This window comes from Phycisphaeraceae bacterium (assembly GCA_019636655.1).
Lineage (GTDB): Bacteria > Planctomycetota > Phycisphaerae > Phycisphaerales > UBA1924 > JAHBXB01.
Genome location: JAHBXB010000002.1, coordinates 1 through 461373 on the forward strand (window position 1 = coordinate 1; position 461373 = coordinate 461373).

389 protein-coding genes, 6 tRNA genes, 1 rRNA gene, 1 other RNA gene, 1 pseudogene and 1 riboswitch (1 of these 399 only partly in view) are annotated in these 461373 nt (G+C 68.0%); of the genes and pseudogenes, 166 read left to right on the forward strand and 232 right to left on the reverse strand.

Annotated elements, in window-relative coordinates:
• Positions 1 to 282: 282 nt before the first annotated feature.
• Genes KF745_05405 through KF745_05415 form a run of 3 tightly spaced genes read left to right on the forward strand, consistent with a single transcriptional unit; the run spans position 283 to position 2411 of the window.
• Entirely contained in the window at positions 283 to 1371 is a 1089-nt protein-coding gene (locus KF745_05405; protein ID MBX3357847.1) for a TerC family protein, read from the forward strand.
• A gap of 38 nt (positions 1372 to 1409) precedes the next feature.
• Entirely contained in the window at positions 1410 to 1859 is a 450-nt protein-coding gene (locus tag KF745_05410; protein ID MBX3357848.1) for a hypothetical protein, read from the forward strand.
• 42 nt (positions 1860 to 1901) lie between these two features.
• The gene (locus KF745_05415; GenBank protein MBX3357849.1) at positions 1902 to 2411 is read left to right on the forward strand and encodes a DUF4199 domain-containing protein; all 510 of its coding nucleotides are present in this window, start codon (positions 1902 to 1904) and stop codon (positions 2409 to 2411) included.
• 13 nt (positions 2412 to 2424) lie between these two features.
• Here KF745_05415 and KF745_05420 read toward each other — a convergent pair whose 3' ends face one another.
• A complete protein-coding gene (locus KF745_05420) occupies positions 2425 to 3408 on the reverse strand; it encodes a sodium:calcium antiporter (GenBank protein ID MBX3357850.1) in 984 nt (327 codons plus the stop codon).
• A gap of 58 nt (positions 3409 to 3466) precedes the next feature.
• A complete protein-coding gene (locus tag KF745_05425; protein ID MBX3357851.1) occupies positions 3467 to 4156 on the reverse strand; it encodes a class I SAM-dependent methyltransferase in 690 nt (229 codons plus the stop codon).
• Between the two features lie 240 nt (positions 4157 to 4396).
• On the opposite strand from KF745_05425, the gene KF745_05430 reads away from it, so the two are divergent.
• Positions 4397 to 5620 carry a metallophosphoesterase gene (locus KF745_05430; protein ID MBX3357852.1) on the forward strand — a complete coding sequence of 408 codons (1224 nt, stop codon included), beginning with the start codon at positions 4397 to 4399 and terminating at the stop codon, positions 5618 to 5620.
• A 14-nt stretch (positions 5621 to 5634) separates the two neighbouring features.
• Here the strand turns inward: KF745_05430 and KF745_05435 are convergent, their stop codons facing one another.
• On the reverse strand, positions 5635 to 5997 hold the full coding sequence (locus KF745_05435; protein ID MBX3357853.1) for a DUF1428 domain-containing protein: 363 nt from the start codon (positions 5995 to 5997) through the stop codon (positions 5635 to 5637).
• 43 nt (positions 5998 to 6040) lie between these two features.
• Positions 6041 to 6113 (reverse strand) — tRNA-Ala (locus KF745_05440).
• A 299-nt stretch (positions 6114 to 6412) separates the two neighbouring features.
• Here KF745_05440 and KF745_05445 point away from each other — a divergent pair.
• From KF745_05445 to KF745_05465, 5 genes are all read left to right on the forward strand, one after another.
• Positions 6413 to 6997, forward strand: a complete 585-nt coding sequence (locus KF745_05445) for a hypothetical protein (GenBank protein ID MBX3357854.1) — start codon at positions 6413 to 6415, stop codon at positions 6995 to 6997.
• A 117-nt stretch (positions 6998 to 7114) separates the two neighbouring features.
• A complete protein-coding gene (locus KF745_05450; protein ID MBX3357855.1) occupies positions 7115 to 9394 on the forward strand; it encodes a response regulator in 2280 nt (759 codons plus the stop codon).
• A gap of 164 nt (positions 9395 to 9558) precedes the next feature.
• A complete protein-coding gene (locus tag KF745_05455) occupies positions 9559 to 9810 on the forward strand; it encodes a hypothetical protein (protein MBX3357856.1) in 252 nt (83 codons plus the stop codon).
• A gap of 95 nt (positions 9811 to 9905) precedes the next feature.
• Positions 9906 to 10394 (forward strand): STAS domain-containing protein, encoded by a 489-nt coding sequence (locus KF745_05460; protein MBX3357857.1) that lies wholly within the window; start codon positions 9906 to 9908, stop codon positions 10392 to 10394.
• A gap of 360 nt (positions 10395 to 10754) precedes the next feature.
• Positions 10755 to 10982 carry a hypothetical protein gene (locus KF745_05465; GenBank protein ID MBX3357858.1) on the forward strand — a complete coding sequence of 76 codons (228 nt, stop codon included), beginning with the start codon at positions 10755 to 10757 and terminating at the stop codon, positions 10980 to 10982.
• Between the two features lie 1166 nt (positions 10983 to 12148).
• On the opposite strand, the gene KF745_05470 is transcribed toward KF745_05465, so the two are convergent.
• Positions 12149 to 12877, reverse strand: coding sequence for a hypothetical protein (locus tag KF745_05470; GenBank protein ID MBX3357859.1), 729 nt, complete (start codon positions 12875 to 12877; stop codon positions 12149 to 12151).
• A 31-nt stretch (positions 12878 to 12908) separates the two neighbouring features.
• Positions 12909 to 14837 (reverse strand): DUF885 domain-containing protein, encoded by a 1929-nt coding sequence (locus tag KF745_05475; protein MBX3357860.1) that lies wholly within the window; start codon positions 14835 to 14837, stop codon positions 12909 to 12911.
• 43 nt (positions 14838 to 14880) lie between these two features.
• Here KF745_05475 and KF745_05480 point away from each other — a divergent pair, with 43 nt between their 5' ends.
• Entirely contained in the window at positions 14881 to 15171 is a 291-nt protein-coding gene (locus tag KF745_05480; protein ID MBX3357861.1) for a hypothetical protein, read from the forward strand.
• A gap of 193 nt (positions 15172 to 15364) precedes the next feature.
• Positions 15365 to 15435: transfer RNA gene (locus KF745_05485), tRNA-Gln, on the forward strand.
• A gap of 22 nt (positions 15436 to 15457) precedes the next feature.
• On the opposite strand, the gene KF745_05490 is transcribed toward KF745_05485, so the two are convergent.
• Positions 15458 to 16840, reverse strand: a complete 1383-nt coding sequence (locus KF745_05490; protein ID MBX3357862.1) for a hypothetical protein — start codon at positions 16838 to 16840, stop codon at positions 15458 to 15460.
• A gap of 88 nt (positions 16841 to 16928) precedes the next feature.
• Between KF745_05490 and KF745_05495 the strand changes: the two genes are divergently transcribed.
• Positions 16929 to 17564: an NAAT family transporter gene (locus KF745_05495; GenBank protein ID MBX3357863.1), complete on the forward strand. Its 636-nt coding sequence runs from the start codon at positions 16929 to 16931 to the stop codon at positions 17562 to 17564.
• Here the strand turns inward: KF745_05495 and KF745_05500 are convergent.
• Positions 17558 to 18487 carry a serine/threonine-protein phosphatase gene (locus KF745_05500; GenBank protein MBX3357864.1) on the reverse strand — a complete coding sequence of 310 codons (930 nt, stop codon included), beginning with the start codon at positions 18485 to 18487 and terminating at the stop codon, positions 17558 to 17560. The genes KF745_05495 and KF745_05500 overlap by 7 nt on opposite strands.
• A 197-nt stretch (positions 18488 to 18684) precedes the next feature.
• Between KF745_05500 and KF745_05505 the strand changes: the two genes are divergently transcribed.
• From KF745_05505 to KF745_05525, 5 genes are all read left to right on the forward strand, one after another.
• Positions 18685 to 19320 (forward strand): hypothetical protein, encoded by a 636-nt coding sequence (locus KF745_05505; protein MBX3357865.1) that lies wholly within the window; start codon positions 18685 to 18687, stop codon positions 19318 to 19320.
• A 317-nt stretch (positions 19321 to 19637) separates the two neighbouring features.
• Positions 19638 to 21023: a trehalose-6-phosphate synthase gene (locus KF745_05510; protein MBX3357866.1), complete on the forward strand. Its 1386-nt coding sequence runs from the start codon at positions 19638 to 19640 to the stop codon at positions 21021 to 21023.
• Positions 21020 to 21799: a trehalose-phosphatase gene (gene otsB / locus KF745_05515; protein MBX3357867.1), complete on the forward strand. Its 780-nt coding sequence runs from the start codon at positions 21020 to 21022 to the stop codon at positions 21797 to 21799. The genes KF745_05510 and otsB overlap by 4 nt, the downstream gene beginning before the upstream one ends.
• A gap of 128 nt (positions 21800 to 21927) precedes the next feature.
• Positions 21928 to 22323, forward strand: coding sequence for an Hpt domain-containing protein (locus KF745_05520; GenBank protein MBX3357868.1), 396 nt, complete (start codon positions 21928 to 21930; stop codon positions 22321 to 22323).
• 100 nt (positions 22324 to 22423) lie between these two features.
• On the forward strand, positions 22424 to 23368 hold the full coding sequence (locus KF745_05525) for a diguanylate cyclase (protein ID MBX3357869.1): 945 nt from the start codon (positions 22424 to 22426) through the stop codon (positions 23366 to 23368).
• 15 nt (positions 23369 to 23383) lie between these two features.
• Here KF745_05525 and KF745_05530 read toward each other — a convergent pair whose 3' ends face one another.
• Entirely contained in the window at positions 23384 to 24061 is a 678-nt protein-coding gene (locus tag KF745_05530) for an acyloxyacyl hydrolase (protein MBX3357870.1), read from the reverse strand.
• 35 nt (positions 24062 to 24096) lie between these two features.
• On the opposite strand from KF745_05530, the gene KF745_05535 reads away from it, so the two are divergent.
• Entirely contained in the window at positions 24097 to 24330 is a 234-nt protein-coding gene (locus KF745_05535) for a SlyX family protein (protein MBX3357871.1), read from the forward strand.
• A 21-nt stretch (positions 24331 to 24351) separates the two neighbouring features.
• Here KF745_05535 and gpmI read toward each other — a convergent pair whose 3' ends face one another.
• Together gpmI and KF745_05545 are read right to left on the reverse strand one after the other, a co-directional pair.
• Entirely contained in the window at positions 24352 to 26451 is a 2100-nt protein-coding gene (gene gpmI, locus KF745_05540; GenBank protein ID MBX3357872.1) for a 2,3-bisphosphoglycerate-independent phosphoglycerate mutase, read from the reverse strand.
• Between the two features lie 26 nt (positions 26452 to 26477).
• Positions 26478 to 26966, reverse strand: coding sequence for a redoxin domain-containing protein (locus KF745_05545; GenBank protein MBX3357873.1), 489 nt, complete (start codon positions 26964 to 26966; stop codon positions 26478 to 26480).
• Positions 26967 to 27155: 189 nt separating this feature from the next.
• Here KF745_05545 and KF745_05550 point away from each other — a divergent pair, with 189 nt between their 5' ends.
• From KF745_05550 to KF745_05570, 5 genes are all read left to right on the forward strand, one after another.
• Entirely contained in the window at positions 27156 to 28088 is a 933-nt protein-coding gene (locus tag KF745_05550) for a YggS family pyridoxal phosphate-dependent enzyme (protein MBX3357874.1), read from the forward strand.
• A gap of 267 nt (positions 28089 to 28355) precedes the next feature.
• The gene (locus KF745_05555; GenBank protein MBX3357875.1) at positions 28356 to 28706 is read left to right on the forward strand and encodes a hypothetical protein; all 351 of its coding nucleotides are present in this window, start codon (positions 28356 to 28358) and stop codon (positions 28704 to 28706) included.
• 151 nt (positions 28707 to 28857) lie between these two features.
• Positions 28858 to 30066: an argininosuccinate synthase gene (locus tag KF745_05560; GenBank protein ID MBX3357876.1), complete on the forward strand. Its 1209-nt coding sequence runs from the start codon at positions 28858 to 28860 to the stop codon at positions 30064 to 30066.
• A gap of 204 nt (positions 30067 to 30270) precedes the next feature.
• Positions 30271 to 32931, forward strand: coding sequence for an alpha-glucan family phosphorylase (gene glgP, locus KF745_05565; protein ID MBX3357877.1), 2661 nt, complete (start codon positions 30271 to 30273; stop codon positions 32929 to 32931).
• Entirely contained in the window at positions 32924 to 33757 is an 834-nt protein-coding gene (locus KF745_05570; protein MBX3357878.1) for a YmdB family metallophosphoesterase, read from the forward strand. The genes glgP and KF745_05570 overlap by 8 nt, the downstream gene beginning before the upstream one ends.
• Positions 33758 to 33783: 26 nt before the next feature.
• Here KF745_05570 and KF745_05575 read toward each other — a convergent pair whose 3' ends face one another.
• Positions 33784 to 34533 (reverse strand): N-acetylmuramoyl-L-alanine amidase, encoded by a 750-nt coding sequence (locus KF745_05575; protein ID MBX3357879.1) that lies wholly within the window; start codon positions 34531 to 34533, stop codon positions 33784 to 33786.
• A 325-nt stretch (positions 34534 to 34858) separates the two neighbouring features.
• The gene (locus KF745_05580; GenBank protein ID MBX3357880.1) at positions 34859 to 36919 is read right to left on the reverse strand and encodes an ABC-F family ATP-binding cassette domain-containing protein; all 2061 of its coding nucleotides are present in this window, start codon (positions 36917 to 36919) and stop codon (positions 34859 to 34861) included.
• Positions 36920 to 37025: 106 nt separating this feature from the next.
• On the opposite strand from KF745_05580, the gene KF745_05585 reads away from it, so the two are divergent.
• Complete coding sequence (locus KF745_05585; GenBank protein MBX3357881.1) at positions 37026 to 37973, forward strand: mechanosensitive ion channel family protein; 948 nt, start codon at positions 37026 to 37028, stop codon at positions 37971 to 37973.
• A gap of 17 nt (positions 37974 to 37990) precedes the next feature.
• Here the strand turns inward: KF745_05585 and KF745_05590 are convergent, their stop codons facing one another.
• The gene (locus KF745_05590; GenBank protein ID MBX3357882.1) at positions 37991 to 40183 is read right to left on the reverse strand and encodes a hypothetical protein; all 2193 of its coding nucleotides are present in this window, start codon (positions 40181 to 40183) and stop codon (positions 37991 to 37993) included.
• Positions 40184 to 40317: 134 nt separating this feature from the next.
• Between KF745_05590 and KF745_05595 the strand changes: the two genes are divergently transcribed.
• Entirely contained in the window at positions 40318 to 41091 is a 774-nt protein-coding gene (locus KF745_05595; protein MBX3357883.1) for a queuosine precursor transporter, read from the forward strand.
• Positions 41092 to 41112: 21 nt separating this feature from the next.
• Here the strand turns inward: KF745_05595 and KF745_05600 are convergent, their stop codons facing one another.
• Both KF745_05600 and KF745_05605 read right to left on the reverse strand, forming a co-directional pair.
• The gene (locus KF745_05600) at positions 41113 to 42522 is read right to left on the reverse strand and encodes a site-specific DNA-methyltransferase (GenBank protein MBX3357884.1); all 1410 of its coding nucleotides are present in this window, start codon (positions 42520 to 42522) and stop codon (positions 41113 to 41115) included.
• Positions 42523 to 42549: 27 nt separating this feature from the next.
• Positions 42550 to 43908 (reverse strand): UDP-glucose/GDP-mannose dehydrogenase family protein, encoded by a 1359-nt coding sequence (locus KF745_05605; GenBank protein MBX3357885.1) that lies wholly within the window; start codon positions 43906 to 43908, stop codon positions 42550 to 42552.
• A gap of 177 nt (positions 43909 to 44085) precedes the next feature.
• On the opposite strand from KF745_05605, the gene KF745_05610 reads away from it, so the two are divergent.
• From KF745_05610 to KF745_05620, 3 genes are read left to right on the forward strand one after another with little or no spacing between them, the layout of a single operon-like run.
• Positions 44086 to 44943: a class I SAM-dependent methyltransferase gene (locus KF745_05610; GenBank protein MBX3357886.1), complete on the forward strand. Its 858-nt coding sequence runs from the start codon at positions 44086 to 44088 to the stop codon at positions 44941 to 44943.
• A 44-nt stretch (positions 44944 to 44987) separates the two neighbouring features.
• On the forward strand, positions 44988 to 46028 hold the full coding sequence (locus KF745_05615) for a polyprenyl synthetase family protein (protein ID MBX3357887.1): 1041 nt from the start codon (positions 44988 to 44990) through the stop codon (positions 46026 to 46028).
• On the forward strand, positions 46003 to 47169 hold the full coding sequence (locus KF745_05620) for an aspartate-semialdehyde dehydrogenase (protein ID MBX3357888.1): 1167 nt from the start codon (positions 46003 to 46005) through the stop codon (positions 47167 to 47169). Before KF745_05615 ends, KF745_05620 begins: the two co-directional genes overlap by 26 nt.
• 7 nt (positions 47170 to 47176) lie before the next feature.
• On the opposite strand, the gene KF745_05625 is transcribed toward KF745_05620, so the two are convergent.
• Genes KF745_05625 through KF745_05635 form a run of 3 tightly spaced genes read right to left on the reverse strand, consistent with a single transcriptional unit; the run spans position 47177 to position 49126 of the window.
• Positions 47177 to 47872 carry a biliverdin-producing heme oxygenase gene (locus KF745_05625; GenBank protein MBX3357889.1) on the reverse strand — a complete coding sequence of 232 codons (696 nt, stop codon included), beginning with the start codon at positions 47870 to 47872 and terminating at the stop codon, positions 47177 to 47179.
• A gap of 34 nt (positions 47873 to 47906) precedes the next feature.
• Complete coding sequence (locus KF745_05630; protein MBX3357890.1) at positions 47907 to 48068, reverse strand: hypothetical protein; 162 nt, start codon at positions 48066 to 48068, stop codon at positions 47907 to 47909.
• Positions 48068 to 49126 (reverse strand): hypothetical protein, encoded by a 1059-nt coding sequence (locus KF745_05635; protein MBX3357891.1) that lies wholly within the window; start codon positions 49124 to 49126, stop codon positions 48068 to 48070. The genes KF745_05630 and KF745_05635 overlap by 1 nt, the downstream gene beginning before the upstream one ends.
• A gap of 136 nt (positions 49127 to 49262) precedes the next feature.
• Here KF745_05635 and KF745_05640 point away from each other — a divergent pair, with 136 nt between their 5' ends.
• The 6 genes from KF745_05640 (at position 49263) to KF745_05665 (ending at position 55238) form a co-directional block, all read left to right on the forward strand.
• The gene (locus KF745_05640; GenBank protein ID MBX3357892.1) at positions 49263 to 50126 is read left to right on the forward strand and encodes a type II secretion system protein; all 864 of its coding nucleotides are present in this window, start codon (positions 49263 to 49265) and stop codon (positions 50124 to 50126) included.
• A gap of 296 nt (positions 50127 to 50422) precedes the next feature.
• Entirely contained in the window at positions 50423 to 51445 is a 1023-nt protein-coding gene (locus tag KF745_05645; GenBank protein ID MBX3357893.1) for a prepilin-type N-terminal cleavage/methylation domain-containing protein, read from the forward strand.
• 51 nt (positions 51446 to 51496) lie between these two features.
• Positions 51497 to 51871 carry a hypothetical protein gene (locus tag KF745_05650; protein ID MBX3357894.1) on the forward strand — a complete coding sequence of 125 codons (375 nt, stop codon included), beginning with the start codon at positions 51497 to 51499 and terminating at the stop codon, positions 51869 to 51871.
• Between the two features lie 267 nt (positions 51872 to 52138).
• Entirely contained in the window at positions 52139 to 53179 is a 1041-nt protein-coding gene (locus tag KF745_05655) for a type II secretion system protein (protein MBX3357895.1), read from the forward strand.
• A 126-nt stretch (positions 53180 to 53305) separates the two neighbouring features.
• Entirely contained in the window at positions 53306 to 53665 is a 360-nt protein-coding gene (locus KF745_05660) for a hypothetical protein (protein MBX3357896.1), read from the forward strand.
• Between the two features lie 148 nt (positions 53666 to 53813).
• Positions 53814 to 55238: a tyrosine--tRNA ligase gene (locus KF745_05665; protein ID MBX3357897.1), complete on the forward strand. Its 1425-nt coding sequence runs from the start codon at positions 53814 to 53816 to the stop codon at positions 55236 to 55238.
• 29 nt (positions 55239 to 55267) lie between these two features.
• Here KF745_05665 and KF745_05670 read toward each other — a convergent pair whose 3' ends face one another.
• Together KF745_05670 and KF745_05675 are read right to left on the reverse strand one after the other, a co-directional pair.
• Positions 55268 to 55501: a hypothetical protein gene (locus KF745_05670; GenBank protein MBX3357898.1), complete on the reverse strand. Its 234-nt coding sequence runs from the start codon at positions 55499 to 55501 to the stop codon at positions 55268 to 55270.
• 1005 nt (positions 55502 to 56506) lie between these two features.
• Positions 56507 to 56626: pseudogene (locus tag KF745_05675) on the reverse strand (prepilin-type N-terminal cleavage/methylation domain-containing protein).
• 580 nt (positions 56627 to 57206) lie between these two features.
• Between KF745_05675 and KF745_05680 the strand changes: the two are divergent.
• From KF745_05680 to KF745_05705, 6 genes are all read left to right on the forward strand, one after another.
• Positions 57207 to 58577 carry a serine/threonine protein kinase gene (locus tag KF745_05680; GenBank protein ID MBX3357899.1) on the forward strand — a complete coding sequence of 457 codons (1371 nt, stop codon included), beginning with the start codon at positions 57207 to 57209 and terminating at the stop codon, positions 58575 to 58577.
• A 436-nt stretch (positions 58578 to 59013) separates the two neighbouring features.
• Positions 59014 to 59649, forward strand: a complete 636-nt coding sequence (infC, locus tag KF745_05685; GenBank protein ID MBX3357900.1) for a translation initiation factor IF-3 — start codon at positions 59014 to 59016, stop codon at positions 59647 to 59649.
• A 145-nt stretch (positions 59650 to 59794) separates the two neighbouring features.
• The gene (locus tag KF745_05690) at positions 59795 to 60769 is read left to right on the forward strand and encodes a DUF481 domain-containing protein (protein ID MBX3357901.1); all 975 of its coding nucleotides are present in this window, start codon (positions 59795 to 59797) and stop codon (positions 60767 to 60769) included.
• Between the two features lie 177 nt (positions 60770 to 60946).
• Positions 60947 to 61357, forward strand: a complete 411-nt coding sequence (locus KF745_05695; GenBank protein ID MBX3357902.1) for a hypothetical protein — start codon at positions 60947 to 60949, stop codon at positions 61355 to 61357.
• 121 nt (positions 61358 to 61478) lie between these two features.
• Entirely contained in the window at positions 61479 to 62027 is a 549-nt protein-coding gene (locus KF745_05700) for a lipid-binding SYLF domain-containing protein (GenBank protein MBX3357903.1), read from the forward strand.
• 35 nt (positions 62028 to 62062) lie between these two features.
• Complete coding sequence (locus KF745_05705) at positions 62063 to 62425, forward strand: hypothetical protein (GenBank protein ID MBX3357904.1); 363 nt, start codon at positions 62063 to 62065, stop codon at positions 62423 to 62425.
• 3 nt (positions 62426 to 62428) lie between these two features.
• On the opposite strand, the gene KF745_05710 is transcribed toward KF745_05705, so the two are convergent.
• The 3 genes from KF745_05710 to KF745_05720 all read right to left on the reverse strand — a co-directional run bounded on the left by KF745_05710 (position 62429) and on the right by KF745_05720 (position 65777).
• The gene (locus KF745_05710; GenBank protein MBX3357905.1) at positions 62429 to 63925 is read right to left on the reverse strand and encodes an ammonia-forming cytochrome c nitrite reductase subunit c552; all 1497 of its coding nucleotides are present in this window, start codon (positions 63923 to 63925) and stop codon (positions 62429 to 62431) included.
• A 37-nt stretch (positions 63926 to 63962) separates the two neighbouring features.
• Positions 63963 to 64424 (reverse strand): cytochrome c nitrite reductase small subunit, encoded by a 462-nt coding sequence (gene nrfH / locus KF745_05715; GenBank protein ID MBX3357906.1) that lies wholly within the window; start codon positions 64422 to 64424, stop codon positions 63963 to 63965.
• Positions 64425 to 64502: 78 nt separating this feature from the next.
• Positions 64503 to 65777, reverse strand: coding sequence for a patatin-like phospholipase family protein (locus KF745_05720; protein ID MBX3357907.1), 1275 nt, complete (start codon positions 65775 to 65777; stop codon positions 64503 to 64505).
• Positions 65778 to 65869: 92 nt separating this feature from the next.
• Between KF745_05720 and KF745_05725 the strand changes: the two genes are divergently transcribed.
• Positions 65870 to 66250: a hypothetical protein gene (locus KF745_05725; protein MBX3357908.1), complete on the forward strand. Its 381-nt coding sequence runs from the start codon at positions 65870 to 65872 to the stop codon at positions 66248 to 66250.
• Positions 66251 to 66262: 12 nt separating this feature from the next.
• Here the strand turns inward: KF745_05725 and rlmKL are convergent, their stop codons facing one another.
• The 5 genes from rlmKL to KF745_05750 all read right to left on the reverse strand — a co-directional run bounded on the left by rlmKL (position 66263) and on the right by KF745_05750 (position 72060).
• Positions 66263 to 68668, reverse strand: a complete 2406-nt coding sequence (gene rlmKL, locus KF745_05730; protein MBX3357909.1) for a bifunctional 23S rRNA (guanine(2069)-N(7))-methyltransferase RlmK/23S rRNA (guanine(2445)-N(2))-methyltransferase RlmL — start codon at positions 68666 to 68668, stop codon at positions 66263 to 66265.
• Complete coding sequence (locus KF745_05735; protein MBX3357910.1) at positions 68665 to 69621, reverse strand: DUF255 domain-containing protein; 957 nt, start codon at positions 69619 to 69621, stop codon at positions 68665 to 68667. Before KF745_05735 ends, rlmKL begins: the two co-directional genes overlap by 4 nt.
• 129 nt (positions 69622 to 69750) lie before the next feature.
• Positions 69751 to 70593, reverse strand: a complete 843-nt coding sequence (locus tag KF745_05740; protein MBX3357911.1) for a hypothetical protein — start codon at positions 70591 to 70593, stop codon at positions 69751 to 69753.
• Between the two features lie 217 nt (positions 70594 to 70810).
• A complete protein-coding gene (locus KF745_05745) occupies positions 70811 to 71236 on the reverse strand; it encodes a hypothetical protein (GenBank protein MBX3357912.1) in 426 nt (141 codons plus the stop codon).
• Positions 71237 to 71277: 41 nt separating this feature from the next.
• A complete protein-coding gene (locus tag KF745_05750) occupies positions 71278 to 72060 on the reverse strand; it encodes a hypothetical protein (protein MBX3357913.1) in 783 nt (260 codons plus the stop codon).
• A 261-nt stretch (positions 72061 to 72321) separates the two neighbouring features.
• Between KF745_05750 and KF745_05755 the strand changes: the two genes are divergently transcribed.
• Positions 72322 to 73002, forward strand: coding sequence for a hypothetical protein (locus KF745_05755; protein ID MBX3357914.1), 681 nt, complete (start codon positions 72322 to 72324; stop codon positions 73000 to 73002).
• A gap of 4 nt (positions 73003 to 73006) precedes the next feature.
• Here the strand turns inward: KF745_05755 and KF745_05760 are convergent, their stop codons facing one another.
• The 6 genes from KF745_05760 to KF745_05785 all read right to left on the reverse strand — a co-directional run bounded on the left by KF745_05760 (position 73007) and on the right by KF745_05785 (position 78215).
• Positions 73007 to 74428 carry a SpoIIE family protein phosphatase gene (locus tag KF745_05760; protein ID MBX3357915.1) on the reverse strand — a complete coding sequence of 474 codons (1422 nt, stop codon included), beginning with the start codon at positions 74426 to 74428 and terminating at the stop codon, positions 73007 to 73009.
• Between the two features lie 148 nt (positions 74429 to 74576).
• On the reverse strand, positions 74577 to 75131 hold the full coding sequence (locus KF745_05765) for a hypothetical protein (protein ID MBX3357916.1): 555 nt from the start codon (positions 75129 to 75131) through the stop codon (positions 74577 to 74579).
• A 104-nt stretch (positions 75132 to 75235) separates the two neighbouring features.
• Entirely contained in the window at positions 75236 to 76870 is a 1635-nt protein-coding gene (gene groL, locus KF745_05770; GenBank protein ID MBX3357917.1) for a chaperonin GroEL, read from the reverse strand.
• Positions 76871 to 76941: 71 nt separating this feature from the next.
• A complete protein-coding gene (locus tag KF745_05775; GenBank protein MBX3357918.1) occupies positions 76942 to 77166 on the reverse strand; it encodes a hypothetical protein in 225 nt (74 codons plus the stop codon).
• 7 nt (positions 77167 to 77173) lie between these two features.
• Positions 77174 to 77506, reverse strand: a complete 333-nt coding sequence (locus KF745_05780; GenBank protein MBX3357919.1) for a co-chaperone GroES — start codon at positions 77504 to 77506, stop codon at positions 77174 to 77176.
• A 118-nt stretch (positions 77507 to 77624) separates the two neighbouring features.
• Positions 77625 to 78215: a hypothetical protein gene (locus KF745_05785; GenBank protein ID MBX3357920.1), complete on the reverse strand. Its 591-nt coding sequence runs from the start codon at positions 78213 to 78215 to the stop codon at positions 77625 to 77627.
• 196 nt (positions 78216 to 78411) lie between these two features.
• On the opposite strand from KF745_05785, the gene rmuC reads away from it, so the two are divergent.
• Positions 78412 to 79905, forward strand: coding sequence for a DNA recombination protein RmuC (gene rmuC / locus KF745_05790; protein MBX3357921.1), 1494 nt, complete (start codon positions 78412 to 78414; stop codon positions 79903 to 79905).
• Between the two features lie 38 nt (positions 79906 to 79943).
• Here the strand turns inward: rmuC and KF745_05795 are convergent, their stop codons facing one another.
• From KF745_05795 to KF745_05810, 4 genes are all read right to left on the reverse strand, one after another.
• Positions 79944 to 80897, reverse strand: a complete 954-nt coding sequence (locus KF745_05795; GenBank protein ID MBX3357922.1) for a fibro-slime domain-containing protein — start codon at positions 80895 to 80897, stop codon at positions 79944 to 79946.
• A gap of 138 nt (positions 80898 to 81035) precedes the next feature.
• Positions 81036 to 82001, reverse strand: a complete 966-nt coding sequence (locus KF745_05800; GenBank protein ID MBX3357923.1) for a fibro-slime domain-containing protein — start codon at positions 81999 to 82001, stop codon at positions 81036 to 81038.
• Positions 82002 to 82160: 159 nt separating this feature from the next.
• A complete protein-coding gene (locus KF745_05805; GenBank protein MBX3357924.1) occupies positions 82161 to 83027 on the reverse strand; it encodes a hypothetical protein in 867 nt (288 codons plus the stop codon).
• 44 nt (positions 83028 to 83071) lie between these two features.
• Positions 83072 to 83335 (reverse strand): hypothetical protein, encoded by a 264-nt coding sequence (locus KF745_05810; GenBank protein MBX3357925.1) that lies wholly within the window; start codon positions 83333 to 83335, stop codon positions 83072 to 83074.
• 141 nt (positions 83336 to 83476) lie between these two features.
• On the opposite strand from KF745_05810, the gene KF745_05815 reads away from it, so the two are divergent.
• Both KF745_05815 and KF745_05820 read left to right on the forward strand, forming a co-directional pair.
• Entirely contained in the window at positions 83477 to 84409 is a 933-nt protein-coding gene (locus KF745_05815; GenBank protein MBX3357926.1) for an ABC transporter ATP-binding protein, read from the forward strand.
• Positions 84406 to 85722: an ABC transporter permease gene (locus KF745_05820; protein MBX3357927.1), complete on the forward strand. Its 1317-nt coding sequence runs from the start codon at positions 84406 to 84408 to the stop codon at positions 85720 to 85722. Before KF745_05815 ends, KF745_05820 begins: the two co-directional genes overlap by 4 nt.
• 224 nt (positions 85723 to 85946) lie before the next feature.
• Here KF745_05820 and KF745_05825 read toward each other — a convergent pair whose 3' ends face one another.
• The 3 genes from KF745_05825 to KF745_05835 form a co-directional block, all read right to left on the reverse strand.
• The gene (locus KF745_05825; protein ID MBX3357928.1) at positions 85947 to 87137 is read right to left on the reverse strand and encodes an aminotransferase class I/II-fold pyridoxal phosphate-dependent enzyme; all 1191 of its coding nucleotides are present in this window, start codon (positions 87135 to 87137) and stop codon (positions 85947 to 85949) included.
• Positions 87138 to 87212: 75 nt separating this feature from the next.
• A complete protein-coding gene (locus KF745_05830; GenBank protein MBX3357929.1) occupies positions 87213 to 87374 on the reverse strand; it encodes a small basic protein in 162 nt (53 codons plus the stop codon).
• Between the two features lie 39 nt (positions 87375 to 87413).
• A complete protein-coding gene (locus KF745_05835) occupies positions 87414 to 88283 on the reverse strand; it encodes a hypothetical protein (GenBank protein ID MBX3357930.1) in 870 nt (289 codons plus the stop codon).
• A gap of 108 nt (positions 88284 to 88391) precedes the next feature.
• Between KF745_05835 and KF745_05840 the strand changes: the two genes are divergently transcribed.
• Positions 88392 to 88937 (forward strand): NADH-quinone oxidoreductase subunit I, encoded by a 546-nt coding sequence (locus KF745_05840; GenBank protein ID MBX3357931.1) that lies wholly within the window; start codon positions 88392 to 88394, stop codon positions 88935 to 88937.
• A 147-nt stretch (positions 88938 to 89084) separates the two neighbouring features.
• On the opposite strand, the gene KF745_05845 is transcribed toward KF745_05840, so the two are convergent.
• From KF745_05845 to pyrF, 3 genes are all read right to left on the reverse strand, one after another.
• Positions 89085 to 89645: a PEP-CTERM sorting domain-containing protein gene (locus KF745_05845; protein ID MBX3357932.1), complete on the reverse strand. Its 561-nt coding sequence runs from the start codon at positions 89643 to 89645 to the stop codon at positions 89085 to 89087.
• A gap of 44 nt (positions 89646 to 89689) precedes the next feature.
• Positions 89690 to 90301 (reverse strand): hypothetical protein, encoded by a 612-nt coding sequence (locus tag KF745_05850; protein ID MBX3357933.1) that lies wholly within the window; start codon positions 90299 to 90301, stop codon positions 89690 to 89692.
• Positions 90302 to 90757: 456 nt separating this feature from the next.
• Positions 90758 to 91663, reverse strand: coding sequence for an orotidine-5'-phosphate decarboxylase (pyrF, locus tag KF745_05855; protein ID MBX3357934.1), 906 nt, complete (start codon positions 91661 to 91663; stop codon positions 90758 to 90760).
• Between the two features lie 26 nt (positions 91664 to 91689).
• On the opposite strand from pyrF, the gene KF745_05860 reads away from it, so the two are divergent.
• Together KF745_05860 and KF745_05865 are read left to right on the forward strand one after the other, a co-directional pair.
• Positions 91690 to 92034: a DUF971 domain-containing protein gene (locus tag KF745_05860; GenBank protein MBX3357935.1), complete on the forward strand. Its 345-nt coding sequence runs from the start codon at positions 91690 to 91692 to the stop codon at positions 92032 to 92034.
• 123 nt (positions 92035 to 92157) lie between these two features.
• Positions 92158 to 93729 (forward strand): signal recognition particle protein Srp54, encoded by a 1572-nt coding sequence (locus tag KF745_05865; protein ID MBX3357936.1) that lies wholly within the window; start codon positions 92158 to 92160, stop codon positions 93727 to 93729.
• Between the two features lie 18 nt (positions 93730 to 93747).
• Here KF745_05865 and KF745_05870 read toward each other — a convergent pair whose 3' ends face one another.
• The 3 genes from KF745_05870 to KF745_05880 form a co-directional block, all read right to left on the reverse strand.
• Complete coding sequence (locus KF745_05870) at positions 93748 to 95064, reverse strand: AI-2E family transporter (GenBank protein ID MBX3357937.1); 1317 nt, start codon at positions 95062 to 95064, stop codon at positions 93748 to 93750.
• Positions 95065 to 95133: 69 nt separating this feature from the next.
• A complete protein-coding gene (locus KF745_05875) occupies positions 95134 to 95532 on the reverse strand; it encodes a hypothetical protein (GenBank protein MBX3357938.1) in 399 nt (132 codons plus the stop codon).
• Between the two features lie 161 nt (positions 95533 to 95693).
• On the reverse strand, positions 95694 to 96374 hold the full coding sequence (locus KF745_05880; GenBank protein MBX3357939.1) for a DNA-3-methyladenine glycosylase: 681 nt from the start codon (positions 96372 to 96374) through the stop codon (positions 95694 to 95696).
• Between KF745_05880 and KF745_05885 the strand changes: the two genes are divergently transcribed.
• Complete coding sequence (locus KF745_05885) at positions 96373 to 96861, forward strand: isoprenylcysteine carboxylmethyltransferase family protein (protein ID MBX3357940.1); 489 nt, start codon at positions 96373 to 96375, stop codon at positions 96859 to 96861. The two genes, KF745_05880 and KF745_05885, sit on opposite strands and share 2 nt — an antisense overlap.
• Here KF745_05885 and ccsA read toward each other — a convergent pair.
• The 3 genes from ccsA to KF745_05900 are packed head-to-tail and all read right to left on the reverse strand — an operon-like array spanning position 96852 to position 102681.
• Positions 96852 to 98657, reverse strand: coding sequence for a cytochrome c biogenesis protein CcsA (gene ccsA, locus KF745_05890; protein ID MBX3357941.1), 1806 nt, complete (start codon positions 98655 to 98657; stop codon positions 96852 to 96854). The two genes, KF745_05885 and ccsA, sit on opposite strands and share 10 nt — an antisense overlap.
• Complete coding sequence (locus tag KF745_05895) at positions 98654 to 101269, reverse strand: hypothetical protein (protein ID MBX3357942.1); 2616 nt, start codon at positions 101267 to 101269, stop codon at positions 98654 to 98656. Before KF745_05895 ends, ccsA begins: the two co-directional genes overlap by 4 nt.
• Positions 101266 to 102681 (reverse strand): amidohydrolase family protein, encoded by a 1416-nt coding sequence (locus KF745_05900; GenBank protein MBX3357943.1) that lies wholly within the window; start codon positions 102679 to 102681, stop codon positions 101266 to 101268. The genes KF745_05895 and KF745_05900 overlap by 4 nt, the downstream gene beginning before the upstream one ends.
• Positions 102682 to 102805: 124 nt before the next feature.
• On the opposite strand from KF745_05900, the gene KF745_05905 reads away from it, so the two are divergent.
• The gene (locus tag KF745_05905) at positions 102806 to 103693 is read left to right on the forward strand and encodes an OmpA family protein (protein MBX3357944.1); all 888 of its coding nucleotides are present in this window, start codon (positions 102806 to 102808) and stop codon (positions 103691 to 103693) included.
• Between the two features lie 96 nt (positions 103694 to 103789).
• Here the strand turns inward: KF745_05905 and KF745_05910 are convergent, their stop codons facing one another.
• The 13 genes from KF745_05910 to KF745_05970 form a co-directional block, all read right to left on the reverse strand.
• The gene (locus tag KF745_05910; GenBank protein MBX3357945.1) at positions 103790 to 104650 is read right to left on the reverse strand and encodes a hypothetical protein; all 861 of its coding nucleotides are present in this window, start codon (positions 104648 to 104650) and stop codon (positions 103790 to 103792) included.
• A gap of 41 nt (positions 104651 to 104691) precedes the next feature.
• A complete protein-coding gene (locus KF745_05915) occupies positions 104692 to 105318 on the reverse strand; it encodes a cytochrome C oxidase subunit IV family protein (protein ID MBX3357946.1) in 627 nt (208 codons plus the stop codon).
• Positions 105319 to 105397: 79 nt separating this feature from the next.
• A complete protein-coding gene (locus KF745_05920) occupies positions 105398 to 106090 on the reverse strand; it encodes a cytochrome c oxidase subunit 3 family protein (GenBank protein MBX3357947.1) in 693 nt (230 codons plus the stop codon).
• Between the two features lie 48 nt (positions 106091 to 106138).
• Positions 106139 to 107935 carry a cbb3-type cytochrome c oxidase subunit I gene (locus KF745_05925; protein MBX3357948.1) on the reverse strand — a complete coding sequence of 599 codons (1797 nt, stop codon included), beginning with the start codon at positions 107933 to 107935 and terminating at the stop codon, positions 106139 to 106141.
• A gap of 45 nt (positions 107936 to 107980) precedes the next feature.
• Entirely contained in the window at positions 107981 to 109078 is a 1098-nt protein-coding gene (gene coxB / locus KF745_05930) for a cytochrome c oxidase subunit II (protein ID MBX3357949.1), read from the reverse strand.
• Positions 109075 to 110115 (reverse strand): SCO family protein, encoded by a 1041-nt coding sequence (locus tag KF745_05935; GenBank protein MBX3357950.1) that lies wholly within the window; start codon positions 110113 to 110115, stop codon positions 109075 to 109077. Before KF745_05935 ends, coxB begins: the two co-directional genes overlap by 4 nt.
• A gap of 8 nt (positions 110116 to 110123) precedes the next feature.
• The gene (locus KF745_05940) at positions 110124 to 110528 is read right to left on the reverse strand and encodes a hypothetical protein (GenBank protein ID MBX3357951.1); all 405 of its coding nucleotides are present in this window, start codon (positions 110526 to 110528) and stop codon (positions 110124 to 110126) included.
• Between the two features lie 62 nt (positions 110529 to 110590).
• A complete protein-coding gene (locus KF745_05945; GenBank protein ID MBX3357952.1) occupies positions 110591 to 111871 on the reverse strand; it encodes a hypothetical protein in 1281 nt (426 codons plus the stop codon).
• Positions 111868 to 112668, reverse strand: coding sequence for a cytochrome c (locus KF745_05950; protein MBX3357953.1), 801 nt, complete (start codon positions 112666 to 112668; stop codon positions 111868 to 111870). Before KF745_05950 ends, KF745_05945 begins: the two co-directional genes overlap by 4 nt.
• Before the next feature lie 35 nt (positions 112669 to 112703).
• The gene (locus tag KF745_05955; GenBank protein MBX3357954.1) at positions 112704 to 113330 is read right to left on the reverse strand and encodes a DUF3341 domain-containing protein; all 627 of its coding nucleotides are present in this window, start codon (positions 113328 to 113330) and stop codon (positions 112704 to 112706) included.
• A 27-nt stretch (positions 113331 to 113357) separates the two neighbouring features.
• Positions 113358 to 114884 (reverse strand): polysulfide reductase NrfD, encoded by a 1527-nt coding sequence (gene nrfD, locus KF745_05960; GenBank protein ID MBX3357955.1) that lies wholly within the window; start codon positions 114882 to 114884, stop codon positions 113358 to 113360.
• Positions 114881 to 118465 carry a TAT-variant-translocated molybdopterin oxidoreductase gene (locus KF745_05965; GenBank protein ID MBX3357956.1) on the reverse strand — a complete coding sequence of 1195 codons (3585 nt, stop codon included), beginning with the start codon at positions 118463 to 118465 and terminating at the stop codon, positions 114881 to 114883. Before KF745_05965 ends, nrfD begins: the two co-directional genes overlap by 4 nt.
• A gap of 60 nt (positions 118466 to 118525) precedes the next feature.
• Entirely contained in the window at positions 118526 to 119242 is a 717-nt protein-coding gene (locus tag KF745_05970; GenBank protein ID MBX3357957.1) for a cytochrome c3 family protein, read from the reverse strand.
• A gap of 206 nt (positions 119243 to 119448) precedes the next feature.
• On the opposite strand from KF745_05970, the gene KF745_05975 reads away from it, so the two are divergent.
• Positions 119449 to 120867, forward strand: a complete 1419-nt coding sequence (locus KF745_05975; protein ID MBX3357958.1) for a COX15/CtaA family protein — start codon at positions 119449 to 119451, stop codon at positions 120865 to 120867.
• An 85-nt stretch (positions 120868 to 120952) separates the two neighbouring features.
• On the opposite strand, the gene KF745_05980 is transcribed toward KF745_05975, so the two are convergent.
• On the reverse strand, positions 120953 to 121177 hold the full coding sequence (locus KF745_05980) for a hypothetical protein (protein MBX3357959.1): 225 nt from the start codon (positions 121175 to 121177) through the stop codon (positions 120953 to 120955).
• A gap of 341 nt (positions 121178 to 121518) precedes the next feature.
• Between KF745_05980 and KF745_05985 the strand changes: the two genes are divergently transcribed.
• Genes KF745_05985 through KF745_05995 form a run of 3 tightly spaced genes read left to right on the forward strand, consistent with a single transcriptional unit; the run spans position 121519 to position 125732 of the window.
• Positions 121519 to 123033, forward strand: coding sequence for a DUF1800 domain-containing protein (locus KF745_05985; GenBank protein MBX3357960.1), 1515 nt, complete (start codon positions 121519 to 121521; stop codon positions 123031 to 123033).
• Between the two features lie 52 nt (positions 123034 to 123085).
• On the forward strand, positions 123086 to 124417 hold the full coding sequence (locus tag KF745_05990) for a DUF1501 domain-containing protein (GenBank protein MBX3357961.1): 1332 nt from the start codon (positions 123086 to 123088) through the stop codon (positions 124415 to 124417).
• A 55-nt stretch (positions 124418 to 124472) separates the two neighbouring features.
• Positions 124473 to 125732, forward strand: coding sequence for a hypothetical protein (locus KF745_05995; GenBank protein MBX3357962.1), 1260 nt, complete (start codon positions 124473 to 124475; stop codon positions 125730 to 125732).
• On the opposite strand, the gene KF745_06000 is transcribed toward KF745_05995, so the two are convergent.
• From KF745_06000 to KF745_06010, 3 genes are all read right to left on the reverse strand, one after another.
• On the reverse strand, positions 125716 to 126165 hold the full coding sequence (locus KF745_06000) for a hypothetical protein (protein MBX3357963.1): 450 nt from the start codon (positions 126163 to 126165) through the stop codon (positions 125716 to 125718). The genes KF745_05995 and KF745_06000 overlap by 17 nt on opposite strands.
• Positions 126162 to 126326 carry a hypothetical protein gene (locus tag KF745_06005; protein ID MBX3357964.1) on the reverse strand — a complete coding sequence of 55 codons (165 nt, stop codon included), beginning with the start codon at positions 126324 to 126326 and terminating at the stop codon, positions 126162 to 126164. The genes KF745_06000 and KF745_06005 overlap by 4 nt, the downstream gene beginning before the upstream one ends.
• A gap of 95 nt (positions 126327 to 126421) precedes the next feature.
• Complete coding sequence (locus tag KF745_06010) at positions 126422 to 127054, reverse strand: superoxide dismutase (GenBank protein MBX3357965.1); 633 nt, start codon at positions 127052 to 127054, stop codon at positions 126422 to 126424.
• A gap of 502 nt (positions 127055 to 127556) precedes the next feature.
• Between KF745_06010 and KF745_06015 the strand changes: the two genes are divergently transcribed.
• Complete coding sequence (locus KF745_06015) at positions 127557 to 128642, forward strand: sigma-70 family RNA polymerase sigma factor (protein MBX3357966.1); 1086 nt, start codon at positions 127557 to 127559, stop codon at positions 128640 to 128642.
• A 113-nt stretch (positions 128643 to 128755) separates the two neighbouring features.
• Here KF745_06015 and KF745_06020 read toward each other — a convergent pair whose 3' ends face one another.
• Both KF745_06020 and KF745_06025 read right to left on the reverse strand, forming a co-directional pair.
• Positions 128756 to 131176, reverse strand: a complete 2421-nt coding sequence (locus KF745_06020) for a S8 family serine peptidase (GenBank protein ID MBX3357967.1) — start codon at positions 131174 to 131176, stop codon at positions 128756 to 128758.
• Between the two features lie 280 nt (positions 131177 to 131456).
• Complete coding sequence (locus KF745_06025) at positions 131457 to 132869, reverse strand: hypothetical protein (GenBank protein ID MBX3357968.1); 1413 nt, start codon at positions 132867 to 132869, stop codon at positions 131457 to 131459.
• Positions 132870 to 133151: 282 nt separating this feature from the next.
• On the opposite strand from KF745_06025, the gene KF745_06030 reads away from it, so the two are divergent.
• On the forward strand, positions 133152 to 134933 hold the full coding sequence (locus KF745_06030) for a TolC family protein (protein ID MBX3357969.1): 1782 nt from the start codon (positions 133152 to 133154) through the stop codon (positions 134931 to 134933).
• 21 nt (positions 134934 to 134954) lie between these two features.
• Positions 134955 to 135953, forward strand: a complete 999-nt coding sequence (locus KF745_06035; GenBank protein MBX3357970.1) for a threonylcarbamoyl-AMP synthase — start codon at positions 134955 to 134957, stop codon at positions 135951 to 135953.
• A gap of 22 nt (positions 135954 to 135975) precedes the next feature.
• Here the strand turns inward: KF745_06035 and KF745_06040 are convergent, their stop codons facing one another.
• Positions 135976 to 136638, reverse strand: coding sequence for a DinB family protein (locus tag KF745_06040; protein ID MBX3357971.1), 663 nt, complete (start codon positions 136636 to 136638; stop codon positions 135976 to 135978).
• A gap of 177 nt (positions 136639 to 136815) precedes the next feature.
• Here KF745_06040 and KF745_06045 point away from each other — a divergent pair, with 177 nt between their 5' ends.
• Positions 136816 to 138303 carry an NADP-dependent isocitrate dehydrogenase gene (locus tag KF745_06045; protein ID MBX3357972.1) on the forward strand — a complete coding sequence of 496 codons (1488 nt, stop codon included), beginning with the start codon at positions 136816 to 136818 and terminating at the stop codon, positions 138301 to 138303.
• Positions 138304 to 138325: 22 nt separating this feature from the next.
• On the opposite strand, the gene KF745_06050 is transcribed toward KF745_06045, so the two are convergent.
• The 5 genes from KF745_06050 to KF745_06070 form a co-directional block, all read right to left on the reverse strand.
• Entirely contained in the window at positions 138326 to 138997 is a 672-nt protein-coding gene (locus KF745_06050) for a hypothetical protein (GenBank protein MBX3357973.1), read from the reverse strand.
• 110 nt (positions 138998 to 139107) lie between these two features.
• Complete coding sequence (locus KF745_06055) at positions 139108 to 140877, reverse strand: glycosyltransferase (GenBank protein ID MBX3357974.1); 1770 nt, start codon at positions 140875 to 140877, stop codon at positions 139108 to 139110.
• A 160-nt stretch (positions 140878 to 141037) separates the two neighbouring features.
• Complete coding sequence (locus KF745_06060; protein MBX3357975.1) at positions 141038 to 142051, reverse strand: type II secretion system protein; 1014 nt, start codon at positions 142049 to 142051, stop codon at positions 141038 to 141040.
• Positions 142052 to 142482: 431 nt separating this feature from the next.
• The gene (gene rpiA / locus KF745_06065; protein MBX3357976.1) at positions 142483 to 143217 is read right to left on the reverse strand and encodes a ribose-5-phosphate isomerase RpiA; all 735 of its coding nucleotides are present in this window, start codon (positions 143215 to 143217) and stop codon (positions 142483 to 142485) included.
• Positions 143207 to 144751 (reverse strand): aldehyde dehydrogenase family protein, encoded by a 1545-nt coding sequence (locus KF745_06070; GenBank protein MBX3357977.1) that lies wholly within the window; start codon positions 144749 to 144751, stop codon positions 143207 to 143209. Before KF745_06070 ends, rpiA begins: the two co-directional genes overlap by 11 nt.
• Positions 144752 to 144839: 88 nt before the next feature.
• On the opposite strand from KF745_06070, the gene rdgB reads away from it, so the two are divergent.
• The 5 genes from rdgB (at position 144840) to KF745_06095 (ending at position 149480) form a co-directional block, all read left to right on the forward strand.
• Entirely contained in the window at positions 144840 to 145496 is a 657-nt protein-coding gene (gene rdgB, locus KF745_06075) for an RdgB/HAM1 family non-canonical purine NTP pyrophosphatase (GenBank protein MBX3357978.1), read from the forward strand.
• A 301-nt stretch (positions 145497 to 145797) separates the two neighbouring features.
• Positions 145798 to 146026: riboswitch (cobalamin riboswitch) on the forward strand.
• 144 nt (positions 146027 to 146170) lie between these two features.
• Entirely contained in the window at positions 146171 to 147214 is a 1044-nt protein-coding gene (locus tag KF745_06080; GenBank protein ID MBX3357979.1) for a hypothetical protein, read from the forward strand.
• Complete coding sequence (locus KF745_06085; GenBank protein MBX3357980.1) at positions 147207 to 148358, forward strand: hypothetical protein; 1152 nt, start codon at positions 147207 to 147209, stop codon at positions 148356 to 148358. The genes KF745_06080 and KF745_06085 overlap by 8 nt, the downstream gene beginning before the upstream one ends.
• A 10-nt stretch (positions 148359 to 148368) precedes the next feature.
• A complete protein-coding gene (locus tag KF745_06090) occupies positions 148369 to 149202 on the forward strand; it encodes a type II secretion system protein (GenBank protein ID MBX3357981.1) in 834 nt (277 codons plus the stop codon).
• A gap of 2 nt (positions 149203 to 149204) precedes the next feature.
• The gene (locus tag KF745_06095; GenBank protein MBX3357982.1) at positions 149205 to 149480 is read left to right on the forward strand and encodes a (2Fe-2S)-binding protein; all 276 of its coding nucleotides are present in this window, start codon (positions 149205 to 149207) and stop codon (positions 149478 to 149480) included.
• 58 nt (positions 149481 to 149538) lie between these two features.
• On the opposite strand, the gene rpoC is transcribed toward KF745_06095, so the two are convergent.
• The 8 genes from rpoC to KF745_06135 all read right to left on the reverse strand — a co-directional run bounded on the left by rpoC (position 149539) and on the right by KF745_06135 (position 161903).
• Entirely contained in the window at positions 149539 to 153936 is a 4398-nt protein-coding gene (gene rpoC, locus KF745_06100; GenBank protein MBX3357983.1) for a DNA-directed RNA polymerase subunit beta', read from the reverse strand.
• A gap of 39 nt (positions 153937 to 153975) precedes the next feature.
• Positions 153976 to 154224 (reverse strand): hypothetical protein, encoded by a 249-nt coding sequence (locus KF745_06105; GenBank protein MBX3357984.1) that lies wholly within the window; start codon positions 154222 to 154224, stop codon positions 153976 to 153978.
• Between the two features lie 13 nt (positions 154225 to 154237).
• Positions 154238 to 158047, reverse strand: coding sequence for a DNA-directed RNA polymerase subunit beta (gene rpoB / locus KF745_06110; GenBank protein MBX3357985.1), 3810 nt, complete (start codon positions 158045 to 158047; stop codon positions 154238 to 154240).
• Between the two features lie 250 nt (positions 158048 to 158297).
• A complete protein-coding gene (rplL, locus tag KF745_06115) occupies positions 158298 to 158675 on the reverse strand; it encodes a 50S ribosomal protein L7/L12 (protein ID MBX3357986.1) in 378 nt (125 codons plus the stop codon).
• 141 nt (positions 158676 to 158816) lie between these two features.
• Positions 158817 to 159362, reverse strand: coding sequence for a 50S ribosomal protein L10 (rplJ, locus tag KF745_06120; protein ID MBX3357987.1), 546 nt, complete (start codon positions 159360 to 159362; stop codon positions 158817 to 158819).
• A 30-nt stretch (positions 159363 to 159392) separates the two neighbouring features.
• A complete protein-coding gene (rplA, locus tag KF745_06125) occupies positions 159393 to 160091 on the reverse strand; it encodes a 50S ribosomal protein L1 (GenBank protein MBX3357988.1) in 699 nt (232 codons plus the stop codon).
• A 2-nt stretch (positions 160092 to 160093) separates the two neighbouring features.
• Complete coding sequence (gene rplK, locus KF745_06130) at positions 160094 to 160522, reverse strand: 50S ribosomal protein L11 (GenBank protein MBX3357989.1); 429 nt, start codon at positions 160520 to 160522, stop codon at positions 160094 to 160096.
• A gap of 232 nt (positions 160523 to 160754) precedes the next feature.
• Entirely contained in the window at positions 160755 to 161903 is a 1149-nt protein-coding gene (locus tag KF745_06135; protein MBX3357990.1) for a hypothetical protein, read from the reverse strand.
• A 132-nt stretch (positions 161904 to 162035) separates the two neighbouring features.
• Here KF745_06135 and KF745_06140 point away from each other — a divergent pair, with 132 nt between their 5' ends.
• On the forward strand, positions 162036 to 162674 hold the full coding sequence (locus KF745_06140; protein ID MBX3357991.1) for a hypothetical protein: 639 nt from the start codon (positions 162036 to 162038) through the stop codon (positions 162672 to 162674).
• A gap of 25 nt (positions 162675 to 162699) precedes the next feature.
• Positions 162700 to 163878 (forward strand): chromate efflux transporter, encoded by a 1179-nt coding sequence (gene chrA, locus KF745_06145; protein MBX3357992.1) that lies wholly within the window; start codon positions 162700 to 162702, stop codon positions 163876 to 163878.
• Positions 163879 to 163891: 13 nt separating this feature from the next.
• Here the strand turns inward: chrA and KF745_06150 are convergent, their stop codons facing one another.
• Positions 163892 to 165022, reverse strand: a complete 1131-nt coding sequence (locus tag KF745_06150) for an amidohydrolase family protein (protein ID MBX3357993.1) — start codon at positions 165020 to 165022, stop codon at positions 163892 to 163894.
• A gap of 6 nt (positions 165023 to 165028) precedes the next feature.
• On the opposite strand from KF745_06150, the gene KF745_06155 reads away from it, so the two are divergent.
• Positions 165029 to 166222, forward strand: coding sequence for a glycosyltransferase (locus tag KF745_06155; protein ID MBX3357994.1), 1194 nt, complete (start codon positions 165029 to 165031; stop codon positions 166220 to 166222).
• A gap of 5 nt (positions 166223 to 166227) precedes the next feature.
• Here KF745_06155 and KF745_06160 read toward each other — a convergent pair whose 3' ends face one another.
• Complete coding sequence (locus KF745_06160) at positions 166228 to 166671, reverse strand: hypothetical protein (protein ID MBX3357995.1); 444 nt, start codon at positions 166669 to 166671, stop codon at positions 166228 to 166230.
• Between the two features lie 348 nt (positions 166672 to 167019).
• Here KF745_06160 and KF745_06165 point away from each other — a divergent pair, with 348 nt between their 5' ends.
• Positions 167020 to 167481, forward strand: coding sequence for a hypothetical protein (locus KF745_06165; GenBank protein ID MBX3357996.1), 462 nt, complete (start codon positions 167020 to 167022; stop codon positions 167479 to 167481).
• 319 nt (positions 167482 to 167800) lie between these two features.
• On the opposite strand, the gene KF745_06170 is transcribed toward KF745_06165, so the two are convergent.
• The 3 genes from KF745_06170 to KF745_06180 all read right to left on the reverse strand — a co-directional run bounded on the left by KF745_06170 (position 167801) and on the right by KF745_06180 (position 171585).
• A complete protein-coding gene (locus KF745_06170) occupies positions 167801 to 168736 on the reverse strand; it encodes an ankyrin repeat domain-containing protein (protein ID MBX3357997.1) in 936 nt (311 codons plus the stop codon).
• 51 nt (positions 168737 to 168787) lie between these two features.
• Complete coding sequence (locus tag KF745_06175; GenBank protein ID MBX3357998.1) at positions 168788 to 170869, reverse strand: elongation factor G; 2082 nt, start codon at positions 170867 to 170869, stop codon at positions 168788 to 168790.
• A 233-nt stretch (positions 170870 to 171102) separates the two neighbouring features.
• A complete protein-coding gene (locus tag KF745_06180; protein ID MBX3357999.1) occupies positions 171103 to 171585 on the reverse strand; it encodes a hypothetical protein in 483 nt (160 codons plus the stop codon).
• 225 nt (positions 171586 to 171810) lie between these two features.
• Here KF745_06180 and queA point away from each other — a divergent pair, with 225 nt between their 5' ends.
• Positions 171811 to 172959 carry a tRNA preQ1(34) S-adenosylmethionine ribosyltransferase-isomerase QueA gene (gene queA, locus KF745_06185; GenBank protein ID MBX3358000.1) on the forward strand — a complete coding sequence of 383 codons (1149 nt, stop codon included), beginning with the start codon at positions 171811 to 171813 and terminating at the stop codon, positions 172957 to 172959.
• A gap of 1 nt (position 172960) precedes the next feature.
• Here queA and KF745_06190 read toward each other — a convergent pair whose 3' ends face one another.
• The 5 genes from KF745_06190 to KF745_06210 form a co-directional block, all read right to left on the reverse strand.
• Complete coding sequence (locus tag KF745_06190) at positions 172961 to 174328, reverse strand: beta-propeller fold lactonase family protein (protein MBX3358001.1); 1368 nt, start codon at positions 174326 to 174328, stop codon at positions 172961 to 172963.
• Positions 174329 to 174436: 108 nt separating this feature from the next.
• Positions 174437 to 175666, reverse strand: coding sequence for an RluA family pseudouridine synthase (locus KF745_06195; protein MBX3358002.1), 1230 nt, complete (start codon positions 175664 to 175666; stop codon positions 174437 to 174439).
• Positions 175667 to 175694: 28 nt separating this feature from the next.
• Entirely contained in the window at positions 175695 to 176609 is a 915-nt protein-coding gene (locus KF745_06200) for a hypothetical protein (protein MBX3358003.1), read from the reverse strand.
• Positions 176610 to 176719: 110 nt separating this feature from the next.
• Complete coding sequence (locus KF745_06205) at positions 176720 to 177688, reverse strand: 50S ribosome-binding GTPase (GenBank protein ID MBX3358004.1); 969 nt, start codon at positions 177686 to 177688, stop codon at positions 176720 to 176722.
• Positions 177689 to 177705: 17 nt separating this feature from the next.
• The gene (locus KF745_06210) at positions 177706 to 178539 is read right to left on the reverse strand and encodes a type III pantothenate kinase (protein ID MBX3358005.1); all 834 of its coding nucleotides are present in this window, start codon (positions 178537 to 178539) and stop codon (positions 177706 to 177708) included.
• Positions 178540 to 178715: 176 nt separating this feature from the next.
• Between KF745_06210 and KF745_06215 the strand changes: the two genes are divergently transcribed.
• From KF745_06215 to KF745_06250, 8 genes are all read left to right on the forward strand, one after another.
• Entirely contained in the window at positions 178716 to 179933 is a 1218-nt protein-coding gene (locus KF745_06215; GenBank protein MBX3358006.1) for a hypothetical protein, read from the forward strand.
• A 296-nt stretch (positions 179934 to 180229) separates the two neighbouring features.
• The gene (locus KF745_06220) at positions 180230 to 183754 is read left to right on the forward strand and encodes a hypothetical protein (GenBank protein ID MBX3358007.1); all 3525 of its coding nucleotides are present in this window, start codon (positions 180230 to 180232) and stop codon (positions 183752 to 183754) included.
• A gap of 155 nt (positions 183755 to 183909) precedes the next feature.
• Positions 183910 to 184269, forward strand: a complete 360-nt coding sequence (locus tag KF745_06225) for an STAS domain-containing protein (protein ID MBX3358008.1) — start codon at positions 183910 to 183912, stop codon at positions 184267 to 184269.
• Between the two features lie 67 nt (positions 184270 to 184336).
• Positions 184337 to 184777, forward strand: coding sequence for an ATP-binding protein (locus KF745_06230; GenBank protein ID MBX3358009.1), 441 nt, complete (start codon positions 184337 to 184339; stop codon positions 184775 to 184777).
• A gap of 166 nt (positions 184778 to 184943) precedes the next feature.
• A complete protein-coding gene (locus tag KF745_06235; protein MBX3358010.1) occupies positions 184944 to 186185 on the forward strand; it encodes an IscS subfamily cysteine desulfurase in 1242 nt (413 codons plus the stop codon).
• Between the two features lie 86 nt (positions 186186 to 186271).
• Positions 186272 to 186706, forward strand: coding sequence for a Fe-S cluster assembly scaffold IscU (gene iscU / locus KF745_06240; GenBank protein ID MBX3358011.1), 435 nt, complete (start codon positions 186272 to 186274; stop codon positions 186704 to 186706).
• A gap of 101 nt (positions 186707 to 186807) precedes the next feature.
• Positions 186808 to 187191: an iron-sulfur cluster insertion protein ErpA gene (gene erpA / locus KF745_06245; GenBank protein MBX3358012.1), complete on the forward strand. Its 384-nt coding sequence runs from the start codon at positions 186808 to 186810 to the stop codon at positions 187189 to 187191.
• Positions 187192 to 187505: 314 nt separating this feature from the next.
• A complete protein-coding gene (locus KF745_06250; protein ID MBX3358013.1) occupies positions 187506 to 187985 on the forward strand; it encodes a hypothetical protein in 480 nt (159 codons plus the stop codon).
• 13 nt (positions 187986 to 187998) lie between these two features.
• Here KF745_06250 and trxB read toward each other — a convergent pair whose 3' ends face one another.
• From trxB to KF745_06265, 3 genes are all read right to left on the reverse strand, one after another.
• Entirely contained in the window at positions 187999 to 188988 is a 990-nt protein-coding gene (trxB, locus tag KF745_06255; protein ID MBX3358014.1) for a thioredoxin-disulfide reductase, read from the reverse strand.
• A 111-nt stretch (positions 188989 to 189099) separates the two neighbouring features.
• Complete coding sequence (locus KF745_06260) at positions 189100 to 190689, reverse strand: hypothetical protein (GenBank protein MBX3358015.1); 1590 nt, start codon at positions 190687 to 190689, stop codon at positions 189100 to 189102.
• Between the two features lie 154 nt (positions 190690 to 190843).
• Entirely contained in the window at positions 190844 to 191884 is a 1041-nt protein-coding gene (locus KF745_06265; protein MBX3358016.1) for an RNA polymerase sigma factor RpoD/SigA, read from the reverse strand.
• Positions 191885 to 192255: 371 nt separating this feature from the next.
• On the opposite strand from KF745_06265, the gene KF745_06270 reads away from it, so the two are divergent.
• Positions 192256 to 193023, forward strand: a complete 768-nt coding sequence (locus tag KF745_06270) for a UvrB/UvrC motif-containing protein (protein MBX3358017.1) — start codon at positions 192256 to 192258, stop codon at positions 193021 to 193023.
• Between the two features lie 19 nt (positions 193024 to 193042).
• On the opposite strand, the gene KF745_06275 is transcribed toward KF745_06270, so the two are convergent.
• The 7 genes from KF745_06275 to KF745_06305 all read right to left on the reverse strand — a co-directional run bounded on the left by KF745_06275 (position 193043) and on the right by KF745_06305 (position 203624).
• Complete coding sequence (locus KF745_06275; GenBank protein ID MBX3358018.1) at positions 193043 to 194878, reverse strand: cation:proton antiporter; 1836 nt, start codon at positions 194876 to 194878, stop codon at positions 193043 to 193045.
• A 29-nt stretch (positions 194879 to 194907) separates the two neighbouring features.
• A complete protein-coding gene (gene mnmG / locus KF745_06280) occupies positions 194908 to 196860 on the reverse strand; it encodes a tRNA uridine-5-carboxymethylaminomethyl(34) synthesis enzyme MnmG (GenBank protein ID MBX3358019.1) in 1953 nt (650 codons plus the stop codon).
• A 20-nt stretch (positions 196861 to 196880) separates the two neighbouring features.
• On the reverse strand, positions 196881 to 198353 hold the full coding sequence (locus KF745_06285) for an undecaprenyl-phosphate glucose phosphotransferase (protein ID MBX3358020.1): 1473 nt from the start codon (positions 198351 to 198353) through the stop codon (positions 196881 to 196883).
• 195 nt (positions 198354 to 198548) lie between these two features.
• Positions 198549 to 198899 carry a J domain-containing protein gene (locus KF745_06290; GenBank protein ID MBX3358021.1) on the reverse strand — a complete coding sequence of 117 codons (351 nt, stop codon included), beginning with the start codon at positions 198897 to 198899 and terminating at the stop codon, positions 198549 to 198551.
• A 23-nt stretch (positions 198900 to 198922) separates the two neighbouring features.
• The gene (locus KF745_06295) at positions 198923 to 200053 is read right to left on the reverse strand and encodes an FKBP-type peptidyl-prolyl cis-trans isomerase (protein MBX3358022.1); all 1131 of its coding nucleotides are present in this window, start codon (positions 200051 to 200053) and stop codon (positions 198923 to 198925) included.
• Positions 200054 to 200164: 111 nt separating this feature from the next.
• On the reverse strand, positions 200165 to 201151 hold the full coding sequence (mdh, locus tag KF745_06300) for a malate dehydrogenase (protein ID MBX3358023.1): 987 nt from the start codon (positions 201149 to 201151) through the stop codon (positions 200165 to 200167).
• Positions 201152 to 201296: 145 nt separating this feature from the next.
• Positions 201297 to 203624 carry an immunoglobulin domain-containing protein gene (locus KF745_06305; protein MBX3358024.1) on the reverse strand — a complete coding sequence of 776 codons (2328 nt, stop codon included), beginning with the start codon at positions 203622 to 203624 and terminating at the stop codon, positions 201297 to 201299.
• Positions 203625 to 203810: 186 nt separating this feature from the next.
• On the opposite strand from KF745_06305, the gene KF745_06310 reads away from it, so the two are divergent.
• The 3 genes from KF745_06310 to KF745_06320 all read left to right on the forward strand — a co-directional run bounded on the left by KF745_06310 (position 203811) and on the right by KF745_06320 (position 205463).
• Positions 203811 to 203901 (forward strand) — tRNA-Ser (locus KF745_06310).
• Between the two features lie 90 nt (positions 203902 to 203991).
• Positions 203992 to 204065 (forward strand) — tRNA-Val (locus tag KF745_06315).
• Positions 204066 to 204116: 51 nt separating this feature from the next.
• Positions 204117 to 205463, forward strand: coding sequence for a glycosyltransferase (locus KF745_06320; protein MBX3358025.1), 1347 nt, complete (start codon positions 204117 to 204119; stop codon positions 205461 to 205463).
• Between the two features lie 82 nt (positions 205464 to 205545).
• Here KF745_06320 and rplI read toward each other — a convergent pair whose 3' ends face one another.
• The 12 genes from rplI to KF745_06380 form a co-directional block, all read right to left on the reverse strand.
• The gene (rplI, locus tag KF745_06325; protein ID MBX3358026.1) at positions 205546 to 206202 is read right to left on the reverse strand and encodes a 50S ribosomal protein L9; all 657 of its coding nucleotides are present in this window, start codon (positions 206200 to 206202) and stop codon (positions 205546 to 205548) included.
• Positions 206203 to 206335: 133 nt separating this feature from the next.
• Positions 206336 to 206809, reverse strand: a complete 474-nt coding sequence (gene ssb / locus KF745_06330) for a single-stranded DNA-binding protein (protein MBX3358027.1) — start codon at positions 206807 to 206809, stop codon at positions 206336 to 206338.
• 113 nt (positions 206810 to 206922) lie between these two features.
• Complete coding sequence (gene rpsF, locus KF745_06335) at positions 206923 to 207372, reverse strand: 30S ribosomal protein S6 (GenBank protein ID MBX3358028.1); 450 nt, start codon at positions 207370 to 207372, stop codon at positions 206923 to 206925.
• 58 nt (positions 207373 to 207430) lie between these two features.
• On the reverse strand, positions 207431 to 208045 hold the full coding sequence (gene pth, locus KF745_06340) for an aminoacyl-tRNA hydrolase (protein ID MBX3358029.1): 615 nt from the start codon (positions 208043 to 208045) through the stop codon (positions 207431 to 207433).
• A gap of 2 nt (positions 208046 to 208047) precedes the next feature.
• Positions 208048 to 208776: a 50S ribosomal protein L25 gene (locus tag KF745_06345; protein MBX3358030.1), complete on the reverse strand. Its 729-nt coding sequence runs from the start codon at positions 208774 to 208776 to the stop codon at positions 208048 to 208050.
• Between the two features lie 65 nt (positions 208777 to 208841).
• Entirely contained in the window at positions 208842 to 209825 is a 984-nt protein-coding gene (locus KF745_06350; GenBank protein MBX3358031.1) for a ribose-phosphate pyrophosphokinase, read from the reverse strand.
• A complete protein-coding gene (locus tag KF745_06355; GenBank protein ID MBX3358032.1) occupies positions 209822 to 210676 on the reverse strand; it encodes an NTP transferase domain-containing protein in 855 nt (284 codons plus the stop codon). Before KF745_06355 ends, KF745_06350 begins: the two co-directional genes overlap by 4 nt.
• A 55-nt stretch (positions 210677 to 210731) precedes the next feature.
• A tRNA-Gln gene (locus KF745_06360) sits at positions 210732 to 210802 on the reverse strand.
• Between the two features lie 275 nt (positions 210803 to 211077).
• Positions 211078 to 212100, reverse strand: a complete 1023-nt coding sequence (locus KF745_06365) for a hypothetical protein (protein MBX3358033.1) — start codon at positions 212098 to 212100, stop codon at positions 211078 to 211080.
• A complete protein-coding gene (locus KF745_06370; protein MBX3358034.1) occupies positions 212097 to 215336 on the reverse strand; it encodes a DEAD/DEAH box helicase in 3240 nt (1079 codons plus the stop codon). The genes KF745_06365 and KF745_06370 overlap by 4 nt, the downstream gene beginning before the upstream one ends.
• Before the next feature lie 29 nt (positions 215337 to 215365).
• Positions 215366 to 215438, reverse strand: a tRNA-Lys gene (locus tag KF745_06375).
• A 143-nt stretch (positions 215439 to 215581) separates the two neighbouring features.
• The gene (locus KF745_06380) at positions 215582 to 220921 is read right to left on the reverse strand and encodes a S8 family serine peptidase (GenBank protein ID MBX3358035.1); all 5340 of its coding nucleotides are present in this window, start codon (positions 220919 to 220921) and stop codon (positions 215582 to 215584) included.
• Positions 220922 to 221228: 307 nt separating this feature from the next.
• On the opposite strand from KF745_06380, the gene KF745_06385 reads away from it, so the two are divergent.
• Positions 221229 to 224825: a PD40 domain-containing protein gene (locus KF745_06385; protein ID MBX3358036.1), complete on the forward strand. Its 3597-nt coding sequence runs from the start codon at positions 221229 to 221231 to the stop codon at positions 224823 to 224825.
• A 20-nt stretch (positions 224826 to 224845) separates the two neighbouring features.
• Here the strand turns inward: KF745_06385 and KF745_06390 are convergent, their stop codons facing one another.
• From KF745_06390 to KF745_06405, 4 genes are all read right to left on the reverse strand, one after another.
• Positions 224846 to 226603, reverse strand: a complete 1758-nt coding sequence (locus KF745_06390; protein MBX3358037.1) for a CvpA family protein — start codon at positions 226601 to 226603, stop codon at positions 224846 to 224848.
• A gap of 73 nt (positions 226604 to 226676) precedes the next feature.
• A complete protein-coding gene (tadA, locus tag KF745_06395; GenBank protein MBX3358038.1) occupies positions 226677 to 228437 on the reverse strand; it encodes a Flp pilus assembly complex ATPase component TadA in 1761 nt (586 codons plus the stop codon).
• A gap of 184 nt (positions 228438 to 228621) precedes the next feature.
• Positions 228622 to 229776 carry a PilT/PilU family type 4a pilus ATPase gene (locus KF745_06400; GenBank protein ID MBX3358039.1) on the reverse strand — a complete coding sequence of 385 codons (1155 nt, stop codon included), beginning with the start codon at positions 229774 to 229776 and terminating at the stop codon, positions 228622 to 228624.
• Between the two features lie 366 nt (positions 229777 to 230142).
• Positions 230143 to 231477 (reverse strand): ABC transporter permease, encoded by a 1335-nt coding sequence (locus KF745_06405; protein MBX3358040.1) that lies wholly within the window; start codon positions 231475 to 231477, stop codon positions 230143 to 230145.
• A 77-nt stretch (positions 231478 to 231554) separates the two neighbouring features.
• Here KF745_06405 and KF745_06410 point away from each other — a divergent pair, with 77 nt between their 5' ends.
• Positions 231555 to 231842 carry a hypothetical protein gene (locus tag KF745_06410; protein ID MBX3358041.1) on the forward strand — a complete coding sequence of 96 codons (288 nt, stop codon included), beginning with the start codon at positions 231555 to 231557 and terminating at the stop codon, positions 231840 to 231842.
• 11 nt (positions 231843 to 231853) lie between these two features.
• Here the strand turns inward: KF745_06410 and KF745_06415 are convergent, their stop codons facing one another.
• From KF745_06415 to gcvH, 12 genes are all read right to left on the reverse strand, one after another.
• On the reverse strand, positions 231854 to 232348 hold the full coding sequence (locus KF745_06415) for a zf-HC2 domain-containing protein (GenBank protein MBX3358042.1): 495 nt from the start codon (positions 232346 to 232348) through the stop codon (positions 231854 to 231856).
• On the reverse strand, positions 232345 to 232920 hold the full coding sequence (locus tag KF745_06420) for a sigma-70 family RNA polymerase sigma factor (protein ID MBX3358043.1): 576 nt from the start codon (positions 232918 to 232920) through the stop codon (positions 232345 to 232347). Before KF745_06420 ends, KF745_06415 begins: the two co-directional genes overlap by 4 nt.
• The gene (locus KF745_06425) at positions 232917 to 233963 is read right to left on the reverse strand and encodes a hypothetical protein (GenBank protein ID MBX3358044.1); all 1047 of its coding nucleotides are present in this window, start codon (positions 233961 to 233963) and stop codon (positions 232917 to 232919) included. The genes KF745_06420 and KF745_06425 overlap by 4 nt, the downstream gene beginning before the upstream one ends.
• A gap of 84 nt (positions 233964 to 234047) precedes the next feature.
• Positions 234048 to 237290 carry an excinuclease ABC subunit UvrA gene (gene uvrA, locus KF745_06430; protein ID MBX3358045.1) on the reverse strand — a complete coding sequence of 1081 codons (3243 nt, stop codon included), beginning with the start codon at positions 237288 to 237290 and terminating at the stop codon, positions 234048 to 234050.
• Positions 237291 to 237372: 82 nt separating this feature from the next.
• Positions 237373 to 237564, reverse strand: coding sequence for a hypothetical protein (locus KF745_06435; GenBank protein ID MBX3358046.1), 192 nt, complete (start codon positions 237562 to 237564; stop codon positions 237373 to 237375).
• The gene (locus KF745_06440; protein MBX3358047.1) at positions 237561 to 239813 is read right to left on the reverse strand and encodes an excinuclease ABC subunit UvrB; all 2253 of its coding nucleotides are present in this window, start codon (positions 239811 to 239813) and stop codon (positions 237561 to 237563) included. The genes KF745_06435 and KF745_06440 overlap by 4 nt, the downstream gene beginning before the upstream one ends.
• A 27-nt stretch (positions 239814 to 239840) precedes the next feature.
• On the reverse strand, positions 239841 to 240839 hold the full coding sequence (locus KF745_06445; protein ID MBX3358048.1) for a hypothetical protein: 999 nt from the start codon (positions 240837 to 240839) through the stop codon (positions 239841 to 239843).
• 60 nt (positions 240840 to 240899) lie between these two features.
• On the reverse strand, positions 240900 to 241538 hold the full coding sequence (locus KF745_06450; protein MBX3358049.1) for a TlpA family protein disulfide reductase: 639 nt from the start codon (positions 241536 to 241538) through the stop codon (positions 240900 to 240902).
• Positions 241539 to 241577: 39 nt separating this feature from the next.
• The gene (locus KF745_06455; protein ID MBX3358050.1) at positions 241578 to 242774 is read right to left on the reverse strand and encodes a hypothetical protein; all 1197 of its coding nucleotides are present in this window, start codon (positions 242772 to 242774) and stop codon (positions 241578 to 241580) included.
• Between the two features lie 88 nt (positions 242775 to 242862).
• Entirely contained in the window at positions 242863 to 245403 is a 2541-nt protein-coding gene (locus KF745_06460) for an ABC transporter permease (protein ID MBX3358051.1), read from the reverse strand.
• Positions 245387 to 246199, reverse strand: a complete 813-nt coding sequence (locus KF745_06465) for an ABC transporter ATP-binding protein (GenBank protein ID MBX3358052.1) — start codon at positions 246197 to 246199, stop codon at positions 245387 to 245389. Before KF745_06465 ends, KF745_06460 begins: the two co-directional genes overlap by 17 nt.
• A gap of 17 nt (positions 246200 to 246216) precedes the next feature.
• The gene (gene gcvH, locus KF745_06470; GenBank protein ID MBX3358053.1) at positions 246217 to 246597 is read right to left on the reverse strand and encodes a glycine cleavage system protein GcvH; all 381 of its coding nucleotides are present in this window, start codon (positions 246595 to 246597) and stop codon (positions 246217 to 246219) included.
• 183 nt (positions 246598 to 246780) lie between these two features.
• On the opposite strand from gcvH, the gene KF745_06475 reads away from it, so the two are divergent.
• Together KF745_06475 and cmk are read left to right on the forward strand one after the other, a co-directional pair.
• A complete protein-coding gene (locus KF745_06475; protein MBX3358054.1) occupies positions 246781 to 247602 on the forward strand; it encodes a TIM barrel protein in 822 nt (273 codons plus the stop codon).
• 47 nt (positions 247603 to 247649) lie between these two features.
• Entirely contained in the window at positions 247650 to 248378 is a 729-nt protein-coding gene (gene cmk / locus KF745_06480) for a (d)CMP kinase (GenBank protein ID MBX3358055.1), read from the forward strand.
• Positions 248379 to 249046: 668 nt separating this feature from the next.
• Here the strand turns inward: cmk and KF745_06485 are convergent.
• Positions 249047 to 249364: a hypothetical protein gene (locus KF745_06485; protein MBX3358056.1), complete on the reverse strand. Its 318-nt coding sequence runs from the start codon at positions 249362 to 249364 to the stop codon at positions 249047 to 249049.
• 856 nt (positions 249365 to 250220) lie between these two features.
• Between KF745_06485 and KF745_06490 the strand changes: the two genes are divergently transcribed.
• The 3 genes from KF745_06490 (at position 250221) to KF745_06500 (ending at position 251943) form a co-directional block, all read left to right on the forward strand.
• Positions 250221 to 250709, forward strand: a complete 489-nt coding sequence (locus KF745_06490) for a hypothetical protein (GenBank protein ID MBX3358057.1) — start codon at positions 250221 to 250223, stop codon at positions 250707 to 250709.
• A gap of 97 nt (positions 250710 to 250806) precedes the next feature.
• Positions 250807 to 251571, forward strand: a complete 765-nt coding sequence (locus KF745_06495; GenBank protein ID MBX3358058.1) for a 1-acyl-sn-glycerol-3-phosphate acyltransferase — start codon at positions 250807 to 250809, stop codon at positions 251569 to 251571.
• A gap of 201 nt (positions 251572 to 251772) precedes the next feature.
• Positions 251773 to 251943, forward strand: a complete 171-nt coding sequence (locus tag KF745_06500) for a DUF1328 domain-containing protein (GenBank protein ID MBX3358059.1) — start codon at positions 251773 to 251775, stop codon at positions 251941 to 251943.
• 24 nt (positions 251944 to 251967) lie between these two features.
• On the opposite strand, the gene clcA is transcribed toward KF745_06500, so the two are convergent.
• The 4 genes from clcA to KF745_06520 all read right to left on the reverse strand — a co-directional run bounded on the left by clcA (position 251968) and on the right by KF745_06520 (position 255221).
• Positions 251968 to 253572, reverse strand: a complete 1605-nt coding sequence (gene clcA / locus KF745_06505) for a H(+)/Cl(-) exchange transporter ClcA (protein ID MBX3358060.1) — start codon at positions 253570 to 253572, stop codon at positions 251968 to 251970.
• A 64-nt stretch (positions 253573 to 253636) separates the two neighbouring features.
• Positions 253637 to 254470 carry a sulfite exporter TauE/SafE family protein gene (locus KF745_06510; GenBank protein MBX3358061.1) on the reverse strand — a complete coding sequence of 278 codons (834 nt, stop codon included), beginning with the start codon at positions 254468 to 254470 and terminating at the stop codon, positions 253637 to 253639.
• 51 nt (positions 254471 to 254521) lie between these two features.
• Positions 254522 to 254926: a DUF86 domain-containing protein gene (locus tag KF745_06515; protein ID MBX3358062.1), complete on the reverse strand. Its 405-nt coding sequence runs from the start codon at positions 254924 to 254926 to the stop codon at positions 254522 to 254524.
• Positions 254916 to 255221 carry a nucleotidyltransferase domain-containing protein gene (locus KF745_06520; protein ID MBX3358063.1) on the reverse strand — a complete coding sequence of 102 codons (306 nt, stop codon included), beginning with the start codon at positions 255219 to 255221 and terminating at the stop codon, positions 254916 to 254918. Before KF745_06520 ends, KF745_06515 begins: the two co-directional genes overlap by 11 nt.
• Positions 255222 to 255555: 334 nt before the next feature.
• Between KF745_06520 and KF745_06525 the strand changes: the two genes are divergently transcribed.
• From KF745_06525 to KF745_06550, 6 genes are all read left to right on the forward strand, one after another.
• Positions 255556 to 256269, forward strand: coding sequence for a 3D domain-containing protein (locus KF745_06525; GenBank protein ID MBX3358064.1), 714 nt, complete (start codon positions 255556 to 255558; stop codon positions 256267 to 256269).
• Between the two features lie 109 nt (positions 256270 to 256378).
• Positions 256379 to 257206, forward strand: coding sequence for a hypothetical protein (locus tag KF745_06530; protein ID MBX3358065.1), 828 nt, complete (start codon positions 256379 to 256381; stop codon positions 257204 to 257206).
• 105 nt (positions 257207 to 257311) lie between these two features.
• Positions 257312 to 258022, forward strand: a complete 711-nt coding sequence (locus tag KF745_06535) for a DMP19 family protein (protein ID MBX3358066.1) — start codon at positions 257312 to 257314, stop codon at positions 258020 to 258022.
• An 85-nt stretch (positions 258023 to 258107) separates the two neighbouring features.
• A complete protein-coding gene (locus KF745_06540; protein MBX3358067.1) occupies positions 258108 to 259211 on the forward strand; it encodes a cupin domain-containing protein in 1104 nt (367 codons plus the stop codon).
• 21 nt (positions 259212 to 259232) lie between these two features.
• A complete protein-coding gene (locus KF745_06545) occupies positions 259233 to 260249 on the forward strand; it encodes an FRG domain-containing protein (protein ID MBX3358068.1) in 1017 nt (338 codons plus the stop codon).
• Between the two features lie 17 nt (positions 260250 to 260266).
• On the forward strand, positions 260267 to 260464 hold the full coding sequence (locus KF745_06550) for a hypothetical protein (GenBank protein ID MBX3358069.1): 198 nt from the start codon (positions 260267 to 260269) through the stop codon (positions 260462 to 260464).
• A gap of 39 nt (positions 260465 to 260503) precedes the next feature.
• Here the strand turns inward: KF745_06550 and KF745_06555 are convergent, their stop codons facing one another.
• Positions 260504 to 260905 carry a DoxX family protein gene (locus tag KF745_06555; GenBank protein MBX3358070.1) on the reverse strand — a complete coding sequence of 134 codons (402 nt, stop codon included), beginning with the start codon at positions 260903 to 260905 and terminating at the stop codon, positions 260504 to 260506.
• A 419-nt stretch (positions 260906 to 261324) separates the two neighbouring features.
• Here KF745_06555 and KF745_06560 point away from each other — a divergent pair, with 419 nt between their 5' ends.
• Positions 261325 to 261969, forward strand: a complete 645-nt coding sequence (locus KF745_06560; protein MBX3358071.1) for a hypothetical protein — start codon at positions 261325 to 261327, stop codon at positions 261967 to 261969.
• Between the two features lie 166 nt (positions 261970 to 262135).
• On the opposite strand, the gene KF745_06565 is transcribed toward KF745_06560, so the two are convergent.
• Both KF745_06565 and KF745_06570 read right to left on the reverse strand, forming a co-directional pair.
• Positions 262136 to 262408: a hypothetical protein gene (locus tag KF745_06565; GenBank protein ID MBX3358072.1), complete on the reverse strand. Its 273-nt coding sequence runs from the start codon at positions 262406 to 262408 to the stop codon at positions 262136 to 262138.
• A 216-nt stretch (positions 262409 to 262624) separates the two neighbouring features.
• Positions 262625 to 263266 carry a DUF3553 domain-containing protein gene (locus tag KF745_06570; GenBank protein MBX3358073.1) on the reverse strand — a complete coding sequence of 214 codons (642 nt, stop codon included), beginning with the start codon at positions 263264 to 263266 and terminating at the stop codon, positions 262625 to 262627.
• Between the two features lie 290 nt (positions 263267 to 263556).
• On the opposite strand from KF745_06570, the gene KF745_06575 reads away from it, so the two are divergent.
• Both KF745_06575 and KF745_06580 read left to right on the forward strand, forming a co-directional pair.
• Positions 263557 to 263796: a DNA-directed RNA polymerase subunit omega gene (locus KF745_06575; protein ID MBX3358074.1), complete on the forward strand. Its 240-nt coding sequence runs from the start codon at positions 263557 to 263559 to the stop codon at positions 263794 to 263796.
• 27 nt (positions 263797 to 263823) lie between these two features.
• On the forward strand, positions 263824 to 264408 hold the full coding sequence (locus KF745_06580; protein ID MBX3358075.1) for a phosphopantothenoylcysteine decarboxylase: 585 nt from the start codon (positions 263824 to 263826) through the stop codon (positions 264406 to 264408).
• Between the two features lie 93 nt (positions 264409 to 264501).
• Here the strand turns inward: KF745_06580 and KF745_06585 are convergent, their stop codons facing one another.
• The 3 genes from KF745_06585 to KF745_06595 form a co-directional block, all read right to left on the reverse strand.
• The gene (locus KF745_06585; GenBank protein MBX3358076.1) at positions 264502 to 265209 is read right to left on the reverse strand and encodes a DUF1579 domain-containing protein; all 708 of its coding nucleotides are present in this window, start codon (positions 265207 to 265209) and stop codon (positions 264502 to 264504) included.
• A gap of 174 nt (positions 265210 to 265383) precedes the next feature.
• On the reverse strand, positions 265384 to 266226 hold the full coding sequence (locus tag KF745_06590; protein MBX3358077.1) for an OmpA family protein: 843 nt from the start codon (positions 266224 to 266226) through the stop codon (positions 265384 to 265386).
• A gap of 27 nt (positions 266227 to 266253) precedes the next feature.
• Positions 266254 to 267036: a MotA/TolQ/ExbB proton channel family protein gene (locus tag KF745_06595; protein ID MBX3358078.1), complete on the reverse strand. Its 783-nt coding sequence runs from the start codon at positions 267034 to 267036 to the stop codon at positions 266254 to 266256.
• 251 nt (positions 267037 to 267287) lie between these two features.
• Here KF745_06595 and KF745_06600 point away from each other — a divergent pair, with 251 nt between their 5' ends.
• Together KF745_06600 and KF745_06605 are read left to right on the forward strand one after the other, a co-directional pair.
• Complete coding sequence (locus KF745_06600; GenBank protein MBX3358079.1) at positions 267288 to 268289, forward strand: endonuclease/exonuclease/phosphatase family protein; 1002 nt, start codon at positions 267288 to 267290, stop codon at positions 268287 to 268289.
• A gap of 93 nt (positions 268290 to 268382) precedes the next feature.
• Positions 268383 to 269282, forward strand: coding sequence for a hypothetical protein (locus KF745_06605; protein MBX3358080.1), 900 nt, complete (start codon positions 268383 to 268385; stop codon positions 269280 to 269282).
• An 80-nt stretch (positions 269283 to 269362) separates the two neighbouring features.
• Here KF745_06605 and KF745_06610 read toward each other — a convergent pair whose 3' ends face one another.
• The 7 genes from KF745_06610 to KF745_06640 all read right to left on the reverse strand — a co-directional run bounded on the left by KF745_06610 (position 269363) and on the right by KF745_06640 (position 278500).
• The gene (locus KF745_06610) at positions 269363 to 269956 is read right to left on the reverse strand and encodes a hypothetical protein (protein MBX3358081.1); all 594 of its coding nucleotides are present in this window, start codon (positions 269954 to 269956) and stop codon (positions 269363 to 269365) included.
• Between the two features lie 108 nt (positions 269957 to 270064).
• The gene (locus KF745_06615; GenBank protein MBX3358082.1) at positions 270065 to 271129 is read right to left on the reverse strand and encodes an aminotransferase class I/II-fold pyridoxal phosphate-dependent enzyme; all 1065 of its coding nucleotides are present in this window, start codon (positions 271127 to 271129) and stop codon (positions 270065 to 270067) included.
• A gap of 49 nt (positions 271130 to 271178) precedes the next feature.
• Complete coding sequence (locus KF745_06620; GenBank protein MBX3358083.1) at positions 271179 to 272024, reverse strand: hypothetical protein; 846 nt, start codon at positions 272022 to 272024, stop codon at positions 271179 to 271181.
• Between the two features lie 83 nt (positions 272025 to 272107).
• Entirely contained in the window at positions 272108 to 273403 is a 1296-nt protein-coding gene (locus KF745_06625) for an ABC transporter permease (protein ID MBX3358084.1), read from the reverse strand.
• A gap of 10 nt (positions 273404 to 273413) precedes the next feature.
• Positions 273414 to 274169 carry an ABC transporter ATP-binding protein gene (locus KF745_06630; GenBank protein MBX3358085.1) on the reverse strand — a complete coding sequence of 252 codons (756 nt, stop codon included), beginning with the start codon at positions 274167 to 274169 and terminating at the stop codon, positions 273414 to 273416.
• Positions 274170 to 274247: 78 nt separating this feature from the next.
• Positions 274248 to 275990, reverse strand: coding sequence for a type II/IV secretion system protein (locus KF745_06635; GenBank protein MBX3358086.1), 1743 nt, complete (start codon positions 275988 to 275990; stop codon positions 274248 to 274250).
• Between the two features lie 5 nt (positions 275991 to 275995).
• Positions 275996 to 278500 (reverse strand): type II secretion system protein GspD, encoded by a 2505-nt coding sequence (locus KF745_06640; protein ID MBX3358087.1) that lies wholly within the window; start codon positions 278498 to 278500, stop codon positions 275996 to 275998.
• Between the two features lie 170 nt (positions 278501 to 278670).
• Between KF745_06640 and KF745_06645 the strand changes: the two genes are divergently transcribed.
• Complete coding sequence (locus KF745_06645) at positions 278671 to 279660, forward strand: ABC transporter substrate-binding protein (protein MBX3358088.1); 990 nt, start codon at positions 278671 to 278673, stop codon at positions 279658 to 279660.
• A gap of 18 nt (positions 279661 to 279678) precedes the next feature.
• On the opposite strand, the gene KF745_06650 is transcribed toward KF745_06645, so the two are convergent.
• Positions 279679 to 282195, reverse strand: a complete 2517-nt coding sequence (locus KF745_06650; protein MBX3358089.1) for a VacB/RNase II family 3'-5' exoribonuclease — start codon at positions 282193 to 282195, stop codon at positions 279679 to 279681.
• A gap of 233 nt (positions 282196 to 282428) precedes the next feature.
• Positions 282429 to 283418, reverse strand: coding sequence for a complex I NDUFA9 subunit family protein (locus tag KF745_06655; protein MBX3358090.1), 990 nt, complete (start codon positions 283416 to 283418; stop codon positions 282429 to 282431).
• Positions 283419 to 283502: 84 nt separating this feature from the next.
• Between KF745_06655 and KF745_06660 the strand changes: the two genes are divergently transcribed.
• Both KF745_06660 and KF745_06665 read left to right on the forward strand, forming a co-directional pair.
• Positions 283503 to 284300 (forward strand): ABC transporter ATP-binding protein, encoded by a 798-nt coding sequence (locus KF745_06660; protein ID MBX3358091.1) that lies wholly within the window; start codon positions 283503 to 283505, stop codon positions 284298 to 284300.
• Positions 284301 to 284309: 9 nt separating this feature from the next.
• The gene (locus KF745_06665; protein ID MBX3358092.1) at positions 284310 to 285113 is read left to right on the forward strand and encodes a hypothetical protein; all 804 of its coding nucleotides are present in this window, start codon (positions 284310 to 284312) and stop codon (positions 285111 to 285113) included.
• A gap of 9 nt (positions 285114 to 285122) precedes the next feature.
• Here KF745_06665 and KF745_06670 read toward each other — a convergent pair whose 3' ends face one another.
• Positions 285123 to 285977 carry a hypothetical protein gene (locus tag KF745_06670; GenBank protein ID MBX3358093.1) on the reverse strand — a complete coding sequence of 285 codons (855 nt, stop codon included), beginning with the start codon at positions 285975 to 285977 and terminating at the stop codon, positions 285123 to 285125.
• Between the two features lie 59 nt (positions 285978 to 286036).
• Here KF745_06670 and KF745_06675 point away from each other — a divergent pair, with 59 nt between their 5' ends.
• The gene (locus KF745_06675) at positions 286037 to 286921 is read left to right on the forward strand and encodes a HEAT repeat domain-containing protein (protein ID MBX3358094.1); all 885 of its coding nucleotides are present in this window, start codon (positions 286037 to 286039) and stop codon (positions 286919 to 286921) included.
• 42 nt (positions 286922 to 286963) lie between these two features.
• Positions 286964 to 288046 (forward strand): alcohol dehydrogenase catalytic domain-containing protein, encoded by a 1083-nt coding sequence (locus KF745_06680; GenBank protein MBX3358095.1) that lies wholly within the window; start codon positions 286964 to 286966, stop codon positions 288044 to 288046.
• A 44-nt stretch (positions 288047 to 288090) separates the two neighbouring features.
• On the opposite strand, the gene efp is transcribed toward KF745_06680, so the two are convergent.
• Positions 288091 to 288645, reverse strand: a complete 555-nt coding sequence (gene efp, locus KF745_06685) for an elongation factor P (protein MBX3358096.1) — start codon at positions 288643 to 288645, stop codon at positions 288091 to 288093.
• Positions 288646 to 288762: 117 nt separating this feature from the next.
• Between efp and KF745_06690 the strand changes: the two genes are divergently transcribed.
• From KF745_06690 to KF745_06700, 3 genes are read left to right on the forward strand one after another with little or no spacing between them, the layout of a single operon-like run.
• Positions 288763 to 289827: an MBL fold metallo-hydrolase gene (locus tag KF745_06690; protein MBX3358097.1), complete on the forward strand. Its 1065-nt coding sequence runs from the start codon at positions 288763 to 288765 to the stop codon at positions 289825 to 289827.
• Positions 289811 to 290251 carry a hypothetical protein gene (locus KF745_06695; GenBank protein MBX3358098.1) on the forward strand — a complete coding sequence of 147 codons (441 nt, stop codon included), beginning with the start codon at positions 289811 to 289813 and terminating at the stop codon, positions 290249 to 290251. The genes KF745_06690 and KF745_06695 overlap by 17 nt, the downstream gene beginning before the upstream one ends.
• Positions 290248 to 290922, forward strand: a complete 675-nt coding sequence (locus KF745_06700; protein MBX3358099.1) for an FkbM family methyltransferase — start codon at positions 290248 to 290250, stop codon at positions 290920 to 290922. Before KF745_06695 ends, KF745_06700 begins: the two co-directional genes overlap by 4 nt.
• Here KF745_06700 and KF745_06705 read toward each other — a convergent pair whose 3' ends face one another.
• Positions 290923 to 292356, reverse strand: a complete 1434-nt coding sequence (locus tag KF745_06705) for a radical SAM protein (GenBank protein MBX3358100.1) — start codon at positions 292354 to 292356, stop codon at positions 290923 to 290925.
• A gap of 263 nt (positions 292357 to 292619) precedes the next feature.
• Here KF745_06705 and KF745_06710 point away from each other — a divergent pair, with 263 nt between their 5' ends.
• From KF745_06710 to KF745_06720, 3 genes are read left to right on the forward strand one after another with little or no spacing between them, the layout of a single operon-like run.
• The gene (locus tag KF745_06710; protein ID MBX3358101.1) at positions 292620 to 293576 is read left to right on the forward strand and encodes a hypothetical protein; all 957 of its coding nucleotides are present in this window, start codon (positions 292620 to 292622) and stop codon (positions 293574 to 293576) included.
• A gap of 27 nt (positions 293577 to 293603) precedes the next feature.
• Positions 293604 to 293957, forward strand: a complete 354-nt coding sequence (locus KF745_06715; protein ID MBX3358102.1) for an STAS domain-containing protein — start codon at positions 293604 to 293606, stop codon at positions 293955 to 293957.
• A gap of 53 nt (positions 293958 to 294010) precedes the next feature.
• Positions 294011 to 294580 carry a hypothetical protein gene (locus KF745_06720; protein MBX3358103.1) on the forward strand — a complete coding sequence of 190 codons (570 nt, stop codon included), beginning with the start codon at positions 294011 to 294013 and terminating at the stop codon, positions 294578 to 294580.
• An 11-nt stretch (positions 294581 to 294591) separates the two neighbouring features.
• Here the strand turns inward: KF745_06720 and serA are convergent, their stop codons facing one another.
• The 3 genes from serA to KF745_06735 all read right to left on the reverse strand — a co-directional run bounded on the left by serA (position 294592) and on the right by KF745_06735 (position 297692).
• Positions 294592 to 295866: a phosphoglycerate dehydrogenase gene (gene serA, locus KF745_06725; GenBank protein MBX3358104.1), complete on the reverse strand. Its 1275-nt coding sequence runs from the start codon at positions 295864 to 295866 to the stop codon at positions 294592 to 294594.
• Between the two features lie 20 nt (positions 295867 to 295886).
• A complete protein-coding gene (locus tag KF745_06730; GenBank protein ID MBX3358105.1) occupies positions 295887 to 296831 on the reverse strand; it encodes an undecaprenyl-diphosphate phosphatase in 945 nt (314 codons plus the stop codon).
• Between the two features lie 126 nt (positions 296832 to 296957).
• Positions 296958 to 297692 carry a hypothetical protein gene (locus KF745_06735; GenBank protein MBX3358106.1) on the reverse strand — a complete coding sequence of 245 codons (735 nt, stop codon included), beginning with the start codon at positions 297690 to 297692 and terminating at the stop codon, positions 296958 to 296960.
• A gap of 94 nt (positions 297693 to 297786) precedes the next feature.
• On the opposite strand from KF745_06735, the gene KF745_06740 reads away from it, so the two are divergent.
• The 11 genes from KF745_06740 (at position 297787) to KF745_06790 (ending at position 308245) form a co-directional block, all read left to right on the forward strand.
• A complete protein-coding gene (locus tag KF745_06740) occupies positions 297787 to 298635 on the forward strand; it encodes an RNA methyltransferase (GenBank protein ID MBX3358107.1) in 849 nt (282 codons plus the stop codon).
• Between the two features lie 197 nt (positions 298636 to 298832).
• A complete protein-coding gene (locus KF745_06745) occupies positions 298833 to 300044 on the forward strand; it encodes a TlpA family protein disulfide reductase (GenBank protein ID MBX3358108.1) in 1212 nt (403 codons plus the stop codon).
• A 99-nt stretch (positions 300045 to 300143) separates the two neighbouring features.
• The gene (locus KF745_06750; GenBank protein ID MBX3358109.1) at positions 300144 to 300650 is read left to right on the forward strand and encodes a tRNA (cytidine(34)-2'-O)-methyltransferase; all 507 of its coding nucleotides are present in this window, start codon (positions 300144 to 300146) and stop codon (positions 300648 to 300650) included.
• A 73-nt stretch (positions 300651 to 300723) separates the two neighbouring features.
• On the forward strand, positions 300724 to 300912 hold the full coding sequence (locus KF745_06755) for a hypothetical protein (GenBank protein ID MBX3358110.1): 189 nt from the start codon (positions 300724 to 300726) through the stop codon (positions 300910 to 300912).
• Between the two features lie 185 nt (positions 300913 to 301097).
• Positions 301098 to 301796 carry an N-acetylmuramoyl-L-alanine amidase gene (locus KF745_06760; GenBank protein MBX3358111.1) on the forward strand — a complete coding sequence of 233 codons (699 nt, stop codon included), beginning with the start codon at positions 301098 to 301100 and terminating at the stop codon, positions 301794 to 301796.
• A 333-nt stretch (positions 301797 to 302129) separates the two neighbouring features.
• Complete coding sequence (locus KF745_06765) at positions 302130 to 303107, forward strand: serine/threonine protein kinase (protein MBX3358112.1); 978 nt, start codon at positions 302130 to 302132, stop codon at positions 303105 to 303107.
• Complete coding sequence (locus KF745_06770) at positions 303104 to 304006, forward strand: hypothetical protein (protein MBX3358113.1); 903 nt, start codon at positions 303104 to 303106, stop codon at positions 304004 to 304006. Before KF745_06765 ends, KF745_06770 begins: the two co-directional genes overlap by 4 nt.
• A gap of 340 nt (positions 304007 to 304346) precedes the next feature.
• Positions 304347 to 305657 (forward strand): serine hydroxymethyltransferase, encoded by a 1311-nt coding sequence (locus tag KF745_06775; protein ID MBX3358114.1) that lies wholly within the window; start codon positions 304347 to 304349, stop codon positions 305655 to 305657.
• Between the two features lie 47 nt (positions 305658 to 305704).
• A complete protein-coding gene (locus tag KF745_06780; GenBank protein ID MBX3358115.1) occupies positions 305705 to 306130 on the forward strand; it encodes an NUDIX hydrolase in 426 nt (141 codons plus the stop codon).
• Positions 306131 to 306215: 85 nt separating this feature from the next.
• Complete coding sequence (locus KF745_06785; protein MBX3358116.1) at positions 306216 to 306887, forward strand: DUF4287 domain-containing protein; 672 nt, start codon at positions 306216 to 306218, stop codon at positions 306885 to 306887.
• A 44-nt stretch (positions 306888 to 306931) separates the two neighbouring features.
• Complete coding sequence (locus tag KF745_06790) at positions 306932 to 308245, forward strand: alpha/beta hydrolase (protein ID MBX3358117.1); 1314 nt, start codon at positions 306932 to 306934, stop codon at positions 308243 to 308245.
• 13 nt (positions 308246 to 308258) lie between these two features.
• On the opposite strand, the gene KF745_06795 is transcribed toward KF745_06790, so the two are convergent.
• Together KF745_06795 and KF745_06800 are read right to left on the reverse strand one after the other, a co-directional pair.
• Positions 308259 to 308888: an ATP-dependent Clp protease proteolytic subunit gene (locus tag KF745_06795; GenBank protein ID MBX3358118.1), complete on the reverse strand. Its 630-nt coding sequence runs from the start codon at positions 308886 to 308888 to the stop codon at positions 308259 to 308261.
• A 128-nt stretch (positions 308889 to 309016) separates the two neighbouring features.
• Positions 309017 to 309592 (reverse strand): ATP-dependent Clp protease proteolytic subunit, encoded by a 576-nt coding sequence (locus KF745_06800; protein MBX3358119.1) that lies wholly within the window; start codon positions 309590 to 309592, stop codon positions 309017 to 309019.
• 241 nt (positions 309593 to 309833) lie between these two features.
• Between KF745_06800 and KF745_06805 the strand changes: the two genes are divergently transcribed.
• From KF745_06805 to KF745_06815, 3 genes are read left to right on the forward strand one after another with little or no spacing between them, the layout of a single operon-like run.
• Positions 309834 to 310673, forward strand: coding sequence for a metallophosphoesterase family protein (locus KF745_06805; protein MBX3358120.1), 840 nt, complete (start codon positions 309834 to 309836; stop codon positions 310671 to 310673).
• A gap of 42 nt (positions 310674 to 310715) precedes the next feature.
• Positions 310716 to 313121: a YidC/Oxa1 family insertase periplasmic-domain containing protein gene (locus KF745_06810; protein MBX3358121.1), complete on the forward strand. Its 2406-nt coding sequence runs from the start codon at positions 310716 to 310718 to the stop codon at positions 313119 to 313121.
• A gap of 36 nt (positions 313122 to 313157) precedes the next feature.
• Positions 313158 to 314516, forward strand: a complete 1359-nt coding sequence (locus KF745_06815; GenBank protein MBX3358122.1) for a 50S ribosome-binding GTPase — start codon at positions 313158 to 313160, stop codon at positions 314514 to 314516.
• A gap of 5 nt (positions 314517 to 314521) precedes the next feature.
• Here KF745_06815 and KF745_06820 read toward each other — a convergent pair whose 3' ends face one another.
• Together KF745_06820 and argF are read right to left on the reverse strand one after the other, a co-directional pair.
• The gene (locus tag KF745_06820) at positions 314522 to 315130 is read right to left on the reverse strand and encodes a hypothetical protein (GenBank protein ID MBX3358123.1); all 609 of its coding nucleotides are present in this window, start codon (positions 315128 to 315130) and stop codon (positions 314522 to 314524) included.
• Complete coding sequence (argF, locus tag KF745_06825) at positions 315123 to 316067, reverse strand: ornithine carbamoyltransferase (protein MBX3358124.1); 945 nt, start codon at positions 316065 to 316067, stop codon at positions 315123 to 315125. Before argF ends, KF745_06820 begins: the two co-directional genes overlap by 8 nt.
• Before the next feature lie 294 nt (positions 316068 to 316361).
• On the opposite strand from argF, the gene KF745_06830 reads away from it, so the two are divergent.
• From KF745_06830 to KF745_06855, 6 genes are all read left to right on the forward strand, one after another.
• Entirely contained in the window at positions 316362 to 316850 is a 489-nt protein-coding gene (locus KF745_06830; GenBank protein ID MBX3358125.1) for a hypothetical protein, read from the forward strand.
• A gap of 43 nt (positions 316851 to 316893) precedes the next feature.
• Positions 316894 to 318615, forward strand: coding sequence for a 30S ribosomal protein S12 methylthiotransferase RimO (gene rimO / locus KF745_06835; protein MBX3358126.1), 1722 nt, complete (start codon positions 316894 to 316896; stop codon positions 318613 to 318615).
• 140 nt (positions 318616 to 318755) lie between these two features.
• Complete coding sequence (locus KF745_06840; GenBank protein MBX3358127.1) at positions 318756 to 320069, forward strand: cell division protein FtsW; 1314 nt, start codon at positions 318756 to 318758, stop codon at positions 320067 to 320069.
• Positions 320070 to 320077: 8 nt separating this feature from the next.
• The gene (locus KF745_06845) at positions 320078 to 321223 is read left to right on the forward strand and encodes a glycosyltransferase (protein MBX3358128.1); all 1146 of its coding nucleotides are present in this window, start codon (positions 320078 to 320080) and stop codon (positions 321221 to 321223) included.
• 80 nt (positions 321224 to 321303) lie between these two features.
• Positions 321304 to 321921 carry a hypothetical protein gene (locus KF745_06850; protein ID MBX3358129.1) on the forward strand — a complete coding sequence of 206 codons (618 nt, stop codon included), beginning with the start codon at positions 321304 to 321306 and terminating at the stop codon, positions 321919 to 321921.
• Positions 321918 to 323498, forward strand: coding sequence for a diguanylate cyclase (locus KF745_06855; GenBank protein ID MBX3358130.1), 1581 nt, complete (start codon positions 321918 to 321920; stop codon positions 323496 to 323498). Before KF745_06850 ends, KF745_06855 begins: the two co-directional genes overlap by 4 nt.
• Positions 323499 to 323530: 32 nt before the next feature.
• Here KF745_06855 and KF745_06860 read toward each other — a convergent pair whose 3' ends face one another.
• Positions 323531 to 325060, reverse strand: coding sequence for a carboxypeptidase M32 (locus KF745_06860; protein ID MBX3358131.1), 1530 nt, complete (start codon positions 325058 to 325060; stop codon positions 323531 to 323533).
• A 78-nt stretch (positions 325061 to 325138) separates the two neighbouring features.
• Positions 325139 to 327157: an ABC transporter ATP-binding protein gene (locus KF745_06865; protein ID MBX3358132.1), complete on the reverse strand. Its 2019-nt coding sequence runs from the start codon at positions 327155 to 327157 to the stop codon at positions 325139 to 325141.
• An 84-nt stretch (positions 327158 to 327241) separates the two neighbouring features.
• Here KF745_06865 and KF745_06870 point away from each other — a divergent pair, with 84 nt between their 5' ends.
• Entirely contained in the window at positions 327242 to 328552 is a 1311-nt protein-coding gene (locus KF745_06870; GenBank protein ID MBX3358133.1) for a dicarboxylate/amino acid:cation symporter, read from the forward strand.
• On the opposite strand, the gene KF745_06875 is transcribed toward KF745_06870, so the two are convergent.
• From KF745_06875 to KF745_06890, 4 genes are all read right to left on the reverse strand, one after another.
• The gene (locus KF745_06875; protein ID MBX3358134.1) at positions 328553 to 331678 is read right to left on the reverse strand and encodes a DUF5110 domain-containing protein; all 3126 of its coding nucleotides are present in this window, start codon (positions 331676 to 331678) and stop codon (positions 328553 to 328555) included.
• Between the two features lie 84 nt (positions 331679 to 331762).
• Positions 331763 to 334123 (reverse strand): hypothetical protein, encoded by a 2361-nt coding sequence (locus KF745_06880; protein MBX3358135.1) that lies wholly within the window; start codon positions 334121 to 334123, stop codon positions 331763 to 331765.
• Between the two features lie 118 nt (positions 334124 to 334241).
• Complete coding sequence (locus KF745_06885) at positions 334242 to 335480, reverse strand: aminotransferase class V-fold PLP-dependent enzyme (protein MBX3358136.1); 1239 nt, start codon at positions 335478 to 335480, stop codon at positions 334242 to 334244.
• A gap of 8 nt (positions 335481 to 335488) precedes the next feature.
• On the reverse strand, positions 335489 to 335791 hold the full coding sequence (locus KF745_06890; GenBank protein MBX3358137.1) for a hypothetical protein: 303 nt from the start codon (positions 335789 to 335791) through the stop codon (positions 335489 to 335491).
• Positions 335792 to 335990: 199 nt separating this feature from the next.
• On the opposite strand from KF745_06890, the gene phoU reads away from it, so the two are divergent.
• A complete protein-coding gene (gene phoU / locus KF745_06895; GenBank protein MBX3358138.1) occupies positions 335991 to 336761 on the forward strand; it encodes a phosphate signaling complex protein PhoU in 771 nt (256 codons plus the stop codon).
• 6 nt (positions 336762 to 336767) lie between these two features.
• On the opposite strand, the gene KF745_06900 is transcribed toward phoU, so the two are convergent.
• From KF745_06900 to KF745_06935, 8 genes are all read right to left on the reverse strand, one after another.
• A complete protein-coding gene (locus tag KF745_06900) occupies positions 336768 to 337877 on the reverse strand; it encodes an acyltransferase (GenBank protein ID MBX3358139.1) in 1110 nt (369 codons plus the stop codon).
• 335 nt (positions 337878 to 338212) lie between these two features.
• A 16S ribosomal RNA gene (locus KF745_06905) occupies positions 338213 to 339702 on the reverse strand.
• 643 nt (positions 339703 to 340345) lie between these two features.
• The gene (locus KF745_06910; GenBank protein ID MBX3358140.1) at positions 340346 to 341188 is read right to left on the reverse strand and encodes a ComF family protein; all 843 of its coding nucleotides are present in this window, start codon (positions 341186 to 341188) and stop codon (positions 340346 to 340348) included.
• A gap of 228 nt (positions 341189 to 341416) precedes the next feature.
• Positions 341417 to 341698 carry a 50S ribosomal protein L28 gene (locus tag KF745_06915; protein ID MBX3358141.1) on the reverse strand — a complete coding sequence of 94 codons (282 nt, stop codon included), beginning with the start codon at positions 341696 to 341698 and terminating at the stop codon, positions 341417 to 341419.
• Between the two features lie 132 nt (positions 341699 to 341830).
• Positions 341831 to 343009 (reverse strand): DegT/DnrJ/EryC1/StrS family aminotransferase, encoded by a 1179-nt coding sequence (locus tag KF745_06920; GenBank protein MBX3358142.1) that lies wholly within the window; start codon positions 343007 to 343009, stop codon positions 341831 to 341833.
• Between the two features lie 147 nt (positions 343010 to 343156).
• Entirely contained in the window at positions 343157 to 344767 is a 1611-nt protein-coding gene (locus tag KF745_06925; protein MBX3358143.1) for a hypothetical protein, read from the reverse strand.
• A 91-nt stretch (positions 344768 to 344858) separates the two neighbouring features.
• Positions 344859 to 346286 (reverse strand): hypothetical protein, encoded by a 1428-nt coding sequence (locus KF745_06930; GenBank protein MBX3358144.1) that lies wholly within the window; start codon positions 346284 to 346286, stop codon positions 344859 to 344861.
• A gap of 683 nt (positions 346287 to 346969) precedes the next feature.
• Positions 346970 to 347989, reverse strand: coding sequence for a GNAT family N-acetyltransferase (locus tag KF745_06935; protein MBX3358145.1), 1020 nt, complete (start codon positions 347987 to 347989; stop codon positions 346970 to 346972).
• A 124-nt stretch (positions 347990 to 348113) separates the two neighbouring features.
• Between KF745_06935 and KF745_06940 the strand changes: the two genes are divergently transcribed.
• The 6 genes from KF745_06940 (at position 348114) to KF745_06965 (ending at position 353839) form a co-directional block, all read left to right on the forward strand.
• Positions 348114 to 348755, forward strand: a complete 642-nt coding sequence (locus KF745_06940; protein ID MBX3358146.1) for a hypothetical protein — start codon at positions 348114 to 348116, stop codon at positions 348753 to 348755.
• Between the two features lie 80 nt (positions 348756 to 348835).
• Positions 348836 to 349120, forward strand: coding sequence for a 50S ribosomal protein L27 (locus tag KF745_06945; GenBank protein MBX3358147.1), 285 nt, complete (start codon positions 348836 to 348838; stop codon positions 349118 to 349120).
• Positions 349121 to 349241: 121 nt separating this feature from the next.
• A complete protein-coding gene (locus KF745_06950; GenBank protein MBX3358148.1) occupies positions 349242 to 350864 on the forward strand; it encodes a sodium:proton antiporter in 1623 nt (540 codons plus the stop codon).
• 55 nt (positions 350865 to 350919) lie between these two features.
• Positions 350920 to 352560, forward strand: coding sequence for a murein biosynthesis integral membrane protein MurJ (gene murJ / locus KF745_06955; GenBank protein ID MBX3358149.1), 1641 nt, complete (start codon positions 350920 to 350922; stop codon positions 352558 to 352560).
• 65 nt (positions 352561 to 352625) lie between these two features.
• On the forward strand, positions 352626 to 352820 hold the full coding sequence (locus KF745_06960) for a hypothetical protein (protein ID MBX3358150.1): 195 nt from the start codon (positions 352626 to 352628) through the stop codon (positions 352818 to 352820).
• A gap of 146 nt (positions 352821 to 352966) precedes the next feature.
• Positions 352967 to 353839: an SDR family NAD(P)-dependent oxidoreductase gene (locus KF745_06965; GenBank protein MBX3358151.1), complete on the forward strand. Its 873-nt coding sequence runs from the start codon at positions 352967 to 352969 to the stop codon at positions 353837 to 353839.
• A 19-nt stretch (positions 353840 to 353858) separates the two neighbouring features.
• On the opposite strand, the gene kdsA is transcribed toward KF745_06965, so the two are convergent.
• The 4 genes from kdsA to KF745_06985 all read right to left on the reverse strand — a co-directional run bounded on the left by kdsA (position 353859) and on the right by KF745_06985 (position 358221).
• Positions 353859 to 354734, reverse strand: coding sequence for a 3-deoxy-8-phosphooctulonate synthase (kdsA, locus tag KF745_06970; protein MBX3358152.1), 876 nt, complete (start codon positions 354732 to 354734; stop codon positions 353859 to 353861).
• A 49-nt stretch (positions 354735 to 354783) separates the two neighbouring features.
• Positions 354784 to 354963: a hypothetical protein gene (locus tag KF745_06975; GenBank protein ID MBX3358153.1), complete on the reverse strand. Its 180-nt coding sequence runs from the start codon at positions 354961 to 354963 to the stop codon at positions 354784 to 354786.
• A gap of 174 nt (positions 354964 to 355137) precedes the next feature.
• Positions 355138 to 357327, reverse strand: a complete 2190-nt coding sequence (locus tag KF745_06980) for a 4Fe-4S binding protein (GenBank protein ID MBX3358154.1) — start codon at positions 357325 to 357327, stop codon at positions 355138 to 355140.
• Positions 357328 to 357396: 69 nt separating this feature from the next.
• Complete coding sequence (locus KF745_06985; protein MBX3358155.1) at positions 357397 to 358221, reverse strand: hypothetical protein; 825 nt, start codon at positions 358219 to 358221, stop codon at positions 357397 to 357399.
• 100 nt (positions 358222 to 358321) lie between these two features.
• On the opposite strand from KF745_06985, the gene KF745_06990 reads away from it, so the two are divergent.
• Positions 358322 to 359110, forward strand: a complete 789-nt coding sequence (locus KF745_06990) for an SDR family oxidoreductase (protein MBX3358156.1) — start codon at positions 358322 to 358324, stop codon at positions 359108 to 359110.
• 14 nt (positions 359111 to 359124) lie between these two features.
• Here KF745_06990 and KF745_06995 read toward each other — a convergent pair whose 3' ends face one another.
• The 3 genes from KF745_06995 to KF745_07005 form a co-directional block, all read right to left on the reverse strand.
• Entirely contained in the window at positions 359125 to 359628 is a 504-nt protein-coding gene (locus KF745_06995) for an SRPBCC domain-containing protein (protein MBX3358157.1), read from the reverse strand.
• Positions 359629 to 359647: 19 nt separating this feature from the next.
• The gene (locus KF745_07000) at positions 359648 to 360196 is read right to left on the reverse strand and encodes a hypothetical protein (GenBank protein MBX3358158.1); all 549 of its coding nucleotides are present in this window, start codon (positions 360194 to 360196) and stop codon (positions 359648 to 359650) included.
• An 828-nt stretch (positions 360197 to 361024) separates the two neighbouring features.
• Positions 361025 to 370663 carry a hypothetical protein gene (locus tag KF745_07005; protein ID MBX3358159.1) on the reverse strand — a complete coding sequence of 3213 codons (9639 nt, stop codon included), beginning with the start codon at positions 370661 to 370663 and terminating at the stop codon, positions 361025 to 361027.
• Positions 370664 to 371242: 579 nt separating this feature from the next.
• On the opposite strand from KF745_07005, the gene KF745_07010 reads away from it, so the two are divergent.
• Complete coding sequence (locus KF745_07010) at positions 371243 to 372163, forward strand: hypothetical protein (GenBank protein MBX3358160.1); 921 nt, start codon at positions 371243 to 371245, stop codon at positions 372161 to 372163.
• Positions 372164 to 372178: 15 nt separating this feature from the next.
• Here KF745_07010 and KF745_07015 read toward each other — a convergent pair whose 3' ends face one another.
• Positions 372179 to 374884 carry a hypothetical protein gene (locus tag KF745_07015; GenBank protein ID MBX3358161.1) on the reverse strand — a complete coding sequence of 902 codons (2706 nt, stop codon included), beginning with the start codon at positions 374882 to 374884 and terminating at the stop codon, positions 372179 to 372181.
• 166 nt (positions 374885 to 375050) lie between these two features.
• Here KF745_07015 and KF745_07020 point away from each other — a divergent pair, with 166 nt between their 5' ends.
• Entirely contained in the window at positions 375051 to 375884 is an 834-nt protein-coding gene (locus KF745_07020; GenBank protein ID MBX3358162.1) for a hypothetical protein, read from the forward strand.
• Here the strand turns inward: KF745_07020 and KF745_07025 are convergent.
• The 6 genes from KF745_07025 to KF745_07050 all read right to left on the reverse strand — a co-directional run bounded on the left by KF745_07025 (position 375844) and on the right by KF745_07050 (position 382477).
• A complete protein-coding gene (locus KF745_07025) occupies positions 375844 to 377007 on the reverse strand; it encodes a hypothetical protein (protein ID MBX3358163.1) in 1164 nt (387 codons plus the stop codon). The genes KF745_07020 and KF745_07025 overlap by 41 nt on opposite strands.
• A 30-nt stretch (positions 377008 to 377037) precedes the next feature.
• Complete coding sequence (locus KF745_07030; protein ID MBX3358164.1) at positions 377038 to 377823, reverse strand: hypothetical protein; 786 nt, start codon at positions 377821 to 377823, stop codon at positions 377038 to 377040.
• 77 nt (positions 377824 to 377900) lie between these two features.
• Positions 377901 to 378773: a hypothetical protein gene (locus KF745_07035; GenBank protein MBX3358165.1), complete on the reverse strand. Its 873-nt coding sequence runs from the start codon at positions 378771 to 378773 to the stop codon at positions 377901 to 377903.
• Positions 378774 to 378857: 84 nt separating this feature from the next.
• A complete protein-coding gene (locus KF745_07040; GenBank protein ID MBX3358166.1) occupies positions 378858 to 379595 on the reverse strand; it encodes a hypothetical protein in 738 nt (245 codons plus the stop codon).
• Between the two features lie 161 nt (positions 379596 to 379756).
• Positions 379757 to 380836, reverse strand: a complete 1080-nt coding sequence (locus KF745_07045) for a hypothetical protein (GenBank protein ID MBX3358167.1) — start codon at positions 380834 to 380836, stop codon at positions 379757 to 379759.
• A 75-nt stretch (positions 380837 to 380911) separates the two neighbouring features.
• Positions 380912 to 382477, reverse strand: coding sequence for a hypothetical protein (locus KF745_07050; GenBank protein ID MBX3358168.1), 1566 nt, complete (start codon positions 382475 to 382477; stop codon positions 380912 to 380914).
• A gap of 164 nt (positions 382478 to 382641) precedes the next feature.
• Here KF745_07050 and KF745_07055 point away from each other — a divergent pair, with 164 nt between their 5' ends.
• From KF745_07055 to KF745_07080, 6 genes are all read left to right on the forward strand, one after another.
• Positions 382642 to 383955, forward strand: coding sequence for a hypothetical protein (locus tag KF745_07055; GenBank protein MBX3358169.1), 1314 nt, complete (start codon positions 382642 to 382644; stop codon positions 383953 to 383955).
• Positions 383956 to 383996: 41 nt separating this feature from the next.
• Complete coding sequence (locus KF745_07060; protein ID MBX3358170.1) at positions 383997 to 384617, forward strand: hypothetical protein; 621 nt, start codon at positions 383997 to 383999, stop codon at positions 384615 to 384617.
• Positions 384614 to 387058, forward strand: a complete 2445-nt coding sequence (locus tag KF745_07065; protein ID MBX3358171.1) for a serine/threonine protein kinase — start codon at positions 384614 to 384616, stop codon at positions 387056 to 387058. Before KF745_07060 ends, KF745_07065 begins: the two co-directional genes overlap by 4 nt.
• 122 nt (positions 387059 to 387180) lie before the next feature.
• On the forward strand, positions 387181 to 389946 hold the full coding sequence (locus KF745_07070) for a hypothetical protein (GenBank protein ID MBX3358172.1): 2766 nt from the start codon (positions 387181 to 387183) through the stop codon (positions 389944 to 389946).
• 232 nt (positions 389947 to 390178) lie between these two features.
• Positions 390179 to 390616 carry a helix-turn-helix transcriptional regulator gene (locus tag KF745_07075; GenBank protein MBX3358173.1) on the forward strand — a complete coding sequence of 146 codons (438 nt, stop codon included), beginning with the start codon at positions 390179 to 390181 and terminating at the stop codon, positions 390614 to 390616.
• Between the two features lie 173 nt (positions 390617 to 390789).
• Positions 390790 to 391290, forward strand: coding sequence for a hypothetical protein (locus KF745_07080; GenBank protein MBX3358174.1), 501 nt, complete (start codon positions 390790 to 390792; stop codon positions 391288 to 391290).
• Here the strand turns inward: KF745_07080 and KF745_07085 are convergent.
• The 10 genes from KF745_07085 to KF745_07130 form a co-directional block, all read right to left on the reverse strand.
• The gene (locus KF745_07085) at positions 391265 to 393568 is read right to left on the reverse strand and encodes a hypothetical protein (GenBank protein MBX3358175.1); all 2304 of its coding nucleotides are present in this window, start codon (positions 393566 to 393568) and stop codon (positions 391265 to 391267) included. The genes KF745_07080 and KF745_07085 overlap by 26 nt on opposite strands.
• Positions 393569 to 393694: 126 nt before the next feature.
• Positions 393695 to 394336 carry a tetratricopeptide repeat protein gene (locus KF745_07090; GenBank protein ID MBX3358176.1) on the reverse strand — a complete coding sequence of 214 codons (642 nt, stop codon included), beginning with the start codon at positions 394334 to 394336 and terminating at the stop codon, positions 393695 to 393697.
• A gap of 3 nt (positions 394337 to 394339) precedes the next feature.
• Entirely contained in the window at positions 394340 to 394945 is a 606-nt protein-coding gene (locus KF745_07095; protein MBX3358177.1) for a hypothetical protein, read from the reverse strand.
• The gene (locus tag KF745_07100; GenBank protein MBX3358178.1) at positions 394942 to 396660 is read right to left on the reverse strand and encodes a hypothetical protein; all 1719 of its coding nucleotides are present in this window, start codon (positions 396658 to 396660) and stop codon (positions 394942 to 394944) included. The genes KF745_07095 and KF745_07100 overlap by 4 nt, the downstream gene beginning before the upstream one ends.
• The gene (locus KF745_07105) at positions 396657 to 397472 is read right to left on the reverse strand and encodes a hypothetical protein (protein MBX3358179.1); all 816 of its coding nucleotides are present in this window, start codon (positions 397470 to 397472) and stop codon (positions 396657 to 396659) included. The genes KF745_07100 and KF745_07105 overlap by 4 nt, the downstream gene beginning before the upstream one ends.
• Before the next feature lie 52 nt (positions 397473 to 397524).
• Positions 397525 to 398325 carry a hypothetical protein gene (locus tag KF745_07110; protein ID MBX3358180.1) on the reverse strand — a complete coding sequence of 267 codons (801 nt, stop codon included), beginning with the start codon at positions 398323 to 398325 and terminating at the stop codon, positions 397525 to 397527.
• Positions 398322 to 399572 (reverse strand): hypothetical protein, encoded by a 1251-nt coding sequence (locus KF745_07115; GenBank protein MBX3358181.1) that lies wholly within the window; start codon positions 399570 to 399572, stop codon positions 398322 to 398324. Before KF745_07115 ends, KF745_07110 begins: the two co-directional genes overlap by 4 nt.
• Complete coding sequence (locus tag KF745_07120; GenBank protein ID MBX3358182.1) at positions 399569 to 400222, reverse strand: hypothetical protein; 654 nt, start codon at positions 400220 to 400222, stop codon at positions 399569 to 399571. The genes KF745_07115 and KF745_07120 overlap by 4 nt, the downstream gene beginning before the upstream one ends.
• A 44-nt stretch (positions 400223 to 400266) precedes the next feature.
• Entirely contained in the window at positions 400267 to 400701 is a 435-nt protein-coding gene (gspG, locus tag KF745_07125) for a type II secretion system major pseudopilin GspG (protein ID MBX3358183.1), read from the reverse strand.
• Between the two features lie 145 nt (positions 400702 to 400846).
• Positions 400847 to 402049 (reverse strand): type II secretion system F family protein, encoded by a 1203-nt coding sequence (locus KF745_07130; protein MBX3358184.1) that lies wholly within the window; start codon positions 402047 to 402049, stop codon positions 400847 to 400849.
• Positions 402050 to 402184: 135 nt separating this feature from the next.
• Between KF745_07130 and tdh the strand changes: the two genes are divergently transcribed.
• Positions 402185 to 403267 (forward strand): L-threonine 3-dehydrogenase, encoded by a 1083-nt coding sequence (gene tdh, locus KF745_07135; protein MBX3358185.1) that lies wholly within the window; start codon positions 402185 to 402187, stop codon positions 403265 to 403267.
• A 375-nt stretch (positions 403268 to 403642) separates the two neighbouring features.
• Here the strand turns inward: tdh and KF745_07140 are convergent, their stop codons facing one another.
• Positions 403643 to 404521: a hypothetical protein gene (locus KF745_07140; protein MBX3358186.1), complete on the reverse strand. Its 879-nt coding sequence runs from the start codon at positions 404519 to 404521 to the stop codon at positions 403643 to 403645.
• Between the two features lie 162 nt (positions 404522 to 404683).
• Here KF745_07140 and KF745_07145 point away from each other — a divergent pair, with 162 nt between their 5' ends.
• Together KF745_07145 and KF745_07150 are read left to right on the forward strand one after the other, a co-directional pair.
• The gene (locus KF745_07145) at positions 404684 to 405424 is read left to right on the forward strand and encodes a 16S rRNA (uracil(1498)-N(3))-methyltransferase (GenBank protein ID MBX3358187.1); all 741 of its coding nucleotides are present in this window, start codon (positions 404684 to 404686) and stop codon (positions 405422 to 405424) included.
• Positions 405425 to 405464: 40 nt separating this feature from the next.
• A complete protein-coding gene (locus KF745_07150; protein MBX3358188.1) occupies positions 405465 to 406739 on the forward strand; it encodes a hypothetical protein in 1275 nt (424 codons plus the stop codon).
• 18 nt (positions 406740 to 406757) lie between these two features.
• On the opposite strand, the gene KF745_07155 is transcribed toward KF745_07150, so the two are convergent.
• The 9 genes from KF745_07155 to KF745_07195 all read right to left on the reverse strand — a co-directional run bounded on the left by KF745_07155 (position 406758) and on the right by KF745_07195 (position 417876).
• Positions 406758 to 408299: a PhoH family protein gene (locus KF745_07155; protein ID MBX3358189.1), complete on the reverse strand. Its 1542-nt coding sequence runs from the start codon at positions 408297 to 408299 to the stop codon at positions 406758 to 406760.
• A 264-nt stretch (positions 408300 to 408563) separates the two neighbouring features.
• Complete coding sequence (locus KF745_07160) at positions 408564 to 409073, reverse strand: DUF456 domain-containing protein (protein MBX3358190.1); 510 nt, start codon at positions 409071 to 409073, stop codon at positions 408564 to 408566.
• Between the two features lie 65 nt (positions 409074 to 409138).
• Positions 409139 to 409981 carry a hypothetical protein gene (locus KF745_07165; protein ID MBX3358191.1) on the reverse strand — a complete coding sequence of 281 codons (843 nt, stop codon included), beginning with the start codon at positions 409979 to 409981 and terminating at the stop codon, positions 409139 to 409141.
• Positions 409982 to 410080: 99 nt separating this feature from the next.
• Positions 410081 to 410752 (reverse strand): hypothetical protein, encoded by a 672-nt coding sequence (locus KF745_07170; GenBank protein MBX3358192.1) that lies wholly within the window; start codon positions 410750 to 410752, stop codon positions 410081 to 410083.
• 73 nt (positions 410753 to 410825) lie between these two features.
• Positions 410826 to 412535, reverse strand: coding sequence for an STAS domain-containing protein (locus KF745_07175; protein MBX3358193.1), 1710 nt, complete (start codon positions 412533 to 412535; stop codon positions 410826 to 410828).
• Positions 412532 to 412768, reverse strand: coding sequence for a hypothetical protein (locus KF745_07180; GenBank protein ID MBX3358194.1), 237 nt, complete (start codon positions 412766 to 412768; stop codon positions 412532 to 412534). The genes KF745_07175 and KF745_07180 overlap by 4 nt, the downstream gene beginning before the upstream one ends.
• 107 nt (positions 412769 to 412875) lie before the next feature.
• Positions 412876 to 413685 (reverse strand): polyphosphate kinase 2, encoded by an 810-nt coding sequence (ppk2, locus tag KF745_07185; GenBank protein ID MBX3358195.1) that lies wholly within the window; start codon positions 413683 to 413685, stop codon positions 412876 to 412878.
• A 145-nt stretch (positions 413686 to 413830) separates the two neighbouring features.
• A complete protein-coding gene (locus KF745_07190; GenBank protein ID MBX3358196.1) occupies positions 413831 to 415273 on the reverse strand; it encodes a DUF1254 domain-containing protein in 1443 nt (480 codons plus the stop codon).
• 89 nt (positions 415274 to 415362) lie between these two features.
• A complete protein-coding gene (locus KF745_07195; GenBank protein ID MBX3358197.1) occupies positions 415363 to 417876 on the reverse strand; it encodes a hypothetical protein in 2514 nt (837 codons plus the stop codon).
• A 322-nt stretch (positions 417877 to 418198) separates the two neighbouring features.
• Here KF745_07195 and KF745_07200 point away from each other — a divergent pair, with 322 nt between their 5' ends.
• From KF745_07200 to KF745_07215, 4 genes are read left to right on the forward strand one after another with little or no spacing between them, the layout of a single operon-like run.
• On the forward strand, positions 418199 to 419305 hold the full coding sequence (locus tag KF745_07200; GenBank protein MBX3358198.1) for a hypothetical protein: 1107 nt from the start codon (positions 418199 to 418201) through the stop codon (positions 419303 to 419305).
• Between the two features lie 25 nt (positions 419306 to 419330).
• Complete coding sequence (locus KF745_07205) at positions 419331 to 420710, forward strand: chloride channel protein (protein MBX3358199.1); 1380 nt, start codon at positions 419331 to 419333, stop codon at positions 420708 to 420710.
• Between the two features lie 46 nt (positions 420711 to 420756).
• Positions 420757 to 421755 carry a class I mannose-6-phosphate isomerase gene (locus KF745_07210; protein ID MBX3358200.1) on the forward strand — a complete coding sequence of 333 codons (999 nt, stop codon included), beginning with the start codon at positions 420757 to 420759 and terminating at the stop codon, positions 421753 to 421755.
• Positions 421756 to 421775: 20 nt separating this feature from the next.
• A complete protein-coding gene (locus KF745_07215) occupies positions 421776 to 422528 on the forward strand; it encodes a hypothetical protein (GenBank protein ID MBX3358201.1) in 753 nt (250 codons plus the stop codon).
• Here KF745_07215 and KF745_07220 read toward each other — a convergent pair.
• Positions 422525 to 423811, reverse strand: coding sequence for a TRAM domain-containing protein (locus KF745_07220; protein MBX3358202.1), 1287 nt, complete (start codon positions 423809 to 423811; stop codon positions 422525 to 422527). The two genes, KF745_07215 and KF745_07220, sit on opposite strands and share 4 nt — an antisense overlap.
• A gap of 72 nt (positions 423812 to 423883) precedes the next feature.
• Between KF745_07220 and ffs the strand changes: the two genes are divergently transcribed.
• Positions 423884 to 423983: signal recognition particle sRNA small type (gene ffs, locus KF745_07225), an RNA gene on the forward strand.
• A 50-nt stretch (positions 423984 to 424033) separates the two neighbouring features.
• Here ffs and KF745_07230 read toward each other — a convergent pair.
• Genes KF745_07230 through thpR form a run of 3 tightly spaced genes read right to left on the reverse strand, consistent with a single transcriptional unit; the run spans position 424034 to position 429395 of the window.
• On the reverse strand, positions 424034 to 425443 hold the full coding sequence (locus KF745_07230) for an amidohydrolase family protein (protein ID MBX3358203.1): 1410 nt from the start codon (positions 425441 to 425443) through the stop codon (positions 424034 to 424036).
• Complete coding sequence (locus tag KF745_07235; protein MBX3358204.1) at positions 425440 to 428769, reverse strand: amidohydrolase family protein; 3330 nt, start codon at positions 428767 to 428769, stop codon at positions 425440 to 425442. Before KF745_07235 ends, KF745_07230 begins: the two co-directional genes overlap by 4 nt.
• A 53-nt stretch (positions 428770 to 428822) precedes the next feature.
• Positions 428823 to 429395 carry an RNA 2',3'-cyclic phosphodiesterase gene (gene thpR, locus KF745_07240; GenBank protein MBX3358205.1) on the reverse strand — a complete coding sequence of 191 codons (573 nt, stop codon included), beginning with the start codon at positions 429393 to 429395 and terminating at the stop codon, positions 428823 to 428825.
• Positions 429396 to 429472: 77 nt separating this feature from the next.
• Between thpR and KF745_07245 the strand changes: the two genes are divergently transcribed.
• On the forward strand, positions 429473 to 430360 hold the full coding sequence (locus tag KF745_07245) for a universal stress protein (protein MBX3358206.1): 888 nt from the start codon (positions 429473 to 429475) through the stop codon (positions 430358 to 430360).
• Here KF745_07245 and KF745_07250 read toward each other — a convergent pair.
• Complete coding sequence (locus tag KF745_07250) at positions 430352 to 431419, reverse strand: glycosyltransferase family 9 protein (GenBank protein MBX3358207.1); 1068 nt, start codon at positions 431417 to 431419, stop codon at positions 430352 to 430354. The two genes, KF745_07245 and KF745_07250, sit on opposite strands and share 9 nt — an antisense overlap.
• A 166-nt stretch (positions 431420 to 431585) precedes the next feature.
• Between KF745_07250 and KF745_07255 the strand changes: the two genes are divergently transcribed.
• Together KF745_07255 and KF745_07260 are read left to right on the forward strand one after the other, a co-directional pair.
• Positions 431586 to 433481, forward strand: a complete 1896-nt coding sequence (locus KF745_07255; GenBank protein ID MBX3358208.1) for a hypothetical protein — start codon at positions 431586 to 431588, stop codon at positions 433479 to 433481.
• 37 nt (positions 433482 to 433518) lie between these two features.
• Complete coding sequence (locus KF745_07260; protein ID MBX3358209.1) at positions 433519 to 435042, forward strand: hypothetical protein; 1524 nt, start codon at positions 433519 to 433521, stop codon at positions 435040 to 435042.
• Positions 435043 to 435128: 86 nt separating this feature from the next.
• Here KF745_07260 and KF745_07265 read toward each other — a convergent pair whose 3' ends face one another.
• Positions 435129 to 436049, reverse strand: coding sequence for a hypothetical protein (locus KF745_07265; GenBank protein ID MBX3358210.1), 921 nt, complete (start codon positions 436047 to 436049; stop codon positions 435129 to 435131).
• Between the two features lie 324 nt (positions 436050 to 436373).
• On the opposite strand from KF745_07265, the gene KF745_07270 reads away from it, so the two are divergent.
• Together KF745_07270 and KF745_07275 are read left to right on the forward strand one after the other, a co-directional pair.
• Positions 436374 to 437027 (forward strand): methyltransferase domain-containing protein, encoded by a 654-nt coding sequence (locus KF745_07270; GenBank protein MBX3358211.1) that lies wholly within the window; start codon positions 436374 to 436376, stop codon positions 437025 to 437027.
• 131 nt (positions 437028 to 437158) lie between these two features.
• On the forward strand, positions 437159 to 437992 hold the full coding sequence (locus tag KF745_07275; GenBank protein MBX3358212.1) for a DUF1559 domain-containing protein: 834 nt from the start codon (positions 437159 to 437161) through the stop codon (positions 437990 to 437992).
• Positions 437993 to 438005: 13 nt separating this feature from the next.
• On the opposite strand, the gene KF745_07280 is transcribed toward KF745_07275, so the two are convergent.
• A complete protein-coding gene (locus tag KF745_07280) occupies positions 438006 to 438668 on the reverse strand; it encodes a peptidylprolyl isomerase (GenBank protein MBX3358213.1) in 663 nt (220 codons plus the stop codon).
• An 81-nt stretch (positions 438669 to 438749) separates the two neighbouring features.
• Between KF745_07280 and KF745_07285 the strand changes: the two genes are divergently transcribed.
• A complete protein-coding gene (locus tag KF745_07285; GenBank protein ID MBX3358214.1) occupies positions 438750 to 439952 on the forward strand; it encodes an aminopeptidase P family protein in 1203 nt (400 codons plus the stop codon).
• Between the two features lie 20 nt (positions 439953 to 439972).
• Here the strand turns inward: KF745_07285 and KF745_07290 are convergent, their stop codons facing one another.
• The 3 genes from KF745_07290 to KF745_07300 are packed head-to-tail and all read right to left on the reverse strand — an operon-like array spanning position 439973 to position 442292.
• Entirely contained in the window at positions 439973 to 440728 is a 756-nt protein-coding gene (locus KF745_07290) for a 5'-methylthioadenosine/adenosylhomocysteine nucleosidase (GenBank protein ID MBX3358215.1), read from the reverse strand.
• Positions 440725 to 441360 (reverse strand): hypothetical protein, encoded by a 636-nt coding sequence (locus KF745_07295; protein ID MBX3358216.1) that lies wholly within the window; start codon positions 441358 to 441360, stop codon positions 440725 to 440727. The genes KF745_07290 and KF745_07295 overlap by 4 nt, the downstream gene beginning before the upstream one ends.
• Entirely contained in the window at positions 441360 to 442292 is a 933-nt protein-coding gene (locus KF745_07300) for a CPBP family intramembrane metalloprotease (GenBank protein MBX3358217.1), read from the reverse strand. Before KF745_07300 ends, KF745_07295 begins: the two co-directional genes overlap by 1 nt.
• On the opposite strand from KF745_07300, the gene KF745_07305 reads away from it, so the two are divergent.
• Together KF745_07305 and KF745_07310 are read left to right on the forward strand one after the other, a co-directional pair.
• Positions 442291 to 443178 carry a hypothetical protein gene (locus KF745_07305; GenBank protein MBX3358218.1) on the forward strand — a complete coding sequence of 296 codons (888 nt, stop codon included), beginning with the start codon at positions 442291 to 442293 and terminating at the stop codon, positions 443176 to 443178. The genes KF745_07300 and KF745_07305 overlap by 2 nt on opposite strands.
• Positions 443179 to 443361: 183 nt before the next feature.
• Complete coding sequence (locus KF745_07310; GenBank protein ID MBX3358219.1) at positions 443362 to 444657, forward strand: redoxin domain-containing protein; 1296 nt, start codon at positions 443362 to 443364, stop codon at positions 444655 to 444657.
• Positions 444658 to 444731: 74 nt separating this feature from the next.
• Here the strand turns inward: KF745_07310 and KF745_07315 are convergent, their stop codons facing one another.
• The 8 genes from KF745_07315 to tpx all read right to left on the reverse strand — a co-directional run bounded on the left by KF745_07315 (position 444732) and on the right by tpx (position 451803).
• On the reverse strand, positions 444732 to 445253 hold the full coding sequence (locus KF745_07315; GenBank protein MBX3358220.1) for a hypothetical protein: 522 nt from the start codon (positions 445251 to 445253) through the stop codon (positions 444732 to 444734).
• A 23-nt stretch (positions 445254 to 445276) separates the two neighbouring features.
• Positions 445277 to 447247, reverse strand: coding sequence for a SpoIIE family protein phosphatase (locus KF745_07320; GenBank protein MBX3358221.1), 1971 nt, complete (start codon positions 447245 to 447247; stop codon positions 445277 to 445279).
• A gap of 55 nt (positions 447248 to 447302) precedes the next feature.
• Positions 447303 to 447677 carry a multidrug efflux SMR transporter gene (locus KF745_07325; protein MBX3358222.1) on the reverse strand — a complete coding sequence of 125 codons (375 nt, stop codon included), beginning with the start codon at positions 447675 to 447677 and terminating at the stop codon, positions 447303 to 447305.
• Positions 447678 to 447748: 71 nt separating this feature from the next.
• Positions 447749 to 448294 (reverse strand): GNAT family N-acetyltransferase, encoded by a 546-nt coding sequence (locus KF745_07330; GenBank protein ID MBX3358223.1) that lies wholly within the window; start codon positions 448292 to 448294, stop codon positions 447749 to 447751.
• A gap of 39 nt (positions 448295 to 448333) precedes the next feature.
• Complete coding sequence (locus tag KF745_07335; GenBank protein MBX3358224.1) at positions 448334 to 448738, reverse strand: VOC family protein; 405 nt, start codon at positions 448736 to 448738, stop codon at positions 448334 to 448336.
• 43 nt (positions 448739 to 448781) lie between these two features.
• Positions 448782 to 449855, reverse strand: a complete 1074-nt coding sequence (locus tag KF745_07340; GenBank protein MBX3358225.1) for a bifunctional methionine sulfoxide reductase B/A protein — start codon at positions 449853 to 449855, stop codon at positions 448782 to 448784.
• A gap of 150 nt (positions 449856 to 450005) precedes the next feature.
• Entirely contained in the window at positions 450006 to 450974 is a 969-nt protein-coding gene (locus KF745_07345; protein MBX3358226.1) for a fatty acid desaturase, read from the reverse strand.
• A gap of 214 nt (positions 450975 to 451188) precedes the next feature.
• Positions 451189 to 451803 (reverse strand): thiol peroxidase, encoded by a 615-nt coding sequence (gene tpx, locus KF745_07350; protein MBX3358227.1) that lies wholly within the window; start codon positions 451801 to 451803, stop codon positions 451189 to 451191.
• An 87-nt stretch (positions 451804 to 451890) separates the two neighbouring features.
• Here tpx and KF745_07355 point away from each other — a divergent pair, with 87 nt between their 5' ends.
• On the forward strand, positions 451891 to 452712 hold the full coding sequence (locus KF745_07355) for a dienelactone hydrolase family protein (GenBank protein ID MBX3358228.1): 822 nt from the start codon (positions 451891 to 451893) through the stop codon (positions 452710 to 452712).
• A 6-nt stretch (positions 452713 to 452718) separates the two neighbouring features.
• On the opposite strand, the gene KF745_07360 is transcribed toward KF745_07355, so the two are convergent.
• Both KF745_07360 and KF745_07365 read right to left on the reverse strand, forming a co-directional pair.
• Positions 452719 to 453645, reverse strand: coding sequence for a type II secretion system protein (locus KF745_07360; GenBank protein ID MBX3358229.1), 927 nt, complete (start codon positions 453643 to 453645; stop codon positions 452719 to 452721).
• A gap of 137 nt (positions 453646 to 453782) precedes the next feature.
• Complete coding sequence (locus KF745_07365; GenBank protein ID MBX3358230.1) at positions 453783 to 455090, reverse strand: tRNA-dihydrouridine synthase family protein; 1308 nt, start codon at positions 455088 to 455090, stop codon at positions 453783 to 453785.
• Positions 455091 to 455111: 21 nt separating this feature from the next.
• Between KF745_07365 and KF745_07370 the strand changes: the two genes are divergently transcribed.
• Genes KF745_07370 through mgtE form a run of 3 tightly spaced genes read left to right on the forward strand, consistent with a single transcriptional unit; the run spans position 455112 to position 457925 of the window.
• Positions 455112 to 455570 carry a hypothetical protein gene (locus KF745_07370; protein ID MBX3358231.1) on the forward strand — a complete coding sequence of 153 codons (459 nt, stop codon included), beginning with the start codon at positions 455112 to 455114 and terminating at the stop codon, positions 455568 to 455570.
• 23 nt (positions 455571 to 455593) lie between these two features.
• On the forward strand, positions 455594 to 456304 hold the full coding sequence (locus KF745_07375) for a PIG-L family deacetylase (GenBank protein MBX3358232.1): 711 nt from the start codon (positions 455594 to 455596) through the stop codon (positions 456302 to 456304).
• Between the two features lie 55 nt (positions 456305 to 456359).
• Positions 456360 to 457925, forward strand: coding sequence for a magnesium transporter (gene mgtE, locus KF745_07380; protein MBX3358233.1), 1566 nt, complete (start codon positions 456360 to 456362; stop codon positions 457923 to 457925).
• Positions 457926 to 457937: 12 nt separating this feature from the next.
• Here the strand turns inward: mgtE and KF745_07385 are convergent, their stop codons facing one another.
• A complete protein-coding gene (locus tag KF745_07385) occupies positions 457938 to 459422 on the reverse strand; it encodes an alpha/beta fold hydrolase (GenBank protein ID MBX3358234.1) in 1485 nt (494 codons plus the stop codon).
• Positions 459423 to 459584: 162 nt separating this feature from the next.
• On the reverse strand, positions 459585 to 461373 hold the 3' portion of the coding sequence (locus tag KF745_07390; GenBank protein MBX3358235.1) for a cation-translocating P-type ATPase. It continues 242 nt past the right edge of the window; only the last 1789 of its 2031 coding nucleotides appear in the window; its start codon lies off the right edge, out of view — the gene reads right to left on this strand; its stop codon occupies positions 459585 to 459587.

Below are 461373 nucleotides of genomic sequence, written 5' to 3' on the forward strand. Positions count from 1 at the left end.
CACGACAAGCACAGCCAAACCACCCTCCCCCCCCCCCCCCCCCCCCCCCGCCTACCCTCCCCCTGATCCGTGCTGGGGAGTAGCCTCCCGCACCGCCGCCCTTTCCACCGGGCGGTCGCCAGGCGGGCCGGGCCGGTCGTCAACACGGGGCAACCCCCTCGGGGTGCCCCCGGCCGCCCGTTGCGTTCGTTCCGGAACGCAAAGCGCAAGACCAACACAAGCCCGCTCCGCCCGCGCGAAGCGGCCCGGGCTTGGTTGTCCTCGCGAGCCGGAACCCCCCGAATGCCCCCCACGCCGCTCTTCCCCGCCTTCCTCACCCTCCTCTCCGCGCCCCCGGCAGGCCACCCCGGCATCGCCCTGCTGTACGCCGGCTTCATCGCTCTCATCATTGTCTTCCTCGCCCTCGACCTGGGCGTCTTCCACCGCCGCGCCCACGTCGTCTCGCTCCGCGAAGCCGCCACCTGGTCCGTCGTCTGGGCCACCTGCGCGCTCTCCTTCACCCTCTTCATCTACTTCGCCTACAACGGCCACTGGCTCGGCCTCGGCCTCGACGTCCCAATCGTCGGACGACCCGGCGAGTTCACCACCGTCTCCGGCGCCACCGCCGCCGGCCAGTACCTCGCCGGCTACATCGTCGAGTGGTCCCTCTCCGTCGACAACCTCTTCGTCATCGCCGTCATCTTCTCCTACTTCCGCGTCCCCCCGATGTACCAGCACCGCGTCCTCTTCTGGGGGATCCTCGGCGCCCTGGTCATGCGCGGCGGAATGATCGCCCTCGGCGCCGCCCTCATCCAGCGCTACGCCTGGACCACCTATCTCTTCGGCGGGTTCCTCATCTTCACCGCCATCAAGATGGCCCTCAGCCGCGCCGAGGACACCGACCTCAACAAGAGCCTCTTCGTCCGCATCGTCCGCGCCCTCTTCCCGATCTCCACCCGGCACGACGGCCAGCACTTCTTCACCCGCATCCCCCGCCCCGGTCACGCCGACGCCACGCGCCTCGCCGCCACCCCGCTCTTCCTCGCCCTCATCGTCGTCGAGTTCACCGACCTGGTCTTCGCGGTAGACTCCGTTCCGGCCATCTTCGCCATCACCGGCGACCCCTTCCTCGTCCTCACCTCCAACGTCTTCGCCATCCTCGGCCTCCGCTCCCTCTTCTTCCTCCTCGCCGACATGCTCCGCAGGTTCCACTACCTCAAGCCCGCCCTCGTCCTCATCCTCCTCTTCGTGGGCGTCAAGATGCTCCTCGTTCACACCCAACTCAAGATCAACACCGGCGTTTCGCTCCTCGTCGTCGTCGGCCTGCTCGGCGCGGGGGTCGCCGCCTCCTTCCTCCTTCCCCCCTCCGCCGCCGCCTCCAAGCAGCCATGACCCAGCCTCACACTCATCCCGCCCGAAAGGACCCGGCCATGCCCTACACCAGCCCCATCCGCTACGAAGTCTCCCGGATGCACGCCGCCGCGCTCTACTGCTCCGACGGCCGCCTCGGTGAGCACTTCGACGACTTCCTCCAGAACGGCCTCTCCCTCCCCCGCTACGACCGCCTCTGCCTCCCCGGCGGCCCCGCATGCCTCGCCGGGCACCCGCAGGCCAACCTCGAGGAGCAGGGCGTCGTCGACGAACTCCACTTCCTCGTCGAGGTCCACAAGCTCAAGCGCATCGTCCTCATCGCCCACCAGGGCTGCGCTTTCTACGCCACCCGCCTCGAACTCAAGGAGCCCCGCCTCGAACTCGTCCAGCGCGCCGACCTCGTCCGCGCCGCCGCCTTCGTCCACCGCGTCACCGGCCTCAACCACATCGAGGCCCACTTCGCCCGCCTCACCGACGGCAAGATGATCTTCGAATCCGTGCCCGTCTGATCCTCCGCGCGCCGCCCGCCCGCTCCTCTCCCCGAGGCCGCCATGACACGACTCATCATCACCTGGGGCCTCATCATCGGCCTCGCCAACCTCCTCTGGCTCTACCTCTCCTACTACCTCGGACTCCACACCAGCGGCGTGGTGCTCTTCCAGATCGTCCCCATCGTCTGGCTCGTCATCACCACCGCCGGCATGATCGCCGCCCTCCGCAGCATCCGCCGCGCCCAACCCGACCTGACCTACTCCCGCGGCCTCCTTGCCGGCCTCCTCATCTCGCTCATCACCGCCGCCATCGCCGTCCTCATGCAGGTCGGCTACTACACGCTGATCCACCCGAAGTGGCCCGAGTACATGGTCGAGCAGACCCGCCGTCACTTCGCCGACCTCGGCAAGTCCCAGGCGGAGATCGACCAGGCCGTCGAGACCGCGCGGAGCACCTTCACGCTCCCTGTTTACGCCGCGCAGTCCGCCATCAGCGCGCTCGTGGTGGGCGCCCTCATCACCGCCATCGCCATGGTCTTCCTGCGCGCCCGCCGCACCACGGCCCCCTGAACCCACGCCAGCCTTACCCCGCCCTCGATACCACCACCGCCGACACCGCGAGGAACACCGCGTAACTCCCCAGCAGCAGCGCCCCCTCCCACCGCGAGATCGTCTTTCCGTGCGTCCGGCTGATCGGCACCAGCGCCACCGCCAGCACCGCCATGTACGCCAGCGGCATCTTCAGCGACACATCCACCGTCGGCGGCGCGATCAGCCCCACAAGCCCGAACACCGCCCCCGCGTTGAACAGGCACGACCCGATCGCGTTCCCCATCGCCAAATCCGTCTGACCCTTCCGCACCGCCATCACCCCCGTCACCATCTCCGGCAGCGTCGTCCCCACCGACACGATCGTCACCCCCACGATCGCCGCCGGCACCCCCAGCGCGATCGCGATCCCGGCCGCCCCATCGCTCGCCAGCGAACCGCCCCCCGCCAAGAGCGCCAGCCCGCCCACGAAGCACGTGCCGATCATGATCCAGCTCATCGGCCCCTTCGCCATCATCGGGTCCTCGCCGACCGATTTCTCCTTCGCCCTCCCCCCGGCGCCGCGGGCCGCCATCATCGCCGACATCACCGTCCACACGCTGTACCCGCCGAACACCCCCAGCATCACCCCCACCTCCCACTTCGAGAACCCCCACGTCAGCCCCAGCGCCGCCATGAACACCAGGATCGCCGCGTTCAGCCACACCTCCACGCGCACCAGCCGCTCTTGCACCACCAGCGGCTTCACCAGCGCGCACACCCCAAGCACCAGCGCCATGTTGCAGAGGTTCGCCCCCACCACGTTCCCCAGCGCCAGGTTCCCCCGCCCCTTCCCCGCCGAAATCAGGTTCAGCGCCAACTCCGGCGCGCTCGTCCCCCACGCCACCAGCGTCAGCCCAACCACCAGCGGCGACACATCCAGCCGCCGCGCGGCGTCCACCGCCGCGGCGACCAACAGCCGCCCACCCACCAGCAGCAGCACCAGCCCGCCGCAAAACTGAAGCACGTGCGCAATCACGCTCGCAGCATACCTGCAACGCCACGCCGAAGAGCCGCTTCAAGGACCGCCCCGCGGCTCAGAACGGCACGAAGTGATCCCACGCCCGCCGCACCGCCCGCTCGGGCGTCCGAAGCACCGCAAACCGCTTCGCCGCCGGCGTCTCCACCCCCTCCCGCCGCACCCCCAGGTTCCGCTCGAAGTACGACACCGCCAGCGCGATCCCCGGCATCCACACGTCATCAACCACGATCACCCCGCCCGGCCGCACCATCCGGCACATGTAGTAGGTGTCGATGAAGGCGTTCTCGAAGTGGTGCCCGCCGTCGATGAACGCGAAGTCAAACGGAGCCTCACGCCCGCTCTCCACCGCCCCCGCCAACCCCGGCAGCGCCAGCAGGGAATCCTCGCGGATCACCGCGAGCCGATCGGCGACCCCCGCTCGCTCCGCCGACAGCACCCCCGAGTCACCCCACTGATCCAACTGGAACGGATCGACCGCCACGTGCCGCCACCCCCGCTCCTCCCCCTCAACGCTGAGCATCGCCTCGATGATGAACAGCGCCGAGAGCCCCATCGCGCACCCCACTTCGATCGTCCTCGCCGGCCCCCCCTCGCGCCCCCCACCGCCGCTCAGCTCGCGCACCGCCAGGTCTCGCAGGCACTCCCCCGCACCCTCAGTCAGGCCCGACGGATACACATCAACCGTCCCCCCGGACGCCGTCGGAGCCTTGCCTGATTCATAAAGAGCCTTTCGATGTGCACGCAACGCAGCGATCCGGCTGGATCCCCGATGCGGTGCCGCGGCCGGCATGGAAGTGCTGTGTGCCATCGTGGTACGAACCTCTGTTCGTGATCTCCGGGGTCGGTGGTATCGGCGTCCGGTCGATCGCCGCGTGAGAATGTCGCCGCCACAGCGTCTCCCCCTATCACCGCAAAATCGCCGCAAAACTCAGCACATACCCGCAAGTTACATTGGACGCCGCCCCCGCTCCGGTACACTGCCCTCATGAACCGCCGCGACTTCCTCCGCGCCGCCTCCCTCACCGCCCTCGCCGCGGGCTACTCGCTCGACCCCGCCGAGGCCGCCGCCGCGCTCATCGATGATCCCCCGGCGCCAACCCCGGCTCCCGCCGCCCCCTACCCGCCCCCGTTCGACAGCCACCCCGTCCTCCAGAGCCCCGCCCCCGACGGCATGACCGTCTTCATCTGCGTCAACACCATCTCCACCGCCTGGGTGGAGTTCGGCGAGACCCCCTCCCTCGGCCAGGTCACCCACAGCGCCCTCCACGGCCTCCGCTCCCTCTCCGGCCGCGTCCACCGCATCCGCCTCACGAACCTCAAGCCCGGCACCCGCTACCACTACCGCGTCGTCATCTGCCCCATCTCCTTCCGCAGCGCGTACAGGATCCGCCGCGGCGAGCCCGTCGCCTCCTCCACCTTCTCCTTCACCACCCTCGACGCCGGCCGCGGCCCCAAGGCCACGTTCTCCGTCATCAACGACACCCACGAAAACCCCGAGACCCTCGCCGCCGCCACCTCCTTCCTGAACGCCGCCCCCGCCGACCTCACGTTCTGGAACGGCGACATCTTCAACGACGTCCGCTCCGATCCGCAGATCGTCGAGCAGATTATGCGCCCCCCGCCCAACCTCCCCTACGCCGCGACCTCCCCCCTCTGCTTCGTCAGCGGCAACCACGACGTCCGCGGCATCCACGCCCGCTCCCTCGATGCCTTCATCGATGTCCCCGGTGGCAAGCGCCACTACCTCCTCCGCCAGGGCCCCGTCGCCTTCATCGTCCTCGACACCGGCGAGGACAAGGACGACAACCACCCCGGCTACGCCGGCCTCGGCGAGTTCAGCGCCTACCGCGAATCACAGCGGCTCTGGCTCGACGGCACGCTCAAGGACCCCCTCTTCCGCAGCGCGCCATTCAAGGTCGCCATCCTCCACATCCCCCTCCACGGCAAGGCCAGCAACGCTGACTGCCGCAACAAGTGGCACGCCCCTCTCGCCGCCGCGGGCATCGACCTCGCCATCAACGGCCACGTCCACGAGTTCGCGTACCACCCCCCCGACCGCGACCGCCCCTACGCCCAACTCGTCGGCGGCGGCCCCGCGCCCCCCACCGCCACCGTCATCCGCGCCGCGGCCGACCGCCGCCAACTTCTCGTCACCGTTCTCGACCTCTCCGGCAAGGAGATCGGCTCGTTCCCCTTCCGGCGCACCTGACCCCCAAACCCCGTTCATGCCTCGACGATCACCTCGAACCCGCCGTACATCATGCGCTTTACATCAAAAGGTGTGTTCTTCGGGTTGCACAACGCCGTCAGGCGCGGGTCCTTCATCAAATCCGCGTTGACGCGGTCCCGATGCGCCCGGGACTTGTACACGATCCACGAGAACACCACCGTCTCCCCCTTCTTCGTCTTCAGCACCTTCGGAAACGGCGCCCCCAGCTTCACCGCCAGGTCCTCGCCCACGCACTCGCGGTATTCCAGCGCCCCGTGCTCTTTCCACAACTTCGAGGCCTTCTTCGCCAGCGTCTTGTACGCAGCCATGTTCTTGGTCGCAACCGGGATGACGAACCCATCGACATAACGCGCCATGTGGTCTCTCCAGAGGGGGCACCTGATGCTCAGACGACGACAATGGAGCGGAGGAGACTCGAACTCCCAACTTCCAGCTTGCAAAGCTGGCACTCTACCAATTGAGTTACCGCCCCGCCGCGGCGGAACGTCCCGCCGAGCGTGGTCCATTCTCAGTGCGCCACCTTCCACGGTCAAGCGAGCCCGGTTCCATCACATCCTGCTGCCCCTGCTCCTTGCCTCGTGCCTTTTTCTCACAGCCGCCCTCCCTGCGGCGTCTCCGCAGCCTCCGACCGCACGCGATGCCCGTACCTTCAGGCCTTCTCTCCACGGTTTCCGCTTCGTCAACAGTTTCACCGGCTCGCCCCTCCCCTTCGACGCCCCCGCCCTCGCCGGCCGCCTCAACCTCCCCTCCACGTTCGGCCTCTGCGGCGGCATGTCCGCGGCCGCTGCCGACTACTTCCTCGCCGCGAGGCCGATCCCCTCCCAATTCTCCGTCCCCGCCCGCGGCTCCGCGCTCTACGCGTTCATCTACGCCCGCCAGACCGATTCGCTCGGCGCCGCCTTCTCGCAGGCCTCCAGGTTCGCCCGGTGGATGACCCTCCCCGATTCCGGCCCGGCGGGCGTCGCGCGCCTCACCGGCGACCAGTGGCCGTCCATCCGGGCCAGCCTCGACGAGGGACGCCCCACGTCCCTTGGCCTCGTGCTCGTCGGCCCCAACCGCCCCGGCGCCCTCTGGCAGAACCACCAGGTTCTCGCGTACGCCTATACCACCCGTCCGGACGCGCAGGTCGATGTCCACATCTACGACCCCAACTTCCCGTCCACCGACGACGCCGTCCTCCGCCTCACCCTCCGCGCCCGCATCGCCGACGGCCCAATCCGCGCCTTCGGCATCGCGATCCCCGATCCCTATCTCGCGGTCCACGTCGAACGAATCGTCCCTCGCCGATCCCGTACCCCTGTCCGCGGCGTCTTCCTGATGCCCTACTCCCCCAAGCCGCCCCCGGAGGGCCTGTGACGAGCGCCGCCGATAACCATCCCGCGCCCGGCACCGGCGCCCCGCCCGGTTCAGCGCGGTGCGGACGTGGTCGATACCACGACCGGCGCCACCCCGGCGCTCCGGGGAGCGCCTCTGTTGAAACTCAAGACCAAACTTATCCTCGCCTGCGCCGCGGCCACGCTGCTGCTCATCCCCGCCGTCTACGTCGCCGTCTCCCGCGTCTACATGGTCGGGTTCCTCCGGGCCGACGACCGCGAGGCCGGCGAATCGATGGGCCGCGTCGAGAGCGCCCTCAAGCGCACGCTCACCACGCTCAACTCCAAGGCCGCCGACTGGGCCCAGTGGGACGACTCGTACGAGTACATGGGCGAACCCACCCAGCGGTTCATCGACTCGAACGTCCACGACATGGCGCTGGCCAACCTGGGCCTGAGTGCGATCGTCTTCCTGCGGCCCGACGGCAGCGTCCAGCACGCCCTTGGGCGAGACCTGGAGGCCGGCGCTCGCGCCCCCATCCCGGCGGGGCTGGACCGGTATTTCACGCCCGGCAGTCCGCTGCTGGCGCCCCCCGGCAGCGCTGATGGCCGCGCCGGCCTGGTCATGCTCGAGTCCGGCCCGCTCATGGTCTCGTCGCGCCCGATCCTTGATAACACGGCCACCAAGCCCGCGCGGGGCACGCTCTTGTTCTGCCGCTTCCTCGACCGCTCGGAGATCGAACGGATCGGGCACCAGTCGACCGTTCAGCTTACCGCGCTCCCGATCAACGACCGCAATCTCCCCACCGACATGCGCGCCGCGATGCTCCGCCTGAACTATGGCGCGACGAGAGTCGAGTCCCCGCTCGATTCGGAACGCATCGGCTCGTACGCCGCGGCGGCCGACTTCTTCGGCAAGCCGGCGCTGCTCCTGCGGGCCGTGCAGCCGCGGAGCGTGTACGCCGAGGGGGTGCGGAGCAGTTGGTACCTCATCTATACGATCGCGGCGGTATGCGTGGTCTTCGGGGTGCTGTGCGTGGTGCTGGTGCACCGGGCGGTCGTGGCCCGGCTTGAGCGGTTGACACGCGCGGTCGCGAACGCCAACTCGCCCGACGACCTGATCGCCCCGATCGCGGTCCGCGGCAGCGACGAGATCGCGGCGCTCGCCGGCGCGATCAACGGCTTCCTGGACCGGATCCGCACCTCGCAGGGCGAGCTGGCGGCCAAGTCCCGCGAGCTGGAGGCCGCGTCCCGGGCCGCAGGGGCCGCGAGCATCGCCAAGTCGCAGTTCCTCGCCAACATGTCCCATGAGATCCGCACGCCGATGACGGCGCTGCTCGGGTACGCGGACCTGCTGTGCGATCCGGCGTCCACCCAGGCCGAGCGGCGCGAATACGCCGGCGCGATGAAGCGCGGCGGCGACCACCTGATGGCGATCATCAACGACATCCTCGATCTCTCCAAGGTCGAGGCCGGCGCCATGAGCATCGAGCGGATCGACTGTTCGGTCGCCGACGTCGCGGGCGACGTGGCGGCCATGGTCCGGGACGCCGCGGCGGACAAGGGCCTTGCTCTGGAGCTGGCGTTCGAAACCCCCGTTCCTGCGATGGTCCGCACCGATCCGACGCGCCTGCGGCAGATCCTGCTCAACCTGGTCGGGAACGCGATCAAGTTCACCTCTCGCGGCGGGGTGCGGCTGGGTGTGCGGTACGAGGCCGAATCGGCGCGCGGGCCGCGGGTGCGGTTCACCGTTTCGGACACGGGGATCGGGATGCGGGAGGACCAGGTCGAGAAACTCTTCCGGCCCTTCGCGCAGGCCGACACCTCGACCACGCGCCGTTACGGCGGCACCGGGCTGGGGCTGGCGATCTCGCAGCGGCTGGCGTGGGCGCTCGATGGCGACATCGAGGTGGCCAGCGAGCCGGGCAAGGGGAGCGAGTTCACGCTGACGGTGGGGACCGGCGGCGTGGCCGATGGGCCGATGGTAACGGCGCCGGGCGCCCGGAGCGATGCGGCGGGCAAGCCCGGCGCGGTGCGGGTGGAGGCGTCGGTGCTGCTGGCCGACGACGGCGCGGACAACCGGCGGCTGATCTCGCACGTGCTGAAGCGCGCCGGGGCACGCGTGACGGTGGTGGAGGATGGGCGGCAGGCGGTGGAGGCGGCGCTGGCGGGGGCGTTCGACGTGGTGCTGCTGGACATGCAGATGCCGGTGCTGGACGGGTACCACGCGGCGCGGGAGCTGCGCGCGGCGGGGTACACGCGGCCGGTCGTGGCGATCACGGCGCACGTGCTGGCGGATGAGCGCGACCGGTGCCTTGGGGCGGGGTGCGACGATTACCTGACCAAGCCGATCGATCGGCGGCGGCTGCTGGAGACGTGCCGGCGGTGGGCGGCCCGGGGCGAGGCCGGGGAAAGCGGACCTTTGAGGGCGGCGGCGTAGCGACGGGCGCGGCTGGATAACGGCGGCGTGCCCGGCCGGGGCGGCACAGGCGTCACGGCTTGCCGCGGCCGCCGCGATTCCCCGGCTTGCCCGGACAAGACGGTGCGACGGCCGACCGATAGCCGGGGAGTCGAACAACCGCACACTCGATCGGGAGCCGGTCAATGTCAACCTCCAAGCATGCGTTTGATCAGGTGAAGTCGATCCTCGGGAAGTTGGACCGGTCGATCGACGCCGCGAGGGCGCGGCGGCTGGAGCCGGCGGCACCGGCGGTGCAGCCGACGATCGGAGAGGCGAAGCGGGAGAACGGGCTGGCGGGCGGCCCCGAGATCCCGGTTGCTCGTGCGATTCGGAGCGACACCCCCCAGATGCTGGCGACCCCATTGCCCCCCAGGACACAGCCGAGACTCGCGTGAGCCCCATTCAAAGAACGACCCGCCGCGTCGGGCGCGTGGTCCGCGGCGGACGGCCTCAGGCTCCTGAACCACCTCCTGAACGGTCAACGCGAATCATGTTCCGGCAAATCCTCAAGCGGCTTGGGCCATTGGGTGATGCGACGCCGAGTACGGCGGGCGCCCAGGCGAATCTACCCCTTGCCGAGCGACAGGCCACGGGGGTCGGCGGGCCGGCGCGTGCGAGCGGCGGCAAGTTGTTCACCTTCGATCTGCTGGGTCCGACGGCGGTGGTCACGATCATGGAACGGCACCTGACGGCGCCGGCCGTGGCGGAGTTGCTGCACGACCTGCGGGACCTGCTGGCGCACCACCCCGGGGTGCACAACCTGGTGCTGGACCTGCAGAACGTCGACTACCTCGACTCGGCGTGCCTGAACATGCTGATCACGCTGCTGCAGGCGGTGAAGGCGGCGGGCGGGCGGATCGCCATCGCGAGCGCGCAGCGGTCGATCGAGGTGCTGTTCAAGTTGACGAGGCTGGACAAGGTGTTCCCGATCCAGCGCGACGTGCTGCACGCAATCCACCTGGTTGAGCAGGCGGCGTAGGGGCGGGTTCGCATCGGGGGATGGGCACTCAAGGAACAAGGGCAAGCACTGGCCATTGGCCAGTGTGATGCCGCGCGCGGTGGGGGCTGGCGCGTGGGGTGGCGGCTGGGATGGCCCGCCACGGGATGGGGGAGCGGGGTCGGGGGGCTTGGGGGCGAGGGCGGCGGGGTCCGGGTCGGGGGGAGGTGGTGGAGGAGGCGGGGGCGGTGAATCGGGGCGGGCGCGGGGTGGTGCGGTGGTGCGCGAGGGCGGGGTGATGCCGGCGAGACGGATGAGCTGGCTCGCCGCGCGGCGGCGCTCGACGGGGGAGCGGCCGGGCTGGAGGGTGCCGCCGAGGGTGCGGAGCGCGGCGGGGAGGGCGTGGGCGACGTAGACGCGGGCCTGGATGAGGGAGATCTGCTCGATGGCGTCGAGGGCTTTCTTGACGGGCTCGGAGCAGAGGGCCTCGAGGATCTCGGTGGGCTTGTGCTGGTGGGCGTCGCACATGTCGGAGACGGTGAGGCCTTCGACGAGGTCGAGGATGAGGGCGTTGGGGTCGAGGGGTTTTCGAGGAAGGGGTGCGGGGTCGGGCGTTTGGGGCTGCGGTGATGGTGGTGGTGATGCGGGGTGCATGAAGGGGAATGTAGTTGGCGGGGGGCGGGGTGCAAGCATTAGCGCGAAATGGCGCACAGGGGCGCTTGTGTGTGGTGAGGGGGCGCATGTCGCCATGCCAGAGAGGGCTGCCGCCCTCTCCGGCACCTCTCCTGCTGAGGGCGGAGGCGAATGTTCGTCCGCCCGCAGGGCGGTGGGAAGAAGGAGGCTGAACCTGAGGCGAGCGGGGCGCTCGCCTCAGGCAATAAGCGCGGCGCCCTCCGGAAGGTGGTGTGTGTTGTGAGCGGGGCGCCGTTCTGCTCAATCTACGACTTCCACACGTCCATTGGGGAATACGACAACAGAGATGTACTGCACGGGCCATGGTCGCGCTGCTCGAAATGGGGCGGCGGTGCCCCGCACCGCGAAGTGCTGCTGCGCCGCCTCCATGACACCGCGATCATGCCGTGCTGCCAACGCCTCGCCTGCTGTTGCGGCACAAACGAGCGCCACGCCGTACGCAGCCAGCGAGATACCCATAGCGAGCCTGGTGCGCGCACGAGGGTGAAATGAATCGGACGATGCATGCCCGCATTCGGGGCAGCGTGCAGGGGCGCCGTCGTAGCCGCATTGCAGGCAGGCCTGTCGAGCGTGCCTTGCCTGCTCCACGAGTGAGCAGGACAAGCGGTTGATCGCGACAACATACAGACTGCAGCCGAGCCATACTGGGAACGAGAGCGCGAGTGCTGCCAGCGACAACCGGCCGGCACTGTGCGGGTCAATCGCCATCTGAAAGTGCATCGCGCGGCCGTGGGCATAGCACCACAGCAGGAGCGCGGTGGACACCGCCCAGACGCCGCCGAGTCCGCACCATGCGAGCGCGCGGCAACAGCCCAGCTTGGCGAGCCGAGTTGTGAACGAGTCTTCGCCTGATGGGTGAGTGGGGGCAGACATCAGAGGGAGGAGAATCCACCCAACCCAGCCTAGTTGCCACGGCTTGAGCTTTTTCATAGTGGGGCAAGAGCCGTAGACCTGACGGTCAATCCGGCGCGAGTGAGGCCCAGACTCCGGTTTGTAATGTTGATGCCGCACAGAGGATATCTGTGGATGCATCGGGAATGCCAATGCCCGAGAGGGCTGCCGCCCTCTCCGGCACCTCTCCTGCTGAGGAGTGGGTGCGGGTTCTATGGGCTGGGCGCGGATGGAAGGGAGGCCCCGCATTCGGGGCAGGGGGCGGCGGTGTCGATTCCTCGGCAGTCGTAGCCGCAGGTCGGGCAGCGCCTCTCGGAAGGGTTTGACTTCTGTGGGCTCCGTGTCCACTCGCCCGGCGGGATGATGTCCACGCGCCAGACGGCCTGCTCGGCCAGTTGGATCTGGAGATCGGGGAGTCCGAGGCGGTACTGCTCGATCGCGCGGGCGCTGCTGTCGCTTGCAATGAGCAGGCACAGGGCATCGCCGATGATGGCGAGGCCGAAGCCGGACTGGGGTATATGGACGCCCATCGGCTCGCGCGATGTGAGGCACTTGCAGAGCGAGAGTTTCCGAAGCGGGATCGTGCTGACCTTCGTGGAACCCGGGCGGTGGCGGGTCCAGGTGGCGGAGGCCTCGGCCGCGTCGATCACGATCGACTCGTAGGTGTACAGCGTCCGCCACGAGAGGATCGCTCCGAGAACGGCGACCGCGCCGAGTGTCACCAGCGGGGTGATTGGCTCGTCCGGCGGGCGCCCCACTCCGACGATCAGCAGGATCAGGGGGAGCAGGACCGTCAGGATGCTGGTCATGATGGCGTAGTCAGGGCCGAAGTTTGAAAAGCGGTATTGACGATCGCCGATCGCGACGGGCTTAAGGCGGAACGAAGCGCCGCGCGGAGAGCGGACCCAGGCGGTGTGGTTCGGGGTGTGCGGGAGGGGCATGGCGGGAGGCGGAGTGGAAGCGGAAAGGTCGCTACTGGCGGAGGGGTGGTTGTGCGGGGCGGGAGTGTTCGATCCAGCGGGTGACTCGTTCTTCGAGGACGGGGAGGGGGAGGGAGCCGGCGCCGAGGATGGTGTCGTGGAAGGCGCGGAGGTCGAAGGCGTCGCCGAGGGCGGTCTCGGCTTTGTGGCGGAGTTCGCGGATCTTGAGTTCGCCGAGTTTGTAGCCGCAGGCCTGGCCGGGCCAGGCGATGTAGCGGTCGATCTCCCGCTCGATGTTGAGTTCGCTGAGGGCGGTGTTGGCCTTCATGAAGTCGATGGCCTGCTGGCGCGACCAGCCGAGAGCGTGCATGCCGGGGTCGACGACGAGCCGGCAGGCGCGCCACATCTCGTAGGTGAGGCGGCCGAAGTCGTCGTAAGGGTCGGCGTAGAGGCCGCGGGCGGGGGACGCGGGAGGGGAATCGGGATCGGACATCTCGAGGCCGAGGCGCTCGGCGTAGAGGGCCCAGCCTTCGAGGAAGGCGTTGTAGGCGAGGAGGCGGCGGAAGGGGTGGGCGGAGTCAAGTTCCTGGGCGAGGGCGATCTGGAGGTGGTGGCCGGGGACGGCCTCGTGCATGGTGAGGGAGATCATCTCGTACTTCGGGCGCTGGTCGAGCTGGTAGGTGTTGGCAACGAAATAGCCGGGGACGCCGCCGGCGATGGAGCCGGGGAAGTAGTACGCGGTGGGGCCCATCTTGGCGGAGATGAGGGGCATCTCGCGGACGCCGTAGGGGTTGCGGGGGAGCGTGCGGAAGAGGCGGGGGAGCTGGGCGTCGATGCGCTTGGCGATGTCGCGGTAGCCGCGGAGGAGGTCGTCGGGGGTGGTGAAGTAGAAGCGGGGGTTGGAGCGGAGGTCGGCGACGAAGGCGTGGAAGAGCTCGTCGCCGACGAGGGAGTCCTTGCGGGGGAAGTCGGTGCGGGCGATGGCGTCCATCATCTCGGAGCGGATGCGGTCGACCTCGCGGAGGCCGATGGCGTGGATCTCCTCGGGCTTGAGGGTGGTGGTGGTCTGGAGGAGGAGTTCGTGCTGGTAGAGGTCGGGGCCGTCGATGGAGTCGGAGGCGGCGATGGCGTCGCGGCAGGCGGGGAGGTACTCGTCCTTGAGGAAGGCGGCGAGGCGCTGGTAGGCGGGGATGATGCCGGTGGTGACGGTGTGGCGGGCGCGGAGGGCGATCGGGGAGTCGGCGGGGAGTTTGAGGAAGGGCTTGAAGAAGGGGTTGGGGTCGGCGGTCGGCGCGGCATTGGGGCCGGGGGCGGCGCCCGCCGCGGCGGCGGCGCACTGCTCGATGCAGCCGAGCATGACGACCCTGGGCTGGACGCGGCCGGAGGCGATGCCGGCGCGCATCTGGGCGATGGTCTGGTCGACGAGGGTGGGGACGGATTCGAGGCGGGTGGCGAAGTGGTCGTAGTCGGATTCGGAGGCGAAGGGGAGGGAGTCGGCCATCTGCGGGGTGTCGATCTGGACGCCGCGCTTGTTGTCCATGGAGCGCTGCTCGGGGAGGAAGCGGTCGCCGGCGATGGATGTTTCGAGCTCGAAGCGGAGGAGGCCGGCGTCGAGGAGGTCCTCTTCGCCCCAGCGGGCGCCGCCTTCTTCGTGGGAGAGGAGGGTGTTGAGCCGTTCGAGGCGGGCGCGGGTCTCGGCGCGGCGGCGGGCGTAGGCCTCGGGGGACTCGTCGCGGAGGAGGGTGCTGTACTTGGCGTGGCCGAGGGTGGTGGCGCGGACGGGATCGGAGCGGAGGAGGAATTCGTAGTGCTCGTCGAGGAGGGCCTTGAGTTCGTGGGATCGCGGCGGGGATGGCCGGGACGGGGGGGCGGCGCGGGGTGGGGATGCCTGGGGCGGGGAGGCCTGGGGCGGGGAGGCCTGGGGAGCGGGCTGGAGGGCGAGAGCGGTCGCGGCGCACGCGGCGAGGAGCAGATCGATCATGATGGAAGGCTACCAAGGCGGGGTGGTGGCGGTATCGTTGGGTATGAAGAGCACTTACGCGGCGTGGATCGGGCTGGCGGCGATCGGGGTGGTGGTCGCCGCGGGAGCGGGCGGGTGCGACTCGAAGAAGCCGAACGCGAACGACGATGTGAAGACGCACGAGAAGTCGCTGATGGAGAAGATGGACAAGATCGCGGCGGAGGAGGAGAAGAGGGCGGCGGAAGAGAAGGCAGCGGCCGAGGGGAAGGGTGCGGTGAAGGAGGGGGCGGAGAAGGGTGGTGCGGCGGAGGAGGCCCCCGCCGCGGGCGCGGGTGGAGGCGGGGCGCCGAAGTAGGCGCTGGCGGGTGGGCGAGGGGTGCAGGGGATTGCGAAGGGGTGCGGAGCCCTCTCAGCGCCCTACCACCGGGTCGCGGCTTGCCTAGCGGTCGCAGGCCGGTAGCATTGGCCTGTTCGGCTCAACCGCGGCGGTCCGCGGGCCGAACACGAGAAGGACGCGAAGGCTCGGGGAGACCCGGCCTTGAGGCGATTGGGGATTGGTGTAACGGTAGCACGACTGACTCTGGATCAGTTAGTCTAGGTTCAAATCCTAGATCCCCAGTTTTCTGCTTTGTTCATGGTGATCAGCGAGCCGGGCTCGGGCCGGCTGGTTGTCGTGCGCTCGCCGTGCCGCACTCGGGGCACTGGGGGAGTTCGTTTACGGCGTAGCCGCAGGTGGCGCAGTGGCCGGCGCGTCGGCGCCGAAGCGCGGTGTTGAGACGGGCGGCGGCGGTCAGGAGTGCGAACGCCGCGGCGGCGTAGATGGCGGAGTTAAGGGCGAATCCCGGCCAAAGGGGTCGGACTGGGAGGAGGCGGGCGTCGGGTCGGCCGTTGACGGTTGTGTGAACGAAGACTCCGCTGATCGATTCTCTCAACCGCGAGGCGCTTTTCCAAGGCGCCCGGGGCAGTTCAGGTGAGTTCAACCCGTCGAACCCCCGGGCTTCCATCGCAACAAAGGGAATCCCAACCTGCATTCTCCACGCTCTTTGCTCGGCGTGGCGATAGCCGTGGACCCATCCGTACTCGTCGACTTGTTGGTTCTTGTCGTTGAAGCTGAGCCACATGGAGATCGAGACGCCTGCAGATCGGAAGTCGCTTCCTTCGTTCGGACCGGGCGGCTCACCGGGGATGGCGAATGGCCAGCCGCGTCGGAGGCCAACGTACTCGAGCCAGTGGGTCGAAAGGGAATCGATGCCCGTCGGCACGCGCCAGGCGACCATGAGCGACGTCGTGATGGTGGCCGCCGCGCCGATCATCGCGGCGATCACGATCCTGAACGCGATCCGCCGCCGGGGGCCGGGGCGGTCCGGGCGTGAGCCCCGGCGCTTGCCGCAGTGGGGGCAACGGATCCGGCGGACCCCGGTCAGATCGCAACCGCAGCCATCGCAAGGGCCCACGCAAGGCCTCGCACGGAGTGTCCGCCGGCGGATGAGATCGACCAGGGCGACGACAGACGACCACATCAGGGCGTCGACCAACAGGCCGGCGGGGATGAGCGTCAGCGGCGCCATGCCGACGGCGGATTCCCACCGGGCGTAGGGAATCGCCGGGATCGAGGCGGTCTGGCCGGGGATGGCGATACCCTCGCGCCGCCACTGTGCGAAGTACAGGCACCGCGCCGGATAACCGACCGTGATACCGATGACCTCGACGGCATCCTCGGTGGCGCGGTCAAGGAAGCGAGCGGGGACGCCGACTTCCGCCATCGGCGGTTGCAGGATGTCGGCCGGAATGCCCGCACCGGGAAGGCGGAGGTTGACCCAGTCGAAGAGCGCGGACGAATGATGCAGGAGCAACCATTGGTTGCCGTCGGGTGCGACGGCGTAGTCGGCGGCGTAGGTCCACGACCGATCGGTGTAGGCCCTGGCGGCACCGAACCAGCCGATCAGCAGTGACGTGACGAGGCCGAGGCAGAGCCACGCGAGCGGGCGCAGGAGTGCGGCGGGGCTGAGGCGTGTTCGGGGCACCGGGTGATTCCGGCCGGCGTCGGCGGGTCCGCGGGGTCGGGGTTCGCGCGAGCCGGAGTGTACCAGAAGCGGTTACGCTCTGGGCACGATGACCCACCACGCCGAGCTCACCTCGTTCATCGCGGCGCTCTTCTCGATGATGAACCCGATCGGCAACCTCGGGGTCTTCGCGGGGATGACCTCGGACCGGTCGGGGGCCGAGTCGCGGCGGATTGCCTGGACGTGCGCCGGGGCGAGCGCGATCACGCTTCTTATCGTCACGTGGACGGGCTCGCACATCCTGGGCTTTTTCGGGGTCAGCATCGAGGCGCTGCGCGCGGCCGGGGGCGTCATCGTCCTGCTGATCGGCCTGCACATGCTCTTCAACAAGTCCGAGCACAAGCACTCGGCGGCGGAGCTGCAGGACGCCGAGTCGCGGGCGTCGATCGCGGTGGTGCCCCTGGCGATCCCGATCGTGGCGGGGCCGGGGACGATGACCACCGTCCTTGTCGCGGCCGGGCAGCACCCGGCGGTGCTGGGCAGGGCCGAGATCTCCGGGGTGATCCTCGGGATGTCGGCGCTCTGCGGCGTTCTGTTCTGCTTCGCCGCGCCGATCGCGAGCCGCCTGGGCGAATCGGGGATGGGCGTGGTGACGCGCGTGATGGGGATGATCCTCACGGCGATTGCCATGGGGATGCTCGCCGCGGGGCTCAGGGTTCTGCTGCCTGGGCTGGCGGGTCAGTGAAGTTCGGATGCCCCGGCTGGCCGCACGTCCATCGGCGTGAGACCGAGCCAGCGGGCGAGCATGCCGGCGCGGTCGGCGAGGCTCTGGCGGGGCGGGTTGGAGGCGTTGTGGTGGAGGAGGATGAGGGTGGCGTCGTCGTCGAACGACGCCCGACCGGTGCGCTGCGCGATGGCGGCGAAGAGGTCGTCGCGGAAGCGGTCGGGGGCGTCGGGGTTGAGGGCCGAGGCGAGGGCCAGCAGGCCAGGCTCGCCGAGTTGCTGGCCGTCGGGGCCGGCGGCCTCGATGAGGGCGTCGCTGTAGAGGACGATGAGGTCGCCCTTGTCGAGCGGGATGGCGAACTGGATGTAGCTGGTCGGGTGGATGATGCCCAGCGGGAGGTTGGCGATGCCGGTGTCTCCGGCGTGGTCGGCGGCGACGGCACCGGGAGTGGAGGGGTCGAGGAGGGACCACCGGTGGGAGCGGGCGCGGAAGAGGAGCGGGCGGGGGTGGCCGGCGTTGCAGACGATCATGTGGTCGCTGGGGGCGAAGTAGGTGAGGAGGATGGCCGTGGCGAAGCGGCCGGCGGAGGCGGCGTCGGAGAAGGCGTGGTTGAGTGCGGTGGCGAACCGGCTCTGATCGGGGGTGTTGATGTGGCGGCGCATGAGGTCGCGGAGCGTGCGCGCGAGATCGGCGACTTCGGAGCCGTGACCGGAGACGTCGGCGAGGGCGATGCGGGTGACGAGACCGCCGGCGCAGTTGGAGAGGTAGTAGATGTCGCCGCCGTGAGAGTCGCCAGTGAAGGGGTCGGAGGAGACGAAGACGTCGTTGCCGGTGACGGAGACGCCGCCGTGGAACCGCTCCTGACCACCCCAGATTTCCATGCAGGCGATGGTGTGGGGAGCAGCGGCGGATTCGGGGGTGTGCGGGTCGGTGGCGATGTGCATGGCGGACCCCGGCGGGTTGGGGGCAAGGAAGAGTATGACTGGCTGCGTCAATGAGATGACGGAACCATGCCGCGGGGCTCGGAAAGGGCGGAGGAATACTGTTGCGACCAAATGGTTCAGTGCTTCATCCCAGAGGGGGAATCGGGGGTCGGCGCCGGACGGCGCGGGGCGGCGGGCGAGCCAGGAGCAGGATCGAGATGCGGCGAAGCGACAGGATGAAGCGGGCGGGCGGGGCGGTGGCGATGCTGGTGGGTATGGTGTTGGGGGTGGTTGCGGGCGGGTGCACACCGAGCCGGACGTATGTGCTCGAGCCGACGGTGGTGGCGCACCATGAGTACACGACGGCGGCGCTCAAGCGGCTGGAGCCGACGGTTGCGGTTGATGCAGAGGTGCAGGGCGGCTTCGAAGAACGCCTCGCGGACAGCCTGGATCGGGAGGCGAGGGTGAAGCCGACGCCGGATGGGGAGTTGGTCGTCGAGTACCGGTTTGTGCACTACGAGGAGGGGAACGTGGCGCTGCGGGTGGGCTCGGGGATGGCGAACCTGTTCGGCTCGCCGTTTTATGGGCTCGGGGACGGAACGCTGGGGATCGAGGTGCGGTTCGTGGATGCGGGCGGGCAGCCGCTGGGCAAGATCCTGGTGGACGGGCCGATCGTGGGAGCGTTCGGGAGCGCGAGCGAAGGAGCGGCGATCGCGGCGGAGTCGGTCGCGCAGTACGCGAAGGTGACGTTCGGTCCGGCGGCGCCGGCGGAGCGGAGGGACCGCTCGTTCTCGTTCGATCGCGCCGGCGCGGATAAAGGTGCGGGCGGGGATCTGGGAGCGCTGGTGGAGTGAACGCGGGCGCGTGGCGGGCGCGATCGACGCGTGCGCGAGCGCACCGGCGGGCGTGTTTTTGCGGGCATTTGCCGGGCGCCGCGGGCCGTTGCATTGCTTCGAGCAGGCAGCGGGAATAACCTGTCACTCGTCACTGTTGCCGTGCCGGCAATCTCATGTGGTTCCTATCAAGCCCGGGTCTCGGGGTGATTGGTTCACGGGTGTTGACGTGGACCGACGGGCCATCGCGCGGCGCGATGAAGCGCTGCGGCGCTATTGTGAGCGCCGGCCGCGGGGGTGTGAGGGTGTAGGAGAGGCAATCGCGGGAGCACCTGTCCATGGCGAAGAAGCGCGCCCGGCGGATCATCATCGTGTCGAACCGGCTGCCGATCAAGGCCGGACGCGCGGGCGCCAAGTCGACGTGGGAGGCCTCGCCCGGCGGGTTGGTGACGGCGATGAAGCCGGTGCTGGAGAAGCGGTCGGGGGCGTGGGTCGGGTGGACGGGCGCGGTGGGGCCGATGCCGACGCGGCTGGAACGTGATGGGCTCAGCCTGCGGCCGGTGCCGCTCTCGGCCCCGGAGGTGGAGGCGTTCTACCGCGGCCAGTCGAACCGGACGTTCTGGCCGCTGTACCACGATGCGATCCGCGAGCCGGAGTTTCACGACCACTGGTGGAAGCCGTATGTGGAGGTGAACAAGCGGTTCGCCCGCGCGGCGGCGAACCGGGCGGGGCCGCGAGACGTGGTGTGGGTGCACGACTACCACCTGCAGCTGGTGCCCAAGATGCTGCGGGAGATGCGGCCGGACCTGAAGATCGGGTTCTTCCTGCACATCCCGTTCCCGCCGGAGGAACTGTTCGACTGGCTGCCGTGGCGGCGGGAGGTGCTGGAGGGGCTGCTGGGGGCGGACGTAGTGGGGTTCCAGACGCACCCGGCGGTGCGGAACTTTTCGCGGCTGGCGCAGCGGCACACGACGGCGGAGGGGACGGACACGGAACTGAGGTTCGAGGGGCGGCGGGTGCGCGTGGGGTCGTTCCCGATCTCGATCGACTACCAGGACTGGGAGCGCACAGCGTCGAGCCCGGAGACCGCGCGGAAGGCGGCGGAGCTCAGGCAGCGCGTGGGGCCGCGGCGGAAGATTCTGCTCGCGGTGGACCGTCTGGATTACACCAAGGGGATCGACCAGCGCCTGCTGGCGTACGAGGACCTGCTGCGGCAGCGAAAGACGAGCGCGCGGGAGTGCGTGCTGGTGCAGATCGCGGTGCCGGGACGGGACGATGTCTCGGACTATGCAAGGCTGCGGAGCACGATCGAACGGACTGTGGGGAAGATCAACGGGGAGTTCAGCGAGCTGGGGCAGGTGGCGGTGCACTACCTAAGGCGGAGCCTGGCGCGAAAGGATCTGGCCGCGTACTACCGGGCGGCGGATGTGATGCTGGTGACGCCGATGCGCGACGGGATGAACCTGGTGGCGAAGGAGTACGTGGCATCGCAGGTGGACGGGTACGGCGTTCTGGTGCTGAGCGAGTTCGCGGGCGCGGCCGGGGAGTTGAAACGGTCGCTGCTGGTGAACCCGAGGAACCGGGAGCAGATGGTGTCGCAGGTGCACGCGGCGATGACGATGCCCGGCGACGAGGCGCGGGCTCGCATGGCGTCGCTGCGGGCGACGGTGCGCAAGCATGATGTCCACCAATGGGCGGGCGAGTTCCTGGAGGCGCTGGCGTGACCGGAGGGCTGCAGAACGCGATCGACGCCGCGGCGAGGACGCCGCGGCTGCTGGCCGCGTTCGACTTTGACGGCGTGCTGGCGCCGATCGTGAGCGACCCATCGCTCTCGGCGGCGATGCCGGAGGCGGTGGCCTCGCTGCGAACGCTGGCGGCGGCGCCGATGACGCACGTGGTGGTGATCTCGGGGCGCGCGAGAGCGGACCTGGAGCGGCTGCTGCCGGGCCTTGAGGGTGTCGAGCTGGTGGGGAGCCACGGGGCGGAGGTGGTCGGGGAGACGGGCGATCTGACCGCGCCGGAGCGGCTCGCGCTGGAGGCGATGACGCGGGAGGCGGAGGCGATCGCCGCGGAGTTTCCCGGAGCGATGGTAGAGTGCAAGCCGTACGGGATCGCGGTGCATTACCGGAACGTGGACGAGGCGGGGTCGCTGCGATTGAAGGATCGAGTGCTCGCGGGGCCGGCGCGGAGGCCGGGGGTCACGGTGCGGCGCGGGAAGATGGTGGTGGAGCTGTCGCTGCTGCACGCGACCAAGGCGCACGCGTTCGAGATGCTGCGGGCGAGGTGGGGGGCGACGTCGACGGTCTTTGTCGGCGATGACGTCACGGACGAGGATGTGTTCGCGGTGCAAGGGGAGGATGAGGTGAGCATCAAGGTTGGCCCGGGGGAGACCCGGGCGGCGCACCGGGTCGGGGATGAAGTCGAGGCGTGCGCGGTGCTGGCGAGGCTGGCGGCGGCGCGTGCGGCATGGGGAGCATTGGGGCGGGCGGAGGGGGAGTGAGGGTGGGTTCCGATAATGTGGGGCGGTGGCGGGGTGTGCCGCCGGAGGCGTGTGTCCCGTGAGCGGGGGCGCGCCGGGCCGTGAACTTGGCGTGGCGGAAGGCCGATGCGAGAGTCGGAGGTGCATCGATGACCGATCCGACACCCAACGCTCGCGCCCGCACGGGCGATCCGGCCCCACGGGGCTCGGGAGCGTCACCCTCGGAGCCACCCCTGCGGAGCCAGTTCGCGGACGACCCGGACATGAGCGAGATCATCGCCCTGTTCGTCGACGAGATGCCGCAGCGGCTGGCCGACATGCGGAAGAGGTGGGAGTCGCAACAACTCGATGAGCTGAAGCGGCTGGCGCACCAGCTCCGCGGCGCGGGGGGGGGGTACGGATTCCCGGCCATCGGCGCGGCGGCGGGGCGGCTGGAAGAGATCCTGAAAGCGATGGTGGACCGCGGTGCGGATGTCTCCGCGGCGCAGGTGCAGGCGGAGTTCGCAGCGCTGATCGATCTGTGTCAGACGGCGGTGCGCCGGTAGCAGCGTCAGGACGGGTGTCGGGACCAGGTCGTCCCCGAGCAGTGCGTGGAAGGGATTTGGCCCCGCGGCGGAACAGCCGGGGGGCACCACGAGGCATCGGTTGAACATCGACGACCACAAGCCGCTGGTGCTGCTGATCGACGACAGCGTCGACGTTCACCGCTTGCTGCGCGCGCGGCTGAAGCACGAGCACATCAACCTGGTGGCCGCGTCGAATGCCGACGAGGCGATGGTGGTGCTCGAGTCGGCCACGCCGGCGACGATCCTGCTGGACCTGGACATGCCCGGGACGGACGGGTTCTCGCTGCTGCGGACGCTGAAGGACCGGACGAGCACGCACAGCATCCCGGTGATCATCCTCTCGGGGCTGCAGGGCTCGGAGGACAAGGTGACGGCGTTCGACCTCGGCGCCGCCGACTACATCACCAAGCCGTTCGACATGGCGGAACTCAGGGCCCGGCTGCGGGCGACGCTGCGGCTGCACCACCTGCTGCGGCTGCTGGCGGATCGCGCGGACCTCGACGGGCTGACGGGGCTGGGCAACCGGTCGCACTTCAACAAGCGGTGGGCGGAGAAGGTGAGCGAGGCGCACCGGTACAAGCGGCCGCTGTCGCTGGCGCTGCTGGACGTGGACCTCTTTAAGCGGGTGAACGACACGTTCGGTCACCCGGCGGGGGACGAGGTGCTGCAGGGGCTGGCGGCGATGCTCCTGCGGGAGTGCCGCAGGCCGGATGTGGCGTGCCGGTTCGGCGGGGAGGAGTTCGCGCTGATCATGCCCAGCACCTCGCCGTCGGAGGCGATGGTGGTGGCGGAGCGCGTGCGGGTGGCCCTGGCCGAGACGGTGTGGCCGCGGCATCCGGACGCGAGGGTTACGGTCTCGGTGGGGATCGTCGGGACGGGCATCGGGGGCGGGAGCCAGAGCCCGGAGGTATGGATCGAGGCGGCGGACCGGAACCTCTATACGGCGAAGAACGCCGGGCGGAACCGGGTGGTGGCGACGTCGCTGGACAATCCCCCGGCGCCGCAGTGGGCCAAGGCGGGCTAGGGGCGGGGCGGAGAATCAAAACGGGATCATCACGCCGCCGAAGATCATCACGGTATTCGATGAGGGGTTGTTGTCGTCGCCCTCGAAGCGGCCGTTGGAGAAGTGCTGCCAGTACACGCCCAGTTGGAGGCGGAGGCCGTCGTCGTTGAGTTGGCGGGTGAAACCGCCACCCATGCGCGGGGAGATGTTGACGCTGGTGCCGTCCGGGGGGTAGTCGTCGAATGTGAAGAGCAGGCCGATGCCCAGTTCGCCGTAGAGCGACCAGGTGAACTCCTTGTCGTGGCAGAAGTGCCAGCGGAAGAAGAAGTTGGGATTCAGGCCGCCGGTGTCGCCCCAGTTCCAGAAGTACCAGCCCGCGAGGGCGGCGCCGAACTCGGCCTCGTCGGCGAAGAAGACGCTCCAGCCTGCGGAGAGGGTGGCTTGGTTGTCAATGGAGAAGTCCGAGGCGAGGCCGGCGCTGATCGTGACCGCCTGCCAGCCGGTGCGGCCGAACCCGGGTCGCGGCGCATCGTGGGCCTTGGAGTCTTCACGCAGGGCCTGGTCGCGGGCCTCCGCGGCGTAGGCAGCGGAAGGGTCGAACTCCGGGGCTTCGAACACCGGTTCGGCGGTGGGCGCGGAGGCCACCTGGGCGGCGGCGGCGGGCGCCAGGCAGAGGGCGGCGACGATGGGCGAGAGGCGGCGGGTCGTGTGCATCACGCGAGAGCGTACAGAAACCCATAGCATCCGTCATGTCGAGCACGGGACCAGAGGACGTTCGGGACCGGATCCTGCGGCTGGAGGAGCACGCGTCGTTCCGCGAGCGGGAGATCGAGGAGTTCAACTCCGCGCTGGTGGACCTCTCCGCCCGGCTGGAACGGGCGATCAAGCGGCTGGAGGCGATCGAGTCGAGACTGGGGAGGCTGGAGAGCCCTCCCGATGCGTCACCGCAAGACCCGGCGACCGACCGGCCCCCCCACTATTGATGGGGGTTTCCGGGGCCTGGATCACCGGATCAGAAGGGACTCGCCGGTCATTGAGGCCGGTTTGTCGAGGCCGAGCATGTCCAGGGCGGTGGGCAGGATGTCACCCAGGCGTCCGCGCCGAGTGCGGGTGTCGGGGGAGAACCACCCCGCCTTGTCGGTGTCGCCACGGAGGCGGCGGCCCTCGAACGCGTCGCCGACGACGATGAGCGGGACGTCGTAGACAGTGTGGGCGGTGTGCGGGGAGTTGGTCTCGGGGTCGAACATCTGCTCGGCGTTGCCGTGGTCGGCGGTGATGATGAGGCTGCCGCCGCGGGCGAGGGTCGCGTCGACGATTGTGCCGACGCACTCATCGACGACCTCGCACGCGCGGGTAGCGGCCTTGAGATTGCCGGTGTGTCCGACCATGTCGCCGTTGGCGAAGTTGACGACCACAAGATCCTCGCAGTCGGGCGCGGCGAGTCGGCGGAGCACGGCATCGCGGACCTCGGGCGCGGACATCTCGGGCTTGAGGTCGTAGGTGGCGACCTTGGGGCTCTGCGGGTTCTCGCGCTGCTCGCCGGGAAATGGTTCGTCGCGGTAGTCGTTGAAGAAGAACGTGACGTGCGGGTATTTCTCGGTCTCGGCGCTGCGGAACTGGCGGAGGCCCAGGCGGGAGAAGTGCTCGCCCGCGATGTCCTTCATCCGGGGCGGACGCGGGAAGGCAACCTGCACGTAGGGCGCGAGGGCCTCCCAGTAGTCGGTCATCGTGACGTAGTGGAGCGAGAGCTTGCGGCCGCGATCAAATCCGCGCCGGCCCGAGTCGGGCGAGGGCTTCACGCTGGCCCACGCGTCGTCGGGGAAGACAAAGGCGGCGGAGAGTTCGCGGGGCCGGTCGCCCCGGTAGTTGTAGAAGATGACCGCGTCGCCGTCACGGATGCGGGAGGCGACGATCTCATCCGGGGAGCCGATCGCTGCGGGGGTGATGAACTCATCGCCCTTGAGGTTGTCCGCGGCGGGAGCGTCGTAGTACTGCTGGATGGCGGCCGCGGCGGAATCGGAGGTGCGCACGGGGCCGGAGGGGTCGGCGTGGCCCGTGAGGCAGGCGTAGGCCCTCTGGACGCGCTCCCAGCGGTTGTCACGGTCCATCGCGAAGTAGCGGCCGATGACCGACGCGATCCGGCCGGCGCCGATGTCGCGGCACGCGGACTCGACTCGCCGCGCGAACTCGATACCGGTGAATGGGCCGGTGTCTCGGCCGTCGGTGAACAGGTGCACATAGACGCGGTCGAACCCGAGGGTTCGGCAGGCGCGGAGGATGGCGAACAGGTGCTCGAGCTGGCCGTGGACTCCCGCATCGGAGTTGATGCCGAGCAGGTGGACGGAGGCGCCGGTCGACTTGGCGTGGGCGATGGCGCCGGCGATCACCGCGTTGTTTTCGAGTCCGGCGCGGCAGGCCTTGGTCATCACCAGGGATTCCTGGGGGACGACGCGTCCGGCGCCGATGTTCTGGTGACCGACCTCGGAGTTGCCCATCGTCCCGTCCGGGAGACCGACATCCTCGCCGCTGGTCTTGATGAGCGTCCAGGGCCAGTCGCGGCGGAGGCGGTCGTCGACCGGCGTGCGGGCGAGGTGGACGGCGTTGAACGCGTCGTGGGAGGGGTTGGGGTTCTCACCCCAGCCGTCGCGGATGATCAGCACGAGGGGCGCGTTGCGGGGTGTGGCGGTCGGCATCGGCGCAGTCTCTTCGGCGGCGTGCGGCGGGGCCTCACGGGCGTGGGGCCGATCGATCCCCGTGGCGGCGCTCGGCGGGCTGAAGATGTCGAGCACGAGCGTGTCTTCTTCCGCGAAGGCGGAGTGCGGGACGTTCGCGGGCAGGTGGAGCACCTCGCCTTCGCCTACGACCACCGTGCGGCGGTCGGGCGAGCCCTCGGCGCCGATCCCGAACCTGAGGCGGCCGGAGAGGATGACGGCGAACTGCTCGTTGGCGTGGTGGTGCGTGGGCACATCGCAGCCTCGCCGGAGGAAGACCTGCGAGAGCATCGCCTGCTCGCCGATCACGCGGCGGCGTTCGAGAAGGGGCATGGGGGCGTCGGTCGGCAGGTCTGACCAGCGGAAGGCGCGGGCATCGGTCGGGGTTGTCATGGCCGGGCTCCGTGGGGCGTGGCGGCTCACGACAGGTGCTGGAGCACCTCATCGAAGTTCATGGCCGCGGGAATCTCCCGCTTCTGCGACCACTTGACCCGGCCGACGCCATCGGCCGACTTGCCGATGACGACGGTGCCGCGCCAGGCGACGTTCAGATCCGGCCAGTACAGGCCATAGGCCTTGCAGACCTGCCGGTGCATGTCGGCGAGCATGGGCTGCTTGAACCCCTCGGCGTCGGTCCACGCCTTGAGGACGGCGAAGGAATCGCAGGAGATGCCGACGACCTGGGCGCCCTTCTTGGTCCACGCCGCGAGATCGCGGGAGATGCACATCATCTCGGTCCCGCAGACACCGGTGAACGCCATCGGGAAGAAACAGAGCGCGACATCCCCTTTCTTCACCGCGTCGGAGAGGGTCCAGTCGTTGCGAGCCTGGTCCTTGAGCGTGAAGTCCGGGGCGATTTCGCCGGGGGCGAGGACGCTGTCGCGGGGGGTGAGGGTCTGGGTGGCCATCGGATGGGCTCCTGGGTCGCTCGGGGGAGGTCGTTTTTCAGCGTAGGCGAGGGACGGCACGGATCGCGGTCTCCCGGGCACGGCCGCGCCGGGCTTTCCTCCGGGGGCCGCGGCCACTATGCTGTGCTTGAGCGATTGGCACGGGCTCGGAGAGCCCGACCGAGAGAACCGCGGATCCAGGAGGGGTCCATGACCGCCGCGCCCCAAGAGCAGATTGTGCTTGGCACCCTGAAAGAGCGTTACGCCCGCGTGATGGAGCGGATCGATGCCGCCGCGAGGCGGGCCGGCCGCATCGGCAGCGACGTGACGATGGTCGCCGTGAGCAAGTCGGCGGACCCGGAGCAGATCCGGGAGTTGATCCAGTTGGGTCAGCGCGACTTCGGCGAGAGCCAGGTGCAGCAGTTGCTGCAGCGGGCGGCGATGATCGACGAGTGGCTGGCGCGGCACCGGGCGATGCCCGGCGCCGGGCGGGTGCCGGGCGCTGCGCCGCAGGGCCTGGGCCTTGGCGATCGGTCGACGGCCGCCTCGATCAAGCAGAGCGGCGTGCGGTGGCACATGATCGGTCACCTGCAGCGGAACAAGGCCCGCAAGGTCGCCGAGATCTGCCGGATGATCCACTCGGTGGATTCGCTGCGGCTCGCGGAGGAACTGCAGGCGATCGCGGCGAAGATGCAGGCGGATGCGGAGCGGCTGCACGCCTCGCGGTCCGGGGCGTCGCGCCCGGAATCGGAGCCCGAGCTGCCGGTGGTCGACGTGCTGCTGCAGGTGAATGTGGCGGGCGAAGGGCAGAAGTTCGGGTGCTCGGTGCCCGCGGCGATCCACCTCGCGGAACAGATCGACACGATGATCCAGTTGCGGCTGCGCGGGGTGATGGTGATGGCCCCGTATTCGGAGAATCCCGAGGACTCCCGCACCTACTTTGCGCAGGCCCGCGAGTTGTTTACCGAGATCCGCGATGCGGGGATCGCGCCAAACCACTTCAACATCCTCTCCATGGGGATGAGCGGGGACTTCGAGGTGGCGATCGAGGAGGGGGCGAACATGGTCCGGGTCGGCGGGGCCATCTTCGGCGAGCGGGCGGGGATGGGGGCTGACGACGCGAATACGGATTCGGAGGGGTAGGAACGGGCTGCGCGTCAATTCCGTGTAGGCTTTGGCATGTACCTCCTGTGCCAGAAGTGCAATCGGGTGATACGTGACCATTCTGGGCGTCTTGTGGATGTAAGCGAAGCCTGCCCGGATTGTGGGAAGTCTGGGTACCGTAGCGTCTGGCCATCTCTGTTCGGATGCATGTGGGCAACGACAGTCAGCAGGGCCGGTCTCGATACTTCGCCCGATCCGTCTGATCGATACATCCTTGCGTTCCTGCTCTGCTCCTACGCCGAACACATGCTCCGCGCCCTCAACTTGGAGATCCTCCGCTATCAAGGCGCAGATAGTCGACACATTGAGATAATCTTGGATGCGTTTGAAAACCGCCAACCGCTGATCAAGCTCTTTGGCTTGTTGGCTGGGCGATCGCTCCAATCAGCCTGCCGCGAACACGGTCATGAAGCATTCTTTCAGGCTTGGAGTCGGCTGAACGTGGCCCGCAACATGTTTTCTCACGGGGTTCCGGCGGGCGAAGGCATGAAACACGAGCCAACTCGCGATGACGTGGAGTTGGTTCGAGGAAGTCTATTGAGGGCGTTTCAGTGTCTGCACAATGGCTATGCAGCAGCACCTCTGCCGCCGTCCTGAGGATGTCGCGCCAGTCGCGAGTAGTTGCTGGCACACATGCCAGTGATACCGCCGTATCATCGCCTCCGCACCGAACCCATCGACAGCGATGGGCCCGAGGAGAGCGCCGATGTCTGCCGCCACACCCCCACCATCCCCGTCGAGTTCCGCCATGCCAAAGAAGATCGTTCTCGCCTACTCCGGCGGGCTCGATACGTCCGTCATCCTCCCGTGGCTCAAGGACCGCTATCCCGGCGTAAAACTTGTGGCGTACGCCGCGGACCTGGGACAGGGCGAGGGGGAACTCAACGGCATCGAGGAGAAGGCCCGCGCCTCGGGGGCGGACGAGGTGATCGTCGACGATCTGCGGCAGGTCTTCGCCGAGGACTACTGCTTCCCGATGCTCCGTGCGCACGCGATCTATGAGCAGGACTACCTGCTGGGCACCTCGATCGCCCGTCCGCTGATCGCGAAGGGGCAGGTTGAGGCGGCGCGCAAGACCGGCGCCGACGCGGTCTCGCACGGCGCCACGGGCAAGGGGAACGACCAGGTCCGCTTCGAACTCACCTACATGGCGCTGGCGCCGGACCTGAAGATCATCGCGCCGTGGAAGGATCCCGCGTTCGAACTGACCAGCCGCGAGGCGGCGATTGATTACGCCCAGAAGAAGGGCGTCCCGATCGCGCAGACGAAGAAGAAGATCTACTCGCGCGACCGGAACCTCTGGCACTGCTCGCACGAGGGGGCGGAGATCGAGCACCCGGACCAGCGCGTCAGCGACGACGTCTGGCTCATGACCGAGCCGCTGGCGGAAACACCCGATGAAGCGGAGACCGTGAAGATCGCCTTCGAACGGGGCAATCCCGTGTCGGTCAACGGCGAGCGCCTGGCGGGGCACGACCTGATCCGGACGCTCAACAAGGCGGGAGGGCGGCACGCGGTCGGCCAGGTGGTGCTGGTCGAGAACCGGCTGGTGGGGATGAAGAGCCGAGGGGCGTACGAGACCCCTGGCGGCGAGATCCTCTACCAGGCCCACAAGGCGCTGGAGCAACTGTGCCTCGAACGCGAGACGCTTCACTTCAAGCAGCAGGCCGCCCTCAAGTACGCGGACCTGGTGTACTACGGGCAGTGGTTCCACCCGCTGCGCGAGTCGCTGCAGGCCTTCATGGACGCGACCCAGCAGACGGTGAGCGGAGAGGTGACCCTGGAACTGTTCAAGGGCGGGGCGCGGGCGGTCGCGGCGGTCAGCCCGAACTCGCTGTACGACCCCAAACTGGCGTCCTTTGCGATGGACGGGTACGACGTGACCGCCGCGCGCGGCTTCATCGATCTGTTCGGACTGCCCATGAAGGTGGGAGCGCTCAGGAGTTCGGTCCGGTAGCCCCCCACCCCTCTGATGTGCTGGCAGCAACGGGCGGGGTGTATTCTGGATGCCCTAATCCAGTATCAGCGCGGGGCTGGCCTGAGATCGGTACCCTTAGTCTCATGGCGTGGCGGACCACGCCGCGGGCCTCGGGGGGTTTCGAGTCCAGCGCCCGCCCTGCCGATCATCCGTGGCCTCTGCCCCGTCCGATGACCTATCCCTATGGCGAACTCAGCACCCGACCGCACCTCCCCTCTTGAGGGGATTCATCCAGGCTTAGCGTCACTCCCCGCGGCTCTTGCCCCTGCGCGGGAAATCGCGCTCAACATGTGGTGGTCGTGGAATCCATCCGCCGCCGCGCTGTTCGAGAGCATCGATCCCGGGCTATGGGAGCGGTACCACCACAACCCGACGCGCCTGTTGATCAACGCTCCGCGCGAAAGGCTGGCCAAGATTGCCCAGGATCCCGCGTTCCTCAATGCCGCGGCGGAGGTCTACGCGCGCTTCCAGGAGTACATGAAGAGCCCCGGCCGGTTCGGCGCTGGCGGGTCGGGGAGCGAGGCGGCGCCCGAGGGATTCAAGGCGGCGTACTTCTGCGCCGAGTTCGGGCTGGCGGAGTGCTTCCAGATCTACTGCGGCGGGCTGGGGCTGCTGGCGGGGGATCACCTCAAGTCCGCCGCGGAGTTGAAGCTACCTCTGGTGGCGGTGGGGCTGCTGTATTCGCACGGGTACTTCACGCAGTCGATCGATCGGGACGGGTGGCAGCACGAGCTGACGCCGCCGATCGTGGTGGAGGAGCAGCCGATCCGGCGGGTGATCGATCCGGCGACGGGCGAGCAGGTGCGGGTCCACGTGGAGTTGCCCGGGCGGATGCTCGCCATAGCGGTGTGGCGGTGCGATGTCGGAACGGTGCCGCTGTACCTGCTGGACACGAACATCCCCGAGAACTCGCCGGAGGACCGCGACATCACGCGGAACCTCTACATGGGGGACCACAACCACCGTATCAAGCAGGAGCTCGTGCTCGGGGTCGGCGGGATCCGGGCGCTCGGCGCGGTGGGCGAAAAGCCGACGGTGTTCCACATGAACGAGGGACACGCGGCGTTCCTGGCGCTGGAGCGGATCCGGGTCATGCGCGAGAACGCTTCGCTGACGTTCGACCAGACGCGGGAGGCCGCCGCGGCGGCGCACGTCTTCACGACGCACACGCCGCTTCCGGCGGGGATCGACCGGTTCCACACCGACCTGATCCGGACCTACCTGACGGGCATGCTGCCGGGGCTTGGCCTGGATATCGAGGGGCTGCTGGCGCTGGGCCGCGAGCGGGTGGAGAACCGGGACGAACTGTTCTCGATGGCGGTGCTGGCGATCCGTACCTCTCGCTGGTGCAACGGCGTGTCCCGCCTGCACGGCGAGGTCTCGCGAGAGATGTGGCGGAGCATCTGGCCGCAGACGCCCGAGCACGATGTGCCGATCGGGCACGTTACCAACGGGATCCACACGGCGACGTGGGTATCGCCGGAGTTGGCCGAGGTCTACACGTCGAACCTGGGGTCGCGGTGGAAGGAGTTCCCGGATGACCCGGCGTCGTGGGACGCGGTGGACCGGATTCCGGATGAGTCGCTGTGGCGGGCCAAGCAGGCGGGGAAGCGGAGGCTGATCGAGTTCGCACGCCGGCGCCTGGAGGCGCAGTGGTCGGGTCACCGCGTGGGCGAGGGGGATGCTCACGAGGCGCGGCACGTGCTCGACGAGGGCGTGCTGACCATCGGCTTTGCCCGGCGGTTCGCGGCGTACAAGCGGGCGACGCTGCTGTTCCGTGACCAGGCGAGGTTCGCGCGGCTGCTGGGGTCGGACCGGCCGATCCAGATCCTGATCGCGGGCAAGGCGCACCCCGGGGACCACTCGGGGAAGCTGTTCATCAAGCAGATCATCGACTTCGCCCGCAACACGGGCATGGGCCACCGGCTGGCGTTCCTGGAGAACTACGACATCGACGTGGCCCGGCACCTGGTGCAGGGCGTCGACATCTGGCTGAACAACCCGATCCGCGGGCTCGAGGCCTCGGGCACCAGCGGCATGAAGGCCGCGCTCAACGGCGGCATCAACTGCTCGATCCTCGACGGCTGGTGGGACGAGGCGTTCGACGAGACGCTGGGGTTTGCGATCTCCGGGCGCGAGACGACGCCGACTTCCGACGCCGCGGAGCGTGACGAGCGCGAGAGCCTGGCGCTCTACGCCCTGCTGGAAGACCGGATCATCCCCGAGTTCTACGCGGCCCACGGCGAGGCAGGACCGGGGGCGATCAGCGACTCCGGGCGCCTGCCGCGGGCTTGGATCGCGCGGATGAAGCGCTGCATCGCGACGCTCGGGCCGCAGTTCAGCACGCACCGGATGGTGTCGCAGTACGCGCGGCAGATGTACCTTCCCGCGTTCGAGTGGGGCCGGAAACTGGCCGCGGACGGCCTCGCCGCGTCGAGGGCCCTGTCGGATCAGATCGACCGGCTCCGGCGGGCGTGGCGCGCGGTGCGGATCGTGGAGGCGGTGGCCGAGCGGTCCGGGAGCGGGCGGCTGAGCGTGTCGGTCCGCGCCGCCCTGGGCGAGTTGACGCCCGACGAGGTGCAGATCCAGGTGTACAGCGAATCACCGATCGACCTGAACCACCGCGTGGGCTCGAAGGCAATCCCGCTGTCGCCCGCCGGCGCGGAACCCACGGGGACCACCGCGTACATGGGCGCGTTCCCCGCATCGCAGGAACTGCTGGAGGACCTCTCCGAGCTTCGGGTGCGGATCATCCCACGCGACAGCCGGCTGATCACGCCGATGATCCCCGGCCTGGTCGCGGATGCGCCGCTGAGCGTGCACGCGGATGCGGGCCGTGCCTGAGATCGCCGTCGCATTCCTGGGAGACGTCGTCGGCGTGCCCGGCCGCCGGGCCGTGGCCCACGCGGCGGGGGTGCTGCGCGAACGGCACGGGGTCCGCGTGGTGATCGCCAACGGCGAGAACGCGCGGCACGGCTCGGGGATCTCGCCCGACAACTACCGCGAACTGCGCCGCGCCGCCGGGGGCGCGGTCGACGCGGTCACGCTCGGGGACCACTGCTTCCGGGAGCGGGGCATCCTGCCGCTGCTGGCCGAGCCCGGCGAGCCGATCTCGCGCCCGGCGAACCTCGCCGCCGCGGCGCCGGGCAAGCGGATCATCCGTCTCGCGCCGCCGTCCTCGCCGCCGCTGTACGTGCTCACGGTGCTGGGCCGGCTGTTCATGACCCTCCACCCGGACAGCCCGTTCGCGGCGATCGACCGTGAACTCACGCTGATCCCCGAGCCGGATGCGGTCGTCATCGTCGAGGTGCACGCCGAGGCGACGAGCGAGAAGCAGGCGGTCGCGTGGCACTGCCTCGGCCGGTGGAGTTCGCCCGGCGCCGCACGCGTGGTGGCGGTCGTCGGCACGCACACGCACGTGCAGACCTCGGACGCCCGCGTGCTGGACCGGCGTCTGGCCGCGATGACGGACCTTGGCATGTGCGGGCCTCACCGGTCGGTGATCGGCCGCTCGGTGAGCGCCGTGCTGGAGGCCATGGTGAACCAGGGTCCTGCGCACCTGGACGTCGCCTCGGACGATGTCAGGGCCCAGGGGTGCGTGATCACGATCGACACCGGCGACGGGCGCGCGACGGCGATCAGCGCATTCGACATCCCGACTCCGGACTAGATTGGGATTCTGCGGCGGCGAGGCGATCAGCCCAGGTACCGGCCCGAGGAGACCGACGAGGCGAGCGAGCCGCCCCGGGAACGAGTCTGCACCATGTACATCTGCAGGCTCCGCCCGGGGCACTCGGTGGAGCGGATCTCCTGGTGCGTGTACACGCGGGAGAGCGGCACGCGGTAGCGGGCCATCTCCTGGGCGAGGAACTGGTCGAGCGAGCCGAGGGCCTGCGGCGTGGGCCGCTGCTCGTTGAAGTTGCCCAGCACGAGGATCCCGATGTTGTGCTCGTTGTTGTCCTGGACGTGCGCGCCCTGGTAGACGACGCTGCGGGCCTCCCACACGCGGCCCTGCGGGTCGATCACGTAGTGGTAGCCGATGTCCGCGAACGGCAGGGGCCGGCGGCTGATGTGGCCACGCCGGATCTGCTCCAGCCGGGCCGTCACATCTGAGGTCGACCGCAGCGCCACGGGCGGTAGGCCATCGTGGTGGACGGTGATCCGGCTTACACCGTTCATCGCGTTGATCTCGCGCGGGCGGGCCACGCCGGCGGAGGTCCACTGCGTTCGCGGGATCACGCCGACGCTCTCGCCACGGGCGATCGTCGGGGGGGGCGCGACAGGGACCACGGGCTCGGCCGTCATGTTCCACTTCGGACCGGGGAGCGCCGCCTCGGTCTCGCGGCGGGTGCCGCAGCCCGAGAGCATGAACGCGCCGATCGCGAGGCCCCCGCCGAGCATTGCCTCCCGTCGGGTGATCGCGAGTTGCTTGTGATCAGTTCCCATGGCCTACCCCGTGCTCCCTGCGCCAAGCGCCTCGACGACTGTGATCCTCCATGACTGCATCGGCAATCCGGCTGGATCCGCGCAAATCTTGGCGCGAGCCCTACTTGCCCGGTTTTCGGCCGTTCCCGGCCGTTGCCGCCACAGGAATCTCCACCCCGCTGGGGCGGCCCTCCTTTGCAGTGTACGCGACACCGGCCGGCGTGTTCCGGCTCGCCGCGGAGCCCGTCAATCAATGGTCCCGACCGGCCTGTTACGGCCGGTCTTCACCCCCCGGCTTGGTGCCGCAAGGTCCGCATATCACCCGATTTAGGGTGCACCTGAGCCATCAGCCGCCGTCGCGCCGGAGCCACTCTTCCTCGTGACGCTCCTGTTCCTGGGCGAGGCGTCCACGCTCCTCCAACAAGCTCGTGCACCGGTCGCGGTCGCGGTACACCTCTTCGGTGTCGAGCAGCGTGTCGATCTCGACCAGGCGTTTGTTCAGACGGTTGATCTCGGCTTCGAGTTTCTCGGCCGGCATCCAGGAGAGCCCCCCCGGGGTCCCCCCATGTTTTCCCTTCGCCGGCTTGCTCCCCCGCGGCGGCTCAGAGGAGGCCTTGGCGGCCTGCTGCTCCCGCTTGCGACGATCCTGGGCCTCCTGCCGGCGGAGGGCCTCCGCGGCATCGGCGTCGCGCTGCTTGCGGAGCTGCTCCTGTTTGCGGTGCCATTCCGTGTAGTTCCCGACGAAGACCTCGCAGCCGCCGTGGCCGTCGAGGACGAGCAGGTGGTCGCACGTCGAGTCGATCAGCGCCCGGTCGTGGCTGATCAGGATGACCGTGCCCTCGTACCCGTCCTCGTCCTCATCGGGGAGCGCGATCGCCTCTTCGAGCCGCTCGGCGGACGAGATGTCCAGGTGGTTGGTCGGCTCGTCGAGGATGAGCACGTTCTTCGCGCTCGCCAGCAGGGCCGCCAGCCGTGCGCGGCTGCGTTCGCCGCCGCTCATCACGCCCAGCAGCTTCTCCTGGTCGTCGCCCCCGAACAGGAACGCGCCGGCGAGATTCCGTGCCGCCTGCTCGCTCATGGAGATTCCCGGGTTCTCCTTCTTGATCGCGGCCTGCAGGAACTGCCACACGACCATGTCCCCGGGCACTTCCTCGCTCATCTGCGAGAAGTACCCGATGGCCACGCTCGCCCCCAGCCTGGCGACGCCGGAATCCAGCGGGAGTTGCCCGAGGATCGCCCGCACCAGCGAGGTTTTTCCCGCGCCGTTGGGGCCGATGACCCCCCACCGCTCGCCACGGGAAATGGTCAGGTTGAGGTCGTGAAAGAGCGTCTTCTCGCCGTGGACAAAGCCCTCTGCCTCCTCGCTCCCCTCGGCGACGCCGCTGCGGAGGATGTACTTCTTCGACGCCCCGCGCACGATCGCGACCTGGTCCCCCGATCGCGGCGCCTTGGGCAGTTCGAGTTTCATGGAACTGAACTCGACGGGCCGCTCCAGCGTGGTGTCCCGCTTGGCTCGCTCCAGCTTGCTCAGGCGGCCCTGGGCCTGCTTGGCTCGCTGGCCCGCCTTGTACTTGCGGATATACGCCTCTTCGTGCCTGAACTTGGTCTGCTGGTTCTCGTAGGCCCGCATCTGGGAGAGGCGTCGCTCGTAGCGGAGCTCGCAGAACGCCGAGTAGTTGCCGGGGTACTCGATGGTCCGGCCGCGTTCGATCTCGACGATGCGGCTCACCACGCTGTCGAGCATGTACCGGTCGTGGCTGACCATCAGCACCGCGCCCCGGTATTCCTGCGTCAGGAACGACTCCAGCCACTCGCGCCCGGCGATGTCCAGGTGATTCGTCGGCTCGTCGAGCAGGAGCAGGTCCGGCCCTTCCAGCAGTAGCTTCGCCAGGGCCAACCGCCCTTTCTGGCCGCCCGAGAGGTTGCCGACCTTCACGCCAAACTGCGAATCGGTGAACCCCAGCCCGTGCAGGATCGCATCGATCTTGTGGTCGACGGCGTACCCGCCCGCCGCCTCGAGTCGCTTCTCGATCGACTCGTGCCGCTTCATGAGGCGGTCGAGCTCGTCCCCCTCGGCGGTCTCCATCGCGTGGAAGACCTGGTCCGCCTCGGCGTGCAACCGGTTGAGTTCGACAAACGCCGACCCCGCCTCCTCGCGCAGCGACCGGGAGGCCTCCAGCATCGGATCCTGGCTGAGATAGCCCGCGCGCGAACCCCGCTGAAGCGAGACCTCGCCCGCCTCGGCGGAAAGGGCGCCGGCGACGATCTTCATCAGCGTGGTTTTGCCGCACCCGTTGCGACCCACGAGCCCCACCCGCTCGCCGGGCTCCATGCCGAACGTCAGCCCGTCGAGGATGACCCGCTGGCCGATGGTGTAGTGCAGGTTGGTCGCGGCGAGGAGCGGCATGAGCCTCGATTATTGCCGCGCGAGGCCGCGCGATCGCCAGGATCCCGCGGACACCGGGCGAATCGCCCCGCTCGACCGGCGGCCGAGGCCGCATAACGTTTCCCCCATGAATCCACTCAGCCACTTCTCGATGCTCCTGGCCCAGGCCGACGCCACCACACCGGCCGCGACTCCGGATGCAGCCCCGAAGGAAGGCGGGTTCGGGAACCTGGAGCACCAGGTCAGCGCCCTGTGGAAGGACCTGCAGCACCTCGCCGTGCAGTACGGCCTCAGCGTGCTCGGCGCGCTGGTGATCCTGATCGTCGCGTGGATCCTCTCCCGCTGGGCCCAGCGGACGATCCGGCGCGCGCTGGACCGGGCCAAGTTCGATCCCACCGTCTCCAAGTTCGTCGGGCACGTCACCCGATGGGCCATCCTGGTCCTGGCGCTGGTGACCTGCCTCGCGGTGATCGGAGTCAACATCACGGCGCTCGCCACGGTGCTGGGGGCCAGCGGCTTGGCCATCGGTCTCGCCAGCCAGGGGGCCCTCTCCAATCTCGCGGCGGGGCTCATGCTGCTCGTCACCCGTCCGTTCCGGGTCGGCGATGTCATCGTGGTCGACGGCTTCCTCGGCATTGTCGAGGAGATCGAGCTCTTCGCCACCAAGCTCAACACGCCCGACAACCGCCGCATCATCATGCCGAACAACTCCGTGTTCGGAAAGGTGATCGAGAACATCACGTTCAACCCGAACCGGCGCGTGGACATCGTCGTCGGCGTCGCGTACTCAACGGATCTCGACGCGGCGAAGGCCTCGATCGAGCGGTCGCTGGCCGGGTCGGCTCTGGTGCTCAAGGAGCCACCGCCGATGATCGTGCTCCGTGAGTTCGGCGAGTCGTCGATCAACTTCGACGTCCGCGCCTGGGCCCCGACCAAGGACTTTGCGCTGGCCAAGCACGACGTCATCAAGGTGATCAAGGCGGGCTTTGACCGCGACGACATCGAGATCCCGTTCCCGCAGCGGGTCGTGTGGATGCAGCGCACCGGCAACGGCGAGGCCTCGCCGCTGGCGTAAGACCACCCGAGGTGCTCTTAGGCCCGCGGAGCACTTCCGGACGAGGATCTCACGCGCGCGAGCCAGTCCGCCCAGATCGACAGCACCAGCAGCATGTACAGCCGCTGGCTGTGGTCCCGCCCCTTCCACGGGAAGATGCCGCGGCCGCCGGCGTCGTCGTGCTCCCTGAGCATCCGCCGCACGTAGCCCATGTTGATCATGGAGTTGATGCCCAGAGCATCGGGCCCGAACGGCTCGCGGCTGGAGAGCCGGTCGTAGAGCAGCGTGCGCAGTCCGCCGTAGTCGGTGCGGAACCAGTCGCCGATGGGAATCGCAAAGCCCATCTTGGGTCGATCAACGATTTCAGCGGGGAGGTACCTGCGGGCGACCTGGCGGAGGAGGCCCTTTCTCCGGCCCTTTGGCATGAGGCAAGAGATTGGAGCATTGATCGCGGCTCGCGCATGGTCGGGCTCGAGCATCGGGGCCCGCACTTCGAGCGCTGCGGACATGGAAGCCGTGTCGGTCTTTCGGAGCAGGTCGCACGGCAGGTAAAACGCCCGGTCGAAGCGCAGCGAGAGCACGTCCATCATGGACTCGTCGGCGGGTGGGAGGCTCGAGAAGGTCATTCCAAAGTGACCAGTCTCGCTCCAACCCGACCCGTTCTCTTGCATGAGACCCAGCAGCGCCGAGTACGGCTGAGGGAAGACCGCGACAAGATCCTTGTACCCACCGTGCGCGGAGGCGTTCAACAGGCGAGACACTCGGTCGAGCCGACGGCCGCGGCCGCCGCCGATTGAGGCCGCGTGCGCGAGCGCCTGCCTGCTCTCATGCGGCAGCCGGCCGAGGCGGCGCAGCCACTTCATCGCCACGTGGCGGTCATAGCCAAGATAGAGCTCATCGCCGCCGTCGCCGGCAAGGGCGACCCTCAGCTCGGCCCGCGCGGCGCGGCTTACCCAGAGCGACGGCAGCAGTGATGAGTCCCCAAAGGGGAGCCCGAGTTGCCGGATGATCGTGACAAGGTCTTCCGCGGGCTTGGGATCGCAATCGAGAATGTGGTGTCGGATGTGAAGATGCGAGGCCGTCCGTGCCGCCGCGGCGGACTCGTCGAGGCCGGTCTCCGGCATGCGAACGGTGTAGGCGCTGATGTCCGGCCGCACTTCGGACGCGTACGCAGCGATCAAGGCCGAATCGATGCCGCCACTGAGGAACAGACCCAACGACACATCGGCCTCAAGGCGGGAGTGGACAGCGCGACGAAGCAACGTGTCGACGTCCGCTTCCGTGAGTTGTTGCCCAGTGGGATTCATGAACTCGTAAGACCATGGTGCCGTCCAGGAGTGATGGCCGAAGCTCGTATGGTCGTCGGGCTGTGCCTCGGGCCATGATGTGATCTGCCCGGCCCGGATCTCGTGAAGCGATGGGGCGGACGGCGCTTGGTTCCACCCGAAGAGGATCCACGGCCGCACACACCCGGCAAGGCTGCTTCTCCAGTAGCCACTGACAGAGACACCATCGAGAGAACCGATGCGGAGTAATCCCGGTACGCAGCACGAGAAGGCGATGAGTGTCGAACCCTCGCATTCGGCCTCAATCGAGTACAGCGGCTTCTCTCCAAAACCATCGCGGGCGACTGTGAGCATTCCTGTCCGGCCATCCCACAAGCCGATGCCGAACATGCCGTTGAGCCGCTCGAAAACGCCGGTGCGCCACTGCCTCCACCCCTGCAGAATCACCTCGGTGTCGCTGTGGTCGGTAACGAACTGGTGGCCCGCGGCTTGGAGTTCCCTGCGGAGTTCGCGGTGGTTGTAGATGCAGCCATTGAAGACAACAGCGACAAAGCCCGTCACAGATTCAGCACCCGGAGTGCGCTGGTAGTGCACGAGATCATCGGGCTCGGCGTGGAAGAGAAGAGCGGCTTGTTCACTTCCAGAGCCCGCATGTCTTCCCTCTGTTTCCGCACGGGGGAACGCCGCCACCATCGGCTGCGTCCCCCCCGCGTGATCGATGATGCTCAGCCGGCGGTGCACCAGCGCCACGTCCACCACCGCCCCATCCGCGCGGACCGCTCGATCCCGGAATCGCCCCTGGCCATCCGGCCCCCGGTGCCGGATCGACTCATCGAGGATGTCCAGCCACGCCTCGGGGATCGCTTCCCGCAGCGGCAGCGCGGCCGCCGCCCGGGCCGCTTCGCCCGGTGGGGTGATCCTCAGGATGCCGCCGATCCCGCACATGCCCGGTCAAGATAGCCAAGTGCGATGACCGGGGTCGGCGGCGAGTCGTTCACCGGCGCTCGACGCGGGCAACGCTCGCCGACCGCGACCGTGGTACGCTGCACCCGGACCGCGGAGAACGCTCGAACTCCAGCATGCACGACGACCGCCCTCAACCCGTCGTCCCCATCCAACCTGCCCTATCGCGCGCCCGCCGGGCCTACCGCTACTACGACCTGCTGCTGGCCGCCTTCGTGACGGTCCTGCTCTGCTCCAACCTCATCGGCCCCGGCAAGGCGTGCATCATCGAACTGCCGTTCGCGATCCCCCTGATCGGCGCCACTGTCGTCTTCGGCGCGGGGAACATCTTCTTCCCGATCTCCTACGTCTTCGGCGACGTCCTGACCGAGGTCTACGGCTACGCCCGCGCCCGGAAGGTCATCTGGGCCGGGTTCGGCGCCATGATCTTCGCCTCGCTCATGGCGTGGGTCATCATCCACCTCCCGGCCGACCCCGGCACCGCGTACAACACGCAGATCCAGCCCGCCCTCGCCGTCGTCTTCGGCAACACCTGGCGGATCGTCGCCGCGTCCATCCTCGCCTTCTGGGTCGGCGACTTCACCAACTCGTTCGTGCTGGCCAAGATGAAGGTCCTCACCCGCGGCCGGTGGCTGTGGACCCGAACCATCGGCTCCACCATCGTCGGGCAGGGGGCCGACAGCCTCCTGTTCTACCCGATCGCATTCTGGGGGATCTGGGAGACGTCGACGCTGCTGAAGGTCAGCCTCTTCAACTGGGCCTTCAAGGTCCTTGTCGAGATCGTGATGACCCCCGCCACCTACGCCGTCGTTGGTTTCCTCAAGCGCGCGGAGAACGAGGATTACTACGACCGCGCCACCAACTTCACCCCGTTCAGCCTCGAAGACTGACCGGTAAAGCACGCCACTCCGCTATGCGCTCTTCTTCTCTGCCCGGGCGGCCCCGTTCGTCCGCGACTCCGCCGCCGGCACGCTCGCTGCCGGGGGCCGGATCGACGCATCGGTCTTGCCCAGCCCAGCCTCACGCAGGCGCTTCGCCATCGCCCGGTCCGAGGAGATCATCCACAGCGTGTGCAGCGTCCGCGAGATCCCGATCGCGATCCCGTACGAGATCACCGTCGCCGACACCCGGTCCACCCCGTCGTGCAGCAGCCCCGAGAGCAGTGCCATCGCCACCCCGTAGAACACCGGCGAGAGCGCCATCCGCTGCGCCTGCACCACCGTCGCATCCCAGAAGAACGACGGCTTGGGCGCCTCGTTGAGCACCTCGGCGGGCGTGTGCCACAGCCGCTTGGGCCAGTGGTTCGCCGTCCAGTGCAGCGCGTAGTACACGACGACATCGATCGCCAGGTCGACGACGAACACGAACGCCGTGATCAGCCACTTCTGGTCGTCGCGGATCCCGATGAACCGCGAGAAGTGCACAGCCACCGCCGTCAGCCCCACCGCGAGCGTGTTCGACAACAGGATGTTGACGTTCACGTTGACGAGGCGTTTCGCGTACAGCCTGCCGAGCCACTTGAGCATGCGGTGCAACTCTAGCCCCCCCGGCCCTGCGCCCCCCCCCCCCGCCAGCCTCCGGCGTGCCAGGCGCACCGCCGCCTCGCTCGCATCCGACCCGATCCCCACACGCCCCGTCCTCGCCGCGGCGACCAGCGTCGTCCCGCTTCCGCAGCAGGGGTCCCACACCACGCCCCCCGGCGGGCAGCACGCGCCCACGAGCATCTCCAGCAGCGCCAGGGGCTTCTGCGTCGGGTACCCCGTCCGCTCTTTCGCCATGTTGTTGATCGACGGGATGTCCAGCACATCCGTCGCCTTCTTCATCATCCCGCGCATCCGGGCGCTCGTCGCCGGCACCCGCGGCGGCTCGAAGTAGTACCGCTCCGGATCGATGCAGTACCACAGGATGTCGTCGTGCTTGCGCGCGAACCGGCGCGGCGACGATCCCCCGAGCCCGTACGACCACACCAGGTGGTTCACGAACCGGTCCTCGCCCAGCAACTCATCCAGCACCACCCGGGCGCGATGGCTGGTCCGCCAGTCCAGGTGGACCAGGATCGAGCCCGTTGGCCTGATGAGCGGGATGGTCGCGGCGAGCCGCTCGCGGAGCCAGGCGATGAAGCCGTCCGTGGATGCAAACCGGTCGTCAAATCGCTCGCGGGTCGCGCGGTTCAGCCTCCGCCCGTTCGCAGGCGACGCCCTTATCTCCCCCGTGTTGAACGGGGGATCGACGTACACCAGGTCGATGCCAAGGCCGCTCCGCCGCACGTGCTCCGCGGCGTCGAGCCAGTCTTGCCGCACAATCGCCGGCCCGGTCGCCACCGCCGCTCCTTCCCATCGGACGGTGTTCTACTTCGCCTTCACCGCGGCCCGCCCCACCGAGTAGTACGAGAACCCAAGGTCCCGCATCTGCGACAACCGGTACAGGTTGCGACCGTCGAAGATCACCTTCCCCGCCATCGTCTTTGACATGCGCTCAAAGTCCGGGCTCTTGAACTCGTCCCAATCGGTGCTGATCACCAGCGCGTGGGCCCCCTCCAGCGCCGCGTACATGTCCTCGGTCACCGCCACCGTCGGCCCGAGTTCCTGGCGCGCGTTCTCGTTCGCCACCGGGTCGAACGCCGCGCACGCCGCGCCGTACCCGAGGGACTTGCGGATCAGCGTCAGCGCCGGAGCTTCGCGGATGTCGTCGGTCCGCGGCTTGAACGCGATCCCCCAGAACGCGATCTTCTTCCCGCTCAGCGCCGACCCGCCCGCCGACTTCCCGCCGAAGTGCCCCAGGATCTTGTCGAAGAACCGGTCCCGCTGGCGCTGGTTCACCTCGTGCACCGACTGGCTCAGCTTCGCGGGCACGCCCGCCTTGTCCCCCATCATGATGCACGCCAGCGTGTCCTTCGGGAAGCACGACCCGCCGTACCCCAGCCCGGGGTACAGGAACTGCGTCCCGATCCGCTTGTCCGAGCACATCCCCTCGCGCACCCGCCCGATGTCCGCCCCGTACGCCTCGCACAGGTTCGCCATCTCGTTGATGAACGAGATCTTCGTCGCGAGGAAGTTGTTGCTCGCGTACTTCACCATCTCCGCGCTCAGCACGTCCATCACAAAGATCGGGTGCCCGTTCCGCACGAAGGGGTCGTACAGGTCCCGCATCTTCTGCCCCACCCACTCCTCCTCCACGCCCACCACCACGCGGTCGGGCTTGTTGAAGTCGTCGATCGCCGCCCCCTCCTTCAGGAACTCCGGATTGTCCGCGATCCCGAACGGGATGTCCTTCCCCGCCCGCTCCCGGATCCGGTCCCGCACCGCCAGCGTTGTGCCCACCGGCACCGTGCTCTTCACCACAACAACCTTGGGCTTCTGCTTCGGCCCCAGGCTCTTGAGCAGGTCCGCCACGTCCTCGGCCGCCTTCATCACGTACGTCAGGTCCGTGTGCCCCCGCTCATCGCTGGGCGTCCCCACACAGATGAAGATCATGTCCGCTTCTTTGTGCGCCTCGACCGCGCTGGTCGTGAACACCAGGCGCCCCGCCCCGATGTTCCGCTCCATCAGGTCCGTCAGCCCCGGCTCGTAGATCGGGCACTCGCCGCGACGGAGCTTCTCGATCTTCTTCGCATCCACATCCAGGCAGGTCACGTGGTTGCCCGTGTTCGAAAGGCACACGCCCGTCACCAGACCCACGTATCCCGTGCCGACCATGCTCAGACGCATCGAGGAACTCCTGCTGCTCGCGCCCCCATTCCCCCGGAACCCCTCGCAGCCCCATCCGCTCCCTCACCGCCGCGAGGGTCCGAGTATAGGAACGCACCAACCGCGCACCATCCCTCGCACACTTCTCATCGACCCCCCCCCCACACGCCTTCATCGGGTGATTACACTCCCCGCCCCATGCCCCAGAGCACCAAACGTTCCCCCACGCGCCCCGCCGCCTCCCGCCGCCGAGCCCGTCGGCCGCTCACCGCCCGCACCGCCGACCGATACGACCTCTACCAACGGGCCGTGCAGTGCCCCGAGGCCGAGGTCGCCTTCGCCGCCCGTGCCTACCGCCGCGCCGTCGGCCGTGCTCCCAGGGTCCTCCGCGAGGACTTCTGCGGCTGCTTCGCCACCGCCTGCGAATGGGCCCGCCACAGCAAGGACCACATCGCCGTCGGCCTCGACCTCGACCCCGAACCCATCGCCTGGGGCCGCAAGCACAACCTCCCCCGCCTCACCCCCGAGCAGCAGTCCCGCGTCCACATCAGCCGCGGCAACGTCCTCACCCCGCCCCGCTCCCCCCGCCCGGACATCGTCCTGGCCACCAACTTCTCCTACTGGACCTTCAAGACCCGCGACCTGTTGCTGCGATATTTCCGCTCGGTCCGCGCCTCGCTCGCCGCCGACGGCGTCTTCATCCTCGACTTCTTCGGCGGCTCCGACGTCCTGCGCGAACTCACCGAGACCACGCGCCACGGCCAGTGGTCCTACCTCTGGCAGCAGGAGCGCTACGACCCCGTCACCGGCGACTACATCTGCCACATCCATTTCAAGTTCAAGAACGGCTCCATGCTCCGCCGCGCCTTCACCTACCACTGGCGGGTCTGGACCATCCCCGAACTCAAGGACCTCCTCGCCGAGGCGGGCCTGCCGAACGTCACCGTCTACTGCGAGGGCGAGGACGCCAAGGGAGAGGGCAACGGCGTCTTCCGTCCCGTCAAGCAGGCCCCCGCCGACCGCTGCTTCATCGCCTACCTCGTCGCCACCCGCTGACCCCGCTCCACCGCCCCCGGCTTCCCTCTCCTACCCTCACGCGAATGTCCGCCCTCCTCGAGGTCCCCGCCGATCTTGCCGCGGTCCAGGATTCCCTGGCCGAGGCGATGTCTCGCGTCGAGCACGTCTTCGACGACGCCCTCCGCTCCGACCTCCCCCCCGTCGAACGCCTCTGCAAGCACGTCGAGCGGTACCGCGGCAAGATGCTCCGCCCCGCACTGGTCATCCTCAGCCACGCCGCCGCCCCCGGCGCCACGATCATCCCCGCCGACGTCCCCGAGTCCGTCCTCAGGCTCGCCGCCGTCTGTGAGATGATCCACATGGCCACCCTCGTCCACGACGACGTCCTCGACGAGGCCGACACCCGCCGCAAGGGCGCCACCGTCAACCGCCTCCACGGCAACGAGGCCGCCGTCATCCTCGGCGACTACCTCTTTTCCGCCGCCTACCGCCTCTGCTCCTCCATCGGCGGCCCCGCCGGCCAGCACGCCTCACTCATGGTCGCCACCACCGGCATGACCCTCTGCGCTGGCGAACTCCTCCAGCTCCACCACCGCGAGAACCTCTCCCTCGACGAGGACACCTACTTCGAGATCGTCCGCCGCAAGACCGCGTCCCTCATCGCCACCGCCTGCCGCCTCGGCGCCGCCGCGAACCTCCCCGGCATCGACCCGGCCACGTCGAACCCCGCCGCCGACCCCTTCCACACCTTCGGCCTCAACCTCGGCGTCGCCTTCCAGATCCAGGACGACATCCTCGACCTCACCGGCACCGAGACCACCGTCGGCAAGCCCGTCCGCAAGGACATCGAGATGGGCAAGCTCACCCTCCCCCTCATCCACCACCTCGCCGCCGCGTCGCCGCTGCGCCGCGGCCGGACGCTCGACCTCCTCGTCGCCGGAGGCGCCGGCGCCCCCCAGGCCCTCCTCTCAGCCCTCGAGGAAACCGACTCGATCCATCACGCCCGTCAGACCGCACGGCGACTGGTCGACGAGGCCAAATCGGCCCTCGCCCACGTCCCCGACTCCCCGCCCAAACGCTTCATGCTGCTGATGGCCGATGCCGTCATCACCCGCTCGTTCTGAGGCGCCCCCGCTGAACCCATCCCACCCGCCACGACCCGCGCCCCACGGGCCCCGGTCGGCCGATACCCGGCACCCATCGAGAGAGTCCGCCATGACCACCACCCCGAACATCGCCATCGTCGGCGCCACCGGCGCCGTCGGCCGCGAGATGCTCACCGTCCTCGAGCAGCGCCAGTTCCCCCACGCCGCCCTCACCCTGCTCGCCTCCGAGCGCTCCGCCGGTGTCGCCATCGACTATCGCGCGAAGCCCCACACCGTCGAGCCCCTCAGCGAGCGATCCTTCGACTCCATGCGCCCCGGCGACATCGCCCTCTTCTCCGCCGGCTCCTCGATCTCGAAGAAGTTCGGCCCGATCGCCGCCGACCGCGGCGTGGTCGTCATCGACAACTCCTCCGCCTTCCGCATGGACCCCGGCGTGCCGCTCCTCGTCCCCGAGGTCAACCCGGATGCCCTCGGCCCCGGCTACCGCATCATCGCCAACCCCAACTGCTCCGCGATCATCCTGCTCGTCGCCCTCACCCCGCTCCGCCGCGCCTTCGGCATCGATCGCATCGTCGTCTCCACCTACCAGGCTGCCTCGGGCGCCGGCGCCAAGGCCATGGACGAACTCCTCTCCCAGTCGCGCGAGGCGCTCGCGGGCCGCCCCGTCTTGCCCGGCGCCCACTCCGGCGGGGTCTTCCACGAGCCCTACGCCTTCAACCTCTTCTCCCACAACGCCGCCGTCGATCCCTCCACCGGCCTCAACGGCGAGGAGCAGAAGATGGTCGACGAATCCCGCAAGATCTGGAACGACCCCGCCCTCCGCCTCGCCCCCACCTGCATCCGCGTCCCCGTCCTCCGCGCCCACGCCCAGGCGATCAACCTCACCCTCAGGACCCCCACCACCGAGACGCACCTCCGCGACGCCCTCGCCCGCGGCGCCGGCGTCCAGATCGTCGACGACCGTTCCAACAACCTCTTCCCCACACCCCTCAAGGCCTCCGGCAAGGACAACGTCCTCGTCGGCCGCATCCGCCCCGACCCCACTCAGGACCGCGGCCGAGGCTGGGATCTCTTCATCGCCGGCGACCAGCTCCGCAAGGGCGCGGCCCTCAACGCGGTCCAGATCGCCGAGATCCTCCTCCAGCGCCGGGCCCGCTGAAGCCGCCTTACCTCGCCCCTCCCACCCCGACCCGCATCAGATCATCGCTGATCGCCCCGATCGCGCGGAACATCTCCTGCGCTGCATCCACCATCCCATCCGCCTGCTCCGGCGTGAACCCGATCTCCCCCATCTTCGTCTTGAACATCCCCCACTCTTCCCGCTGCCGCGCCCCGTACGGATCCAGGTACGTGTCCCCCGTCCCGGGCGTGAGCTCGTACGCCTTCCGCACGTTCCGCGCGATGAACTGTCCGCCGTTGTGGCTCCCCTCCAGCACGTAGTGCATCCCCAGCAGCATCACCGGATCGCCTCCCCTGAGCTCGTCGATCCGCTCGCACAGCGCCGCCGTCGCCGGCAGCACCGCCTGTTCCACTTCGAACCCAAGCGCCCTCAGGTCCGCGGCGATCCGCGCCTCATCAAACTGCTCCCGCGTCACCACCGCCTCGATCGCCGGACACCCCGCCGCGCGCTCCCCGATCGCCGCCTCCAGCGCCCGGTGCACGTGCAGCATCTGCCCCAGCCACGCGCCGTACATCTCCCGCGGCAACTGACCCTTCGCCAGCAGCCGCTGCAACTCGTTCTGCTCGGCCGCCGCGTGCAGCCCGCTCGTCTCAACTTTGAGCCGCTCCATGATCCCGGTAGCCCCTGCGTTCCCGGGGGTCCCGGAAGTCCCGTGAGTTCCCGGCTGCGACGTCGTGTTCATGCCTAACTCTCCAGCTCGTTGACCGCCAACCAGTTCACTGCGAAGTCATCGCCCGGTACGCCACCACCGCCGCCGGCACGGCGAGCCACAGCAGCCCCTTGACCAGGAAGAAGCAGAACCCCGCGAACCCCAGCCGACACAGCCACTTCCGCCCGGATCCGCCGTTCTCGTGCGTTCCCGCCTCAACGTGGTTCATCACAAGGCTCCTACCCACGCGTTCACGAACGCGGCAATGTCTGCGGGCTCAACCACGCCGTTCGCGTCGAAGTCCGCCAGCGTCCTCCCGGTCGCAACATCCGCCGCCCACCGGTTGATGTAACCCGCGATATCCGCCGGTTCCACCGTCCCGTTGCAATCCCAGTCCGCCCGCGGCCCGATGCACACGCTCATCTCCAGCCGCGCCGGCACGCCGCCGATGACGGAAGGGTACTCCTTCGTATACCAGTACGGCACCTCTCCGGATTGCTGCTGCTGCGTCACCGCCAGCGACGTCACCATCAGGTTCAGCCGGCCCTGGTCCAGCGACCTCGCCAGGTACTCCCGCACCCCCGCGTTCTCCACGTCCAGTTCGAACGTGAAGTCCGTGTCCACCGGCACCAGCACCCCCGGCGTCAGCGCCGCGGTCCCCACCGCGAACGGCCGCACTTCAAACCGGTCGTCCACGTTGTTCTGAACGTTCGTCATGTTCCCCAGCCCATCAAACTGCGCCGCGAACGCGTTCCTGGTGTTCCGATCCGGGAACGGCGCAGCAAACGAGTGCGGCGATTCCTCCTGGAACGTCAACGCCGTGAACCCGTTCCGGTATCCCACGCCGAACAACTCAACCGGCCGCCCCGCATCCGCATCCACAACCCGCTGCGGATCGGCGATCGGGTAGTACGTCCCCACCGGATCCTGCGTCCCGTCGTACGTGAACGTCTGGTCGCGGCTCACCCGCGCCACCACCCGCGCCGAGAGCACCCGGTAGTTCTGTGTCCCCAACCCCGGCGTCACCGCCAACGAAGTGGTGTAGCCAAGCAGCATCTCGCCGTCGCGATTGTCGAACGACGCCTGGAACTCGCTGAACAGCGGTGAGAACGTCCGTGCCTCGGTCTCGGTTCCCAGCGGGCTCGCCGAGTTGAACGGGTACATCCACCGATCCAGCGTCGGTTGACCGATCACCACCGGAACCGTCCCACCCTCCAATCGAACACCCCCACAGAAAAGCACCGCCACCGCCACACCCAGTCCCACGGCTGCTCGACGATCTGCCACAGGCATCCTCCTGCTATGTTGAGACTCAGTCTCAGCCGACTATACTAGCCCGCACCACCTTCCTGTCAAACCGCTTGTGTTTCAGTCTGACAGGAAGTTCCACCCCAACGCTCCAGCACTCCGCACAAGACACGCGATGACCACCCCCCGCAGCACCCCCCCACGCCACGCCTTCACCCTCGTCGAGGTGCTCGTGGTCATCGCCGTCATCTCTATTCTGCTCAGCATCCTCCTCCCGGGACTCGCGGGCGCGAAAAGCGCCGCTCAACTCACCCGCGAACTTGCCGCCGCCCAGCAACTCACCACTGGCTACTTCCTCTACGCCGACGACCACCGCGGCGTGCTCATGCCCGGCTACGCCCCCGCCAGCATGACCTCCATCCCCTCGCCCCCCGGCGCCAAGCCCCTCACCGTCCTCGATGAGGACGGCGCCCCCATCACCGGAGTCCAGGCCCAGCGCTACCCCTGGCGCCTCTACCCCTACCTCGATTACAACTTCGCCGGCATCTACTTCGATCCCAAGATCCTCAGCCGCTACCGCGGCAGCCCCGACTTCCACTACTACGTCAGCCTCTCCCCCTCCCTCGGCCTCAACAGCACCTTCATTGGCGGCGACGCCGACCGCTACGGATTCAACCCCGCGGCGACCGGCGTCTGGGGCCCCTTCTACCTCACAAGCGTCAGCCAGGCTTCGCGCCCCGACAACCTCCTCCTCTTCGCCTCCGCGCGCGGCGCCGCGCCCGACGGCGATTCCTCCCCCGTCCCGGGCTACTTCCGCGTCGACGCGCCCTACCTGCTCTCGCGCCAGTGGAGCCCCTCGTTCGATCCCGCGCGCGCACCCGGCTCCTTCGGCCACGTCGACCTCCGCTACCAGAAGCGCGCTGTGACCGGCGCCTTCGACGGGCACGCCGCCACGCTCGGCGAAGAACCGCTGCAGGACATGCGCCGCTGGTGCGAGCGCGCCACCACACCGCAGTGGACGCTCGGCACATCGCGATGACCCGCGCTCGATGCCCCGATCCGTCACACACGCTCGTGTGACGCACGCTCGCGACGCACAATGTGGTTGCGTTCATACCCCTAAAATCCGCTGGATTTCAGGACGATTTTTGCAGGCCATCCCGCAAACATCCCGCGATGACGTTCCTCACCCGAGTTTTTTTCCCGTGTTTCACGCGTGTTCGGCGATCCTGGGTTGCTGGACACCGCGCTTTCGAATAGGGTGAATCATCTCTGTGGGGCGCGTGTGTGGTAACCCCGTCCGTTCTGGACGGGCGATAAAAACTGGAGGCTTCAATGCTGCATGCCCAGGCGAAATCGCCGCGCGATGGCGCTCGTGCGTTCACACTCATCGAACTCCTCGTGGTCATCGCGATCATCGCGATCCTCATCTCGATCCTCCTCCCGGCCCTCGCCCAGGCCAGGGCCCTAGCCAAGACCGTCAAGGAGATGGCCGCGGGTCAGCAGAAACTCATCGCCTGGTCTCACTACGCAGGCGACAACAAGGACTCCGCCTTCACCGGCTACATCCCCTGGGCCGCCGGCCACTTCAACAGCCGCGCCGGCGGCTACTACTGGTTCCACCCCGATCCGTGGATCCCGAACCGCTTTCTCGAGGGCAACGTCATCAAGGTCAACGGACTCCGCTTCATGGGCGCCACCGAGATGCCCGCCCAGGCCCTCCAACTCGACGGCAACACCCTCTCCGATTTCCTCACACGCCCCAATGCGCCGACATACCACGAAAGCCCCCCCACCACCCTCTATGACGGCAGTGTCGCCTCCCTTGCCGCGGCGATGGCCTACCACCCCTCCCTCGGCGGCAACTACACCTACGTTGGTGGCAACTGGCACCGCGGCTCGTTCCAGAACTACACCGCGATGGGTGGTGCCGGCGTCACACAGCGCTGGGTCGTCGGCCGTACCGCCGATGCACGCCGTCCCGACAACCTGCTCGTCTTCTCCTCCGCCCGCGGCATCGACATTAAGGCCACCGGCGGCTGGGGCGGCACCAACTACGGCCGCAACCCCATGGCCTACGCCGCAGGCCGCGCCATAGTCCCCGGCTTCTGGGAAATCGTCCCGCCCCGCGCCGGCTACCCCACCAACTCCACCGTCATGCAGTGGGTCCCCACCGACAACTACAACCCCACTACCACGAACCCCGCCAGTTGGGGCTTTGTCGACCCGCGTCATCAGAACAAGGCCGTCGTCGTCACCTGCGATGGGCACGTCGAGATGTTGACGCTTCGCCAACTCCGCGACATGCGCCGCTGGGCGAATACGGCTGACCGCCCGGACTGGGTATTCCGGCCCTAACAGGGTGGCCGCCCTTCAGCCCCCTAGCCCGGCATGGCGGTACCATTCACGATGCAGAGTGTTTTCTCGTGGCTGAGGAGCGACAACAAACAGCAAGCGAAGTTTGTCGGCGCATGTATCCTCCTCGGCGCCGCCACACTCTGGCTGCTCTATACGCTTGTCCCCATTGTCCGATCACAGCCTCGAGCGGAAGAACTCTCGACGCCTGGCTGGATCCTCGCGCGAGAGCTCAATCAAGTCCTGCTGTCAAACCCCAACTTTGCGGATGCAGCATTCGCAGTGGACTCTGAGCCCCCAATCAGGCTCCGGCTTGTCGGTGGCGTGCATACCCACCAAGACCTCCAGGATCTCGAGGCCCGAGCCAGGTCATTGATGTCCGCCCACCCGGATGTGCAGTACGAGCTCGCCGTTGAGATCATGCGATAGGGCTTTCCAGGGCCACTGGGACCCGAATCTCTCACAATCGATCCAACCTGTACCCGAACAAACAGCCGGATAGTGGCCTGTTGGTGGGCGAACCCTGCCTTGTCCACAAAGTGCAACCAGCGCTCCTTTCACCTGTTTGCACAAAGTGTGCCGAACAACCCCTTGCTGAACTCTCGGCAATCGGTTAGAGTCTCCCCATCGTGATTCCGGGGTGTGTGGTCAAGTCCCGTCCGTTCTGGCCGGGGAATGTGATTCCTGGAGAGCAAAATGGAACGTCCGAAGGCAAAGATGCTGCGCAGAGGCGGTGCGTTCACCCTGATCGAGCTCCTCGTGGTGATTGCAATCATCGCGTTGCTTGTCTCGATTCTCCTGCCAGCCCTGGCGCAGGCGAAGGCGACCGGAAGGATGATCCGCGAGCAGTCGGCGACCAGACAGTTTTCCACCGGATGGCTGTCCTACGCAAATGACTATCGCGGGTCGGTGCTGATCCCGTATGTTCACTGGACTCACGCCCACCCTTCCGCCGGCCCCATCCAGATGCGACCACAGGACAGTTGGACGGATTCGACCAAGACAATCGAAGGGGACGTCGTCAAGACGTGGCCGCTTCGCCTGAGCTACTACACAGACTTCGAAATGGATGGCTTGCAGATCGACAAGCAGACCCTGAACCTCTTCCGGAGTCGCACCCATCTCCCCAGCGGCACGACCGGCACGACGACTTCCTATGACAACACCCAGTCCTACCAATACGCGATCGCGACGCACCCGTCGATCGGGTTGAACAGCGTCTACGTTGGCGGCCATTACCGCCTTGGCGCGTTCCCCAACGGAAATGCTACGATTATTGGTCATCCGCGAGGCAGCCAGGGCGGACACTTCTACATCAGCACGATCGACGAGATATTCAACCCCGCGATCCTGATGGTCGGCGCGACCGCGCGTGCCACCGATATCGCTTCCGTCACTCGCGGCAGCAATGACTACGGCGGCCGGCATGTTGGGCAGAGCGCCAACCTGAACGTCAATGTCGTCCCGGGTCATCACATGGTGACACCCCCGAACATCGGTTTCCCGACCAACGGCGGCTCCGCACCCGCTTGGATTAACGCTCCGTCGTTCGACAAGACGAAGCCTGCTTGGGCATACGGTGGCGTTGATTTTCGCCATTTCGATAAGGCGGTTGCCGCGATCGCGGACGGTCACGTTGCAACCTTCACCGTGACCCAGATGCGGGATATGCGCATCTGGTCCAACTACGCCACCTCGGCCAACTGGACCTTTACTCGCGGCCCCGGCGGAGGCTGATCCGTCACCTCTGACGAGCCCCAAACCCCTTGGCCTGCCAGGGGGTTTTTTTCTTGCCGGCACCTGACCCCGCGCACACCTTCATCGGATTACACTGCGCGGGACTCATGCCGTGATGGAGCATCCATGATCAGCCTCGCCTCGATTCGGGAAAAGCCTTGGTTCGTTTGGGCCCTCGGTGTCGTTACGCTGCTGCTATTGCTGTGGATCGCATCCTTCATGATCGCGTCGTGTCAGCAGCGTCTCACCACCCCATCGCCACCTGATTCACCAGAGGACCGCAAGGCCGCGTCGCTGCTTGATCTTCTCAAGGACGACGAACGGTTCCGATACCTCGGTGCGTACCCCTCATACGAGCAGCCCGGTGTCATCATCCTCAGCGGGGAGCTCCCTTCCGCTGGAGACCTTGCTGCGCTCAATGCGAAGATCGCCGACCTCAACCTTCCCTACGAGGTCAAGATCGAGGCCGAACCCTTGCACCCCTAGTCACTGTCACGATCTCTTTAGAGTCGTTCACGGTACATTTGCCTTTCTTGCCGCCCGCCGCGTAGCCCATCGCGGCGGGCGGCTTCGTTTTGCTCCCCATTGCCGTGACCCTCTCCCATCCTCATCCTCCGGCGTACCCTCCTCCCCGATGACCTCCGCCGCACCCGCCCAGCCCTTTCTCGACGACCTCCGCGCCCGCGGCCTCCTGCACCAGTGCACCAGCGAGGCCGCTCTCGCCGCGCACCTGGCCGACCCCGTCATCGCCCCCCGCCGCGCCTACGCCGGGTTCGACCCAACCGCCGACTCGCTCACCGTCGGCAACCTCCTCCCCATCACCCTCCTCCGCCGCTTCCAACTCGCAGGCCACTCCCCCGTCGTCGTCATGGGCGGCGCCACGGGCCTTATCGGCGACCCCTCGGGCAAGTCCGCCGAGCGCGAACTGCTCACCCCCGACCGCGTCGCCGCGAACGTCGAATCCCAGCGCCGGATCTTCGGCCGCATCATCGACCTCGCCCCTTCCACAAAGCCCGCCACCGCCCCCCTGCTGCTCAACAACCTCGACTGGATCGGCCGCCTCTCCTTCCTCGAAGCGCTCCGCGACGTCGGCAAGCACTTCTCCGTCAACATGATGATCCAGAAGGACTCGGTCCGCGAGCGTCTCCACGCCCGCGACCAAGGGATCTCCTACACCGAGTTCTCCTACATGATCCTCCAGGCCTACGACTTCGCCCACCTATACAAGCACCACCATGTCACCCTTCAGATTGGCGGTAGTGACCAGTGGGGCAACATCGTCGCCGGGATCGATCTCATTCGGCGAGGCTGGATTCGGACGGCACAGCGAGCAGCAGCCGGTTCCAACCCAGACCGAGCTTCAGAAATCATGCAGCTGCCTGTCTATCAGGAAGCCGCGAGCTCGATAGAGATTCCCCCTGAGAAGGACGCCTTCGGCCTCACCGCCCCCCTTGTCACCAAGTCCGACGGCTCCAAGTTTGGCAAGTCCGAGTCCGGCGCCGTCTGGCTCACCCCCGAGCGCACCAGCCCCTACGCCTTCTACCAGTTCTGGCTCAACGCGGCGGACACCGACGTCCTCCGCCTCATCAACTTCTACACCTTCTTCAGCCTCGAGCAGATCCAGGGCCTCGCCGCGAAGCACGCCGCCAACCCCGGCGCCCGCGACGCCCACCGCGCCCTCGCCTCCCACATGACCGCCCTGCTCCACGGCCAATCCGAGGCCGACAAGGCCGAGTCCGCGGCGAAGGCCCTCTTCTCAGGCGACCTCCGCTCCATCGACCCATCCATGCTCGCCGAGGCCCTCGCCGCCGCCCCCGCCTCGACCCACGACAAGTCCCAACTCGCCGGCGACGGCCTCGCGCTCCTCGACCTGCTGCCGCAGACCACGATCTGCCAGAGCAAGACCGAGGCCCGCCGCCTCCTCGCCGAAGGGTCGATCAGCGTCAACGGCGACAAGGCCGCCCCCGACACCCACCTCACCCCCGCCTCCCTCCTCAACAACCGCCTCATCGCCCTCCGCCGCGGCAAGAAGGCCTGGCACGTCACCGTCTGGGGCTGATTGATTACAGCCGGACCACTTTGGGTGAGTTACTCGCCAGGTCCCCTCAGCTGCCTCGGGTTCCGCACGGGCACATTCGGATCAATCACTGGCTCTGGCTGCGGCGGATTAGCCTCGTTGAGCTGCCGCGCCAACTCGTCCGACGCCTTAGTATCCTCTGTCGCTCCCGCTGACCCGTCGCCGCGGAACGCAAAGAACAAGGCAACCACGATCAGCAGCGCCGCGATTGAACCGAGAATAACGTTCTTCTTCTTGGTATCCATGACGTCCTCTATACGCTTCGGGCCGGCACATGGGCCTCAGCAGCAAGTGCCGCCGCAACCCACTGCACTCCAAAGGAAGAGGGCCGGCATCAGCCGACCCTCTAAAATCATACGCAGTCGAGTCCGAAATCGCGACCGGTTCTACCGGTTGAGATCTCGACCCTTGATGCCCTTGTAGGTCGCCCAGAAGATCGCCGGGTACCCCGGGGTAGCGTACTCGAGCCCATCGTTGGCCATATCATATGCAACCATGCTGGCGGCCTCGGGCGTCCAGTTGCCGCACGGCGTGTACCCCTTGCGAGCCTCGGCATCCGGAGTCACCGCCGCGGTAGTAAGGCGGTTCAGGTCCGCTGTCTTCTTGCTGTCCACGCTGCCGTCCACTACGACGAACCGGGTGGTCGCCTCGGGGTGGTTCCACTGCGGAGGGCCCTCGGCTCGTCCGCCGGCCTGCAGTCGTTTGTTCTTCTTCGACATGTCAAACCGCTCGAAGCACATGACCTTGGCCTGCGGGAAGATCACCTCGTCAACACGGTTGCGCCGAAGGTACGACGGCGAGACCGGCAGGAACGTCGGGGTGGTGCCGCTCGCCTGGCTGTACCGCGTCGGGCTCAGCCACAACGTCGGTGACATCCAGTACGATCCGTCCCAGATGTAGCGGTACCGCTGGTTCAGCGGGATGTTCGCGAACGATTGTCGATACCGCAACTGAACCGACAGATCGCCCGGCGCAAACTGCGCCTTGATCTCGTTGTCGCCGTCGGTGATGTACTGCCCCATCAGGCTCGTCCAGTGGTATCCAAACGGCTCGGTCGCACGGCTCGGCGTGCTCTCGCCCATCGACCAATAGCCACCGCCGGTCTGAGGCGGAGGAACAACAATGCCGTACCACGGAACACCTGGCGCTGGCGGATTCGAGAACGGATTGATGAACTCATCCCGTGACTCGTTCGCGTAGTACGCGATCACCTGCCCCCACGTCCGCAGGTTCGCGAGGCTCACCGTGTTCTGCGCCGTCCGGCGGGCCTCACCGAGGGCCGGCAACAGAATGCTCACAAGCAGCGCGATGATCGCGATCACCACCAGCAGCTCAATCAGTGTAAAGGCCCGACGGATTCGCCGTGTCATAGCGCAATTCTCCAATGCCCACCCCGCCAAAACCCCGATCTGACGCTCACGGACGCCCTCACCGGCGCCGGTCGTCGCCCGAGTTGGGCCGAGGACCGAATGGTCCATGTACCCTTACTATCGCAGGAACACCCTGAGTTGTCCAGCGGCCCGGGCCAGATTCCGGGTCCACCAGTCGGATTCCTTTACGCAGCCTGTCAAGGTCCGGATTCATCTCAACCACTGTTTCGTCCCAGAGCCCCCGCCGGTTCGGTACATCAAGCCCTAACACCAATCATCGGCCCACTTTGCGCTATTTCCTCTCCTGGAGAGACGCTCGCCACTACCCCGGTGTGATCGATCAAGAACGCATTGTTCTCGGTCCGTCTTCCCCAAATCCCCGGCCAACCACTTGACAGCCCCACCGACCCGGCAACACTCCGCGTCGGTCAGGTAGACTTCACTCGCCCGGTTCGGATCGAAGGGGGTCTGGCGTGCGTATGGAGTGGTGAGCGGGCCCCCTGCGCCACGGCTTGCGACAGGCTGAAGGCGGCCCACCGGCGTGCCGAAGGGGTAGGAAGAGGGAGTCCGTCAGGGAACGATGACCCAGCAGCCTCACAGACCGGATCTCACCGAGACCTCGCCCATGGTCGGTTCGGGCGAGGGCTCCCAGGCCGACCTGCCCGCCCTCCAGCCCGAGGGGGCCGTGATCGGCGGCGGCAAGTCCAAGAGCGGCACCAACGTCGACACCATCATCGGCCGCATCGTCGTCGACCAGGGCCTCGCCACCAGCGAAGAGGTCCAGCAGTGCCTTGAGCAGAAGCGCAGCCAGCTCCAGGACAACAACCAGAAGTCCCTCTCCGAACTCCTCGTCGAGAACGACTACATCACCCCGCGCCAACTCGAGCGCCTCCGCATGATCGCCGAGGCCGAGCGCAGCGGCCAGCAGATCCCCGGCTACAAGGTCCTCGGCAAACTCGGCGCCGGCGCCATGGCCACCGTCTGGAAGGCCCGCCAACTCTCCCTCGACCGCCTCGTCGCCATCAAGGTCCTCCCCGCCAAGTACTCCCAGACCAGCCAGTTCATCGCCCGCTTCTACGCCGAGGGCAAGGCCGCCGCGTCCCTCAACCACCCCAACATCGTGCAGGCCTACGACGTCGGCCAGGCCGGCGACCGCCACTACTTCGTCATGGAGTACGTCGACGGCCGCACCGTCTACGACGACATCGCCAAGCACAAGCGGTACTCCGAGAAGGACGCCATCGACGTCATCTCCCAGATCACCGAGGCCCTCCAGCACGCCCACGCCAAGGGCCTCATCCACCGCGACGTCAAGCCCAAGAACATCATGATGACCCATGAGGGCGTCGCCAAGCTCGCCGACATGGGCCTCGCCCGCGCCATTAGCGACAAGGAAGCCGCCGAGGCCGAGCAGGGCAAGGCCTTCGGCACCCCCTACTACATCAGCCCCGAGCAGATCCGCGGCGAAAAAGAGATCGGCCCCCAGGCCGACATCTACTCCCTCGGCGCCACCCTCTACCACATGGTCACCGGCGCCGTCCCCTTCGACGGCAAGAGCCCCTCGGCCGTCATGCACAAGCACCTCAAGGCCGAACTCGTCCCCCCGGATCATGTGAACCCCAGGCTCTCCCCGGGCATCAGCGAAGTCATCGAGATGATGATGGCCAAGCAGCCCGGCCAGCGGTACAAGTCCACCACCGACCTCCTGATGGACCTCAAGGCCGTCCGCGAGGGCAAGACGCCCCCCATCGCCCACAAGGACATCGGCGGCGTCGACCTCTCCAGCGTCATCGCCGCCGAGGCCGCCGCCCCCGCCGTCATCGCCGAGGACCAGACCCGCGCCTCCGCCAACCGCCTCCAGGTCTTCGAAGTCCTCTTCTACGTCATGCTCGGCCTCTTCGTCGTCAGCGTCGCCGTCAACGTCTTCCTCTTCTCCCGCGGCGGCGGCTGAGCAGCCGGTCTGAGATCGGCGGCCCCCCGACGGCCACCTTCACACCTCAAAAAATCTGCCCACCACCCGTGATTTCCCCTTTTTGTTCTGTAGGATGCTGGAATAGGCTGTCCGCTCGGGACGGTATTGGCTTCAGAGCGGTCCGCACAGGGCGGGCCCTTCGTGAGCCGGGGACGGGCGGGGGTTGGAGTCGCGGCCTGGTGGATCATCGACTGACGATGCAACACGACGGCGAACGCGGCGAGCCGGTTGGCGCGCCTTCATGAGCCCGATCGCGACGCCTCCATCCTGTCCCAGCACCATGCTTCCCGCTTCCCGCACCAGGGCAGGGCGTGTGCCCCTGCGCCGACGCGGCACGAACCAATAGGAGAACCGACCCATCAACCGTCCATTCGGCCAACGAGAGCAGGCGCCGCGCCGCACGCGCGTCAACCACTTGATCCGGATCACCCCCATCCGCGTGATCGGTCCAGAGAACGAGCAGGTCGGTGTCATCGAGACCGCCGAGGCCCTCCGCATGGCCGACCAGGCCGGCCTCGATCTCGTCGAGATCTCCCCCGACGCCCGTCCGCCGGTCTGCAAGATCATGGACTACGGCAAGTACAAGTACGAGCTCTCGAAGAAGGAGCACAAGAGCCGCGCGGCGAGCAAGGCCACGGAAATGAAGGAAGTCCGCCTCGGACGGTCCATCAAGATCGACGAGCACGACGTCCAGATCCGTGTCCAGCAGTCCCGCCGGTTCCTCATGGCCGGCCACAAGGTGATGGTCACCCAGAAGTTCAAGGGCCGCGAGATCGCCCACCGCGATCTCGGCCTCGAACGCCTCAAACGCTTCGCCGACTCCCTCGCCGACATCGCCAAGGTCGAGCAGACCCCGCGCTGGTTCGGCAAGCAGGCCAGCATCATCCTCGCCCCCGACCGCGTCAAGGTCGAGGCCGCCAAGCGCGCCCTCGAAAAGGAGCGCCTCGCCCGCATCGCCGCCGGCGAGAAGATCGAGCCCGAGGTCGAAGAGCCCGTCATCGACGAGCCGGATCTCGATGATGACGACGGCGACGACGACGATCAGGACTGATCCCGCCGCCCGTCCGCCGCACACCACGTCGTCCAGCGCCCGACCGCAACGGTCGGGCGTCTTTTTTGGTACCTTCTTCCCCCCGGTCCCTCGCCGCGACGGTCGCCGCGCACACCGGATCCGCCCAGTCACGGAGACACACCGCATGAACAACCGCACCGCGCGCACACGACTCCCGGCCCGGCTGATCGCCCTCGCCGCCGGCTCGCTCCTCTCCACCGCCGCGCTGGCAGTCGACCGCGTCACCCTCCCCACCGGCGAGACGCTCACCGGCGAGGTCGTCGGCGTCACCGCTTCCTCCATCATCCTCCGCCACCCCGTCCTCGGCGATGTCCATGTCGATAGCGCCGACGCCACGATCACCCACCTCGCCCCCGAAGAACCGCCCGCCGACGGCGCCGCGCCGGATGCGACCCCGCACGCCGATTCCGACGCCATGAAGGAGGCCGAGGCCCACGTCGAGGCTGCTCGCTGGAAGTTCAAGCTCGTCGCCGGCCTCTCGTACATCACCGGCAACACCAAGAGCTTCAACGTCAGCACCCTCCTCGAGCTCAAACGCGAAGCCGATGACATGAAAACCGTCTTCTCCGGCGGCGGCTTCTACGGCCGCGCCGACGGCGAGGACAACCAGGCCAACGCCTTCGCCCAGGTCGTCCAGGAGTGGTTCTTCAAGGACTCTCCCTGGCTCTGGTTCGCCGACGCCCGCTTCGACTACGACGAGTTCCAGTCCTGGCGCTACCGCTTCGCCGCTCACACCGGCCCCGGCTACAAGTTCTTCGATCTGGAGGCCTTCAAACTCACCGGCCTGCTCGGCATCGGTGTGAAGAAGGAATGGCAGTCCGACGACGACGACTGGATCCCGGAAGGCCAGGCGGGCGTCAATGGCTTCTGGCAGATCACGCCCAGGCAGAAGCTCGAGTTCTCCGCCTACTACTACCCCGACTTCTCGGACTTCGCGAACTTCCGCACCCGCGAATCGGTCCTCTGGTCCGTCCTCCTCGATGAGTCCCTCAACCTCAGCCTCACCGCCGGCCTCATCCACGAGTACCAGGCCGAGGTCGACCCTGGCGACGTCAAGAACGACATCAAGATCATCGCCGGCCTCCAGATCGAGTTCTGATCCCGCGCCACAACGTCCTCTAACCCATCCGGCCGCCCGCACCCCCAGCGCGCCCGGCACAACCCGCCTCCACTCCCGGCATCGCCGCCACCGGCGCTGGCGATGCCGCTCGCTCCGGGCATGCTTACACATGACAGGGCCACCATCCCTCGCCGCAACAACCGGAGAACCGACGTCATGTTTCAGCGCCTGATCCCCGTTGTCGTCCTCGCTTCCATCGCCGCAGCCGCCCTCGCTTGCCGCATCGGCTGGCTCCCCGAGATCACCATCGCCGGCTACCGCCTCGGCCCAACCCTCCCGCCCAAGAAGCCCTCGCTCGTCGTGCGCCGCATCGAAGCGCCCGCCGCCCCCGAGGCCACCGGCGCCGTCGCCCTCAGCATGCCCGGCGTCGAGACCGGCGCCCTCATCGTTGTCCCCACCTCCGCCCGCGCCGGATCGGGCTTCGTTGACACCCGATCCTCCATCGTCGGCCGCGCCGGCTCGTACGCCAGTTCAACCGTCTCCCAGGACGACGTCCGCCGTGAGAAGTCCCTCAATCACAACCAGTACACCGAGGCCTTCGTCGCCGGCCGCTCCCGCAAGAACTGACCGATTCTGGGCCGCCCCACGCACCCCCGACCGCCGGTATACTGCCGCAACCGAGGTCCGCCGCCGCATCGGCTGTTGAGCCGTGCCGCCCGCGTCGGATCGCCGGTTCGGAGATTCGGTCATGGTCCTGTTCGCCCGCGCCGCCATCACGGGCCTCCTGATCTGGTCAGTCGCCGTCCCCGGCTGCGCCACCGCCCCGGGCACGGAGAAAGAACGCGTCTCGCTCGCCAACAGCGCCGCCGACGCGCTCGCCCGCATGAAGTTCGAGGACACCGGCCTCGACGCCTTCATCAAGAAGTCCTATGGCTACGCGATCTTCCCTGCCGTCGGCAAGGGCGCCCTGGGCATCGGCGGCGCCTACGGCCGCGGCGAGGTCTACGAACTCGGCCAAATGGTCGGCTACTGCGACCTCACCCAGGCCACCCTCGGCCTCCAGGCCGGCGGCCAGGAATACTCTGAGCTCATCTGCTTCGAGAACCGCAACGCCCTCGACCGCTTCCGCGAGGGCCAGTTCGCCTTCTCCGCCAACGCCTCCGCCACCGCCCTCAGGTCCGGCGCCGCGGCGACCGCCAAGTTCGCCGACGGCGTCGCCGTCTTCACCTATGTCAGCGCGGGCCTCATGTTCGAGGCCTCCATCGGCGGTCAGCAGTTCTCCTTCCAGCCCCGGTAACGGCCCGAGACCCTTTTGGGGGAGGCCCGCCTCTCATGAGACCGCCACAGATCACCAGCGCCCGCGCCCTGACCACGTGGCTGATCCGCGCCGCCGCCCTCGCCCTGGTCTCCGCCGGGTCCTACCTCGTCCTCAAGAAGGCCCTCTTCGCCGTCGGCACCGGCGTCGTTCCCATCTTCATGAGCGTCTACGAGGGCGTGGGCGAGGAACACAGCACCTACCGCGGCGCCGCGATGCTCGTCGTCGGCATTGCCCTGGCCCTGCTTTCCCGCCGACTCGCGCATTGGGTCGTCGCGATGCCCCCCAACGGTTGCCCCCGCTGCGGCTACGAGGGCCTCGACGGCACGATGAACCGCTGCCCCGAGTGCGGCCTGGACGGGTTCACTCCCGCGGCATGACGATCAGAGCCCGGCGCCCCCGCCCGCCGCGGCGTCGGCCCTCTTCGCCGGTGGATGCAGCACCGCGTTGAGCGCCGCCATCCCCTGGCGCGAGTAGTCGATCGAGTCCGCGAGGATCCGCGCCGACTCCTGCGGCGCGTGGAACCCCATCGAGTTCTCCGCGTTCACGAAGTCCAGCCGCCACTGGGCCTTCCGGAGAAGCGCCCGGGCCGCCGCCAGTTTGTCGTCGCTCACCCCGGACTTCGACGCCTCTTCGAGCGCCGTGATCAGGTCGATCGCCGCCTGCTCGCTCCGGCTCATCAGCGCCTTGGTCCGGTCCTGGATGATGTTCACCCGGGCCAGCAGCTCCGCCTCGGGCTGCGGGTGGCACGTCTGGCACGACGCCGCGATGCTCAGCATCGGGCTGCGGACATGGTGGCTGCTGTACTTCATCGCGCCGACGCGCTGGTAGGGCATGTGGCAATCGGCGCACGAAACCCCGGACCTCGCGTGCACGCCCTGGCTCCAGGTCTCGAACTCGGGGTGCTGCGCCTTGAGCAGATCGGCGCCGGAGCGCGGGTGCTTCCAATCGGAGAACCCCGCCTCGTCGTAGTACGCCTCGACCTGGTCCACGTTCACCCCCTTCGCCCACGGGTAGGTGACGGTCTTCTCCTTGCCCTTGAAGTAGTACTCGACGTGGCACTGCGCACACGCGAACGACCGCATCTCCTGCCGGCTGGCCATGGTGTTCGGGTCGTACGGCGTGCTGCGGGACCCGGCCCGCCACCGCTCCACGCTGGGCAGGTGCGGCACCGGCTCGGCGCTCGCCGCGAGCGCCGCGATGCCGCGCATGAACCCGGGGCGGGTGACCCGCAGGGCCATCGTGCCCGGGTCGTGGCAGTCAAGGCACGAGATCGCGTGGTCCACCAGCGCCGTGGCCTCGGAGTACGGCATCGCGCACACGGCGTCGAACCCGGCGTTGAGCTGCGCCAGACCGTTCGCGGACAGCAGCGGCTCGTCGACCGTGCCGGGCGCGCCGTTCTTGAGGCCGACCTCGCGGTACGCCACCACGTTCGACGCGTGGCACTGGAGGCACGCGCCGGGCTGCTTCCGCTCCGTCACCCGCTTGGTCTCCCGCTGGTCCGACAGCATGTACGCGTGCCCTCGCTCCTCGCGGTAGTCGATCGAGAACGCGTAGCCGTCGAACAGCGTCCGCAGGGCCGGGTCGGAATCGAGCTTCTGGAAATCCTCGCTCCCGCCGTACCGCGTACGGGTCGTGTCCACCGTGCGCATGTAGGTGTCGTACTGGTCCGGGAAGTTCTTCCCCCACACCGCCGGGTCGACGGTCGATTCGTTCGTCTCCACGACGCGGACGAACGTCGTCGCCGCCTCCCGCTTGCGCTGCGCGATGTTCCGCAGCAGGAGCATCACCGCGATGGTCGCGGCGAACACCACCACCAGCACGAGCCAGAATGCCGCCCGCCCGGCGGGCTCCCGAACTCTCCGTGCACTGCTCTGCATCGCGTCGCTCCTTGTACCCTCGCGGCAATCGACCGCACTACCGCGCATGACCGACATCACGATGGCAGTGGACGCAGTCCATCGCCTCGCCGCCGCCGGCACGGACAATCTCGCTGACCATCCCCTCATGGCACCGGACGCAGTTCTCCTGCACCGCCGCCAGGCTGCTCGCCTTGATCTGGATCGGCTCGTGGAACGTTTGGAAGGTGAAGCCCCACGAGTGCCTCGCACCGTGATCGGCCTTCGTCGCGTATTTGCTCACCACCGAGTCGTGCGGCACGTGGCAGTCGTTGCACACCGCCCAGGCGTGATGAGACGAGTGCTCCCAATCCCGGTGCTGCTGGTTCATCACATGGCAGTTCACGCACGCCGCCGGATCGTTCGAGAGGTACGACCACCCCTCGGCATACGTAAACGTGAACGCGCCCAGACCCAGGAACACCCCCAGCAGCGCGGCCAGGACCGTCATCGCCGTACCCATCGATCGGCTGGGCTTCATGCCGGTTGCTCCCACGTCTCACGAACACCCCCGACCTCGGCAGCCTACCGCGCTGCCCCGCGCGCGTCTACCTCATTCTCATTCCGCCGGGCGCTCTTCGGGCAGCACCTCGACCGCCTCCTGCTCGCTCGTGACCTCCTCGAGCAACTCACCCGGCAGTTTCGTTGCCGCCAGATCCATGCGCCACGACGCCGGGTCCGCCCCCATCCGGCGCCCCATCTCGCTGAGCGACTGCATCGTCTCCTTCTGGAACAGCCCGGTTTTGGGGGCCCGCCACGACTGCGGGATGCTCACATACCGCAGTTCCACGTCGATCCCCTCCGCCAGCCGCACGTAGTCCACCTGCTGCGCGAAGTACCGCAGCGCCGTGTTCGTCGACGACCGCACCGTCGTCTCCACCGATCCCGCCGTGATGCTCACCCACGACGGCTGCACGATCTGCGGCCTCGCATCGAGCTGGTTGTTGATCACCACCCAGTACCGCATCTTGGGGATCGGCACGCCGGGGTGGTCGCGGCGCAGCACGTTCCGCGGCGTATCGTCGGCGCGCAGGTCTGTCACGATCAGGATGTTCGCCGTCGTCCCCCCGTCGACGTACAGCGTGTCGTCGATCACCACCGGCGGGAACGCCGCCGGAATCGCGGCCGACGCGAGCAGGATCCGGTGCACCCGGTCGGCGTCCTGCACCGCCAGCGCCAGCTGCGCCTGGTCCCCGAGGTCCCACGTCCGTTCCATGCTCAGATCGAGGTTCGTCGTCCCGATCGCCAGCACCCGGTCCTGCTCCGACCCCTTCGCCAGTTCCGCGATCACCTCGTCGTTGATCTCGCGCCGGATGTCCCGCGCCAGCCCCGAGTTGTCGTAGAACGACGTCGACCCGGGAAGGAAGAAGAACAGCCCGCGGAGTTTGATCCAGTCGTCGCTCGGGTCCTGGTACAGCTTCAGGATCCGCTCGTACGACGTCCCGCTCCCGATGAACGCGAACGGCGCGATCAGCGCCCCCGTCGACACCCCGGACACGACGTCGAACTCCGGACGAGCCAACTCCCCCTGCACCGTGCCCCACCCCTCGAGGAACCCGGCGCCGAACGCCCCTTTGTCACCGCCGCCGGAGATCACCAGCACGTCGAACACCGGCGGTTCCGCCGTCTTCCCCGAGGCGTACTCCTCGTACTCCCTCGTCCACCTCCGGACGATCTTCTGGATCCCCGCCTCTCGCTCGTCCGCCACCTCGCGCAGGTAGGACACCCTGCGGCGGTCCAACTCCTCCGGCTCGAGCGTCGGCCGGTTCACCACGCACCCCGCGGGCACACCGGCCAGCACAGCAACCAACACGATGCGCCGCCAGATGGTCATCGTCCACTCCTCCCGATCAGGACCGCTGCCGTCTGGTATTATGCCGCGGCCGGCCCGGCGCCGCGCGGAAGACCTCCCTCTCGGAGCCCGACATGGGATTGTTCGACTGGCTGCGAGGACGCACCCCCGCCGCGAAACCCCAGGGCGACGACTCGCCGGCCCACGCCGTCCTGCTGTACATCCGCCTGTCGGACGACGCGTTCGGCACCGACGAGGACCGCGCCGCCTGCTTCTCGCTCGAGGACGATCTGCAAAAAGCCGTCGCCGCGCAGCGCGCCGGCGAATACGACGGCAACGAGTTCGGCGAGGGGCTTTGCGTGATCTTCATGTATGGACCCGATGCCGAGTCGCTCTGGTCGGCCATCGAACCGGCGCTCGAGAAGCGCCCCTTCCGCAAGGGGTCGTACGCCATCCGCCGGTTCGGGCCCCCCGGCGCACGCGAGGAACGCATCGATCTGCACTGGGACGGCTGACCGCCCGCGTCCCTACTCCGGGCTCCCCGTCTCGTTCGCATGGGTGGCCCTCCCATCCCGAACCCGGCGCGACAGCGCGCCGACCGCTTCCTCCTTCCCCACCGCCTGCAGCCGCCAGCACCGGTGGATCCTCCGGTTCCGATACTCCGGAGGCACCGTCCGATTGCTGATCTCGCGGGAGGACAGCCCCGCCTCGGCGATCGACCGCTCGTCGAGCTTGAACCTCCGGAAGTTCGTCGAGAAGTACACCACGCCCCCGGGCGACATCAGCGGAGCGAGCGTCGTCAGCAGCGGCACGTGCCCGTGCAGCACCTCCCAGTCCTCTTCGGTCGATGTGCTGTTCGAGAACGTCGGCGGGTCCACCACCGCCAGGTCGTACAGCCCCTGCGCCCGGGCCCGCTGCGACAGCAGGAACTCCTTCACATCCGACCGCACGAGGCGGTGCGAGGGGCCCGCAAGGCCGTTGAGCCCGAGGTTCCGCCCCGCCCAGTCCACGTAGGTGTTGGAGAGGTCGACGCTCGTCGTCTCCCGCGCCCCGCCCGCCGCGGCGTACACGGTGAACGCCCCGGTGTAGCAGAACAGGTTCAGCACCCGTTTGCCCGCCGCCTGCTCCCGCACCATCTGCCGCGTCAGCCGGTGGTCGAGGAACAGCCCGGTGTCGATGTAGTCGGAGAGGTTTACCTCGAATCTCAACCCCCCCTCGCTCACGACAAACACGTGCCGCGCCTCCCCCTGCTTCTCGTGCTGGGTAAGCCCGCGCTGGCGGTGCTTCTCCTTCATATAGACCTGCTCGATCGGAACGTCCGCCGTCTGCGCGATCGTGCGCCGCATCAGGTCAAACCAGTCCGCCTGCTGCGCCACCGTCCGGCTGTGCTGGCGCTCGTACTCCGCGGCGTGGTACCGCTCCTCGTACCGATCGACGATCAGCGGCACATCCGGCACGTCCCGCTCGTACACGCGGTAGCACGGGATGCCGCGCGATGGGTACTTCCGGAGGTGCCGCAGGTTGTTCGCGAGGCTCGCGGCGAACTCCCTCGCCTCCTTCTCATCCCGCTCCCGCAGGCCGCCGAACGCCGGCGCAGCGGGCGCCCTGGGCGGCGATTCTCGCCTCTCGGCGGACGCCGCGGCACTGCTTGCCGCGGGCGGCTCCACCCCGGCCGGCGCTGCATCCTGACGGCCCTCGATCAACTCGATGTCATCTTCAGGAAGTTCGGGCGCATCGATCTCGTCCCCGCCCCACGACTCCCTCTGCATGTCCGGCGGCTTCGGACCCAGAAACGAGAAATAGGTGCACTTGATCTTGGAGTTGTACAACTTTCTCCGCCTCGCCGCGGGCTGGCCGAAGATCGTCTCGAGGTCCAGAAGGCCCGTCAGGATGTGGAACGACCACGTCGGCATCAAGCGGAACACCCGCGGCAGCCCGCGGTAGAGCATCGCGATCTCGCGCTCCTCGCCCAGCCGGACGCCGTAGGGTGGGTTGGTCACGACACACCCGTAGTCGAGTTTGCTCGACAGGTCCTTCACATCCCGCACGCCGAAGTGGATGTCCCGCTCGACGCCCGCCGCGCGGGCGTTCGCCTGCGCGATCCGGATGGCCCGCTCATCCACATCGCTCGCGTGGATCGTCGGGCTCAACCGGGGCTCGGCCGCGCCGCGGGCCGACTCCCGCTCCTCCCTCCAGATTCCGGTATCGATCCACCCCCATCCCTCGGCATCGAATCCCCGCTGCAGCCCGGGCGCCATGTTCCGGCCGATCATCGCCGCCTCGATGGCAATCGTGCCGCTCCCGCAGAAGGGATCGACCAGCGCCCGTCCCGGACGCCAGACGCTCAGCAGCACCAGCCCCGCCGCGAGCGTCTCCTTCAGCGCCGCCTCGCCGGGGTTTCCTTCGCGGTACCCGCGCTTGTGCAGGCCCGCTCCGGAGGTGTCGATCGTCAGGGTCGCCACGTCGCGCAGGATCGAGACGTCGACCGACACCCGCGCCCCGGTCTCCGGAAGTTCCGCCGCGCCGTGCGCGCTCATGAGCCGCTCGACGATCGCCCGCTTGGTCGCCCGCTGCACCGCCGGCTCGCTGCTCAACTGCGACCGCACGCACCGGCCGCTGACCGGGAACGCCCCATTGCGCGGGATCCACCGCTCCCACGGCAGCGCCTTGATGCCGTTGAACAGCGCGTCGAAATCCGCGGCGGGAACCTCGCCGACGCGGATCAGCACGCGGTCGGCCGATCGCAGCCACAGGTTCGCGCGGCAGACCGCGCGTCCGGCCGGGTCACCCCGGAACAGCACCCGCCCGGTCGCGATCGGCTTCGCCTGGTAGCCCAGGTGTTCGAGCTCCCGCGCCACCACGCTCTCGAGGCCGAAGGTGCTCGTCGCGAGCAGGTCCATCGGCTCGGCGGGGCGCGGCGGGGGCGTGGTCATCGCCAGAGCCCGGCACGCTGCTTCCAGTGCTCCAGCACGGGCTCGGCGCGGCGCTTCAGCGCCTCGATCTCGCGGGCCTTGTCCTCGGGCGTGGCGCTCTTCCAGAACGACTCGGGCCGTGGGCTCGAGAGGTTCGCGATGTCCGCCGCGGCCTCGTACGCCACGATCTGGCGGGCGGTCGCGTCGCCATCGGTCGGCGGAAGATCCGCCAGCAGCGTCTCGAGGGCCCCGGGCTCGGCGCGGAAGAGAGCTCGCCGGGCATCCTTGTCGCCCGCGGCGGCGCGGTCGACCAGCGCCGTGATGCACGTCGGCGTGGCGATCGAGGCGAGCATGGTGTCCAATCGCGATCGCTCGCCGGGCGTCAGATCCGCGCGGTCGAGCAGGGCGACAATGTCCTTGTCCGCGCTCTGGATGCCGAGGCGCCAGACCTTCTGCACGGCCTCGCGCACGTCGGACTTGCTGGACTCGGGGGAGGTGATGATCGGCTGCAGCGTCGTGGCGTACAGATCGTCGAGGTACTTGCGGGACGCATCGGCGAGGCGCTTGGCGAGGCCCGGGGCGTTGGCGACCTCACCGGGGCCGATCTCGTCGAGCAGTTTCCCGTCGGGCGTGACCAGCGCGAGGAACAGGCCGTGCGAGGTCGGCAGGCCGAACTTCTCCAGTTCCTCGATGACGCGGTTGTTGCGGGCCACCTGCACCGGGACGAAGAAGGTCTGCGCGAGCTGAACGACGGCGGGGTCGCGGAAGGAAGCCTCCTGCGCGACGTAGAGATCGTCCTCCTCGCCGATGTCGCGGCGCTCGTAGATCCAGAACATCAGCGGCTTGTCCTGCTCCTTGGCGAACGAGATCGCGGAGCGGGCGTTGCCGTACCACTGGATCGGGTTCTGAGCCAGCGCGGGGGCGGAGGCGAGCGTCACGACGGCGAGGACAAGGGCCGTGAGGATGATCTTCATGGGATACTCCGGGCCTGCGGCGGCGGGTGGAGTATATGTTGCGGCGGAGTGGTGGAGGCCGTCGAGGCGCGCAGGAAAAAGGGCGCTGCGGTAACAGCGCCCTTAGAAATGGAGACGAGATGGCCGAGATCAGCGGCGGCGACGGCGACCAGCGGCGAGGAGGCCGAGGCCGGCGAGGCCGAGGGCGGAGGGGGAGGGGACGGTGACGGAGACGTTGTCGAAGTCGCCGGTCTCGCCCGGGAGCTGGAAGTTGTCGTTGAGCATGACCACCTGCTCGACGCTGGTGCCGGCAAAGATGCCGGCGACGCCGGTGTAGAGGGGAGCGCCACCATAGAAGTAGGTGATGGTGTCGGCGACGGAGTCGGTCAGGACGCGGAGTTCGGTGTAGGCGCCCGTATTCCACGCCACGCCGGTGTCGACAAAGCCGAGGCCGCCGCCGAGGTCATCGAGGATGAAGATGGTGCCGGGACCTGTGCCGTTCGCGTCGGTCCAACTGAACTTGACGCGCCAGGTCAGGAGCGCCTGAGACGGGGCCTGGCCGACGACGTCGTAGTCGGCTCCACCGTCGTTGGAGAGGTTGATCTGCATTGAAGTCTCGCTCTGGCCGCCGGCGAAGACGCCGAGGACGGGCGAGAAGGCCAACTGATTGGTGCCGTTGGGGTTGCCGGCGTTGTTGACCATGCGGAAGTTCTGGTTGCCGGCGTAGGGGTTGGCGGTGGTCACAGACTGGGTGGCGGTCGCCGCGGGAGCGGTGGCCCAGCCGAGTTGCCCGTCGAGGGGACCGACGACGTAACCCTCGGCGGTCTCGAAGCCGGCGAAGAAGTTGCCGGGACCGCGGAGGGCGCCGGAGGACTGGCCGGACGTGAAGGCGGCGGTGGAAATCGGGCCGTGGCTCCGGGTGAAATCGGCCGAAGCGACGCTGGCGGCCCCAAAGGACGAGACAGCAGCGAGCACCAAAACAGAATGGTTCATCTCTCAACCTCCATTACAAATACGAGTTGCGCAAGGCGCCCAGTGGGCCGGGCGCACAGCACCATCGCCGGGACGAACGGTCGCCCCGAGGCCGACTCTCTCTCCGCCGACAACGTGCCGTGCGGTGTGCCAACAACATAGCCCACGGGAGGGGCCAAGCCCAATGGGATTCCCCAAAAGGGGCAATTCCTATGGGGGTGGTCCGAAAAATCTCCCGTTACGACTTGTAGAACTTCCAGAAGCGGAAGCCGAGGAACGCGAGCCAGGCGAGGCTGGCGAAGAAGATGTAGACGAAGACGGCCTGGGAGTGGCCCTCGAGGCGCGAATCGCCGGGGGAACCGGGGATGTACTGCACGGGGATGGTGTCGCCCTCGGGGACCGGCCACGATGTGGCGACGGTATCGGATTCGCGGCGGGTGCTGCCGTCGCCGTCCTGGAACACGTAGTCGATCTGGAGTTTTTGCCGGCGCGTGCCGAAGCGACCGCGACTGGTGACCACGGCGGCGCGGCCGAGGTGCGCCTCGGCGGTCTTGCCATGGGTGAAGTACTTGAGTTCGCTGCATGATGCAAAGAAGGAGACGATGAAGACGACGAAGGCGACGAATGCGAACTTGAATCGCCACAACTCGTGGTCCGCGTCCATCGATGGTGTCTCCCGATGCAAGGTTCGAGCCGGCGGGTGGATCAGGGGCCCGCGGCGCAGGGGGCTGGGGCGGGGAGGATACCACTGGAACGGCCTGGGGTGTCGGCGCGGGAGAGCGGGTAGCCATTGAGGGAAAGGAGGGTGCGGACTGCGACTTGCTCGCGTTGGGGACGGGCTGGGGCAGGGACGATGGGATCGGATGGAAGTGCCATGGGAAGGACTGGCCGGGGCCGGTGGGATGTTGCATGCGGGGAGGTGACCGCGGGGAGGCTTGCTCTGGCGCCCCCCACTCCCGCCGCGACGGCGCCACCTTGTTCCCCGATCCCGATGGCGGGACCAGCGGTTACGGCCGGACGGAGCTGGCCCCTCGCCGGTTCGCGGTCGGCGGCTGTACCCGCAGGCACTTGGCCGGGGGCGGCCGCGGGTATGGGGGCGGCGCCGGGGGAGAATCGGGAGAGGCGGAGGAGGAGGCTTGCCGCGCGGCGGGCGGTCTCGCGGGCGCGGCGGCGGTATTCGAGGGCGCGGAGGTTGGTGGCCGGGATGGGGACGTGGGACTCCTCGGCGTTGTGCTCATCGAGGATGCGGTTGAGGGTCTTGACGACGGAGGGGAGGAAGTTGACGGCGATCAGGCGTGTGCGGTGGGCGACGGCGGACTCGATGAGGCGGAGGCGTTCGGCGATGTCGGGGCGGGTGATGAAGAGGGTGAGGGCCTCGAGTGTTGTGGAGTGGATCTCGGCGACCTCGCGGAGGGTGACATCCGGGTCGGCAAGGGCATCGAGGATGCTGTCGATGCGGTCGGGGGATGGCGAGAAGGTAATGGCCATGAGGGGCGTAGAGTAAGGATTTTTATCGGGTTGTCAATAGGTTTTTGATAGGATTTGCAAAAATCGCGCAAGTATGCCAAAGAGCAGCAGTTAGACGGCATGGCGTGGGGAGAGGCCCCCCCACCCCACCCACCAACCAACCCCGCGGCACATCGTGGGCCGGCGGTGCCATGCGGGCTCTGCACGATCTGGATGATTTGCGGATCGCGGGCGTGCTGTACGATTGTGGAGCGGGTACGCACTCCGAAGTGGAGGTCCATCATGGTCGGCTCTTCGGTCGGTCGGTGTGGCACGGCGACGGCGCGGGGGTGTGGGCGGTGGTGGTGGGTTGGTGCCGTGGCGATCGGCGCAGCGGGGCCGGTGTGGGCTGGCGGGTCTTGTGAGCCGCCAACGATTCACGAGTCGCCGACGTCGGTGACGATGTGCGCGAGCGGGTCGATGGTGTTTGAAGTCGAGGCGACGGGGCCGGGGGCGCTCGGTTACCAGTGGCAGGTGGAGCACAGCGTCGCAACGGGCGGGTGGGCGGATATCGCCGAGGGCGGGCCTGTGCTGTGCGATGGGGATGTCGTCGGCGAGGTGATGGTGTGGGCGGACAGCACGGGATCGACGACGCCGCGGCTTGCGCTGAGCACCCTGCGGCACCGGCATGCATCGTCGTTTGTGCCGCGGGCGATCAGGGTGCGGTGCGTGGTGTCCAACGGGTGCGAGCCGAACGCGGCGAGCGCCGCCGCGATTGGCGCGGTGTGCCTGGCGGACACGGATTGCAACGGGGCGATCGAGCCGTCGGACCTGGCGACGTTCGTCAACACGTGGCTGGGCTCGCTGAATGGGGGCGGGCTTGCGGGCGACTTTGACGGGAACGGGGTGATCGAACCGTCGGACCTGGCGGTATTCGTGGGGGTGTGGCTGGGAGCGGTGACGGCGGGGTGCCAGGCAGGGTGACGGCCTAGGCGGTGCGGCGGATGATCACGATGGTGAGGTCGTCCTGCTGGGGTTCGTCGCCGGCGAAGGCGGCGACGTCGGCGGCGATGGCATCGATCATGGCCGCGGCGGGGAGGGCGGAGTGGCGTCTGAGGGACTCGTGGAGCCGCTGGATGCCGAACTGCTCGCGGGCCTTCGTGGCGGTGGGTCTCGACCATTCGACGAAGCCGTCGGTGATCAGGGCGAGGACATCGCCGCGGGCGAGTTCGACGACCTGGGCGGGGCCGAAGGCGGTATCGGGGATGACGGCGAGGGGCACGTCGCGGGGCATGATGTCCTGCACGGAGCCCTGCGCGCCGACGTAGAGGACGATGGGCCCGTGCCCGGCGGAGAGCAGGCCGAGGGCATTGCTGCCGGGGGTGAGGAGGACACTGGCCATGGTGACGAAGCGGCCGTCGGGGAGGTCCTGGGCGAGGAGGTGGTTGACGTGGGTGATGAGGGCCGGGAGGTCGGGGTGGTGGGATGAAGTCGCGCGGACGTAGGCGCGGCAGGCGGCGGTCACCATTGCGGGGCCGACGCCGTGGCCGCTGACGTCGGCGAGGGTGATGATCCAGTTGCCGTCGGGGAGGCGCTGCCAGTCGTAGTAGTCGCCGCCGGTCTGATCGGCGGGGCGGTTCCATCCGGCGATGTCGTAGCCGGGGATGTCCGGGGGCTCGTGGGGCAGGATGGCCTGCTGGATGGAGCGGGCGACGGCGATGTCCTGCTCGATCATGGCGATGCGGCGGCGGGCCTCGGCCTCGTTGAGAGCGGCCTCGACGTGCAGGCGGAACTCGTGGGCGACCCACGCGGCGGCGAGGCCGCCGATGAAGATCATGCTGGCCGAGTTGATGTAGGCGACACGGGGAAGGCCGGTCGTGGGGGTGTCGATTCCGAGCCCGACGGTGATGTAGGCGAGGGTGCCGAGGTAACTCAGCGCGCAGACCGCGCCGGCGAGGACGCAGAGCCACGGGCGAAGACGGAGGACCATGAGGCAGATCATGGTGCCGTAGGCCAACAGGGGCGGGGCGCTCATCGCGGCGTAGGGGGACAGGGCGCCCGAGGCGAAGGCGATCATGATGATCGCGGTCGGGACGAGGCACTCGATGACGGCGGTGGTGAGGATGAACCAGAAGGGGATGCTGCGGCCGGTGCGGGCGGCGTGCCGGGCGAGGAGGAGGATGACGCACTGGACGATGATGATGCTGCCGACGCCGATGGCCGAGGCGAGGATGACGCGCCAATCCATGTTGCTCACGGAGTCGGCGCGGGTGATCATCAGTTCGAGGAGGAGCATGACCCCGATGACGACGTAGGCGCGGCGGATTTCGCTGCGGAGGGCGGCGTGGCGGAAGGCTGGGGAGGCGTCGATGCGGCGGTGGCGGGGCGGCTGCCGCGGGGGGTCGGACATGGTCGGGGAGTGTACCCGAGGGGGAAGGGGAGGCCGGGGGCGGGATGGAGGCCGGTGAGTCTCTCGACGAGATGCACGTAGGAGAGAAGAACCCGGGGACTGCGGTCCCCGGGTTCTGTATGGAGGAGTCGCAGGAAGACGAGCAAGGCTAGAGAGGCGTCGCTGATCGGCAGGTTGAGCGATGGGACGGCATCAACCGCCAGACTGTCGCGTTCTCCTGGGCGTGATTCGCAATGTACCTCGCAACGTTGAGTTGGTGCTCGCGATCAACAATCGGTTTGCAGTGGGATCGCGTGGCCCATACGCCACCGAGCGGAACGAGCCCGGCGCTTGAGAGGGCTCGCGCACTGTCCTTCTTGGCAAGGCCGATCCACCTTCGCGGGTTGCTGTCTGTGAATCGAGCGAGCACGTGGAAGTGATGCGGTGTCACGGCCAGGATGACGGCTTCGACCTGATGCGTAGCCAGAGTCGCTGCGAGCCGCTCCGCGGCGAGCGAGCGGGCGGCCGGAGAGAGCGACACGGCTTTGCGCCCCATCCTCGCCTGGACGTGCGAGCGGATTCGGCTTCGATCCTCGGGCGGTATCGGAGCATCGGCGCCGGGCTGAGGGCGGGCGTGACGGGTCTTCCAGCCGCGGTCATCGCCCGGCAGCCACGTGCCATAGGTGTTTCCGGTGACGTGATACCAGCCGTTCCACGCGGTCATGGTGGGTGAGCATACATCCGCGTCGTCCGCGCGAGAAAGAAAGAACCCAGGGACTGGGGTCCCTGGGTTCTGGGGGTGGTCATCGACTGTGGGTGTCTGGCGGATCAGTAGTCCATGTCGTCCATGCCGCCGCCCGCGGGGGCCTTGGCCTTCTTGTCCTTGATCTCGACGATGGCGGCGTCGGTGGTGAGGAGGAGGCTGGCGATGCTGGCGGCGTTCTGGAGGGCGACGCGTTCGACCTTGGTGGGGACGATGACGCCCATCTGGACGAGGTTGCCGTACTCGTGGGTGAGGGCGTTGAAGCCGTAGTTGGTGTCGTTGCTCTCGGTGACCTTGTTGGCGACGATGGAGCCGTCGAGGCCGCAGTTGGCGACGATCTGCTTGATGGGGTGGACGACGGCGCGGTCGACGATGTCGATGCCGACGCGGATGTCGCCGTCGTGCTTCTTGCGGAGCTTGTCGAGGACCTTGCGGGCGCGGAGGATGGCGACGCCGCCACCGGGGAGGATGCCCTCCTCCACGGCGGCGCGGCAGGCGTGGAGGGCGTCCTCGACGCGGGCCTTCTTCTCCTTCATCTCGACCTCGGTGGCGGCCCCGACGTTGATCTGGGCGACGCCGCCGGCGAGCTTGGCGAGGCGCTCCTCGAGCTTCTCGCGGTCGTAGTCGGAGGTGGTCACCTCGACCTGGTGGCGGATCTGCTCGATGCGGCCCTTGATATCGGCCTGGGAGCCGGCGCCCTCGACGATGGTGGTGTTGTCCTTGTCGATGGTGACCTTCTTGGCGCGGCCGAGGTCGGAGAGCTCGATCTTCTCGAGGTCGATGCCGAGCTCCTCCATGATGGCCTTGCCGCCGGTGAGGACGGCGATGTCGCCGAGCATCTCCTTGCGGCGGTCGCCGAAGCCGGGGGCCTTGACGGCGCAGATCTTGAGGACGCCGCGGAGCTTGTTGACGACGAGGGTGGCGAGGGCCTCGGAGTCGACATCCTCGGCGATGATGAGGAGGCTGGCGCCCTGCTCGGCGATGCGGCCGAGGAGGGGGAGCATGTCCTTGGCGGAGGAGATCTTCTTCTCGAAGATGAGGATGTAGGGCTTCTCGAGGACGACCTCCATAGTGGCGGCGTTGGTGACGAAGTGGGGCGAGAGGAAGCCCTTGTCGAACTGCATGCCCTCGACGAGCTCGATCTCGGTGACGAGGCTGGTGCCCTCCTCGACGGTGATGACGCCGTCCTTGCCGACCTTGTCCATGGCCTCGGCGATCTTGCCGCCGATGTCGGCGTCCTGGTTGGCGGAGCAGGTGCCGACCTGGGCGATCTCCTTGGAGGAGGAGACGGCCTTGGACATGTTCTTGAGCTCGTCGACGATGGCGGCGACGGCGAGGTCGATGCCGCGCTTCACCTGGTTGGGGTTGGCGCCGGCGGTGATGTTCTTGAGGCCCTCCTGGAAGATGGCCTCGGCGTAGATGGTGGCGGTGGTGGTGCCGTCGCCCGCGTCCTTGGAGGACTTGGAGGCGACCTCCTTGACCATCTGGGCGCCCATGTTTTCGTAGGGATCGTCGAGCTCGATCTCCTTGGCGACGGTGACGCCGTCCTTGGTGACGGTCGGGGCGCCGAAGGACTTCTCGAGGACGACGACGCGGCCGGAGGGTCCGAGGGTGACCTTGACGGCGGCGGCGAGTTTCTTCACGCCGTTGAGGATGCGCTCGCGGGCGTCGGTGTCGAATGCGATCTGCTTGGCTGCCATAGGGAAGGGTCCTTTGTGTGCTTGTGCCCGGCGCTGCGGCGCGGGCGTGCGTTGAAATCAGGGGGACTGGGCTAACCGATCTTGACCCATGCGACGCGTTCGGCGTCGAGGATGTAGACGGCCTTGCCGTCGGTGACTTTGACGAGGTGGTCCTCCTCGTCGGGGATGAGCATGGCGGTCTTGACCAGGAGGTTGGCGACCCCGGCGACCGGAGAGGGCATGTCGGCGAAGACGACAGCGAGGTCGCGGTCGCCGCGGAGTTCGCGCAGGGCTTGGCGGAGCTGGTCGGAGGTCATGCGGGGATCAGTCGATGATGGCGAGGATCTCGTCCTCGGACATGATGAGGAGCTTGTCCTCGCTGCCGACGGCGCCGAGCTTGAGTTCGGTGCCGGCGTAGGAAGTAAAGATGACGCGGTCGCCCTTCTTGACGGTGAGGGGGATGAGGGCGCCGGTCTCGGTGTTGACGGTGCCGGTGCCGACGGCCTCGACGACGCCGGTCTTGGGGGTGTCCTTGGCCTTCTCGGGGAGGTAGATACCGCTGTCGGTGCGGTCCTGGGCCTCGTCGCGGCGGACGAGGATCTTGTCGTGAAGGGGGCGGACGTTGACGGCGGGGGACTTGCTCTTGGGGGGGTTCATCGTCGCGGACTTGGCCATTGGTCATCGCTCCTAAAGGGAGATTGGTGAAACGAGGGGACGAAACGGGCGGGACAACGAGCGTTCCGGGGGGAACGCGGGAAGCAGCGTGCGTGCGTGGCTAGCGGCCGGGCCAGCGGTCCTGGTAGAAGCGGGTCAGGCAGCGGCGAAGGACGTCGAGCATCTGCTCGAGGGTTGCGGAGGAACGGTCGACGACGGCGAAGGCGCCGCACTGAAGAGCGGCGGAGAGGTGGCGGGACTCATCGCGCTGGGAGCGTGGGCCCTTGATGACCACGGTCGGGGGCGGGGCATCGAGGCGGCGGAGGAGTTCGAGGATGCGGGGGCCGCCCTCGTGGCTGTGGTAGGTCGGGGAGGAGGGGTCGGAGGCGGCGGGGGAGGAATCGAGGGGGAGGCCGAGATCGACGACGGCGATGTGGACCGGGGCGCGGCGGATGGTCTGTTCGGCCTCGCAGGCAGAGCGGGCGCGGAGGGAGTAGACGCCGAAGGGTTCGAGGAGCGTGGGGATGCGGTCGGCCCAGGAGTCGCCGCGCCAGGAGGCGCAGGAGATGAGGAGGTTGAGCCGGCCACCGGCATCGGGGTTGGCGGCTGACTTGGGGGCCGAGGCCTGCTCGGAGCGCCAGCGCGGGCGGAGGGAATCGGACCCGGCGGGGTCTCGGGAAGGGTCACCGGGATGGAAGCGCACCTGAAGCATCCACCAGCGCTAAAGGCAAGGGGTGTGCCGCTGAGTGCGAGGCGTGGAGCGGCACGCGTGGGGGCTGTGGGAAGGCCTCCGACGGGGCTGGGGCGAAATAGGGCTGCCAGCGGGCAGGGGTAGAGGCGAATGGCGTGCCAAATCGGCAGGCGAACATTGGCCGATCGAGGGGACCGGAACGGGGTAGACTGCAGGCATGACGCTGGATGTGCTGCACGTGGTGCTGGGGGTGGTAGCGGGCGTGGGGGCGGCGGGGGTGGTCTGGCTGCTCATCGAGCGGGGGCGGTTGCAGTCGGACGCGGCGGGGGCGAGAGCCGAGCGGGATGGGGCGCGGGCCGAGGCGGAGCAGGCGAGGGAGGAGTTGCGACGGGCGCTGGGAGCGCTGGAGGACGCGCGGGGGACGGCCGCCGCGCTGCGGGAGGAGCGGGCGCAACTGGTGGAGCGAAGCCAGGGGGATCGAGAGGGGTACGAGGCGGAGATCTCGCGGGTGGAGGAGGTCGCGCGGGAGCGGCTGGAGGCGGCGGAGCGGGTGCACCGGGAGAGGCTGGAGGCGACACGGCAGGCGAAGGAGGCGATCGAGCGGACGCTGGCGCAGGTGGAGGAAAAGTTCCAGAAGGTGTTCGGCTCGCTCGCGGCGGACGCGCTCAAGGCGTCGACGTCGGAGTTCCTCAAGTTGGCGGAACAGAGTTTCGAGGTGAAGAGCAAGGCGGCGGAGGGGGAGTTGGAGAAACGGCGGTCGGCGGTGGAGCAACTGGTGCAGCCGATCACGGAGACGCTGAGGAAGACGGATGAAAAGTTGGCGGCGATGGAGAAGGAGCGGGTGAGCGCGTACTCGGGGATGCTGCGGGAGGTGCAGCAGGTCGCCGCGGCGAGCGCGGAGTTGCGGGCGGAGACGGGGCGGCTGGCGCAGGCGATGCGGGACCCGCAGGTGCGCGGGCGGTACGGGGAGATGCAGCTCAAGCGGGTGGCGGAACTGGCGGGAATGGTGGAGCACTGCGATTTCGTGGAGCAGGATCAGACGGTGGACGACGCGGGGTCGGCGCTGCGGCCGGACATGCTGGTGAAGATGCCCAGCGGGCGGGAACTGGCAGTGGACGCGAAGACGAACATCCGCGGGTATCTCGAGGCGCTGGATGCGCGGACGCCCGAGGAGGCGGAGGCGTGCCTGGAGCGGTTCGCGAAGAACATCGGCGACCAGGCGTCGGCGTTGGGGAAGAAGAACTACTGGTCGCGGTACGAGGGATCACCGGAGTTCGTGGTGATGTTCGTGCCGGGGGAGCAGTTCCTGGATGCCGCGATGCGGCGGCGGCCGGCGCTGCTGGAGGAGGCGGCGAGCCAGCGGGTGATCATCGCGAGCCCGGCGTCGCTGATCGGGCTGCTGCGGGCGGTGGCGGTGGGGTGGCGGGAACAGCGGATCGAGGAGCAGGCGCGGGAGCTGTTCGAACTGGGGCGGCAGCTGCACGAGCGGGCGAGCGTGCTGGCGGACCACATGGAGAAGGTGGGGCTGGCGCTGGACCAGGCCGTGCGGCGGTACAACGACATGCGGGGGTCGTACGAATCGCGGCTGGAGCCGACGCTGCGGCGGTTCGAGGAGGCGGGGGCGAAGAGCTCGAAGGAGTTGACGCAGCCGGCGGAGATCACGGTGCGGCCGCGCCTGCCGCGGGGCGTGGGCGCGGACGGGGAGGCGTGACCGGGGCGCGGGGGGTGCGGGAGGCGATGACGGCGGGCTTAGCCGGGGTCGACTTCGGTCCACGACCAGACCTTGGGGGCTGGCGGGGCGGTGTCCTCTTCCTTCTCCACCTCTCCGGTGTCGACGAGGTTGAGGGTGGTGGTGATGCGGAAATTAGATTCGGTGCGGTGGCGCTCGGCGAAGAAGAAGCGGAGGGAGTAGGTGTCGCCGTCCTTGAGCCAGGTGAGGCGGTCGAGGTCGATGGTCTGCTCGAGGCGGCCGTGGATGCCGCCGAGGTCGATGACGAGCCGGCCGTCGATGAAGACCCAGACGTCGTCGTCGCCGCTGAAGGTGAAGACCTGGCCGGAGTTGCGGGTGTAGACGAACTGGGTGGCGAGTTCGAAGGTGAAGTGGAAGTTCTTGTTGTCGCCGGAGGAGTTACCGAACCCCTTCTTGTTGATGGGGAAGAAGCCGCCGAGGGCGGAGTAGGCGGGGTCGGTGGCGCTGTCGAAGGTGTAGGTGTTGGAGAGACCAACACGGCGGAGGGTCAGGGGGACATTGATGGCGGTGTTGACGTTCTTGGTGGTCTTGAACCACTGGTTGAACTTGGACTTGTTGGTGACGGCGCCGCCGGTAGAACTGGAGATGGTGGCCGAGGAATCACCGGAGACGGAAGCGATGTAGGACTTGGAGTTGATGATGGGGCGGCCCTTGGAGTCCTTGGCCGGCTTGGTGACGCGGTAGCCGGTGGACTTGTACACGGGCCGGCCGGAGGAATCGAGGGTGTCACCAACGATGCCAGCGTACTGGCCGAAGCCGCCAGAGGGATCGAGTTCGAAGTCATCGTGGCCGCCGGAGACGGAACGCTCCTTGAAGTCGCGGGCGACGCCGACGAGCTGGATGGAGCTCGGGAGTTCCGGGGGCTCGGCGTGGAGGCCGAGGGAGCAGGCGGCGCCTGCGAGGAGGAGGATGGTGGAGGTGATGGCGCGGGCGCGGGTGAAACTGGGATGCATAACCGTCTCCTATCTGGTGACAGAAAGGAGAATCGGCTGTGCCGCGGCAGCACGGGAGTACCCGGGGTCGCGGGCGCGCGGGGGTGCGGAAGGGGTAGGGGCTGGGTGGAATGAACGGCGGGCGCGGGTCCGAGAAACTCAGCCGGGCTCGCGTTCTTCCCACTTGCGGATGTACAGACGACCCGGGGCCTCGTCGTCGGACTCGCTGGAGTCCTGGAGGTTGAGGGTGGTCTCGATGCGGAAGTTAGACTCGGTGCGGTGTCGCTCGGCGAAGAAGAAGCGGAGGGAGTAGGTCTCGCCATCCTGGAGCCAGGTGAGGCGGTCGAGCTCGATGGTCTGAGAGATGCGGCCATGGACGCCGCCGAGGTCGATGACGAGCTTGCGATCGATGAAGACCCAGACGTCATCGTCGCCGGTGAAGGTGAAGACCTGGCCGGAGTTGCGGGTGTAGACGAACTCGGTGGAGAGGGTGTAGGTGAAGTGGTAGTTCTTGTTGTCGCCGGCGGAGTTGCCGTAGCCGAGCTTGTTGATGGGGAAGAAGCCGCCGAGGGCGGAGTAAACGGGGTCGGTGGCGCTGTCGAAGACGTACTGGTTGCTCTGCCCCGTACGGCGGAGGACAAGGGGCACGGAGATGGCCTTGTTCGTGCCGTTCACGGTCTTGAACCACTGCTGGAACTTGCCGTTGTTGGTGACGGCGCCGCCGGTGGCGGTGGAGATGGAGGCGGGGACGTCGCCGGGAACGGAAGCGAGGTAGGGCTTCGCATCGATGATGTTGCGGCCCTTAGCGTCCCGAGCGGGGCGGCTGACTCGCCGGCCCTGGGACTGGAACGCGGGGGTGTTGGAGGCGCCGAGGGTGTCGGAGACGATACCCGCGTACTGGCCGAAACCGTCGGCGGGGTCGAGCTCGAAGTCGGGGTGGCCGCCGTTGACGGAGCGTTCCTTGAAGTCGCGGGCGACGCCGATGAGTTGGATGGTCTCGGGGAGTTCGGGCGGCGCGGCGTGACCGCCGAGCATGGCCAGGCCCGACGTGGCGAGCAAGGCGGAGGCGGAGATAGAACGGAGAAGGGGGTGGCGTGTCGCGGGTGTCGGCATCTTGGTGCGCATGGAGTGGCCCTCAGAGATAGATGAAGTGGGCCATGCGCAGGCAGCGGTGCAACCCGGGGGCACCTCGCCGCATACTGCTGGTACGGTCTGTGGGGCCGATGCGGCCTGCGCGGCCGACACCTCCGATAACGCGCACCATGATCAGCCGCACTGCCGGCGTCACAAGGCTTGCAGGAGCGCCGAAAGCAGAACGATCAGGAGGAGCATTTTTACAATAAACGTCGCGATGGCGACCACAACAGCATCGACGATCTCCATGTCGAGCATGGACATCAGCAGCCCCATGTACGTCAGGCACGGCAGGATCATGGTCAACAACGGGATCGGCAAGAGGTCGCAGAGGTGGGCGACCAGATCGACCACGACGTAAATGCCGGCGAGGCGCAGAGCTGTCAGGCCCATCGGCGCATCGAATCCGATCCACAGCATGCAGCAGACCCAGTAGACAGCGAGGCCAACCACTACCCCTATGCCTGTGGCAACCAGGTACGCCAATACGCTGCTCGCGCCCTGCCCGCCGAGTACCGCAACGCCCGCAACGCCAACAATCAGCATCACGAGGGGTTTGATGTATTCCTGCTGCGCGGTCTTGGCACCCTCCCGCTGACGCTTGGCTCGCTGTGAATGATCCTCGAGTACATCGACTCCGGTCTTGACGCCCAGCTGTTTCCCGGTCTTGGTGTTGAACCCGCAGTTGGTGCAGACGACGACGCCGGGGGCGATGAAGTTGCCGCAGCCCTTGCAGGGGCCGCCGGCGGGTTTGGCGGACGGGGCGGCCGCGGGCGCATCGGCGAGGCCGAAGATGGCGGCGTTGTCGTCGGCGGGGTCGAAGGCCCAGGGCTCCGATTCGGCGACGGCGGCGACGGGCGCCGCGGCGGCCTGGGCGGCGCGGTTGGCCTGCAAAGCCTCGACGCAGTCGCGGCAGGTGTACCGGCCAGCGGCGTCCTTGGTGCGCGGGCGCGATGAGCAATCCTGCTTGCAGCGGATGCAGATCTTGGCTGGCGGCGATCCCTGTGGCGTGGTCATGTTCCGTGATTCCCCGGGCGTCGTTGGGCCGCCTTGGCCGGGCACTAGGATACCTGATCTTTGGAAGTTGCCAAGTCCGGCTTCCGCCAGTGGATGTAACCCCTGACATTGAGAACGAGCAGAATCAGGTTGGTTCCCACGGTGGGCCAGGAGAGGGCGAGGACACCGAAGATCCCCCAGGTGATATTGGAAGCAACGCCGACGAGGAAGCCCTCGCGGCGGCGGCTGCCGAGGAGGTAGACGTAGCCGAGCATGAGGACCATGCCGAGCCAGTCGGTGCCGTAGTACGGGGTAAGCCAGTCCATCATTGGGAGGCCTCTATTGGGTCGCTGGAGAGCATCGGATGGGCGAGCAGGGCCGCCGCAGAATCCCCTGAACCCCGACAGGCGGGCAGCGCTTTGCCGTATGCTGGCGGCGTTCGGTCCGCGTTGGACACAAGAGGACAATCAATGCACGATGTGCTGGTGGCGCGATCGCTGAGCAAGTCGTTCGGGGCCACGCGGGCCCTGGATGGCGCTTCGGTGTCGCTCCGGCGCGGGGAGTGGCTGGGGCTGCTGGGGCCCAACGGGGCGGGGAAGACGACGCTGATCCGGACGATCTGCGGGCGGGTGCGGCCGGGGGAGGGGGAGGTGGTGCTGTTCGGTCAGCGCGTTGACGCCGCGGGGCCCAAGGGCGTCGAGGTGGATGCGGCGCGATCGCGGATGGGGGTGGTGCCGCAGGAGATTGCGCTGTACGACGCGCTGACGGCGCGGGAGAACATCCGCGTGTTCGGCTCGCTGGCGGGCGTGGGGCGGGTGGAGTTGGCGGAGCGGGAGGGGTGGGCGCTCGCGTGGACGGGGCTGGAGGACCGGGCGGACGAGGTGGTGCGGGGGTTTTCGGGTGGGATGAAGCGGCGGCTGAACATCGCGTGCGCGGTGCTGCACAAGCCGGAGGTGCTGCTGCTGGACGAGCCGACCGTGGGGGTTGATCCGCAGAGTCGCGAGCGGATCTGGGAGATGCTGACGCTGCTCAAGGCGGGCGGGACGAGCCTGCTGCTGACGACGCACCAGTTGGATGAGGCGCAGCGCGTGTGCGACCGGGTGGTGATCATCGATCACGGGAAGGTAATCGCGGAGGGACGATTCGACGACCTGGTGGCGCGGACGATCGGGCCGGCGCGGCGGGTGCGGCTGACACTGGACAGCGCGTGGAGCGGGGAGGACCTGGGGGGCCGGATCGACGGGGCGATGGTGGAGTGGGCGATGGAGGATGTGGCGCTGGGGCTGCCGGAGGTGCTGGAGAAGATCGCCAGGGCCGGGCGGCGCGTGGAGGATGTCCACATCGAGGCGCCGAGCCTGCAGGCGGTGTTCATACACCTGACAGGGCGGGAGTTGCGGGAATGATGGGCACGCTGATGAGGGCGTGGCTGATCCAGCTCCGGCGCGACCGCGTCGCGATGCTGCTGACCTTCGCGCTGCCGCTGGTGTTCTTCACGATCTTCGCCGGGCTGTTCTCGGGGATGGGGGGTCGGGGGTCGACGCCGAAGGTCAAGCTCGTGGTGGTGGACGAGGACCGATCGGAGGCGAGCGGGCGGTTCATCGCGGGGCTGAGCAAGGAGGATGGCCTGACGGTCATCCGCGAAGAGGGGAACCCCGGGGCGCCGATCTCGAAAGAGCGGGCGCGGGAGATGGTGGCCAACGGGAAGGTGCCGCTGGCCGCGGTGTTTCCCAAGGGGTTCGGCCAGTCGTTCGGGGACTTCATCGGCGGCGGGGTGGAGGTGGAGCTGCTGGCGGACACATCGGACCCGGTGGCGCCGCAGATGGTGTCGGGGCTGATGCAGGCCGCGGCGATGACCGCGATGCCGGACCTGATGGCGACGAAGGGGTTCGACCTGTTCGAGAAGTTCGCCGGCGGGTTCACGCCGGAGCAGCAGAAGGCGGTGGATCAGTGGCTGCCGATGCTGAGGCAGCAGGCGGAAGAAAAGCCGGCCGACGGCGCGGCGGCGTCGACGGCGGAGGGTGACAAGGACGCGGCCGCGGGCGGTGGGCCGGGATTCCGCGGCCTGGTCGGGGTGAAACTGGTGGACGTGCTGGGCGAGGGCAAGACGACGCGGGCGATCACATCGATGTTTGCGGCGACGGGGACGGGGGTGATGTTCCTGCTGTTCATGGCGTCGTCGGCGGCGGGGGTGTTGCTGGAAGAGGAGGAGTCGGGGGTGCTGGAGCGGCTGCTGTCATCGCGACTGACGATGGGGCGGCTGCTGGTGTACAAATGGCTGTTCGTGGCAGGCGTTGGGGTGGCGCAGGTAACGGTGATGTTCGTGTGGGGGGCGCTGGTGTTCGGCGTGGAGTTGTGGCAACACCTGCCTGAGTTCCTGGTGATCACGGCGGTGACGGCGGGGGCGGCGTCGGCGTTCGGGATGATGCTCGCGGCGGCGTGCAGGACGCGGGCGCAGCTGGGCGGGGTGTCGACGATCGCGATCCTGACGATGTCGGCGGTGGGCGGGAGCATGCTGCCGCGGGCGCTGATGTCGGAGACGATGCAGAAGGTGGGGCTGCTGACGTTCAACGGGTGGGCGCTGGATGGGTACTACAACGTGTTCTGGCGGGAGACTGGGGTGCGGGGGCTGTGGCCGCAGGTGACGGCGCTGGTGCTGATGGCGGCGGCGTTCCTGGGGATCGCCCGCGTGCTGGCGCGGCGGTGGGAAACGGTGTGAGGCAAAACGAGATCGGCCCGGCGCGAAGCCGGGCCGTCCTCGATGGGGCCGCTGCCGGAGAGAGTGAGTCGAACGAACCGGCGGCGGCGGGGCACGGCCACCGGCACGACCGGGGCCTCATGCTGGGAGGGTACCGCGATCGGGCCTGAACCGGAAGCCGCGATGTGTTCAGCGGCGGCGAAGATTGGGCCAAGGGGCCCGCCGCGGCGGACGGAGCGAGGCCGCTACTTCATCAGGTCGACGAGGATGTCGAGGCCTCGGGAGAGCGTGGTCTCGTCGGTGGCGTAGGAGAGGCGGAGGTGCGTGTCGCGGTCGGAGAAGACCGAGCCGGGGATGACGAGCAGGCCGCGCTCGATGCAGCGCTCGACGAACTGGCCGGCGGAGAGACCGAGGTGGGCGGGGATCTTGGGGAATGCGTAGAAGGCGCCACCGGGGACGGTGAGTTCGGTGACGCGTGAGAGCCGCTCGACGACCATGTCGCGCCGGTTCTGGTAGGCGGCGACGTGGTTGGACATGTCGACGTCGAGCGCCGGGACGGCGCCCCACTGCAGGGCGGAGGGGGCGCAGACGAAGGAGTATTGCTGGAGCTTGGTCATCTCCTCGATCAGTCGCCGGGGGCCCGCGGCGTAGCCGAGGCGCCAGCCGGTGATGCCGTAGGTCTTGCCGAAGCCGCGGACGACGAGCACATCCTGCTCGGCGCCGGCGATGCGGGCGGGGGATGGGCAGACCGGGTTCGCGGCGGCGCCGACAACCTCGCGGGATTCGGAGTAGGTGAACTCGTCGTAGATCTCGTCGCTGACCAGCAGGATGTCGCGCCGGCGGCAGAGGTCGAGCAGTTCGGCGCAGAGCCGCTGGGTGGCGACGGTTCCCGCGGGGTTGGAGGGGGAGTTGAAGAGCACCATCTTGGTGCGCGGGGTGATCAGCGGCTCGACGCGGGCGGCGGTGAGCTGGAAGTCCGGGTAGGTGTTGCAGCGCACAGCGCGCCCCCCCACGACCGTCGCAAGGTGCGGGTAGAGGACGAAATAGGGATCGGGGATGATGATCTCGTCAAGCGGACCGACGAGGGCCATCACGGCGAGCCAGAGGGCGCCGGAGGTGCCGGAGGTGACGAGGAGACCGGGGTCGGTGGCGGAGGCCTCGGCGCGGGGGCGGGCGTCGACGTTCCAGCCGAGGTCGGACTTGAGATGGGCGGCGATGCGCTCGCGCAGGGCGGGGATGCCCTGGGTGACGGTGTAGCCGTTGCGGTCGCTTGTGATCGCCTCGACCGCCGCGCGCTTGATCGCATCGGGGACCGGGAAATCCGGCTGACCGATGGAGAGGTTGATGGGGTCCTTGAGCTTGGCGCCCAGGTCAAAGACGCGGCGGATACCGGAGGCGTCGACGAGGCGGGCCCGCTGCGAAATGAGGCGGTCGATGTTCATGCTGGCCCCACCACTATCAGAGCCCCGCAGGCCAGCCGGCGCCCGACGGGCGCCGCAGGGCGACGGGGGCTACCGCTTGCCGACGTTGGTCTTGGGCAGGCCAAGGGCACGGGGCTTCTTGGCGTCCATCTTCTTGTCGGCGATCATTTTGGTCATCCGCTCGGCGCGGGTCAGCACGCTGCGTGCGGAGGCCATGGTGCTGGAGGTCTTCAGCGAACGGTCGAGGCTCATGAGCGGTCCCTTTGTCCGAGATCCCCGGCGGCCGGTCGGCTAGGGGGTGCCGGACTTGTACAGTTCCCAGGCGAAGTCGAAGGTTGTATTCCCCCGGCGGTCCTTCTTCCACCCGATCCGACGGACGTCGGCCTCGAGTTCAGACCGGCGGGCGCTGTTCCGGAACTGACCCGAGGGGATCCCCTCGAGCACCAGAACACGCCAGCGACCATTCTTTGCGCGTTCGGAGTCCGGATCAACCTTGTCGCCGTAGGGGACCATCCCGGCGGGGAGGCCGTTGGTGGTCAGGAACGCCGCGGTAGCCTGGGCGTCGCTGTATGAGGTGGTGACGACGTAGAGGTAGTTGTTGCCGTTCACCCTGGGGTCGGGACCAGGGCTGGGGGATTCGGGGGTGATGGGCTGGACGGAGGGGGTGTTTTGCGCTCGCGGTTCGGTCCGCGGTGCGGCCGGCGGGGGCTGCGGGCGGGGGTCGACATCCTCGGCGGGCTGGAGGGGCGGGGCCCCACTGCTCTCGGCGACCCGCTGGAGGAGCTGAGCCTTCTGGCGGCGCTCCCCGGCGGTGTAGGCGATGATCCAGGTCAGGCCGAGGACCACGACAAGGACGCTGACGCCGATCAGCAGCATTCGGCCGGGGACGATGTAGGTCCGCTCGATCGCCTGCTTGACCGACGCAGCGAGGGACTCCCTGGCCGAGCCGGTGGAGGGGGAGGAGTCGGCGGCGTCGTCATCGGCAACGGGCCGGAGGACTCGCGGACCGTTGAGGACCCGGGGCGAGGCAGGCGTGGATTTCGGAGCGGGCGCGGGGACGGGGACCTCGACGGGGGGAGAGTCCGGCGCGACGGACGCCTTGGCGGGGGTGGTCTCCCGCATGGCCTCGAACAGTGGCGTGAGCCGGCGGCCGCGTGACATGGTGCAATTATCCTCAGACCGGGTGCGGCGTGCAATGGGGGCGGCTGGAAGGGGGAGGGGGCGGTGGCGGGCGATCCGGGCGGGAGGTTCCCCTATACTCGTCGGCTTATGGCCATCAAGGAACAGGACATTCTGCGTCTGGAATCGCCGGAGATGAACCGGCTGGAGAGCGTGTACCTCCCGGCGATCTTCAAGGGGTTCGGGACGACGCTGCGCCACATGTTCGGGACGATCGTCGGGGGGAAGAACTTCCTGACGCTGCAGTACCCCGAGGAGCGGCGGGAGCAGATGCCGGTGGACAAGGGGGGGGTGGAGGTCCGGAACTTCCGGGGCGTGCACCGGCTGAACCGCGACGAGGAGGGGCGGGTAAAGTGCGTGGCATGCATGATGTGCCCGACGCTGTGCCCGGCGCGGTGCATCCACATCGAGGCCGCCGAGTCGCCCTGGGACGACCGGGAGAAGTACCCGAAGAAGTTCGAGATCGACGAGCTGCGGTGCATCTTCTGCGGGATGTGCGAGGAAGCGTGCCCGGTGGACGCGATCGAACTGACGATGGAGTACGACGTGTACGGGCTGTCGCGGCAGGAGATGGTGTTCGACAAAGAGAAGCTGCTGCACGTGTACGACGTGACGATCAACCGCAAGCCGATGTAAGCGACCGGTCGAGCCGGACCACGCGTCGATGTGGCCTGTGCTCTCCTTTTCTCGCAATTCGCCGATCTCTACGATCCAAAAAAGAGGGGAAGGCCGGCTCTCCCGCTTCCGGCCTTCCCCGCAACGGACCGAGATGTCGCGCGAGTGCTAGCGGCGTCGCCGCAGCAGCATCGCGCCGCCCGCACCCAGGAGCGCGAGGCTCCCCGGCGCCGGGACGGGGTTGAACCCGACCACGAGTTTGTACTCGAACGATTCCTGGTGCGCCCCCGTGGGGATCCGCGGCGGGTTGGTGCCGGAGAGCCCCAGGTCGAGATCATCGAATCCGGTGACGCCCAGGAAGTAGGTGCCCGCGCTCACGGTCGCCTCGAAAGCCGAGAAGAGGCCGAGCCCCGAATCGTCATCGAAGGCGACGATCGTGCTGCCGGGGCCGACGAGGATGATCTGACTGTCGCCCGAGAGGCTGTTGGGCCGCCCGAAAGTCGAGGCGTTGATGATGGTCTCGATCGGGAGCGTGAAGGTGATCCAGTCGACATCGCCCGGAGAGATGGCGCCGTCAAAGGCAAACGCGCCGGTGGGGTACTGCGAGGCGACGATGGCGTTCGCCGTCGCCATCGTGTTGTTCGGCTCGGACTCCAGGATGGGCTGCGCGAAGGCCGCCCCCGATGCGCCCGCAATGGCCGCCGCACACACAAGCAGTCTGGTTCGCATCTGAGGTTCTCCTGTCTCTTCACATATGAGGCAGTGGGAAGCGACTAACGACGACGGCGGTGGGCGAGCAAGGCGGCGGCCGCGAGCAGGGCCCCGGCGCCGGGCGCGGGAACCGCGGGGACCTTGTCGGACCCGCCGTTCTCGAAGCCGCGGAAGCGGACGATGAACCCGTAGGGCGCACCAGCCGTGAGGAACGAGGACTCGGTCAACTGGCCCGCATCCGAGCCGGTGATCTGGAACTGGAACAGGCCGGTCTGGCCGACGCCGATCCCCGGGTGCGGGTTGCCGCCGCCGAGGAAGTTGCCGCCGATGGCCGCGCCCGCGTCGTAGGTGCCGAAGGGGGCGGCGTTGGGGCCCGTGAGCTGGGTGAAGGGGAAGTCCGCTGACGAGAGGGAGGCGCCGGCGTTCAGGTCCGACGAGGGAATGTCAAAGACAAAGCCGGTGATGAAGCCGCCGTTGGCCGCGGGGCTGGTGTTGGTCAGCATGACCGAGAGCAGGCCGGAGGTTTCCGAGCCCGGGGTGTACTTCAACTCGCCGGTGAACCGGCCGAGGCCCTCGGTGCTGGCCGATTCGAGGGAGGAGAAAGAAACCGACCCAAATGCCAGCGACGAAGCGCCGAGCACGGCCAGGGTCGAAATGGCGGGGAGTTTTCGCATGGGTGGTCCGGGAAGAGGTCCTCTTCGCGCCGGGGGAAAAACCCGCGGCGTCTGCCCGGATCACGATCTGCGGCGGTCGACGGTGTGAGAGGTCCGTCGGCGCGGCGAGAGGCCGGAGCGGGGAGTGACGGACGCTGGGCAGCGGCGTCCGAAATCCGACGCAGGGCCGAAACAAAGACACTTCGCGCGTTCTCAAGAACGGGCGCGGCCTGAGTCTCTCTCTTGATATACGGCCGACCGGGAGGCCCCTCCGTCGCTCTCTCCCTCAAACCGGTCAGTGCAAGTCTACCTCACCGTTGATCGGAAGCAAGGGTGTGGCGCGAGATCGCGGGCGCGGGGGCATCCGGTGGCGATCGGCTGTGAAACCAAGGGCATCCTCGGAGTAACTGCGGAGGGGACGGATCAACACCGGTTTGCGGGTGAGAGGGCCGATAATCCGGGAGTTGGGCGGGGCGATCAGGTAGTGAAGAGGCCGCGGAGTTCGGCGGCGAAGGTGTTTGCCGCGGCGGCGACGGAGGCCGCCCAGCCGGGGTCAGTGGGGTCGAAGGCATAGATGACCGATCGGCTCGCGGTGATGAGCACGCCGGCGTCGCCGGGGGAACGGCGGCCCGGGCGGAGCAGGGCGCGGCAGTCGTTGAGGGTGCCGCCCTGGGCGCCGTAGCCGGGAACGAGGAAGACCTGGTTGGGCATCCGGGCGCGGAGTGCGCGTCCGTCGGCGGCCTTGGTCGCGCCGACGACGGCGCCGAGATCGGAGAGGCCGCGAGAACCGGTGCGTGAGGCGCCAAGGCCAGCGACGAGATCGCCCATCATCTCCGCGACGGTGCGGCCGTCGACAAGTCGCTGGGACTGCACAGCGTCCGAGCCGGGGTTGGAGGTGCGGACGAGGACGAAGGCGCCGTGGCCGGGCGCGAGAAAGGGGTCGATGGTGTCGGGGCCGAGGTAGCCGTTGATGGTGATGGCGTCGGCTCCGGCGGAGGTCGAGGCGGCGGCGTAGTGGTCGGCGGAGATGCCGATGTCGCCCCGCTTGGCGTCGAGGACGACGATGAGGCCAAGGTCGCGGGCCCGGTGGATGAGGGCAGTAAGGACGTTGAGACCGGGGGCGTGGTACCGCTCGAAGCACGCGGACTGGAGCTTGACGACGGCGACGGAAGGGGCGATCGCATCGAGGACGGCGAGGCCGTAGGCGCGGAGGACTTCGACGGGGTCGGCGGGACCGGTCGGGGCGGGGCGGAGGGCGAGCGGGAGCTTCTCGAGGACGGGATCAAGCCCGACGCAGGCCGGGGAGCCGACGCGGTCGAGGGCCGCGGCGAGGCGGTCGGAGAAGTGCCCGGCGGCATGACAGGTCGCGGCGTGGCTGGACATGGGGGCAGCATAGCGTTTGGACAACGATGGACGCCCCGCGCCGACTGGACCTGAAGAAAGACCGCGGCCTGACCGTTGAGTGGGCCGATGGTGCGACGTCGTACTACTCGATCGCGTATCTGCGGCGGATGTCCCCCTCGGCGGAGCAGCAGGAGATCCGCAAGGAGATGGCGAAGAACCCGCTGACCGTGTTGCCGGCCTCGACGGGAACGTCCGGCGGAGCCCTGACGGCGCTGACCGCCGAACTGGTGGGGAACTACGCGGTGCGCATCCGCTTCAGCGACGGGCACGACACGGGGATCTACTCGTGGGCGTACCTCCGCGAGATCGACCCGGTGAATGCGGAGAAGCGGGCAAACCCGCCGGGGTAGCGCGTCTGCGAGTAACGATCGCGGCCGGGCGACCCTGATACACTTTGGACGCTGCGGTCACAGCCCTCTTTGGATCTGTCCCCCACTCACGCTTCCCGATCCCGGGCGCGCCAAGGTGATGCCATGTTCGAACGACTCTCCGACGGGTTCTCGTCCGTTCTCCGCAAACTCTCGGGCAAGGGCTCGATCTCGGAATCCAACGTCAGCGAGGCGATGGAGGATGTGCGGCGGGCGCTGCTGGAGGCGGACGTCAATGTCGACGTCGTCGACACGTTCTGCGAGCGGGTGATGTCCGATGCCGTCGGGCGGGAGGTGACCAAGAGCCTCAAGCCGGGCCAGGAGATGATCGGCATCGTCCACGAGCGGCTGGTGGAACTGCTGGGCGGGAATCCCGGCGCGGCGGCCGCGGAACTCGCGGCGATGACGGGGGCGGCAGGGCCGGGGAGCGCGGCGGGGCAGGCGGGAATGGGGGCGCCCGAGCCGGGGATCATGCGGGTCTCGCCGGGGCCGACGATCGTGATGATGTGCGGCCTGCAGGGCTCGGGGAAGACGACCACGTGCGGGAAGCTTGCCGCGTACCTCAAGAAGCGGGGGCGGTCGGTGATGGTCGCGGCGGCGGACCTGCAGCGGCCGGCGGCGGTGGAGCAGCTGCAGACCGTGACGGAGCAGGTGCGGAGCGAGGCGCCGGGCTCGGCGGCGGTGGAGTTCTACGGCGAGCCGGACAAGTGCGCGGAGTACGGCAAGGCGGTCGGCGTGGCCGTGGGCGTGTGCCAGCGGGCGCTGGCGGAGGCCCGCAAGAAGAACATCGACACGCTGATCCTGGACACGGCGGGGCGGTTGCACGTCAACGACGCGCTGATGGAGGAACTGAACCAGGTCAACCGCACACTGCGGCCGCACCAGATCCTGCTCGTCGTGGACGCGATGACGGGGCAGGACGCCGTGAACTCGGCCAAGGCGTTCCACGAGCGGCTGGAGGTAGACGGGGTCGTCCTGACCAAGTTCGACTCGGACACCCGTGGCGGGGCTGCGATCTCGGTGAAGCACATCACGGGGGCGCCGATCAAGTTCATCGGCGTCGGCGAGAAGCTCGATGCGCTCGAGGAGTTCCACGCGGAGCGCATCGCGGGGCGCATCCTGGGGATGGGGGACGTGGTGTCGCTGGTCGAGAAGGCGAGGCAGGAGGTCTCCGACGAGGAAGCGGAGAAGCTCACCGAGAAGATGGCGAAGGGCGAGATGACAATGGACGACTTCCTCGGCCAGTTGCGGACGCTCCGGCGGATGGGCCCGCTGAAGCACCTGCTGGGGCTGCTGCCGGGGGTAGGCGGAGCGCTGAAGGACGTGCACATCGACGACAAGCAGCTGGACCGGGTGGAAGCGATCGTGCACTCGATGAACAAGCAGGAACGGAAGACGCCGTCGGTGCTGAACAACTCGAGGCGCCGGCGGATCGCCGCGGGCTCCGGGGCGTCGCAGGACGAGGTCGGTCAACTGGCAAAGCAGTTCGACACGATCAACACGCTGGCGCGGCAGATGGGCTCGCTGAACACGGCGGCGCGGGTGAAGGCGGTGAAGGAGATGGGCAAGACGGGGATGGCGGGGATGATGCCCGGCGTGGCGGGGCTGCCGGGGTTCAGAACAAAGGGCTCGACGGCGATGCCGAGCGTGAAGAGCCGGTTCAAGAAGAGGCGGTAGTCGGCGCGAGGACGGACCCTATCGCTTCTCTCCTTCGCTGATCGGCAGGGCGTCGCTCGCCCTGCCCTCGACCCACGCGCGGACGCGCGGCCAGAAGACCTCCCGCAGCAGGATGCGGATGCAGGCGCCGACCGGGATGGCGACCAGGACGCCGTAGAACCCGCCGAGGACGCCGCCGGCGATCGACGAGAAGAGGATCGTCGGCGTCGCGAGCCCGGTGGTCTGGCCCTGGATGGCGGGGTTGAGGACGTAGTCGTCGAGCATCTGGCAGATCAGCCAGACGATGAGCGGGCCGACGATCGCCCACCACCACGCGTGGACCAGGGCGCCCGCCGGGTCCATCCACATCGCCACCGCGGCAAGGGGGACGCTGAGGAACGACGCGTACGGCACGAGGCAGAGCACGCCGACCACCGGCCCGAGGATCAGAGGCACCGGTACGCCGATGATCCAGTAGGCGACGATCACGAATCCGGCGAGGATCGCGCAGATCGTCAGGCGGCCGCGGACGAAGCCGGCGATGACGACGTCCATCTTGATCGCGAGGTCGACGACGCGGCTGCGCTTGCGGTCGGGGATGAGCCCCTCCCAGAACTCGAGCACCGCGCCCCAGCCGGTGCAGAAGTAGAAGAAGAAGAACGCGGTGAGAAGCCCCTGGAAGATAAGTTTGCCGACGGAGAAGAACCCGCGGGCGACAACGCCGACGGCGGTGGCCCCGGTGCCCAGCGCCTGCTTGCTGAGGGCCTCGCCGTTGGCCTGCACCCACTGGATGCCCCAATCGACGGCCTGGGTAAGGGTGGACTTCTCGGCGGCCTCCGGGCCCTCGGCCTTCCTCTTGGCGGCCTCGGCGTTCTCAGTGCGGATGCGGGCGGCGACGGCCTGCCAGCCCTGCGGCAGCGCGGTCATGGCGACGTCGTCGGCGCCCGGTTCGATGGCCTTGCGGAGCAGACCGACGTTGCGGTCGAGCGACTGCACGAGTTTGAAGCTCTGGGCCGCGGCGAAGGTGATCCCGAGCGTGAGCGGCACGACGACAATGACCGCCGCGAACGCGATGATGCCGAGAGCAACTCCCGGGCGGCTGATGTGCCTCGACCGGATCGCACGCCGAACGACCGGTTCAAAGAGGTAGGCGAGCGCGATCGCCAGCAGCATCGGCACCGTCACGATGCTGAGCAGGTATCCGAGGTGAACGAGCCAGAGAACGCCGGCGATGAGCAGGACGTCCCGCACCGGCTGGAACTGCCAGAGGTGCATCGATCGCCAATCGCCGCGGACCGGAGGAGGCGTGACAGGCGTGGTTGGGTCGCCGGATGGGGGCGTGGGGCGGCTGGTCATGCGGCCACACTACCGCAACACGGGCGGTGGCGAAAGTGATGAAGGGGGCGGGCGCGTCGGGGGGAGGGCTCAGCCCAGCATGGGCGCCGCAAAGGACTCATCGAAGTCGAAGACGTTCTGGAAGTCCTCGATGGTGTCGCGGCTGGAACTGCGGAGTTCGCCGCGATCGATCAGGGCGTAGACCATGGTGCCGAAGTCGCCGGTGGTGCGGATGCCCCAGTGGCTGAGCACCGTTCGGGCGAGCATCCCGTAGCGCTGGATGGCGAGGTCGCGGAGGCCGAGGCAGAGTTGTTGGCCGGAGACGTGCCGGCCCTCGTCGTTGGGATCGACCGGGCCATCGGGGACTTTGCCGTGGGCCATCTTGACGGTGTGGGTGAGCCCGTCGCGGATGAACTTGAAGGCTTCATCGGGGAAGTTGGCGGCGTGCGCCCGGATCGTCACCCAATCGACGTCGCTCTGGTTCTTCACAGCACGAAACTCCTGACGCGGAACCGTCCCTGGCAGACACCTGCGCGTAACTGTACCCCTCCAAAGGGGGGCGACAATCCCCACAACTCGATTTGCTGGGCCTGTTTAGCGCGGCGGCGGGCCGCTGGAATTCTCCCAATACAAAGGAACCGAACCGGACCTCAACCCGAACGCGGGGCCCGCCTGCCGGCCGGGCGAACCGGGCGATGGCTGACGTGGTCACTGACCGGATCGAACCACCTCAGCGGGGCACGGGCCCATTCATCGGCATTGCCCACGCCAATTCGTGCGGTATTCGTCAACGTCCTGGACCGGGCCGCGGCGGGGGGCCGCTCGATGAATAGGGCGGGGTGCTCGACCAGGTCCACACCGGAGAACTCCCGTTCGATGTCCATCGCCTGGCAGAGTTTCGCGGGACCGCTGCAGAGGGAGGTCGGAGCGTCAACCCCGCGGCGGGACCGCATGAAGTCCAGTCCCTCCAAGGGATGCAGGGCCCTGATGAGGACCGCGACCGGCTCGTCGACTTGCCCGCAGACGGCATTCATGCAGTAGTGCATGCCGTAGGTGAAGTAGACGTAGGCGGTGCCGGGGGGGCCGTACATGGGCTCGGTGCGACGGGTTCGCCGACCGCCGCGGGCATGGGACGCCGTGTCGGGGGCGCCGAGATAGGCCTCGGTCTCGACGATGACGCCGGAGACCCTGATCCCGCCGTGGAGCACCCGTACCAGGCGGCACCCGATGAGCCGCTGGGCGAGTTCGCCTGCAGTGGTCGCAAAGAAGCGGCGGTCGGCTCGGCCCCATGCACGGATCCGGGGGGCCCGCGTGATGGACGTATCATTCATGATGCCGGTCTGGGCGCGGGCCATCGTGTTTACCGTGCTGGTGCCGGGGACAGTCGCGGGGATCCTGCCGGGTGTGATCATCGCCTTGACGGGCGCCCGGATCGGAACGCCGATCCGGTGGTGGGGCTGGGTCGGCATCGCGATGCTCGGCGCTGGTGCTTCACTGTACGTGTGGACGGCGTCGCTGTTCGTCGCCAGGGGGCTGGGGACTCCGGCGCCGTGGGACGCTCCGCGCCGGCTGGTCACCACGGGACCCTACGCGATCTCGAGGAACCCGATGTACGCCGCGGTGCTGGCGGTGATCGCCGGCGAGGCGCTGCTGGCCGGGTCCGTCTGGGTAGCGGTGTACGGCGCGGCGGTCTTCGTCGCGTTCTATGAGCGGACCGTGCGGTACGAGGAGCCGACGCTGCGCCGCGAGTTCGGCGCGGAGTTCGAGTCGTATTGCCGGCGCGTGGGGCGATTCATCGGGCGCGGGGGTCAGGCGTAGGCATGCAGGCCGGGCAGGATGAGATTCACGCCGAAGTAGCACCAGAGCATGATGAAGAACCCCAGGACGCTGAGCCACGCGGTGATCAGCCCGCGGCTGCCGATGTTGGTCACGCGGATGTGCACGACGACGAGGTAGACGATCCATGTGATGAGGGCCCAGACCTCCTTGGGATCGAAGCCCCACCACCGGCCCCAGGAGTGGTCCGCCCACCAGGCGCCCAGGAGGATGCCGACACCCAGGCACCAGAAGGCGAGTTGGAGGATGATCATCTGGGCCTTGTCGAGGTCGGCAAGGACCCGCTTGGGGCCCTTGGGCGCCTCGTCGTCGAGGCCGAGGGCCTGGGCCGAGAGGTCCACCACGCCGCCCGCGCCCGCGGCGGCGGGGGTGAGGGTGGCCTGGGTGCGGCGGCGCGTCGCGTAGTAGGTCGCGAGGTAGAACAGGCTGGTGATGAAACCCAGCGAGATGAGGCCGTAGGAGACAAGCACGGTCGTCACGTGGTACTTGAGCAGGACTGAGGTATTGAGGATCGCGGCCTCACGCTCGATGTTGACGCCGGGGATGTTGGTCTGCGTCGCGGTGATGAGGACCATGAAGCCCACGCCCGCGGCGGCGGCGCCGAAGAGCCACTGGCGCCTCAGCAGCATGATCGTGAGCCCGACAACGGTGGCGAAAAGGCTCAGGCCGGTCATCGATTCGAACTGGTTCTGGATGGCGAACCGCTCGGCGATGATGCAGCGCGAGACGAACCCGAAGGCGTGGAGGCCGACGGCGGCGATCAGCGTCGCGATGCCGAGGCCGGCGAGCCATCGGCGCGAGGTGCCGAAGGCGAGGATCAGCGAGACGAGCGAGAGGAAGTAGAGCCAGTAGCCCCATTCGAAGGGGTTCGAGGCGTTGTACGCCAGTTCGAGCGATCGCTTCGAGCCCGGGTACACCTGGGGGTTAATCGTGGGGAGGTCCGCGGCGATGACCGAGGCGGCCGCCTTGACCCTCTCGGCGTCGCCGGCCCGCCACGCAGCGCCCATCTCCGCGAAGGCCCTGCGGACCGGCGAATCGGGCGGGAGTGCCCCGACGTGTTGCCAGGTGAGCGACGCGGACTCGGGCGCCACCATGTCGAGGTTGTGCCAGCCGTTGTGGTAGAGCGAGCGAGCCTCGACGAGGCTGCTGATGGCGCGGGCGTAGAGGTCCGGTCGTGTGTCCTGCTTGCGGGCCAGTTCGCCGCCAAAGAGTTCGATGACCTGCGGCTTGAGGCGTCCCTGCTTCTTCCACCATTCCTGCTCGTCGGCGTCGGTGTAGGCCTTCTTGATGAAGGCCTCGCGGAGCGGGAGGTAGTCGATGTAGAGGAGCGGCTTGTCCTCGTAGTAGACGGGATCGATCGCCATGTCGAAGTAGGTGAAAAGCGGATCGTAGTGGGCGCGCGAGGCGTTGCCGTTGGACGTGGGGATCAGGTCGTAGTAGTTTTTGCGGCCGGCGATGGCGCGGATCGACTCGCGAGAGAGGGTGTCAAGGATCTTCACGCGCCCCCGGTTGAAGACAGCCAGGTTCCGGAGCGGCTCGAGAGCGCCGGACGCTTGAAGTCGGTCGGCGAAGGCCTTCTTCGCGGCGGGGTCCATCTCCGCGCCGCCGGGGACCTGGCCAAAGGGGTTGCCGCCGGAGAAATCAGCGACCGCCTCGGTTTGCGGGTGCGCGTTGCCCGATGGCGGGGAGGACTGCGCCGGCGCCTGGGTGGGCAGGATGATCGCCGCGAGCAGCGAGGCAAGAGCGAGAACGCGGAGGGCGGGTCGGCTCGTGGTCATTGGTGGCCTCCGTGCGAAGATGCAGAAAGGGTGGCGCCCGCGCGGGCCGGGCGGGCGCCGTTGCGGGACTGGACGGCGCTGCGGGCTGGCATCCCCGCGGCAAGGGCGGCCTGGAGCTTCTTCTTGCGCCGCTTGAGGATCCAGGGCTTGACGTAGAACGCCCACGGGATGCCGACGGACATCATGACGGCGCCCGCGGCGATGACGTAGATGCCGGGGTTGTTCCCGACCCCCAGGATCGTGAACCTCGCATAGGGTCGCGCGAGCTGGCCCTGCTCAACGAGCCGGGTGGTGTTGGTCCAGCCCGACTGGTCCCACCCGACTTGGCTGAACTTGTACTGCAGCGGGCTGAAGCGGATCATCGTCCAGTCCAGCGCGTTGCCGATCCACGACCGCTTGGGCGACCAGAAGAAGGGGCTGGTCTTGAGCGGGTTGTTCAGGCTTGTGGACTCGGTGGTGATCGTGTTCGCACCGCGCCACTGGTGCCGAGCGATCAGGTCGGACTTGTAGTCACGCGGGGTGTCGCTGTGGGGGTATGGAATCATCTCGAACGCCGCGAGTTGCAGCGACAGGCCGGGGAGCTCGTAGCGGCGGCGGCCGAAGACCAGCGTGAGCGGGCGTCCGTCAGGGAGCGTGATCCGCCGCTCGGTGCTCGTGTCGATGCCGAGGTACATCGTGAAGGGAACCCACACGGTCCGCGACCAGCCGGTGGCCGTTTCACGCACGCGGACGGCGATCGCCGCGGACCTGCGGGATCCGATCGAGTCGCGCTCTCGCTCGGAATCCGGCACGACGGTGGGCGTCTCGACGCTGACGGCCCGTGCGTAGCGCTCGCCGAGCTTGAGCGAGAGCAGCGGGGCAACGGGGATGAGGCTGCCGGTCTTGAGGCTGTCGACGACGTTGGGAGCGGGCGACCACGGCGCGCGGATCACGGCGCGGACGACCGGGTCGTTGCCGTCGCCCGGGGTGGCCGCGACCGCGGTCTCCTCGATGTGCACTCTGAGGCGCGTCGCGTCGATGTAGGAGAGGCGGATCGCGGGGTCCGGATCGCGCCGCTTCGGCATGCCGCGATCGTTGGTCTCGTCGAGCATGTCCTGGGAGATCTCCGGGAAGCGGCTGTAGACCCAGCGGGAGAAGGACGGACCATCGGGGGGCGTGACACGAACGATCGCGACGCTCGAGGCCGCGTTCTCGTAGCCGGGGGTGATGATCGGGAAGGGCGGCTGGGGCAGGAGTTGCTGCACCTCGAGCCCGTAGCCCGCGACTGACGCCTTCGCGCCGGGCTCGATGGGGATGACCTGGCGTGCGCCCGAGCCGGGAACCTCGACGATCAGGGCGTGGGCGGCGCCGGGCGGCGTTGGGGTGGTGAGGTCACGCCAGCGCGACTCGCTGGACTCGCGGGTGTACTCGATGCTCGCCGCATCGGAGAGCGTCGAGTACCGCATCGCGGGCTGGACAGGAAGGAACCGGAACTCGCCGATGTGACGCGGTGTGGTCGTGCCGGTGGCCTCATCGGGGATGGTGCTGATCAGCTCGATCAAGCGCAGCGGGTTGGGCGCATCGGTGGGGAGCGACGCCCACGGGGCCTTCTCCGCGGCGACGTAGTCGCGCTGGAGGTTGGCGTACGAAGCGAACCCGACGATCGACACGTCGAACCCGGCGGGAAGCGCCGAATCGCCCGCGGCAAGCGTTGGCGGCGTCTCGAGCAGGATCTCGAGCGAGCGGCCCCGGTCGGTGGAGCGGGCGGCCTCGTTTGGAGACATCGTGCCCAGTACGTTGAGTGCGTAGTCGTTGTACCGCGGCAAACCGGGAACCGGCCGCTGCTCGTACCGGGCGCCGGAGGCAAGCCACAGGACGGCCTCCTCGCGGTCGTAGAACCCGTCCTCGATCTGGCCCGGTGTGGCACGGCCGGAATCGTCGGGCGGGCCCGCCCGCAGGAGCATGTCGCCCTCCTGCTTGGCCCCTTGGTAGAAGATACTGCCGAGCGCGATCGTGACGATCCCCGTGTGCACGGTCAGCACGCCGATGTTGGGGAAGATGAACTCGATGCGCCGGACGGTGGCGACCACCATGTTGACGACGAACAGCAGGAGGACGACCCGCAGGGGCCACCACGCGTAGAACTCGAGTTCGCTCATCTCCATGCCGGGGATGCGGCGCAGCGTTGTGCTCCTGTACTGCTGGCAGAAGTCGGCAAAGAGCATCAGGCCGGTGCCGCTGCCGGGGTCGAATCTCAGGCGGGGCCAGAGGGCGGTTTGCCAGAGATAGACCGACGCGACGGCCAGGCCGATCGCCGCGATGACCAGGACGGGGAACCGATGGGCCGGTCCGGCCCCGGCGATCGCGAGTCCGCGCCGGATGAGCAGGATCGGGAGACCGACGCCAACAACTACAACCAGAGCGAACAACGCGATGATGATGAGGTAAGTCGGAATCTGGGCAAGCATGCCCACGGGCACGCTGGCGAGGGTGCCGTACACCGCCACGAGGGAGAGGAGCACGACCGCCAGCGGGATGCTGCTCAGGGCGCGGAGCACAAACTTCACGGGCCAGAGGGCGCGCGGGATGTGCTCGTCGTCCCACTGCTTGCTACGCAACCACTTCTGGCTCATCCGCGGCTCTCGGAGGTGATTGGAAGTACTATAGGATCGGAAAAAATGCCGTTGGACAGAAATTCTGGTGGCCCCACTGAGCCGGCCACCAACCTGTGGGGGTTCTGGAAGGAATCGTTACTCAAGTCCCCCACTTCCACGGCCAGCACGCCAGCGATCTGACGCGAGGTGTTGCTTCCTCCTATATGCAGATGGAAGGGCCCCGGATCGAGACCAAGGGCTTCGGCGGCATCAATCGTGGCCATTCGGAGCAGCGTCTTCGGGTCGGTCCCATCGCGCCGGTGCAGCAGTCGGACCTCGTCGAGAATACTGATGCCGTTGGATGCGACGTCGGCCTCGGGGAGGTTAACGATGGAATCGGTGCCGAGAACGACCCGGATGCCGGCCGCGAGCATGTCGCGGTAGCGGTGGGGCCCGAAGTGACGCTCGGCGCCGAAGTACTGCGATGCTCGAGGGCAGTAGACGACTGTGGCCATCATCGCCGCGAGCCGGTCGATGTCGGCGTCGGCCGCGTCGTTGACATGGGCAAACAACGCCCCCTTCTCCCCCAACCATCCCTCCCCCCCCCACTCTTCGACCACGCGCCCGAGGTGCTGCACGGGGGAGAGGCCCTGTCCGAAGGCAGCCGCGGCGGAGTCGTTCCAGGCGCCGAGGCGTTCAAGGAGGTGGCGCTGAGGGCCCGTTGCCGCGGCGACGAGGGCGCGTTCCTCTGGGGTTTCCGCGAGGTGGGTTGAGAGGCGCAGGCTACGCCGGCGCGATTCGTCGATCGCCCAGCGGTAGGCGGAGGGGGACACGGTGTTGGTTGCGTGGGGCTGGAGGCCGAGGGACATTCGGGGGGACGGGGAGTCGGACGACGCCTCGTCAAGGGCGGCGGCCGCGGCCGTCATGCCACGGGACTCGTGGGCGCCGAGGGCGAAAAACTCCAGGAAGGAAACCCCGGCGAGGGGCGAATCCCGGAGGGTGCGCCAGGGGACGAGCGAGGGGCGTCCCTGTGGGGCTCCGGCGATGTCGCCGATGGCGGCGGTGCCCCCCTTGAGGGCGAGCGAGATGCCCTGGCGGACTGAAGCGGCGATTTCCGTGTCGGTCGTAGCCCGGCCGGCGCGGATCATGTCAATCCAGGGAACAAACCCGCCCCCGGAGGCAGGGTCGGGGTCGAAGGGTCGCGGGCCGAGGTGGGTCAGGTCGAGGTGGGCGTGGGCGTTGACGAGGGCGGGGATGAGGATCGAACGGGGGCGGCTGATCACGGACGCGGAGGCCGCGAGGGGGTGTTGGTTGATGTCGGTTGTGCGCCCGCACGCCAGCAGGAGCAGGCGGGGCCCATCGAACCGCAGCAGAATCGAGGCGCCGGGGCCGAGGCCGGCGTGCGCATCGGCAGTTCCTGCGGCATCAACCCGGATGACGGGCGGATTCATGGAGGGTCGCGGGGCCTCCCGATAGTGTGAGTTGCGCGGGACACGGACGCGACTTGAGGATATGCTGGGGCCCGCGGCGTCCGGGACGCCGGGGAAAAGGCTGGTTCACACAAGGGAGTATGCGATGAGCAGGATCGGAACGGACGGAGCCGTGGGACGTTTGGCGGGGTTCTTCGGGGTGCGGACCCTGGTTGTTGCCGTGGCGACCGTGGTCGTCGGCGGCGGGCTTGGGGGCTGCAACCAGCGGACCAACGAGATCGTTGAAGAGAACCGGGCGCTGAAGGACCGCAACGGCGTTCTCCAGCAGGAGAACGAGACGCTGCAGGCGGCGAACGCATCGCTGCAGGCGGCCGTCGACAGCCGCGATACGACGCTCAACGAGTTCCGGGCGTTTATCGAGAAGCTCAAGCGCGAGAACGCGAACCTCGCGGCCTCCATGGCGGACTTTGACAGCCGGCTGGCGGGGATCAAGTTCGGCCAGCTCGATGCGGCGACGGACCAGGCGCTGCAGAACCTCGCGGCGCAGTACCCCGACCTGATCTCGTATGACGCGAACCGCGGCGTGGTGCGGTTCTCCAGCGACCTGACGTTCGCCTCGGGCTCGGACCAGGTGACGGATGCGGGCCGCAACTCGCTGCAGGCGCTGGCGAAGATCCTCGCGAGCGGCCCGGCCGCGGCGTACGACGTCCGCGTGGTCGGCCACACGGATTCGCAGCGGGTGCGGCAGGTGCCCGGGCGGTCGTTCAAGGACAACTGGGAACTCTCGGCGTTCCGCTCGATCAGCGTGATGCGCGAGATCACGAAGATGGGCGTGGTGAACGAGCGGGTCGAGATCGCCGGGCGAGGCGAGTGGATGCCTCAGGTCGCCAACTCGGCCAGCGGCAACACCCCGCAGAACCGCCGCGTGGAGCTGTTCCTGGTCCGCGGTAACGGCACGGCGCAGGCCCGGGCCAACCCGTCGTCGCCGGCTCCCTCGCCCGCGAAGGCGAGCGCCGAGGACATCATGAAGTAAATCCGATGAAGTAATCCCGCCGCGTTGCGGCGTTGATCGGTCCTTTGAGGACGCCCCGGTCTGTGCCGGGGCGTTCTTCTTTTTGCGGATTTGCCGCTACGCGCCGGGGCGAATGCGGCTCGGGGCGAACGCCATGCCCGCTCCCGCGAGCATGCCGAGGATGCTGAAGCCGGCGACCGGGGCGGTCCAGCCGAGCACGCTGAAGTGGAACGCGGTGTGCTTGAAGCGGTAGGCGGGGACTTGGAGCTTGGGGATCGCGTGCAGGGCGACTTCCCACTCGAAGGACTGCTCCTTGAGTTCCGGGAACTCGCGGATGGACTCGGGAAGGCGGTCGATTTTTCGTTGTTCCGCCGCGAGACGGGCCTGCTCGACCTGGGCTTGATCCCCCTCGAGTTCGGCCTGGGCCGCGGCGAGGTTGGCCCGGGTTTCCGGGAGCGGGAAGCGGTAGTGCGAGGTGGAGATGGCGCCGTCGGGCATGAACTCGTGGAAGGCAAAGGACCACTCCTTGCGGCGCACGGTGCCCCAGGTGGAGGGGTCGAAGCCCTCGGGGGGGAGGCGGGTCACAAGGATGATGCGGACGTCATCGGAAGTGAGGGAGTCGGCGGGTGTGCCGTCGCGTGAGACGGGGATGCACCAGACGACGGCGAGCCACTCCCCGTAGCCGTCGAGGGTGGGCATGTTCTCGGCGCCGGGGGCGCGGACCGGGGCGTGGAGTTCCTGGTCGCCGTACCGGATGCGGAGGGCAGGGCGGCCGTCGGGGTCGGTCGCATCGGTGAGGGAGACGTCGCGGCCGTGGGCCGTGTACGTTCGTGCGGTGATGGTGTCCTTCTTGTAGCGCTGCTGCGTCTGCGAGCGGTTGAAGGCGACGATGCGGGGGACCATCACGCTCAGGCTGGCACCGAGCGCGACCGCCGAAGCGGCGAGCAGGATTGCGCCGTTTCGTCGGGTGCGGTCCATCGGCAGTGTTCCTCCCACCCCCCGCGGTTACCTCACTCTATTCAGTGGCCGCCTGCGGCTGGCTGGGCGTGGTGCTCGTCGGCGTGGCCGGGGTCGGCAAAGCCGGGGAGCGTGAGGCCGGTCACGGGGCGGCTGCGGTTGGCGTTGCTGAACTCGCGGTGCTCGGCGTGGAGCGGCTGGAGGAGCGGGCTCTTGTCGATGATCGCCTTCTCGCGCGCGGTCTTCGTAATAGGCCCGCCGCCGGCGAGGCCTGTTCCTCCGGGGACGACGTACACGGCCTTGCTGCGCTGGGTGCTGCCGCGGCCGCCGATGTCGGCCATGGTGAAGCCGAAGAAGGTCAGGACGCAGACGATGGTAAAGAGGAACACCATGGTGTTGAGCGGGTTGTCGTAGCGGAGCTGCATGAAGAAGCCGACGACAAAGGCGGTCTTGATGGTGGCGATGCTGAGGGCGATGAGCACGTTGACCCAGCCCTTGACCTCGATGCCGAAGGCCTGCGAGTAGAGCATCTCGAGCTTGGCGGCGCCGACGGTCAGCCCGGTGAGGGCGAGGAGCGCGATGAAGACGGCCAGCAGCGTGCTGGCCGGGAGGATGAAGTGGCCGTGGTGCGCGTGCGGGTTGTCGTGGATCGGCTCGTAGGGGTCGTGGGCGGGGACGGGGTGGGACATGGGAACCTCGTGATGCTCGGGCGTGTGCTCGGGATCGCGGATCGGTCGGGGCGGGAGGACTGGAGGAGGCGGGCGGGGGTCAGTGGATCAGGTAGAGGAGGGGGAAGAGGAAGATCCACACGATGTCGACGATGTGCCAGTAGAGACCGACGCCCTCGACGGCGGTGTAGTGCTTGGGTCCGAACGCGCCGCGGGCGGAGAGCCAGTAGAGCCAGATGAACAGGCCGATGCCGACCACGACGTGGGTCGCGTGGATGCCCGTGGCGCCCCAGTAGATGCCCCACCAGAGGGGCTCGTTGGGGTCGTGGGCGTTGGGGTAGGAGAAGAACTTGCCGGGGAGTTTGCCCTGGGCGAACTTGGGGCCGTACTCGAAGACGAACTTGATGACGAGGAAGGCCAGGCCGCAGATGAGGGTGATGATGATGTTGAGCTTGAGGGACTTGATGCGGCCGAGCTGGGCGGCACGGACGGCGCAGGCGACGGTGTAGGAAGAGAACAGGAGGACGACGGTGTTGAGCAGACCCCAGCCGACGTCGAGGTAGTGCGAGCCGTTGATGAACGCCTCGGGGTGGAGCATACGGAGGAGGCCGTAGCCGACGAACATGCCGGAGAAGAGGAGGATCTCGGTGGCGAGGAAGAGCCAGACCCCCATCTTGACGGAGTCGAACTCGTGATCGCGATCGCGGTAGTGCTCCGCCGCGCGGTAGCGCTCGGATCGCGGGAGCGACGGGTCGTCGGGCGGGATGGAGCGGCCGAGGTCGATGGTTGCCATGATGGGGGGCTCGTCTCGCGGTCGGGGGTCAGCGCGGGAGGACTGGGATCAGTGAAGGTTGCCGGAGGCCGGGGCGGGCATGGGGAACTCGCCGGGCTTGGTCTGGGCGGGGTAGACAGTGTCGTAGTCGTACGGGCCGTGGGTTACCACGGGCTCGTGGTGGAAGTTGTGGGTGATGGGCGGGCTGGCGGTGTGCGTCCACTCGAGGGTGAGGGAGCCCCAGGGATTCGGCTTGGCCTTGGAGCCGGCGACGAGCGAGTGGATGAAGACGATCAGGTGCACGAACAGGCCCGAGGCGAGGATGAACGCGCCGTAGGTACTGGCACGGTGGAGCGCGGCGAACTCGGGGTGGGAGATGACGTCGTAGGTGGCGTAACGGCGGGGCATGCCCAGGGTGCCGAGGATGAACTGGGGGAGAAAGGTACCGTTGAACCCGATGAAGACGAGCCAGAAGCCGACCTTGGCCCAGAACTCGGAGTAGTTGACGCCAAACATCTTGGGCCACCAGTGGTGGAGGCCGCCGATGAAGGCGATGATCGTGCCGCCCATCATGACGTAGTGGAAGTGGGCGACGATGAAGTACGTGTCGGTCAGGTGCAGGTCGGTGGAGAGGGCGCCCAGGAACAGGCCGGTGAGCCCGCCGATGGAGAAGAGGAAGAGGAAGCCCAGGGCGTACATCATCGGGGTCGTGAGCGCGATGGAGCCCTTGTAGAGCGTCGCGGTCCAGTTGAAGACCTTGACGGCGGTGGGGATGGCGACGAGGAAGGTGAGGGCGGAGAAGATCACGGCGCCCACCTCGGACTCGGAGGCGAAGAGGTGGTGGCCCCAGACGATGAAGGAGATGCCGGCGATCGCGAGCGACGAGAAGGCGACGGCGCGGTAGCCGAAGATGGGCTTTCGGGCGTGGGTGGCGATGACCTCCGAGATGATGGCCATGCCCGGGAGGATCATGACGTAGACGACCGGGTGGGAGTAGAACCAGAAGAAGTGCTGGAAGAGGATCGGATCGCCGCCCATGCGGGGGTCGAAGATGCCGATGTGGAACAGGCGCTCGAAGATGAGCAGCAGGAGGGTGATGCCGATGACGGGGGTGGCGAGGACCTGGATGATGGCGGTCGCGTACATGCCCCAGACGAACAGGGGCATGTCGAACCAGCCCATGCCGGGGGCCCGCAGCTTGTGGACGGTGACGACGAAGTTCAGACCGGTGAAGATGGAGGAGAAGCCGAGGACGAACGCGGCGGTGATCATGAGCACCACGCGGATGTGCTGCTCGTCGGTCATGGTGGAATAGGGCGTGTAGAACGTCCAGCCGGTGTCGACGCCGAGCATGAGGACCGAGGCGATGGCGAAGAACGAGCCGGCGAGGTAGACGTACCACGACAGGAGGTTGAGCCGGGGGAAGGCGACGTCCTTGGCGCCGATCATGATCGGGAGCAGGAAGTTGCCCAGCGACGCGGGGACGCTCGGGACGATGACCAGGAAGACCATGATCAGGCCGTGGAGCGTGAAGACGCGGTTGTAGGCGTTGTTGCTCTCGGCGAGGGTGGTGAAGCCCAGGAGGTGGCCGAGCCAGTTGCCGCTGAGGACCTTGTCGCCGTTCTGCTGGACGATCTCCACGGTGGGCGCGAAGAGCTCGATGCGGATGGCGAGGGCCGCGATGCCGCCGAGCAGGAACATGAACAGGACGGCGACGAGGTACATCACGCCGATCTTCTTGTGGTCGATCGTGGTCGCCCAGTCCCAGATGACCGAGCCGTACCCGCCCTTGGGGGCGAGGTAGGACTCATCGTGCCCGTGGTCGTGCGGGAGGGCGTGTCCCTTGCTGCCTGAAATCGTTGCCATAGCTTGAACCTCCGCCTGGGGCGGTGACTGACTGCTGCGTGAGGGCTACTTCTTCTCGGCGGACTGGTCCCCGATGGCGGGGTTGAATCCCTGCGGGGACTTGTCGGACATCTCGGGGGACTTGAGGAAGCAGATGATCGCGTCGATCTGCTCCTGGGTGATGAGGCCCTGGTAGGAGTTCATGTTGGGCCCGAACCCCTGGACGATCCTGGCCTTGGGGTCGAGGATCGACTCGCGGACGTAGTTGGCGAACTTGACGGGATCGAGCGAGTCCGCGGCGGAGAGCTTCGAGCCGTCCGTGAACTCGACCTCGTGGCCGTACATGTTCTTCCAGGTCGGGCCCGTTCCGGCCTTGCCATCGAGGGAGTGGCAGGCGATGCACCCCTTGGACCGGTAGAGGTACCGGCCCCACTCGACGCAGTCATCGAACTTCTTCTCGGTGGCCTTCCAGGTATCGAACTCCGCCGCGGGCATGACGCGGATCCACGCGGCCATTTCGGAGTGGTCGGTGCCGCAGTACTCGGCGCAGAAGACCTCGTTGTCCTCGATGCGCTCGGCGGTGAACCACATGCTGGTGTAGCGGTTGGGGATGACGTCGAACTTGGTCCTCATCGCGGGGACGAAGAACGAGTGGATGACGTCCGAGCTGGTCATGATGAACCGGACGGGACGCCCCGCGGGGACGGGGATGACCACCGATTCCTTGTTGCCGGTCTTCTTGAAGTCCGTCGGCTCTTTGCCGTTGGAGTAGGTGGCGGTCCAGTTCCACTGCTGGCCGTTGAGGCGGATCTCCTCGGCGTTGCCGGGGGCGACGGCCTTGCGGACGTAGCCGTTGAAGCCCCAGAAGAAGATGACGACCATGACCAGGAGCGGGACGATGGACCACGCGAGTTCGAGGGCGGTGTTGTGCTGGACGCTGACCTGGTAGCCGCCGGCGGTCCCGGGTCCGGGGCGGCGGCGGTACTTGACGACAAACAGCAGCATGAGGCCGATCACCACGACGAAGGAGATCAGCGACACCCAGACGATGAAGACGTAGAGGTTGTCGGTGTCGGCACCAAGGGCGGAGTTCGGCGTGTACTGCCTGAACCAGATCCGGTGCATCCAATCTTGCGCGAGCGTGAACATCAGCGGCGTCCTCATCGGGCCTGTCCTGCCACATCACCCATAGACCATCGAGCCGTTGCGCCGCGGGCGGGTACGCCGCCGCGGGGGTCGTTGCCGGCGCTGTACTCGGCCGGCCCGCCCGGCGCCGCGACGCGGCGGCGGTTCCGTCGCTCCCGGAGCAGGAGCGAGCCGACGAGCGTGGCGAGGGCCACGGCCGTGGCGCCCGCACCCAGCTGCATCACGCGGAACGCCTGCACGACGTAGGCGCCGGCGTTGGGATCGAAGTGGTAACACCAGAGCGTGAAACGATCGAATGTCGTGCCGAGCTTGCCCTGCGAGGCCTCGACCAGGGCGAGGCGGGTGTCTCGGACGGGGAACTCCAGCGTGGATTGGATGCCCGGGAGGTAGCGGGAGATCGTGCCGTCGGGGGTGAGGACGAAGATCGCCGTCCCGTGGGAGAACTCGCCGCTGTCGGGGTGGAAGCGATAGGGGAAGCCAAGGGCATCGGCGAGGGCCTTGGAGTTCTCGACCGGGCCGGTGAGGAACGACCACCCGGAGCGGATCGCGTCGGTGGTAGGCTTGGTGTAGTCCAGGAGCGCGCCGGTCTTGAATCGGGCGGCGTCGGCGGGCGTGTCGCGCGGGTCGAAGCTGACGATGACGGCGTCGTACTCGGTGCCGATGGTGAAGTCCAGGCCGCTGAGCGTGCGGGTGAACTCCTCGAGCGTCTTGGGGCAGAGCAGGGGGCAGCGGAAGTACATCATCATCATGATGACCGGCCGCTTGCTCGGAGCGTCGGCGGCGCCCCCGCCGGCGTCCTTGTAGAACAGGGCCGCGAGGGTGATCTTCTTGCCGTTGGAATCGGTGAACTGGAGGTCGAGGGGGATCGTCTTGCCGGTGTGATTGACGATCTCAAGCCCGCGAACGGGCTCGGGGACATCCTTCATGATCCGCTGTGCGAACGCCGGGGCGGCGTTTGCCAGCATCGCGGCGGCCACGGTTACGAGCGCAAGCACACCGGCCGGGAACCGGGCCCGGCGGGTTGCGTGCTCGAACTGTGGCGCGGTGCGGGGCATGAGCGGGGTTAGTCCTTGCGGGCGGCGTATTCCTGGATGACCTGGGCCTCGGCGACTTCGAGCGGGAGTTGGACGAGCGTGGTCTCCGCGTTGGCCCAGACGTAGCCGTCCTTGAGGTTGGTGAGCGCCTCGGCCTTGTAGGCGAGGGCGGGACCCTCGAGGCCCTGACCCTTGTCGTCGTGCTCGTTGAGCAGGCGGGTGGCCTCGAAGATGAAGTACAGGTAGATGAGCAGCGAGGCAACGACAACGACGACGAACGCGCCGACGCCGTAGAACAGGACCAGGTGGGAATCCGCGAGTTCGCCGTGGGCGGCGTGCGGGACATCCTCACCGGCGTGGTGCGCGTGCCAGGCGTCCGGGGCCTCGTGGTCGGGCGGCGTGGTGGCGACGACGTGCTTGTGCTCGTGGCTCATGCGTGGTGGTCCGGGGTCGTCGGGGTCGGGTGAACGCGTGGGGGACGGGGCGGGATCAGGGATCAGACGTAGTTCTTGTGGTGCAGGGACTCGCCCAGGCGGGGGTCCTTCAACGGGATGAGCGGGTTGGCGGCGACCTTCCTCGCGACGAATGCGAGGAAGATGGCCGTGGGGCCGAGCCAGCCGAACAGGTCGATCCACCACGACTGGAACGGCCCGACGCCCGAGAGCGTGGGTCGGACGATGTAGAACAGGTCGACGAAGTGCATGAACAGCAGGAGCACGGCGACGGCCGAGAGCAGCATGGGCGACCGCTTGGTGCGGCGCCACAGCAGGACCAGGAAGGGCACGCCGAAGTGCAGCAGGGCCAGCCCCTTGGCGACCGTCATCCACGACCCCTCGCGGCGGAGCACGAACCAGCCGGTCTCCTCCGGGATGTTGCTGTACCAGATGAGGAAGTACTGGCTGAACGTGACGTAGGCCCAGAAGATCATGAACGCCAGCATCAGCTTGCCGAGGTCGTGGAAGTGCTCGTCGGTGACGATGCCCTTGAGCTTGCCCGCGGCCCGAAGCACCGTGAGGACGATCACCACGACGCACACGGACGAGAGGATGTTGCCCGCGAAGAAGCAGACGCCGAACATGGTGCTGAACCAGTGGTAGTCCAGCGACATCAGCCAGTCGAACGCGGCAAAGGCCGTCGTCAACGCGAACAGCAGCAGGCCGAACGACGAGACGAAGCGGGACCGCACCGTGAGCGACTTGTCGCCGGTGGTGTCCTGGCGCCGGCTCCAGGTGTAGAGGGCCGTGCCGAGCGAGATCCACACCGCGAAGTACGCCACGAGCCGGATGTAAAAGAACGGCTTGTTGAGGTACGCGGCCTTGGCGGCGAGCACGGAATCGATGATGTGCCCCTGGCTGTCGTAGTTCGACGGGCTCATCCACTTGAACAACCACCCAGGGACCATGATGGTCGCGACGACCACCGGCAGGAACAGCACGAGGGCGACGGGCATGAGGCTCGCGACGGTCTCGAACGTCCGGCGGCAGGTCGCGATCCATCCGGCGTTGGTCTGCTGGAAGATCATCACCATGCCGAGCGAGCCGAGGGCGAGGCCGATCGCGAAGACGGCGCCGATGTGGTACGAGGCGATCGCGTGCTTGAGGGTTGCCCCCCCCGCCGCGGCCGCGAAGCCCACCACCAGCAGCGACACCACGCCGACGATCATCAGGCCAGGGAACCAGAGCGAGCCGCCGCCCATCGTGACGAGGCTCTGGTCCACGCGGATCGGATCGGCCCCGGCGGGGTGCGCGCCGGCCTTAGGGGTGGCGGCGTGGCTCATGACTTGGTCTCCTTCGAGCCGGTCGCCGCGGGCTTGACGCGGGTGCGCTCGAGCTCGGCACGCTTCTCGGCGGGAACGGCCCTGAGGTCGGTGGTCTGCGAGGCCTGGAGCACGCGGAGGTAGGCCACGATGGCCCACGCGTCCTTCTCGCTCACGGCGTGGCCGTAGGCGGGCATGCGGTAGACGCGCTCGTGGGTCTCGGGGTTGTCGTCGTACAGGCCCTGCTGGATGACGGTGAATAGGTGGCCGTCGGTGCCGGTGTCCTGGGTGCGATCAACGTACTTGGAGTCGTGGTAGCTCGGGACGACACCGGCCCAGCGCTGCGCGACCATGCCCTTCCCGTCGCCCGTGTAGCCGTGGCAGACCGAGCAGTAGATGTTGAACCGCTGCTGGCCGCGGGCGATCATCGCGCCCATCGCGGCCTCGGGCGACTTGCCGCCGTCAGCGAAGGCCTCGATGGCGGACTTGGGCATGTACGCCAGCGTCTTGCCCGCGGCGTCGGTGCCGAAGTAGAACGCGGGGTCCGCCTTCAGGAACCGCGCACGCCGCGGGTCCGAGGCGCTGGCGGAGCGGCCGAAGGCCACCGCGCCGGCAACAGTGGGACGCATCGAGCGGCCGTCCTCGAAGAACTCCGTCTGGGACTGCGGCCGGTACTTCTGCTGCTGATCCATGTCGGGCAGGAACTCGTGCGGCGGCTCGTTGGATCGCTCGCCGTGGCATCCCGACAGAAGGCCGAGAGCGCCCGCGGCCAGGCAGAGCGCGGCGGGGAGCGAAGCGCGCAGAGATCGTGCCGTCATCCGAGGGGCTCCGGGCATGATGGGCTTGGGAGTGTTCATTCGGTCCACACCAGGGTCTTGAAGCCCTCGCTGAAGCGGGGATCGGCCGTGCCGTCGCCCTCCTCGACGAGGTCGACGTTCGTGCCGCCGGCGTGCTCGAGGAGCTTGCGCGTGCCGTCGGGATCGAACTTGGGATCAGATGCCTCGATACAGATGATGAAGCGGTCGTCGCTGACGCGGAGGAACCGGTCCTTGCGGAACAGCGGGTGGTGCCACATAGGCAGGCCGTTGAACGCCAGCATGCCCAGCAGGGCGGTGAACGCGGTGAAGAGCACGCCCAGCTCGAACGTCACGGGCGTGTAGGGTTCCCACGCGAAGTACGGCTTGCCCTGCACCACGAGGGGGTAGGCGACGCCGGTGACCCACCACTGGAGCAGGTAGCCCAGCGCAGCGCCGGTGAGGCCGATGGCCCCGACGACGAGCGGGAGCTTGGTCATGGGCGTGCCCATGGCCTCGTCCATGCCGTGGACGGGGAAGGGGCTGAAGACGTCCCACCGTGTGTAGCCCGAGTCGCGGACCTTCTCCGCCGCGTGCGTGAGCGCGGCGGGCGTAGGGAACTCGGCCATGACGCCGTGCACCCGCTCGCCGGACTCGGTCTTGTAGATCTTCTTGCTCTTGGCCATGGTCGGCTCCGGGAACGAAACGGTGGATCAGTGATCGGCGTGGGGGTTGGCCTGCGGGAGGACGTTCTTGATCTCGCTCATCGCGAAGACGGGGAGGAACCGCAGGAAGAGGAGGAAGAGCGTGAGGAAAATGCCGAGGGTTCCGACGAAGGTCAGGACGTCGACGTAGGTCGGGAAGAACATGCCCCACTCGCCGGGGACAAACGCCCGGTGGAGGCTGGTGACGATGATGACGAACCGCTCGAACCACATGCCGATGGTGACGGCGAGCGAGACGATCCAGATAACCAGCGGGCTGGTGCGGCATGCCCGGACCCAGAAGACCTGCGGGCTGATGACGTTGCAGGAGATCATCGTCCAGTAGGCCCACCAGTAGGGGCCGGTGGCGCGGTTCTTGAAGGCGTAGAGCTCGTAGGGGTTCCCGCCATACCAGGCGATGAAGAACTCCATGCCGTAGGCGAAGCCGACCATCATCCCCGTCACGAGGAGGATCTTGGCCATGTTCTCCAGGTGACGGAGCGTGAGCAGGTCCTTCATGTTGGGGTACAGCTCACGCGCCGGGATCATGAGCAGGAGCACCATCGCGAAGCCGCCGAAGATGGCGCCCGCGACGAAGTAGGGCGGGAAGATCGTCGTGTGCCAGCCCGGAAGCACGCTGGTGGCGAAGTCGAAGGACACGATCGAGTGCACGCTGAGCACCAGCGGCGTGCTGACGCCCGCGAGGATGATGTACGCCTTCTCGTAGTTCTGCCAGTGCCGCTGGCTGAACCGCCAGCCCATGGCGAGCAGGCCGAAGACATAGGCCCGAAGCGCGGCGATCCGCACGGGGAGGAACGGGGCGAGCATGGGCCCGCGCGGGTTGTTGCGCAGCTCGAGATCCGCCCGGTCGCGGAGCGTCGCGAAGTCGGGGATCATGCCCATGTACCAGAACAGCAGCGACACGGTGAAGTAGGTGCTGACCGCGAAGACGTCCCACAGCAGCGGCGAGCGGAAGTTGGGCCAGATGCTGTTGGCGTTGGGGATGGGGAAGACCATCCAGATGAACCAGATGCGCCCGACGTGGATGCCGGGGAACGTGCCTGCGCAGATGACGGCGAAGATCGTCATGGCCTCCGCGGCGCGGTTGATGCTCGTGCGCCACTTCTGCTTGAGCAGGCAGAGGATGGCGCTGATGAGCGTGCCGGCGTGGCCGATGCCGATCCAGAAGACGAAGTTGGTGATGTCCCACGCCCAGTCGACCTGGTTGTTCAGGCCCCAGACGCCCACCCCGGTGAAGAGCAGGTACAGGATCATCAGCGTGCCGATGCCCGCAAGCGTCGCCGCGAGACCGAAGACCGGCATCCACCACGTGCCCGGCCGGTTCTCGGCGTAGCCGCAGACGATGTCGGTGATGTCCTTGAATGACCGGTTGCCCAAAACCAGCGGGGCGCGGACGGCCGGGTCGTCGATGAGCGACCCGTCGCCCGTGGCGGGGTCGAAGCCCGCCGGCCGGCCGACGGCCGCCTGCCCGGCGAGCCTCGCCGCGGTGACCTGGTCCGGATTGATGCTCGTCATGCCATGCCTCCGACCAACGACCTGCCGCCGAGAACGGGCAGGCTGAACTTGACGCCCCGGTCACGCGATGCGTGCGGGACGGCGGCCTTCTCACCGTGGTGATCCATCTCGTGCTCGCCCTCGGACCCGTGCCCGTCATGCCCGTCGTGCCCGCCGCCGTGGTGCTGGAACGGATCCACGACCGGTGTGCGGATCGCGGGGTTCGGGTTCTTGACCGAGAGCATGTATGTCGTGCGCGGCCGGGTATCGAGGAAACCCAGCAGCAGGTAGGAGCGGCCGTTCTCCCGCATCTGCCGCACGCGGCTCCCCTTGCCCGAGTCGCTGACCGTATCGAGGATGTCGCCGAAGACGATCGAATCCGTCGGGCACGCCTGCTGGCAGGCGGTAACCACCTCGCCGTCCGGGATGTGCTTGAGGTCGCTGAGCTTGGTCTCGATGCGGGCCTCGTTGATGCGCTGGATGCAGTAGGTGCACTTCTCCATCACGCCGCGGGAGCGGATGGTCACGTCCGGGTTCATGTGCAGGCGTGTGATATCGGGGAGCTTCTCGCGGAGCGTCGGCGGGATCAGGTTCTTGTTGGACGGACCGCCGCCGGGCATGAGGTCCTCGCCGATGTACGAGCCGTTGTACCGCTGGATGCCGTAGGCGAAGAAGTTGAAGCGGCGGACCTTGTAGGGGCAGTTGTTGGCGCAGTACCGCGTGCCGATGCAGCGGTTGTACACCATGTAGTTGATGCCCTCGGGGCCGTGCACGGTGGCGTTCACGGGGCAGACGGTCTCGCACGGCGCGTTCTCGCACTGCACGCAGGCGACCGGCTGGAAGAGCATGCCGTCCGCCGTGTGCTCGCTGTCGCCCGCGAAGTAGCGGTCGACGCGGATCCACGCCATCTCGCGGCCCTTGTTGACCTCGGCTTTGCCGACGATGGGGATGTTGTTCTCCGCCTGGCACGCGATCGTGCAGACGTTGCACCCCGTGCAGGTCGACAGGTCGACCGACATGCCCCAGTTGGGACGCTGCGCAAAGGGGATCTTCTGGCCCAGCGAGTTGGTCGCATCGGCCGGCGCGGGGTTGCCGGAGGTGCCGTTGAGCGGATTGACGTAGATCGAGACGTTAGCCGGAGCGTGGGAGAGTTCGCCGAGCCGCTCGGCGAAGTTCAGGTCGCGGTTGCGGCCGTAGGAGTCGGGGTCGGGCAGGATCTGGCTGCCGTACTTCTGCCACGCGGCGCGGTCCACCTCGCGGACCAGCGCGCGCCCCTCCATCGAGCCGTGCGTCTGCGTCGTCGAGAGCGGGTACCACTGCTCGCCGTCGGAAACCGGCGCCAGCTTCACGCCGGCCGCGACCGATCGGGACGCCGCATCCCGCACCTGGTAGAGGTCATGCCCGACGCCCGTGCCGACCAGTCCGCACACCGTTCGGCCGTAACCCAGCGGGAGGATCACGGTGTTGTCCGGCATGCCGGGGAGCTCGAAGACCGGGATGCGGGCGCTGCGGCCGTTGAGCGTGACGCTCGCAACGCGGGCCTTGCGGTCCTTCTGTGTCGCGGGCTGGGGCTTGAGGCCCAGCGCCTCGGCGGTGGCGGGGCTCACGAGAGCCGCGTTGTCCCACACGATCTTGCTCGATGGCTCGCAGAGTTCCTGCAGCCACCCGCAGTTGGCGAAGCGCCCGTCGCCGATGTTCCAGGTCGTGAACACGGCCTCGAGCGAGTCCTTGGTCGGCGCCGCGGCGGGGCGGAACGCCTTGACCGCCGCCGCAACCGCCTCGGCGGCGAGCGTCGGCTTGGCGGGCGCCGGGGTGCTGTTGGCCAGCACGCCGTCGTGCAGGGCCCGACGCCAGGCCTTGTCGAATGCGGCCGCATCCGTCACACCCTGCAGCGCCGGGAGCGACTTCCACGCCCGGCGAACGATGTCGTGCCCGTCGCGGAGTTCGTCGCCGCTGATGATCGCCAGCGTCTCGATGTCAGACTTGCTGGCGTACAGCGGGGCGATCATCGGCTGGATCGGCGCCACCGTGCCCTCGGCGGCGCGGGTGTCGCCCCACGCCTCCAGGAAGTGCGCGAGCGGGAGCCGCCACTGGCTGTCACGCACCGTCTCGTTGTGATCAACCGCCTGCGCGATCCGGACCTTGACCTTCTTGAACTTATCCTTGAAGCCCAGGTCGGCCGGCGCGTCGTAGACCGGGTTCACACCCTGGCACACGATGGTGCTGATCGACCCAGCGTCCATCTTCTCCGCCAGAGCGCGGATCCCGTCGGCACTGCCGGAGGCTTCCTCAGCATCGACCGGGACATACCACACCGTGTTTCCGATGTTGCCCAGCGCCGCGTTGATCGCGTGGACCAGCGCGTGGATCGCGGCCGTCTGGGTAGCCCCGGCGACGATCACGGACTTGCCGAGGTGCGCCTTGTCGGTCAGATCGTCGGCGATCGCATCGATGATCTTCTGGTCCATCCCCGCGGGAAGCGCGGCATCCGCCGACTTCAGGGCCGCGGCGACCGGACCACCGCCACCGGTGCGGGCGGCAACAGCTTTGCCCAGCGCCACGCCGAACGCCGACACCTGGCTCGGGGCGAGACGCCAACGGTGGTCGGCCTTGGCGCCGACGCCGCTGAACCCCGACTCCACGACGTAGAGCCGGCTCATCGCGTCATCGACGGTCATCACCCGGCGCGTCGAGGCGAAGTCGCGGGCGTACACCAGCCCCATCGACTCGCAGTTCGTGAAGTCGCGATCCAGCGAGACAATGACCTTGGCGCGATCGAACTTGATCGCCTCTCGCATCGGCCTTCCGAAGGCGATCGAACCGCCCGCGGCGGCGGCATCCGAATCGACCGGGTCGTAGGCCACCCACATCGCCTTGGGCCACTTGCGCTTGATGCGGTCCCGCATCGAGTCGCGCGACGGGCTGGACTTCTTGTCGACCAGGAACGCGAGCCCCTCGCCGGCCGCGGCGTCGTACGCCTTGAAATGGGCCTCGGACCACGCAGCGAAGTCCTCCCACGATCGGGGCTTCTTGTCGGCATCTGCCCCGCCGGCCTCGGTGAATACCGGGTCGGTCTGGCGATCGGGGTCATAAAGTCCGAGCACGGCGGCCTGGGCCCAGATCGACGTCTTGCCGCGGTTGATCGGGTGCAGGGGATTGCCCTCGACCTTCGTCGGGCGACCGTCGTGCGTCTCGATCAGCAGGCCCTCGGCGCCACCGCCGGGGAGCGGCATGCTCGTGGCGTAGTACAGCGGCTTGCCGGGGATGGAATCCTCGGGGACCGTCTTGCTGTACGGCATGATCTTCAGATCGGGGCGGCGACAGCCCGGGATGGTCGCCGCGCCCGCGAGGGCCACGCTGGCGGCCATGAGCTTGAGGAACGTCCGGCGCGAATCGCCGAGCAGTTCGGAAGCGCCGGGCGGGAACTCGCGCTCGAGCCACTCGCGGAACTGCGGGGTATCCGCGAGGTCATCGAGGCTGCGCCAGTACTTGCGGCCGGTGGGGCCGATGCCGACCTGCTCGTGCGGGGTACGCCCCGCCTGGCGGGGCGTCTCGTTCTTCTGCCCGGGCTTGGTCGAGGGGCATTGATCGTGGCTGCTCATGCGTCGCTCATCAGGGTTCGGTGGCTTGCTTCGATTCGACCCGAGGCCTTCGCTGGGGACCTAGTAGTGGCACGCGCCGCAGTTCTCGGGGAGCAGCGGCAGCGGCCCCTCGAGCAGCTGGGCCTTGAGGGCCTGTCCGCCCGGCGATCCCGGCGAAACTCCTTCCGGGGCGCTCGGCTTGTTCCCGTTGGCCAACTGCCCCTCGACCCAGAACACGTTGGTCACCTGGTCCGGCGGGACGAGGTTCGGCGCCGGATCGCGGTGGCAGTCGAGGCACCACGACATGCTGAGCGGGGCGACATCCCGGACCACGACCTGGCGGGCAATCATGCCGTGGCAGGAGATGCAGCTCACGCCGCCCTTGACGTGGATGTCGTGGGGGAAGTTGCGGACATAATCAGGGAGCTTGTGCACGCGGCGCCACTGGATCGACGCATCCGTCGTGTAGGCCTCGCGAATGAACGCGGCCTTCTCATCGGAGACCACGTCCGCCCGCACGTGGTTCTCCGCGTGGCAGCCGTAGCACACCGAAACGGTTGGCACGTTCGCCTCGGCTGTTTCCTCGACGTGCGAGTGGCAATAGCGGCAGTCGATGCCCAGTTTGCCGGCGTGAATCTGGTGGTTGAACCCCGTGCTGGGCTGGGTGGGCATGTACCCTTCCCGCCAGAACTTCGGTGTTGCGTAGTACCAGAACCCGCCGATCACCGCCCCCAGACCGCCCAGCGTGCCGACCAGGAACACGGTCGGCAACTGGTTTGTCCACCGCGGGAAGATCATTGACAAGGCTGGACCCTCGCTGCTGTCGCCCGGTTATTCGTGACCCGGGCACATGCATCGACCTGACCGGAACCATTCCTGTCAAATCGGACAATTGCTGTAAGGCAGCAATCTCTCCACTTTAGGCGTATCGTGTCAAGGCCAGAACCCGTCCAGATCACAAATGAGACTCGGTTGCAACCGATCGTTCAAGCGGAGCCGTACATATGCCTTCTACAGGGATCGACTCCATTAAGACGGATTCGTCTGTTTTCGGCGCGGCGGTAACGATCGGCTTCGTCCTCGCCGTGGCGATGTGGTGCGCCGCGTTCGTGACTCACTTCCCAGGACTCGAACTGCCCTCTCGTGTCGCCGGGCCTTGCGTTCTCGCAGTCTGGCTCGTGGCGGCAGTGATTGCCGGGGGATTGGTGCCTCGCGGTCGTGCGGGGCTGGTCGGCCTGTTGGGCGGGGCACTCTCGGCGCTTCTCTCGGTACTGATCCTGGGGGCGATCCTCGTGGAGCAACCCAAGGGCGATGTCCCCGCCCAGGGATTCCGGGGCCTCCCGGCCGATGCGGCGCTCTCCGTGGTTGGATTCATCGCCCTCGGCGCTGCGATCGGCCTCATCGGCGGCCTGGTCGGCAGCCGCCTGCGCCCCAACCACACCCGGCCCGCTGACTGGCTCGCTCGATTCGGAGTGGTCGCAGCCGTCGCGATCGTTCCGCTGCTGCTCCTTGGCGGCCTGGTCACCAGCACGAACTCCGGCATGGCGATCATCGGATGGCCCGATTCCTACGGCGCAAACATGTTTCTGTACCCGGTCGCCCTGATGGCCGACCCCGGCCGGTTCCTCGAGCACACCCACCGGCTGTACGGCTCGCTCGTCGGCCTGACGACCGGCGCATTCCTGATCTACGTGCTCGCCGCGGATCACCGGCGATGGATGAGGAAGTATGCCGCTCTGCTCTTCGTGCTGGTCATTGTGCAGGGCGTCCTGGGCGGGGTGCGGGTGCGACAAGGGAGTGTCGATGCGAACCTCGACAACCGCTACCTCTCGCTGTTTCACGGGGTCCTGGCTCAGCTCTTCTTCGCGATGGTGGTCGCGGGCGCGGCGTTCGTGTCGCGCGGGTTTCGGAACCTGATGGACCCGGCCACCGGCGCAGCCCCATCTCCCGAGCCGCGTGCCCTGCGCCGCCTCCGTGGGATGTCAACCGGCCTTCTGCACTCCATGATCCTGCAGTTGCTGCTGGGCGCGACCTACCGACACCTCAAGGCCTCGGGCACCACCGGCGCCAACCACGCGTTGTGGGCCCACATCGGATTCTCGTTCATCGTGCTGGCCGCGGCGCTGGCCACCGGGTTCGCGGCCCGCAGCGCCGATCGATCGTTCGGCCCCCTCCAGGCAACCTACCGCCGCCTGGGGGTGCTGCTCGTCGGGGTGGTGGTGGCGCAGTTCTGCCTGGGGTGGGCGGCGCTCTGGGCGCTGAACGCGGACGTCTCTCCCCGCGCCAGCTGGGTCCCCCCACTGCTGGCGACGCTGCACCAGGGAAACGGAGCCGTGTTGCTGGCCCTGGCAACTCTCGTGTTCACTTGGACGCGCGCCCTTTGCAAACGCGCCGGCCCCCCCGTTCAGCCCGTCGCGAGGTAGATACAAAACGGACCACCCCGCTGGGGTGGCCCGTTCGCTGGAGTCGACGCGCCCGCAGTGGGCCGCGGGCGCGATTGATCCTCGCTCAGCCGAGCTTGCCGTCGTAGGGCGGGTTGCCGCAGTACCCACCGCTCTTTTCGGTGGCAAAGGGCGTCGACGAACTGGGGTCATACCCCTTGATCGTCTCGATGGGCGACGTCGGGACTCCTCCGCCCGCACCCTTGATACTGCGAGCCGCCGCCCCGAGGGGCTTGCCCTTGATGGCCGGCCTGGACTTCGTGGCTTTGGATGCGGTCTTCTTCGTTGCCATGGTGTTGCCTCCGGGTTGAGTGCTGTTGAAACTCCGCGGCCGGGCCTGCGGAAGCGGCCCCACCGAGCGCAGCGCATCCCGTCGACCGCGCGCCACCCAGAGTTGTGCAGGTTCCCCCAAAGTCCCATCCGGCGGGCGAAATCCGCGGGGCCTAGGGCGCTCGCAGGTCGATAGGTATGCGAGCAGAGACCTATTCCCGGGGCCGCCGCGGGTGGGTCCCTGCGGGGAATTGCCGGTTAGGTCTTGTTTGCATGCTGCAATCGCGGCACGCTGGGGACGTTCGGCGTATCGGTTGGGGAAAGAGTCCGCCGGCCCGCCGGTCGGACCATGGAGCACTGGTTGTGTCACAGCCGCTTTCCGACTCGCTCAGGCCCCTCCCCGCCAACCGGTTCGGATTCGACGAGGCACGCCACCTGCTGTGGCGGGCCGGGTTCGGCGGCACGCCGGCGCAGATCCAGTTGCTCGCGTCGTGGGGGCCCGACAAGTCCGTCGACTACCTCCTGAACTACGAGACCATCGCCTTCGAACCCGACGCGGCCGATGCGTTCGATTCGTCCATCATGCGCCCGCCCAACGAGGAGGAGCGCGCGATGGTGGCCAAGGCCCGGCGCGGGAACGATGAGGAGACGCTCGCCCGCATCCGGGCCCGGCGTCAGGAGCGGGAGCGTGACGACCGCCAGCAGATGCGCCGCGTCCAGAACTGGTGGTTCAAGCGCATGATCGAGACGCCGCGCCCGCTCGAGGAGAAACTCACGCTCTTCTGGCACGGCCACTTCTCCACGTCGTTCAGGACGATCGAGAACTCGTACCACATGTACCAGCAGAACCGCCTGCTGCGCCGCTACGCCTCGGGGAACTTCGGGGAACTTCTCAGACAGATCATCCGCGACCCGGCGATGCTGGCCTACCTCGACCAGGACGACTCCCGCAAGAACAAGCCCAACGAGAACCTCGCACGCGAGATCATGGAGCTGTTCTCCCTTGGCGTGGGGAACTACACCGAGAAGGACATCAAGGAGGGGGCCCGGGCGCTCACCGGGTACACCTTCGTCGACGACTCGTTCGTCTTCCGCAAGAACGACCACGACGACGGCGTCAAGAGTGTGCTCGGACGAACCGGCCGGCTCGACGGCGACGCCTTTGTCGGCGCGATCCTCGAGCAGCGGGCCTGCGCCGGCCACATCTCGCAGAAGCTGTACCGGTACTTCGCCGCGGACTACCCGACCGGCCGGACCGAGGTGGACTCGGCCGCGAAGTCCGTCGTGCGGGAGATGGCGTCGGTGATGACCGGGAGCAAGTACGCGATCAAGCCCGTGCTGCGGAAGCTGTTCCTGAGCGAGCACTTCTACTCGGCGCCGCTGATGAACGAGCAGATCAAGTCGCCGGTGGAACTCGTGGTCGGCGCGGTCAGGTCCCTCAACACGCCGGTCCGCGACATGGACATCCTCAACGACGCGTGCAACCTGATGGGCCAGTCGATCTTCTTCCCGCCCAACGTCGCGGGGTGGAGCGGCGGGCGGTCGTGGGTCAACACGTCCACCATGTTCGTCCGGCAGAACATCCTCTGCTTCCTGCTCACCGGCAAGAAGCCGCAGGGGTACGACGCGCTCGCCAACGCGGAGAAGTACGACCCCTCGGTGCTGCTCGCCGACCTGGCCAGCGCGGACGCCGGCGCCGCGGCCGACCCGGCCCGGGTGGTCGACTACCTGCTGCGCTTCACGCTCGGATCGCCGACAGCGCGCAGCCGCGAGGTGCTCGGCGAGTTCGTCCGCGCCAACGGCGGGCGGGCGACGCCGGAGGTCATCACCGGCCTGCTCCTGCTGGTGACCGCGATGCCCGAATACCAGTTGTGCTGATCCCCCGCTCCCGCTCCGCCCCGCCACAGGCTCGACTCTCAGGATCACGACCATGAACTTCCTCGATCCCAACACCCCCGCCTACACCCGCCGTCAGTTCCTGGTGCGTGGGGTCACGTTGGCGTCCACGGCGGCGTTCGTCCCCGCGTTCCTCCAGCGATCCGCCTTCGGTCTGCCCCACGCGGCCCCCGGGGCGACCTCGATCCCCGGCGTGCCGGAGGAGCGGATCCTCGTCGTCGTCCAGCTCTCGGGAGGGAACGACGGGCTGAACACGGTGATCCCCTACGGCAACCCGGTGTACTACAAGGCCCGCACCTCGATCGGCGTGCCCGAGAACAAGGTGCTCAAACTCGGCAAGTCCTCGGGCGTCGGCTTGCACCCGCAGATGCGGGGCCTGCAGGCAATGCACGACGACGGGATGCTCGCCATCGTGCAGGGCGCCGGGTACCCCAACCCCAACCGCTCACACTTCAAGTCGATGGACATCTGGCACACCGCCGACACCTCGGGCACCGGCGCCGGCTGGATCGGTCGCTACATGGATGCCGAGTGCTGCGGGCACGGCAAGGGCGAGTCCGGCACGCCCGACAAACCCTCCGAGCCCGATCCCCAGGCAGGCATCGCCATCGGGCGAGATGCACCACTGGCGATGCAGGGCCTCATCGCCAAGCCGGTGGCGTTCGAGAACACCGACCTGTTCCGCTGGATGGGCCGGGATGTCCACAAGTCGCTGACCAAGCCCTACGACGAGATCACCCGCGCAGGCATCGCCGAGGACGTGAACCCGAACACCAACGCCGGGTTCCTCATGCGGACCGCTCTCGACGCCCAGGTCTCGAGCGAGCAGATCCGCAAGGCCGTTGCCACCAAGTCCCTCGTCCCGTATCCCGGGACCGACCTGGGCCGCCAGCTCGCGATGGTCGGCAGCATGATCCGCGCCGGGCTCCGAACGAGGGTGTACTACGTCTCGATGGGCGGGTTCGACACGCACGCCCAGCAGGGCGGCGAGAACGGTCGCCACGCGAATCTGCTCGGGCAAGTTGCCGGAGCGATCAAGGCGTTCTACGACGACCTCAAGGCCCAGGGCAATGCCGAGCGGGTCCTCACGATGTCGTTCTCCGAGTTCGGCCGGCGCGTCTACCAGAACGCCAGCCAGGGGACCGACCACGGCACCGCCTCGTCGATCTTCCTCGCCGGTCCGATGGTCCGGGCCGGGCTCGTGGGCACCTATCCCTCGTTGACCGACCTGGACGACGGCGACCTGAAGTTCACGATCGACTTCCGGTGCGTCTACGCCAGCATCCTGGAGCAGTGGCTCAAGGCCGATGCCAAGCAGGTCCTGGACGGGACCTATCGCCCTGTGAATGTGCTCCGCACCACGTGACGGATCCGGCTTGTCCGGCCGGACTTTGTGTGGTATATGGTTAGGGGATCTTCCTATGCCCCTCACCACACTCTTCCTTGACCTGAACTCCTATTTCGCCTCGGTGGAGCAGCAACTCCGGCCGGAACTCCGCGGCAAGCCCGTCGGCGTTGCCGCGGTCGATACGGATTCGACAAGCCTTATCGCCGCGAGCTACGAAGCCAAGGCGTTCGGCGTCAAGACGCTGATGAACGTCGGCGAGGCCCGGAGGCGATGCCCCGGGCTCGTCGTCGCGCTGTCACGGCACCGCGCGTACATCGAGTTCCACCACACGATCCTCGCCGCGATCGACACGTGCATCCCGATCCAGGCCGTCCACTCGATCGACGAGGTCTCCTGCCGCCTGATCGGAAAAGAGCGAGATCCGGGGCACGCGGCGGAACTGGCCCTGCGGATCAAGCGAGTGATCAAAGAGCGGGCCGGCGAGTGCCTGCGGTGCTCGATCGGGATCGCGCCCAACCGTCTGCTCGCCAAGATCGGCACCGAACTCCAGAAGCCCGATGGGCTCGTCGTCATCGAGCAGCGCGACCTGCCCGGTGCGCTGCACCGGCTCCGGCTCATCGAGATCCCGGGGATCGGCCCGAAGATGGAGAAGCGCCTCCGCGATCGCGGCATCACGACCGTCGAGCAGCTCTGCGCCCTGAGCGAGCACCAGATGGAGCGGGTCTGGGGCTCGGTCGTCGGCCGCCGATGGTGGCGCCTGCTCCGGGGCGAGACCATCGACGAGATCCCGACCCATCGGCGCAGCATCGGGCACCAGCACGTGCTGCCCCCCGTGTTCCGCACCGAAGAGGGCGCCCGGTCCGTCGCAATCCGCCTGGCGCACAAGGCCGCCTCGCGGATGCGGTCGCTGGGCTACCGGGCGAAGAGAGTCTCCCTGTCGGTCCGGTGCCGCGATGGGGGCGCCAGGCCGGACGAGGGCGGGTGGAGCAACCAGAGGCACGCGTGGACCTCGGCCACCCCGCTCAGCGGCGGACGAGGCTCAGCGGACACGCTCGCCATCGTCGAGGCGCTGGCGAAACTGTGGACGACGCGCCCACGCGGCTCGCCGTACTTCGTCGCCGTCACACTCGACGATCTCGAAGCGGATGTCGGCGGCACGCTCCCGTTGTTCGAGCAGGAATCCCGGCGCGAAGGGCTCTCGCGGGCGATCGACTCGCTCAACAGCAAGTACGGCCGGCACACCGTGTATCCCGCCGCAATGCACGAGGCCAGAGACACCGGACGCGGCGGGATCGCGTTCTCGAACGTCCCCGACCTCAACCTGCCCGACTGACCCCCTCCCCACTCTCCCGTGTCGAGTCGTCCGGCGGCGCGGCACAGCCGCCTCCCTCCGCGTGGACCAGTCCGCACAGCGAGCACCGGGCGGACTCGATCTCCCGGCGGATGATCCGCTTGATCCATGCGTCCCGCGCGAGCAGGCCGCACGCCGGCCCGGCCAGCAGCGCCGCCGCGAGGGTCATCATGGCGAGCATCGGGCCCGTGTCCTGGCGATCTCCGATGAAGCGGGAGAGGACGCTCCACGCACCGGCAAGGAGGGCCCAGCCCGCCACCATCGCGAAGAGGGCGAGCAGCGTCGCGCCGACCATCGACCACGGCCGTCGCCGCTGCGCCCGGGCCACGAACCGGCGTGCCTCCGGTTCGGTCAGCGCCCGCAACTCGGGGAACGCCAGCCAGGGTTTGTCGAGCGGGGTTCGCACAGTCGTCATCGCCCCGCCTGCTCCGCGGGTTCGGGCCGGTGGATCCGGTTGGGCTCCGGCTTGCCGCGTGACCGGTCGGTCATCAGGTACAACACCCCGACGACCACGAGCGGCGCGAGAAGCCACAGGATCAGGCCGACTCGACCCAGACGTCGTGGTTGCGGGTCCATGCGGATCAAGATGAGTGTCGACGATGGTGCGCTCTCGCCGCGACAAAAAGGAACGCCGTGGGATGAGCGGAATCGTCGACGAGGGACTCGCCGCTCTATTTGGCCGCCGCGAAGTTCTTCGCCACCTGACCCCAGTTCACGACGCCCCACCATGCGGTGACATAATCGGGACGCCGGTTCTGGTACTTGAGGTAGTACGCGTGCTCCCAGACGTCCAGGCCGAGGATCGGCGTGCCGCCGCACCCGGCGATCGACTCGCCCATGAGGGGGTTGTCCTGGTTCGCGGTCGAGCAGATCGCCACGCCGCCATTCTTGGCGCACAGCCACGCCCAGCCCGAGCCGAAGCGTCCGGCCGCGGCCTTGGCAAACTCGTCCTTGAATGCGCTGAAGCCCCCGAACTTCTTCGTGATCGCGTCCGCGAGCGGGCCGTTCGGCTCGCCGCCCCCGCCCTTGCCCGCCGGGGCCATGATGGTCCAGAACAGGGAGTGGTTGAAGTGCCCACCTGCGTTGTTGCGGACGGGGCCGCGGATGGCCTCGGGCAGGTCGGCGATCTGGGTGACCACGGCCTCAACGGGAGCGTCCGCCCACTTGCTGCCCTCCAGGGCCTTGTTGGCGTTGGTCACGTAGGCCTGATGGTGCTTGCCGTGGTGGATCTGCATCGTCTGTGCATCAATCGCCGGCTCAAGTGCGGCATGGTCGTACGGCAGGGGAGGGAGCGTAAAGGGCATAAAAAATCTCCTTTTGCATGAACCCGCGGGTGTTTTCGGACGTGGAAGGTCGGTGGATATTTGGGGAATAGAAGGGATGTTTTGGCAGTTTGCGAAAGAGGTGGCGGCGCATCTTGCCGGAGTGGATTCAATCATGTATCTTCGCGTTCTCGCCCGAGGGTCGCTGGTTTGAGCACGCCCTGAACTCTATGGGGCCTAGACGAGCCAGAAAGAGGCGCAGAACTCGAGACGTGCTGGAGGGATCCACGCCCGGACGAACGGCCCGGTGGGTGTAGGTCTTCCAGGGATCAACCTGTTTGGAATGGTTCCAAACAGAGGAACAGTTTGGCTGGATAGGCGTATAAACGACGTTCCGGCAAGAGCAGAAGCAGGTATACCCAACGAACGCCGCCCTTGGACCCCTTTGATGGACCGGAAAAAGGACACGGCGGCGAGCGGGGGAGCAGGCGCACGGGGTGGGCGGGCCAAGGTGCCCGACGCCAAGGAAAGGACGGTTCGACCGATGATGATTACTCCCAGCCCTCTTGAGCAGCACCGGCGCCGCACCCAGGTGCACTTCTCCGCGGGAGCGGAGGAGAAGGCGGTCGGCGCGCGCAAGGTCAAGCGGGCCCTCAGCCGCGAGGACGAGAAACTGCTGGCGTCGATCCTCTCGGCCGAGCAGGACTTTATCGACAGCCCGGTCTTCCGCGAGACCGGCGCCGAGAAGTCGATCTACGACGATGCGCCGGACATCCAGAAGCCCGACACATCGTGGTACCACCCGGTGATGGACGACCTGTCGCCGGGCAAGAGCCGGGCAGTCAAGAGTGCCCAGCAGGTGATCCTGACGGGCGCCGAGGAAAAGGTCCTCTTCCACCAGTTCAACTACGCGCGGTTCCGCGTGTGGAAACTGCAGGAGGACGTCTGGTCCTCGCCCGATCGCAAGCCGACGGCGGAGCAGGCCGAACTGATCCTGTCGTGGTACCGGCGCGCCGAGCAGATCCGCGAGCAGATCGCGGAGACGAACCTGGCGCTGGTGCTGGCGATGGCTAAGCGCACCCGCATGAGCGAGGTGGACTTCGCCGATCTGGTCAGCGAGGGCAACATGGCTCTGCTGCGGGCCGTCGACAAGTTCGACGCCGGCCGCGGCTACAAGTTCAGCACCTACGCCTGCCGCGCGATCCTCAAGGCCTTCTCACGTCAGGGCATGAAGCTGAGCAAGTATCGCCAGCGCTTCCCGACCGATTTCGACCCGAAGCTCGAGAAGTCCAACTACCTCGAGACCAAGCGGGCCGGCTTCGAGAAGGAGGCCGCGGACGAGGTCAAGCGGATCGTCCTGGACAACCGGGCCGATCTGACGGACGTCGAGCGGACGGTGATCGAGCACCGCTTCGGGCTCGAGTCGGGCGAAGCCGACAAGCCGATGACGCTCGAGCAGGTCGGCCAGATCATCGGCGTCACCAAGGAGCGTGTACGGCAGATCCAGAACAAGGCGATGGACAAGATCCGCCTGGCGCTGGAGGCCAACTTCCTCCGCTCACGCCCGAACAAGGAAGAGGAAGGCGCCGAGCCGGCGGCAAACAACACGCCCGCCGACGCGGCGATCTGACGCCGTTCCACATCATGACTTCACACCAGGCCCGGCAGCACGCCGGGCCTTTTTCTTTCTTGAGCGACGCCGCATCAATACCGCGGACTCGCCGTTTCAGGTTGTGATGATGATCAGCAGCCGCCGGCGGACAGGGCGCCGATCCATGACGTGATGAACTGCGCGATGTCCGAGGGGTCGACCACACCGTTGAGATCGAAATCGCCCTCGAGCGTCTGGTTTGTGAGGCTGTTCACCCAATCGGTGATGAACACCGCGATGTCCGACGGCGTGATCATGCCGTCGCCGTCCCAATCCACGCGGCAGAGGTCGCGGATGCCGCCGGTAACCACCAGCGCGAACACCGCATCGGTCTGGGGCGTGAGCGGGTTGCCGTCCTGAACGACCTCGTCGGCGAAGACCTCGACGATCCACGTGCCGGGAACGGGGTTCTCGATGAAGACGTTCTCGATGGTGTCGACGGTGTTGCTCACGCCGCCCGGAGTGGACCAGTTGCCGACGAGCAGGCCGTTGTTGCCCCAGAAGATCTCCGCCGTTGGCGAAGTCACCTTCACCGAGAGGTCGTTGATCCGAGCAACCGATGCGGCGGTGTTGCCGGCCGGGTCCTTGTAGACCATCGTGACGCGGAGCGGGGTCGAGCCGTCGACGCTGAAGTTGTACCTCGCGTGCGAGAGGTGCGTCAGGGGCGTTGACTCGTTGACGATGAACATGCCCGTGCGAAGGTTGTACAGCCGCTCGAGGTCGGCCATCCCCCAGCCCTGGTGCGTGCGCGTCAGGTCCGCCCCGGCCCCGACAAAGTCGTACCGGTACGCGGAGTGCACCATCAGCGCCCGGGCCGTCGCGGCGTGGGGGCGATCGGCAAAGACGGAGGGGCCGCCGCCGAACCCGGCGAAGACCTGCTCGTGCCACATCTGCGCGAGGAGCCCGAAGGCGCCGGCGGTGATGCCCGTCGACGACGATGAGCCGTCAAAGCCGCCGATGTAGTCCGTGTCGGACCCATCGAAGGTGCAGAAGATCGAATCCGCAAAGTGCGAGAGATCGGGCTTGATGCGGCCGTCGGCCGCGGGGCCGATCGAGACGAACCCGCCCCATGAGTCGTCGGCGCGGGTCAGCGTGTCGTTGTGCAGGATGCCGCCGCAGGCGACGATGTTCTTGGCCCACGCCTCCGGCCGCGCCAACTGGTTGCCCAGGTTGCTCATGGACTGCGTGAGAATGAGGTCCGCGTTGAACAGGATGTCGTCCATCTGCATGGACTGGGTCGCGTAGGTCGTCGTCCACTCCGAACCCCAGGCGTTGGCCTGCACGACGGCCCGGTATGGCCCGAGGTCGTCGACCAGTTCCAGCGTGTGGGTGTAGCGGTTGGTGAGCAGGTCCTTGTCCGCGAAAATGCCCTGCTCGGCGGAGGGCAGCATGCCGCGGCCCTGGCCGTTGCCAGTGCCGGTGGCGATGGCGATGCCCATCACGCAGGTGCCGTGGTTCGTGGAGCCCGACCGTGGCCCGTGGAAGATGATGGGCGGAGACTGGAAGTCGACGTGCGTCTCACGGACGTTATCGTCCATCACCTCGATGCGGACGCCCTGGCCCGTGAAGCCAAGCGTCGACTCGATGAAGTTCGCCCCAGTCGCCGCGCGAGCCAGGTTCATGTCCACCGACGTCGGACCGCTCGAGTCGACCCACTGGACCTCTGGCATCGCCAGGATGGTCAGCAACTGGTCGCGATTCAGCACCGCGCCGACTAGGAACCCTTCGGGGATCAGCGACGTTACTTTGCCGCCGACCTGTTCGATCCGCGTGGCGACCACCCCTTTGGCCACGGGCCCTCGCTCAAAGGTCTGGACGTTCACCGTGACCGGGCCCATCGCAGCGGATTCGAGCAGCGCGGCCTCACACTTGTACGCGGTGTGGTACGGCCCAACCCAGCGGACAAACGGCAGCATGCCGATCGCCTTGGCCGCCTTGGGGTCGGCCTTCACGATGAGGGCGTTGTTGACGAGGTACGCGACCGGGCTCGCCCCTGCCGCGGCCAAGCTCGTCTTGAACGAGTCGGTCGGCGGGCAGATGCACTGAACGATGAACACGCCAGCGGTAGACGGAGCCTGGAGCGTCTTGCTCACGGCCGGAGCCGCGGCGAGCGGATCAAAGGCTGCGTACTTGAGCAGGAGCAGGTCGCTGGTCCGGCGGGCGGGCTCGAAAGTCGGGAGGGGCGACGACGCATCGCGAGAAAGTGAGTACCAGGGGACCCAAACGCCAGCCTCATTCTGCTCCTGCCACCGGGCAACCGCTTCGCCGCCACCAACCTGAGTCAGAATGATGTTGCGAACCTGTGATGCAGTTTCGTGGATAACCCGTCCATCCGGGGTCGAAACTCGGGTAATCCCGCGTGCGGCCACGGCCCGCAGCGACGGCGCAGTCACGGCCTTGCCGGTCGCCTGACCGAAAGCCATCGGGTTGATGAGCCCGACGAGCGCAGCGGAACCGATGGCGAGTCGCCCGAGTGTCCGGTGACGGGAGTTGGAGTCTGGGTTGATAATCACGTGGCGTAATCGATTGCTGAGAGGTACACCCTACCACCAACGCGACAAAAGTCGAGAAAATACCGGACGATGTATCGTGGACCGGGCCTCGGCCAATCCTTTACCGCCCGGGCACTCTTGAAGTTCGGTCACAGTTCCGGCCGGGTTTCGAGTGAGGTTGACTCCGACCCCAAAAACCCGCTACAGGATCAAAGAAAGAGGGCAGGCGCCCCAGGCGTCCGCCCTCAGATCAGTCGTGGTTATCGGAATGACGATCGCAGACTGTTTGCGTCGAAGGCTCTTACTCGCGGTCCGGCTCACCGGTGGCGACCGGCTGCGTGTCCACACCCGGATCAACCGGCTGCGCGGCCGTCGCGGTGCCGGGGATATCGACGGCGGTCAGGATGTCGATCTCCCTGGGAGTCACAATACTGAGCCGCAGCGCGTCGTCAAAGCGGGCCTCGCCCTGAACGCCGATGACCCGCCCGAGCTTGCCGTCGAGGTCGATCGGCCCGCTCGGCGAGAGGTAGCCAATGGTGCGGGCAAACCCGGACTCAAGGGATTGGACACGGTACATCTTCGGGAGCCGCTTGCCGTCGTACACGGTGCTGGGGACCAGCCGTCCGACCATCACGTACTGACGGTTCTTCTGCAGTTCGGCGACAACCAGCCCCAGCCGCGCCTCCTCGTCGAGCACGGTCCGCGATTTTGCAGTGGACGATGCGAGCGATTCCTGCACCTGCTGACGGAGGCGGAGCACTTCAAGCCGGGCATTCAGGAACTCGATCGTCCGCCGGTCCCCACCCTGGGACTCGAGCGCGGCGATCGCCCGCTCAAACTCGGCGATCACCGATGGCAGCTCGGCGTTCTTTCCCGACTGGGCCTGCTGGTATACCGACTGGAGCTGCTCCACCGTGCCGATGCGGCGTTCGGCGGGCTTGACCTCCAGCGGCTCGGTCGCGATGGCCGGCGTCGCCGGTGCGGGTACCGGGTTCACAGCGACCGGAGTCGCCGGGGCAGTCGTCGTCTCCGGGTTCGCCGCGGGCGTCGGGGTGGCCGCAATCGGCTTCTCGGGCGTGACCACCGGCGTCGTGACCGGAGCCGCGGGCGGTGTGGCCGGGCCGAGCGTCGCCGCGGCGGCGGTAGCTTCCTCGGCCGTCGCTGCACGGACGGAGTCCTCTTTGACGAACGCGCGTGCCTCGGCGGGGGCCGGCACAAGGTAGCCGTAGACCTTGCCGTCGGGAGTCTTCAGCGACTCGATGACTGGGAAACGAGCGCCGACAGGCTGCTCATCCTCAAGGAGGTAGCGCCAGTTCGCACGCTCGCCGCCTGAGATATTCACTGCCCAGATCGTCGACGCCTTGGTGAGCCGCACGGCCTTTCCGCCGTCCTCGACCGCCGCGTCGGTGGCCTTGACAAAGCCCTTGGAACCTCGCGGGTATTCGACGCGAAGCCAGTGATCATCGGTGCGACCGTCAACCCGGAGAGGCTGGCCGGATTTGAGCATCGCGACGGCGTAGTACACCAGGCCGGGGCCGGACTTAAGCGGCACGCCGTTGCTGGTGGGGACCACGAAGTATGGGTCGATCACCTTGACCGGCTGCGTCTGGGCCCAGGCGGGCGCGGCGAACGGGAGCGGAGCAAGGAAGCCGGCGACGGCAACGAGTGCGATCGCGGCGGAGCGGGAGAGGAAACGCGGGCGCTGGGGCATCATGCTAAAGACCTCCGTGTCGGTGCGAAACAGGCGTCTATCCTACCGCGCGCGGGGCGGCGTGTCACAACCGACACCTCCTAACCGGGGAGGTCGGGGGTGTCGCAAGGGACGGCGGGACACACGGAAGCGCGCGGCATGGGTGGATGTGTTATCCTCCCCGTTGGCTGGCGGGTCTGGCGCCCCGCACTTGATTGGATCGACCGAATCCCGGGCCCAACTTTGATGATCGGACAGGCGTTGCGAATGGCGGGCAATCGGACGGGTGTACGGTCGGGTTGCGGCATGCGGTGGGCCTTCTGGGGGGCGGCGTCGCTGGCACTGGCCGGCTGTGCCTCCCCGCTTTCTGAAGACAACTCGACGGCCCTTCGGCGGTCGATCGTCCAGTCCGCCGGGCGGGAACTGGTCCAGGCCCAGAAGTACACCGATTTGATGACCACCACCAGGGACCCCCAGGTACCCAACCTGGGGCTCAAGCCCGAGATCCGGAACGAACTGGAGCGGACCACGGGGCTCGCATCGTTCAAGGGGACGCCGCTGGACCTTGGGCCGTCTCTGCTCCCCGATGGCGCCCGGCAGACCGCCCCGATTACCCTTGAGCGGGCCATCGCCTCCGCCGTGGCGAACAACCTGGATGTCCAGTTCGCCCGGCTGGCCCCAGCCATCGCCGGTGACCGAGTCGTCGCGGCGGAAGCGGCGTTCGACTGGGTCATGGTGGGCACCGCTTCCTGGAACAGCCAGGACGAGCCCCGGATCTCAACATCCCTGACCGGCGGTGTGACCTCCACCCAGCAGCAGGTCGCCAATGAGACGTTCGGTTTCCGGCGTCGGCTGACGACCGGTGGCCAGTTCCTCGTCCAGCAGGGCTTCACGTACACCGACTCGCAAACCCCCCAGTTGCTCCAGGTGCCTGATCCGGCCTACGAGCCAACCATCACCCTCCAGCTGGATCAGCCGCTGCTGAGAAACTTTGGGTCCGACGTGGCCCTGGCGCAGGTCCGTCTCGCACAGAACGCGGAGCGGGACGATGTCCAGCAACTCAAAGCCACGCTGATCAAGGCCGTCGCCGACACCGAGGACGCGTACTGGAACCTGGCACTGGCCCGTCACCAACTCAAGATCTTCGAGCGGCTGTGGGAGCAGGGCGAGGACGTCCGCCGGAAACTCGAGGCCCGCCGCGGCTTTGACGTCAAGCAGACGCAGTACACCCAGGCCCTCTCCGCGGTGCAGTCCCGCAAGGCCCAGATCACGCGAGCACAGCGGTCGCTGACAGAGGCCAGCAACCGGCTCAAGCAACTGATCAACGACCCCGAGTGGACCATTGGGTCCGAGACGCTGCTCCTGCCGGCGGACGTCCCGATTGATGCGCCGGTGCAGTTCAACCTGGCCGATGCCGCGATGCTCGCGCTGCAGAACCGACCGGAGATCCAGCGGGCCATCATCTCGATCGACGACACGGCCATCCGCCTGCAGGTAGCGGACAACGCCCGTCTGCCGCTGCTGGATCTGCGGGCGCAGACCCGCTTCAGCGCTCTTGGCGACAATCTCGGCAACTCGTACGACAACCTGCTGGAAGGGAACTTCGTCAACTTCCTGGTGAGCCTGAACTTCGAGGCCCCCATCGGCAACCGCGCCGCCGAGGCGGAATACGGTGCGCGGCGGCTGGAGCAGAACCAGGCGGTGATCGCGTACCGCGCCGCGGTGACAGGCGTGGTCGGCGAGGTCAAGACCGCGCTGACGCAGGTGGTCGCCGCGTACACCCTGATCGAGCAGTCTCACGCGGCCCGCCTGGCCTCGGCGGAGGATCTGCGGGCGCTGCAGATCGAGGTCGAGAACCTCCAGGGGTACACCCCGGAGAGCCTGGACCGGACCCTGCGGAGCCAGGAGCGGCTTGCGGCTTCGGAGCAGGAAGAGATCCAGGCGCTGCTGGACTACAACACAAGCCTCTCGCGGCTGTTCACGGCGATGGGCACCTCGCTGGAGCGGAACCGGATCACCTTCGACGTGCCCAACGTGCCGCAAACCGCGATCCGCAGCCCGTTCAACCCGTTCTACTCGATGCCGTAGCGCGGGCCACAATAATCACACATGCGTCACGACGACCTGGCCCGTGCCGTTGAGATCCTCCGCGCCGGCGGCGTGGTCGCGTTCCCGACCGAAACGGTCTATGGCCTCGGGGCCGATGCTCTTTCGGCGAACGCCGTGCAGCGGGTGTACGAACTCAAAGGCCGGCCCGCACACAACCCGCTAATCGTGCACGTCACCGGCCGCGACATGGCCGCCAGGGTCTGCTCCGGATGGAACGACGACGCCGAGTCGCTCGCGCGGGCGTTCTGGCCCGGGCCGCTCTCGATCGTCGTCCCCCGCGGCCCGGGGTTGCCCGATGGGGTCACGGGGGGAGGTACGACCGTGGCCGTCCGGAGCCCGGACCATCCGATGGCGCTGGCCCTGCTGTTCGAGTTCGGCGGTCCGCTGGTCGGGCCGAGCGCCAACCTCTCGGGGCGGGTGTCGCCGACCACGGCCGAGCACGTGCGGCAGTCGTTCTCGGAGGAAGATGTGTTTGTTCTGGATGGCGGCGCGTGCCCGACGGGGATCGAATCGACCGTCGTGCTTATCGACGGGCAGACCATCCGTGTGCTCCGCCCGGGGGTGATCGGGGCGGCGCAGATCGCCAAAGTGCTGCGGAAGCTCGTCGAACCCGCAGGGAGCGCCGCCGCCGTAAGAACGGCGGATCGGGCGCCCCTCCCGAGCCCCGGCATGCTCGACACGCACTACGCCCCCGCGTGCGATGCCGTGCTGTTCGAGCCGCACGACTACGAGCGACTGCTCGCCTCATCCCGTGACGTCATCGTGATCCTGACACACGAGCCCCGGTCGGTCCCTCCGCCGCACCGGGTGCTGCAAATGCCGGCGGATGCAAACCGGTACGCCAAGGAGTTGTACGCGACTCTTCGCGCGGCGGACGAGACGAAGCCCTCGTTGATCGCCGTAGAGCGTCCACCGCCCGCCGACCCCATCAACCCCGATGCAGAGATCTGGGAGGCGGTCCTGGACCGACTGGCTCGGGCGACGCGGCCGTTCCGTTAGACCGGTGCAATCGACCGCCCGCTCATCCCATCAACGGCTTGATTCCAAGAGCCCGGCGGATCCCGCTGACCTGGCCGCTGTGCCACCCTTCGTGCCACGCGGCTTTCTCCAGGGCGTCGAGCCGGTCACGGCAGAAGCCGCCCGTGTCGACCGCACAGGGCGCGGTGAGCATCGCATCTGGGAGCGAGAGGGCGCCGGCGAGCATGGCGTCGAACGAGGCATCGAAGGCCTTCCGCACCTCGGCGAAGGGTGGGTAGGCGTTGGCGTCGGGGACCGGCTTGGTCCCGGAGCCGAAGAGCGTGTTGAACTCCGGCGGGAGCGCCGGCGCCGAGACACCAAGCGCCGTAGCGAACCAGGCGTACGTCGCCGCGAGATGGCCGATGGTCCACAGCACGTGGTTGTCGGTGGGCGAAGCCTGGAAGGTCACTTTGTCGAGCGGGAAGTCCTTGATCATGTCAACGAGCATGGTGTGAGCAAACCGCAGGGAGGTGACGGCACGATCCCTGCTCGCCGCGGGCGGCGCGGCGGCGCGGAGCCGGCGATGAGCGCCCGCACGCCGGGGCGAAACCTTGCGGCGTGATCGGCCGGTCTTGGGTGCCGGCTTGCGCACCGGTCGGCGGGCCGGCTTCGCGGATGCCTTGGTTGCCTTGCGAGCGGACTTCTTCCGACCTTTCTTCTTCGCCATACCGTGGACCTCCGGCCGCATGATAACGAGGCCGGACGCCGACGCTCGACTTCGCAAACGCCCATGGACCCAAGCGGCACCCTCGATCGACCGATCGACGACTATCCTTCGCGCCCGCGCGTCGGGTACCAGTTGGTCGTAACCCCCTGCAACAGGGGATCTTGAGGAGTTTTCCGCATGTCAGGCCGCCTGCCCATTGCCCTCGCCCCCGGAGACGGGATCGGCCCCGAGATCATGGCCGCCGTGCTGGAGGTGTTTGAGAAGGCCGGCGTCAATGACCACCTCGAGTTCATCCCGGTGGAAATGGGACGCGCGGTGTTTGAGCAAGGGAACACCCGAGGTCTGACCGACGGCGCCATCCGGACGACCGAGGATTGTGGCGTGCTGTTCAAGGGCCCGATGGCCACACCCAAGGGGGGTGGCGGCAAATCGATCAACGTGACGGCGCGGAAACTGTGGAACGCATTCGCGAACCTGCGGCACTTCATCACGCTGCCGGGCGTCGAGACGGTGTACTCCCGCGCCGGGATCAACGTCGATTTCTACGTGGTCCGCGAGAACATCGAGGATACCTACGGCGGGATCGAGCACCGGCTGAGCAACGACGTGATGCAGTGCAAGCGGCTGATCTCCGCGCCGGGATCGGACGACGTGCACCGGTTCGCGTTCCACACAGCGCGCCGGCTCGGGATCAAGTCCGTGTTCTGCGGCCACAAGGCCAACATCATGAAGCTGACCGACGGGCTCTTCCTCGACCGGTTCCGGGTCGCGGCGAAGGAGTTCCCGGAGATCACGACGGGCGACGTCATCATCGACGCACTGTGCATGAACCTGGTGCTCAAGCCGCAGCAGTACGAGATGATCGTGCTCCCGAACCTGCAAGGCGACATCGTGAGCGACCTCGCGGCGGGGCTCGTCGGCGGGCTGGGCTTTGCGCCCTCGGCCAACATCGGCAACAACATCTCGATCTTCGAGGCGGTGCACGGGACCGCTCCGGACATCGCGGGGCGCGGGGTCGCCAACCCCACGGCGCTGCTGCTGTCCGGGTTGATGATGCTCCGGCACCTCGGGCTGCTGCGGCAGGCCGCGATTATCGAGAACGCCCTGCTGAGCGCCCTTGAGTCCGGCGTGCACACCGGGGATTTCGGCAGCCCGACCGTCCCGCCGGTCGGCACGCGGGACTTCGCCGCGGCGATCATGGACCGGCTAGGCGGGACGCCGAGGACGGTCCCCGCGAGGACGGTCCCGGAGCAGGGCTCGCCGACGTTCAAGCGCGGTCCACGCCCCGTGAGCCAGCCTGTGGTCCGCACCTTCCAGAACGTCGTGAGCCACGTCGTTGGGTGCGACATCTACCTCGATACCCGGCTGAGCACGATCGAACTGGCGGAGCAGATGAACCGGCTGTGCGCCGACTCCCCGTTCCAGCTCACGCTCATCAGCAACCGCGGCACGCAGGTGTGGCCGACGGGCAGCGTGTTCACCGAGTGCGTGGACTACTACCGCGTTCGGTTCGAACTCCGCGACGGGATCGGCGCCGGGGCGTTCGGGCAGGGCCCGACGATCGCCCTGCTGGACCGTGTCGCGGAGAAGTTCATCGTGTGCACGTACGAACTGCTGCGTGTCTTCGACGGGCAGAAGGGGTACTCGCTGGCGCAGGGGCAGTAGTCGCCGGTCGACCGCGGCGAGGCTACGAGCACCCGCCGCCGGTGAGACCGCCGAGCCAGGCGCCAACAAACGATGCGAGGTCCACCGGTTCCACGGCGCCGTTGCCGTCGTAGTCCCCGTCCAGGACGCCTTGCTCGATGCTGCGGCGCCACTCGAGCACGAACGCCGCCACATCCGTCGGCGCGAGCGTGCCGTCGCGATCCCAGTCGGAGCGGCAGCGCGATGCGGCCAGGCGGATGACCGTGTCGAAGCACTGCCGATTGTTGCGGTCCAGTTCCAAGTCCATCGAGTCCGGACTGGCGGGCACCTGACCTTCCCCCTGGAAGTGGAACACCTCCGTGTTGCTCAGCGCCAGGTCCACACCCATGAACTCTGTCGGCACGAATGGACTGTACTGGAAGTTGCCCGAGCCGGTGTACTGACGCTGGGCGACCGGCGCATCCAGGATCATCGCGCGGACCTCGTAGAAATCGAACACATCGCCGATCGCGACCCGGGCCAGAACGAACGATCCCTGGATTGGTCCAAAGTCGGAGATGGGGCACAAGCAGGGGTCATAGCAGCCCTCGGTCAACAAGGCGGGCGCTGAAACCCTCCACAGGCCGCTGCGGTCCGTTGGGTCAACCTGGGCATGCGCGATGCAGGTCGCGCCGAGGACGGCCACGCCGACTGGAAGTGCGGTTCGCAGTGACATGCAGGGGCCTCCTGATTGTGGTTGCAACACACCCCGAGCCCCGCTTCATCTCAAGTGATAAGTGTACCGGCGGAATCACCAGTGGTGCAGCAGACCCACCCTACGAACGTTCAGCGACCGGCCGAAGCCGTCCCAGCCGGCCGACGCGCGGCGATCGGCAGGATTGCATCGCCGCCCACGGGATAGGGGCTGCCCCCCGGCAGGACATCGCCGCAGTAGGTCCGCTCGAGTTCCGCCGCGTGCTCCGCCATGTCCTTGGGCGGACGCACGTTCGCCCTCAGGCGGTTGAGCCGCTCCGGTCGCGCCACGATTCCCGCGATCTGGTCGGCCAGCGAGGCGGCGTCGTTGCCGCGGAAGAGCAGCCCGTTGTGGTCGTGCCGAACAAAGTCGGGGATACCGCCGAGAGCCGCGCCGAGCACCGGCACGCCGCAGGCAAATGACTCGAACACCGTCTGGGGTCCCGGGTCCCACCATGTGCTCCCGACATAGGTGAGGTCCTTTCCACCGAGGCACCAGGGGATGTCGTGGATCTGGTAACCGTGCGCCGTGCTGAGGCGCGCGAGGCGCGGCTCAAGGCGTCGGAACCGCCACTCGATCGTCTCGCCGCCCAGGGCGAACACCGAGAGGTCGATCGCCCGCGACACATCAGCGCTGAGCAGCCCGAGCGCCTCGGCGAGCAGGGGCAGGCCCTTGTTGAAGTGGTTGTACCCGAGGAATACGAGCCTGACCGGCCTCTGCTGCGTCGCCGGACGCTCGTCAAACGGCGGAGGATCGAACAGCAACTCCCGGTGACGCCGTGCGACACCCACGATCCGCGATCCGATCGGCATGGTTTCGATCCGGTCGCCGGGGACCCCCATCGACGCGTACATCTCGCGGACAAAAGAGGAGACCGCCAACACCTTGTCGCAGGACGCGAGCATCTCGACCATGGCGCGCCGCCGCGTGGCGTAGGCGTTCCCTGGGGCGCCCAGCGCCCGCGGCTGCAGGATGTTGAGCACCGGCTTGTCGCGCGGGTCTCGCACGGGTGGCGCCGAGCGTTCGAACGCGATCGCCGCCGCCTGGCCTCGCGATTCGTCGCCCCGGTGCGGTCGGGCGCCGCGCACATCGGCCGCCTCCACGACGGGCCGGCCGGGAAGATAGATGCCGCCATCGGGCCCCGCTCGCAGCCGCCGCACGTCCAGGGCCGCGTGAGCCACCCGCGCAGCCTTCACGATGATCCGCTTGGGCCACGAGAGTTCGTGCTTGAACGACCCCCACTCGGCCCGCAATCGCTCGCCCGCGCCCGCGGCGGACTCCTCGGCGTGCCGCCGCTGGTAGTCCGCCTCGCGCCTGGCCCGCTCAACCGCGGGCGGCTCGGACTTCACGCACGTCTCGCACGAACGCCCGGCGTCAAAGTCGTGGCAGGCCCACCGGTGCTCGCGTGTCAGCGTGACCTGCGGGCACAGGGTGTGGTAGTTGTGGAGGCTGTAGATCACCCTGGCGCCGGAACGCTTCGCGGCGCTCACACACCCGGCGCTGAAGCCTTCGACGTTGTGCCAATGCACGGCGTCGGGCCGCAGCGTGCAGAACAGATTCGAAAGAACTCGCTCCAGTTCCGGTTGGGCGATCTCGCCCGCAGGCTCGGCGAACTGCGCCATTGACGGCGCGAGCACCGGCGAGTTGATGACCTCGAAGATCCGGACGCCCAGCCAATCGTCGTGACGTCGCACGAAACAGTGTCGCGGACGCGGCACATACACCAAACCGCCGAACAGACTGACCACCTCGTGCCCGCGCTCCACCAGTTCCAGTGCGAGCGATTGGCAATAGCCGTTGACACCACCACCGAATCGGGCTCCATCCCAGATCGGGGCCCAGTTGACCAGAACGATGCGCATGGTGACACCTAAGCATACCGCGTGCCATGGCCAGTATTGGCCAAAGTGGCGGGCCCGGCGTTTCCGCCGGGCCACGCCCTGCCCCAAGCCCCCACAAGAGTCCAGCCGATCGGCCGCGCGTCAAAGGCCTCGCGGCTGGACAGCCCACGACGACCCGGCGCTAGTCCGCCCAGAGATTGACCGAACCGGACGACCCGGTCGTGAGCGTGCCTGTGTTGACCGGGAGCGATGCCACCGGCCTCAACAGCGCGTTCGACTTGAGCCTCCCGTCCGTCTGAATGGAGGCACTGGCGTCGTCCTGCTCATCGACAAACAAGTTGTCGGCGACGGTGAGCGGGCCGGACCCCGAGGCGTTTCGCCGGTAGTTGACGCCGTCAGGCGCCGGCTTGGTCTCGAAGGTGACGTGCCCGTCGTTGTAGCCGATGTTGCCCTCCCAGGTGTTGCGCCCGCCGTGGATCAGCAGGGTGTTGGACGTCACGCCAGGGACCGGACTTGTCGGCGAGTTGAGCGTGTAGCGCCCGGAGGTCGGCCACACGATCTCGCTGTACCCGGGCCCGCGGTTGCCGATGACCGCCTCGGTGGTCGCGAACGTGCTGCTCCACCGGGAGAGCCTTCGCCCCAGCGGGATCTGGTGCGCGTACGACTGGTGCGCCACCTTCACGTTGCCGTCCAGGCGGCGGTACGTCCCTGGATCGACGGGCGTGCCGGCGAAGCCGGGGTCCCACATCGCGCCCGAGCCGTTGGCGGGGACGCCCCCGGCCGCGGAGACGGCCTCCGGGTTGGTGTACTGATACCGCTCGTCCCGCTTCACCTGGCCGGTGTTGGACTCCGACGGGCTGACCGCCATCTCCGGCAGGAACGCGCCGTTGAAGATGAGGATGGACAGGATGTTCCCGGTGTTGTCTTTGCTGGCGCCGCTGCTGGAGGCGATGGTGCCGTCTCCCGCATCGTGCCGCGACGGCAGTGGGTAGGAATCCGAGTTGGCCTGAGCGAAGACAATCATCCCCTGCATGACCGACCGGACCTGGTTCGCATCCTTCAGGGCCCGGGCGGCCTGCGTGGCCCGGCTGAGCGCCGGGAGCAGCAGGCCGACGAGCAGTGCGATGATCGAGATCACGACGAGCAGTTCGATAAGCGTAAATCCGCGTTGAATTGGAAGACCTCTGGTCTTCATTGGTTGTCCTTTCGACGTTGGTTGCCGACATCACAGCGACACGCCCCCCTCCCCTAAGAACCCTCGTGCGCAGACCGATCGCGCCGACGATCCCGGGCGCCCGTGACCGGGGCGCGGCGATCGCGCATGAGGTGCGTGGCTCGATCCGCCGCGTGAACTCGACGACAATCGCTGCCGCATCACGGGCGTTAAGCCGGTCGGGTTGTCGACGTGTGGGGGCCTCGTCGCGGGAAGAACGCGGGTGACGCGATGGTCACCATGAGGACGATGGGTACAGGATGCTGCGACGCTCCTGGCCCTGCGCACGCCACTCTGCACGTGCAGTCAAACGGAATGTCATATAACAGTCCGATGACCGGTCGGTCCGCGGTTGCATCAGGTCAGCCAGAAGTTGCAAGATCTCGATCGGAACGGTTGCCGGAACCGGAACGTCAGTGGCAGCCGCAGCCCTGGCCGCAGCCGCCCTCGGACTCCGGCTGGTCCTGCCGGATCACCCGCCGGATGCCGTCCTTGGACTCGATGACCAGTTCGTCGCACTCGTGCAGGAACAGGCCGTGGTCCACCACGCCCGGCATCGCGTCGAGCACCGCGGCGAGCTCCTCGGGGTCGTAGTCGCCCATCGTGACATCAATCACCAGGTTCCCGTTGTCGTTGAGGAACATCTGGCCGTCGAGCCCGCGCCGGAAGACGCCGTTGAGACCGGCCTCGCGCAGGTGCCGCCGGATCGACGACAACCCGAAGGACTGCACCGCGACCGGCAGCGTCGCACGCGTGCCGAGGCGGTCGACCAGCTTGACATCCGTGATCATGTAGATCCGCCGGTCCGCCGCGGAGGCGACGATCCGCTCGCGGACGAACGCCCCGCCCGCCCCCTTGACCATCCGCAGGGCCGGATCGACCTCGTCGGCGCCGTCGAAGAGCAGGTCGATCCGCTCGACCATGGTGAAGTCGATGACGTTCAGGCGATGGGCCCGGGCGAGCGTCTCGGTGGCGTGGCTCGTCGGCACGCAACGGACGTCGAGCTTCTCCTCGCGCACGCGATCGGCCAGGGCGAGTACGCCGCGGGAAGCGGTGCGGCCGGTTCCGAGCCCGACGATCATTCCGGATTGGACCTCGGCGACGACGGCTTCGGCCAGGGCATCGGCGGTGTTGGGTTCACGATTCAAAGCGGATCCCCTGTGCGAGTTCGAACTTGCCGGAGAAGTTGATGGTGCACGTCTGGCGGCGCATGTACGCCTTCCACGAATCAGATCCCGATTCCCGTCCCCCGCCCGTGTCCTTCTCGCCGCCGAAGGCCCCGCCGATCTCGGCCCCGGAGGTCCCGAGGTTGACGTAGGCCAGGCCGCAGTCGCTCCCGGCGCCCGAGGGAGCCAGGAACCGCTCCATCGAGCGGATCGATTCGGTGAAGATCGCCGATGCGAGGCCCTGGTCCACGCTGTTGTGCAGCGCGATGGCCTCGTCGAGCGTCTTGAAGGTGAAGACGTACAGGATCGGGGCGAACGTCTCCTCCTGCGCGATCGGCAGGGTGTTCGACGCCGGCGCCCGGATGAGCGTGGGCTGGACGAAGTGGCCCTTGAGGCCGCCGGGCAACGCCCGTTCCCCGCCCGCGAGCACCGTGCCCCCCTGCTCCTTGGCCGTGCGCACCGCGTGCAGGTACTGCTCTACCGCCCGCTCGTTCACCAGCGGACCGACGAGCGTGCCGGCCTTCATCGGGTCGCCGATCCTCGCCGCAATCTGCCCGTAGGCACCGGCGATCCGGGCCACGAACGACTCGGCGATCTTCTCGTGGACGATCAGCCGGCGCGTTGTGGTGCAGCGCTGGCCGGCCGTGCCGACGGCGCCGAAGACGATCGTCCGCAGCGCCAACTCCTGGTCCGCATCCTCGTTGACGATGATCGCGTTGTTGCCGCCGAGCTCCAGCAGCGTCCGCCCCAGGCGACCCGCCACGACCTGCCCGACGCGCCGGCCCATCCGGCACGAGCCCGTCGCGCTGATCAGCGGCAGACGCCGGTCCGCGATCATCCGCTCGCCCACCACCTCGTCGGTCCCCATCACCAGGCGGAAGACGCCCGGATGCCCCATCGTCGACGCCACCCGGTCCGCCAGCGCGTTGGTCGCGATGCTCGTCAGCGGCGTCAGCAGGCTCGGCTTCCAGATCACCACATCCCCGCACACCGCCGCGAGCATCGCGTTCCACGCCCACACCGCGTTGGGAAAGTTGAACGCCGTAATGACCCCGATCGGGCCCAGCGGCAGCCACTGCTCCAGCATCCGGTGGTTCGGACGCTCGCTCGGCAGCGTCGCCCCGTAGAGCTGTCGGGAGAGGCCTACCGCGAAGTCGGCGATATCCACCGATTCCTGCACCTCGCCCACCCCCTCGGCCTTGATCTTCCCCATCTCCGTGCTGACCAGCGAGCCCAGGGCCTCGCGGTGGCGGCGGAACTCGTCGCCGATCGCCCGGACGACCTGCCCACGGACCGGGGCCGGAACCTCCCGCCACGCCCGGAACGTCTCCGTCGCCTCTGCAATCGTCGTTTCGTACGACTCGGCCGTGTCGAGCCGGGCCCCGCCGAGCACCTCCAGCGTCGCCGGGTTCACTGATGCAACGACGCCTGTGTCGGGCTTCTCACGCCCGGAGACCGAAGCGACGAATCGCGGATCGTCGGTGACACCCAATTGACGAAGAAGATCTGAGGGCATGAGCGGCATGTTAGGCGCGGCCAAGGCCCGGACTTGGGGGGTTCTGGGGTTCCTGCGGGCCCCGGACGCCCGGGGGTAGGATCGGCGGATGACGAGCGACCCGATCGTGCTGGCGACCGCGAATCCTCACAAGGTGGAGGAACTGCGCGAGATCTTCGCCCTCGCCGGCGTGCCGGTCGTGGGCCTCGCCGACCTCTCGGCGCCCGCCGGAGGCTTCCGCGAACCGGAGGAGTCCGGGACCACCTTCGAGGCCAACGCCGCGATCAAGGCGGCGTCGTACGCCCGTCAGACCGGTCGCACCTGCCTGGCGGATGACTCGGGGCTGATGATCGATGCGCTGAATGGACGCCCGGGCGTGATCTCCTCGCACTACAGCACCGATGGCCGCGAGACCGGCGCCTCCCGCGCCGAGCGAGACCGGCAGAACAACGAGCGGGTGCTGCGGGAGCTGGCCGGCGTGGAGCCCGAGCGGCGCACAGCTCGGTTTGTGTGCGTCATGGCGCTCGCCGGTGCGGATGGCTCCATTCTCGCGACGTCGCGCGGCGCCTTTGAGGGACGGATCGGGATCCCGCCGCGTGTCCCGAGCGGGACGAACGGGTTCGGGTACGACCCACTGTTCCTCGTCGCTCCCGGGTTTTCCCAAACCGGCGCGGAACTGGACGCGGCCGAGAAGAACCGGGTGAGCCACCGGTCGGGGGCGGCGCGAGAGATGGCCCTGCTGCTGCGGTCAATGAGGAACAGGTAGCTCACCGGGCTGGCCAGTACCTGGCATGGTCACGGGTGTGCGCGCGCCGCGAGCGCCCCGCGCGGCAAGGACGAGGAATTCTCAGATTCTTGTAACCGCCGCCGCCGCAGCGGCTTGCCCCGCTTCCGCCATGCACACGTGTCGAAGTTGTGCGCGCAGACGCGCACCTGGCCCCATGGGTAGGGCTGCTCGTCGCTGCCCATGATCGGCGTCAGCCCAACCGCACAAGGGACCAGCCAATGCAGCCACCCCCCAGTACCGCGTACCGCGACGACTCCCTTGACTGCTCCCGCCACGGGCTTACGCTACCGGCGTTCTTGGTGCCCCAAAGCCAAATGGCCGATGGGGCTGAAAAGGGAAGCGTGGTGCCGGCCCTGCATGTGCAGTGCCCATTCCACCGCGGACGCGCCGCCGTAAACAGGCACGAAACCGCGAGCCCCACCGATGGCCACTGCCCCCGCTCGCCGGGGACGGGAAGGCCGGGCTCGCCGCCTGAAGCCGGAAGACCTGCCAGGGACTGTTGCCGTGTCCGCCCTCGCGACCAAGGGGCGTCGGCGCTTCGCCCCGCGAGTTCCCCGCGGCGGCGCGCACCGACCATTCCCACTCCCCCACGCGAGGGCACCAAAGTCCCGGGGACCGTCGCGCGCGAATCGCGACGAAGCGGAGTCTGTCCCATGGTTCGAATCGGTGTTCTGTGCGCCGTGCTCGTCGCGGCGGTTGTGACCTCCCTTACCCCGGTGGCGTCCGCGACGCTCCCCCCCTACTCCCCCGTCGGCTCGTTCGCCCTGCCGTCGAGCGGCCCTTTTGACCTGCTTCCCGACGGCCGCGTCGTGCGGCTTGATGGATCGGATGTGTGGGTGCAGCAGGCGGTCAACTCGTCGGCGTACACGCGGGTCGGATCGGTTGCGCCTGGCGTGATCTCGTCGTTCGGAGCCTCCTTCGCCCGCATCAGCCCGGACGGGCAGACGCTGGCCATCGGCGACAACAACTTCGGCCCCGGCGCGAACGTGCTGCTCGTGGCCATGTCGTCGCTCCACACCGGCGTGCCCACCACGCCAGTGGCGGTTGCCTCGCCAAACCAGGAGGCCGCCTGGTCGGGGAACGGGTCGCTGTACGTCTCCGGCTTCGGCGCCGCCCCGGTGGTCAGCCGCATCGACGTCCCAAGCCTGAGCGCAACCACCGTGATCAGCGGGAGCGGGGCCTGGGGCGCCTCGGGCGGCGTCGCGATCGCCGACGGGCGCCTGTACACATCGGATGGATTCAACACCGCGGCGGGCGGGGCGCCGACGGGGAACATCCGAGCCTTCGCCCTCTCGCTCCTTGTCGGCGGGACGCCGGTGGACTTTGCAACAGGCATACTGGTGGCCGATGCCCTCTCGGGGGCAAGCCTCGGATTCGACGCCGGTGGACACCTGCTGGTCGGCGGTGGAGATTTCTTCTCGGGCTCGGACGACTTTGGTTACGCCGCGGTCATCGACTCTGACGCGATCCTGGCGGCACTTGCGGGCGGCCCGGTTGCGCCCGATGCCTCGGAGCTTCGGCTGAGCCCGGCGGGGTCCGGCGCGTACTACGCGACGCAGTTCAACCCCGTCACCGGCGAGTTGCTCGTCGTCGCGGACGGCACGGCGTACCGCTACGCGGTGCCCGCGCCACCGGCGGTCTTCGGCCTTCTCGCCGGGTTCGCCGCGCTCTCGACACGGAGGCGCCGCCATGCCTAGTTCGACCGGTTCGCTGCGCGCAGGCCTGATCGGGGCAGTCGCCGTGTGCACGGGGGCAGGTGCAACATGGGCGCAGTCCCCGTTCGCATCGCGAGTTCTCGAGTACCGCCCCGCGCCGGGTCAACTCGTCAACAACCCCGCGTTCAGCGACCCCGCTCGGGCCCTGGGGCCGCCGATCGGCGGGGGCGCTGATGCACCCGACAACTCGAAACTCGTGACCCTCGGCGGGTTCGGCGGGACGATCACATTCGGGTTCGAATCGCCGATCCCGAACCTGCCGGTCTCCGCCGGCAACCCGCGGGGCGTCGACTTCATCGTCTTCGGCAACGCCTTCTTCGTCTCCGGCGACACGAGCCGCCGCTACGCCGAGCCGGGGGTCATCGAGGTCTCGCGCGACACCAACGGCAACCACCTGGCAGACGATGCGTGGTACCTGATCGCCGGTTCGCACCTCGCGCCGCCGGTGGCGAAGACGACGCAGACCTGGGACACCAACACGGCGGACCCGACATTCCCGCCCTCCAACCCCGCGTGGATCCCCGGCTGGGCCTCCGGCGAGTTCCAGACCAGCGGCTTTGCGCTCCCCGCCGCGATGTTCCCCACCGGCCCGGTGCTGAACAACCCCAATGGACCGGCGTCCGTCGACGAGGGCGTGTGGGGGTACGCGGATTGCACGCCGACGATGGTGCTGGGCGATCTCACCGGCGACGGCGTGGCGGACGACCCCTCGCTCACGCCCGAGCGCTTCTACACCCGCCCCGACGACCCGATGGGCGTGGGTGTGCTGGCCGGCAGCGGCGGCGGCGATGCCATCGACATCTCCTGGGCCGTCGACGCGGCGACGGGCATGACCGCCTCCCTCCCATCGATCGACTTCGTCCGCATCAGCACGGGGAGCACCGTCGTCCACCCGGTGCTCGGCGAACTCTCAACCGAAGTGGGCGGCGTCGCGCGCGTCATCCCGGTCCGGCGGTCCGACTTCAACGGCGACGGCGAGGTCACACCGCTGGATGTGGCGGCGTTCATCAACGCGTGGGTCGCGGATCTCGCCGCGGGAACGCTTCAGGCGGACTTCGATCGCGACGGGGTGATCACGCCGACCGATATCGCGGTGTTCATCGGCGCGTGGTTCATTCAGGAGTAGGAGAGCCGGCGTGAGGCGTCGGGCGTTCACACTCATCGAGCTGCTCGTGACGATCGCCATCGTCGCGCTCCTGGTCTCGCTGCTCCTGCCGTCGCTGGCCGGGGCGCGGGAGGCTGCTCGCTCGGGCGTGTGCGCCTCCAACCTCCGCCAGATTATGACCGCCTCGGACCTGTACGCCTCCGACCACGCGGACCACATGCCGCCGGGCGCGGCAGACTTCCTCGTCAACCTCCAGCGCTGGCACGGCTCGCGAACCAGCCAGTCGGCGGCGTTCAGCCCCGAGGGCGGACCGATCACGCCCTACCTCGACGACTCGGCCGGCTCCAGCCGCTTGATCCGCGAGTGCCCCACGTTCGTGCCGACGCTTCGGCTGCTCCAGCAGGCCGGGTCGGGCGGGGGGTACGAGCGGGCGTGCGGGGGGTACGGGTACAACCTGCGATACGTCGGGGTGGTGCTGCGACGCGTATCACCCACGGTCCTGACTGTCGCCACCGACCGCGCGGGCTCACCCCGGCACCTCTTCGGCCGCCCCGCGGCAACGCTCGGCTTCGCCGACTCCGCCGCGCCCAGCGCGGGGGCTGCCGGCGTAATCGAGTACTCGTTCATTGAGCCCCGCTTCTGGGTCGATGCGCCGGGGGTCAGGACGGATGCGACGATGCACTTCCGGCACGGGGCGTCCGCCGGGAACCCCGGGAACGCGAACATCGCGTGGCTCGATGGGCACGTCTCGCCCGACGCCATGGCATTCTCCAGGCCCACGGAGTTCGAGGGGCTCGACTGCCGGAGCCGATCGCTCGGATGGACAGGCCGGGAGGACTCCAACATCCTGTACTCCGGAGAGTGAGCGTGGAATCGCCCGGGCCCGACATGCCGACAGGGGCGACACCGGTCGATCGGTGCGTCTGCCTCGGGCTGCCGTTCGAATACCTCCGCGGCGTAGCCCGGGCCGGCGGTCTGTCGTTCGCCCAGTTGCGAGCCGCCACCGGCTGCTCGACCGGGTGTTCGATGTGCGAACCGTACGTGCGGCTGATGCTGGCGACGGGTCAGACACGGTTCCCGATCATGTCCGAGGCCGACTTCCGACGCGCCGGCGTCGATCCGTCACCCGGAGCGGGGGAATGAAAAACGCCCCCGCGGTCGGCCGCGAGGGCGTTGGATTCAAGACTGTCAACCGATGGGCTCAGCCCTCGGTGCTGACGGGAGCGTGGCCGCCCACACCCACGCCGGGCATCTCAACCCGCGGGACGCCGACCTTGTCATTCCGGTCCGCCCCGAGTGCCTCGGCCGCCCGGGTGGCTTCCTCGAGCATCGTCGCCTCGTCGCCGTCGTCATCCGACTCGGGAAGGTCAACGAGCGGCTTGACGCGGATGGCCTGCCACGGCTTGAAGCCGGTGCCGGCGGGGATGAGGTGGCCCAGGAGGACGTTCTCCTTGAGGCCGACCAGCTCGTCGGTCGCGCCGCGGAGGGAGGCCTCGGTGAGGACCTTGGTCGTTTCCTGGAACGAGGCGCCCGAGAGGAACGACTCGCTCTGCAGCGAGGCCTTGGTGATGCCCAGCAGCAGGGTGCGGCCGGTCGCCGGGCGGGCCTTCTTGCCCTTGGCGCCGTCCTTGCCGGCGGCCTCCGCCTTGGCGTTGGCCTCGCGGACCTCGGCCTTGGTGACCATCGCGTCCTTGGGCAGATCGGTGCCGCCCGGCTCGGTGATACGGACCATCTCCGCGATCTCCGAGTTCCGGCGCCGGAACTCGAACTTGTCCACGACGTCGTGGGGGAGCAGGTCGGTGTCGCCGGGGTTCTCGACGCGGACCTTGCGGAGCATCTGCGCGAGGATGACCTCGATGTGCTTGTCGTCGATCACGACGCCCTGGGCGCGGTACACGTTCTGCACCTCGTCGAGCATGTACATCCAGAGCGCTTCCTCGCCCTTGATCCGCAGGATGTCGTGCGGCACCAGCGGGCCCTCGGTGAGGGCGTCGCCGGCCTGGACGTAGTCGCCGGTGTGGACGAGCAGGTGGCGGTCCTGCGGAACGTGGTGGTCCTTCTCGATCCCCGCATCGGAGATGACACGGATGGTCATCTTGCCCTTGCGCTTGTCGGAGTGGATCTCGACGCGACCCGAGATCTCGGCCATGACGGCCGGGTCCTTGGGCTTGCGGGCTTCGAAGATCTCCGTGACGCGGGGGAGACCGCCGACGATGTCCTGCGAGCCCGCGGCGGAGCGGGGCTGGCGGGCGAGCATGTGGCCGGCCTTGATCTCCTGGCCGTCGGTGACCTCGATGCGGGCCTTGGCGGGGAGGTAGTGGAAGTCCAGGATGTTGCCCTGGGGGTCGACGATGTTGATCTGCGGGTGCTTGTCGCCCTTGTGCTCGATGACAACCAGCGCCTTGCGGCCCTGGCCGGAGTCCTCCTCGCGGACCGTCTCGCCGATCTCGATGTCGACGAACTGGATCGTGCCCTCCTTCTCGGCGAGGGTCGGGAGGCGGTGCGGGTCCCACTTGACCAGGATCTGGCCCTTGCGGACCTCGTCGCCGGTCTTGACCATGATGTAGGCGCCGTAGGGAACCTTGGTCTTCTCCAGCTCGCGGCCCTTGGCGTCCATGATTGCCATCTCGCCGTTGCGCTTGAGGGCGACCATGACGTCGTTGCCGTCGTCGTCCTTGACCGCGACCTCGTTGCAGTCGCGTAGCTCGACCTTGCCGCCGTTGAGGGCCTGGTACTGCGTTTCCGCGGCGGATCGCTGGCCGATGCCGCCGGTGTGGAACGTACGCATCGTGAGCTGCGTTCCCGGCTCGCCGATCGACTGGGCGGCGATGATGCCCACCGCCATGCCGGGCTCGACGAGCTTGCCGGTGGAGCGGTCCATGCCGTAGTCGAGCACGGAGCAGCCGAAGCGGCTCTCGCTGGTGAGCGGCGAGCGGACCTCGACGCTCTCGATCCCGAGTTCGTCGATGCGCCGCGCGGTCTCCTCGGTGATCATCTCGTTCTCGGCGACCACGACCTCGTCGGTCCTGGGGTTGACCACCGCGCGCCGGGCGATGCGGCCGAGGACCTGCTCGCCGAGCGGGACGGCGACGTTCTCGCCCTTGTAGATGGCCCGCTTGATGATGCCGCGCTGGCTGCCGCAGTTGTGCTCGGAGATGATCACGGACTGCGCCACGTCGCAGAGCTTGCGGGTGAGGTAGCCCGAGTCGGCGGTCTTGAGGGCGGTGTCGGCGAGACCCTTGCGGGCACCGTGGGTGGAGGAGAAGTACTCGAGGATGTGGAGGCCCTCGCGGAAGTTGGCGCGGATGGGCGTCTCGATGATCTCGCCCGAGGGCTTGGCCATGAGGCCTCGCATGCCGGCGAGCTGCATCATCTGGCTGATGTTGCCGCGGGCGCCCGAGTCACCCATGAGGTAGACGGGGTTGAGGTACATGCGGCCGGTCTTGGCCTCGGTGGCCAGTTCGTTGCCGTCCGCATCGCGCCGGTCGCTCTTGAGGGTGGCGACGAGCTTCTTCGTGACCTCCTCGCGGCAGTGGGACCAGATGTCGAGCAGCTGGTTGTACCGCTCGCGCTCGGTGATGAGGCCTCGCTCGAAGTTCTTCTCGACGCGGTTGACCTTCTTCTCCGCGTCCTGGATGAGCTCCTTCTTGGCGTCGGGGATGCGGAGGTCGGTGATGCCGAAGGAGAGGCCGGCGAGGGTCGACTGCTTGAAGCCGATCTCCTTGAGGCGGTCGAGCAGGTCGATGGTCGCCGGGCGGCCGCAGATGGCGTAGCAGTCGTCGATGACGCGGGCGCACCCCTTCTTGCCCAGGGCGCAGTTGTAGAAGGGCATGCCGCGTTCGAGGATGTCTGAGAACAGGATGCGGCCGACGGTGGTGAGGACCCGGCGGTCGGCGGCGAGGGGCTTGGGGGCCTTGCCCTGGTCGTCCACGACCGCGTCGAAGCCGTCGAGGCGGACATAGATCTGCTGGTGGATCGTGATCTTGCCCTGGTCGTAGGCGAGCATCGCCTCGCGCCGGTCCTTGAAGCGGGGGCGTTTGTTGTCGGCGACCTCGTCGGCAATGCCGACGGTGATGAAGTACACGCCCATCACGATGTCCTGCGACGGCGAGATGATGGGCTTGCCGTTGGCCGGGCCGAAGATGTTGTTCGTGCTGAGCATGAGCACGTGGGCCTCGGCCTGGGCCTCGACGGAGAGGGGGAGGTGGACGGCCATCTGGTCGCCGTCGAAGTCGGCGTTGAACCCGCCGCAGACCAGCGGGTGGATGCGGATGGCGTTGCCCTCGACGAGCACGGGCTCGAAGGCCTGGATGCCCATGCGGTGGAGGGTCGGGGCGCGGTTGAGCAGCACGGGGTGCTGGTAGATGACCTCCTCAAGCACGTCCCACACCTCGGGGTCGCGGCGCTCGAGCATGCGCTTGGCCGACTTGATTGTGTCGGCGAGCCCGTGCTCCTTGAGCTTGCGGATGATGAAGGGCTGGTAGAGCTCCAGCGCGATCTTCTTGGGCAGGCCGCACTGGTGCAGCTTGAGCTCGGGGCCGACGACGATGACGGACCGGGCGGAGTAGTCGACGCGCTTGCCCAGCAGGTTCTCGCGGAAGCGGCCCTGCTTGCCCTTGATCATGTCGGTCAGCGACTTGAGCGGCCGGTTGCTGGAGCCCAGCACGGGGCGGCGGCATCGGTTGTTGTCGAAGAGGGCATCGACGGCCTGCTGGAGCATCCGCTTCTCATTGCGGATAATGACCTCGGGGGCGTTGAGGTCCATCAGCTTCTTGAGGCGGTTGTTGCGGTTGATGATGCGGCGATAGAGGTCGTTGAGGTCGCTGGTCGCGAAGTTGCCGCTCTCGAGCAGCACGAGGGGGCGCAGGTCGGGCGGGATCACCGGGACCACGTCCATCACCAGCCACGCCGGGTCGTTCTCGGAGCCGCGGATCTGCTCGACGATCTTGAGCCGCTTGGCGAGGTCCTTGATGGTCTGCTTGCTGCGGGTGTTCTTGAGGTCCTCGCGGATCTCGCCGGCGAGGCGGTCCAGGTCGGTCCGCTCGATGAGTTCACGCATCGCATCGGCACCCATGAGAGCGCGGAAGGCGTTGCCGTACTTCTCCTGGGCGAGGCGGAACTCGTCCTCGGTCAGCATCTGCTTGAACTTGAGCTCGGTGTCGCCAGGATCGACGACGACGTAGTCCTGGAAGTAGATGACCTTCTCGAGGTCGGCGGTCTTCATCTTCAGCAGGTTGCCCAGGCGGCTGGGCATGGCCTTGAAGAACCAGATGTGGACGATCGGGGCGGCGAGGTTGATGTGGCCCATGCGCTTGCGGCGCACGCGCGAGTGGGTCACCTTGACGCCGCAGCGGTCGCAGATGATGCCCTTGTACTTGGTGCCCTTGTACTTGCCGCAGGCGCACTCGTAGTCGCGCTCGGGGCCGAAGATGCGCTCGCAGAAGAGGCCGTCCTTCTCCGGGCGGTAGGTGCGGTAGTTGATGGTCTCGGGCTTCTTGACCTCGCCATAGGACCACGACCGGATGTCGTTGGGGCTGGCGAGAGAGACCTTGATCGCCTGGAAGTCATTGATCCGATCGAACACGCCTTCAGCTGCCATGCGTTTCTCCAAGGTGGTGCGGCCGGTCGGGCCGCGGCTTCACCTGGTCAGGTCCTCGATACGCTCCGCCTCTTCCGATCCCGTCGTCGCCGTCCCGCCGGTACGCCCGGCCGCGGTCGGCCACCCGAAAACTCCGATCAGTCCGCACGCCACCAGGCCGATGCTCAGGGCCAGCGGGGCACCCATGGTTCCGGTCGCCGCGTTCGCGACGACCCCGGCGGAGCCAAGCGTCAGCCAGACCACGCCGAGGACCCTCCGGGCTCGCCGCTCCGGCACGGGTGCGGTCATGCGATCTCCTTTTCTACAGCACGCTCCCAGCGTCCGACCGCTTCTTCTCCAGTGTCACGTTCATACCCAGGCCCTTGAGTTCGTTGCACAGCACGTCGAAGGCGACGGGCATGCCCGCCTCCAGCGTGTTGGTGCCCTTGACCATGGACTCGTAGATCTTGGTGCGGCCCTCGACGTCGTCGGACTTGACGGTGAGGAGTTCCTGCAGGATGTACGCCGCGCCGTAGGCCTCCAGCGCCCACACTTCCATCTCGCCGAAGCGCTGGCCGCCGGTGCGGGCCTTGCCGCCCAGGGGCTGCTGCGTGATGAGGCTGTAGGGGCCCGTGGAGCGGGCGTGGATCTTGTCGTCGACCAGGTGGTGCAGCTTCAGCAGGTACATGAAGCCCACGGTGGTCTTCTGGGAGAAGGCCTCGCCGGTGCGGCCGTCGTGCAGCTGGATCTTGCCGCCGCGGGGCATGCGGGCGAGCAGTTCACGTGGGTGCGGCCAGGTGCCGGTCTTCTCGTACTGCTCGAGGCGGCGGGCGACGTCCTTGTTCGCCTCGTCCACGGCGGCGTGGACCTCCTCCTCGGTGGCCCCGTCGAAGACGGGGGTGACGGCCTGGAATCCCAGGACGTGGGCGGCCCAGCCCAAGTGGGTCTCGAGGATCTGCCCGACGTTCATGCGGCTGGGGACGCCCAGCGGGTTGAGCAGGACGTCGACGGGGGTGCCGTCCTCCATGAACGGCATGTCGGCCTCGGGGACGATTCGGGCGATGACACCCTTGTTGCCGTGCCGGCCGGCCATCTTGTCGCCGACGGAGAGCTGCCGCTTGGTGGCGAGGTAGACCTTCACCATCTCGAGCACGCCGCTGGGGAGCTCATCGCCCCGCTTCATGTGCCCGATCTTGCGTTCCTTCTCCTTGCGGTTGGCGACGATGCGGGGCCAGAACTGGCCGTGGAGGACCTCGGCCTTCTCCTTGATCTCCTTCGAGCCCTTGATCCACTTGAGATCGAAGTTCTCGATCTGCTCGAGGATGACCTCGGGCAGGTCGCTGGCGCCCACCTTCTGGCGGGTGGAGGGGTCGACCATCTCGGTGCCGACCACGCGGTTGATCTCGGCGACGAGCTCCTTGAACAGGACGATGACCTTGCGGTCCATGTCCGCGGAGTAGTCGTCCATCTCCTTCTGGAGCCGCTTCTTCTGGTCGGCGGAGAGGTGCATGCGGCGGCTGAACCGGCGCGCACCGATGACGATGCCCTCGACGCCCGCGGGGACCTCGAGGGAGTCGTTCTTCACGTCCTCGCCCGCGCGTCCGAAGATCGCGTGGAGCAGCTTCTCTTCGGGGGTCAGCTCGCTCTTGCTCTTTGGGCTCACTTTCCCGACGAGGATGTCGCCGGGGCCCACGCGGGCGCCGAGGCGGATGACGCCGTGCTCGTCGAGGTTCCGCAGCATCTTCTCGGAGACGTTGGGGATATCCCGCGTGAACTCCTCGCGGCCGAGCTTGGTCTCGCGGACCTCCACGTCGAAGGCGTCGATGTGGATCGAGGTGAACACATCGTCCTTGACGACGCGCTCGGAGATGACGATGGCGTCCTCGAAGTTGTACCCGTCGAAGGTGTTGAACGCGACGAGGACGTTCTTGCCGATCGCCAGCTCGCCCATCCGGGTGCTGGGGCCGTCGGCGAGGATGTCGGCCTTCTTGACCTTCTGGCCCAGGACCACGACGGGCCGCTGGTTCAGGCAGGTCCGCTCGTTGAGGCCCGCGAACTTGCGGAGTTCGTACTCGTCGGAGTTGTCGATCACGATGCGCTGGGCGTCGACGAACGTGACGGTGCCGGCGTTCTTCGCCCGAACCACCATGCCCGAGTTCTTGCCGATGTCGGCCTCCATGCCGGTGGCGATGATCGGAGGGTCGACCTTGATCAGCGGGACCGCCTGGCGCTGCATGTTCGAGCCCATCAGCGCGCGGTTGGCGTCGTCGTGCTCGAGGAAGGGGATCAAGGCGGCCGACACGCCGACGATCTGCTTGGCCGCGATGTCGACGAACTCGACCTGGTCGGAGCTGACCTCGGCGAGCTCGCCGTTGACGCGGGCCATGATCATGCCCGGCTTGAGCTTGCCGTCGCCGATGATCGCGTCGGCCGGGGCGAGCACCGCCCGCATCTCCTCGTCGGCTCGGAGCTCGACGATCTTGGAGGAGACCTTGCCCTCCTTGGCGACGCGGTAGGGCGTCCGAAGGAAGCCGTACTCGTCGATCGAGGCGAAGATGCCCAGGGAGGCGATCAGGCCGATGTTGGTGCCTTCGGGCGTCTCGATCGGGCAGATGCGGCCGTAGTGCGAGATGTGCACGTCGCGCACCTCGAAGCCGGCCCGCTTGCGGTTCAGGCCGCCGGGGCCCAGAGCCGACAGGCGGCGCTCGTGGACGAGGCTGCTCAGCGGGTTGGTCTGGTCGACAACCTGGCTGAGCTCGCTGCGGCCGAAGAAGAAGTCGATCGCGCTGGAGATGCTCTTGGAGTTCACCAGGTCGGCGATCTTGGCCAGCTCATCGGGGTTCTTGACGCTCATCCGCTCCTGCACGGTGCGGCGCAGCTTGAGGAAGCCCTTGCGGAGCTCCTCGACGGCCAGCTCGTCCAGCGTGCGGAGGCGGCGGTTGCCCAGGTGGTCGATGTCGTCCACCTGCGCGATCGGGCGGCCGGTCTTGGGGTCGGGGCGCTTGCTGCGGAGGTCCAGCAGGTACTGGATGACGCGCAGGAAGTCCTCGGCCTGGATGAACATCCGGTCCTCGGGGGTGTCGAGGCCGAACTTGCGGTTGATCCGGAAGCGGCCGACCTTGCCGAGTCGGTAGCGGTTTTCGTCGTAGAACTTCTCGAAGAAGAGCTGCTTGGCCTTCTCGACCTGCGGCGGGTTGCCGGGCCGCAGCTTCGAGTACACCTTGAGCAGGGCGCGGTCGTAGTCGCTGGCCCCCTCGAACTGCTCGAGCTTCTCCTCGGCCACGGTGTTGAGGATCAGCGTGTCGGAGGGGTTCTGAATGACGCGGACCTTCTTGAGGCTCGACGCCGCGATCTTGGCCGCGGCCTCCTCGCCGATGATCCGGCCGACGTGGACCAGCTCCTCGCCGGTCTCGGTGTCGACGATCGAATCGGCCGCCCAGTGCTCGGGGCGCACGGCCTCGGCCTTGATCTCCGTCACCTCGTAGAACAGCCGCAGCAGCGCATCGGTGGAGGAGACGGACTCGTCCAGGCAGCGCAGGAACGTCGTCGCGGCGAGCTTGGTGCTCTGGTCGATCCGCATCGCCAGAACGTCCTTCTTGGTCACCTCGAGCTCGATCCAGCTGCCGCGCTCCGGGATGATCCGGTTGGAGTGCAGCGGGCGGTCGCCCTCGGCGGAGACGATCGAGAAATCCACGCCCGGGGAGCGGTGGAGCTGGCTGACGATCACGCGCTCGGCGCCGTTCACGATGAACTCGCCGCCGCCCATCATGATGGGGAACTCGCCGAGGTAGATCTCCTCCTCGGCGACGTCGGGGTGACCTTGGCGGACGAGCTTCACGCGGACCTTGAACGGCATGCCGTAGGTCAGGCGGAGTTCGCGGCACTCGTCCGGGGTATACCGGGGCTCCTCGAGGGAGTAGTGCACGTATTCAAGCTGCATGGTCCCGTCGTACGATTCGATCGGGAAGACCTCGCGCAGCAGCGCCTCGAGACCGAGACTCTTCGTCCGGTCATCGGGGCCGTGCCCAAGCTGGAGGAAGCGTTCGTACGCGTCCCGCTGGACCCTGGTGAGATCGAAGACCGGAACCGCGTCGCCGCGCTTGGCAAAACTGCGCACCTTGGTCGCTGCCATCGATACCCTCGTGATGGTTCAGATAGCCTCTCCAGCGGTGTGCTGGGGCCATGATGATGTCGTGAAAAACGTGTCGTCCACCCGTCTCGCGCCGCGTCGAATCGATCAGTATAACCAGACCAGGGGGCCCAGGCAAGGCCTCCAGACGCCCCCGGTTCACCGCTTGGTGTCTGATCGGGTGCTGTCCGGCTAAGGAAAATGGAGGGCCCCCGTTTGGCGGGGGCCCCCCTTGAACAGTCTCGTCGTCGAATCAGGCCAGCTCGACCTTGGCGCCCTCGGCCTCGAGGGCCTTCTTGAGCTTCTCCGCGTCGTCCTTGGAGATGCCCTGCTTGACGGCCTTGCCCGGGTTGTCGACGAAGGCCTTCGCCTCCGCCAGACCCAGACCCGTCGCCTCGCGGACGACCTTGATGGTCGGGATCTTCTTCGCGGGATCCACGGCCTTGAGGATCACGTCGAAGGTCGACTTCTCCTCGGCCGCGGCCGCGGCGGGGGCCGCGGCGGCCATCATGACGCCGCCGCCGGCGGCCGCCTCGATGCCGTAGGTGTCCTTCATGTACTTGCTGAGTTCGACGGCGTCCTTCAGAGAAAGACCCGCCAGCTTGTCACCGAGTTCTGCGATCGCGGACATGTTCAACCTCGTGTTCTTCCGCGGGGGCGCCTCTACGCCGAAACCCGCTACCTGCTCACCCGAGTGGGGCCGGACGCCCGGCCGTTATCCCGTTTGGGCCAGTCGGATGCGAAAGTCTGCCATCCCCCCACCACCCGCTGTCTAACCGACCTTGGCGATCGTCTCGCCCTTCTCCAGCTTGGTCTCGATCGCCTTGATGATCCCGGCGATGCCCGATCCGGGGCCCTTGATCTGGGCCATGAGCTTGCGTCCCGGGCTGACAATGAGCGTGACCGCCTGGGCGATCGCCTCGTCCTTGGTCGGGAACTTGCTCAGCTCCGTCACGCCGGCCTTGCCCTTATAGAGGGTGCCGTCGAGCACAGCGCCCTTGAGCTCGATCGCCGGGAACTTCTCGACGAGCTTGACGATCTCGCGGGCGACCTCGACGACGCTGCTGCCGCCGAAGGCAAGGGCGCTGGGCCCCTGGAGCACCTCGGCGAGGGCGGCCAGGCCGGTGTCCTTCACCGCGTTGCGGGCCAGGGCGTTGCGCACAACCTGGATCTTGATGTTGTTCTTCCGCAGCGAGTGGCGGACCTTGGTGGTGTCCACACCGGTCATGCCGCGGATGCTGATGACCATCGCGTCGCTCGTGCCGGTCAGGCGCGACACGTACTCGCTCATGATGACTTCTTTGACGACCTTTGACATGGCCCGCTCTTTCTTCTAGTGGCTCGGCGATCAGGCGATCGCCGCCGTCTCCAGCTTGATCTGAACGCCCGGGGTCATCGCGCCGCTGACGACGACCTTCTTGATGAACACGCCCTTGGCACTCGACGGGCGGGACTTTTCGATGGTGCGGATGAAGTGCTCGACGTTCTCGGTCAGCGCATCGTCCTTGAAGGACATCTTGCCGACCACGGCGTGCACGTTCCCGCCCTTGTCGTTGCGGTACTCGACCTTGCCGGCGGAGTACTCCCGCACCGCCTCGACGACCTTCGGCGTCACCGTGCCCGCCTTCGGCGAGGGCATCAGGCCCTTGGGGCCCAGCACCTTGCCCAGGCGGGAGACGACACGCATCATGTCCGGCGAGGCCACAGCAACGTCGAACTCCATCCAGCCGCCCTCGATCTTGGCGACCAGTTCCTCGGCCCCGGCCTCGATCGCGCCGGCCGCCTTCGCGTCCTTCGCGACGTCCTCGCGGCAGAACGCGACGACCCGCTTGGTCACGCCGATGCCGCGGGGCAGCGACACCGAGCCGCGGATCCCCTGATCGGCGTGGGCCGGATCGATGCCAAGGTGCAGCACGATGTTCACCGTCTGGTCGAACTTCGGCATCTTGTACTTCTTGAGCGCCGCGATCGCGTCCTTTGCCGGGAGCGGGGCCGCGGGGATCAGCTCGGCGTTCGCCTTGCTCCGCTTGGAGAGTTTCACTGCCATGCTTAGCCCTCCACCGTCACGCCCATCGACCGGGCGGTGCCTTCAATGATCCGCATCGCCGCCTCGATGGACCCCGAGTTCAGGTCCGCCATCTTCTCCTCCGCGATCGCCTTCACGTTCGCCTTGGAGATCTTGCCGACCTTGTCCTTGTTCGGGACGCCCGAGCCCTTCTCGATCTTCGCCGCCTCGCGGATGAGCACGCTCGCGGGCGATGACTTGATCTCGAAGGTGAACGACCGATCGTTGTAGACCGTGATGATGCAGCCGACGATCTTGCCGTTGAGCTTGGCCGTCGCCGCGTTGAACTGCTGGATGAACTGGCCGGGGTTGACGCCGTTGCCGCCCAGCGCCGGACCAAGCGGCGGTGCCGGGGTGGCCTTGCCACCCGGGGCCATGATCTTGAAGCGCTTTGTGACTTCTTTCTTGGCCATTGATCTCCACCTCCCACCGGCCCGCCGGGATCGACCCGGCCAAGCTCCGCTCCGGCCAAGGAGGCGGGGGGCTCGGTGGTAAAACGGTTTAAGCTATTCCCCACGCCGACTCCGACGTGGGGGGCGGAATACTACCCGCACCGAACCGCCGGACAAGCGGTATTCGGTCAACCCAGCCGGCCTGCGGGACTGGTCCGCGCAGCATACAAAAGCCGTACAATTTACGGGGACGTCACACGTCCAGACTCGCCTCGAGTTCCCCCGCGATCCGCGGCGCCAAGCCCCGGTCCTTCGCCCGCTTCAGCATGTTGCGGGCCACCGAATCGCGACCTTCGGCCTGCATCAGCACGATCACCGTCAGCCACGACGACGCGGTGTCCACGTTGTTCGCGTACGCCACCGCGCGCAGCAGAAGTTTCCGCAGGTGCTCGTCGCCGACGACCGCCCCGGCGTTCAGCGGGTAGACGGCGAGCGACGGGTCGCGGTCGTACGCCAAGGCCATCATCGCGGCGGCGTCGGCCGGGTGGTTCGCATCGAGCAGCGCGAACGCCAGGACGCGCATCGCGCCGGTGTCGTCGGCATTCTGGTTGAGGAACGACTTGATGAACCCGATCGCGGCCTCGGGATCCCTATCGCGCAGCGCTTCGACGCCATGATCAAAGTCGGTCGGCTCGACCGGCGGCGGAGGCTCGGGCGGAGGGGCCGCCTGAGGCTGGGTGGATGCGGTGTATTGGACACCCGCTGCGTACGGCACGCCCTCGGCGTAGGAGACGACCGGACCGTAATCGACGTAGTCGGTGCCGCACCACCGTGGCCCGCAGCCTGCAGCACCCGTCCAGGACCACTGACCGCCGCTCGACCACACCGGCCACACCCGACGGCGATAACTGCCGAAGTCCGCGACCGGGGCGCCCGCATGGAGCCGAATGGTGGGATTGCCGGCAAACTGAGCGTCCAACTGGGACTGAACCACACTGACGCTGCCCGTTCCGACCGTGCCCGTGCCGAGCGCGACGCCGGTCCCGCGATCAACCACCACTCCGCCCCCGACAGGGCCCCGGGAAGGCCCGACGACGGGGTACCGGCGCGACGTCGGCGGAGGGGGAGGAAGCAGCGTCTTATCGCGGGTTAGCAGCGATCCCTTTCGGGCGATGCCGAATCCGGTCCCCCCCGTTGCGCGGGTTCCACCGAGGTCCTTGATCGGTCCCGGCATCGACACCCGCGGCTGGCCGAGGTTCATGCGCTGGCCGGTGGTTGGTTGAGGTCGCGCTGCTTCCGGAGGTGCGGGCGCCGCGGTCACGTCCGGCGCTGCTCCGAGCAAGCCACCGAGGACAAGTGCAGAGAGCAGACGGCTGGGCCGGGCTCGCATGCTTGGGTTCACGCTCGAATCCTCCAGCGAGGGCCGAACTGCTCGTGCCCTCCCGGTTTGACGTCTGAGCGGCATGGAAAGTTCCCCCCTTCTCCACGGCCGGCGTTGCGACGCCACACCCTGCCCCTGGAGTACTCTATTGCCATGCTCCACCCCCTCGTTTCTGGTGTCCGTTTGTTGGCCGCGATGACCTGCCTGGCGTTGAGCCTGCCGGGGTGCACCCCCGGGTCGACCCGCCTTGACATCGAGTCGTCGGATCGCGGCCGCGTGCTGGCACCGGAGTTCGTCACCGGCGTTTATGCCGAGACCGACAACAATACCGCGACCATGTACCTCTCAGACCTGCCGCTGGAGACGCTGACCAGCGCGAACACCCAGGTTGGGTCGCTCACGGGAACGATCGTCCACATCCACATGTTCCTTGTGCCGGAGGCGGGGCGGACGCCGATCGACCGGAACGCCTGCAACATCTCGATCCAGGCGGTCGTCCTGAGCCAGGGGCGGATCGGCCACTACGGAGGGGGAGGCTTCCTGCTTCCTGCCGGGGAGCCGGGAGGCTCCAAGTTCGGCGGGTCCCTGCTCAACGCCACGCTGGTCCTGCTGCAGTCCAACCCGGGATTCGCAGACCGGCTCGGGGTGGCCACCGTTTCGGGAGCGGTCAGCGCCGCCCGCGACCCCGGCGCGACCAACATCGTGGCGCAGCGCTTCGATTCGATCGTCAGCGCCCTGCCGATCAAGCATCGGGAGCAGTCGGAGGACGATCCGCCGATCGACGCACCGTAGATTGCGGTTCACGAGACCGTTGCAAATGGGCTCACTCGCTGAAGTCGGCACTGCCTTCCTTAAACTCGGAGTGATCTCGTTCGGTGGTCCCACCGCCCACCTGGGCTATCTCCGAGAGGAGTTTGTTGGCAAGCGCCGATGGCTCACGGATGAGGCCTTCGCGGACTTGGCCGCGCTCTGCCAGTTCCTCCCCGGACCCGCGAGCAGCCAGGTGGTCTTCGCCCTCGGAATGCTGCGGGCGGGCCTCATCGGTGCGCTCACGGCATCCGTGTGCTTCATGCTCCCATCAGTGGCGATGATGATTGCCTTCGCGTACGGCGTCGAAGGCGTGGGGAACCTTCAGCACGCCGGGTGGCTGCACGGGCTCAAACTCGCTGCGGTGGTCGTCGTCGCACAGGCCGTGTGGGCGATGGGCCGGAGTCTCTGTCCGGATCGTGCCCGACTCACACTCTGCGTCCTTGCCGCCGTCGTCACGCTCACGGCCCCAGGGGTGATCACCCATCTTGCGGTGATCGCCGCCGGCACTGCGATCGGATGGCTTGTCTACCGCCATGCACCCGTGCCCCACAACGAGGGGCCCCCGCCGAGAATGCAAGGGCACGTCGGCGCGGTAGCCGCCTTGGTAGCCTTCGGTGCGCTGCTCGTGCTCCTCCCGTCACTGGCAGCATCGACGGACAGCAGGTCACTCGCGGTCTTTGACCGTTTCTACCGTTCAGGCGCGCTGGTGTTCGGCGGTGGACACGCTGTGCTCCCGCTGCTGCGAGCGGAGGTCGTGCCGCCGGGGTGGGTCTCGGATGACGCGTTTCTCGCGGGCTACGGAGCGGCCCAGGCGGTGCCCGGCCCACTGTTCACCTTCTCGGCCTACCTGGGCGCTGTGATTCATGGCGGGCCAAACGCATGGGTAGGCGGTCTCTGGTGCCTCCTTGCACTGTTCCTTCCCGGATGGCTGCTGGTGGGTGGAACTCTCCCGTTCTGGCACCAAGTGCGTGCGCAGGCATGGGCCCAGGCGGGGCTCAAGGGTGCGAACGCGGCCGTTGTCGGCGTCTTGCTCTCGGCCCTCTATGCGCCCGTGTTCACAGAAAGTGTCTCGAGCGCACGGGACATCGCGGCGGCGCTCGTCGGCTTCGCAGCGCTGCACTTCTGGAAGACGCCAACGTGGGCTGTCGTGGTGCTCATGGCCGCACTCGGGCAATGGGCGCCGTAAGTTCGCATCGCCGCTACGGATGCTCGGCTTCCCATCGCTCGACGACATCGTGGGCGGCGCCCGAGTACAGCGTTTGCAGCAGCGTCGGCGCGAGCCCAAGCCCGACCAGGCGTGGAGCGGACATCGCATTGAACCGGTCCGGATCCATCATCATGAGGTCGGGGTCCGCGATGGGCGAATCACCGTCGAAGGTCGTCTCGAACATCGTCCGCAGTGCCAGGTAACGGCTCGCGTACAGGTCGAACGCCTCCTCGGCGCTGCTGGCCAGGTCCGCCATCGGACTGGTGGTCGCCTTGGCGGGCTGGAGGTGGTCGTCCGTGGAAACGATGTCGGACCCGAAAAGGATCCGCCCCGTCCACTTCGCGAAGAACTCGGCGGTCTGAGCCCTGGGGTGCCGGCCCAGTTCCCGCACGATCCACTTGGTGGCCGAGGTGTCCAGGTACAGGTTCGGGTGCCTCGCGAGCATCCCGCCGAGGAACTCTAAATCCTCCGGCCATCCCCCCATGTGCGCCGCGATCCACGGGTTTGAGAACCGATCGAGCATCCGCTCGAACCCCTCGTACTGCTGGCGCTTCGTGCCGAAACGCCGGGCATCGGAGTAGCGGCTGGCGAACCAGGTGTCCGGATCCGCGACATGGATCATGAACATCATCCCCAGACGCTCCCCGACCTCGCAGGCCTTCACCCGCCACGCGCTGTCGACTTCCGCGAGGTCGGTCGCGCCCCAGGTTGATTGGGCCAGGTCCGGCACCACCTCCCGCAATCGCGGCGAGGCCCAGATCTTCAGGATCCGTGATCCCAGGTCGCGCCGGAACAGCTCGATCTCCTGCACGTACCCGGCCCGGTGGGCCCTGTTCTTGTCGGGGTCCGCCCACGAGGGGAACGCGATGAACCGCACGGCGTCGCCGAGGGCGTCGCGCACCACCGCGGCGCCGGGCCGCTGGGTCATTGAGTAGATCCGCCTGACGCCGAAGAGCCGGGCCGCCTCGAGGTGGATGGCCGGGGCCTTCGCACCGGCGAGGTGGGCGTGGATGTCGATGATGGGCGTGACCGGCAACCCCAGGCGGGACGCTTCAATGCGGTAATCCAGCCCTAGCCTGTTGGCCGTCCACACCCGCGCCGTGCCCGCCGTGCCGAAACTCATTGCCCGATGATACCCCTCCGCCGCGACACCCCGATGCCCCGCGTGGCGCTCGCGCACGACTGGCTGGTCGGATACCGCGGCGGCGAGGCCGTGCTCGACGCGATCGCCTGCGTCGTCTCCCGCGAGGCGCGGCCCGCGTGCCTGCTGGCCATGTTCGACGACGGCCGGCCGCTGACCCCGGCGATCGATGCGTTGCCCCGGACGATCTCGGCCCTGAACTCGCTCCCGCTCGCGGCGAGTCGATTGCGGCGGTGGCTCCTGCCGATGTACCCGCTGGCGGTCATGGACCTCTCGCGCCGACTGCAGACACTGCACGCGCACGAGCCCATCGACCTGCTCATCTCAACCTCCTCCGCGGCGGTCAAGGGGCTGCGCGCCCCGCGGGGAGTGCCGCACCTGTGCTACTGCCACGCTCCGGCCCGCTACCTCTGGTCGCAGACCGAGGAGTACGCCTCCGGTTCGTTCGGCCTGGCGCGACGCGCGGGGCTCGGGATCCTCGGCGGCCCGCTGCGCCGATGGGACGCCGCCACCGCCGCGAACGTGACGGAGTTCATCGCGAACTCCAGCCACACCGCGGAGCACGTCCGCCGGTGTTACGGGCGGAATTCAACGGTTGTCCACCCGCCGGTGAGGACCGATTTCTTTACGCCCGCACCGCCCGGAAGCCCGCCGGCGCATGCTGGATCGGACGCCCAGGCGGGATTCTGGCTCGTCGTCTCGGCGCTCGAACCGTACAAACGGATCGACCTGGCCATTCAGGCCGCCAATCGGACGGGGCGGCCTCTCGTGATCGCGGGGCATGGCTCTCAAGAGGCCCACCTCAGGTCCCTCGCGGGACCCGGCGTGCGGTTCGTGGGGCGGGTCAGTGATGAGAAGCTCCGGGACCTTTACCGCTCGGCCGCACTCTTGCTCTTCCCGCAGGTTGAAGACTTCGGGATCGTCGCCGGCGAGGCCCTGGCGTGCGGCCTGCCGGTCGTGGCGCGCCGGGCGGGCGGGGCCCTCGACATCGTCACGGACGGAGTCACGGGCTCGCTCTTCGATTACCCGACCGTCGAGTCCCTGCTCGACGGGATCGGGCGTGCCCCGGATTCGCGATCCAGCGCCGGCGCGTGCCGGCGTGCCGCCGAGCGTTTCGGCGCCGACGTGTTTGCCGCGGCGATGTCGCAACGGATCAGCGCGGCACTCCGGCGTGATCGCTGAGCGGCTCAGCCCTCGTCGGCCCCCACCATGCGCGACTCGGCGATCAGCCGCCGGCCGTCCTCGGTCGTGCACGGCTCGATGGTCGTTCGGCCGCCGAGCGCCCCCTGACGCACGAGCAGGTACGCCGACTCGCCCGACTGCAGCATGACACGCGACACCGAACTGGAGTTTCCCTCGACGCGCACGAGGTACTCACCCGGCGGCAGCACCTTGGCGCGGTACTCACCCGGCTGCACCGGGCCGATCGGCTCCTGGTTGAGCACCAGTTCAACGGTTCCGCCGCCGATCATGTCACCGGGGCGGAACATGTAGATCACACCCTGCCCACCGGCGAGCTGGGCCGGCCGGAACTCCGGCTTGGGGTTGGCGCACGCCGCCACGACCACTGTCGCAACCACCGCCAATCCCGAAACAAACCAAGCCATGAACCCGCGTGTGGCGATTGCCATAGGTGCTCCAATGGGGAGTCCACCACCACTCTTGGGGAGAGTCCGTGGATAACTCCGTGCGCGCCTGAGTGTACCCAAACCCGACTGTTCGTCGGCTGCCAGGCCGGTCCGTGTGGAAGACCTGTGCACATGACCTTGATATTGCTCGACTTACGCCAATCCAGGCGTCATTTCGCCCTGTGGATGACTCGCCCCCGACACAACGTTCGAGGCGGCCCGAGACAAAAAGTGTGGCAAACATGACTCGATGTGTTGCATTGTGGGGCAAAGTGGGAGATAATCCCGCGCCTGCCCGGATGCGTTTCCGGCCGGGGACGGAGCCCTCGATGAACTCGGAGCCCATCGCACGTGCTCTTCACCGGCCAATCACTGCACTCGATCGATTCGAAGCTGCGGCTGGCGATCCCGGCGAAGTACCGCAACCAGTGGAAGACCTCCCGCGACGGCGAGGCGTGGTATTGCCTGCCGTGGCCGACCGGGCACCTGAGGCTCTACACCGAGGCGAGGTTCGTGGAACTGGCCGAGCAGGGCGAGGCCACGCTGACCCCCGATTCGGCCGAGGCGAGCCTCGAGACGGTCCTGTTCGGATTCGCCGAGAGGCTCGAAGAGGACAAGGCCGGTCGGATCACCATCCCCCGTGCCCACCTCGACCGGGCGACGATCGGGTCGGACGTGGTCGTTGTCGGCGCCCGATTCAGGCTGGAGATCCACGACCGAGCGCGGTGGGACGCCTCGGCGACGGACATGTTCAACCGCCTTCCGGAGTTCATCGATTCAACCGCGGCTCGTAGGGGGCAGGCGCCCCGCTGATTCCGTTTGAGAGAGAGTTGCCCGGCCGGGCGGAGACGGTCGACCCGGGCGTTGTCAGGGATGACAGGTCAGTTCATGACCGACAGTGAGAGGCCCGCTGGGAGCGATCGAACGGATTCGTTGTTCCGTCCGGACCGGGTGACAGGGTGTGACGCAGGGACGCGTCCGCCATCCACGCAGGACGCCGTTTTGTGCGGCTGAGCGCCCTGCAATGGACATCCGGCCGGGCTGGTGAACGGAGCACTTCCCACGCGGCAACTACGGCGTCCGGGCGGACCACCACCGCCCGGACGCTGTCGTCTTGGGCGTGCTGAATCGGCTACTTCTTCTTCTGAAGCAGGGCCGCCACAGCGGCGCCCTTGTCGTCACCGCGGGTCGCGGCGTGATCGGCGGCGGTCCAGCCGCGGAGGTCGACCGCATCCGGCGGGGCGCCGGCCTCGAGCAGCATCGCGACCATCTCGGTATCGCCGCGCAGCGCCGCCTTCATGAGCGGGGTGACCCCATCGGCATCGGCCTGGTCGGCCTTGGCTCCGGCATCAATCAGGGCCCGCAGCATCGCCGCGGAAGCACGGTCGCTCGCGGCCGCGACCGAGAGGGCCGTGTTGCGGTCCTTGTCCGCGGTCATGGTGGCGGCACCCGCCGAGATCAGCATCGCTACCTTGGCCGGGTCGCCGGACTGGGCGGCGAGCATCAGCGCGGTCTGGCGGTACTTGTTGCCGGCGTTGGGGTCGGCACCGGCACCAAGGAGGGCCTGGAGCGTCGCCGCCTCGCCGCGGGCCGCGGCGAGCATCAGCGGGGTAAGCCCAACGTCGGTCCGCGGGTCGGCCCGCGCGCCGGCCTCGAGCAGGGCCTGCACGCTGGAGGGTCCGCCCCACCCCGCGGCAAAGTACAGGGCCGTGCGGCCGTCGTCGGTGCGAGCATCGAGCCGGCACTTGCCCTCGATGAGCGTCTGGATGGCTTCGGGCTTGCCCGCCATGGAGGCCGCCATGAGCGGGGTCATCCCCCGCCGGGAGGGATCGTCCGATTCGTACCGCAAGTCCACGGGTGCCCCCGCGGCAATCGCGGCCCGGATCGCGGCGACGTCGCCGGCGCCCGCCGCATCAAACAGCGATGCGGCGGAGCCGGAAGGAGCCTCGGCAGCAGCGGGCTGCGCCGTCGTCGCGATCGACTTGACGACGTACACCGCCGCAGCGCCCACAACGATCAGGAGCAACAACAGGAGCCAGTGCGTCTTGCGGGCGTGATGCTCGGACATCGGTGGGATGCTCCTGCGGGTGTACGACGGAGGCCGCCGTGGGAATGCCGGTCATTCGTCGGGGTGGGGCTTGTACGCGGCGACGACATCCTGCTGGATGTGCGGCGGCGTGCGCTCGTCGTGGCTGTAGTCCATGGTGTACGCGCCCTGCCCGCCGGTCATGCTCTTGAGCTCGTTCGAGAAGTTCTGCAGTTCCGCCAGCGGGGCCTGGGCCTTGATGATCGCGGTGCCGTCCGAACCCACGTCCGTGTCGAGCACGCGCCCGCGCTTGCCCGAGAGCAGGCCGGACAGGTCGCCCATGTGCTGACTCGGCAAGGTGACCTCCAGCATCACGAACGGCTCCATCAGCACCGGCTTGGCCTTCTGGATCGCATCGATGAACGCCTTCTTGCCGGCGGTGACAAACGCCACTTCCTTGCTGTCGACGTCGTGGTACTTGCCGTCGTACAGGGCCACGCGCACGCCTGTCAGCGGATAGCCGGCGATCGCGCCGTCGCTGAGAACCTGCCGGCACCCCTTCTCCACGGCGGGCCAGAACTGGCGCGGCACCGTCCCCCCCACCACCTCGGAGACGAACTCGAACCCATCCGGATGGTCCGGCGGCAGCGGCTCGACACGCAGATAGACCTCGCCGAACTGACCGGCCCCGCCGGTCTGCTTCTTGTGCCGGTGGTGCCCCTCGGAACGCGAGGTGATGGTCTCCTTGTACGCGATCCGCGGCTTGCTGGTCTCCAGGTCGATGTTGTAGCCGGCCTTGAGCCGCTCCAGGATCACGCGCAGGTGCAGCTCGCCGAGCCCGCGCATCACCGTCTGCTTCGTCGCCGCGATCCGCTCGATGCGGAAGCACGGGTCCTCCTCCATCAGCTTGTGGCAGGCGGTGGCGAACTTCGTCTCGTCGGCATGGTTCTTCAGTTCGACCGCCAGGCCGAACAACGGGCGGGGCAGGGCCAACGGGAGCAGGTGCACCGAGTCGTGCTCGTGGCTGTCGTGCAGCACGCCGTCGAAGTGCGCCTCGTCGATCTTGGCCAGCACGCCGATATCCCCGGCGGTCACGTCGTGCACCTCCGCCATCTCCTTGCCCTGGGCCTTGAAGAGGTGCCCCACGCGGATGGGCTTCTTCTGGTCGTTGATGAACAAGTCGGCCTTGGTCTTGACCGTCCCAGAGAGGACACGGAAGTACGCGAGTTTCCCCACGAACGGATCGGCCGTCACCTTGAAGATGTGCGCAATCGTTTTCCCCGCCGGGTCCGGCTCGGGGGTGAACGGCAGCTCGTCCCCGGTTTCGCCGGAGGGCGCGATCGGCCGGTAGAGAAACTCGGGGGGCATCACCTCCGTCGGCGCGGGGCACAGGTCGGCGAACAGGTGCAGCAGGTCCTCGATGCCCGCCCCGGTCTTGGCCGAGACGAAGCAGATGGGCACCAGGTGCCCCTCGCCCAGGCACTTCTCGAACGCCGCGTGCACCTTTTCGGGGTCGAGCTGGTCGGCCTTCTCCAGGTACGTTTCCATCAGCGACTCTTCGACCTCGACAATCTGCTCGATGATCGCCCGATGGGCTTCCTTTACCGAGGAAAAGTCCGCATCGTCCCCGGCGTCGTCGGTCCCGTCGTGGTCGAAGACGTTGACGACATCCTTTCGGTTCTTCGTCGGCAGGTTGATCGGTAGACAGATGGAGCCGAACGCCTCGCGGAGGCGCCCGACGAGATCCTCGAGCCTGGCCTCGGTGGCCTCCATCTTCGTCACGATGATCATCCGCGGGATATGCCGCTCCTCCGCGATCGACATCAGCCGGCGCGTGGTCGACTCGATCCCCCGCACCGCATCGACCGCGACCGCGACGGTCTCTGCCGCGGGCATCGCGGCGATCGCGTGCCCAATGAAGTCCGACAGCCCGGGCGTGTCGATCAGGTTCACCAGGTGGCCGTGGAAGTCGAAGTGCACCGGCGTGGCCGAGAGGGAGTGCTTGTGCGCCTTCTCCTCGGGCGAGTTGTCCGAGACGGTGGTGCCCTCCTCGACCGTCCCGATGCGTTTGGTCGCCTTCGCCTCGAAGAGCAGCCGCTCGACCAGCGTCGTCTTCCCGCATCCCCCGTGACCCGTAAGAACAATGTTGCGGATGTCGGCGGGTGCGTGGGCCATACGGGTGTGCCTCCGAGTTCGGGTTGTTGGCCGAGGATTCGTGGCCGCGTCACCGGGACCGTGCTCCCGACTCCCGCGGCGCCTCGTGCTCCGGGACGGTGATCAATCGCAGTGTAAGGTCTCGGTGAACACGCGGAAAGGCCTAATTCCGCGCGCGTGCACACCCAACCGGGACCAGTTTCCGGCTTGTCCGCACCAACACCCCGAATTCAGGCAGCGCGCGTGGCTCGCCTCTAACCAAGCACGTTGAGGCGCGAGCCCGCGGCCATCGGCACCGCAACCTGGTACGTCACCTCGATCCGGCGGACCACCTGCTCCACCGGCACGGGCGAGACGTCTCCGATTCGCGGCGCGCCCAGCGGCCGCCGCGGCGGCTCAGACTCTTCGGGAGCACGACGAGTGACATTCGTTTCCGGACGCTCCGGCGGTCCGGAGACGACCCGCACCTCGACCGCCGCCTTCGGGCACGCCTCGATCTGCCCAGGGAGCGGGAAGAAGTTCCAGGGTCCCCAGTTCCAAGATTCCCAGCACCACCACGGCAGAGCACCGATCTCCCTGCACCACGGCCCGCACGCACGATCGCATGCCCACGACCACTCGAAGCAATCCCGTCCCCGGATGGCGGCGCTTACTCCGACTTCCCGTGCGCACACGGGCCGGAGCGCTGGCAGCGGCCAGAGTGGCGGAGTATCGGTGCAGATCTTGAGCGGTCCCACTCCCCCACTGCTCCGAACGGCGTGCCGAACCCCGGATGCGGCGCGCGGCCCGATAATTGCGGTCCTCTATCGCGCCAAACGGCTGCTCGCGCCCGGCGCCCGGCCGCGCGACGCACTCCGGTGGCGGGGTGTGTGGCGTGCGTGCAACAATGCGCGTTGCCACGCGGAAACACGTGCCGTGTGCAGCGCCGCCGTCTAGACCTCGACGACCAGGAAGCGACACGAGTGTTACGGACGACCGCGCTGGACTACACCCTCCCCGCGCCGATGATCGCGACGCACCCGGTGCAGCCGCGCGACTCGGCCCGCCTCATGGTGGTGAGTGCGCACGACGCCAACGCCCCGGCCGCTCACGCAACGGTCCGCGACCTCCCCGACCTGCTCCGCGCCGGCGACCTCCTGGTTGTGAACAGTTCCCGCGTCCTCCCCGCGAGGTTCCGGGGTGTGCGTGCCGACACGGGGGGAATCGTCGACGGCCTGTACCTCGGGCCTGCGCCAAGCGCCGGACCGCTCCCCCGGTGGGGCGTCCTGCTCAAGGCGCGCCGGGCCAAGCCGGGCGTGACGGTGACGCTCGACAACCGCTCGGGATCTCCCAGCGGGATCTCGCTCCGCCTGCTCGAACGCCACCATGACGAGGATTCCGAGAGTGGCGGCTGGGTCGTCGAGCTCCTCGGCGCAGGATCCACCCGTGAAGCCCTCGATCACGTCGGCCTCACCCCCCTGCCCCCCTACATCCGCCAGGCCCGGAAGGCCGCTCACGACGCCGGCAGCGATGCCGAGGACCAGCGCGTGTACCAGACCGTCTTCGCCCATGACGAGGCCGGCGAGCCGCACGGTGCGGGCGGCTCCGTCGCCGCGCCCACAGCGGGGCTCCATTTCACGCCGGAACTGTTCGATCGCCTCCGCGCGGCGGGCGTCGAGACCGCCGAGGTCACGCTGCACGTCGGCATCGGGACCTTCAAGCCCGTGGACGCCGAGTTCGTCGAGCAGCACCCGATGCACTCGGAGTGGTGCTCTATCCCCGAGTCCACCGGCTTGGCCATCGACCGGGCCCGGGCCCGTGGCGGGCGCGTCATCGCCGTCGGCACCACGACCGCCCGAACACTGGAAACGTTCGCCGATCTGCCGTCGCTCGCCCAGCCCGGCGGGATGGGGACCTGGACGCGGATCCTGATCACACCGGGCCACCGATGGCGGTGGGTCGATGCGCTGCTCACCAACTTCCACCTGCCCCGCAGCACGCTGCTGGCGATGGTCGCGGCCCGGTTGGGTCATGACGAGAGCGCGGCCCAACGCCTGATCGCGCACTACCACGAGGCGATCGCGGCGGGCTACCGGTTCTATTCGTTCGGAGACGCGATGCTGGTCCGCTGATCTACCGGACGATCACCACGCCGTGCGGACCCTTGCCGACGCCGATGAAGATATCCGTCGAGGACAGCGACGGGCTCGACCCGCCGTGGACCTGCCACACACCGAGCCAGCCGTTGTTGTCCTCGACGTCGAAGGAGCGGAACTGCGTGACCAGCACGAACCGGCCGGCGGCATCGAACGTGAGCCCCAGCGGCATCGCCGGCATCTCGTACTCCCCCGCGTTGGTGAGCAGGCCGGTCGGCCCATCGATTGCCAGGAGCGAGACGGACCCTCCTCGGGTCAGGCGCGGGTCGCTGTCAGCAAGGTACGAGCGTCGCAGGTTGCTCGTCACGATGAGCCGCCCATCGGGGCTCACCGCGATCCCGGTCGGGGAAATGCCCACCGTTGCCTGCGAGACGAGCGTGTGCTGCACCGTGCGGACGCCCATCGCGCCGGGCTCCGGCGCAATCTCGGCGGGGATATCGGAGAGCCGGACCACGCTCAGCGACCCCTGCGGGGCGCCGACGCGAAAATCCTCAACGTCCCGGCCCCATTGCAGATTCGTCGTGATGAAGTACCGGCCGTCGGGCGTAAACACGCCCGTGTAGGGGTACTTCCCGACCGACACAGGCTCGCCCCAGGGCCGGAGACCGAAGGTGCCAGCATTGCTGTCGCTCGTGAACTCGTAGAAGACCACTTGGTCCCGCTCGGGCAGCGTCACGGCCAGGTGCCGGCCATCGGGAGACCAGACGATCGCGGCGGGCGCCGCCGAGGTGTCGTCCACCTCCATCAACGGCCAGGCCAGCGGCACGCCCAACCGACCGTCGCGGAACGGGACGATGATGATCTGCTCACCCGGGCTCTTGGTCGTCACTGCGACCAGGTCGCCTGCTGGGTTCACATCCACCGACACCGGCTCGCCGGGGTTGGAGAGCTCACTGCCGATATCGAGGGCGTTGGTGACCTGCGGCCGGAGCGGATCGCTGAGGTCCACGGCGAACAGGTGCTTGCCGGGGGGGAGATCCTGGACCGTGACGGCGCTGTCGGACGCCTGGCCGCGGGTCTCGATGATGAAGGCCGTGCGGCCGTCGCGGGTGACGGTCAGGCCGTTTGGCGGGCCGATGACCGAGTTCGACACGTTGATCTGCGCGAACGGCGTGGCCGGCTCCTGGATCGGCAGGGTCAGGACCGTGAGCGTGTCGGTGATGCTCGGATCGCGCGGGCCCAGTTCGCCGGTCAGGAACGCGGGCGCGGACATGTCCGCATCCGACACGGTGGCGATGTAGCGGCCGCTGATGTCGCTGGGCTTCGGAGGCCCGCCGCACCCCGCGAGCAGGGCCAGGGCGAGCGTGCCGGTCGTCCGGAAGAAAGCGTGGGGTGTTCTGAGCATGGAGAGTGCCTACCAGCCGCGAGCGCCGAGGCCCGGTCATCGGGGAGCGTCCACGGGGGCGTTAGATTAGCACGCGACGGACAATTCCGCGACCCTCCCCCCGCCGGCTCAGGATGGATCCGCCCCATCCAGCAGCGCCTCGATGGACAGATTCGCCCCAGGAAGCCCCTGGGGTTCCTCTGTTCTGCCAAGGGCGCGGAGGGAGCGGACAAGATGGGCAACATCCGTCGGCAGCGGCGCGGTGAACTTCATCGGCTCCCCCGAGATCGGGTGCCGGAATGTGAGCGTCGCGGCGTGCAACGCCTGGCGGGCCAACCCGCCGAGTTCCGCCGGCGCGGGGGCGCCGCCGTACATGTCGTCGCCCACCAGCGGATAGCCGCGGTGCGAGAAGTGCACGCGGATCTGGTGGGTCCGACCGGTCTTGAGTTCCACTTCGATCAGCGAGCAGGCCCCGGGCGCATCGGCGGGCTCGTAACGACCCAGCACGCGGTAGATCGTCACGGCCGACTTGCCGAGCGCGTCGTGCCGAACAACGTACTTCTCGCGGTAGCCCTTCTCGCGTGAGGGGTGCGGCCCGATCGGCAGGTCGATCACGTCGATCACCGGCTCCACCCAGCCGTGCACCACCGCGACGTACCGCTTGTCCACGGTTCGGTGCTCGAACTGCTGGGCGAGCTTCCAGTGGGCCTCGTCGCTCTTGGCAAAGACGATCACGCCGCTCGTGTTCCGGTCGAGACGGTGCACCACGCCGGGCCGGGCGAACTCCCGCCCGACCCCTGAGAGCGCGCCGCCGCTGCGGTGCTGGAAGTGGTACGCCAGCGCGTTGATCAGCGTGCCCGAGAGGTGAGACCTCGCCGGGTGCACGATGATGTCCGGCTTCTTGTTGAGCACGATCAGGTGCTCGTCCTCGAACAGAACATCCAGGGGGATGTCCTGCGGAGGTACATCGGTCACGGGCGGCGGCGGGAGGAAGACCTCGATACGGTCGTTCAGCCGCAGCACGGTGGACGCCTTGGGCGATCGCGCGTTCACGCTGACCCCGCCCTCGTCGATTAGCCGCTGCAACTGCGTGCGGCTCATGAACGGGATGCGGTCGCACAGGTAGCGATCCAGGCGCTTGCGGAGGTCCCGTTGGAGCGTGAACACGACCCGGTTGGGCGCATCATCGTCCGCGAGCGGTTCGAGCGTCTCCCCCTCCGCGGCCTCCCTCGCCTCGCCGGGCTCGGCGTGGACCGCCCTCCGCAACGCGTCCTCGTCGACCAGCCCACCGGGACGGATGAGCGGGTTGGGCGATGACCCGTCGTCACCGTCCTTGGGCGCACCGCCACGCTTGCTCATGATGGCGATTCCTCACCCGGCGAGCGGCCTACCGGCCCGGCCCGGGAGCCGGCGGCTCCGGGGACGGCGCGGGCGTTGGAGACGCCTCGCCACTTGGAGCCACCGCGTCCGCACCGGGGGGTGGACCGGAAGGAGCCGTCTCGGCGGGGCCGCTTGGCGGCGGCGCGAAGGGCACGTTCACCGGAATCGGCGCCGCCGCGGCCGGGGCCGGCGGCTTGGGCAGTTGCGAGAGCTCGTACACCTTCGGCGGGTCCTTGAGGCGATCCAGCGACTCGGCCCGGTTGGTGGCGATGATGCTCAGATCCGGAAAGCCGGCGGAGGTCGCCCGCTCCTTGATCTGTGCGTAGAACGTCCGCGCGCCCTCCCAATCAGAGCGGCACTCGGCCACCGCCGCCAGGCCGAACAGCGAGTTGATCGCCTGGATCGGCATCCCCGCCACGTTCTTCGTGCCGGCCAGCACTTCTTCATAGAGACGGCCTGCCTGCTCCAAGTGGGTCGCCCGCTCGGCCTCGCTCAGGCCTTTGCCGGGGGGAGTCGTCCCGTCGGCCCCGGCGGGTGTTCCGGGGTCGGGGGCAATCGAACCATCCGGGTTGAGCTGTCCGCCGGGTGCGACCCCAGTGCGGTAGGCGGAGAGATGGATCTCCGCCGCGGTCAGGCGTGCCAGGTGCGGCACCGCCCCGACATCGGAGTAGTCCGCGGCCACCGCGACCAGCGAGTCCGGGCTCCCGCTCTCGACCGCGCTGGTGAGCTGCTCATACGCCGCATCCAGGCGGCGGACCTTGGCCTGCTGCCATCGGTTGAGCCCCCAGTAGGCGACCGCCGCGATGGCGATCACCATCAGGACGGGCGTCGAGTACTTTCGCAGGAAGTCGATGAACTCGACATTGAGCCGGGATTCCTCGAGACCGGCGCCCTCTCGGATCTGTTGTTGGCGTTCGTCCATAATGAAGCAGAGTTCGGGCGGAATCCCCCGTTTCGATTGAGTTCCGCGGTGCGGACCCAGAGCGTAGGCGCCGGGCGCCGTGAAACTCCCGGGTGCGGCCGAATCGCGAACTACCAGAACCGCCACGGCCCGGGGTGGGCGAGGGCGTCTGGCGGAACAAGTCGATCGCGGATCGCTGTGACCAATCCCTGGACCCCCTCCCCGGTTCGCACGCAAACGGCCAGTTCCACTGTCCCGGCTGCCGGCAATCCGAGGTCGGACCGCAAGGCGACTCGAAGCGTGGGGGCCGCCGATTCCCACGGCACCAGCCCGGAAGCGCCGTCGCATGCCAGGACCACCAAATCCGCGTGTCGGGCCATGCCGAGCGCGATCCTCCTGGCCTCCGCGGCGATGCCGTCGGGCCCATCCGCCTCGATCCCCGGGGCGTCAATGTACCGGACGACGAGCCCGGCCAGGTCAAGCAGGGCCCCGACGTGATCCCTGGTGGTCCCCGACTCGTCCGCAACCAGCGACACCCCCCGGCCTGCGAGCGCGTTAAGGAGCGACGACTTGCCGATGTTCGGAGGCCCAACCGTAACGACCAGCGGTGGCTCAATCAGACGCTGAAGGAGCCGGCTCCGTGCGGCCACATCCTCTTGTTCCAGCGCTGACTCGTTCCCCACAAGGGCCCAGCGGCGCGGCTGGTCAAGCAGCAGATCCTGGGCCAGCGGGCTGGCGGCCCGCGCCAGCGTATCGAGCATCTTCGCTTCGATCTCACCCTCGGCTTCGGGGTAGCGGTCCGCGGCGCAAACGGCTCGATTCTCTGCGATTCCCACGGCCAGCATCGCGTCGATCAACCGGCGGACCACTGCAGGGCCCGCATGGGGCATGAGGAGACATTGGTTGCCGGCCACCCTGGCGACGATCCCCCGGTCCACGCCCGCCAAGTCCCGAAGCGCCATCCCGCCAACCCCCACCTCGCGAATGGACAGGGCCGCAAGGGCCGCATCGACGTCGCCGTTCAGCGCAATCGCCGCGATCGCGCCGCTCCCGGTCGGCGGGGGCGTCGCCAATCGCCATGTGCATTCCCACGCCGACACGCCAGGCTCCACGCGGCTCAGTCTTCCGACTCGACGGCGTCCATGACCAACTCACACGCCGCCATAAGCCCGATGAGCGTCAAGTCCGGCACGATGTGCTCGACCAGTTCATCGCCGTCGAACAGCAGCGGCGCATCGCCCCCGGTCGCGATCACCCTCGGGTACGCCTGGTAGAAGTCCGCGTACCGATCGATCAGTGTGTGCGCCAGCCCACGGGCGGCGGCGACCGCCCCTACGGCCATCGCCTGCGGCGTCGTCTTGCCAAATGGCGGCTCTCCCTCTTGCGGGAGAAGGTCCGGCCGGAGGTCCACCGCCGGCAGCGCCGCCGTCTTCTCGTGCATCGCCACGAGCATCATCCTCACCCCCGGGGCGATCGCCCCGCCGTGGAACACGCCGGCCCCGTCCACAAAGTCGACCGTGACGGCCGTGCCCGCGTCAATCACGATGCACGCCTGCTTGGACCGCGTGTACGCCGCCAGGGCATTCAGAAGCCGATCTTCGCCCACCGTAATCGGGGGGATCAGCGTGTTCTGAATCGGAATCGGCAAGTCCCTCCCAGCCCGAAAAACCTGCGCCCCTGTTTCTGTCAGGTGGGCCTGGATCCGCTCGGCCACCGGGTCGTTCACCGACGCAATCACCACCCGGGCGCCCGCTACCCCCCGACCCTCCCCCGACCCCGCCGCGCTCGACTGGGCAACGTCCGCTGCCTCGCCACTCAGGTCCGCGAGGAGCCCGCCAAGATCGCTGTTCTCGCGGCTGACCGAGGGATCGAGCTGTCCCTCGATCGCGTAGGCGTATCGCGTCCGCGTGTTTCCGACTGACACCAGCAGCAAGGGGGTAGCAGAGGGCATGGCCCACTCTAGGTGCTCCCCCGCCATTGCCCTGTAGCGGACGCCCCGGTCCGTGTACAGTGGCCACGTCAGCAGGGGCACGAACCACGATGTCGAGATGCCGGGTCGACCAATCGATTGAACGCCGCGAGATTAACGGCTTTTCCTTTCCTCTCGGGGTGTACCCCGTTGAGGAGATGTCCCCGCGCGAGGGGTACGCGGTCTGGTTCGAGCCAGCCGACGGGGCGGACACCGGCGGCGCCGCGGGGGGTGACGCGCCGGACCTCGACAGCCCCGAGGAGGGAGGTCTCGCGGCAGACTGGGAGGAATGGCCCGACCGGTACGTCCTCGATATCGCGATCTCCGCCACCCGCGTCGAGTCCCTTTCCCGCGCCCTGTTCGCGATGATGCCGGGGAGGATCTCCCCCATCCTCGACTTCCTCGGCCACGACGCGTACCGCGAGATCGATCCCTACGTCTCTTACGACCTGATCGGCCAGGAGCGGTTCATCGATGCCCTGCGGCGCTACCGGGCGTTCTTCTTTGAGGACGGCCTTGTCGGCTTTGGCGCCCTGAGCGAGGAGCCCTTCATCTATGTGTTCGTCGACGAGCACAAGCTGATCACCGTCCGCGTGGAATCCGCCCTTAAAGAGAAGGTCGAATCGCTCCTCGCCGCGTTCGACCTCCAGCCGGTCGACGAGATCAGTGGCGCCGACGCCGTCACCCACGAGCATCGGGGCGTCCTCGATGCCCCGGAGGACCGGACCGACCTGCTTATCGCTGAGGAGATCGTCGAGGAACTGGTCGACGAATGGGCATTGGTCCTCAACGTCGACGCCTACAGGAATGTCGATGCGGACGGCCACGAACTGGGCATCACCCCCTGGCGGTGCATCGTCCGGTGGGACCGATCAGGCGACACCCCCGACGAGACCCCGATCACCCGGAACCGGGGACAATCCGATCGGCCATCGGAAACGGAGGGCGACCCGGAGGAGGATGACGAGGAGTCATGGGCCGCCGACCCACCCGGCGACCACCCCGAAGTCTCAGTCCCCGCCCCGCCCGCCCGGAGAGCAGTTGGCAAGTCCTGGAATGGCCCAGAACGCCTGTATGCCGAGGTACTGGTCACCGCCGGCAGCCTCGCCGCCGCGGACAACCTGGCCCTGACCCGCCTTCGAGAGATGTTGGACGACGATGTGGCCCCCGACGGAACCGAGGTCGTGGTCGTGGCGGATCGGCTGACCGAGTCGGATGGGAGGTCCGCCACGACGGACACACAGTGGAGCACGCCGGGACCGGTCCGTATGCCCAGGACATCCCGTCCCCCACTCCCCCGGCGGGAGCCCCGGAAGGCGACCCAGCCGGCATTCGACCTGAAGGTGGAGCAGGTCCTCCGATCGCGGTGGCTGTAGGCCATCTTGCCGTGGCCTTGCTCCCCCGGGGCCCATCCCGGGAGGGGCCAGGATCCGTAAAGGTTCGTCTCCACTGGCAGTTGCGTTGACGGATCGGCCCCGGTATCTTCCACTCCCCCCGGGTTGGCGGATGGCCGGCGGGGATCTAAGCACCCACGGAAGGGGCGATGAGTCGTGCGCGCCGGACCGCCAGGGCGGGCGCCCGACACGCCGAAGCGGCGCTGCCTTCGGACACGAATGACCACACCCGCGGGATGAACCAAGCGCGTTCATCGCCGCCTGACGGAGAGTTGCCCATGCTCATGAAGAACACGCGTCCCACCACGGGGTTCTTGACAGTGGCCGCGCTCGCGGCCGGCTTTGCGGTGACGCCCGGCGTGCTCGCCCAGGTGGCGGGGTCGGCGCAGGGCGTTTCGGAAGTCGCCCCGGCGGTTTTGCCCCTCGACAAGGCGGCTGCGCTGCTTCAAGAGGGCAAGCCCGTGCAGGCCAAGGCGATGATCGGGCAACTGCTCCGACCGGGCGTTGCCGAGTCCCTCTCCGAGTCCGAGCGAGATCGCGCCATTCTGCTGAACCACACGGCCGACGAGCAAACGCGGGCCCTGAGCGCGGTGGAGTGCAGCCTGCAGAAGGCCGAGTGGTCCGTGGTCGACGGGGACCTCCGCTTTGCGGAGCGACAGGCCACCGCCGTGCTCAACCGCGCCAACACGAGCGAGGAGGACCGGGCCCGCGCCCGAGAAGTGCTCGACGAGGTGAGCCAGCGCCGGGCGGAGATTGCGCCGCTCATCGGTGGGCTGATCGACGACGCGGTCCGCGAGTTCAACACCGGCGAGTACTCGCAGGCGAAGGCCACGCTGACCTCGGTCTCCCGCTCGGGCGTTCCGCTCAGCGGCGCCCAGGAGCGCGTCGTAGACCAATACCAGATGAAAATCATCGAGATCGAGCGCCAGCAGGGCAGCCTGATTGACGCCGATTCTCACCTTGCCGTGCTCGGCATGCTCCAGCCCGGGACCGTCCGTCGGGGCGGTGGACAGACCGCACCGACGCCCGCCCAGCCCCCCGCGCCCTCTGAGCCGCAACCCGCACCATCGCAGCCCGGCGTCTGGTCGGAGACCGACCAGTCGCCCCAATCGCAACCGCCCGCCCAGCCGCAGCCGCAGGCTGCGCCGCAGCAGCCGGCCCCGCAGCCCCAGCCGACGTTCCAGCCCGCTGGTCAGGAGGACCTGATCCAGGCCGCTCTCCGCGCCGATGCGCAGCGCATCTTCGCCGAGGCGGAGATGGCGTTCACGGAGAAGCGGTACAACGACGCGATCCGCTCGTACACCCTGAGTTCGACGGTCAACCGCCAGTACCTCTCCCCCGACCAGATCGCGCAGGCCGAGTCGCGCCTGGCCGAAGCGAGAGAACTCGCCGGCCGCAACGCGCCGCAGAACATCGTCGGTCCCACGCAGGCCAACATCAAGATCCGTCGCGAGCGCACCCAGGCGACGTTCGACAACGAGATCGATCAGGCCAGCAAGGCCCTCGCAGCGGGCGACACCGCCAAGGCCCGTGAACTCACCGCACGGGCCCGCCTCACGGCCCGTTCCAACGCCGAGGTCTTCAGCGAGGCCGAGAACCAGACCTTCTCGCAGCGCGTGGACGAGATGAGCCAGCGGATCGAGACCGAGGCGGAGCAGATCCGGATCAAGGAAGCCAACGCCAGCGAGGCGATGCTCAAGAAGCAGCAGGAAGAGGCCGCCGCCACCAGCCGCGCCAACAAGGAGAAGAAGATCTCCGAGTCGATCGACCGCATCCGGGCGCTGCAGGCGGAACAGAAGTACGCCGAGGCGCTCCAGGTCGTCGACCAGGTGCTCTTCCTGGATCCGAACAACCCGAGCGCCCTGCTGCTGCGTGATGCACTGGCCGACATCATCGTCTACAAGGACTTCTGGGAGGTTCGGCGCAAGGCAGCCCGCATCGCCGGCAAGAACCAGGTCCAGAACTTCAAGGAGATGCTCCCGCCGAAGGACATCGTGGACTACCCGGAGGACTGGCCGTCCCGCTCGTTCCAGCGCGGCGAACTCGCGGCGTACGCCGAGAGCCCGGAGGATCGCCGGGTGCTCGCGACGCTCAACGCCAAGAAGATCCCGGTCGACTTCAACGACAACACCCTGAGCGATGTCCTCTCGTTCATAGAGACGGTTTCGCAGGTCAACATCGATGTCGACTGGGAGAGCCTCCAGCAGGTCGGTATTAACAAGGAATCGCTGGTCTCGCTGAAACTGACGAACGTGTCGCTCCGCGTGGCTCTCGACCGTGTGCTGGAGAAGGCCAGCCGCGACCAGTTCTCCAAGGCCGGCTGGACCGTCACCGACGGCATCCTGAGGATCGCGTCGGATGAATCCCTGCGTAAGCAGACGGTGCTGGTCCCGTACAACGTCACCGACCTGTTGCTGGAGATCCCGAACTACTACGACGCACCGCAGATCGACCTGCAGGGCGTGCTGCAGCAGTCCCAGGGCGGCGGCGGCGGCCAGAGCCCCTTCCGCGACGACCAGCAGCAGCAGCGGAACCCGGAGGAGCAGGAGCGCCGGCGCCGTGACCGCATCACGCAGATCATGGACATCATCCGTCAGAACGTCGACTACGAGGGGTGGCGGGAGAATGGCGGAGAGACCGGTGCGATCCAGGAGCTCAACGGCACCCTGATCATCAGGAACACCCCCAGGAACCACCGCGAGATCATGGGGTTGCTCTCCAAGCTCCGCGAGATCCGCTCGATGCAGATCAACGTCGAGACCAAGTTCCTGCTCGTCAACCAGGACTGGTTCGAGCAGATCGGGTTCGATATCGACGTCATCTTCAACGCCGGCAGCAACCAGGTCACCGCGGCACAGGCGGTAGACCCGACGATCCAGCCGATCGATTTCTTCAGCTTCAACGGCGCCAACAAGGGCGTGCAGCGCAACGTCACGGGGCAGAATCCGGTGACCGGCACCACGGCCCCGCCCATCAACATCACCCAGGGCGTCGTCCCGCCGCAGCGCTGGTCGCCCATCGGCGCCCTCCAGGACTCCCTCGGCCTCACCAACGGCATCGCGGCGTCCTCGGTCCGTGACGACTCGCTCACCGCGGCCGTCCTTGGAGCCGCCCCTGCCCTCGGCATCGCCGGTCAGTTCCTCGACGACGTGCAGGTCGACTTCCTCGTCGTTGCGACGCAGGCCGACCGGCGCTCGGTGCAGCTCACCGCTCCTCGCCTGACCTTCACCAACGGCCAGACGGCCAACATCTTCGTCGTCACGCAGCAGGCCTTCGTCTCGGACCTCACGCCGATCGTCGGCGACTCGGCCGTCGGCTTCGATCCGACTGTCTCGGTCGCCTCCGAAGGCGTGACGATGCTCGTCGAGGGCGTCATCTCCTCCGACCGGCGGTACGTGACCATGAACATCGATGCCGGCGTCTCGCGGATCGACGGCTTCGGCCAGCAGGCCGTCACGGCCGTCGCCGGCGGACAGCTGGTCAACTCCGCGGATACCCAGTCGTTCATCCAGTTGCCCACCGTCACCGTCACCCGCGTCCGCACGACCGCATCGGTCCCCGACGAGGGCACCGTGCTGCTCGGCGGTCAGCGCCTGGTGACCGAGATCGAGATCGAGACCGGCGTCCCCGTCCTCTCCAAGATCCCGATCATCAACCGGTTCTTCACCAACTCCATCACCAGCCGTGAGGAGCAAACGCTCCTGATCCTGGTCAAGCCCACGATCATGATCCAGTCCGAACAGGAAGAGAAGAACTTCCCCGGCCTGGGCGACGCGATGCGGACGGGGCTGGGAATCCAGTAAGCCCCTGGTAATGTCCCCCCCCTCGAACGCCGGCACGGGCCGGCGTTTTTCTTTGGCCCCGGCGGTCCCGGCGCAGCGATCCGGCGCTCGCCGCAAACCCGGGCGGTGTATAGTTGAAGCCCCGGCCCCACCGGGGACGGCAAGGAGTGCGACGGATGTCGGCAAGTACTTCGCGGCTGCGAGTGAAGAAAGACGGCGAGGTGACCCAGATCGAGTTCATCGATCGAAACATCCTCGACGAGGCCAATATCCAGCAGATCGGCGAGGAGATCGCGCGGGTCGTCGACGCGGGCCCGAAACCGCGGCTGCTCATCTCGTTTGCCGGTGTGGACCACCTCTCATCCGCGGCCCTGGGCACGCTGATCACGGTCAACAACCGGATTAAGTCGAAGGAGGGTCAGTTGCGGCTGGCCAACATCGATCCCCAGATCCTCGAGGTCTTCAAGATCACGAAACTCGACAAGCTCTTCCAGATCCACGACAACACCGACCGGGCGATGTCCAGCTTCTCCTGACCCCTCCCCGCGCGCCCCCGGACCGCGACCGGTTGGGGGGAGGCACACCCATGGCACTCCAGGCGGAATGACCATACCGGGCGACAACGTGGACTTGGTCCTGCGCAGCGAACGCGCGGAGATCGACCGCGCCATCGAGAACCTGCTGGGCGTCCTCGAGAGACTGAACTACCCGGATGCCGCTCGGTTCGCCGTGCGTCTCGCGATCGAGGAGGGCCTCGCCAACGCCTTCAACCACGGGCACAAGGCCCTTCCCAAGGACACCCCGGTCCGGCTGGAGTTCAAGGCGACGCCCGCCCAGGTCCACATCTCGATCGAGGACCAGGGCCCCGGCTTCAAACCGGCCGCCGTTCCTGACCCGACGCTCGATGAGAACCTCGAGATCCCGACCGGCCGCGGGTTGCTGCTCATGCGGTCATACATGAGCAAGGTCGACTACAACGACCGGGGCAATCGTGTCTCGATGGTCTACCGCAATCCGGCCCTGGGTTCAGGCAGCGCCGATTGACGCCGGCGCCTCGATACCGTATATTTGCCTATCGTTGCCATCCGAGTATCTCGGCTACTGAATCGCAGTCTCAACAAGGATAGAATGGTTCCAACTGCCTGATCCATCGGTGATTTTGAGGCTCATCCGCTCCATTGAGCCCGGGCTGACGCTGGAGTGAGCACCCATGACCGTCAAACTCCCGATTTACCTCGACCACGCCGCGACGACCCCCTGCGACCCCCGAGTCGTCGAGGCGATGCTCCCGTACTTCACAGAGAAGTTCGGCAACCCCGGCTCCCGCAACCACCGGTTTGGTTGGGAGGGCGAGGAGGGCGTCGACCGGGCCCGCGGGCAGGTCGCCGCGCTGCTCGGAGCGGACGAGAAGGAGATCATCTTCACCTCCGGCTCGACCGAGAGTAACAACCTGGCGATCCGCGGCGGGGCGCTGATGTACGAGAAGGCCCCCGCCGGCAGCGGCCAGCCCCGTGGGCACATCATCTCAGCCGTCCACGAGCACAAGGCCGTGCTCGATCCCTGCAAGCGGCTCGCGAAGGAGGGGTTCGATGTGACGTTCCTTGAGCCCGGGAAGGACGGGATCATCACCGCCGACATGATCAAGGCCGCCCTCCGCGACGACACCATCCTGGTGACGATCATGTGGGCGAACAACGAGATCGGGACGATCAACGAGATCCCGCAGATCGGCGCCCTGTGCCACGAGAAGGGCGTGCTGTTCCACACCGATGCAACCCAGTGGGCGGGCAAGATGCCCGTCAACGTGGAAACCGACAACGTCGACCTGCTCTCGATGTCGAGCCACAAGATCTACGGCCCCAAGGGAGTCGGGGCCCTGTACGTTCGTCGTCGGAAGCCGCGTGTCCGCCTCGCCGCCCTGGTCGATGGCGGGGGTCAGGAGCGCGGCTTCCGCTCCGGCACGCTCAACGTGACCGGAATCGTCGGCCTGGGCAAGGCCTGCGAGATCGCCATGCAGGAGATGGACCGGGACGGCGAGAGGCTGCTGAAGCTCCGGCGCCGGCTCGAGCAGGGCGTGACCTCGCAACTGGACACCACCGCGATCAATGGCCACGCCGATAAGCGGCTGCCGCACATCACCAACATCTCCTTCGGGTTCGTTGAAGGGGAGAGCCTGATGATGGCGGTGAAGGAGATCGCGTGCTCGTCCGGCTCGGCGTGCACCAGCGCCTCGCTGGAGCCGTCGTACGTGCTCAAGAGCCTCGGCGTCGGCGACGACCTCGCCCACTCCTCGCTGCGGCTCTCCCTGGGCAAATGGACGACTGACGAGCAGGTCGACTACACCATCGGCAAGATCGTGTCGGCGGTCCGGAAACTGAGGGAACTCAGCCCGCTGTACGACATGCACAAGGAGGGCATCGACCTGAGCAAGGTCGAGTGGGCCCACCATTAGCAGGACCGCACCCCAGGGTGCGGGGCGAACGAGTGAATCCCGGTGCGGTGCCCGCGGCCGTGCCACCAGCGACGATGAGGTGAGCCATGGCATACGGCGAGAAGATCATCAACCACTACGAGCACCCGCGGAACGTGGGCAACTTCGGCACGCAGGCCGAGGTCAAGGCCCGCAAGGACGTCGGCGTGGGCCTGGTGGGCGCCCCCGAATGCGGCGACGTCATGCAACTGCAGATCAAGGTCAACCAGGAATCTGGGGTGATCGAGGACGCGAAGTTCAAGTGCTTCGGCTGCGGGTCGGCAATCGCCTCCTCCTCCCTTGCGACCGAGTGGCTCAAGGGCCGCACGCTGGACGAAGGCCTGGCGATCAAGAACACCCAGATCGTCGAGGAGTTGTCGCTGCCGCCGGTCAAGATCCACTGCTCGGTCCTCGCCGAGGATGCGATCCGCAGCGCGATCGCCGATTACAAGACCAAGAACGGGCTCGCCTCCGAGCAGCCCCACGCCGCTCAGACGCACTGACGATACCCCCTCGGGCCCGCCCTCGGCGATCGGCAAACCCCCGACCGACCGCGAGCGTACAACCAGTGCCCGGTGACCGATCCCAAGGAGTAGCCGCTCACATGTCCACGAACCACACCGCGACCACGACCGCAGCGCCCGATGTCGACACCGGCGGCGTCTTCCTGACCGAGACCGCCGCGAGGGAGATCCGGTCGATCATCCAGCAGCAGGAACTGGACGCCGACAAGATCCGCCTGCGCGTCGGGGTCAAGGGCGGCGGGTGCTCGGGTTTCTCCTACCTGCTGGACCTCACCGAGACGCAGAAGGATCACGACGAGGTCTTCGAGCGGCACGGCATCAAGGTCATCTGCGACCCCAAGAGCCTGCTCTACCTCTCCGGGACCACCGTCGACTTCAAGGACGAGATCATGGGCCGCGGGTTCGTGTTCCAGAATCCGAATGCGTCGTCGTCGTGCGGCTGCGGGTCGTCCTTCTCGGTCTAAGCCTCCCGCCGACATTGACCCCCGCTTCGTGGGGGACTTGCCACCCACCCGATCGCCGTGCGAATCGCACGACTCCGTCCGGTACCCAAGCGGCGAAAATGCCGCTTTTTTCTTGCATCGGAGGCGTCTCTTACGTAACAATGGGAGGCCTCAGGGGTTACCCGCGAGGTCGGGTCCGCGTGCTCACGTCGAAGTCGGCGGGGGGTGTTCTGGGAACGAGCACGCCGTAGCGCCGCCGCATCCTTCCGCCGCGTGCCCCGCGGCCGACCGGCGCTCCGCCGATCCGGTTCCATGGGGCCACGGAGGGCGCGAGCATGGGCGAAACTTCCATTCCACTCGAGACCAGCCAGGGATACGCCCCGCCGACGGTGACGCAGTTCTCTGTCTTTCTCGAGAACAAGGTCGGCAAGCTCCACGAACTGCTGCGCACCTTCGACAACGCCACCGTCCATATCTGCGCCCTCTCCGTGCACGATGCAACGGACCACGCCGTGGTGCGGCTGATCACCAACAGCGCCGAGGACACCCGCCTGATGCTCACCCGGCACGACCTCGCGTTCACCGAGATCGACGTGCTGGTCGTTGAACTCGGGAAGGAAAAGGGCCTGGCCCGGCTGTGCATGTACCTGCTGGGGGCGGAGCTGAATATCCGGTTTGCCTACCCGCTGATGCTGCGGCCTAACGGGAGCCCGGCGATTGCACTGGCCGTTGACGATCCCGTGCTGGCCGGGCAGATCCTGCGCCGCAAGGAGTTCCGCCTCTACGGCGAGAACGAACTGCCCAAGCACGGCTGACCGGCCCGCGGCGTTATTCGATGCCCTTGGAAGAGAGCCATCGCTCCGCGTCGATCGCGGCCTGGCATCCCATGCCCGCCGCCGTCACCGCCTGGCGGTAGTGCGGATCGGCAACATCGCCCGCCGCGAAGACGCCCTCGATGTTGGTCATGCTGGACCTGGAACCGAGCACCAGGTACCCGCTGTCGTCGAGCGTGAGACCGCTGCCCTTGAGGAACCGGGTCGTCGGGGTATGGCCGATCGCGATGAACAGGCCCTTCACGTCCAGGGTGCTGCGCTCGCTGGTAACGGTGTCCTCCAGCACGACCCCCGAGATGCTCTGGTCGCCGAGAACATCGACGACGACCTTGTTCCACAGCACCTTCGCGTTGGGCTTGCTCAGGAACCGCTGCTGCATGATCTTGCTGGCCCGCAGCGCATCGCGCCGGTGGATCACGTAGACGACCGAGCCGAACTTCGTGAGGTAGGAAGCCTCCTCCATTGCGGTGTCGCCGCCGCCGATGACCGCAAGAGGCTGGCCGCGGAACGCGGGCAGGGCCCCGTCGCAAACGGCGCAGGCGGAGACGCCGCCGCCGGACCGGGCGAGTCGCATCTCGTTCTCGAGGCCGAGCCAGTTCGCCGTAGCCCCGGTCGCGACGACTACGGCGTGGGCGCGAACCGTTTTCTTGCTGCTCGTGGTCAGTTCAAAGGGTCGCTTGGAGAAGTCGCAGGACAGGATGTCCTCGCCCGCAACCCGTGTTCCGAACCGTTCGGCCTGCTTCTGGAAGTCGCCCATCATCTCGGGGCCGGTGATTCCCTTGGGGAAGCCCGGGTAGTTCTCGACTTCCGTGGTCAGCATGAGCTGGCCGCCCGGCAGGATCGGGCCGGGGTCGGACTTGGGGACGCCGATGTAGACCACCGGGTCCAGCTTGGCCCGTGCCGCGTAGATCGCGGCGGTCCAGCCCGCGGGGCCGGACCCGATGATGACCAGTTTCTCAACGCCAGTGCCTGGGGAATGGGTCATGGTTGCATGCTATTCGCGTCGGGGTCTTGTTGTTGGATGCCGGCGGCACCACATCACTCCGCGGCGCCGGCGGCGGCGCGGAGGCTCAACCGGCAGCAGGGCAACAGCGGGCTACTTGAGTTGGCCTTCCTGGATCAGGTGCTGACGCAGCAGCGACAGGTCGGGCGGCCAGATGACGTAGTCACCGGTGGTCAACTCCGACGCGGCGCCGCCGGTAGCGTCCTTGGCCCAGCCACGGTCTCCATCGGGCCCGACGGAGTAGAGAACGAACTCACCCTCGCCCAGTTTGACCGCGAACGGCTTGTACTTCTTGCCGACAAAGACGGTCATCTCGTGGATCTTTCGGCCACCGGCAAGGTCGCGCGAGGGGACAAAGAACTGGAAGTTGCGGCCCTGGGGGTCGAACGGGTCCTTGGCGAGGTCCGGGATGTACACGGGCCGAATGCCGGTCAGGATCGCGGGGAAGGTCCCGTTCTTGATGAAGTAGGCGTACATCGCGAGGGCCTGGCGGCTCCCCTCGAGCTGGACTCGCAGGTCCTTGCGCAGGTTCAGCAGGCGCGGGTATGGCCGGTACACGACCGTAGCGAGGCGCATCGCCGGATTACCGGCGACGAGCTTGCGGTAGTCGCTGTCCGAGGCGATCGTGGGGTCGAACGGGTCGAGGCCCCAGCGGTACTTGAAATCGCCGGCAACCTTTCGGATGTTGGCCAGCGTCTGCGGCTTGGCCGCCGCGACGCGCCGCACGTCCTCCCACCCCGCGGCCTCGGAGAACATCCGCAGCGGACGGTCGCCGACCGACATCTTGGCAAGCGTGGCGGCGAAGATCTCGGGATTCGGCTTGTCGCCGTTGCCGTACACGCGGGCCACGAGCTGCTCGGCGGCGAGCTGGTCCGCGGCGGGGATCCGGATACGGGCGAGGCCAATCGGGCTCGCCGCATCATCGAGCCGCTTGACGACGTCCTGCAGCTTTTCGATCGTGAGCGAGTGCGTCGGGGACTTGAAGTCGCGGTACGCGATGTCGTCCATCAACGTGAACGCGAACGCGAGCAGGTCCATCCCGGTGGCCTTTTCACCGGCCAGTTCGCGGTCTGCGATCTGGCGTGCGAACAGCCCGAGCCGCAGCGCAAGTTCCAGGGCATCACCGGACTTCCCGTCCGCCGCGAGACGGTTGCACTCGACCGCGACGAGGCACGCCATGTTCTTGACGCTCTTGAGGTACCTGAACTCCGCGGCTGCGAGGAGTGGCGGATCACCCAGCTCCGTGTACAGGTCCGCCGCGACAAGGTCGATCGGAACCCCGTCGACGCCGTAGGGCTGGGCGAAGACCATGTGGCCGAGCGAGCTTTCGTTCTTGGTTACGGCGGCGAGGGCCTCAAGCACCGCCTTCTGCTGGGATGCGGTGGCCCAGGCCTGGGCGGCCTCCCATTCGCGGCTCTTTGGGGTGATCAGGGCGGCGGACTCCATGTCCGAGACCGCCGCGGGAGGGGGCTGCATCTTGGCCAGCGCGGGGAGCAGGACCAGGTCGCTCCGCTTCTCGCTGGGGAGCGGCACCGTCCGGCCGCTGAGGTTGACGTAGGTGGCGTAGAGCTTGTTGGCCTGATCTGTGTAGTCGTCGGCCCGAGCCGCGGCGGAGAACATGAATGCCGACGCAACCACAAGGGCGGTCGCCAGGCGGGCCAGGGTTGGAACGCGTGAGATCATCGAGGAGGGCTCCGGTCCCTGCTTTGGGCGCAGGGCCGGGCATCGTAGCCGATTTGGGCCCCTGACGGGCTTCGCGACGGCCTCAAAAAGCACTGAGCCCACCGCGTAATCGCGGCGGGCTCGGTGCGGCGAGAGAGAGTTTGGTTGGACGAACCTAGCCGGCGACGCGGGGGCTTCCCCGGCGGGCTTGCCCGTTGGAGGGCTTCTCGGCCCGGCGGAAGAACCGGCTCGGGCGGTCGTCGTTGATCTGGGCATTGAGCTTCCGGAGGGCCTCATCGGCGATCTGGCGGACTCGCTCGCGCGAGATCCCGATGTCCTGGGCGATCTGCTTGAGCGTGAGCGGCTCCTGGCCATCGAGTCCGAATCGGAGGCGGAGGATGCGGGCCTCCCGCTCGTCGATCGCGTCGAGCAGGCGGCGGATGGTGCGGAGTTCGTCGTCCCGCAGGGCGCAGTCGTCGGAGGTCATGGCGCGATCGTCGGCGAGGATGTCGTCGAGATTGACGACCTTGCCGTCCTCGTCGAGCGGCGCCTGGGAGGGAACGCGGAACGCCTTTACGGCTCGCTTGATGATCCGGAGTTTCTTGAGGGGGAGCTGGGTCTCGTCGGCGAGCTCCTGGAGGGTGGGCGGCCGGCCGAGTTCCTTCTCGAGCTTCTGGCTCGCCTGCTTCCATCTCGCGATGAGTTCGACCATGTAGGCCGGAACGTGGATCGGCTGAACAGCGTTGATCAGCGCCCGCTTGATCGCCTGCTTGATCCACCACGATGCGTACGTGCTGAACCGTGCGCCCTGCGCGGGATCAAAGCCCTCGACCGCGCGGAGCAAACCGACATTGCCCTCCTCAATGAGATCCTGGAGGGCGAGGCCGCGGTTGGAGTAGTTCTTGGCGATCGAGACGACCAGCCGCAGGTTGGCGCGGATCATGCGCTCCCGCGAGGCCGGACAGTTGTCGTTGATGATCGCCCAGCCGAGCGTCTTCTCCTCGTCCGCGGTGAGGAGCGCTGTCTCGTTGATCTGGCGCAGGTACAACTGAAGGCCGGACTGGAGTTCGGCCCTCGGCGAGGACTTGATGCCGGTAACGGAACGCAATGTGTTTCCCTTGCAGAAGGAGCGAGAACCGCCCTCTGAACCCGCGCCACCGGAGTGGGCCCTCCGACGACTGAAAGCGCTTCGCTGACCCGTGCCCGACGGTTGCATCGACCGTGCAACTTTGACCCTTGAGCCGCTTGCATCCTCGCAGAGTTAAGCCGGGGAACTGGGACGTCGGCAACCGGTTACCGGCCACATGTAGCCGATCGCGATCTCGCTGGCCAAAACTCTGGCACTCGGCGCGATCCTCGTCAATGCGATGGTTCTCCTGAGAATCGCGGCAGGTTCCGACGCCGCACGATGCCGGATCCCGTCGGGCTCGCAGACCTCCGATAAACTCCGGCCAAGGGTCCACAGTTCCCCCTTGGTGGCTTGCCCACGGCCGTGTCGCACGTGAGTGCGTGCTAACGAGGGCCCCGTCTCGTATAGTTCAGGAGCATGGGTTGTGGCGAGGCGCCACGCCGGCAGATGGAGTTGATGTGAGCGCTGATCTGAGCAAAATCCTTGGGCGTTGGCCCTATGAGTCCGGGCAGCTCAACGTGCGGTTGATCGAAGGGGATGACGGCGAGCCGCGAATCCAGCTCCGTGTTGATCTGGGCATCCTGCAGATGCGCACCGAGGGGCGGCCCGACGGGCTTCGGCCGATGGGACACGAGTCGCTGCTGGAGTACCACGAACAGCGCCTGGATGAGGTGGTCGCGGGCGAGGGCTCAGCGGCAACGTTTGTCCTGAACGAGGACGAGTGCCGCGAGCTGCGCGAAGAGGCGGTGCAGTACTACCACCGCTACGTCTGCCTGCTGGCGTTGGAGGACTTTGAGGGTGTCATCCGCGACACCACCCGCAACCTGCGCGTGATCGACCTGTGCGTGAAGTACGCGGAGACCGAGGCGGATCGGACGGCGCTGGAGCAGTACCGGCCGTACATCACGATGATGCGGGCGCGGGCGCTCGCCAGCCAGGCCCTGAAGGACAACGAGCCCAAGGCCGCGATCCACGCGATCGACCAGGGCCTCGACGCGCTGAAGTCCTACTTCTCGGACTCCGGCCGCGCGGAGGCGTACGACGAGTCCGCCGAGGTGCGGCACCTGCGAGGGATGCGCGATGCGCTGATCCCCAAGCTGCCGGTGAGCCAGAAGGGGGAGTTGCGTCAGCGGCTGGCGCAGGCCATCGAGGAAGAGAACTACGAACTGGCCGCGATCCTGCGGGACGAACTCAAGATGCTGGACACCGGCGAGGGCCGCGCCTAAGCGTCGGCTGGTCGCCTGATCAGCCGACCGGCCCGGTCGCGGCGGGGAGGGCCCGTCGCTCGGTCAGTTTGCGCAGCACCTGCCGCGCCATCGCCTCGGCGGTCGCGACCTCAGCGACGGTCACCTCATCGGCTCCGACGCCGGTTGCCGCGAACGCGCTGCTGAGGTAACTGGTGCGCACCGCGATGAAGATGTCGGGCTTGGCCGCGCGGATCGACTGGCAGGCGCGGAGCACCGCATCGTCGTCGGGGATCGTGAGCACGACGGCGTCGGCTCGGTCGATCCCCGCGGACTCGAGGACCTCGGGGTTCGAGATGTCGCCGTAGACGATCGAGCGCCCGAGGCTGGTCTGGCGGGCGACGGTCTTGGGGTTGAGCTCGACGACGATGTACGGGATGCCGTCGACTTCAAACCGATCCGCGACGGCGCGTCCGACAATTCCAAACCCAGCGACGATAATGTGGCCGTGCCTGACGGGGGCCGGGGTCTCCGCCGAGGGAGCGGTGTCCTCCGCGGCGGCGGCGTCGGCCGCCTTGGCCCGGAGGCGTTCGCCCGGTTCGCGAAGGGCAACCGAGTTGATCCAGGGCGCGGGCTGAATCCGGGCCAGCCGGGGGATTAGGCGCAGGGCGAGCGTGTGGACCATCGGCGTCGCGATAAGCGAGAGCACGACGACGGCGATCAGCGTCGGCGCGACGTCATCGGGGATGATCCCCTTTGTTCCGGCCGCGGCGAGAACGATGAGGCTGAACTCTCCGGCCTGCGAGAGCAGGGCGCCGGTGAGGAGGGAGACGGGCGCGGTCGCCCCGCCCGCCCAGCAGCAGAAGGCGATCACAAGCGTCTTGATCCCCATGAGAGCCACGAGTCCGATGCCGACGAGCCACCAGTGGCCGAGGATCACGCTGAAGTCCATCTGCAGGCCGACGACGGTGAAGAACACCGCCATGAAGAGGCTCCGCAGCGGCGAGAGCTGGCCGGCGAGCTGATGCTTGAATGACGTCGAGGTGAGCATGAAGCCGGCGAGAAACGAGCCGAGCGCCGGCCCGATCCCCGTGACCGTCGTCAGGACGGCCGCGCCCAGGGCGACAGCCGCGGAGACGACCAGCAGTTCCTCGGAACCGCCGGCGCCCCCGCCGCGGGCCGCTTCCTTGAGCAGGCGCGGCAGGACGTACCGCCCGAAGGCCAGCATCACGGCGATACCGCCGATGGCGAATCCCGCGGCGATGAAGAGTCGGCTGACCTTGCCCAGATCCTCGGTCAGGATGACCTTCTCGGCGACACCCCCCGGCGATCCGCCGGCCCAGACCGCTAGGAGCGGGAGCAACGCGAGGACAACGACCGAGAGCAGGTCCTGAACGATCGCGATGCCGATGCAGAGCCGCCCGTGCACACGGTTGACCTCGCGCCGGGTCTGCAGGATCCCCAGCACGACCGCCGTGGAAGACATGGCGAATGCCATCCCCACCGCCAGCGCAGCCGGAGCGCTGACCCAGAGGGCACTGACCCCCCAGATCGCCGCCATCACCAGCACCGACGACACCACGCCGACAGCGATGATGCTGACCATCCCGGTGCGGATGGCGTCCATGTCCAGGTGCATTCCGATCGTGAACATCAGCAGCAGGATCGCCAGCTCGGACATCTGTGAGATGTTCTCATCGCTGGTAATCAGGGCGAGGGTGCCCGGCCCGATGATCGCCCCTGTGATCAGGTAGCCGGGAATCGTGGACATCCCCAGGCGGCGCAGCAGCATCGTCACCAGGCCCGCGGCGGCAAGGAGGAGGAGCAGGTCGATGACCAGCGACCGTTCGCCACCCGCCGAGGCGCCGTGCTGTGCGATATAGAGAAGGAGTCCCACGGGGCGATGGTAGCGTCAGCGGCCAGTTGCTACACGGACGAAGCCGGCGTCCGCGCCGCATCGGAGTGCCGGCGGACCAGGACCGCGAGCAGGGTCAGATCAGCCGGGGTGATCCCCTCAAGACGACCGGCCTGGCCGAGTGTCTCGGGACGGAACCGGGCGAGAGCGAGGCGGGCTTCGGATCGCAGGTTGATAAAGGTCGAGTAGTCGATGGCTGCCGGGAGCCGCCGGCGCTCCAACTCCTCGTGGCGGCGGACCTCGGCCCGCTGGCGGGCCAGATACGCCTCATAGACGCGGTTGGTGTGGACAGTCAGCAGAGCGCGGTCGCTGAAGGGCCGGCCGGCGATGGGCTCGACGACCGCCGCGAGATCGGTGGGGGTGAATCCCGGGCGCCGGATGGCGTCCGCAAGGCGCTCGCCACCCGGCAAGCGGATCGCCGCGATAGCCCGATCGAGGTCGGCAATCTGGCGCCGGCGCTCGGCGTACAAGCCAGCCCGTGCCCTGCCGAAGGGGGCCGATTCCAGCAGGCCCCACTCGATCGCGAGGCCGGTGAGCCGGTCAGCGGCGTTGTCGGCCCGGAGCAGGAGCCGGTGCTCGGCGCGGCTGGTGAACATCCGGTAGGGCTCGACGGGGGTCTTGGTGACTAGGTCGTCCATGAGCACGCCGATGTACGCCTGGTCGCGGCCGAGGGTGACAAGCGGCTCGGAGCGGGTGAATCGGGCGGCGTTGAGTCCCGCCACGAGACCCTGGCCTGCGGCCTCTTCATAACCGCTGGTGCCGTTGATCTGGCCCGCGAGAAACAGGCCATCGACCGTCTTGGTCATGCCCGTCGCGCCGATCTGGTGCGGGCGGACCATGTCGTACTCAACGGCGTATCCGGGGCGGCAGATCTCAGCCCGCGCGCAGCCGGGCATGGCGCGAACGACCTGCTCCTGGACATCCGCGGGCAGGCTGGTGGAGATGCCGTTGCAGTAGATCCAGTCGTCACTGAGGGACTCGGGCTCGAGGAAGACGTGGTGGCTCTGGCGGTCGGCGAAGCGGACGACCTTGTCCTCGATCGAGGGGCAGTAGCGGGGACCGACGGACTCGATCTGGCCGGAGTACATCGGCGCGCGGTGCAGGTTGGCGCGGATGAGGTCATGGACCCTTTGATTCGTCGCGGTGATGCGGCAGTCGACCTGCTCGAGGACGGGGAACCGGGCGACCGAGGGCGCGACGCGGAGCGTGCCGTCGTCGAGGCCCGTCTCCGCGGCCGTCAGATCGCTGAAGGGGGCTGGCGGCTGGTCCCCCCACTGCGGCTCGAGCGCGTCCCAGTCGATCGTCGATCGCCTCAGGCGCGGCGGGGTGCCGGTCTTGAGTCGGCCGAGTTCGAAACCGAGTCGGCGGAGGGTGTCGGAGATGCCGACAGCCGGGGCCTCACCGAAGCGACCGCCGGGGGTCCGGGAGTCGCCGGTGTGCATGAGGCCGCGCATGAACGTGCCAGTCGTGAGCACCACGGCGCGGGCGGCGAGGACGATGCGCGCCGAGCCGTTGACGACAACCACGACTCCGGTAATGCGGTCCTGCTCGATGATGAACTCGTCCACCGCGCCGCCGATCACCTCGATCTCCGGCCGCGAGGCGATGAAGCCCTGGACGGCGCGGGCGTAGGCGTGCTTGTCGCACTGCGCGCGGGGCCCATGGACGGCCGCGCCCTTGGAGGTGTTGAGGACCTTGAAGTTGATGCCGGTGGCATCGGTGGCGAGCCCCATGACCCCGCCGAGGGCGTCGATCTCTCGGACGATCTGGCCCTTGGCAAGGCCGCCGATGGCGGGGTTGCAGGACATGACGCCGATCTTGGCGGGATCGAGCGTGACGAGGGCGACGGTGGGCGTGCCGCCGCGGGCGGTGTCGACAGGAAGCAGGTTCGCCGCGGCCCACGCGGCCTCGACGCCCGCGTGGCCGCCGCCAATGACGATGACCTGGTAGTCGGTTGGGGGCATGACGGCGGAGTTTAGGTGGGTCAGTGCGCGTTCTTGTGCACGAACCCCCTGAAGAGCGTCAGCACCAGGATCCGCAGGTCGAACCCCAGCGACCAGTGGCGCACGTAGAAGAGGTCGTACTGCAGGCGTTTGCGGAGGCTCGTCTGGCCGCGGAGGCCGTTGACCTGGGCCCAGCCCGTGATGCCGGCCTTGACGTGCTGGCGGAGCATGTAGCCGCGCCAGTCGTCGCGGAACCGCATGATCAGTTCGGGGCGCTCCGGCCGAGGGCCGACCAGGCTCATGTCGCCTTTGAGCACGTTCAGGAACTGCGGCAGTTCGTCGAGGCTCGTACGGCGGAGCCAGCGGCCGATGGGGGTGATCCGGGGGTCGTTGCGCTCGGTCCACTCGGCGGGGGTCTTGACGGGGCGGCCCGCCTCGTCCTCGACGTGGTACATCGTGCGGAACTTGTAGATCTTGAACGTCTCGCCGCCGAGCGTCATGCGGCGCTGCTTGAAGATCACCGGGCCCGGGCCGTTCAGCCTGACGATGATCGCGATCAGCAGCATCACCGGCGAGAACAGGAGCATCGCGGCGAGCGAGCCGAGGATGTCCACGATCCGCTTGCTGACGCCGCCGATACCGTGCGTCGGGCTCTCGCGGTACGAGAGGATCGGCATGCCGTCGAGTTCGCTCACCGACATGCTCTGCGGCAGGTAGCGGGGATTGAGGTCGGGCACGACCCGGACGTCGACGGGGAACCGCTCGAGCCGGGTGAGGACGTTGGTCAGCAGGTTGGACCGCTGCGACGGGAGCGCCACGTACACCGCGTCGGCCTTGTTGGCATCGAGGACCCTCTCCAGGTCGTCAAGGCCGCCCAGCACCGGCCGGTCCAGACAGCGGTCGCGGGACTTCTGGTCCAGGTGCGACAGGAAGTAGGCGACGCGGATACCGGTCCAACTGTTGCGCTGCAGCGTCCGCGCCGTGATCTGGCCCAGGCGGCCCGTACCGATGACCGCGACGTGCCGGAGGTTCCAGCCTCTTCGGCGGAGGACACGCAGCCCGGCGCGGAAACTGACCCGGTGGGCGGCCATCAGCAGCGGCAGCGCCGTCGCGAGCGTTGCAAACTGCACGCGGCCGGCGTCGAACTCGATCCCCATCCACGTCACCGGCTTGGTGAACGGCACGCTGAACACCGACAGGTCGAACAGGTACGCCACGCTCCAGATCACCACGACGCTCACCAGCGAGGCCTTGACTACCTGGATCGCTTCGCTGACCAGTGACCGGTCTCGGCGCGGCCGATAGAGACCCATCGCCCGGACGACCATGATCGTGATCGGCACCGCGTAGAGGACTAGCGCCTGCTTGGGGTAGCTCTCCCAGTTCCGGGGCCACCGGTCCGGCGGAACGATCCAGTGTCTCACCAGCCACGCGATGAAGCAGGCGCACGAGGCGACCAGGCCATCCACGGCCACGAGCAACGCAACGAAGAGTTGGTGCTGCTGCTTGACCAATCCACGTTTCCCGGCGGGCTGGAGGAGCGTTCACGCTCCGGGACACGCCCGCGATCCGCCCCTCCCACCGCACCCGCCCACCCCAGACCCCACCGAACGGCCGCCCCCAGGCCGACGAACCGGCTCCACTGTTCCGATTCCGGCGCGGTTTGTCAACTCCGGAACCGAACGGAACCCCTTGCGCGTCCCAGGGCCTCAGGCCTCCCGGCCGCCGAAATAGGCATCATACATATCGTCGAGCTCGGTCCGAGCTCTTGCGGCATTCGGCTTGGTTACGTGCGTCGCGATGTTGGTCCATGTGTAATGTGCCACACCCGGACTGGCGACCGCCTGGGACTCGAGCCTGAGGTCGTACTCGGCCCGGCGTTTCGAATCTGAGAGCACGGCGTACGCGGCCTGCACCCGCAAGAAGCTGTCCGCCGCGTCGTGCGAGGCGTTGACGTCCGGATGCAGCCTTCGAGCCAGCGATCGGTAGGCCTTCCGAATCTCGGCGAGGGTCGCCGCTCGCTCGATTCCCAAGGTGGTGTAGTGGGTGCCGCCGGTCATGGTGCGGAGGGGCTTGGGGGATCTCACTTGCCTGGCATGTCGGCGGGCGGCGAGCCATTGTCAGATGGCGCTGCCTCCGTCGGATTCTCTACAGAAAGACACTCGATATCGAAGATCAGCGTCGCATCCGGGGGGATGCTGTTCCGGGCGCCGTCCTTGCCATAGGCAAGGTCGGGCGGAACCACGAGCCGCCGACGCTCGCCGACGCCCATGCCCTGCACGCCCGCGTCGAAGCCCTTGATCGGGGTCCCCGGAACCGCCGACCGGAACGGAACGCGCCCCTCCTTGCGGGAGGATTCGACCAGCGTCCCATCCGCGAGCCAGAAGGAGAAGTGGCAGACCAGCGTGCCGCCCGGCGCGAGCCGGGGACCGGCCGGGTCGGCGGGTGGGACAAGGTTGATGATCGTCAGGCCGTCGTCTCGCTTCGTCGCCGCCGCCTCCGGGGTTGTGCGCACAAACGCGATACCCGGGTCAGCCGCGGGACCCCAGACCTGGGTTCCGGACGCATCAAAGCCGCGGTCGCAGATGACCACCCGGCTCGCCCCTGCGCCCCCCCCGCTCCCCCCATCGGTCACCTCCATACGGCTGGTCATTTCGACAGCGCCGGACTTGATCGTCGGGTAGGCGATTCCGGTTGACGCAACGGTCGGGGCACCCGAAGTCTTCGGGGGCGTGATGGCCAGATCGAGGTTTGGGCTAAGGCTGCTCACGGCGATCGGGGGGAACGCCGCGGGCTGGGCCCACATGCCGACGAGGGCGTCCTTGAGCGTCGAGGAGCCGGCGAGGTCAAAGACCCTTAGCGTAGGGACGCCGCGCTTGGTGAACTCCTGCATGATCCCCTGCCGGAACGGCGCCCAGGGGGAATCGGCACGGGCGACCTCGAAGTAGAGGGCGCCGGGGAGGCCCTCGATGGCGACCGGGGCGATGTGCAGCATCAGCGCCGGGTCGTTTCCCTCGGACTTGAAGGAGCCGATCAAGCGCGTCGCCAGGGTCGCGGGCTCGGAACGCCCAGACGCCGGGCGGTCGTCGATTGATGAGGGGCCGACGAGCCGGATCTCCTCCGCTACATCGAGCATGCGGAATGCGAACTCATCGCCCGCGGCCGCAACGACGGACAAACTGACTGCGAGGGCTGCTGCTGCGAACACGGACATTGCACGCTCCGGTGGGCCGCTCATGGCCCCGCGAATCGATGGCGAACCGACTCTGTCAGGGTAGAACCGCCCGGGAGAGCCGGCTCTTCCAGCAAGCGAGAAGGACCGGGATCAGGCCATCTCGGGGTACAACTTCTGGACCACGGCGATCAGGTCCTTGACGTGGCTGATCGACTCGTTCATGAACTTCTGCTCGGTCTCGTCGAGCTTGAAGGTGATGATCTTCTCGACGCCCTTGGCGCCCAGCACGCAGGGGACTCCGACGAACATGCCCTTGCCGCGCTGGCCGGGGGCGGCGCCGAACTCGTCCTCGCAGTAGGCGGCGGAGGCGATGACCCGCTTCTTGTCGCGGACGATCGCCTCGACCATCTCGACCGTGCCCGCAGAGGGGGCGTACCACGCGCTGGTGCCCATGAGTTTGACCACCTCGCCGCCGCCGGCCTTGGCTCTCTCGACGCAGGCGTTGATCTTCTCGGCGCTCAGCAACTGGGAGATCGGGATGCCGTTGACGCTGGTGCGGCTGGGCAGCGGGACCATGTCGTCGCCGTGGCCACCCAGGAGCAGGCCCTGGATGTCCTCGATGCTGACGCCCAGCTCCCACGCCAGGAAGGTCTTGTACCGGGCGACGTCGAGGGCGCCGGCCTGGCCCATTACGCGCGCGGCGGGGAAGCCGGTGACCTTCCACGCGACGTAGACCATGGCGTCCAGCGGGTTGGAGACGACGATGATGATCGCGTTCGGGGCGTACTTCTTGACGTTCTCGGCGACGTTCTTGACGATACCCGCGTTGACCTGCACGAGGTCGTCGCGGCTCATGCCGGGCTTGCGGGGCAGGCCGGCGGTGATCACGACCACGTCGGAATCGGCGATGTCGGCGTAGTCAAAGGTGCCGGTGATGCGGGCGTCGAAGTTCTCGACCGGGCCGCAGCAGGCCAGGTCGAGGGCCTTGCCGCGGGGCATGTGGAGTTCGGGCTTGTCCTTGTTGGGGATGTCCAGCAGGACGACGTCGCCGAGTTCCTTCATGGCGATGGACCGGGCGCACTCGCCGCCGATGTTGCCTGCCCCGATGACGCTGATCTTCGCGCGACGCATGGCCATGAGACCGTTCCTTTCCGGGTGAAACCCGCCGGTTCCGGGGCGGGGGAGCGGATGGTAGGGGCGGGGCGCGGACTGGTGAAGTTCTCTGCGGGAGGCGCGGCTGGATTGGCTTTGGGGCCTGTACGGGTGCGTGCCGGGCGTGCGCTCAGCACCCGTTCGTCAGGGCGTTGAGCCAGGCCGCAACGAACGCCGCGATGTCGGTCGGGGTGACCGTTCCGTCTCGATCGAAATCGCCGGCGAGCGTTCCGTTCGCGAGGCTGTCGAGCCACGTCGCGATGAAGACCGCGATGTCCGCGGGCGCGACGGTCCCATTGCAGTCCGCGTCGGCGGGGCAATAGGCCATCGTGGCCGGGGCGGTTGTGGTTGGGCCACAGGCGTTGGTCAGTGTGCAGGTGTAAGCGCCGGCGTCGGCCGGCCCGGAGTTCGAGATGGTGAGCGTCGTGGACCACGAGTAGGGGTTGGCCGTGAGTTGCTGAACGGCGATGGCGAGTGTCGAGCCCGTGCCGGTCGGGCCGGCGCTCAGAGGAACCCCGTTGCGCCGCCACAGGACCGCTGGCGCCTGTGACTGAGACGTCGGGCCGGTGCGCGCGGTGAGCACAACGGGTGATTGGCTGCACAGCGTGCCGGACTCGGGCGGTGCAGCAACTGCCGGTGGACCAATGGCGACGACCTGCGCCGGGCCGATGATCGTGGCCGACGATCCGCAGCCATCAACGAACTGGACGTCGTAGTTCCCTGAGTCGGACGGTTGGGCATTCGAGACTCGCAGCGCCGGGCTCAGGGCGCCCGAGACGATCGAACCCGAGCCGGTGGGACCATCGGCCAGCGGCAACCCGTTCTTGCGCCAGCGATAGGAACCCGCGACACGCACCGCGACGCCGTCGACCGCGAGCACCAGGGTCTGCCCTGTGCAGGAGGCGCTTCCCGCGCTAATCGATGGTTCTCCCGAGGGATGATCCCGTAAGTAGATAATGTCGCTCGGAGAGAGAACCCCGCGATAGATCCGGATCTCGTCGTAGTCACCACGGAGATACTCGGAGGGAGATTGAACCTGATTGAACCTCCCGAACCTGAGCGGCTGGCCATGAGCACCGAGCGGACCCGTGGCGGGCGTTGTGCTGGCGAGAACGCCGTTGATGTACACCTTGATTGCCTGACCGTCGTACACAGCGACGAGCTGGGACCACTGTGACGTCGTCGCCCTCGCTGCCGGATAGGAAGCCCCGGTCTGGAGTGAACCACCGATATCGGCGGACATCCGCACGTTCCCTGGAATGAGCAGCACTCGTGGTCCGGCGATGCCGAGGTGGTATTGGTAGTAGGGCGGCACAAACGCGCCGCCGATGCCCTTGTCAATGATCGGATCGTCACTGGTACCGACCGTGTCGAAGAAGGGCCGAAACCAAGCACAGAGACTGATCGAATCGACAGGGTTGAGCGATGGCGCATCAGGAACCATGACTGACCCGATGCCCTCGAGTCGCAGCGCCAAGCCCGAGACGCCGGGAACGAACAAGATGTCGCCAAGGAGCGTGCCGTGGTTGCCCGCACCGGAGCGGTCTTGCGCATCGCCCTCGAACGACCACAGGCCCACCAGTTGCCGCGGGTTGCACTCGGCGCCGAACACGGTCAACTGGGCCTGAGCGCTCACCACAGATCCGCACGGGTTCGCCACCCGGCAGTTGTAGTAGCCCTCGTCGGTGTCTGAGACGCTGGTGATGGTCAGGGTGCTGCCGCTGATGGCGATCGAGGAGCCAAACCCCGTCGGGCCGGCCACGACCGGAATCCCGTTGCGATACCACTCGGGGAACGTCACACCAAAGCCGCTCGCTGCAACGGTCAGCGAAACGTCGCTCCCGAACTGGGCGTTCGTCGGCTGGGGCTGGGAGGTAATCACGGGCAGCCCAGCGGGCTGCTGCAGGTCCGCCTCGACCTGCGCGGCGAGGTATGAACCCCCGCCGCGGTTGATGAGTTGAACCGCCAGGATCACGTTGGTCGTAACGAGGGACTGAGGAACCGCGAACACCAGTTGGCCGGCGACGGGGCAGGTATCGGAGGTTTGAAGCCCTCCAGAGATGTCGACGCCGTTCCACCAGACCTGGACATCGTTGTCGATCGCGACGCGGACGCGGACGTTGGTAGCGCCGCATGGAACGGTGAACCGCTTGCGAAACAGACCACCGGTAGCAAACGGCATCGGGCTCTGAACCGGGAACGGTGGTATGCACTCGCCGCCGACATACCCGCCGAACGGCTGGCTTTGCTGCAGCCACGATGAGTCGTCGAAGACGCTCGTGCTGGGGCTCATCCAGTTTTCGGTGCTGGTCGTGCCCGGGTAGGTCCGCCAGAGGCTCTGCTCAAACGGGACCAGAACCTGGTCGGGCTGGGCCACAACCCGGCTGGCGAGAACCGCGGTGACCACCAGGGCGACTGTGGCCAGAAGTGAGAATCGCAGACCGAGCGAGGTTCTCATGTTCTGTGCTCCAATCTTCATTGTATCCAAAGGCGGCCAGATGCATACACCTTGGGAGGCGACGCGGCCGGCTTCTGGCCGATCTCGGAAGGCGGTGCCGGGCCTCCACGCCGCGGGGTCGGGTGCCCAAGACGCGGTTGGCGGGAGGGCACCGGCCGGGGTACGATTCGCTCCGAGTGATTCGCCGGAAAGGTGGCCGAGAGGCTGAAGGCGACGGTTTGCTAAACCGTTATACGGACTAATACCCGTATCGGGGGTTCGAATCCCCCCCTTTCCGCTTGTCTGTGAACGCCGCGTGTGGGCGGCCCGCTCTGGGCCGCGGCAGGCCGCCTGGGGCCTACGCTGCAGGACCGAATCGGGGAGGGTCGGGCGGGTAGCTCAGTTGGCTAGAGCATTCGCCTTACACGCGAAGGGTCCGGGGTTCGAATCCCCGCCTGCCCATTGGGAGCGCAGCCGCGGGGCCCGGGCCGCCGGCGCGACCATCGACGATTCATGAACCTCCTCGACGCCGCGTACGCACTCGGAGCCGCCGTCGCCGCCCCGTGGTGGATGCGCAAGGCCCGCGGCGACTGGCCAGCCCGGTTCGGACGGACCGATGCACTCGGGCTGCCCCCGGGGGGACGCAAGCGGGTGCTGGTGCACGCGGTCTCGGTTGGGGAGGTGAATGCCATCCGGGAACTCGTGCCGGAACTGGCCCGGCGGGGTGTGGAGGTGGTCGTGTCGGTGGGGACCGATACGGGGATTGCCCGGGCTCGCGAGCTGTTTGCGGGGGCCGGAAGCGGGCAGCAGGGGCGGCTGGCGCGGGTGGTGAGGTATCCGGTGGATTTCAGCCGGGCGGTACGGCGGTTTCTGGATGCCGTCCGTCCGGACGCTGTGGCATTGGTTGAGCTCGAGGTCTGGCCGAACTTTGTTGGCGAGTGCCGGCGGCGGGGCGTGCCGGTGTGCGTCATTAACGGACGGCTGAGCGAGCGGTCGTTCCGCGGCTACAAGCGCGTGCGGGCGTTCATCGGGCGTTCGTTCCGCTCGCTGGCGCGGGTCGGGGTGCAGGACGAGGCGTACCGGGATCGGTTTGTTGCGATGGGCGTGCCGACGGATCGGTGCGTCGTGACGGGATCGATGAAGTGGGACGCGGCGGCGATCGCGGATCGTGTGCCCGGCGCCGATGAGCTTGCCGCGGCGATGGGGATCAACCGCTCGCGGCCGTTGATCGTGGCCGGGAGCACGGGGCCGCTGGGAGCCGGATCGGGCGGGGACTCTGGCGAGGGTGGGGAAGAGGCGATGCTGCACCGTGCGTGCCCGGCGGGGGTGCAGTTGCTGTGCGCACCGCGGAAGCCGGAGCGGTTTGACGCCGCGAGGCACGCGATGCCGGGTTGCACGGTCCGGTCGTACGGCGAGGGGAAGGCGGTTGTGGTTGAGAGGGGTGCGGCGGGAAGCGACCGATTCCTGCTCGCGACGATCGGCGAGTTGCGGGCGGCCTACTCGCTGGCGGACGTCGTGGTGGTCGGTCGGTCGTTCGGCGACCTGTATGGATCGGACCCGATCGAGCCGGTCTCCTTGGGGAAGGCGGTGGTCATCGGGCCGGCGGTAAAGGACTTTGAGTCGATCGTGGGCGAGTTGGAGCGGGCGGGCGGCATCGTGCGGGCGACGATCGCGGATCTGGGCGCCACGCTCAATGAGCTGCTGAACGACCCGCCTCGACGGCGGGAGTTGGCGGAACGCGGGCGAGGGTGCATCCGGTCGCACCAAGGGGCGACACTGCGGCATGCGGACCTGATCATGGCGGTGCTCAAGGCGGGGCCTGGGGTTCGCGTACAGCCGGTTGATCCGGAGGCCCACTGAGTCCTGGTACCGGCGCATGAAAAAGGGCCGGCGCGAATGCCGGCCCTTCGAGTGAACTGGGTGGGAGGACGTGACCTCGTGGTCAGGCCTTCTTGCCCTTCTCGCTTTTCTCGCCCTTGGCGGGCTTCTCCGCCTTGGGTTCCTTGGCGGCGGGGGCCTCGTCCTTGGACTTCTTGGACTTCTTCTTCTCCCCGGCCTCGGCGTCGGCCGCGGCCTCCGGCGGGGTTTCGCCCGCGGCGGCGGCGTCCTCGGCGGGCTCGTCGTCATCGCGGAGGTCGAGCTTGCGGTCCGGCTTGACGTCGAGCTTCACGGTGGCCTCGAGGTCGGAGGCGAACTTCACGTGCACCTCGTACTGGCCGACGCGCTTGACAGCGTGGGAGAGGCGGACATCGCGCGGCTTGACGGCGAACCCTCGCTCGCCGAGGGCGGTCGCGAGCTCGCCCTGGGTGATGCCGCCGTACAGGATGCCCATGTCGTTGCACGAGCGGATGAGTTCGAGGAGATAACCGTCGAGCTTCTGCACAAGGGCCTCGCGGCTCTTGCGGAGCTCGGCGAGCTGGCGCTCGGCTTCGGCACGCTTGCCGGCGAGCTCCTTGACCTTGTCCTCGCTGGGCTCGGTCGCGAAGCCGCGGGGGAGCAGGAAGTTCCGGGCGTAGCCGGTGCGGACCTTGACGACGTCGCCGACGATACCGAGGGCCTCGACGCTCTCGGTGAGGAGCAGTTCAACGTTCTTTGGCATGATTCGCTGTCCTTTCGTTCAGGAAAGTTGAGGAGCCCGCACCAGCGGACCCCAGCGTTGGAACCGGGATGAATCGGGCGGAGAGCATAGGGCGCCACGACCCGGGGCAGGCCGGGCTCGGGCGAGGAGAGGGTCAGAACGGGATGTCGTCCTCCTGGATCGGCTCGTAGCCGCCGCCGGAGGGATTCGGGGCCGAGCGCGCCGCGGAGCCTGAGCGGGCCGAGGCGGCGCCGCCCCCGTCTTCGGCGTTTCCGCCGCCGCCGCCACCACCGCCGCCCTTGGAATCGATGAACTGGAAGTTCTCGATGACGACCTTGAGCTTGGAGCGGTTGTTGCCCTCCTGGTCCTTCCACTGGTCAAGCCGAAGGTGCCCCTCGATGAAGACAGGGCGGCCCTTGGAGAGGTACTTGCTCATGGTTTCGGCGGTCTTGCCCCAGGCGTCGCAGTCGACGAACGTGACCTCTTCCTTCTGCTGGCCGTCAGCGGTGCGGTAGCGGCGGTTGACGGCGATGCCGATCGTCGCGACGGCCTGGTTGTTGGGGGTGTGACGCAGCTCGATGTCGCGCGTCACGTTTCCCATGAGCATCACCTTGTTGTAGCTGGCCATGATGTCGCTCCGGAGAGAAAACCACGTGTTCAGGACGGCGCCGACGTTGCCGCCGGCACGATAGTGTACGTATTTTGTTCGCACAACGCGAGGGGCCGTCGGCGATTGCCGGCTCAGGCGTTCTCGATCTCGCCGTCGGCGGTGACCGCCGCGGGGGCGGGCGTATCGCCCTCGGGACGGGCCGGGCGCTCGGCGCGGAGCCGGGCCTCGACCTCGATCTCCTTCTGGCCGTCGGCGGCCTGCATCTCTTCGAGGGTCATGTGGTCGCAGCGGATGATGAGGTTCCGCATGACCTTCTCGGAGAGGTTGAAGGCCCGCTCGAGCTGGCCCATGTTCTTGGCCGGGCAGGAGAAGTAGGCGAGGATGTACACGCCGCGCTTCTGCTTATCGATCTCGTAGGCGAGGCGCCGCTCGTCCCACTTGCGCATCGCGATGATCTTGGCCTCGGCGCGGTCGAGGACCTCGCGGATGTGGGCGACGGCGCCGCTCAGGTCGGCCGCGACGCCCTGACTGAGCAAGAAGAGCCCTTCGTAGTTGTACGTCCGCATCTCTGCCATGTGCATCTGCCTTTCGTGTGTCTCGGGTGGAATCCGATGGGTGTAAACGTGGGACTGGACTGGCCTAGGCCGCGCCGGACTGCTCCTGCGCGGGAGGGGCCGAGGGCTTGGCCCGGGTGTTGAACCTGTTCATCGCCGCGACGACGCCCTCCGAGACGAAGATCTCGGCGGCGTCCGCGGCCTTGTCGAGAGCCGGAGCGAGGGCCGACTCCTGCTCGGTGGTAAAGCGCCCAAGGACGTAATCGTGCAGCGACATCGGCGGGGGTGGCGGATCGATACCGATCCGGCACCGCACGTACGCGTCGCCGCCCAGGGCCCGCTGGATGTCCGCGAGCCCGTTGTGGCCGCCGGGGCCGCCGTCGGGGCGGACGCGGATCGAGCCGAGCGGGATCGCGGAATCGTCGACCATCACGAAGATGTCGGCGAGCGGGTTGACCTTGAAGAACCCGGCGGCCTGCGCGACGCTGGAGCCGGAGCGGTTCATGAACGTCGTCGGCTTCATGAGCAGGCACTTCTCGCCACGGATCGGCGCCTCGAGCACGCTCGCCTCGAAGCGGGCGCGCGGGGTTGCGCCGGCGGCGTGCCGGCGCGCGAGGCGGTCGAGCGCCATGAAGCCCGCGTTGTGGCGGGTGCGCTCGTACTCCGAACCGGGATTGCCCAGGCCGACGATCAGTTTCATGGCTACTTCTTCTTCTCTTCCTTCTTGGGGGCATCCTTGCCGGGGGCGGCCTTGGCGCCTGGCTTCGCCTCCTCGCCCTCGGCGGGCTTCTTGGCGGTGAGGACGACGGGCTCGGCGGCCCCGGCCTCGACGGCGGCGGCCTCCGTCTTCTCCTCGATGGCCTTCTGGATGACGATCTGGGCGACGATCGCGTGGACGTCGGTGATCAGTCGCATCCCCTCGGCGGGGAGCTTGACGTCGCCCGCGGTGATGGAGTGGCCGGCCTCGAGCTCGGCCACGCTGACATCGATGCCGTCGGGCATGTCGACCAGGCGGCACTCGATCTCGATCTCGGCGGTCGGGTGCATCATGATGGCGCCCGCCTCCTTGAGGCCCTTGGCGTCGCCGATGAGGTTGATGTGCACCTTGACCTTCACCAGTTCGTTGAGGTCAACGCGGGCGAAGTCGGCGTGAACGATATTGGTGCCCAGGTGGTCGAACTGCAGCTCCTTGAGCAGGACGATCTGCCCCTCGTCCATGTCGGAGTGGCCCGGGAAATCGAGCTTGAAGACCTTCTCGCCGCGGTGGATGTGGGTGATGGCCTCCTTGGCGTCGACGGCGATGGCGATCGGCGGACGGCCGTGGCCGTAGACGTTGGCGGGGAGTTTGCCGGCGGTGCGGAACCGCTTGGCGTACCGGCTGCCGACGCGGTCACGCTTCGACGCGACAAGGGTTGGTTGCTTCTCGTGCATGGCTTGGTTGCTCCTGTCTTTTCTCCGCTCGCTCAGAGCGTTGCTTGTGCTTCAGACTGACTGGTTTACCGCTTGGCGCCCGCGGTCTTCTTGAACAGGGCGCTGATGGACATGTTGTGGTGGATCCGGTGCACCGCCTCGGCGAGCAGCTTGCCGACGCAGAGCTCGACGATCTTGCCCTTCAGGGGGGCGGCCCGCTCGCCGATGGGGATGGTGTTGGTAACTACGATTTTCGAGATGGGCGCCTCGGCGAGCCGCTGCATGGCCAGGCCGACGAGCACCGGGTGGGTGGCGGCGGCGATGACGTCACGGGCCCCGTTGTCGATCACCACCCGGGCGGCTTCGCACACGGTGCCGGCGGTGGTGATCATGTCGTCGAACATGAGCACGGTCTTGCCCCGCACGGTGCCGATCAGGTTCTCGGTCACGACGTTGGAGCCCGAGACGCGGCGCTTGTTGATGATCGCCAGGTCGCCGCCGAGCAGGTTCGCGAACGACTCGGCGACCTTCACGTTGCCGACATCGGGGCTGACCAGGCACAGGTCGCCGAGTTGATCCCGGATCGAGCTGAAATACTCGTAGAACACCGGCGTCGCGCTGAGGTGGTCGACCGGAAGATCGAAGAAGCCCTGAAGCTGCGCGGCGTGCAGGTCGATCGCCAGCACGCGGTCGGCGTGGCCCGCGGTGATGAGGTTGGCCACGAGTTTCGCGGTGATCGGAACCCGTCCCTCGTCCTTGCGGTCCTGCCGGGCGTAGCCGAAGTACGGCGTGACCACCGTGACCCGGCGCGCGGACGCGCGGCGGAGGCAGTCGAGGAAGATCAGCAGTTCCATCACGTTCTCGTTCACGGGCATCCCCGTGGAGAGAAGGACGAAACAGTCGCGGCCGCGCACATCCTCTTCGAGCTTGACGATCAGTTCGCCGTCGGGAAAGGCCTCGGTTCGGGCCTGGCCCAGCGGGAGGTCGAGGACATTGCACACGCGCGTCGCCAGGTCGATGCTGTGGCGCCCGGCGAAGATCTTCATGGAGTTCGCGTCTTCGCGGCTCATGGCGCCCCCTTTGCGGCCGGCGCAGGACGCCGGGCCATATAGATTGCGTCGACCTCGGCGAGTTGCTCGGGCGTGTTGATCGAGAGCACATCCTCGGGCGGCACGGCGTCGATCACCTCGACGCGGGCGCCCGCGGCGAGCAGCATCTCGGGAACGTCCGTGATGTAGTACTCGCCGGAGGCCTCGTTGCGCTTGACCCTCGCGAGGGTCTCGAACATCGCCCGTGCGTCCATGCAGTAGTACGACGGATTAACCTCGCGGACCCGCAGCTGCTCCGGGGTGCAGTTCTTCTGCTCGACGATCGCGACAAACCGGCCGCGGCTGGGACCGCCGTCGGGCGCCAGCAGGGGATCGCGGACGATCCGGCCGTAGCCGGTCGGATCGGCAATCACGCTGGTCGCCAGCGCGGCCGCCGAACCGGTCGATCGGTGCCGATCCCGCAGCGATCGGAGCGTCTGGGCGCGGATGAGCGGCCCGTCGCCGGCGAGGACGAAGACGTCGTGCCCTGCCTGTGCCTTTTCCGTCGTGAACAGCGGCTCGGCGCACCGCACCGCGTGCCCGGTGCCGAGCTGCTCGTCCTGCACCGCGAACTCCACGCCGGCGTTGCGCAGCGCGGGATCGTTCGCGATCGCCTCTCGGACCAGTTCCTGCTTGTACCCCACCACCAGCACAATCCTCGAGCACCCCGCGGCGAGGCAGGCGTCGACCACCGCGCACACCATCGGCCGGCCGCCGATCGGATGAACGACCTTCGGGAGGTCGGACTTCATCCGAGTCCCCTTCCCGGCCGCGAGGATGATCGCGGCGGGAGCGGAGGCAGCGGGCTTGGAATGTGAGGGTGCGTGGGTCATCGCCCGAGCGTCGGGCGGCATGTCGGGAGATGGGACGGCTGAGGCGGCAGAGGAACTGGCCGACCAGGATTCGAACCTGGACAAACAGAACCAAAATCTGTCGTGCTACCGTTACACCATCGGCCAGAATGTCAGCCGCGGGTTGGACGCGTCCTCCTGCTTGGGTTGCTTGGGGAGCAACCAGGGTGCAAAACCGCCGTCCCGCGGTTCCGCACCAGCCGGCGAGGTGTCAGCCGGCAAAGCGGAGTCCGCGGCCATGTCCGCCCGGGAATGCCCGAGCGGGAGAGCAGGACCTTCCATCAGCCGCGACAGAAAGGCCCCTGATCGCGCCTCGGCCCGGAGGGCGTCCGTCGCGATCGGCTCCAAGTGAACGGGCAATGGTAGAAGACGGCGCCCGCGAGTCAATCCGCCGTTTCGGGAGGCGGATCGGCCGGAGGCTCCGTTCCGGGCAGAGAATCGGCGTCGGCGGGCGGTTCACCCTCTTCGGCGCGGATCGCGGCGGCGGAGATCACGTCGTAGCAGGTCGCCAGGAGGCCCACGAGGGGAAACCGTGCGGCCGCCGCCTCGAACGGGCTGGGGCCGAGGCGACGCAGGAGCGGGTGTGAGACTTCGGGGGGGCCGATCGGCAGTTCCAGCGAGGCCAACTCGGGCCCGATCGTCCAGAAGTGATCGATCGACTGTTCCAGCGGCGTGCCGGCCTGGTCGCTGATTCCCGGGATATGCGGCACGTACAGGGGTACATCGCCGGTGAGGCCACCTAGCCCCGCCCCGGCGGCGCCAGCCTTGGCCTGGGTGGCGGCCCGGCGGTGGCGGAGTCGCTCGAGCATGTCCTCGCCGTTCTGGCCGCGGAGCAGGAAGATCAGGAACGGATCGGCGGCGAGTCTGTCGGCGATGAGGGCCATGACGCAGCAGGCGTGCTTGCACCAGCCGGCTTCGCCCGCCGCACTCGTGCGGGAAACATCGCAGGTGCACGAGACGGCGCAGTCGCTCGACGCGACGGGGAACAGCTTGAGCCCGAGGGGGATGAAGACGTCTTCGATACCCGAGGGGAGTTCCCCGCTGAGCAGGGAGGCGGCGTACCTCGCCTGCTCGGCCATGGCGGTGATGACCTGCTCCCACTGCTCGGGCGAGAAGGTCGGGAGGCGGATGGCGACGTCGTACGCGTTGGGCATCCGGCCCTGGACCCGGGCGACGATCGACCCGGGCTGGGCGTCCAGCCGGCGGGTCTGGCCCAGGCGGGCGTATTCGAGCCCCTCGGCCAGTTGCGGCGGAGGTGCGACCTGTTCGATCAGCCGCATCCACCGCTGCGAGGCCCACGCGGTCTGGTCCGGGCCCTCCTTGGATCGGAGCTTGACACCGTTGGTGACGCGCCGGGGCTTGGCGGTCGGCTTCTGCGGCCTGGGATAGAAGCGTGGATCGGTCATCCGGGGCCCTCCCCGGCTTCGCCGACCTCGACCGTGGCGGGCTCGCCGACGGCGTCGGGCCGCAGCGTGAGCAGTTCGCGCAGGCGTGCGGTGCTCAGTTCGGTGAGCCACCGCTCGCCCGACCCGATGACCTGATCGGCCAGGTCCGTCTTCTCCTGGATCATCTGGTCGATCCGCTCCTCCAGCGTTCCGGCCACGACGAACTTGTGGACCTGCACGGAGCGGGTCTGTCCGATGCGGTAGGCGCGGTCGGTGGCCTGGGACTCCACTGCGGGGTTCCACCATCGGTCAAAGTGGAAGACGTGGTTCGCGGCGGTGAGGTTGAGGCCGAGCCCTCCGGCCTTGAGGCTGAGCACGAAGATCGGGCACGCGGGATCGCCGGACTGGAAGCGGCGGATCATCGCCTCGCGGGCCGCGGCGGGGGTGCCGCCGTGGAGCAGGAGCACCTCGCGGTCGAGGTCGTGCCTGAGCATCGAGGCGAGCAGCAGGCCCATCTGCCGGAACTGTGTGAAGACGAGGGCGCGATCGCCGGAATCGACCACCTCGCCGAGCATCTCGACCAGTCGCTGCGACTTGCCCGAGCGCTCGGCCTTGGGGGGTTGCCCGCCGTCGGCCTCGGAGCCGCTGGTTTCCTTGTAGAACTGGGCGGGGTGGTTGCAGATCTGCTTGAGCTTGATGAGCCCCGCGAGGACAAGGCCGCGCCGCTGCATCCCCTCGGCCCGGTCGGCCGCCGAGAGCATGTCGTTGACGCAGGTCTTGTACAGCGAGGCCTGCTCGGGGGTGAGGTAGCAGTACTCGCGGCTCTCGATCTTCTCGGGCAGATCGGAGATGACGCTCGAATCCGTCTTGAGCCGGCGGAGGACGAACGGGCGGACGAGCTGCCGAAGCTGCTCGCTGCGGCGAGAGTCGTGGTACCGCTCGATGGGAACGGCGAACCGGGAACGGAACTCCCCCGCGGCGCCGAGGTGACCGGGGTTGAGGAAGTCCATGATGGACCACAGCTCGCTGAGGCGGTTCTCGACCGGGGTGCCGGTGAGCGCGACGCGCCGCTCCGAGGGGATCGACCTGATCGCCTGGGTCTGCTTGGCGCCCGGGTTCTTGATGTTCTGCGCTTCGTCGAGGGCGACTCGGTTCCACGGGATGAGCGAGAGTTGCTCGCGGTCGCGGTGCGCGAGGGCGTAGGTCGTGATGACGAGGTCGGACCCGCGGGCCTCGTTCACCATGGCATCGCCCCCCAGCCGCTCCATGCCGTGGTGCACCATGACGCGAAGCGTCGGCGTGAACCGCCGGGCCTCGTGGACCCAGTTGCCGACCACCGACATCGGCGCGACGAGCAGCGTGGGGCCGACCGACCCTTCGCTCCCCTCGGGCCGGCCCATCCGCTCGAACGCGAGCAAGGCGAGGAGCTGGATGGTCTTGCCCAGGCCCATGTCGTCCGCCAGGCAGGCGCCGAGCCCGAAGCGGTCGAGGAACGCGAGCCAGGACAGGCCCTTGACCTGGTACGGGCGGAGCAGCCCGACGAACCCCTCGGGCGTCTGAAGCACCGGCATCGCCTCGCCCGAGCCCTCGCCGCCGAAGACCCTGGCCACCCACCCCGTGGCGTCCATGCCGGTGATGGGCAGGCCGGTCTGTCGCTGATCCGATGCGTACGCGAGGCGGAGCAACTGGCTGACGGGCATCTGGCCGCCGGGGTTCTTTCCGAGGAAGTCCATCGCGGCACGGATGTCGTCGGGGCGCACCTCAACCCAGCGGCCGTGCAGCCGGACCAGTGGCGAGTGCTGGGCCGCGAGCTTCTGGAACTGCTCGAGCGTGAGGACGACATCGCCGATGGCCAGTTGCCAGCGGTAGTTGACGAGCGAGCGGAGTCCAAGACGGGCCGTCGCCGCGTGCGAAGCGCCGGGTGACGCGAACTCGGCATCGAGATCGATGTCCTCGCTCTCAACCTGCAGGCGCGCCCCGACCCGGATCGTCGGCTGGTCCCACCAGGCGGGCGCCTCGACCTCGATTCCCTGTTCGAGCAGGATCGGGCGGACCTCGCGCAGGAAGCGGTAGGCCTCGCTCGTCGTCAGCTCCAGCTTCGTGGGCTGCGCATCGCCCAGCGCGGACTCCAGCTTCTTGTACAGACGGGCCGCGCGCCCGAGTTCGGCCAGCAGCACATCGTGCGGCTGCTCGATCCGCTCCCCCCCCACTGTCACCGCGCCGCCGGGGAGAAGCCAGATGTCCGATGCGTCGATAATCACCCGCGGCGAGCGCACCGCCTGAAGATTGAACCAGATGGTCCACACCAGCGAGTCATCGGGAGCGACCAGATCGCCTATGGGACCGACTTCCAGCGGTTCGGTGAGCCGCAGCAGCAGCCGCCACTGCGCGGTGACGCCCCGGTCCTCCAGCGACGAGATCCACCGGTGCACCCGTCGCACCAGTTCGCCTCGCATCACCAGCCCCGCGGGCACATCGTCGCCGGGCCCGAGCAGGCCCTGGAGCCAGGAGACGTGGGCGTCCTTGGTAGGATCCCGCCCGTCGATGGCGTCGGCCATCGTGTCGCGGATGAGCACATCGCGGCAGAGGGCGTCGGTCATGACGAGCAGGAAATCGCCGATGATCCCCCAGGCGTCGTGGTTGCGGGCATCGACCACGGCGCGGCAGATCGGGGGCATGGACGAGAGCAGGTGGTCCACCCGCTCGACCGTCGGACCATCCGCGAGCCACGGCTGCCATACGCCGCGGACCTCGCCGCTCGCGACCTGCATCAACGAGGGGACAAACCGCTGCTGGGCGAGGAGGTGCCGGGCGAGGCGGGCGCCCGCGGCGAAGAACCGGATCCCCGGCCCGATCCCGACGTGGCCGCGTTCCCCCGCTCCGTCGAACCCGACTCCGATCTCGTCCAGACGCTCCAGAAGCCACGCGGCGACCACGGGCGGAAGAGCGACCGACGGTACACCGAACACCTCAAGGGTCGCGGCGGCGTCGCTCCCCGACGTTGCGCCCGCCGCGTGGGCCATGCTTGGGCTGGCCAGCGGCGTGCTCTCGCGGGCGGGAAGCCGCAAGCGGAGGAGGGAGGGCTCGGCGGCTGAATCGCCGCCCGACATGTGTCGGACGATCTCACCGAGAAGTTCGGGCCTGACGGCGAGCGGGTGCAGGGGCGCATCTGTCGCACCGGCCTCGGCGCGGTCGGCCGGGCTCGAAGCCTCGCCCCACAGGTGAAGGCTCCCTTCCGTCCAGACCGCGTGGAGCACCAAGGGACCGGTCGCCGCCCGATCGGGAATGAGGGCGCGGGGACTTGAACCCCGGACCAACGGATTAAAAGTCCGCTGCTCTACCAACTGAGCTACGCCCTCTCGTTGCCGCCGGAGCTGCCGGCGTGGTGATCCGTGGAAAGCCCCAATCATAGGTAGCCCGCGCGGGCAGGAGGCTCGGCACGGGCGAATGAAAAAGCGGGCGGACCAATGGTCCGCCCGCTGGGAGGGGTTGGATCGACCGATCAGGCGATCGCCGGTGCGATGCTGCCCAGGGCTGTCCCGAGCGTTCCGAAGCCGCTGCCGAAGAACGCGTCAAAATGCCCGGTGTAGACGACGACCGGGGTGGGGGAGGCAACTCGGATGCTGTAGAACAGGTCCCGCGTCGCTCTCGCTCCGGTGATGAGCGAGTGGACATCGATGTCGTTCGCGGCCCGTGCCACGATCTGCTTACGGACCGTGATTGATCCCGCCGCGATCGCCGGCAGGTTGCCCAGGGCGGGCACCTCGGCGAAGTCGAGCGTGATCTCGACGGTCGCGTCCGCCGAGGTGGGATTGAAGATGCGCAAGTACTCGGTGACGGCGCTGCCGATACCGGGCTTGAAGCCATCGCCGAAGAGCCAGACCGACTGCGCCTGGTCCGTGAACCGCGTGCCCGTGGCGCTGCCGAAGGCGTAGCTGGCCATCGAGACGGTCACGGGCTGGGTGGACTCGTAGCCGACGGAGTACGGCCGGCCCGTCTTCGGGAACGAGGGCAGCTCGCCGACATTGAAGTCTGACCGCTGACCGGCCGGGACGTTGAGGGTCGTCCGGTAGGCGCTCTGGTCATCGAAGTAGAACGTAAACGTGACCGCGGACTGGGTGTTGGTCGTGTTAAGGATCGTGATGATCTCGTTCTCGGCGTTCCGGCCGATCTGCCCCTCGGGCGAGACGCCGACGGTCGATCCGGTGCTCGGCAGCCCGAGGATGCTGAACCCACCCTTGAGGGCCGGGTCAAAGTGCGAGAGCGCCGCGACGATCGGCTGCTCGGAGTCGAGCCGCATCGCGTAGCTGCCCGTCGGGATGAACGGGAGCGAGCCCAGATCCCAACCCAGTCGGCGCTGGGGACCGGCCTCCTGAATCGACACAAACTTCTGCGACGAACCTTCCAGGAAGATCGTCAGCGTCACCTTCGTCGCGATCTCGGAGGTGTTGTAGTAGACGAGGAAGTCGTTCACGCCGCTGCCCTTCGTGCCTTCGCTGAAGGTCCAGACGGTGCTGGGCTGGCTCGTGAACGCCTGCCCGGTGGCAATGCCGAAGTCATAATGGCTGAGCATCGCCCCGATCGGCAGCGAGGACTTGATCTCCAGTGCGTAGGGCGTGTCCTTCTCGACCATCGTCTCGCCGGCGGCGTACATCGCCGGCGTGCTGATGGTGATGCCGTCGCGCGAGTTGCCGGCGACGATGCCGTCGAGGAGAACCTTGGGAGCCAGGGCCGGGTTCTCGTACCGAGCGGTAACCACGACACGGACCGGCTCGGCGTGCGGGTTGGTGATCGGAACGAACGTACTGGCGCGGTCGTTCGCGTAACCCTCCGGGTAGTACAGCGAGTACGGGAGCGTCTCCGCGGCGATCGTCTCGTCGATCGGGTTCTCCACCAGGAAGCCGGTGCCCGTTCCGGTGTCGAGCGCTGCGAACTGGGCCTTGACCTCTTCGAGCGAGCCACCGGTGAAGATGAAGTACCGCAACTGCACCCGGGCACCCGGGGCGAGCGTCCCGACGTCGTACGCCAGGGCGAGCGTTGCGTCGCCCTCGACCCCGAGGTCGGTCCCGGACGGATCCGGGTCGGTCGGGTTGTCGATCACCTGCGATGCGTCCCGCACGGATCCGGCCGGCTTCGCGGCGACATACAGATCGCCCTCGTCCGGGGCCGCGGCGCCGAGACCGATCGTCAGTCCACCGGGGTACTCGTTGTTGTAGTAGCTCGCGGTGGCCAGCCGGTGCGTGGCGTTGTCGACGTTGTTCACAGTCCTCGTAAAGTCGCTGCCAAGGTTGCCGGCCTGCTGCGGACGGAAGCCCTCGACCCAGGTCACGCCCGTCAGATCGCTGAAAGTCGTGTTGACCAGCGTCAGGTCGACGACCATGAACTGACCGGCCCCGGCGAACGAGACCGCCCTGCGGACGAGCAGCCCGCCGCCCTGATCGGAACTCGGGAGCGGAGTGCGGAACAGCCCCTCGACCAGCACACGCCGATTCGAGAAGTCGGACTCATTCGAGACCTTGACCGGGACATCGCTGCCCGACGTGCCGGCGTTGCGGAACACGAACGTGTTGAATGTTGCGCCGTAGTACGACTCGATGCTCGCGAGATCGTCCTCGGGCACGAGCAGCTCGTTGCCGCCCAGGTTAATGCCCGTAGGGCCGTCGCCGCCAGCCGCGGAGCCGAACGTGCCGTCGCTCGCGATGCCGACAGTGAGGGCGTTGCCCGCGAGCAGCACCGAGCCGTCCGTCAGGCCGCCGAGGATGCTGATCTTCAGGGTGTACTCGCCGGACCCCGCGGTCGGGAGGCCGCTGCCCCCTTGGTCGGGCAGGTAGCCGAGGTTCCCCGCTCCGGAGACGCCGATGTAGTACGTCCCGGCGAAGGTCACCGGGAAGGTGATCAGCGCGGTGTTCGCGTCGGGGCGGTCATCGACCTGCAGCTGGTTGCCCTGCTGATCGAAGATCCGCAGGACCGAGTCGAGCGCATTGGCCGAGCCGTTCGAGAGCTGCGCGGGGATGGTGATGGCGGCCGTGACCGTCGACCCCGCCGGCACAACGACCCGGAACAGGTCCACATCGCGCTGGCCGTACGCCCCGTCGCCGACCGCGGCGTTGTAGGTCTTGGTGCCCGCGCCCGTGAAGCCGGTGTCCGTCGCGGTGGCGAGCGTGTCGTTGAACTCGAAGGGGCCGGAGATCGAGTTCTCCAGCGTGAACAGCAGCGCCCAGTTGAGCAGCGTGCCGTTGTTGAGCGGGCGGGTGTCGGAGATCCGCAGCGTCCACATTCCCGCGGCGGACTGGTTGTTCACATCCGCCAGAGTTCCCTCGGGGCGGAATGAACCGGTCCACGGCGCCCCCGCGTTGACGATGGAAGTGCCTGCGTTGTCGTCGAAGACCGTGTTGACAAAGCCCAGGGCGCTCGGACCGCCGCGGTTGATGACCAGTGGGATCACCCGGCCGGAGGGGGAAATCAACCGGATCTGCAGATCGCCGACGTAGCTGTGGGCGATGTTGATGCGGACGTTCAGATCCTGAACCAGACGGATATCGGGCACGAAAATCGTTGCGTTGATCTCGCCCTGCGTCGGCAGCGTGATGGCGCCGCCGATCGACGGGTATGTGGCGGTATCGGACTGCGCGGGCGTCACGCCGACGGTCAGGTTGTAGGTTCCAGTGGACTGCCCGAGGGGTCCGCTGCCGGCCGCCGAAGGCTGGTACGTTGAGTTGCCGTAGCCCGAGACACCGATGTAGTACTTGCCGCCCGCGGGGACAAAGAACTGGATGCGGCTGTCGATCCCGTCGAAGTTGTCGTTGCGCGCCAGTTCGCGGCCCGAGGCATCGAAGAGCCGCAGGAACGAGTCGAGCGTCGACGGCGACGGGAGGTTGCGGGCGGCGATGGTGATCGTCAGCAGACCGGAGCTTCCCAGCACAAGGCGGTACAGATCGACGTCTCGCGTAGGATTCGGGCCGTCGCCGATCACGGCCTCGGTGATCGTTACCGTGTTGGCGCTATTGAGGATGAGCGGCGTGGCCTGACCAATGGTGTCGTTCGGCTCATAGGGTCCCCCGCTGTTGACGATGCTGAACTCGTACTCCTGATCGTTCCCGCCGGCCGTGGTGCCGTTGAGGTAGTTGCCGGTGAAGTCCCGCAGGTAGGCGGCAAAGAGCGTGAGGCGGTACTTGTCGATCGGGAGAGACCCCGACGGGATCGTGATCGTCAGCACGGATCCGTTGAGCGACATGTCGGAAGCCGAGAAGCTGAAGAACGCGTCGTTGGCGTTGAAATCGCCGTCGCCGTTCGCTGCACGCAGCTCGACAGCCGCCGGCGTGAGGAACGCCGGGTTGAGTGCCTTGCTGAAACCGATCGTGATGGTGTCGACAGGACTGCTGGCCAGACCGGGGTTGATATCGAGCACGACAGGGCCCGGGAAGCCGATCGACCGCACGGCTTCGTTGGCGTTGATGCGGCCTCCGGTCACGGTCTTGCCCGCGAGCGAGGAGATCTGATCGACCGAGGCGTACAGCGCATTGCGCAGCCGCGTCTTGTCTGCGAAGGGAGACACAGACTTCATGAGCGCGATGACGCCGGCGGTGTACGGGGCCGAGAAGCTCGTCCCATCGATGAACTGATACCCGCCGTTGATCGCCGTGGTCAGCACTCGGACTCCGGGTGCGCCGACATCGACCGTGGTCAGGCCGTAGTTGCTGAAGTCCGCCAAGCCGTCGATGTTGTCGGTCGCCGCAACAGAGATGATGTACTCATTGTCGTACGAGGCGGGGAAGGCGCGAGTCGCGCCGTCGTTGTTGTTCCCATCATTGCCCGCGGAGGCGACGAAGAGTGCCCCGGAATCTGTAAACTCTCGGATCGCGGTCTCGGCGGCTGTGTCGAAGAAGTCGAAGTTGTCCGGCCGTAGGGCGCCGTAGCTGTTGTTGCTCGCGACAATGTCGAATCCGAACTGGGTACGCATCATCGTCAGGTAATCGAGCGCCGCGATGGTCGCGCTGTTCGGGAACGTGCCTTCGGCATCGGTCGACCCCTTGATCGGGATCATGGTGACCTGCCAGTTGATGCCGGCGACGCCGATGCCGTTGTTGCCGACCGCGCCGATTACGCCGGAGACCGCGACGCCGTGATCCTCCTGGACAGTCGCCGTCGGGTTGTTGTCGTTGTTGCCGAAATCCCAGCCGCGAACGTCGTCGATGAAGCCGTTGCCGTCGTCGTCAATGCCGTTGTTCGGGATCTCGCCAGGGTTGGTCCAGAGGTTTGCCGCGAGGTCCGGGTGCACCAGATCGATGCCGGTATCGATCACTGCGATCAAGACCTGCCTCGATCCCGTCGTGATGTTCCACGCCGAACTCGCGCTGATATCCGCGCCGGGCGTGCCCAAACCGCTGCCGGGGATGAACTGCCCGGTGTTCTGGATCGCCCATTGCTCGGCGAGCCGTGCATCGTTCGAGAGCAGCGTCGGACGGTACACCGTGTCCGGTTCCACGCCACCCAGGAACGAGAAGATACCGCCGCCCATGACCTGCGCCACGGCGGTCTCGGTTACATGGTCGTGCGTAATGAACTTCGCCCATCGTCCCCGCCCGATTCCCTCGATTTGCTCGGCCCGAACGCCGAGGGCCGCTGCGACCTGCGACGCCCGCTGCACGGGGTCGCCGTTGCGGTCGTTGAAGGTGAGGAGCCATTGGTCACGCACCACCTCCACGGTGATCCCGTGCCACGTCATGTAGCCGGTGCCGAATGGCGCCGAACTCTGCCCGGCCGCGAGGAGCACGCGGCTCTCCAGCGTCTCGAACGCCCCATCCCACATCGTCCCTTCGGCTTGCTCACGGCGCATTGACATTCTTTGGCTCCAGCTCAATTGGCTACGCGGCGGCATCGCTCGCCCTCACCCAATCGTGAGAACTCGATACCGACCCGCCACAAACTCCCGCCGGGTGGGCTGGCGAAGGCCCGGGGGGCCTCCGACTCCGGCTGGATCACAAGTCCACAGTATTCCAGCAATTAAGTCAAGTCCGGTCCGCCAGGGAGTCCGGGCTTCGGCCGAGGGCGATTGGAACCGCCGTATGCAGATTCCATTACAATCCGGTCCCCGCCGCGCCTCGGATTCGCACGGCCGCAGTTCCACGTTTCTCCACAGGTGTTCCCGAATGTCCACAAGCCGATTTGCACCATCCGTCGCTGTCCTCCTCGTCGCCGTCATCGCCGCACCGGGCTGCCACGCCGCTGCCAAGCCGACCCTGTCGGCAGGCGAGAATGGGGTGCCGACAGGAGGAGCGCCGGTTGGGTTCCCTCAGTTCCCGTCGATATCGCCGGCGGGGGATGCAATCGTTTTCTCCTGGGCGGGAGACCTGTGGTCGGCACCAACCTCGGGCCCGTCGCGCGGCGTCGCAACCCGCCTGACCGCCCACCCAGCCCTTGAGCGCCGATCGGCGTTCTCCCCCGATGGCACCCTGCTCGCGTTCGAGTCGGATCGGGAGGGGGCTAGAAACATATACCTAACAAATCTGGGGACTTCGCCATCCGGCCAGTTGCTTGCCGGACCGATCCGGCGACTGACGACCTCGGATAAACCCCAGAATTTGGCAGGATTCTCCGCCGATGGCTCCGCCGTTCTGTTCTTCAGCTCCCAGGAACCCTCGATCTACCGGGCAACACGGATGTTCAGCGTCCCGATCGCGGGAGATGCGGCCGCCGCGACCGCTCCGGTGACTCGAATCGCCGACGCGTTCGGGAGCGCCCCGCATCCGACCAAAGACGGAGCCGGGCTTATCTTCACGCGCGGTCGGTACGACTTCACCCGGCCCGCGTACCGCGGCTCGGGAGACATGGACGTCTACCGCATGACCACCGGCGCCGATGGGACTCCCTCGTTCCAGCAACTCACTACTTTCGACGGCAGCGATGGCGACGGGTTCCCGCTGCCCGACGGGTCGATGGCGTTCGTTTCTTCCCGCGACGGCCAGAACAACCTCTACGTGCTGGCCGCCGGCAAGACGGATGCGGACGCCGGAGCGTTGACCCAGGTGACGAGGTTCTCGCCGGGCGCGGCCAACGCGGCGTCGATCGGACACGGAGTGCGAGATCTCTACGTGTCTCCATCTGGCGAAGCAGTGTTCGCGGTGTGGGACACGCTGTACCGCCTTGACCTGACCAAGCCGGGGTCCGCGCCGGAAGCCATCGCGCTGGCCGCCGCGGCAGATACGGCCGATCTCGAGTTCGACCGGATGAACCTCGACAAGAAGGTGACCGAAGCGGCGCTCAGCCCGGACGGGAAAACGCTCGCCGTCGTCGCGCGAGGCGAGGTCTACGTGAGGAGTACCGAGGAGGGTCGGCCGACGCGGCGAGTGACCGAGACGCCCGGCCGTGAGCGGGAGCTGGCGTGGTCGCCCGACGGGCGGGTGCTGTACTTCACCTCGGACCAGTCCGGCCGCAATCGCGTGTACCAGGCGACGGTGTCGCTGTCGCGTGAGGATCTCGCCCCCAAGAAGGATGAGAAGGCGGAAGAGGCCAAGGACGAGGCGCCGAATGGCGATGGTCAACCCGCCGATGCGGACGCCGGTCAGGATGCGAAGCCGGCGGAGGCCGACAAGGCAAAGAAAGCCGAGAAGAAGCCCGATCACGGCAAGCGCTGGTCTGAGTCGCTGCGGTTCGCGGTTGAACCGGTGCGCACCGGCGTGCCGGAGAACGTGGACGAGCACGCCCCGCTCCCGTCGCCCGACGGCAAGAGGCTGCTGGTCACGCGAGGGCTGGGCGACCTTGTCCTGCTCGAACTTGCGGATGGCTCAACGCGGACGGTTCTTCACGGCTGGAACGATCCCGAGACGCTCTGGGTCCCCGACTCGAGGCACCTGGTCCTCTGCCGGGAGGACCTCGACTACAACAGCGACATCTGGCTCATGGACACCGTGCTCGATGAGCAGGGAGCACAGCCCGAGCCTCTCAACCTCACGAAGCATCCCGACAACGACGTGTCGCCCCGGCTCACCGCCGACGGCAAGGTGCTCTACTTCCTCTCCGAGCGATCGGGTGAGAACGACCGATTCGACGTGTGGGCGATCAACCTGGATCGGAAGCTCGACGGTCTGCGTCAGTACGAACTTGATGAGTACGTCAAGAAGGCCGCCGAAGCCGCCAAGAAGGCAAAGCCGCTCGGCGCTGCCGCCGACGAGAAGAAGGACAAGGACGCCGACAAGAGCGACAAGGCGAAGGACGAAAAACCGGCGAAGAAACCGGAGCCGCTGAAGTTCGACACGGATGATGCGTACCTGCGCGCACGGCGGGTCGTATCGATGCTGGGCAGCGAGGCTGACCTTGCGATCACTCCCGGTGGGGACCGGATCATCTTCTCGGCCGACATCGACGGAAAGCGGACGCTGGTCTCGGTCGACCACAAGGGGGAGGATCGCAAGACGATCGACACCACGAACCCATCGAACGTCACCGTGTCGCTTACCGGGGACAAGGTGGTGTACGTGAAGGCCGGATCGGCCGCAACCTCGTCGCCCTCGGGCGGCAAGGTCGAGGCGATAGCGATTGATGCGCCGGTGGTGATCGAGGTGCCGCTGCAGCAGCGGCAAAAGTTTATCGAGACCGCTCGCATCATTGGCGACCGCTTCTACCACCCGACGCTCAAGGGACTCGATTGGCCCGCCCTCAGCGAGCGGTACCTCTCGCTCGCGACGCAAACGCGGACCAGCGACGAGTTCAACCGCGTGGGCAACATGCTCTTCGGCGAACTCGATGGGTCGCACCTGGGAATCATGGGCGGACCGTCGTACTCCGCCCCTGCGCCCGCGATCGGCTTCCTGGGCATCGATGCGACGGCGGTCCCGGGCGGGTTCCGTGTCGACAAAGTGCTCGCCGACGGCCCCGCGGCACGCGAGACGTCCACCCTCCGTGTGGGAGACGTGATCACCGCGATCGACGGGGTCTCGCTGGGCGCCGCGGGGGCTCTGCCGACGACCGATCTTGGCGCAGCGCTCGTCGGCCGCGCGGGCAAGGAGACGCTGCTCGAAGTCGTCCGCACCGAACCCGGCATGAGCCCCTACGTCCTGATCACTCCTGTCTCCTCGTCTGCGAACGACGACCTGCGCTACGACGATGAGGTCCGGTCCCGCCGGCAGACCGTTTCACGCCTGTCGGACGGTAAACTCGGCTATCTGCACATCCGCGGCATGTCGGAGCCGTCGGTGCGCGAGTTCGAACGGGATCTCTTCGCCGCGGCAAACGGGAAGCAGGGCCTGATCATCGACGTCCGCGACAACGGCGGCGGCTGGACCGCCGACATCCTGCTCACGTCGCTCACCGCGCCGCGGCACGCATGGACCATGCCCCGGGGCGTCGACGCGGCCAGCGTGCCGCATGACTCGTATCCGCGTGACCGCCGCCTCATCTACGCCTACTCCAGGCCCATCTCAGTGCTGTGCAACGAGAACTCGTTCTCCAATGCCGAGATCTTCTCGCACGCCATCAAGACCACCGGACGCGGAAAGGTCGTCGGTGCGCCGACATTTGGCGGAGTCATCTCGACCGGGGCGGCAACGCTCATCGACGGCACGCTGGTCCGTACGCCCTTCAGGGGGTGGTACGTCGCATCCACCGGCGTCGACATGGAGAACAACGGAGCGCAGCCAGACATCATCGTTCTGCAGACACCCGCCGACGAGGCCGCCGGCCTCGATCCGCAGTTGGAGGCGGCGGTTGCCGAGCTCCTCGAACGGACAGCCGGGACGAACAACCAATAACGGGCCATAACGGGCGACTGTCAGTTCTGCATCTTGAGTGGCGGCTTGAAGATCCCGACCACCTTGTTGCCGATGGTGAACTTATCGATGCTCACACCATCGCTCACGCGGAACAGCAAGATGAGGTGCTGATCAGGCCGGCTCTTGGAGAGCGAAGGCAGCTCCGACGCCGCACGGATGGGCTGGCCGGGCATGTAGCGGATATGGACTTCCTGATTGTCGTCGTAGAAGTACCCTACCGCGGCGTACCGCGTGCCGTTGGTGTCGAACAGCAGCGGAGGCTGCGTGAGGTCGGCACTCGCGGCCGCGGGCGACAGCATGCCCAGGCGGGAGTTCTGGTCGACTCGGACCTGAAGGATCTTCGTATCCTCCGAGGTTGAATACTCAACGACCCGAAGGGCACGACCCAGGCTGTAGTTGTTGTTGAGATCGTTGGGCAGGAATTTATTGTCGGCGTTGGTGACGCGGTTTGAGTCGTCGATTTCAACGCCCATCAGGTTGCCCTTGTCCAGAACAAACCGGCCGGGGAACCGCGCGCCCAGGACGACATCATTATCCGGCGAAGCAAGGTTCAGCGAGACACTCAGAGCCTGCGACGAATCAAGTTCGCCCGTCGGGCCGAGTGCAGCACCGGCGATGATGTTGCCTGTGCGGATGGCGCCGTCGCGGGCCTCGATCGAGGTGTACTTCTGCGACACGACCATCTCACTGACGTCCTCTCGAACACCCTTGACGTACAGCGCCAGCGGCGTATATCCGCGAGGCACGAGAAACTCGAACGCCATCGGCGTGTCGGCTCCGGCACCGGCCGACCGAATGAACGTCCCCGACCCGCCGGAATCAAATCGCCACCGACCAAGGTCGGGGCTCGAGCCCTCGGCCTGAGAGATCATCGAGATCGGGGTAAGCGTGATCGACTCGGTATCGCTGCTGTCGCGGCAAACGAGCTGGATCTGGGCGTTGCCCACGATCGTGCTACCCCCCTTGTCGCGGGCGGCGGCGCGAAAGTTGACGACAAACCCCTCGATCAGGCCGCCCTGGATCGGCGTGCCGTCCAGATCAAGCGCGGTCTGCGTCAAGTCGGGCGCGAAGGTGTCGCTGAGCAGTTCCTTACCCGTCGGACCCTCGACCTGGTACCGGCCGACCACGACGAACGCGCTCGGCGTCAAGGTGTGGCGGGCGCCGCCGTCGTTGAACGACATCCGCATCATCGCACCGCTATCGACGACACCCGGCCGCCAAGCAGCCAGCGGCGTTGACGTCGAGAACGCGCCGTCGCTGAGCCACGAGTAGATCGCGCCGGTGATGCGATCGGCCGGGTAGATCAGCGACGATTCCCGGCGCGGCGATCCCTTGCCGTCGAAGGCGATCGGCCGGTAGCCCATGAACTCGCTCGGAAGCCACAGGTAGGAGATCGAGATCACCATGATCCCCGCGGTGATTGTTCCCGAGACCAGGCCGCACACCCCGCCCCCGACCAAGTTGGAGACCGAGTCCAGGTCGGTGTTGGCCGGAAGCAGGCGGTCGATCCCCAGCCGCAGCAGCGACAGCACGATCGCAAATGGCAGAGCCAGGCAGACGCCCCACGCCAATCCGATGTACGACGCATCGGTCGTGTTGCCAAGCCAGAGCACCGCCAGCGGCTCCCAAACGCCGAAGGCAACAGCGCCGGCAATGACCGTGCACACCAGGTGCACCAACGCCGAGAAAAAGCCCCGTGACGCCCAGATGTAGGCGATACCAAGCGTGACCAGGATGACGGCCGCGGACATGATCATGGCAGTTCTCCGATCGATCCGACGCGGCGCTATGCCGCTCCCTGCTCCGTAGACCCCGAACCCAGCACCCCGCCTAGGCCGCGCCGCCAGCGGGCTTTGCTGCCGCCACCGCCGGCGCTGCCGGGGACGCGGCGGGCGCGGTCACCCGCATCACTTCCTCAACGCTCGTTACGCCGTCGATCGCCTTTCGGATCGCGGCCTGCTGGATCGTCGGCTGCTGCTTCTTCCGCATCGCGGCCCGGAGCCCGTTCAGGTCGCCGGCGGCGACCATGGCCCGTTCGTCGGGCCCGATGGCGAACACCTCGAAGATGCCCTCCTGTCCGAAGTACCCCCCGCCCTGGCACATCGGGCAGATCTCCGGCTTGTTCTTGACGAGTACCTGCCCGCCCTTCTTGAACAACTGCTTCACCTTGTCCGCCGGGAGTCCGAGCTTCTTGAGCATGTCCGCGGGCGGCGGGTAGGCGGCCTTGCAGTTCGGGCAGAGCTTGCGGATGAGCTTGCCGACGATCACGCCGTGGAGCGCGTTCGCCCCGGTCTTCACCTCGCCGACACTCTTGAGCCAGGACTCAATGGCCGCGGACGCCGAGTCGGCCTTCACGCCGACGTACACCCGCGTGCGCTCGAGATCCGCCTTGTTGATCTCTTTCGCGGTGGCCGCGTCGGGGACCTCGGCCACCAGGACCACCTGGGGATCGCGGCGGAGCACGGAGCGGACCAGCGTGCTGAACTCGGCGCCCTCTTTCTCAGGCTCAAACTTGTTCACCCGCACGCCCTCGAGCGACGCCTGCGCGTCGGACTCGAGCGTCTGGACGTTCATGGTGTACGCGTCGTGCAACTGCAAGAGCGAGTAGCCGATCGTCGTGCGACCACCGTCCGGCGGCGTTCCGACAAGGACGACGCCCTTGGCCTCCTCCGCGATCGCCTTGAGTTCGGCCTGCTGAACCTCAAGGAGGCCAAGATCCGTCGGCTTGCGGAGCACCGACCCCTCGGGGTCGATCAGCATCGAAACCCGCATCCCTCCCTGCACCCCAAGGCTCGTTACGCGCACGACCTTCTTCCCACCCGCCAACTCGATCTGCACATTGCCCTGCAGGCGACGGCGGCGGTCGGAAACATCCAATCCCGCGGCCGCTTTCCAGAAGTCCATGATCTTGACGGCCTGCGCTGCGGGCATCGTCCCACCACCTTCGAGCGCCTGCCGCACGCCGTCGACCAGCAGCGCAACGCCGTAGACCCCTTCCTTCCCGGTTGGCCCGATGTCGATCTGGGCCGCGCGAGCAAGCATCGCCTTGGTGTATACCTCTTCGGAAGCGACCCGCACCTCGAACTCCGGCGTCTCGGGCTGCGGCGCGGGAACCGTGCGGGTGAACTTCCCCTTCTCGTCGGGCGACCGAACCACGAGCTGCACCTTCGCCTGCGCCTTCGCCGCGGCCTTGGAGGCCTTAGAATCGCCAAGCGACGCCATGTTCAGCTTGATGTGGAACCGCTCAGGAACGCGCTCGTCCTTGTTGGCGACGACCGCGTAGATGACCAGGTCAGCGGCGAGGATGGCGATCATCGCCAGCAGGCCGATCCAGAACGACAACTCGCCGCGGATCGGCATCGCCAGCAGCACGCCCAAGGCCAGCGTTCCAGCGATCAGGTGCCCCAGGTTCCACTGGCGGCGCGGCAGGAAGAACCTGGCCGCGTGCTTGTCGTAGACCTTGGTGATCACCCAGGCCCACGGCACGAACACCAGCAGGATGATGACCGGCTTCCAGAACGAGACGAGGAACAGCGGGCTGCCGCTGGAAGCCAGCGTGAGCACCGTGAGTTGATCGGTTTGGTGCGCCATCTTCGATGCAACGGCCGCTGGGCCGACTCCGTCCCGCCACCCCCGCCGTCCCACCCGGCCGCCCCGCGCAGGGAGGGGGGGAGGGGGACGATACCACACCGAGTCCGATCAAGCCAGCGGCAACCCCCCGCCCGCCATGGGCTTGGGGGCCTGCTCTGACGGTCCGGGAGCGCTCCAGAAGGGCCTACCCCAGCTTCTTGAGCCGCATGGTGAGTTCGTCGGGGTTCGGGGTCGCCTCCAGGGCGGTGCGCATGTGGATGTACTCGCCCTCGACCAGCTCGACCAGGGACTGGTTGAAGTCCTTCATGCCGCGTTGCTGGGCCTCGATGCTGTTGAGGTACTCGCGCAGCTCGCCTTCGCGGGCCTCGATGATGTGCTTGCGGACCACCGCGTCGTTGATGAGGATCTCCAGCCCGGGGATGCGGTGGATCTTCTCGTGGAGGGTCGGGAGGAGCTTCTGGTAGACGAACGCCCGCATCTGGTACCCGAGGATGCGGCGGACCTGATCGACCTCCTCGGACTCGAAGAGGCCGTAAATGCGGCTGAACGTCTGCGTGGTGCTCGACGCGTGGATGGTGCCGTAGACCAAGTGGCCGGTCTCGGCGGCGTGCAGCGCGGCCTCGAACGTCTCCTTGTCGCGCATCTCGCCGACCAGCACGATGTCCGGGTTCTCTCGCACAAGGGCGCGGAGGGCGATCTTGAAGTCCAGCACGTCGATCCCGATTTCGCGCTGGTTGATGGTCGCCTTCTTGTCCGTGAAGATGTACTCGATCGGATCCTCGATGGTCACGATGTGCACGGGCTTCCGCTCGTTCACGTAATCGAGCATCGCCGCGATCGTCGTCGACTTACCCGAGCCGGTCACCCCGCACAGGAGGACAATGCCCTGCGGCTGCATCGCGATCTCGCCCATGATCTCGGGGAGGTAAAGGTCCTCGAAACGGCGGATGTTGCTGGTGATGAGGCGGGCCGCCACCGAGAGCTTGCCGCGGGCCTGGAAGAGGTTGACGCGGAACCGGTTCTTCTCGTCGTAGTCGTAGGCGAAGTCCACCGAGCCGTAGTGGTGCAGGTCCTTGAACTGCTCCTCGGTGAGGATGTGCTTGGCGATCTCGATGAACTCGTCACCCTGGACCGGGGGCGTGTCCAGCGCCTTGAGGGCGCCGCGCAGCCGCACCTTCGGCGACTGCCCCGTCTTCATGATCAGATCGGACGCCGAGAGCTTGATGCACGTCTGAAGGAACTTGCCGAACCGCGTCGCGTGCGGGTCATGTTTCTTATCGGGGTCGAGGGTAACGTGTCCCGCTACCGGCGCCGATGTCGAATCCGAGTCCAGGCTCATCGCGTGTCCACCTCCAGCGTGTCCCGTGCCGTTTGAACCCGCCCTTGCCACCCCGTTGACACCATTCCCGCCAACCGAGGCCCCCGACACCGACTCGTTGTTCTGCACGACACGATCCCTTCGCTGGCAATGGTACTCGATCCGGACGCCCTCGGGCGCGCCGGCACTGATTCCTGTCCAACTCACCCAGGCTTTGATGCTGTTTCGGCCGCCCGAGTCGCTCGGGCTCGCGGCCGTGTGGGCGTCTATTCGCAGGCCCGCCGGTGCCGGTTGCCGGGCGGGTTACCACCCGCGAAGCCGCTCAGCATGACACGGGGTTCCCACGGCACCACGCGGAAACCGGTGCACCCTGCGGCGGCGCCCGCATTAGTCGTGGCGCAACGCCACGATTGGATCCTGCTTGGCCGCCTTCAACGCGGGGTAGATCCCAAAGACCAGTCCCGTCGCCGCGGCGACCAAGAACGCCACCAGGATCGACCAGAGTGTCACGTGGGTCGGCAGCGCCGCATCCGCCGAGACATACCGCCCGATCCACCAGACGCCGGGCAACTTCGGCACCCCCCAGGTCAGCACCCTGCTGAACCCCACACCGAGCACAACGCCGATCAGGCCACCAATGGCGCTCAGCACACCAGTCTCGATCAGGAACTGCCAGACGATGTGCGACCGTGTCGCCCCAAGGGCCCGCCGGATGCCGATCTCGCGTGTCCGCTCCGTCACTGATGCCAGCATGATGTTCATGATCCCGATCCCGCCGACCAACAGCGAGATCCCGGCGATCGCCGCGAGCATGATCTGGGCCTGCAGGGCCGTCCGCTTGGCGTTCTCCAGCAGTTCGTACGGGACGATGATCCCGATGTCCTTGAGGTTGTCGTGCCGGACGGCCATGAGACGCTTGGTGAGCTCCGCATAGCCAAGCACCTCCTCCCGCTCGGGAGCGACAAGGTAGATCTCCGACACCTCCACCTTGCTGATGTTCCTGGACCCGCTCTCCCGCCGGAAGATGGTGTCCCCGAAGACGGAGTCGCAGGTCGTGATCGGCAGGTGGATGTCCAGGTTCAGGTCCCGCCCCACTAAGGCGGCCCCCGCACCGCCCGAGAGCCCGACGGGCGCGAGGATCCCGATGATCCGTACGATCTTGTCATCGATCCGGATCGAGTTTCCCAGCGGGTCGTCGAACGGGAAGAACTCTTTCGCCACCTCCGCCCCCACCACCGCGACCATCGACCGCTCCTCGAGGTCCTCCTGCGTCAGGTAGCGCCCGCGGGCCACTCGGAGATTCGCCACCTCCTTCAGTTCCGGCGTCGTCCCGAACGACTGGCTCGTCTTTCGCCGGTCCTGCCGCAGGATCTGCGATCCCACGGCCTTGAGCGGCACGATGTTCTCCGCATCCGGAAAACTCTGACGCAGGTTCTTGAGGTCGTCGCGGGTCAGCCCGTACTTCGCCACGAACGACTGCTGCTGCTGGCCCCCGCCCATCTGCTGGCTCTCGGGGGGCTTCTGCGAGCGGATGATGACGTTCTTGGCTCCGAGCCGCTCGAGTTGGTCAAGAGCTTGCCGCTTCGATCCTTCTCCCACGCTCACTGTCGTGATCACGGCCCCGACACCGAGAATGATCCCGAGCGCGGTAAGGATGGAGCGCAGCTTGTGCCGCCGCAGGTTCCCCAGCCCCAGCTTCATCATCTCGAACAGAAACGTCAATCGCCGGCCCTCGTCGCTTGGTCGAACTGTCGCCCGCCGCCCTACCGTCCCCGATCCTACCGGGAGACTGCCAACAAGTGGCGACCATTCGCGTCGAGTCTGAGACGGAAACCGAGCGAGGCTGGGTATACCGCATCACCGTCGATGATGCGGATGAGCCCTCTGGGCACGTCACGCTCACACTTTCCTGGGCCGACTACGAGTTCTGGTCCCACGGCCGGGTTGCACCGGAGCGGGTTGCGCAGGCCGTCATTGAATCCGTTCTGGCCTCCGGCCGCGCCGAGCCGCTTCCCGATCGCTTCGATGCCGCCACGGCTCGCCGGTGGGTGCCGGATCTCAATGACCTGATCCACGAGCGCCTGTAGCCCCTGCCCTCCTACCTCCTGGCAATGGTCAGCAGCGCCAGGGACATCCCCGACGCCTCCGGCCGCTCGCGGGCAAGCCTTGCATACCGGTCCGCGAGCACTTCCCCGGACGTCGCATCCTTCGGACCCACCGCCCGCCCTGGAGTGCCTGGGCCGCGGGCGACGTAGCCAAGCCCGAAACTGACCGCGATCACCGCGGCGGCGGCCAGCACCCCACGCCAGCCAACCCGGCGCGGTTGCGATACAAGTCCGCCTGCGGCCCCTGGAAGCTGAACGCTGGCCGTCCGCACGCCAGCCTCGTCCGCCGAAGCCGTGCCGCCAGACACAACGCTCAGCGCCCCGCGCAGTCCCTCTATCCTCTCCCGGCAGGCATCGCACGACGCCACGTGCCGCTCCACACGCTCCATCTCCGCGCCCTTGAGTTCGCCGCTGACCACATCGGCAAGCACCAGCTCGACATGATCACACTCCGATGGCTCGCTCCGGTTCGTACCACTGGTCGTCATGGTCTGGCTCCTTGTCGTTGTGGCCGTTCAATCCGCCCCGCCATCTGGGCCCGAACGGCATCGAGTGCCCTGATGTAGTGCGTCTTCGCCGTTGGAACCGCGATCTGCAGCTCCTCGGCAACCTGCGCAAACGTCATCTGGTCGCACACCTTGCACAGGAGCACCAGCCGCTGCATCTCGGACAATCGATCCACCGCTTGCGCCACGGCGCTCTCCGCTTCGTGATCGCGGCCGCCTCGCTCATCGGCCGGCTCCGCAACCGCACCGAGATGCCGAGGGCCGCGGGTCCGCGCTCTCCCGCGGTCCGCCGCGATATTCGCGCACACGCGTCGCAGCCACGCCGTCTGCGCGGCCGCACTCGGGAACCGCGGGTTTGTTCGCACCAGCCTGAAGAATGTCTCCTGAACGCACTCAAGGGCGCCGTGATGGTCGACGCCGAGCGCCGTCGCCCATCGATAGACGGTTCCACGGTGCGCGAGAAAGCATGCCTCGTGGTCGAGAGGCGCGCCGCATTGCGCGGTCGCGGCGAGGGCCGCGTTGATCGCCGCGGTGATGGCCGGTGGCATGCTCACCGCCCGGGGTCCCTCACGACGCTGCTGACCAGGATCTCCTGGTCGCGGTCCATGATCGCCAGCGCCTCAAACTCCCACACCACAGCGGACCCCTCCGTCCGACCGCCGTTGTGGCCGATCACTTCGCCGGGCATCTCAACGCGGACCTCCCACCGCTCGTCGGACAGGTCCTCGGTCACCGCTCGCCGATCGTGCTCCAGCCTCACGGCCGCCTTAAAGAGCCCCCGCTGCTCCGCGCTCAGGCCGCTGGACTCCAGGGCCTTCATCATCGCGCCATGGAGCCCGTTCGTGAAGTCCTCCGCGACCTGCACAATCGACGTGTCGCGTTGCTCGCTCTTGGGCTGGGAGAGCAACGCAGCGATCGGGGCGGTGTCGTAGCCGGCCACATAGCGCTCCGCCGCCGCGTACACCGAGAGCCCCCGGTCCTGCGCACCGAGTCCGATCGCCCGGATGCCCGCCATGACACCCTGCAACTGCTTCGACAGCTCGACCTTCTTCATCAGTGCCAGCAACTCGGATCGCTCCATATCTGTCAGGGTGTCAGCGTCGGCAGTGAGGAGCCGCTTCGAAGAGGGGTTGTTCTCAAGCCGGCGCTGCTCGTAGGTGTAGGGCGCATCCGCCCTCCTCTGGTACACCCGCCTCAGTTGGTAGTAGGTTCCATCAGCCCGCCGCTCGGCCAGGAGTTCCGTCGGGAACTGCAGCACGATTGATGCGCGAGGATCCTCGACCGCCAGGTATGTCGATGGCAGCGGCCGCCCCGGAGGGACCGTGAGCGATGCCGTGCGCGTGATGCGCGGCTTGCCGTCCTTGTCCTTGTCCTTGTCTTCGACCTGCGACACGGCCCAGCCGGCAACGCCCGCCTCCGGCAGCGCATCCCCATCTCCTCGGAAGTCCGCCGGGTCGCCGACAAACTCGCCGGAGAACATGACCGCACCGTCCGGCTGGACCCTGATTGTTTCCCGTCGTTCCAGGCACCCCGCCATGACGAGCAGTCCCGCGGCTACGGCTACCCGACCCACCCAAATCCCACACATCCGTTCCATCGGTGTTCTCCTGTGAGCGTCGCCCGCTCTGAATGGAAGAACGCGGAGAAGTGGGGCTTGGATGACAGCGCTGCCTACGCGCGGCTACTTCCGGTTCGGCTGGTGACCGGATCCCCCCAGCATGTCCTTCAGGTACCGGCCCGTATAGCTCGCCTTCACAGCCGCGACCGCCTCCGGCGGCCCCGCGGCGACGATCGTCCCGCCCTTGTCGCCCCCCTCGGGGCCCATGTCGATGATCCAATCGGCGCACTTGACCACGTCCAGGTTGTGCTCAATCACCACGAGCGTGTTCCCCGAGTCCGCAAGGCGATTGAACACGCCGATCAACTTGTGCACATCGTCGAAGTGCAGACCGGTCGTCGGCTCGTCGAGCACGTACAGAGAGTGCGCCCCATTCCGCGCCTCCGTGCCGCTGCCCTTGCCCAGCTCCGTCGCCAGTTTCACCCGCTGCGCCTCGCCCCCGGAGAGCGTCGTGCTCGGCTGCCCCAGCGCGATGTACCCTAGGCCGACGTCCTTCAGGCACCGCACAAACCGCAGGATCACGGGGTGGTTCTCGAAGAATCCGCACGCCTCGTCGACCGTCATGCCCAGCACGTCCGCGATCGACTTCCCGCGGTAGTGCACCTCCAGCGTTTCCTTGTTGTACCTCGACCCGCGGCAGACCTCGCACTCGACGTACACATCCGGCAGGAAGTGCATCTCGATCTTCTTCATCCCCTGCCCCTCGCACGCCTCGCAGCGCCCGCCGCCGCCGCCGGCGTCGTCCCCGCGGTCGGCGCTGACGTTGAACGAGAACCGCCCCGGCTTGTACCCGCGGATCTTCGCCTCCTTCGTCTGCGCGTAGATCCTGCGGATGTCGTCGAAGATCCCCGTATAGGTCGCGGGGTTGCTCCGAGGGGTCCGGCCGATCGGGCTCTGGTCGACCTCGATGACCCGATCGATCCGGTTCAGTCCCGTGATCCTCGCGTGCTCGCCGGGTCGCAGCCGCGCCGCCGCGGCAACCTGCGCCCGGGTCATGCCGCTCTGGGCCCCCAGGTGCTTCTTCGCGGCCAGCAGCAAGATGTCGTTCACCAGCGTGCTCTTGCCGGACCCCGAGACCCCGGTCACACACACGAGCCCGCCGAGCGGGAACGCGGCGTCCACGGCCTTGAGGTTGTTCTGCCTCGCCCCCTTCACCACGATGGCGTTCTTCTCGTCAACCTTCCGTCTCGCCGCGGCGCCGGGCGCCGGGATCGACAGCACGCCCGAGAGGTACTTTCCCGTCAGCGAGGCCCCGCCCCCGCGGCCAGCCTCGATGATCTCCGCCAGCGTCCCCTGACCGACGATCCTCCCGCCGTGCACGCCGGGGCCCGGCCCGATGTCCACGACGTGGTCCGCCGAGCGGATCATCTCCTCGTCGTGCTCCACTACGAGCACGGAGTTGCCGATGTCCGCCAGGTGGCGCAGCGTGCGGATGAGCCGGGCGTTGTCCCGCTGGTGGAGCCCGATGGTCGGCTCGTCGAGCACGTAGCAGGCGCCGACGAGCTTGCTCCCCACTTGCGTCGCGAGGCGGATCCGCTGCGCCTCGCCGCCCGAGAGCGTCCCGGTCTTCCGGTCCAGCGACAGGTACTCCAGCCCCACGCTCTCCAGGAACCCGAGCCTGCTGAGCACCTCGCGCACGATCGGCTCGGCGATCCGGCTCTGCTCCTCCCCCAGGACGAGCCCCTCCATGAACCCCCTCGCATCCGTGATCGTCAGCCGGCTCAACTCCGCGATGTTGATCGCCGAGCCGTCGTCCCTCGATCGTCCGCGGCCGATCACCGAGCCGGAAAACGCCTTGGCCGTATCCGCCCGGTGGGTCGAGTGCAGCAGCACGTGCAGCGCCTCGATCCGGAGCCGGTCGCCCAGGCAGGTCGGGCACTGCTTCTCCTCCATGTACTGCCCGAGCCACTCCTTGATGAACGACGACTCCGTCTTCTCGTACCAGCGCCGCAGACCGGTGGACACGCCCTCGAACGTCGCCTTGTGCTTCTTGGCCTCCTCGGCGGTTGTCCCGTAGAACAGGATGCGCCGCGCCCACTTGGGCAGCTCCGACACCGGATCGCCGAGATCGATCCCGAACGCGGCGCCGAACTGCCTCAGCCGCTTCCGGTACACCCGCCCCATCGGCGGCGGGACCTTCCACGGCACGACCGCGCCGTCCGCGAGGCTCTTGCTCTCATCCGGGATCACCAGCGACTCGTCGAACTCGACGATCATCCCCAGCCCGTGGCACTCCGGGCACGCGCCGTGCGGCGAGTTGAACGAGAACAGCCTCGGCTCGATCTCCTCGAGCGCGCACTCGGGGTGCACGGCGCACGCGAAGCGGCTCGAGAACACCCGGTCGGCCCAGCGGGCGCCACCCGCGCCCGCCTGCTCCTCCACCGACACGATGACCGAGCCCTCCGCCAGCCGCAGCGCCGACTCCACCGACTCGGCCACCCGCTGCCGCTGCTCCGCCTCGACCTCCGCCCCCAGCGCGATGCGGTCGACCACCACGTCGATGTCGTGCCGCTCGTACCGCCCCAGCCCCAGCGGGTTCTCCCCGCCGGCCTTGATCGCGTCGCGGATGTCGACCACCGCGCCGTTCACCCGCAGCCGCGCCCAGCCCCCCTTCTGCATCCGCTCGGGCACCTCCGCGTGGTGCCCCTTCTTGCCGCGCACCACCGGCGCCAGGATCATCAGCCGGACCGGCTCGGAGCCCTTCGCGCCCCGCCCCATGTCCACGATCGCGTCGACGATCTGCGTGGCGCTCGTCGCCTCGATCGGCAGGCCGCACCGCGCCAGCACGCTCCCGTCCTTGCCCGTCTTTGTCGCCGCCCAGCAGCAGGCGTGCCCGCACCGCGCCAGCAGCAGGCGCAGGTAGTCGTAGATCTCCGTGCTCGTGGCCACCGTCGATCGCGGGTTGCTCACGCCCGACCGCTGCTCGATCGCGATCGTCGGGGGCAGCCCCTCGATGTCGTCGACATCGGGCTTCTTGAGTTGATCCAGGAACTGCCGGGCGTACGCCGACAGCGACTCCATGTACTTCCGCTGCCCCTCCGCGAAGATCGTGTCGAACGCGAGGCTGCTCTTCCCGCTCCCCGACAGACCCGTGATCACGACCAGTTTGTCGCGCGGGATATCGACGTCGATGTTCTTGAGGTTGTGCTCCTTGGCGCCGCGGACGCGAATGCACCGCCCCGCCTCCGTTCCTCCACCGCTCCCACCCGGGCCCCGGCCCGTTCGGGCCCGGGGGGACCCATTGCCCGACCCCGCATCCACCACCACCGGTGCTGGCCCGCCCGTCGCCGCTCGTCCCTTCGCCACACCGTTCTCCCTGTATTCCTCTTATTCACTGCGAACCGCACACGGTAGCCGCGGCACTCCGTTTGGCCAGTCCGGAGGGTCTTTACGGTGCCGCTCCTGGCCCAGGGAGGCTCGGCACGGCCTGCCCCTGGCCCGCCTGCCCGGCCCGCTGAGCCCTGCCCATCCACAGCAGCCCCAGCAGCAGGCAGCCGATCGCCATACCCATCAGGTACAGCCCGATCCCCTCGCGCCACCGCCTCGAACTGATACCGGCCACCTTCTTCTGATCGCTCACGACACGCCTCCCCGTCGTCCACCCTTCCCGCCCGGTCTCTTGCCCGACTTCACCCCCGGCATCCCCGCCTTACGCTTCGCTCCCCGGCCGGCGAACTCCTGCTCCACCTCCGACCGCCGCACCTTCCCATCCCCGCCGCGGACGCTCTCGATCTCCCGCCGCTGCTTCAGCAGTTTCACCTTGTCGCGCAGGTTCGCGGCCCGCTCGAAGTCCAGCGACTGCGCCGCCTCCACCATCTCCCCTTCCATGTCCCGGATCAGCTCGTCGATATCGAACGCCTCCTCGGTGTCGGAGACCGCCTGCCGCGCCGTCCGCCGGGCCTTGAGCTGGAGTTCAAGCCCGCGCCGGATCGCCTTCTGGATTGTCCGCGGCGTGATCCCGTTCGCTTCGTTGTACGCCACCTGCTTCACCCTGCGGCGCTCGGTCTCCTTGATCGCAGCCTCCATCGCCGGCGTCACCGCGTCGGCGTACATCACCACCAGCGCGTTGACGTTCCTCGCCGCACGCCCCATCTGCTGGATCAGGCTCGTCGGGCTCCTCAGGAAGCCCTCCTTGTCCGCGTCCAGGATGCACACCAGCGACACCTCCGGCAGGTCCAGCCCCTCACGGAGCAAGTTCACGCCGACCAGCACGTCAAACTGCCCCGTCCGAAGATCCGAGAGAATCTCCACCCGTTCGAGCGTCTCGATGTCGCTGTGCAGGTACCGCACCTTCAGCCCCTGCTGGTCCAGGTAGTTCGTCAGATCCTCGCACAGCCGCTTGGTCAGCGCCGTCACCAGCACACGCTCGCCGCTCGCCACCCGCTCCTTGCACCGCGAGACCAGGTCGGGCACCTGTCCCGCCGCGGGCCGTACCTCGATCACCGGGTCCAGCAGCCCGGTCGGGCGGATCACCTGCTCCGCCACCTCGCCGCCGCAGCGGTCCAGCTCGTACGGGCCCGGCGTCGCGCTCACGTACAGGCACTGCGGCACGATCGACTCGAACTCCTCGAACCGCAGCGGCCGGTTGTCCAGCGCGCTCGGCAGGCGGAACCCGTGCTCCACCAGCACGGCCTTGCGCTGCTGGTCGCCGTTGTACATCGCCCGTACCTGCGGCATCGTCACGTGCGACTCATCGATGATCAGCAGCCAGTCGCGGAAGTTCGGCCTGCTGGCCGGCGGCAGCGGCGCCTCCCCCATGCTCCCCCCGCCCGCCGCGCGGATCCGCTCCACGCTGCTCATCAACCGCCCGGCCCCTGTGGCGGGCGGCGCGTAATCGAAGTAGTCCATCAGCGTGAACGGCCGCTCCCCCGGCTCCCGCCCGTCCATGAACCTCGAGTAGTTCTCGATCCCCGGGCACATCCCGACCTCTTCCAGCAGCTCCAGGTCGTACTTGGTCCTCGCGATGAGCCGCTGGGCTTCCAGCAGCTTCCCCTCGTGCCGCAGCTGCATCACCCGGGCGTCCAGCTCCTCGCGGATGGCCGCAAGCGCCGCCTGCATCCTGGTTTCCGGCATCACGTGGTGCACCGCCGGGAACAGGAAGAACTGCGACTCCTCCGCGAGCACCTCGCCGCTGGTCGGGTTGATCAGGTCCAGCCGCTCGATCTCGTCTCCGAACAGCTCCGCCCGCACAGCGTACTTCTCGTACGCGGGCCACACTTCCACGCTGTCCCCTCGCACCCGGTACGTGCCCCGCTTGAACTCCACCTCCGCCCGGTTGTACTGCATGCTGTTGAGTGCGAGCAGGAACTCCCGCCGGTTGATCCGCGAACCGCGGGTGATGGTCAGCACCTTCTCGCCGTAGGCCTCCGGCGAGCCCAGGCCGAAGATGCACGAGACGCTCGCCACCACCACCGTGTCCCGCCGCGACAGGATGCTGCTCGTCGCCGCCAGCCGCAACTGGTCCAGTTCCTCGTTCTTCGACGAGTCCTTCTCGATGTAGATGTCACGCTGGGGGATGTAGGCCTCGGGCTGGTAATAGTCGTAGTACGAGACGAAGTAGTTCACGCTGTTGCGGGGAAACAGCTCCTTCATCTCTTCGTAGAGCTGCGCGGCGAGCGTTTTGTTGTGGCTGACGATCAGCGTCGGCTTGTTCAGCCGCGCGATCGTGTGCGCCATCGTGAAGGTCTTGCCCGTCCCCGTCGCCCCCAGCAGGCACGCGCACCCCGCCCCGCCCCCGAGCCGGGATGCCAACGCCTCGATCGCCTGCGGCTGGTCCCCCGTCGGCTCGAACTCGCTCACCACCTCGAATCGTCCGCTCTCGCTCGGCATCGCCCGATCATAGGAACGGGCGCCGCGTCATCCCTTTCCGCCGCACCCCGCCACCCCCGTCTCCCACGTGCTCCCGCACCGCTTGCACACCTCCCTCCCCCCACCACCCCCACCGGGCAGCGTCGCCACACACACCGGGCAGCGCCCCTCCCCGAGCAGCGCCTCGCGAAAATCCGCTGGTGTGATGAACCACCGTCCCAGGACCGAGCCCAGCCACACCCCCGCCGCCACCAGCGCGATGATGAACGCGAGCGCCACTGTGGTGAACTCCATCCGACCCGTCGCCACCCCGGCCACCCACGTTCCTGCGGCCACGACCCCGACGCCCGCCGCACCCAGCCCCACCCATTGCCTCGTCGTTTTCCCGTATTGGCGCACCCGGTCCCGCAGCCGGGCGATCTCCCACCCGCCGATCTCGGCCCGCAACGGGGCATTGAAAGCGCTGAGGCCCCGTGTGGCGAGGAACACGAGCCGCCCCGCATCGTCCGTGAACAAGGCCCCCTTCGTGCCGGATCGCCCCGCGTCCGACCCTGACGACCCCGTACGCCGCTCCGGGTCGAAGATCGAGTGCGTCACCCGCTCCGCCAGCCACGCCGCGCCACACTCGGAGCACACCAGCATGCCGTCCGATGCCGTGGCCAGCCCATCGATCCGGTAGGCGCACTGGCCGCACAACCCCTCGGCCGCGATCGTTCTCGCCTGCTGTGCGCCGACGCGGCGACTCGACCACTGCACGCCCTGCATCCCCGCGATCACAACCACAAGCAGCACGGCGACGAGATACCCACCGTCGCGCCAAAACGTGTCGAGAAGCTGAACAAGAACGATTCCAAGTACAACGGCGACGAGCAACTTGGGCGAACTCAGATCGGCGGCCCGCAATCGGGCTCGAAGATCGTCCGGGCTGACCCCGGCTTCGCGGAATGCTTCCCGGATCTCCCCCTCCGGAGCAACGTGGATCTCCCGGGCTCGGTCGTCGAGCGCCGGAGTTACACGCCCGATCCCCAGATGACTCCAGAGATTCATCCGACCGCCTCGCCCTTCTGCCCACGTGGACGTGCAGGCAACGGACCGATCCCTCCGCGCCTAGGCCTTCTCCTTCGCCTTCTTCACCGCTCCCTCAACAACCCCATCCATCTCCGCGGGTGAGCCGATGTACACGATCGTCCCCTCGCCATCCACCACGAACGCCGTCGGAATGAACTTCTGGCCCGCGGGCTGCATCCAACTCTTGCTCATCCGACGCTCCGCGTCGTACGCCACCCGGTACCCCATCGCGTCCCCCTGCTTCTCCACGAACGCCTTGAGCCGCTCGAGCCGAGCATCACGTTCGCCTTCCTTCTGGCGCTCGCTCGATGCCATCCCGATCACCACCACCGCGTCCTTGTGCGACGCCTGAACCTTGGTCAGGTGAGGGATCTGCTTCACACACGGGCTGCACCACGTCGCCCAGAACTCCACGACGTACACCTTCCCGGGCTCAAACCCCGCCACCTTCTCTCCCTTCACAAACTCGTCGAACACCAGGGCCGGAGCCTTATCCCCCACCTTCAGCGTGACCTCCTCCTTTGCATCGGGCTTCGGCTGTTCCCCCGCGGCGGGCTTGATCGGCGTCATCGGCACGGCTGCCCCGCCTTCCTTCTTCGGTTCCGGCTTGGTTTCCTGCGCCATCGCACCGGCCGACACCACACCCGCCGCGACCACCGACCACATCACACGCCTCATCACGCCGCTCCTTCTCCGCCCCGCCCCCCCCACTCTACATCATCCGCCGCGTTCCTCGCTCCCGCCGGCCGCGGCTCGACCCTGTTCTCCCTCGGCCGGGCGTCCGCTCTGGTCGATTGCATCTGCAACTCCCCCCCGCGGCGAAGCCCCTTGGCCATCCGCCTCAGCCCGCGTCCCCTTACCGCCCACCCCGGCCGCTCCACCAACCCACGTGCTGCCTCCCTTCCAGGCCCCCCCGCAACTCGGACACACCACGAACCCATCCCCATCGGCCGCGAGCCCCACAAGCGATCCCGCGCACGACCCGCACAGTCCCTCCTCCACCATGGCACGCGCCGCCCGCGGCAGCGAGTAGAACCCGTGCCCCCGAACAAAGAGAACCCCAACACCCGCAAGGACCAGCGCAATCACCGCCAACACCCAAGCGCCCACCGCCTCCCCCAGGTGCATCACCGCCACGGCGCCGTACGCCGCCCACGCCGCCAGCCCAAAGGGAATGAAGGACACCAGGATCCGCCACAACCGCCCGATCCCCCTCAACCTCCCGCTCAGCCGCTGCACCTCCCCCGCGCCGATCTCAGCCCTCCTCGTCGGCGGCACAGCCCGCAGCCGCGAATCCACCACCGCCACAAACCGCCCGCGGTCGTCGGGGCTCAAGCGGTCGCGCGCACTCGCGACCCCGAAGATGAACCTCCGCCACCACGCCGGCTCCCACGCCCGCGTGGCTCCCCGGTGCACCCAGTGCGGCCGCGTCACCCTCGCCGCCTTCCACGCCGCGCCGCACTCGGGGCACTGCACGCACCCGTCCGCCGCCGTCGTCAAGTCCGCCAGCGTGTACCCGCATGATCCGCAGAACCCCTCCGCCACCGCCGTCGAGGAGAGCTCCCGGACCACCTTGCGGCGCGCCACGATCCGCACCAGGACGATGATCACCACGATCCCGCCCCAGAACGTGAGTGTCGGCAGCACGCCGGCGCCGCGGATCCGCGCCACCACAAATCCGTTCACCGCCAGCAGCACCAGCACCAGCACCACGACCATCGCGATGCGCCCCGGCGTCCGCCGACGCGATTCGGCCCTCACGGCGTCCTTGAGGTGCCGCGCCAGCGACCGCCTCGCTGCATCCGCATCATCTCCGGCACGCGCGAGATCCCCGAGTGCAATCGCCCGCACGGAGTCCCCGCGGTCATCCACGACAACCGATCCGCCGGATGCTCCCGTCATCACCTCGCCCATCACACCATCATCGCCGCCACCACCAGCCGCGTAAAGCCAGTCGGCGCGATCACGCCATCACACGTGCATCATGTCGCTTCCGCCTCGCCTACCCCTTCATCGCCCCAAGCAACTCCCGCGGCGGTCTCATCGACAGCCTCACCACCGCCGGCAGCGCCGCCCCCAGCGTGATCGCCACCAGCACCACCCACCCGAACGCCACCGCCCCGACCGGCAGCCGCAGGCTCAGCACCAGCCCAAGCAGCACCTGGTACATCCGCTGCCCCGCCCACGCGCCCTGGGTGCCCATCACCGTCCCCAGCAGGCACGCTGTGATCGCGATGATCACCGCCTCGCCCATCACCAGCCGCGCCACCTGCCCGCGCTGCGCCCCGATGGCCCGCAGCACGCCGAACTCGAACTGTCTCGCCTGGATCCCTGCCACAATCAGGTTCGCGACACCGAAGCACGACACCAGCATCGCCCCGATCGCCACCGTCGACATCACCGCCATCGACCCGCTGAGCACCTTCGAGATCTCCGCCTTGATCTCCCTCCCGCTCCCCGCCGACAACACGCCCACACCCACCAGCCGCCTCACCTTCTCCATCACCTCCGCATCGTCCACCTTGGGATCGATCGCGATCTGGATCAGCGTGATCCCGTCGTTCCCGAACAGCCTCTTCAGGTCCCCGCGGCTGCCGAACACCGCGTTCACCGCGTTGTCGAGGTAGCTCTCTCCCACCTTGAAGAACTGCCCCACGATGTCCAGCCCGGGGCTGCTCACCACCCCCACGATCTCGAACTCGTACGGCTGCTCCTCGTGCTTGAGCGTGATCCGGTCCCCCACGCCCAGGCCCCGGGTCACGAGGAACTCCCGCGCGACGAGCACCGCCCCTCCCTCCTTCAGCCTCGAGACCGCCCGCTCCTGCCCCGCCGCATCCTTGGGCTGCATCCACTCCAGCCGCGTCATCTCGAAGAACGGACCCGGCTCGAACGCGACGAACGTCGTGCTCGGCGGGCTCAGCGCCCGCACCCCGAACGCGTCCGTCTTCACCGGCTGTGTCGTGATCGCGCACGTCCCGATCACGCCCGGCAACTCGTCGATCTTCCGCTCCGTCTCCTCGCTCAGGTTCTCCCCCACGACGAACGCGTCAGGAAACTTGAACGCGTCCAGCCAGTCCCGCATCACCGCCCGCCCGTTCGTCCAGATCGCGATCAGCAGCGCCAGCCCCACCATCATCGCCCCCGCCGTAAACCCGTGCCGGTACGGTGTCGCCAGCACCGTCCGCGTCAGCACGCCCCGCGGGATCCGCATCACGCGGCCGATCACCCCGCCCAGCGCCAGGGTCACCACGCACCCCACCGGCACCGCCAGCAGGAAATACCCGGTGACCATCGCGGGCATCCCCAGCGTCACGTCGCCCCAGAAGATCGCCTGCGCATCCCGCGGCACGCTCAGGACCAGAATCTGCACCGTGGCGAGGCACGCGCCCGCCACCGCCGTCAGCACGATCCCGCTCACCCGCGCCACCCGCGCCCGCGACTGCAGCGCCTCGATCGGGCTCGATCGGCTGGCACGCCACGCCGGCCACGCCGCCCCGGCCACCCCCGCCGCCACGCTCCCCACCACCGCCAGCCCCGCCCCGAACCACGACATCTCGAACCCGCTCGGCAACTGCTCCGGGAACACCGCCACCAGCACCGCCGCCCCCACGACCCCCAGCGGCACCCCGATGATCGCGCCGAGAAGCCCGACGATCACCCCCACCGCGATCTGCGACTCCGCCAGCTGCCACTTCGTCCCCCCGATGCACCGCACCACCGCCAACTCCCGCTGCTTCTCCGTCACGTTCGTCGTCAGCCCCGTCATGATGATGAACGCCGCCGACAGGAAGCTCATCACACTCGCGATGATCATCCCGATCCGGCTCGATTCAACGTTCTTGTCCAGCCCGCTCGTCACCTTGCTCGACACCCGCAGCACCAGCCCGCGGCTGAGCTCCCCCGCGTGGGCCTCCGCCACCCGCTCCGGGTCCACGCCGGGCTTGACCAGGATGTCCACCTCCCGCACCCGACCCCGCTTCCCCACGATCGCTCCCAACTGGTCCAGCGAGACATACGCCTCCGGCCTCAGCCAGGACGCGAACGCCGGAGGCTTCGAAATGCCGACCACCTTGAGCGTCACCGGATCGCCGAACTTCTCCACCGCCAGGGTGTCCCCCAGCGCGGCGCCGAGCTCCTTCGCCAGCAGCGAGTCGATCACGATCTCGCCCTCGCCCTGCACGCCACGGCCCGTCTCCAGCCGCGGCGGACGGATCCGGTACTCCAACTCCGGGATCACGCCCCATGTCTCGTACGGGATCGCCTCTCCGCCCCCGACCGCCTTCTTGAGCGCCACCGCCTCCTTGCCCCGCCCGGCGACGACCGCCACCTCCGGCCACCCCCCCACCTGCTTCAGCACCGCGGCGTCAAAGCTCTTGCGCCCAACATCCTCCACCCGCACATCCGCGACGCCGACCGCTTCCTCCACCCGCGACTTCACTCCGCGCTGCACCGACGTCATCGCGCACGCCACCGCCGCGATCAGCCCCGCCGAGAGCGCCACCGCCGCGGCCAGCAGGGCCGTGCGGCTACGACGCGCTGACAAGGCTCTGATAGCGAGTCGCCACGCCGGCCGCATCAAGGCCCTCCGTTTCGATCGTCCCCTCCACCATCCCGTCCCTCAGCACGAACACCCGCCCGCAGTGCGCCGCCGCCGCCGGCTCGTGCGTCACCATCACCACCGTCATCGCGTTGTCCTGGGCCACCTCCCCCAGCAGCCTCCACAGCCGCTCCGCGCTCACCGAGTCCAGGTTCCCCGTCGGCTCATCCGCCAGCAGCACCGGCGGCGAAAACAGCAGACTCCTCGCGATCGCCACCCGCTGCTGCTCCCCGCCGCTGAGCGCATCGGGCCGGTGGTGCGCCCGCTCCAGCACGCCCAGGGCCCTCATCAGCTCCTCGCTGCGAGCCGCCAGGTTCCGGTCGTCCTCACCCGCGAGCACCCCGGGAAGCTCCACGTTCTCCCGGGCCGACAGCGTCGGCAGCAGGTTGAACTGCTGGAACACGATCCCGATCTTCCGCTGGCGAAACGCCGTCAACTCCCGCTCCCCCATCCCCCGCAGCCCCTGCCCCCCGACGTACACCTCCCCGGTGTCCGGCGTGTCCAGCGCGCCGATCAGGTGCATGAGCGTGCTCTTGCCGCTCCCGCTCGCCCCCATGATCCCGAAGAACCCGGCCCCGCTGATCTCCAGGTCCACACCCCGCAGCGCCTCGACCCGGCGCTCCCCGAGCTGGTACGACTTGGTCACCCCTTCGCATCGCACCACCGGCGCCGATGCGCGCTGGACCACCCCGTCCGCCGCGCGGCGCTGCACCTCGGCAGTCTGACTCGGACCACTCGCCATGGGTTGAGCGCCCCGGGTCACCCGCCGTACTTCTTTCCGTACGCGCCGGAATCCATCAGCGACGACAGCCCGCTGCCGTCGGCCACCCTCACCTTGACCAGCCACCCCTTCCCGTACGGATCGCTGTTCACCAGCGACGGGTCGTCCGTGAGCGCCGCGTTCACCTCGATCACCTCGCCCCCCGCCGCGCAGTAGATGTCACTGGTCGTCTTCACCGACTCGACCTCACCCACTGACTCCCCTGCCTTGAACTTCGTCCCCTTGGGCTTCATCTGCACATACGTCACATCCGTCAGCTGGTCGACCGCGAACTGGGTCAGCCCCAGCGTCAGCGTGTCGCCCTCGACCTTGTGCCACTCGTGAGACTCGGAATACACCCGATCGGTCGGCGTTGCCATGCGCTCCGTTCCTTATCCAGTATCGCGGCTCGCGGGCCGCACCCGTTCGGGTCGCCGCGGCACCCTCGATCCGGTGCCGGACGCCCCTGAGCCAAGACTCTAGGCCGCGACCAGACCCCCTCCAGACCTCCAGATCGACCCGCATTGGCACCGGCCCGCGCCACACGGTACAGTGCCCCGCCCATGCTCCTCACTCTCGCGGCCAGTTCGTTCCGTGCCATGCTCCGCAAAGACCGCGCGGGGGCCAAGTCCCTCAAGCTCACCGACCTCCCCCGGTTCACGCGCGAGCAACTGGGCCTCTTCGGCCTCAACCTCTCCACCGACCTGCTCGTCGGCATGGATCTCTCGCAGCTCGATCAACTCCGCGACGCCGCCGACAAGGCCTCCTGCCCCTGCCTCGTCCTCATCGAGACCGATCCGCAGCCCTTCGGCTTCGCTGACGACCGCGCCGACGCCGCGGTCGAGCGCATGATCCGCGTCGCCCGCGCCGCGAACCGCCTCGGCTGCAACGCCGCCGCGGTCTCCGTCGCCGCAGACGACACCGACGACTGCCTCTCCGTCGCCGCCGACGCCCTGAAGGTCGCCCTTCGCGCCTGCGACAAGCTCGAGATCAACCTCCTGCTCGCCCCCCACAAGGGCCTCACCGAGAACCCCGACCGCCTCACCGAGCTGATCAAGAAGGTCGGCGGCTTCCGCATCGGCACCTTCCCCGATTTCCAGACCGCCTCCCTCGCCCCGGACCCGATCTCCTACCTCCGGCGCCTCACCCCCTACGCCGCGGCCGTCTCCGCGTCGTGCGTCTCCTTCACCTCCAAGAAGGGTGAGGTCACCCACGCCCCCTACGATCTCATGGCCTATACCCAGACGGTGGCATCCGTCGGCTACACGGGTACACTGGCTATTGACTTCCGCGGCGAGGGCGACCCCGCCGCAGCGATCGCGCACGCCCGGGACACCCTCGACGCCGCCATCGGCGGCGCCACCCTGGAGTTGCCCGACGAATGACCGCATCGGCGACCCTTACCGATCGCTCGACTCCCACGGGAGAACCTGTGCGCCCGACCCGCCTCATTGTCACCATTGACGGGCCCGCCGGGACCGGCAAGACCTCCGTCGGCCGCGCCCTCGCACGCCGCCTCGGCCTCAAGTTCCTCGACACCGGCGCCATGTACCGCGCCGCCGCGGCCATCGGGCTCGATGAGGGCATCGTCACCCGCGAGGGCGAGGGCCCCGTCCGCATCCGCGATGCCGCCCTGGTCGAAGCCGTCGCCCGCGCCGATCTCCACTTCGACTGGCAGGCCGATCCGCCCGCCCTCCACGCCTTCGGCCGCCCCATCATGGGCCGCATCCGCGACAAAGATGTGACCGCCGTCGTCTCCCCCGTCTCCACCATCCCCGCCCTGCGCCACTTCATGGTGCAGGAGCAACTCCAGATCGCCGCGGCCCACCCGCTGCTCCTCACCGAGGGCCGCGACCAGGGCCGCTTCGTCTTCCCCGATGCCGAGGTGAAGTTCTTCCTCGAAGCCTCGGTCCAGGTCCGTGCCCGCCGTCGTGCCGAGGAACTCCGCGCCGCCGGCCGCACCGTCGATGAGGGCGCCGTCTTCCGCGACATCCAGGACCGCGACCTGCGCGACAAGTCCCGCATCGACAACCCCATGGTCCCCGCCACCGACGCCGTGCTCGTCGATACCTCGAACCTCACGTTCGACCAGGTCCTCGACCGCCTCGAACTCCTGGTCCACGCACGCACCGGCACGGCGTCCGCAGGCTCCCACCACTGAACGCCCGCGATTCAGCTGGCCCGGCGTCGGTCATTGTGGGCCGTGCGGAAAACCTGTGACATCAGGCGGAGACGCATGCCCAGACATCCTCTCGCCGTGCTGCACAGCTCTGCTTACCCGGATCGACCTCGAGCGGCCGCACTCATCGCGGGGCTCTGCCTCGTCGCCGGCACCGCGGCAACTGCCACCCCACCGCCCCCTCAGCAGCCTGCCTCCGGCACTCCCGCAGAATCGCTGCCCCTGAATCTCGATCCCACATTCCAGATAAGGCTCCCGGCAAGTTCGGTCTGCTTCTCTCCGGATGAATCCGTTGCGTACGTCCATCAAGCGGACACCGTAATCGATGTCTGGAGGGTGCTCGTCGGCTACTGGCCCGAAATCGGCGGCACACTCTCCGGTCTTATCTTCCTTCTTGCATTCTGGCGGTTCTCTCGTGTCCGGCGATCGCCGCAGCGCCGCGGCGCGCCGTGTTGCCGCCGGTGCGGCTACGACGTCACCCCGCAGGTGGTTCTCGACAAGAACCGCCGTCGTCCGCGCCCGATCGGCGCTCCGGGCGTCGTGTGCCCCGAGTGCGGGCACAGCCTGCATCGCCCCGCTCCGGTCATCGGCCGCAGCACACTCCGCCGCCTCGCGATCCCCGTCGTGCTCGCAGTCGCGATTGTCGGAAGTTATACCACGCTGTGGATTGCCCGTGTGCCAAGGGTGAACGCCGCCTCGTCATGGCTGACCTGGCCCGGCCACAGTCTCGCCGCGTACGCAGCGAACCACGAAATCGGTTGGCTCTCCAACTGGTCACGAGATGGCGACATCGTGGCCGAAGTAGACCTCGCAAACGGCCAAGTAACTCGCACGATCACCGAGCGGTCCTGCAGGACATTCCGAAACATGTCGATCTCGCCCGACGGTGCCTCGCTCTTCTTGGATGGACCCGGACTCAACGAGATCACCCGCATCAGCGTTCGGACCGGACGAGCGATCGGCTCCATCGCCACGCCTTGGTGGGGAATGGACGATCATCTCCAGCGCCCCGTGATCATTGGATTCTCCGCCGATGGAACCACCGCGTATGTCGAGCGGGTGTGCGACTCCACATGCGAGTCCGTGGTCTTCGCATGGCACCTGCCATCAGGAAGAGTCAGCGAAGCACTACGCACTGTCGCCCATTCCAGAACCAGCATACCTGCGGGATCGCGCCGCTTCCTGGTCCACAGTGGGACACCGACAACTCGATTTGTCTCTGTCCCAACCTTTTCCGAGGCATTCGTTACCGGCCGATACCAGGTTCGCTTGCACCAGCCAGGAGACCCCGATCGACTGCTTCCGATCACGCCGAACATCGACCCGCTCGCAATGCCCGCGCTGACGCCCGATGGCCGACAACTGCTCCTGGTAGTGGACCACCGCCTCGTTCTGACCATGAGCACCGAGACCGGCGGCGAGGTGAGCCGGTTTGGGATTGGCGCCGATCATGCGACCTGCCCTCTCACCCTCAGCACCGATGGGTCACTTCTAGCGGTCGGGCGCTTGGCGTCTGTCCGACTCCGTGACGTGCACCGCAGCCTCTGGCTCGCGCACATGCCAATCCCTTCCGGCCTTTACAATCCAAGGATCTCTCTCTCCTCTGGCGGACGCTGGCTGGGCGCAATATGTCAGTCAGGAGTTGCTCCTCCCTATGGATCCGAACTCCTCCGCTACGACCTCTCTCCAGCCCTCAATGCCAGACGCACACTCCCTTCCCCCGCCGCGCAACCTGCCGCTCCAACTCACGCTCCCATCACCCCATAAGCCTCCGCACACGGCCAACAATCAACCACCCAACCGCCATCACACCGGACCCCGTCCATGGACGTTGAGACCGATCCGACTACCCCGCGCTCACCGCACGACTCGGAAGCCGAGGTGCTCGCGTTCCTAAGCGGCCGATCGGCCCCCTGCCCGCGCTGCGCCTACGACCTTCGCGATATCAGGACCGCCATGTGCCCGGAGTGCGGAGAGCCGCTGGTGCTGACGATCGGCTCGCCCCGGGCCCACTTCGGGTGGCTGGTGCTCGCCATGGCTCCCGGGTGCTTCTCCGGCGTCACCGCGGTCTTCGTCATGATCCCGATCGCCGTGGCCACGCTTCAGAACTTCCCCGGCCCGCCCTGGCCGATCGTGGCTGCCGATGCCTTCGGGTTCCTCAGCGCCGGCTCGGTCTGGCTGATGTACCGGCACCGGCACCGATTCATGTCCTGGGCCGCCCGCCGTCAAACTGCGTTCGCCGCGGCGGTCTGGGCCATCCATGTCCTGATGCTGGCGCTGGTCATCTTCTCCATGTGGTACCTGATCAGGTAGCCTCGCCCCGGGGATCACCTCCCTAGCAATGTTCGACGCCGCGATCAGTGCCGATCAACCCCACCCCCCCACCTCGCCCGCGGCTACATTCCTGCTCATGCTCAAGACCGCTCCAGCACACGCAACCCGGACGATTCTCCAGCGTCTGGTCTACGATTTCTGCTGGCGTCTCTGCCTCACCATCCTCTCACTCCTTTACCGCCTCCGCATCGACGGCGCCGAGCACATCCCCGATTCCGGCCCCCTCCTTGTCGTCGCCAACCACCAGTCCCATTTCGATCCCCCCGCCATCGGCATGGCCTTCCGTCGCCGCCTGCTCAACTTCCTCGCCCGCGAGGGGCTCTTCTCCAACAGGCTCTTCGGCTGGTTGATCCGCACGCTCGGTTCAATCCCCCTCTCCGAAACCCACGGCGACACCGGCGCGATGCGCACCAGCATCGACGCGCTCAAAGCCGGCAGCGCCCTCCTCGTCTTTCCCGAGGGCAGCCGCTGCAACGACGGCTCCATCGCCTCGTTCAAACGCGGCATCTGGCTCCTGCTTTCCCGCGCCAAGTGCGATGTCCTCCCTGTCGCGATCGAGGGCGCCTTCGACGCCTGGCCCCGTACCCGTAAGAGCCCCCACCTCTTCGGCAGGCGCATCGCCATCCGCGTCGGACCGGTGATCCCGCACACCCAACTCGCCGCGATGAAGCCCGATGAGGGACTCGACTTCCTCCGCACCACCATCGACTCGCTCCGCCTCGCCGCCCGCGAACGGCTCCGCGCCGAATCCGGCGACCGCTACCCCGCGCGTGGCCCGGGCGATTCACCGGCGTCCACCGCCACCCCGACCATCACGCGGCCTGCGCCCGTCGCGCGCTGAGCAACAACCTCCACCACCGCACGCTCCGTCTCGCGTGCCACACCGGATCACGTCAGATCCATCCCATTCCGGCGTGTCGTCAATCTCCAAAGTCCCGGAACAACCCACCACTCCGGCAAGTTGGCCTTTGAATAGGCAGAGGCACGGCCGCCCTCACCGTAAGCCGCGCCTCGACGCCGCTACTTCAGAAAGGAGCCGCCAATGCTCTACTGGGCCGCCGTCTTCTTCATCATCGCCATCATCGCCGCCGTCTTCGGATTCGGCGGCATCGCCGCCGGCGCGGTCGGCATCGCCAAGATCCTTTTCGTGGTCTTCATCATCCTCTTCCTCATTTCGCTGATCTTCGGCTTCGTCCGGCGGGTCCCGAAGTAGCACGCAGCGCGGCGAGCCGGCGTGCTACAGCCCCGTGCACAGCCGCGCCAACTCCGTCATCGCATCCGCGTTCCCCGCCGGCACCATCACCGTGATGTGATCCCCCGGCAGCACCTCGAGATCCGCCGCCGGGTGCAGCCACCGCCCGGCCCGCTCCACTCCCACCACCAGGCACCCGCGCGGAAACCCCGCCTGCGCGATCCTCTTCTCCGCCACCGGCGAGCCCGACTGCACGCCGATGTACACCGACCGCGCCTCCACCGTCGCCGCCTTCCCCCGCCGCTCCATGTCCTGCTCCATCAGCGCCTCGTACACCGGCCTGTCCCGCAGCGCCTCCGCCGTCAGGTACGCCACGATCGCCACCAGGCACAGCGGGAACAGCAGCGTGTAGCCCCCAGTCATCTCGCTGATCAGCACGATCCCCGTCATCGGCGCCCGCACCGACGACACGAAGAACGCTCCCATGCACAGCACCGAAAGCGCCGCGCTGTGCCCCGCAAGCGCCGGCGACACCCGCGGCAGGATCTCCGCGAACACCCCTCCCAGCAGCGTCCCAAGCACCAGCATCGGCGCAAAGATGCCGCCCGGCGGACCCGATCCGTAGCTCGCCGCCGTCAGCAGGAACTTCATCCCCAGCAGCACCACCAGCGCCCAGATCCCCAGTTGCAGCTTCCCGGTCAGGATCGACTCCGCCAGCGCATGCCCACCCCCCGGCACCAGCGGCATCCACCACCCGATCAGCCCCGCGGCTGCGCACACCACCCCCGGCAGCGCCCACCGCGGCACCTTCTTCACCTTGTACGAGAACGCCGTCGCCCCCAGCAGCGCCTTGTTGAACGCCACCCCGCCCACCCCCGCCACCAACCCCAGCACCACCACCCACGGCAGCAGCGACACCGGGATCGGCTGTAGCCCCGTCACCTCGAATGACGGCACATCCCCCGAGAGCGAGTGCGCCACCAGCGTCGCGCACACCGCCGCCACCAGCCCGCCCGCCGCAGTTCTCGACGACAACTCCCGGTGCAGTTCCTCGATCACGAACACCAGCCCCGCCAGCGGCGCATTGAACGCCGCCGCCAGCCCCGCACCCGCACCCGCCGACAGCAACTGCGGCACATCCGCCGCGGGCACCCGCAGCACCCGCGACACCACCTGCGCCACCGCCGCACCCATGTGCACCGTCGGCCCCTCGCGACCCAGCGACAGTCCCGCCCCGATCCCCAGCGCCCCACCGATGAACTTCACCGGCAGGATCCGCCGCCAATCCAGCGTCGCCGTGTGCAGCAGCACACCCTTGAGGTGCGGAATCCCGCTCCCCGCCGCCGAGGGCGCAAACCGCTGCGTAATCCACCCAACGAGGCTCCCCACCACCAGCCCCACCACCGGCAACACCGCCCATCCCCACGCAGGATGATCATGCAGAACCGCGAGCAGCGCGCTGCGCCCATGCTCCGCCCCCGTCACCGCGATCTTGAACGCCAGCGCGATCGCCCCGGACAGCAGCCCCACCACACCGGCCCTGAGGAAGTGCGCCTTCCGGCTCGACCGCGCCCGCGGCGATGGACCAAACTCAGCCGAATCCGCCGCGCCCTCGGCGACCTCCGGTTTCTCGTGCCGTGTGCCCGTCATGGTTGTGTACAGAGGATAGCGCCGCCGCACGCCTCCCTCGCCCTTTCGCCCGTATCAACTCCCCTCACCACACTCCCGCCAGCTTCCCCGCCGCGCCCGCCAGCAGCACCGTGATCGCCACGCGCACCGCGCCCAGCGGCAGCGAGTGCGTCAGCCCCGCGCCGATCCTCGCCCCGATCACCGCCGTCGGCGCCATCAGCCCCGCGAGCACCAGCGCCGTCACCGCCGAGTGCCCGTGCGCCGGCAGCGTCGCCAGTTTCGCGCCCGCCCCGAGCACCGACACCCCGAGCACCACCGCCGAACTCGTCGCCACCGCCTCCCGCACCCGCAGCCCGCACACCGCCTGCAGCATCGGCACCAGCAACACCCCGCCGCCAAGCCCCAGCAGCCCCGACACGAACCCCATCACGAGCCCCGTTCCGACCAGCCGCCACGCCCGCGGCCCGCGCCCCGCCCGCACGCGCTCCGCCCGGCCCATCACCACCTGCCACGTGTTCCACACGCAGTACCCCGCGATGAACACCGCGAGCAGATACCGCAGCCCGTTCCCATCAAACCCGTTCGAGACCGCAACGCCCGCCACCACCGCCACCAGCGCCGACCCCATCAGCCCCGGCAGCAGATCGCCCCGCACCGCCCCGGCCGCGCGGTGCCGCAGCATCGCGGCCAGCCCATACACCGCGTTCACCGTCATCGCCGCCGCCATGTACAGATGGTGCACGCTCTGCGGCTCGCTCCCCATCGCCGCGTGCAGCCCCGGCAGAATCACCATCGACCCACCAACCCCCGCCAGCCCACCCATCACCCCCGCCACCGCCCCCAGCCCGATGACCCCCAGCACCCCACCCGCCGACAACCCCGCCGCCCAACCACTTGCCAGCACCACGACTCCTCTCATCCACCACTTGTACCCGCAACCCCGCCGCGCCGCTTGGCATCGGCACAGTCGTCAAACCTGTCGACCATCGCCCGTGCGTGGCCACGCCCCAAGCGCCGCCTCCAACGCCGTGATGAGCGCCGGCAGGTCATCCCTCACGGTCTTCACGAGTTCGGCATGGTCAATGCCCCAGTAGACATGAACGACGATGTTCCTCATGCCGACGATCTGCCGCCACGGAATCGGACCGACCCGTTCTCGCCCCTCCGATGTCAGCCGCGCCGCCGCCTCGCCGATCTCGGTAAAGCAGTTGACCAGCGCCCTCGATCGAACCATGTCCGCCGCCAGTGTGGCCGCATCATCCCCACCCACGACCGTCCGTGCATCCCGCGAGCACCTCAGCATGTGCTCGACACGCTTGCGGTCCTCTCGGGATGCCGCTCCCCCGCCTCCCGGCGCTGACGGGTCACGCTGCATCAAGCCTCCTCGCCCCAGCGAGCACCGCCGCCCGTTCCGACGCCGGCACACCTCCAAGCAGGGTCAAGTGAACACGCCGCCCGAGAAGATCGGACAGGTCCATCTGAAGACCCCCGAGCGCCAGCAGTCCGACCGGCCGCTTGGGATCCGTCTCGACCAGCATGTCGATATCGCTGTCGTCCCGAAATCGATCGGTCAGGATCGACCCGAACAGGTAGAGCCGCACAACCCCGGCGCGCTGGCACGCGGCAGCAATGCCCGCCAGGTCAAACGAAATGTCATGAAACCGCAGCACAGCCAGCCATTCTACAGGCCAACGCCGCCAGCCTCCGGCCCTCCAGCCCCCCCCATTCCCGCTGCCCCATCCCGGGGATCGCCCCGGACGACCCCACATTCCCGGACCCCTCCCCGCAACCCCCGCTTATCCCTCACATCCCAATCTCCGACGCACTCTTCATCCCCTCATTCGTACATCTTCTCGCGGGATTGGGATAGGCTTCCTCAGCCGCAGGACCGCGGCCGGAGCCGTCCCAGGACAGGGACCCATGCGTTTGCCCTCAGACCTGCCCGCCATGCCCTGACCCTCAGGGACCGCGCCCGGACCCCACGTCCTTCTGTCGGAGCGATAAGTGAAGACCGTCGACCAGGCCACCGCCGCACCCGCGTTCGTCCGCGCCGCAAGGCTGCGCGAGAACCGCCTCGCGATCCTCCAGGGGATCGTCTTCGGTGCCATGGCCGTCCTCGTCGCCTACTCCGCCGTCGTCGCCAAGCAGCTCCGGTCCACCTCCCGGATCGCCGCCCTCGTCGCCATCGATCCCCCGCCCCCCAGCCTCACGCCCTCAAACCCCGCCATCCCGGCCGACCCGATCGTCGACCCCCTCGCCTCCGCTCCCGCCGACCCCGACCCGGCTGCCGCCGACTCCACCGACGCATCCTCCCTCCCGCCCGACACGCGCTGGTTCAACGGCCGCCCCCTCCGCCCCGCGCGCACCTACACCATGACCGTCACCGCCTACACCCCCGACGAGATCTCCTGCGGCCCCTTCGCCGACGGCATCACCGCCTCCCTCCACAGCGTCGAGACCAACGCCGGCAACCTCGTCGCCGCGGACTCCCGCATCCTCCCCCTCGGCTCCATGGTCTCCGTCCCCGGCTACGACAACGACCGCGTCGTCCCCGTCCTCGATCGCGGCGGCAAGATCAAGGGCCACCGCATCGACCTGCTCATGCGGACCAACGAAGAAGCCCGCCGCTGGGGCGTCAAGAAACTCCGCGTCACCGAGTGGGAATACGCCGACGGCCAACCCCCGGACGACTGGCGCAAAATCCGTGATTCCAAGTAACGCGGCCGCCATCCATCGTGTACCTTCCCCGTAGAGGAGTTTGGGCCCGCGCTGGAAACAGCGCGGCGCCCGCTTGCCCTCCGCCCTTTCGCCCCTCATAGAGTCGCGCATGAGCGACCCCGCCGCCGCCGCCGACCTCACCTGGCCCGCACTCCTCGCCCAGTGGACCCAGTTCGCTCAGTCCTCCCTCGCCCTCCCGCGCAACGCCGAGGGTGACCGCTGGCGCGCCGCCGTCGCGCCCATCATCGCCCTCCAATCCCTCACCCACGCCCTCGCCGACCTCGATCGCCTCGCCGGCGGCCCCGACCAGCGGGCCCTCGCCCTCGACACCGCCGACCTCCTCATCGCCCGCCACACCTCCGACCTCCACGCCCTGTGGCGCGGCGAACCCCTCCACCCCGAGATCGAGTCCATCATCTCCGACGCCCGCGCCGCCCGCGCCGCCGCGAAAGAGCGCGGCCTCGAATGGCTCGTCGCATCCGACCGCCTCATCGCCGACCACCCCGCCGACCTCGTCGCCTCCCTCCTCGCCTCCGGCTTCGACGGTGACCTCATGCTCCCCGCTCCCGGCGTCCCCCTCTTCCCCACATGCCCCTGCGCGTTCCTCCGCGGCCGGCACGGATCCCCGCCCGACGACCACGCCATCACGCTCGTCGAACACCACCTCGCCCACACCCAGCCACACCGCCCCCGTGCCGCCGCGGTCAGCGGCCCCGCTCCCGTCCCGGGCCCTCGCATGGCCTACCGCCAGTTCGATTTCTCCAAGGGCGGCCCCGTTCGCGACGTCGTCTCCCCGATGTCCACCTCCCTCCCCGCCGGCCAGCCCCTCCTCCTCTGGGCGATCCAGAATGCCACCGCCCAACCCGTCCCCCTCCCCCTCCGCAGCGCCGTCGCCGAAAGCGAATCCGCGCCCGCACTTCCGGTCCTCTTCGAGTAGGCAGGCCCGCATCACGACCACCGCGTCAACACGCGGTCGCCCACGCACGAGGTACACTGGCCGAAACGCGCCGAGCCCCTCGCGAAGCACGCACCTGGAGGCGAAATGGTCTGGACAATCTCGGCAATCGTCGTTGCAGGCATGGCGGTTGTCGCGTTCCTGATTCTGAGGAAACAAGCCGGCGGCGGCATCGGAAGCTACGGCGGTCTCCGCCGGCAGATCATCGATGAGTCCGCCGGCTTTGAGCCGCGTCCCAGCGCGCCCCCGCCGCGCCCTCCCGGTCTTGATACCCGCCTCCCGGCCGCCGTCGCGGCCACGCTGCGCCGCAGCTATCCACCCACCGATGAATCGTCTCACACGCTCTACGACTGCTGCAGCCAGGTCGTCGAGAGCATCCGCCGAGAACTTCAGTCAATCGACCCAGAGATCGACTGGTTTGATCTCCTGACCCAGGCACGCCGAGCCGTCATACTGGCCGATATGCTCGAATCCGAGGTGAACAACGGGGGGTTCGACCAGTACTACCTGAACTCCTCCGGCGACGGTGCCTCCCTCGCCCCCGCCGCCCTCCGTCTGCTCGGGCAAGAACAAGTGGCCAGGCTGGTCGACCGCGGCAACGCCGTGTTTCCCGGCGGCCCCCCCGCCGACCGCGCCGCCCGGCTCAAGCTGATGGGCGCTCTGGACGAGCAGGCCAAGGGCGTCTGGGAATCCCTCAACAAGGAGTTCTTCTCGCTCGATCTTCCCGCCGGCGGCCTGAGCGTCGGCGCCGCACCGTTCATCCTTGAACACGAATCCGAGTTCTTCCGATCCGCCTGACGACTTCGGCCTCCCCCTCCGCAGCGCCGTCGCCGAGAGCGAATCCGCGCCCGCACTCCCTGTCACGTTCGAATAAGGTACCGCGATGTCCGGCGACCCCAGTTTCATGAACAACGTCCCCGACCCCCTCCTGGCCGGCGCCGACCTGCCGACCTTCAAATACGCCCTCGAGGCCTCCACCGGCCCGGGCGTCAAGACGATCAGCAACAGCGTCGGCAAGGAGGCCACCGTCGAGCAACTCCCCATCTCAAAGGGGCTCGCCGGCGTGTCCATGGTCCTCGAACCCGGCGCCATGCGCGAACTCCACTGGCACGCCACCGCCGCCGAGTGGGCCTTCGTCATCAGCGGCCGTGTCCGCACCACCGTCATCACTCCCACCGGTGAAGCCGAGACCAACGATTTCAACCCCGGCGACGTCTGGTACTTCCCCCGCGGCCACGGCCACATGATCCAGTGCCTCGGCGACACCCCCTGCGCCTTCATCCTCATCTTCGATAACGGCTACTTCTCCGAGTTCGGAACCTTCAGTATCTCCGACTGGATCGGACACATCCCGCGCCCCCTCCTCGCCAAGAACTTCGGCCTCCCCGAGTCCGCCTTCGAGAACTTCCCCACCGGCGAGGTCTACTTCGCCCGCGGCGAGATCCCCCCCGCCGCCCAGTCCCTCCCCCTCCAGGGCCGCAGGCTCCCCCCGCTCACGCACAAGTACGAACTCCTCTCCCAGCCCCCGCACGCCGTCTTCAAAGGCGGCCGCGAGTGGCGCGTCGATGCCTCCCGCTTCCCCATCTCCACCACCGTCACCGGCGTCATCCTCGACCTCGACCCCGGCGCCCTCCGCGAACTCCACTGGCACCCCAACGCCGACGAATGGCAGTACGTCCTCGACGGCCGCATCAGCGTCACCATGTTCGGCTCCCACGGCCGTTACCGCGCCGAGACCCTCGACAAGGGCGACGTCGCCTACATCCCCTCCGGCTACGGCCACTCCATCGAGAACATCGGCGACCGCCCCTGCCGCATCCTCATCGGCTTCAACAGCGGAACCTACCAGGCGATCAACCTCTCCCAGTGGTTCGCCGGCAACCCCACCGACGTCCTCGCCACCAACTTCAACAAGCCCGCCGCCCTCTTCGACAAGTTCCCCCGAAGCGACGTCTTCATCGCCTCCAAGGATGGGCCGCAGGCCTGATCTGCGACAAAGATCGCTTGGATGGCATTCTGCACCTCGAATCTGAGCAAGGGCACCTCCATGGCATGGCGCACCATTACCTGCGACAGTATTTCTGAAACTTGCACGAGATTGCATGCGATGGCACTAAGGGACACACTTGCCTTTAGGGGAGAATCTCGTTACAACGATACTATCTTCCCAAGTATTGATAGAGTTATATCGACAGATGCATCATACCTTAGGCGACTATCTCTTGAACGAGATGCGATTAATGAATTCACTATATTTGCCAAAGCCATGCTTCCTTGGCATCAAGCCGAGTGCCTGCATCGCGACTTTGACCGCCTCACTCTGATGCAGCACTACCGCGCGCCTACACGACTCGTCGATTGGACCAATTCGCCCTGGGTTGCGGCCTTCTTTGCATGTGCCTCGGACCCCGGAGAAGATGGGATTGTTCGCGTTTTTGATCAGACCCCGCTCTACGAGAAGTTCAAACCGGAGTACGGAGACATTGCTACAACGCTTCAATTCGGATCTGATCTAGATGTGGGAAAACTACTATTTCGCCATCCATCACTTAATTGGATAGCGACCGTGACTCCACCCGTCACTGACCAGCGGATGCTGGCACAACAAGCCTTTTTTTCAATTGCAGGAACGTTGGCAACGGATCACGGCGTGCTATTGGACAGCGCCATAGAGGATTCGTCAGACGAATTCTCGAAGGTGCTCGTTCGCATTCCGGCACTCATGAAGCCGGACATGTTGAAGCAACTCCATCGAACAAACATCACTGCTGCGACGCTGTTTCCTGGAATGGATGGAATTGGATGGCACATTGAGCAGACAATCAAGATCAGGCCACTTGATGCACGGACGTCCGCTATTGATTCATTGGACGGCCCCCGCATCTATCTCGGACAGGAGACTATGAGACGGATAGCCGCTACTCGAGGCGGAGGGCGCGTGTTTAAACGAATGTACTCCCAAAATCGCATCGACCACCCACCCACCGCCGCCGAAGCTCCTCCCGCCCACCCCGTGCAAGAATAGCCAGGCCGCGTGCTCCTATGACCACCTGGGAACCTGCCACCGAAGCCGAAAAGCAGGCCATCCGCCACCTGCTCGACCAACTCCGCCGCGCCGGCATCGAGCCCCCGCCCCTCCCCGCCTCGGCGCTCTCCGCGAGCGACCTCGCCGACCTCACGCGGCGGGACGCCGGCCCCCTCACCACCCAACTCCGCGAGGCGCTGCGCGACGGCCAGTGATTGCCGAAGCGCCGACCCACCGCGCCCGCCACCACCCGCTCACAACCGGATCGGAATCAGCGCCCGCAGCCGCGGCTCCCGCAGGTACAACCCCAGCCACGCCACCACCGCAAGCCCCGCCTGCACGATGAACGGCTCCTCCAGCCGGACATGCGTCGCGATCGCGCCCCCCATGTACCCCGTCAGCAGGATCGCCCCGACCACCGCCGTCCGCGGGATCAGATACACCACCACGCACGCCAACTCCAGGATCCCCAGCGGTACCGCCAGTTTCAGCGGCCACCCCAGGTGCTCAAACCCCTTCGCCACCTCCTCGTTCGGCATGAACTTCATCAGCGCGCTGAACGCCAGCAGCGGCGCAACCGCCACGCTCAGAATCCACCCGGTCCAGAACGCCGCCTTCGACGGCCGCGCTGCGCCCGATCCAGTTCCCATGGCCATGTACGCCTCCCGATTCGTCGTGAACCTCACACCACACCCAATCGCCCACACACCTGTTACATCGATCAACACAGAGCCTACCCAATGCCCGCACCCGCGCGGCCAGGAGATACGACTGAATGGTGGGGCAGGCGTCCCGCCTACCCGAGCCCCAGCCCCCGCGGCTCCTGCCCCCCCTTGGAGCGCACGCCCGTTGCCAGGCGGCGCCGCGAGCCCAAGGCGAGCAAGCCCCTGGAAGGCCCCTCTGTGGCGGCGACTGCCCGTGCTTCCAAGCAGGGGGTGCCGGGGGGCAGCAGCCCCCTGGCATTGCATCTCCACCACATCACACAACCCAAGCCCCACCCACCACTTGCGACATTTTCTACATTCCTATCAAAACCCTATTGACACACCGTCAAAAACCCGTATCCTGCACAGTCATGCTCAACCTCCCCTCCTCCTTCAACCCCTCACTCGACCTCGCGGCCAAGATCCTCGACTCCGTCACCGACCCCACCCTCACCCTCCGCGACGTCGCCGACCTCCACCACACCACCGTCGAGGCCCTCGTCCTCTGGTTCGCCGAGCCTGAGATCGCTGAACGGCTGGACCACATCGAGTCCACCATCGCCCGCCGCACCCGCATCGTCGCCTCCAACTTCCTCCCCGCGGCCACCATCGCGCTGGGCCGCTCCATCGACGAGCACAACGCCGACGAATCCCACTTCCCCGTCCGCCCCGGCGACCAGCGAGGGTTAGAACTCCGCCGCCGCTCCCGAGAAACCGCCCGCCGCGCCGCCGCCCTCCTGCTTCGCCTCGCCAACTTCACCCCAGGCCCGCGCCGCCACGCCTTCACGAACCACACTCCCCCACCGCCCCCGACCGTCCCCTCCACGACACCGCCCCCAGCGCAACACCACCCAGCACCTCCAATCCCCGTCTCCTCCCCCGCGCACGCCCCTCAACCCTCCGAATCCACGGCCACCATTCCAGCATCTCCCCGGCTCACATTCAGCCCCGAGCCCCACCTCGCCCGCTTCTCCCCAGCCTTCCCGCAACCCACCCCGCGCGCCGGCGGCCCCTGACCCCGACAAATGCACAAGGCCGCGATCCCGTGCGTGACTCGGGAGCGCGGCCTTGCGTCGGAGGATCCGGCCCTCATGCTCCGCCACGGGTGCCGGGAGGAGACTTGCCCGGCACGGGCGACGGATCCTGGGGGAGCGGAACGTAATGGTTGATAATCCTGTCGGCCTACTCCTGGCCCCCACCCGCCTGCTTCTCCAGCAGTTTGCGGAGGTACTGGTTTTCCCGGCGAGTAGCCTCAAGGTCGAACACGAGGTACTTGACGCTCAGCCGCAGGTAGTCGAGCGACTCCTGCAGCTCGGTCACCGTCTTGTTCATCCGCGAGTGGCGGTCCCGCGCATCGTCCGCGAGGCGATGGAGCTGCTCGCGCTCCGGAGCCGGGAGGTGGTTGATCTGCTCAATCAACTCCGAGAGTTTCGCCTGGAAATCCTGCTCGTTCATGGTCGGCTCCGTGTCTTGGCGGTTGTCGACCCCGCGTCCATCGCGAGGACGCAGGACATGAAACAACCGCCGGGCCCCGGAAGCAGGGATCCCGTGCCAACGCCCCAACGTTCGATAAAACCGCCCGCCCCGCCGCGCCGGCCGCTCTCGCGCGAGTTATCGCCGCGCTCGCGAGGGCGCGCCGACGGGTGGGATTGCGCGGGCTGTTGCGTGGAATCAACGAAGCAGGTCGAGCCGCTTCAACGTCTGTTGCGCGCCGGCAGGGGCCGTCTTGACGACGGCGCTGAACTCGGCGGGATCCTTCTTCTTCAGGTCCAGCGCCACCTTCTTGAGATGGTCATCCCGGACGAACGCGAACCGGTCGAACAGGACCTCGAGTTCGTGCCGGTTGAACTGCGACAGCGGGTCCTTCAGCCCCGACTGCGACGCCGCCCAGTCCAGCAGCGAGGCCCCCGAGTTCGAGAACCGGAACAGCGCCAGCGTCGCCCGCAGCCGGCTGCCCAATCCGCTGAACGGATCAGTGCACGCCTCCGGGAGGCGGCTCATCAGTTCCTTGGCCGAGGGGGCCGACAGCTTGTCCAGCCACCCCCCGCCCACCTCCCCGCCCGGCGTGTCGCTCCGCTCCGGCATATCCGATCCCGGTCCCGCGGAAACCATGTATGGAGAAGGCTCGCCCAGCTCCGCCAGCGCCGTCGACAGCGTCTTGACCCCCGCCCGGTCAAACCGGATGGTGAGCCGCTGGCACGGCGTCCCCTCGTGGACGATCTTGGCCGCAGCGGTGACCACCCCGGTGCCCCATTCCGGGCGCTTCATGTGGACGACCTTGTCGCCGTAGTTCCATTCCCTGGGTTGAACCATGTGCGGTCCTGCTCCGGGCCGGTAGGCGGCCGGGATAATCGTGGTCAGGCCGCTCCGGGTCTCCGGAGGGGCCGACGGCGAAAATGCGTTTGTCCTGCAATCCCCCGACGACCTAGTATAGCCCGGAACGGGGCTCCCGCTAGTGTCGGGCAATGGGTTCGGTGGGCCCATTTGAAGCCGGGGCGGGGGGGCGGCTTCGATGGATCGAGGGTGTTCAGCCACGGGGGTGCACGGAAGAGGTACGCAGCGAATCGGCCGGCCCGCGGGCCCGCCGGGGAGTGATTGAATCGATGATCGAGGCTCTCAAGGACGACGGAATCGCGCAGAAGGCGGGCGGACGGTTCAAGCTGTGCGCCCTGATCCAGCGGCGGCTGGTCCAGTTGATGGACGGCGCGCGCCCGCTGGTGGAGCGTGATGGGCGGACCGACCTCGAGTTGGCGATCGAGGAGATCCTGCAGGACAAGATCGGGTACGAGTTCGATCCGACCTCGGATGCGGACGTGAAGGGCGCGCTGCCGCCGCTGCGGTAGGTCCGGCGCCGACCGTGGGGCCCCGGCATGAGTGATGGTGCTGCTGCGGATCGGCTGAGCGGAGCGCGGGTGATCGTCGGCGTGACCGGCGGGATCGCGGCGTACAAGTCGGCGACGCTGGTGAGCCGCCTGGCCCAGGCGGGCGCGCAGGTTACGGTCGCGATGACGGAGGGGGCCACGCGGTTTGTGGCGCCGCTGACCTTCCAGGCCCTGTCGGCCCGCCCGGTGTACACGAGCGCGTGGGAGCACATCGAGTCGCAGGACCCCCAGCACATCTCGCTGGCGTCCAGTGCGGACGTGGCGGTGGTGGCGCCGTGCACGATGGACTGCCTGGCGCGGCTGGCGACGGGACGGACCGACGACGTCGTGACGCTGATCCTGAGCGCGATCGATCGGGCGAAGACGCCGGTGCTGCTGGCGCCGTCGATGAACGACGTCATGTGGGCGCAGCCGGCGACGCAGCGAAATGTGCGCACGCTCGTTGACGACGGGTTCCGGATCGTGGGGCCCGGGAGCGGGTGGCAGGCGTGCCGGCACGTGGGGGTTGGGCGCATGAGCGAGCCGGAGGAGGTCTTCGGGGCGGTCGTTGCGGCGGTTGCCGGGCGGGCATGACGGTTTGAGCGCGTACCACGAAGCAGGACGCCGGCCTTGCGGCCGGCGTCCTGGGTTGAAGTTCCTGCGTGAGGTTGTCGACCAGCCGCGGGCTTACTTGGCGTGGCTGTGGTCGCCGTGATCGGCATCCTTGCCGGCGGCGCGGGTGTAGGCGATCTCCATGATCTTCATCTCTTTGCCGGTGGCGGGGTCGGTGCCGAACATCTCGAGGGACATGGCCGAGTCGGAGATACGGCGATCAACCTGCCGCATGGTGGCGGGGCCCTTGGTGATGGGGCAGTTGTAGGTGAAGTTCCAGGTGATGGTCTTGCCATCGGCCGCGAGCGTTCCGGTGCCGACCATCATGCCGGTGCCCATGTTGTCGTACCACGTGCCCTGGAACTTCTGGGAGACGTTGTCGAAGCCGTTGACGCCGGAGCCCTGGAAGGGGCCCATGCCGGGCATCTCGCCCTCGGTCTCGCAGCGGAAGAATCGGCCGTCCATCACCGGGGTGATGACGGTGGTGCACTCGCTGGCCATGGGTTCGGAGACACCGGGCATCCACATCTTGACCTTGCCGGTCCAGGTGCCGACGGACTTGGCGAGGTACTGATGCATCTCGCCGGGGATCGCGGCGGCCATGCAGGCCTGCATATCGGCCTCGCTCATGCCGGGGGGAACTGCGTGATCGCCCGCGGCGGGCTGGTGGGACTTGTCGGAGGTCGTGGCCTTGGCGTCTTTGGCCGGTTGAGCCAGAGAGAAGGAGGTGGAGAGAAGGGCGGCGGCCGCGAGAGCGGCAAGGCAGGGGGCGGTGCGATTCATGGGCAGGTCTCCAAAGAGGGTTTGTTTGCGCAGTCGGGTACCTCGTACAGGCCGTCAGTATACGGCTTTTGGACGGTCCGTCAAGGGATTATGAGACAAAATCGCCCGTCAAACGGGCGGCGGCATCAGGAGCGGAGTTTGGGTGTTGCAGAGCGCGGCATCCGCGGCCGCGGATCAGTGGCCCGGGCCGTCGGCGGAGGCGGAAGACTCGTCGCGGGCGTAGGGGTCGTCGGGCATGATGTCGACGGTCTGGTAGAGCTCGGTGCGCTGGTTGGAGCGGTGGCCCGAGGCGCTGGAGGCGCGGGGGGTGATGCGGTGGGTGTCGCCGTCGGCGATGACGCGGAGTTGGCGGGGGCTGAGGCCGTTGGCTTCGAGGGCCTTGGCGACGGCGAAGGCGCGGCGGTAGGAGAGCATCATGCCGCGGTCGTCGGTGCGGAAGGCCTCGGCGGCGGAGACGTTGCCGCGGACGTCGATGACGAAGCGGTGGCCGGCGAGCCGGCGGGCGGTCTCGGCGATGGTGTTCCGGGCCGAGGTGGAGAGATCGCTGGCATCCTCCTCGAAGGGGACGACGGCGCAGGGGACGGCGTAGTCGCTGGGGCGGATGGACTGGAGGTTTCGCTTGTCGCCCGGTGGGCCGGGGTCCTTGGTCTCGCCCTCCTGCTGGAGTTGCCGGAGGCGGCGGACGAGTTCCTGGTCGTTGGGGTTGGTGGAGTCGATGGAGACGGGGTTGTTGAACGCGGCCCGCATGGCGAGGACGAAGTCGGTCATCTCGTTGGAGGGGTTCTTGTCCTGCCCGCCGATGCCGCCGGCGGAGGGCTTGTTCATGTTCATGGCAAGGAGGATGACGAAGAAGCCCATCATGAGGGCGACGTTGTCGGCGAAGGAGATGAGCCACTCGGGCGCGCCCTCGTGCTCCTCGTGGCCGCCGCCGCCGTGGTTGCCGTGGGAACCGTGGCCGCCGCCCTTGGAGTGGCCGGACTCGCCGGAACCGTGTTCCTTGTTCTCGTGATCGGCCATGGCGGGTGGTGGGGTGCGGAGAGGGGATCAGGCGGCGATCTTGAGTTGGGTGCGCGACGCGTGGGGGACGAAGGCGAGCATCTTGTCGAGCGTGACGCGCGGGTTGTCGCCGGCCTGGATGGAGAGGATGCCCTGGAGCATCATCTCGCGGTTGAGCATCTCCTCGCTGGAGCGGATGGCGAGTTTGTCGCCGATGGGGCCGGCGATGGCGTTGGCGAGGATGGCGCCGTACATGGTGGCGACGACGGCGACGGCGAGGGCGTGTCCCATGGCCTCGATGGAGCCGGAGCCGAGCTGCCCGAACATGCCGATCTGGCCGATCAGGGTGCCGACGAGGCCGTAGCCGGGGCCGTAGAGCTTGAGGAGGTCGAAGAACTTCTTGCCCGCCTTGTGGCGGTCCTGCATCGCGAGGAGTTCCATGCGGAGGGTGGACTCGATCGTCTCGGGGGCGGCGCCGTCGATGGCCATCTTGAGGCCGGCCTGGAGGAAGGAGTCGCCGACCTTGTCCATCTCGCTCTCGAGGGCGAGGATGCCCTCGCGCCGGGCCTTCTCGCCCATGGTGGACATGACCTGGATGGTCTCGACGGTGCTGCGGCCCTTGTGGAACATGAAGCGGCGGATGTAGCCGGGGACGGACTTGATCTTCTCCATCGGGAGCGCCATGAAGGTGACGGAGATCGAGCCGACCCCGACCATGAGCACGCCTTCCAGGGAGAAGAACATGACCAGGTTGCCGTGGGACACCTCGACGAAGACGAAGCCGAGGGCGGCGACGCCGATGAGGATGCCGATGATGCTGGCCTTGTCCATGACTGCCTCTGTAAGACCGGCTGAACGGAAAGGGGAGCCCGCCACCATGTGGTCGGCCGGGGGGACCGGGGTCTGAACGGGAACGGGGCTGGGCAAGGATTGACGGCGGTGCGGGCGGCGGGCGAACGGCACGGGCGGCACAGTCGTCAGGGTCGGGATGGCTTCGAGCGGGAAGGGAAGAGTCCGAAAACCGTGCAACACAGGCGAGGGCCGGGGCGTTGATATGGGAGGAGGGGAGCGTGGAGCGAGTCATGCGGATCTGGAGGACGCTGGCGGGGGCGGTGGCGGGGCTGCTGCTGGTGGGCGCCGGGGGCGCGGGTGGCGGATCGGCCCCGGGCGGGCCGGGGGAGGCGATCGAACTCCCGCTCACGGTGATGACGTTCAACATCCGGTACGCCAACGCGGGCGATGGGGAGAACCGGTGGGAGCGTCGCCGCGATCTTGTCGCGGGGGTGGTGGAGCGGCACTCGCCGGATGTGCTGGGCCTGCAGGAGGCGCTCAAGCCGCAGTTGGACGAGTTGGTCGAGCGGGCGGGTGTGTACACCGTGGTCGGCGTGGGGCGCGATGATGGGAAGGAGTCCGGAGAGTTCAGCCCCATCCTGGTGCGGTCGAACCGGTTCGAGGTGCTTGAGTCGGGGACGTTCTGGCTCTCGGAGACGCCCGAGAAGCCGGGCTCGGTGTCGTGGGGGAACACGGTGACGAGGATCTGCACGTGGGCGCGGCTCGCGGAGCGGACCCCCTCGTGCCCGGTGGGCGAGCCGGGGCAGCCGATGAACGTGGCGCCACCGCGGCCGGTGTTCTGGGTATTCAACACGCACCTGGACCACCAGTCGCAGTCGTCGCGCGAGAAGGGCGCGGAACTGATCGCAGCGCGGATCGGTGCGCGCGGGCACGGGGAAGAACCGGTGATCCTCATGGGGGACTTCAACGCGGGGGAGGACAACGCAGCGGTGGCCTTGTTCACACGGAGCGGAAAAGGGGACGGCGGCGCGGCGGGGCCGCGGATGGTGGACTCGTACCGGGCGGAGCACCCCGGGGAAACGGTGGTGGGGACGTTCAACGGGTTCGGGGACCCGGGGGATGCGAAGACCACCGGGGGAGCGAAGATCGACTACATCCTGGTTCCGCCGCCGCCGCGGTGCGTGGTGGAGGGGGCGTCGATCGATCGGACGAACGAGGAGGGGCGGTACCCGTCGGATCACTTCGCCGTGACGGCGTCGCTGCGGCTGCGATGCCCGACGCTGGGGCGGTAGGGCGTAGAGTTCGCGTCGCGAAAGGAAGGGGCGGATCAAGCGGGTGCAGCGGGCACCGGCGTCGGCCCCAGCTCGGAGCAGGTGGAGCATCGAATGTCATTCATGAGGACGTGCGCGGCGGTAGTAGCCGCGGGTGTGTTGAGCCTGGGCGCCTCGACCGCGGTGGCGCAGGAGACCATCGACCTGAAGCCCAAGTTCGAGAAGGGGAGCGAGACGCGGTACACGCTCGAGGCGGTGCGGAAGTCCACGACGGACGTCGTCGACCAACCGGAGGTCTCGGGGTTTCAGGAAGACTCGAAGGTGCTGGAGTTTGTGGTGAGGGTCAAGGAGGTGACCGAGGAGGGGGGCGCGACCGTGGAGTTGGAGTACCTGTCGGTGCGCGAGTCGGTCAAACTGCCGATGGAGTCGCTGGAGTTTGATTCGGCGAAGCCGAAGGAGGAGGACGGGGACAACCCGCTCGCGCCGATGATGCGGCCTGTCGTGGGGCTGACGCTGACGCTGCAGGTCGATGCGGCCGGGAAGATCACGTCGGCGACGGGCGGGGATGTGCTCGCGAGCGCACTGACGTACGCGACGGAGTTCGGCGAGCAGAACAGCGTGAAGTCGCTGTTCGGGCCGCTGTTCTCGAACGGGAAGAACCCGGCGACCGCCGCGGCGGGGGACACGTGGACGGTTGCGCAGAGCGAGGGCTCGGTCGATGAGGGCGGGCAGTTCAACTTCATCGTCGAGCACACGCTGGAATCGATCAAGGACGACCGGGCGGAGGTGAAGCTGAAGGGGCGCATCGAGACGGAGCCGATGCCCGAGGACAAGCCTGTGCGGTTTGTCGTGGAGTTGGGGACGATCGAGGGGCGCTACACGTGGGATGCGAAGGCCGGGGGGTTGGCGGCGATGGTGTTCCACGCGACCTTCGCGGGGCGGTCGCCGGAGACGCAGAAGGTGCAGTTCAGCGTGAAGAGCGACCAGACGGTGACATTCACGCGGAAGCCGTAGGGCTGCGTGCTGCGCGTGCGCGGTTTGGAGCCCCGCCTATGGAGGCGGGGTTCTTTTTTTGTGGAAAGACCGAGTGTGTTCTACTGAGTTAGGGCCGGGAAGCGGTACTGCTGCTTCCAGACCGGTGGGTGGCCGATGAGGCCCTGGACGTTTTCTTCGAGGACGATGGGCTTGTCGCTGCGGGGGAGGATAAAGATGCCGTAGGGGGTCGAGGGGACGCCGCGGTCGGGCTCGCCGGTGAACGAGGCGGTCTGGAAGGTGTGGCTGTCGAAGCGGATGAGCAGATCGTCGGGGCGATCGTCGAGGCTGACGAGGAACTCGCCGTTGCAGTTGGTGCTCCTGCCGCGGAAGATGGCGAGGACCATGCAGCGGGAGAAATCGACGTCCGGTGGCAGGAGCCAGGGGGCGGGGGCGTTGGCGGCGCGGTCGCCGAGGTGCTTGAGGTAGAGGGCCTTCCACGCGTCGGCGTCCACGATGCGGTGGTAGGCGGGGCCCTCGGTGATGGCGCTGTCGGGGCCGCAGAGCGAGACGAGCGCGGGGTGCGGCTCGGCGGGGGCCGGGGCCGGGGGCTCCGTCGCGGCGACGTGTTGGGGCCAGAGACCGGGCGTGACAGCGAGCCCGAGGAGGCCGGCGACCGCGAGGGTGGACGTGGGGAGGCGGCGGCGTGCGTTCATGGGGTTTCTCCGTTTCCCCCCCTTTCGTCCCGCTTGGCGCAGGCTATCGCAGCGCGCGAGCGCGGTGTGTCACGGGGGCGCAACAGCGGGGAAGGCGGGGGGCGGGGCTCAGGCGACGGCGTGCCCGGCGATGACGCCGCCGAGGGCGGCGACGGCCGTGTCGATCTGGTCGGTGGAGACATCGAGGTGGGTGACGGCGCGGACGCGGTGCGGGAGGTTGGGGAGCATGAGGACGCCGGCCTGCTTGAGGCGGGCGCAGAGTTCCGCGGCGGAGCCGAGGCGGGGGTCGACATCGAAGAAGACCATGTTCGTGTCGACCGGGAGGGCGATGGAGAGGCCGGGGATCTCGGCGAGCCCCTTGGCGAGACGGGCGGCGTTGGCGTGGTCCTGCGAGAGGCGGTCGACGTGGTGCTCCACGGCGTGCAGCGCCGCGGCGGCGAGGAGGCCGGCCTGTCTCATGGCGCCGCCGAACATCTTTCGGAAGCGGTGGACGCGGGCGATGATCGCCTTGTCGCCGCAGACGGCCGAGCCGGCGGGAGCGCCGAGGCCCTTGGAGAAGCAGCAGGAGACGGTGTCGAAGTGGCGGGCGTAATCGGCGGGCTTGTGGCCGGTCTTGATGCAGGCGTTCCAGAGGCGGGCGCCGTCGAGGTGGAGGCGGAGCTTGTGGGCGCGGGCGCGCTCGGTGACGGCGCGGACCTGATCGAGGGGCCAGACCGCGCCGCCGCCGCGGTTGTGGGTGTTCTCGACGATGAGGAGGCGCGAGTGCGGGAAGTGGGCGGAATCGGGGCGGACGGCGTCGTCGACGTCGGCGGCGTCGTACAGGCCGCGGTCGCCGGGCTTTGGGGTGAGCGGGAGGGGGCGGATCATCACGCCGGAGAGGGCGGCGGGGGCGCCGGTCTCGTAGTGGATGATGTGGGAGTCCTTGTGGGCGAGGAGTTCATCGCCGGGCTCGGTGTGGGCGCGGATGGCGGCTTGGTTGGCCATCGTGCCGGAGGGGACGAAGCAGGCGGCCTCCTTGCCCATGATGTGGGCGATGCGTTCCTGGAGGCGGAGGACGGTGGGATCGTCGCCGAGGACATCGTCGCCGACCTCGGCGCTGGCCATGGCGTCGAGCATGGCGCGGGTGGGGCGGGTGACGGTGTCGGAGCGGAGGTCGATGGGCGGGGAGGGCATGAGGGAAGGGTAGTCAGAAGGGAAGAGAGGGAGAATCGTGGCGCGGGGGCTACCGCTCGAGTTTCAGCTCGGCGTCGTCCATGGTGTACAGGCCGACGAGCCAGTCCTTGACGAGGTAGGGCTCGATCCCGAGTTTGCCCTCGACCGAGCCGTAGACGGCGAGGCGGTGCTCCTGGTCGGGGGGTTGGCGGAGGCGGACCTCGATGGCGTCGTAGGGGGTTGGGGGGACGCCGATGCAGCAGCCGTCCCACTGGTTGAGCATGGCGAGCATCTCGTCGGGGGACTGGGCCATGAGGGGGAACGCGACGAAGCCGTTGATGCGGACGTACTTGTCCTTGACCAGATCGAGCCAGGGGGGGAGGTCGGTCTTGCCGATCCGAGGCTTGTAGGTCTGCTGGGCGGAGACGAGCAGGTCCCAGGTGATGAGGTAGGGGCTCTCGCGCGTACCCTTGCCGGTGATCTCAAAGCGGTCGTCGATGAGCATGGAGCCGTCGTCGCGGGTCACGACCTTCATGGCGCCGGGCTCGGCCGCGGGAGGGGTGGAGGGTGGGGCAGGGGAGTCTGGCGTGGAAGCGGGCTCACGCTCGGGTAGTGGCGTTATGGGCGCGGGGCCGAACGACTCGGCGACCATTGCTGAGAGTGTGTCGGGGAGGAGGTCCGGCATGGGAGCCTCGACGGGCTGAGACGGGACGGGAGCGGGAGCGGGCTCGGGCGCCGGTTGGGAGAGCGGCGCGGGGGCGGCGGGTGCAGCGGGCGCGGGGGTGGGCGGCGCTGGGGGAGCCTCCTCGGCTGGTGGCGGAACCGGGGCGGGGCTGGGGTTGGCGCGCGGGCCGGCGACGACGTAGAACGCGCCGGCGACGACCAGCACGGCGATGAGGATCCAGAATGCCTTCATACGGCTCGCTCCGGCGGGTGGCTGGGAGACCCATTGAATAGTACGGGCGGCAACGACGCCCGGGTCTCGCGAGCCGCCAGATGTCAGCCGATGGGCCGCAGGTTGCGAGCCACCGAGGTGCGGTAGGCGGTGATGGCGGGGACGATGCCCGCGAGGGCGGCCAGGAGCACGGCGCCCGCGAGGACGGCGATCGCGGTGCGCGGGTCGAGGATCGGGTCGATCACGAGGCCGAGCCGCTCCTTCATGACGCCCGCGACGAGGCGGACGCCGACGAAGCAGAGGGCCAGGCCCGCCGCGGAGCCGAGGAGGCCGATCAGGACGGACTCGGTGACGACCAGGCCGAAGATGCGGAAGCGGGTGCACCCCAGGACACGGAGGACGGCGATCTGGCGGCGTCGCTGGTCCATGGAGTTGTAGAGGGCGAGCATGATGGAGATGGCGCTGGAGACCATGACGACGGCGGCCATGGCGAGGAGGATCTGGTCGATGTTGCCGATGATCTTGAAGAGACTGTCGATCTGCTGGCGGGGGGACGCGACGACGATGGAGGTGTCGCGCCGGAGCGCATCGAAGACCTGGGGCAGGACGGCGGAGACATTGGAGCCCGGGCGGGTCTGGGCGCGGAGGTAGATTCCGGTGATCTGGCGGTCGGAGTCGGCGAGGTCGTCGATGGTGGTCGGGCCGGCGCGCGGGTCCTCGCGGAGGCGCCGGTCGTGGGCGTGGATGATCCAGGTGCTGTTCAGGTCGGTGAACAGCGCGCGGTCGTGGGCGGAGCCGGTGGGATCGAGGACGCCGACGACGGTGTACTTGTAGTCGCTGTGGACGTGGGGCTTCATCGCATCGGAGCCCGAGCCGAGGTCCCGCGACTGCGCGATGCCGTGGCTGAGCAGGATGGTGTCGCCGACGCGAAGGCCGGTGGCTCGCGCGACCTGAGAGCCCACGACGACCTCGAAGGGCTTGTCGAACGCCCGGCCGTGGGCGAACGACCAGGGCTCGGCTTCGTCGGGCCGGAAGAGGGTGAAGAACTCGCGGGTGGTGGCGAGGACCGGGTAGCCGCGGTAGGAGTCCCCCTGCTGGATGGGAACGGCGAAGTCGAGCGGGAATCCGCCGGCGATCTGGTTGTACTTGGCCCAGTCGATCGAGCGGGGCGGTGGGTTGGCGTAGAAGACGCCGTTGAGGACGCTGACCATGGGGCTGGCGTCGCGGGAGACGATCAGGTGCATGGAGCCGCTGCCCCGCTCGAACGCGCGGCGGCCCGAGTCCCGCATGCTCAGCAGCACGAGCATGAGCCCGACGGCGACGGCCACGGTGATGACCGTGGTCAGCGTGGAGAACAGCCGCGAGGTGAGGCTGCGGAGGATGATGGTAAAGTCGGTCATCTGGGATCGATCAGCGGTCGGGCGTTGCGGAGGGGGCACCGGCGGTCAGGGCCGAGAGGGACTCTCGGCGGGTGAAACAGTGGGCCATGGAGGGGTCGTGGCTGACGCAGAGGAGCGCGGCGTGGCGCTCCCGGCAGGCCTGCTGGATCAGCGAGATGGCGGCGCCGGCATTCTCGGGGTCGAGGCTGGCGGTGGGCTCGTCCGCGAGAACCAGGACCGGGTCGCAGGCAACGGCGCGGGCGACCGCGACTCGCTGCTGCTGCCCGACGCTGAGGCGGGAGACCTCGGCGTCGGGGCGGTCAAGCCCGAGGTGGGAGAGCAGGGCGAGGGCCCGCGGCCGGTGCTCTCGGCGGGGGATCGGGGAGAACATCAGGGCCGCCATGACGTTCTCGGCGGCGGTGAAGCCGAGAAGAAGGTTGAAGGTCTGGAAGATCATGCCGATGGAGCGGCCGCGGAAGTGATCGCGGGCGGCGGGCCGGAGAGCATGGATGTTCTGGCCGGCGACCTCGATCGTGCCCGAGGAGGGATCCATAAGTCCGGCGATGAGAGAGAGCAGGGTGCTCTTGCCAGCGCCCGAGCCGCCGGTGAGGAGGACCTGCTCGCCGCGGGCCAGGGAGAGGGCGGGGATGTCGATCATCCACGGCGAAGCCGGCGTGGTCGCATTGAAGGGGGACTGGTAGCGGAATCGGAGCCGGGAGATCCCGAGCGCGGAGTCGCTGCCGGCGGCAGCGGGCTCGTGGCTTGCGGGGTGTGCGTGGGTCGTCATGGGCCCTTGATCATTCGTCGCGGGCGGGGCGAGTCCAGCGACGAGTCGGTGCGGCGACGCCGGGGGGTGCGTCAGCGGTCAGGAGAGCACGCGGCGGACCTCGGCCTCCGTCGTCATCCCGGCGCGGATCTTGTCCATCGCGTCGTCCCACATCGTCCGCATGCCGCCGGCGCGCGCGGCCTCGGCGATGGCGACCGAGTCGGACCGCTGAGCGGTGAGGCGGCGGATGTCGTCGGTCATCTTCATGATCTCGAAGACGCCGAGCCGGCCGTAGAAGCCGGTGCCGAAGCACTTGTCGCAGGGCTTCGAGTCGTCGCCGGGCGAGCGGCCCGACCCGCTGCACGCGCGGCAGGTGCGCCGGACCAGCCGCTGGGCGATCGCCGCGAGGAGCGAGGATGTGATGAGGTACCGCTCGATGCCGATATCGACCAGACGATCGATGGCGCCGGGCGCATCGTTGGTGTGCAGCGTGGCGAGCACGAGGTGGCCGGTGAGCGAGGCCTGGACGGCGAGGTCGGCGGTCTCCTTGTCGCGGATCTCGCCGACGAGCATCACATCGGGGTCCTGGCGGAGCAGGGCGCGGAGGCCGGCGGCGAAGGTGACGCCCCGCTTGACGTTGACCTGCGTCTGGCTGATTCCCTCGAGGTGGTACTCGACGGGGTCCTCGATGGTCATGACGTTGCGGCTGGTGCGGTCGACCCGGCCGAGGGCGCCGTAGAGGGTCGTGGTCTTGCCCGAGCCGGTGGGGCCGGTGACGAGGATGATGCCGGTGGAGCGCTCGATAAGGCGGGTGAGGTCCTCCTGCATCGGCTTGGTCATGCCGACCTCGTCGAGCGACAGTTGTGTCTGGCTCTGGTCGAGGAGGCGCAGGACGAGCCGCTCGCCGTAGACGGTGGGGATGCAGGAGAGGCGGATATCGATCTTGCGGTTGCCGATGCGGACGGAGGAGTGGCCGTCCTGCGGGGCATGGCGGTTGGCGATATCGAGTTCGGTCATGACCTTGAGGCGGCTGGAGATCGCCGGGGCCAGGGCGAGGGGGGGCTGGAAGGCGTCGATGAGCATGCCGTCGATGCGGAAGCGGATGACCAGCCGGGTCTCCATCGGGTGAACGTGGATATCGCTGGCGCGGCGGCGGAGGGCCTCAAAGAGGATCATGTTGACCAGGCGGATGACGGGGCCCTGGCGGGCGAGCTGGAGCAGGTCGGTGGATGCCCTGATGGAGCCGGCAGCGGTGGCGATGGCCCGCTCGTCGAGGGGGATGTCCTCGACGATCTCGGTGACCAGGTCCTGCCGCTGCTCGTAGCCGCGGTTGATGAGGTTCGCGACGGCGGCTCGCGGGGCGAGGACGATCCGGACGGGCATGCCGAGGCGGTCCTCGAGCATGCTGAAGACCGCGGGCTGCATCGGCTGGGCGGTGGCGATGTTCATCACGTGCCCGTCGCTCTCGAGGCCGGCGACCAGGCGCTCGCGGGCGAACGACGCGGAGATGGTCTCGTAGAAGCGGGCGGCGGATTCGTGGAGGCGCGGCTCGCTGTCGAGCTTGAGCCCGGTGCGTTCGGCGAGGCGTGCCAGGCCGGTGTGCTCGTCGACGGCGAGCATGGAGAGCAGGACATCCCAGGGCTCCTCGTCGGAGCCGGGCATGAGGGCGAAGGCGCGGGCCTGGTCGGGCTTGATGGTGAGGGCGCCGAACTGCGCGGCGACGGCCCCCCACTGCGGCCCGCCCGCCGCGCCATCGGCGGCCAGCGCGGTCTCGGTCACCGCGCGCGCGGGGTCGGCGCCGCGGTTGCCATTGCCTCGAAGCGGGAGCCAGCGACGGGCCATCGGCGTCAGCCTCCCTTGGGGCCGCCGGGGGTGTCCGGTTGCGTCGGCACGGGCTCGATGATCTCGCTGCGCACCGGCTGGGGCGGCGGGAGGCCGATCTGGAGCTGGGAATCGGCGGCGGGACCCTCGGTGAGCAGGCGGAGGTCCGCGAACGTCGGGTCCTTCATGATCTTGGGCGTGATGAAGACGTAGAGGGTGATCTTGCGGTTGTTCTTCCGCTGGTCCTGGAAGAGGAAGCCGATCAGCGGGATATCGCCCAGGAAGGGGATCTTCTGGACCGTGTTGGTCTGCTGCTCGAAGCTCAGGCCGCCGACGACGATCGATGTGTCCGACGGCACGGTGACGCTCTTGGACTCGATGCGGTTGACCTGGCTCGGGGGAGGGACGCCGGCCGCCTGCGACTCGCCGGTGAAGTTGGAGAGTTCGACGGCGAAATCAAGCTTGAGGTAGTCGCCCTCGCTGATCTGGGGCTTGATGCGGAGCGTGGTGCCCGCCTGCACCTCGCCGCCGAAGGAGGTGACCTGCGGGTTGCCGGCGGACTGGCTGATGGAGGTGTAGGGCTGCTTGTCGACGCTCTCGACCTTCGCCTCCTCGTTGTCGTCGACGAGCAACTGCGGGGAGGAGAGGATGCGGGTGTCGGTGTTGCTGGCGAGAGCGTTGATGATGACCGGGACCATGTCCGAGCGGATGTAGGCGGCGGTCGCCCCCAAGAGGTTTGTGAGCACATCCTTGGACTGGTTGAACGTCGAGCCGTCGGGGAACTGGCTGAGGCCGAAGTTGGTGTTGAACGCGAACTGGCCGGTGACGAGCTGGTACTCGAACGCGAGGCGGAAGGTGTCCCCGGCGGTGACGGCCACGATCTTGACATCGAGGTAGACCTGCGGGCGGCGGAGATCGAGCTTGCCGATCAGACGCCCGAACTGCGGCTGGAGACGCGAGGGCGACTTGACCAGGACCTGGTTGTTCGCCTCGTCGGCGAGGACAAAGACGTCCTCCGAGGGCTGGGCGATGGCGACGCCCGTGCCGCTGAAATCCGTGGTGGTGGTCGTCTGGTTGCCCTGGGGTTGCTGCGGGGCGGTCTGGTCGCGCCGACGGACATCGGTGCCCAGAAGGGCGTTGGACGCGGAGGGGAGCTGGTTGGTGAGAAGGTTCTGGATGATCTCGGCGACCGCCGGGGCCTTCGAGTGCTTGAGCTTGTAGAACTCGACGACGACGGCCTCGGAGTTGACGAGCTCACTCAGATCGCTGACCAGCTTGGCGACGCGGGCATGCTGCTCAACGGTTCCGCGATAGGCGAAACTACCGATGTCGGGATAGATGACAAAGCCCGGTCCGGCGGTGGTCGTCGTGGCCTGACCGAACTGGGGGAACTGCTGCCTCAGCGCCGCGGCCTGCGGGTCGGGGTTTCTGGTCTCTTCCTCGATGATCTCGCCAAGGCCCTGGCGCTGTCCCTCGGAGGCAATCGCACGGGAGGCTCGCCCGGCGTTGTACATGCGCGACTCGAGGGTGTTGGGGACATCGACCTTGAGCAGCAGTTCCCGGAGGTAGGTGATCTCATCCGGACGGCCGCGGAAGTAGAGGGCGTTGGACTGGGTGTCGACGCTGAGGCGCTCATCGAACGGGAGCAGCGAGGAACCGGTGGCGGCGAGGCCCGGGGGGGGCTGCTGGTTGGGGTTCTGCGCGACGCGGGCGCCCTTGAAGAGGCCACCGCTGCCGGCGCCGATGAGCTCGAGCACGCGGTCTTTGGCGAACGAGCCGGCGACGTACCGGAGGTTGAACCGCATGGGCTGCATGGCGGACTGCTCGGCGACGAGTCGCTCGACCAGTTGGGAGACCTGCATGGTCTGTCGCGGCGTTCCGGTCGCGACGATGAGCCCGAGTTCGTCGACGTAGGCGACGGACGCGGCGGTTGCGTTGGCCGGGCGCTGCGAGCCGGGCGTGGCGGCGGTGACTCCGATGGCGGACAGGGCCGGCCCGAGGGAGCTCGGGCGGAGGCCGCCGGTGGAGAGGATCTGGGTCGTGTTGAAGGGGTCGGCGCCGACAAAGGCCTGGGCTTCGGCGACGGGCTGGATCATGTACACGCCCGCGATCCCGCGGGTCATCGTGTAGTTCTTGAGTTCGAGCAGTTGCGTCAGGAACGGGAGCACCATCGCCCGGGGGAGGGTGATCGGAGCGTTCAGGACCACCTTCTGGCCTGAGAGCCCGGAATCGGTCGCCAGGATCGAGACGCCGAGTTCCTCCCTGACAAAGTCGACCAGTTTGGTGAGTTCGACTGGCTCGGAGAAGGCCGAGAAGCGGAAGACCTCGCCATCGGCGGCGGGGTGGTCGTTGGCGACAGGCTGCGGGTTCTGGGCCGGCGGGGGGGCGGGCGCGACGGGGATCATCTCGCCAGCCTGGTCGGCGGCATCCTGCTGAGCCAGGAGCGCGGAACAGTAGAGACCCACGCTCGCCGCGGCGATCAGGATCCGCAGGCCGCGGCGGGTGGTACGGGGATGCTCTGTGATGCGCAAGGCTCGCCCTCCTTTGCGAGGCCCAACGATAGACACCCCGCCCTGATGCACAAGCCGCGGGACTCCGTCCACGGGCTCTCCAAATAAACCCCCGGCGGACCGGCCCGAGCCCAAGGGGGCTCGCTGCCCCGGCCGATCCGTCGGGGGCCAACAAACTACGATTCCCCCGGATGCCCCGGAACCCTCGTGTTGTCAGCCTGCTTCCCTCTGCAACCGAACTGCTCTGCGCGGCGGGCGGGCGGGACCTGCTGGTCGGCCGCTCGCACGAGTGCGACTACCCACCCGGTATCGACCAACTCCCGATTCTGACCGCAGCCAGAACCCGATTCACCACTGCGGCCCAGGTCGACCGAGAGGTCCGGGAGACCCTTGGCGGAACCGGTGCGGCGTCCGCATCCCTCTATACGCTCGATACCCGGCGGTTGGTCGACTTGGCGCCAGAAGTCATCCTGACGCAGGATCTGTGCGGGGTCTGCTCGATCGATGCCGACACCGTCCGGCGGGCGGCAGAGGGGGTATCGCCGCCGCCACGGGTTGTGAGCCTGAACGCGACGTCGCTGGAGGGGATGCTGGACGACCTGCTGGTCGTCGGCGCGGCGGTGGGACTGGAGGGGAGCGCCGAGCGGGCGCTGGTGGGGCTGCGGGAACGCCTCTACGCCGCGGCGGATTTCGTGAATCCGTACGCCGATGGGCCGTCGGTCGCGTTCCTGGAATGGACGGACCCGGTGTTTGTCGGCGGGCACTGGACGCCGCAGTTGATCGAGCGGGCCGGGGGGCGGCACCCGTTGAACCCGACAGTGGCTGTGGATGGAGCTGGCGCCGGGGCCGGGCCGATCGGATCGACGCTGCGGGTAGCAGGCAAGTCGGTGGTGGTGCCGCCGGAGGTGCTGGCGGCGAGCCGACCGGAGGTGGTGATCGTGTGCCCCTGCGGGCTGCCGCTGGACCAGACGCGGCGGGAGGTGGCGGCGCTCTCGCGGCAGGAGTGGTGGCGGGAGTTGCCGGCGGTCAGGACCGGGCGTGTGGCGCTGGTGGATGGAAACCAGATGTTCAACCGGCCGGGGCCGCGGCTGGTGGATGCATTCGAGTGGCTGGTGGGGTACCTGAACGACCGGCCGGGGGTGATGCCGGCGGGGTTTCCGTGGGAAGTTTGGCGGGGCTGAGCGGCGCGGCCGGAGCGGTCAGCGTTTGCCGCCTTTCTTTCGCTGCTGGCGGAAGTCGGACTTATTCCGCTCCCGCGACTTGCTTCGCTGGGCGCGGCGATCGGCGCCGGTCCGGCCGTTCTTGAGAACGTCGTAGTCGATCGCGAGGCCGCCGCCGCCCAGACCGCCGGAGCGGGTCGGGGCGGCCTTGTTCTTGCCGGCCGCGCGGGCGTTGGGATCGGAGACGGCGAGGTCCATCTTGCGGAGGGCGAGGTCGATGGCGGCGATTGTGACCGAGAGGCGGTCGCCGATGTTGAAGGATCGGCCGGTCTGGCTGACCAGGGCGCCGGACCTCGGGTCGACCTGCCATCGGACGCCGAAGCGGGCCTGGCCCTCCTTGCCTCCCGCGGGGAGGTCGGCGGACTTGATGAACCCGTCGGCGAGGTACTTCTCGAGCTGGACGAAGACTCCGCTCGGATTGACGCCGGTGATGATCCCCTCGAAGGACTCGCCGATGTGCTCCTGGAGGAGCTGGAGCACGAGGAACTGGCGGAGGTTCCGCTCGGCGCCCTCGGCGTTCTGCTCGGTCCCGGTGATGTGCCGGGCGATCTCGACCAGTTCGTCCTGATCCGGGCAGGCGTGCTTGCTGGTCCTGGGGTTCTCCATCATCTCGCGCCCGAGTTCCCGCTTGGATTTCTCGTCGCGCGGGCGGCTGGTTCCGTTGTCGGTGCGGGCGAGGTATTCGGCCAGGGCGCGGTGGACGGTGAGGTCCGCGTAGCGGCGGATGGGGCTGGTGAAGTGCGCGTAGGCCTCCGAGGCGAGGGCGTAGTGGCCGATCAGGGCCGGGGAGTACTCGGCCTTGGTGAGCGTGCGCAGCACGGCCATGTGCACGGCCCGGGCGGCGCCGGTGCCGGCGGTGGCATCGAGCAGGCTCTGGAGTTCTTCTCGCGTCGGCTTCTTGGGGATCTTGTAGCCGGCGACGCGGGCGTACATCTGCAGTTCCTGCACGTCTCCCGGCGTCGGCTCGGGATGGATGCGGCGGATGAGGGGGACGGAGACGCCCTCGAAGAGCCGGGCGAGGACCTCGTTGGCCTCCACCATGAACATCTCGATCAGCGTGTGCGTGTAGGCGTTGTCCTCGGGCTCGGCATCGACCACGTGGCCGTTGTCGTCGAAGACGAGGTTCACCTCGGGGAGTTCCAGGTGGATCATCCCGGAGCGCTTGCGGCGTTCGCGGATGGCCCTTGAGCAGGTGTCCATCTCGCGGAGCATGCGGATCAGGTCGTCGGTGTACTTGGGCTCGGTCTTGGCGTGCTTGACGGCTTCCTTGAGGTCGCCGTCGATCAGGGCCTGGGCCTCAAGGTAGGTCAGCCGCTTGGCGGACTTGATGACCGTCTGCGCGACGCCCTCCTTGATGACGCGGCCGTCGCGGCCGTAGGTCATGAACGCGGACTTGCAGTAGCGGACGACTCCCTCCTGCAGCGAGCAGATGCCGTTGCTGAGGATCTCCGGGAGCATGGGGATGACGTGCCGGGGGAGGTAGCAGGAGTTGCCGCGCTCCCTGGCCTCGACGTCGAGCGCCGAATCGGGCGGGATGAAGTGGGCGACGTCGGCGATGTGGACGCCCAGTTCCCAGCCGGGCTCCTTGCCTCCGGGGCCGTCGACGGTGATGCGCCGGATCGAGATGGCGTCGTCGTAGTCCTTGGCGTCCGGGGGGTCGATGGTGATGATGAAGTCGTGCCGGAGATCGAGGCGGCCCTTGAAGGCCCCCTCGCCGGCGGCCTCGCCGCGTTCGACCTCCTCGGCGAAGCGGGAGGCGGCCTGGCGGGCCTGGTGAACGCAGGACTCGGGGAAGTCGTCGGAGGGGAGGTCGTACGCGGCGATGACGGCCTGGGTCTCGACGTCCGGCAGGCCGGCCTCGCCGAGGACGCGGACCACGACGCCCTCGCCGACGCTGTCTCCCTCCGGGTACCTGACCATTTCGACGACGACCTTGTCGCCGGGCTTGGCGTTCTTGCTGGAGGCATCGGGAACGGTGATGGGCTGGGTGAGCTCCTTGCCATCGGGGAAGACCACCCAGAGGCCGCCGCGCCGGTTCAGTTCTCCCGTGAAACTCTTGCGCTTTCGCTTGAGGACCTCGAGGATGATGCCGGTGGTGTCGCGCTCGCCGCGCCGGATGGTGCGCTCGACCTTGACGCGGACGCGGTCGCCGGTGAGGGCGTCGAGGGTTTCTTCGCGGGGGATGAACAGGTCGCCCTCGCGGTAGGGGATGTCCGTGATGACGAAGCCGAAGCCACGCTGGTTCTTGCGGAACGAGCCGGTGATCTCGTCGGGCATCGAGGGGAGTTTGATCACGGCGGCATCGGCGGGCACGCTGCCGTTGCGGTTGTCGAGGATGAGCGAGCCGGCCTTGGCCAGCTCGGCGACGGCCGACTTGAAGTCGTCGAGATCGCCGTCCGCGATGCCGAGATCCGCGGCGACGGCCCGCAGCGTCGCGGGCTCGTAGCGATCGTGCTGGAGATGGTCCAGCAGCCGTTGCTTGTACTTGAGAGTCATTGAAATACACCTTCCACGCGCTCGCTGACGGGTGCGTCAGGAGTCGCCGACTGAGAGTTGATTGAAGTGGGAAATCAAAGAGAGCGACATTCGCTCAGGAACCCTGCCCCCGAACCTTCACAAGACAAGTATAGCCCCCGTCCGGGCGATCACCCGCCACGGAGCCCCGTGGGTGGCATCGACCGAATTCTGCGGCGACTTCACCGCACCCGGCGTCCCCCCCCCGCCCCCCGCTACTCCACCTGAGACGCATACGCCTGAACGGTCTCGTGGAAGGGGCGCATCGTGAGACCGAGGTCGGTCTTCACCTTTGCCGACTCGGAGGTCGAGTCGTTCATGGCCATGACCGCCTGGCCGTGGTTGAACGGGAGAAGCGATCCAAGGCCGAGTTTCTCGGCGACCATCGCGCCGGCCGCGGCGGCGTCCCCGGGGATGCCCCACGGGACAAGGCGGTGGTTGGTGCCGGGGAGCGTGTCGCGGAGGAACTCGATCAACTCGGGCCAATCCATGACATCGGGCCCGACGAGGTTGTAGACCTCGCCCACGGATTGCGGCGTATCAAGGGCGGCGCAGAACGCCGCGGCAACGTCCTGCACGGCGACGGGCTGGACACTCGCCGAAACCTGCGACACCGAGCCCGCGGGCACGCTGGTGTCGCGCTGGGATCGCGTGAAGTAGGGGATGAAGTACCAGGGCGCCGTCTGACCGGACATGAGGTCGTGCATCATCTGGATGAACTCGCCGTCGGGCCCGTGGATGAGCGACGGACGGAAGATCGTCCACATGAGTCCGCTGCGGCGGACGACCTGTTCGCCGTCCCACTTGGTGCGGGCGTAGGCACTCCGGCTATCGGCGCCGACGCCGAGGGCGGACATGTGGACCAGCCGGCGGACGCCCGCCGCGGAGCACGCCCTGACGACGGCCTCCGGGATGGCGGTGTGCATCCGCTGGAAGGTCTGGCCCCGGGGGCCTTCGCGGATGATGCCGATGAGGTTGATGGCGGCGCCGCAGCCCGCGACGAGCCGATCGGCGACCCCGTCGGCCAGGGCGTCGCCCTCAACCAGGGTGAGCCGGTCGTCCCTGACGGGAAGGGCTTCGCGCGCGGAGCCGCGGGATCGGACCAGTGCACGCACCGGGTACCCCCGGCTCAGCAGTTCGCGAACCACGTAGCGCCCGACAAAGCCGGAGGCGCCAAGGACAGCAACGGCGGGTTGGGTAGCCATGGGGAAGTAGGTTAGGGGCCGGCCAGCGCCTGGTGCAACAGAGGCACGTGCGGGTGGGCCCCGGCGACTCGATACCATCCCCGCATGCCCCTTTCGATGCAGGATGTCGGCTACGAGTATCACCCCGGCAGGCCGGTTCTGCAACGGGTCAGCGGGGCGTTCCGGCCCGGCTCGATGACGGTCGTGGTGGGGCCCAACGGATCGGGCAAGTCGACCCTGCTTAGGCTGCTGCTTGGAGCGCTGCGACCGCTCGCGGGCTCGATCACGCTGGATGGGGAGCCGGTCGCGGCGATGCCCGGTCGTGCGCGAGCCGCTCGCATCGCGTACATCCCTCAGACGCCGAGCCTGTCTGAGGGTTTTTCTGTTGAGCAAGTGGTGCGCCTCTCGCGGTACGCCCGGCCCCGGAATGACCCGGCGGTGTCCGGGGCGATCGAGGCGATGGAACTGGCGGCGATCTCGGATCGGCCCTTTGCGCACCTCTCTGTGGGGCAGCAGCAGCGGGTGACGGTCGCGCGGGCCCTGGCCCAACTGGACGGAGGCGATGTGCCAGCGGCGAGCCAGGTGATCCTCGCGGATGAGCCGTGCTCGGCGATGGACCCCGCGCACGAACTGCAGACGATGCGGCTGCTGAGCCATCAAGCGGACTCGGGACGAACTGTCGTCGTGGTGCTGCACGACCTGACGGCTGCCCTGCGGTTCGCCGGGTTCGCCCTGGTGCTGACCGGTGAGGGAGCCGTGGCGGCATTCGGGACTGTGCGTGACGTGCTGACGCCAGCGGTGCTGGACACGGTCTTCGGCGTCCGGTTTGCGCCGGTTTCCTCTGCCGGGCTGGTGACGGCTTTGATTCCAGAGTTGACGACCTCCGACGGCCCGCGGCCGTAGAATCCGGGTATGAACTGGCCGCAGTGGATCAATGTGAACTCGATCAAGTTCCTGATCTTCGGGCTGATCGTGTCGGCCTCGGTGATCTCCTGGATTATCCGGAAGGTCAAGGAGCAGCGGGATCTGCGGCGCGCCGAGATGGAGCGGCAGCAGCGATTCGAAGAGGCGCTGCGCACCGGACGGACGGTGCTGCAGGCTGGCGCTCCCTCGCCGCAACTCACCCGCGGCGCCACCATGGCGCAGACGGCGGACGAGCCGCGAGAACGCCTCCGTGAGATGGCCCGACGGCGCCAGGCCGAGATCGCGGCCAGACGGACGGGGGTTCCCGGGCCGATCGCACCGCCCACGGCTTCGCCGCCGAGTGGACGGCGTCCGCCGATCGTCGTCATGGGGCCCAACGGTCCGATCCTGATCCAGCCACGCAACGGGCCGAAGACGCCGCCGGCGCCGGCTCCCCAGGCGCCGCCGATCCGCGCTCCGCAAGGCCCCCGGGCATCCCGCTCCCAACGGCGAGAGGATCGGCGGCGATCGCCCGAGCCCGCTCCGGCCCCGGCCCCTGCTGCACCGCCGTCGAAGCGGTCGCCTTCGGATTTTCCGCAGGCCGCCGACGCGAACTTTGCCTCAACGGAGGCATTGCGGAGGGCGACGAAGGCCGCGTTCGCGTTGAAGACCAAGGGGGCGCCGGCGATGGCGCGGCTGTTCGGCAATGCGGACCCGGTCGGGGACGACATCCGCAGGAATGTGCGTCGCGGCATCCTCATCGCCGAAGTGCTCGCCAAGCCGGTGGCGCTCAGGCCGCCCGAGTCCGAATAGCAGCAGCGGTCACGGATCAGCGGAGCCGCGGGCCGGTTCGTCGATCACCCACGCTTCATCAATTGATCGGAGGGCCACGCCGAGCACGCTGGTCTGCTCTGATCGTCGCTGCGCTACCAGGCCAACGCCGGGGGCGAACCACTGATCGGTGGTGTTCCGCACCTTCGCGGCGCCAAGGTCGGCGGAGAGCCGGGCGCGGACGTGCGCGGCGACGATCGGCTCGGCCTGCTCCAGAATCCGCACGCTCTCAAAGCCGACGAAGGTCACCGTGTGTTCCGCCTTCCCCTTGGCCTTGGTCTCGCCGGGCTTGGCGGCAGGATGGACGGACATCTGGAGTTCCTGGGTGCGGGATTCGCCGGGCGAAAGGCCGCGGGGCGCGACGGCCATCGCCGGCACGAACACGGTCACGACCCTCTCGCCCGCATCGCGGTTCTCAAGGAGCACGATGCCGGCGGTATCAAGCCGGAAGTGGTCCTCGGACTGGACGTTGCCTCCGTCACCACCGCCGCCCTCCCCATTGCCGAGAATCGACCAGGTCTCGGTCCACCCGGCTTCGTCGACGAGCCCCCCGCTCCCGCCGCGAGCGAGGCGGACCCGCCGGGTGTCCGATGGGTCCCAGGGGCGGAAGGTGATCTCTGGGTTGCTCGCTACGGAGAGCATGATCGCCACCAAGTCCGTGTCGGCGGGCGCGGGGGCGGGACCGACGACGTCGAACGCGGAGGATGGCGCGGCGGGCGCGGTTGGGGCGGGGACGGTCGAGGAAGTGCTTGCACACCCGCCTAGAGCCACGATTAGGAGAGGCCCAATCAACCGAAGCGACGCTGCAAAGCGGGCTGGAGGAATCATGAGCGCCCTGCGAGTCATGGAAGGACGGTACTCCACCCGTAGCCCTGCCGCGGGCGAAGGTCCGATATACTCGGGTGATGCTGCGAGCGAGAGTTCTCCGGGCCCGATTCGATGCGACGCTGACGGCTGTGGCCGTCGCGTGGCTTCTGCCCCTTGGCGGGTGCGACTCCAACGTCGACCCCAACACGACCAGCGTGCTGCAGCTCGTGAAGACGGATACGCCGACTCCGGTCGACGCCGCGAAGTGGATGTTCGATCCGTACGACTCCGACAAGCGGTACCGGGGAACGGTGCTGCTGGCCAACGCCCCGTTCGGCGGCGAATCGGTGTACGTGAAGGGGTACATCGAGCACCTCTCGGACCCGGATGCGTCCGTGCGCGCGGCGGCGGCGTTCGCGGTCGGGCAGCACGGCTCGCCGGAGGATGTGCCGCTGCTTCTCCCGCTTCTCAAGCAGGATTCCAGGTATGTCCGGCTCAACACGGTGAGGGCGCTGCAGCGTCTGCACAACCCGGTGGCGGTGCCGGGGCTCCTGGAGCGGCTGGATCCGTCGGAGATCGACGGCGATGTTCGCGCGGCGGCCGCGACGGCGCTGGGGCAGTACGCCGAGTCTCGGGTGCTGCAGGCGCTGATCGCAGCGATCGACGACGAGCGGCTGAGTGTCAACATCGCGGCGAACACCTCGCTCCACACCCTGACCGGGCAGGACTTCCGGCTGGACCGGGCCGAGTGGTTCGCGTGGGTCAGCACGTCAAAGGACCCGTTCGCCGGGCGGACGACCTACATCTACCCGACGTTCGCGCGGGAGAACTACTTCTGGGAGTACCTCCCGTTCTGGCCGCCGCCGCCCAATGAAGTAGCCGCGTCGCCGGTGGGCCTTGCCGCCGCGACGACGCCGACGATGCAGAAACCAGAGGGCGGGGCGGCGGCGGGTCCGACACCGACCCCGGAGCCGTCCAAGTAGGCCCGTCTCGGCGCCCTCGCGCCGTACCGAGGATCATCAACCGTGCGCGCCGTCCGTTATGAACAGTCCGGTCTGACCCTCGGCAAGGTCGCCGCACCCGACGCGGGGCCCGGGGAGGCGCTGGTGCGGGTGACGCGGGCCGCGATCGGTCCGACCGACCTGGCGATATTCAAGGGCACACTCAAGCCGCCGGCACCGATCACGATCGGGCACGAGTTCGTGGGGGTCGTGGAGCAGGTGAGCCTTCCGGCGGATGCACCGGCGTCGCTGGCGAGCAGGAAGTCGCTGCAGAACAAGCGGGTGGTGGCGTCGCCGACGGTCGTGTGCGGGCACTGCGACATGTGCCGGGCGGGCCTCTCGGCCCACTGCCGCTCGCGCCAGGTGGTCGGGCTGGTCGGGCGGAATGGGTGCCTCGCCGAGTTCATCACGCTTCCGCTCGCGAACCTGATGCAGGTTCCCGATCCGCTCGACGACGACGCAGCGGTCTTCGCGGCGAGTGTGGCGCACGCCTCCCACGCGGCGCAGATCGCGCGGACCGCGGCGAAGGCGTTCATCACGGTGCTGAGCACGGATACCGACCCGGGGCTTCCGGGGGGGCCGGCGGATCTCTCGGCGCTGCTCGTGACGAAGATCCTCTCGCTGCACAACGCATCCGCACGGCTGCTCTCGCGGAGCGAGCCGCTGCTCGCCGTGGCGGATCGGTGGGCGATCAAGAACCGCCCGCTGCAGGATGCGGGCCGGCGGCAGGACCAGGATGTGGTGGTGGACTGCTCCGCGTCGAGCGCAGGGCTGAGGACAGCGCTGCAGATGGTCCGGCCCCGGGGGACCATCGTGCTGGCGTCGCCGACGCTGGTCCCGCCGTTCCCGGCGGGGGTTCCGTTACCGGAGGCGGCGCCACCGGCGTGGGCGAGGGGCGTCGACCTGACGCCGGCTCTGGCCAACGAGGTCTCGATCCTCGCGTGCCGGGATGGTCAGCCGGGGGCGTCCGAGGCGCTGCACCTTCTGGCACGCGGCGAGCTTGATGTCCGATCGCTGGTATCGAAGCGACTGAAACTCGACGATCCGCTCGGCGGGCTGCGGGCGGCCGATCAGGAGGGGTCGCTGAAGGTGCTGATCGATCCGTAGATCGCCGCGGCACGTTCACCCTCCACCCCCCACCCGGACGTCCATTATGCCCGGCCGACGTACGAGCCGTCGGTCGTGTTGATCTTCACGGTCTCTCCGACCTCGATGAAGTCCGGGACGCGGATCTTGAGGCCGGTCTCGCACTCGGCCTCCTTCTGCACGTTCGTAACGGTGGCCTTCTTCACGCCCGGAGCGCAGTCGACGATCTTGAGTTCTACCGAGAGGGGCATCTCGATGCAGATCGGGTTGCCGTCGTGCATCAGAACGACGGTGGTGGAGTTGGGGCGGAGGTACAGGAGCGCATCCCCGAGGACCTTCTCGGGGATCACGAGCTGGTCGAAGTTCTCCGAATCCATGAACGTGGCGCCGGTGGAGTCAGAGTACAGGTACTCCATCTGCCGGCGGTCAAGGTCCACGACCTCGATGTCGTCGTTGGAGGACAGCCGCTTCTCGATGATCTGGCCCGTAATGACGTTCCGGATCTTGATCTGGATGAACGCACGCAGGTTGCCGGGGGTGCGGTGCTCGAAGTTCGTGATGACGAAGAGCTTGCCGTCAATCTTGACGCCGTAGCCGGGGCGGAGGTCGGTGGCCTTCATGTGCGGTATCCTGACTGGTGAACAGAATCGTGCGTACGGTCATCCGTATGGGATGCGTCCGGCGTCCGCCGGGCAGAATAATACGCCGGACTGGGCGGATAACAACGGGAGGAAGCCATGAACCAACAACGGCGAGATCTCCTCAGGTTGACCGCGGGCTTGGCGGGGCTCGGATTGGTTGGCGGCCCCGCGGTGGCCGCCGCGACGGCTTCCGGCGCGAGAGTCACGCGGCGATCGGGGGATCGTGATCGGTACTTCACCTGGGAGCAACCGGGCGGCAACGACCGGCCGATCTGGGTTGCGGTTGGCGAGGGCGGCAACTCGCTCGTGCTCGTCGGCGAGGACGAGTCGCTCGTGGTTGATTGCAAGACGGCCGCGTTCGGGGCGGCTCTGCTGCGGGAAGCCAACTCGCTCTCATCCCGGGCCCCGGTAAAGACCGTGATCAACACGCACCACCACGCGGACCACACCGGAGGAAACTACGCGATGATCGCCGCGGGCCTCCCGGTGATCTCGCACGCCAAGTGCGCCAAGCGGGTCGCGTCCGGCGAGAACCGGGATCGGTACGCCCCGCACGTGGAGGCCGCGATCCGGGCGCTGGCGAAGTCGGACAGCGAAACCGCCAAGGCGATCATGGCCGAAGCCGAGTCGCTCGCAGCGAAGATCCAGGACCTGCCGCCGGCTGCCTTCGCTCCGACGAAGACGATCACGGAGAACACGGAGATGGAGGCCGCGAGCGAGCGGCTGCTGCTCCAGCACGCCGGCAACGGCCACACCGACAACGATGTCTTCGTCTTCATCCCCCGCCTGAACGTCCTCCACACCGGGGATCTCCTGTTCGCCCGCAGCCACCCGTTCATCGACCGGGCCGCCGGGGCTTCGACGACGGGGTGGTGCGATGCCGTCCGGCGCATGATCACGCTGTGCGATTCGGAGACGATCGTGGTGCCGGGGCACGGCGACGTGACCGACCTCGAGGGCCTCAAGGCTCAGATCGTCTACTTTGATACCGTTCGCGACGGTGTCTCGAAGATGATCGATGCCGGCAAGAGCCGGGACGACGTGACCCGCTCGGAGCTCGAGGCGTACGCCGACTACGCCCGCCCGCAGTTGAGGCCCGCCGCGTTCGGCGCCGTGTACGACGAGATCATCGAGGAGCGTCAGCGTGACGAAGGGCACTAGCCGGGCCTTGGTTCTGGCCGGGCTGGCCTGCGCCGGCGCCGGGTGCTATTCCACGGCGCCGATGAGCGTCGAGGTCCGCAACGCCTCGAGCGGCCGACCGATCGAGGGTGCTCAAGTCTGGATCGAAGCCATCAACGTGACGGGCCCGCTCTCCTTGCGGTCGGCGCTGGGCATCCCGCCCATGCCCGCGCGCGGCGTTGCAAAGACCGATTCGTTCGGACGGGCCACGCTGACGTACGAGACCAACGACCCGATGAGGGTGTACGTGATCATGGATCAGGCCCCTCCCGTGGGCGTCACCCTGGCGCGGCACCCCGCCCTCAGCGGGCCGACGTCGTGGTACTGCATGTTTCCGGAGAGCGAATCGAACACCGGACCTCCGGGCTTCGCGGCCGAGGTCCGCTTCCTGCCGGGCGAGCCATGAGTATCTACGACGCGCTGCAGGCGGGATTGCTCCGCGGCGACACCGCCGGAACGATCATCGAAGTCGGGGCGCACATCGGCGACGATTCGGCGCGGTTGCGACGGATGTACCCGCAGGCGAGGCTGATCTGCTTCGAGCCCGATCCGAGGAACGCGTACGAGTTTCGTCGCCTGGGGCGGGATGCGGGCCTCACGCTGGTGGAGGCCGCGGTTTCGGACACCGACGGCACGGCGGTGATGCACCTCTCGGGAGGGCGGCACCCGGAATGGGCCGGCCACGCCAACGCTCCGCGGGCGTGGACGCAGTCGTCGTCGCTCAAGATGCCCAGCGGCCATCTAAAGGCGTTCCCCTGGGTGAAGTTCAAGGACACAGCCAAGGTTCGGGGCGTGCGGCTCGATAGCTACGCCGCGGAGGCCGGGCTCGGAGACATCGAGTTGATCTGGGCGGATACGCAGGGCGCCGAGGACCTGATGATCGCGGGCGGCCCGAAGACGCTGGCCCGTACCAGGCTGCTGTTCACCGAGTTCAGCGATCAGGCGATGTACGAGGGCCAGATACCCCTCGCAGAGATTCTGAAGCGGCTGCCCGGAGCGTGGGAGGTCGTAGAGCGGTTCAAGTTCGATGTGCTTCTGCGGAACACCGCGATGCCGGCGCCCAAAGCGTCCGCGTGACTATCTCGCACTGACCGAGAGTTCGGCCCGCGGCTCGCGGACGGCCGGAGCCTGCTGGTGCATCTTCCTCGCCCGGTGGCGAGACCAGTCGGTCACTGCAAGGTCCGGCGCCGAGGGCGTGGCCGGGTGCGTGCGGATCAGGTCGTACGTGTTGTTGCGCTGAGCGGGAGTGAACCCGGCCTCGCGGATCAGGCGGCAGAGGACCGCCTCGTCCAGGCAATAGGTGGTTCCGGCGGAGGAGACCACGTTTTCCTCCATCATCACGCTGCCCATGTCGTTGGCGCCGTACGCGAGCGCCACCTGCCCGATGTGCGGCCCCATCGTCACCCAGGAAGCACCGATCGAGTAGATGTTGTCGAGCACCAACCGGGAGAGCGCCTGGGTCCTCAGGTAGTCGACCGCGCCGGACATCCGGACGCGCCGCCCGAACTCGGCGGCCGCGGGGCCCAGGTCGCGATAGTCGACATCGGGATTGGCGCCAAAGCCGTAGGCCCGCGCGACGGCGTCCCCAGGGAACTCGCGGGTCAGTTCCGCGGCGTCGGCCCCCCAGTCCCTGACTCGGCCCAGCGGCGTGTTCTCCCGCTGGAACGGCCACGAGATGAACGCCTTGTAGTGTCCCATCGCTCCGCCCGCCGCGGCGCCGGCCAGGGCCCGGTCCTGCCACGCGCGGACCTGGACCATGTGGTGCACGCGATCGGCGTACCCCTCGATGTGGCCGAACATCATCGTGGCGCTGGTGAACATGCCCAGAGAGTGAGCGACATACATCGTCGTAAGCCAGGCCTCGGCGTCGCACTTGCCAAGCCCGATCTTGCGTCGAACCGGGTCGGCAAAGATCTCGCCGCCGCCGCCGGGGATCGAATCCAGCCCGGCGTCGCGCAGCCGCACCATCACCCACCGGAGCTTCTCCTCCAGCGTGGAGCCGGGCGGGTCGAAGAAATGCACGAACTCGATGAACTCCGGAGGCGAGAAGGCGTGGATGTGGATCCCCGGGAACTTCTCCTTGATCCCCGTGAGCAGTTCGATGTACCACTCGAGCGGGAGACTCGGGTTCATCCCCCCCTGCATCAGGATCTGCGTTCCCCCGACGGCCGCCAACTCCCCGATCTTCTCGTGGATCTGATCGAACGACAGCGTGTACGCATCGCTGTCGTCGGCATCGCGCCGGAACGCACAGAACGTGCACCGCGCGTTACAGACGTTGGTGTAGTTGATGTTCCGATCGATCACGTACGTGCGGAACGTGTCCGCGTGGAGCGACCGGCAGCGAGCATCCGCGAACCGGGCCAGGGTGGTCAGCGGGAGCGTCGCCATCGCGGCAATCGCCTGCTCCGGGGTCAGCCGGGCGCAGCCCTCGGCCACCGCGGCGAGCAGGCCGGGGTCCTGAGAATCCAAGTGAGGATGTTCAGGCAGGGGCGTGTAGATCGCAGTCATCGGGACGTCTCGGGGAGCCTTCGCAGGTTTCAGGAATCGTTGAAAGCATACGGGGCCCGCTGCGCTGGAGTAGCCATGGTCCCAGAACGGGGAGACCCTGCGCCAGTTGGCACGGCGGGAGCACTCGTAACGGGGGGGCAAATCGCGGGAGTAAGGAGAGCTGTTCGGTCGCATTTCCCCGTGGCCGATGCACCCCCAGAGGGCGCTGGTGTCGTGCCGGCGCCAGACCCAGAGCCGCAGGAACGGAAGGCAGGTACCGCAGTATGGCCACGCCGCACGTCTCAGCAGCAGTGGTGCAGTTGCGTCAGTGGGTGCTGCTCGCCGCGGCCGTGCTCGTCCTGTCGACCGCCGCCCAGTTGCTGATCTTCGGGTTTGTCCATTACACGGATGTACGGTGGACCTCGGTCGAGGCCAAGGCCCCGGATCGCGTCTCGGCCGAGGTCGTGAGGGCCCAGCCCAAGAGCGGCGAGAAGGTCCTGCTGACGATGGACGAGCGGGCCCCAAAGCCGGTGGACGTCAACCGCGTCCTCAGCCCCACTGACGGCTTCATGCGCGAAGCGAGCAAGTTTGCCACGCTGGCCGGGTCGATTGCGGCCGTCGTCCTCTGCTTACTGACGATGCTGGGTGTCTCGGTGGCCGGCGGCGCGGCAATCCCCGGCGTTGAGAAGGCGGTCACCGCCTGCGTGTGGTCGATGGTCCTGGCCATGCTGGTCCTGCCCCTCCGCGATGCCGTGCCCTCACTGCTGTGGCCGGGGGTCTTCTCTTCGTACGAATCGATGGTCGCTGCAAGCGAGGCCCAGCGGGCTGACGGCGAGACGGCGTTGACGCTGCTGGGGGTCTACGCCCTGATGCCCCTCGCCGTGCTGGTCGCGGCCGTCATGATCGGCGTGTGGTTCCGATCCGGCGTGGAAGCGGGTGTGATCATGACGACCGTGCAGCAGATCGACCACGCCCTGGAACGAGAGCTTGCGGCCGTGCGGTCCCGGGGCGTCGCCGCGGCGCCCTCGGGGAGCGGCTCGCGGGCGATGGGAGCCCTCTCCCGAACGATCGGCGACGTGGCCTCCTCGCCGGCCACGGAACTCCGGATGGCGGCTGGCGCCGAGAGCATGGCTATGGACGCCAGCGGCATGTCCCCGGCACTTCTCAGGGGCATACCCCCGGCCGAGGGCCGACGCATCGGGCAGGTCTCCCCGGGGAGCCCGGAGGCCCGTCCGATCTGATGCTTGGCCACGGGTTACACTTGACCCATGCCCAAGCAATGGAGCGACAGCATCCTGATCTCGGAACTCGCGGATGAACCGGAACTCTCCGAGGAGTTCTCGGCCATCTTCGATCGCCTCCAGGGTGATGAACCGGTTCCCAACGTGGTGCTCAACTTCGCCGGGGTGACGTACCTCAACTCGTCGCACCTCGCCCAGTTGCTGAGGATGCGAAAGCGAGTCCAGGAGGCCGGCCGGGCCATCGTGCTGTGCTCGATGGGCGACGACGTCTGGTCGGTGATGATGCTCACGGGCCTAGACAAGGTCTTCCGCTTCGCCTCCGACCCGATGATGGCTCTCGCCGGTCTGCAGTTGGACGAGGGGTCCGAGGGTCGCCCCTGAGGGGCGGATTCGCCCTCGCGTTCGAGCGTGGCAGCCGGCGATACCCTCGCTTTGTGTCGACACTCCCAACGTCACGCACGCGACACTTGATCCTCATCGGTCCTCGCGGCGCCGGCAAGACCACCGCGGGCCGGGCCGTGGCTGAACGTGTCGGCGCCGGCTTTACCGATCTCGACGATGTTGTGCTGTCCGCTCTGGGCGTCGCCTCGGTTACCGAGGCCTGGGCACGGTTTGGCGAGCCCGCATTCCGCAGCGCCGAGGCCAACGCCCTCACCGCCGTAATGCCGAGCCCGCCGCGGGTCATCGCGCTGGGCGGTGGTACCCCGACAATCCCCGCCGCCGCAGCAGCCCTTGACCGAGCCCGCATCGACCGAAAGGCGATCATCGCATACCTGACCGCTCCGGCCGCGGTCCTGCATGCCCGGATCAGCGGCGACATGCTCCAGGACCGTCCCCCGCTCACCGGCCTCGCCGGGATGGACGAGATCGAACACCTCTTGACCCAGAGAGCACCGGTGTACGAGCGGCTCGCGAGCGTGCGAATCGACACGAATAGCGCCGGCATCGATGCGATCGTCGATCGTCTTGTCGATCTATGGCGCCAACCGACCGGGTCGAACTAGCCCGAAGCGTGCTACCACAGCAGCCGGACACGGATCGTCTCGGGGATTTCCCGGAGCCGCTCCACGATCGCCCTCGCATCGGTCGGATCAACATCGAGCACCACGTAGCCGATGTCGGCGTTGGTCTGGAGGTACTCCGCGGCGATGTTCGCACCAAGGGCGGCGATCGCGGCGTGCATCTTGCTCAGAACGCCGGGAACGTTCCGGTGGAAGTGCAGGATGCGGTGGCGGCGTTCGGCCTTCCTTCCGCCGGCCTTGCCGCGGGACTCGGCCATTCCCTGTTCGGGAAGGTCAACCTCGGGAACGTTTACCGCACCCGCGGTGCTTCCGTTGTTGATGAACCGGGCGAGCTTGGCGGCGACATCCTCGGCGATCGCCTCCTGCGCCTCCTCCGTGCTGCCGCCGATGTGCGGCGTGAGGATGACATTCTCCAGCCCGCGGAGTTCGCTGGCGAAGGCATCCCCCTTGCCAGCGGGCTCGCTGGGGAACACGTCGGCCGCCGCGCCGCCGAGCCTGCCATCCCTGATCGCCCTGGCAAGGGCGGGCACGTCGACGACCCCGCCGCGGGCGTTGTTGATCAGATGGGCGCCCCGTTTCATCGCGCCAAGCTCGTCGCGCCCGATGAGCCCCCGCGTCCGATCGGTGTCGGGGACGTGGACGGTGACCACGTCGCTGCCCGCGAGCAGTTCCTTGAGCGTGCGGACCGGCCGGGCGTTGCCGAGCGGGAGGACAGCGCGCACATCAAAGTAGATCACGCGCATGCCGAGCGCCTCGGCGAGCACGCTGACCTGAGACCCGATTCGGCCATAGCCGACGATGCCGAGCGTGCGGCCGCGGACCTCGTGGGCGCCGGAAGCGGACTTGTCCCATTCGCCGCGGTGCATCTGGGTGCTTCGGTCCGACAGGCGGCGGTGCAGGGCGATGATCTCGCAGATCGTCAACTCCGCGACGCTCCGGGTGTTGGAGAACGGGGAGTTGAAGACCGGGATGCCGGCGAGGCAGGCGGCCTTGAGGTCCACCTGGTCGGTGCCGATGCAGAAGCAGCCGATCGCCAGGAGTCGCGAGGCGGGGGCGATCACGCCGGCGGTCACGCCGCTCTTGCTGCGGATGCCCAGGGCATGAGCGCCGCCACCGGCCTTGATCGCCGCGGCCAGGGCCTCCCCCTCCAGCGCCCTGGCGCTCGCGTCAACCGTGAAGCCCTCTTCAACCAGCCGCTCGCGTCCGCGCGCATGGATCCCTTCCAGCAGCACGACGCGGATCTTGCTCTTTGGGAATGACGTCTTCACGTGCGCGTCTCTCGCGGTGGTCAGTTTCCGTTGGTCGCGGCCGGCGCGGGAACAGCGGCGGCCGGACGGGGCTCGGGGGCAATTCGAACGATCTGGCCGAGGATCAACCCGGCCATGACGACACCGATGAGCAAGCGGTACCACCCAAACGGGGCCAGCCCGCGCCGGTTGAGGAACCCGACGAGCCATTTGACGGCCAGCGCCGCGCTCACTGCCGCGACGAGGATCCCGAGCACGACGTTCGTCGCCCCCAGGTGCTGGAAAAGGTTGCCGCCGTTCTCCGGCCCGGCGCCCTTGAGGTCCTTGTACAGGTCCCACGCGGCCGCGGCGGTCAGGGTCGGCACGCCAAGAAGAAACGAGAACTCGGCAGCCGCCGCGGGGCGGAGCCCGACGAAATAGCCGCCGGTGATCGTCATCATCGACCGGCTGGTACCGGGCCACATCGCGACACACTGCAGCAGGCCGATGACAAGCGACTTGCCGACGGTGAGATCCTCGATCCCCACCTCCTCGGCCCGCGCCCTTGGCACGGAGAACCTCCCGACCCGCCACGCCTCCACACCCATCATGTACACGCCGCCGAGCATGAGCGCCGCCACGACGGGCACGGGGTAGAAGAGATGGGCCTTGATGAACTTGTTCACCAGAAGGCCCACCACGACGGCGGGCACGAATGCCACCCCGAGGTTCACCAGCAGACGCATCCCCACCGGATCGCGTCCGATCAGCCCGCGGAGCATCTGGACGAACCGCGGCCAGTAGAGGCCGACCACGGCCAGGATCGCTCCCGCCTGGATCACGACCTCGAACGACTTGACGGCTTCGCTCCGCCCGCCCCCCACTCCCGTATCGGCGCCCAGGCCGATAAGGTTGGACACGAGGATCAGGTGCCCCGTCGAACTGACCGGCAGGTACTCCGTGATCCCCTCAACCAGTCCGAGAATGATCGACTGCCACCACTCCACGCCGCCTCCTGACTCCACGCAGGACGGGCGTGGCACCAACCCAAGATCGGATCAACCCCCCCCCGCCTCAATAGGCCGGCGGGAACGGCCCGTGGCGCCGCGATCTGATTGCCCGCCTGCTGGCGCCTACTTCTTGCGCACGCCGTCGATCAGGCTCTTCCATTGGAGGGCCGCGTTCTCGACAGGCGTGGCGGGACCGGTGAGACGGATGAAGACGTTGCCCAGCGGGCCCTCGACGATGGCGCCGCGGAAGGCATACCCCGTCCTTGGCGTCTTCGCCTGGCCGGGCATGCCCTCGTGGTAGGTTCCATCGGCCTCGGCGATCGTAACCGGGAAGCCGCCGATCATGCGCTGGTTCACCCGCCAGTCAGCCGGTCCGCCGCCGGAAGCCGTCACCATCGTCTTCCAGCGATCCAGGTTCTGCTTCACATTGCCGCCCTGCGTGGTGCCGAAGAAGAACCACACGACGTTCGCCTCGCCGGCGCCGTCGCCGGGAATGACAAACTCTGCTGCCCGCATCGGGCCGGCGTTGACCTTCTCCCACTCGGAAGGCACGCTCCAGACCAGTCCCGCCACCTCGACGGAGTTCGCCTGACCGGTAATCTCATCCGCAAGGCCCGCGGCGCGAGCCTGGTTCTGCTCGATGCCTGCGGCGGTGTCCTTGCCCGTCTTGGCCGAGCGGCCGTACATGGAGGTCGGCTGCTCAGACAGGTTGCTCAGCGCCCCGTTCCCGCGGCTGGCCGCCACGCCGGGTGTCGGCGTCGCGGGTGGGGACGCTGTGGGCGGAGCCTTCTCCTCGCATCCCAGAAGGGCAAGACCGGCGGCGAACGCCGCGGCACAACGCACAAGGTGAGTCTTCATGGCAAAGTCTAGTGCCGTACGGACGGCAGGTCAGGTGTGCGGTGACTCGCGCCGGGCCTGCCATACCGTGTGCGATTGCCCGTTGCTCCAGGAAATGGCCACCACCATCCCCATCGAGTCGCTCTCGGACCCTCGTATCGCCGAGTACGCAGGCCTGCGCGATGCGGAGCTCAGGCACCGGACCGACCCCGTGAACCCGGTGACAAGCAGGCCCGGGTTGTTCATGGCCGAAGGGGACCTAGTCGTCCGGCGATTGATCACCTCCGAGCCCCGATTCCGCCCGGTCTCGATCTTCGGCACCAGGACGCGGTTCGAGGCCCTGGCTGATGTTCACGCCCTGATCCCCGCCGACTGCCCCTTCTACGTCGCCGATGCGGACCTGCTCAGCGGCATCGTCGGCTTCAGCATGCACAGGGGCCTGCTCGCGCTGGGTCGCCGCGGGGACGGGGCCATCGACACCCCAGAATCGATCGCCCGCCGCTCCCGCCTGCTGCTGGTGCTCGAGGATCTCTGCAACCACGACAACATCGGCGGGATCTTCCGCAACGCCGCGGGCCTTGGGTTCGGAGGGGTTGGTGTGCTCCTGTCGCCGCGGTGTGGCGATCCGCTGTACCGAAAGTCCCTGCGGGTGTCGATGGGCCATGTTCTTGGCGTTCCGTACGCGACGATCGCGGATTGGCCGACGGGGCTCCTGGGGCTTCGGGACCTGGGGTTTACCATTGGCGCCCTGACCCCAGCATCAGATGCCATTGACGTCAGGCGGGCGGGCGAAACAGACGGGCGCGTGGCGCTGGTCCTTGGAACGGAGGGTGCCGGGCTGTCGGCGGCTGTGCTTGCCGCGGCGGACCTCCGGCTGCGGATCCCGATGACGCCAGGTGTCGATTCGCTCAACGTATCAGTTGCGGCGGCCATCGCCATGCAGGCCTTGATATCCGAACATTAACCATATATACTGCTGACCAAGGGCGTCATATCACGTCGATGCACGAAGGGGTCATCGGGGGAGAATCGAAAGGGTGTGGCGAGTCTCAGACAAAGGGGGCAACAAAACTGAAACTCTGCGTTATCATCAAGCAAGCAGCCGAGTTGAACACTGATCCTCCTCCTGGATCGCGTCCCGTCCACCCACGGAGTTTGCGCATGAAAACCGCGCGTCTTGTACTGGCCGCCGCCGCGTTGACCATGACCGCCGTGTCTCTTGCTGCACCGCCCGCCGACGGTGTGATGCGCGTGGGCTCGGGTGAGACCCGGGCGACCCTGAACGCCATGGAGTTGACGCCGTTCGATGCCTCGCTCTGGGGCACGCTGACTGGCTGGACGGACGGCGCCGCCGTGGACGCCGCGGCAGCCGATGGAAAGCCGGTCCTCATCTTCACTTGGCGCTCGTGGCACAAGGTGTCGCAGACCTCGCTCCCGGTGGCTCAACGCATGCTCAACCGGTTCGGCAAGGACGGCCTTGTGGTCGTTGGCGTCCACGATGCCCGCGGCTACGACATGGCCGCCCAGGTGGCCAAGGACGCGGGCTACACGGGGCCCATCGCTCACGACTCCACCGGCGCCTTCGGCTCCGGGCTCAACGCCAAGCACGCTCCCGCGTACTACATCCTTGACCGCGCCGGCAACGTCCGGTTCGCCGATGTCGACGCCTCGTCGCTTGAGAAGGCCCTCTCGATCGTCGCTGGGGAGAGCAAAGAACAGGCCGCGGCGGTGCCGGGCACGGTTGCTGCCAATGCGGCGAAGCGGGCCGACGAAGCGATGCGGTCCCGCACCATTTCCGGGGAGTACCGGCCCGGCGCGCTGCTCGACGTCCCGTTCCAGCTGCCGGATATCTCGGCGTACGAGGGGGCCAAGTGGCCCGACAAGAATACGCAATCGCTCACCGCGACCAACGTGCAGGGTCAGGCCCTGCCGGCCTCGTTCGGCAGCGAGACGTGGCTGACCGATCCGCCCAAGAGCAACGGTCGCGTGGTCGTCATCGACTTCTGGGCCACCTGGTGCGGCCCCTGCAAGAAGGCGATGCCCAAGATCGATGAGATGTACAAGGCCAACAAGGCGGACCTTGTCGTCATCGGCCTCTCCGACGAGCCCGCCGGAACGGTCAAGAACTTCCTGAACTCGCACCGGCACGCCTATTCGCAGGCGACGGACACGAGCAAGACGATCAGCAAGGCTCTTCAAGTCCAGGGCATCCCCCACGTAGTCGTCATGTCCACCGACGGCATCGTGCGGTGGCAGGGCAATCCGCTCGATCCGGCGTTCGCCAAGGCCGTGGGCGCGGTCATCGCCGCGGACCCCGGGGTCGCAGCGCGGCGCCAGGCCGAGGTCGAGTACCTAAAGACCAACAAGAGCTGACGCTCCAACCCAGCCAACCGAAACAGGGCCCGGGAACCGCTCCCGGGCCCTGTTTCTTTGGCACGCCCACCATCGTGACCCGCGGCTATCGTCGTTCGATTGGCCCGGCCCCTGTTCCACATCGTGCTGCACGAGCCCGAGATCCCCAACAACACCGGGAACATCGGGCGGACATGCGTCGCGACGGGGTGCGCCCTCCACCTGATCCACCCGCTGGGGTTCTCCACTTCTGAAAAGGCATGCCGGCGAGCCGGGCTTGACTACTGGCCGCGTCTGAGCCCGAGCGAGCATGCGGGGTGGGAGGAGTTCTGCCGCGACCAGGCCCCCGCGAACCTCTGGCTGCTCACGACCAAGTCGGCCCGCCCGGCATGGGAGGTGCCCCTGCGGCCGGGCGACTACCTCGTCTTTGGCAAAGAGTCGAAGGGACTGCCCGACGAGTTGCTGGCGGCTCACCCCGACCGACTGATCACGCTGCCGATGGTCGCCGAGGAGCGGTCCCTCAACCTTGCGACCGCAGTCTGCGCGGTCGTGTACGAGGGTGTGCGGCAGCGTGTCGCTTCCGGCGACCTCTCGCTCGACGCGACCGGACGATTGCGGGACGCCTGACGGTGCTCGCGGTATGATCGGGCGCGGAGGACGATTGAGAGATATGAGACCCATCCCGCATGGACGTTGGTGGATGCCCAGAGTTCTCGTCGTGGCGGTTCTGCTCGGCGTGGGGTGCTCCAAGCCCCTGCTCTCGCCGGATGACACCCGCACCCCGTTCGACCACTACGACGCGGTGCGGAACGAGTACGCCAAGCAGTACAAGACGGACGCATTCGGCCGGCAATCGCCGAACCTCGAGGGCCGGCTCGCCCCCAGATAGCGGCGGGACCAAGCTCGGCTCCGGTCCCGATAACGGCCGGAGTTTCGGCGTATGCGACGTGCGCGGACGGAAGCGATTCGCTGATCGCGCCAGAGCGCGCTTTCTCGGAGATTTTGAGAAGACACGGCCCAAGTCGGCCCGATCCCAAGCATTGCAACGGATCACACGCGAGTTCCTGCCCCACCATGCCATCCGCGAAGCGAACATCCAGCCGCCCCGCGAAGCGCGACCCACGGTCCGCCGCGGAGCAGGCGGCGTCGCGCCGGCTCAAGCTGGTGTGGGTGAGCTTCATCGCGGCGATGACGCTGGTCGGCGGCGGGCTGCTGGCCCTGGACAACCGCCCGGCGCCGCGCCTTGACGGTCTCTCGCTCGCGCCCCTGCTGGCCTCGAGCGGGCTCAGCGGCGTCGCCACCATCACCCGCACACGCGCGACGCTGGACCAGGATCGCTGGCAGGCGATCGTCATCCACAGCAGCGGCTCGCCCATCGGCTCGCCTGCCACGATCGGGGCGGAGCACGAGCGAGCCGGATTTCGCGGCCTTGGGCACCATTTCATCATTGGCAACGGCCAGGGGATGGAGGACGGTGAGCTCCACGTCGGGTTCCGCTGGCTGGACCAGCTCCCGGGTGCCCACGCCGGCGGCAAGAACGGTGACTATTACAACCAGCACTCCATCAGCATCTGCCTGGTGGGCGACGGACGACGCCACTCGTTTACATCGACGCAGATCCGCCGGCTCGCCGAGGTGATCTCGACCCTGTGCCGCGACCTGGACATCCCGAAGGACCGGGTGTTCCTGTACAGCGACGTCGCCGAGGGGACCGACCCCGGCCCGCTGTTCCCTGCGACGGCCTTGGCCGAGCAACTCTCGCAGTTGCGGTAGGTCCGGTCACCCACATCCCCCACTCGTCTCGCTCAGCAGCCGCGGCGCCGTCGGATCGGTCCGGTGCCTGCATGCGCATTGAACTTTGACCGAATGAAGCGGATACTACGATCCGCTCTGGGGCGGCGGGCCTGCACCGGCGCAGGCCATGGAGGGGTGGTTCGGGAAAAACGGGCCGGGAATCCCCCTGCCCAGCGGCCCCGTATGGGTGTAGCCTTTGTGTACGGCCGACCGGAGTCGGCCGTCGGACTAGGGTTGGAATGTGTCAGCCGGGCCTGATTCCGGGCCGGGCTTTGGGAAACGTCCGACGTGCAACCAAAGAAGCCAGGTGACATGGTTGAGGGCTTCCGGGTGATGTCGGAGTTGGGGCGCGGCGCCGCCTCGCTCATCTACCTTGTCCTGGACCCGAAGACCAAGCAAGTCTGGGCGATCAAGCACGTCGCCAAGGAAACCCCCAAGGACCAGCGGTTCCTGGACCAGGCGGAGGCGGAGTACCAGATCGCCTCCCAGCTTGACCATCCCCGGATCCGAAAGATCGCCCGGATCATCAAGAAGAAGGACTCGATCGTTTCCCTCTCCGCCTCGGAGTTGTACCTGGTGATGGAGATGGTCGACGGGGCGAGCCTGGAGCGGAAGACACCCCGGACCTTCGAGGAAGCCGCGGAGATCTTCGAGCAGGTCGCCGAGGCGATGGCCCACATGCACACCCGCGGCTTTGTCCATGCGGACATGAAGCCGAACAACATCATCGTGGATGCCGAGGGGCACGCGAAGATCATCGACCTGGGCCAGTCGTGCAAGATCGGCACGGTCAAGGAACGGATACAGGGTACCCCCGACTACATCGCTCCCGAGCAGGTGCACCGACGTGCCCTCAATGACAGGACCGATGTGTACAACCTCGGGGCCACGATGTACTGGGTGCTGACGCGCAAGTTCGTGCCGACGGCCCTGGCCAAGGGCGACTCGCTCGTCGGCTCGCTGGATGACCACCTGATCGAGCGGCCCAAGCGAACGATCGAGCTCAACCCACGGGTGCCCGAGTTGTTCGACCGGCTGATCATGGAGTGCGTCGAGGTCGAGCAGTCCAAGCGGCCGGACATGCCCTCGGTGGCTCAGCGGCTCAACCTCATCCGCGGCAAACTTGTGGCCGAGGGGGAACTGCGCAAGAGCGGCGTGCTCCCCAAGATCGAGGATCCGGCGGTCCGATCTGACAGCGACGACCGCGAGGCGGCGGACAACGGACGCCCGGCGTCGACACGGCGCGATGCGGGCGATGGCGAGCCCAAACCGTCGCATCCCCGGGTGTGATCCCGCTCTTCACCCAGCTTGACCTGACCAGCGCCGACGAGGTGACCCGCGTGCTGCTCGCCGCGGCCGAGGCCAACCGGACCGCGGCATGTCGAACCGGCTCGATCGACGTCATTCACGGACCTGGCAGGCTGGTGGCAACAGGGGACCTGCACGACAACCCGCTGCACCTTGCCAGGCTTGTGTCCGCGGCGGGGCTCGGCGGAACGACCGAGCGCCCGCCGTCGCACCTCACGCTGCACGAGATCATCCACTCGGACCGGCTGGTGAACGGGATGGACTTCTCGTACCGGGCGCTGACTCGCGTCGCCGCGCTGAAGTCCGCGCACCCGGAACATGTCCACACGCTGCTGGCCAACCACGAACTGTCGCAGGTGCTCGGCTCGGGGATTGTCAAGGACGGCGTACGGGTGGTCGAGGCATTCAGCGAGGCGGTCGATCAGGCGTTCGGGGAGCAGGCGGGGGTTGTGCACCAGGCGATCCGCGCGTTCATTCGCTCGATGCCGCTGGCCCTGCGGTGCGAGACCGGCGACGGTGCAATCCTGTGCGCCCACAGCCTTCCGGGGCCGGAGGTCATGGATCGGTTTGACGCTGGGGTGCTGTCGCGAGACCTCGTTGACGCGGATTTCGTACCGCGTCGGGGTTCGGCCCACCTGATGATCTGGGGCCGCGGCCACAAGGCCGAGCAGCTTCGATCCCTTGGCGAGCAGTGGAATGTCGGGCTGTTCGTGCTTGGTCACGAGAAGGCTGACTCGGGCTGGGCGGCGATCGAGCCCAACGCGGTGGTTCTGAACTCGGATCACGAACAAGGCGTGTATCTAGAACTCGATCTGGCCGGCATTCCGGCGCTGGCATCTGTCGCCGGGTCTATCCACCCTCTATCCTCAACCACTATCTAGTTGTTCTTATTCTATACGGATATTTGGCGAGTGATTCTGGCCACGAAGTCCGAATGGATACCTAAAGTTCGCTCGTCGTGGATTTTTTCTGTATTTTGCGTCACGCTATCGCTGTGACTCAGGCCTATTGAGATGGCCGGCGGTCCAGACGTCGCCGTGGCGGGTTCAACCCGCCCTGATCGGTCGACCGCGTCGTCGACCTATCAGGCCGCTTTGAGTCCACGAGATTGGAGTATCTCTCGCGAGACCCCCGCCATGGCGCGGGGGCCTCGCGTTTTTGGGTGTTGAGGATCGTTCAGGCGTGATCTCTCCGCGGTGAGGGGGCTGTTTATGATCGTGCATGAGTCACAGCACCATCGCGAATGACCTCTTGAGCCTCTTGAGCACGTGCGATCCAGAGATCGGCTCGCTTCTCTCGAAGGAACGGGACCGGCAGGAACACACGCTCGAACTCATCGCCTCGGAGAATCACGTCTCCGCGGCCGTGATGCACACGATGGGGTCGTGGCTGACTAACAAGTACGCAGAGGGGTACCCCGGAGCCCGGTACTACGGCGGCTGCGAGTTCCACGACGAGATCGAGACGATCGCCCGGGACCGGGCCAAGCAGCTCTTCGGGTGCCGGTTCGCGAACGTGCAGCCGCACTCGGGGGCGCAGGCGAACATGGCCGCGTTCATGGCGACAATGCAGCCGGGGGACACCTTCGCGTCTCTGGTGCTCAAGGACGGCGGGCACCTTTCCCACGGGATGAAGATCAACTTCTCCGGCACATTCTTCAAGCCGGTGCACTACCCCCTCCACTACGACAAGGCCCACCCCGAGCATGAGCGGATCGACTACGACGCGCTCCGGAGTGTCTGCCTGGAGCACAGGCCCAGGGCGATCCTGTGCGGCTATTCGGCGTATCCGCGGGTGATCGACTTTGCACGGTTCCGGCAGGTGGCCGACGAAGTCGGGGCGTTGCTGGTCGCTGACATCGCGCACATCGCGGGGCTGGTCGCCGCGGGTGTGCACCCGAGCCCGTTCCCGCATGCACACGTGGTGACCACGACCACGCACAAGACGCTCCGCGGCCCCCGGGGCGGGCTCATCATGACCGACGACGAGGAGCTGGCCAAGAAGATCGACAAGGCGCTCTTTCCCGGAGTCCAGGGCGGGCCGCTGATGCATGTGATTGCGAGCAAGGCTGTCGCGTTCGGCGAGGCCCTGCGGCCGGAGTTCAGGGCGTATGCCAAGCAGGTGGTGGCGAACGCGAAGGCGCTCGCCTCAGCGCTGATCAGCCACGGCTACCGGATCACCAGTGGCGGAACCGACAACCACTTGATGCTGGTCGACCTGCGGGCGAGAAACGAGAACCTGACCGGCTCTGACGCGGAGAAGTGGCTCGAGACCGCCGGGATTGTGTGCAACAAGAACGGCATCCCGGATGACCCGCGGCCGCCGCGTGTGACGAGCGGGCTCAGGCTGGGCACGCCGGCGGTTACGACACGGGGCCTGAGGGAAGGGGATCTCAAGCAGGTCGCGAAGTGGATTGACCAAGTTTTGGGGTCCAACGGAGATGCTGCAACCTGTGCTCAAGTGCGGGGGGAGGTCCGGTCGATGTGCCAGAGGTTCGCGATGCCGGGTTCTGGGACTGTCGGCGGCCGGTAGGGCCGGGGCCTGTCTCCGAAGCGGCGCCGGCCTCGGAGACCTGGCAGATGCAGATCGAGCAAGCAGCGGCGGTGCCCATCCGGATGTCCCGACGCGGCGAGCCCCGGGTGCTGCTGGTCACGACCAGCAGCGGCCAATGGGGCGTGCCCAAGGGGCATGTCGAGGATGGGGAGGAGCACGACGAGTGCGCCCAGCGCGAGGCGATGGAGGAGGCGGGGGTGTTGGGGAGTATGGTGCTGCCGCACGTCGGGCAGTTCCGCTACGTGCGTGATGCCGAGGTGCACCGCGTCCGGGTCTACACGATGATGGTCGACGAGTTGCTCAGCGACTGGCCGGAGAAAGGGTTGCGGCGGCGGGCGTGGGTCACGTTGCGGGAGGCCCAGCGGCTGGTCGCGCGGCCGGGCCTGCGGCAGGTGCTCCGGCTGATGCACGGGGCAAGGCTGCCCGCGGCCGAGCTGCGCCGGGCGGTCTAGGTCCGGTTCGGCTCCGTCGCGGCCGGTGGTATGCTCTGCCAACGCGGGCCGGGCTTCCTGGCATCCGCGGCGAGCGAGTGCCACCATGCCAGCCAAGGCTGTGAAGTCGAGGTCGTTGTACAGCGTCCACCCCGGGGTCCGCATGGTCCAGGATTGGGTGGCGTCGCTGCGCGAGAAGACCGGCCGCTCGCTCGACGAGTGGATCGACCTCACGAAGAACAAGGGACCTCGCTCGGTCAAGGATCGGCGCGAGTGGCTCAAGGCTGAGCACGGGATGGGCACGAACGCGGCATGGTGGATCGCCGAACGGGCCGACGGCAAGGGCGTCGAGGAGGACACCGCCGAGGGCTATCTCGAGGCCGCGGAACGCCATGTCGAAGGGCAATACTCGGGAAAGCGGTCGGCGCTACGGCCGCTGTACGACCGGTTGCTGGCGATCGGGCTGAGTGCAGGGGCCGATGTGAAGGCGTGCCCGTGCAAGACGATGGTTCCGCTGTACCGCAACCACGTCTTCGCGCAGATCAAGGCGACCACGACCGCACGGATCGACCTCGGGCTGGCGCTGGGCAGCATGCCGGCATCAAAGATCCCAAAGCGGCTGATCGACACCGGGGGGAAGGCGAAGAAGGACCGGATCACGCACCGGATCGAGATCCAAGGGGCGAGTGATATCGATGACACTGTGATGAAGTGGCTCAAGGCGGCCTATGACCTCGACTCGATCGAGACGCCGTCGCGGTCGCCGAAGTTCAGATGATCCTTCGCCAGCGTCCGGCGACTCCGCCGGAAGACGGAGCCCGCATGCAATCGGACCGACGCCCCCAATTCGCCTGGTTGCTCGTGGTGGCCGTGTGCCTGGCCGGCTGCGGTCGCCCCACACTCGTCACCACGCCCTACGTGGTGCAGGCGGAGGGGCCGTCGCACTTCGATTCGACCCCGCCGGAAGATCGCACAGCGAGCATCCGGGTGCTGTACGTCACGGACCGCGCCGCGGAGGATGATGACGACGGCCGTCGTTACGGCTATGGACGCAGCCGCGGGCTTGAATGGGGCACGGCACAGGTTGACCTCGACCCGGCGCCGACGTGGGAACAACTCGTTGAGGACAGCACCACCGGAGATCGGAGTCGCTCGTACGAGCTGGACGTTGGCCTGATCACGCCGATGGGAGCAATCGGGGCGATTGGCAAGCGCCAGGCGTTCTCCGATGGCCGGGCCGAATACACGGCCGCCGCACTGGACGAGGTCCGCGCCGAGTTCGCCCCGCTTCAGACCGAGATCGACCGGCGCCTGGCGGCCACTTCGAGCAAGGACGTGTACGTCTTTGTCCACGGGTTCAACAACAGTTTCGACGACGCGGTGCTCAGGTGGGCGCAGGTCTGGCACTTCATGGGGCGGGTGGGGGTGCCGATCGTGTACTCATGGCCGGCCGGGTTCGGAGGCCCGTTCGGATACGCCTACGACCGCGAGTCCGGCGAGTTCACCGTGCTGCACCTGAAGATGCTGCTCACGGTCCTGGCCGAGGATCCGGCGATCGAGCGGATCCACGTGATCGCGCACAGCCGCGGAACGGACGTCGCGACCACAGCAATCCGGGAACTGGCGATCCGGACCCGCACGGCGACCGGGATCGCGGGGAGCGGCCTGAAGCTCGAGACGCTTGTGCTCGCCGCGCCGGACCTGGACCTGGAGGTGTTTACGGTCCGGTTCATCGAGGAGAACGCCTTCGCGGCGGTGAAGCGCCTCGTGATCTACTCCCGGAAGGACGATGGCGCCCTGGGGATCGCCCAGTGGCTGTTCAGCAGCGACCGGCGGCTCGGAGACACGAGGACCACGGACATCAAGCCCGAGGCGGCCCGGCGCCTGCAGGAGTACGGGGCGATCGAGTTCATCGACTGCGACGTCTCGGGATTCTCGAGTTCGCACGCCTACGCGTTCGAGCACCCCGCGGCGCTGTCCGACCTTATCCTGGTGCTGCGTGCGCAGTGTGCTGCGGGCGAAGCGACGGCGCGACCCCTGGAGCAACCGGCACCGGGCCTGTGGCGGCTGACCAATACCTACAGGTCGCAGGTTCAGGCGCCCAGCGAACCCACGGGACCCCGGCTCGACCCATAGCGGGCGTCGTTCATCAGGTCGAGGGAGAATCGGCGCCGCCGGACCCTTCCTTCTTGTTCCTCGGCATCTGCCGGAGCACCTTGTCGACCAGGCCGTAGTCCAGCATCTCCTGGTCGTCGAGCCACTTGTTCCGGTCGCAGTCGAGAGCGATGCGATCGATGGGCTGGCCCGTGGCCTCGGCGTAGATCTGGTACAGGCGGTCGCGAATGCGGAGCATCTCGCGCGCTTCGATCTCCAGATCGGTCGCCTGGCCCTCGAGCACGCCGCCGATGAGGGGCTGGTGCATGAGGTTGCGGGCGTTGGGCAGCGTGAACCGCTTGCCCTTGGTGCCGGCGCAGGCGAGGACGGAGCCCATGGAGGCGGCCTGGCCGATGATGTACGTCGCGACGTCGCACTGCACGAACTTCATCGTGTCCAGGATGCCCAGGCCGGCCGAGACCGAGCCGCCGGGGGAGTTGATGTAGAAATGGATGTCGCTCTTGGGATCCTCGTTGGCGAGGAACAGCAGCTGCGCGACGATGAGGTTCGCGGACTCGTCCATGACGGGACCGCCGAGGAAGATGATGCGGTCCTTGAGCAGGCGCGAGTAGATGTCGTACGCCCGCTCGCCGCGGCCGGACTGCTCGATGACGATGGGAACCAGGTAGGACATAGGGGCCTCGTGTCGTATTCGCCTGGGCAGGAGGCGTCAGGAACGGGTAACAGGCTCGGCGATGCCGGGGTGCCCGGCGGTCGCCCGGCGCCTGTCGGCGATGCCGGACGCCGTTTCGATCACTTCTTCGGATCCTCGATGACCTCGTCCACCAGGCCGTAGGCCTTCGCCTCGGCCGCGGTGAAGTACTTGTCGCGCTCTGAGTCTCGACGCACGATCTCCTCGGACTGACCGGTGTGGCGGGACAGGATCCGGATCAGTTCGTTCTTGGACTTGATGATCTGCTCGGCCTGGATCTTGATGTCCTCGGTCTGGCCGTAGACACCGCCGTAGGGCTGGTGGGTCATCACCTTGGCGTGGGGGAGGATGAACCTCCGGCCCTTCTCGCCCGCGGTGAGCAGCACGGCCCCGCCGGAATAGGCGCGACCGAGGCAGTAGGTCGAAACCGGAGAAGAGAGGAATCGCATTGTATCGTAGATGGCCAGCGTGTCGTCCACGGCGCCGCCCGGCGAGTTGATATAAAAGTTGATCTCCTGGCCCTTTTTTTGGTTCTCCAGGTAGAGCATCTGCATCATGACCCGGGCGGCCGAGGCCTGGTTGATCTCGCCGATCAGGAAGACGACCCGGTTTTCGAGCAAGAGCTCGTCGATCGTCATTTCCCGGGTGCGCTGGTAGGTCACGTTCGCTGCTGGCATGCATCCGCTCCGTCGTCCCCCGCTGCTGACTCGTCCCTGCTGACCCCAGGCGGGATCGCGCCGGGCCGCTCCCGGCGAGCCCTTCTGGGCCGCCGAATCCGGCCCAGGGAGGGATTGGGCCACTATAGCCCGGGGTAAATCGGCAAAGGGCCCTTACGAATGGAGCCAAGGATCTGATTGTCAGCGCGCCCGACGCCCTGTAGCATTGCCCCTCTGCGAACGCCGCCACCGGAGCGCAAGTTTGGCCACCGCCGTTATCAGCGACATTCACGCCAACCTCGAGGCGTTGCAGACCGTGCTCGCCGAGATCGATTCCCGGCGCGCGGCGGGCGTCCCGATCACCCGGATCATCTCGCTGGGCGACATCGTCGGGTACGGCCCGGACCCCCTCCAATGCGTGGACCTGGTCCGCGAACGGTGCGAGTGGTCGCTCATGGGCAACCACGACTTCGGCGTGCTGTACGAGCCGACGAACTTCAACCCGGGGGCCGAGGCCGCGGCGTATTGGACCCGCGAACAGTTCGATGCGGAGACCGACGAGTCCCGGCGCAAGGCCCGATACGACTTCCTTGATCGCCTCCGCGTGCGCGTGGTCGATACCACTTGGGCCAAGGACCCCGGGCTGACGCTGCTGGCGGTCCACGGCTCGCCCCGGCGGCCCATCAACGAATACATCTTCCCGGATGACGTGGTCACCGCGCCCGACAAGGTGACGACGATCTTCGAGCGTGTCCCCCGCCTGTGCATCGTGGGCCACACCCATTTTCCGGGCGTCTTTACGGATGAGCCGGACTTCTATCCTCCCAATGAACTGACCGACGGCATCTACCGGTTCACCGAGGGGGAGAAGGCGATCATCAACGTGGGAAGCGTCGGTCAGCCCCGGGACCAGGACCCCCGCGCAAGCTTCGTGATCCTCTACCCGCCCGGAGAAGGGGCCGCGGACACGAACAACGGCTCCAGCGCCGGGTACGCCGAGTTTGTGCGGGTCGAGTACAACATCGATTCCACCGCGAACAAGATCAAGGCCATCCCGCAGCTCAACGACTGGCTCGGCGATCGGCTGTACGAGGGCCGCTGACGGCCCGCGGCGGAACGCCGGGGCTGCTCTTCCAAACTGGGTATGCTTCGGACCCGGCTGGTGTTCCGGGCCGGCCTGTCGCCCGCCCGCAACGCCGCCGAAGCCCAGGAAGTCGATCCAGACATGGCCCTTGCCAAGAACCCCGTCCTGCGACTGCTGGTACCGGTGCTCATCGTCGCCGGTCTCGGCGGTGCCGTGTTCTTTTCACTCAGCCGCGGCTCGCCGGGAACAGGCGCGGCGGCAAAGCAGCCGGCGGCCGCCACCAGGGGGGGCCCAGTCGGTCCGGCCGAGGCGACTCCGACAGCTCCCGCGGCAGAGTCCCCGTCGGCCCAGGCCACGCCCGAGTCGGGAGACGGCGCGGCACGCCTCGAATCGACCCATGAACCCGTGACCGAGTCCGGCACCGCGGAGCAGCCCTCGCTTGCGCCACCGCCGAATGCGACTCCCCCACCACCTCCCGGGGTCGCGTTCGCCGCGGAGGTCTTCCGGGACGATCCAGCCGCCGCGGCGTTTGATCCCATTGGCAGCCTCGATACGTCCGAGAGCAACCACTACAAGATGGAGATCCGGTTCGCGAACGCGGGCGCTTCGATCGAATCAATCCGCCTGACCGATTCCTACGAGACGATCGCCAAGAAAGAGCATGACCTGATCCAGCAGCAGGTCACCGTGGTAGTCAAGAACGGCAGTACCTTCTCGCTGGCCCCGATGGCCGCGCTCAGCCTGCAGATCAACGGCTCGTACGTGAGCCTGTTCGGCAAGGATCCGATCTGGCGTCAGACCGCGCCCGGCCGGTTCGAGGCGTTCATCATCGGTGGCGACGGCAAGCGGGCGGCTCGCCTGACCCGCGCGTACGTGCTGGAGCCCGGCACGTACGGCCTTCGGCTCGACCAGCGCGTGGAGAACCTGACCGGCGAGCCGATGTCGATCCGGTTGTTTCAGTATGGGCCGATGGACCTGCCGCGGGGCACGATCCGTTACGGCGGGGACGTGCGGCGGGTGCGGCTGGGGTACACCGACACCGCGCAGCGGTCGGTGCAGACCGAGGCGTTCCTGACCCCGCACGCCGACGTGGTCGGAAAGGCACTCGACACCGACCGGCTGAACTTTGAGGACAAGGTGATCTGGCCGAACGAGCGGTCGGACCGCAGTTCGTGGTCGCTGGTGTGGTTCGCGACAACGAACCGGTACTTCGCGACGGCGATGTACCCGCTCGTGCCCCAGCCCGTCGCGGGCGGGCCGCCTTCGGACCGCGTCTTCCGCCTGATCGAGAAGCTCGATCGATACGTCGTGTACCAGGGCGACGACCCGCAGGGACGCCCGATCGACTCGGTGGTGCTGCGGATCACAACGCCGGAGATGAACCTCGCCGCCGGCCAATCGGCCGACCTCTCCGCGGGGATCTACGCCGGCCCGCTCTCCCGCCGGCTGATCGACAACCCGGCGACACCGGACGGGGCCCTGCGGGCACGACTGCAGATGGGCGATCTGGTCATCTACACATTTGGCGGCCCGTGCGCCATGTGCACGTTCCAGTGGCTGACGTACGTCCTCCGAGGATTCCTGGGGTTCCTGCACGACCGAGTGCTCTTCGACTGGTCGCTGGCGATCATCGTTCTGGTCGTTTGCGTCCGGACGATCCTGCACCCGGTCACGAAGTGGTCGCAGTCCAACATCCAGCGGTTCAGCAAGAAGATGCAGTCGCTGGCCCCCAAGCAGCGTGCGATCCAGGAGAAGTACAAGAACGACCCGAAGAAGCGGAACGAGGAGCTCTCACGCCTGATGCGGGAAGAGGGCATCAACCCCGCGGGGATGCTCGGGTGCCTGCCGATGTTCCTGCAGACGCCGGTGTGGATCGCGCTGTTCGCCATGCTGTACTTCACCTATGAGCTGCGGCACCAGCCGGCGTTCTTCGGCGTGTTCCAGGCCATCACGGGCGGTCGATGGGGGTTCCTCGCCGACCTCTCGGAGCCGGACCACTTCATCTCGCTGGGCATTTCGTACAACCCGCCGCTGATCGGCAGCCTTATGGGCCCGATCGAATCGATCAACCTGCTGCCGCTGGTGCTGGGCCTGGTCTTCTACTTCCACCAGAAGTACATGAGCCCGCCGACCTCGGGGACCCTCACCCCCGAGCAGGAGCAGCAGCAGAAGATCATGAAGGTCATGAGCGTCGTCATGTTCCCGCTGTTCATGTACAACATGCCCAGCGGCCTGACGCTGTACACGATGACCAACTCCATCCTGGGCATCTTTGAGAGCCGGCACATCCGCGCCCAGGTTGAGAAGGAAGACGCCGCTCGGGCCGAGCGGATGAAACAACTCGGCGGTCGGCCCGATCCCAAGCCCAAGGGCGGATTCCTGGCACGCATGCAGGAACGCATCGAGATGGCACAGAAGAGGGCCGAGCAGCTCAAGGCCCAGAGGGACCGGCAGCAGAGGAAGTAGGCTGCGCGGCGTCATCCGCGGGCCCTAGCCTTGCCGGTGCCCGGGCTCGACACGATCATCGCGGCGGCCTCGGGACCCGGGCGGTCCGAGCGTGCCATCGTGCGCATATCGGGCCCGGCTACGCGGGCCCTGCTCACCGAGGCGTTCGCTCCGCCTGTCGTCATGGCTCGTCGCGGCGTGGTCCGCGCACGGCTGCGGTTGACCGAGTCCCTGGTCCTCCCCGTGATCGTGCTGGTCATGCCGGGGCCCTCGTCGTACACCGGCGAGGATGCCGCAGAGATCGTCACCGCGGGGAACCCGTCGCTGATCGAGCGGGTGCTTCATCGCCTGGAGGCGTTCGATTCCGTCCGTCCGGCGACTCCCGGTGAGTTCTCGGCACGGGCGTACCTCGGAGGCCGCCTCAGCATCGAGCAGGCCGAGGGGGTCGCGGCGACGATCGCAGCCCGGACCGACGCCCAACTGGATGCCGCAGAGCGGCTGCTCACGGGTGAGCGCGGCCGCGAGTACCGAGCCTGGGCCGACGAGACGGCGACGCTGCTGGCGCTCGTCGAGGCCGGTATCGACTTCGCCGATCAGGAAGACGTTGTCGCCATCAGCGCCCGCGACCTGCGGTCCCGGTGCGGGACGCTCGCCGACCGGATCGACTCGCTGCTGGGCGCCTCCGCCGGGCGCGAGGCCGAGACCGAGGTCACCCGGGTGGTCCTCGTCGGCCGGCCCAATGCCGGCAAGTCGACACTGTTCAACGCGCTGCTCGGGCGGCGGCGGGCGGTGGTCTCCGCGGAACCGGGTACGACACGGGACGTGCTCGAGGAGCCGCTGGATCTGAGCCAGGAGGTCCCCGGCGGCCCGACGGTCACTCTGGTCGATCTGGCCGGATTGGACTCGGCCACGTCTACCGGTACGGACGCCGCGGCCCAGCGGGCCGCCCACATGGCGATCCGTGCCGCCCACGTCATCATTCACTGCGATCCGGCAGGGCGGTTCCCCCCGATCGAACAGGCCGGGCCAGAAGCAGCCGTTCTGCGGATCCGCACCAAGGCCGATCTTCCGGGAACTGCCCGCCCGGCGGGCGACCTGGTGGTGTGCGCCCTTGATGGTTGGAATCTCGCGCCCCTGCGCCGGGCGATTGCGGACGCCGCGTGGGGCAGGGAGGCGGATCATCTGGCCGAATGGGTGCCGTCGCGCCACCGCCGGGCTCTGCGGCAGACCGCCGCGGGTCTCCGCGATGCGGCGGCCGCGGCGGAGGGGACGGGCAATGGCAGTCAGATGGCCTCACCCGAACTGGCCGCCGTGGCGCTGAGGGAATCGCTCGATGCCATCGGTGAGGTCACTGGCCACATCGCACCGGACGATGTAATCGGACGGATCTTTGCGACGTTCTGCATCGGCAAGTAGCCGGGTCAGGCCCCGTGCGAACCGCGGAGCTTTCGGGTCGCCGCCTGCAGGAAGGGGACCAGGTACCGCTCGATGAAGGCGTCGAGCGCAGCAACCGTGGCGTCGTGGTTGACACCCCAGACCGCCGCCGTCAGTTCCTCGAACGCCGCATCCATCTGGATCATCAGCACATCGTCGATCACCAGGACGCTCGGCAGCTTGTCGCCGAGGTAGGCGCTCAGGGCGTTGACCCCGGGGCCGCCGAGCGAGACCGCGGGCCAGATGCGCAGGTGCGCATCATTCATGTACCACACATCGGTACAGACCACGACCTCGATCGACGGAGACTCCTCCGCCCCTGCGTCCGAGTCGCCCCCGACGTTCCCGGCCCGCCACGACTCGGTGTCGCCCGAGTCGAAGTGCTCGGAGAGCCATTCGATCATCCGGTCTCGAAGGCGGTAGGCCAACGGCCGATCGCCGACTTCGGCCCGGATATGGGCCCCCACCACAATCAGGATCATCGGGTCCCCGGCGTCCGCCTCGTCCCCGTGGCCCTCGTCGTTCGGTCCGGGCTCCTCGGCGCCGGGATCGTCCGAGTGAAAGCCGCCGAAATCGGCGAAATCCTTCTCAGCCATTGGCGTGCGCTCCGTCGGAGGGTGCGAGCAGTTCGGCCAGGAGGCCCATCTGCGCGTCGACACGATTGTGGGCCTGGCGGAACACGCGAGACCGCGGTCCGTCCATGACCGAATCGGTGATCTCTTCGCCGCGGTGGGCCGGCAGGCAGTGCAGAACAACGGTGTGACCCGGCGCACCGGCCAAGAGGGCGTCCGACACCTGGTACCCCTCGAAGGCCCTGAGCCGGGATGCCCGTTCCGACTCCTGACCCATCGAGACAAAGGTGTCGCAGTAGATAGCGTCCGCGCGGCGGACGGCATCAGGCGGCGTCCCGATGGATGACAGGCGGGCGCCGGGGATCCGGGCCCGCACATCGTCGATCCACGCCGGGGGCAGGTCAAATCCCGGCGGTGCGCACATCACAAACTCCATCCCCAGACGGGCGCACAGCACCGCGAGCGAGCGGGCCACGTTGTTGCCGTCGCCCACAAACGCGACGACCCTCCCGGCCAGTCCAAGCGGGTCGCCGGGAGAAAACTCGTCCATGAGCGTGAGGACGTCGGCGAGCGCCTGGGCCGGATGCTCGATCTCGGACAGGCCGTTGATCACGGGCACCACCGAGACCCTCGCGAGCCGCACCAGTGTCTCGTGCGACACCACCCTCGCCATGACCGCGTCGACCATGCCCGAGAGCACCCTGGAGATGTCCTCGGCGGACTCTCGCTGACCCACGCCAACCTCGTTCTGTCCCAGGGACAGTGCCTCGCCGCCGAGCCGCCGCATCGCCTGCTCAAATGAGACGCGGGTGCGGAGGCTCGGCTTCTGGAACAGGCAGGCAAGGGTCTTCCCCGCCAGCAGCCCCTGCGCGTTAGTCCGGATGCGGAGCTGGACCGACCTGAGCAGCATCGCCGTCAGCGCCGGGGTGGGCGTGTCCAGGATGGAGAGAAAGTGCTTCACGAGAGTGCGTCCGGAAAAACGGGGACTTTAGCGCCCCCGCCGACTCCGCCCAACCGGCCCTGGCCGGTGATTTCGGGGCGGGATGGCCCTGGCCGGTAACCAGACCCAGAACCGCGCTGCGGGCGGGCCAACCGGCCCGTGCGACCTGTGCACGCCGCGCACGCGTCAGGGGCAGTGGCTCGAGCAGTGCATCCCCATGATCGGGGGTTAGGGCCCGCGGCGAACCCGTCGATGACAGGCCGGTCAAGGGAGCGGAAATGGAGTCCGCCTCCCCAGGCATCCGAGGCCATATGTATGAACCTTCCGATCGGTGAACTGCTCGTCAAGATGGGCCACATTACCGACAAGCAGCGCCGCTTCATCCTTGAGAAGCAGAAGGCCTCCGGCCGCCCCTTTGGCGACATCGCTGAGGAGTCGTTCGGGATCTCGGCCCGCGCGGTCGAGGCGGCTTGGGCCGAGCAGTATTCCGAGCTGACTCGCCACGTCGATCCGACGCTTGAGCAGGTCGACTCGGACGTGCTCCCGCTGATTACGCGCCGGCAGGCCTGGCAGTTCCGGGTGCTCCCGCTCCGGTACGAGGGCGGCTCGCTGCTGGTCTGCACCACGAGGGACCATCTCGTGCGGGCCCTGAACTTCGCCACGGCGCACATCGACAGCAATGTCTTCTTCGTCCTGTCGGAGCCGGAAGCCCTCGGGGAGGGACTGCTGCGCTACTACCCGATGGACGGAATGACCCCGCAAATGGTCCGAGGCCAGATCGGGCGGTCTGACGCGACCCGTTAGGGACGACGTTCATCCGCGCATCGCATCCCTACACTTGGCCCCGATGGCCAAGAAGACCGCCGCAACCCCGTCCAAACGCAACACGACCGATGCCCCGGTGGCGTCGGTCGCGTTTGTGTCGCTGGGCTGCCCCAAGAACCTCGTCGACTCCGAGAAGATGCTCGGGCTGCTCGCGGAGGATGGTCTCGCAGTGGTCTCCTATGGACAGGGTGCCAACGCAGAGGAGCCGGCTGTCGACGGCCACGCCGACGAATCGCCAACAGCTGCCGCGGATCGCCCAAGGGCCGATGCGGTAGTAATCAATACCTGCGGGTTCCTGGAGGCTTCGAAGGAGGAGTCCCTTTCTGTCATCCGCGAGGCCATCCGCGACAAGGAAGCCGGGCGGGTCAAGCGCGTGGTGGTCGCCGGCTGCCTCGTGCAGCGGCACCGGGCCAAGATGCTCGACTGGGCGCCCGGGATCGACGCCATGATCGGCGTCTTTGACCGGGACCATATTGTCGAGGCCGTCCGGGGCGCGAAGGCCGACCGGACCTCGCTCGGGGAGGCCTCCGACAAGCCGCGATACTGGATCGCCGGCAACGCGCTGCAGGCCGCCAAGGCCCGGGGCATGCCGACCACCGGTCTGACGGTCCACGGCAAGGACGGCAAGGGCATCGGCTATTTCGAGGACGACGCCGCGCGGCTGAGGCTCACGCCCCGGCACTACGCCTACCTCCGCATCTCGGAAGGGTGCAACCAGAACTGTGCGTTCTGCACCATCCCATCGATCCGCGGCAAGATGCGGTCCAAGCCGATCGATCGGATCAAGGCCGAAGCGAAGGAGCTGCTCGCCGACGGGGCGTTTGAACTCCACCTCATCGGGCAGGACACCACCTCCTACGGCGACGATCTCGGGGCCGGCATGGCCGCGGGCGGGGGCCTCCCGGCGATGCTCAGAGCGGTTGATGAGGCGTACGACGAGGCCGGCGCACCGCGCGGGCGGTCCGGCGGGTGGATCCGCCTGATGTACGCCTACCCATCGAACTTCTCGGATGACATGATCGATGCGTTCGCGCGCCTGGCCGACCAGGGCCGCGTGCTGCCGTACATCGACATCCCGTTGCAGCACGCGTCGGACCGCGTGCTCACCGCGATGCGCCGGCACGTCAGCGCCGCGCAGCAGCGCGACCTGATGCTCAAGTTGCGGGACCGAATCCCCGGCATGGCCATCAGGACGACCTTTATCACCGGCTTCCCCGGCGAGACCGAGGCGGACCACACGGCCCTGATGGAGTTTGTCGAGGAGATCGGCTTCGACGCGATGGGCGTGTTCGAGTACAGCCACGAGGAAGGAACGGTCGCGGGAACGATGGAGAACGACCCGAACCTGGCCGTGCCCGCCGAGATCAAGGCCCGGCGCAAGGCCGAACTGATGGAACTGCAGCAGAGGATCGCCTTCGCCCAGGCCGAGTACCTCGCGGAGCAGTTCGATGAAAAAAAACCGACCCAGTCCGGCGTGCAGTTCGATGTGCTGATCGACTCGGCGACGCCGACCCGGGGCCTGGCGACCAGCGGGGTGACCGGTGGCAAGAGCGGCCGGCTGCACCAGGGCCGCGCGTACTTCCAAGCCCCCCTCATCGACGCTCTGACCTACGTGCATGCCAAGCGAGACCTCTCCCCCGGGGAACTGGTCCGCTGCACAATCGTCGCCGCTGACGGCTATGACCTGATCGCGCGACCGGTTGAGGAGCTCGAGCACCGGGTCGGCCTCAAGGTCATCAGGTAGGCCAATCGAGTTTCTCGTCCGACGCAGCTCATCCCAAACAAAATACGATTCGAACTTGCGAATGCGCGGTCGATCCACCTCAGTCGTTGCGACCCGCCGCCATTGCTCCGCGGCGGCGTCCCCGGCCGATATTGGCACGGATGCTGCGCCCCGGCCATGCCGTCATGCTGTGTGTGCTGTCGCTGTTGACCATCGGCGTCGTCATGGTCAACAGCGCCGGTCTGAGCATTGACCCGAAAGAAGCCGTTACGGCCGAATCGATCATCTTCTCCCGGTCGACCGCGTACATGGCCCTCGCCGTGCTGGCCATGTTCGGCACCGCCCTGCTGCCGCTGCGGACGCTTGCCGGCCCGCTGAGCGAGCCGATCCGGCGCGAGCCCGTGTCGCTGCTCGATGCCGCCAGGAGCCTCAAACCGCTGTGGCTGGGTGTCGCGGGCCTGCTGGCGCTGCTGGCACTGACCTACCTCCCGGTGATCGGCAAGGAGGTCAACGGCTCGCATCGCTGGATCGGAATCCCGACGGCCAAGAGCGGCCTCTCGATCCAGCCCAGCGAGTTCGCCAAGTGGGGCCTGATCGTGCTCATGGCGTGGTACGGCGTCACGCGGGCCCGGCTCATGGGCCGCTTCTGGATGGGTCTGTTCCCCGCCTTGTGCGCCGTGGGCATCGTCTCGGTGGTCGTGATCAAGGAAGACCTCGGCACGGGGGTGCTGCTGGGCTTCGTCGCGTGCCTGGTGCTGGTCGCGGCGGGCGCCCGGATCTGGCACTTTGCCATGCTCGCCCCGATCGGCCTGGTGGGGATCGCCGCGGCGGTGGTCGTCAGCCCGTACCGCGTCAAGCGGCTGACCGCCTTCTGGGACCCCTACGCGGACCCCGAGGGCACCGGCTACCACATGATCCAATCGATGATCTCTGTCGCGAATGGCAGGGTCTTCGGGCGCGGCCTGGGGTTTGGATTGCAGAAGTTCGGGTATCTCCCCGAAGACAAGACCGACTTTCTCTTCGCCGTCATCTGCGAGGAACTGGGCCTCTTCGGCGCGGCGATGGTCGTCGCCCTGTACGTCGGGCTGCTGATCGCGGGGCTCACGATCGTGCGCCGGGAGAGCAACCCGTTCCTCAAGCTTGTCGCTCTAGGGATCACGGCGACGGTGGGTTTGCAGGCCGTGATCAACGTCGCGGTGGTGACGGGCCTCGGGCCGACCAAGGGGATCGCCCTGCCGATGCTCTCCTCGGGCGGGACCGGGTGGATCCTCACCGCGGCCTCCCTCGGCCTGCTGGTCGCTATCGATCGCACGCAGAGCGACTCCCTCGCGCCCAGCGGCGCTGACGGTGCCCCGGTCGCCGGCCTTGGCTCCCCAATGCCGCTCGCGGCGGCCGTGGTCGTGACGCCCCTGGGCCGCGACTACTTCCGGAACGCGGCGGGTGGCGCGGGCACCAGCGGCGCGGAAACGGCGTAGGGCCAGCCGTGTCCGAACTCACCCTGATCTTCGCGGGCGGTGGCACCGGCGGGCATCTCTTCCCGGGGCTGGCGATCGCCGAGGCAGCGCGCACCTTCGCCGGACACGACAAGACAAACCTCCGGTGCCTCTTCCTGTGCTCGAATCGCCCGTTGGACTCGACAATCCTGTCGGCGGAAGGGGCCGAGTTCGTGGTGATGCCGGCCCGTCCACTCTCGTTGCGACCAATGGGGTTGGTGCGGTTCGCCCGTGCGTGGGGCCCATCGGTTCGCCTCGGAAGGCAGACGATCCGGCGGGAGCGCGATGCCGGCCGCGTCGTGCGGGTCGTAGCCATGGGAGGGTTTGTCGCCGCTCCGATCGCCCAGGCAGCGCGGGCCGAGCAGACGCCCGTGACGCTGGTCAACCTTGATGCAGTGCCCGGCAAGGCCAACCGCTGGATCGGTCGGCGTGCCGATGCAGGCGTGTTCAGCGCCCTGCCGGTGCAGCACGAAGCGGCTCGCCGGTGGACCGTCGTTCCCCCGATCGTACGGAGCGCCGCGGTCGCCAAGGGGGAGCAGTCAGAGTGCCGGGCACGCCTTGGAATCGATCCTTCCCTGCGGACGTTGATGGTGACCGGCGGCAGCCAGGGGGCGAGGACGATCAACGACCTGCTCGCCGGGTTCGCTCGCGACCACGCGAAGGACCTTGCCGGCTGGCAAGTGATCCACCAGTGTGGCAAGGATGGCGCAGCGACGGTTCGCGAGGCATACGCGGCCGCGGGAGTGCCGGCCATCGTCCATGAATTCGTCTCGGGAATGGCCGACTGGTGGGGCGCGGCCGATCTGGCGGTCTCTCGGTCTGGCGCCGGATCCGTCGCCGAAGCGTGGGCCAACGCCGTCCCAACGCTGTTCATGCCGTACCCGTACCACCGTGACGAGCACCAACGCTTCAACGCCATGCCGCTGGTGGACGCTGGCGGCGCGGTGCTCGCCGTCGACCGGATCGAACTGGCCGTAAACGCGGCCGAAGTCGGTCCCCAACTGGCGGGGCTCATAAACGATCCGAGCCGCCTGGACTCGATGCGGGCGGCGCTTCGCTCGCTCGGGCCCGCTGATGGGGCCGAACGCATCGCGAGGGCGCTGCTGGAGCCGGCGGCATCAACCACGACCCGATAACCCGGCCCCAACAGGGGCAAACTCGCACCGCCAGACGCCCAATCGATGGGGCGCGTGCGCCGGCGTGATAAACTTGCGGAATGGCAGGCCGTACCGGTGAAATCTCGCCCGGAAGCAGCCCCTCTGCGCAGTGCGTGCTTCTCCGCCAGCAGGAGGCACCCGCGCCGGCGGACCTGATGCAGAGCCTCGAGAAGCGGCGCGTCGAGATCGCACTGGTTGGCGATGCGTTCGAGGCTATGGCCCGCGTCGCAACCATCGACCACGCGGCAACGACCGCTCCAGCCCCATCGGGGGGACGGTTCCTGATCATCGTCTCGCCGGCCACGGTCGCCGATGCGGCCGACCTGGTCGTTGCCGCGGAGAAGTACGCGCCGGCGTGGGAATGCTGGATGTACGACGCCGCCGCGAACCCTCGCCTCCGGCGGATCGTCAAAGCGGATGTGGAAGCATGGTCGACACCAGGCGGGGCTTCAGGTCAGGCAGGCGGCGCCGCGCCGCCGGGTCCCATGCTGCGTCTCGCCAGCGAGGAGCCTGCACCACCCCCGGCGCCGAGCTCGCGACCAGGCTCGCTCCTGAGCGCCGAGGAACTGGAGATGCTCCTGAGCGAGGCCCCGCCACGCCCGGGAGCCCCCTCGCAGCGCCAACCCGGGAACACCGGAGTCGCTCGGCACGGTGAGAACGGCGGAGGGCGACCGTGACGCCGAATGCCAACGAATTCAACGGAAGTGACGGCGGCGACCGGCTGGATGCACGGGTGATCCTCGTCGGCCGCACCGGGCTTGACCACACGCTCCGTCTGGACGCCGGGGTGGAACTGATCCGGGCCCGCACTGCGATCGATGCGATCGGCGAGCTCGCGCAGCCGATCGACAGCGAGAGCCCGATGGCGGCGACCGTGATCCTCTCCCGCGAAGCCGACCCGGGCCCGCGGGCGTCGGCGCTGATCGACAGCCTGAGAATGGTCGACCCCGGGGTACGCGTCATGCTGATGGGAGCCTCGACGCGCGGGGTGTACGACGGGGTGATCCTCTCCCCGGACGTGCCCGCCGCGAGCCTGAGGCGCCTCCTGCGGCGCCACGAGCCATCGGCCGGGTCAATCGCCGCCGAAACGCCGAGGCTCGACCCGATATCCCAGCCGGATCCGGTCCGCCCGCAGCAGGGAGCGACGGTTGCACCGCCGCCCGCAATCGACAGCACGCCACAGCCCACCGGAGGGCGTTCCACCCCTCTGCGCCCGTCGTCGCTGATCGCGGGCGTCAATGCCCTCCCGGTCTCGACGACAACGAGCACCGGTCCCCGCCAACTGGACCAAGTGATCGTCTCGACCACCGATGGGCCGGCGCCGACCGCACCGGCCACATCGCGCCCACCCGCGGCGTCCATCGCACCGGCTGACCCGCCGGCGGGAGGCGCCGCAGGGCCGGAGGAATCTGACCTGCTTGAAGCCCTCCTGACGGGACGGGACCTGCTGCTGCCGCTGCTCGCCCTCGTGCGTCGCCGAACCGGCTCTCCCGATGTCGTCTTCACCCCTCCCGGGGCGCCGGCGGCGGTGATGGGCACGGCCGAGGTCTCCGTGGTCCACCGGGGCCGGTCGCTCGGCACGCTCTCCAGCCGCTCCGCCACGCGCGAGGCCCTCGCCGCCGCGGCGAACTGGTTCGGGGCGTGGGTGGCCCTGCGGGACCAGCAGGAGCAACTCCGCGATGCGGCGTTTACCGACGACCTGACGGGCGCGTTCAACCGACGGTACTTCGACCGGTTCCTCGCCGCGGCGATCGATCGGGCCCGCGGCGAGCGGCAGTCCGTAACGGTGCTCTACTTTGATATCGACGACTTCAAGATGTACAACGACCGCTACGGGCACATCGCGGGGGACGAGATCCTTCAGGAAACGGTCCGCCTGCTCAAGAGCGTCATCCGCCCGACGGACAAGGTCTGCCGGATCGGCGGCGATGAGTTCGCGGTGGTCTTTTTCGAGCCCGCCGGGCCGCGCGACCCATCCAGCAAGCCGCCGTCGAGCATCTGGGGGATCGCCAGCCGCTTCCAGCGGCAGATCTGCGAGCACCGCTTCCCGAAGCTCGCGGAGAAGGCCCCGGGCACGCTCACGATCTCGGGCGGACTCGCCACCTTCCCGTGGGACGGCACGACACCCAAGGAACTCGTCGCGCGTGCCGATGCCCTCGCGCTCGAAAGCAAGGGCAAGGGCAAGAACGTCATCACCCTCGGCCCTGGCGCAGAGCGTGTGTGCAAGGTCGACTTCGGCAGCCGGCCGGAATAAGCGGCTCGCGTCTGCGCGCGAGTCCCGTCCCTCTACACCCCGTAGATCGGCGCCAGCTTCCCTTCCAGGTGCCTGAGCAGGGCATCGGCCGACAGCGGCCGCCCCGTGATCCTCCGGCACAGATCGCCGGCCCGATACCGCTTGCCGTGGACATGGATGTTCGTCCGCAGCCACTCGCGCAGTGCCATGAAGTTGCCCCCGGCCATCTGCCGGCTCAGATCGGGGATCTGCGTGTTGATCGTCTCCCAGATCTGCGCCGCGTAGAGGTTGCCCAGCGTGTAGGTCGGGAAGTACCCGACCAGCCCGTGGGACCAGTGGACGTCCTGCAGGCAGCCGCGCCGATCATCGGGCACCTTGAGGCCCAAGAGCTTCTCGAACTTGGCGTTCCACGCGGCCGGCACGTCCTTCACACCCAGGGACCCGGAGATGAGGTCCCGCTCCATCTCGAACCGCAGCATGATGTGCAGGTTGTACGTCGACTCGTCGGCCTCGACCCGGATGAACGTGGGTGTGCACGTGTTCACAGCGCGGTACATCTGCTCGACCGTGCAGTCCGCCAGGGCGGGCGAGAACTCCTTCTTGGCCAGCGGCAACGCCCACTGCCAGAACTCCCGCCCGCGCCCGACGAAGTTCTCCCACATCCTCGACTGGCTCTCGTGGATCCCCAGCGAGATCGAGTCGGCCAGCGGCTCGCCGAAGCGGTCGCTCTTGGGCAGGCCCTGCTCGTAGAGCCCGTGCCCGCCCTCGTGCATGGTGCCGTAGAGCGAATCGGTGAACTTCTCGTCACGGTATCGCGTCGTGAGGCGCGTGTCGCCGGGCGCGATCCCCGAGCAGAATGGGTGTGTGGTGACATCCAGGCGGCCCGCCGCGAGATCGAACCCCATCGCCCTGAGCACCGCCTGGCCGAAGACGTGCTGCTTGTCGGCCGGGATCGCCGCGTTGAGCACGCTGGTGTTGGGCGGAGTCCCCTTGCCCGCGATCCTCGCGATCAGGGTGCTGAGCCGATCCCTGAGCGGGCCGAAGATCGAGGCGATCTCCCTCGCGGTCATCCCCTGCTCGTACTGGTCCAGCAGCGCATCGTACAACTCGCCGCCCTTCGGTACGCCCAGGCACTCGGCCTTGCGCCGCTGCAGCGCCATCATCTTCCCGAGCCATGGCTCGAAGAGCGCGAACTCGGACTTCGCCCGCGCCTCCTTCCACGCCTGCTGAGACTGGCTGGCCGTGCGGGCCATCTCCGAGACCAGGTCCGCCGGGAGTTTCGTCGCCAGGTCGTAGTCCCGACGGATCTCGCGGATGTTCGCCGCGGCGGACTCATCGGCCAGGATCGATGCATCGGCCTCGCACGCGGCGATCAACTCGCCAAGTCTGGGGGCCGTGTCCCGCTCGTGAACTAGCCGGGAGATCAGCGCATGCTGGTCCGCTCGCGTCGCCGCGCCGGACTCGGGCATGTACGTCTCCTCGTCCCAGGCCACGAGGTGCGAGACGGACTTGAGCGTCGCCGCCTCCCGGAGCATGGCACGGAGCTGGTCGTACGCCGGGGCGCGGGTGGTGGAATTCGACATGGCGGGGCGGGTTCCTCGAGGGGAGCAGAGAATCTCGGGCCAAGGGTACGCACACCCTGCCCGCTTCGGGCCTCGGGATTATCCCCCAACGGGCGCCGCGTCCCCGAGCCGGCGCTCCTTCTCACCCGCAACCACTGACGGTCCAGAGAGTTGGAGCTGCAGCATCTCCCAGTACCGCCCCTCGCGGGCCGACAGCTCGTCATGCGTGCCGGTCTCGATGATGCGGCCGTGCTCGAGCACCACGATCTGATCCGCGTGCCGGATCGTGCTCAGCCGGTGAGCGATGACGAAGCATGTCCGGCCCCGCATCAGCCCCTTGAGCGACTGCTGGATCAGTGTCTCGGACTCGGAATCGAGGTTGCTCGTCGCTTCGTCGAGGATCAGAATCCGCGGGTCGGCCAGGACCGCCCGGGCGATCGCGATGCGCTGCTTCTGCCCGCCGGAGAGCCGGACGCCTCGCTCGCCGATGAGCGTCTGATAGCCCGACTCGAGCCGCTCGATGAAGCCGTCGGCGTTGGCGGCCCGCGCCGACTCCCGGATCTGCGACTCCGAAGCGCTCCGCCGCGCATAGCCGATGTTCTGCGCGATCGTGCCGTCGAAGAGGAACACGTCCTGCTCCACGATCCCCAGCAGCCTCCGGTACGACTCGACGTCGAGCCGCCGAAGGTCGGCCCCGTCGAGGGTGATGACCCCCTCCGTGGGGTCGTAGAACCGCGCTACGAGGTTGCACAGCGTCGTCTTTCCCGACCCGCTCGGACCGACCAGCGCCACCGTCTTGCCCGGCGCCACATCCAGCGTGATCCCGTGGAGCACCCGCTCGCCGTGACCCGGGTAGGCGAACGACACACCAGAGAACGTCACGCGTCCCCGCACCCTTGCCGGCTCAACCTGCTGCAGGCTTGATGCATGATCACTCGCTCGGTCCAGTTCCGTTGGTTCCTGGAGCAGGTCGAGGATCCGGTCAAGGCCGGCGAGGTTGTTCTGGATCGTCGTGGCGGTCGACACCAGCACCTCGAGCGGCGAGAGGAGCATGAACATGTACGCCGAGAACATCATCAGGTCGCCGATGGTCAGTTCGCCGCGGACAACAGCCCGCCCGCCGTAGACCAGCACCGCGACGGACGCGGTAGGAATACTCAGCGTCCACACGATCTCGACGATCCGGGACCACCACCAGACGAAGACCTCCTGACGGGCCATCAGGTGACCGCCGCCGGAGAACCGCAAGCTCTCGCCGCGCTGCCGCCCGAATCCCCGCACGACCCGCATGCCTCCGAACGCTTCCGTCGCGTGGGCGTCGATCGCCGTTCGGTTCGCGCGGATATCCCGGTACACCGGCCTGATGCGGGCGATCCACGTCCGGTGGCTGATCCAGACAGCGGGGATCAGCAGGATGGCCCCCATCAGCAGCCGCCAATCCGTCAGCGCCAAAGCGCCGAGCGTGCCCACCAGTTGCACCACCGCGCGCCACGGGTTGTAGATCAGCGTGAACACCATCTCCCCCGCGCCGCCGGCGTCCTCCCGAAGGATGCTGGCCACCCCCCCGCTCTTGATCCGGTACACCCGGTGCAGCGGCAGCCGCACCGCGTGCATGAACACCCGCCTCCGCACGTTGGCCTGCAGCCGCTTGGTGAGCTGCGTCATCTTCCATCGCCCGATCAGCGACACCCCGGCGCCAAGGAAGGTCACGCAGAGCAGGCCTCCCCCGAGCGCGTACAGCATGGACAACCGGTCCAAGCCCGCAACGGGGATCCATGCCGGGATGCCGGCCGGGCCAGGATGGTCCGTGATGATGTAGTCGATCGCGACCTTGGTCGCCAGAGGCGCCATCAGGCCGGCGCCCACCGCCACCGTCAGCGTCGACAGCGCCAGCAGGATGCTGAGCCGCTCGCCCCGCAGCAGCCCCCAGAACTCCCGGACGAGTGCCCAGAACGACCGCGTGCGCTTCCGCCGCTCTTTCTGCTCCTCATCGCTCAGCAGCGCGGCCCCGGGCGGAGCACCCTTGGCCGCCCCGGTATTCGCCAGCTTGTCTCGCTCGCGGTGGGCACGCAGGTACTCGCGGAACCGTCTCTTGCTCGATACCCACACTGGACGCATCGATCGATCGTATCCCGCACACTCCCAGACACGGCCCCCAATACCCCGCAGCGCACAGCGGCTTTGAGGTACCATCGGCGGACCATGAGAATCGCCCTGCATTGGAAGATCGTCATCGGGCTGATCGCCGGCATCCTTGTCGGATTGCTGCTGAACTCCTTCGGCCCCGCGATCCAGGCCGCGGCGGGCGACACCGGGCCGGCCGCGGGCACGATCCGGTTCCTCACCCAACTCAACGACTTTGTCGGGGCCCTGTTCATCCGGGCCCTTCGGTTCATCGCCGTCCCGGTGGTCTTCACTTCGCTCATCGTGGGCGCGGCGGGCCTCGGCGACCTCCGCCGACTCGGCCGCATCGGCGGGAAGACATTCGGCCTCTACCTGGGCACCACCGCGTTCGCCGTGGTCCTCGGACTCGTCCTCGCGAACGTGATCAAGCCGGGCTCGTTCGTCGGCGAGAGCGCCCGCACCGCCCAGTTCGCGGCGAACGAGGCCACGGTCGCCGCGAGCGTCGAGAACATCAGCAAGGTCAAGAGCCTCTGGCAGCAGGCCCTGGACGTGGTGCCCGAGAACCCATTCGGTGCGCTCGCCCAGGGCGAGATGCTCCAGATCATCGTCTTCGCCCTGGTCATCGGCATCGGCCTGACGATGATCCCCCGCGACAAGGCGGCCCCCGTGATCGCCTTCTTCGATGCGCTCACGGACGTGATCATCAAGATCGTTCACCTGGTCATGCGCCTGGCGCCCGTGGCGGTGTTCGCGCTGGTCGTGCCCAAGGTCGCCACGCTCGGACTCGATGTGCTGGCCGCGCTCGGGGCCTTCTGCCTCGTCGTCGTCCTGGGGCTGGCCATCCTGACCTTTGTCGAGTACCCGCTCCTGCTGTGGCTGCTCGGCCGCATGAGCTATGGCCGCTTCTTCAAGGCCATGGCCCCGGCCCAGGTCCTGGCCTTCTCCTCCTCCTCATCCGCGGCGACGCTGCCCGTCACCATGGACTGCGTGCAGAACCGCATCGGCGTCTCCGAACGGATCACCTCGTTCGTCTGCCCGTTGGGCACGACGATCAACATGGACGGCACAGCCCTGTTCCAGGGCGTCGCGGTGCTCTTCATCGCGCAGTTGTACGGAATCTCCCTCGACGTCGGCGCGCAGATCAGCATCGTGCTGCTCGCGACACTCTCATCGATCGGCTCCCCGGGCGTCCCGTCGGGCGGAACGGTCATGCTCCTGCTCGTGCTCAAGCAGGTCGGCCTGCCCGCCGAGGGGATCGCGGTCGTGCTCGGCGTCGACCGCATCCTCGACATGTGCCGTACGGTGACCAATGTCACGGGCGACGGCATGACCGCCGTCATCATCGCCCGCAGCGAGGGCGAGGAGATCGAGCCCCCCGCGTCGGAGTAGTCACGCCGGGTCCAGCCCCTCCTGCAGGGCTCGCTCCCCGTCCACCGTCAGCGTGAACCCGAAGCCCCCGCCCCCCTCGCTCACCTTGACCACCACCCGGTTCCACCCGGCCCGCAGCACTACCTCCGCGCTCCCCGTGGGCGAGTCCATCGTGTCCCCGGTGTCCATCGTCAGCACCTTGTCCTCGCCCACCCACACCTCCGCGCGATCGCCCGAATCGATGTGCATGGTCGCCCGCTGCTCGGTCTCGCTGAACAGATGGGTCGCCGCGTAGCCCATGCGGAACGCGCCCGCGAAGTGGCGGCGGAGATCGACCGCCCAGCCGCGTCCACCGGACCAGTCGTCGGAACCGTGTGCAAGATGCCATCGCACGTCCGCGCCGTCCACACCGCAGTACGTGCGGTCACGATCCCAACCCTCCGTTTCAGGACCATGTGACTGTTCATCGATCCGCCGCTGCGGATCGAACGCGAACGGCCCGACCGCCCGCCACGCGCGAACCGGCGTGAGCCGCCACGCCACGGGCACATCGAACGCAACCTCCTCACCCCCCTTGCGGAACGCCACCCGCGCCACCGTGGACGACCGAAGCCCCAGCGGCGGTTCCGGCGGCGGCGCCTCGGCCCGTTCCAGCCGCACCGCCCCGTGCGGCGATACTCGCATATGGTCCTTACCAAGCGATTGCGTCTCGCGGCCTACCACATGAATCGCCTCGACCACCGCTTCACCGCCGTCGATCAACCCCTCCGAATCGATCAACCACGCTCCCCCGTCGCCGCGTGATACGCCGATCCCAAGCCCAATCTCGACCAGTTCATGGGCCGGCCCGCCGACTCGCCCCAGCGCGAGCAGAGCCTCGATCCCACAGCCGCTCGTCTCCGCAGACGCCCCCATCGCACCGGCCAGCCGTCTCGCCCGATGTCGCCGTGACACGTCACCCGGCTCCGCTCTCGTGAACGTCAGGTCCAACTCGATCGCCTTGCGGATCGATCCCGTGGCTAACCGCACCGTCGCCACCCCACGGCCAGTGTCCATGGCGCCCGGCGCTCCGACCTCGCGTACTCCACCCAGCACCACCTCGACCTCGCGTTCCGCAGCCTGCCCGTCGAGGCGCCCCGTAGTCGGGCCGATGCTCAGCCGCACCCGCCCATCGCCCCACGCTGCACGCAGCGGCGTCCACGCGTGCTCGCCCCGCTCGTACCCCCTCGTCAGGCCGTCATCCTCGTACAGCGCTGTGTCGTAGATACTCCCCGGGGCGCCCGGGAACACCCTCACGACCAGCGCTTCGAGCGAGGCACTCCCCATCCTCAGCGTGGGCCTGCCGCAGACGATCGGGACACCCCCCGGCGCGAATAACGGGATCTCGTCGATCTCCGCGCTGACAATCGCCTCCGTCCCCGCCTGGAACGACTCCCCGGTCTCCAGGTTGTACCACCGCTCCACCTCGACCCCGCCCGTCCTGGGAGGAAACCAGACGGCCCGCGCCGCGACCCGGCGTGGCCCGATCCCCATCGACACGATCGGCGCGGCGAGGAGGTGATCGCCCAGCATGTACTGATCGGTGTACCGGTACGCACGCTCATCCGCCGGCTCACCGATGTACATCCCGCTCAGGAGCGGCAGTGTCTCGTCCCAGCACCGCCGGACCGCCGTGTAGATGCTCGGCATCAACTCCGAGCGCAGCCGCATCGCCTTCCGGATCGCCTCCGCGAACATCGGCTCGCAGAGCCACGGGCGACGGTCCAGCGCCGCCGACCGGGCCGAGTGGAACCGCAACGCCGCGCTCAGCGCGCCGAACTGCGACCATCTCGTCATGCTCTCCTCATCGCGCCGGCCAAAGTGCCCGCCGATGTCGTGCGACCAGTAGAAGCACCCCGCGTTGCCCGATGCGATCGTGAACGGGACGACGAACTGCAGCGCCCGCCAGGTCGACGCCACATCACCCGAGAAGTGGATCGGGTGCCGGTGGTCACCCCACCCCCCCCACCGGCTGAAGCCGGCGCCACGCAGTTCCTGTGCCGACCCATCGCGGCCGTCCTTCCCCCACGCCCGCTCAAAGAACACCCGGTTGAGCCATGGCGTCATCGTTGCCCCGGGCACGCCGCGGAGTTCCTCCCCCTGCTGCCAGTCCATCCACCAGAAATCCACGCCGTCCCGCTCTAGCGGCGCCAGCACCTGTGCGCCAAGCGCGTCCATGTATCGCCGGTCCGCCGCCTCGAACGGGGCCGTCTCCTGGCTCGCCGAGTCCCTCCCCAGGGCCCGCATGAACGCCGCGTAGGCATCCTCAAACGGCCGGACGGAGTCCGCCGGATGCAGGTTTAGTGTCGCGTGCTGCCCTCTCGCATGGAGCCAACTCAACAGCCCCGGAGCATCCGGCAGCAACTCGCGGTTCCACGACCAACCCGTCCACCCCGGATAGCCGCTCCCCTTTGGCGGCTCGCTATGCCAATCCATATCGAGCACCAGCACATCCAGCGGGCACCCGTGTTCGTCGAACTCCTCGACGATCCGCTGGTAATCCTCCTGCGTGTACGGCCAATACCTCGAGTACCACGCCCCCAACAGGTATCGCCGCGGCAGCGGCGCCCGCCCGGCCACCGCGGCCAGCGCCCGGAACGCTGCTCGATAGTCCCGCCCGTATCCGAAGAAGTACCAGTCGATCCCGCGCCCCTCGCCCGAGGATGCTCGCGGCGAGATCCACCCATCCCGAAGAACGGCCGACGACGAATCGTCGAGCACAAACCACCCGTCCCGCGTCAGCAAGCCATCGCCCATCGGCACCGCCCGGCGAACGCCGTCGAGCGTTCGGAGCGGCCCCCCAAGGTTGCGTTCAGCCCGATCGCCCGGCCGCCAGACCACGGATCGGCCGCCCGAGTCCCTCACCGTCGCCGCGAGGTTCCCCGCGTGGAACTCCCTTCCGTCGGGCGTGTACTCCAGCCGGATGCGGCCTGTGTCGACCACGGCCGGCGCATCGCCCTGAACAACCACCCGCGCCGACAGGTCCTCGGGCACATTGGATCGATGGCCCAGCGAGAACAGCGTCGGCTCATCGACGAACCGTCCGCTCTCGCTGTACTCCAGCCGGATGCACTCGGGTGTGATGACCGTCAGCCGTGCCGCGTGCACATTCGCTCCCTGGCCCAGTGTAAGGAGCGAACCCAGGAAAGTGGGCGGCCAATCCCGACCTCAACCAACCGCGGCAAAGACCGCTCACCCACACGCACCGATCGAGCTAAACCACGCGTTCACAAAGACCGCGATATCCGTCGGCGTCACCTCGCCATCACCGTTGAAGTCCGCCACAAGGGTGCCGGCGCCAAGGTCCTGCGCCCACGCGTTCACGAACTGGGCCAAGTCCACAGGCTGTACCACGCCGTCGCGATCAAAGTCCCCGGCGCACGCCGGCGTCGGGCACCCCACACGCACCGCGGCAAAGTTGTCAACCGCCGCCTCGACAATCGAGCCCGCCCCCTGGTCCTGAGCGATGAAGCGCACCTTCATCGTCGCCGTGGGAGTCATCGCCGGCGACAGCAGCGACAACCGCCACGACGCTGACCTCCAGCCGCCCACCGCCTCCGCACCGGCCGGTCCGACCGTCTCGGCGCGCCGCCACGTGGCGCCGTTGTCCGATGACACGTCGATGAGGAAGGTGTCCGCCGCGGGGGCGGCCCCCTGGTTGTTCGAATACCACCGCCAATATGAGATCAGCCCATCGGCCGATCCGGCGAGGCTGAAGGTGGGGCTGGTCAGCGTCGTCTGCCCACCATCCACATCCGCCTGTCCAGCCGCACCCCCCACCGTCCCCTGACCGGTGAAGAAGCACTGCGAACCGGCGTGAGCATCCTCGGGTTGGGCGGCCGTGCCGATGGGGTCTCCCCGCACCCACTGCCCGCTCGTCGCATTGTCCTGCGGCGACCCGACGGTCCACCCGAGATTGGTCTCGAACCCATCTGAGAACGCCGCCACGCTCTGCATCGCGGCGAGCTCAATCGCGCCATTCGGACCCGCGGCGGGGTACCACACGGTCTCTCCGTCGACGGTCTGAGCCTCAAGGTACACCTGCACAACGGAGTTGCACGGCCCGGCCTGCACCATCGCTGTGAAGGTGCCGTCGCCGCCGTCGGTCAGCGTGTTGCTGGTGAACGCCGCCGAACGGCCGATCCGCGAGTAGAGGCGGGCCGATCCGGGAGCGGGCTGCTTCATGCCGCGCCGGGCCTCGAACGTGATCGGCGTCGTCGTCCCGGCCTCAACCATCACGGGCGTCCCCGTGGGGAAGCCGAGGTACAGCCGGTGATCCAGCAGCCACCCGGCCGCCCAGGCGATCGCGTTGTAGCACTCCGTCGCCGATGGCACGATCTGGTCGGCGGGCAGCGTAAACCCGTTCTGGCCGGTGTCCCGAAGTTCGAAGCCATACGCGAGCGCGCCGGCCACCGCGTACCCCCAGTCGCCCGATGCCCCCGACGCCGGATAGATCGTCGAGTACGTCGGCCCCGCGCGATACGCCAGCCCGCCGGTCGATTCGAACGCATTCTTCATTCCCGCGTTGAGCGTCTCGAAGACGCCCGAATCGCTGGGGAGCTCGCTCGTGTACGACCACGGCGACAGGATCAACTGCCCGTACGAATGAATGTCCACCGCGAACACCGTCCTCGGGTTCGCCAGCAGGAAATCCCGCATGTTCTGCGTCTCCGGCTCGGAGAACGGCCCCGGACCGCGATACGTCTCCTCCGCGGGATTGGTGGCCGCCCCCTCGCCGCCCCACTGGTAGCCCCAGTTCCGGTTCGGATCGACGCCAATGGTGCCGTTCCCATTGTCGCGCCGGTTCTTCCGCCACATGCGATTGTTCGTCCACGTGTACACGAACCCATCCGGGTTCACGATCGGTACGATCAGGATCTCGTACCCGTCGACGAGCCGTCGGACACTCGCATCCGATGCATACGAGTTCACCAGGCGGTCCGCGATCCACATCGTCGTCGCCCCCGTGATCCACTCCCGCGCATGCTGGAGACTGTAAAGCACAATCTGCGGCTTCACCCCGGCTCCGCCCACGATGCTCGTGATCTTGATCCCGAACACCGTCCTCGCCTGCAGCGACTGCCCGACCGTGAACCGCGAGCACAACTCCGGATGCGCGGCGACAAGCGTGTCCACGAACGCCGAGATCTCGTCGTACGTGCGGTACGTCGAGAAGTACCCCGGCCCGCGGAGCCCCGCCGCCTCCTGCTCCCGCACCGCCGCGATCTGATCCCGCTCCGCGTCGATGAGCCGCTGCACGTCGTCGATCACCACTGTCGACTTGAGGCCGGCCGCCTTCAGCCCTTCCTGCGCCTCCGGAGAGACCAGGTAGTCCGACACCCCGACCACAACCCCCCCGCACCGCCACACCTCGCCCCCGATCGCCTCCATCGTCTGCAGGTCCCGGATGGATCCGACGTTGACCCGGACAACACGGTATCCGTCATACCTCACGACACTCTGCGGTACCTGCCCGTGCAGCGGCGCACCGGCGAGAAGGACCGCAACAACGCCCGCAAGCGCCATGCTCAGGGCGCGAACTGAGTTCACCATGTTCCGCGTCTCCTCCGAAGCCCACGTATCGAGTGACCAAGCATGGCCCATGGTTGCACGAACCGCAACCGTCCGTACCCCCTGCAGTGCCCTGAATTGTGAACGGCTCGCCAACCAGCTACCGAATGTCGAGTTCCTCGCGGAGCGCCTCGGCCAGGTACTCCACCTGCTCGATCGAGTTGTACATCTGCATCGCGATCCGCACGAGCCGGGCCGGTGGCGCCGGGTAGGTCACGATGGGCACCTGCACCGCATGCCGCGAGACCAGCCGCTCATTCAGCGGGTCCGCGTACTTCACCGGCGCCCCCTCCTCTTGACGCCGGTCCGGCAGCCTCACCGCCGCAAGAGACCCGATCATCGACTCGGGCGCGGGCGCCTCGACGCGAAGAGCCCGGCACAGCGTCTCTCGTCCCAGCAGCGCCATCTCCCGGTTCCGCTTCATCACCTCCGGCCAGCCCCCGGGCATCATCCCCCCGACGCACCTGATCGCCTCCGGCACGCTCAGCCACGCCGACACATCGATCGTGCCGGGATAGTCGAACTCCAGCCGGAAGCGGCTCCGGTCCTTCCGCGGCGAGTTCGCGCCGTGTGAGACGATCAACGGCCGCATCTTCGCCTGCCGATCCCTCCGCACGTGCAGGAACGCCGACCCCTTCGGGGCGCACACCCACTTGTGGAAGTTGCCCGTGTAGTACGCCGCGCCGAGCGAATCGACGTTGAGCGGCACCATGCCCGGCCCGTGTGCGCCGTCCACCAGGACATCGATGCCCCGGCCCTGGATCTCGCGCACCAGCCGCTCGACCGGCAGCACCAGCCCTGTCGGGCTCGTGATGTGGCTCACCATCACCAGCCGCGTGCGGTCGGTAATCCTCCCGGTGATCGCTTGCACCACCTGGTCTTCGCCGGCAACCGGAAACGGCAGCGACGCCCGGACAACCCTGGCCCCCGCCCGCTGGGCCGCCCGCTCCAGCGCGTTGTTGCACGCGTTGTATTCCTGGTCACTGGTCAGCAGCTCGTCGCCCGGCGAGAGCTCCAGTGACGCCGCGACCGTGTTCACACCCATCGTCGCATTCAGCACAAACCCGAAGTCCTCTGGCGAGCACCCGATGAACGCCCCCACCTCAGCCTTGGCCTGGTCCATCATCGGCTCGTACAACTCGACGAAGAACCGCACCGGCTCGGCTTCCAGCAGATCACGCAACCTTCGCTGATGCTCGTGCACCACCGACGGAACGGCCCCAAACGACCCGTGATTCAGGAACACCACTTCGGGCGAGAGCCGCCAGTGAGGGGCGAGATCGGACCACACCGGCAGCTTCCGGCCGGCTCCACGCGATTGGGTTGCTGGGAGGCTCACGACCCAGTTTAGCCGTTCAGGTCGAGCACCCGGCCCAGGGTCACTCCGGTCGCGGCGGCGTTGCGGTCTGCGGGGTGACGGTACATGGTCATCCGGCTCGTGCCCGACGTCTCCTGGCCGAACTCCACGCCTCCGGGAACCACGCCGGCGACCAGTCTCGCCGTGTTCGTGCTCACCCTGGCGCCCGCGGCCGGCTCACCCGCCTGGTTCTGCACGGGCCTCGCCGCGGCGGGCGGCTGCACGCCGTAGGCATTGGCCACCCGCATCGGCATGGCCGGCCGCAGGCCCGGGTTCTGTCCTTCGATTCGCATCGGCGTCTGGTATCGTACCGCCCGCCCGAGCCCCTCGAATCGAGAGCGAAGATGGCGTTATCCCGGACCCGCCCGGTGCGCTATTTCTGCGCCCCCAACCTCTTGCCGCACACCCGGAGGCCTGTGCCTGCGTATCGTCCCTGTCCCCCGTCGCGGGCATTGGACGCCTCGCGACGCCGCACCTTGGAACCTTCTCCCGATGCCAAGCCAGCCCCAGACTCCCAACCCTCCCTCGGGCCCGATCGCCCCGGTTCCACGCGACATCTCCAGCACCTTTACGCGCGACCTCGGCGCCCTCAAGCAGCGCCTCGTCCGGGAGGCCACCAGCGCCGTTGGAATGCTCGAGTCGTCCCTCGATGCCCTGTGGCGCGCCGACCGCGCCGCGGCAAAGGACGTCCGTCGACGCGACGACCGCATCGACGTCGAGGAGGTCGCCATCGAGGAGGCATGCCTGCGGCTCATGGCCCTGCAGCACCCCTTCGCCAAGGACTTCCGTGCCCTGGCGTTCATCCTCAAGGCCAACGCGGACATCGAACGCGTCGCCGATCACGCGACATCGATCGCGAAGACGGTCAACAAGGTCCCGCCGGAGTTCACCCCCGAGTGGCCGACCGCGCTCGTGGAGCTCGGCCAGCGAGTTCCGATCGTCTGCCACACACTGCTGCGGGCGCTCATGGCCGAGGACGCCGAGGCGGCCCGCGCGATCGTCGCGGGCGACGAATCCATCGACACGCTCCACCGCCGCCTCTTCGACGAGACCCTTGAACTGATGAGCAGCGCCCCCAACTACCACATCGTGGGACTGCTCGTGTACCGCGTGGGACGCGAACTGGAGCGGATCGGCGACCTCATGGCCAACATCGCCGAGGACATCGTCTACCTCCAGACCGGGCAGATCATCCGGCACGAGAAACGCCGGGTGAAACCCGCCGCGGGCGAATCTTCGGACGGGGCGTCCCAGCCCGCGTAGGCTGCCTTAGGGCGTCAGCCACGCCGTCCACCGGTGCCACCTGAGGGCCTTCGCAACCACCACGCTCCCCGCGGCGGCGATCGCGAACACCACCGGGTACGCCCACCAGTAGTTCAGCATTCCCGCCTTCTGCGCCACGACCTCAACGACTTGTACGACCAGCACGTGGGCCAGGTAGATCCCGTAGGTCAACCTCCCCAGCTTCGCGAGCCCCACCGCCACGGCAAGCAAAGGGCTGAGCGCGGCCACGAACAGCCCCACACCCTCGAGGTTGTGGTACACGTTCATCTGACCCTGATCCAGCAGTACGCCAACACACACGCCGATCAGCGCCACCCCCACCAGCCCGGTCCCAACCGAGAGCGGCGTCTTGCCACGTCGGGAGCCCATAGCGTTCCGCACGTCCCACAACAAGCCAAGACCGATTCCCCACAGGAACCCCGGCGCCCGTGCCCACCACTTGCCGAGCGCGAACACCGTGTTCTCGACATCCAGCACCGGGAGGTGAATCCCGAGGATGTCGCCGTCCTTAATCTGTGGAATCTGGGAGTCGACACTGCCGTGCAGTGGCCACAACGCCACGACCGCCCCGAGCAGCAGCGCCGCAAACCCAACCAACACCTCGCGCCGTCGGCTCGCCAACGCGAACTTCACCACGGGGAATGCGACAAGCAGACACGCCAACAGGAACGGCAGGAACCAGAGGTGGTATGCCGTGCCCCACCACAGCACGCTGACCCCGAGTCCCTGGCTCGGCGTGTGCGTGATGAACCGGTGATTGACCTCGCTTGCGAGGTAGTAAATCGCCGCCCAGCCCAGGAACGGCAGGTACAGACGACGAAACCTTCCCCCCGCGAAGGTCCGGTAGGATTTCGACGGATCGCGCCTGAGCGATAGCACCAGGAAGAACGCCGCGGCCATCGCAAAGAACGCCACGGCGAACCGGGTGACCTCGGCCCAGGCCAGCATGCTCTGGGCGACGCGATTCCCGCCTGCCCCCCGCCCAGACAAGGACTCGGCAGCGTGGAACCAAACCGTTGCCAGCGACGCGATGACGCGCGCGGCATCTACGCCTTCAAAGCGGATGCGGTCGCTGGGTATCGCGATCTGGTTCATGCGATCGGCCGGTACGCTGCCCGCCCCGCCCAACTCGCGCTGGGCTCACCACTTATCGGCGCGCACCGGGGGCACGGCCACCGAATGCCAACCTAATCACAGACTATTCATTTGCTCACCCGGTCCGTAGCACGGGGACAAAAACAACAACCCCCGCCTTCGTGGGGCGGGGGTCATCGGCCATATGGCAGATATCGTGAAACAGTTGGGTGTCCTTCGCCGGTCGTTGCCGAACGGCTATCCGTGCGAGGCTTGTGGCGCTCTCACGGACAAGAATGTGCTGACAGTACCGGCTGCGGGTCTCCCCGCGTGACCGGTCCAAGGAAATCCCTTAGAAAGGAGGTGATCCAGCCGCAGGTTCTCCTACGGCTACCTTGTTACGACTTAGTCCCAGTCACCGATCTTGCCGTGGGCACCACAGTATCGTGGCAACTTCGGGCACTACCGGCTCCCATGACTTGACGGGCGGTGTGTACAAGGCTCAGGAACGTATTCACCGCGGCGTTCTGATCCGCGATTACTAGCGATTCCAACTTCATGCAGGCGGGTTGCAGCCTGCAATCCGAACTGGGGTGCGTTTTATGCGATTTGCTCCGCCTCGCGGCCTTGCGTCGCTTTGTACGCACCATTGTAGCACGTTTGCAACCCTGGGCATAAATGGGCCATGAGGACTTGACGTCATCCCCACCTTCCTCCGTCTTACAACGGCAGTCTCGCTAGAGTACCCGGCATAACCCGCTGGCAACTAGCGATAGGGGTTGCGCTCGTTAGAGGACTTAACCCGACACTTCACAGCACGAGCTGACGACAGCCATGCAGCACTTGTGCCTGTTCCACCCTTGCGGGTGTGGCCCCTGTTTCCAGGGGTTAATCCAGGCATGTCAAGCCCAGGTAAGGTTCTTCGCGTTGCTTCGAATTAAGCAACATGCTCCACCGCTTGTGTGAGCCCCCGTCAATTCCTTTGAGTTTTAGCCTTGCGACCGTACTCCCCAGGCGGCGCACTTATCAATTTCTCTACGACCAGAACGACGTCAGAGCCGCTCCGGTCTAGTGCGCATCGTTTAGGGCGTGGACTACCCGGGTATCTAATCCGGTTTGCTCCCCACGCTTTCGTGCCTCAGCGTCAGGAAAGGCCCAGCCGGCTGTCTTCACCTTCGGCATTCCGATAGATCTCTACGCATTCCACCGCTCCACCTATCGTTCTACCGGCCTCTACCTTCCTCGAGCCTGGCAGTTTGCCCCGCTGTTCCCCGGTTGAGCCGGGGTATTTCACAGGACACTTGCTAGGCCGCCTACGCACCCTTTAAGCCCAGTGATTCCGATTAACGCTTGAGACCCCTGTATTACCGCGGCTGCTGGCACAGGGTTAGCCGTCTCTTCCTCTGGGGACGATCAGTATTTCTGTCCCCTGACAGCAGTTTACACGGCGAAGCCGCTTCATCCTGCACGCGGCATTGCTCCGTCAGGCTTGCGCCCATTGCGGAATATTCGTTACTGCAGCCTCCCGTAGGAGTCCGGGCAGTGTCTCAGTCCCGATGTCGCGGGCCGTGCTCTCACACCCGCTACCCGTCTTCGGCTTGGTGGGCCATTACCCCGCCAACTACCTGATAGGACGATCGCCGCTCCCAAGGCGAAAAATCTTTGGCCCGGAGGCATCATGGGGTATTACGCACAGTTTCCCGTGCCTATCCCCCACCTCGGGGTACGTTCGATCGCATTACTGACCCTTCCGCCACTGTCCCCTCTTGCGAGGTTCTCGTTCGACTTGCATGTTTTAGCCATGCCGCCAGCGTTCAATCTGAGCCAGGATCAAACTCTTCAATTGAAATCCTTTGATCTCCGTCGGACCGGCAAGCCGGCTTTCCGGAGAGTACTTCAAATGGAGGTCTGCCTGTTTAGCCCGCCCGGCCTCTTCTTGCGTCGAGGGCGAACGGGCCGGTCTCAATCCGCGACCCGCTTGCGCGAGCCTCGGACTGCCCGCCGGCCGGCTAAAGCCGACGGGTTGATTTCTGAGGGTTCTCAACAAACTTCATACAAATTTTGGTTTGCTGATCTGTCTGTGGCACGAGAACTCTCAGAGACCGGGTGCTGTGAACACCCGGTTCGCTGTTGAATCGATCGTCGCTGCCCCGCTGAAAGGGCCTGGCGTGCACCAGTGCGACGGTCGCACATTCTCGTGGCCACCCAACTGTTCACTTTTCAAAGAGGTCTGCTGCTTTCCGGCGTCTCGCCGAGAAGAAGCGGCCCCCGCGGGTTCCCGCAGAGGCGAGGGAGAGTGTAGCCCTGCACCTCACCCAGTCAAGCACGTGTCAAACTTTCCGCCCCGGCCCAGAAGAATGCACAAATCCGCCCAATTCCCGGCGTTTTCTCCACCGATTCCCCACCGCTGAGGGCGAGTTGTCCACGCGATGCACCCCCCGCTCACTCATGCTACGTCCCGACCCGCCAAGGGTTCCCGTGAACAGCCATCAACGCCGATCGGCCGACGTCCGGGCCACGATCGCCGCCAGCACCACCGGTCGCCGATCCCGCGGCAAACCGCGGCAGGCCGCCCGCACCGCTCGGCAGCACGCCCTCATCGTGGCCCCCGTGGTCAGTACATCATCCACGACGACGATCGCATCGACGGCCGTCCCGGCCAGCAGCCGCGACAGGCCGCCTCGCGGCCGTATTGTCCTGCCAATGTTCGATTTGCGTTCGCTTGCCGGCAGGCTTGCCTGGGACGGTCGATGCCGGCGCCACAGCCCCCGGCGGACTCGCGCGAGCTCGTGCCCCCCCTCCCTGAGGCCACTTGCCACACCCCGCGCCAGCACCAGAGCGTGGTCGATCCCCCGAAAAACGCGTCGCCGAAACGAGACCGGGGCCGGGATCACCAAAACCCGGCCCCGCGGCCCGATCCCGGCCTCGCGCAGCCCCTGACCGGCCTGACGACCGAGCATCACCCCGACATCACTCCCCAGCCTCCGCCAGCGGGTGAACTTCACGTCGGTCACGATGCCGGACCACGGCTCCACATACTCCCCCAATCGAACAAGCCGGTCCCACGGGGTCGACCCGGCGGAACCGTCGCGGCACGCCGCGCACCCGCTGGCTGTAGTTTCATGGGGGCCCGCCGCGAGCCCGCAGCGATGGCAGTATCGCGAGCCGTCGTCGGGGCCCGCCCCGTGCTCCGCCAGTCGCTCGGCGAACGGGGGCGCCACGACATCGAGCCAGGTTCTCTCGATGTCGTGGATTGCCTGGACCAGCCAGGTCGAGGGCCGGCCGCCATGCGCTTCAGTCCCAAGTTCGGCCGCGACCGGACGTGGCGCCACAGGTGCCGCACTACAAGGCGCCGCCGAGTCAACAAGTTCCCGCCGCGGAGGCCATGTGAAGCCGCGTCCACGGCGGGACAGATCATCGCGGCTGGGAATCTCCTCAGCCGACTCGTGATCCCCAGGATTCGTCCCGTTTGCGAGCATCTGTGGGGATCCAGAGTACCGCAAAAAGACAACACCCCCGCGACCAGGCGGGGGTGTCGTGTAGTTGATTCGAGTGGCGGCTCAGGCCTTCTGGGCCAGGGCCTTCTGCTGCAGGGTGTAGCCGTACTTGCGGCGGAGGGGCTTCACGACCAGCCCAGCCTTGATGGCACGAGCCGAGGCCTTGACCCGGGTCGGAACCCCGTCAACGACCGCAGTCACCGACTGCAGGTTGGGGCGGAACTTCCGGCGGGTGATGCCGGTCGGCTTGAGGCCGAAGCCGCCCTTGGCGATCTTCTGGCCGCGATAGGTTCGCTGCTTGCCGTAGGACGATTTCTTGCCGGTGTAGTGGCAGACAAATGGCATGGGGACCTCCGGTAAACGGGACGGGAAGATTAGAGGGGGTCGGGGCAAGGGGCAAGGGGATGGGCGTTGTGGCCCAAATTCAGTCAAAAAACCCGTGTTGCGGCCGCAGACACGTCCGCCGGCGTTCCCGGCTCAGCCGCGCTTGATGTTCTCCCGGCTGATCATCAGGGCCAGCGTCTGGCAGACCATCTCGACCTGATGCTCTGAGAGGTCGTTGAAGAACGGCAGCGCGATGGTCCGCTGGCTGACGGTCTCGGCCATCGGGAAGTCGCCCGGCTTGAATCCAAACCGCTCGCGGTAGAACGGCTGGAGGTGGATGCACGGGAAGTAGTCGCCGGCGCCAATCTCGTGCCGCCGCATGCCCTGGATGATGCGGTCTCGCTCGTCCCTCGTGTAGGTGCTCGAGAGCCGGACCACGAAGACGAACCACGACATCACGACCCCCGGATCGCACGTCGGGAGCACGATGTCGTGGTGCTCCAGCAGGAGTTTCATGTAGTGCTGGGCGACGTGCTGCCGCTTCGCGATGATCTCCGGCAGCCGCCGCATCTGGGCGATGCCCACCGCGGCGTTGATCTCGCTGAGGCGGTAGTTGTACCCCAGCCGCTCGTGGGCCAGCCACGACCCCATGCCGGGCGCGGCGGGGCCCGCCGCCGACACGCCGTCGAGCACCGGGCGGCCCTGCGACCGGAGCGATCGGCACAGGTCCGCCAGCCGCTTGTCGTTCGTTACCACCATCCCGCCCTCACCCGTGGTGATCTGCTTGTTGGGATAGAACCCGAAGACGCCGATGCGGCCGAACGACCCCGCGGGCCTGCCCTTGAGCGAGCAGCCCAGCGCCTCGCAGCAATCCTCCACAATCGGGATCTCGTGCCTCGCGGCGATCGCGGCGTACTCGTCCATCCGCGACGGATTGCCGAAGGTCTCGACCGCGATGATCGCCTTGGTCCGCGGCGTGATCGCGGACTCGAGCCGCTCGGGATCCATATTGAGCGTCCGCGGACAGATGTCGACGAACACCGGCTGCGCGCCCACGAAGAGGATCGCGTTGGCCGACGCGATGAACGAGAACGGCGTCGTGATCACCTCGTCACCCGGCCCGATGCCGAGGGCGACCATCGCCATGTGCAGCCCCGCCGTGCCGCTGGAGCAGGCGACCGCGTGGTCGCAGTCGGATGCGGCGGCCACAAGCTGCTCGAACTGCTCCTGCATCGGACCAATCGAGAGCCGGCCGGATCGCAGCACAGACTCGACGAGCGAGACCTCAAGTCCGGAGATGTCGGGGCGGGAGAGCGGGATCTCGTGGCTCATGTCGATTGGCTTCCGGTGCTCGCGTCGCGGGTGATGGAACGGAATCGGGCCCGCCCCTTGGGGTGTGATTATCGGCGCGCTGTGCCCTCGCCGTGTCAAGGGGCGTATCGGCGCGCTTCAAACTTGATCGGGGAGCAGCGATCGCCGCTACTTCGGCGGGGCCTCGGCCAGCACGCGGGCCAGTGCGACCCGCTGCTCACCCTTGGCTCTCAGCGCGAGCCAGGCGGCCTGCACCCGGTAGGCCTCGGGGAGGGATCCGGCGCCGCCGGCGATCGCCGCGAGGCGGTCAAAGTCGAGCCGGTCGGGCTGGGCGGTGTGCTGCGCTATGACCAGATCGGCCACGGCGCGGGCCGTTGCCATCGAGGCCGGGACCTCGTCGGCCAGCGAGGCCGACCCGGAGTTCCCCGACTGGAGCACTCCCGCCAGGATCGCCACCACCAATCGTTCATCACCAGCCGCGATCGCCCGGGAAAGTGGCCCCTTGAGCGCCTCGGGGTCGGAGCCAGCCAAAACCGCCGCGGCGGCCGCACCGACCTGGTAGAGCCCGGGCTGCTGGCTCGGGTCCGCCGCCGCAGCGATCACGGAAAGCCGGACGGCGATTGCATCAGGCCCGGGCAGCGAATCGCTGTCGGCAAGGGCCCACTCCAGCGTCGGGACGTGACCGAGGCGGGTGAGTGCGAGCAGCGCCGCCAGCCGCGCTTCAGCCGGCTTGTCCTCGACGATCGAGAGCCCCACCTCGCCGATGGCGTGCATGACCGGCTCGGGGTCATCAGCCATCGGCTGGAACAGCGCCGGCGCGGCGAGCGTGCCGTCGCGTCGCGACATTCCGAGTCCGATCAAGCCCATTCGGACGCGCCGCGCCAGGTCGTACCCGGCGTACAGCCCCGCCCATTGCTTGAGCGCCTCAGCATCTCGCGGCTCCAGAGCAAGGATCGTCCGCACGCACTCGAATCCGACGCCGGGCGATTCCACCCACTTGCGCTGGATGTCCCGGACGTAGCCCACAAGCTTGTCCAGCTTCGCCTCACGGATCTGCGAGAGGACGCCGAGGACCGTCTCCACGTTCCGTGAGTCCGACTGGTCCGCCGCGAGCAGCCTCTCGAGCGGGTCGTCCGCAGCCTTGAGTGACTGCCCGATCTGCCGCAGGAACAGCGCCGCGAACACGGCCGTGGCTTCGTTGGGTGATTGCGCGAGCCGGATCAGTTCCGCCGCGTTCATGGATCGCCCGCGCCGGATGAGCTCGCCGTAGATCAGCGTGCGAAGGGTGTCGTCAAGCCCGGGCCACTGGGCGACATCGTCAAGTTGCCCTTCCGTAAGCAAACCGCTGCGCAGCGCCTCGCCGAGCACCACGGCCTGGTCCCGAGCCTCGGACAACCTCTTGACCAGTAGCAGATCAATCCCCGACCCGCCTTCAAGCTCCGCAAGGCCCAGGATGCCGTGAACCCGCAGCACGGGGCGGTCCGCCGACGCGAGTTGCGCGTACAGCGGCTTGAGCGCCGGATCTTTAAGGAGCCGCAGCGCCCGCATAAGTTGGTCCAGCCCGCTATCTCGCTGATCGACCAGCGCCGCCCGGAGTTGGTTGACCAGCGGCTCACTTTCGGGGCCTAGCGAGAGGCTCGGCAGTGCCTCACTCGGCGCGGCCACCGCAGCGGGGCCGTCGCGCCCGGGGCCCGCGCGCTCCCTGGGAGCACCGCTGCCGGTATCCGCGACCAACAACGCGACACCGGCGCCCAGTAGAAGTCTGATCAGGAATTGCACAGTCTTGATGATAGGTGCATCCGGACCGTGCGCTCGCCGATTGAAGAAGCGACCCGGACACAACCCGCTCGCCCGTGATGTCCGCCAAGCCTCACACCATGGCTGCGGCCTGGGTTCCGATCCGGTCGCACAACTCCGTGAGCGACACGCCGGCGAGGTCGCTCTCAAGACCCGCCGCCGACCCGGCCGCGAGCTGACCCTCGAACCGCTGCACCGCGGTAACGATCGTGGAGTGGTTCGGCCGTCCCATCTCCCTGGCGATCTCCGGGAAACTGGCGGTGGTGAGCCGCCGGGCGAGATGCGAGACGATCGACCTTGCGAGGACGACTCGCTTGTGGCGGCCGCGGCCCGTGAAGTCCTCCTTCTCGACGCCCAGCATCTCGCACGCGGCCAGGATGATGTGTGCCACCCTCACCGGCCGGCGGGGTCGACCGCTCGCAGCGCCCGAATCACCCAGCAGGGCCGTGCGGACGGTGACGAGCCCGATCGATGTCGCAACGGTCCCCGCATCCGACGCGGGCATGAGGCGCCACACCGCCTCGACCCGTGTGACCATTCCCTCCAACTCACGGATGGAGGCGGGCGTTCGGGCCGCGGGGGGCCCGGCCAGTTCGGCGATCGCCTTGACCGCGGCCTCCTCCATCGGAAGGCCGCGGCGCTGGGCGATCCTCCGAACCAGCCGCTCACGCAGTTCCCGCTCGGGCGGGCGGATCTCGACGACCATGCCGGCCATGAAGCGAGAAACAAGGGCCTCGCTGAATCGCGAGATCTGGCGAGGGTGCCCGTCGGAGGCGAGCACCACCCGGGCGCCGGAGAGATCGATCGCATCGAAGGTGTGCAGCAGTTCGCTCTGCGTCGCCTGCTTGTTGGCGAGGAAGTGGACGTCGTCGATGCACAGCAGGTCAACCGCCCGGTACTGGCGCCTGAACTTCTCGCACGCCGCGGGGCCCGCACGCACGGCGGCGATGAACTCGTTCGTGAACGCTTCGCCGGTCGTGTACCGGACGATCGCGGCCGGGTTCAGCTCCTTGAATCGCCGAGCGGTGCCCTGCAGCGCGTGCGTCTTGCCAAGGCCGCACTGCCCGTGAACGAACAGCCGAAGGATCGACGACGAATCGGGGGTCGAGATCGCCATCGCCGCGTTGTGCGCCAGCCGATTGCTCTCGCCGACGACGAAGTCATCCAAGGACGCCCACTGCTGCCGGCGCGATTGAACCCGCGGACGATCGGCGCTTCGCTGCTCAGCCGGCGCGGACGGTCTCGCCTCGCCCGGATCCGCCGGGATCGGCGCGGTCTCGACCACGAACTCCACGCCGGCATCGGGTTCACCCGACTCCACGCGAGCCGCCTCGGTGAGGGCTGTGCCGTACCGCCGCAGCAGCAGGTCGGCCATGAACCGGCTCGAAACCCGCACCTCGAGGCGCTTGCCGCGCCAGGTCAGCAGCGACGGGTTCCCGAAGTACCGCCGGCACGACTCGGCGTCCATCTGGTCCGCCACCCGCGCGACGATCCTCGTCACGACCGGGCAGGCCGAACCGACGCCCGGACGCCCCGCAGCGCCCGGTTGACCACCGCCCGCGGCGCGTACCGTGCGTCCGCGGGCGAGGTCCTCTCGCGACGCCGGGCCGGCGCCATGCCGGGCCTTCGTCGGAGCCCCCCGTCTGGGGCCCTGGGCGTCCGCCTGACGCCCGGGTGCCGATGAGTCCTTCGTTGCAGCGCACACATCGCTTGCAGCGTGACGTGTCTCCACAGGTCACACCTTTCCTCTCCCTGCCCAGCGAGGCCGACAATTCTGGTCAAGAACATCGCGCCGCTCCGGTGCAGCCGAGACCGCCCTTGGTCATGGCCGAAAACCGAGTCCGTCCACGCGGCTGCAGCGAACGCCAGGATCGAGAGCGCGATGACACCACCACGGCGCCGCGGGCGCTCCGCTTCGTGTCGTCATGCCGTTCTCGATTCTCGGCGGTGCCGGGCCCGAAGCGCCGTGCACCGTCGTCTCGTTCGCAACAACCGTTGGTCGTTCCGTGACCGGGCGGAAACATACCGCGCCGGCCCCGACGCCTCAACACACGCCTGCACACAATCTTCACCGAGCGCACCAAGAGCCGCAGATTTCAGGCACTTGCGCGACGAAAAAAATCTTGTCCACGGCACGCCGATCAACGGCTGGATTCTCCGTGGATAACTCGAGCGGACGCTCCGCTACGCCGGCGCGCCAAGGCGCCGAACGAAGGGAATCCTCGATGAAAACGGGCTGAAACCCGCGCGCTCGTACAGCGCCATCGCCGGCGCGTTGCGCGTGTCGACCGCGCACGTCACCCACCGCTCACCTCTTCCCGCGAGCCGGTCGAGCGCTCTCGCGAGCAGCGACGCACCGAGCCCCCGTCTCCGCACCGCTGGCGCCAGACCGAGGTACACCAACTCCACCGAGTCCTGCTCCGGGCACGCGCTCAGTAGCACGCAGCCGTGATGCCGCTCGCCGCCGATTGGCTCACGTGATCGCAGCACCCACCACAGGTTGGGGTCGTACACCCCAACCGCCTTGTGCGAGTCCAGCACATCGCTTACGTCGCGCAGCCCTGCCAACTCGGGACAGTCCAGGGTTTCGATGTACGACCGCTCCAGCACACCCGAGAGCACCGCTTCCGCACCACTTAGCTCCGGCATCGCGACGAGTTCGAACCCCTCCAACACCGCCGCGCCCTGCCAGTCTTTCCCCGAGGGCATCCGGCGCCTGAGGTAGGCCAGTTCGCCCAGGCGCGTAAATCCCGCGTCCCTCATCGCCGCCGCGGCATCGGTCTCGGTGGCTTCCAGCAGGCCCTGTCCCAGGCGGGCCCCCCGGCCCGTCCGCGGGCCGGCGGAGCCAATCGCGGTGCATGCTGCTTCGAGCAGCCCCACCCGCTCGGCGTGCGCGGCGGCCCTGGCCCCGTGGTCCCGCTTGCCTCCGGGCACACCCGAGGAAACAAACAGGTTGGCAGTTCGCCCGCTCCCGACCACGGCCAGGCACACCTGCCGCACCACCGGCCCCCCGGGGAGGGCCGATGCGGGCCCCGCAACCGCCCCCTCCTCGATAGTCGCCCAAAAAAGCGACAGATCGATGCCGAACTCCCGGGCGTTCTGCACGAATCGGATGGCGGCGGCCCGCCGCTCTGCGGGGGCGGTGGATCGGGCCCGGTCGCCGACTAGCCGTTCGGCCGCCGCGAGCTCCCACGTGGGTTCCACGGGCACAACCTTGACCGCCGCCGTTGTCACACGCTCCCCTTCGTGCCCAGCCCTGTTTGACGGACGCCCGCGACCCATTAGACTAGAACGTTCCGAACCGACCACCCGCCCGGAGTCCCGCCGAATGCCGCAACCGAGCCAGCCGCGTCAGTTTAGCGTTGCCCGTCGTACCGGATTGGCGGCCGTGGTCCTCGCCGCGTTCGCGATACTCGCCGGCGCCATGGCGCCCGAGCCGGATCCGGTGCCACGCCGCTGGCAGCTCGATGTTGCCGAGGGCCCGATGCGAGTCATCAGTCTCTCGACGCCAGGGACCGGGCCGCGGACCTACCTGTATTTCACCTACACCGTGACCAACAACTCCCCGGACGACCAGCTCTTCGCCCCGTCCTTTGAACTGGCGAGCACCGCGGGGGACCTCATCCGGTCAGGCCGGAACGTTCCCGTGGACGTCACCCGGCAGATCGTTGAGAGCCTGGAAAACCCCATGGTCCAGGATCAGATCAAGATCATCGGTGAGCTTCGCCGGGGCGAGGAAAACGCCAAAACCGGGGTGATCATCTTCGAAGCGGGTTCCATGGCCCCCGCGGAACTCACCCTGTACGGAGCGGGCTTCTCCGGGGAGACCGCCAAGGTCAAGACCCCGGGCCAGGCCGAGGAGAAGACCCTCAGGAAGACCCTGATGATCCGCTACCGGGTCCCCGGGACGCTGGTCGGGCAGGGATCCACCCCGCTCGAGGTCATCGAGAAGCGCTGGATCATGCGATAGAACCCCGCTATCGTTCCCGCCCGTCGCTGGAGGCCGCTGGCCCCCGCGATGATTGGGCATTACGCGCGGAGTTCTTCGTCATGGCACACAAAAAGGGACAGGGCTCGACCCAGAACGGGCGGGACTCCAACCCCCAGTATCGCGGTATCAAGCTCTACGGCGGCGAGGTCGCCCAGCCGGGTTCGATCATCGTCCGGCAGGTCGGCACGCCGTTCATGCCGGGCTACATGGTCCGGCGTGGCAAGGACGACACCCTCTTCTCGGTGGCGCACGGCAAGGTCGTGTTCCAGGGGCGGAAGGTACACGTCGACCCGAGCGATCCCGCCACGCCGCGCCCGATCTGGCTCGCGCAGAACAAGGCCTAGTGTCGCTCCGGCGGACCCTTCGATGGATTCTCCAATGAGGCCCAGCGCTCCCCGCCGGGCCTCAGTTTGTTTTTGAAGCCCGTGCGTTCCGGCACGGGCCCCGCAACAAGGTGCCCGACCGATGTCCCATGACGCGTCCCATCACGCCAAGGGCTTCCACGGCCCCCTCTGCTGGGTGATCAGCGCGATCGTCGGCGCTCTGATCGGCTACGGCCTCACGTTCGTCCTTCCGGCGAACTACCCCGCGCCGTCGTCGGGCGATGACCACCCCCGCGGCTCGGTGATCGAGCGACGCAGCACCGGCGAGGTGCGCACGGTCAGCGGCCCCGGCGCAGAGAAGAATCAGCATGGGGAACCCGGGGGTGCCGGCTGGTCCCACGCGGTGGCCCCGACGATCCCGCTGGTACTGTGCATCCCCTTTGCCCTGCTGCTGGGCAGCATCGCGCTGATGCCGTTCATCAGTTTGCGGTTCTGGCACCATCATTACCCCGACTTTGCGTTCTTCCTCGGCTCAGCGGTGCTGGTGTACTACCTGGTTGCGTTCGGGGGCTACGGCCGGCATGAGATGCTCCACGTGGGGCTGGAGTACTACTCCTTCATCGCGCTGGTCGGCGGGCTGTACGTGGTGTCGGGGGGCATCATGGTCAACGTCCGAGCCCGCGGCACGCCCCTCAACAACGCCCTGGTTCTGGCCGGCGGCGCCGTGCTCGCGAACCTGATCGGGACGACGGGCGCCAGCGTGGTGCTGATCCGGCCGTTCATGCGGATGAACGCCGGACGCCTCCGGCCGATCCACGTGGTGATGTTCATCTTCATCGTCAGCAACTGCGGCGGCTGCCTTACGCCCATCGGCGACCCCCCGCTGTACCTGGGATACCTCAAGGGCGTCCCATTCGCATGGACCCTCACGAGCCTGTGGCCGATGTGGATCGCCTGCGTGGGCGGGCTGCTGGCCGTGTTCATCGTGATCGACACCGCCATCGGACGGACGGCCGTCAGCGAGCACGCCGCCGAGCACCCTCCTGGCGAGGCCCGCCCCCTGCCGGTGTCGCCGGTGAGCGTGCACGGGGCCTCCGCGGTGATCTGCCTGGCCCTGCTGGTCGCGGGGGTCTTCATCGATCCGCTGCTCAAGACCTACGCCGGCATCTCCGGCCTCCCGGTGGGCGCCACGTTCCAGATCATCGTCGCGGCGACGGCCTACGCGATCGCGGACCGCAAGTACCACGATGCGAACTCGTTCAACTTCGAGCCCATCAAGGAAGTCGGCCTGCTCTTCGTGGGGATCTTCGCCACGATGGCCCCGGCCCTGGGGTACCTGCAGACCCATGGCGGGAGCCTGGGGCTCGAGACACCGACCCAGTTCTTCTTCGCCACCGGCGTCCTTTCGGCGGTGCTCGATAATGCCCCGACCTATCTCTCCTTCCTGCAGGTGGCCTTCGCCGCGATCGGGCTCCCGGTCGACCCCGAGGGCATCCGGATGTTCATCGACAGCACCTACACCATCACCCACGCCGACGGCAGCCCGCCCGTCACCGTGTCCGGACCGGTGATCCTCGAGTCCATCTCGCTCGCCGCGGTCTTCTTCGGCGCCATGACCTACATCGGAAACGGCCCCAACTTCATGGTCAAGTCGATCGCCGAGTCCAACGGGCTGCGCATGCCGTCGTTCATCGGGTATGTCGGGTACGCGGTGGTCCTGCTGGCGCCGGTCATCGTGGTGGTCTGGGCGATCTTCATCAAGTAGAGCCCCCACTTGGCCTCGTTGCGGCCCGGCACCCAGCGCGGGCCGATATTGACGCGTGCCCGATGATCAGCCGCCCCAGCCCGCCCCCGGTCGCACGCCCGATCCCAAGGGCGACGAGCACCACTCCCATCGTGCACTGGCCGGCGCGGTACGAGCCGTCTCCGGCGTGACCCTGCTCTCCCGTCTCGGCGGCCTCGTGCGCGATGTGCTCCTGGGGCGGATCTTCGGCAACACCGCGATGGGGTCCGCTTTCGCCGCGGCCTTCGCCATCCCGAACATGTTCCGCCGCCTGTTCGGCGAGGGCGCCCTCTCCGCCGCGTTCATCCCCGAGTACACCGACGCCCTGAAAGACGACCCGGCGCGCGCCGACGAACTGGCTTCTCTCACCGTCCGGATCCTGGGTGCGGTCGCCGGCGGGTTGACCGTCGTCATCGAGCTGGTGCTCCTGGCCCTGCTGCTCACCCTGCCGCGCGACGCCGACCGCGAACTCTCGCTCCGGCTGATCATGGTCATGCTGCCGTTCATGCCCATGATCTGCATCGTGGCGGTCCTCGCCGGGATGCTGCAGGTCCACGGCCGGTTCGCGGCCTCCTCCTCAGGCCCGCTGCTGCTCAACGGGTTCATCATCGCGGTCGGTCTGTACCACGAACTGTTCGCCACGCACGCCACCGAGGGCACGGCCTACGCCCTCGCGATCGCGACGCTCCTCTCGGGCTTCACGCAGGCGTTCTGGTTCGCCCGACTGCTGAGGCCGCACGTCCGCTGGACCCGCGTGTTCGCCCACGTCCGCGACAGAGCCTCCCGCATGCTCCACCGCTTCATCCCGGTGATGATCGGCATGGGCACGCTGCAGCTCAACGCCTTCCTGGACACGCTCGTCGCGATGTGGCCGATCTGGGTCGGCCCGACGCTGCTGGGCTACGCCTACCCGCTCGACGACGGCTCCAACATCATCCTCTCGCTCACGACCCGCCTGTACCAGTTCCCGCTCGGAGTCTTCGGGATCGCGGTGGCCACCGCGACGTTCCCGCTCCTGGCCAGGCACACCGACCGGCCCGACCTCTTCATCTCGACGCTCCGTCGCGGCCTCAGGCTCTCGATGTTCATCGGGCTGCCGGCGTCGATCGGCCTGGTGCTCGTCAGGAGCGACCTGACCCGCGTCTTGTTCTCGGGCGGCACATCGGGCTTCGACGAGCAGGGGCTGGCTCGCTCCGCCGCGGTCCTCGCCGGGTTTGCGCCGGGGGTGTGGGCCTATTCGATCAACCACGTCCTGACCCGCGCGTTCTACGCACGCGGCGACACGCGCACACCGATGCGGATCGCGATTGCTATGGTCGGCGTCAATCTCGCCCTCAACTGCACGCTGATCTGGTTCCTCCGGGAGGCGGGCTTGGCCTGGGCGACCTCGACCTCCGCCGTGGTCCAGTGCGCGGTGCTCGCGATCGTCTGTTCGCGCACCCTCAAGATCCGCATCCTGGACCGGGACACGGCCGTGGCGTTCGCCCGGCTCGTCGTGGCCGGGCTCCTGATGGGCCTCGCCGTGTGGCTCGCGATCACGTTCATTCCATCGCCCCCCGGATGGAGGGGATCGATGGTGCGACTGGTCGAGGCCTGCCTTGTCGGCGTCGGGGCGTACGCCGCCCTGACCTCAATCTTGCGCGGGCCCGAGCTCGCCTGGCTTCTCAAGCGTTCGTGACTCGACGGCCGACCAGAAAAAGCGGTCGGTGGTCATGACGACCGCCGGACGTCCGGAGATTCGCAATGAAACTGCCCGCAGGCCGCCGCTGCCTTCTGCTCGCCCTGATCGCTCTTCCTCTCACCGGGATGATCCTCCTCGTCGCCGGATGCAACACCATGAAGGGCATGGGCCGTGACATCACGTCGGCGAGCACCGACATCGAGTCGAGCGTGTTCGGCTCGAGTGAAACGGGCGCACCGCCACCCCGCCATAAGTAGCCTCGGCCGTTCCGGATCGACGCCGCGGCGACCGGGGTGGTACGCTTGTCTCGGCGTGCCGACGCCGGCGCCGGCGCTGCACGGCCACCCCCGCGCCGCGACCGTCCGCGGCCGGGCCGCGCCACCCCTGACCGCCCGAGGTCCGTTTGGCCATCGATCTCGCCGGAAAGCCCATCGCCATCACCGGTGCTTCGAGCGGCATCGGTGCCGCCACCGCCATCGCGTGCGCCAAGGCCGGGATGCCCGTGGCCCTCTCCGCCCGTCGGGAGGACAAACTCCGCGAGGTCGTCGACCGCATCACGAGCGCCGGTGGCAAAGCTATCTGCGTCCCGGGAGACGTCACGGACCCCGACGACTGCCGCCGCCTGATCGACGAGTGCGTCGCACGCTTCGGCTCCATCTACGCGGTCTACGCCAACGCCGGGTACGGCCTCGAGCGTCCCGTCCTCGAGATGACCGACGCAGAAATCCGCGCGATGTTCGAGACCAACTTCTTCGGCTCGCTCAACGTCATCCGCCCCGCCGTCGCCCGCATGCTCGCCAGCCCTGAACCGCCCGGCGGGCGGGGACCGCGGGGGCACGTGCTGCTGTGCTCCTCGTGCGTCGCCAAGATGCCGCTTCCGTACTACGCGGTCTACTCCGCGACCAAGGCCGCGCAGAACCACATCGGGCGGTCCATGAACCTGGAACTTCGGCCGCGGGGGATCCAGGTTTCCACGGTGCACCCCGTGGGCACGCGGACCGAGTTCTTCGACCAGGTGAAGACCCGCAGCGGCAGCGCCAAGCTTGTCGAGCACTCGCCCGACATCTTCATGCAGAGCCCCGACCGCGTCGCCCGCGCCACGCTCCGGTGCCTACGGCGGCCGCGCGCCGAAGTGTGGACCAGCACCGCGATCCGGCTGGGCATGGCGGTGTGCACCGCGTTCCCGGGCATCGAGGACGCCGTGCTGCGCCGCATGGTGACCAAGCGGCTCCGCAACCACGCCAACGCGGCGACCCAGGCCCAGGCGCCGCGCTGATCCTCCCGATCTTTCAGGGTCACGCCGCGCCGACCGGCCCGATGGCTCTCCGCACCGCGGCGACCGACCGCAGCACCGCGGGCACGTCCGCAAGCCGCATCATGGTCGCTGCGTCGCTGAGCGCCTTCGACGGCTCGGGATGGCATTCGAGGAACAGCGCATGGACGCCCGCGGCGGTCGCGGCGCGCGCGAGCATCGCCGCCATCCCCGGCTTGGCCCCGCCCGTGACCTTCGCGCCCCCCTCCCAGCCGCCCGGCCGCTGCGTCGAGTGCGTGCAATCAAAGCACACCGGCGGGCTCCCGCCGTCAAGCCCCAGGCTCATCAGCTCGGCGACGCCGATGAAGTCGTTCACCAGCCGGCCGTAGCCGAAGAACGTCCCCCGCTCTGTGAGCATGACGTTCGTGCACCCTGCCTCGGCCAGTTTCTCGACCGGTCCGACCATCTCGCCGGGCGACAGGAACTGCCCCTTCTTGATATTGACCCCTCGCCCATGCTTCGCGGCGGAGCGTCCCGCGGCTACCAGAAGGTCGGTCTGCCGGCACAGGAACGCAGGAATCTGGAGGAGGTCCACGCCCGCTTCCGCCGCGGGCTCGGCCTGGTTGATCTCGTGGATGTCCGTGGTGACCGGGACGCCCAGTTCGCGCCGGATCGCCGCCATCCACTTCAGGCCCTGCTCAAGCCCCGGGCCTCGGGCCGAGTTGATCGACGAGCGGTTTGCCTTGTCGAACGACGCCTTGAAGACGTACGCGAGCCCCGCGCTGTCGCACGCGGCCTTTACCACGCGCCCGACCTCGAGCCCGAGTTCGATGCTCTCAAGGACACACGGCCCGGCGATGATCGCCAGCGGCCGCCCCTCCCCGATCTCCACGCTGCCAGCACGGCACAGCCTCGCCATGGCCATGACAGTAGCCACCCATCCGCCGCGGGCCGCCGGCGTGGCCGGATCAGTACTTCGAGGTGCCGATCACGCCCGAGGCCCAGGTCTCGACGTTGTCGAGCCAGCCCACGATGCGGTACCGCTGCGCTCCGATGATCACCACCAGCGCTCCAAAGAACGCCACGCGGTACCGCCAGAGCGACCGCTCCATCGAATCCATCTTCTCTTCGGGGCTCTTCACAGCCATGACTCGTCCCAGCCTTTGTTGACCGAGTGCGTACGTCTGCGGCCCGGCCCTTCGCCGGCCGTGGCGGCCACGTCGCCGCCCGCTATCCCCATCGTCCAGCGGACCGGTAAGAGTTCAGCCCGGAGCGAGATAAGCGTGATGGGACGTACGAAGTTGCGTTATCGGCCCTGCCGCTCAGTGCTCGGCGGGCGGCCGCGTCGAAGACGGGGCGTTCCTCGGCCACTCCGCCAGCAACTCTTGCGCTCGCGAGGTCCACTGGCCGGCCTTCTCCGCATCGCCAGCCTCGGCGTACAGCGTGCCCACCTGCGCCGCCAGTTCGGGGTTGCGGGGGGACCGCTCGGCCTCCGCGAGCGCGATGTCGATCGCGTGAGACAGGGCCTTCCTGGACTTGTCCGTCTCGCCCACGAGCCCCAGGGCGCGGGAGATCTGACGCAGCGTCTCCGCGCTCCGTCGGAACCGGTGCCCGTACGCGAGCGCGGCCGCCTCGTCCAGCAGCGCGATGCCGCGTTCCCGCTGCCCCACCTGCGCCAGCAGCATGCCGGCGTCCTTCTTCGTCACCGGATCCCCGGGCCGCAGAACGATCGCCTCGTCATACAGCCGCACGGCGTCATCGACCCGGCCGCTGCGGGCGTAGTTGGTCGCCAGCGCGGCTCTCAGCCCGTTGAGTTGCGGCTGCGCGGCGAGCGTCGACTCGAAGACGCCAGTCACCTCGGCCTCGCTGGCGCCGCGCGATCGCATCAATGATCCGAGCTCGCTCACGAGGACGTCGGTCGGTCGCCCGTGCTGCATGATGCGGAGCAGGTCGCGCTCGGCGCGGTCCTTCCGCCCGGCGATCAGCTCCAGGTAGGCCGTCTTGAGCAGGTCGTCGGGCCCCAGCCGCCACCCCCAGCCGCCGGCGTCGGGCGCATCCGCCCGGCGGTAGAGCGCCAGGGCCTTTGCGGCGCTTCGCTTCACGTCCTCCGGCGCCTTGAAGCCCGGCGCCATGGCCTCCGCTGCGCCGATCCCCGCTTGTTCAACTTCCAGGCCTTTGAGGCCCGCCGCGAAGAGACTCGCGCGGACCGCCCCGCCCCACGCCCCCGCGCCCAGAAACACGACCGCGATCAGCACGAACACGACCCCGGCCCGCGCCAGGCTCCCCTTGTACTTGAGTTGCCACGAGTGCAGGCGCACATTGTCCAGCCTCAGAAGCCGCCAGAGCGTCCACGCGAGGTAGGTCCCGATGCCCGCGAGCCCCATCGCCATGAGCAGCGGCACCATGTTGAACATCTGCCGGAACCCGAAGAACAACAGCAGGAACACGAGGCCGAAGACAATGTCCTCGCGGCGCGTCGTGTCCCACTGGCGCGGGTTGGCCTTCTTCGCGGCCAGCCGTTTCGTCGCGGCTTCGTCGCGGGGTCTGGCCATGACGGTCGGCGCGCCAAAACCGAAGTACAGCGCGTCGTTGGGGCAGACGCTGACGCAGTCCATGCACTTCATGCACCCAGGGTCCACGACCATCCCAAAGTCGCGGACCTCCTCGTGCACGCGCACGTTGCTGGTGCACACCGCCGTGCAGTGCCCGCACCCCTCGCACGCGTCCGTGACGCGGATCTTCCCCGGCGCGACAAGGTCGGCGGGCGCGAAGAAGCCGCCGTACGGACAGCCGTACGTGCAGAACCCCTTGGAGCCCAGGAAATACACGATCGCGAACCCGCACACAAACAGGAAGGGGATCGCGACATACCACGGCGGGAAGGTCTTCCAGAAGTCCTCGACGATCAGCCCGCTCGACCACCCCGGGAAGTCGTGCGCCTCGCCGATCCAGGGGGCGAACGAGGCCCAGTGATCTCGCCCCACGATCAGGTCGCGCAGGACCAGCCGCCGGAAGGTGGGCCAGACGAACATGTACATCGCGAGCACCAGGGGCGCCAGCATCAGCAGCCGCGACCGCCACGCCCGCGGCCGGAGGCCGACCTTCTCCATCATCCACGAGCACAGGTCCTGCAGCGCCACGATGTGGCACCCCCACCCGCAGACGTACCGCCCGAAGACCAGCGTCGCGACAATGGCCGAGACGAAGAAGATGAACCCGGCGTTGATCGCGCCCGTCTCGATGGTGTACATCGACTCGCTCGGCTCGATCGGGGAGATCGTCTCCCGCACCCCGTCGCTCATCCCCGAGAGCCACCACACGATAATGTGGGCCGCCATCAGCACGTTGAGCAGGATCAGCGCGCCGGCCCGCCACCACGACGCCCTGGACCGGCGGATCTTCGTGCCGTGCCCGCCCACGTGCATGCTCTGCACCACGGGCAGCGACATCACCACGCCGCGCTTGGATTCGCAGACTCCAGCATCGTGTTGTTGGTTGGACGCTTGACCCATGAATCCGTCATTCTCGACACCATACGGTACGGGCCGGAGCGTGCCTGGGATCTCGCTATCGGCCGTCCCCTACCCGCCGTAGCCGCCTCCCACCTCGTCCCGGACCATCCAGATCTCCGGGAAAAACCGGATTGCCAGCGTGCTCGCCAGGTATTTCGCCCCCGACGACCCGCCCGTGCCCATCATCCCGCCGATCATGCGCTCCACCATCTTGACGTGGTGGAACCGCCAGATGGAGAACAGCTCCTCCATCTGCAGCAGGTGTTCCGCAAGGAAGAACTGGGGGAAGTGCGCCTCCGACTCGCGGTACAGGCGCGTCAGGCTCGCCACGACCTCCTTGCTTGCCTCGTGCGGCTGCGAGGTGTCGCGATCCAGCACGGACTGGGGGATCGTGAACCCGGCCCGGTGGATGTGCCTCAGAAAGTGGTCGTAGATCGTCGGCGCCCGAAGCGCCGCCTCAAGGTCGGACCGGATCGCCGGATCGTCCCCCGCCAACGCGAGCATCTTCGGGTTCTTCGCGCCGCACAGGAACTCGATCTTGCGGAACTGCACGCTCTGGAACCCGCTCGCGGTTCCCAGGTTCGAGCGGAACTTGGCGAACTCCACCGAGAACATCGTCTCCAGCAGCGGGATCTGCTCGATCAGCAGGTGCTGCACGCGGTGCACACGGTGCAGCAACTGGCTCGCCCGCAGCGCCTGGTCCTGGTCGAGCCAGTCGCAGATCGCGCCGAACTCGTGCAGGATCTGCTTGAACCACAGCTCGTACACCTGGTGGGACAGGATGAACAGCAGTTCATCGTGATGGGCCGGCTGCGACCGCTCTCGCTGCAGCTCCAGCAGTTGCGGAACACGCAGGTACGAGCCGTAGGTCACCTTGTCGCCTTCGGTTGTCATGGTCACACTCTACCCGCCGCCTGGGGTGCACGCGGCGCCGCGTGCCGGCCCCTCGACACGCCGGAGCGGCCCGGCGGGGGCCGAGGTATCCTCTCCTGCGATGAACACCAATCTCGTCGGAAAGCGTGCTTTGGTCTGCGGCTCCACCCAGGGGATCGGCCGGGCCTGCGCCCAGGAACTGGCCCTGCTCGGGTGCCGCGTCACCCTCCTGGCTCGTGACGCCGACCGCCTGCGCACCGTCACCGCGGAACTGCCCACCCCCGCCTCCCAGAAGCACGACTTCCTCGTCGCCGACTTCTCAAGCCCCGAGACGGTCAAGGTCGCGGCGGCCTCCGCGGCGGAGGGCTCCGACCCCTGCCACATCCTGATCAACAACACCGGCGGCCCGCCCGGCGGACCCGCCCTCGATGCCTCCACCGAGGCCTACCTCGCCGCGTTCTCCGCCCACATTGTCTGCAACCAGATCCTGCTGCAGGCCCTCGTGCCGGGGATGAAGGCGGCCACGTTCGGGCGGATCCTGAACATCATCTCAACCAGTGTGAAGGCCCCGATCCCGAACCTGGGCGTGTCGAACACGATCCGCGCCGCCGTGGCCTCCTGGGCCAAGACGCTGGCCAACGAGCTGGGCCCGTTTGGCATCACCGTCAACAACATCCTGCCCGGGTTTACCGACACCGCAAGGCTGACTGAACTGTTCAAGAGCCGCGCGGCCAAGACCGGGAAGCCCCTCGATGCGGTCACCAAGGAGGCGATCGCAACTATCCCGGCAGGGCGGCTGGGACGGCCGGAGGAGATCGCGGCCGCCGCGGCGTTCCTGGCAACCCCGGCGGCGGCGTACATCAACGGCATCAACCTGCCGGTGGACGGCGGACGGCTCGGAACGCTGTAGCTAGCGCCGCGCCATCACCGATCACGCACCTTCCGCTCGCCCTTCTCCACATACCCCTTGAGCCCCTCGTCGCCGAAGAGCATCCGCCACCCGTTCTCCAGCGACGCGGCGGTCCCTTCGTCGACTCTCCCGAAGACCCCGTCGCGGAGCCTCAGCGTGCACCCCCGCTCCCCCGGCAGCAACTCGATCCGGACCATGGTCGTTGCCGGACCCCCGAACGACGGGGTCAGGTGACCGGCAAACTCCAGCACCCGGCCCTCGTCGAACACCACGACAGTGCCCCACACAGCGCCCGACGACCCGCCCCAATCCTCGTACATCCGGCCGCCGATCTTGGCCTCGATCCGGAAGCCGCGGGCCAACGGGCTGGTGTAGAAGTCGCGGTGCCACCATTTGCCGGTCTCGTCGACCAGCGCACGCCACACCCGGTCGGCGTCCGCCGCGATCGCGACATCAATCTCGATGGTCACCGCGCCGCACGCCTCGACGCGGGCACGCGGCGTCGCCTGCCTGGCCACTCGGTTCTCCCGTCGGCGGCTACTTGGTGCCAGCGCCCGCGTTCGCCTTCGATCGCTTCAGGTGGAAGATCGTCTTGTCCGGGCTTTCCTTGCCGTTCTGGAAGGACGTCCACTCCTCGGTGATCGTGTCGTCGTCGACCATGGTGATCGTCAGACCGCCCATGTAGTTGCCCTTTGCGGGGTCCAGGTTGGTGCCGTCCATGAACGTGAACGCGAACACCTTCGGGTCTTTCTGCTCAGCGCACTTCATCCGCGGCTGGTTCCCACCGGCGCAGTAGTGCGTCACGAGCATGTCCGGGCCGTCCATAACGTACATGTTGGTCATCTCGTGGTTCGTGCCGGGGAACATCGTCTCCACGATCGCGCTCCCAGCCGAGGACACCCGGAAGACGCAGACGCCGTCCGGCTTCCCGTCCTTGTCCGCATCGTCGGTCTCCCACGTACCCGCGAGCTTCTTCATGCTGTCGAGACGAGTCGGAGCCTTGTTGGCCTGCTTGTCGGGTTCCCCCATGCCGAGCCCGATCGCCGCCGCCGAGATCACCGCCAGAGAGAGGATGGTCCGTTTCATGGCTTGCTCCTGTTCAACAGCCCGCGGCGACCGCCTCGGGCACTGAACGGTTATACCGCGCCACGCCATGCGGGGCTGATGGATTCAAGGGGGGATTGAGGGGTCCAGTCAGGCCTATCACAACCATCGGACGGGGGACAGGCCAAAACTGTATTGGTCCAAAAACAACCCAACCGTCGGCTGCCCGCCGGCGGTTGGATCGTCTCTCTCAAGACGTTGTCGTTGAGTCGTCCCTGCCCTGGCGCCTCTCACAACGCCAAGAAGGAACTCCACGGGGCAAAGGTACATCACGATCGGGCTGCTGTCAACCACTCAGTCCGGTTTTCCGGTTTATCCCCAATGAATGCACCAGATCGGCCAAAACGAAAACTCGCCGGGGGGCTTTCGCCACCCCGGCGAGAGAGAGCAAGATGAAGGCCCGAGAGGGCCACTAGGACCATGCCGCCCAGGCTGGCGCACTGCCAACCAAATCCCCGGCCATGCCGGGGACGAAGCGTTACTACGGGAGCAAAATCCGTTCGCTCAACGCAGCCAGCACCGGATATATCCAAGGGAAAACCCAAGGAATCCGAACGCCGTCGAGATTTCGGGGGATTCTCTCTCTCCCGAAACCAGTATGAACAGGATACCCCACTGCCGCACGTTTGCAAGCATTTTCCGTGCCCCATGGGGTGTGTTGCCACGTGTGCCCACGCTCGCCCGAAGCAGGGTGAAATTCTTGGACTTACAGCTAATACCTAGGGTGAATACCAGTCGTGCCCAATCTCTAGAATTGAAAAAGGCCCACAGCTCGGACAGCCGTGGGCCTCATGATCGTTGTGCGGACGCTCAGACCGACGGCAGCAGCCGGCGGAGCAGTGCGACGTCGTTCGAGTGGCCGAGGTAGAAGTTCGTTCCCCGGACCGTGTCGTGGTTGTTGGACAGGCGGATGTTGTTCGAAGAGAACGCGTAGGTGGTCGACGTGTTGGTCACCGAGTTGGCCGACATGACGACGCCCTGACCCGCGTTGCTGAGCATGCGGAGGCCGACCAGCTCCGCGACGCGGCGTGTGGTCGCGGCCGTGAGGGCCTGGATCAGCACGTCCACATCGGCCTGGTCGGGTCCCGAAACCAGCTGCGAGAAGGCCGGGAGGAAGACAACAGCCTGGTCATTCGGGTCCGCGTTGAACGGATCGACATGCTGGGCGGCGCCGAACTCGCGGTTGTTGAAGAACGCCGTGGGAGCCTGGGAGCCGGCGAGGAAGACGGTCGAGAAGTTCTGACCAGCGAAGGCCGCCGCGTTCGTCGAGAGCTGGATGTTCACGCCGGCGTTGCGGAAGACGTTGGTGACGTTGGTAACCAGGCGGGTGACGATGTAGTCGTTGACGGTCTGGTTCCCGATGAACCCGGTGAACCCGAGGACCGCGGCGGAGAACGGTGCGAGCGACGTCTGGCGGTCGCCGGCCTCGAGCCAGTCGATGATGCCGCCGCGGGTCTCGACGAAGACGTTCTGAGCCACAGGTGTAGAGGTCGCCGTTCCGAGTTGGTTGATGCTCAGCACGTAGTCGGAGCGGATGGCGCCCTGGACGTAAACCGCGTAGGTCGCCGGGGCGTTGCCCGCCACATCGAGCCGGCCCGACGTGACCCACTGGATGAAGAAGTTGCCGTTCTCGTCGTAGCCGTAGGCCGTGCTGCCGCGGCTGACGACGTGGCCCGGCTGCCCACCCACCGCCTCGATATCCGAGGACGAGGCGACCAGGAGAGCGTCCGTGATCCCGATGGACCCGGAGGTATCGAACACGGCGAGCTGAACATCGCCCCGCAGGTCGAGGCTCCTTGGATCCTGCGTGAGGCCGATATTGGAGCCGAACTCCGAGAGATCCAGCGTGGCGCGGATGACCGTGCCCGGCAGGATGGCCTCGCGGTTGTTGAGGTGGTACACATCGACGTCGGCCTGGACCTGCGACGGGACGCCGACGCCGGCGCTGGCGCCGATCGAGGAGGAGACCGACTCGCTGAGAGCATCGTCGGCGGTGCCGAAGACGCCGTCGGCGCCCGCCATGCGGGCGGCGCTGATCCCGGCCCCGTTCGAGCCGGAGACGATATCGTCGGCGGTCCCGGCGATTCCGTCGGTCCCGCGGTTGAGTTGGAAGACGAAGTTCTGGATCGCGACCGCGCCCAGATCGTCGGCGGTGTTCAGAACACCGTCGGCGCCCGCGAAGGCGATGGGGGACGGGGCGTGGACGATCCGCGAGCCGTCGCCCGCGTTGTTGGTCGCAGAGAAGCCGGTGTCGCCGTCGTCGAAGATCTCGACTGAGAACTGGTACGTGCCCGTCGCTCCGCCGATCGGCGTCACGTTCGCCACGTCCGAGTTGTCCGCGACATCCACGCTGGCCGGCGAGGCCGTGACAAGGATGTAGTACGTGCCGGTCTGGAGGATCAGGTAGGCATCCTCGATGCTGCGGGCGTCGGACGCCAACAGGTTGACGGGCAGGCGGAGCACCGAAGCGGTCTCCGTGCCGGTGGACGTGACGCTGGAGGTCGACATGATCGTCGTGCCGTTCGCGTCGAGGAGTGCACGGGTGGCCAACTGGGCCCCGCCCTGCATGGCGCCGAGGCGGAGGATCTGACCCGCCAGGAGCGTGACCTTATACACGTCGGCGTCGCCGCCGAGACCAAAGTTGTTCACGTCGTGGTTCGGGTGGTCGCCGAGGACGCCGCGGAGCGTGAGGACCGTGTTGGTATCGGGCAACCCGTCCGGGGTGTAGTTGTTGTCGAGGACCTGGTTCAGGTCGGAGGCGGCACGGAAGTTGATGGTCGTACCGTTGGCGGTCGCAACGTTGGAGGAGAGCTTGTCGCCGGCATCGCCGACGAAGGCATCGCGAGAGTAGTGGTCGCCCGCCGCCGCGAAGCCGTCGCCGTTGCCGTCCAGCGACTGGTTCTGCGTCTCGCCGCGGAGGGTGTCCGCGTTAAGCTCGAAGCGGTAGACGCCGGGGCCGGGAAGCGCCGGGGTCTCGGGGAGGGCGCGGCTGGTGATCGCCGCGGAGAAGGCGATGGTCGCCGTCCGCTCGGCCTCGTTGTAGCTGAGGATGTAGTCCGTTCCCTCGGCGAGGGCGATGGTGACGTTGCCGCTGCTGCGCACCTCGGAGATCCGGAGCGACTTGGCCAGCGAGGCCGAGTTGATCTCCTGGTTGAAGGTGATCCGGGCCATGTAGACGCCCGACTCGAGTTCCACGCGGAGATCGGCCACCTGCAGCGGCGTCGACTCGGGCGTCGCGCCGATCGCGGCGAGATTGCCGTTGGCCGTGAAGTTGACGCCGCCCACCACCACCGGGCCAAGCGTGCCGCCGGTGGCCTGGATGCGGAACGCCTGGGAGTTGAGCTGCGAGCCAACGGCCTGCCCGGCGACGACCACCGAGCCGATCGAGGAGAGGCCCTCGTCGCCGACGTCGTCCGCCGTGCCGAAGAACCGGTCCGGGCCGGGGTGCGAGCCCGCGACGATGCTGGACCGGATGAAGCTGCCGCTGATCGCGACCGCCCCGATATTTCCGTCATCCAGGATATCGGCGTTGGTGCCGGTGCCGCCGTACTCGCCGTCGAAGCCCAGGTCGGCCCCGGCGAGGATCGACGAATCCGTCACGTTGCCGAAGAACCTGGCGCTGGACAGCCGGGTGTGGGCGGAGATACGGGAATCCGTGACGTTGTTGGCCTGCACCGAGCCGAGGCTCAGCCCGGCGCGGATGTTAGCGGTGTCGATGTTGCCGTTGACCTGGATCGACCCGATGTCACGCGCCGAGGTGATCAGGCCGTAGTTGGAACCGGCCATGATCACCGAGCCGACGCCAAGGACATCGATGGTCGCCGCCTGGCGGTCGCCACGGATGCCGTAATCGAGCCCGATGATGATCTGATTGACGTAGTTGCCGAAGATGGTGCCGCGGACGACCTGGCCCACCACGATGGTGCCGAAGTCGTTGCCCGCACCCAGGAGTCCTGTGGTGTTGAGCGAGCCGAACTCGGCGAACTGCACGTAGCCGTCGAAGTAGAACGACGAGGCCCCATTGAGGCTCGCCCGGACCGATGCGAACCCGAGCGACGAGCCGTCGTTGGAGATCAGCTTGAAGTCCGTGAGCGTGCCCTGATCGGTGTCAACAACGACGCTGGAGGCCAGGGTCGAGTTGATGATCGCCAGGCGGCCGATGACGCGCCCGGCTTCGGCGTCGAACGTCTGCTCGAAATACGCCTGGCCCGGGCCGGTGAAGGTGATCCGGCCCGTCTCGCCCGAGGGCATCACGAACGGCGTGGGGACGCCGTTGGCGATCAGGCCCGTCGAGGGGACGAACTCGATGACTCGACCGGGGTTGGCCTGGCGCAGGCCCGGCCCGCCGCGGATCAGGCCCGGCGAGGTGAAGCCGATGCCGTTATCGGCATAGACCGACGTGAGCGCCGAGCCCACGTGGACGGTGACCGAGTTGATCAGCGAGAGACCGTCGGCGACCGAGTCATCGTCGGTGTTGTAGATCCCGTCCGCCCCGGCGTTGATGCCGGCGGAGATGGTGACGGCGCCCGTTCCGCCGCGGAACAGCAGGTCGCCGATGCGGCCGAACTGCACGGTGTCGGCGTTGATTCCGACGCCGCCGGGCCGGTTGTCCGCGCCCAGTGAGGTCACGCCCGCGGCGATGATCGCGCCGCCGGCGTACGCCCCGACGTCGATCGCGCCGATCGCATCGCCGGCGATGATGAACGATCCGCCAAGACCCGGGGTGATGTTGTCGTTGAGGATGACGCCCCGGATGAAGACCTTGCCGACCGAGTGCCCGGCGACGATCGCGGACTCCCAGAACGACCCATCCGTCACCTCGACCACGCCGACGTTCCGGCCCGCCTCGATGCGGGCACCCTGGAAGGTCGGGATCGGTGCCACGCCGGGCGGGAGCTGGTTGCGGAGCGCGTCGGCGGGGGTGAACTGCGAGAGGTTGGGGTTGACGCCGATGTCGCCGTAGAAGGTCGCGCTGCGGCGGACCGAGACCAGGCTGATGTCCTCGTCGGCGTAGATATCGCCCAGCAGGTGCCCGCCGACGATGACGAACGAGCTGATCGTGCCGGCGCGAGCCTCGATCCGGTTCCCCGGGCGGAAGGACCCGTCGACGATCAGGATGGACCCGATGCCGCCGGACTCGGAGATGATCGACCCGTTCAGGTCGCCGTGGATCTCGATGGAGTTGATCCGGCCGTAGGCGCGGATCGAGCCGGTGGAGACCAGGTCGAACCCGGGCACCGAGGCGACCGCGGCGTTGCGGACGTAGCCGGTGATGTTGTTGCCGACCTTGATGTCGGAGTAGATCTGGCCATTCTGCGACTCGATGATGTTGAGGTTGCCGCGGACGTTGATCGCGCGGGCCTGGGGCGTCGAGTCGCGGGAGCCGATGTGGCCGCCGGCGAGGATCGTGTTGACGTCCCCCTCGGCGTCGAGGTCGACCAGGATGTTACCCGCAGCGCGGAGCAGCGCCAGGGTGCCGTTGGATCCGACCGTCGAGACCTTGGCGACGATATCGGCCGTGAGCGAGGTAATCGTGTTGATCGGGCCCTCGGAGCGGATCTCGCCCGTGAGGTAGCCGACCGACTGGATCAGGTCGATGCGGCCGTCGGGACCGGTGGAGGAGAACCGCGTCGAGGTGATGTTGGCGCCCGCGACGACTTGGAAGATCGGGCCGGCGATGTCGAACGAGCTGGAACGGATGTCCTGCCCAGCCGAGGCGAGCACGAGGCGGCCTGCGCTGACGCTAGTAGCCGCGATGTCGATGACCGCGGAGAGTTCCTGCACGTCGCCCGCCGCGTGGAGGTCGAGGCGGTTGATACGGCGGGCCGTGACGCCCTGCGTGATCGAGTTGGCCGCGTCCACAGTCAGGTCGGAGATGTCGCCCGCGCGGTTGTGGGTCGCGACGAAGGCGATGTTCCGCGAGGCCTTGATCGAGTTGAGGCGGAACTCCAGCGGCTCGCCCAGCAGCGTCGAGTTGACGAAGTTGTCCGCGAACACGTTGCCCACATCGCCCGTCGCCTCGATGGACGTGGCGTCGTAGTTCGCGCCCGTTACCACCACGCTGTTGATGTTGATGCCGACGATGGTCGACCGCGTCAGCGGCGAGCCGACGGCGGCGATCTCGTTCACCACGCCGCGCGTCTCGCGGTCGTCCGCGTGCGCCGTGATCGGGATGAACCGTGCCGACGACCAGAACGAGTCGAGCGTCGCCGCACCGATGAAGGCGCCGTCGATCCGGCCGCCCTCGATGCGGATGCTGCCGATGCCGTTGAATACGCCAACCGGATCAGCCGCGGCGTTCGCCGCGATGATCGGACCGGAGATCACGGGGTTCAGGCCCCGCCCTGCGACGATCTCGATGATGTCATCGTTCGCGAAGATGCCGGCCGCGGCGAACGCGCTGTTCCCCGCCGAGGCAACGCCGTCGCCGACGTCGATCCGGGTGATGTCGTTCGCGTAGATCACGCCCACGATGCCCTCGAACCGGCCGGGCGAGGCCCGGACGCCGTCGTCGTTGGCGATCAGGGTGCCGAGGTTGCCGCCGCCCTGGATGATCACGTCGCCCACCTGGCCCGAGACGGCGATCGCCGTCACGTTCCCGCCGCGGACGCGCAGCCCGTTGAGGTGCGGGTGCACCGGGGAGCCGATGTCCTCGAGCGCGACGTCGTCCGGGAAGTCGGAGGTAAAGGCATCAAGCGGGTAGTAGAGCTCGCCGTTCCACGCCGCGTTCAGGTTTGCGGCCACCACGGCGATCGGGTCGCCGACCGCGCCGCCGCTGTCGGTACCGGAGATACCCAGGAACGAGCCGATCAACCGCTGCGTCGATCCGGGCGCGCCGGTCTGTGTGCGGCCCAGATCGCCCGCGGCGATGTGCACGCGGTCCACCTGCGCAACGTCGAGCATGACGATGTCGCCGCCGGCGGTGAGGTTCTGCACCAGGTTGAGGCGCCCGCCGGTCTGGTCGATACGACGGACGTCGATCTGGCCCTGGCCATCGATGATGATCGAGGAGAGCGCCGCGCCCCCATCGGTCGTGACCACGATACGGCCGATGGAGATCCGGCCCGACTGCTGCGTCCCGCGGATCAGCAGCGAGGCGCCGCCGACCAGGTTGACGTCGATGCGGGAGATCGCCACGCCCTGCGAGCCGTTGATCGGAAGCACGCGGATCTGGCCGACCGAGCCGGCAAGGCCGTTCTCGATGGAGATCGTGACCGTGCCGCCGGCGTCGTCCGTCAGCGTCACCGGGGCGCCGGGGACCAGCGGGCGGAACACATCGGGGTTGAGGCCCGACTGGATCTGCGTGAACGAGGCGAACCGCAGGTCCGAACCGGCGCCGAGCGTGAACCGCGGCGTCGCCGCGTCGATAAGGCCGCTGCCGGCTTCGTCGGCGATGAACTCGTCGATGATGGAGCCGGGCGAGGTCGTGACGTTGAAGTTGTCGCCCTGGATCCGGGCGCCGACCGAGATCCGGCCAATGTCGCCACGTCCACCCGCCAGGCCGGTGCGGATCGAGACGGCGCGATCAGCGCTCGGGTACCGGCCCCGATCCTGATCGAACCGGACCGCACCTCTAATGTCGATCTCACCGATCGAGCCGCTGACATCCAGCGACAGATCGAGCACGTCGCCATTGGTGCTGTCCGCCGCGACAAGCGGATTGAACCCGGTCCGGAATGTGCCGAGATTACCGCCGATCGAGAACTGCGTACCCGGCACGCCGACACCGCGGAAGCCCATGACATCGGCGCCTGTGATCACCGCATGCAGGCTTCCCGCGACCGCGATCGATGATTCTCGCAGATCCAGCAGGTCCGCGATGTCGTCGGCCGTCGTGATGATCGCCGAGGGGTCCGAATCAGCCCCCGCGCCATCGACAGAGCCGACGCCGACCCGCAGCATCCCCATGGAACCGCTCTGAACGATGATCGAGGTCGGGGTCTGCGTGAACCCCATCCGGGCACCGACGGTGACGCCGCCAAGAGTGGTCGATGCCATGCCCGAGAGCACGACCTCGTACTCGTTGGAACCCAGCCGATTCGCCCCGTCCTGCGGCGAGTTCATGACCAGGTAGTACACATCCGATGTGGTCGGCATGAACTGAAGACGAATACCGAGGCTCAAACTCCCCGCGAGCCTGTTCTCGCTCACCTCCGGGTACTGTTGCGACGACACCGTCCGGCCGAAAGCGTCCACGATGCGCGCCGTCGCCCACGTATCGAAGCCGCGGCTGGCATCGAACCCGATATCGATGAAGTCAAACACCACATCCGCGTTAACCGCAATCCCCGCCGTCGCCGAAAACGCGTAGACGTCCGCCGAGTCCCGCTTCGTCGAAATCGGATCGCGGTTGCCCATCGTGCCGACGATCCGCACCGAAGTGTTCGGACTGCCGACATACTCGGCGCCTTGGATCGTGTCGTTGCGGTACAGCCCCAGCCCCATCGCCATGGCCTGCTCTGGAAAGAACAGCCCGAAGAAGAAGCTGTTGAACTGGTTCTGACTCAGGAACGCGGCGTCCATCAACTCTTCGATGGTGTCGCGGATATCGGCGTCCGTCTGATCAGCGAAGGTGTAGATGACCTCCCGCTCCTGGTACGCGCGGAAGTCCACACGGGAACGAGTCGGGTTGTTGACATCACCGAGCACGGTGATGTTCATCGCGTTTCGACCGCCAATCGTAATCTGGCCGGCCGTGCGACCCACGGTCATGTTCGAGTTGGTAAAACCGGTGAACCCGCTGTCTGGATCGATCACCACGTCGTCCACGTCAGGCACGTCATCCCGCACCCACAGCCCCGAGTCGGACGCAACGAAGAGCGAACCCAGGTCGCCGTTCACGGAGATGTTGCCCAGCTGGACTCCAGTCGACAGCCTCCCCAGTGAACCGCCGAACTGAATCTGCCCGTGCATGATCCCATTGATGTTGACCGTGCCCCAGTTCAGCCCCGCCGGAGCGAACAGCCCCTGGTTGGGGTTGCGGAACAGCGTGGAATCGGTGATCTGGGCGCCGTTCAGGAAGTTCTGCCACGTTGAGAACAACTGCTGATCGCGAACCACCAGTTCGCCCAAGTAGGACGCGGTCGTCGCATTGTTCCTGACAAACGGGCTACCGATGACAATCGACGCATTGCCCGCGGGGAGGCCGATCACAGTCGGCGTATCCGTGCCTTGGGTAAGCGCATAGCCGAAGCCGGCCTGCTCGAAATCATCTAGCAAGCCCGCAGCGGAACCGGGCAGCTTGAAGAGGAAGCCGTTCTCAAAGGCCCGAGTATCTTCATCCGGCGCCTGACCCGTCGTGATCTCGCCGCCCCACATCGTGAGCTTCGACCGCGAGTCTCCCGCCAGGAAGTTGATCCGACCGATACCGTCGTTGAAACGAGGAACACCCGTATCCGTCGGATCGACGATCGCCACCTGGGAGCCCTGTGGAATCCCAAGGGCGATGGTCGCAACCATGTCACGGCCGTACGCATCAAACACCTGGACCGAGGTCCCCACCGGACCCGAAAGTACTATTTCCGCGCCAGCAATACGGGCGTCATGGACCGGCCCAAACCGGCCTTGAGGGAACGAAACCGTAATGTCATCAATCCGAAAAATGTCCTGATAGGTCTGGTTGTCTGGCGGCGGCTGCGCGGAAGAGAACCGCACCGTGTCGAATCCATCGGACAGGTTGAAATCAAACCTCATCAGCGGCTGACCATTGCCCAAGACCGGAGTACCGATCGCGGCGAGCGTCGCCCCCGAGAGTTCCAGCACGACAATGCCGCCCCTGAGCAGCTGAACCTTGGACCCCGTGGCTGCATCCGTATTCAGACCGCCACCGTCGCTCCCGATGAGTGACGGTCCGATTACGAACGACGCGGTCTGCGTCAGCCGCAGGCGCGGCATGTTGTTCTGAACACCCTCAAAGAACGAGAACGATGCAAAGCCCGAACCCGACAGTTGCACCCGCAGGTCGCGGTCGTTCTGTCCCTGCTGCCCCGCATCTGGTCCATCCTCGAGCCGCACGAACGCGCCGGTCGGCGAGTACGCAATCTGAATTTCAGACTGGGAGAAGAACGTGCCCGACGGCGGCACCGGCGGGTTGTTGGTCGCCCATTGGTCGTTCTCGTCCGCGAACTCCTCGACAAGCGGCGTGACCGTCTGCTCTTCCGGGATCTGAGTCCACAGATACGGCAGCAGGTAGCCGAACTGCATCACCACCGAGCCAATCCCGGTGTTCGGATCAACGTTGTCACCCGGGCCGACAGTCATGGTGAACATCAAGGTCCGCTGTTCGAGCGCCTCGAGCCCACCCTCGAGCCCGCCGCGATCGGCAATCGAGGACCACTGACCGGCGGCCGCGGCCACCCGCGCGGGTCGGTTCGCCGATCGGCTCCGCTTGAAGAGGTTCGAAAGGGTGCGAACCAGCGGGAGCCCCCGACGCTTCGTGTTGCTGACCATGCTGCGTTACCTCGGTTCTAGAGGGCGCCGACCACGTCGGTTGCGCGCCGCTCCACTTCTTCCGGTGGGCGATAAATGCATGCTCTCTCGACCGTGCCTCGGCGCGCCTGCCGCCGCCGAAACTCTCGCCTCAGCGACGGGACGGCAGTGCCGATCCCCGTCCATGGGCGGTCGAAAGATCCTGTCTGCGGGGCCAGCCTATCGCGGGTTCTCGCCGATCGCAAGTTCGTGCCGTCCCGGACCTTGGGTCGACAAACCGTTCTGTTGCAATCGTCCGCTGAGCGGTTGTCCGCCGCTCCTGCCAGCCTCGTCGCCCGGCTCCTGTGTGGGTCCAGCCTGGCCTCAGATACGACGCGACCGCCCCATTGGGTTCCGCTCCGGGTGCCGTTTTGGCAACTGGCACCGCTTCCATACTCAGTTCAGGTATCGGACACCAGCGCTTCGCCGACCGTTACAGTCCCCCCGGTCTGACGCCGGAACAGGGGTGAAACCCGACGCTGCCTCACCGGAACTACGAATAGATATCTGAGGTCTGCCACCGGCCCCGGTCCGTCTCCACCGCCGAATGCGGAGCACGCCGTGCCCAGCCATCCGCTCATCACCGCCATGTCCACCACGCTCGATGCGCTGCAGGATCTCCCCTGGGCGGCCCACGCGGCGGTCGGCATGGCCCTCGCCGCCGGTGTTGTCCTGTGGCTGTTCGGTCGGCGTGTGCTGCGCCCAATGACCATCGTCCTCATGGCTGCCGTTGGCGGCATCGCCGGCTGCCTCATCATCCCCTTCACCCCCTTCGGCGATGAGGTTGGCCTCGTCGGAGGCGCCATCGCCGGGCTGGCCGTCGGTGGCCTGGCGGGGATGCTCCTCCACCGCTTCGCGACGGCACTCGGGTTTGCACTGGTGCTGGGATGCGCGGCCCCGATCGCGACCGCCGTCCTCCTTCCCCTGGCTGGCGAGCCGGATCGCCCCTCGGCACCGCTGGCCCTGGGCGACCACTACCTCCGCGGCGCCACGGCGTACAACCAACTCGCCACCGAACTCCGCGACTCGGCCAGTGTCGGCAACTCCTATTCGTTCGGCGATGAGCAGCCCGGAACTCGCCGCGACGCCATGAGGGAGTCCGTCTCCGATGCCGGTCGCAAGGTCGGCGCGTTTGTCGGCGCGATCAAGGACGAGGCCGCCGGGCGGTGGGAGGAAGTCCCGCAGCACCGGCGCTTCTACGTGATCCTCGCCGCGGCGGGCGGCTCGGCCCTGGGCTTCCTTATGGGCCTGGCCATGCCCATGTGGGCGGGCGGCGCGGTAACGGCCATGATCGGCGCAGGCGTGATGCTCTCCAGCGGCGTCTGGCTGATGACCGCCGGCGCGGTCCCCGGCACCGAGCAGATCTCGGGCTTCAAGGGCGCCACCTGGCTGATGATCTGGGGCGTGACCGCCGCGATCGGCATGGGCGTGCAGTGGAGCGGCCTGGGCAAGACCGTCCCCGGCGACGATGCCCCGCAGTAGCCCCGCCGGCCGCACTCAGCCGCACATCCCCCGCAGCGCCCCGAGCCACGCGTTGATAAACGCCGCGATATCCACCGGGTCGACGGTGCCCGAGCCGTCATAGTCCGCGCTCAGCAGGCCGGAGGACACCGACTGCGTCCACAGGTTGATGAACACCGCGATGTCGGTCGGCGTGATCGCCCCGTCGCCGTTGCGGTCCGGGTTCCGAGGATCGCCCGGGTAGGAGTTCTCGTTCGCCGGGTCGGCGCAGACGTCCATCTCGGTGCGGTCAAAGAAGCCGTCGCTGTCCCGGTCGATCCCGATCCGCACCTCGCTCCCCGCGGGGACCACCGTGTAGGTCAGCTCCGATCCCGGACCGGCGAGCGACAGCAGCTGCGCCGGCGAGAGCGTCGCTTCGGAGTTGCGGTCCGGCCGGAAGGCGCCGCCCCCGATGTTGCTGTAGACGTAGCCGCGGACGATCCCCCCCACGCGGCCCTTCACGACAAGCCCCACCGCCTGCGACTGCGCCATCGAGATCATCGAGCCGAGCAGTGCCTGCTGCGGCGCCGGCGGCGAGGGGGACTCCACGGTGGTCTGCGCCCCCACCGCCGCGTGCGTCTGCGTCGAGAAGGAGAACATGAACGCCTCGAGGTCCCGCCGCTGCTGCAGCGCCACCGACGGGTCCGTCGCGAAACGGAAGACCGGCGACTGCAGGAACTCGACGAGTGTCGCCGAGGACCCGTCGTGGATAAATCCGAACCCCCGGTTGCTCTGCGGCGAACGGCTGAACCCGCTCTTCTCGTGCATGTTCCGCAGCTGGGGCACCTTCATCGACTGCGACTCCAGCAGCGCCTGCCCGGAGATCACGATCGGGCTCGATCCCGTCGGCAGCGCGTGGCACGACACGCACGTCAGCACCCCGCCGTCGAACGGGACCGTCTGGAACAGCACGGCGCCGTTCGCGGGGTTCCCGTTGCCCAGCGACGTCTTGAGCGAGCCGTCGAGGTTCCGGTTCGGGTTGGGCGGCGGCGTCAGCGATGCGACGAAGTCCTCGACCGCCGAGATCTGCCCCGGCTCCAGCGGAGCCGACCGCCCCTGCAGGCTCATGAACGCCGCGTTGAACATCCCCAGGTCCTCCCGGTCGCCCCGCCAGTGCAGCGGCTCGGTCCCGGTGATCCCCACGAGCGTCTGCGTCGTCATCGGCCCCTTCATCGGGTGCCAGTCCTCGCATGTCCCAAGCCCGCCAAGGCCGCCGTTGCAGTTCTGATTGAACGGCTTGACCGTCCCGGCCGGGTTGCCCAGGTCCCACGCGAGGTGGTCCGTCCTCCCGTCGATGTGGCACGCCGCGCACCCGGCCTGCCCCAGGCCCGACGTCAGGTGGGCTCCGTAGAAGTACTGCCGCCCGGTCGAGATCGACGCGGGCGTCGGGTCGTAGAACGGCGTCACGTGGCTCAGCGTCAGCGACGCGGTGTCCACCACCGCGACCGTCGCGCCGAACTTCCCGATCACGTACAGCCTCGCGCGCGACTCGTCCAGCACCAGCCCGGTCGGCCCGAACGCCACATCCTGCACCTGACCGACCCTCGCCCCGCTGCCGTCGAACACCGACACATCGTTCGACCCCATCCCCGCGACGTACCCCCTCGTCCCGCCCGCGTTCCACACCACCGCCCGCGGGTCCGCCACCGAGAGGTTCCGCATCGGCTCCGGAATCGAGGCCGTCGCGTACGTCAGGTGCGGGTTCAGATCCGTGATGCTCACCGCCCCAGGCGACGCCGGATTGAACCGCGCCATCACCGATCGCACGAACGTCCCCTGCACGTTCGGCTCGAACCGGATGTGGTTCGTCGCATCGGTCCCGACCACCGTCACCTGCCCGGCCGGCCCCGCCGCGATCGCCATGTTCGCGTTCATCAGGCCCGTGGCGTAGGTCACGCTCAGGCTCGCCGCGTCGATGATCGCCACATCGTGGTCGTGCAGGTCCCACGTCACCGCTCCCGTCCACGCGTGCCCGTTGTCATCGACCCACTGCCCCCCCACCTTCTTCACGATCAGCCCCACCGGCGGCGCGCTCGGGAGCCCCGCGCTCATCGGGGGGCTGAAAAGCGTCCCCGCGTTCGGCGGCGGGTTCGGCCGCCCCGGGTACGGGTTCGCCGCGCCCGACACCACGCTCTGCCCGAGGATCGTCGTCCCATTCCCCGATTCAAACACCGCCGCGTACACCCGCGTCCCATCGGTCGCTAGCGCCCGCGGGTCCTCGCCCGCGATCGCCACCACCGTCGGCGGGCTCTGCGGCGACACCAGCGAGAACACCAGCACCTGGTTCAACTGCGACGCCGACACGAACGCCCGCTTGCCCGCGAACACCACGTCGCACGGCTCATCCCCCGCGGCGAGCGTCCGCACCACGCGCATCGTCGTCAGGTCCACGATGCTCACCGAGTCCGAGATGTGGTTCACCACCCACGCCTCGGTGTTCGACCTCGCACGCACCGACACCGGGTCCAGCCCCACGCTCACCGATCCCGCCTTCACCGGCGGCCCGGATCGCGTCACGTCGAACACCTCCAACCGGTTGTCCGCCGTATTCACCGCCAGCAGCAGCCCGCGGTCCGGCGTCAGGTCGATCGGATGGACGTGCGGCGACTCCCAGTTCACGAAATCCGACTGCCCCCTCGCGCCAGACGCCCCGGCGACCACGGCCGCGCACGCGGCGATCAGAAGAGTCGTAGCCTTGCTCATGGATCTGGTCTTTGCTTGGGTTCTGGCGTGCGCGGGCGGCGAATGCCTGGATCTCAGAGTGTACTCCCGGACCGATCAGGTGCCACGACCGGCCCCCAGTCCCGGACGGGGACGAAGCCCTGTAACACCCTTCGCATGCGGCGTGTAACGGTTGGAGCGAATGTGCATGCAGGCCCAGGAACCGAGATCCAGCCACGGCCCCGCCCCGGCCGCTCGCCTCAAGTGGCGACTCGTCGCGGGCTACTGGGCCGTCCAGGCTGTCGTCCTGTATGTCGGATGGCCCATTCTCACAGACTTCGGCTGGAGTGACCTGGTCTTTTCCCGCGGCTGGCTCGCCTGGGGTGGCGGATCCATCGCCGTCATCACCACCCTGCAGGCCCTGTTCCTGCTCCCTATCCGCCGGCCCGGCCTGACCAGCGAGGGAACGTGGTCGGTCAGGACCAGCCTCGCCATCGCGGGGCTCGCCATCGCGTTCATGATCATGGCGATCCTGACCACCGTCACCGATATCTTCTTCCTCAGCGATATCGACCAGCCCCTGCGCGACTGGGGCTACCTCGCCGCTTTCGGCGCCACGCTCGCGATGTTCTGGACCATCGTCACCCCGCTGGTCTTCGCCTTCTGCCGCAACCGCCCGCGAGAGTCCGCGCTCGCCCGCCTCGCCGCTCTGATCTTCACCGGCACCGTCATCGAAGCCGCCTCAATCATCCCCGTGGACGTGATGGTGCGCCGCAAATCCAAGTGCTACTGCGACCAAGGCACGTTCTGGAGCCTGACCATCTGCGGCGTCGTCGGCACGTTCATGCTCGGACCGGCCGTCTACCTCCCGCTCCTCGCCCGCCGCCGCCAACGCTACTACGCCGGCCACTGCGCAGTCTGCGGTTACGACATGTCCGGCTGCATGACCGCCGACCGCTGCCCCGAGTGCGGCGCCGGCTGGCGCGCGTCCCGCGGCGACATCAGCACCCCGCCGACACCGCCGCGAGCCACCGCCCGATGAACACCGCGATGTCCGCCGGTGTCACCGCCCCATCGTGGTCCACATCCGCGATCGGCACGCCATAGGTCAGCGACGCCGTCCACGCGCCGACGAACTGTGCGATGTCCGCGGGCAGCGCCGAGCCGTCCCCATCCCAGTCTGCGACGCACTGCGTCCGCCCGCACGGGAACTGCCGGAACCACATCAGCGACTGAGCCCCGCCCCCATCCACCGCCATGAACAGGCCCCGCCGCTCCGAGACACAGTCCGTCGCCGCCATCACCGCGAGCCCCTCCAGGTTCGCGTCGGGCGCCGACCCCGGCGGCGGCAGGTACGTCGCCAGGTCGTTCAGCACCCGCTCCCCGCCCTGCCCCGGCGACGACGCCAGCGTTGACACCTGCACCGTGTTGTGGTTCTCGCCGTGCAGGATGAACATCAGGCCTGTCGAGCGGTCGAAGAACAGTTCCGCCGTCTCCGTGAAGTTCGTCGCGTAGACCCCGACGAAATCAAACGTCGAGTTCCCCCGATCCAGGTCGAAGACGTACACCTTCCCGCCATTCTGGTGCCCCACGAACATCAGCCCCCCCATGCCCCGCTGGCTCACCCGCAACTGCCCCGCCAGGTCGACGAACCCCGCAGCCCGCAGGTACGCATCGGGCACAAACGCGAGCCCCTCCGCGCCGAGCCCCCCATCCAGCGGCAGGTGCGGCCGCGTGTTCCAGTTGTTGGCGAGCACCGCCGTCCCGTAGGTCGAAACGCTGTACTCCTTGATCCGCTCCTCCCCCTCGATCATCACGTACACCGTGTCCTGCGACAGGTCCGCCTGCGTGATCGCCTCCAGATCCCCGAACCCGGTCCACTCCCCGCGCAGCCCGCTCCGAGTCTCCACCGCAAACCCCGCCCCGTTCTCCTTCAGCACCCAGAACTTCGACGCCGCCGCCCCGGGCCCGTTGCGGCAGACCCACAGCCGGCGCGTCAGCGGGTTCCAGAACGCGCCCGAGAGGTCCACGTGGAAGTCGTTGACCCCCGGCCCCTCAACATCGGTCAGATTCGTCGCCGCGCCCCACGCCTCCGCGGGCCATGGCGCCGGCGGCGCCCCCACCACACCAAGCACAAGCGCCGCCACCATCACGCCGACAGGCATCACGCGACTCCGGCCCCGCCAGGCCCGAGTCTACTCCCCGCCCCGCAGCGCGACCCCCTCGCCCTCAAGAATCCGGTACTCCGTGCCCGATCGGGCCCTCACCACGGGCCGCGCCACACTCGCTCCGTCACGTCCGAAAACCTCGATCGCGTCCAGCGTCACGCGGCCATCCACCGCCGCCTCACCCGTCGCCCCGAGCGGGAACGCCGCCATCCCCGACGCCAGCAGCGACACCTCAAACTCCTCCCCGAGCGTGATCGGTACCCGCTCGCTGCGGTGCACCCCTTGAGCGCCAAGATCGATCGGCACCTCCAGGTCCGCCGCGTCGCCGCTGCGGATGAACACGTGCAGGTCCGCCCCGCCCGCCGCGTGGTGATCCCCCGCCGGGCCGACCACGCTCCCCGAGACGCGAAGCCGGTAGACCACCCACGCCCGGCTCCCCGGCGCGCCCGCCGCGGTCACCACCAGCCGATCCGTAAACCCCGCGGCTGCCGACGCACCATTCGCATCGAACGACGCCGCAACCGCCTCAACGCGCGCCCGCACGGACATCGCGCCAAACGCCGCGTCCGCGTCGGCATCCGCCGCGAGCCGGCCGCGGGACGTGAACCCGCTGTAGGCCATCGTGGCCCGCGCGTCCCCCTCGCCGACGTGCTCATCGGCGACAATCCCGCGCGCCGTCCGGTACCACGCGCGCGCACGCGACCGCAGCGTGACGCCCCCCACCGGCTCATTCGCCCGCGGCTTATCACCCGGCGCGGAAACGGCCGGCACGGTGGTGTCCGCGACGGCCGTCAAAGGAGGACCTGACTTCATCGAACCGCCAACTCCGGCCGCTCCGGCGCACCCGCCCAGCACCGCAAGCACGCACACGGCCCCGACGCTCCGGCGATTCATCCGCACCCGCCCGACAACGCGGCCACCCAGGCGCCGATGAACGAGGCAATGTCCGCCGGCTCCACCGTCCCGTTGCCGTCGAAGTCTCCTGCGAGCGTCCCGCCGGAGATCGAGTTGAACCAGTCCAGCACGAAGATCGCGATGTCCGTCGGCTCGATCACGCCGTTCCCGTCCCGGTCCGCCGGGCACGGGGGCACGCTGATCGTAAAGGCTGTTCCGGCGAAGTTGTTGAACACCGCAGCGCCCGCCGTCAGCGCGTAGTCCGCGGCGTTGGTCGTGCTCCCCGCCGAGGCCGTCCCGCTGAACCGCAGCGCCTGCAGACCGGCCGTCGGCAGCGGGCCCGCGAACGAGGGGCCGAAGTTGCCGTTGCTGTCGTTGGTGAACTCGCCCGTCGTCGACCCGGTGTACGCCGCGCCCCCGAACGACACCGACCACAGGATCGAGCCGAAGTTGTCCTCGAACGTGACCCGCCCCGCCGCGAGGTACGACGCCGGGATCGGGCTGGTCATCACGAAGTCCGCCTGCATCGCCGGCGTCGAGTGGTTCCCGAATCCGGGGCTCACCACCAGCACGCGCGACCCCAGCCCCGACCCCACCAGCTGGTCCGGCGAGTTCGGCGGGAACGCGATCAGCACGACCGGGTTCAGCCCCGCCGCGTCGTACGCCACCAGCCGCGAGTTCTGCAACTGGTCCTGCGGAAACGCACTCCGCATCCGCAACTGGATCGCCTGCGCCGTGGTGTCGCCGTTCACCCCGCCGATCACCATCTCGATCTGCATCAGGTGAAACGTCGCGTGCGCCAGCGCCGGGAAGACCGTCAGAACAACCGCGGCGATCAACCCGCCGCGGACTCTTCGGTGCATGATCATGGTGCGTCTCCTTCGGGCCTCGCCGTGCGACTGCGAGCCCCTCTACCGCACTATGTCACGCCCCGCCCGGCCCCTTGCACCCCCTCAGCACCCCCCCTGCACGGCCTGGAGCCACGCCTGGATGAACGCCGCGATATCCACCGGGTCCACCGTCCCGCTACCGTCAAAGTCCCCCTCCAGCGTCCCCCCGGCCACCGACGCCAGCCACGCCTGGATGAAGACCGCGATGTCCGTCGGCTCGACCTCGCCGTTGCCGTCAAAGTCCGCCGGGCACGCCCCGGTTCCCTCGACCCGCAGGCACAGCGCCGCCGAAGCCCCGCCACTCCACTCCCCGAAGTCCGTCGTCGCCGTGTACCCACTGCCCGTCGCGGCGAAGTTCCACACGCCGTTCTCCTGCGCCTCGGCCGACGACTCCGCCACGACCCAGTACTTCCGCCCCGACCGCAGCAGCGGGTGCGACGACGAGTTCACGAACTGCTGCACCGGCTGCCACCCCACCGCCGCGACATTGATCTGCCACGTCTCCAGTACGGTCCCCGACGGCACCGAGACGCCGCCGCCAAACTCGTCCGACGCATCCGTCTGCAGCGTCAGCGTAACCGATGGATGCCCACCGCCGAAATCGTTGTTCATGAAGTACACCCCCACCCGGTCCAGTGTGTAGCTGCCCGAGGGCGCGAACCGCGCCGCCACCGACTGGGCGTCGAAGACATCCGGGCCCCAGAAGCCGAGCGCCCCGCCCGGCGCATCGGTGTCGTGCAGCACGTCCGCAACACACAGGCTCGAACACGCCAGAACAACCGCACACGCCGCTCGCTTCATGATCCGGCCTCCCTGTGCAAGACTCGCGGCAGCACCATCGGCTCCGCCGCCCCGCGCCCGCATCATAACATTGGATCTAGCCCCTACAACCCCCAAAATGACAAGCCCGGCCGTTCGGTCACGGCCGGGCTCGGCAACAGGCCTTGTCCGATCGCCAGGGATCAGCAGCCGTTCTGTACCGCGTTGAACCACGCGTTGATGAAGCCGGCAATATCCGCCGGTTCTACCACGCCGTTGTTATCCCAGTCGCCCGCCACGCCGCCGAACGACACGCTGGTGAACCAGTCGTTGATGAACGCAGCGATATCCACCGGCTCGACCACCCCGTTGTGGTCCCAGTCCGGCGGGCACGAGGGCGTGCCGATCTCCACCGTGCCGTACACCACCACCGCCGTCGGGTTCACCGAGTTGTCGTTCCACAGCCCGTTGGACCCGAACATCTCCGTGTAATCCTCGACGCCGCCGGAGTCGTTTGGCTCGCCGCCGCTCCAGTTGGTAAACCCCGGCGTCTCTCCACTGGTCCAGACGAACGTGCCCTCGCTGGCGATGTCGTTGTACCCCAGCCAGAGCCGCCGGCCCGTGCCGCCGAAGTTCCCGAGGTTCTCGCGAACCCACTCGTTCTCGGCCGCGTCGTTGATCGTCACCAGGTGCCCGCCCATCGACACCGCCGTGGCCTCACCGACGGTCCACGGCGTCCGCTCCAGCAGGTAATAGGTGTGCCCGTTTGCGGGGTTCACGATCGGCCCGCCCAGCACTGGGGTCAGCCCCGAGAGGATCTCGAGCGTCCCCGTGCCCGTCGCGTCCGCCGCGTACGAGCCCAGGCGAACCATGTACTGCTGCCCCGCCGTCGCGACAAAGTCCAGTTCGCTCCGCGTGCCGCAGGAGTCGTCGTTGCAGACCAGGATCCCGCCCGCCTCGGGGCACGGGGAGCACCCGGCGTACACCGCCAGTTTCGTGTCGTACGTCGCCGTGCAGGTCCGCATCTTCGTCGGCCCCGACACCTGCGCCGTCCAGCAGTACCACGTGTCGTTGAAGATCTGGTCCTGGCTGAAGAACAGGCACGATGGGCTCGACACGCCGTCGGTCGTCGCCCCCGTGGTGTCGAACGCCACGCTCGCAAAGCCCGCGATCGCCGTCGGCGCATCGCACGCGTCGTTCACCGGCTGCGCCATCGCACCCGACCACGCCGCCACCGCAACCGCCGCCGCCACGATGCCCCGACTCGCTTGTCGACCGTTCACGCTGACCTCCTTCGGTTGCCCCACGAGCGTGGGCCCTTTCTCACTCCGATCGCCAGCGACCCGGACTCACGCCACTCAGCACCCGGTCGTCAGGCGACTGAACCACGCCGATACGAACGCGGCGATATCCGCCGGTTCCACCACTCCGTTCTTGTCATAGTCACCGCCCAGCGTCCCGTTGGCCACCGAGTTGGCCCACAGATTCACGAACACCGCGATCTCGGTCGGCACTGGCGGAGGCGGGTTCCCCAGCGTCCCTTCGATGTTCACCCGCTGGGCGTACACATCGTTGTTGCCCGTCCTGTTGTCGTGCCAGACCACCAGGCCCGTGCCGTCAGGCCGCGACGACGCATCCAGCCGGCCCTTGCTCCCGCTCCCGGTCCCGACACCCAGCGGCGACACCAGCCAGTTCGGATTCCCCAGCGTGTCCACCTTGAACCCGCGCACGGCGGCGCTCGCCCCGGGCTGGTCGAAGTAGTACACCATCGCGCCGTTCACCGAGTTCACAACCTTGACGAACGAGTTCTGCATCGTGCTCAGCGGCAGGAACTCCACCCCCGAGTCCGTCCACAGCCTCGCCCCGCCCGCGCTGATCTTCTGGCCGGAGAGCCCCCACTGGCTCTGCACCGTGTTGCTCTCGGTCCAGAACAGGAACGTCTCGCCCGTGCCCCCGTGGTACGCAATCGACGCCGAGAGCTTGTAGTTCGCCGTCGTCGACCCCGCGACGCCGCCGTGCGGGAAGACCTCGACGCCCGCCGCGGACACCCGCTGCACGTACGCGTTCCGTGTCCCGCCCGTCTCGTACCAGCCATAGACCGCCCCGCCCGCGCCATCCGACACAAACGTCGGGAAGTACCCGTTCTGCACGCTGTTCGCGTCGAACACGATCACCGGGTTCCCCGAGTTCCACAGCGGCGCTCCCGCAGCGTCGTACTTCTGCGTGTACAGGTGCTTGTTCGACAGGAAGTTGCCGACGTACCGGATCCACAGCGCGATCACCGCGCCGTTGTCGGAGCCCACCAGCTCGCTCACCGCGTACGACCCGACCGCCGGAGCGCTTGCGATGCCGTCGCTCACCCACTGCGTCGCCCCCGCCCCGTCGAGCCGCTGCATCCGGAACCCGGCGCCCAGCGACCACCCCACCACCACGCTCCCGTCCGACGTGCACGCCACCTTCGGGTTGTTCCCGCCCGAGGTCGTCGACACCGTCACCGATCCATCGACTCCCCACGGCATCGAGCCCGATGGCGTCACCTTGTTCACCGACACCTGCACCGACCCCGACCGGTCATCCCGGTACGCCAGGTACGCGTTCCCCGCCCCGTCCACCGCTAGCCCGTAGTCCTGCGTCGACGACTGCCCGCCCGCCGCCACCAGCATCCCGTCCGCGCCCAGTTGCGGGTTGCCGCGGCAGTCCAGCCGCTGGATGTACATCCCGTACCCCGACCCGCGGTTGTCGTAGAACGACACCCAGCACCCCCCATCGCTCGTCGAACGAACTTTGGGCTGAACCGAATCCCCGGAAATGTTTGTGATGGCCAAGTTGGTTGACGAATCAGACGACCACTGGGCAGCCGCCCCAGTAGCCAGTACGCTCACGACAGCCAGCGCCCCGACCCATCGCATACGCTTCTTCATCACGATCACTCTCCTGGTGAATTCCGTTATTTCTAAGGTGTTTTTGGCCAATCGACTGCTGTATTCTTTGGATTGTTGGTCAATCGATCTCAGATCAGTATGATTGATCTCAGAACGGCGTCAAGGCTGGGTCCGAGTTTTTCTGCCTGATTCAGAAAGGAAGCAGGATGCTGAATGCGACCGCAGGCATTTCCGCCGGTTCCTGGGGGGCGGGGTTCCTCGTCGGCCGGCCCGTCCAGCCCCTCTCCGAACGCGAGCGGGCCGATGCCGACCACGTCGCTCGCCGCCTGCACGCCGAGCTCCGCTCCCTTGTTGCCTGCCTGAATGAGCCCGACCGCGGCGCCAGCGCCATGTCCCGCGCCCTTTCCCTGGACCGAGCGACCTGCCAGCGCATCGTCGCCGCGACGTCCCGGTCCACCGCCGACCCAGAGACGCTGGTCCAGCTCCCCGGCGTCATGGGGCTCCGGCAGTTCGTCGAGGCCATGAGCGCCCGCACCGAGGTCGCGGCCGAGCAGATTGCCGCCGCCACCGCCGCCATCGATCGGTTCGCCGAGTTCCTTGATCGCATCGGCGCCAGCCAGCGCAAACTCAAGGAACGACTTGGCGCGGACCGCGCCTCGCTCGACGGCGTCGCCCACCAGCACCCCGGCGCGAGCGATGACCCCGCCATCCGTGAGGCGCTCTTCATGGCCGCCGCCGCGGTCACCGGCCGATCCAGCGAAGTTGCCAACTACATCCGCGTCATCCGCCCCGTGCCCGGCATGCCCGGCAAGACCGAATGGGCCCTCGTCAAAGGCCTGATCGGCCACCGCTCCCGCACGCAGGCTGTTCCCCTCGTCGCCGGGCACGACGCCACGCAGCGCACCATCGAGGCCGGGCCACCGGTTTTCGCCACACTCGACGACAAGCCCGCCAGCGGGCCCTCCCAGGCCTCGCTCCTCGCCCCGTTCTGCTCCCAGCCTCTCCCCTCCGTCACCTCCCGCAATGCGGGCCCGCGCGTCGTCCACGTCATCGATACCGACCAGACCAATCCAGGACCGGCGGACATCGTCATCGCCAGCCGCAGCGCCCTCCCCGACACCCACCCGGCCTCGCTCCGCCCCGCCGTCGGTGAGGTCTGGCTCCTCCAGACGTTCCCGGCCCGCCGCCTCATCTTTGACGTCTACCTCCACCGCGATATCGCCCGCCGCTGCATCCCGTCGATCGAATTGCACCTTTGGGAGCCGGACGTCGGCCGCCAAGGCGCAGGCCGTTGGGCCACCCAGTTCCCCGGCGGGCCGCGCCTGGAACTCCTCGGCCCCGGCCTCTCCGGCGCCGCGACCGACGCCTACCCGCGCCACGCCGACCTCACCTCGCACCTGTTCTCCCGCCTTGATTGGCCGGCCGACGAGTTCGTCGGCTACCGCTGCGATATCCCCTACCCCGTCTGGCGCGCCGGCTACTGCATGGTCTTCGATTTCGCCGGGAACGAAACGGAATAGCAGCAGCGGGAACGGCTTGACCGCCCGGTACACTGGACGGCGTGGAACCCGCGCCGCTCAACCCCGATCTCCCCAATCGGGCTGCCGGCGATCTCCTCCCCCTCGTCTACGAGCAACTCCGCGCCATCGCGCGCCAACGCATGGCCCTGGAGCGCCACGCCGGCGCCGGCCACACCCTCCAGCCCACCGCCCTGGTCCACGAGGCCTTCGCCCGCCTCTCGCGCGAAGCCGACCACCCGCCCGGCGAGCCCGCCGCACCAGCCACCTGGCACGACCACCGCCAGTTCTTCCTCGCCGCGGCCAGGGAGATGGAGCGAGTCCTCGTCGACCACGCCCGCATCAAGTTCGCCGCCAAGCGCGGCGGCGATCCGTCCCAGTCCGGCGGCTGGAAGCGCCTCCCCGTCGACATCATCGAACTCGCCCAGCCCGAGCGAGGCGGCGATGTCCTGGCCTTGCGCGACGCCCTTCTTCGCTTAGAACAGGAGGACCCGCAGGCGGCCGCGGTGGTCCGCCTCCGGTTCTTCGCCGGTCTCTCGACCGAGCAGACCGCGCTCGCGCTGGGCGTCTCGGAGCGCACCGTGATCCGTGAATGGGCGTACGCACGCACCTGGCTCGCTGCCGAAGTGGCCACGACCGAGCCGCCAGAGGCCGGGAACCCATGACCGAGCACGAACGAGCCCTCGCGAAAGAGACCTTCCTCGCCGTGGTCGAACTCGACGAGCCCGCACGGCGGCACTACCTCGATCGCGCCTGCGCCGGGCACGACGCCGTCCGCCACCGCGTCGAGGCGCTCCTCCGCGCCAAGACCGCCATCGGCTCCTCGCTCCTGTCCCCCGCTCCGGCGATCAGCGACTGCGAGATCGACGGGTACGAACTCCTGGAGGTCCTCGGCGAGGGTGGCTTCGGCACCGTCTACCGCGCCCGCCGCACCGGCCCCGTGCAGAAGGAATACGCCCTCAAGATCCTGCGGACCGGCCTCGCATCCGCCGAAGCCGTCGCGCGATTCCGCGTCGAACAGCAGGCCCTCGAGGCCATGGACCACCCGTCGATCGCCCGCGTGCTCGACGCCGGCGTCACGCGGCCACCAGAGTCCCGCCCTTACCTCGTCATGGAACTCGTCAACGGCGAGCCGATCACCGCCTTCTCCGACCGCTGCCGCCTGTCCATCGCCGACCGCGTCCGTCTGATCATCGACACCTGCCGCGCTGTCCAGCACGCGCACCAGAAGGGCGTCATCCACCGCGACCTCAAGCCCGCCAACATCCTCGCCGGCCGCGCCGACGACCGCACCGGCACCGGGCGCATCTGGATCAAGGTGATCGACTTCGGCATCGCCAAGCCCGCGCGCCCCGCCCCGGGCAGCGCCCATCTCACCCGCTCCATGCAGCTCATCGGCACACCCACCTACATGAGCCCGGAGCAGATCCGCGCCGCGGGCGGCCTCGGCGATGTGGACTCCCGCGCCGACGTCTACGCCCTCGGCGCCGTGCTCTACGAGCTCCTGTGCGGCTCCCCCGTCGTCGACGCCGCCGCCCTCGCCAGCGCCGGCCCCGCACAGATCGAGCGGCTCGTCTGCGAGGCCGAGCCCCGTCCCCCCAGCGCCCGCGCTGCGCACGACACCGCCCTGCCCGCCCTCGCCCAGGCCCGCTCGACCGATGCGCCGCGCCTCACCCGCTCGCTCCGGCGCGAACTGGACTGGATCACCATGCGAGCCCTTTCGCCCGAGCGCGCCCGCCGCTACCAGACCGCCGAGGCCCTCGCCGCGGACCTCGAGCGGGCCCTCGCCGGCGAGCCCGTCGAAGCCGCCCCGCCCTCTCGCCTCTACCGCCTCTCCCGCATCATCCGCCGCAACCGCGCCGGCTTCATCGCTGCGAGCATCGCCGCCGCGGTCCTCATCGCCGGCTCGATCGTCAGCCTCTACCAGATGTACCGGGCCCGCGAGGCCGAACGCCTTGCAGTCCGCGAGCACCTCATCGCCAGCACCGCCAACGAGTTCCTCCGCGACACCATCCTCGCCGCCACCGCGGAACTCCCCGACGGCCCGCCGGACACCGCCCCTCCCGGCGGACGCGACGTCAAGATGCGCGACGTCCTCGACCAAGCCTCCCGCCGTATCGCCGTCGCCTCCCGCCCAGGAGGGCGATTCGACGGCCAACCGGGGATCAGCGCCGCCGTCCACGACATGCTGGCCCGCATCTACCTCGCCCTCGGCGCCCTTCCCCAGGCCCGCCGCCACGCCGACGATTCACTCGATCTCTGGACCCAGGACCGCGGTCGTCGCGCCCAGGAATCCGTCCGCGCCATGATCCTCCTCGGACTTGTCGACCGCGAACTCGGCCGCGGCGCCGAGGCCGAGCCGGTCCTGATCGAGGCCGCGGGCATCAGCCTCGCGACCTGCGGCCCGGACGATCCGCTCACCCTCCACGCCCAGAGCGCCCTCGCCAGCCTCTACTACTGGGGCCTCCCCAACCAGCCCGAGGCCGAACGGCTCTACCGCGCCGTCCTCGCGAAACGCACCGCGCTCCTCGGCCCCGACCACCCCGACACCCTGACCTCCGCCTACGGCCTCGCCCGCACCCTCCTCGCCCAATACAGGCTCGACGAGGCCGAATCCCTCCACGCCAGCGTGCTCGCCGCCCGCCGGCGCGTCCTCGGCGACAACCACCCAGACACCCTCTGGTCCCGCTTCAACGTCGCCCGCATCCTCGCCGCCCGCGGCAAACTGCAGGAAGCCGCGGCCATGCACCTCGAAGTCCTCGAGGCCCGCCGTCGCATGCTCGGTGAGAGCCACCTCGCCACCCTCGCCTCGATGCAGGACTACGCCGCGGCGCTCCTCGCGCTCGGCCACCCCGCGGAGGCCGAGCCGATCATCCGCCGCGGCGTCGAACTCGGCCTCCCGCTGCTCGGCCCCGAGCACATCGACTACCTCGTCGCCCTCTCCACCCTCGGCGCGACGCTCCACAGCCTCGGCCGGGACTCCGAGGCCCTGCCCCTGGTGCAGACCGCCTACACCGGCCTCCTCCGCAAGTACGGGCCCGACCACTCGGACACGAAGGGCGCCCGCCACCGTTTGGACGAGATTCGGTCGAGCCTCCACCAGTAGCGGCCTTGAAAAAACTTAGGGCCCGAGTGTCCTCCACCCCGGGAGTTCGTCGCCTCTTGTGGAGACGGGAAGGACCCCGGCCGGCCGCCGGGTCCGCGCACCCGTCAAACGGAGGTTCGCCCATGTTCGAGACCACCCGCCGGGCACAGCGCCTCGCCGCGACTGGATCGATCACCGCCCTCGCCATCATGCTCGCCGCGACACCCTCGCTCGCGCAGGCCCCCGTCAACCAACCGGGCCCCGCGCTCGAAGGCGTCGCCGGGCCCGGTGATGCACCGCTCAAGGATGCGGTCGCACCCCTGTCGACCCGCCTCGGCGTGAAACTCCCCAACATCCCGGTCGTGAACCTCGACCCCGTCGATGTGCCACGCCTCGTAGCCGAGGACGCCGCGGAACCCACCGGCCGCCTGCGCGAGGGCGTCGCCGTCCCCTTCAAGTTCCACCCCGCGATGGGCGACATGCACGAGGTCCCCGGCGGCGGCTGGCTCTGGGTGCTCGATGTGCATGCCCCAGGCTCCTACGGCGTCCGCCTGCACCTCGCGGACTTCTCGCTCCCCGCCGGCGCCGAGGCGATCGTCTACGACCCGAAGATCCCCGACAACCTCCCCTCCCCCTACACCGGCAAGGGCCCGGACGGCACCGGCGAGTTCTGGGCGTGGACCAGTTGGAGCGACACCGCCCGCATCGAGGTCTACTACCCCAAGCCCATCGGCGATGCCCGCTTCAACGACCTGTTCACGATCGACCAGGCCATCCACATGTACCGCAACCCCATGACCGGCCAGCCCGGCGAGACCGGCCTCCGCGAACTGGGCTGCCACAACGACCTGACGTGCTTCCCCAACTGGGTGAACGTCGGCGGCTGCGTCGGCCGCATGAGCTTCGTCCTCAACGGCTCCAGCTTCGCCTGCAGCGGCGCGATGATGAACAACACCTCCTCCGACCTCACCCCCTACTTCATGACCGCGCGCCACTGCATGCAGGACAACACCGGTGCCCTGAACTCCCTGACGGTCTACTGGTTCTACCAGCGCGACGGCTGCACCGGTTCGATCCCCGTCATCGGCTCGGTCCCGCGCAGCGACCGCAGCACCTACGTCCGAACCGATAACGGCACCGACATGAGCATGGTCATGATCGAGGGCACCGTCCCCCGCAACCTCTGGTGGACCGGCAACAACTCCGCCTCGATGGCCAACGGCACCGCCCTCACCGGCATCCACCACCCCGGAGGCACCCGCAAGCGCATCTCCTTCGGCACCCAGTACGACTGGCCCAACTCCTGCGCCGCCACCAGCCTGTCGAGCGGCTTCCGCGTCGACTACACCTCCGGCACCACCGAGCCCGGCTCCTCCGGCTCGCCCCTGTTCATCTCCAACGGCGCCTTCGTCGGTGTCGATTCCTGCGGCTTCGGCACCTGCCCCGGCAGCGGCTACGAGGCCGTCTACGGCTCCTGGTTCTCCGGCTACGGCGCCTTCCAGTCCTACGTGAACAACCCCGGCTCCGACGACTCCTACGAGAACAACGACACCTGCGGCGCCGCCACCAACCTCAACTCCTTCTTCAACGGCACGCTCTACAGCCTCATCGTCAAGAGCACCGACGAGGATTGGTACCGCATCACCGTCCCCGCCTTCGGCAACTGCTCCTTCCACATCAACTTCACCCACGGCAACGGCGACATCGACATGGCCCTGCACGACGGCTGCGGCGGCGTCCTCGCCTCCTCCGCCGGCACCACCGACAACGAGACCGTCACCTGGACCAACCCGGGCTCCACCGCCCGCGAGGTCTACCTCCGCGTCTACCTCTTCAACGACACCCGCAACATCTACTACCTCGACTTCGCCCGCTACGGCGCCACCGCCCCCAGCAACGACTCCTGCGCCAACGCCGTCTCCATCCCCGCCGGCGGCCAGGGCAGCAACGCCAGCGGCAACACCACCGGCGCCACCACCGACGGCTCCACCAACTGCAGCACGTCCTCCATCGACGTCTGGTACAAGATCTCCGCCCCCTGCACCCGCACCGTCTCCCTCAACACCCAGACCAGCGCCTTCGATACCGTCCTCTCCGTCCACACCGGCTGCCCCGGCACCACCGCCAACCAGGTCGCCTGCAACGACGACGTCTCCCCCGGCGTCCTCTGGTCCAGCCTCTCGTTCACTGCCAATGGCGGCCAGACCTACTACGTCCGCGTCGCCGGCTACCAGGGCGCCTTCGGCAGCTACAACCTCGACTCCAACTACTCCTACGCCAGCAACGACCTCTGCGCCAACTCCATCGACGTGCCCCCCGGCAGCTACCAGTTCAACAACTGCACCTGCGAGACCGACGGCCCGCCCGATGACGCCTGCCTCGCCTTCGGCAGCAACCAGATCTACCGCGACTTCTGGCTCGGCTTCATCCCCGACTGCTACGGCACCATCGAACTCAACACCATCGGCAGCAACTTCGACACCAAGATCGCTATCTACGCCAACGCCAACAACGCCACCTGCCCGCCCGGTCCCAACTCCGCCATCGCCTGCAACGACGACATCAGCCCCACGAACCTGCAGTCGCAGACCTCCACCCCGTGCGTCCCCGGCCAGCGCTACGTCTTCCGCATCGGCTCATTCAACGCCAACGTCGGACAGGCCGGACTGGTCAACATCATCTACACCCCCAACACCCCCTGCATCCCGCCCCCGCCGTGCGCCCCGGACCTCGACCACGACGGACAGATCACCCCCTCCGACATCGCGATCTTCATCAACCTCTGGAGCTCCAGCATCGCCGGCGGCACGCTCGAGGGCGACTTCGACGGCAGCGGCACCGTCGATCCCTCCGACATCGCCACCTTCATCAACGCGTGGCTGAACGCCCTCACCAACGGTTGCCCGTAGTCCCCACCAATCCAATCCCCTCCCCACGCCCCGCCCCGCAAGGCGGGGCGTTTTCGTTCCGCACTGCGCCAAACACTCGCGCCTCGCGGCACACGTCCCGAATTCTGGATATCACCCTCAGTCTTTGCCCTGCCGTGACTCGAACAGTGCCCTCAGATCAGCCGATCAGCCCCTTCCCCGGCTCACGCATTCTTGATGCAACGCGGCGGGTTGTGCTCCATACAATCTCTTCATGATCCGTGCAGCCCCTTTGCGTGCCGCCAAACTCCCAGCCCCACCGCCCTCCCCACTCGCCACCCCCGCAGCGCCGCCCGCGGCCGTCGCCAAGGTCGATGCGCCGCGCGCCAAGCAGCAGCAGTGCCCGGTGCAGCGAGCCCTGGAAGTCATCGCTTCCAAGTGGGCCATCCTGATCCTGCACCACCTCCAGAACGGTCCCGTCCGCTTCAGCGCCCTGCAGCGCGAACTCCAGGGTGTGTCGCAGAAGGTCCTCTCCCAGCAACTCCGCCGCCTGGAGCACCACGGCCTGGTCGTCCGCCGCGTTCACCCGACCGTGCCCCCGAGCGTGGAGTACTCCGCGACCCCCGCCGCCCTTGAACTCAAGCCGGCGCTCAAGTCGCTCTGCGAGTGGGCCCAGACCTACATGCCCACGCCCGCCGACACCCAGGCCTGACCGCGATCGCAGGGAATCTTCATCGCGCGAGCGCATCTGTGCGCCAAATCGCGATGGTGCGCGCCCCCGCGCTTGCACCGCCCGCAACCCGCACTATCTTCCACCTCGTCCGGAGCACCCGCGCTCGGCGCCGTCGCGCCGCTCGCGCTGCCCAACGAAGGGGGAATCTCTCAATGAACGCACCAGCCGCCCACCCTCGCGAATCCGCACCCGCCCCGCGCACCCGCCAACTGCACGACGCCCGCCGCGCCGCCCTCGAATCCCTTACCCGCCTCGCGGCCGACACCACCAACCCGCGCGAAGCCCGGCTCGCCGCCGAGGCGATCCTCGCCATCGACGACGACATCTTCGATTCTGACTCCGAGTTCGAGCCCGCGCCCGCCCCGCCCAAGCCCGCCGATCTCAAGCCGACCAACCCCCGGTCCCCCGCCCCCGATTCTCCCGACCCGCGCGATCTGCCCGCCCCCGCCGCGGAGCCGCCGCGCGCACGGCCCACTCCACACCCGACTCAATCCCTGGCCGACCTCATCGCCAACCGCCTCGATCCGCTCCGTGCGTCACTCCCCGGCGAATCGCTCCAACTCACCCAGCGCGCAGGAACGCTCTCCCGCCTCGACCGCGCGGCGCCGCCTTCATCCGGCCGCCCCGCTACAGGCTCGCCAGCCAGTCGTTGATGAACGTCGCGATGTCCGACGGTTCAACCGATCCGTTCCCGTCCCAATCCGCCGTGGGCGATGTGCCCCCGGAGAGGGCCGCGAACCACGTGTTGATGAACGCGGCGATATCCGATGGGTCGACCGAGCCGTTCCGGTCGAAGTCGCCCGGCTTGAAGAAGGGCACCAGCGCCATGAGCACGTTGTACGCCTGGTCCGATCCCGAACCCCCCGGCGCGGAGGGATCCACATACTGCCCGTCACCGTTGAAGTCGTACACGATCTTCGCCCGGAACACCAGCGCGCCCAACGTCGCGTTGGATCCAAACGGCGCGCTCGCCGGGTTCGCCCCGGGGAACGCGTCCTGCACGATGTTCCCCGACCACACCGCCCCGGAGTCCGCCGAGTCGCTGTCCGCCAGGCCCATGAACTGCACCTGGTAGTTGCGGCGCCCGTTCAGCCCGAACACCACGTCCCCAGTCTTGTACAGCATCTCCAACGCGTACCCGCCCGTGCCCGGGTTGTAGTTCGCACGCAGCAGCGCCACCGTCTTGTTCGCCAGCGGACCGCCCGTCGTGTTCAGCGCCACCGTCGACAGGAAGTACAGGTTCCCCGCCCGGTCCATCGCCGGCGCCGAGATCGACGGCCCGCTCGACGAGCCCGGGAACACCTCCGACCGCAGCGCCAGACGCCCAATCGGCGTCGCATCCACGATCCCGTCCCCCTCTCCCGTGTCGCCCGTCCCCGGAACCCCGTCCAGCCCGAAGTCGCCGCGGATCGCCTTGCTCAGCCCGCCAGCGGACCCCGAGGCGCCGCCCGTGTGCGCCGCCACCGTCCACGCCACGTCGCCCGTCGCCGCGCTCACCCGCGCCACCGCGATGTAGTTGTCCTGACTCTGCGGCAGCGACCCGCCCCCGCCCGTCGCGGCCACCGTCGCCGCCGCCAGCAGGTCGCCCCCGGGCAGCACCGTGATCGCCGCCTGGCCGTTCCCGCCGCGGAACGCCACCTGGCTCTGGTAGTGCGTGAACTCGTGCGCCGAGATCGGCGCAAACGTCGCCCCCGGCGAGTACCCGTCCGTCGGGTCCACGATCTGCGAACTCGACAGCGGCAGGCTGATGCGCTGCTGGCTGTCCACCGTCCCATCCTTGTTCACCGCGAACAGGCAGATCCCCCGGGTGGTTGTGTTGTTGTCGGTCCTCGACAGCGCGGCCCCCGTGCCGGCGTCGTTGGTCCCGTTCGCCAGCCGCGGGAAGATCGTCGCGGCGAACGTCATCGTCCCGCGCACCGACCCCGTCGGCGCGGGGAGGTGATCCCGCGTCGTCGCGGTGGTCCCCGCCGTCGGCTCGTACACCATGTTCGAGGCGAAGTCCGCCGCGAGCATCACCGGCCGTCCCGCCACCGAGCTGGGGATGATCGTCGGGGTCGACAGCGTCGTCGACGAGTTCGCCGCCGTCTCCAGCACGACCTGCGTCGCCGGCCCGTCCGCCGCCGTGGCGTTCGACCCGCCCTGCAGCAACTGGTTCACCTTGGTCAGGTCCCGCAGCGCCGAGTTCACCCGCACCAGGTTCTTGTTCAGCAGGCGGGAGGAACTGATCAGCCCCTGGCTGTCCGCCAGCACGTGCACGTTGCCGTCGTCGTCCACCCCGCCCAGCCCCATCGACGCCGTTGCGATGTTGCCCGCGGCTGTCGAGGGCCGGTTGCTCAGCGCCACGAACCTCGACACGTACAGGCGCGTCGGCCGCCGCACCGCGACCCCCACCACCCCGGTGATGATGTTGTTCTCATCGTCGCTGTTCCCGAACACCGTGTCCGGCCCCCCGCCGAACTCCATCATCGCCGCGCCGAACCGGAACACGCGCAGCCCCGCCGTGCTCAGCGTGCCGTAGTTGCCCGTCCCGTCGTCAGTCGGCGTGCTGTTGAACTGCGTGTTGACCCCCTGCCCCGCCGTCCGCCACGCCTGGTACGTCGGCCGGATGATCGGCCCGTATCCGAAGACGTTCGATGCCGCCTGCGCCCCGATGAGATGATTGAAGTACACGATCCCCGTGCTCGTCGAACGCGACGACTTGAGGATCGGCCCGATCGCGTACTTGCCGCCCCACGACGACGTGACCGTCTGCAGGTCGACTACGAAGTCCTTCTCCTGCATCGACGGCACGCTCGTTCGGTAGGCGTCCAGGGCATCCCCCGGAAGGCCCCCGGTCGTGATCACCGAGTCCTGCGCGTGAGCAAGGCACGTCAGCGACAGCAGCGCGCCGGCGGCGACGCAGAGATGGCGGGCGGGGTTGGACTTCGGCATTTCAGACTCCTGCATCGGTCCGATTACGCCCCAAGTGTCCCGAATGTTCTACGAACCTCGGAAGCCCAGGGGCGCAGTCCGACCGTCGGTGGACGTCGGACACTCCAAAAGTCTACACCCTGCCGCTCATTGTGCGAGGTTTCCGCCGTCCGCGGCCATCTTCGCGTCGATCCGCGACTTCTCCCGCAGGAAGAACTCCCGCCACTTGGGGTCGGTCTCCAGCAGCAGCGCCCGCTGCAGCCGCCGGGCCGTCACGTCGTTAGTCCGCAGCAGGATGTGCGTGTCCAGCCGGATCGAGTACCGCAGCGCATCGAGGTAGTTCTCGTCCCGGTCCAGCGCCAGCGTGTAGTACCGCGCCGCCTCGTCCGCGTAGCCCCGCTGCTCCCACAGCACCCCCAGGTTGAACATCGGCCTGGGGTCCTTGGGGGACAAGTCGCCCGCCATGCGGAACGCCGACGCCGCCTCCATCCCCTCGCCCTTGGCCAGCAGCAGCGCCCCCATGTTGTTCCACACCATGGGCATCTCGCGGTACTGCTCCAGCGACTGGCGGTACAGCGAGATCGCCTCGTCGGGCTTGTTGTTCTTCTCCGCCGTCTGCGCCGCGAATGCCAGGCTCCTCGCCTTGTCGAAGCGGGCCGACATCTCGGAGTAGTTGGGCGGATCGATGAACTGCTGCTTCGTGTTGCTGCACCCGGCGAGCGCCGCCGCGCCCATCGTCAGCAGGAGCGGCAGGGTCCAGGTCCGGCGTGTGCAGGTGCGGTCGGTCATGAACTAACTCCCCCGTTCCAGACGGGACAGGATGATGTCGGCGTTCCACTTCCCCGCGGACTCCGCCCCGGTTGCCGGCCGCAGCTCCAGTTTCTGCGTCTCCAGACCGGTGAGCCCGACCGGGTTCTCGCCCGTCGCCTTCGTGAGCCACGCGATCAGGGGCTGCGCGTGCGCCCCGGAGATGGCGATCGTGTACAGCTTCTTGTTCCCCTCCCCGTGCTGGCGCGTGCGGTCCTCTCGCTCGGTGATGTTCAGGGCCGGTCGCTTCGGCAGCCCGACCTGCTCCCCGAGCTGCTCGAGCTTCGAGAGGATCTCGGGATCGGGCGCGTTCAGCTCGCGGCTCGCCGAGGAGGTCAGCCGGTGGTACTCGTCCACCAGCCCCCCGACGTTCGACGCCTGCCCCACCACGCCCTCGGCGCGCCACCGCGCCGCGCTCAGCGACTGCCACTTCAGCGACGCGTACCCGCCCGCCAGCAGCAGCGCGCACACCGATGCGAACACGAGGTACCGCGGCTGGTTCGACCGGCGCGTCGACTCCGCGGCCATCGCCATCTCGAGCCGCGCCTCGTCCATCGTCGGCCCCAGGGGAGACTGCGGCGCACCGGTCATGATCCCGCCCCCTCTCGCCGGCGCGTCGGCCAGGTCCCGTCGAACCGGTACTGCCGGCGCGCCGTCCCCGGGCTGCCCGCCGATTCGCCGCGCCACGACATCACGCCCGTCGACTGCCGCAACTGCAGCAGGATCGACGACCCCGCCGAGGCGTCCGCCTCCGGCAGGCTGATCAGCACCGACCCGGGAGTGACCGCGTGAAACGTCAACTGCTCCAGCTTGACCCCCTCGTGCCCCGCGATCGCGTCCATCACCCGCTGGAACTCCGCCAGGATCGGCGGCTCGTGTTCGATCGTCGTGCGCGACCGCTTGAGTTCGTTGATCTTCGACCGCAGCATCGCCACCGGGTCCGGGGCCTGCAGGATCCCCGGGATGTCCGTCGCGAACTCCGCCATCGACTGCATGATCTCAGCCTGGGCATCGTCGGCGTGCGAATCGACCCGCGCCGCCTCCGTCGAGAGCCGCCATCCCAGCACGCCGATCAACCCGCTGAGCGCGAGCGTCGCCAGCGCCATCCACCGGTACATGCGCCGGTGCGGACGCCCGGGCCGGCGCGACAACTCGACCATCGCGACCCGCGGGTCCGACGCGATCGAGTCGTCGTCGGGCCGCTGGGCGAGGCGCGCCAGCGTGTCGCCCACCGGGTCCTCGCTGCGTCGGGCATCCACGGGCGCCCCGTGCCAGGCGCCCACGAGCATCTCGACCGGGTCGGGCTCGAATGCGCCCGGATCGGCCAGTGGATCGCTCGCCGTGTCGGGCCCGACCAGGATGATCCGCGCCGGCGAACGCCCGATCTGCGAGGCCCAGGCGAGCCAGTCCGTCGTCAGCCGTCCGATATCGGTCCGCGTGCAGACCAGCGCCCGCTTGGAGTCCTCTGCGACCGCCGACGGAAGCCGGCGCGTCGAGCCCAGATCCTCCGGCTCCGCGGTCTCCTCGGGCTCGGCAAGGTCGATCGACCGCAGCCGGATCGTGCCCCCCGCGAGCAGGTCGCCGCCGACCGACCACGACCAGATGAGCCGCCCCGGCTGCGCCATGAGCACCACCGCCGTCACCGGCGAACTCTGGGCCGCCTCCCGCTCCAGCGCCCGCTGCAGATCGTGCGCCGCCGGACCCCGGTTGGCCGATGGGTCCCACGCCAGCGACATCGCGTGCCACAGGCTTCCGACCGCGCGGACCTCCACCTTGAGCGAATCAAGTTCGTCCAGGAACACCCGCACCGGCGCATCGGGCACCGAGAGCACGGCCAGACGCCGCCGCTCCTCCCCAGCGCCCCGGCGCGACGGCCGGGCCCGGACCGTCGTCGAGTCCAGCGCCTGCAGCGACCGCTCCAGCCCGACCCCCGTCGCGGCGACCGCGAGCGGGCTCCCCTCGGACCGCGACCCATTGTCCCCCTCGTCGAGCGAGGCGGTCTCCGAGGTCATCATCGCGGCGGCGAGGATCGCCGGGTCCGCGCTCGGCGACGACACCCACATGCACAGCCCGCCCTCCGAATCGATGCTCACGCACGCCAGTTCCCGCCGCGACCGCCCGAGTTGTTCCGCGACCCACCGCGCCGCGGCGCGCGCGGCGCCCAGCGCCGCGCCGGGGTTGATCGGCGCCGACGAGGACCCGGCATCGCCGATCCACGACCGGTCCAGTCCGGGGCCGACAAGCCTGACGCGCTGGATCAGAGACCCGCCCGCATCGCGCTGGAGGTAGCAGACGATCCCGCTCAATGGGGACTCCCGCCGGACTTGGCGCCGGCGCCGGCAGCGCCGGGCGTCACCGGCACCGCGCGCTTGGACCCCGTGCCGCTCTGGTCGGTGGCCGACGGCGCCGCCCGGGACGGCGGCGCGACCGCGCCGGTGGCCGCGTTCTGCCGGTTGCGCGCCTCGTCTCGCTCGAAGGCCTCGATCCGCTCCCGCTCCTCCTCGGGCAGCGTGTCGTACCCGGGGATCTGGGCCCGCGGCGGGGGCGAGCCGCCAGGCGTGGACGCCGCGGCCGGGTTCGGTCGCGGGACCCGCCCCGTCCGGGCGTCGGGCCAGGTGCGCTCCACCTTGGCCAGGTGGATCGCCCGCGGCCCGGAGCCGTCGTCGACCATCACGTGGTCCGCCGCCACGCTCAGCAGCCGGATGCCGCCCAGTTCGTTCCCCTCCGCCACCAGTTCCTGCGTGCCGTTGACGACGATCATCGCGTGGGAACGGCGCGGACCCACAATGGACCCGACGTACTTCCAGTCCTTGGAGTCGGCCGCGGGCGCCGCCGCGACCACCGGGTGTTCGCCCTCGGGGGTCGGCGGGGGCACGACATCCGCCTGGGCGATCGGGCTGGGGTTCATCTCCTCCAGCACCGAGACAATGGTGAGCACGTCGAGCGGGTGGTCGACCGTCGGGCTGACCGGCGGCTCGTCGATCGACGCCGCCGCTCGCTGCGGGAGGGTGGCCCGGACCGGGATCGCGGCGACCGCGGCGGCCGCCATCAGGAGCGCGAGAACGCCGCCACGGGCCCAGATCGTGCGCTTGCGTGCGGTCTCTCGGTCAACGGCCATCGGATCCTCCGGTGGGACAATACGGGGGCTGAGCGGTGCCGACCAAGATCGGTCATCGACCGTCTTGGGGGAGATCCTCCCAGGAAATGATGACGACGCTCGAGGCGCCGGGGGACGAGGACGTGGGCGGGAACTGGACAAGGCCCCCCTGCAGCGACTGCTCGGTCGAGGAGCCGCGCCGCGTCGCGCGGACCTCGATCCGGTACAACTCCGGGGTCACGGTCAGCATGGACAAGATGCGCCCGGTCTGTTCGTTGGTCAGCCCGGCGTCACGCGCGGCGTCGGCCAGGTCGGTCGCGACGAGGCGGCGGTCCACCCGCTTCTGCATGATCTCGTTCGCGAACGGGACGGCCCGCCGCGGGGCGCCCGCTGCGGTGGCGACGGCCTCGAGGACCTGACGCGGCGCGGAGTTGACGCTGATCGCGGGAGGGCCTGCGGTTCGGAACAGGGGCTCGCCGCCGGAATCGGCATCGGTGAGCAGGCGGGCGACCTCGCGGACGATGTTGCCGCCCGAGCCGCCGCGGGCGGTGGGATCGCGAAGGGCGGTGCCCTGCGCATCGGTGAGGTAGACGGTGTAGTTGGCGGATCCGGCTTCGAGGTCGAAGGCCCGGCCGTCGTCGTCGAGGCTCTTGGGGATGTCGCCGGCGGTGCTGCGGATCCAGTCGGCGACCAGTTCCCGGATGCCGAGCGAGGTGTGGTGACGCCGGTAGACGCGGACCTGGTTGTCCACGGCCAAGCGGGCGGAGGATTGAAGTTCGAGCAGGATCGCCGCGGTGATGCCGCAGAGCAGCGCCAGGAGCATCACCAGTGGTAAGGCGAAGGCGCGGCGGCTGTGGTGGCGGCGGCGGGTCATTGCTTGCTCCCTGTGGCGCCGGTGGCGGTCGTGGACTGCGCGGCGCCCGCGGCGGGGGTAGGAGTGCCTGTGACCGGGACATCGCGGAGCGTCGGCGGGGGCGCGGTGGAGCCGCGCCGCATCACGACCGTTCCGGGCTCGGCCCCGGTGCTCCAGCCGACCTCGAAGAGCCATTCGTGCCGCGTGCCCGAGCGGGTCTGGACCTTCAGGCGGACGTAGGCGGGGAGTTCCTGCGAGGAGGTCGCGCTCGCCTCGGAGAGCCACTCGCGCTTGCGGTAGACATCCCACCGGCACTCGACCAGGCCCGAGGCGAGGCGGGCGCGGCCCATGTCCACCGGCTCTGGGGCCGGGGGCGCAGAGAGGGAGTCGGAGTCGGCGGGCGCCGCATCGGGGATCACGGCGGTCGCCGCGGAGGCGATGGGGCGCCACCAGAGGATCCATGTGGGGCGCGTGTCGCCGCGCTGGGGCTCATCGCGAGTCAGTTCGAAGGCGCCGCGGACGCCGTCGGCGATCTCCCACTCCTGGGGCGCGGCGTTGGTGGTATCGCTGGTGTCCGGCGAAAGACCGGTGCGCTTCGGCTCGGGGGCGCGCCGGCGGGCCGGCGCATCGTCCGGGGCCTTGGCGAACGCGGGAGCGGCGCGGACCGCGACCTCGAGTCGCTGCACGGGCTGATCGCCGCTGGCGAGGGTCCACATCCGCATGCCCTGGGCCGGATCGGACTCGAGCAGGAGGCGTGGCGCGGCGGGGGGCGTGATCGGGCGTGCGCCGGCGGACTCGGTGGTCACGAGTGCGGCGGTCGCGGCGTCGGTGCGGTTTGGGGCCGCGGAGGAGTCTGTCTTGGCAGATCCGGTGGAGGAAGCGCCGTTGGCGCCGCCGGACGCGAGCGTGGCGCTGGTTGCTACGGACAGCGTTGACGAGTTCGGCGATGATGCGGAGCCGCCGGATGCCGCGGGGGTCGAGCCGTTCGCGGCCGCGGTCGTGCTGCCCGTCGCCGACGTGCTGCCCGGGCGGGCGCCGGCGCTGTCGGAGAGGATCAGCATCTGGAAGGCCCGCTCCATGGCCTCCTGGGTGCGGGAGAGTTCGACCGTCTCCTCGACGTGGACCCGCTGACGGGAATCCTGCTGGGAGATGAGGCTGAACATGCCGAGGGCCGCGAGCATGAAGAGGACGCCGAGGACCGCTGTGAGCATGACCTCGAGGAGGGTGAACGCGCGGGCGCTGCGGGATGGGCGGCGGACCGGGGTCACTTGGGGGCGCCTCCGGTGGCTGGCGCGGGCTGCGGCTGCGCGGCCCTCGCGGCGGCGCCGGCGGTGATGCGGGTGATGAAGTCGGTCAGCCCGCCGGGCTTTCCGGTGACGGTGTAGTCCCATGAGTCGGGGTTGCGGGACATGATGGCCATGGGGTCGTAGAGGCGGGAGAGGGAGGCGACCTGGTCGCCAGCGACGGCGAAGCGGCCGTTCTGCGACTTGGCCTCGTCGACCGCGAAGATGCGGAACGTGATGCGCTTGAAGCGGTTGTAACCGAGGGTCTGCTCGACGCGCGCGGTCGCCTCGGTGGGCTTGACGCGCATGGTCACGGTGTCCTCGTCGAGTTCCCACTTGTAGCGGAAGCCGAGGTACTCGACGGTCTTGCCGAGGGAGTTGATGGAGGTGTCATCGTCGAGGTACATGACGATGAGCCGGTTGGCGAGTTCGTAGCCGCCGGCGCGCTGGCGGTCGTCGGCGCGAAGGCGGCTGATGAGCGTGACGGTGCCGGTCATCGCGATGGCGACGAAGGCGAGCAGGGCGATCGCCAGAGTGACCTCGAGCAGCGAGAAGGCGCGGGCGCTGCGCCCCGGGCGTGCACGGCGGAGGGCGGTCGGGTTGGCGAGGCCGGCTCCGCCGGCGGCAGCGTGCATGCGGGGATCCCGGTGGGCGGTGTGAGGGGAGGAAGAGGGAGGGGCTACTCCTTGTCGAGGAACCAGACGTTGACGTCGTCATTGGTGCCGGGCTGGCCGTCCTTGCCGGCGCTGTAGAGGGAGTAGTCCTTGCCCTGCTCCTGGCCGGGCTTGAGGTAGATAAAGGGGCGCTTCCAGCCGTCGGTGGGGATCTTCTCAAGGATCGGGGCTGACCCCTGGGTGAGCAGGAGCAACTGGCCCGAGGAGGGATAGTCGCCGTTGCGGCTGTAATACTGATCGAGAGCGGACTTGATCTGCGCGATGCGGGTCTTGGTGACACCCTCAAGGGCAGCCGTGCTCTGGCCGGCGATGTTGTAGATCACGACCGTCGCGAGCAGACCGATGATGACGACGACGAGCATCATCTCCAGCAGGGTAAAGCCGCGTCGGAGAGCGGTGGTTCGGAGCGGGGTGCGGGCAGATGACAGCGGTGCGGGCATGGAGCGCCCTCCTTTGGGGTGCGGGATTGTCGGTGGGTCTGGTCCCCACCCTGACAAACGGTACGAGCCAGATGATATTTCGGATCGCGGGGCGATCTTGCCTTACAGGGGCTGTTCGGGTGCCGTTGCGCAGCGGTGGGCGTTCTCAGCCGCCAGGGGTGATCTTGAGGGTGAGGAGGGGAAGGAGAATTGAGACCAGGAGCGACCCGATGATGAGGAACATCATCACGATCATGATGGGCTCCAGGGCGGCGAGGAGGCGGGTGGAGCGTCGATCGACCTCGTCGGCCATGTCGCCGGCGAGGGTGGAGAAGGCGTTCTCGAGATCGCCGGAGCGTTCGGAGGCGATCAGCAGGCGGCGGGTGGCAAGGGGGAGGGCGTCGACCTCTTCGATCAGTGTGCGGAGGAGCCCGCCGGAGATCAGCCGGGTGCGGAGGCGTTCGAGCTGTGCGCGGAGTTTGGGGTGCTGCACGGCCTGGTTGGCGACGCCCAGGGCCTCGGCGATCTGGACGCCCGAGCGGACCATCGCGGCCATGGTCGAGAAGAAGCGGGCGGCCTCCTGCGCGAGGATGACCTCGCGGATCAGGGGGAGGGTGCGGACGACCTTGGCGATAAGGGCCCCGACGCGGGCCCGGAGCACCAGCACCGCGACGATCGCGCCCGCGGCCAGGAGGCCGAGCAGCGTGAGGTTCTCCTGCATCCAGGTGCCGGTGGCCATCACGATCTTGGAGTAGAGGGGGAGCTTGATGCCCATCTCGGAGAGCCTCGAACCAAGGAGCGGCACGACGCCGATGAGCATGCCGGTAGCGATAAGGATGCTGATCGAGAGGACGATCGAAGGGTAGATCATGAGCGTGGCGGCCTTGCCGGAGACCGCGAGCTGGCGGCGGGCGGTCTCGCCGAGACGCTTGGCGGCGCCGGCCAGGTCGCCGGTGCGTTCGGCGCCGCGGTAGACGGCGATGGTGACATCGTCGAAGCCGCCGACGGCCTTGCAGGCGTCGCCGAAGGAGGAGCCGGAGGCGACAAGGTCCTTCATGCGGTCGATGCGGCCCTTGGCGGAGGGGCGGACGGCTGAGGCGGTGACCTCGAGGGCCTCGACGAGGGGGACGCCTCGGGAGAGGAGTTGGGCGAGTTGCTCGTTGAGGGCCTCGTGGTCCTTGAGGGTGAGGCGCGAATCCTGTCCGGCCCAGGCGGGGAGTCGCCACCACTTCATGAGCATGAGCGATTCGCGCCGGAGGGACTCAGCGAGAGCGGAGGCGGAGCGGGCCTGCCGGACTCCGAACTTGCGGCGCCCCCCGGCGCGGACGGCGATATAGAGGAAGGAGGATGGTCCGGCGATGCGGGTCATTGACACGGATCCTACGTTCGACGGGGCGGGCGATTGCAGGGGGGAGGATCGCACTATCCTTCGGCTCGACCGGACGAGATTCGTTTACGTGAGAAGAAGAAACGCATGAGCGCCACTGCCACTGGAACCCGATCCGTGACCACGGTATCCCCGACGACAACGACGGCCGCGTCAGCCCGCACCATGAGGAGCCTGGTGAAGCACCATGCGGGTCCGGAGTTGCAGATGATGCAGCGTCCGGTGCCCGAGCCGGGGCCGAGGGAGGTGCTGATCCGGGTGAAGAAGGCGGGGATCTGCGGAACGGACCGGCACATCTGGGAGTGGGACGCGTGGGCGGCGGGGCGGATCCCGGTGGGGATCATCACGGGGCACGAGTTCGTGGGAGTCGTCGAGCGGGTGGGGAGCGCGGTGACGCGGGTGAAGGCCGGGGAGCGGGTGAGCGCCGAGGGGCACATCTCGCCGGGCGTGGGGTACAACGCGAGGACGGGGAACGCGCACATCGCGAGTGGGATGGTGATCCTCGGGGTGGACCGCGACGGGTGCTTCGCGGAGTACGTGTGCGTCCCTGAGGAGAACGTCTGGCCGGTGGATCCGCGGATCCCGGACACGGTCGCGGCGGTGCTCGATCCCCTGGGGAACGCGGTGCACACGGTGATGGCGGCGGGGGTGAGCGCGAAGTCGGTGCTGGTGACGGGGGTGGGAATCATCGGGCTGATGGCGGTGGGCGTGGCGAAGGCGGCGGGGGCGAGCCGGATCTTCTGCACCGATGTGGACGCGAAGCGGCTGGCTTTGGCCAAGCGGCTGGGAGCCGCCGAGGCGTACGACGCGCGCGATGCGGGGTGGATCCAGGATGTGCGGAGCCAGTGCCGCGGCGATGGGCCGGACGTGCTGCTGGAGATGAGCGGGGCGCCGGCGGCGATCGACGCGGGGTTCACGGCGCTGCGGATGGGCGGGACGGCGGCGCTGTTGGGGATCCCGTCGAGGCCGATCACGTTCGACCTGAACAACCACGTGGTGTTCAAGGGCGCGACGGTGCTGGGGATCAACGGACGCAAGATGTTCGAGACGTGGTACCAGATGGAGGCGCTGCTGCTGAGCGGGCGGCTGCGGCTGGATGAGATCATCACGCACGAGATCCCGATGGCGGACTTTGCGAAGGGGTTCTCGCTGATGCAGAGCGGCGAGGGGATCAAGGTGGTCCTGTCGATCGGCGAGTAAGTCAGGTCGCGGACGCGACTTGGATGGGTTGCGCGTGTTCGGCGCGGGAGCCCATGGGAAACGCGTGATCATGCGGGGTTTGCGTGTCCGGGCTTGACACCGGGTGTGCTTGCCGTTCAACTCTCTCCGCCGGGGAGACCCGGCCGAGGAGTGTGGAGTTTCCGGACATTGCACTTGGTTTGCCGCGGGGCACAGAGAGCCCTCGCGGCGGCAGACCGCCCCCATGGCCGTGGCACTGATGATGTTGCACCGGCGCGTTTCTCACGCCGGGTGGTGTTGGCTGCGCGTGGTCTGGCTTCAAATGGGGTGACGCAAAGGGCGCGGTGCCATGACGCATCCCGCCCCTTGCTGTTTTGGGGCGGGCGCTGCCGGGGCTCAGTGGCCGCCGGCGTGCGCTGACTTGGCGGCGGGCTTGGCCGACGGCTTGGACTTGGGTTCGGCGTGCTTCGCTTCGCCGTGTTTGGCTGAAGCAGAGGAGTCGCCGTGCTTCTTGTCGGCGTGGCCGGCGGGGGCGGACTTGGCTGGGGTGGACGGAGCGGCCGACTGTGCAGGGCGAATAAGGACGACCGTCCAGAGCGCCGCCGCGGTGACGAACGTGACGAAGGCGCACCATGCGATGGTCTGACGAGTCGAAGGCGACACCCGTTCAGCGCGGAGGGCGAGCGGGGCGAGGAGCCTCACGGCGATGCCGGGCCCGCGTGGTGCGGCCGGTGGCGCCAGCGGCGGAGGTTCGGGCTTGGGCGCTGGGGACTCCGGCTGCGCGGCGGGTGCCGCGGCCGGAGTTGCAGGAGCGGGCGTCGGCGGTGGGTTGGTGGCGACCGCCTTGGCGAGGGCGGGGGTCTGATCCTCCTCGGCGAGGGCCTTGCCGGCTTGTTCGGCGAGCGAGGCGTCGAGTTCGGCGATGGATCCGGCGTCTGTTGTGGGTGCGGGCTGAGTATCGGCGGCCTGAGGGGGCGCTGACGCCGCGGGCTCGGCCTGCAGTTCGGACTGGATCTCGGAGAGGATCGACGACGCCTGCGCGAAGGTGCCCTCGGGGGACGATGGCTCAGCGGCCTGTGGCTCGGCGGCCTTGGGTTCGGCTGGCTGGGGCGCCGTGGCCTCGGGGGCGGGTTCGGCGGGCGGTGTGTCCGCGGCCGGGGGGCTTGCCGGCGCTGGGGCCGGGGGCGCCTCGGGGGCTGACGGCGCGATCATGGACCCGACCGCCTCATCGAGGTCGCTGGACAATTCCGAGTTTGGCTTGGCGGTCTGGTTCATCAGGTGGGGCGCGTGGGCGGCCGCAGGGGGCGGTGTTCCGAGATCATCGACGATGCGAGAATCGCACTCAAGAGCGGTGTGGCGAGGAGGATGGGCGGAGATGGTCCGTGGCGGGTTATGCTCGGCGCGAGGGTCCGATTACTCCCAGGGAGCGGCTTGGCGATGCACCGGATGATTGTTGATGGTGATGCGGGTGTGGCGGAGGGGGCGCTGGTGATCGTGACGGGCGAGGAGGCGAGGCACGCTGCGCGGGTGAAGCGGGTGGACGAGGGGGAGGCGGTGGAGTTGATGGATGGGCGGGGGATGGTTGCCTCGGGGGTCGTTGAGCAGGCCGATGCGGGGCGCGGGGGGCGAAAGAGCGAGCGGGAGCCGGCGGTGGCGGTGCGGGTGGGCCGGGTGAGGAGGGAGTCGGCGGTGTCGCCCCGGGTGGAGGTGTGGACGGCGGCGCCGAAGGGTGGGCGCGTGGATGAGATGGTGGAGTTGCTGAGCCAGGTCGGGGCCGCCGCGTGGGTGCCTGTGAGGATGGCGCGGAGCGTGGTGAAGCCGGGGGAGACAAAGTTGGCGCGTCTGGAGCGGATCGCGCTGGAGGCGATGAAGCAGTGCGGGCGGGCGTGGGTGATGGAGGTGGGAGCGGAGCGAGGGCTTGAGGAGGCGCTGCGGGGACGGGAGGGAGTGGAGGTGGTGGTGGCGGACGCATCTGGGGATGCGTACGAGGGTGTCGCGGCGAGGGAGGTGCGCCTGGTGGTGGGGCCCGAAGGAGGATTTACGGAGTCTGAACTTCTCGCGGCGCGGGAGGCCGGGGCACGGATCGCGCGGTTCGGGCCGCACGTGATGCGGATCGAGACGGCGGCGGCGGCAGGCGCGGCGGTGGTGCTGAATGCGGCAGGCGGGGCGGCGCGCTAACAATGTGATGGGTGGCGGCGTGGCGGCAAAGGAGCATGGCATGGGACGTCGCGTGCTGATCGGGCTGGTCGCGTCGATGGCGGTGGGATCGATCGTGCTCGGCGCGACAGGTCAGCCGGAGAAGCCCGCGGCGGGCGGCGCGGCGGACGCGGCAGCCACGGGGAGCGGGCTTGATGCGGCGCACCGGGCCAAGGCGCGGGCGATGATGGACAAGGCGGTGGCGTACCTGCGGAGCACACAGGACGGGGCCAGCGGCGGATGGAATGTGCCGCCGGCAGATGGGAAGAAGCCGCACCTGCCGGCGATCACGGGGCTGGTCGTCAACGGGATGCTGCTCGACCCGGCGGTGGCGCGGGACGACGCGGCGGTGATGTCAGGGGCCAAGTACCTGCTGAACTTCCAGCAGGCGGACGGGGGGATCTACGACCGGGTGATGCCGAGTTACAACACGTCGATCTCGCTGTCGGCGCTGGCGAAAGTGAACACACCGCAGGCAAAGGCGGCGATCAAGCCGGCGCAGGACTTTCTGCGGCGGCTGCAGTACAGCGAGGACTCCGACCCGGCGGTGGGCGGGCCGGAGGCGAGCAAGCCGGTGACGAGGACGAACCCGTACTACGGCGGGATCGGGTATGGCGGCGGCGGTCGGCCGGACATGTCGAACCTGGGGTTCATGCTGCAGGCGCTGCACGATTCGGGCGTCGCCGCGGAGGACAAGGCGTTCCAGCGGGCGCTGGTGTTCCTGGAGCGGTGCCAGATGAGCGGGGACGTGAACGACCAGGAGTACGCGAAGGGGTCGACACAGGGCGGGTTCATCTACTCGACGAGCGAGAACAAGGACAAGGTGGGGTCGGGCGAGTCGAAGGCGGCGGTGATCGAGGAGACGATGGATGATGGAACGAAGGTGAGCCGGCTGCGGGCGTACGGGTCGATCACGTACGTGGGGTTCAAGAGTTACCTGTACGCGAACCTGGCGCGGAACGACAAGCGGGTGGTGGAGGCGCTGGGGTGGATCAAGGACAACTACACGCTGGCGGAGAATCCGGGCGTGGGGATGGAGGGGATGTACTACTACTTCGTGATGTTCAGCCGGGCGCTGTCAGCGTGGGGCGAGGAGGCGATCGTCGCGTCGGCGCCGAAGGGGGACGGGGGCGGGAGCGCGGAGCCGCGGAACTGGCGGCACGACCTGATCGACCGGCTGGCGGAGTTGCAGAACGAGGATGGGTCGTTCAAGAGCGTGAACAACCGGTGGATGGAGGGGGACCCGGTTCTGATCACGGCGTACGCGCTGACGGCGCTGGGGGCGGCGGCGGAGTAGGGCGCGGATCGACGCCGCCTACAGCATCCTCGCCGCGAGGCTGGCGAGTTCGCTGCGCTCGGACTTGGTGAGCGTGACGTGGCCGACCAGGCCGATGCCCTTCATGCGCTCGACGACGTAGGAGAGGCCGTTGGAGGACTGGTCGAGGTAGGGGTTGTCGATCTGGCCGATGTCGCCGGTAAGGACGACCTTGGTGCCCTCGCCGACGCGGGAGATGATGGTCTTGACTTCGTGCGGGGTGAGGTTCTGGGCCTCGTCGACGATCATGAACTGGTGGGGGATGGAGCGGCCGCGGATGTAGGTGAGGGGCTCGAGGACGACCTTGCCGTCGGCGAGGAGTTTCTGGATGCGCTGCTCGGTGGAGTGGCTCTCGGCGGACTGCATGGGGGAGCCGCGGTTGGAGAGGAGGTAGTCGAGGTTGTCGAAGATGGGCTGCATCCAGGCGGTGAGCTTCTCGTCCTTGTCGCCGGGGAGGTAGCCGATATCGCGGCCCATGGGCATGATGGGGCGGGCGACGAGGAGCTTGTCGTAGCGTTCCTCGTTGAAGACCTTGGCCATGCCGGCGGCGACGGCGATGAGCGTCTTGCCCGTGCCGGCGGTGCCAAGCAGGGTGATCATCTTGATCTCGTCGTCGAGGAGCAGGTCCATGGCCATGGTCTGCTGGACGTTGCGGGGCATGATGCCGAAGGTGGGCTTGCGGGGGGCGGTGACGGGGATGAGATGGTCGGTGTCGGCGAGGCGGCGGGCCAGGCCGGTGTGGCCCTCGTCCTCGATGTCGCGCATGACGAGGAACTGGTTGGCGGCAACCTCGAGGCCCTCGGCGGGCTCGCCGTCGATGAAGCCGGCGTTCAGGCGGTCCAGCGCGAGCATGCGCTGGCTGTAGAGCTCGTCGATGAGATCGCCGGGGAGGTCGAGGTTGAGGAAGCCGGTGTAGAGGCGCTCGGCGTCGACCTTCTGGTTCTCGAAGTCCTCGGTGCGGATGCCCAGGGCATCGGACTTGATGCGGGCGTTGAGGTCCTTGGAGACGAAGACGGTGCGCACGCCGGGGCCGGAGCGCGCGGCGGTGGACTGGCCGGAGTGGAGAGCCCAGGCGACCGCGATGATGCGGTTGTCGGCGGTGTCCTCGCCGATGACGGTGGGCCGGGCGTGCTCGCCGACGTCGATGCGGACGGTGCCGGTGCGGCCGCCGCTGGCGGCCTGGCCGACGGTGGGGCTGGTGTCGCCCCAGCGGACGCCGTCGGCGAGCCGGCCGAGGGTGCGGAGACGGTCGAGGTGGCGGATGCACTCGCGGGCGTTACGGCCGATGTCGTCGTTCTGCCGCTTGAGCTTGTCGAGTTCCTCGATGACGGCGAAGGGGATGACGACCTCGTGCTCCTGGAAGACGAAGAGGGCGTTGGGGTTATGCAGGAGGATGTTGGTGTCGAGCACGAAGTGCTTGATGACGCCGTCGTCGGTGTCATCGGTGAGGTGCGCGACGGGGTTCGCCGCCGGGGCCGACGCCCGCCGCGAGGGCTGGTGGCGCGTGGATCCGGGGGTCTGCGGGGCGGTCGTGTCTGGCATGATCGCGGGGCACTCCATCGACCGGGCGCGGCCCACGGGTGCGTTCCTCGCACCGGACCACCGCGTCCGACCCCCCCACCTCCACTCACCCCCTCCCCTCCCCCCGCTGCGATACGCCCGGCGGCGGTTCTCCGCCGGTGGGGACAGGATACCTATTCGGCGATCTCTTGGGAACGGATCAGGGTTCCGGAGTGCTCGCGGGACCGATAGCCAGCGGGCGGCGAGATCAAGGTCCGGTGAAGAGTGGGCATGTGTGGGTGAGGCTCAGGGGATGAACGCGGCTGTGGTGAGGATGATTCCAATCACGATCGCAAAGCCGACCTTGAGGAGGGTGGCGACGAGGCGGCCTGTCGCCGCGCCGGCGCCCACCCTGGCGGACCCGGTCCAGGTCATGGCGCCGGCGTGACGCTCGCAGGCGATCGCGCCCAGGCCGGCGCCGACGGCACCGCCGACGATGGTGCCCACAACCGGGAACACGAAGGAGCCGGCGATGGCGCCGAGGAGGGCGCCGGCGATCGATCCGATGGCGCCGCGTCGGGTGCCGCCCGCGGCGGAGGCGCCCGCGGCGGAGGCCGCGACCTCGAGCACCTCGGCGACGAGGCCGAGGGTCGCGGCGGCGCCGATGGTCCACCAGGAATAGAGACCGCCGTCCTGCCACCACTGGCAGAGGATCGCCGCGAGCACGATGAACCAGATGCCGGGGAGCGTGAGCGTGGTCAGCGCGGCGCCCAACAGGGTCACCAGGAGCATGATGAAGCCGATGAGGATGGTCATCGAGCGGTCTTATTGGGAATGGGGCGGCGGGGCTTGCCCGGCGGGGGATTCGACCGGCGCGAGGTTCAGGCGGTGGCGGGTTCGGCGGCCTCGGCGCCGGATTCGGGGAACGCGGCGCGTTCCATCTGGAGGATCCAGTCTTCGAGGGGGGTGTAGCGGAGAAGGTCGAGCTTGACCTGCCGGCCGTCCTTGAGGTTGAGGGTCACGAAGAACTTGTGCCACTTGCGCTTGTCGAACTCCTTGATGTCGGCGGGGGCGATGGTCGGGGTGCCGGCGCCGGGGAGTGTGAGTCGGAGCGTGGCCGGATCGAAGCGGAACTTCATGGTGCCCGCCCAGAGAACGACCAGGGCGACCCATGCGGCACCGACGCCACCGATGGCGACGAAGAGCCACTGGAAGAACATGTCAAGGCCGCTGAGCGGCTTGGGAGCCCCGCGGGTGTTCCACTCGGCGGTGAGCTCGGCGAGTTGCTTCTCGGGGTCGGTGATGCGGGCGGTCGCCGAGTCGAGGGCCCAGACGCGCGAGAGGGACTCGAGCCACTGGAGCTTGGCGAGTTCCATGGCGGCGATCCGGCCGTTGCCCGTGGCGGTGTCGCGCGCGGCGGAGGTGAACTCGGCGCGGCGCTTCTGGAGGTCGGCGAGGTCGGTTACCGGGTCGGTAACGCGGGTCTGGGAGAGGCGTCCGGCGGTCTTCGCGGCGGCGAGGTATTCCTTGAGCTGGTAAGAGGCGTCCGCCTGGCCGCGGGCCGGGTAGGCGATGGTGGCGTCGTAGAGCCCCCAACTACCGAGGCCGACCAGGACGATGAAGAAGATCGCCATCTTCATCAGCCAGTGGCTGTTGAGGCGGGTGACGGTGACCGGCGGGGCCGGGTCGAGAGCGGGGTCTGGCGTCGTGTCGGGCGTATCCATGCAGGGAGAGTGTATCGGCCGCGGATGGACCTCTGCCGACAAGGGTGTGTGATTTCTATCGATCCTGTGAAGCCCGACCGACGGGGAAAAGTGCTCCCATCAGGCGATCTGGTGCATGGTCTTGTACTGCTGCAGGGACTTGTCCGAGTCGAAGTAGTGCGTGTGGCCAGCGTGCTCGATCTTGGCCACGGCGTTCTGCGGCAGGAATCGGGTCCTGGTCACCGGGTCCTCGACCATGGCCCGCTGGATGTAGTACTGGTTCTCCTGCATCGTGAGGTACGCCTTGACGCAAGAGACCAACTGGTCGTCGATCCACTTCCCGACGGCGTTGCGGTCGATCTTGTCAAGGGGCATTTCCAGTCGCGTGTGCCGCTCGTAGTCGAAGAAGATGGGCGTGATGAGCAGGTCGTAGTCGAGCACGAGCTTGGTGACATCGGGGCTCGCCGACGCGGAGATCGTGACGGTCATGTTCGCCATGTCCGTCAGGAAGGTGACCTTGCCTTCGCGCAGGCTGGGCGACATCGTCGGGGTCGCCTTGACCTTGTCGCCGAACTGCTTCAGGAACTCCTGGATGCGGGGCCGCCAGATGCCGGCGAGGTCGTCGCAGATCGAGTTGAACTGAGCGAGCCGCTTCTCGCGCGCCTCCCTCTCCTGCTGGCGGGCCTGCTCGCCGGCCTTGGCCCGCTGGGCGCTCTGGTCGAACTCCGCCTTGATCCGTTGTGCAAGCGACGATTCGGTGCCCATGGCGGCCTCCTCTTGTGGCGTGCTCATCGCGGACGTCCCGCTCGATTTCGTCTCACCCGGCGGTTGGTCGGGTCGAACGAACTCCGGCAAAGCAGCATATTCATTCGGCCGCTCCATTGCGACCTGATGCGGCGTCGACGGCGTCCGCCACGGTGGTGAATCGATCCACCACCCCGACCTCCTGCGTCCGGAGTTTGTCCCGCACAGATGCGCGGGCCTCGACGATGTGCAGGGTTGCTCCCGTTGCACGGAGTTCCTCGGCCAGCGACTTGAGCATCTCCGCGCCCGTCAGGTCGACGTGCGGTGACGCCGAGAGGTCACCCACGACCGTCCGTACTGGCGGCGAGGTCTCTCGCAGCCGCTCGACGACGGTGTCCCGCACGTGGTCGGCGTTGAAGTACACGATGCTTCCTTCGGGCCGGAAGATGATGACGCCGCTGATGGGCTCGTTGTCGGGATGCCGCTGGAGGTCGGAGAAGCGACGCGTCCCCGGGATCCGGCCGAGGAACGCCACGTGCGGACGCGAGGCGCGTCGGAGCAGGAGCAGCAGGGAGATGACCGCCCCGATCAGGACCCCGCGGAGCATGCCCGAGGCGAGCACGCCCGCGAGGGCAACGCCTGCGATCAGCAGCTCGGCCCGGTCGGTCTTCCACAGGTGGGCCAGCGCCCGCACGTTCACGAGTCCGACCACGGCCATCAGCACAATGGCGGCGAGCACCGGTTGCGGGAGTTCCCGCAGCAGCCCGGAGAAGAACACGGCAACGATGAGGATGACGATCGCCGCGACAAGCCCCGACGCCGGGGTCCGCGCGCCGGCGCTCTCGTTGACAAGCGACTGCGACATCCCGCCGCTGACCGGCAACCCACTCCCGAGGCCCGCCGCGAGGTTGGCCCCGGCGAGCGCCAGCAGTTCCTGGTTCGCGTCGAGGCGGCCGCGGTGCTTCGCGGCGAACATCCTGCCGATTGCGGCGGTTTCTACCGAGCCCAACAGGAAGCAGGCCATCGCCAGGGGGAGCAGCGCGTTCAGGTCGTCCGGGTGAACATCGGGCAGCCTGATCGCGGGCAGCCCCTGCGGCACCTCGCCGAGCATCTTCACACCGCGATCGCCGAGCCCGAGTGCGCCAGCCGCGACGATGCCGCCGACCACGACCAGGATCGCAACGGGCTTGTTCTTGAGGAGCACTTTGCCGGAGACGAGCACGGCCAGCGCCGCGATGCCGATCGTCAGCGACGCGGTGTTGGACTCTCCCAGGTGCGTGATCAGGTGGCGGGAGCATTCCCAGAAACCGCCGTGGGCGGCGGGCATGCCGAGGAGCTTGGGAAGCTGCGTGCTGGCCAGCGTCAGGGCAACGCCGGCTTTGAACCCCAGCAGCACGGATTCGGAAACAAAGCTGACCAGCGACCCCGCCCGCACGGCCCAGGCCGCCAGGGCCAGCCCGGCCACGAGCAGCGCGGTGCACGCCGCGAGCCCGGCGAACCGGGCCGAGTCGCCGCCGGCGATCTCGCCCAGCGATGTTCCCAGGAGGAGAGAAATCGCTGAGGTCACCGTGATCGCGGTGCGCCTCGAACTGCAGAGCCAGCAGAAGGCGAACCCCGAGAACATGCACGCGTACAGCCCGGCCTCGGGGGGGAGTCGGGCGAGGGAGGCGTCGCCGATCGCCGCGGGGAGCAGGTAGGCCGCCAGCGTCAGGCCCGCGACGGCATCGGCATGCAGGAGACTTATGCCGTATCCGCGCACCCACCGGGCGGGTTGCCACCGGGGTCGCCAGCCCCATCCGGCCTCATCCGCCGAGCCGGTGCGGTGGTTCACGACGCGGCGCTCCCTCCCGCGGGCAGGGGCGCGAGGTGCGGCTTGAAGGGCCGCACCACGATCTCGCCATCGCGCACGCGGAGGTACGACCCCTGGGGCGCTTCCATCCACGCATCGCGCGCGGCCCCGGCGGGCTCCGACGCCACGAGCCTGGTCGTCGGCGAGAACCGCCCGCGCAGGTCCGGGTTGGTGCGGTAGATGTTCTCGACGTCACGGCTGTAGTCGTAGAGCATGGGCACATTCCCGTCGCTCGATTGCTTCGGTCTGGAGAGCCGGTCTTCGAGCAGGAGGGCGGTCCGGTGTGCGCGAGCCGGCGGGCGCACCGGAACCGGACATTCGCTCAATACACCTCGCGGACGAACTTGCGCTTCTTGAGTGTCGCCTGGTCGTCGTAGGCGCCGGACATCTTTCGTTTTGGCAGCTTGACCTTGTCCCGCGGCAAGGCCTTGTGGGGGATCGTCTCGAGGATGTGACGGATGCAGTTGAGGCGGGCCCGCTTCTTGTCGTCGGAGCGGAGGATGTACCAGGGGGCGTGCCTGGTGTCCGTGGCATCGAGCATCATGTCGCGGGCGCGGGAGTAGTCGAACCAGTTGGAGCGGGAGGGCAGGTCCATCGGACTGAGCTTCCACTGGCGGATCGGGTCGTCGATGCGGGCCTCGAACCGTCGCTTCTGCTCCTGGTCGCTCACCTCGAGCCAGATCTTGACGAGGGTGATCCCCCCGTTCACGATGTGCTTCTCCACCGTGGGGCAGAGTTCGAGGAACCGGCGGTGCTGCTCCTTGGTGCAGAACCCCATCACGTACTCCACTCCGGCGCGGTTGTACCAGCTTCGATCGAAGATCACGATCTCTCCCGCGGCCGGGAAGTGCTGCATGTAGCGCTGCATGTGCATCTGCGACTTCTCGCGGTCCGAAGGGGCCGGGAGCGCCACGAGCCGGAAGACGCGGGGGCTCACCCGCTCGGTGATCGCCTTGATGGCTCCCCCCTTGCCCGCGGCGTCGCGCCCCTCAAAGACGATGATCACCCGCAGGCCCTTGTGCTTGACCCACTCCTGGAGCGCGCAGAGCTTCGCCTGGAGCTTGCGAAGCTCTTTCTCGTAGGCCTTGCGATCGAGTTTCCCGGAGCTGCCGTCCTTCTTGTTCTTCGGCATGGATGCCCTTCCCCGTCGCGCGGAAGCCGCGACGATTCGTCAAGAGAGAGGAGTTGCCGGCACGTGGAAGCGGTGGACAGTGCGGAGAAAAGGGCCGTGCCGCCGTGTGGCGGGACGGCCCAGAGTGATGCGAGCGTCGCCCGGGTTACTTGACGAGCTTGGCGGCGGGGATCTGCCAGGTTCCATCGAGGATGGAGGGGGGCGTCTCCTTGGGCCAATAGAGGCGGAGCATGAGGTTGAACCGGCCGGCGGGAGCGGGAAGCCAGTTGCTCTCGAGGTCCTTGCCGGGGCTCTCGTGCTGGAGGTAGAGGTCTACGGAGCCGTCGGGGTTGGTCTTGAAGCTGTTGCGCTGGCTAAGGGTGTAGCGGTTGAGGGGGTTGTCGCAGAAGAAGAACTCGGCGTCGTACATCGTGAGGGACCAGAACCCATCGACCGGCGGGAGCTTTCCCTTCTCGAAGTGGATGGTGTACTTGTGGTCGCCGCTGTAGGGCTTGCCGTCGAGCTGGGTCTCGGACGTCGGGTAGACCGCGTCCTGCGGGCGGTTGGCGCCAAGGCCGAAGTAGGTCACCGCGGCCCGCTGCAGGTAGTCGGTGCCGTAGACGCCGGTCTTGGTCGTGAAGATCCAGCCGTTCTCGTTGCGGCCGGCGACCTTGAACTGGTCCATGATCTTCTCAACGCCCAGCTTGGGAACGGTCTGCAGGGCTTTGCCGGGGCCGGCGCCGAGCGATCGGCTGTCGAAGGGCATGCCGGGGACGATGCCGAGGCGCGCCATCTTGGCGACGATCGGCGCATCGGCCGGCGACGGGGGGTTGTCCTTCATCAGCTGGGCAAGGAGGGAGAAGTAGGCGTCGGCGCTGAGCGCGTTGACCTGATCGCGAACGGGCGTCTTCATGTCGATCGAAGGATCGACCTTGCCCGCGGGCGGCGTGTAGGTCTGGCCGTAGGCGCTGAGGGGGACCAGCGTGCAGGCGTCCTGCATCGCGTGAACGGCCTTGTAGTCCTCGGGAGTGCCGGTGCAGTAGATGCGGCCGAGGATCCAGACCATGTTGGTGGGCGACTTGTACTGGGTGACGCCCTCGGGGAGCGAGCCGGTGTAGGTGGGCGAGGTGATGGCGTACTTCTGGGCCTTGGTGCCGGTGGTGCGCTTGCCGGGAACCTGGAAGACGTCGGTCCAGCCGTCGAGCATCGGGAAGAGGTAATAACGGTCGTGGGCGTCGGGGATGCTCAGGATCCACGGCTCCTTGGCGACATCAACCCACCCGGTGGTGTACAGCGTGTCGGCGTTGGGGGCCGTGACATCGCGGAACTTCGCCGTGGGATACTCGCGCATGCGGACGAGGTGGCCCATCGGGGCGCGGGTACCGACGGGTTCGGCGACGTTGGTCATGACGCGACGGGTCATCTCCATCGTGACGAGCGGGTAGCCGTAGACATACGCCTGAAGGCCGAGGTCAACGGCCTCCTTTTCGCTTATCGGGGACGACGCGGAGACCGGGGCATCGGTTTTCGCAGGAGTCTGGGCCGGGGAAAGGCCGGCGAACATGGCGCCGGCGGCAAGAGCGATGGAAAAAGCAATGGTGGGCTTCATTGGATCCCTTTCAAAAAGCGGACGTGTGCCGTGAGTTCGCGCAGCGATTATCGTATGAGCGGTTGACGCGTGGCCCGGTGAAGAAGGCACTATCGCCTGAAACCACCGAACCGTCCGCCGCCGAAACCGCCACCACCTCCGAAGCCGCCCCAGCGGCCGCCACCGCCGCTGAAGCCGCCCCAGCTATGGCCACCGCCACCCCAGCCGCCGCCACCTCCGCCCCAGGAATGCGAACCCCACGAGTTGCCGCTGTTGCGGGCCCAGGAGTCGCTGTTGAGGCTGTTCTGGGTGTCGTGCGAGCCCCAGCCGCCGCCGGAGGACGAGCGTTGCTGCGCCGAGTTCTGCCAGTTGTTCTTCCAGTTGCTGGAGTCCCATCCGCCCGAGTCGCCGAAACTCGAACTCGAGGGGCGGTTCCACGAGTTGGTGCCGGTGGTCGAGCGGTTCTGCCACGCGCTGGATGCGGAGGAGGCCGTGGGCTTCTGGACGTTCTGCCAACTGCCGTTCTGGGCGGTCTGCCAGCCGCCGTCGCTGGTCTTGCGGTAGACGTTGCCATCGTGGCTGGCGTAAAGGTCGCCGTTGCTGGTGGAGACGGCGGCGTTGCCGTGGGTGCCGCGGATTCCCTGGGCGGACTCACCGGCGGAGTTGGAGGCCCACCCCTGCGTGACGCCGCCGGGGCCGGTGGTGTGGCTGGCGGTGGCCCACTGGTTGCCGCGGGTGACCGTGGAACTGCCCCAGGACTGGACGCCGTTGGTGGCGGAGGCGTGGGAGGCGAAGGTGTTGGTGTAGGGGTTGTACGCCTGGCGAACCGTTCCGGCGCCGTTGGGGCCGTAGGCATACCCGGCGCGGGAGTAGGTTCCGGTGGAGGGGTTGTACGCGGCGCCCCATCCGGCGCCGCCGTGGGGACCGTAGTAGGCTCCGCTGCGGGTGTAGGTGCCGTAGGCGGGGTGGTAGATGGCGCCGCAGCCATAGGAGTAGTAGCACGGGTTGTAGTGGTACCAGCAGCAGTTGTTGTTGCTGGCGATGAGAGCGCCGGTGAGCATTCCGGCGCCGAACATAAGCGCGCCGGTCGCGGCGACGTACTGGCCGCTGTAGCCGGCGGTGTAGCCGACGACCACGGTGGAGGGTGTGGAGGAGTAGACCTGGACGTACGTGCAGTTGTAGACGGGGCAGCTGGGCGGGATGGTGTAGATGACGTGCGGCACAGCGGTGCAGACGGCCCACGGCCCGGTGGCGACAGGGGAGACGAACCAGATCCCCTGGTAGCAGCAGTAGTACTGGCCGCTGGCGAAGATGACCTGGTAACTGGTGTTGACGGCGTAGGTCATCGAAGTGCCTTCGATGGCGACGAACTTCGGGGCGCCCTGGTAGGTGACATCGACCTTGGCGTTGGCGATGGTGACCGTCGACTTGTGGGGGACGGTGGCGAGGATGACGGCCTCGCGGGCCTCCTGAGTGCCTGGGACCGAAGCGAGGACGAAGCCCATCGGGCTGTCGGGCGGGATGAGTGAGAAGTCGGAGGGGAGGTCGGCGGAGGCGGCGGCCCACGGACCCCAGAGGCCCGAGGCGCGGAACCAGCGACCCGCCGCGAGGTAGTAGTAGGTGCTCGTCGCGAGGTCGAAGAAGACCGGCTGGTCGGGGTTGCTGACGTACATCAGGCCTGTGCCGGGGATGGAGGAGTAGTCGGGGGTACCGTCGGTGACGATGATCTCGGCGGGCTCGGTGCTGGTGAAGACGGTGGGGACGGTGGTCGCGGCGACGCCGGGGACGTTCTTGCGCATCTCGTCCCAGGCCTCGCCGGGGGGGAGGTTCCAGAAGTCGCGGGGGAGGTTCGCGGGGTCCGCGGCGGTCCAGGGGCCCTTGATGGCGTCGGGAGCGGTGAGCCAGGAGTGGCCGTTGAGCAGGTAGCAGGTGCTGGTGGTGTTGTCCATGACCACGAGCCAGTTGGTGTTGACTGCGAACATCAGCTTGGTGCCGGAGATGGGCTGGAACTGCGGCGGGCCGATGAAGTTGACGAGGATGGCGGGGGTCTCGCTGTAGTAGATGGTGGGCGGGGCAAGGTTGACCGCGACGGTCTTGGGCTTGACCTTGCCGTGCATGTAGGCGAGGACTCGCTTCAGGGAGATGGCGATGAAGTTCTGGGTGGTGAGGGCCTCGGTGACCATCGCCTTGAGGGCGGGCACGCTGGATTCGGGGACACCGGAGAAGTTGATCGCGGGATCGAAGTTGGTCATGAAGACGGTGTCGGTGTCGTGGTCGACCATGGTGTCCGCCTTGACGGCCATGACGCCGTAACTGGACTGGTCGGCGTCCTTGGGAGTGACGACGACGGCGGAGAGGAAGTTGATGGTCGCGTAGTCCTTCCAGGAATCGACCTGCGGCTGGTACATGACGACGGTGTTGCCGTCGTGGGAGAAGGTGCGGGGGCGCGGGGGGGGGGGGGGGGGGGGGGGGGGGGGGGGGGGGGGTGCCGGCGCGGCCGCGGGCTGCTGCGAAGCGGGGGCCTCGGTCCAGGCGCCATCCTGGGCCAGGGCGGCCTGGCCGCGGCAGATGGCGAGGGCGGTGCAGAGAAGGATCGCGAAGGAACCGGTCAACGTGCGCTTCACGGATTGCTCCTTGGTCAATCGGAATGTCCCCGCCGCCCACGGCGCCTCCACCTCACCTTGCGCTCACGGCATGTCCGGTCGAGACGCCTCCACGGCACGGTGGGTGTCGCTCATGACCTGAGTCTAGCCGGTCGAAGACGCGGGTTGAGGAAGCAGCGTGACGGTTTACAGCGGTCGCTCTTCCCTCGTGCGGCTGTGTACGCCGCCCTGCAACAAGGCTACCGACGCAGCACGCTGCGGCGCGCAAGAAAAACTGCTGCCACGATCACACGCTCTAATCCCCCGTCGTCTGCGGTAGGGGGAAGGAACCGGGAGTCGCCGCATGATCCATCTTGCGTGTTGTGCCCTTGGCACGTTGCTAGTCGTCGCTTCGGCGGCGCCGGCGCAGTTTCGATCGCTGGGAACGTTCGGACCGGACCTGTCGTCGTTCGTACGGGGGATGTCGGCCGATGGGTCGACCCTGGTGGGATTCGGCATGGATCAGGTCTCGCCGACCGGCGGCACGACGCAACGGGCCGCGGTCTGGAACGTGGCTGGAATTGCCCGGATCCCCGACATGAGTGGGTTCTCGAGCGCCGGCGGGTACGGGGCGTCCAGCGGCGGCGCGGTCATCGCCGGGTACGGGCAATATGGAACGAGGCTCCGCGCGTTCCGGAGCGAGGAGGGTCGGGCGGACCTGTTGCCGTTGCTGAACGGGACAAGCGATTCGTACGCACAGGGCATCACGCCAGACGGCTCACGCATCATCGGTTCGTGCGATGAGACGCCCTGCATGTGGAGCGCCGGCGGGGTGACGCCAATCGCGCTCCCTGCGGGTCAGACGGCCGGGAGGGCGATGGACATCTCGGGCGATGGCGCCCGGATCGCCGCGCAGTACCGCTACGCGCCCGGGAGGTACGGCTTGTACGTGTTGTCGGAACTCGGGACCGAGGTCGTTCCGCTGCCGGCCGGGTTCGACCGCTCGCCCAGCGTGTCCATCTCACTCGACGGCACCACGGTTGTGGGAGGGATGTGCTCGACCGATACGCACCAGTTCTTTGCGTTTCGGTGGAGCGACTCCGCCGGGTTTGAGCAGCTCCCCACCATCGGGGTGCTCGGCGCCGTCGGGGCGTGTTCGGCTGATGGGTCGACCGTTGTCGGAACGGACGGAGCCGCTGTGATGTGGCGAGACGGCGTGAGGATCGACCTCAATACGTACCTGGCGTCGCTGGGGATGGACCTGACGGGCTGGACACTCTCCAGCGCATCGGAGATTTCGGCCGACGGCCTCACGATCGGCGGAACCGGCTACCACCAATACTCGGGCGGCACGCGGTCCGAGGGGTGGGTGGCGACGATTCCAGCGCCGGGCGCGGTGCTTTTGCTCGGGCTGTGTGCGATCGATCGCGTGGGCGGCCGGTCGCGCCGGCGCGAAGCGACTCTCATGTGATCGGATCACCCGTTAGACTGCCGGGGTGGGTCGGACAGGTGCACAGACCGAGTCGTCGTCGGGCCCGTCCGAGCGCGGCGAGATGATGCGCACGCTGGCGCTGTCGGTGCTGATCGGGGCGGGCACCGGCATCATCGGGACGCTGTTCCACAGGAGCGTGGATGCGTGCGAGAGCCTCCGGGGGTGGCTGCTCGATCGGCTGCACGCGGGCGAGGGGGCGGCCTGGGTCGGTGGATTCGGCTGGGCCGTGCTGCCGGCGATCGGGCTTGCCGCGGGGTGTGGGATCGGGTTGATGGTGACGCGGCTGGCGCCGGATTCGGGTGGAAGCGGGATCCCGGCGATCAAGGAGATCCTGGCGGGGACCCGGCGGGTGATGTCACGGCTGATGATCCCGGTGAAGTTCATCGGGGGGGCGGTCGGGATCGGGCTCGGACTGTCGGCCGGGCGGGAGGGGCCGACGATCCAGATGGGGGCCGGGCTGGCGCACGTCCTGGGCGGACGTCTGGCCGATGACGCTGTGGTGCGGCGAACCCTGCTGGCCGGTGGGGCGGGGGCTGGGCTGACGGCGGCGTTCGGGGCGCCGCTGGCGGGGTTCATCTTCGTGGTGGAAGAGCTGCGGGTGCCGCTGCGTCGGGGTGTGTTTGTCGGGGTGCTGGCGGCGACGATTGCCTCGGGTGCGGCCTGCCGCGCAATGGGTGGGTCGGTGTACTTCGAGACGCCAGAGGTCGCGGCGATTCCGCTGTCGGCGTGGCCGGCGGTGGTGCTGGTGGGGATCGCCGCGGGGCTTGTGGGCGTGGCGTACTCGGGGACGGTCCTGGCGGGCGTGCGGCTGGCGAGACAATCGCGGCTGGCGCCGGCGTGGATGCTGCCGGGGCTCGCCGCGGGAGTGATGGGGCTGGTGGCGTGGTATTCGCCGGCGCTGGTGGGCGACGGGCACGGGTTTACGCAGTCGCTGCTGCAGCCCGGCGGTGTGGGGCGGGCGGCGTGGGTGCTGCTGGTGATGCTGGCGGCGCGGCTGGTCTTGACGGCGATGACCTATTCCTCCGGGACGCCGGGAGGGCTCTTCGCGCCGATCCTGGCCTTGGGGGCGATGCTGGGACAGGGAGTGTGGGTGCTCGCGGACTCGTCGGGGGCTGGGGGGGTGTGGGGGTTTGCGGGGGCCGATGGACGCTCGCTGGCGATGGTGGCGATGGCGGCGATCTTCGCCGGTTCGATCAGGAGCACGATCACGGGGGTGGTGCTGATGGTGGAGATGACGGGGTGCTGGGCGCTGATCCCGGCGATGAGCGCGGCGTCGCTGTCAGCGCACGTGGTGGCGATGCTGCTGCGGAGCGAGCCGGTGTACGACTCGTTGATGGAGATGGACCTTGCCGCGGATCGCGCGGCGGGCGGGGCCCGGGCGTAGCGCGGGCGGCCTTACCTACTCTGCCTGCGGGCGAGTGGAGCCATGCATGAGCCGTCCGTATCCGCTGATGTTCGAGCCGATGTACTTCGAGAAGGTCTGGGGCGGCCGGGCGCTGGGGAGGCTGGGCAAGTCGATCCCGGCGGGGAAGGCGATCGGCGAGTCGTGGGAGGTGGCGGATCTCTCGGTGACGAGCGCTTCGGGGGCGGGCGGCGGGTCGGCGAGGTCGGTGATCGCGAACGGGCCGATGAAGGGAGCGACGCTGCATGACGCGCTCGAGGTGTGGGAGGACGGGCTGCTCGGGCGGACCCCGGCGACGAGGGAGGGGAACTTCCCGCTGCTGGTGAAGTTCCTCGACGCGAGGGAGAACCTGTCGGTGCAGGTGCACCCGTCGGCGGCGTATGCGGAGAGCAACAGCGGGGCGTTTCTCAAGACCGAGTCGTGGTACATCCTCGACGCGGAGCCGGGGGCGGTGATCTACAAGGGCGTGAAGCGCGGGGTGACACGGGAGGTGTACGCGCGGCACATCGCGGACGGATCGGTGGTAGACGACATGGTCGCCATCCCGGCGGTGGTCGGAGAGTGCCACAACCTGCCGAGCGGGACGGTGCATGCGCTGGGGGCGGGGGTGCTGGTCGCGGAGGTGCAGACACCGAGCGACACGACGTTCCGGGTGTTCGACTGGGGAAGAAAGGGGCGGGAGTTGCACGTCGACGAGGCGCTCGCGTGCATCGATTTCGGGCCCGCGCCGGCGGCGACGAGGTATTCGCCCGGAGAGGGCTTCTCGCGGCTGGTGACGACGGAGTACTTCACGATCGATGAGGCCCGGCCCGCCGAGGGGAGCGGGCTGGGGGCAGGTGAGGAAGGGGTGTGCAGCGTGCTGACGGTGCTCGCGGGGTCGTGCGACCTGGTCAGCCGGGGCGGCGGGTTTGAGGCGATCACCGCCGTGGCGGGGATGACGCTCATGATTCCGGCGGGGATCGCAGGGACCGCGGAGGTGGTCAGCCGCGGGAAAGGGACGACGCTGTTGCGGGCGTCGCTGGTGTGAGCGACGGACGTAATGTTGCCGTGATGACGGGACCGGGCGACATCGTTCTGGCGATCGAGGCGAGCAACCCGTCGGTGGGTTCGGGGGTGGCGGTCGGACGACGGGGGGAGGCGGGGGCGGTGGAGGTGCTGGGGGTTGAGGTTGTTCGGAGTGAGAGCCGCGAGGAAGACGACCTGATGCCCGCGGTGGATCGGGTCTGCCGCGGGGCCGGGGTGGGTGCGAGGGAGATCAGGCTGGTGGCGGTAAGCGTGGGGCCGGGGGGGTACACGGCGGTGCGGGTGGCGACGGCGGCGGGGAAGATGATCGCCGAGGGCGTGGGGGCGAGATGTGTCGCGGTGCCGACGGCGATGGTGGCCGCGCTTGGGGCTGGGGCGGAGTGGAATCCGGATCGCGGCGTGGCGGTGATGCTGGCGAGCAAGGGGCCGGGAGGGACTGGGGGTGAGGCGAGCGCGTGGGTGGCGGTGCTGAAGGGAACGATGGAGGGGTGGATCGATGCGAGCGTCAACGGGAGGATCGTGAACGCGGCCGGGGCGGGTGCGCTGGGGGGCGAGGCCGGGCTGGTGATCGCTGATCGCTTTCTGTCCGAGCCGCTGCGGGCGGCGATTGCGGGCGTGGGGCTGCGGGTGGTGGAGCCGCGGCTGGATGCGGAGGTGTGCCTGCGGGTGGCGTGTGCGGGCGTGCTGCCGGAGATCGACCCGGTCGCGCTCGTGCCGTTGTATCCGCGAGAGCCGGATGCCGTGACATTGTGGCGGGCGAAGAAGGGGAAGGGTTAGCGGCGCGGGTTGCGGCCGGGGTTGGAACGCGACGGGGCCTTTGGCGGGAAGGGCCCGGGGCGCGGCGGGAACGTGGGGCCGTTGGTCGGTTCGGGCGCTGGGTCGGCGGCGGGGGCGTGCGCGGGCGGCGGTGCGGGCTCGGAGGACGGCGCGTGGGGCTCGGCCGCGGGGGCCGGTGCTGGGGCGGCGTCGTGGTGCGCGGGGCGGGCGAAGATGAGCCGGCCGGCGGAGGTCTGGAGGCTGGAGGTGACCTCGACCTGGACATCGTCGCCGATCAGGTCGGCCGCGCCTTCGACGACGATCATCGTGCCGTCATCGAGGTAGCCGATGCCCTGCCCGGGCTGCTCGCCGGGCTTGACGAGATGAACAGTGAGAGCCTCTCCGGGGATGAGGGCGGGCTTGAGGGCGTTGGCGACATCGTTGAGGTTCAGCGTGGTGACGCCCTGGATGCGAGCGACGCGGGCGAGGCCGGTGTCAGTGGTGATGATGGTGCCGGGGATGCGGCGGGCGAGTTCGATGAGCATCTGGTCGACGGATTTTCCGGCGATGGGGGTCTCGTCGATCGTGAGATCGAGAGGGGTGCGCTGCAGTTTGGTGACAACATCGAGGCCGCGCCGGCCCTTGGTTCGCCGCAGGCGATCGGATGAATCGGCGAGGAGTTGGAGTTCGGAGACGACAAAGTGCGGGATGACCACCGGGGCCTGGAGGAGGCCCGTGCCGCCGAGGTCGACGATGCGGGCGTCGATGAGGACGGAGGTATCGAGCACCAGGGGCTTGGGGCCGCGGACCTGCTTGGCGAACTCGACGTAGGGGATGACTAGGCGGAAGTCGTCCTGGGTCTGGAGGACGGTGACGACCCCGAGGTAGATCAGGCAGATGGCGATGAGGAGTTTGACGGTCTGGATGAGCCAGGGGGCCTGGATGTCGTAGAGGAAGACGAGCTGATCGATCAGGTAGCCCATCGCGACGGCACCGAGCATTCCGGCGAGCAGGCCGAGGAAGATCGACAGGAGCGTCGAGATCTTCTTGTTGGGCGTGAAGATGTCGATGAGCATCACGACCGCGGCGAGGAAGAGCGAGACGGTGAGGACGAGGGGCCACGCGTTCTGGCGTTCGATGGCGGCGCGCTGGTCCGAGATCGGGGTGAGCGGGACGATGGAGAGGAAGGCGACTGAGACGAAAATGGCAACGAAGACAAGGCGGAATGCGCGGAGCATGGCCGCGCGTTGCCGCTGGGCGGCCTCGATGGGGTACAGACCGGGGCTTTGGTCGGGGCTGCTCACGACGAAAGTGTACCGGGAGGGCGGGGCGGGGTACGATCGCTGCGTCGCGGCGGGCCCGTCGCGACGGTAGACGGCCGGGCCCGGTGCACGGGTGTGGACGTGAACCTGGTCAGGGCTTGACCGCAGCAGCCATAAGCGCTCCGTGCCCGGTGCTGCCGGTGTCCTGGCCGTCTACCGTCGCGACCGCCGGCGGCGCGGGGAGTCGGCAGGGCGGGCACGCACTCATCGAGTAACGCGGGCGGGGGTCGGGCTGGCGGCGGGCGGGGACTGGGTCGAGGCGGTCTCCGGCGAGCCCAACACCGGCCGGTATTTCTCGCGGTACTTCTTCTCGAGTTCGGTCTGCTTGTTGGTGAGGTCGATGTCGCGTCCGGCGATGAAGGCCCGCTTCACGTTCGTGGCGACCTCGAGGATGTCTCCGTCGGCAAGGAAGAGGGTCGCTTCCTTTCCCTTGGCGAGGGTGCCGAGGCGGTCCGAGACGCCGAGGATCTCGGCCGCGCTTCGGGTGATGGCCTTCAGGGCGGCCTGGCTAGAGAGGGCGCCGCCGCTGTAGGCGACGGCAATGGCCGCGGCGTAGGGGAGGTTGCGCTCGTGGGCCGTGTCGTCGCCCCCGGCGAGGGACCAGAGGATGCCGGCCTGTTCGAGCCGGGCGGGGAGGGTGAAAGCGTCGTCGTAGGGGCTGTCGTCTCGCTTGGGGAAGCGGAAGGTGCCCGTGACGATGACGGGGACGGCGTGGCGTTTGAGTAGTTCGGCGCACATCGGGGCGTCGCGGCCGCCGATGATGACGCACTTGAGCGAGTTTCGCGCGGCGAAGGCGACCGCGGCGACGATCTGGTCGTAGTCGTTCGCCTCGATATAGACCCGCTTCTGGGCGGGGCCCGCTGCGGGGAGGGCAGGGAGCATGGCGTCCCAGCGGATATCGACGGGGAGCGAGGAGTCCGCCGCGCGGGCGACGCCGTAGGCGCGGGCCTGGGAGAAGGCCGAGTCGATCGCATCGACGTTTCGGCGGATGTCCTTGGCCTGGTCGTCGTCGGACTTGTCCATCCATGGAGCTCGGACCGACCGCATGTAGGGCCATGCGACGACGACGCCGATGTCCTTCTCCACGGTCATGTCCTCGGGGGTCCACCCCTCGAGTCGGATGACGCCGGCGCGGCCGGGGATGACGCCGCCGGTGGGAAAGACGCCGGCGGCGAGGACGCCGTTGGATCGGGTGACTGGGAGAAGGGTGGAGTCCGGATTCACCGAGAGAACGGCGCAGGCCTCGGGGGAGACCGAGCCGGCCTCGGAGAGATCGTTGGAGGCTCGCACCGACTGGATCTCGGTGAGGCCGAGCTGGGTGTACGGGCTGACCAGGCCGGGGAACGCGTGCAGGCCGGAGGCGTCGATGACGCGGACGTTCGCCGCGAACCGCGGCTCGCCCTCGCCAACGTCGGCGATGACGCCGCGGTCGAAGAGGATCCAGCCATTACCGGCGTTGCCAACGATGGGACCGTCGCCTGGGTGAACGACGGCGTTGATGATGGCGATGGGCTCGGCCTGGGGCGGGGCTCGCCGGGTGAGGTCCTGGGCGTGCGCGGACGCGGCGACGAAGAGGGCAACGAGTCCGGCGAGGAAGTGTCGGGGGTGGTTCACCGGAGGGCTCCTTCGCTGGTCATGAGTTCACCGCAATCGCCGCAGCGGGCGGATTCGGGGTCGATGCCGCGCCGGAGCATGTCGAGGTAGAGCTCGCGGCGCTGATCCTGGGAGCGGCGGAGCATCTCCATAAGGAGCGGGGAACGGCCGGATCGGGCGGCGACATCGCTCGGAACCGGGGCGTCGGCCGGTGCGGCGTCGGGTTTGTCCTTGGAGTCGGGCTTGTCGGCGGCGGGCTTTTTCTTCTTCGGCGCCTGGGCGAGGGCTTTCTGGACGAGGCGCTGCCGTTCGGCGGCGTCCCGCTCGCGGAGCCTGCGGTCGAGTGAGAGCGAGAAGAGCTCGCGGCCATCGACCCAGGTGGCTTCGCAGCGCGACAACGACGAGAGCGGGTTGCCGGACCAGATGGCCAGGTCGGCGTCCTTGCCGGGCTCCAGGGAGCCGACACGGTCGTCGATCATGAGCTGTTTCGCGGGGTTGATCGTGATGAAGGCGAGGGCCTGCTCGGGGCTGAGGCGGCCGTACTTGATGGCCTTGGCGGCTTCAACATTGAGCCGGCGAGCGAGTTCATCGGAATCGGAGTTGTACGAGACGATGACGCCGGCGTCGTGCATGATCGGGCCGGCGGCGGGGATCGCGTCCTGCACCTCGACTTTGTACGCCCACCAGTCGGCGAAGAGCGAGGCGCCGATCGCGGACTCGCGGACCGCGTCGGCGACCTTGTAGCCCTCGAGGTTGTGCTGGTAGGTGCCGAGGCGGAAGCCGAACTCGGCGGCGAGCCGGGCGAGCATGAGGATCTCGTCCTGGCGGTAAGAGTGGCAGTGCACCAGGCGCCGGCCCTGGAGGATCTCGGCAAGGGCCTCGAGTTCCAGATCGCGGTGGAACGCGGCCGCGCCGTTCGCGGCGGCGGCCTGCCGGGCGTACTCGCGGGCGACGGTGAATCGGTCGCGGATAATCGCCTCGACGCCCATTCGCGACTTGGGGTAGCGGGTGGTGGCGCGATCCGAGTTGGACTGCTTGACGTTCTCACCGAGGGCGAACTTGATGCCGGGGGTAGCCCCCTCGAAGTGCATCTGATCCGGGGAGGAGACGCCCCAGCGGATCTTGTTCACGCAGTTCTGCCCGCCGATCGGGTTGGCGGAGCCGTGGAGGTTGTTGACGGTGGTAACGCCGCCGGCGAGCTGGCGGTACCAGTTGATCGAATCGGGGTTCGTGATGTCTTGGACGCGGACCTCGGCGGTGACCGCCTGTCCGGCCTCGTTGGTGCCGCCGGAGAGACCGGTGTGGGAGTGGCAGTCGATGATGCCGGGTGTGATGTGACGCCCGGCAAGGTCGATCCGCTCGGGGTCGGATGTGAGCCGCACGGTGGAGAGGAATCGCTGAAGGCCGGCGTCGTCGCCGACGTAGAGGATCTTGCCGCCTGAGATCAGCACCGCGCCGTTGGGGATGATGCCAAGTGAGCCGGACGTCCAGATGGTCGCGTTGGTAAAGAGCACCATCCGCTGCGGCGACGGCTGATCGAGGCCGCAGGCGCCGAAGGGGAGGACCAGGGCATCGGGAACGGTGGATGCCGGGGTATCGTCGTCTTCGGTCTTGTCAGCGTCGGGCTTGTTGCCGCTTGCGTCGGCGGCCGGTGCGGGCTGAGGGACGGCCGACCAGGTGAAGGGCTCGCCGTCGGCACGGAGGCCTTCGCCGCGGATCGAGGGGTTTGAATCGGCTTGACGCTCCAGCAGGCCAGTGATCGTGAAGACACCGGGCGCTCCGAAGGGCTCGTGGTCGAAGACGAAACTGATGCGGCCTTCGCCGCCGGCGTCGTCGTCGGTCTTGACGTCGCGTGCCTTGACCTTGACGTCCTTCTCGCCGTCGACGGACTTGACCAGTTCGAGCGAGCCGTCCTTGTCGATGTTCCAGGCGATGCGACCGGGCGTCTTGGGGCCGGGCTCGAGGATGACCGCCCAGGATCCCTCGAAGGGCGAGGGCCTTGGGGTGATCTCGTGCCGGCGGCCGTCGATCCAGACCTCGTGGAGCTTGGTCTTCTTGTCAAAGAGCGGCCCGTCGGCGACGACGAGATTCGCGGCCTTGCCGGGTTCGATGGTGCCCATGCGTGAGTCCACGCCGAGAAGGCGAGCGGGCGTGGTCGTGAGCATCGCGAGGGCGTCGTCCTCGGTCAGGCCATCCCTAATGGCTGTGCGGAGATTCTCGGGGAACTTGCCGCGTCCGCCTCGCTTGTCGGGGACCTTGCTGGTCGTCAGGGCGATCGGGAGCCCCGCGGCGGCGAGCCGGCGAGGGTTGGTCGGCGCCTGCTCCCAGGTCATGAGGTCGCGGAGCGAGACCTCATCGGCGGCGCCAATGGAGGAGACCTTGGGGGCTTCGGGGTACAGCAGGGGCAAGATGATGGCGGGATTGGCCTCGGTGATCGCGGCGAGGCGGCGGAACTCGGTGCCGGAGCCAGCGATGATCAGCGGACGGTTGAACTCGGAGGCCACCTTGGCGGCGCGGAGGACCTGGAGTTCGTTGTCGACATCGAAGAGCAGGGGCGGCGCAGCATCGCCGGGGGCGATGGCAAGGAGACAGGAGGGCGCCTGGTCTCCCGCGGCGGTCCGATCGGTGGGTGAGATGGCGGCGAACCAGTCCGCGTCGATAAGCGTCTGACGGAGGAGGGCGATGGCGCCCATCTCGGAATCTGGGTAGCCGGTCCAGCGCGCGACGTCCCGCTCGCCAGAGCCGCGGGTGGTGTCGAACGAAACGGCCTGGAAGACGCGGTCGCGGTAGACGGGCGGCCGGGCCAGGCTTGGATCGGCGGCGGGCTCGGCCAGAGAGACGACGGCGCCACAGCCGCGGATGTTGCCGTCCTTGGGGGAGATGGCGGCGGCGGTGAAGCCGATGTCGCGGAGTTGCTTGGCGGTCTTGGCGTCCAGTCCGGCGCCGTCGAGCGCTGACCGCTGGGGGGTCACGCGCGGGCTCCAGTGGAGACCGGGTGAGCGGGGATCGGGCGGCGGCGCATCGACCTCGACGAAGGCGTCGATCAGGCCGGCGTAGATGTGGGTGCCCGTGGCGTCTCGCGCGGCGGCACCGGCAGGAGCGCCCGGGGCCGCTTCATCCGGCCCGGCGCGGAGCACGTCGGTAATGACGCCGTCGCGGAAGACGACGGTGGCGTGTTCGATGGCCTCACCGGGGCGGGGGTGGACGGTGGCATTGACCAGAGCGGTCCACCCGGGCTGGATCTGGCGCGGTCCGTTGGCAGGTGGAAGCAACTGCGTGCCGGGCTGCAGGCCGAGGCACGCAACGCTGGCCGCGAGCAGGGCGGCGCCTGGGAAGGAAAATGGCATAGCACAGGGTACGTATTTCCAGGCTCGGATGATGCCGGAATGGGGAAGGCGGGCTAGGAGAGGGGGAAGGCCGCGATCTCGCGGTGTTCGGCCCCCGAGGGGAGCAGGACACTGCGCATCAGGCGAATCCGGTCGATGGCGAACGGGGGCTCAACGAGGGGGTGGTCGAGCGAAGAACGAACCGGGCGCTCGCCGACCGGGTGATTGAACCGGCACAGGGTCAGGTGAGGGAGGAAACGGTCGGCCGGTCGCGGGCGGGGATTCCGGAGGAGCCGCGAGGTCAGGCGGGTGACCAGTTCAAGGAGCGGCGGCGGGGCGTCGGTCTCGACGGCGGCCAGCCGGTGCGGCTGCCCTTGGGGGAGGGTGATGAGCCTGCGCGGGGCGAGAGAAAACGGTGGGAGCCCGGAGCAGGATCGTTCGACGGACTCCGTGACACCAGCGACATGTCGCTTGCTGACGCTGCCGAGAAAGGCGAGCGTGAGGTGAACCTGCTCGGGCGGGGTGCGGCGGTGGGCCGGGAGCGAGGCGGCGATTGTCGGAGCGGCGAGGGCGGCGAGGAGCGATCGGGCCGCCTCGGGGGGCGGATAGACGGCGACAAAGAGACGTAGAGAATCAGAGCCGGGCATCGGTCACCTCGCCGACCGAGAGGGGCGGGGGCTTGTGGGTCCGGTTAGACTGCAGGGGAAACGCAGGGAGCCGCGCCATGATCACACGCATCATTGTTGCCTATGACGGGTCGGAACCGTCGCGAGCGGCGTTCACCTCCGCACTGGGGCTGGCGCAGGGGCTGGGGACGAGGATGCTGGCGGTGCACCTGATCGAGCCGACAATCGGCGCGATGCTCGCCGCGTGCCCGGATGTGGGGCTTGACCCGATGATCCCGGCGATGCCGCTGCCACCGATGATTATGGTGACCGAGGAGAGCGACATCCGGGAGGCGCAGGCTCAGATGGAGCCGCTGGCCAAGGCGGCCGCGGCGGCGGGGGTTGCATTCGAGTCGAAGGTCGAGCAGGGGACGGTGGAGGATTGGCTGCTGCGAACGGCGACCGTGAGCGACCTGATGGTGGTCGGGATGAAGGGACGATTCGCGCGAAGCGGGGTGGGCTCGACGACGCGGGCGCTGGTGACCAACGCCTCGTGCCCGGTGATGGTGCACCGGGGTGAGGGTGCGACGCCAAAGCGGTTGCTTGGGGTGTTCGACGGGACACCACGCGCGGAATCAGCGGTGGGGCTGACGAGGTCTCTGGCGGCGAAGACCGGGTGGCCGACGACGATCCTGGCCGCAGCGCGCGGGAAGGCTTCGCTCGAGGAGAACGTGGCCAGGGCGACGGCCTTGGCGGGCACGCTTCCGGTTGAAGGGCTTCCGGGGGGGTCCGATGCGGGTTCGCCGGGTTCGGCGGTGCACGAATCGGCGGCGATTCAGGAGGCGGTCAGCGCGAAGGGGGGCGGGTACCTGGTGGCGGGGGCGTACGCGAACTCGGTCTTCCGCGACCTGTTTCTGCGCAACCCGACGAGCGAACTGCTCTCGGCGCAGGCCGCGGGCGGTCCCGTGATCCTGGTGCACGCGGACGTTGTGACCGCGTCAGCGTGAGGGCGTTGGGGCGGACTGAAGTTGGGACAGGGCGAGGGCGAGGACCTCGTCGACGTGCAGCCGCTCCATCAGGGCGCGGCCGACGGCTTCGTTCTTGTGATCGAGCCGGTCGGCGGGTGTAACGTGCTGAATAACGGCGTCGGCACGGCGGTAGGGCCCGACAAGGTCCGCACGCGTGGGGCCGAAAAGGCCGACCAGTGGGCGGTCGAATCCAACGGCCATGTGCAGTGCCGCGGAGTCGTTGGCGATAACGAGCGCGGAACGCTCGATGAGCGCCATGAGGCCGCCGACCGATGTGGCGCCGATCCGGTCGACGAGGCGCCGGTCGTTGGCCGCCAGATCGAGGAGCGGGCCGCACTGGTCACGCTCGGACGAGGAGCCCACAAGGACCACGGCGTCGATCCCCCCGCCGGGGTGGTCGAGGAGCGCGGAGGAAACTCGGGCGAAGCGCTCGGCGGGCCAGCGCTTGCCTGGCCAGCGGGAAGTCGGGGCAAGAAGGGCGAAGCGGGCGTTGGCGAGACGGGGATCGGCCGCGAGCGCATCGCGATCGGCGGGCGGCGCATGGAGCCGCAGGTCGGGGATGATCCGGGCGCCCGCCGCGTCCGCGAGGGCGAGCATGCGGTCGACCGCATGGTGATCGCGCGGGGCGCTGACGCGCTGGGTGTAGGCGAGCCAGGCGCCCTCGGGGGCCTCGGCGTATCCCAGACGCCTTGGGGCGCCGGTGGCCCATGCGAAGGCGCCGCTGCGGGCGAGGCCCTGGCAGTCGAGGACGAGGTCGTACCGGGCGCGGCGCAGGTTGCGAAGCCACGCGGCGAGTTCGACGCCGGGGCGGCCCCGCCACCAGTCGCCGAATCGGCGGCGGGGGAAGGGAATGACGGACGAGAGATCGGGATGGGCGGCGATGGCGGGGGCGAAGGTGTCCTGGACGAGCCAATCGATCGCCGCGTCGGGGAATGCCCGGCGGAGGCTGACCAGGACGGGGACCGACCGGCAGACGTCGCCCAGGGCGCTGGGTCGGATGATCAGGATCTTGCCCGGCGAATCGGCGGCGGTGCTCATCGGCGATGGGCATGATAGGGGAACCGTCAATTCGTCCGGCCCGGGGCGCATGAAATTGCGCGGATGGATTCCCCACACAGGCTTCTGTCTGTACCATCGTACAGGTTGCTTTCGTGAGTGACTGAGACCGAACGGGGCGGCGGGGGATTCTGGTGGGAGCCCTCGAATGCCGCGGATCCAAGTTCGTTGCTGTCGTGTCGAGTCGCCCGCGGCGAGAATCCTCGCGGCGTGTGCGTGCGCCGTTTCGCTGACCGGCGTGAGCCTGGCGCAGCAGCCCGAGGCAAAGCCCGCCGCGGCGGGCGATGACGGGCGGGCTCCGGTGTTCGTGCTGGAGCGCGCGGCACTCGGCAAGTTTGTCGTGGACCCGCGGGACGCCGGGCTGGCACGGGCGATGGGGATGCTGCCGGCCCGCCTGCGGGAGTTGCCGCGGGAACTGCCGGACTTTGATGCACCGCCATCGGTGATCGACATGCTCATTACGGCGGCAGAGTCGCCGGCGCGGATCGCGGTGACCTTCGATGGGGAGGACGCCTCGGGCGGGATGTTCGGCGGCGGGGTGGTGATGAGCCTCCTGACCGGCGAGCAGGCTCCGGCGGTGTCGATCCAGGGGACGATCACGGCGCTGTTGAAGGAGGCGAGGTCCTCGATCCGTGGCAAGAAGAGCGCCACCTACAGCGACATGCTCGAGGCGGGCGTGCCGGTGGTCGGGATGCTGCGATACGGGCCGCGGAAGGCGGCAGACGGATGGCGCTACGAGATACACGCCGGGACGCACGCGGAGCCGGATTCGCCGTTCTCGTCGCTGCCGGCCCCGGCGCGGCCGGGATTCGAGCCGGTGCTGCGGATGCACGTGAGCCTGGCGCCACTGGTGCCGCTGGTGGAGATGGGGCGCGAGGCCGCCGCGGGGAATCCGGAGGCGGAGCACCAGCTCGATCGCCTCGCGGGCATGGGGCTGATCGGCGAGAATGCGATGTCCTACGACTACCAGTTCGGCTACCTGCCGGACCGGGGGTACGCGATCTCGACGACGCACGGGTTCAAGCCCTACGCGGCCACGATGATGGTGGGAACGGTTCCGCTGACGCCCGCTGAGATCGATGTGATCCCGGCGGATGCGTATGTCGCGGGGGTGTATTCGGTAGACCTGAGTTCCTCCGTGGCCGAGTCCCAGCGCTTGCGTGACGAATCGCCCGCGCTCCAGCAGGCGCTGGCGGAGTTCAAGGGCCGCACGGGGGTCGACCCGATCACGGACCTGCTGGGCAACCTCGGCGGGACCGCGGGCTACTACATGGCTGACTCCACCGGCGGTGAGGGGCTGCTGTCGGCCGTGGCGTTCGTCGGGCTCAAGGACCGTGCGGCGTTTGACTCGGCCCTGTTGAAGGTCGAGTCCGCGGCCAACGCGGAACTGGCGCGTCCGACCAAGGGGTATGTCCGGATCCGCAGTTGGAAGGAATCCGAGGCTCGGTTCTCGACGATCTCGTTCCCGGGCGTTCCGGTTCCACTCGAGATCACGTACACGACGACGCCGAAGTACCTGGTGTTCGCGCTGTCGCCGCAGGCGGCGCTCGCCGCCGCGCGGCAGGCCATGGGGCAGGGCGACGGCGGGCTCGGATCGAACCCGGCGTTCGCGGGCTCGCTGCCCAAGGACAGGCCGTTGGTCGCGGTGTCGTTCGTCGACACGCCGCGGACCATGCTCAGCGGGTACCAGTTCGTGTGCCTTGGCGGCTCGATGCTGTCGAACCTTGTCCGGTCGCCGTCGGACCCTTCGCGCGACCCAGGAATGGTGGTGCCGCTCCTGTCGGAGCTGCGGAAGAACGCCCGCCCGAGCGTGTCGTTCTCCTATTTCGACGGGGACAACTTTGTGAAGGAGTGCTACTCGGATCGCTCGCTGCTCGCCGGCGCGGCCGGCTCGCTGGGGGCCGCGTCACCGCTGATACCCGTGATCGCGGCGACCGCGGCGGGGATGGGCTTTGCCGCCCAGCGGGAGATGAACCGCTACGACGAGATCGACATCGAAATGGACGAGGATGACGCGGTCGAGATGAACGGCGGCGGCCGGTAGCGCCCGCGGTGGTGCGACGCGATCCATAGGATCGGTCGTGGCACGCGTGCTGATCGTGCTTGCGGTGATGGGAGCCTGGCTTGCGGCCTCGGTTGCCGCTGCGCCGCCCACGGCGATCCCTGCCGACAGCGTCGCCTGGTGGCAGTTCGATCCCGGTCACTTCAAGAGCGGCGCAGGGCCGGATGATGGAGGGGATGGGGCGCTTGCCGGCGCGGTTGAATCGATGCTGCGCATCGCGGTGGCGTCGCGCGTGATCGAGGACAGGTCATCCGCGGCGGTGGTCCAGGGCCTTCTCGCTGCGAGCGTGGTCGGTGATGTGCCGCACGTGCTGTGCGCGATCCCGCTGGGCGGCAACGACTCGCCCGTTGGTGAAGTCGGCGCCGTGCTCTCGCTGCGGACCCTCGGCGACCACCGCGCGTATGTCAGGACGATCGAGGCGATCCTCGTGGGAGGGCGTGGTTCGGGCCTGCCCGATGAGCAGGCGGCCGCCGCGCAGCGGACGATCGATCTGCCCGGAAACCGGCGGGGCGTCGCCTTCGCACTGCCGGGGTGGCCGGCGTGGCGTGAGGTGTCGTGGTGTTCGACGGAAGGGGAGTTCGTGGTCGGGCTTGGGCGAGGGGCGCTGGACCGATGGTTTGCTGCGGCACCGGTCGCTGATGGAGCTTGGCGCGAGCACCAGCAGACGGTTGACCGGGCCCGGCCACCGGGCGATGTGTTCATGGAGTGCTATGCCGACCTGAACGCGCTGCGCAGGCTCTACCCGGATCAGTTCGCCGCCGAGCCGCTGGCGGGTGTGCTGCACGCCATGCGTCTCTCCAACGCCCGGGACTTCATGCTCCACGCGCGATGGATCGAACCGGCGAACGTGCTGGTTGGGGATCCGGCCGACCCGTCGCGTGCGGCCGCGGGCTCGTACGCGGGGCCGCCGATGATCGCGATCGATGCGAGCTGGTCCGCCCGATCCGAGAAGCCGGGCGAGGTGGAGCGAGAGGCGATCTCGACCTCATCCTGGCCGGAGAACGAGATGCCGATGCCGCCGCCGCCCGGGCGCTATGTCGTCGTCCTTCCCTCTCGGGTATTGAACCGGCTGGACGAGGCGTTGACGCTGTACCGCTCGACCCTCCGCGCAGAGTCAAGGGCACAGTTCGAAGCGGCGGAACGGGCGTGGCGAGGGACCCACCGGGCGGCGCTGGCTCGTGTGTCGCGTGCTGCCGGACCGTGGATCGTGCTCTCGGACTACCCGCGGCCGTCCGTGGCGATGATCGGGGCCACGACGCTGTACCTCCCGCTGCGAGCAGGCGAGAGGGCCGACGCGTTTGCGCGAGATCTGGGCGAGTTGCTCCAGCCCTTCAAGAACCGACTCGAGTACAGGGACAAGAGCGGCGTGTGGTCGCTGAGGGTCGATCCATCGGGCCTGGTCCGCGTGATTACCTGGGGCATGGCCGAGTCACGCCGCGGGGCCGTCCTCGTGGGCGGGGTCGACATCGGGGTCGCCGCGGCGCCGGCAAACCTGGTCGAGACAAACCGGGCCTGGCTGCGTGGCGACGCCGGGGCCCCCTGACGAAGCGACAAGACAGGCATACAAGGACGCGGGCGACAGCAACGGTGCCGCCGCCCGCAAGAGTGAAAACCGGGAGAAGGTGGATCTCAGCGCTGCGCGAGCTGAGTCGGTCGAGCAGTGACGGGAACCGGCGCGGATGGCGATGCCGACGCGCCGACGGCTCGGGCCAGTGCAACGGTCGAGGGGGACCGGTCGCCGGCGGCCAGGGCGGAGCGTGCCGCGGACTGCGCACCGGACTGATCGCCGAGGGCTGCCGCCATCGCCGCAGCCATGAACTTCGCATCCGCATCGGAAACCGCCTGCCGCGGCGGATTCTGGTACACGCGGGAGGCGGCTCGCAGGCGCTGCTCGGCGTCGCGATTGAGCGGCGCACCGGCAGAAAACGCGTTGGAGTTCACGAGCACGGCGGACCGCATCTGCGCTACCGCCGCTGAATAATCGCGCTGCTCGGTCGAGCGAACGGCCGCGAGGATGGGGGCCTGAACATCACGTGGCTGCTGCGTGACGGCGGGCGCGGCGGCTGCATAGGAGGGGACTGCGGGTTTTGTCGCGGCTGGACGTGCCGCAACCACCGCGGCGGCGGACGGAGCGACGGCCGGTGCAACAGCCGGACTCGCGGCCACCGAAACGACGGTGGTGCGATAGGCGGGAACAACCGCTACCGGGCGGTACGCCGGGACGGCGTAGCGGCGAGGCGGCGGGACGTAGGCATAAGCCGGGGCGCACACGGGAGCGACATAAGGGCGGTAGCAGTACGCGGGGGCGTAGTACGCCGGCCGGTAGACCGGGGCACACACTGGGGCGTACACCGGGGCACAGCCGCCGATGGGAGCCGAGAATCCGAAGGAATACGACGGACCGCCCCAGCACCCCCCGGAGCCGAACGAGAAACCGATCGAGAATGCCCCGCCGCCGGCCTGCGCGGCGGTGGTCGCCAACCCGACTGCGAGAGCCACGGCTCCCGCACGGGCAGCCTTCATCGGAACAGCGCGAAGCATGTTGAACATTTGGATGCCCCTCGACCCACGAACGGTTTCCACTTCATCGGCCGGGAGCGCCATGCCCGCCGGTCACGCCATCACCGTTCGCTCTCAGGTCAAACGCCCGACCGAGACTTGTATTCCGTGTGAACAATCAGACGGTTGCGTTTGTCGAATCCCTTGTTACTGAATCATGGCGACTGGGAGCGAGGACGGCAACGCCGGACTGGAGCAGCCGCAGGGTCCGAAATCGTGGATGGTCGCACCCGGTTCGGTGCCTGGCGGCAATCGGCTCCAGAGTGCCGATAGAGTCAACTGGATGGATCAGGACGGCCGATCGGAGCACCGCTCATGAATCGAACGGTCCAGCCAAGACTGGAACGGGGGTCGCCGAAGAAGAAGGGGACGCTGGCGTTCCTTCTGGCGTTCGTCCGGTCGCCGAAGGACGTGGGCACGTGCTTTGCAAGCGGCCCGGCGCTCGCCGCGGCGATGATCGATCGGCTGGGGCTCGCCGAGGCACGGACGGTCATCGAGCTGGGCGCCGGCACCGGGCCGATCACCGAGGCGATCCTCGAGCGGATCCCGTCAGGCTGTCGCTTCTACGCCATCGAGCGCGACCCCGATCTTGCGGCGGTTCTCCAGAAGCGGTGCCCCGGCGTGCGAGTGCTGGCTCGCGACGCCACAGAGTTGCGGTCGATCTGTGCGGAGGAGGGGATCAGCGCGGGGTCTGCGGACGCTGTGGTGTGCAGCCTGCCACTGATGGCGCTGCCCCTCCGGGCGGAGGCACGCATTATCCGGGAGTCGTCGCGGGCACTGAAACCGGGCGGGATGTTCACCATGGTCACCTACTGGAAAGAGGGGATGTTGCCGGCGGTCCGTCGCTGCCGCGTGCTGATGGAGCGGCGCCTCGGGCGGGTGCTGGGACCGGTGACGGTGACGGAGAACCTCCCCAGCGCGTACGTATACCGGTGCGTCAAATCGGGGCCCACGGGAGACCTGGGGTAACCGCGGGAGCGCGGGGATGACGCCGGATCAAGGCACTTGGGGAGTTGGCTCGATGTGCTACACTTGCAGTGCGGGCGCTCGCCCGACTGGGGGACGGTGGGTTCGCTCTTGCTCGTCGCGGCGGAGCATCGATGGCCAGGTCCAGGCACAAATCCGAGCGGTCCGCATCGGCGCCGACCCGAGCATTCACCCTCATTGAACTGCTCGTGGTGGTCGCGGTCATCGCGATCCTGATCAGCCTGCTGTTGCCGGCGCTCCGCCACGCGAGGGAAGCGGCCCGGCAGGCCAAGTGTCTCTCCAATCAGCGGCAGATCGGGCTCGCCCTCACGATGTACGCGGACTTCTACCGGGAGTTCATCCCGCGCGAGAGCGGCTTCAGCGAGGCGCCGGGAACCGTTCAGTCCCAGTTCTTCCCGGCGTGGCCTTTCCAACTCCGGCCGTTCGTGGATGATCGAGCGGACCGCGTTACGGCGATGGAGGATGAGACCCAGGGGCTCGGCGACAAGTACGAAAGGGCCGAGTACTACTGGGACCCATCTCGCCCTGCGGATCGACACCGCATCCACTATGTGAACAACGGGATTTCGTTCCGGCGGCCGGGCGTGATCAACCAGTACGCCAAGCGCCCGACGCCGATGCACCGGTACCAGCGGCCGTACGACACCCTGTACCTTGCGTGTTTCACCAACGACACAACGCAGGTGCACGCAACGCAGTGGTACGGCTTTGGCTCGACCAACTGGACCATCGCGATCGCGTACGACATGCACCATGCGGAGAACGTGGTCGGAGGATCGAACACGCCTCAGTACACGCAGCGCGTCGCGCCGAATCGGCACGGCAACGGCGCCAACGGCATGTTCCTCGATGGACACGCGGTGCTGGTCAAGGCACGCGAACTGACGGACATCAACCGGTGGGATGATGGGGACTACCGGCCCGACGGTCCGCCGCCCAGGCCGTAGGGCCGCAGCGCCTTTAGCGCGCCGGCAGGACCACGACCCGGACCAGTACGACGGGCTCGATCGGCACGTTGTTCATGCTGCCGTCGGTCACGCCGGTCTCGGGGCGGGGCTCGGTGGGGGCGGCGGCGATGGCATCCACGACGTCCATGCCGTCGATCACGCGCCCGAATACCGCGTAGCCGGCGTTGCCGGTCGTGGCACGGGCGGTGTCGAGCCTGCCGTTGTCGGCGAGGTTGATGTAGAACTCGCGCGTGGCGGTGTCGGGCTGCTCATCGCGAGCCATGGCGAGGGCGCCGCGCGTGTTCGTCAGGCCGTTGGGCCACTCGTTCTTGATCGGGGCATCGGGGCGGCCGGTCGCGGCGGTGGCCTTGGCGCGTTCCTGCAAGTCCGGTGTCCAACCGCCGCCTTGGATCACAAAGCCAGGGACGACCCTGTGGATGACCGTGCCGTCGTAGTCGCCGCGGCCGGCGTACGACAGGAAGTTGGCGACCGTGATCGGTGCACGGCCGCGGTCCAGAGTCACGGTGATCTCACCCTTTGACGTCTCGAGCACGGCCACGACGACGTCCGGCTGCGTTGTGGACCGTGCCGGTGTGGAAGAGCCGCCGGCGCAGGCCTGGAGCACCGCGGCAATGAGAATCGCGGCGCCGCGAATGAGTGTGTGGATTCCTCGCATTGCACCAGACTACACGATTGGGGGAGACGCTCGTACAGTCGTGCGAGCCGGTGACCGAGGCTCGCCGAATCTGGAGGCAGGATGAATCTTCAGGCCGCGCAATCGCTCATGCGTCAGGAACGGATCGACGGCTGGCTGGTGCACGACTTCCGGGGCAGCAACCCGGTCCTCGCCAGGCTGCTTCCCGGCAAGCGGTGGACAACACGCCGGGCGTGCCTCTGGGTCCCCGCCCAGGGGTCGCCGGTGCTGCTGCACCACGCGATCGACGAACCGGCGTTCGCCGGCGTCGGGGGAAAGGACGGCGTGGCGAAGGAGTCGTACCTGTCGTGGCAGAACCTGCAGGCGTGGCTCGGACGCACGCTGACCGGGGGGGGCTCGGCCCGCGTCGCGATGGAGTACGCGCCGGGCGCTGCCCTGCCGGTGGTGGGCGTGGTCGACGCCGGGACGGTGGAGCTCGTGCGGTCGCTGGGGGCGGAGGTGGTGTCGTCGGCGAACCTGATCCAGGCGTGCGTGGCGGTGTGGTCGTCGGAGGCGGTTGCGAACCATGGGCGGGCATCGCGCGAAGTGGCGAGGATCAAGGATGAGGCGTTCGGGCTGATCCGGTCGCGGGTGCGCGCGGGCGCTGCCGTGAGCGAGCGGGAAGTCCAGCAGCAGATCCTCGACAGTTTCAAGGCCGCGGGGCTCGAAACGCCCGAGCCGCCGATCGTCGCGGCGAACGAGCACGGCGGAAACCCGCACTTCGAGGTCGCCCAGGAGGGTTCCGCAACGTTCAAGAAGGGTGACTGGATCCTGATCGACCTGTGGGCCCGGGTTCCCGGGGACGACAACATCTTCTCTGATATCACGTGGGTTGGGTACGCGGGCGATCGGGTTCCCGAGCGGCACATGAGCGTGTTCACGACCGTGAAGACTGCGCGGGACGCCTCGCTGGCGCTGGCTCAGAGCGCATGGAAAGGCTCGCAACGGGTACAGGGCTGGCAACTCGACGATGCGGCTCGCAACGTGATCCTCGGCGCGGGTCTCGGGCCCCAGATCCGGCACCGGACCGGGCATTCACTGAGCGCCGGCGCCCTGGTTCATGGCGTGGGGATGAACCTCGACAACCTCGAGACGCACGACACCCGCGACATGCTGCCGGGGATCGGCTTCACCATCGAACCCGGCGTGTACTTCCCGGAACCGGGCGGGTTCGGCGTCCGGCTCGAGATCAACGTCTATGTCGACCCGGCCAGGGGGCCGGTGGTGACCTCGTGCATCCAGGATGAGCCGGTCCTCGCGGGGTGACTCTTCGCCGGGCGTCCGTGTCAGGGCGCCGCATCGAGGAACCGGCCAAGGATGTGAAGGGCGTAGACGGCATCGATGGCTCGGACGAACCGGGAAAAGTCGATCGCGGCGTGCACGTCGGCGCGGTCGGAGATGATCCGGAGCACGCCGAAGGGGACCGCGTATTCCCGGCAGACCTGCGCGACAGCCGCGCCCTCCATCTCGACACAGAGGACATCGGGCAGCCGCTCGCGGATCAGTTCGGCGTCGCGTGGCGAGGCGATGAACCGGTCACCGCTCGCGATCACGCCGCTCACGACTCGCGGGGCGCCGATGCCGAACTCGCCGCGAGTGCCCTCGGGGATCGCCGCGGCAAGGTCGACACTCACGAACGCGGCCGCCGCAGACGTCAACCGAGACGTGATCGCCAGGTCGGCGTCGATCCCGGAAACGCCCGTCAACGGGATCTCCATCGGCGGGAACAGCGGCGATGCGTCGAGGTCGTGCTGGTAGAGCGTTCGGCCGATGACGATGTCGCCGATCCGCAGCGACGGGTCGAGTGCACCCGCGACACCGATGAAGACCAGCACATCGGGCCGGTGGGTGAGAATGAGATCGGTGGCCGTCGCCGCGGCGGCGACCTTGCCGATTCGCGAGAGCGCCAGCACCACGTCGTGGGCGCCCCACCGGCCGGCCACGAACCGGCGGCCACCGGATGTGCGCTCCTGTGTCCCCGCAAGGCGGGCCGCCACCCCCCCCACTTCCTCGTGCAACGCGCCCAGGATCGCAATCCTCATCGGTGATCGCTCCGACGGGCCGACTCGATGACCGCGGCGGTGAGGTCCGCGACCCCCCGGCGTGCAGCGGTGATGACGTTGGGCCCCTTGTAGAGAGCGGACACTTTGTGAGCCAGCTCGGTTGAACCCCAGATGACGACGCGGTCGGCCCAGGCGATGTTCGCCGCGGCGTCCTTGTGGCTGGCGGACCGCGTTCCGTCGATGAGCCTGAGTTCCAGCCGCCCGGCAGCGAGCGTGTCGATCTCCTCTCGGGAGGCTGGCGATCCGCCCAGAATGCAGAGGCGTCGCCAGCCGGCCCGCTGGCAGGCCGCAACCATCTCGGAGACCGCGGCCCGGTTCACCGAGCCGCCGCAGACCTCGCAGAACGCGGGGGTCGAGGCCGGAACGATCGCCCGCCCCGCAGCCTGCGCGGGGGCCTTGGCGGAGCAGTCGCCACGGGAACAAACCCGCATGAACTTCTCGGCGAGCAGCGCGGCGACCTGGTTGTGTTTGGACGTGCTGATCCGCGGCTTGGCGGGGCGGGAGAGCCCGGCGGTCTCGAGCGCCGGATCGTACAGCGACACCCCGCCGCCGAACCCGAGCGAGGCGAGGAGCGCCGACTTCGCGATGTCGGGTTCTGGGGTTGAACGCATCAGCGCGGCTTGGCGGCCCAGAGGGCCATGCCGACGTTCGCGGCGTTGAAGGCGATGTGCATCAGGATCGGAACGCCCAGACGTTTCGTGCGCTCGTAGGCGATCCCCATCAGCAGCCCGAGCAGGAACAGCAGCGGAAGGACGTAGGGCGGCACCATCGTGTAGTGCACCATCGCGAACGCGCCCGCGCAGAGCAGCAGGGCGATCCACGTCGACGAGATGATGCTCATCAGGAACGACTGAAGGAAGACGCGGTAGATCAGTTCCTCGACGATCGGCAGCAGCACAATCGCCGTCACGCCCATCACCCACGACCAGGGGTTGGTCTTGTTCGCCACGAGGCGTTCGAGGGTGGCGTGAGCGATTTCCGGAGGTGGTGCACCTTGGGACGCCTTGACCGCCAACTCGATTCCCATGTTGGTCGCCAGCAGCAGCGGCGCTGCGATCGCCGCGCAGAGCAGACCTACCGGGACGTCGGACCACCGAACCCTCAGGCCGACATCCGGCCCCCCGCGCGGAGCGAGCAGGTAGGCCAGGAAGGCCGCCGCGCCGAGCCCCAGCAGCCCCCCGCCGAGCTGGGCCAGTGCCTCGTGGCGCAGGGCCTTGGCCTCGCCGACCATGGATGCGGGGAGGCTGTGCACCAGTTGGCTGCCGACCACGACCGCGAGGAATGTCAGCAGAGCGCAGCAGAGCCAGATCACCGACGGCACCGCCACCACGTTCCGCGGCGGCCTGCGAGCGAACGACCCGGGCCGGATGACATCCGCCACGAACAGGAACACGATCACGCCCGCCGCGGCCACCGCGATCCCGGTATCCGAGATCACCGTGGCCAGCTTCGCAGCCGGCGGAACGGCCTTCTTTTGCTGAGCCTGCGCCATCGCTGCGGCGGCGGGGACGAGCGCCGCGCCGAGTGCAACAATGGTGGTCATGGAGGAGCGACTGGCCAGGCTGGTGGACGAGGCGAAGGCCCGTGTCGAGCGTGCCAGAGCGCAGATGCCGTTCGCAGAGCTTGAAGCGATGGTGGCCCAGGCGGACCCGGCGCGCAACTTCTTCGCCGCGGCCACTCGGCATGCGTCGTCGGGGAGTGTTTCGGATCCGGGGTATGTATCGCTCATTGCTGAAGTCGTTCGCCCTGGCCCCTTCCCGGGATCGGCAATCGGGCCTCTCCCGCCCCAGCCGGGCGGGCATCAAGAGTCCGGGCCAACCGTAGATCCCGTGGCAGTTGCCAGAAGGTATCACGCCGGCGGAGCCGCGGCGGTGTCGTGCGTGACGGAGGGAATTGGCGGCTTCGGGCTGGCCACCATCGAGTCGATCCGTGGGGCCGTGCCGATTCCGGTCATGCGCCGGGACGTCATCGTTGATCCGTGGCAACTCTGGGAAAGCCGGGCGGCCGGGGCGGACGCGGTGCTCCTGATGTCCGAGTGCCTGACCGAGGGCCAGATCGTCGACATGCAGATCCTGGCCCAGCAAATGGGGCTGACGACCGTGCTGGAAGTGCGATCGATGGACAGCCTGCTGCGCGTCCGCCCGTACGTGGGCTTTCCCCACCAGGCCTACGGACTGCTGAGCATCAACAACCGGGACATGGCCGGCGCGGCTGGACAGGATGAAGGAGATGTCGCCGGCACGCTTCGCCTGCTGGACCTGGTCGACGATCGCACAACACTCATCAGTGAGGGTGGCGTCAGGTATCGTGCCGATGTGCTCAAACTGGCGGGAGAGGGTGTCAGGACCGTGCTGTGCGGGGCTGAACTGGTGGCGAAAGAGGACCCTGGCGCCGCCGTCGCGGAACTCTTGGGCGTTTCCGTGCGTTAGACGGAACGAGCGGGGCGGCGCATCCATGCGTTGGCCCACGAGAGATGAGGTCATATTGATCCGATAAAAGCCGTGTTGTTCGCGGGGCTAGAGTTGGGCCTTTCGGTGCGGCGGGCCGCACGCCCGCGTTCCGGGGCCGGTTCGGGCCCTTCGCAAGTTCACCACTTGTTCTGGAGTCATTGGATGCACACTCTTCGGAATTTCGCGGCCGGGGCCATGGCGGCACTCCTGGCTGGCTTGTCACCGGCCGTTGCACAGCCTCCTGCCGGCGCCGAGCCGCACGTGGATGAGGCCGCCAAGGCCCTGCTCCAGCAGGCCGCCGATGCGTTGTCCAAGGTCGAGACCATGCAGTTCTCGTCGCACCGGTACATGACCGGTGTGCCGATCCAGCTCGACTTCTCGGGCGATGTCATGCTGATCCGCACCGCGACGGACAAGACTCGCACGCCGATGCAGGTCAAGGGCCGCAGCAAGAGCATGGGGCCGCAGGACGAGCAATTCTGGTACATGATCGACGGCGCGGGGAACATGACCGCGGTCGACCAGATGGGGAAGGTCGTTCACGACGGTCAGATTCAGCCGAACATCCCGGCGTTCAACCAGCGCAGCCAGGGTGAGCAGCTGCTGATGGATGTGTTCTTCTCGCAGACCCCGCTCAAGGGCGAGATGGCCGCCGAGACCATCGTGAAAGAGCCGGATGCGGAGGTCAACGGCGAGATGTGCGACGTTATACGTGCCAGCAAGGCCCTCCGCCAGGGTGGGGGCGGCACGGGCTGGACAATGTGGCACCTGAGCAAGAAGGACCACCTGCCTCGCCGCTGGGAGCAGGGCGCGGAGATCGGAAACAACCCGCCGATCGTGGTGATCGTCGAACTGTCGAACTTGAAGACGAATACCGGACTGAAGCGCGAGGACCTGGCGATCAAGGTCCCCGAGGGGTTCGAGGTCGTGAAGCACGCGGCACCGGCGCTGACGCCGCCCGCCCCGCCAACTGGGCTTGATCCGTCTGTGCAGGTCGAGCCGGTTCCGCCCCCGGTGATCGGCATCGCCCCGGGCCTCAGCGCCCCCGGATTCGAACTCAAGGGCGCGGACGGCTCGTCGGTCAAGCTCGAGGACCTCAAGGGCCACCCTTCAGTGCTCGCCTTCCTGTGGAGCCGAAACGTGCCCTCGGGCAAGGCGGGGCCTGTGCTCGAAGAAGTTCTGGGCGCCTTCCCGCCTAAGAGCGTGAACGTCTACGCGATGGCCTGCCGCGAGAAGACCCCCGAGGACGCCACCAAGTTCCAGGGCGAGAAGTTTCCCAAGGTCCCGGTGCTGTTGGGCGCGGACGACGTCGCCACGCTGTACCAGGTCAAGGGCTTCCCGTCGTTCTACGTGCTCGACGGGGAGGGCCGGATTGTCGAGTTCTTCCAGACGTCCGACATCCCGAACCTGAAGGACAAGCTCACCGCCGCGGTGCAGAAGGCGATGACCAAGAACTGAGTCTTGCATTACATCCACCGAGCAGGGCGGGTCCGCGAGGGCCCGCCCTTTTTTCGTGGCCATGCTGCACAGGTCTACCGGCCGCTGTTCCACTGCCGCATGTAGTCGTCCGCCGCGGCGTCCATGGCGTTCAGGCTCGCCCGGAGGGCGTCGGCGTTGGAGAGCGCCCGGATGTTCTGACCAAAGCCGCGAGAGTTGACCATGCTCTGCATGGAACGGGCGGCGCGGTCGAAGGCGATATGCATGTCCTGGAGCGAGTCGTAACGGGGCTCGGTGACCCCAGGGCTCTCGGCGTACGCGACATTGAGGCGACTCCACGCCATCTGTTCATACCGGACCGCCTGGTTGATCTGGTAGATGGTGGCGCTGAGATCATCCATGTGCTCGAGTTGGCCGGCAACCGACTTCAGCGCTCCTCGGACCTCCTGATTGGCCTTCAGGTACTGCATCGCGGCGGCGTCGAACCCGGTCAGTTGGGATGCACCCGGCGGGGCTTGCTGGCCCGAAGACGCACACCCGGCGTGCCCGGCGACTGTCAGCGCCAGGCCGATCACGGCCAGGCTCGCGGCTCGGACACGGCTGCATCGTTGAATCATGGTTCACCTCCGCGGGCAGAGAGTTACTTCAGGCGTGCGATGACGAACGTGACGTCGTCCTGCGGCGTCACCCCGCCACGGAACTCTCGCAGGTCCTGCTCGAGCAGGTCGGCGACGTTCGCGACAGGCTGATCGTGGTGCCGGCGGAGCAGGTCCTTGAGCCGTTCCTTCCCATAGAACTCGCCCGACCCGTTCCGCATCTCCCAGATCCCGTCGGTTCCGACGAACAGTACGTCGCCCGGCCGCAGCCCGGTGGCGGAGTATTCGTCGTACTGCTCGTCGCCCACGATCCCGAGCGGGGGGCCGCCGCCGGAGAGTTCATCGAACTCGGCCCGGTCGGGACGGTACACCAACGTGGGGTCGTGCCCGGCGCTGGCCCACCGGGCCGTGCCATCGGTTGGATCGAGCACGAGAAGGGACATCGTCATGAACTGGTTGTGCCTCGCATCCGACGCGAGCACGCGGTTCACGATCGACATCAGTTCGGCGAGCCCGCCGGGGGATCCGGCCCTGGCGCGCAGGGCAGCGCGGGCCGAGGCCATGAGCAACGCAGCACCGATCCCGTGGCCCATGACGTCGCCGACAGCGATCAGGGTCCCGTGGCCGGGAGACGCGGACACATCGATAAAATCGAAGTAATCACCCCCGGCCTCGTCGCAGTACTTCGAGCGGCCCTCGATGTCGAGCCGGTCCGAGGCGGGCGATTGGGCCGGCAGCAGACTCTGCTGCACCGCAACCGCCACCGCCAGCGATTTTTCCATCTCGATGCGTTCGCGGAGTTGCCCCGCCATGGCGTTCAGATCGTCGGAGAGCGTCTGGAGTTCGCGCGCGGCGCGAAGGTCGATCCGGCGGTCGAACTCGCCGGCCCCGACCCGGCGGACATGCTCGGAGAGCGTCTCAAGAGGCCCGGAGATCGACCGCGACAACCGCCACCCCAGGGCCAGGCTCGCCGCGACGACGACCATCGCGAGCAGGATGGACCGGCGCTGCATCGCGTTCACATCCGAAAGGAACACCGACTCCGGGAGGACCGTCACGATCCGCCAGTTCACCCCGGGAAACGGCGAGATCGATTGGACCGTCGCACGGGCCGGGCGCCCCCCCACTTCGATCCGTCGCATCGGCCCCTGATCGTCCGAGGCACCCCCCACCCGGTCCGCCCCTGCGCCCGCCACAGCGACCGCGGCGGGGCTGGTCGTGCCGGCCAGCGAGACCCGCTCGCCGTCATCGGTCACCACCCGGCCGGTGGACGCGGCAACCACCAGATCGGTGTCGTCAACGACAAAGACCGATCCGTGCTCCGCGATTGCGAGCCTCTTGAGGAAGTCCGAGAGGCTGCTGAGCGTGACATCGATGACCAGGACTCCCCGGAGCGAACCGTCCGCCGCGCGGATCGGACGGGTGTAGCCAGTGCCGGTGCTCGCCGCGCCGCCCTTGACGCCGAACCAGAAGTAGACGGGGGTCCAGACGGGACCGTCGGCTTTGATCGCCGCGTCCCACCACGGGCGTTCCCGCGGGTCGTAATGGTGCACCTTCAGGGGCGGCTCAAGGACGTTGCCCTGCTCATCCATGGCGGACTCGACGGCCTCGTCGTTCTCGCCGCCGACCACCCTTCCGACCTCCAAGCGGCCCGGGCCCTTGAGCAACCACGTCGCATCGCCTGCTGGGTTTCCGAAGCAGATCGACGCCACACCGGGGCTGGTCAGCAGGTCCTGGAGCATTGTCGGCTCCCAGGTCGTCAACTGGCTTGCCGTGAGCGTGCCATCGGCCAGACGCCGTGCGTACAGATCGCTCGCCCGCATGGCGTGCTGAAGGTACGTCTTGATCTCGGCCGCGGTGCGCTCCGAGTCGCCGTCAACGAGCGCCTGGGCGAGGTCCTCGGCGATCCTGTGGCTGGTGATCGAGGACAGCGTCACCAGCAATGCCGAGGCGATGATGATAGGGAGCGCCACAACCAGTGCGCCGAGCAATCGGATGGATGGCGCTCGTCTCATCAGGGCCGGCAGTGTACTGCAAGCCGCGGCCGCCATTGTCAGGCGGCCGGCGTGATCAGGCCGCGACTTCAGCCGGCGGGGGCGCGGGGGTTGGCTGAGGGGGTCCGCCAGCGATGTGCGTCAACTTCAGGCCGATGATACCGGCGCCGATCAGCACCATGCATGCCACCTGCAGGACCGACAACTTCTCGCCCAGAAACACAGCGCCGACGAGCACTGTTCCCAGGGCGCCGATCCCAACCCAGACGGTGTACGAGATCCCGATCGGCAGCGTCTGCATCGCCTTGGCAAGCAGGGTGAAACTGATGACCATCGCACCGATAGTCCACACCGAAGGCCAGAGCCTGGTGAACCCCGCCGTGTGCTTCAAACCGATCGCCCACCCGACCTCGAACAACCCGGCGATGATCAGCAAGACCCATGGGAGCATGGTGACCTCCTTCGGCGAACGAACCCCATGACCACGGTATCTGATCCTTAGGGCGTCCGCCGACACGGTCGCTACGCCAGCTGAGGCTTCGTCGCAGCGACAGCTGCCAGGCGATCGCCCGCCAGCCGGTGCACCGTCCACTCCGACATTGGGGTGGCGCCGAGCGCACGGTAGAAGTCGATCGCGGGCGTGTTCCAATCGAGGACGGACCACTCCAGTCGCTGGCAACCGCGCGCAGCGGCGATCGACGCAACCTCCACGAAGAGGGCCTTGCCGAGGCCCCGGCCCCTCGCCGCCGGCCGGACGAACAGATCCTCCAAGTAGATCCCCGGCTTGCCGACCCAGGTGGAGAAGTTCGCGTAGAACAGCGCGAGCCCCTGGGGGACAGAATCGATCTCGCCGATCAGGCACTCGGCGACCGGTCCACTCTTGGGGACGTTGGAGACGCCCTGCCAGTCGTCAAAGCTGTTCCCAAAGAGGTGACGCCGAAGGTCACCCTCGGTGGCGACGGCCTGCTCCGGCGCCTTCTCGTACTCCGCGAGTTCGCGGATAAGGGCGAGGATCTCCGGCACATCAGCGGGCGTCGCCGCCCGGATCGAAACAGGACCGTTTCCCATCCCACGAGCATACGGATAGGCCGCACGGAAGAACGGGAGTCAGCCGCGTGCTGCCGGGGCTTCCTCGTAGAGCTCCAGCGGGAGGCCGTCGGGATCCTTGAAGAACGTAAAGCGCCGGTGCGTGATCTCATCAACCCGGATCGGCTCCACGGCGGTGCCGCCGGCGACCAGTTCACGGACAGCGGCGTCAAGATCGGGCACCGAAAACGCCAGATGCCGGAGCCCGCACGCCTCGGGCCGGCTGGGGCGTGCGGGCGGATCGGGGAATGAAAAGAGCTCGATCCGGCTGCCGCCGGGAATCGCCAGGTCGAGCTTGTACGACCCTCGCGATTCGCGGTGTGTCTCGGCGATCACCCGCAGCCCCAGCGTGCCGCAATAGAACCGCTTGGACCGTTCGTAGTCTGAGCAGATGATGGCAATGTGGTGGACGCCGCGGAGATCCATGCGGCAACCGTACCCGATCAGGGCATCGCCCGCCGTGGGCCCGTTAGTCCTGCGGTATCGGACAGTGGCCGCCGTTCTTGAGGTGGTAGTCCTGGTGGTAGTCCTCGGCCGGGTAGAAGGTCGGCGCTTTCTCGACAGCCGTGACGATCTTGCGGTTCTTGAACCGCTCGGTCTTCTGCTGCTCGTCGATGAAGGCCTTGGCCTGGCGGAGCTGGTCATCACCGACGGTGAAGATCGCCGAGCGGTACTGGTCCCCGACGTCCGGCCCCTGCCGGTTGAGCTGCGTCGGATCGTGAAACTTGAAGAACTTCTCCATGAGTTGGCGGTAGGTCACGCGGCTGGGGTCAAAGACCACCCGCACGGCCTCGGCGTGCCCTGTGCCGTGGGAACAGACGTCCCGGTATGTCGGGTCAGACGTGGTGCCTCCCATGTAGCCACTGACGGCGTCCAGGACGCCGGGCACCTGCTGGAACCGGTCCTCGACGCCCCAGAAGCAGCCTCCTGCGAAATAGGCGGTTTCGGTCTTGATCGGCATCGACTGTGGGGGCAACTTTTCACCCTCCTCGTAGAACGTCATGGAGATTGAGTTCAGGCAATAGCGCTGGCCGGTCGGCGGCGGCCCATCGGGGAACACATGACCCAGGTGCGCTCCGCAGCGAGCGCACAGGATCTCGGTGCGGACCATCCCGTGTGATGTGTCGGCCAACTCGCGGATGTGCGCGGCGTCGAACGGCTGGAAGAACGACGGCCAGCCACTCCCCGACTCGAACTTGGAATCGGACGAGAAAAGAGGCAGGCCGCAGAGTCGGCAGACGTACTGGCCCTGCTTGTGGTTGTCGACAAGCGTGCCGCAGAACGCAGGCTCGGTGCCCTTGGCGAGGATGACCCTGGCCTCTTCGGGCTTGAGGGCCTTGGCAAGTTCGTCGACCCGTTCCGGGCTCAGGGGCGACACGTCAAATCCGGACTTCGAAATCACGGGGCCTCTGGTCGGCGCCGCTGGCGTCTTCATCGCGTCTCCAGAATCCTGCCGGCGCCACGCGGACCCCGCCGCGTACACCACGGCGGAGGTGACGATCGCGAACAGCGCGAGCAGAGCAAAGGGATAGAGAAACCTCATGGCAACCCTTCCGCACCCGCGGATCGCGGCGGTGGGCCAGCCGAGGAGCGGGTGCTCACATTCCTATTCGATGCCGCCCGGGCCCAGAAGGTTCGCGCCGAGACATCGATTTGGACTAGGGAAAACCATGGCATCCGACCTATCGGCGCGTCATACCCGCTTGGCGGCGAGCCGATCCGGCGTGGGAACGCGGATGTTGCTCGCCAATCCAAACAGAGCCATAGCTCTGATGATCACGTAGCTCAGGTCGAACTCCCACCAGCGCAGGCCGTGCCGCGCCGACGTCGGGAACGCGTGGTGGTTGTTGTGCCACCCCTCGCCCATGGCCAGAACGCCGATGATCGGGTTGTTCCGGCTCTCATCGTGGCTGCGGAAGGGCTGGGTACCCCAGATGTGGCAGACCGAGTTGACGCTCCAAGTCACGTGGTGGACAAAGAAGACCCGCACAAGGCCGCCCCAGATCAGGCCCAGGAGCACCCCCATCCACGACATCGTCAGCAGCCCGCCCAGGACAGCCGGGATCGCAAGGCCGAGGACGGCCAGCAGCGGGAACGCCGCGCTCATCCGCCGGATCATGGCGTCCTTACTCAGGTCCACCACGTAGCGATCGAGACCCTTGGGGGTGGCGGTAAAGAGCCAGCCAATGTGCGAGTGCCACGCGCCGCGGAGGATGCCGGCGACGGTATCGCCGTGGGTGTGCGGGGAGTGCGGGTCATCGAACTCGTCGCTGTGCTGGTGGTGGCTGCGATGGACGGAGACCCATTCGAGAATCGGGCCCTGCACGGCCATCGATCCCAGGGCCCCGAGGACGAAGGCCACCGGCTTGGGGGCATCGAAGGACTTGTGGGTGAAGTAGCGGTGGAACCCGATCGTGATCCCCAGCCCCGTGGCAAGGTACATCCCGACCAGCAGGCCCAGGTAGACCCAGCTGAACGCCACGCCCCAGAGCATGATGATCGCCGCGACCAGCCCGGCAAACGGGAGCACCACGACGATCAGGTTGACCGTCCGGAGCTGCCAACTCATGGGCTCGTGCTTGGGCGTGCGGGGGGGGTCGGGTTCGTGGACGGATGGTGCACTGGCGGGTTCAACCACGCCGGCGGGGGGGGACGCTGTCATGTTCATTGATGATTCTGGCCCTTGGGGGGAATCGTCCGTGACTGTCTGCCGTGGACCCAGTCGGGAAACCTTTCGGTGCCCATCCTAGCCCTTCCCGATTGGCAAACCAGTGATCGGCATGCGGGCGTTGCCCGGATCAGACTGCCCTCCGCCTATTGGGGGGAACCGGCCGCGGATTTCGGATCGGGACAGATCGAGGGGCGACGGGCCCCCCCTAGCGGCCCCCTGCGTTCCGGGCCGCCGCGATCGCTGCGTCGTAGTCCGGCTCGGAGGAGACGTCGGCCACCACCTCCTCGTAGCGCACGACGCCCTGGGCATCGATGACGAACACCGCGCGGGCGAGCAGGCCGTTCTCACGGATGAGCACCCCGTATCGCTTCCCAGCCTCGCGATTCTTGGAGTCGGAGAGCATGACCACCCGGTCGATCCCCTCGGCCCCGCACCATCGTTTCTGTGCAAAGGGGAGGTCCATCGAGACCGTCAAGATGACCACGTCGGAATCCAGCGAAGCCGCCCGCTCGTTGAACGTCCGCGTCTCCCGGTCGCAGACCGCGGTGTCGATTGAGGGTACCGTAGAGAGGATCACGGTCTTGCCGCGATAGTCGGAGAGTCGCTTCTCGGTCATGTCGATGGCGACCGCCGTGAAGTCTGGGGCCGGCGCACCAATCGGCGGGGTGGTCCCTTCGAGCGTGGCGGGCTTACCCCTGATGCTGACCACGCCGGTCCGCCCAGGCTCCGCCGGAGGCGCCGCGGCCCGGTCGGTGGAGGAGCACGATGCGCCGAGAAGAGCCAAGGCCAGCCCCAGCAGGGCGAGGTGGTATTGCTTCATGGCCGACTGTAGGGATCCGCTGACCCTGAATGCCCGAAGCCGCAAAGGTCGTCGCCGCCCGACTACCGTTCCAAAAAGGAGTAACCCATGACCGGGATGATCATTCGCGGTGTCCTGCTGGCCCTGTCCATCGCCCTGCTCGCGGCGGCCGCGCCACCCGGCGGGGCTCCCAGAGCCGCAACGATCAAGACAGAGACCATTGCCTATGAGCATGACGGCAAGGCCTACGAGGGGTACCTGGCCTACGACGAGTCGATCAAGGGGCCCCGCCCCGCCGTGCTGATCTGCCACGAATGGTGGGGGAACAACGAGTACAGCCGACGCCGCGCCCGTGATCTTGCTGCACTGGGATACACCGCGTTCGCCCTGGACATGTACGGGCAGGGACGAACGACTTCCGATCCAGCCAAGGCTCAGGAATGGTCGGGCGCCCTGTACAAGGACCCCAAGTCGCTCCGAGAACTCGCCACAGCGGGGCTGGAAATACTCCGCAAGCGTCCTGAGACGGACCCTTCGCGCATTGCGGTCATCGGGTATTGCATGGGCGGCAGCGTGGCCCTGGAACTGGCCCGCACCGGCGCCGATGTTGACGCGGTTGTCTGCTTCCACACGTCGGGCCTCGCGGCGGCGAACGCGGCGGACAACGCGAACATCAAGGGACGGGTGCTCGTCTGCACGGGAGCGGACGATCCGCTGGTCCCGGCGGACCAGATCGCGGCGTTCAAGTCGCAGATGGCCGATGCGAAGATCGCCGCCCGGGTCGTGGAGTATCCCGGGGCCAAGCACTCGTTCACCAACCCCGATGCGGACAAGGCGAACATGGCCCCGGTCGCCTACAACCAGCAGGCGGACGAGAAGTCATGGGCTGACATGCGTGCGCTCTTCGCCGAAACGATCGACCGCAAGTGATCCGGCCTACCGCGGCGAGTTCACCCAGCCGTACGGCCTAAGCGTGCCGGGCCACGACGGTGCGAGGATGTACCACGTGCGGCTATCCCGGCTCACGTAGACGTCGTTGGCCACGAAGTCGCCGATGTCTCCCTGCGTGCTGTCGCTGGTGCCCTTGGGGGCATCGAAGGCCTCGACGTCGCCGGCGATCGTCACCATGTGCCCCTTGCCCGAGTGGCGTTTCGTCACCTGGTCCCAGTTGCTCCAGAGCCCGTCGGGCGAGGCGCGGTTGTGCCAGTCGATGTCCTCTTCCATGTAGACGGGGATGCCGCGGAACCGCTTGAGGGTCTGCGCCTGGTTCTGCTGGATCGTGGTGGGGCGTCCGGCCGTACCCGAACGCGTGCGGCAGCGGGTGTCCCACGCGGCGGAGACGACCGAGCCGAGCTGGGCGCCGGCCGCGCCGGTGACCATCGTGTAGTCAAAGTTCAGGGACCGCTCCGAGAGGAACTCCTGCCAGAGGATGATCTGGAGGGAGTTCTGCGGGGTCTGCCAGTAGGGGTCGTTCGGATTCGCCGTGAACGTCGTCTGGGCCCGTCGCTTGGTCGTCGGGCACTCGAAGACGCGGTCCACGATGCTCAGGTACTCGAAGGCGGGGCCGAGCCTGGCCGGGTTGGTGGCGCTCAGGGGGAAGTTGGGGGCCGTGGGCTGGGCGTACCAGAAGCGGAACGGGTTGTTGAACCCCGCCTCCCAGATCTGGTCCTTGCAGTCGTTGGCGTACATCGTGAATCCCGTGCCGATGCTCTTGAAGTTGACCGAGCACTTGAGCGCGCGGCCGGACTCCCGCGCGCTGGCGAGCGCTGGGAGCAGGAGCGACACGAGGATCGCGATGATCGCGATCACCACCAGAAGTTCGATGAGCGTAAAGCCCCGATGATGACGGGCGGGCTGGGCCATGTACGGACCTCCCGGAGCGGGCACCACGGAGAGAGTTCTCCGGCTTGAACGGCCACGCTACCGCATTCATCGTACCAGATGTTCTCAGATCTACAAACGGGGATTCGGGCAAAGACCGTTTTCAGGTTTTGATTGGATCACAAGGCGACTGCCAGCGTTTCGGGCTCAGCGACTGGGTAGAGAGTGGCGAGCACCGACAGCCAATCCGGAGTTGAGTTAACGGCGATCATGCGTTGCCGGACTTGCTCCGCCTGCGGATGGTGGACGGCGAAGCGGATGCCGAACTTCCGCATCATTTTCCCCGCGGCTCGCTCCCCGTTGACGGCGACCGAGAGCCGAAAGTGATCGAAGAGGACCGAGCGTTGCTCGGCGATCGTCGGGACCCGCACGGGGACGCCGGCCAGCAACTCCCTCGCCTGTCGGAAGATCCACGGGTTCCCGATGCAGCCCCGGGCGACCGACACGCCTGCGACGCCTGTGTAGGCAATCATGCGGAAGATGTCGTGCACGTCCCAGACGTCGCCCGAGCCGAAGATCAGTTTGTCGGGATGGCGGGCGACAAGGTCGCGGAGGAACGTCCAGCGCGAGGGGCCGATGTACTTTTGCTCAACCGTGCGGGCGTGGACAGTGGCCCACGCGTAGCCCAGTTCGTAACACGCGTTGAAGATCTGTTCAAACGCGGTCGCCATCTCCGGTGTGTCGTCGTACCCCCGCCGGAGTTTGACGGTGCAGAGGATCCCGGGGGGCACGGCGGCCCGGACGGCCCGCAGGATCTCGATCGCCCCCTGCGGCTCCGAGAGCCAGTGCCCGCCGCGGGCCTTGCGGTCGATCTTCTTGACCGGGCAGGCGAGGTTGACGTCAATCGTGGCAAAGGAGGCATCGCTTGTCTCTGGGCTGGCCGCTACGGGCGAGCTCTCGGCCGCTGCCATCCGGTCCCCTTCGTGCACTTGCCACTTCGTGTTGACGTAGTCCGGCAGGCGGCCGTCGCCGTACGCCATATCGCGGTACTCGCGGTCGCGGCGCGACGCCTGCTCGATCATCTTGAGTGCCGCGGCGGCCATCTCGTCGGGATCCGAACCGATAATCTGCCCGGCCAAGGGGCGGTCCTCGGCGCCACCGGGCACGTTGTCGCGGATCAGTTCCAGATCAGCCTTGTCAAACCCGCGTCCGCCCCCCAGTAGCATGCGGTCCAAGAGGGCCTCGGTGACGCAGAACGGACACCCGTTGCGGCGTGCGACCAGCCGCATAGCCGCATCGGAATACCCTGCGAGCCCAGCCTGAAAGAACGGTGCATCAAACTCGGGCACGAGAGCCCGCAGCCTCGGGTCTACGCCCCCCGGCCACCGATGACCCAGCTCGCGGGCGAAACGGGCGACATCCAGATCCTCAGCCCCGGGGGCAATCGCCGGGCTTGGGGGCGTTGCGTTGTTGCCGTGGCACGACATCTCGGGGACTATAGGGATCGCATGAAACACTCCAGACCGTTGTCCGCGTCGTTCGTTGCACCCGGGTCTACGGCCCGTCTGGTGCTGGTTCTCGTGATCGGCGCGGCATGCGGCGGCGGGTGCTCAACCCCCCGGGACCCATCGAAGGCCGGACCGCCGGCGACGATGGTCGTCAAGCAGGACCGCATGCTGAACGTACAGGTGTTCCGCGATGAGGCCAAGATCACGATGACCAACACCACCGCCGAACCGATCCCCGCCGGGCGGATGTGGGTCAACGCGTGGTACAGCATCCAGTTCGAGGGCCTTGGGGTTGGCGAAACGATGGTCCTCAGCCTCGACGAGTTCCGCGACCAGTACGGCGATGCGTTCCGCGGCGGAGGGTTCTTTGCCGCGAAGCAACCCGAGCGACTGGTGCTGGCCCAGATCCAGACGGAGGATCAGGTGCTGGGGCTCGTGGTGGTGGGAGGTCAGGAATAGAGGCGGCCACCTGGGAGCGTGAGATGGCGAGCATCCTCGTGGTCGGCCCGCACCCGGACGACCAGGAACTTGGCATGGGCGGGACGATTGCCCGCCTCGCGTCGCAGGGTCACAGCGTGTGCCTGCTGGACATGACCGACGGCGAGCCGACCCCGCACGGCAACCCGCAGACCCGGGCTCTGGAAGCGGCTGAGGCGGCGAGGGCGCTGTCGAGCCCGGGGAACCCGGTCGTGCGGCGGCAGCTGGGACTGCGCAACCGGTTTGTCGAGCACTCGATCGAGGCAAGGCACAAGGTGGCGGGGGTGATCCGGGCCGTGCAGGCGCAGGTGCTGTTCGTTCCGTACTTCGAGGATGCGCACCCGGACCACGTCGCGGTGACGCGGATCGTGGAGGACGCGAGGTTCGATGCGAAACTGACGGGGCTGCCGATGCCGGGGGACGAGGGGCGGCCGCCGCTGTACCCGAAGTGGCTGATCTACTACTTCGCGACGCACCTGCGGATCGCGGCGGCCCCGACGTTCATCATGGATACGACGGGGTTCGAGGACTGCAAGCACGCGGCGGTGCTCGCCTACCGGTCCCAGTTCGTGGTGAACGAGAAGAACCGGGCGGTGGTGGAGTGGGTCGGCGCCGCGGGGAAGTACTTCGGCTCCCGAATCGGGGCCGCGTCGGGGGAGCCGTTCTACAGCAAGGAGCCGCTCGGGCTCACGGGTCTGGATTCGGTGGTGATGTGAGCGAGCGCTCCAGTGCGGGCCGGGTAAACTCTGGCCACGCGCGGAGGGCCCCCGGTTGACGCTGACGGCCGAACTCATCCTGCCGGAGGTGAAGGAACTGATCGCCGAGGGGGCGTTCAGTGAACTGCGCCTCTCGCTCAAGGGGATCCCGCCGGCCGACATCGCGGACATCGTGGCGGGGCTGGAGCCGGCCGAGGCCGCCGTGATGTTCCGCTTCCTGGCGCGGGACGATGCAGGTGAGGTGTTCGCGTACCTCGACGGCGAGCACCAGGAACTTCTGATCAACGAACTCGGGGCCAGCGCCTCGCGGGTCGTCGAGGGCATGGACCCTGACGACGCCGCGAAACTGCTCGAGGAGCTGCCCACCGAGGTCGCCCAGCGGCTCATCGCATCGCTCAAGCCCGAGGAACGGCGGGAGGTGCAGGCGATCCTCGGCTACCCCGCCAAGAGCGTCGGCCGCCTGATGACGCCCGACTACGTGACCGTCCGGCCGGAGTGGACGGTGGCGCAGGCGATCGAGCACATCCGCCGGTACGGACGCGACGCCGAGACGATCAACGTCGTCTACGTCGTTGACGACATGGGCCGGCTGATCGACGACATCCGGCTGCGGCAGATCTTCATGACCGAGCCGGACCGGCCGGTCGAGAGCCTGATGAACCGCACGTACGTCGCGCTCCGGGCTGACGATCCCCAGGAGGAGGCGGTCACGCAGTTGCTGCGGTACGACCGCGTGGCCCTCCCGGTGGTGGATTCCCGCGGCGTGCTGCTGGGGATCGTGACGCACGACGACGTCGCCGACGTGGCCCAAGAGGAAGCCACCGAGGACATCCAGAAGATGGGCGGCACGGAGGCGCTCGACGAGCCGTACAACACGATCCCGCTGTGGCGGCTGTTCATGAAGCGGGGCAAGTGGCTCGCCGTGTTGTTCCTAGGCGAGATGCTGACGGCCTCGGCGATGACCACCTTCGAGGGGGAGCTGGACCGTGCCGTGGTGCTCGGGCTGTTCATACCGCTGATCGTGTCCAGCGGCGGGAACAGCGGGTCGCAGGCGTCGACACTCATCATCCGCTCCCTCGCGCTGGGCGAGATCCAGCTCGGCGACTGGTTCGCGGTGTTCCGCAGGGAAGTGGCCTGCGGCATGATGCTTGGCCTCTTCCTCGGGCTGATCGGGCTGGTTCGGATCCTGGCGTGGCACGAGCTGGGATTCGCGGACTACTCGCGCCACTTCGTCCTGGTCGGTATCACCGTGGCGACCACGCTCGTGGGGATCGTGATGTGGGGGTCGATCATCGGCAGCATGCTGCCGTTCCTCTTCCGCAGGCTCAAGATGGACCCCGCGGCGATCTCCGCGCCGTTCGTCGCCACGCTGGTCGACGTCACGGGCATCATCATCTATTTCTCCTGCGCGCTGCTGCTCCTGCGATCGACGCTGCTCGCGTCGCACGGGAGCATGCCGGCGTACCGGTTCGAGGTCGGCACCCAGCCGTACGTGATCTTCAACGATCACAAGGGACGGCCTGTGGAGGTGGCGACCGAGGCGGACAGCACGACCCGCTACCCGGTGGTTCAGCTCGAGCCGGTTGATGCCCGGCCCGCGGGAACAACAAGCAACCGGTAGAGCCCGCGCCGATCAGTGATCCAGCCCCGCCTTGAGCCGCAACCACTGCGTCATCCGGTCCAGCGCCTCGGGGCTGACGGTCTCCTCGATCCGCGAATACTCGTCGATGCCGCCGGTCTTGGCGGTCTGGAGCATGTGGTTAAGGCCGGGGAGTTCCACAATCGTGACGTCCGTGTTGCCGCCGTCGGCGAGGGCCTTGCGGATCTCCGGCAGGTTCTGCGCGGGCATCACCTGGAGATCGAGCGACCCGTTGAGCGCCAGCACCGGACAGGAGGTCCGGCGGAGGAAATCCCTGGGGTCCAGCGCGATGAACATCTCCATCCACGGCGAACGCATCGCCGCGATATGGCGGCTGACGATGGTGTCGAAGGCCGGATCGGCGGCGTCGCCGCCCTGTGCAACGACAAGTTCCTCCATGAACGGACGGATCTCGTCGTCGCCGGCGCGAGAGACGACCAGGTCCAGCACCTTCGCCTGCGCCGCCCGCTGGCGAGCGATGTTCTCCTCATTGACACCGGCGGCCCGGTTGATCGCGGCGAGCTGCTCGCGCAGAACCTCGCCCCCCGGCACGCCGGTGCCCGCGAGCAGCACGATGTATGAAACATCCTTCGATTCCGACGCCACCATCGGGGCGATCAGTCCCCCCTCGGAGTGCCCGATCAACCCGAGCCGCCGCGGATCGATCTCCGGCTGGTTCTTGAGGAACTCCAGGGCGACGCGTACGTCTCCCGCGAACGTGACCGTGGTTGCATCGAAGGGGTTTGGCGCGGACGAGCCGCCGACTCCGCGGTCATCGGATCGGAGGGAGGCGATGCCGTGCCGCGCGAGATGGTCGGCGATCACCAGGAACGGGCGGTGGCCCATGATCGCCTCATCTCGGTCCTGCGGGCCAGACCCGGTGATGAAGACCACGCAGGGGTGCGGCCCGTCGCCCGCTGGGATCGTGAGCGTGCCCGCGAGCGTGGCGCCGTCCGCCGGGTTGGTGTACGTCACGTCCCGCGAGGTGTAGGGGAATGGCGGCTTGGGGTCCTGGGGGCGGACCGGCTCGGCCGACTCGTCCGCGCCGAGCCGCCGCATCGTGACGTTGAACTCGCCACCGGCCTGCTTCATTGTTCCGTGTGCCGAGCCCCCATCGGCGGCTCGCTCGACGTCGAAGTGGGCCCACGATGGACGCGGCATGCTCGCCAGGCCAAGCGTGAACTTCATGGTCGAGCCGCTCAACGACACGTCGCGGAGGCCCGCATCCTTGAGCCCCTGCATCGGGATCGACATGGTCGCCGATGGCGTTTCGGCCCTGGTGACGACAATCGTGAAATCGAGCGAAGCCCCGCCGGGAAGGGCGATCGAGCCGGTCCATCGTTCCTTCTCGGCACTCGGCGCCGCCGGGGCGGAGGGCTCTGCGTATGGCGTTGCCGGCGATTCAGGCTGTGCCGGCAGCCACGATGCGAGGGCAAGATACACCGCCATGGCCGATGCGAGGGGCAGTCGGAGTGTCATGATCACAAGCCTCCGGGAGGGAGAGTACGAGTCCACACGCGGATTGTTGGCCAAGTCGCCGCCCGTGTTGCAGGGCGCCTCGCCACCGAGCGTACCAAAGAAAACGCGGCCCGTTCGGCTTCCGCCGCTCGCGCCGCGCTGTAGTTCATGGCGAAAAACGACTCAAGTCGCCGCGATTGGCCGCAGCCGCTTGGGAGGAGCGGCGGCAGGAGCCGGTTCGGGCACCGCCACATCGCCCTCCGAAAACGCCTCGCCGAAACGGAACAGGCGGAATGAGTTGCCGATCACGAACACATCGCCCAGGCCGTGGTAGAGCGCCGCGAGGAGGACTCCGAGGTAGCCGGTCGCCGCGATCGTGAGGCCGATCACCGCGATCAGGATCGACGCGACGATGTTCTGGACGATGATCGCCCGCGTCCGCCGGGCCAGTTCGATGAGGAAGGGGATGCGGGCCAGGTCGTCGTTGATCAGCACCACGCCAGCGGAGTTCGCCGCGATATCCGATCCACCCTGGCCGCCCATCGCAACACCGACATCGGCCTCGGCGAGGGAGGGCCCATCGTTGATGCCGTCGCCCACCATCATCACCCGCCGGCCCGTGCGGCCGAGCGACTGGACGAGGGCGTGCTTCTCCTCAGGGTGGCACTCGGCCTCGATCACGTCGGCGCCGACGGCCCGGCCTACCCGCTCGGCGACCGAGATGCGGTCGCCGGTGAGCAGCACGAGGCGACGGACGCCGATCTCGCGGAGGCGGTCGATCACGCCGCGGGCGTTGGTCCGCATCTTGTCCTCGAGCCCGACCACGCCGAGATAGCGCTCGTTGCGCACGACGTGCACACCGGTCATCCCCTCGATGCGGCTCTCGACAGCGCCGACCTGGCCCGCGATCTGAGGGAACAACTCGACGAGCCACGACGCTCGACCGACACAGAGCTCGCCCATCGAGGTGCGGGCACGGATGCCCCGGCCGTGCACCTCCTCAAAATCGCTGGACTGATCCGGCTTGATCCGGGCGGCCAGCGCCGTCGACATAATGGACGTCGCCAGCGGGTGGTTCGAGTGCTGCTCGCCGTCGGCCGCGGCCTGCAGCAGTTCAGCGCCCTCGACACCGTCGGCCGGGACCAGGCGGGAGACCGCAAAGACGCCGGTGGTGATCGTGCCGGTCTTGTCGAGCACGACCGTGTCCACGCCCGCGGAGGCTTCAAGGTAGTGCGTCCGCTTGATCAGGATCCCCAGGCGGGCGGCCGCGGCGAACGAGGCCACCATCGCCATCGGCGAGGAGAGCAGCAACGCCGACGGGCACGCGACGATCAGCACCGAGATGGCCCGCTCGACGTCCTTGGTCAGGAACCAGACGACAAACGCGACCGAGATGGTGACGGGAACGAAGAACTTCGAAACTTGCTCGATGATGAGCTGGCGGGGCGTCTTGGACTGCTCGGCCTCCCGGATGAGTTGGGTGACCTTGCCGATGGTCGTGTCTTCGCCGACCAGCGTGGCCCGCAGGTCAATGACCCCGGAAAGGTTGGTCGTGCCAGCGTAGACCGGCGCCCCGCTCTGCACCTCGTGCGGGACGGCCTCGCCCGTGAGCGAGGCCTGGTTGATCGCCGACGTGCCGGAGACAACCACGCCGTCGACCGGCAGGTTCTCGCCCGGACGGACGCGGACGGTGTCGCCCACTCGGACCTGATCGAGTTTGACCTCCACCTCGGACCCATCCCGAACGATGCGGGCGGTGTCGGGGGTCAGGCCGATCAAGTCCTCGATCGCCCGCTGCGCGCCCCACGCGCGCTGGCGGACAAACTGGTCCGCCACGAGCAGGATGAACGCCAGGAGACCCGCGGTGACGTAGTCACCGATCGCGATCGCCGCGATGATGGCCAGCGAAGCCAGCGACGACGTCGAGGCGCTGCCCTTCCACAACTCCTGCACGGCCGCCTTGAACAGCGGG

What these genes read in the sequence shown, in the direction of transcription:
- KF745_06595 (MBX3358078.1), bottom strand. Translation starts at nt 267,036, where the DNA reads ATGGACAAGGCCAGCATCATCGGCATCCTCATCGGCGTCGCCGCCCTC.
- KF745_06625 (MBX3358084.1), bottom strand. Translation starts at nt 273,403, where the DNA reads ATGACCGACTTTACCATCATCCTCCGCAGCCTCACCTCGCGGCTGTTC.
- KF745_07075 (MBX3358173.1), top strand. Translation starts at nt 390,179, where the DNA reads ATGATCCGTGCAGCCCCTTTGCGTGCCGCCAAACTCCCAGCCCCACCG.
- KF745_07000 (MBX3358158.1), bottom strand. Translation starts at nt 360,196, where the DNA reads ATGAAACGGACCATCCTCTCTCTGGCGGTGATCTCGGCGGCGGCGATC.
- KF745_06320 (MBX3358025.1), top strand. Translation starts at nt 204,117, where the DNA reads ATGAACCTCCTCGACGCCGCGTACGCACTCGGAGCCGCCGTCGCCGCC.
- KF745_05850 (MBX3357933.1), bottom strand. Translation starts at nt 90,301, where the DNA reads ATGCGAAAACTCCCCGCCATTTCGACCCTGGCCGTGCTCGGCGCTTCG.
- KF745_05755 (MBX3357914.1), top strand. Translation starts at nt 72,322, where the DNA reads ATGGTCGGCTCTTCGGTCGGTCGGTGTGGCACGGCGACGGCGCGGGGG.
- KF745_07180 (MBX3358194.1), bottom strand. Translation starts at nt 412,768, where the DNA reads ATGCTCTACGACTACAGCCGTGACGTCGAGAACATCTACCGCACCAAC.
- KF745_07035 (MBX3358165.1), bottom strand. Translation starts at nt 378,773, where the DNA reads ATGATCATGCACCGAAGAGTCCGCGGCGGGTTGATCGCCGCGGTTGTT.
- KF745_06870 (MBX3358133.1), top strand. Translation starts at nt 327,242, where the DNA reads ATGAGAATCGCCCTGCATTGGAAGATCGTCATCGGGCTGATCGCCGGC.
- KF745_06860 (MBX3358131.1), bottom strand. Translation starts at nt 325,060, where the DNA reads ATGTCGAATTCCACCACCCGCGCCCCGGCGTACGACCAGCTCCGTGCC.
- KF745_05660 (MBX3357896.1), top strand. Translation starts at nt 53,306, where the DNA reads ATGATCAGCCTCGCCTCGATTCGGGAAAAGCCTTGGTTCGTTTGGGCC.
- tadA (MBX3358038.1), bottom strand. Translation starts at nt 228,437, where the DNA reads ATGGCGCACCAAACCGATCAACTCACGGTGCTCACGCTGGCTTCCAGC.
- KF745_05785 (MBX3357920.1), bottom strand. Translation starts at nt 78,215, where the DNA reads ATGCTTCAGGTGCGCTTCCATCCCGGTGACCCTTCCCGAGACCCCGCC.
- KF745_06030 (MBX3357969.1), top strand. Translation starts at nt 133,152, where the DNA reads ATGCGGTGGGCCTTCTGGGGGGCGGCGTCGCTGGCACTGGCCGGCTGT.
- KF745_06160 (MBX3357995.1), bottom strand. Translation starts at nt 166,671, where the DNA reads ATGGCAATCGCCACACGCGGGTTCATGGCTTGGTTTGTTTCGGGATTG.
- KF745_06610 (MBX3358081.1), bottom strand. Translation starts at nt 269,956, where the DNA reads ATGAACGCACGCCGCCGCCTCCCCACGTCCACCCTCGCGGTCGCCGGC.
- KF745_07095 (MBX3358177.1), bottom strand. Translation starts at nt 394,945, where the DNA reads ATGACCGGTGCGCCGCAGTCTCCCCTGGGGCCGACGATGGACGAGGCG.
- KF745_06345 (MBX3358030.1), bottom strand. Translation starts at nt 208,776, where the DNA reads ATGCACGAGAAGCAACCAACCCTTGTCGCGTCGAAGCGTGACCGCGTC.
- KF745_06025 (MBX3357968.1), bottom strand. Translation starts at nt 132,869, where the DNA reads ATGATGCCCCAGCGCCCGCGTTTCCTCTCCCGCTCCGCCGCGATCGCA.
- KF745_05575 (MBX3357879.1), bottom strand. Translation starts at nt 34,533, where the DNA reads ATGGGAACTGATCACAAGCAACTCGCGATCACCCGACGGGAGGCAATG.
- KF745_07020 (MBX3358162.1), top strand. Translation starts at nt 375,051, where the DNA reads ATGCAGGCCCAGGAACCGAGATCCAGCCACGGCCCCGCCCCGGCCGCT.
- KF745_05665 (MBX3357897.1), top strand. Translation starts at nt 53,814, where the DNA reads ATGACCTCCGCCGCACCCGCCCAGCCCTTTCTCGACGACCTCCGCGCC.
- efp (MBX3358096.1), bottom strand. Translation starts at nt 288,645, where the DNA reads ATGAAGGCCACCGACCTCCGCCCCGGCTACGGCGTCAAGATTGACGGC.
- KF745_05510 (MBX3357866.1), top strand. Translation starts at nt 19,638, where the DNA reads ATGGCGAAGAAGCGCGCCCGGCGGATCATCATCGTGTCGAACCGGCTG.
- KF745_06455 (MBX3358050.1), bottom strand. Translation starts at nt 242,774, where the DNA reads ATGGGCGAGGTGATGACGGGAGCATCCGGCGGATCGGTTGTCGTGGAT.
- KF745_07340 (MBX3358225.1), bottom strand. Translation starts at nt 449,855, where the DNA reads ATGAGGTTTCTCTATCCCTTTGCTCTGCTCGCGCTGTTCGCGATCGTC.
- KF745_05920 (MBX3357947.1), bottom strand. Translation starts at nt 106,090, where the DNA reads ATGGCAACCATCGACCTCGGCCGCTCCATCCCGCCCGACGACCCGTCG.
- KF745_05965 (MBX3357956.1), bottom strand. Translation starts at nt 118,465, where the DNA reads ATGAGCAGCCACGATCAATGCCCCTCGACCAAGCCCGGGCAGAAGAAC.
- KF745_05500 (MBX3357864.1), bottom strand. Translation starts at nt 18,487, where the DNA reads ATGCACATCGCCACCGACCCGCACACCCCCGAATCCGCCGCTGCTCCC.
- KF745_06900 (MBX3358139.1), bottom strand. Translation starts at nt 337,877, where the DNA reads ATGAACCAGATCGCGATACCCAGCGACCGCATCCGCTTTGAAGGCGTA.
- KF745_06565 (MBX3358072.1), bottom strand. Translation starts at nt 262,408, where the DNA reads ATGAACGAGCAGGATTTCCAGGCGAAACTCTCGGAGTTGATTGAGCAG.
- KF745_05405 (MBX3357847.1), top strand. Translation starts at nt 283, where the DNA reads ATGCCCCCCACGCCGCTCTTCCCCGCCTTCCTCACCCTCCTCTCCGCG.
- ppk2 (MBX3358195.1), bottom strand. Translation starts at nt 413,685, where the DNA reads ATGCCGAAGAACAAGAAGGACGGCAGCTCCGGGAAACTCGATCGCAAG.
- KF745_06355 (MBX3358032.1), bottom strand. Translation starts at nt 210,676, where the DNA reads ATGACCCACGCACCCTCACATTCCAAGCCCGCTGCCTCCGCTCCCGCC.
- KF745_05980 (MBX3357959.1), bottom strand. Translation starts at nt 121,177, where the DNA reads ATGGCAACGAAGAAGACCGCATCCAAAGCCACGAAGTCCAGGCCGGCC.
- KF745_05410 (MBX3357848.1), top strand. Translation starts at nt 1,410, where the DNA reads ATGCCCTACACCAGCCCCATCCGCTACGAAGTCTCCCGGATGCACGCC.
- KF745_06260 (MBX3358015.1), bottom strand. Translation starts at nt 190,689, where the DNA reads ATGATCTCACGCGTTCCAACCCTGGCCCGCCTGGCGACCGCCCTTGTG.
- coxB (MBX3357949.1), bottom strand. Translation starts at nt 109,078, where the DNA reads ATGAGGACGCCGCTGATGTTCACGCTCGCGCAAGATTGGATGCACCGG.
- KF745_05645 (MBX3357893.1), top strand. Translation starts at nt 50,423, where the DNA reads ATGCTGCATGCCCAGGCGAAATCGCCGCGCGATGGCGCTCGTGCGTTC.
- glgP (MBX3357877.1), top strand. Translation starts at nt 30,271, where the DNA reads ATGGCGAACTCAGCACCCGACCGCACCTCCCCTCTTGAGGGGATTCAT.
- rpoB (MBX3357985.1), bottom strand. Translation starts at nt 158,047, where the DNA reads ATGGCAGCGACCAAGGTGCGCAGTTTTGCCAAGCGCGGCGACGCGGTT.
- pth (MBX3358029.1), bottom strand. Translation starts at nt 208,045, where the DNA reads ATGAAACTGATCGTCGGCCTGGGCAATCCCGGTTCGGAGTACGAGCGC.
- KF745_05925 (MBX3357948.1), bottom strand. Translation starts at nt 107,935, where the DNA reads ATGGCAACGATTTCAGGCAGCAAGGGACACGCCCTCCCGCACGACCAC.
- KF745_06465 (MBX3358052.1), bottom strand. Translation starts at nt 246,199, where the DNA reads ATGGCGAGTGGTCCGAGTCAGACTGCCGAGGTGCAGCGCCGCGCGGCG.
- KF745_05710 (MBX3357905.1), bottom strand. Translation starts at nt 63,925, where the DNA reads ATGCAGAGCAGTGCACGGAGAGTTCGGGAGCCCGCCGGGCGGGCGGCA.
- KF745_05870 (MBX3357937.1), bottom strand. Translation starts at nt 95,064, where the DNA reads ATGACCAGCCGCCCCACGCCCCCATCCGGCGACCCAACCACGCCTGTC.
- KF745_06585 (MBX3358076.1), bottom strand. Translation starts at nt 265,209, where the DNA reads ATGAATCGCACCGCCCCCTGCCTTGCCGCTCTCGCGGCCGCCGCCCTT.
- KF745_06810 (MBX3358121.1), top strand. Translation starts at nt 310,716, where the DNA reads ATGCTTCGGACCCGGCTGGTGTTCCGGGCCGGCCTGTCGCCCGCCCGC.
- KF745_06890 (MBX3358137.1), bottom strand. Translation starts at nt 335,791, where the DNA reads ATGCGAATCGAAGGACAGAACCCGGGCCTGCGGCCGGCCATGCCGATG.
- trxB (MBX3358014.1), bottom strand. Translation starts at nt 188,988, where the DNA reads ATGACCCATTCCCCAGGCACTGGCGTTGAGAAACTGGTCATCATCGGG.
- gspG (MBX3358183.1), bottom strand. Translation starts at nt 400,701, where the DNA reads ATGCCCGCACCGCTGTCATCTGCCCGCACCCCGCTCCGAACCACCGCT.
- thpR (MBX3358205.1), bottom strand. Translation starts at nt 429,395, where the DNA reads ATGCCCGGCTCTGATTCTCTACGTCTCTTTGTCGCCGTCTATCCGCCC.
- KF745_06440 (MBX3358047.1), bottom strand. Translation starts at nt 239,813, where the DNA reads ATGCCGAGCGAGAGCGGACGATTCGAGGTGGTGAGCGAGTTCGAGCCG.
- KF745_06040 (MBX3357971.1), bottom strand. Translation starts at nt 136,638, where the DNA reads ATGGCGAAGAAGAAAGGTCGGAAGAAGTCCGCTCGCAAGGCAACCAAG.
- rimO (MBX3358126.1), top strand. Translation starts at nt 316,894, where the DNA reads ATGGCCAAGAAGACCGCCGCAACCCCGTCCAAACGCAACACGACCGAT.
- KF745_07270 (MBX3358211.1), top strand. Translation starts at nt 436,374, where the DNA reads ATGAATCGAACGGTCCAGCCAAGACTGGAACGGGGGTCGCCGAAGAAG.
- KF745_06350 (MBX3358031.1), bottom strand. Translation starts at nt 209,825, where the DNA reads ATGAGCCGCGAAGACGCGAACTCCATGAAGATCTTCGCCGGGCGCCAC.
- KF745_05640 (MBX3357892.1), top strand. Translation starts at nt 49,263, where the DNA reads ATGACCACCCCCCGCAGCACCCCCCCACGCCACGCCTTCACCCTCGTC.
- KF745_07335 (MBX3358224.1), bottom strand. Translation starts at nt 448,738, where the DNA reads ATGGATCTCCGCGGCGTCCACCACATTGCCATCATCTGCTCAGACTAC.
- KF745_05720 (MBX3357907.1), bottom strand. Translation starts at nt 65,777, where the DNA reads ATGACCATCTGGCGGCGCATCGTGTTGGTTGCTGTGCTGGCCGGTGTG.
- rlmKL (MBX3357909.1), bottom strand. Translation starts at nt 68,668, where the DNA reads ATGACCACGCCCCCGCCGCGCCCCGCCGAGCCGATGGACCTGCTCGCG.
- KF745_07315 (MBX3358220.1), bottom strand. Translation starts at nt 445,253, where the DNA reads ATGATTCAACGATGCAGCCGTGTCCGAGCCGCGAGCCTGGCCGTGATC.
- KF745_05845 (MBX3357932.1), bottom strand. Translation starts at nt 89,645, where the DNA reads ATGCGAACCAGACTGCTTGTGTGTGCGGCGGCCATTGCGGGCGCATCG.
- KF745_05910 (MBX3357945.1), bottom strand. Translation starts at nt 104,650, where the DNA reads ATGGACCGCACCCGACGAAACGGCGCAATCCTGCTCGCCGCTTCGGCG.
- KF745_07090 (MBX3358176.1), bottom strand. Translation starts at nt 394,336, where the DNA reads ATGACCGACCGCACCTGCACACGCCGGACCTGGACCCTGCCGCTCCTG.
- KF745_06700 (MBX3358099.1), top strand. Translation starts at nt 290,248, where the DNA reads ATGAGTATCTACGACGCGCTGCAGGCGGGATTGCTCCGCGGCGACACC.
- KF745_07080 (MBX3358174.1), top strand. Translation starts at nt 390,790, where the DNA reads ATGAACGCACCAGCCGCCCACCCTCGCGAATCCGCACCCGCCCCGCGC.
- KF745_05415 (MBX3357849.1), top strand. Translation starts at nt 1,902, where the DNA reads ATGACACGACTCATCATCACCTGGGGCCTCATCATCGGCCTCGCCAAC.
- KF745_06015 (MBX3357966.1), top strand. Translation starts at nt 127,557, where the DNA reads ATGATGATTACTCCCAGCCCTCTTGAGCAGCACCGGCGCCGCACCCAG.
- KF745_05630 (MBX3357890.1), bottom strand. Translation starts at nt 48,068, where the DNA reads ATGAACCACGTTGAGGCGGGAACGCACGAGAACGGCGGATCCGGGCGG.
- KF745_06475 (MBX3358054.1), top strand. Translation starts at nt 246,781, where the DNA reads ATGCTCCTCACTCTCGCGGCCAGTTCGTTCCGTGCCATGCTCCGCAAA.
- KF745_06550 (MBX3358069.1), top strand. Translation starts at nt 260,267, where the DNA reads ATGACCACCTGGGAACCTGCCACCGAAGCCGAAAAGCAGGCCATCCGC.
- KF745_06000 (MBX3357963.1), bottom strand. Translation starts at nt 126,165, where the DNA reads ATGACGACTGTGCGAACCCCGCTCGACAAACCCTGGCTGGCGTTCCCC.
- KF745_05885 (MBX3357940.1), top strand. Translation starts at nt 96,373, where the DNA reads ATGATGCCGGTCTGGGCGCGGGCCATCGTGTTTACCGTGCTGGTGCCG.
- KF745_06780 (MBX3358115.1), top strand. Translation starts at nt 305,705, where the DNA reads ATGCAGATCGAGCAAGCAGCGGCGGTGCCCATCCGGATGTCCCGACGC.
- KF745_07385 (MBX3358234.1), bottom strand. Translation starts at nt 459,422, where the DNA reads ATGACACTCCGACTGCCCCTCGCATCGGCCATGGCGGTGTATCTTGCC.
- KF745_06980 (MBX3358154.1), bottom strand. Translation starts at nt 357,327, where the DNA reads ATGGGTCAAGCGTCCAACCAACAACACGATGCTGGAGTCTGCGAATCC.
- KF745_06735 (MBX3358106.1), bottom strand. Translation starts at nt 297,692, where the DNA reads ATGAAGACTCACCTTGTGCGTTGTGCCGCGGCGTTCGCCGCCGGTCTT.
- KF745_07150 (MBX3358188.1), top strand. Translation starts at nt 405,465, where the DNA reads ATGGGACGTCGCGTGCTGATCGGGCTGGTCGCGTCGATGGCGGTGGGA.
- kdsA (MBX3358152.1), bottom strand. Translation starts at nt 354,734, where the DNA reads ATGGCGAGGCTGTGCCGTGCTGGCAGCGTGGAGATCGGGGAGGGGCGG.
- rplK (MBX3357989.1), bottom strand. Translation starts at nt 160,522, where the DNA reads ATGGCCAAGAAAGAAGTCACAAAGCGCTTCAAGATCATGGCCCCGGGT.
- KF745_05815 (MBX3357926.1), top strand. Translation starts at nt 83,477, where the DNA reads ATGCACGATGTGCTGGTGGCGCGATCGCTGAGCAAGTCGTTCGGGGCC.
- KF745_06580 (MBX3358075.1), top strand. Translation starts at nt 263,824, where the DNA reads ATGAGTGATGGTGCTGCTGCGGATCGGCTGAGCGGAGCGCGGGTGATC.
- KF745_06630 (MBX3358085.1), bottom strand. Translation starts at nt 274,169, where the DNA reads ATGACGACCCACGCACACCCCGCAAGCCACGAGCCCGCTGCCGCCGGC.
- KF745_07345 (MBX3358226.1), bottom strand. Translation starts at nt 450,974, where the DNA reads ATGACAGCGTCCCCCCCCGCCGGCGTGGTTGAACCCGCCAGTGCACCA.
- KF745_07140 (MBX3358186.1), bottom strand. Translation starts at nt 404,521, where the DNA reads ATGAACCAGACCGCCAAGCCAAACTCGGAATTGTCCAGCGACCTCGAT.
- KF745_05760 (MBX3357915.1), bottom strand. Translation starts at nt 74,428, where the DNA reads ATGTCCGACCCCCCGCGGCAGCCGCCCCGCCACCGCCGCATCGACGCC.
- KF745_07300 (MBX3358217.1), bottom strand. Translation starts at nt 442,292, where the DNA reads ATGACCACCATTGTTGCACTCGGCGCGGCGCTCGTCCCCGCCGCCGCA.
- KF745_06105 (MBX3357984.1), bottom strand. Translation starts at nt 154,224, where the DNA reads ATGACCGCACCCGTGCCGGAGCGGCGAGCCCGGAGGGTCCTCGGCGTG.
- KF745_05595 (MBX3357883.1), top strand. Translation starts at nt 40,318, where the DNA reads ATGCACGACGACCGCCCTCAACCCGTCGTCCCCATCCAACCTGCCCTA.
- KF745_06390 (MBX3358037.1), bottom strand. Translation starts at nt 226,603, where the DNA reads ATGATCATGTCCGCGGCCGTCATCCTGGTCACGCTTGGTATCGCCTAC.
- KF745_05590 (MBX3357882.1), bottom strand. Translation starts at nt 40,183, where the DNA reads ATGTGCGGGATCGGCGGCATCCTGAGGATCACCCCACCGGGCGAAGCG.
- KF745_06940 (MBX3358146.1), top strand. Translation starts at nt 348,114, where the DNA reads ATGCCGCAACCGAGCCAGCCGCGTCAGTTTAGCGTTGCCCGTCGTACC.
- KF745_05610 (MBX3357886.1), top strand. Translation starts at nt 44,086, where the DNA reads ATGCCCCAGAGCACCAAACGTTCCCCCACGCGCCCCGCCGCCTCCCGC.
- KF745_06655 (MBX3358090.1), bottom strand. Translation starts at nt 283,418, where the DNA reads ATGGCTACCCAACCCGCCGTTGCTGTCCTTGGCGCCTCCGGCTTTGTC.
- KF745_06265 (MBX3358016.1), bottom strand. Translation starts at nt 191,884, where the DNA reads ATGCAACCGTCGGGCACGGGTCAGCGAAGCGCTTTCAGTCGTCGGAGG.
- KF745_06485 (MBX3358056.1), bottom strand. Translation starts at nt 249,364, where the DNA reads ATGGAGCCGATCGCTCGTCCGGTCCGAACGCTGATGCGGGTGATCTCG.
- KF745_05900 (MBX3357943.1), bottom strand. Translation starts at nt 102,681, where the DNA reads ATGAATCCGCCCGTCATCCGGGTTGATGCCGCAGGAACTGCCGATGCG.
- KF745_05940 (MBX3357951.1), bottom strand. Translation starts at nt 110,528, where the DNA reads ATGAGCCACGAGCACAAGCACGTCGTCGCCACCACGCCGCCCGACCAC.
- KF745_06235 (MBX3358010.1), top strand. Translation starts at nt 184,944, where the DNA reads ATGACCGTCAAACTCCCGATTTACCTCGACCACGCCGCGACGACCCCC.
- KF745_05995 (MBX3357962.1), top strand. Translation starts at nt 124,473, where the DNA reads ATGCCCCTCACCACACTCTTCCTTGACCTGAACTCCTATTTCGCCTCG.
- KF745_05970 (MBX3357957.1), bottom strand. Translation starts at nt 119,242, where the DNA reads ATGATCTTCCCGCGGTGGACAAACCAGTTGCCGACCGTGTTCCTGGTC.
- KF745_07295 (MBX3358216.1), bottom strand. Translation starts at nt 441,360, where the DNA reads ATGCGTTCAACCCCAGAACCCGACATCGCGAAGTCGGCGCTCCTCGCC.
- KF745_05535 (MBX3357871.1), top strand. Translation starts at nt 24,097, where the DNA reads ATGTCGAGCACGGGACCAGAGGACGTTCGGGACCGGATCCTGCGGCTG.
- KF745_06740 (MBX3358107.1), top strand. Translation starts at nt 297,787, where the DNA reads ATGGCCACCACCATCCCCATCGAGTCGCTCTCGGACCCTCGTATCGCC.
- KF745_06865 (MBX3358132.1), bottom strand. Translation starts at nt 327,157, where the DNA reads ATGCGTCCAGTGTGGGTATCGAGCAAGAGACGGTTCCGCGAGTACCTG.
- KF745_05745 (MBX3357912.1), bottom strand. Translation starts at nt 71,236, where the DNA reads ATGGACGCGGACCACGAGTTGTGGCGATTCAAGTTCGCATTCGTCGCC.
- iscU (MBX3358011.1), top strand. Translation starts at nt 186,272, where the DNA reads ATGGCATACGGCGAGAAGATCATCAACCACTACGAGCACCCGCGGAAC.
- KF745_06670 (MBX3358093.1), bottom strand. Translation starts at nt 285,977, where the DNA reads ATGACTCGCAGGGCGCTCATGATTCCTCCAGCCCGCTTTGCAGCGTCG.
- KF745_07200 (MBX3358198.1), top strand. Translation starts at nt 418,199, where the DNA reads ATGATCCATCTTGCGTGTTGTGCCCTTGGCACGTTGCTAGTCGTCGCT.
- KF745_06570 (MBX3358073.1), bottom strand. Translation starts at nt 263,266, where the DNA reads ATGGTTCAACCCAGGGAATGGAACTACGGCGACAAGGTCGTCCACATG.
- KF745_06250 (MBX3358013.1), top strand. Translation starts at nt 187,506, where the DNA reads ATGGGCGAAACTTCCATTCCACTCGAGACCAGCCAGGGATACGCCCCG.
- KF745_05480 (MBX3357861.1), top strand. Translation starts at nt 14,881, where the DNA reads ATGAAGAGCACTTACGCGGCGTGGATCGGGCTGGCGGCGATCGGGGTG.
- KF745_05830 (MBX3357929.1), bottom strand. Translation starts at nt 87,374, where the DNA reads ATGAGCCTCGACCGTTCGCTGAAGACCTCCAGCACCATGGCCTCCGCA.
- KF745_06765 (MBX3358112.1), top strand. Translation starts at nt 302,130, where the DNA reads ATGGTTGAGGGCTTCCGGGTGATGTCGGAGTTGGGGCGCGGCGCCGCC.
- KF745_05780 (MBX3357919.1), bottom strand. Translation starts at nt 77,506, where the DNA reads ATGAACCCCCCCAAGAGCAAGTCCCCCGCCGTCAACGTCCGCCCCCTT.
- KF745_07210 (MBX3358200.1), top strand. Translation starts at nt 420,757, where the DNA reads ATGAGCCGTCCGTATCCGCTGATGTTCGAGCCGATGTACTTCGAGAAG.
- KF745_07355 (MBX3358228.1), top strand. Translation starts at nt 451,891, where the DNA reads ATGACCGGGATGATCATTCGCGGTGTCCTGCTGGCCCTGTCCATCGCC.
- KF745_05735 (MBX3357910.1), bottom strand. Translation starts at nt 69,621, where the DNA reads ATGAAGATCATCCTCACGGCCCTTGTCCTCGCCGTCGTGACGCTCGCC.
- KF745_05435 (MBX3357853.1), bottom strand. Translation starts at nt 5,997, where the DNA reads ATGGCGCGTTATGTCGATGGGTTCGTCATCCCGGTTGCGACCAAGAAC.
- KF745_07025 (MBX3358163.1), bottom strand. Translation starts at nt 377,007, where the DNA reads ATGCCTGTCGGCGTGATGGTGGCGGCGCTTGTGCTTGGTGTGGTGGGG.
- KF745_07245 (MBX3358206.1), top strand. Translation starts at nt 429,473, where the DNA reads ATGATCACACGCATCATTGTTGCCTATGACGGGTCGGAACCGTCGCGA.
- KF745_06545 (MBX3358068.1), top strand. Translation starts at nt 259,233, where the DNA reads ATGGCATTCTGCACCTCGAATCTGAGCAAGGGCACCTCCATGGCATGG.
- KF745_07130 (MBX3358184.1), bottom strand. Translation starts at nt 402,049, where the DNA reads ATGACCCGCATCGCCGGACCATCCTCCTTCCTCTATATCGCCGTCCGC.
- KF745_07375 (MBX3358232.1), top strand. Translation starts at nt 455,594, where the DNA reads ATGGCGAGCATCCTCGTGGTCGGCCCGCACCCGGACGACCAGGAACTT.
- KF745_05560 (MBX3357876.1), top strand. Translation starts at nt 28,858, where the DNA reads ATGCCAAAGAAGATCGTTCTCGCCTACTCCGGCGGGCTCGATACGTCC.
- KF745_06615 (MBX3358082.1), bottom strand. Translation starts at nt 271,129, where the DNA reads ATGCCCTCCCCGCCCATCGACCTCCGCTCCGACACCGTCACCCGCCCC.
- KF745_06540 (MBX3358067.1), top strand. Translation starts at nt 258,108, where the DNA reads ATGTCCGGCGACCCCAGTTTCATGAACAACGTCCCCGACCCCCTCCTG.
- KF745_07330 (MBX3358223.1), bottom strand. Translation starts at nt 448,294, where the DNA reads ATGGGAAACGGTCCTGTTTCGATCCGGGCGGCGACGCCCGCTGATGTG.
- groL (MBX3357917.1), bottom strand. Translation starts at nt 76,870, where the DNA reads ATGGCAGCCAAGCAGATCGCATTCGACACCGACGCCCGCGAGCGCATC.
- KF745_06800 (MBX3358119.1), bottom strand. Translation starts at nt 309,592, where the DNA reads ATGCCAGCAGCGAACGTGACCTACCAGCGCACCCGGGAAATGACGATC.
- KF745_05550 (MBX3357874.1), top strand. Translation starts at nt 27,156, where the DNA reads ATGACCGCCGCGCCCCAAGAGCAGATTGTGCTTGGCACCCTGAAAGAG.
- rmuC (MBX3357921.1), top strand. Translation starts at nt 78,412, where the DNA reads ATGACGCTGGATGTGCTGCACGTGGTGCTGGGGGTGGTAGCGGGCGTG.
- KF745_05775 (MBX3357918.1), bottom strand. Translation starts at nt 77,166, where the DNA reads ATGACCTCCGACCAGCTCCGCCAAGCCCTGCGCGAACTCCGCGGCGAC.
- KF745_06150 (MBX3357993.1), bottom strand. Translation starts at nt 165,022, where the DNA reads ATGAGTTTCGGCACGGCGGGCACGGCGCGGGTGTGGACGGCCAACAGG.
- KF745_05860 (MBX3357935.1), top strand. Translation starts at nt 91,690, where the DNA reads ATGGACGCCCCGCGCCGACTGGACCTGAAGAAAGACCGCGGCCTGACC.
- rplI (MBX3358026.1), bottom strand. Translation starts at nt 206,202, where the DNA reads ATGCCAAAGAACGTTGAACTGCTCCTCACCGAGAGCGTCGAGGCCCTC.
- KF745_05880 (MBX3357939.1), bottom strand. Translation starts at nt 96,374, where the DNA reads ATGAATGATACGTCCATCACGCGGGCCCCCCGGATCCGTGCATGGGGC.
- gpmI (MBX3357872.1), bottom strand. Translation starts at nt 26,451, where the DNA reads ATGACAACCCCGACCGATGCCCGCGCCTTCCGCTGGTCAGACCTGCCG.
- rpoC (MBX3357983.1), bottom strand. Translation starts at nt 153,936, where the DNA reads ATGGCAGCTGAAGGCGTGTTCGATCGGATCAATGACTTCCAGGCGATC.
- KF745_05700 (MBX3357903.1), top strand. Translation starts at nt 61,479, where the DNA reads ATGGTCCTGTTCGCCCGCGCCGCCATCACGGGCCTCCTGATCTGGTCA.
- rplL (MBX3357986.1), bottom strand. Translation starts at nt 158,675, where the DNA reads ATGTCCGCGATCGCAGAACTCGGTGACAAGCTGGCGGGTCTTTCTCTG.
- KF745_05655 (MBX3357895.1), top strand. Translation starts at nt 52,139, where the DNA reads ATGGAACGTCCGAAGGCAAAGATGCTGCGCAGAGGCGGTGCGTTCACC.
- KF745_07280 (MBX3358213.1), bottom strand. Translation starts at nt 438,668, where the DNA reads ATGCGAGGAATCCACACACTCATTCGCGGCGCCGCGATTCTCATTGCC.
- KF745_05915 (MBX3357946.1), bottom strand. Translation starts at nt 105,318, where the DNA reads ATGTCCCACCCCGTCCCCGCCCACGACCCCTACGAGCCGATCCACGAC.
- mdh (MBX3358023.1), bottom strand. Translation starts at nt 201,151, where the DNA reads ATGGCCATGCGTCGCGCGAAGATCAGCGTCATCGGGGCAGGCAACATC.
- KF745_05800 (MBX3357923.1), bottom strand. Translation starts at nt 82,001, where the DNA reads ATGCGCACCAAGATGCCGACACCCGCGACACGCCACCCCCTTCTCCGT.
- KF745_06050 (MBX3357973.1), bottom strand. Translation starts at nt 138,997, where the DNA reads ATGTCACTGCGAACCGCACTTCCAGTCGGCGTGGCCGTCCTCGGCGCG.
- rdgB (MBX3357978.1), top strand. Translation starts at nt 144,840, where the DNA reads ATGACGAGCGACCCGATCGTGCTGGCGACCGCGAATCCTCACAAGGTG.
- KF745_07190 (MBX3358196.1), bottom strand. Translation starts at nt 415,273, where the DNA reads ATGAAGCCCACCATTGCTTTTTCCATCGCTCTTGCCGCCGGCGCCATG.
- KF745_06045 (MBX3357972.1), top strand. Translation starts at nt 136,816, where the DNA reads ATGTCAGGCCGCCTGCCCATTGCCCTCGCCCCCGGAGACGGGATCGGC.
- KF745_06495 (MBX3358058.1), top strand. Translation starts at nt 250,807, where the DNA reads ATGCTCAAGACCGCTCCAGCACACGCAACCCGGACGATTCTCCAGCGT.
- KF745_06985 (MBX3358155.1), bottom strand. Translation starts at nt 358,221, where the DNA reads ATGACAACCGAAGGCGACAAGGTGACCTACGGCTCGTACCTGCGTGTT.
- KF745_06210 (MBX3358005.1), bottom strand. Translation starts at nt 178,539, where the DNA reads ATGCCCTCTGCTACCCCCTTGCTGCTGGTGTCAGTCGGAAACACGCGG.
- KF745_07040 (MBX3358166.1), bottom strand. Translation starts at nt 379,595, where the DNA reads ATGAAGCGAGCGGCGTGTGCGGTTGTTCTGGCGTGTTCGAGCCTGTGT.
- KF745_07290 (MBX3358215.1), bottom strand. Translation starts at nt 440,728, where the DNA reads ATGAGGATTGCGATCCTGGGCGCGTTGCACGAGGAAGTGGGGGGGGTG.
- KF745_06785 (MBX3358116.1), top strand. Translation starts at nt 306,216, where the DNA reads ATGCCAGCCAAGGCTGTGAAGTCGAGGTCGTTGTACAGCGTCCACCCC.
- clcA (MBX3358060.1), bottom strand. Translation starts at nt 253,572, where the DNA reads ATGACGGGCACACGGCACGAGAAACCGGAGGTCGCCGAGGGCGCGGCG.
- KF745_07365 (MBX3358230.1), bottom strand. Translation starts at nt 455,090, where the DNA reads ATGTCGTGCCACGGCAACAACGCAACGCCCCCAAGCCCGGCGATTGCC.
- KF745_05950 (MBX3357953.1), bottom strand. Translation starts at nt 112,668, where the DNA reads ATGACGGCACGATCTCTGCGCGCTTCGCTCCCCGCCGCGCTCTGCCTG.
- nrfD (MBX3357955.1), bottom strand. Translation starts at nt 114,884, where the DNA reads ATGACGAGCATCAATCCGGACCAGGTCACCGCGGCGAGGCTCGCCGGG.
- KF745_05470 (MBX3357859.1), bottom strand. Translation starts at nt 12,877, where the DNA reads ATGCCCCTCCCGCACACCCCGAACCACACCGCCTGGGTCCGCTCTCCG.
- KF745_05430 (MBX3357852.1), top strand. Translation starts at nt 4,397, where the DNA reads ATGAACCGCCGCGACTTCCTCCGCGCCGCCTCCCTCACCGCCCTCGCC.
- KF745_05520 (MBX3357868.1), top strand. Translation starts at nt 21,928, where the DNA reads ATGACCGATCCGACACCCAACGCTCGCGCCCGCACGGGCGATCCGGCC.
- KF745_06690 (MBX3358097.1), top strand. Translation starts at nt 288,763, where the DNA reads ATGAACCAACAACGGCGAGATCTCCTCAGGTTGACCGCGGGCTTGGCG.
- KF745_05955 (MBX3357954.1), bottom strand. Translation starts at nt 113,330, where the DNA reads ATGGCCAAGAGCAAGAAGATCTACAAGACCGAGTCCGGCGAGCGGGTG.
- KF745_07070 (MBX3358172.1), top strand. Translation starts at nt 387,181, where the DNA reads ATGTTCGAGACCACCCGCCGGGCACAGCGCCTCGCCGCGACTGGATCG.
- KF745_07360 (MBX3358229.1), bottom strand. Translation starts at nt 453,645, where the DNA reads ATGGCCCAGCCCGCCCGTCATCATCGGGGCTTTACGCTCATCGAACTT.
- KF745_06055 (MBX3357974.1), bottom strand. Translation starts at nt 140,877, where the DNA reads ATGCGCATCGTTCTGGTCAACTGGGCCCCGATCTGGGATGGAGCCCGA.
- KF745_06915 (MBX3358141.1), bottom strand. Translation starts at nt 341,698, where the DNA reads ATGCCATTTGTCTGCCACTACACCGGCAAGAAATCGTCCTACGGCAAG.
- KF745_05670 (MBX3357898.1), bottom strand. Translation starts at nt 55,501, where the DNA reads ATGGATACCAAGAAGAAGAACGTTATTCTCGGTTCAATCGCGGCGCTG.
- KF745_06665 (MBX3358092.1), top strand. Translation starts at nt 284,310, where the DNA reads ATGAACTGGCCGCAGTGGATCAATGTGAACTCGATCAAGTTCCTGATC.
- KF745_06035 (MBX3357970.1), top strand. Translation starts at nt 134,955, where the DNA reads ATGCGTCACGACGACCTGGCCCGTGCCGTTGAGATCCTCCGCGCCGGC.
- KF745_07370 (MBX3358231.1), top strand. Translation starts at nt 455,112, where the DNA reads ATGAAACACTCCAGACCGTTGTCCGCGTCGTTCGTTGCACCCGGGTCT.
- KF745_07160 (MBX3358190.1), bottom strand. Translation starts at nt 409,073, where the DNA reads ATGACCATCCTCATCGGCTTCATCATGCTCCTGGTGACCCTGTTGGGC.
- KF745_05695 (MBX3357902.1), top strand. Translation starts at nt 60,947, where the DNA reads ATGTTTCAGCGCCTGATCCCCGTTGTCGTCCTCGCTTCCATCGCCGCA.
- KF745_06645 (MBX3358088.1), top strand. Translation starts at nt 278,671, where the DNA reads ATGCCCCGGAACCCTCGTGTTGTCAGCCTGCTTCCCTCTGCAACCGAA.
- KF745_07145 (MBX3358187.1), top strand. Translation starts at nt 404,684, where the DNA reads ATGCACCGGATGATTGTTGATGGTGATGCGGGTGTGGCGGAGGGGGCG.
- KF745_07250 (MBX3358207.1), bottom strand. Translation starts at nt 431,419, where the DNA reads ATGAGCACCGCCGCCGATTCGCCGGGCAAGATCCTGATCATCCGACCC.
- KF745_07305 (MBX3358218.1), top strand. Translation starts at nt 442,291, where the DNA reads ATGGAGGAGCGACTGGCCAGGCTGGTGGACGAGGCGAAGGCCCGTGTC.
- KF745_05975 (MBX3357958.1), top strand. Translation starts at nt 119,449, where the DNA reads ATGCCTTCTACAGGGATCGACTCCATTAAGACGGATTCGTCTGTTTTC.
- KF745_06710 (MBX3358101.1), top strand. Translation starts at nt 292,620, where the DNA reads ATGGCCACGCCGCACGTCTCAGCAGCAGTGGTGCAGTTGCGTCAGTGG.
- KF745_06305 (MBX3358024.1), bottom strand. Translation starts at nt 203,624, where the DNA reads ATGAGAACCTCGCTCGGTCTGCGATTCTCACTTCTGGCCACAGTCGCC.
- KF745_06675 (MBX3358094.1), top strand. Translation starts at nt 286,037, where the DNA reads ATGCTGCGAGCGAGAGTTCTCCGGGCCCGATTCGATGCGACGCTGACG.
- KF745_07110 (MBX3358180.1), bottom strand. Translation starts at nt 398,325, where the DNA reads ATGACCCGCCGCCGCCACCACAGCCGCCGCGCCTTCGCCTTACCACTG.
- KF745_06705 (MBX3358100.1), bottom strand. Translation starts at nt 292,356, where the DNA reads ATGACTGCGATCTACACGCCCCTGCCTGAACATCCTCACTTGGATTCT.
- KF745_06660 (MBX3358091.1), top strand. Translation starts at nt 283,503, where the DNA reads ATGCCCCTTTCGATGCAGGATGTCGGCTACGAGTATCACCCCGGCAGG.
- KF745_06775 (MBX3358114.1), top strand. Translation starts at nt 304,347, where the DNA reads ATGAGTCACAGCACCATCGCGAATGACCTCTTGAGCCTCTTGAGCACG.
- KF745_06190 (MBX3358001.1), bottom strand. Translation starts at nt 174,328, where the DNA reads ATGCTCAGAACACCCCACGCTTTCTTCCGGACGACCGGCACGCTCGCC.
- KF745_07275 (MBX3358212.1), top strand. Translation starts at nt 437,159, where the DNA reads ATGGCCAGGTCCAGGCACAAATCCGAGCGGTCCGCATCGGCGCCGACC.
- KF745_07085 (MBX3358175.1), bottom strand. Translation starts at nt 393,568, where the DNA reads ATGCCGAAGTCCAACCCCGCCCGCCATCTCTGCGTCGCCGCCGGCGCG.
- mnmG (MBX3358019.1), bottom strand. Translation starts at nt 196,860, where the DNA reads ATGCCCCCAACCGACTACCAGGTCATCGTCATTGGCGGCGGCCACGCG.
- KF745_06225 (MBX3358008.1), top strand. Translation starts at nt 183,910, where the DNA reads ATGTCGGCAAGTACTTCGCGGCTGCGAGTGAAGAAAGACGGCGAGGTG.
- chrA (MBX3357992.1), top strand. Translation starts at nt 162,700, where the DNA reads ATGGGCTCACTCGCTGAAGTCGGCACTGCCTTCCTTAAACTCGGAGTG.
- KF745_06400 (MBX3358039.1), bottom strand. Translation starts at nt 229,776, where the DNA reads ATGAGCCTGGACTCGGATTCGACATCGGCGCCGGTAGCGGGACACGTT.
- KF745_06155 (MBX3357994.1), top strand. Translation starts at nt 165,029, where the DNA reads ATGATACCCCTCCGCCGCGACACCCCGATGCCCCGCGTGGCGCTCGCG.
- KF745_06945 (MBX3358147.1), top strand. Translation starts at nt 348,836, where the DNA reads ATGGCACACAAAAAGGGACAGGGCTCGACCCAGAACGGGCGGGACTCC.
- KF745_05625 (MBX3357889.1), bottom strand. Translation starts at nt 47,872, where the DNA reads ATGAACACGACGTCGCAGCCGGGAACTCACGGGACTTCCGGGACCCCC.
- KF745_05795 (MBX3357922.1), bottom strand. Translation starts at nt 80,897, where the DNA reads ATGCATCCCAGTTTCACCCGCGCCCGCGCCATCACCTCCACCATCCTC.
- KF745_06220 (MBX3358007.1), top strand. Translation starts at nt 180,230, where the DNA reads ATGCTCATGAAGAACACGCGTCCCACCACGGGGTTCTTGACAGTGGCC.
- KF745_06080 (MBX3357979.1), top strand. Translation starts at nt 146,171, where the DNA reads ATGGTTCGAATCGGTGTTCTGTGCGCCGTGCTCGTCGCGGCGGTTGTG.
- KF745_06600 (MBX3358079.1), top strand. Translation starts at nt 267,288, where the DNA reads ATGCGGATCTGGAGGACGCTGGCGGGGGCGGTGGCGGGGCTGCTGCTG.
- KF745_07170 (MBX3358192.1), bottom strand. Translation starts at nt 410,752, where the DNA reads ATGAGCACGCCACAAGAGGAGGCCGCCATGGGCACCGAATCGTCGCTT.
- KF745_05725 (MBX3357908.1), top strand. Translation starts at nt 65,870, where the DNA reads ATGGGATTGTTCGACTGGCTGCGAGGACGCACCCCCGCCGCGAAACCC.
- KF745_06290 (MBX3358021.1), bottom strand. Translation starts at nt 198,899, where the DNA reads ATGACCGGCGGCACCCACTACACCACCTTGGGAATCGAGCGAGCGGCG.
- KF745_06990 (MBX3358156.1), top strand. Translation starts at nt 358,322, where the DNA reads ATGAACACCAATCTCGTCGGAAAGCGTGCTTTGGTCTGCGGCTCCACC.
- KF745_05750 (MBX3357913.1), bottom strand. Translation starts at nt 72,060, where the DNA reads ATGGCCATTACCTTCTCGCCATCCCCCGACCGCATCGACAGCATCCTC.
- tpx (MBX3358227.1), bottom strand. Translation starts at nt 451,803, where the DNA reads ATGAAGCAATACCACCTCGCCCTGCTGGGGCTGGCCTTGGCTCTTCTC.
- KF745_06005 (MBX3357964.1), bottom strand. Translation starts at nt 126,326, where the DNA reads ATGGACCCGCAACCACGACGTCTGGGTCGAGTCGGCCTGATCCTGTGG.
- KF745_06950 (MBX3358148.1), top strand. Translation starts at nt 349,242, where the DNA reads ATGTCCCATGACGCGTCCCATCACGCCAAGGGCTTCCACGGCCCCCTC.
- KF745_05505 (MBX3357865.1), top strand. Translation starts at nt 18,685, where the DNA reads ATGCGGCGAAGCGACAGGATGAAGCGGGCGGGCGGGGCGGTGGCGATG.
- KF745_05990 (MBX3357961.1), top strand. Translation starts at nt 123,086, where the DNA reads ATGAACTTCCTCGATCCCAACACCCCCGCCTACACCCGCCGTCAGTTC.
- KF745_07320 (MBX3358221.1), bottom strand. Translation starts at nt 447,247, where the DNA reads ATGAGACGAGCGCCATCCATCCGATTGCTCGGCGCACTGGTTGTGGCG.
- KF745_06830 (MBX3358125.1), top strand. Translation starts at nt 316,362, where the DNA reads ATGAACCTTCCGATCGGTGAACTGCTCGTCAAGATGGGCCACATTACC.
- KF745_05690 (MBX3357901.1), top strand. Translation starts at nt 59,795, where the DNA reads ATGAACAACCGCACCGCGCGCACACGACTCCCGGCCCGGCTGATCGCC.
- KF745_06085 (MBX3357980.1), top strand. Translation starts at nt 147,207, where the DNA reads ATGCCTAGTTCGACCGGTTCGCTGCGCGCAGGCCTGATCGGGGCAGTC.
- KF745_07265 (MBX3358210.1), bottom strand. Translation starts at nt 436,049, where the DNA reads ATGTTCAACATGCTTCGCGCTGTTCCGATGAAGGCTGCCCGTGCGGGA.
- KF745_06560 (MBX3358071.1), top strand. Translation starts at nt 261,325, where the DNA reads ATGCTCAACCTCCCCTCCTCCTTCAACCCCTCACTCGACCTCGCGGCC.
- ccsA (MBX3357941.1), bottom strand. Translation starts at nt 98,657, where the DNA reads ATGACCACGAGCCGACCCGCCCTCCGCGTTCTCGCTCTTGCCTCGCTG.
- KF745_06510 (MBX3358061.1), bottom strand. Translation starts at nt 254,470, where the DNA reads ATGAGAGGAGTCGTGGTGCTGGCAAGTGGTTGGGCGGCGGGGTTGTCG.
- rplA (MBX3357988.1), bottom strand. Translation starts at nt 160,091, where the DNA reads ATGGCAGTGAAACTCTCCAAGCGGAGCAAGGCGAACGCCGAGCTGATC.
- KF745_06450 (MBX3358049.1), bottom strand. Translation starts at nt 241,538, where the DNA reads ATGAGGCGTGTGATGTGGTCGGTGGTCGCGGCGGGTGTGGTGTCGGCC.
- KF745_06605 (MBX3358080.1), top strand. Translation starts at nt 268,383, where the DNA reads ATGTCATTCATGAGGACGTGCGCGGCGGTAGTAGCCGCGGGTGTGTTG.
- KF745_06555 (MBX3358070.1), bottom strand. Translation starts at nt 260,905, where the DNA reads ATGGCCATGGGAACTGGATCGGGCGCAGCGCGGCCGTCGAAGGCGGCG.
- KF745_05445 (MBX3357854.1), top strand. Translation starts at nt 6,413, where the DNA reads ATGTCCGCGGCCGCTGCCGACTACTTCCTCGCCGCGAGGCCGATCCCC.
- KF745_06650 (MBX3358089.1), bottom strand. Translation starts at nt 282,195, where the DNA reads ATGACTCTCAAGTACAAGCAACGGCTGCTGGACCATCTCCAGCACGAT.
- KF745_05865 (MBX3357936.1), top strand. Translation starts at nt 92,158, where the DNA reads ATGTTCGAACGACTCTCCGACGGGTTCTCGTCCGTTCTCCGCAAACTC.
- KF745_06575 (MBX3358074.1), top strand. Translation starts at nt 263,557, where the DNA reads ATGATCGAGGCTCTCAAGGACGACGGAATCGCGCAGAAGGCGGGCGGA.
- KF745_05460 (MBX3357857.1), top strand. Translation starts at nt 9,906, where the DNA reads ATGTTCCGGCAAATCCTCAAGCGGCTTGGGCCATTGGGTGATGCGACG.
- KF745_06515 (MBX3358062.1), bottom strand. Translation starts at nt 254,926, where the DNA reads ATGCAGCGTGACCCGTCAGCGCCGGGAGGCGGGGGAGCGGCATCCCGA.
- KF745_07065 (MBX3358171.1), top strand. Translation starts at nt 384,614, where the DNA reads ATGACCGAGCACGAACGAGCCCTCGCGAAAGAGACCTTCCTCGCCGTG.
- KF745_07120 (MBX3358182.1), bottom strand. Translation starts at nt 400,222, where the DNA reads ATGCACGCTGCCGCCGGCGGAGCCGGCCTCGCCAACCCGACCGCCCTC.
- KF745_06530 (MBX3358065.1), top strand. Translation starts at nt 256,379, where the DNA reads ATGAGCGACCCCGCCGCCGCCGCCGACCTCACCTGGCCCGCACTCCTC.
- KF745_06445 (MBX3358048.1), bottom strand. Translation starts at nt 240,839, where the DNA reads ATGAATCTCTGGAGTCATCTGGGGATCGGGCGTGTAACTCCGGCGCTC.
- nrfH (MBX3357906.1), bottom strand. Translation starts at nt 64,424, where the DNA reads ATGAAGCCCAGCCGATCGATGGGTACGGCGATGACGGTCCTGGCCGCG.
- KF745_06840 (MBX3358127.1), top strand. Translation starts at nt 318,756, where the DNA reads ATGCTGCGCCCCGGCCATGCCGTCATGCTGTGTGTGCTGTCGCTGTTG.
- KF745_06755 (MBX3358110.1), top strand. Translation starts at nt 300,724, where the DNA reads ATGCCCAGAGTTCTCGTCGTGGCGGTTCTGCTCGGCGTGGGGTGCTCC.
- KF745_05585 (MBX3357881.1), top strand. Translation starts at nt 37,026, where the DNA reads ATGAATCCACTCAGCCACTTCTCGATGCTCCTGGCCCAGGCCGACGCC.
- KF745_05620 (MBX3357888.1), top strand. Translation starts at nt 46,003, where the DNA reads ATGCCGTCATCACCCGCTCGTTCTGAGGCGCCCCCGCTGAACCCATCC.
- KF745_06790 (MBX3358117.1), top strand. Translation starts at nt 306,932, where the DNA reads ATGCAATCGGACCGACGCCCCCAATTCGCCTGGTTGCTCGTGGTGGCC.
- KF745_06500 (MBX3358059.1), top strand. Translation starts at nt 251,773, where the DNA reads ATGCTCTACTGGGCCGCCGTCTTCTTCATCATCGCCATCATCGCCGCC.
- KF745_06535 (MBX3358066.1), top strand. Translation starts at nt 257,312, where the DNA reads ATGGTCTGGACAATCTCGGCAATCGTCGTTGCAGGCATGGCGGTTGTC.
- KF745_06975 (MBX3358153.1), bottom strand. Translation starts at nt 354,963, where the DNA reads ATGGCTGTGAAGAGCCCCGAAGAGAAGATGGATTCGATGGAGCGGTCG.
- pyrF (MBX3357934.1), bottom strand. Translation starts at nt 91,663, where the DNA reads ATGTCCAGCCACGCCGCGACCTGTCATGCCGCCGGGCACTTCTCCGAC.
- KF745_05805 (MBX3357924.1), bottom strand. Translation starts at nt 83,027, where the DNA reads ATGACCACGCCACAGGGATCGCCGCCAGCCAAGATCTGCATCCGCTGC.
- KF745_06715 (MBX3358102.1), top strand. Translation starts at nt 293,604, where the DNA reads ATGCCCAAGCAATGGAGCGACAGCATCCTGATCTCGGAACTCGCGGAT.
- KF745_06960 (MBX3358150.1), top strand. Translation starts at nt 352,626, where the DNA reads ATGAAACTGCCCGCAGGCCGCCGCTGCCTTCTGCTCGCCCTGATCGCT.
- KF745_06380 (MBX3358035.1), bottom strand. Translation starts at nt 220,921, where the DNA reads ATGTCAATGCGCCGTGAGCAAGCCGAAGGGACGATGTGGGATGGGGCG.
- rpsF (MBX3358028.1), bottom strand. Translation starts at nt 207,372, where the DNA reads ATGCACATGGCAGAGATGCGGACGTACAACTACGAAGGGCTCTTCTTG.
- KF745_06415 (MBX3358042.1), bottom strand. Translation starts at nt 232,348, where the DNA reads ATGACGACCAGTGGTACGAACCGGAGCGAGCCATCGGAGTGTGATCAT.
- KF745_05740 (MBX3357911.1), bottom strand. Translation starts at nt 70,593, where the DNA reads ATGAACCATTCTGTTTTGGTGCTCGCTGCTGTCTCGTCCTTTGGGGCC.
- KF745_07005 (MBX3358159.1), bottom strand. Translation starts at nt 370,663, where the DNA reads ATGGTCAGCAACACGAAGCGTCGGGGGCTCCCGCTGGTTCGCACCCTT.
- KF745_05935 (MBX3357950.1), bottom strand. Translation starts at nt 110,115, where the DNA reads ATGCCCCGCACCGCGCCACAGTTCGAGCACGCAACCCGCCGGGCCCGG.
- KF745_06635 (MBX3358086.1), bottom strand. Translation starts at nt 275,990, where the DNA reads ATGGCCCGTCGCTGGCTCCCGCTTCGAGGCAATGGCAACCGCGGCGCC.
- KF745_05895 (MBX3357942.1), bottom strand. Translation starts at nt 101,269, where the DNA reads ATGAGCCAGAAGTGGTTGCGTAGCAAGCAGTGGGACGACGAGCACATC.
- KF745_06170 (MBX3357997.1), bottom strand. Translation starts at nt 168,736, where the DNA reads ATGTCCGAGCATCACGCCCGCAAGACGCACTGGCTCCTGTTGTTGCTC.
- KF745_05650 (MBX3357894.1), top strand. Translation starts at nt 51,497, where the DNA reads ATGCAGAGTGTTTTCTCGTGGCTGAGGAGCGACAACAAACAGCAAGCG.
- KF745_05530 (MBX3357870.1), bottom strand. Translation starts at nt 24,061, where the DNA reads ATGCACACGACCCGCCGCCTCTCGCCCATCGTCGCCGCCCTCTGCCTG.
- KF745_05615 (MBX3357887.1), top strand. Translation starts at nt 44,988, where the DNA reads ATGTCCGCCCTCCTCGAGGTCCCCGCCGATCTTGCCGCGGTCCAGGAT.
- KF745_06295 (MBX3358022.1), bottom strand. Translation starts at nt 200,053, where the DNA reads ATGTCCGTGTTCGCAGCAGCAGCCCTCGCAGTCAGTTTGTCCGTCGTT.
- KF745_06200 (MBX3358003.1), bottom strand. Translation starts at nt 176,609, where the DNA reads ATGGACGAACGCCAACAACAGATCCGAGAGGGCGCCGGTCTCGAGGAA.
- KF745_05605 (MBX3357885.1), bottom strand. Translation starts at nt 43,908, where the DNA reads ATGCGTCTGAGCATGGTCGGCACGGGATACGTGGGTCTGGTGACGGGC.
- KF745_06230 (MBX3358009.1), top strand. Translation starts at nt 184,337, where the DNA reads ATGACCATACCGGGCGACAACGTGGACTTGGTCCTGCGCAGCGAACGC.
- KF745_05835 (MBX3357930.1), bottom strand. Translation starts at nt 88,283, where the DNA reads ATGTCACGCGGCCGCCGGCTCACGCCACTGTTCGAGGCCATGCGGGAG.
- KF745_06590 (MBX3358077.1), bottom strand. Translation starts at nt 266,226, where the DNA reads ATGGCCGATCACGAGAACAAGGAACACGGTTCCGGCGAGTCCGGCCAC.
- rplJ (MBX3357987.1), bottom strand. Translation starts at nt 159,362, where the DNA reads ATGTCAAAGGTCGTCAAAGAAGTCATCATGAGCGAGTACGTGTCGCGC.
- KF745_05810 (MBX3357925.1), bottom strand. Translation starts at nt 83,335, where the DNA reads ATGATGGACTGGCTTACCCCGTACTACGGCACCGACTGGCTCGGCATG.
- KF745_05495 (MBX3357863.1), top strand. Translation starts at nt 16,929, where the DNA reads ATGACCCACCACGCCGAGCTCACCTCGTTCATCGCGGCGCTCTTCTCG.
- KF745_07155 (MBX3358189.1), bottom strand. Translation starts at nt 408,299, where the DNA reads ATGCCAGACACGACCGCCCCGCAGACCCCCGGATCCACGCGCCACCAG.
- KF745_06745 (MBX3358108.1), top strand. Translation starts at nt 298,833, where the DNA reads ATGAAAACCGCGCGTCTTGTACTGGCCGCCGCCGCGTTGACCATGACC.
- KF745_05905 (MBX3357944.1), top strand. Translation starts at nt 102,806, where the DNA reads ATGAGCAGGATCGGAACGGACGGAGCCGTGGGACGTTTGGCGGGGTTC.
- KF745_06425 (MBX3358044.1), bottom strand. Translation starts at nt 233,963, where the DNA reads ATGGAACGGATGTGTGGGATTTGGGTGGGTCGGGTAGCCGTAGCCGCG.
- KF745_07235 (MBX3358204.1), bottom strand. Translation starts at nt 428,769, where the DNA reads ATGCCATTTTCCTTCCCAGGCGCCGCCCTGCTCGCGGCCAGCGTTGCG.
- KF745_06195 (MBX3358002.1), bottom strand. Translation starts at nt 175,666, where the DNA reads ATGAGCAAGCGTGGCGGTGCGCCCAAGGACGGTGACGACGGGTCATCG.
- ssb (MBX3358027.1), bottom strand. Translation starts at nt 206,809, where the DNA reads ATGGCCAGCTACAACAAGGTGATGCTCATGGGAAACGTGACGCGCGAC.
- KF745_07105 (MBX3358179.1), bottom strand. Translation starts at nt 397,472, where the DNA reads ATGGCCGTTGACCGAGAGACCGCACGCAAGCGCACGATCTGGGCCCGT.
- KF745_05455 (MBX3357856.1), top strand. Translation starts at nt 9,559, where the DNA reads ATGTCAACCTCCAAGCATGCGTTTGATCAGGTGAAGTCGATCCTCGGG.
- KF745_05945 (MBX3357952.1), bottom strand. Translation starts at nt 111,871, where the DNA reads ATGAGCCACGCCGCCACCCCTAAGGCCGGCGCGCACCCCGCCGGGGCC.
- KF745_06215 (MBX3358006.1), top strand. Translation starts at nt 178,716, where the DNA reads ATGTCCCCGCGCGAGGGGTACGCGGTCTGGTTCGAGCCAGCCGACGGG.
- KF745_07165 (MBX3358191.1), bottom strand. Translation starts at nt 409,981, where the DNA reads ATGGATACGCCCGACACGACGCCAGACCCCGCTCTCGACCCGGCCCCG.
- KF745_05580 (MBX3357880.1), bottom strand. Translation starts at nt 36,919, where the DNA reads ATGCCGCTCCTCGCCGCGACCAACCTGCACTACACCATCGGCCAGCGG.
- gcvH (MBX3358053.1), bottom strand. Translation starts at nt 246,597, where the DNA reads ATGGCAACGCCGACCGATCGGGTGTATTCCGAGTCTCACGAGTGGCAC.
- KF745_05840 (MBX3357931.1), top strand. Translation starts at nt 88,392, where the DNA reads ATGGCCATCAAGGAACAGGACATTCTGCGTCTGGAATCGCCGGAGATG.
- KF745_06070 (MBX3357977.1), bottom strand. Translation starts at nt 144,751, where the DNA reads ATGCCCTCAGATCTTCTTCGTCAATTGGGTGTCACCGACGATCCGCGA.
- KF745_07285 (MBX3358214.1), top strand. Translation starts at nt 438,750, where the DNA reads ATGAATCTTCAGGCCGCGCAATCGCTCATGCGTCAGGAACGGATCGAC.
- KF745_05545 (MBX3357873.1), bottom strand. Translation starts at nt 26,966, where the DNA reads ATGGCCACCCAGACCCTCACCCCCCGCGACAGCGTCCTCGCCCCCGGC.
- KF745_05555 (MBX3357875.1), top strand. Translation starts at nt 28,356, where the DNA reads ATGCTCCGCGCCCTCAACTTGGAGATCCTCCGCTATCAAGGCGCAGAT.
- KF745_06850 (MBX3358129.1), top strand. Translation starts at nt 321,304, where the DNA reads ATGGCAGGCCGTACCGGTGAAATCTCGCCCGGAAGCAGCCCCTCTGCG.
- KF745_05680 (MBX3357899.1), top strand. Translation starts at nt 57,207, where the DNA reads ATGACCCAGCAGCCTCACAGACCGGATCTCACCGAGACCTCGCCCATG.
- KF745_06385 (MBX3358036.1), top strand. Translation starts at nt 221,229, where the DNA reads ATGTCCACAAGCCGATTTGCACCATCCGTCGCTGTCCTCCTCGTCGCC.
- phoU (MBX3358138.1), top strand. Translation starts at nt 335,991, where the DNA reads ATGCCAAGCCAGCCCCAGACTCCCAACCCTCCCTCGGGCCCGATCGCC.
- KF745_06620 (MBX3358083.1), bottom strand. Translation starts at nt 272,024, where the DNA reads ATGAAGGCATTCTGGATCCTCATCGCCGTGCTGGTCGTCGCCGGCGCG.
- KF745_06920 (MBX3358142.1), bottom strand. Translation starts at nt 343,009, where the DNA reads ATGAGCCACGAGATCCCGCTCTCCCGCCCCGACATCTCCGGACTTGAG.
- KF745_05475 (MBX3357860.1), bottom strand. Translation starts at nt 14,837, where the DNA reads ATGATCGATCTGCTCCTCGCCGCGTGCGCCGCGACCGCTCTCGCCCTC.
- KF745_06760 (MBX3358111.1), top strand. Translation starts at nt 301,098, where the DNA reads ATGCCATCCGCGAAGCGAACATCCAGCCGCCCCGCGAAGCGCGACCCA.
- KF745_06140 (MBX3357991.1), top strand. Translation starts at nt 162,036, where the DNA reads ATGCTCCACCCCCTCGTTTCTGGTGTCCGTTTGTTGGCCGCGATGACC.
- KF745_07015 (MBX3358161.1), bottom strand. Translation starts at nt 374,884, where the DNA reads ATGAGCAAGGCTACGACTCTTCTGATCGCCGCGTGCGCGGCCGTGGTC.
- KF745_07325 (MBX3358222.1), bottom strand. Translation starts at nt 447,677, where the DNA reads ATGCTCCCATGGGTCTTGCTGATCATCGCCGGGTTGTTCGAGGTCGGG.
- KF745_07255 (MBX3358208.1), top strand. Translation starts at nt 431,586, where the DNA reads ATGCCGCGGATCCAAGTTCGTTGCTGTCGTGTCGAGTCGCCCGCGGCG.
- KF745_06060 (MBX3357975.1), bottom strand. Translation starts at nt 142,051, where the DNA reads ATGAAGACCAGAGGTCTTCCAATTCAACGCGGATTTACGCTTATCGAA.
- KF745_06490 (MBX3358057.1), top strand. Translation starts at nt 250,221, where the DNA reads ATGGACGTTGAGACCGATCCGACTACCCCGCGCTCACCGCACGACTCG.
- KF745_05765 (MBX3357916.1), bottom strand. Translation starts at nt 75,131, where the DNA reads ATGACCGCGTGGAACGGCTGGTATCACGTCACCGGAAACACCTATGGC.
- erpA (MBX3358012.1), top strand. Translation starts at nt 186,808, where the DNA reads ATGTCCACGAACCACACCGCGACCACGACCGCAGCGCCCGATGTCGAC.
- KF745_06175 (MBX3357998.1), bottom strand. Translation starts at nt 170,869, where the DNA reads ATGGCCCACGCACCCGCCGACATCCGCAACATTGTTCTTACGGGTCAC.
- KF745_06010 (MBX3357965.1), bottom strand. Translation starts at nt 127,054, where the DNA reads ATGCCCTTTACGCTCCCTCCCCTGCCGTACGACCATGCCGCACTTGAG.
- KF745_06365 (MBX3358033.1), bottom strand. Translation starts at nt 212,100, where the DNA reads ATGACCGATCCACGCTTCTATCCCAGGCCGCAGAAGCCGACCGCCAAG.
- KF745_07030 (MBX3358164.1), bottom strand. Translation starts at nt 377,823, where the DNA reads ATGAAGTCAGGTCCTCCTTTGACGGCCGTCGCGGACACCACCGTGCCG.
- KF745_06880 (MBX3358135.1), bottom strand. Translation starts at nt 334,123, where the DNA reads ATGGTGAACTCAGTTCGCGCCCTGAGCATGGCGCTTGCGGGCGTTGTT.
- KF745_07310 (MBX3358219.1), top strand. Translation starts at nt 443,362, where the DNA reads ATGCACACTCTTCGGAATTTCGCGGCCGGGGCCATGGCGGCACTCCTG.
- KF745_07055 (MBX3358169.1), top strand. Translation starts at nt 382,642, where the DNA reads ATGCTGAATGCGACCGCAGGCATTTCCGCCGGTTCCTGGGGGGCGGGG.
- KF745_05820 (MBX3357927.1), top strand. Translation starts at nt 84,406, where the DNA reads ATGATGGGCACGCTGATGAGGGCGTGGCTGATCCAGCTCCGGCGCGAC.
- KF745_06820 (MBX3358123.1), bottom strand. Translation starts at nt 315,130, where the DNA reads ATGGCTGAGAAGGATTTCGCCGATTTCGGCGGCTTTCACTCGGACGAT.
- KF745_05705 (MBX3357904.1), top strand. Translation starts at nt 62,063, where the DNA reads ATGAGACCGCCACAGATCACCAGCGCCCGCGCCCTGACCACGTGGCTG.